General features: G+C 37.8%; 458 protein-coding genes, 2 tRNA genes, 6 pseudogenes, 3 riboswitches and 8 other annotated features (2 of these 477 running past the window's edge). Of the genes and pseudogenes, 66 read left to right on the forward strand and 400 right to left on the reverse strand.

Annotated elements, in window-relative coordinates; translation table 11 throughout:
• The 16 genes from ACM5BR_RS07980 to ACM5BR_RS08055 all read right to left on the reverse strand — a co-directional run.
• A protein-coding gene (locus tag ACM5BR_RS07980; protein WP_416827146.1) for an anti-sigma factor domain-containing protein crosses the window boundary here: on the reverse strand, window positions 1-632 show its 5' portion. It extends 370 nt beyond the left edge of the window; 632 of the gene's 1,002 nt are visible here — the first part of the coding sequence; it begins with the start codon at window positions 630-632; its stop codon lies beyond the left edge, outside the window.
• Window positions 625-1,344 carry an RNA polymerase sigma-I factor gene (gene sigI / locus ACM5BR_RS07985; RefSeq protein ID WP_416827147.1) on the reverse strand — a complete coding sequence of 240 codons (720 nt, stop codon included), beginning with the start codon at window positions 1,342-1,344 and terminating at the stop codon, window positions 625-627. The genes ACM5BR_RS07980 and sigI overlap by 8 nt, the downstream gene beginning before the upstream one ends.
• 572 nt (window positions 1,345-1,916) lie before the next feature.
• Window positions 1,917-2,351 carry a BrxA/BrxB family bacilliredoxin gene (locus tag ACM5BR_RS07990; RefSeq protein ID WP_416827148.1) on the reverse strand — a complete coding sequence of 145 codons (435 nt, stop codon included), beginning with the start codon at window positions 2,349-2,351 and terminating at the stop codon, window positions 1,917-1,919.
• Window positions 2,352-2,416: 65 nt separating this feature from the next.
• Window positions 2,417-3,523: a methylmalonyl Co-A mutase-associated GTPase MeaB gene (meaB, locus tag ACM5BR_RS07995; RefSeq protein WP_416827149.1), complete on the reverse strand. Its 1,107-nt coding sequence runs from the start codon at window positions 3,521-3,523 to the stop codon at window positions 2,417-2,419.
• Window positions 3,524-5,677 (reverse strand): methylmalonyl-CoA mutase, encoded by a 2,154-nt coding sequence (gene scpA / locus ACM5BR_RS08000; RefSeq protein ID WP_416827150.1) that lies wholly within the window; start codon window positions 5,675-5,677, stop codon window positions 3,524-3,526. It lies immediately after the preceding gene.
• A complete protein-coding gene (locus ACM5BR_RS08005) occupies window positions 5,674-7,635 on the reverse strand; it encodes a methylmalonyl-CoA mutase subunit beta (protein WP_416827151.1) in 1,962 nt (653 codons plus the stop codon). The genes scpA and ACM5BR_RS08005 overlap by 4 nt, the downstream gene beginning before the upstream one ends.
• A 244-nt stretch (window positions 7,636-7,879) precedes the next feature.
• Entirely contained in the window at window positions 7,880-8,338 is a 459-nt protein-coding gene (locus ACM5BR_RS08010) for an NUDIX hydrolase (RefSeq protein ID WP_416827152.1), read from the reverse strand.
• Window positions 8,339-8,441: 103 nt separating this feature from the next.
• Window positions 8,442-9,137: a DUF421 domain-containing protein gene (locus ACM5BR_RS08015; RefSeq protein WP_416827153.1), complete on the reverse strand. Its 696-nt coding sequence runs from the start codon at window positions 9,135-9,137 to the stop codon at window positions 8,442-8,444.
• Between the two features lie 127 nt (window positions 9,138-9,264).
• On the reverse strand, window positions 9,265-10,512 hold the full coding sequence (locus tag ACM5BR_RS08020; protein ID WP_416827154.1) for a dihydrolipoamide acetyltransferase family protein: 1,248 nt from the start codon (window positions 10,510-10,512) through the stop codon (window positions 9,265-9,267).
• A gap of 17 nt (window positions 10,513-10,529) precedes the next feature.
• The gene (locus ACM5BR_RS08025; protein WP_416827155.1) at window positions 10,530-11,513 is read right to left on the reverse strand and encodes an alpha-ketoacid dehydrogenase subunit beta; all 984 of its coding nucleotides are present in this window, start codon (window positions 11,511-11,513) and stop codon (window positions 10,530-10,532) included.
• 14 nt (window positions 11,514-11,527) lie between these two features.
• Complete coding sequence (locus ACM5BR_RS08030; RefSeq protein ID WP_416827156.1) at window positions 11,528-12,535, reverse strand: thiamine pyrophosphate-dependent dehydrogenase E1 component subunit alpha; 1,008 nt, start codon at window positions 12,533-12,535, stop codon at window positions 11,528-11,530.
• A gap of 110 nt (window positions 12,536-12,645) precedes the next feature.
• Complete coding sequence (gene lpdA, locus ACM5BR_RS08035; RefSeq protein WP_416827157.1) at window positions 12,646-14,067, reverse strand: dihydrolipoyl dehydrogenase; 1,422 nt, start codon at window positions 14,065-14,067, stop codon at window positions 12,646-12,648.
• A 15-nt stretch (window positions 14,068-14,082) separates the two neighbouring features.
• Entirely contained in the window at window positions 14,083-15,165 is a 1,083-nt protein-coding gene (gene buk / locus ACM5BR_RS08040; protein WP_416827158.1) for a butyrate kinase, read from the reverse strand.
• Between the two features lie 47 nt (window positions 15,166-15,212).
• Window positions 15,213-16,307, reverse strand: coding sequence for a branched-chain amino acid dehydrogenase (gene bcd, locus ACM5BR_RS08045; RefSeq protein WP_416827159.1), 1,095 nt, complete (start codon window positions 16,305-16,307; stop codon window positions 15,213-15,215).
• Window positions 16,308-16,334: 27 nt separating this feature from the next.
• Entirely contained in the window at window positions 16,335-17,225 is an 891-nt protein-coding gene (gene yqiS / locus ACM5BR_RS08050; RefSeq protein ID WP_416827871.1) for a phosphate butyryltransferase, read from the reverse strand.
• A gap of 144 nt (window positions 17,226-17,369) precedes the next feature.
• Window positions 17,370-19,415, reverse strand: coding sequence for a sigma 54-interacting transcriptional regulator (locus tag ACM5BR_RS08055; protein ID WP_416827160.1), 2,046 nt, complete (start codon window positions 19,413-19,415; stop codon window positions 17,370-17,372).
• Window positions 19,416-19,515: 100 nt separating this feature from the next.
• On the opposite strand from ACM5BR_RS08055, the gene ACM5BR_RS08060 reads away from it, so the two are divergent.
• Entirely contained in the window at window positions 19,516-19,755 is a 240-nt protein-coding gene (locus ACM5BR_RS08060; RefSeq protein WP_416827161.1) for a DUF2627 domain-containing protein, read from the forward strand.
• 398 nt (window positions 19,756-20,153) lie between these two features.
• Window positions 20,154-20,291 (forward strand): YycC family protein, encoded by a 138-nt coding sequence (locus tag ACM5BR_RS08065; protein WP_416827162.1) that lies wholly within the window; start codon window positions 20,154-20,156, stop codon window positions 20,289-20,291.
• A 193-nt stretch (window positions 20,292-20,484) separates the two neighbouring features.
• On the opposite strand, the gene spo0A is transcribed toward ACM5BR_RS08065, so the two are convergent.
• From spo0A to ACM5BR_RS08200, 27 genes are all read right to left on the reverse strand, one after another.
• Window positions 20,485-21,276, reverse strand: coding sequence for a sporulation transcription factor Spo0A (gene spo0A, locus ACM5BR_RS08070; protein ID WP_416827163.1), 792 nt, complete (start codon window positions 21,274-21,276; stop codon window positions 20,485-20,487).
• 279 nt (window positions 21,277-21,555) lie between these two features.
• Window positions 21,556-22,839 (reverse strand): SpoIVB peptidase, encoded by a 1,284-nt coding sequence (gene spoIVB / locus ACM5BR_RS08075; protein ID WP_416827164.1) that lies wholly within the window; start codon window positions 22,837-22,839, stop codon window positions 21,556-21,558.
• A 106-nt stretch (window positions 22,840-22,945) separates the two neighbouring features.
• A complete protein-coding gene (recN, locus tag ACM5BR_RS08080; protein WP_416827165.1) occupies window positions 22,946-24,685 on the reverse strand; it encodes a DNA repair protein RecN in 1,740 nt (579 codons plus the stop codon).
• A gap of 90 nt (window positions 24,686-24,775) precedes the next feature.
• Window positions 24,776-25,225, reverse strand: coding sequence for a transcriptional regulator AhrC/ArgR (gene ahrC / locus ACM5BR_RS08085; RefSeq protein WP_416827166.1), 450 nt, complete (start codon window positions 25,223-25,225; stop codon window positions 24,776-24,778).
• Window positions 25,226-25,452: 227 nt separating this feature from the next.
• Entirely contained in the window at window positions 25,453-26,295 is an 843-nt protein-coding gene (locus ACM5BR_RS08090; RefSeq protein ID WP_416827167.1) for a TlyA family RNA methyltransferase, read from the reverse strand.
• Window positions 26,296-26,298: 3 nt separating this feature from the next.
• A complete protein-coding gene (dxs, locus tag ACM5BR_RS08095; RefSeq protein WP_416827168.1) occupies window positions 26,299-28,191 on the reverse strand; it encodes a 1-deoxy-D-xylulose-5-phosphate synthase in 1,893 nt (630 codons plus the stop codon).
• A 291-nt stretch (window positions 28,192-28,482) separates the two neighbouring features.
• The gene (locus ACM5BR_RS08100) at window positions 28,483-29,373 is read right to left on the reverse strand and encodes a polyprenyl synthetase family protein (protein WP_416827169.1); all 891 of its coding nucleotides are present in this window, start codon (window positions 29,371-29,373) and stop codon (window positions 28,483-28,485) included.
• Entirely contained in the window at window positions 29,370-29,603 is a 234-nt protein-coding gene (locus ACM5BR_RS08105) for an exodeoxyribonuclease VII small subunit (protein ID WP_416827170.1), read from the reverse strand. Before ACM5BR_RS08105 ends, ACM5BR_RS08100 begins: the two co-directional genes overlap by 4 nt.
• Window positions 29,578-30,948 (reverse strand): exodeoxyribonuclease VII large subunit, encoded by a 1,371-nt coding sequence (gene xseA / locus ACM5BR_RS08110; protein WP_416827171.1) that lies wholly within the window; start codon window positions 30,946-30,948, stop codon window positions 29,578-29,580. Before xseA ends, ACM5BR_RS08105 begins: the two co-directional genes overlap by 26 nt.
• Before the next feature lie 12 nt (window positions 30,949-30,960).
• Window positions 30,961-31,824, reverse strand: coding sequence for a bifunctional methylenetetrahydrofolate dehydrogenase/methenyltetrahydrofolate cyclohydrolase FolD (gene folD / locus ACM5BR_RS08115; RefSeq protein ID WP_416827172.1), 864 nt, complete (start codon window positions 31,822-31,824; stop codon window positions 30,961-30,963).
• A 23-nt stretch (window positions 31,825-31,847) separates the two neighbouring features.
• Window positions 31,848-32,240, reverse strand: a complete 393-nt coding sequence (gene nusB / locus ACM5BR_RS08120) for a transcription antitermination factor NusB (RefSeq protein WP_416827173.1) — start codon at window positions 32,238-32,240, stop codon at window positions 31,848-31,850.
• 463 nt (window positions 32,241-32,703) lie between these two features.
• On the reverse strand, window positions 32,704-33,096 hold the full coding sequence (locus ACM5BR_RS08125) for an Asp23/Gls24 family envelope stress response protein (RefSeq protein WP_416827174.1): 393 nt from the start codon (window positions 33,094-33,096) through the stop codon (window positions 32,704-32,706).
• A 23-nt stretch (window positions 33,097-33,119) separates the two neighbouring features.
• Complete coding sequence (gene accC / locus ACM5BR_RS08130; protein WP_416827175.1) at window positions 33,120-34,472, reverse strand: acetyl-CoA carboxylase biotin carboxylase subunit; 1,353 nt, start codon at window positions 34,470-34,472, stop codon at window positions 33,120-33,122.
• Between the two features lie 50 nt (window positions 34,473-34,522).
• Window positions 34,523-35,023, reverse strand: coding sequence for an acetyl-CoA carboxylase biotin carboxyl carrier protein (gene accB, locus ACM5BR_RS08135; protein ID WP_416827176.1), 501 nt, complete (start codon window positions 35,021-35,023; stop codon window positions 34,523-34,525).
• 389 nt (window positions 35,024-35,412) lie between these two features.
• The gene (locus tag ACM5BR_RS08140) at window positions 35,413-35,955 is read right to left on the reverse strand and encodes a SpoIIIAH-like family protein (protein ID WP_416827177.1); all 543 of its coding nucleotides are present in this window, start codon (window positions 35,953-35,955) and stop codon (window positions 35,413-35,415) included.
• Window positions 35,956-35,968: 13 nt separating this feature from the next.
• Window positions 35,969-36,607, reverse strand: a complete 639-nt coding sequence (gene spoIIIAG / locus ACM5BR_RS08145) for a stage III sporulation protein AG (protein ID WP_416827178.1) — start codon at window positions 36,605-36,607, stop codon at window positions 35,969-35,971.
• Window positions 36,594-37,220 carry a stage III sporulation protein AF gene (spoIIIAF, locus tag ACM5BR_RS08150; protein WP_416827179.1) on the reverse strand — a complete coding sequence of 209 codons (627 nt, stop codon included), beginning with the start codon at window positions 37,218-37,220 and terminating at the stop codon, window positions 36,594-36,596. The genes spoIIIAG and spoIIIAF overlap by 14 nt, the downstream gene beginning before the upstream one ends.
• Before the next feature lie 11 nt (window positions 37,221-37,231).
• Window positions 37,232-38,407 carry a stage III sporulation protein AE gene (gene spoIIIAE / locus ACM5BR_RS08155; protein ID WP_416827180.1) on the reverse strand — a complete coding sequence of 392 codons (1,176 nt, stop codon included), beginning with the start codon at window positions 38,405-38,407 and terminating at the stop codon, window positions 37,232-37,234.
• Between the two features lie 16 nt (window positions 38,408-38,423).
• Window positions 38,424-38,819: a stage III sporulation protein AD gene (spoIIIAD, locus tag ACM5BR_RS08160; protein WP_416827872.1), complete on the reverse strand. Its 396-nt coding sequence runs from the start codon at window positions 38,817-38,819 to the stop codon at window positions 38,424-38,426.
• Window positions 38,820-38,828: 9 nt separating this feature from the next.
• Entirely contained in the window at window positions 38,829-39,032 is a 204-nt protein-coding gene (gene spoIIIAC / locus ACM5BR_RS08165; protein ID WP_416827181.1) for a stage III sporulation protein AC, read from the reverse strand.
• A 13-nt stretch (window positions 39,033-39,045) separates the two neighbouring features.
• Complete coding sequence (spoIIIAB, locus tag ACM5BR_RS08170; protein ID WP_416827182.1) at window positions 39,046-39,558, reverse strand: stage III sporulation protein SpoIIIAB; 513 nt, start codon at window positions 39,556-39,558, stop codon at window positions 39,046-39,048.
• On the reverse strand, window positions 39,555-40,466 hold the full coding sequence (gene spoIIIAA / locus ACM5BR_RS08175; RefSeq protein WP_416827183.1) for a stage III sporulation protein AA: 912 nt from the start codon (window positions 40,464-40,466) through the stop codon (window positions 39,555-39,557). Before spoIIIAA ends, spoIIIAB begins: the two co-directional genes overlap by 4 nt.
• A 13-nt stretch (window positions 40,467-40,479) precedes the next feature.
• Window positions 40,480-40,740, reverse strand: coding sequence for a YqhV family protein (locus ACM5BR_RS08180; protein WP_416827184.1), 261 nt, complete (start codon window positions 40,738-40,740; stop codon window positions 40,480-40,482).
• 259 nt (window positions 40,741-40,999) lie between these two features.
• Window positions 41,000-41,557, reverse strand: a complete 558-nt coding sequence (efp, locus tag ACM5BR_RS08185) for an elongation factor P (protein ID WP_416827185.1) — start codon at window positions 41,555-41,557, stop codon at window positions 41,000-41,002.
• A gap of 17 nt (window positions 41,558-41,574) precedes the next feature.
• Entirely contained in the window at window positions 41,575-42,636 is a 1,062-nt protein-coding gene (pepQ, locus tag ACM5BR_RS08190) for a Xaa-Pro dipeptidase (RefSeq protein WP_416827186.1), read from the reverse strand.
• A 2-nt stretch (window positions 42,637-42,638) separates the two neighbouring features.
• On the reverse strand, window positions 42,639-43,079 hold the full coding sequence (gene aroQ, locus ACM5BR_RS08195) for a type II 3-dehydroquinate dehydratase (protein ID WP_416827187.1): 441 nt from the start codon (window positions 43,077-43,079) through the stop codon (window positions 42,639-42,641).
• A 50-nt stretch (window positions 43,080-43,129) separates the two neighbouring features.
• Complete coding sequence (locus tag ACM5BR_RS08200) at window positions 43,130-43,633, reverse strand: YqhR family membrane protein (protein ID WP_416827188.1); 504 nt, start codon at window positions 43,631-43,633, stop codon at window positions 43,130-43,132.
• Window positions 43,634-43,931: 298 nt separating this feature from the next.
• Here ACM5BR_RS08200 and ACM5BR_RS08205 point away from each other — a divergent pair, with 298 nt between their 5' ends.
• Together ACM5BR_RS08205 and ACM5BR_RS08210 are read left to right on the forward strand one after the other, a co-directional pair.
• A complete protein-coding gene (locus ACM5BR_RS08205; RefSeq protein WP_416827189.1) occupies window positions 43,932-44,852 on the forward strand; it encodes a DUF1385 domain-containing protein in 921 nt (306 codons plus the stop codon).
• A 104-nt stretch (window positions 44,853-44,956) separates the two neighbouring features.
• Window positions 44,957-45,340 carry an SA1362 family protein gene (locus ACM5BR_RS08210; protein ID WP_416827190.1) on the forward strand — a complete coding sequence of 128 codons (384 nt, stop codon included), beginning with the start codon at window positions 44,957-44,959 and terminating at the stop codon, window positions 45,338-45,340.
• 48 nt (window positions 45,341-45,388) lie between these two features.
• On the opposite strand, the gene mntR is transcribed toward ACM5BR_RS08210, so the two are convergent.
• Window positions 45,389-45,814 carry a transcriptional regulator MntR gene (mntR, locus tag ACM5BR_RS08215; RefSeq protein ID WP_416827191.1) on the reverse strand — a complete coding sequence of 142 codons (426 nt, stop codon included), beginning with the start codon at window positions 45,812-45,814 and terminating at the stop codon, window positions 45,389-45,391.
• Window positions 45,815-46,186: 372 nt separating this feature from the next.
• Between mntR and ACM5BR_RS08220 the strand changes: the two genes are divergently transcribed.
• Window positions 46,187-47,017 (forward strand): hypothetical protein, encoded by an 831-nt coding sequence (locus ACM5BR_RS08220; RefSeq protein ID WP_416827192.1) that lies wholly within the window; start codon window positions 46,187-46,189, stop codon window positions 47,015-47,017.
• A gap of 77 nt (window positions 47,018-47,094) precedes the next feature.
• On the opposite strand, the gene ACM5BR_RS08225 is transcribed toward ACM5BR_RS08220, so the two are convergent.
• Window positions 47,095-47,931 carry a lipoate--protein ligase family protein gene (locus tag ACM5BR_RS08225; protein ID WP_416827193.1) on the reverse strand — a complete coding sequence of 279 codons (837 nt, stop codon included), beginning with the start codon at window positions 47,929-47,931 and terminating at the stop codon, window positions 47,095-47,097.
• 142 nt (window positions 47,932-48,073) lie between these two features.
• Between ACM5BR_RS08225 and ACM5BR_RS08230 the strand changes: the two genes are divergently transcribed.
• Entirely contained in the window at window positions 48,074-48,454 is a 381-nt protein-coding gene (locus ACM5BR_RS08230) for a rhodanese-like domain-containing protein (protein ID WP_416827194.1), read from the forward strand.
• A 99-nt stretch (window positions 48,455-48,553) separates the two neighbouring features.
• Here ACM5BR_RS08230 and ACM5BR_RS08235 read toward each other — a convergent pair whose 3' ends face one another.
• The 6 genes from ACM5BR_RS08235 to gcvT all read right to left on the reverse strand — a co-directional run bounded on the left by ACM5BR_RS08235 (window position 48,554) and on the right by gcvT (window position 54,705).
• Window positions 48,554-49,327 (reverse strand): Cof-type HAD-IIB family hydrolase, encoded by a 774-nt coding sequence (locus tag ACM5BR_RS08235; protein ID WP_416827195.1) that lies wholly within the window; start codon window positions 49,325-49,327, stop codon window positions 48,554-48,556.
• Window positions 49,328-49,476: 149 nt separating this feature from the next.
• Window positions 49,477-50,049 (reverse strand): GNAT family N-acetyltransferase, encoded by a 573-nt coding sequence (locus ACM5BR_RS08240; RefSeq protein ID WP_416827196.1) that lies wholly within the window; start codon window positions 50,047-50,049, stop codon window positions 49,477-49,479.
• A 242-nt stretch (window positions 50,050-50,291) separates the two neighbouring features.
• Window positions 50,292-50,483: a hypothetical protein gene (locus ACM5BR_RS08245; protein ID WP_416827197.1), complete on the reverse strand. Its 192-nt coding sequence runs from the start codon at window positions 50,481-50,483 to the stop codon at window positions 50,292-50,294.
• 292 nt (window positions 50,484-50,775) lie between these two features.
• Window positions 50,776-52,251: an aminomethyl-transferring glycine dehydrogenase subunit GcvPB gene (gcvPB, locus tag ACM5BR_RS08250; protein ID WP_416827198.1), complete on the reverse strand. Its 1,476-nt coding sequence runs from the start codon at window positions 52,249-52,251 to the stop codon at window positions 50,776-50,778.
• Entirely contained in the window at window positions 52,248-53,591 is a 1,344-nt protein-coding gene (gene gcvPA / locus ACM5BR_RS08255) for an aminomethyl-transferring glycine dehydrogenase subunit GcvPA (RefSeq protein ID WP_416827199.1), read from the reverse strand. The genes gcvPB and gcvPA overlap by 4 nt, the downstream gene beginning before the upstream one ends.
• A 16-nt stretch (window positions 53,592-53,607) precedes the next feature.
• On the reverse strand, window positions 53,608-54,705 hold the full coding sequence (gcvT, locus tag ACM5BR_RS08260) for a glycine cleavage system aminomethyltransferase GcvT (protein WP_416827200.1): 1,098 nt from the start codon (window positions 54,703-54,705) through the stop codon (window positions 53,608-53,610).
• A gap of 235 nt (window positions 54,706-54,940) precedes the next feature.
• Between gcvT and ACM5BR_RS08265 the strand changes: the two genes are divergently transcribed.
• Window positions 54,941-56,602: a DEAD/DEAH box helicase gene (locus tag ACM5BR_RS08265; RefSeq protein ID WP_416827201.1), complete on the forward strand. Its 1,662-nt coding sequence runs from the start codon at window positions 54,941-54,943 to the stop codon at window positions 56,600-56,602.
• Window positions 56,589-57,380, forward strand: coding sequence for a YqhG family protein (locus ACM5BR_RS08270; protein WP_416827202.1), 792 nt, complete (start codon window positions 56,589-56,591; stop codon window positions 57,378-57,380). The genes ACM5BR_RS08265 and ACM5BR_RS08270 overlap by 14 nt, the downstream gene beginning before the upstream one ends.
• A gap of 94 nt (window positions 57,381-57,474) precedes the next feature.
• On the opposite strand, the gene ACM5BR_RS08275 is transcribed toward ACM5BR_RS08270, so the two are convergent.
• From ACM5BR_RS08275 to comGA, 14 genes are all read right to left on the reverse strand, one after another.
• Entirely contained in the window at window positions 57,475-58,569 is a 1,095-nt protein-coding gene (locus ACM5BR_RS08275) for an iron-containing alcohol dehydrogenase family protein (RefSeq protein ID WP_416827203.1), read from the reverse strand.
• A gap of 79 nt (window positions 58,570-58,648) precedes the next feature.
• Window positions 58,649-59,479: a MetQ/NlpA family ABC transporter substrate-binding protein gene (locus ACM5BR_RS08280; RefSeq protein ID WP_416827204.1), complete on the reverse strand. Its 831-nt coding sequence runs from the start codon at window positions 59,477-59,479 to the stop codon at window positions 58,649-58,651.
• 34 nt (window positions 59,480-59,513) lie between these two features.
• Window positions 59,514-60,176, reverse strand: coding sequence for a methionine ABC transporter permease (locus tag ACM5BR_RS08285; RefSeq protein ID WP_416827205.1), 663 nt, complete (start codon window positions 60,174-60,176; stop codon window positions 59,514-59,516).
• Window positions 60,166-61,179 carry a methionine ABC transporter ATP-binding protein gene (locus ACM5BR_RS08290; protein ID WP_416827206.1) on the reverse strand — a complete coding sequence of 338 codons (1,014 nt, stop codon included), beginning with the start codon at window positions 61,177-61,179 and terminating at the stop codon, window positions 60,166-60,168. The genes ACM5BR_RS08285 and ACM5BR_RS08290 overlap by 11 nt, the downstream gene beginning before the upstream one ends.
• 70 nt (window positions 61,180-61,249) lie before the next feature.
• Window positions 61,250-61,355, reverse strand: a riboswitch (SAM riboswitch).
• Window positions 61,356-61,665: 310 nt separating this feature from the next.
• Window positions 61,666-61,908, reverse strand: coding sequence for a hypothetical protein (locus tag ACM5BR_RS08295; protein ID WP_416827207.1), 243 nt, complete (start codon window positions 61,906-61,908; stop codon window positions 61,666-61,668).
• A gap of 252 nt (window positions 61,909-62,160) precedes the next feature.
• On the reverse strand, window positions 62,161-62,358 hold the full coding sequence (locus ACM5BR_RS08300; protein WP_416827208.1) for a YqzE family protein: 198 nt from the start codon (window positions 62,356-62,358) through the stop codon (window positions 62,161-62,163).
• 46 nt (window positions 62,359-62,404) lie between these two features.
• Entirely contained in the window at window positions 62,405-62,896 is a 492-nt protein-coding gene (locus ACM5BR_RS08305; protein WP_416827209.1) for a shikimate kinase, read from the reverse strand.
• 3 nt (window positions 62,897-62,899) lie between these two features.
• Window positions 62,900-63,262, reverse strand: coding sequence for a competence type IV pilus minor pilin ComGG (gene comGG, locus ACM5BR_RS08310; RefSeq protein ID WP_416827210.1), 363 nt, complete (start codon window positions 63,260-63,262; stop codon window positions 62,900-62,902).
• A gap of 5 nt (window positions 63,263-63,267) precedes the next feature.
• Window positions 63,268-63,693, reverse strand: a complete 426-nt coding sequence (gene comGF / locus ACM5BR_RS08315) for a competence type IV pilus minor pilin ComGF (RefSeq protein ID WP_416827873.1) — start codon at window positions 63,691-63,693, stop codon at window positions 63,268-63,270.
• Complete coding sequence (locus tag ACM5BR_RS08320) at window positions 63,686-63,991, reverse strand: hypothetical protein (protein WP_416827211.1); 306 nt, start codon at window positions 63,989-63,991, stop codon at window positions 63,686-63,688. The genes comGF and ACM5BR_RS08320 overlap by 8 nt, the downstream gene beginning before the upstream one ends.
• Window positions 63,992-64,007: 16 nt before the next feature.
• Window positions 64,008-64,445 carry a competence type IV pilus minor pilin ComGD gene (gene comGD, locus ACM5BR_RS08325; protein WP_416827212.1) on the reverse strand — a complete coding sequence of 146 codons (438 nt, stop codon included), beginning with the start codon at window positions 64,443-64,445 and terminating at the stop codon, window positions 64,008-64,010.
• Window positions 64,432-64,734 carry a competence type IV pilus major pilin ComGC gene (gene comGC / locus ACM5BR_RS08330; protein ID WP_416827213.1) on the reverse strand — a complete coding sequence of 101 codons (303 nt, stop codon included), beginning with the start codon at window positions 64,732-64,734 and terminating at the stop codon, window positions 64,432-64,434. Before comGC ends, comGD begins: the two co-directional genes overlap by 14 nt.
• Window positions 64,735-64,747: 13 nt before the next feature.
• The gene (comGB, locus tag ACM5BR_RS08335) at window positions 64,748-65,755 is read right to left on the reverse strand and encodes a competence type IV pilus assembly protein ComGB (RefSeq protein WP_416827214.1); all 1,008 of its coding nucleotides are present in this window, start codon (window positions 65,753-65,755) and stop codon (window positions 64,748-64,750) included.
• A gap of 8 nt (window positions 65,756-65,763) precedes the next feature.
• Window positions 65,764-66,810, reverse strand: coding sequence for a competence type IV pilus ATPase ComGA (comGA, locus tag ACM5BR_RS08340; protein ID WP_416827215.1), 1,047 nt, complete (start codon window positions 66,808-66,810; stop codon window positions 65,764-65,766).
• A gap of 223 nt (window positions 66,811-67,033) precedes the next feature.
• On the opposite strand from comGA, the gene ACM5BR_RS08345 reads away from it, so the two are divergent.
• Both ACM5BR_RS08345 and ACM5BR_RS08350 read left to right on the forward strand, forming a co-directional pair.
• On the forward strand, window positions 67,034-67,735 hold the full coding sequence (locus ACM5BR_RS08345) for a helix-turn-helix transcriptional regulator (RefSeq protein WP_416827216.1): 702 nt from the start codon (window positions 67,034-67,036) through the stop codon (window positions 67,733-67,735).
• 146 nt (window positions 67,736-67,881) lie between these two features.
• The gene (locus tag ACM5BR_RS08350; RefSeq protein WP_416827217.1) at window positions 67,882-68,124 is read left to right on the forward strand and encodes a DUF2626 domain-containing protein; all 243 of its coding nucleotides are present in this window, start codon (window positions 67,882-67,884) and stop codon (window positions 68,122-68,124) included.
• Window positions 68,125-68,206: 82 nt separating this feature from the next.
• Here the strand turns inward: ACM5BR_RS08350 and ACM5BR_RS08355 are convergent, their stop codons facing one another.
• From ACM5BR_RS08355 to ACM5BR_RS08380, 6 genes are all read right to left on the reverse strand, one after another.
• A complete protein-coding gene (locus ACM5BR_RS08355) occupies window positions 68,207-68,413 on the reverse strand; it encodes a DUF3912 family protein (protein ID WP_416827218.1) in 207 nt (68 codons plus the stop codon).
• Window positions 68,414-68,577: 164 nt separating this feature from the next.
• Window positions 68,578-69,045 carry a hypothetical protein gene (locus ACM5BR_RS08360; protein WP_416827219.1) on the reverse strand — a complete coding sequence of 156 codons (468 nt, stop codon included), beginning with the start codon at window positions 69,043-69,045 and terminating at the stop codon, window positions 68,578-68,580.
• Window positions 69,046-69,191: 146 nt separating this feature from the next.
• Complete coding sequence (locus ACM5BR_RS08365; protein WP_416827220.1) at window positions 69,192-69,383, reverse strand: hypothetical protein; 192 nt, start codon at window positions 69,381-69,383, stop codon at window positions 69,192-69,194.
• Window positions 69,384-69,554: 171 nt separating this feature from the next.
• Window positions 69,555-70,619: an undecaprenyldiphospho-muramoylpentapeptide beta-N-acetylglucosaminyltransferase gene (locus ACM5BR_RS08370; protein WP_416827221.1), complete on the reverse strand. Its 1,065-nt coding sequence runs from the start codon at window positions 70,617-70,619 to the stop codon at window positions 69,555-69,557.
• A 133-nt stretch (window positions 70,620-70,752) separates the two neighbouring features.
• Window positions 70,753-74,151: a methionine synthase gene (gene metH / locus ACM5BR_RS08375; RefSeq protein ID WP_416827222.1), complete on the reverse strand. Its 3,399-nt coding sequence runs from the start codon at window positions 74,149-74,151 to the stop codon at window positions 70,753-70,755.
• A complete protein-coding gene (locus tag ACM5BR_RS08380) occupies window positions 74,127-75,977 on the reverse strand; it encodes a bifunctional homocysteine S-methyltransferase/methylenetetrahydrofolate reductase (RefSeq protein WP_416827223.1) in 1,851 nt (616 codons plus the stop codon). The genes metH and ACM5BR_RS08380 overlap by 25 nt, the downstream gene beginning before the upstream one ends.
• 128 nt (window positions 75,978-76,105) lie before the next feature.
• Window positions 76,106-76,214: riboswitch (SAM riboswitch) on the reverse strand.
• Between the two features lie 172 nt (window positions 76,215-76,386).
• A riboswitch (SAM riboswitch) is annotated at window positions 76,387-76,499 on the forward strand.
• A gap of 62 nt (window positions 76,500-76,561) precedes the next feature.
• Between ACM5BR_RS08380 and ACM5BR_RS08385 the strand changes: the two genes are divergently transcribed.
• The 3 genes from ACM5BR_RS08385 to ACM5BR_RS08395 all read left to right on the forward strand — a co-directional run bounded on the left by ACM5BR_RS08385 (window position 76,562) and on the right by ACM5BR_RS08395 (window position 79,756).
• Window positions 76,562-77,674, forward strand: a complete 1,113-nt coding sequence (locus ACM5BR_RS08385) for a methionine biosynthesis PLP-dependent protein (protein ID WP_416827224.1) — start codon at window positions 76,562-76,564, stop codon at window positions 77,672-77,674.
• Window positions 77,671-78,825 (forward strand): cystathionine beta-lyase, encoded by a 1,155-nt coding sequence (gene metC / locus ACM5BR_RS08390; RefSeq protein ID WP_416827225.1) that lies wholly within the window; start codon window positions 77,671-77,673, stop codon window positions 78,823-78,825. Before ACM5BR_RS08385 ends, metC begins: the two co-directional genes overlap by 4 nt.
• Before the next feature lie 643 nt (window positions 78,826-79,468).
• Complete coding sequence (locus ACM5BR_RS08395; RefSeq protein WP_416827226.1) at window positions 79,469-79,756, forward strand: ArsR/SmtB family transcription factor; 288 nt, start codon at window positions 79,469-79,471, stop codon at window positions 79,754-79,756.
• Window positions 79,757-80,001: 245 nt separating this feature from the next.
• Here ACM5BR_RS08395 and ACM5BR_RS08400 read toward each other — a convergent pair whose 3' ends face one another.
• Window positions 80,002-81,123 (reverse strand): class I SAM-dependent methyltransferase, encoded by a 1,122-nt coding sequence (locus tag ACM5BR_RS08400; protein WP_416827227.1) that lies wholly within the window; start codon window positions 81,121-81,123, stop codon window positions 80,002-80,004.
• 13 nt (window positions 81,124-81,136) lie between these two features.
• Window positions 81,137-81,766: an MBL fold metallo-hydrolase gene (locus ACM5BR_RS08405; protein ID WP_416827228.1), complete on the reverse strand. Its 630-nt coding sequence runs from the start codon at window positions 81,764-81,766 to the stop codon at window positions 81,137-81,139.
• A gap of 225 nt (window positions 81,767-81,991) precedes the next feature.
• Between ACM5BR_RS08405 and ACM5BR_RS08410 the strand changes: the two genes are divergently transcribed.
• Window positions 81,992-82,174: a DUF2759 domain-containing protein gene (locus ACM5BR_RS08410; RefSeq protein WP_416827229.1), complete on the forward strand. Its 183-nt coding sequence runs from the start codon at window positions 81,992-81,994 to the stop codon at window positions 82,172-82,174.
• Window positions 82,175-82,222: 48 nt separating this feature from the next.
• On the opposite strand, the gene ACM5BR_RS08415 is transcribed toward ACM5BR_RS08410, so the two are convergent.
• The 11 genes from ACM5BR_RS08415 to ACM5BR_RS08465 form a co-directional block, all read right to left on the reverse strand.
• A complete protein-coding gene (locus ACM5BR_RS08415; RefSeq protein WP_416827230.1) occupies window positions 82,223-83,194 on the reverse strand; it encodes an ROK family glucokinase in 972 nt (323 codons plus the stop codon).
• Window positions 83,195-83,208: 14 nt separating this feature from the next.
• The gene (locus ACM5BR_RS08420) at window positions 83,209-83,418 is read right to left on the reverse strand and encodes a YqgQ family protein (RefSeq protein ID WP_416827231.1); all 210 of its coding nucleotides are present in this window, start codon (window positions 83,416-83,418) and stop codon (window positions 83,209-83,211) included.
• A gap of 125 nt (window positions 83,419-83,543) precedes the next feature.
• Entirely contained in the window at window positions 83,544-84,704 is a 1,161-nt protein-coding gene (locus ACM5BR_RS08425; protein ID WP_416827232.1) for a rhomboid family intramembrane serine protease, read from the reverse strand.
• A 103-nt stretch (window positions 84,705-84,807) separates the two neighbouring features.
• On the reverse strand, window positions 84,808-85,398 hold the full coding sequence (locus ACM5BR_RS08430) for a 5-formyltetrahydrofolate cyclo-ligase (protein ID WP_416827874.1): 591 nt from the start codon (window positions 85,396-85,398) through the stop codon (window positions 84,808-84,810).
• A gap of 51 nt (window positions 85,399-85,449) precedes the next feature.
• Window positions 85,450-85,599 (reverse strand): 50S ribosomal protein L33, encoded by a 150-nt coding sequence (gene rpmG, locus ACM5BR_RS08435; protein WP_129727240.1) that lies wholly within the window; start codon window positions 85,597-85,599, stop codon window positions 85,450-85,452.
• A gap of 70 nt (window positions 85,600-85,669) precedes the next feature.
• Complete coding sequence (locus ACM5BR_RS08440; RefSeq protein ID WP_416827233.1) at window positions 85,670-88,042, reverse strand: sugar phosphate nucleotidyltransferase; 2,373 nt, start codon at window positions 88,040-88,042, stop codon at window positions 85,670-85,672.
• A complete protein-coding gene (locus ACM5BR_RS08445; protein ID WP_416827234.1) occupies window positions 88,039-89,238 on the reverse strand; it encodes a glycosyltransferase family 4 protein in 1,200 nt (399 codons plus the stop codon). Before ACM5BR_RS08445 ends, ACM5BR_RS08440 begins: the two co-directional genes overlap by 4 nt.
• Window positions 89,239-89,481: 243 nt before the next feature.
• Entirely contained in the window at window positions 89,482-90,138 is a 657-nt protein-coding gene (gene phoU, locus ACM5BR_RS08450; RefSeq protein WP_416827235.1) for a phosphate signaling complex protein PhoU, read from the reverse strand.
• Between the two features lie 20 nt (window positions 90,139-90,158).
• Window positions 90,159-90,974 carry a phosphate ABC transporter ATP-binding protein PstB gene (gene pstB / locus ACM5BR_RS08455; RefSeq protein ID WP_416827236.1) on the reverse strand — a complete coding sequence of 272 codons (816 nt, stop codon included), beginning with the start codon at window positions 90,972-90,974 and terminating at the stop codon, window positions 90,159-90,161.
• Between the two features lie 505 nt (window positions 90,975-91,479).
• Window positions 91,480-93,666 (reverse strand): peptidoglycan D,D-transpeptidase FtsI family protein, encoded by a 2,187-nt coding sequence (locus ACM5BR_RS08460; protein WP_416827237.1) that lies wholly within the window; start codon window positions 93,664-93,666, stop codon window positions 91,480-91,482.
• Between the two features lie 114 nt (window positions 93,667-93,780).
• Entirely contained in the window at window positions 93,781-95,031 is a 1,251-nt protein-coding gene (locus ACM5BR_RS08465; protein ID WP_416827238.1) for an MFS transporter, read from the reverse strand.
• 199 nt (window positions 95,032-95,230) lie between these two features.
• On the opposite strand from ACM5BR_RS08465, the gene ACM5BR_RS08470 reads away from it, so the two are divergent.
• Window positions 95,231-96,754, forward strand: coding sequence for a sensor domain-containing diguanylate cyclase (locus tag ACM5BR_RS08470; protein ID WP_416827239.1), 1,524 nt, complete (start codon window positions 95,231-95,233; stop codon window positions 96,752-96,754).
• A 51-nt stretch (window positions 96,755-96,805) separates the two neighbouring features.
• On the opposite strand, the pseudogene ACM5BR_RS08475 reads toward ACM5BR_RS08470, so the two are convergent.
• From ACM5BR_RS08475 to ACM5BR_RS08485, 3 genes and pseudogenes are all read right to left on the reverse strand, one after another.
• Window positions 96,806-97,313: pseudogene (locus ACM5BR_RS08475) on the reverse strand (IS3 family transposase); the annotation flags it as partial.
• The gene (locus ACM5BR_RS08480) at window positions 97,285-97,461 is read right to left on the reverse strand and encodes a transposase (RefSeq protein WP_416827240.1); all 177 of its coding nucleotides are present in this window, start codon (window positions 97,459-97,461) and stop codon (window positions 97,285-97,287) included. The pseudogene ACM5BR_RS08475 and the gene ACM5BR_RS08480, both read right to left, overlap by 29 nt.
• A gap of 104 nt (window positions 97,462-97,565) precedes the next feature.
• On the reverse strand, window positions 97,566-98,177 hold the full coding sequence (locus ACM5BR_RS08485) for a superoxide dismutase (RefSeq protein ID WP_416827241.1): 612 nt from the start codon (window positions 98,175-98,177) through the stop codon (window positions 97,566-97,568).
• Between the two features lie 228 nt (window positions 98,178-98,405).
• Here ACM5BR_RS08485 and ACM5BR_RS08490 point away from each other — a divergent pair, with 228 nt between their 5' ends.
• From ACM5BR_RS08490 to ispG, 3 genes are all read left to right on the forward strand, one after another.
• Window positions 98,406-99,179 carry a DUF1189 domain-containing protein gene (locus ACM5BR_RS08490; RefSeq protein WP_416827242.1) on the forward strand — a complete coding sequence of 258 codons (774 nt, stop codon included), beginning with the start codon at window positions 98,406-98,408 and terminating at the stop codon, window positions 99,177-99,179.
• A 150-nt stretch (window positions 99,180-99,329) separates the two neighbouring features.
• The gene (locus ACM5BR_RS08495) at window positions 99,330-99,665 is read left to right on the forward strand and encodes a hypothetical protein (RefSeq protein WP_416827243.1); all 336 of its coding nucleotides are present in this window, start codon (window positions 99,330-99,332) and stop codon (window positions 99,663-99,665) included.
• Window positions 99,666-99,812: 147 nt separating this feature from the next.
• Window positions 99,813-100,907 (forward strand): flavodoxin-dependent (E)-4-hydroxy-3-methylbut-2-enyl-diphosphate synthase, encoded by a 1,095-nt coding sequence (ispG, locus tag ACM5BR_RS08500; RefSeq protein WP_416827244.1) that lies wholly within the window; start codon window positions 99,813-99,815, stop codon window positions 100,905-100,907.
• Between the two features lie 123 nt (window positions 100,908-101,030).
• On the opposite strand, the gene ACM5BR_RS08505 is transcribed toward ispG, so the two are convergent.
• Window positions 101,031-101,462, reverse strand: coding sequence for a Fur family transcriptional regulator (locus ACM5BR_RS08505; RefSeq protein ID WP_416827245.1), 432 nt, complete (start codon window positions 101,460-101,462; stop codon window positions 101,031-101,033).
• Window positions 101,463-101,887: 425 nt separating this feature from the next.
• On the opposite strand from ACM5BR_RS08505, the gene ACM5BR_RS08510 reads away from it, so the two are divergent.
• Window positions 101,888-102,145, forward strand: a complete 258-nt coding sequence (locus ACM5BR_RS08510) for a DUF2624 domain-containing protein (protein WP_416827246.1) — start codon at window positions 101,888-101,890, stop codon at window positions 102,143-102,145.
• 13 nt (window positions 102,146-102,158) lie between these two features.
• Here ACM5BR_RS08510 and ACM5BR_RS08515 read toward each other — a convergent pair whose 3' ends face one another.
• Both ACM5BR_RS08515 and ACM5BR_RS08520 read right to left on the reverse strand, forming a co-directional pair.
• Window positions 102,159-103,055: a deoxyribonuclease IV gene (locus ACM5BR_RS08515; protein ID WP_416827875.1), complete on the reverse strand. Its 897-nt coding sequence runs from the start codon at window positions 103,053-103,055 to the stop codon at window positions 102,159-102,161.
• 97 nt (window positions 103,056-103,152) lie between these two features.
• On the reverse strand, window positions 103,153-104,454 hold the full coding sequence (locus ACM5BR_RS08520; protein WP_416827247.1) for a DEAD/DEAH box helicase: 1,302 nt from the start codon (window positions 104,452-104,454) through the stop codon (window positions 103,153-103,155).
• Between the two features lie 165 nt (window positions 104,455-104,619).
• On the opposite strand from ACM5BR_RS08520, the gene vrrA reads away from it, so the two are divergent.
• Window positions 104,620-105,459 carry a VrrA/YqfQ family protein gene (gene vrrA, locus ACM5BR_RS08525; protein WP_416827248.1) on the forward strand — a complete coding sequence of 280 codons (840 nt, stop codon included), beginning with the start codon at window positions 104,620-104,622 and terminating at the stop codon, window positions 105,457-105,459.
• A 170-nt stretch (window positions 105,460-105,629) separates the two neighbouring features.
• A complete protein-coding gene (locus tag ACM5BR_RS08530) occupies window positions 105,630-106,571 on the forward strand; it encodes a 4-hydroxy-3-methylbut-2-enyl diphosphate reductase (RefSeq protein ID WP_416827249.1) in 942 nt (313 codons plus the stop codon).
• A 60-nt stretch (window positions 106,572-106,631) separates the two neighbouring features.
• Here ACM5BR_RS08530 and ACM5BR_RS08535 read toward each other — a convergent pair whose 3' ends face one another.
• The 11 genes from ACM5BR_RS08535 to ACM5BR_RS08585 all read right to left on the reverse strand — a co-directional run bounded on the left by ACM5BR_RS08535 (window position 106,632) and on the right by ACM5BR_RS08585 (window position 115,720).
• On the reverse strand, window positions 106,632-107,753 hold the full coding sequence (locus ACM5BR_RS08535; RefSeq protein WP_416827250.1) for a Nif3-like dinuclear metal center hexameric protein: 1,122 nt from the start codon (window positions 107,751-107,753) through the stop codon (window positions 106,632-106,634).
• Window positions 107,750-108,457 (reverse strand): tRNA (adenine(22)-N(1))-methyltransferase, encoded by a 708-nt coding sequence (locus tag ACM5BR_RS08540; protein ID WP_416827251.1) that lies wholly within the window; start codon window positions 108,455-108,457, stop codon window positions 107,750-107,752. The genes ACM5BR_RS08535 and ACM5BR_RS08540 overlap by 4 nt, the downstream gene beginning before the upstream one ends.
• 160 nt (window positions 108,458-108,617) lie before the next feature.
• Window positions 108,618-108,968, reverse strand: coding sequence for a cytochrome c550 (gene cccA / locus ACM5BR_RS08545; RefSeq protein WP_416827252.1), 351 nt, complete (start codon window positions 108,966-108,968; stop codon window positions 108,618-108,620).
• Between the two features lie 375 nt (window positions 108,969-109,343).
• On the reverse strand, window positions 109,344-110,462 hold the full coding sequence (gene rpoD, locus ACM5BR_RS08550) for an RNA polymerase sigma factor RpoD (RefSeq protein ID WP_416827253.1): 1,119 nt from the start codon (window positions 110,460-110,462) through the stop codon (window positions 109,344-109,346).
• Window positions 110,463-110,520: 58 nt separating this feature from the next.
• Window positions 110,521-112,293, reverse strand: a complete 1,773-nt coding sequence (gene dnaG / locus ACM5BR_RS08555) for a DNA primase (protein WP_416827254.1) — start codon at window positions 112,291-112,293, stop codon at window positions 110,521-110,523.
• Between the two features lie 37 nt (window positions 112,294-112,330).
• Window positions 112,331-112,486: a hypothetical protein gene (locus ACM5BR_RS08560; RefSeq protein ID WP_416827255.1), complete on the reverse strand. Its 156-nt coding sequence runs from the start codon at window positions 112,484-112,486 to the stop codon at window positions 112,331-112,333.
• A gap of 38 nt (window positions 112,487-112,524) precedes the next feature.
• On the reverse strand, window positions 112,525-112,716 hold the full coding sequence (locus tag ACM5BR_RS08565; RefSeq protein WP_416827256.1) for a DUF188 domain-containing protein: 192 nt from the start codon (window positions 112,714-112,716) through the stop codon (window positions 112,525-112,527).
• 431 nt (window positions 112,717-113,147) lie between these two features.
• A complete protein-coding gene (locus ACM5BR_RS08570; RefSeq protein WP_416827257.1) occupies window positions 113,148-113,957 on the reverse strand; it encodes a pyruvate, water dikinase regulatory protein in 810 nt (269 codons plus the stop codon).
• A 26-nt stretch (window positions 113,958-113,983) separates the two neighbouring features.
• Window positions 113,984-114,622, reverse strand: a complete 639-nt coding sequence (locus ACM5BR_RS08575; RefSeq protein WP_416827258.1) for a helix-turn-helix transcriptional regulator — start codon at window positions 114,620-114,622, stop codon at window positions 113,984-113,986.
• A 173-nt stretch (window positions 114,623-114,795) separates the two neighbouring features.
• A complete protein-coding gene (gene recO / locus ACM5BR_RS08580; protein ID WP_416827259.1) occupies window positions 114,796-115,545 on the reverse strand; it encodes a DNA repair protein RecO in 750 nt (249 codons plus the stop codon).
• A gap of 34 nt (window positions 115,546-115,579) precedes the next feature.
• Window positions 115,580-115,720: a YqzL family protein gene (locus tag ACM5BR_RS08585; RefSeq protein WP_416827260.1), complete on the reverse strand. Its 141-nt coding sequence runs from the start codon at window positions 115,718-115,720 to the stop codon at window positions 115,580-115,582.
• 340 nt (window positions 115,721-116,060) lie between these two features.
• Here ACM5BR_RS08585 and ACM5BR_RS08590 point away from each other — a divergent pair, with 340 nt between their 5' ends.
• Both ACM5BR_RS08590 and ACM5BR_RS08595 read left to right on the forward strand, forming a co-directional pair.
• A complete protein-coding gene (locus tag ACM5BR_RS08590) occupies window positions 116,061-116,384 on the forward strand; it encodes an ArsR/SmtB family transcription factor (protein WP_416827261.1) in 324 nt (107 codons plus the stop codon).
• Between the two features lie 59 nt (window positions 116,385-116,443).
• A complete protein-coding gene (locus tag ACM5BR_RS08595) occupies window positions 116,444-118,192 on the forward strand; it encodes a SulP family inorganic anion transporter (RefSeq protein WP_416827262.1) in 1,749 nt (582 codons plus the stop codon).
• Between the two features lie 45 nt (window positions 118,193-118,237).
• On the opposite strand, the gene era is transcribed toward ACM5BR_RS08595, so the two are convergent.
• The 19 genes from era to gpr form a co-directional block, all read right to left on the reverse strand.
• A complete protein-coding gene (gene era / locus ACM5BR_RS08600; protein WP_416827263.1) occupies window positions 118,238-119,143 on the reverse strand; it encodes a GTPase Era in 906 nt (301 codons plus the stop codon).
• Between the two features lie 133 nt (window positions 119,144-119,276).
• The gene (locus ACM5BR_RS08605) at window positions 119,277-119,630 is read right to left on the reverse strand and encodes a diacylglycerol kinase family protein (protein ID WP_416827265.1); all 354 of its coding nucleotides are present in this window, start codon (window positions 119,628-119,630) and stop codon (window positions 119,277-119,279) included.
• Complete coding sequence (gene ybeY / locus ACM5BR_RS08610) at window positions 119,627-120,094, reverse strand: rRNA maturation RNase YbeY (protein WP_416827267.1); 468 nt, start codon at window positions 120,092-120,094, stop codon at window positions 119,627-119,629. The genes ACM5BR_RS08605 and ybeY overlap by 4 nt, the downstream gene beginning before the upstream one ends.
• A gap of 1 nt (window position 120,095) precedes the next feature.
• Window positions 120,096-122,243: an HD family phosphohydrolase gene (locus tag ACM5BR_RS08615; RefSeq protein ID WP_416827269.1), complete on the reverse strand. Its 2,148-nt coding sequence runs from the start codon at window positions 122,241-122,243 to the stop codon at window positions 120,096-120,098.
• A gap of 182 nt (window positions 122,244-122,425) precedes the next feature.
• The gene (locus ACM5BR_RS08620) at window positions 122,426-123,385 is read right to left on the reverse strand and encodes a PhoH family protein (protein ID WP_416827271.1); all 960 of its coding nucleotides are present in this window, start codon (window positions 123,383-123,385) and stop codon (window positions 122,426-122,428) included.
• Between the two features lie 3 nt (window positions 123,386-123,388).
• Entirely contained in the window at window positions 123,389-124,588 is a 1,200-nt protein-coding gene (yqfD, locus tag ACM5BR_RS08625) for a sporulation protein YqfD (RefSeq protein WP_416827273.1), read from the reverse strand.
• 12 nt (window positions 124,589-124,600) lie between these two features.
• Window positions 124,601-124,879 (reverse strand): sporulation protein YqfC, encoded by a 279-nt coding sequence (yqfC, locus tag ACM5BR_RS08630; RefSeq protein ID WP_416827274.1) that lies wholly within the window; start codon window positions 124,877-124,879, stop codon window positions 124,601-124,603.
• A 103-nt stretch (window positions 124,880-124,982) separates the two neighbouring features.
• Entirely contained in the window at window positions 124,983-125,429 is a 447-nt protein-coding gene (locus ACM5BR_RS08635) for a GatB/YqeY domain-containing protein (protein ID WP_416827275.1), read from the reverse strand.
• A gap of 14 nt (window positions 125,430-125,443) precedes the next feature.
• Window positions 125,444-125,617 (reverse strand): 30S ribosomal protein S21, encoded by a 174-nt coding sequence (gene rpsU / locus ACM5BR_RS08640; protein WP_379966151.1) that lies wholly within the window; start codon window positions 125,615-125,617, stop codon window positions 125,444-125,446.
• A gap of 237 nt (window positions 125,618-125,854) precedes the next feature.
• Window positions 125,855-127,204 (reverse strand): tRNA (N(6)-L-threonylcarbamoyladenosine(37)-C(2))-methylthiotransferase MtaB, encoded by a 1,350-nt coding sequence (mtaB, locus tag ACM5BR_RS08645; protein WP_416827277.1) that lies wholly within the window; start codon window positions 127,202-127,204, stop codon window positions 125,855-125,857.
• A gap of 4 nt (window positions 127,205-127,208) precedes the next feature.
• Window positions 127,209-127,952 (reverse strand): 16S rRNA (uracil(1498)-N(3))-methyltransferase, encoded by a 744-nt coding sequence (locus ACM5BR_RS08650; protein ID WP_416827279.1) that lies wholly within the window; start codon window positions 127,950-127,952, stop codon window positions 127,209-127,211.
• 172 nt (window positions 127,953-128,124) lie between these two features.
• On the reverse strand, window positions 128,125-129,066 hold the full coding sequence (gene prmA / locus ACM5BR_RS08655; RefSeq protein WP_416827281.1) for a 50S ribosomal protein L11 methyltransferase: 942 nt from the start codon (window positions 129,064-129,066) through the stop codon (window positions 128,125-128,127).
• A gap of 30 nt (window positions 129,067-129,096) precedes the next feature.
• The gene (gene dnaJ, locus ACM5BR_RS08660; protein ID WP_416827283.1) at window positions 129,097-130,215 is read right to left on the reverse strand and encodes a molecular chaperone DnaJ; all 1,119 of its coding nucleotides are present in this window, start codon (window positions 130,213-130,215) and stop codon (window positions 129,097-129,099) included.
• 158 nt (window positions 130,216-130,373) lie between these two features.
• Window positions 130,374-132,206 carry a molecular chaperone DnaK gene (gene dnaK / locus ACM5BR_RS08665; protein ID WP_416827285.1) on the reverse strand — a complete coding sequence of 611 codons (1,833 nt, stop codon included), beginning with the start codon at window positions 132,204-132,206 and terminating at the stop codon, window positions 130,374-130,376.
• A gap of 26 nt (window positions 132,207-132,232) precedes the next feature.
• Window positions 132,233-132,790, reverse strand: coding sequence for a nucleotide exchange factor GrpE (gene grpE / locus ACM5BR_RS08670; protein ID WP_416827286.1), 558 nt, complete (start codon window positions 132,788-132,790; stop codon window positions 132,233-132,235).
• A 37-nt stretch (window positions 132,791-132,827) separates the two neighbouring features.
• Window positions 132,828-133,862, reverse strand: coding sequence for a heat-inducible transcriptional repressor HrcA (gene hrcA / locus ACM5BR_RS08675; protein WP_416827288.1), 1,035 nt, complete (start codon window positions 133,860-133,862; stop codon window positions 132,828-132,830).
• 96 nt (window positions 133,863-133,958) lie between these two features.
• Window positions 133,959-135,098 carry a radical SAM family heme chaperone HemW gene (gene hemW, locus ACM5BR_RS08680; RefSeq protein WP_416827290.1) on the reverse strand — a complete coding sequence of 380 codons (1,140 nt, stop codon included), beginning with the start codon at window positions 135,096-135,098 and terminating at the stop codon, window positions 133,959-133,961.
• A gap of 123 nt (window positions 135,099-135,221) precedes the next feature.
• Entirely contained in the window at window positions 135,222-137,048 is a 1,827-nt protein-coding gene (lepA, locus tag ACM5BR_RS08685; protein WP_416827292.1) for a translation elongation factor 4, read from the reverse strand.
• Window positions 137,049-137,223: 175 nt separating this feature from the next.
• Window positions 137,224-138,321, reverse strand: a complete 1,098-nt coding sequence (gene gpr, locus ACM5BR_RS08690) for a GPR endopeptidase (protein WP_416827294.1) — start codon at window positions 138,319-138,321, stop codon at window positions 137,224-137,226.
• A 256-nt stretch (window positions 138,322-138,577) separates the two neighbouring features.
• Between gpr and rpsT the strand changes: the two genes are divergently transcribed.
• Complete coding sequence (rpsT, locus tag ACM5BR_RS08695) at window positions 138,578-138,844, forward strand: 30S ribosomal protein S20 (protein ID WP_416827296.1); 267 nt, start codon at window positions 138,578-138,580, stop codon at window positions 138,842-138,844.
• A 131-nt stretch (window positions 138,845-138,975) separates the two neighbouring features.
• Here the strand turns inward: rpsT and holA are convergent, their stop codons facing one another.
• A complete protein-coding gene (gene holA, locus ACM5BR_RS08700; protein WP_416827298.1) occupies window positions 138,976-139,986 on the reverse strand; it encodes a DNA polymerase III subunit delta in 1,011 nt (336 codons plus the stop codon).
• Between the two features lie 279 nt (window positions 139,987-140,265).
• Here holA and ACM5BR_RS08705 point away from each other — a divergent pair, with 279 nt between their 5' ends.
• Window positions 140,266-140,400: a YqzM family protein gene (locus ACM5BR_RS08705; protein WP_416827300.1), complete on the forward strand. Its 135-nt coding sequence runs from the start codon at window positions 140,266-140,268 to the stop codon at window positions 140,398-140,400.
• Between the two features lie 39 nt (window positions 140,401-140,439).
• On the opposite strand, the gene ACM5BR_RS08710 is transcribed toward ACM5BR_RS08705, so the two are convergent.
• The 3 genes from ACM5BR_RS08710 to ACM5BR_RS08720 all read right to left on the reverse strand — a co-directional run bounded on the left by ACM5BR_RS08710 (window position 140,440) and on the right by ACM5BR_RS08720 (window position 144,009).
• The gene (locus tag ACM5BR_RS08710) at window positions 140,440-142,755 is read right to left on the reverse strand and encodes a DNA internalization-related competence protein ComEC/Rec2 (RefSeq protein WP_416827302.1); all 2,316 of its coding nucleotides are present in this window, start codon (window positions 142,753-142,755) and stop codon (window positions 140,440-140,442) included.
• A 27-nt stretch (window positions 142,756-142,782) separates the two neighbouring features.
• Window positions 142,783-143,358: a ComE operon protein 2 gene (locus ACM5BR_RS08715; protein WP_416827304.1), complete on the reverse strand. Its 576-nt coding sequence runs from the start codon at window positions 143,356-143,358 to the stop codon at window positions 142,783-142,785.
• Between the two features lie 63 nt (window positions 143,359-143,421).
• Window positions 143,422-144,009: a helix-hairpin-helix domain-containing protein gene (locus ACM5BR_RS08720; protein WP_416827306.1), complete on the reverse strand. Its 588-nt coding sequence runs from the start codon at window positions 144,007-144,009 to the stop codon at window positions 143,422-143,424.
• Between the two features lie 86 nt (window positions 144,010-144,095).
• On the opposite strand from ACM5BR_RS08720, the gene comER reads away from it, so the two are divergent.
• A complete protein-coding gene (comER, locus tag ACM5BR_RS08725) occupies window positions 144,096-144,920 on the forward strand; it encodes a late competence protein ComER (RefSeq protein WP_416827308.1) in 825 nt (274 codons plus the stop codon).
• Window positions 144,921-145,133: 213 nt separating this feature from the next.
• Here the strand turns inward: comER and ACM5BR_RS08730 are convergent, their stop codons facing one another.
• From ACM5BR_RS08730 to ACM5BR_RS08765, 8 genes are read right to left on the reverse strand one after another with little or no spacing between them, the layout of a single operon-like run.
• On the reverse strand, window positions 145,134-145,868 hold the full coding sequence (locus ACM5BR_RS08730; protein ID WP_416827310.1) for a class I SAM-dependent DNA methyltransferase: 735 nt from the start codon (window positions 145,866-145,868) through the stop codon (window positions 145,134-145,136).
• The gene (gene rsfS, locus ACM5BR_RS08735; RefSeq protein WP_416827312.1) at window positions 145,865-146,221 is read right to left on the reverse strand and encodes a ribosome silencing factor; all 357 of its coding nucleotides are present in this window, start codon (window positions 146,219-146,221) and stop codon (window positions 145,865-145,867) included. Before rsfS ends, ACM5BR_RS08730 begins: the two co-directional genes overlap by 4 nt.
• Window positions 146,218-146,787, reverse strand: a complete 570-nt coding sequence (gene yqeK / locus ACM5BR_RS08740; protein ID WP_416827314.1) for a bis(5'-nucleosyl)-tetraphosphatase (symmetrical) YqeK — start codon at window positions 146,785-146,787, stop codon at window positions 146,218-146,220. Before yqeK ends, rsfS begins: the two co-directional genes overlap by 4 nt.
• On the reverse strand, window positions 146,753-147,346 hold the full coding sequence (locus tag ACM5BR_RS08745) for a nicotinate-nucleotide adenylyltransferase (protein WP_416827316.1): 594 nt from the start codon (window positions 147,344-147,346) through the stop codon (window positions 146,753-146,755). Before ACM5BR_RS08745 ends, yqeK begins: the two co-directional genes overlap by 35 nt.
• The gene (gene yhbY / locus ACM5BR_RS08750) at window positions 147,343-147,633 is read right to left on the reverse strand and encodes a ribosome assembly RNA-binding protein YhbY (protein WP_416827318.1); all 291 of its coding nucleotides are present in this window, start codon (window positions 147,631-147,633) and stop codon (window positions 147,343-147,345) included. The genes ACM5BR_RS08745 and yhbY overlap by 4 nt, the downstream gene beginning before the upstream one ends.
• 3 nt (window positions 147,634-147,636) lie before the next feature.
• Window positions 147,637-148,467 carry a shikimate dehydrogenase gene (gene aroE, locus ACM5BR_RS08755; protein ID WP_416827320.1) on the reverse strand — a complete coding sequence of 277 codons (831 nt, stop codon included), beginning with the start codon at window positions 148,465-148,467 and terminating at the stop codon, window positions 147,637-147,639.
• Window positions 148,468-148,481: 14 nt separating this feature from the next.
• Window positions 148,482-149,588: a ribosome biogenesis GTPase YqeH gene (gene yqeH / locus ACM5BR_RS08760; protein WP_416827322.1), complete on the reverse strand. Its 1,107-nt coding sequence runs from the start codon at window positions 149,586-149,588 to the stop codon at window positions 148,482-148,484.
• Window positions 149,589-150,146 carry a YqeG family HAD IIIA-type phosphatase gene (locus ACM5BR_RS08765; RefSeq protein WP_416827324.1) on the reverse strand — a complete coding sequence of 186 codons (558 nt, stop codon included), beginning with the start codon at window positions 150,144-150,146 and terminating at the stop codon, window positions 149,589-149,591.
• A 314-nt stretch (window positions 150,147-150,460) separates the two neighbouring features.
• Here ACM5BR_RS08765 and ACM5BR_RS08770 point away from each other — a divergent pair, with 314 nt between their 5' ends.
• Window positions 150,461-150,625: a sporulation histidine kinase inhibitor Sda gene (locus tag ACM5BR_RS08770; protein WP_416827326.1), complete on the forward strand. Its 165-nt coding sequence runs from the start codon at window positions 150,461-150,463 to the stop codon at window positions 150,623-150,625.
• A gap of 73 nt (window positions 150,626-150,698) precedes the next feature.
• Here the strand turns inward: ACM5BR_RS08770 and ACM5BR_RS08775 are convergent, their stop codons facing one another.
• The 4 genes from ACM5BR_RS08775 to ACM5BR_RS08790 form a co-directional block, all read right to left on the reverse strand.
• The gene (locus tag ACM5BR_RS08775; protein ID WP_416827328.1) at window positions 150,699-151,478 is read right to left on the reverse strand and encodes a phosphatidylserine decarboxylase; all 780 of its coding nucleotides are present in this window, start codon (window positions 151,476-151,478) and stop codon (window positions 150,699-150,701) included.
• Between the two features lie 151 nt (window positions 151,479-151,629).
• Entirely contained in the window at window positions 151,630-152,358 is a 729-nt protein-coding gene (gene sigK, locus ACM5BR_RS08780) for an RNA polymerase sporulation sigma factor SigK (RefSeq protein ID WP_416827330.1), read from the reverse strand.
• Between the two features lie 232 nt (window positions 152,359-152,590).
• A complete protein-coding gene (locus ACM5BR_RS08785; protein ID WP_416827331.1) occupies window positions 152,591-153,898 on the reverse strand; it encodes an acyl-CoA thioester hydrolase/BAAT C-terminal domain-containing protein in 1,308 nt (435 codons plus the stop codon).
• A 349-nt stretch (window positions 153,899-154,247) separates the two neighbouring features.
• Window positions 154,248-154,379, reverse strand: a complete 132-nt coding sequence (locus ACM5BR_RS08790) for a DUF4023 domain-containing protein (protein ID WP_416827333.1) — start codon at window positions 154,377-154,379, stop codon at window positions 154,248-154,250.
• 163 nt (window positions 154,380-154,542) lie between these two features.
• Window positions 154,543-154,774, forward strand: a binding site (T-box leader).
• Window positions 154,775-154,910: 136 nt separating this feature from the next.
• On the opposite strand from ACM5BR_RS08790, the gene ACM5BR_RS08795 reads away from it, so the two are divergent.
• The gene (locus ACM5BR_RS08795; protein ID WP_416827335.1) at window positions 154,911-156,257 is read left to right on the forward strand and encodes an amino acid permease; all 1,347 of its coding nucleotides are present in this window, start codon (window positions 154,911-154,913) and stop codon (window positions 156,255-156,257) included.
• Window positions 156,258-156,356: 99 nt separating this feature from the next.
• On the opposite strand, the gene ACM5BR_RS08800 is transcribed toward ACM5BR_RS08795, so the two are convergent.
• The 15 genes from ACM5BR_RS08800 to ACM5BR_RS08870 all read right to left on the reverse strand — a co-directional run bounded on the left by ACM5BR_RS08800 (window position 156,357) and on the right by ACM5BR_RS08870 (window position 167,699).
• Window positions 156,357-157,133, reverse strand: a complete 777-nt coding sequence (locus ACM5BR_RS08800; protein ID WP_416827337.1) for a sulfite exporter TauE/SafE family protein — start codon at window positions 157,131-157,133, stop codon at window positions 156,357-156,359.
• 92 nt (window positions 157,134-157,225) lie between these two features.
• Window positions 157,226-157,453: a sulfurtransferase TusA family protein gene (locus ACM5BR_RS08805; protein WP_416827338.1), complete on the reverse strand. Its 228-nt coding sequence runs from the start codon at window positions 157,451-157,453 to the stop codon at window positions 157,226-157,228.
• A 23-nt stretch (window positions 157,454-157,476) separates the two neighbouring features.
• Window positions 157,477-158,607, reverse strand: coding sequence for an MBL fold metallo-hydrolase (locus ACM5BR_RS08810; protein ID WP_416827339.1), 1,131 nt, complete (start codon window positions 158,605-158,607; stop codon window positions 157,477-157,479).
• Window positions 158,608-158,686: 79 nt separating this feature from the next.
• Window positions 158,687-159,247, reverse strand: coding sequence for a sulfurtransferase TusA family protein (locus ACM5BR_RS08815; protein WP_416827341.1), 561 nt, complete (start codon window positions 159,245-159,247; stop codon window positions 158,687-158,689).
• A gap of 243 nt (window positions 159,248-159,490) precedes the next feature.
• Entirely contained in the window at window positions 159,491-160,060 is a 570-nt protein-coding gene (locus ACM5BR_RS08820) for a class I SAM-dependent methyltransferase (protein ID WP_416827343.1), read from the reverse strand.
• Between the two features lie 69 nt (window positions 160,061-160,129).
• Entirely contained in the window at window positions 160,130-160,519 is a 390-nt protein-coding gene (locus tag ACM5BR_RS08825) for a DsrE/DsrF/DrsH-like family protein (RefSeq protein ID WP_416827345.1), read from the reverse strand.
• A 251-nt stretch (window positions 160,520-160,770) separates the two neighbouring features.
• Entirely contained in the window at window positions 160,771-161,508 is a 738-nt protein-coding gene (locus ACM5BR_RS08830; protein ID WP_416827346.1) for a polysaccharide deacetylase family protein, read from the reverse strand.
• Between the two features lie 83 nt (window positions 161,509-161,591).
• Complete coding sequence (locus ACM5BR_RS08835) at window positions 161,592-162,746, reverse strand: MGDG synthase family glycosyltransferase (protein ID WP_416827347.1); 1,155 nt, start codon at window positions 162,744-162,746, stop codon at window positions 161,592-161,594.
• A gap of 13 nt (window positions 162,747-162,759) precedes the next feature.
• Window positions 162,760-163,404: a TVP38/TMEM64 family protein gene (locus ACM5BR_RS08840; RefSeq protein ID WP_416827348.1), complete on the reverse strand. Its 645-nt coding sequence runs from the start codon at window positions 163,402-163,404 to the stop codon at window positions 162,760-162,762.
• Between the two features lie 35 nt (window positions 163,405-163,439).
• Window positions 163,440-164,054 (reverse strand): undecaprenyl-diphosphatase, encoded by a 615-nt coding sequence (locus tag ACM5BR_RS08845; protein ID WP_416827350.1) that lies wholly within the window; start codon window positions 164,052-164,054, stop codon window positions 163,440-163,442.
• Between the two features lie 36 nt (window positions 164,055-164,090).
• Window positions 164,091-164,699 (reverse strand): undecaprenyl phosphate transporter UptA, encoded by a 609-nt coding sequence (gene uptA / locus ACM5BR_RS08850; RefSeq protein WP_416827876.1) that lies wholly within the window; start codon window positions 164,697-164,699, stop codon window positions 164,091-164,093.
• A 164-nt stretch (window positions 164,700-164,863) separates the two neighbouring features.
• Window positions 164,864-165,682 (reverse strand): hypothetical protein, encoded by an 819-nt coding sequence (locus ACM5BR_RS08855; protein WP_416827352.1) that lies wholly within the window; start codon window positions 165,680-165,682, stop codon window positions 164,864-164,866.
• A 2-nt stretch (window positions 165,683-165,684) separates the two neighbouring features.
• Window positions 165,685-166,194 carry an anti-sigma factor family protein gene (locus ACM5BR_RS08860; RefSeq protein ID WP_416827353.1) on the reverse strand — a complete coding sequence of 170 codons (510 nt, stop codon included), beginning with the start codon at window positions 166,192-166,194 and terminating at the stop codon, window positions 165,685-165,687.
• On the reverse strand, window positions 166,187-166,723 hold the full coding sequence (locus ACM5BR_RS08865; protein ID WP_416827355.1) for an RNA polymerase sigma factor: 537 nt from the start codon (window positions 166,721-166,723) through the stop codon (window positions 166,187-166,189). Before ACM5BR_RS08865 ends, ACM5BR_RS08860 begins: the two co-directional genes overlap by 8 nt.
• 91 nt (window positions 166,724-166,814) lie before the next feature.
• Complete coding sequence (locus ACM5BR_RS08870) at window positions 166,815-167,699, reverse strand: cation diffusion facilitator family transporter (protein WP_416827357.1); 885 nt, start codon at window positions 167,697-167,699, stop codon at window positions 166,815-166,817.
• A gap of 322 nt (window positions 167,700-168,021) precedes the next feature.
• On the opposite strand from ACM5BR_RS08870, the gene ACM5BR_RS08875 reads away from it, so the two are divergent.
• Window positions 168,022-168,690, forward strand: a complete 669-nt coding sequence (locus ACM5BR_RS08875) for a polysaccharide deacetylase family protein (protein ID WP_416827877.1) — start codon at window positions 168,022-168,024, stop codon at window positions 168,688-168,690.
• A 33-nt stretch (window positions 168,691-168,723) separates the two neighbouring features.
• On the opposite strand, the pseudogene ACM5BR_RS08880 reads toward ACM5BR_RS08875, so the two are convergent.
• From ACM5BR_RS08880 to ACM5BR_RS08895, 4 genes and pseudogenes are all read right to left on the reverse strand, one after another.
• Window positions 168,724-170,324 (reverse strand): annotated as a pseudogene (locus tag ACM5BR_RS08880) (MDR family MFS transporter).
• A 179-nt stretch (window positions 170,325-170,503) separates the two neighbouring features.
• Window positions 170,504-170,920, reverse strand: coding sequence for a disulfide oxidoreductase (locus ACM5BR_RS08885; protein ID WP_416827359.1), 417 nt, complete (start codon window positions 170,918-170,920; stop codon window positions 170,504-170,506).
• Entirely contained in the window at window positions 170,920-171,618 is a 699-nt protein-coding gene (locus tag ACM5BR_RS08890) for a DsbA family protein (protein WP_416827361.1), read from the reverse strand. Before ACM5BR_RS08890 ends, ACM5BR_RS08885 begins: the two co-directional genes overlap by 1 nt.
• 198 nt (window positions 171,619-171,816) lie before the next feature.
• On the reverse strand, window positions 171,817-172,332 hold the full coding sequence (locus ACM5BR_RS08895; protein ID WP_416827363.1) for a PadR family transcriptional regulator: 516 nt from the start codon (window positions 172,330-172,332) through the stop codon (window positions 171,817-171,819).
• Between the two features lie 354 nt (window positions 172,333-172,686).
• Here ACM5BR_RS08895 and ACM5BR_RS08900 point away from each other — a divergent pair, with 354 nt between their 5' ends.
• A complete protein-coding gene (locus ACM5BR_RS08900) occupies window positions 172,687-173,136 on the forward strand; it encodes a hypothetical protein (protein WP_416827364.1) in 450 nt (149 codons plus the stop codon).
• 144 nt (window positions 173,137-173,280) lie between these two features.
• On the opposite strand, the gene ACM5BR_RS08905 is transcribed toward ACM5BR_RS08900, so the two are convergent.
• From ACM5BR_RS08905 to ACM5BR_RS08915, 3 genes and pseudogenes are all read right to left on the reverse strand, one after another.
• Window positions 173,281-174,078, reverse strand: a complete 798-nt coding sequence (locus tag ACM5BR_RS08905; RefSeq protein ID WP_416827366.1) for a CPBP family intramembrane glutamic endopeptidase — start codon at window positions 174,076-174,078, stop codon at window positions 173,281-173,283.
• 13 nt (window positions 174,079-174,091) lie between these two features.
• Window positions 174,092-174,385 (reverse strand): annotated as a pseudogene (locus ACM5BR_RS08910) (IS1595 family transposase); the annotation flags it as partial.
• Between the two features lie 36 nt (window positions 174,386-174,421).
• On the reverse strand, window positions 174,422-175,204 hold the full coding sequence (locus ACM5BR_RS08915) for a putative protein N(5)-glutamine methyltransferase (protein WP_416827368.1): 783 nt from the start codon (window positions 175,202-175,204) through the stop codon (window positions 174,422-174,424).
• 327 nt (window positions 175,205-175,531) lie between these two features.
• Between ACM5BR_RS08915 and ACM5BR_RS08920 the strand changes: the two genes are divergently transcribed.
• Entirely contained in the window at window positions 175,532-175,927 is a 396-nt protein-coding gene (locus tag ACM5BR_RS08920; RefSeq protein WP_416827370.1) for a DUF3224 domain-containing protein, read from the forward strand.
• A 203-nt stretch (window positions 175,928-176,130) separates the two neighbouring features.
• Here ACM5BR_RS08920 and alr read toward each other — a convergent pair whose 3' ends face one another.
• The 8 genes from alr to ACM5BR_RS08960 form a co-directional block, all read right to left on the reverse strand.
• Complete coding sequence (gene alr / locus ACM5BR_RS08925) at window positions 176,131-177,246, reverse strand: alanine racemase (RefSeq protein WP_416827372.1); 1,116 nt, start codon at window positions 177,244-177,246, stop codon at window positions 176,131-176,133.
• A complete protein-coding gene (locus ACM5BR_RS08930) occupies window positions 177,239-178,150 on the reverse strand; it encodes a D-alanine--D-alanine ligase (protein WP_416827374.1) in 912 nt (303 codons plus the stop codon). Before ACM5BR_RS08930 ends, alr begins: the two co-directional genes overlap by 8 nt.
• A 4-nt stretch (window positions 178,151-178,154) precedes the next feature.
• Window positions 178,155-179,603, reverse strand: a complete 1,449-nt coding sequence (gene pdxR / locus ACM5BR_RS08935) for a MocR-like pyridoxine biosynthesis transcription factor PdxR (protein ID WP_416827376.1) — start codon at window positions 179,601-179,603, stop codon at window positions 178,155-178,157.
• Between the two features lie 761 nt (window positions 179,604-180,364).
• On the reverse strand, window positions 180,365-180,595 hold the full coding sequence (locus tag ACM5BR_RS08940) for a YrhC family protein (RefSeq protein WP_416827378.1): 231 nt from the start codon (window positions 180,593-180,595) through the stop codon (window positions 180,365-180,367).
• 89 nt (window positions 180,596-180,684) lie between these two features.
• Window positions 180,685-181,821, reverse strand: coding sequence for a bifunctional cystathionine gamma-lyase/homocysteine desulfhydrase (locus ACM5BR_RS08945; protein WP_416827380.1), 1,137 nt, complete (start codon window positions 181,819-181,821; stop codon window positions 180,685-180,687).
• Between the two features lies 1 nt (window position 181,822).
• Window positions 181,823-182,746 carry a PLP-dependent cysteine synthase family protein gene (locus ACM5BR_RS08950; protein WP_416827382.1) on the reverse strand — a complete coding sequence of 308 codons (924 nt, stop codon included), beginning with the start codon at window positions 182,744-182,746 and terminating at the stop codon, window positions 181,823-181,825.
• A 116-nt stretch (window positions 182,747-182,862) separates the two neighbouring features.
• The gene (mtnN, locus tag ACM5BR_RS08955; protein ID WP_416827384.1) at window positions 182,863-183,558 is read right to left on the reverse strand and encodes a 5'-methylthioadenosine/S-adenosylhomocysteine nucleosidase; all 696 of its coding nucleotides are present in this window, start codon (window positions 183,556-183,558) and stop codon (window positions 182,863-182,865) included.
• A gap of 16 nt (window positions 183,559-183,574) precedes the next feature.
• On the reverse strand, window positions 183,575-184,213 hold the full coding sequence (locus tag ACM5BR_RS08960; protein ID WP_416827385.1) for a class I SAM-dependent methyltransferase: 639 nt from the start codon (window positions 184,211-184,213) through the stop codon (window positions 183,575-183,577).
• A gap of 144 nt (window positions 184,214-184,357) precedes the next feature.
• Between ACM5BR_RS08960 and ACM5BR_RS08965 the strand changes: the two genes are divergently transcribed.
• Window positions 184,358-184,579, forward strand: a complete 222-nt coding sequence (locus ACM5BR_RS08965) for a YrzA family protein (protein WP_416827387.1) — start codon at window positions 184,358-184,360, stop codon at window positions 184,577-184,579.
• A 26-nt stretch (window positions 184,580-184,605) separates the two neighbouring features.
• Here the strand turns inward: ACM5BR_RS08965 and ACM5BR_RS08970 are convergent, their stop codons facing one another.
• The 12 genes from ACM5BR_RS08970 to ACM5BR_RS09025 all read right to left on the reverse strand — a co-directional run bounded on the left by ACM5BR_RS08970 (window position 184,606) and on the right by ACM5BR_RS09025 (window position 196,270).
• Window positions 184,606-185,196: a YrrS family protein gene (locus ACM5BR_RS08970; RefSeq protein WP_416827389.1), complete on the reverse strand. Its 591-nt coding sequence runs from the start codon at window positions 185,194-185,196 to the stop codon at window positions 184,606-184,608.
• 302 nt (window positions 185,197-185,498) lie between these two features.
• Window positions 185,499-185,975: a transcription elongation factor GreA gene (greA, locus tag ACM5BR_RS08975; protein WP_416827391.1), complete on the reverse strand. Its 477-nt coding sequence runs from the start codon at window positions 185,973-185,975 to the stop codon at window positions 185,499-185,501.
• A gap of 146 nt (window positions 185,976-186,121) precedes the next feature.
• Complete coding sequence (gene udk, locus ACM5BR_RS08980) at window positions 186,122-186,760, reverse strand: uridine kinase (protein WP_416827393.1); 639 nt, start codon at window positions 186,758-186,760, stop codon at window positions 186,122-186,124.
• Window positions 186,761-186,861: 101 nt separating this feature from the next.
• The gene (locus ACM5BR_RS08985; protein WP_416827395.1) at window positions 186,862-188,142 is read right to left on the reverse strand and encodes a peptidase U32 family protein; all 1,281 of its coding nucleotides are present in this window, start codon (window positions 188,140-188,142) and stop codon (window positions 186,862-186,864) included.
• 17 nt (window positions 188,143-188,159) lie between these two features.
• Window positions 188,160-189,089 carry a peptidase U32 family protein gene (locus ACM5BR_RS08990; protein ID WP_416827397.1) on the reverse strand — a complete coding sequence of 310 codons (930 nt, stop codon included), beginning with the start codon at window positions 189,087-189,089 and terminating at the stop codon, window positions 188,160-188,162.
• Window positions 189,090-189,731, reverse strand: a complete 642-nt coding sequence (locus ACM5BR_RS08995; RefSeq protein ID WP_416827399.1) for an O-methyltransferase — start codon at window positions 189,729-189,731, stop codon at window positions 189,090-189,092.
• Window positions 189,732-190,012: 281 nt separating this feature from the next.
• On the reverse strand, window positions 190,013-191,086 hold the full coding sequence (mltG, locus tag ACM5BR_RS09000; RefSeq protein WP_416827401.1) for an endolytic transglycosylase MltG: 1,074 nt from the start codon (window positions 191,084-191,086) through the stop codon (window positions 190,013-190,015).
• 96 nt (window positions 191,087-191,182) lie between these two features.
• Window positions 191,183-191,512: a DUF1292 domain-containing protein gene (locus tag ACM5BR_RS09005; RefSeq protein WP_416827403.1), complete on the reverse strand. Its 330-nt coding sequence runs from the start codon at window positions 191,510-191,512 to the stop codon at window positions 191,183-191,185.
• 11 nt (window positions 191,513-191,523) lie between these two features.
• The gene (ruvX, locus tag ACM5BR_RS09010; RefSeq protein ID WP_416827405.1) at window positions 191,524-191,940 is read right to left on the reverse strand and encodes a Holliday junction resolvase RuvX; all 417 of its coding nucleotides are present in this window, start codon (window positions 191,938-191,940) and stop codon (window positions 191,524-191,526) included.
• A gap of 2 nt (window positions 191,941-191,942) precedes the next feature.
• Window positions 191,943-192,209, reverse strand: a complete 267-nt coding sequence (locus ACM5BR_RS09015; RefSeq protein ID WP_416827407.1) for an IreB family regulatory phosphoprotein — start codon at window positions 192,207-192,209, stop codon at window positions 191,943-191,945.
• 69 nt (window positions 192,210-192,278) lie between these two features.
• Complete coding sequence (gene alaS, locus ACM5BR_RS09020) at window positions 192,279-194,918, reverse strand: alanine--tRNA ligase (RefSeq protein ID WP_416827408.1); 2,640 nt, start codon at window positions 194,916-194,918, stop codon at window positions 192,279-192,281.
• Between the two features lie 48 nt (window positions 194,919-194,966).
• Window positions 194,967-195,170: a binding site (T-box leader), on the reverse strand.
• 38 nt (window positions 195,171-195,208) lie between these two features.
• Window positions 195,209-196,270, reverse strand: coding sequence for an AI-2E family transporter (locus ACM5BR_RS09025; RefSeq protein WP_416827410.1), 1,062 nt, complete (start codon window positions 196,268-196,270; stop codon window positions 195,209-195,211).
• A 219-nt stretch (window positions 196,271-196,489) separates the two neighbouring features.
• Here ACM5BR_RS09025 and ACM5BR_RS09030 point away from each other — a divergent pair, with 219 nt between their 5' ends.
• Window positions 196,490-196,651 (forward strand): peptidase, encoded by a 162-nt coding sequence (locus ACM5BR_RS09030; RefSeq protein WP_416827412.1) that lies wholly within the window; start codon window positions 196,490-196,492, stop codon window positions 196,649-196,651.
• Between the two features lie 126 nt (window positions 196,652-196,777).
• Here ACM5BR_RS09030 and ACM5BR_RS09035 read toward each other — a convergent pair whose 3' ends face one another.
• The 18 genes from ACM5BR_RS09035 to ACM5BR_RS09120 form a co-directional block, all read right to left on the reverse strand.
• Window positions 196,778-196,894, reverse strand: coding sequence for a DUF3918 family protein (locus tag ACM5BR_RS09035; protein ID WP_416827878.1), 117 nt, complete (start codon window positions 196,892-196,894; stop codon window positions 196,778-196,780).
• 19 nt (window positions 196,895-196,913) lie between these two features.
• Window positions 196,914-197,105 (reverse strand): hypothetical protein, encoded by a 192-nt coding sequence (locus ACM5BR_RS09040; RefSeq protein ID WP_416827414.1) that lies wholly within the window; start codon window positions 197,103-197,105, stop codon window positions 196,914-196,916.
• A 105-nt stretch (window positions 197,106-197,210) separates the two neighbouring features.
• Window positions 197,211-199,556, reverse strand: a complete 2,346-nt coding sequence (gene recD2 / locus ACM5BR_RS09045) for an SF1B family DNA helicase RecD2 (protein ID WP_416827879.1) — start codon at window positions 199,554-199,556, stop codon at window positions 197,211-197,213.
• A 35-nt stretch (window positions 199,557-199,591) separates the two neighbouring features.
• Window positions 199,592-200,245 (reverse strand): tetratricopeptide repeat protein, encoded by a 654-nt coding sequence (locus ACM5BR_RS09050; RefSeq protein ID WP_416827415.1) that lies wholly within the window; start codon window positions 200,243-200,245, stop codon window positions 199,592-199,594.
• 101 nt (window positions 200,246-200,346) lie between these two features.
• Window positions 200,347-201,462, reverse strand: coding sequence for a tRNA 2-thiouridine(34) synthase MnmA (gene mnmA, locus ACM5BR_RS09055; RefSeq protein WP_416827417.1), 1,116 nt, complete (start codon window positions 201,460-201,462; stop codon window positions 200,347-200,349).
• Window positions 201,463-201,495: 33 nt separating this feature from the next.
• A complete protein-coding gene (locus ACM5BR_RS09060; protein ID WP_416827419.1) occupies window positions 201,496-202,647 on the reverse strand; it encodes a cysteine desulfurase family protein in 1,152 nt (383 codons plus the stop codon).
• 38 nt (window positions 202,648-202,685) lie between these two features.
• On the reverse strand, window positions 202,686-203,102 hold the full coding sequence (gene cymR, locus ACM5BR_RS09065; protein ID WP_416827421.1) for a cysteine metabolism transcriptional regulator CymR: 417 nt from the start codon (window positions 203,100-203,102) through the stop codon (window positions 202,686-202,688).
• Between the two features lie 173 nt (window positions 203,103-203,275).
• Window positions 203,276-204,562, reverse strand: a complete 1,287-nt coding sequence (locus tag ACM5BR_RS09070; protein WP_416827423.1) for a replication-associated recombination protein A — start codon at window positions 204,560-204,562, stop codon at window positions 203,276-203,278.
• Window positions 204,563-204,815: 253 nt separating this feature from the next.
• Window positions 204,816-205,589: a tRNA threonylcarbamoyladenosine dehydratase gene (locus tag ACM5BR_RS09075; protein ID WP_416827424.1), complete on the reverse strand. Its 774-nt coding sequence runs from the start codon at window positions 205,587-205,589 to the stop codon at window positions 204,816-204,818.
• 324 nt (window positions 205,590-205,913) lie between these two features.
• Window positions 205,914-207,683, reverse strand: coding sequence for an aspartate--tRNA ligase (gene aspS, locus ACM5BR_RS09080; protein ID WP_416827426.1), 1,770 nt, complete (start codon window positions 207,681-207,683; stop codon window positions 205,914-205,916).
• Window positions 207,684-207,694: 11 nt separating this feature from the next.
• Entirely contained in the window at window positions 207,695-208,966 is a 1,272-nt protein-coding gene (gene hisS / locus ACM5BR_RS09085; RefSeq protein WP_416827428.1) for a histidine--tRNA ligase, read from the reverse strand.
• A 216-nt stretch (window positions 208,967-209,182) separates the two neighbouring features.
• Window positions 209,183-209,407: a binding site (T-box leader), on the reverse strand.
• Between the two features lie 61 nt (window positions 209,408-209,468).
• Window positions 209,469-209,645 carry a hypothetical protein gene (locus ACM5BR_RS09090; protein ID WP_416827430.1) on the reverse strand — a complete coding sequence of 59 codons (177 nt, stop codon included), beginning with the start codon at window positions 209,643-209,645 and terminating at the stop codon, window positions 209,469-209,471.
• A gap of 106 nt (window positions 209,646-209,751) precedes the next feature.
• Window positions 209,752-210,192, reverse strand: a complete 441-nt coding sequence (dtd, locus tag ACM5BR_RS09095; RefSeq protein ID WP_416827432.1) for a D-aminoacyl-tRNA deacylase — start codon at window positions 210,190-210,192, stop codon at window positions 209,752-209,754.
• Between the two features lie 25 nt (window positions 210,193-210,217).
• A complete protein-coding gene (locus tag ACM5BR_RS09100) occupies window positions 210,218-212,407 on the reverse strand; it encodes a RelA/SpoT family protein (RefSeq protein ID WP_416827433.1) in 2,190 nt (729 codons plus the stop codon).
• 356 nt (window positions 212,408-212,763) lie between these two features.
• Window positions 212,764-213,276 (reverse strand): adenine phosphoribosyltransferase, encoded by a 513-nt coding sequence (locus ACM5BR_RS09105; RefSeq protein WP_416827435.1) that lies wholly within the window; start codon window positions 213,274-213,276, stop codon window positions 212,764-212,766.
• A gap of 1 nt (window position 213,277) precedes the next feature.
• Window positions 213,278-215,611: a single-stranded-DNA-specific exonuclease RecJ gene (gene recJ, locus ACM5BR_RS09110; protein ID WP_416827437.1), complete on the reverse strand. Its 2,334-nt coding sequence runs from the start codon at window positions 215,609-215,611 to the stop codon at window positions 213,278-213,280.
• 130 nt (window positions 215,612-215,741) lie between these two features.
• Window positions 215,742-217,994: a protein translocase subunit SecDF gene (gene secDF, locus ACM5BR_RS09115; protein WP_416827439.1), complete on the reverse strand. Its 2,253-nt coding sequence runs from the start codon at window positions 217,992-217,994 to the stop codon at window positions 215,742-215,744.
• A gap of 85 nt (window positions 217,995-218,079) precedes the next feature.
• Complete coding sequence (locus ACM5BR_RS09120; protein ID WP_416827441.1) at window positions 218,080-218,364, reverse strand: post-transcriptional regulator; 285 nt, start codon at window positions 218,362-218,364, stop codon at window positions 218,080-218,082.
• Between the two features lie 159 nt (window positions 218,365-218,523).
• Here ACM5BR_RS09120 and spoVB point away from each other — a divergent pair, with 159 nt between their 5' ends.
• Entirely contained in the window at window positions 218,524-220,077 is a 1,554-nt protein-coding gene (gene spoVB, locus ACM5BR_RS09125) for a stage V sporulation protein B (protein WP_416827442.1), read from the forward strand.
• Between the two features lie 21 nt (window positions 220,078-220,098).
• Here spoVB and ACM5BR_RS09130 read toward each other — a convergent pair whose 3' ends face one another.
• Complete coding sequence (locus tag ACM5BR_RS09130; protein WP_416827444.1) at window positions 220,099-220,755, reverse strand: DUF421 domain-containing protein; 657 nt, start codon at window positions 220,753-220,755, stop codon at window positions 220,099-220,101.
• Window positions 220,756-220,888: 133 nt separating this feature from the next.
• Here ACM5BR_RS09130 and ACM5BR_RS09135 point away from each other — a divergent pair, with 133 nt between their 5' ends.
• Window positions 220,889-221,269, forward strand: coding sequence for a TIGR04086 family membrane protein (locus tag ACM5BR_RS09135; RefSeq protein ID WP_416827446.1), 381 nt, complete (start codon window positions 220,889-220,891; stop codon window positions 221,267-221,269).
• A 65-nt stretch (window positions 221,270-221,334) separates the two neighbouring features.
• Here the strand turns inward: ACM5BR_RS09135 and yajC are convergent, their stop codons facing one another.
• From yajC to nadB, 13 genes and pseudogenes are all read right to left on the reverse strand, one after another.
• On the reverse strand, window positions 221,335-221,598 hold the full coding sequence (gene yajC, locus ACM5BR_RS09140; RefSeq protein ID WP_416827448.1) for a preprotein translocase subunit YajC: 264 nt from the start codon (window positions 221,596-221,598) through the stop codon (window positions 221,335-221,337).
• A 30-nt stretch (window positions 221,599-221,628) separates the two neighbouring features.
• Window positions 221,629-222,771: a tRNA guanosine(34) transglycosylase Tgt gene (tgt, locus tag ACM5BR_RS09145; RefSeq protein WP_416827450.1), complete on the reverse strand. Its 1,143-nt coding sequence runs from the start codon at window positions 222,769-222,771 to the stop codon at window positions 221,629-221,631.
• Window positions 222,772-222,797: 26 nt separating this feature from the next.
• Entirely contained in the window at window positions 222,798-223,826 is a 1,029-nt protein-coding gene (gene queA, locus ACM5BR_RS09150) for a tRNA preQ1(34) S-adenosylmethionine ribosyltransferase-isomerase QueA (RefSeq protein WP_416827452.1), read from the reverse strand.
• Between the two features lie 142 nt (window positions 223,827-223,968).
• The gene (gene ruvB, locus ACM5BR_RS09155; protein WP_416827454.1) at window positions 223,969-224,970 is read right to left on the reverse strand and encodes a Holliday junction branch migration DNA helicase RuvB; all 1,002 of its coding nucleotides are present in this window, start codon (window positions 224,968-224,970) and stop codon (window positions 223,969-223,971) included.
• A 5-nt stretch (window positions 224,971-224,975) separates the two neighbouring features.
• Window positions 224,976-225,590, reverse strand: coding sequence for a Holliday junction branch migration protein RuvA (gene ruvA / locus ACM5BR_RS09160; protein ID WP_416827456.1), 615 nt, complete (start codon window positions 225,588-225,590; stop codon window positions 224,976-224,978).
• Window positions 225,591-225,751: 161 nt separating this feature from the next.
• Window positions 225,752-226,264 (reverse strand): BofC C-terminal domain-containing protein, encoded by a 513-nt coding sequence (locus ACM5BR_RS09165; protein WP_416827457.1) that lies wholly within the window; start codon window positions 226,262-226,264, stop codon window positions 225,752-225,754.
• A gap of 164 nt (window positions 226,265-226,428) precedes the next feature.
• A complete protein-coding gene (locus tag ACM5BR_RS09170) occupies window positions 226,429-227,283 on the reverse strand; it encodes a YhcN/YlaJ family sporulation lipoprotein (RefSeq protein WP_416827459.1) in 855 nt (284 codons plus the stop codon).
• Between the two features lie 91 nt (window positions 227,284-227,374).
• On the reverse strand, window positions 227,375-228,115 hold the full coding sequence (gene nadE, locus ACM5BR_RS09175) for an NAD(+) synthase (protein WP_416827461.1): 741 nt from the start codon (window positions 228,113-228,115) through the stop codon (window positions 227,375-227,377).
• Between the two features lie 30 nt (window positions 228,116-228,145).
• Window positions 228,146-229,114: a hypothetical protein gene (locus ACM5BR_RS09180; protein WP_416827463.1), complete on the reverse strand. Its 969-nt coding sequence runs from the start codon at window positions 229,112-229,114 to the stop codon at window positions 228,146-228,148.
• A gap of 1,695 nt (window positions 229,115-230,809) precedes the next feature.
• Window positions 230,810-230,975, reverse strand: a pseudogene (safA, locus tag ACM5BR_RS09185) (SafA/ExsA family spore coat assembly protein); the annotation flags it as partial.
• A 314-nt stretch (window positions 230,976-231,289) separates the two neighbouring features.
• Window positions 231,290-232,393: a quinolinate synthase NadA gene (nadA, locus tag ACM5BR_RS09190; RefSeq protein ID WP_416827465.1), complete on the reverse strand. Its 1,104-nt coding sequence runs from the start codon at window positions 232,391-232,393 to the stop codon at window positions 231,290-231,292.
• A complete protein-coding gene (nadC, locus tag ACM5BR_RS09195) occupies window positions 232,390-233,232 on the reverse strand; it encodes a carboxylating nicotinate-nucleotide diphosphorylase (RefSeq protein ID WP_416827466.1) in 843 nt (280 codons plus the stop codon). The genes nadA and nadC overlap by 4 nt, the downstream gene beginning before the upstream one ends.
• A 17-nt stretch (window positions 233,233-233,249) precedes the next feature.
• A complete protein-coding gene (nadB, locus tag ACM5BR_RS09200; protein ID WP_416827468.1) occupies window positions 233,250-234,776 on the reverse strand; it encodes an L-aspartate oxidase in 1,527 nt (508 codons plus the stop codon).
• Window positions 234,777-234,910: 134 nt separating this feature from the next.
• On the opposite strand from nadB, the gene ACM5BR_RS09205 reads away from it, so the two are divergent.
• On the forward strand, window positions 234,911-236,059 hold the full coding sequence (locus ACM5BR_RS09205; protein WP_416827469.1) for an IscS subfamily cysteine desulfurase: 1,149 nt from the start codon (window positions 234,911-234,913) through the stop codon (window positions 236,057-236,059).
• Complete coding sequence (locus tag ACM5BR_RS09210; protein ID WP_416827471.1) at window positions 236,056-236,601, forward strand: transcription repressor NadR; 546 nt, start codon at window positions 236,056-236,058, stop codon at window positions 236,599-236,601. The genes ACM5BR_RS09205 and ACM5BR_RS09210 overlap by 4 nt, the downstream gene beginning before the upstream one ends.
• Before the next feature lie 39 nt (window positions 236,602-236,640).
• Here the strand turns inward: ACM5BR_RS09210 and pheA are convergent, their stop codons facing one another.
• From pheA to ACM5BR_RS09325, 23 genes are all read right to left on the reverse strand, one after another.
• The gene (pheA, locus tag ACM5BR_RS09215; RefSeq protein WP_416827473.1) at window positions 236,641-237,492 is read right to left on the reverse strand and encodes a prephenate dehydratase; all 852 of its coding nucleotides are present in this window, start codon (window positions 237,490-237,492) and stop codon (window positions 236,641-236,643) included.
• Between the two features lie 205 nt (window positions 237,493-237,697).
• A complete protein-coding gene (locus ACM5BR_RS09220; protein ID WP_416827475.1) occupies window positions 237,698-239,596 on the reverse strand; it encodes an FtsX-like permease family protein in 1,899 nt (632 codons plus the stop codon).
• The gene (locus ACM5BR_RS09225; RefSeq protein ID WP_416827477.1) at window positions 239,571-240,347 is read right to left on the reverse strand and encodes an ABC transporter ATP-binding protein; all 777 of its coding nucleotides are present in this window, start codon (window positions 240,345-240,347) and stop codon (window positions 239,571-239,573) included. Before ACM5BR_RS09225 ends, ACM5BR_RS09220 begins: the two co-directional genes overlap by 26 nt.
• Before the next feature lie 107 nt (window positions 240,348-240,454).
• Window positions 240,455-241,522: a sensor histidine kinase gene (locus ACM5BR_RS09230; protein WP_416827479.1), complete on the reverse strand. Its 1,068-nt coding sequence runs from the start codon at window positions 241,520-241,522 to the stop codon at window positions 240,455-240,457.
• The gene (locus ACM5BR_RS09235) at window positions 241,512-242,216 is read right to left on the reverse strand and encodes a response regulator transcription factor (protein ID WP_416827481.1); all 705 of its coding nucleotides are present in this window, start codon (window positions 242,214-242,216) and stop codon (window positions 241,512-241,514) included. Before ACM5BR_RS09235 ends, ACM5BR_RS09230 begins: the two co-directional genes overlap by 11 nt.
• Window positions 242,217-242,321: 105 nt before the next feature.
• The gene (gene obgE, locus ACM5BR_RS09240; protein WP_416827483.1) at window positions 242,322-243,605 is read right to left on the reverse strand and encodes a GTPase ObgE; all 1,284 of its coding nucleotides are present in this window, start codon (window positions 243,603-243,605) and stop codon (window positions 242,322-242,324) included.
• A gap of 14 nt (window positions 243,606-243,619) precedes the next feature.
• Complete coding sequence (locus tag ACM5BR_RS09245; protein ID WP_416827485.1) at window positions 243,620-244,159, reverse strand: Spo0B C-terminal domain-containing protein; 540 nt, start codon at window positions 244,157-244,159, stop codon at window positions 243,620-243,622.
• A 65-nt stretch (window positions 244,160-244,224) separates the two neighbouring features.
• Window positions 244,225-244,515 (reverse strand): 50S ribosomal protein L27, encoded by a 291-nt coding sequence (gene rpmA / locus ACM5BR_RS09250; protein ID WP_416827487.1) that lies wholly within the window; start codon window positions 244,513-244,515, stop codon window positions 244,225-244,227.
• Window positions 244,516-244,532: 17 nt separating this feature from the next.
• Window positions 244,533-244,856: a ribosomal-processing cysteine protease Prp gene (locus ACM5BR_RS09255; RefSeq protein ID WP_416827488.1), complete on the reverse strand. Its 324-nt coding sequence runs from the start codon at window positions 244,854-244,856 to the stop codon at window positions 244,533-244,535.
• 7 nt (window positions 244,857-244,863) lie between these two features.
• A complete protein-coding gene (gene rplU, locus ACM5BR_RS09260) occupies window positions 244,864-245,172 on the reverse strand; it encodes a 50S ribosomal protein L21 (RefSeq protein ID WP_416827490.1) in 309 nt (102 codons plus the stop codon).
• Between the two features lie 14 nt (window positions 245,173-245,186).
• Window positions 245,187-245,260, reverse strand: a sequence feature (ribosomal protein L21 leader region).
• A 67-nt stretch (window positions 245,261-245,327) separates the two neighbouring features.
• Window positions 245,328-246,728, reverse strand: a complete 1,401-nt coding sequence (locus ACM5BR_RS09265; RefSeq protein WP_416827880.1) for an Rne/Rng family ribonuclease — start codon at window positions 246,726-246,728, stop codon at window positions 245,328-245,330.
• Window positions 246,729-246,833: 105 nt separating this feature from the next.
• Window positions 246,834-247,682 carry a M50 family metallopeptidase gene (locus tag ACM5BR_RS09270; RefSeq protein WP_416827881.1) on the reverse strand — a complete coding sequence of 283 codons (849 nt, stop codon included), beginning with the start codon at window positions 247,680-247,682 and terminating at the stop codon, window positions 246,834-246,836.
• Window positions 247,683-247,692: 10 nt separating this feature from the next.
• Complete coding sequence (locus ACM5BR_RS09275; protein WP_416827492.1) at window positions 247,693-248,433, reverse strand: peptidoglycan DD-metalloendopeptidase family protein; 741 nt, start codon at window positions 248,431-248,433, stop codon at window positions 247,693-247,695.
• 177 nt (window positions 248,434-248,610) lie between these two features.
• Complete coding sequence (minD, locus tag ACM5BR_RS09280) at window positions 248,611-249,408, reverse strand: septum site-determining protein MinD (protein WP_416827494.1); 798 nt, start codon at window positions 249,406-249,408, stop codon at window positions 248,611-248,613.
• Window positions 249,409-249,410: 2 nt separating this feature from the next.
• Window positions 249,411-250,094 carry a septum site-determining protein MinC gene (gene minC / locus ACM5BR_RS09285; protein ID WP_416827496.1) on the reverse strand — a complete coding sequence of 228 codons (684 nt, stop codon included), beginning with the start codon at window positions 250,092-250,094 and terminating at the stop codon, window positions 249,411-249,413.
• Window positions 250,095-250,144: 50 nt separating this feature from the next.
• Window positions 250,145-250,663: a rod shape-determining protein MreD gene (mreD, locus tag ACM5BR_RS09290; protein ID WP_416827498.1), complete on the reverse strand. Its 519-nt coding sequence runs from the start codon at window positions 250,661-250,663 to the stop codon at window positions 250,145-250,147.
• A 14-nt stretch (window positions 250,664-250,677) separates the two neighbouring features.
• Window positions 250,678-251,532: a rod shape-determining protein MreC gene (gene mreC / locus ACM5BR_RS09295; protein WP_416827500.1), complete on the reverse strand. Its 855-nt coding sequence runs from the start codon at window positions 251,530-251,532 to the stop codon at window positions 250,678-250,680.
• 17 nt (window positions 251,533-251,549) lie between these two features.
• Window positions 251,550-252,569 carry a rod shape-determining protein gene (locus tag ACM5BR_RS09300; protein WP_416827502.1) on the reverse strand — a complete coding sequence of 340 codons (1,020 nt, stop codon included), beginning with the start codon at window positions 252,567-252,569 and terminating at the stop codon, window positions 251,550-251,552.
• Window positions 252,570-252,716: 147 nt separating this feature from the next.
• Window positions 252,717-253,388, reverse strand: a complete 672-nt coding sequence (gene radC, locus ACM5BR_RS09305; RefSeq protein WP_416827882.1) for a RadC family protein — start codon at window positions 253,386-253,388, stop codon at window positions 252,717-252,719.
• Between the two features lie 18 nt (window positions 253,389-253,406).
• A complete protein-coding gene (locus tag ACM5BR_RS09310) occupies window positions 253,407-253,961 on the reverse strand; it encodes a Maf family protein (protein ID WP_416827504.1) in 555 nt (184 codons plus the stop codon).
• 257 nt (window positions 253,962-254,218) lie between these two features.
• Window positions 254,219-255,124, reverse strand: coding sequence for an SPOR domain-containing protein (locus tag ACM5BR_RS09315; RefSeq protein ID WP_416827506.1), 906 nt, complete (start codon window positions 255,122-255,124; stop codon window positions 254,219-254,221).
• A 179-nt stretch (window positions 255,125-255,303) separates the two neighbouring features.
• Entirely contained in the window at window positions 255,304-256,608 is a 1,305-nt protein-coding gene (locus ACM5BR_RS09320) for a bifunctional folylpolyglutamate synthase/dihydrofolate synthase (protein WP_416827508.1), read from the reverse strand.
• A 77-nt stretch (window positions 256,609-256,685) separates the two neighbouring features.
• Entirely contained in the window at window positions 256,686-259,322 is a 2,637-nt protein-coding gene (locus ACM5BR_RS09325; protein ID WP_416827510.1) for a valine--tRNA ligase, read from the reverse strand.
• A gap of 114 nt (window positions 259,323-259,436) precedes the next feature.
• Window positions 259,437-259,661, reverse strand: a binding site (T-box leader).
• A gap of 175 nt (window positions 259,662-259,836) precedes the next feature.
• Here ACM5BR_RS09325 and ACM5BR_RS09330 point away from each other — a divergent pair.
• Window positions 259,837-260,034, forward strand: a complete 198-nt coding sequence (locus tag ACM5BR_RS09330) for a hypothetical protein (RefSeq protein ID WP_416827511.1) — start codon at window positions 259,837-259,839, stop codon at window positions 260,032-260,034.
• Window positions 260,035-260,133: 99 nt separating this feature from the next.
• Here ACM5BR_RS09330 and ysxE read toward each other — a convergent pair whose 3' ends face one another.
• The 27 genes from ysxE to ACM5BR_RS09465 form a co-directional block, all read right to left on the reverse strand.
• Window positions 260,134-261,168, reverse strand: coding sequence for a spore coat protein YsxE (gene ysxE, locus ACM5BR_RS09335; RefSeq protein WP_416827513.1), 1,035 nt, complete (start codon window positions 261,166-261,168; stop codon window positions 260,134-260,136).
• A 62-nt stretch (window positions 261,169-261,230) separates the two neighbouring features.
• Window positions 261,231-262,316: a stage VI sporulation protein D gene (gene spoVID, locus ACM5BR_RS09340; RefSeq protein ID WP_416827515.1), complete on the reverse strand. Its 1,086-nt coding sequence runs from the start codon at window positions 262,314-262,316 to the stop codon at window positions 261,231-261,233.
• A gap of 159 nt (window positions 262,317-262,475) precedes the next feature.
• A complete protein-coding gene (locus tag ACM5BR_RS09345) occupies window positions 262,476-263,342 on the reverse strand; it encodes a PhnE/PtxC family ABC transporter permease (protein WP_416827517.1) in 867 nt (288 codons plus the stop codon).
• Complete coding sequence (locus ACM5BR_RS09350) at window positions 263,342-264,127, reverse strand: PhnE/PtxC family ABC transporter permease (protein ID WP_416827518.1); 786 nt, start codon at window positions 264,125-264,127, stop codon at window positions 263,342-263,344. The genes ACM5BR_RS09345 and ACM5BR_RS09350 overlap by 1 nt, the downstream gene beginning before the upstream one ends.
• Window positions 264,105-264,905, reverse strand: a complete 801-nt coding sequence (gene phnC / locus ACM5BR_RS09355; RefSeq protein ID WP_416827520.1) for a phosphonate ABC transporter ATP-binding protein — start codon at window positions 264,903-264,905, stop codon at window positions 264,105-264,107. The genes ACM5BR_RS09350 and phnC overlap by 23 nt, the downstream gene beginning before the upstream one ends.
• A gap of 31 nt (window positions 264,906-264,936) precedes the next feature.
• Entirely contained in the window at window positions 264,937-265,980 is a 1,044-nt protein-coding gene (locus tag ACM5BR_RS09360) for a PhnD/SsuA/transferrin family substrate-binding protein (RefSeq protein ID WP_416827522.1), read from the reverse strand.
• A gap of 100 nt (window positions 265,981-266,080) precedes the next feature.
• Complete coding sequence (locus ACM5BR_RS09365; protein ID WP_416827524.1) at window positions 266,081-266,788, reverse strand: phosphonate C-P lyase system protein PhnL; 708 nt, start codon at window positions 266,786-266,788, stop codon at window positions 266,081-266,083.
• Window positions 266,789-266,802: 14 nt separating this feature from the next.
• Window positions 266,803-267,981, reverse strand: coding sequence for a phosphonate metabolism protein PhnM (gene phnM, locus ACM5BR_RS09370; RefSeq protein WP_416827526.1), 1,179 nt, complete (start codon window positions 267,979-267,981; stop codon window positions 266,803-266,805).
• A 26-nt stretch (window positions 267,982-268,007) separates the two neighbouring features.
• Window positions 268,008-268,853: an ATP-binding cassette domain-containing protein gene (locus ACM5BR_RS09375; RefSeq protein ID WP_416827528.1), complete on the reverse strand. Its 846-nt coding sequence runs from the start codon at window positions 268,851-268,853 to the stop codon at window positions 268,008-268,010.
• Window positions 268,854-268,865: 12 nt separating this feature from the next.
• Window positions 268,866-269,705: an alpha-D-ribose 1-methylphosphonate 5-phosphate C-P-lyase PhnJ gene (locus ACM5BR_RS09380; RefSeq protein WP_416827529.1), complete on the reverse strand. Its 840-nt coding sequence runs from the start codon at window positions 269,703-269,705 to the stop codon at window positions 268,866-268,868.
• 5 nt (window positions 269,706-269,710) lie between these two features.
• A complete protein-coding gene (locus ACM5BR_RS09385) occupies window positions 269,711-270,829 on the reverse strand; it encodes a carbon-phosphorus lyase complex subunit PhnI (RefSeq protein WP_416827531.1) in 1,119 nt (372 codons plus the stop codon).
• Window positions 270,830-271,420, reverse strand: coding sequence for a phosphonate C-P lyase system protein PhnH (phnH, locus tag ACM5BR_RS09390; protein WP_416827532.1), 591 nt, complete (start codon window positions 271,418-271,420; stop codon window positions 270,830-270,832).
• Between the two features lie 16 nt (window positions 271,421-271,436).
• Window positions 271,437-271,862 carry a phosphonate C-P lyase system protein PhnG gene (phnG, locus tag ACM5BR_RS09395; protein ID WP_416827534.1) on the reverse strand — a complete coding sequence of 142 codons (426 nt, stop codon included), beginning with the start codon at window positions 271,860-271,862 and terminating at the stop codon, window positions 271,437-271,439.
• A gap of 78 nt (window positions 271,863-271,940) precedes the next feature.
• Entirely contained in the window at window positions 271,941-272,642 is a 702-nt protein-coding gene (locus ACM5BR_RS09400) for a GntR family transcriptional regulator (RefSeq protein ID WP_416827536.1), read from the reverse strand.
• 27 nt (window positions 272,643-272,669) lie between these two features.
• The gene (locus ACM5BR_RS09405) at window positions 272,670-273,521 is read right to left on the reverse strand and encodes a PHP domain-containing protein (RefSeq protein WP_416827538.1); all 852 of its coding nucleotides are present in this window, start codon (window positions 273,519-273,521) and stop codon (window positions 272,670-272,672) included.
• A gap of 248 nt (window positions 273,522-273,769) precedes the next feature.
• A complete protein-coding gene (gene hemL, locus ACM5BR_RS09410) occupies window positions 273,770-275,056 on the reverse strand; it encodes a glutamate-1-semialdehyde 2,1-aminomutase (RefSeq protein WP_416827540.1) in 1,287 nt (428 codons plus the stop codon).
• A complete protein-coding gene (hemB, locus tag ACM5BR_RS09415; protein ID WP_416827542.1) occupies window positions 275,056-276,045 on the reverse strand; it encodes a porphobilinogen synthase in 990 nt (329 codons plus the stop codon). Before hemB ends, hemL begins: the two co-directional genes overlap by 1 nt.
• A gap of 26 nt (window positions 276,046-276,071) precedes the next feature.
• Complete coding sequence (locus ACM5BR_RS09420; protein ID WP_416827544.1) at window positions 276,072-276,821, reverse strand: uroporphyrinogen-III synthase; 750 nt, start codon at window positions 276,819-276,821, stop codon at window positions 276,072-276,074.
• 5 nt (window positions 276,822-276,826) lie between these two features.
• Window positions 276,827-277,744 (reverse strand): hydroxymethylbilane synthase, encoded by a 918-nt coding sequence (gene hemC, locus ACM5BR_RS09425; protein WP_416827546.1) that lies wholly within the window; start codon window positions 277,742-277,744, stop codon window positions 276,827-276,829.
• Window positions 277,745-277,762: 18 nt separating this feature from the next.
• Window positions 277,763-278,596, reverse strand: coding sequence for a cytochrome C assembly family protein (locus tag ACM5BR_RS09430; RefSeq protein ID WP_416827548.1), 834 nt, complete (start codon window positions 278,594-278,596; stop codon window positions 277,763-277,765).
• 13 nt (window positions 278,597-278,609) lie between these two features.
• Window positions 278,610-279,947 (reverse strand): glutamyl-tRNA reductase, encoded by a 1,338-nt coding sequence (gene hemA, locus ACM5BR_RS09435; protein WP_416827549.1) that lies wholly within the window; start codon window positions 279,945-279,947, stop codon window positions 278,610-278,612.
• A 265-nt stretch (window positions 279,948-280,212) separates the two neighbouring features.
• The gene (yihA, locus tag ACM5BR_RS09440; protein WP_416827551.1) at window positions 280,213-280,809 is read right to left on the reverse strand and encodes a ribosome biogenesis GTP-binding protein YihA/YsxC; all 597 of its coding nucleotides are present in this window, start codon (window positions 280,807-280,809) and stop codon (window positions 280,213-280,215) included.
• Window positions 280,806-283,127 (reverse strand): endopeptidase La, encoded by a 2,322-nt coding sequence (gene lon / locus ACM5BR_RS09445; protein ID WP_416827553.1) that lies wholly within the window; start codon window positions 283,125-283,127, stop codon window positions 280,806-280,808. Before lon ends, yihA begins: the two co-directional genes overlap by 4 nt.
• Window positions 283,128-283,270: 143 nt before the next feature.
• The gene (gene lonB / locus ACM5BR_RS09450) at window positions 283,271-284,941 is read right to left on the reverse strand and encodes an ATP-dependent protease LonB (protein ID WP_416827555.1); all 1,671 of its coding nucleotides are present in this window, start codon (window positions 284,939-284,941) and stop codon (window positions 283,271-283,273) included.
• 124 nt (window positions 284,942-285,065) lie between these two features.
• Window positions 285,066-286,331 (reverse strand): ATP-dependent protease ATP-binding subunit ClpX, encoded by a 1,266-nt coding sequence (clpX, locus tag ACM5BR_RS09455; RefSeq protein WP_416827557.1) that lies wholly within the window; start codon window positions 286,329-286,331, stop codon window positions 285,066-285,068.
• Between the two features lie 304 nt (window positions 286,332-286,635).
• A complete protein-coding gene (gene tig, locus ACM5BR_RS09460) occupies window positions 286,636-287,913 on the reverse strand; it encodes a trigger factor (RefSeq protein WP_416827559.1) in 1,278 nt (425 codons plus the stop codon).
• 177 nt (window positions 287,914-288,090) lie between these two features.
• Window positions 288,091-289,080 carry a hypothetical protein gene (locus ACM5BR_RS09465; RefSeq protein ID WP_416827561.1) on the reverse strand — a complete coding sequence of 330 codons (990 nt, stop codon included), beginning with the start codon at window positions 289,078-289,080 and terminating at the stop codon, window positions 288,091-288,093.
• Between the two features lie 259 nt (window positions 289,081-289,339).
• Between ACM5BR_RS09465 and ACM5BR_RS09470 the strand changes: the two genes are divergently transcribed.
• Window positions 289,340-290,563 (forward strand): Alp7A family actin-like protein, encoded by a 1,224-nt coding sequence (locus ACM5BR_RS09470; RefSeq protein WP_416827563.1) that lies wholly within the window; start codon window positions 289,340-289,342, stop codon window positions 290,561-290,563.
• 11 nt (window positions 290,564-290,574) lie between these two features.
• Entirely contained in the window at window positions 290,575-290,889 is a 315-nt protein-coding gene (locus ACM5BR_RS09475; RefSeq protein WP_416827564.1) for a hypothetical protein, read from the forward strand.
• An 85-nt stretch (window positions 290,890-290,974) separates the two neighbouring features.
• Here ACM5BR_RS09475 and ACM5BR_RS09480 read toward each other — a convergent pair whose 3' ends face one another.
• From ACM5BR_RS09480 to ACM5BR_RS09535, 12 genes are all read right to left on the reverse strand, one after another.
• A complete protein-coding gene (locus ACM5BR_RS09480) occupies window positions 290,975-291,667 on the reverse strand; it encodes a nuclease-related domain-containing protein (protein ID WP_416827566.1) in 693 nt (230 codons plus the stop codon).
• A 100-nt stretch (window positions 291,668-291,767) separates the two neighbouring features.
• Complete coding sequence (locus ACM5BR_RS09485; protein WP_416827567.1) at window positions 291,768-292,667, reverse strand: alpha/beta fold hydrolase; 900 nt, start codon at window positions 292,665-292,667, stop codon at window positions 291,768-291,770.
• A gap of 532 nt (window positions 292,668-293,199) precedes the next feature.
• Window positions 293,200-295,809 carry a GW domain-containing glycosaminoglycan-binding protein gene (locus ACM5BR_RS09490; RefSeq protein WP_416827569.1) on the reverse strand — a complete coding sequence of 870 codons (2,610 nt, stop codon included), beginning with the start codon at window positions 295,807-295,809 and terminating at the stop codon, window positions 293,200-293,202.
• A gap of 632 nt (window positions 295,810-296,441) precedes the next feature.
• A tRNA-Arg gene (locus tag ACM5BR_RS09495) sits at window positions 296,442-296,515 on the reverse strand.
• A gap of 1 nt (window position 296,516) precedes the next feature.
• Window positions 296,517-296,590: transfer RNA gene (locus tag ACM5BR_RS09500), tRNA-Gly, on the reverse strand.
• A 114-nt stretch (window positions 296,591-296,704) separates the two neighbouring features.
• A complete protein-coding gene (locus ACM5BR_RS09505) occupies window positions 296,705-297,205 on the reverse strand; it encodes a metallophosphoesterase (protein ID WP_416827570.1) in 501 nt (166 codons plus the stop codon).
• 27 nt (window positions 297,206-297,232) lie between these two features.
• Window positions 297,233-297,829: an XTP/dITP diphosphatase gene (locus tag ACM5BR_RS09510; RefSeq protein ID WP_416827572.1), complete on the reverse strand. Its 597-nt coding sequence runs from the start codon at window positions 297,827-297,829 to the stop codon at window positions 297,233-297,235.
• A 14-nt stretch (window positions 297,830-297,843) separates the two neighbouring features.
• Window positions 297,844-298,581 (reverse strand): ribonuclease PH, encoded by a 738-nt coding sequence (rph, locus tag ACM5BR_RS09515; RefSeq protein ID WP_416827573.1) that lies wholly within the window; start codon window positions 298,579-298,581, stop codon window positions 297,844-297,846.
• A gap of 247 nt (window positions 298,582-298,828) precedes the next feature.
• Window positions 298,829-299,881, reverse strand: a complete 1,053-nt coding sequence (locus ACM5BR_RS09520) for a GerMN domain-containing protein (protein ID WP_416827575.1) — start codon at window positions 299,879-299,881, stop codon at window positions 298,829-298,831.
• 143 nt (window positions 299,882-300,024) lie between these two features.
• Window positions 300,025-300,846: a glutamate racemase gene (gene racE, locus ACM5BR_RS09525; RefSeq protein WP_416827576.1), complete on the reverse strand. Its 822-nt coding sequence runs from the start codon at window positions 300,844-300,846 to the stop codon at window positions 300,025-300,027.
• Between the two features lie 234 nt (window positions 300,847-301,080).
• The gene (gerE, locus tag ACM5BR_RS09530; protein WP_416827578.1) at window positions 301,081-301,305 is read right to left on the reverse strand and encodes a spore germination transcription factor GerE; all 225 of its coding nucleotides are present in this window, start codon (window positions 301,303-301,305) and stop codon (window positions 301,081-301,083) included.
• Between the two features lie 186 nt (window positions 301,306-301,491).
• Window positions 301,492-302,484, reverse strand: coding sequence for an alpha/beta hydrolase fold domain-containing protein (locus tag ACM5BR_RS09535; RefSeq protein ID WP_416827579.1), 993 nt, complete (start codon window positions 302,482-302,484; stop codon window positions 301,492-301,494).
• A 196-nt stretch (window positions 302,485-302,680) separates the two neighbouring features.
• Here ACM5BR_RS09535 and ACM5BR_RS09540 point away from each other — a divergent pair, with 196 nt between their 5' ends.
• On the forward strand, window positions 302,681-304,045 hold the full coding sequence (locus tag ACM5BR_RS09540) for an arsenic transporter (protein ID WP_416827883.1): 1,365 nt from the start codon (window positions 302,681-302,683) through the stop codon (window positions 304,043-304,045).
• Window positions 304,046-304,083: 38 nt separating this feature from the next.
• Here the strand turns inward: ACM5BR_RS09540 and ACM5BR_RS09545 are convergent, their stop codons facing one another.
• Window positions 304,084-304,758, reverse strand: a complete 675-nt coding sequence (locus ACM5BR_RS09545) for a DUF2642 domain-containing protein (protein WP_416827581.1) — start codon at window positions 304,756-304,758, stop codon at window positions 304,084-304,086.
• A 188-nt stretch (window positions 304,759-304,946) separates the two neighbouring features.
• Between ACM5BR_RS09545 and ACM5BR_RS09550 the strand changes: the two genes are divergently transcribed.
• Entirely contained in the window at window positions 304,947-305,372 is a 426-nt protein-coding gene (locus ACM5BR_RS09550) for an OsmC family protein (RefSeq protein ID WP_416827583.1), read from the forward strand.
• A gap of 55 nt (window positions 305,373-305,427) precedes the next feature.
• On the opposite strand, the gene ACM5BR_RS09555 is transcribed toward ACM5BR_RS09550, so the two are convergent.
• On the reverse strand, window positions 305,428-306,576 hold the full coding sequence (locus ACM5BR_RS09555) for a cation:proton antiporter (RefSeq protein ID WP_416827585.1): 1,149 nt from the start codon (window positions 306,574-306,576) through the stop codon (window positions 305,428-305,430).
• Window positions 306,577-306,864: 288 nt separating this feature from the next.
• Between ACM5BR_RS09555 and cbpA the strand changes: the two genes are divergently transcribed.
• Together cbpA and ACM5BR_RS09565 are read left to right on the forward strand one after the other, a co-directional pair.
• The gene (gene cbpA, locus ACM5BR_RS09560) at window positions 306,865-307,482 is read left to right on the forward strand and encodes a cyclic di-AMP binding protein CbpA (RefSeq protein ID WP_416827586.1); all 618 of its coding nucleotides are present in this window, start codon (window positions 306,865-306,867) and stop codon (window positions 307,480-307,482) included.
• Window positions 307,483-307,625: 143 nt separating this feature from the next.
• The gene (locus tag ACM5BR_RS09565) at window positions 307,626-308,414 is read left to right on the forward strand and encodes a M15 family metallopeptidase (RefSeq protein ID WP_416827588.1); all 789 of its coding nucleotides are present in this window, start codon (window positions 307,626-307,628) and stop codon (window positions 308,412-308,414) included.
• Window positions 308,415-308,506: 92 nt separating this feature from the next.
• On the opposite strand, the gene ACM5BR_RS09570 is transcribed toward ACM5BR_RS09565, so the two are convergent.
• From ACM5BR_RS09570 to ACM5BR_RS09585, 4 genes are all read right to left on the reverse strand, one after another.
• The gene (locus tag ACM5BR_RS09570; RefSeq protein ID WP_416827590.1) at window positions 308,507-308,968 is read right to left on the reverse strand and encodes an acyl-CoA thioesterase; all 462 of its coding nucleotides are present in this window, start codon (window positions 308,966-308,968) and stop codon (window positions 308,507-308,509) included.
• Between the two features lie 208 nt (window positions 308,969-309,176).
• A complete protein-coding gene (sdhB, locus tag ACM5BR_RS09575) occupies window positions 309,177-309,938 on the reverse strand; it encodes a succinate dehydrogenase iron-sulfur subunit (RefSeq protein WP_416827592.1) in 762 nt (253 codons plus the stop codon).
• Entirely contained in the window at window positions 309,931-311,730 is a 1,800-nt protein-coding gene (gene sdhA, locus ACM5BR_RS09580; protein WP_416827594.1) for a succinate dehydrogenase flavoprotein subunit, read from the reverse strand. The genes sdhB and sdhA overlap by 8 nt, the downstream gene beginning before the upstream one ends.
• 12 nt (window positions 311,731-311,742) lie before the next feature.
• The gene (locus ACM5BR_RS09585) at window positions 311,743-312,369 is read right to left on the reverse strand and encodes a succinate dehydrogenase cytochrome b558 subunit (protein WP_416827596.1); all 627 of its coding nucleotides are present in this window, start codon (window positions 312,367-312,369) and stop codon (window positions 311,743-311,745) included.
• A 323-nt stretch (window positions 312,370-312,692) separates the two neighbouring features.
• Here ACM5BR_RS09585 and ACM5BR_RS09590 point away from each other — a divergent pair, with 323 nt between their 5' ends.
• Window positions 312,693-313,136, forward strand: a complete 444-nt coding sequence (locus ACM5BR_RS09590) for a YslB family protein (protein WP_416827598.1) — start codon at window positions 312,693-312,695, stop codon at window positions 313,134-313,136.
• Window positions 313,137-313,198: 62 nt separating this feature from the next.
• Here ACM5BR_RS09590 and uvrC read toward each other — a convergent pair whose 3' ends face one another.
• The 7 genes from uvrC to ACM5BR_RS09625 form a co-directional block, all read right to left on the reverse strand.
• A complete protein-coding gene (uvrC, locus tag ACM5BR_RS09595; protein WP_416827600.1) occupies window positions 313,199-314,980 on the reverse strand; it encodes an excinuclease ABC subunit UvrC in 1,782 nt (593 codons plus the stop codon).
• Between the two features lie 210 nt (window positions 314,981-315,190).
• Window positions 315,191-315,505, reverse strand: a complete 315-nt coding sequence (gene trxA / locus ACM5BR_RS09600; RefSeq protein WP_416827602.1) for a thioredoxin — start codon at window positions 315,503-315,505, stop codon at window positions 315,191-315,193.
• 197 nt (window positions 315,506-315,702) lie between these two features.
• On the reverse strand, window positions 315,703-316,680 hold the full coding sequence (locus tag ACM5BR_RS09605; protein WP_416827604.1) for an electron transfer flavoprotein subunit alpha/FixB family protein: 978 nt from the start codon (window positions 316,678-316,680) through the stop codon (window positions 315,703-315,705).
• 58 nt (window positions 316,681-316,738) lie between these two features.
• Entirely contained in the window at window positions 316,739-317,512 is a 774-nt protein-coding gene (locus ACM5BR_RS09610) for an electron transfer flavoprotein subunit beta/FixA family protein (RefSeq protein ID WP_416827605.1), read from the reverse strand.
• Between the two features lie 65 nt (window positions 317,513-317,577).
• On the reverse strand, window positions 317,578-318,351 hold the full coding sequence (locus ACM5BR_RS09615) for an enoyl-CoA hydratase (RefSeq protein WP_416827607.1): 774 nt from the start codon (window positions 318,349-318,351) through the stop codon (window positions 317,578-317,580).
• A 29-nt stretch (window positions 318,352-318,380) separates the two neighbouring features.
• Window positions 318,381-318,968: a TetR/AcrR family transcriptional regulator gene (locus ACM5BR_RS09620; RefSeq protein WP_416827609.1), complete on the reverse strand. Its 588-nt coding sequence runs from the start codon at window positions 318,966-318,968 to the stop codon at window positions 318,381-318,383.
• Between the two features lie 100 nt (window positions 318,969-319,068).
• On the reverse strand, window positions 319,069-320,754 hold the full coding sequence (locus tag ACM5BR_RS09625) for an AMP-binding protein (RefSeq protein WP_416827611.1): 1,686 nt from the start codon (window positions 320,752-320,754) through the stop codon (window positions 319,069-319,071).
• A 278-nt stretch (window positions 320,755-321,032) separates the two neighbouring features.
• On the opposite strand from ACM5BR_RS09625, the gene ACM5BR_RS09630 reads away from it, so the two are divergent.
• Window positions 321,033-321,956 carry a L,D-transpeptidase family protein gene (locus tag ACM5BR_RS09630; protein WP_416827613.1) on the forward strand — a complete coding sequence of 308 codons (924 nt, stop codon included), beginning with the start codon at window positions 321,033-321,035 and terminating at the stop codon, window positions 321,954-321,956.
• Window positions 321,957-322,038: 82 nt separating this feature from the next.
• Here the strand turns inward: ACM5BR_RS09630 and ACM5BR_RS09635 are convergent, their stop codons facing one another.
• The 27 genes and pseudogenes from ACM5BR_RS09635 to ACM5BR_RS09765 form a co-directional block, all read right to left on the reverse strand.
• Complete coding sequence (locus tag ACM5BR_RS09635) at window positions 322,039-322,752, reverse strand: sigma-70 family RNA polymerase sigma factor (protein WP_416827884.1); 714 nt, start codon at window positions 322,750-322,752, stop codon at window positions 322,039-322,041.
• A gap of 77 nt (window positions 322,753-322,829) precedes the next feature.
• On the reverse strand, window positions 322,830-323,687 hold the full coding sequence (locus ACM5BR_RS09640; protein WP_416827615.1) for a MinD/ParA family protein: 858 nt from the start codon (window positions 323,685-323,687) through the stop codon (window positions 322,830-322,832).
• The gene (locus ACM5BR_RS09645; protein ID WP_416827617.1) at window positions 323,650-324,765 is read right to left on the reverse strand and encodes a flagellar biosynthesis protein FlhF; all 1,116 of its coding nucleotides are present in this window, start codon (window positions 324,763-324,765) and stop codon (window positions 323,650-323,652) included. Before ACM5BR_RS09645 ends, ACM5BR_RS09640 begins: the two co-directional genes overlap by 38 nt.
• A complete protein-coding gene (flhA, locus tag ACM5BR_RS09650) occupies window positions 324,762-326,792 on the reverse strand; it encodes a flagellar biosynthesis protein FlhA (protein WP_416827618.1) in 2,031 nt (676 codons plus the stop codon). The genes ACM5BR_RS09645 and flhA overlap by 4 nt, the downstream gene beginning before the upstream one ends.
• Window positions 326,793-326,805: 13 nt before the next feature.
• Window positions 326,806-327,885, reverse strand: coding sequence for a flagellar biosynthesis protein FlhB (gene flhB / locus ACM5BR_RS09655; protein ID WP_416827620.1), 1,080 nt, complete (start codon window positions 327,883-327,885; stop codon window positions 326,806-326,808).
• A 6-nt stretch (window positions 327,886-327,891) separates the two neighbouring features.
• Window positions 327,892-328,665 (reverse strand): flagellar biosynthetic protein FliR, encoded by a 774-nt coding sequence (gene fliR, locus ACM5BR_RS09660; RefSeq protein WP_416827621.1) that lies wholly within the window; start codon window positions 328,663-328,665, stop codon window positions 327,892-327,894.
• Between the two features lie 4 nt (window positions 328,666-328,669).
• Complete coding sequence (fliQ, locus tag ACM5BR_RS09665) at window positions 328,670-328,939, reverse strand: flagellar biosynthesis protein FliQ (RefSeq protein WP_416827623.1); 270 nt, start codon at window positions 328,937-328,939, stop codon at window positions 328,670-328,672.
• A gap of 14 nt (window positions 328,940-328,953) precedes the next feature.
• Window positions 328,954-329,706, reverse strand: a complete 753-nt coding sequence (gene fliP / locus ACM5BR_RS09670) for a flagellar type III secretion system pore protein FliP (RefSeq protein ID WP_416827625.1) — start codon at window positions 329,704-329,706, stop codon at window positions 328,954-328,956.
• On the reverse strand, window positions 329,703-330,308 hold the full coding sequence (locus ACM5BR_RS09675; protein WP_416827626.1) for a flagellar biosynthetic protein FliO: 606 nt from the start codon (window positions 330,306-330,308) through the stop codon (window positions 329,703-329,705). The genes fliP and ACM5BR_RS09675 overlap by 4 nt, the downstream gene beginning before the upstream one ends.
• A gap of 13 nt (window positions 330,309-330,321) precedes the next feature.
• The gene (gene fliN, locus ACM5BR_RS09680) at window positions 330,322-330,660 is read right to left on the reverse strand and encodes a flagellar motor switch protein FliN (protein ID WP_416827628.1); all 339 of its coding nucleotides are present in this window, start codon (window positions 330,658-330,660) and stop codon (window positions 330,322-330,324) included.
• A 28-nt stretch (window positions 330,661-330,688) separates the two neighbouring features.
• Window positions 330,689-331,204, reverse strand: a complete 516-nt coding sequence (locus ACM5BR_RS09685; protein WP_416827630.1) for a MotE family protein — start codon at window positions 331,202-331,204, stop codon at window positions 330,689-330,691.
• A gap of 113 nt (window positions 331,205-331,317) precedes the next feature.
• A complete protein-coding gene (fliJ, locus tag ACM5BR_RS09690) occupies window positions 331,318-331,782 on the reverse strand; it encodes a flagellar export protein FliJ (RefSeq protein WP_416827631.1) in 465 nt (154 codons plus the stop codon).
• On the reverse strand, window positions 331,760-333,103 hold the full coding sequence (fliI, locus tag ACM5BR_RS09695; protein ID WP_416827632.1) for a flagellar protein export ATPase FliI: 1,344 nt from the start codon (window positions 333,101-333,103) through the stop codon (window positions 331,760-331,762). The genes fliJ and fliI overlap by 23 nt, the downstream gene beginning before the upstream one ends.
• Window positions 333,096-333,848, reverse strand: coding sequence for a FliH/SctL family protein (locus tag ACM5BR_RS09700; RefSeq protein ID WP_416827633.1), 753 nt, complete (start codon window positions 333,846-333,848; stop codon window positions 333,096-333,098). The genes fliI and ACM5BR_RS09700 overlap by 8 nt, the downstream gene beginning before the upstream one ends.
• A complete protein-coding gene (gene fliG, locus ACM5BR_RS09705) occupies window positions 333,838-334,839 on the reverse strand; it encodes a flagellar motor switch protein FliG (protein ID WP_416827634.1) in 1,002 nt (333 codons plus the stop codon). Before fliG ends, ACM5BR_RS09700 begins: the two co-directional genes overlap by 11 nt.
• Before the next feature lie 18 nt (window positions 334,840-334,857).
• Window positions 334,858-336,426 carry a flagellar basal-body MS-ring/collar protein FliF gene (gene fliF, locus ACM5BR_RS09710; protein ID WP_416827635.1) on the reverse strand — a complete coding sequence of 523 codons (1,569 nt, stop codon included), beginning with the start codon at window positions 336,424-336,426 and terminating at the stop codon, window positions 334,858-334,860.
• A 29-nt stretch (window positions 336,427-336,455) separates the two neighbouring features.
• Window positions 336,456-336,746, reverse strand: coding sequence for a flagellar hook-basal body complex protein FliE (fliE, locus tag ACM5BR_RS09715; protein WP_416827636.1), 291 nt, complete (start codon window positions 336,744-336,746; stop codon window positions 336,456-336,458).
• A gap of 13 nt (window positions 336,747-336,759) precedes the next feature.
• Window positions 336,760-337,194: a flagellar basal body rod protein FlgC gene (gene flgC, locus ACM5BR_RS09720; RefSeq protein WP_416827637.1), complete on the reverse strand. Its 435-nt coding sequence runs from the start codon at window positions 337,192-337,194 to the stop codon at window positions 336,760-336,762.
• A 10-nt stretch (window positions 337,195-337,204) separates the two neighbouring features.
• Window positions 337,205-337,588 (reverse strand): flagellar basal body rod protein FlgB, encoded by a 384-nt coding sequence (gene flgB / locus ACM5BR_RS09725; RefSeq protein ID WP_416827638.1) that lies wholly within the window; start codon window positions 337,586-337,588, stop codon window positions 337,205-337,207.
• 290 nt (window positions 337,589-337,878) lie between these two features.
• Window positions 337,879-338,247: a flagellar export chaperone FliS gene (gene fliS / locus ACM5BR_RS09730; RefSeq protein ID WP_416827639.1), complete on the reverse strand. Its 369-nt coding sequence runs from the start codon at window positions 338,245-338,247 to the stop codon at window positions 337,879-337,881.
• 14 nt (window positions 338,248-338,261) lie between these two features.
• A complete protein-coding gene (gene fliT / locus ACM5BR_RS09735) occupies window positions 338,262-338,621 on the reverse strand; it encodes a flagellar protein FliT (protein WP_416827640.1) in 360 nt (119 codons plus the stop codon).
• A gap of 1 nt (window position 338,622) precedes the next feature.
• Complete coding sequence (gene fliD / locus ACM5BR_RS09740) at window positions 338,623-340,197, reverse strand: flagellar filament capping protein FliD (protein WP_416827641.1); 1,575 nt, start codon at window positions 340,195-340,197, stop codon at window positions 338,623-338,625.
• Between the two features lie 169 nt (window positions 340,198-340,366).
• Window positions 340,367-340,609 (reverse strand): annotated as a pseudogene (gene fliN, locus ACM5BR_RS09745) (flagellar motor switch protein FliN); the annotation flags it as partial.
• Window positions 340,610-340,712: 103 nt separating this feature from the next.
• Window positions 340,713-341,657 carry a flagellar motor switch protein FliM gene (gene fliM, locus ACM5BR_RS09750; protein ID WP_416827642.1) on the reverse strand — a complete coding sequence of 315 codons (945 nt, stop codon included), beginning with the start codon at window positions 341,655-341,657 and terminating at the stop codon, window positions 340,713-340,715.
• 108 nt (window positions 341,658-341,765) lie between these two features.
• Entirely contained in the window at window positions 341,766-342,539 is a 774-nt protein-coding gene (locus ACM5BR_RS09755; RefSeq protein ID WP_416827643.1) for a flagellar hook-basal body complex protein, read from the reverse strand.
• 23 nt (window positions 342,540-342,562) lie between these two features.
• Window positions 342,563-342,973, reverse strand: a complete 411-nt coding sequence (flgD, locus tag ACM5BR_RS09760) for a flagellar hook assembly protein FlgD (RefSeq protein WP_416827644.1) — start codon at window positions 342,971-342,973, stop codon at window positions 342,563-342,565.
• Between the two features lie 19 nt (window positions 342,974-342,992).
• The gene (locus ACM5BR_RS09765) at window positions 342,993-344,750 is read right to left on the reverse strand and encodes a flagellar hook-length control protein FliK (protein ID WP_416827645.1); all 1,758 of its coding nucleotides are present in this window, start codon (window positions 344,748-344,750) and stop codon (window positions 342,993-342,995) included.
• Between the two features lie 207 nt (window positions 344,751-344,957).
• Between ACM5BR_RS09765 and ACM5BR_RS09770 the strand changes: the two genes are divergently transcribed.
• Window positions 344,958-345,623 carry a glucosaminidase domain-containing protein gene (locus tag ACM5BR_RS09770; protein ID WP_416827646.1) on the forward strand — a complete coding sequence of 222 codons (666 nt, stop codon included), beginning with the start codon at window positions 344,958-344,960 and terminating at the stop codon, window positions 345,621-345,623.
• A 66-nt stretch (window positions 345,624-345,689) separates the two neighbouring features.
• On the opposite strand, the gene ACM5BR_RS09775 is transcribed toward ACM5BR_RS09770, so the two are convergent.
• The 9 genes from ACM5BR_RS09775 to ACM5BR_RS09815 form a co-directional block, all read right to left on the reverse strand.
• A complete protein-coding gene (locus tag ACM5BR_RS09775) occupies window positions 345,690-346,883 on the reverse strand; it encodes a flagellin N-terminal helical domain-containing protein (RefSeq protein WP_416827647.1) in 1,194 nt (397 codons plus the stop codon).
• A 183-nt stretch (window positions 346,884-347,066) separates the two neighbouring features.
• The gene (locus ACM5BR_RS09780) at window positions 347,067-348,251 is read right to left on the reverse strand and encodes a flagellin N-terminal helical domain-containing protein (protein WP_416827648.1); all 1,185 of its coding nucleotides are present in this window, start codon (window positions 348,249-348,251) and stop codon (window positions 347,067-347,069) included.
• A 259-nt stretch (window positions 348,252-348,510) separates the two neighbouring features.
• Entirely contained in the window at window positions 348,511-349,386 is an 876-nt protein-coding gene (gene flgL, locus ACM5BR_RS09785) for a flagellar hook-associated protein FlgL (protein WP_416827649.1), read from the reverse strand.
• A 21-nt stretch (window positions 349,387-349,407) separates the two neighbouring features.
• Window positions 349,408-350,862: a flagellar hook-associated protein FlgK gene (flgK, locus tag ACM5BR_RS09790; RefSeq protein WP_416827650.1), complete on the reverse strand. Its 1,455-nt coding sequence runs from the start codon at window positions 350,860-350,862 to the stop codon at window positions 349,408-349,410.
• 11 nt (window positions 350,863-350,873) lie between these two features.
• Complete coding sequence (locus ACM5BR_RS09795) at window positions 350,874-351,341, reverse strand: flagellar protein FlgN (protein ID WP_416827651.1); 468 nt, start codon at window positions 351,339-351,341, stop codon at window positions 350,874-350,876.
• Window positions 351,334-351,603: a flagellar biosynthesis anti-sigma factor FlgM gene (flgM, locus tag ACM5BR_RS09800; RefSeq protein ID WP_416827652.1), complete on the reverse strand. Its 270-nt coding sequence runs from the start codon at window positions 351,601-351,603 to the stop codon at window positions 351,334-351,336. Before flgM ends, ACM5BR_RS09795 begins: the two co-directional genes overlap by 8 nt.
• Before the next feature lie 201 nt (window positions 351,604-351,804).
• Window positions 351,805-352,581, reverse strand: coding sequence for a flagellar hook-basal body protein (locus ACM5BR_RS09805; RefSeq protein ID WP_416827653.1), 777 nt, complete (start codon window positions 352,579-352,581; stop codon window positions 351,805-351,807).
• Between the two features lie 2 nt (window positions 352,582-352,583).
• A complete protein-coding gene (locus ACM5BR_RS09810; RefSeq protein WP_416827654.1) occupies window positions 352,584-353,417 on the reverse strand; it encodes a flagellar hook-basal body protein in 834 nt (277 codons plus the stop codon).
• Between the two features lie 16 nt (window positions 353,418-353,433).
• Window positions 353,434-353,871, reverse strand: a complete 438-nt coding sequence (locus ACM5BR_RS09815; protein ID WP_416827655.1) for a YaaR family protein — start codon at window positions 353,869-353,871, stop codon at window positions 353,434-353,436.
• Between the two features lie 187 nt (window positions 353,872-354,058).
• Here ACM5BR_RS09815 and motA point away from each other — a divergent pair, with 187 nt between their 5' ends.
• Window positions 354,059-354,841 (forward strand): flagellar motor stator protein MotA, encoded by a 783-nt coding sequence (motA, locus tag ACM5BR_RS09820; RefSeq protein WP_416827656.1) that lies wholly within the window; start codon window positions 354,059-354,061, stop codon window positions 354,839-354,841.
• On the forward strand, window positions 354,834-355,556 hold the full coding sequence (locus tag ACM5BR_RS09825; RefSeq protein WP_416827657.1) for an OmpA family protein: 723 nt from the start codon (window positions 354,834-354,836) through the stop codon (window positions 355,554-355,556). Before motA ends, ACM5BR_RS09825 begins: the two co-directional genes overlap by 8 nt.
• An 88-nt stretch (window positions 355,557-355,644) precedes the next feature.
• Here the strand turns inward: ACM5BR_RS09825 and cas6 are convergent, their stop codons facing one another.
• The 5 genes from cas6 to zapA form a co-directional block, all read right to left on the reverse strand.
• Window positions 355,645-356,385: a CRISPR-associated endoribonuclease Cas6 gene (gene cas6, locus ACM5BR_RS09830; protein ID WP_416827658.1), complete on the reverse strand. Its 741-nt coding sequence runs from the start codon at window positions 356,383-356,385 to the stop codon at window positions 355,645-355,647.
• A 602-nt stretch (window positions 356,386-356,987) separates the two neighbouring features.
• A complete protein-coding gene (locus ACM5BR_RS09835) occupies window positions 356,988-359,345 on the reverse strand; it encodes an endonuclease MutS2 (protein WP_416827659.1) in 2,358 nt (785 codons plus the stop codon).
• Between the two features lie 11 nt (window positions 359,346-359,356).
• Window positions 359,357-361,072 (reverse strand): DNA polymerase/3'-5' exonuclease PolX, encoded by a 1,716-nt coding sequence (polX, locus tag ACM5BR_RS09840; protein WP_416827660.1) that lies wholly within the window; start codon window positions 361,070-361,072, stop codon window positions 359,357-359,359.
• 146 nt (window positions 361,073-361,218) lie between these two features.
• Entirely contained in the window at window positions 361,219-361,752 is a 534-nt protein-coding gene (locus ACM5BR_RS09845; RefSeq protein ID WP_416827661.1) for a CvpA family protein, read from the reverse strand.
• A complete protein-coding gene (gene zapA, locus ACM5BR_RS09850; protein WP_416827662.1) occupies window positions 361,749-362,018 on the reverse strand; it encodes a cell division protein ZapA in 270 nt (89 codons plus the stop codon). Before zapA ends, ACM5BR_RS09845 begins: the two co-directional genes overlap by 4 nt.
• Before the next feature lie 386 nt (window positions 362,019-362,404).
• Here zapA and rnhC point away from each other — a divergent pair, with 386 nt between their 5' ends.
• The gene (gene rnhC / locus ACM5BR_RS09855) at window positions 362,405-363,343 is read left to right on the forward strand and encodes a ribonuclease HIII (protein WP_416827663.1); all 939 of its coding nucleotides are present in this window, start codon (window positions 362,405-362,407) and stop codon (window positions 363,341-363,343) included.
• Between the two features lie 64 nt (window positions 363,344-363,407).
• On the opposite strand, the gene pheT is transcribed toward rnhC, so the two are convergent.
• From pheT to ACM5BR_RS09870, 3 genes are all read right to left on the reverse strand, one after another.
• The gene (gene pheT / locus ACM5BR_RS09860) at window positions 363,408-365,828 is read right to left on the reverse strand and encodes a phenylalanine--tRNA ligase subunit beta (protein WP_416827664.1); all 2,421 of its coding nucleotides are present in this window, start codon (window positions 365,826-365,828) and stop codon (window positions 363,408-363,410) included.
• Between the two features lie 13 nt (window positions 365,829-365,841).
• Window positions 365,842-366,876, reverse strand: coding sequence for a phenylalanine--tRNA ligase subunit alpha (gene pheS / locus ACM5BR_RS09865; RefSeq protein WP_416827885.1), 1,035 nt, complete (start codon window positions 366,874-366,876; stop codon window positions 365,842-365,844).
• A 110-nt stretch (window positions 366,877-366,986) separates the two neighbouring features.
• Window positions 366,987-367,209 (reverse strand) — a binding site (T-box leader).
• 32 nt (window positions 367,210-367,241) lie between these two features.
• Entirely contained in the window at window positions 367,242-368,009 is a 768-nt protein-coding gene (locus tag ACM5BR_RS09870; protein WP_416827665.1) for a TrmH family RNA methyltransferase, read from the reverse strand.
• A 107-nt stretch (window positions 368,010-368,116) separates the two neighbouring features.
• Here ACM5BR_RS09870 and sspI point away from each other — a divergent pair, with 107 nt between their 5' ends.
• The gene (gene sspI, locus ACM5BR_RS09875; RefSeq protein WP_416827666.1) at window positions 368,117-368,329 is read left to right on the forward strand and encodes a small acid-soluble spore protein SspI; all 213 of its coding nucleotides are present in this window, start codon (window positions 368,117-368,119) and stop codon (window positions 368,327-368,329) included.
• 49 nt (window positions 368,330-368,378) lie between these two features.
• Here the strand turns inward: sspI and ACM5BR_RS09880 are convergent, their stop codons facing one another.
• The 23 genes from ACM5BR_RS09880 to ACM5BR_RS09990 form a co-directional block, all read right to left on the reverse strand.
• On the reverse strand, window positions 368,379-369,458 hold the full coding sequence (locus ACM5BR_RS09880) for a M42 family metallopeptidase (RefSeq protein WP_416827667.1): 1,080 nt from the start codon (window positions 369,456-369,458) through the stop codon (window positions 368,379-368,381).
• 78 nt (window positions 369,459-369,536) lie between these two features.
• Window positions 369,537-370,028, reverse strand: coding sequence for a dUTP diphosphatase (locus ACM5BR_RS09885; RefSeq protein WP_416827668.1), 492 nt, complete (start codon window positions 370,026-370,028; stop codon window positions 369,537-369,539).
• 394 nt (window positions 370,029-370,422) lie between these two features.
• On the reverse strand, window positions 370,423-370,782 hold the full coding sequence (rplT, locus tag ACM5BR_RS09890) for a 50S ribosomal protein L20 (protein ID WP_416827669.1): 360 nt from the start codon (window positions 370,780-370,782) through the stop codon (window positions 370,423-370,425).
• A gap of 38 nt (window positions 370,783-370,820) precedes the next feature.
• A complete protein-coding gene (rpmI, locus tag ACM5BR_RS09895) occupies window positions 370,821-371,018 on the reverse strand; it encodes a 50S ribosomal protein L35 (RefSeq protein ID WP_416827670.1) in 198 nt (65 codons plus the stop codon).
• 21 nt (window positions 371,019-371,039) lie between these two features.
• Window positions 371,040-371,558: a translation initiation factor IF-3 gene (gene infC, locus ACM5BR_RS09900; RefSeq protein WP_416827886.1), complete on the reverse strand. Its 519-nt coding sequence runs from the start codon at window positions 371,556-371,558 to the stop codon at window positions 371,040-371,042.
• A 50-nt stretch (window positions 371,559-371,608) separates the two neighbouring features.
• Window positions 371,609-371,734, reverse strand: a sequence feature (ribosomal protein L20 leader region).
• A gap of 130 nt (window positions 371,735-371,864) precedes the next feature.
• The gene (gene manA / locus ACM5BR_RS09905) at window positions 371,865-372,815 is read right to left on the reverse strand and encodes a mannose-6-phosphate isomerase, class I (protein ID WP_416827671.1); all 951 of its coding nucleotides are present in this window, start codon (window positions 372,813-372,815) and stop codon (window positions 371,865-371,867) included.
• 287 nt (window positions 372,816-373,102) lie between these two features.
• Complete coding sequence (thrS, locus tag ACM5BR_RS09910; protein ID WP_416827672.1) at window positions 373,103-375,034, reverse strand: threonine--tRNA ligase; 1,932 nt, start codon at window positions 375,032-375,034, stop codon at window positions 373,103-373,105.
• A 44-nt stretch (window positions 375,035-375,078) separates the two neighbouring features.
• Window positions 375,079-375,300: a binding site (T-box leader), on the reverse strand.
• Window positions 375,301-375,366: 66 nt separating this feature from the next.
• On the reverse strand, window positions 375,367-376,203 hold the full coding sequence (gene ytxC, locus ACM5BR_RS09915; protein WP_416827673.1) for a putative sporulation protein YtxC: 837 nt from the start codon (window positions 376,201-376,203) through the stop codon (window positions 375,367-375,369).
• 115 nt (window positions 376,204-376,318) lie between these two features.
• Window positions 376,319-377,254 (reverse strand): primosomal protein DnaI, encoded by a 936-nt coding sequence (dnaI, locus tag ACM5BR_RS09920; protein ID WP_416827674.1) that lies wholly within the window; start codon window positions 377,252-377,254, stop codon window positions 376,319-376,321.
• A gap of 37 nt (window positions 377,255-377,291) precedes the next feature.
• Entirely contained in the window at window positions 377,292-378,710 is a 1,419-nt protein-coding gene (locus ACM5BR_RS09925; protein ID WP_416827675.1) for a replication initiation and membrane attachment family protein, read from the reverse strand.
• Window positions 378,711-378,776: 66 nt separating this feature from the next.
• Window positions 378,777-379,238, reverse strand: a complete 462-nt coding sequence (gene nrdR, locus ACM5BR_RS09930; RefSeq protein WP_416827676.1) for a transcriptional regulator NrdR — start codon at window positions 379,236-379,238, stop codon at window positions 378,777-378,779.
• Between the two features lie 57 nt (window positions 379,239-379,295).
• A complete protein-coding gene (locus ACM5BR_RS09935; RefSeq protein ID WP_416827677.1) occupies window positions 379,296-379,694 on the reverse strand; it encodes a cytosolic protein in 399 nt (132 codons plus the stop codon).
• Window positions 379,695-380,097: 403 nt separating this feature from the next.
• Window positions 380,098-381,126 (reverse strand): glyceraldehyde-3-phosphate dehydrogenase, encoded by a 1,029-nt coding sequence (locus ACM5BR_RS09940; protein ID WP_416827678.1) that lies wholly within the window; start codon window positions 381,124-381,126, stop codon window positions 380,098-380,100.
• A 109-nt stretch (window positions 381,127-381,235) separates the two neighbouring features.
• Entirely contained in the window at window positions 381,236-381,838 is a 603-nt protein-coding gene (gene coaE / locus ACM5BR_RS09945) for a dephospho-CoA kinase (protein ID WP_416827679.1), read from the reverse strand.
• A 173-nt stretch (window positions 381,839-382,011) separates the two neighbouring features.
• Complete coding sequence (ytaF, locus tag ACM5BR_RS09950) at window positions 382,012-382,647, reverse strand: sporulation membrane protein YtaF (RefSeq protein WP_416827680.1); 636 nt, start codon at window positions 382,645-382,647, stop codon at window positions 382,012-382,014.
• A gap of 60 nt (window positions 382,648-382,707) precedes the next feature.
• The gene (gene mutM, locus ACM5BR_RS09955) at window positions 382,708-383,544 is read right to left on the reverse strand and encodes a DNA-formamidopyrimidine glycosylase (protein ID WP_416827681.1); all 837 of its coding nucleotides are present in this window, start codon (window positions 383,542-383,544) and stop codon (window positions 382,708-382,710) included.
• Window positions 383,545-383,556: 12 nt separating this feature from the next.
• Window positions 383,557-386,190, reverse strand: a complete 2,634-nt coding sequence (gene polA, locus ACM5BR_RS09960; RefSeq protein ID WP_416827682.1) for a DNA polymerase I — start codon at window positions 386,188-386,190, stop codon at window positions 383,557-383,559.
• Between the two features lie 386 nt (window positions 386,191-386,576).
• Window positions 386,577-388,337: a two-component system histidine kinase PnpS gene (pnpS, locus tag ACM5BR_RS09965; protein WP_416827683.1), complete on the reverse strand. Its 1,761-nt coding sequence runs from the start codon at window positions 388,335-388,337 to the stop codon at window positions 386,577-386,579.
• Entirely contained in the window at window positions 388,330-389,046 is a 717-nt protein-coding gene (locus ACM5BR_RS09970; RefSeq protein ID WP_416827684.1) for a winged helix-turn-helix domain-containing protein, read from the reverse strand. Before ACM5BR_RS09970 ends, pnpS begins: the two co-directional genes overlap by 8 nt.
• 235 nt (window positions 389,047-389,281) lie before the next feature.
• On the reverse strand, window positions 389,282-390,220 hold the full coding sequence (mdh, locus tag ACM5BR_RS09975) for a malate dehydrogenase (protein WP_416827685.1): 939 nt from the start codon (window positions 390,218-390,220) through the stop codon (window positions 389,282-389,284).
• 38 nt (window positions 390,221-390,258) lie between these two features.
• Window positions 390,259-391,533, reverse strand: coding sequence for an NADP-dependent isocitrate dehydrogenase (gene icd, locus ACM5BR_RS09980; RefSeq protein WP_416827686.1), 1,275 nt, complete (start codon window positions 391,531-391,533; stop codon window positions 390,259-390,261).
• A gap of 118 nt (window positions 391,534-391,651) precedes the next feature.
• Window positions 391,652-392,770 carry a citrate synthase gene (gene citZ, locus ACM5BR_RS09985; protein WP_416827687.1) on the reverse strand — a complete coding sequence of 373 codons (1,119 nt, stop codon included), beginning with the start codon at window positions 392,768-392,770 and terminating at the stop codon, window positions 391,652-391,654.
• A gap of 238 nt (window positions 392,771-393,008) precedes the next feature.
• Window positions 393,009-393,473, reverse strand: coding sequence for a DUF441 domain-containing protein (locus tag ACM5BR_RS09990; RefSeq protein WP_416827688.1), 465 nt, complete (start codon window positions 393,471-393,473; stop codon window positions 393,009-393,011).
• Window positions 393,474-393,636: 163 nt separating this feature from the next.
• Here ACM5BR_RS09990 and ytvI point away from each other — a divergent pair, with 163 nt between their 5' ends.
• The gene (gene ytvI / locus ACM5BR_RS09995) at window positions 393,637-394,722 is read left to right on the forward strand and encodes a sporulation integral membrane protein YtvI (protein ID WP_416827887.1); all 1,086 of its coding nucleotides are present in this window, start codon (window positions 393,637-393,639) and stop codon (window positions 394,720-394,722) included.
• A gap of 45 nt (window positions 394,723-394,767) precedes the next feature.
• Here the strand turns inward: ytvI and ACM5BR_RS10000 are convergent, their stop codons facing one another.
• The 8 genes from ACM5BR_RS10000 to dnaE form a co-directional block, all read right to left on the reverse strand.
• Window positions 394,768-395,160, reverse strand: a complete 393-nt coding sequence (locus ACM5BR_RS10000; protein WP_416827689.1) for an FxsA family protein — start codon at window positions 395,158-395,160, stop codon at window positions 394,768-394,770.
• A gap of 163 nt (window positions 395,161-395,323) precedes the next feature.
• Window positions 395,324-397,078, reverse strand: a complete 1,755-nt coding sequence (gene pyk / locus ACM5BR_RS10005; protein WP_416827690.1) for a pyruvate kinase — start codon at window positions 397,076-397,078, stop codon at window positions 395,324-395,326.
• Window positions 397,079-397,146: 68 nt separating this feature from the next.
• Window positions 397,147-398,106, reverse strand: a complete 960-nt coding sequence (gene pfkA, locus ACM5BR_RS10010; protein WP_416827691.1) for a 6-phosphofructokinase — start codon at window positions 398,104-398,106, stop codon at window positions 397,147-397,149.
• Between the two features lie 329 nt (window positions 398,107-398,435).
• Entirely contained in the window at window positions 398,436-399,410 is a 975-nt protein-coding gene (gene accA, locus ACM5BR_RS10015; RefSeq protein WP_416827692.1) for an acetyl-CoA carboxylase carboxyl transferase subunit alpha, read from the reverse strand.
• Window positions 399,398-400,267 carry an acetyl-CoA carboxylase, carboxyltransferase subunit beta gene (gene accD / locus ACM5BR_RS10020; RefSeq protein WP_416827693.1) on the reverse strand — a complete coding sequence of 290 codons (870 nt, stop codon included), beginning with the start codon at window positions 400,265-400,267 and terminating at the stop codon, window positions 399,398-399,400. The genes accA and accD overlap by 13 nt, the downstream gene beginning before the upstream one ends.
• Window positions 400,268-400,344: 77 nt before the next feature.
• On the reverse strand, window positions 400,345-400,965 hold the full coding sequence (locus ACM5BR_RS10025; protein ID WP_416827694.1) for a FadR/GntR family transcriptional regulator: 621 nt from the start codon (window positions 400,963-400,965) through the stop codon (window positions 400,345-400,347).
• Window positions 400,966-400,968: 3 nt separating this feature from the next.
• Window positions 400,969-402,216, reverse strand: coding sequence for an NADP-dependent malic enzyme (ystJ, locus tag ACM5BR_RS10030; protein ID WP_416827695.1), 1,248 nt, complete (start codon window positions 402,214-402,216; stop codon window positions 400,969-400,971).
• A gap of 101 nt (window positions 402,217-402,317) precedes the next feature.
• On the reverse strand, window positions 402,318-405,665 hold the full coding sequence (gene dnaE, locus ACM5BR_RS10035) for a DNA polymerase III subunit alpha (protein ID WP_416827696.1): 3,348 nt from the start codon (window positions 405,663-405,665) through the stop codon (window positions 402,318-402,320).
• Window positions 405,666-405,786: 121 nt separating this feature from the next.
• Between dnaE and ytrH the strand changes: the two genes are divergently transcribed.
• Both ytrH and ytrI read left to right on the forward strand, forming a co-directional pair.
• On the forward strand, window positions 405,787-406,122 hold the full coding sequence (ytrH, locus tag ACM5BR_RS10040) for a sporulation membrane protein YtrH (protein ID WP_416827697.1): 336 nt from the start codon (window positions 405,787-405,789) through the stop codon (window positions 406,120-406,122).
• Window positions 406,123-406,172: 50 nt separating this feature from the next.
• Window positions 406,173-406,619 carry a sporulation membrane protein YtrI gene (gene ytrI, locus ACM5BR_RS10045; RefSeq protein ID WP_416827698.1) on the forward strand — a complete coding sequence of 149 codons (447 nt, stop codon included), beginning with the start codon at window positions 406,173-406,175 and terminating at the stop codon, window positions 406,617-406,619.
• Between the two features lie 39 nt (window positions 406,620-406,658).
• On the opposite strand, the gene ACM5BR_RS10050 is transcribed toward ytrI, so the two are convergent.
• Window positions 406,659-407,597: a DHH family phosphoesterase gene (locus tag ACM5BR_RS10050; protein WP_416827699.1), complete on the reverse strand. Its 939-nt coding sequence runs from the start codon at window positions 407,595-407,597 to the stop codon at window positions 406,659-406,661.
• A 161-nt stretch (window positions 407,598-407,758) separates the two neighbouring features.
• On the opposite strand from ACM5BR_RS10050, the gene ACM5BR_RS10055 reads away from it, so the two are divergent.
• Entirely contained in the window at window positions 407,759-408,070 is a 312-nt protein-coding gene (locus ACM5BR_RS10055; protein ID WP_416827700.1) for a YtpI family protein, read from the forward strand.
• On the opposite strand, the gene ACM5BR_RS10060 is transcribed toward ACM5BR_RS10055, so the two are convergent.
• The 3 genes from ACM5BR_RS10060 to ACM5BR_RS10070 form a co-directional block, all read right to left on the reverse strand.
• Window positions 408,057-409,370: a DRTGG domain-containing protein gene (locus ACM5BR_RS10060; protein WP_416827701.1), complete on the reverse strand. Its 1,314-nt coding sequence runs from the start codon at window positions 409,368-409,370 to the stop codon at window positions 408,057-408,059. The genes ACM5BR_RS10055 and ACM5BR_RS10060 overlap by 14 nt on opposite strands.
• A 485-nt stretch (window positions 409,371-409,855) precedes the next feature.
• Window positions 409,856-414,655 carry a phosphodiester glycosidase family protein gene (locus tag ACM5BR_RS10065; RefSeq protein ID WP_416827702.1) on the reverse strand — a complete coding sequence of 1,600 codons (4,800 nt, stop codon included), beginning with the start codon at window positions 414,653-414,655 and terminating at the stop codon, window positions 409,856-409,858.
• A 380-nt stretch (window positions 414,656-415,035) separates the two neighbouring features.
• Complete coding sequence (locus tag ACM5BR_RS10070) at window positions 415,036-415,719, reverse strand: metal-dependent hydrolase (RefSeq protein ID WP_416827703.1); 684 nt, start codon at window positions 415,717-415,719, stop codon at window positions 415,036-415,038.
• 128 nt (window positions 415,720-415,847) lie between these two features.
• On the opposite strand from ACM5BR_RS10070, the gene ACM5BR_RS10075 reads away from it, so the two are divergent.
• Window positions 415,848-416,945, forward strand: a complete 1,098-nt coding sequence (locus ACM5BR_RS10075) for a M24 family metallopeptidase (RefSeq protein WP_416827704.1) — start codon at window positions 415,848-415,850, stop codon at window positions 416,943-416,945.
• Between the two features lie 81 nt (window positions 416,946-417,026).
• On the opposite strand, the gene ald is transcribed toward ACM5BR_RS10075, so the two are convergent.
• Window positions 417,027-418,160 (reverse strand): alanine dehydrogenase, encoded by a 1,134-nt coding sequence (gene ald / locus ACM5BR_RS10080; protein ID WP_416827705.1) that lies wholly within the window; start codon window positions 418,158-418,160, stop codon window positions 417,027-417,029.
• A 126-nt stretch (window positions 418,161-418,286) separates the two neighbouring features.
• A complete protein-coding gene (locus tag ACM5BR_RS10085) occupies window positions 418,287-419,051 on the reverse strand; it encodes an SDR family oxidoreductase (RefSeq protein ID WP_416827706.1) in 765 nt (254 codons plus the stop codon).
• A gap of 180 nt (window positions 419,052-419,231) precedes the next feature.
• Between ACM5BR_RS10085 and ACM5BR_RS10090 the strand changes: the two genes are divergently transcribed.
• Entirely contained in the window at window positions 419,232-419,690 is a 459-nt protein-coding gene (locus ACM5BR_RS10090) for a universal stress protein (protein ID WP_416827707.1), read from the forward strand.
• A 114-nt stretch (window positions 419,691-419,804) separates the two neighbouring features.
• Here the strand turns inward: ACM5BR_RS10090 and argH are convergent, their stop codons facing one another.
• Both argH and ACM5BR_RS10100 read right to left on the reverse strand, forming a co-directional pair.
• On the reverse strand, window positions 419,805-421,178 hold the full coding sequence (gene argH, locus ACM5BR_RS10095; protein WP_416827708.1) for an argininosuccinate lyase: 1,374 nt from the start codon (window positions 421,176-421,178) through the stop codon (window positions 419,805-419,807).
• A complete protein-coding gene (locus ACM5BR_RS10100) occupies window positions 421,175-422,380 on the reverse strand; it encodes an argininosuccinate synthase (RefSeq protein ID WP_416827709.1) in 1,206 nt (401 codons plus the stop codon). The genes argH and ACM5BR_RS10100 overlap by 4 nt, the downstream gene beginning before the upstream one ends.
• A gap of 174 nt (window positions 422,381-422,554) precedes the next feature.
• Between ACM5BR_RS10100 and ACM5BR_RS10105 the strand changes: the two genes are divergently transcribed.
• Entirely contained in the window at window positions 422,555-422,872 is a 318-nt protein-coding gene (locus tag ACM5BR_RS10105) for a radical SAM protein (protein ID WP_416827710.1), read from the forward strand.
• A 128-nt stretch (window positions 422,873-423,000) separates the two neighbouring features.
• Here the strand turns inward: ACM5BR_RS10105 and ACM5BR_RS10110 are convergent, their stop codons facing one another.
• From ACM5BR_RS10110 to refZ, 11 genes are all read right to left on the reverse strand, one after another.
• Window positions 423,001-423,834 carry an EcsC family protein gene (locus tag ACM5BR_RS10110; RefSeq protein WP_416827711.1) on the reverse strand — a complete coding sequence of 278 codons (834 nt, stop codon included), beginning with the start codon at window positions 423,832-423,834 and terminating at the stop codon, window positions 423,001-423,003.
• Between the two features lie 112 nt (window positions 423,835-423,946).
• Complete coding sequence (locus ACM5BR_RS10115; protein WP_416827712.1) at window positions 423,947-425,140, reverse strand: acetate kinase; 1,194 nt, start codon at window positions 425,138-425,140, stop codon at window positions 423,947-423,949.
• 197 nt (window positions 425,141-425,337) lie between these two features.
• Window positions 425,338-426,327, reverse strand: a complete 990-nt coding sequence (locus ACM5BR_RS10120) for a class I SAM-dependent methyltransferase (RefSeq protein ID WP_416827713.1) — start codon at window positions 426,325-426,327, stop codon at window positions 425,338-425,340.
• A 152-nt stretch (window positions 426,328-426,479) separates the two neighbouring features.
• Window positions 426,480-426,980, reverse strand: coding sequence for a thiol peroxidase (tpx, locus tag ACM5BR_RS10125; RefSeq protein WP_416827714.1), 501 nt, complete (start codon window positions 426,978-426,980; stop codon window positions 426,480-426,482).
• Window positions 426,981-427,124: 144 nt separating this feature from the next.
• Window positions 427,125-427,523, reverse strand: a complete 399-nt coding sequence (gene ytfJ / locus ACM5BR_RS10130; RefSeq protein ID WP_416827715.1) for a GerW family sporulation protein — start codon at window positions 427,521-427,523, stop codon at window positions 427,125-427,127.
• Between the two features lie 4 nt (window positions 427,524-427,527).
• Window positions 427,528-428,157 (reverse strand): DUF2953 domain-containing protein, encoded by a 630-nt coding sequence (locus ACM5BR_RS10135; RefSeq protein WP_416827716.1) that lies wholly within the window; start codon window positions 428,155-428,157, stop codon window positions 427,528-427,530.
• A gap of 73 nt (window positions 428,158-428,230) precedes the next feature.
• Window positions 428,231-429,787 carry an amidohydrolase gene (locus ACM5BR_RS10140; protein WP_416827717.1) on the reverse strand — a complete coding sequence of 519 codons (1,557 nt, stop codon included), beginning with the start codon at window positions 429,785-429,787 and terminating at the stop codon, window positions 428,231-428,233.
• A gap of 136 nt (window positions 429,788-429,923) precedes the next feature.
• Complete coding sequence (gene mbcS / locus ACM5BR_RS10145) at window positions 429,924-431,507, reverse strand: acyl-CoA synthetase MbcS (protein ID WP_416827718.1); 1,584 nt, start codon at window positions 431,505-431,507, stop codon at window positions 429,924-429,926.
• 269 nt (window positions 431,508-431,776) lie between these two features.
• Window positions 431,777-431,962 (reverse strand): small, acid-soluble spore protein, alpha/beta type, encoded by a 186-nt coding sequence (locus ACM5BR_RS10150; RefSeq protein WP_416827719.1) that lies wholly within the window; start codon window positions 431,960-431,962, stop codon window positions 431,777-431,779.
• Between the two features lie 263 nt (window positions 431,963-432,225).
• A complete protein-coding gene (gene ezrA / locus ACM5BR_RS10155; protein ID WP_416827720.1) occupies window positions 432,226-433,926 on the reverse strand; it encodes a septation ring formation regulator EzrA in 1,701 nt (566 codons plus the stop codon).
• A 247-nt stretch (window positions 433,927-434,173) separates the two neighbouring features.
• The gene (gene refZ / locus ACM5BR_RS10160) at window positions 434,174-434,809 is read right to left on the reverse strand and encodes a forespore capture DNA-binding protein RefZ (RefSeq protein ID WP_416827721.1); all 636 of its coding nucleotides are present in this window, start codon (window positions 434,807-434,809) and stop codon (window positions 434,174-434,176) included.
• Window positions 434,810-434,931: 122 nt separating this feature from the next.
• Between refZ and ACM5BR_RS10165 the strand changes: the two genes are divergently transcribed.
• Window positions 434,932-435,411, forward strand: a complete 480-nt coding sequence (locus tag ACM5BR_RS10165) for a GAF domain-containing protein (protein ID WP_416827722.1) — start codon at window positions 434,932-434,934, stop codon at window positions 435,409-435,411.
• A gap of 268 nt (window positions 435,412-435,679) precedes the next feature.
• On the forward strand, window positions 435,680-436,282 hold the full coding sequence (gene rpsD / locus ACM5BR_RS10170) for a 30S ribosomal protein S4 (RefSeq protein ID WP_416827723.1): 603 nt from the start codon (window positions 435,680-435,682) through the stop codon (window positions 436,280-436,282).
• 356 nt (window positions 436,283-436,638) lie between these two features.
• Here the strand turns inward: rpsD and ACM5BR_RS10175 are convergent, their stop codons facing one another.
• Both ACM5BR_RS10175 and acsA read right to left on the reverse strand, forming a co-directional pair.
• Window positions 436,639-436,869, reverse strand: coding sequence for a hypothetical protein (locus tag ACM5BR_RS10175; RefSeq protein WP_416827724.1), 231 nt, complete (start codon window positions 436,867-436,869; stop codon window positions 436,639-436,641).
• Between the two features lie 184 nt (window positions 436,870-437,053).
• Window positions 437,054-438,772, reverse strand: a complete 1,719-nt coding sequence (gene acsA, locus ACM5BR_RS10180; RefSeq protein WP_416827725.1) for an acetate--CoA ligase — start codon at window positions 438,770-438,772, stop codon at window positions 437,054-437,056.
• A 178-nt stretch (window positions 438,773-438,950) separates the two neighbouring features.
• Between acsA and ACM5BR_RS10185 the strand changes: the two genes are divergently transcribed.
• Genes ACM5BR_RS10185 through ACM5BR_RS10195 form a run of 3 tightly spaced genes read left to right on the forward strand, consistent with a single transcriptional unit; the run spans window position 438,951 to window position 441,402 of the window.
• Window positions 438,951-439,583 carry a GNAT family N-acetyltransferase gene (locus ACM5BR_RS10185; RefSeq protein WP_416827726.1) on the forward strand — a complete coding sequence of 211 codons (633 nt, stop codon included), beginning with the start codon at window positions 438,951-438,953 and terminating at the stop codon, window positions 439,581-439,583.
• A gap of 14 nt (window positions 439,584-439,597) precedes the next feature.
• On the forward strand, window positions 439,598-440,236 hold the full coding sequence (locus ACM5BR_RS10190; RefSeq protein ID WP_416827727.1) for an acetoin utilization AcuB family protein: 639 nt from the start codon (window positions 439,598-439,600) through the stop codon (window positions 440,234-440,236).
• A complete protein-coding gene (locus ACM5BR_RS10195) occupies window positions 440,236-441,402 on the forward strand; it encodes an acetoin utilization protein AcuC (RefSeq protein ID WP_416827728.1) in 1,167 nt (388 codons plus the stop codon). The genes ACM5BR_RS10190 and ACM5BR_RS10195 overlap by 1 nt, the downstream gene beginning before the upstream one ends.
• Window positions 441,403-441,580: 178 nt before the next feature.
• On the opposite strand, the gene ACM5BR_RS10200 is transcribed toward ACM5BR_RS10195, so the two are convergent.
• The 7 genes and pseudogenes from ACM5BR_RS10200 to ACM5BR_RS10230 form a co-directional block, all read right to left on the reverse strand.
• Complete coding sequence (locus tag ACM5BR_RS10200; protein ID WP_416827729.1) at window positions 441,581-441,730, reverse strand: hypothetical protein; 150 nt, start codon at window positions 441,728-441,730, stop codon at window positions 441,581-441,583.
• Between the two features lie 100 nt (window positions 441,731-441,830).
• Window positions 441,831-442,025 carry a type II toxin-antitoxin system RelE family toxin gene (locus ACM5BR_RS10205; RefSeq protein WP_416827888.1) on the reverse strand — a complete coding sequence of 65 codons (195 nt, stop codon included), beginning with the start codon at window positions 442,023-442,025 and terminating at the stop codon, window positions 441,831-441,833.
• A 37-nt stretch (window positions 442,026-442,062) separates the two neighbouring features.
• Window positions 442,063-442,320 (reverse strand): hypothetical protein, encoded by a 258-nt coding sequence (locus tag ACM5BR_RS10210; protein WP_416827730.1) that lies wholly within the window; start codon window positions 442,318-442,320, stop codon window positions 442,063-442,065.
• A gap of 178 nt (window positions 442,321-442,498) precedes the next feature.
• A pseudogene (locus ACM5BR_RS10215) lies at window positions 442,499-442,841 on the reverse strand (hypothetical protein); the annotation flags it as partial.
• 93 nt (window positions 442,842-442,934) lie between these two features.
• On the reverse strand, window positions 442,935-443,933 hold the full coding sequence (gene ccpA, locus ACM5BR_RS10220; RefSeq protein ID WP_416827731.1) for a catabolite control protein A: 999 nt from the start codon (window positions 443,931-443,933) through the stop codon (window positions 442,935-442,937).
• Window positions 443,934-444,361: 428 nt separating this feature from the next.
• On the reverse strand, window positions 444,362-444,679 hold the full coding sequence (ytxJ, locus tag ACM5BR_RS10225; protein ID WP_416827732.1) for a bacillithiol system redox-active protein YtxJ: 318 nt from the start codon (window positions 444,677-444,679) through the stop codon (window positions 444,362-444,364).
• Between the two features lies 1 nt (window position 444,680).
• Window positions 444,681-445,166 carry a DUF948 domain-containing protein gene (locus tag ACM5BR_RS10230; protein ID WP_416827733.1) on the reverse strand — a complete coding sequence of 162 codons (486 nt, stop codon included), beginning with the start codon at window positions 445,164-445,166 and terminating at the stop codon, window positions 444,681-444,683.
• Window positions 445,167-445,343: 177 nt separating this feature from the next.
• Here ACM5BR_RS10230 and ACM5BR_RS10235 point away from each other — a divergent pair, with 177 nt between their 5' ends.
• A complete protein-coding gene (locus ACM5BR_RS10235) occupies window positions 445,344-446,459 on the forward strand; it encodes an aminopeptidase (protein ID WP_416827734.1) in 1,116 nt (371 codons plus the stop codon).
• Between the two features lie 79 nt (window positions 446,460-446,538).
• Here the strand turns inward: ACM5BR_RS10235 and murC are convergent, their stop codons facing one another.
• The 8 genes from murC to ACM5BR_RS10275 all read right to left on the reverse strand — a co-directional run bounded on the left by murC (window position 446,539) and on the right by ACM5BR_RS10275 (window position 455,788).
• Window positions 446,539-447,840 carry a UDP-N-acetylmuramate--L-alanine ligase gene (gene murC, locus ACM5BR_RS10240; protein WP_416827735.1) on the reverse strand — a complete coding sequence of 434 codons (1,302 nt, stop codon included), beginning with the start codon at window positions 447,838-447,840 and terminating at the stop codon, window positions 446,539-446,541.
• A gap of 233 nt (window positions 447,841-448,073) precedes the next feature.
• Window positions 448,074-449,183, reverse strand: a complete 1,110-nt coding sequence (locus ACM5BR_RS10245; RefSeq protein ID WP_416827736.1) for a nicotinate phosphoribosyltransferase — start codon at window positions 449,181-449,183, stop codon at window positions 448,074-448,076.
• A 27-nt stretch (window positions 449,184-449,210) separates the two neighbouring features.
• Complete coding sequence (locus tag ACM5BR_RS10250; protein WP_416827737.1) at window positions 449,211-452,060, reverse strand: DNA translocase FtsK; 2,850 nt, start codon at window positions 452,058-452,060, stop codon at window positions 449,211-449,213.
• Window positions 452,061-452,255: 195 nt separating this feature from the next.
• Complete coding sequence (gene ytpR, locus ACM5BR_RS10255; protein ID WP_416827738.1) at window positions 452,256-452,870, reverse strand: YtpR family tRNA-binding protein; 615 nt, start codon at window positions 452,868-452,870, stop codon at window positions 452,256-452,258.
• A 6-nt stretch (window positions 452,871-452,876) separates the two neighbouring features.
• Window positions 452,877-453,683 carry a DUF1444 domain-containing protein gene (locus ACM5BR_RS10260; protein ID WP_416827739.1) on the reverse strand — a complete coding sequence of 269 codons (807 nt, stop codon included), beginning with the start codon at window positions 453,681-453,683 and terminating at the stop codon, window positions 452,877-452,879.
• Between the two features lie 45 nt (window positions 453,684-453,728).
• Window positions 453,729-454,043 carry a thioredoxin family protein gene (locus tag ACM5BR_RS10265; RefSeq protein WP_416827740.1) on the reverse strand — a complete coding sequence of 105 codons (315 nt, stop codon included), beginning with the start codon at window positions 454,041-454,043 and terminating at the stop codon, window positions 453,729-453,731.
• Window positions 454,044-454,135: 92 nt separating this feature from the next.
• Entirely contained in the window at window positions 454,136-454,636 is a 501-nt protein-coding gene (locus ACM5BR_RS10270) for a DUF84 family protein (protein ID WP_416827889.1), read from the reverse strand.
• A gap of 78 nt (window positions 454,637-454,714) precedes the next feature.
• Window positions 454,715-455,788: a M42 family metallopeptidase gene (locus ACM5BR_RS10275; protein WP_416827741.1), complete on the reverse strand. Its 1,074-nt coding sequence runs from the start codon at window positions 455,786-455,788 to the stop codon at window positions 454,715-454,717.
• Between the two features lie 276 nt (window positions 455,789-456,064).
• Between ACM5BR_RS10275 and ACM5BR_RS10280 the strand changes: the two genes are divergently transcribed.
• A complete protein-coding gene (locus ACM5BR_RS10280) occupies window positions 456,065-456,376 on the forward strand; it encodes a PepSY domain-containing protein (protein ID WP_416827742.1) in 312 nt (103 codons plus the stop codon).
• 61 nt (window positions 456,377-456,437) lie between these two features.
• On the opposite strand, the gene ACM5BR_RS10285 is transcribed toward ACM5BR_RS10280, so the two are convergent.
• On the reverse strand, window positions 456,438-457,298 hold the full coding sequence (locus ACM5BR_RS10285; protein ID WP_416827743.1) for a YtnP family quorum-quenching lactonase: 861 nt from the start codon (window positions 457,296-457,298) through the stop codon (window positions 456,438-456,440).
• Window positions 457,299-457,421: 123 nt separating this feature from the next.
• Window positions 457,422-458,063 (reverse strand): tRNA (guanosine(46)-N7)-methyltransferase TrmB, encoded by a 642-nt coding sequence (trmB, locus tag ACM5BR_RS10290; protein ID WP_416827744.1) that lies wholly within the window; start codon window positions 458,061-458,063, stop codon window positions 457,422-457,424.
• Window positions 458,064-458,215: 152 nt separating this feature from the next.
• Between trmB and ACM5BR_RS10295 the strand changes: the two genes are divergently transcribed.
• Entirely contained in the window at window positions 458,216-458,494 is a 279-nt protein-coding gene (locus ACM5BR_RS10295; protein WP_416827745.1) for a YtzH-like family protein, read from the forward strand.
• 1 nt (window position 458,495) lies between these two features.
• On the opposite strand, the gene ACM5BR_RS10300 is transcribed toward ACM5BR_RS10295, so the two are convergent.
• The gene (locus ACM5BR_RS10300) at window positions 458,496-459,287 is read right to left on the reverse strand and encodes a phosphotransferase (protein ID WP_416827746.1); all 792 of its coding nucleotides are present in this window, start codon (window positions 459,285-459,287) and stop codon (window positions 458,496-458,498) included.
• 314 nt (window positions 459,288-459,601) lie between these two features.
• On the reverse strand, window positions 459,602-461,373 hold the 3' portion of the coding sequence (gene pulA, locus ACM5BR_RS10305; RefSeq protein ID WP_416827747.1) for a type I pullulanase. Its footprint extends 373 nt past the window's final position; the window shows 1,772 of its 2,145 coding nt (coding positions 374-2,145); its start codon lies beyond the right edge, outside the window; it ends in the stop codon at window positions 459,602-459,604.

Raw genomic sequence — 461,373 nt, forward strand, 5'->3', positions numbered from 1 at the left:
TCTTCTTGTTGATGTAAATAGGTACCAGTACTCATGCCTTTGTTTTTTGCTTCTTCACGGTTTTCTAGTGAACCCTTTTTTAACGTAAATGTAATATCTTCTTGTTTATATGTATCCTGAAGTGACTTGACTAGGCTTTCAAGCTTATTTTGCAAAGATGTGTCATTTTTATCTGTTAATACAGTAGTGAGAATAACGTTCTTTCCTGATGGCAACAATCCATCTTTCTCACTTTGCTTCAATATAAGTGGTAAAACTTCTTGAATCGGTTTCCCTTTCCAATCCTTTAATTCCTTTAATATTCTGTCTCCATCTGAATTATACGATTTCAAGTCTTTCACATATAAATGATCTGTTATGCTCGCTTCAATACTTGGGTTAGCATCTATAGAAACATACGCCATTACCTTGTCCTCTGGCTTGTAGAAAAGGAAGATTAGGAGTAAGCTTAGGGCGATTGTTACTATAGGCTTTAAATAAGGTCGTCTTATTGCAACATCTTGAGATGTAAAGTAAATTTCACTTCCAACTTCATACGCTATCTTTTGTTTTTTGCATGTAACAAAGCTTCCATCCTTTGTCAACAATACAACGCGGCGTGACTGTACTTCCATAACAACGCCTTTACTCATCCTTCATCCCTCCCCCTATGTAATCTTTTAAATACGTATACTCATTACTAAAAATAAGACACATTGCAATAATATATTTTCGATGACGCTCTAATGTCTTACGACTTTTAATCGTTTTTTGTTCAAGAAGTTTTAAAGGAAGCTTTTTCTTTTGAAATAATATTTCTAACAGTTCCTCATCTTTCATGAGTAGTTTTGCAACTTCTAACACATCGTTTCGAGTATCCTGATGTTTCGGTGACTCCTTCACAAGGTCAGTAAAAGAAATTTTAAAGTCTTTTAGTACGCTTTGAAAATGGAGGATTTCTTCCCTACGATTTTGACTGTCCATTTCTTGCAAATATTCAGAGAGGGATTGCTTTGAATCAATCGTTTCCTGCACTTCATCAAGTGAAACGAATGTACTTCGCAATTCTTTTCGCAGATAATCAATGACATCTCGTTTAATAAGAAGTCTTGCAAAGGAAAGAAAGGAACTTCCTTTTTTATATGTATATTGCTGCACTGCTTCATGAAATGCATACAAGCCAATACTAAATTCATCATCTTGTTCTGTTATATATCGGTGTCGAATAGACGAAATGGTACTTAGAATAAAAGGGCGATAGTCTGAGATGAAGGCTTCTTTATCTCCAATACCTGCTTGTAGTTGGATTACTTTTTCTTCAATTGAGTGCCTATGCTTTCCAACATGTAGTAATAAACTTAGCACAGTGATCTCCTCCCTCCCTTCCAAAAGCACAGCAGAACGGCCACTTCTCTTCTAGAAGTGACCATTATATCATACGAAATTATAAGATGCCGTTCTATTTTTATTTTACAGTTCTCTTTGTTTCGTTTTACGGAAGATTGCAGACCCATTGTATTTCATGCAAATGACTGTTATTTTCTATCTATTTTGTTTTATAGCAATTTATTATTTACTCTTGCTATGCTTTTCGCTTATCTTTTCTTTTATATAAATTGTCTTTCCCCTATTGCATTACATACCTCTGCAATACTTCCTGCTGCTTACCGCTACTTTTGCAATTTTTGATGAATGAATCCCTTTCGGATGGGTATCACTATATACTTTTGCCATTTTCATCACTACATATATTCGAAGAAAGAATCATTTTTATGGGGGTCAAACAAAATATTTTTTTAAAAATTTTTCTGAAGCTATATAAAAGAGGAGAAAAGACTAGAAAAAATCGCCCTGTCTTTACTTACTGAAGTAAGTGAAACAGGGCGATTTCGTTTTATTTGCTATTCATTCATAAAAAAGCTTACGTTTTACTACACTCACACTTCTTCGCAATATTGATCAAAAGACTGTTGCATTTTTTGAACAACTTCCATCGGTGAATGTCCTTCAATTTCGTGGCGCTCTATCATTGTTAAAATTTCCCCATCCTTTAATAGAGCAAAAGAAGGTGAGGAAGGCGGATAGCCTTCAAAATAATCTCTTGCACGCTGCGTAGCTTCCTTATCTTGGCCAGCAAAAACAGATACGAAATAATCAGGTCGTTTATCATAATGAACCGAATGAGCCGCTGCAGGACGAGCAATTCCCCCTGCGCATCCGCATACTGAGTTTATCATGACAAGCGTAACACCACGGCGGGCAAATGCTTCATCAACTTCCTCTGGGGTCTTTAATTCTGTATAGCCAGCAGCACCGATTTCTTCCCTAGCTTGACGTACAACATCATTCATAAAAAAATTGAAGTCAATCATTGTATTCCTCCTAACAGCCTTATAAGGATATCTTATCAATTTTGATAGGGGAATTCCAACATTAACTACTTGTTTTCGTAGTTTTCCATTAATTGCATGACGGCTTTCGTAACGGTTTGTGTTCCGTTCATAATATCATGTTCGTATCGACTTAATAATTGCTTCATTGCAGGATTTGAGAAGAAGCGTTGCTCCAATTCATCCCGAATCGATGAATAAAGCCAATGTCGTTTTTGCTTATTACGTCGATTTGTGAAGATTCCAGATTTCTTTGTTACCGTTTCAAATCGTTTTATTTCATTCCAAAAATCTTCTAATCCTTCATAATAAAGAGCAGAACAAGTACCTACATGTACCTCCCAGCCAACAGTTGCCGGTTGAAAAAGATGTGACATTTGAGAATAAAGTCCGACCGTTTGCAGAGCACGTACACGGTTGTCCCCGTCCGCTTTATTAATGAGAATTCCATCTGCAAGCTCCAGAATCCCGCGTTTAATTCCTTGTAGCTCATCCCCAGCTCCTGTCAGTGATAACAAAAGGAAAAAGTCAACCATATCACGAACCATTCCTTCGCTTTGACCGACTCCGACCGTTTCGACCAAAATTACATCATAACCGGCAGCCTCGCACAAAAGCATGGTTTCACGCGTTCTACGGCTTACACCGCCTAATGCTCCGCCAGAAGGTGATGGACGAACAAATGCATGTTCTTGCTGGACTAGTCGTTCCATTCGTGTTTTATCTCCGAGAATACTTCCTCCCGTTAACGTACTGCTCGGATCTACAGCAAGGACTGCTACCTTGTGATTGTTCTCGCAAAGCATGGTTCCGAATGCCTCAATAAATGTGCTTTTCCCTGCTCCTGGTACCCCTGTTATTCCGATGCGAATGGAATTGCCTGTATCGGGAAGGATACGTTGAATAATTTCTTGTGCCTTCTGATGATGCTTTGCTGCATTGCTTTCTACAAGAGTAATTGCCTGTGCAAGAAGAGTGCGATTATTATTTCGCACTCCCTCTACAAGTTCTTCTGTAGATACAGTACGTTTTTGAAAAGTTCTTTTTTGCCGTTTAGGCTGCAAAGTACCTTTCATTACTGTAGTTGCGAAAGCATCCTGGTTTTCTCCGTCAGTCGGTACCCATTCTGGACGTTTCATCTCTTCCTTCATCACTTATTCCTCTTCTTCGCCTATACGAAGTACAATTTCATCCATAATCTCGTCTGCTGCCTGTGGAATCACTGTTCCTGGTCCAAAAATAGCAGCTGCGCCGTTTTCATATAAAAATTCGTAATCCTGAACAGGGATAACACCGCCAACAATAACGACAATGTCTTCACGACCTAGCTTTCGTAATTCTTCCACTAGCTGAGGAAGCAGTGTTTTATGTCCGCCAGCAAGAGAACTCATACCAATACAATGTACGTCATTTTCCACAGCTTGACGTGCTGCTTCTTCAGGCGTTTGGAATAATGGTCCCATATCTACATCAAATCCAAGATCTGCATAGGCAGTTGCAACTACTTTCGCTCCTCTATCGTGACCATCTTGTCCAAGCTTAACGATTAAAATACGAGGACGACGGCCTTCTTTTTCTGCAAATGCATCAATTTTTTGACGAACTCGTTCAATCTCATCTTGTTTGTTATATTCAGAACGATACACACCGCTAACCGTTTGAATCACCGCCTTATGACGACCTGCAACTTTCTCAATAGCGCTAGAAATTTCTCCAAGTGATGCACGAGCACGGGCAGCTTCGATTGAAAGGGCTAGTAAATTCCCGTCACCCGTTTCCACTGCTTTTGTAATTGCCTCTAGCGTTGCTTGTACTTTTACTTCATCGCGGTTACGTTTTAATTCGTCTAAACGCTCTAATTGCTTCTTCAATACAGCTGTATTATCAATATCTAAAATTTCAAGAGGCTCTTGATGATCAAGACGATATTTATTTACACCAACAATTAATTCTGCGCCTGAATCAATATGCGCTTGTCTTCTTGCCGCTGCTTCTTCAATACGAAGCTTTGGTATACCTTTTTCAATAGCCTTCGTCATACCGCCTAGACTTTCAATTTCTTCAATGTGTTCCCATGCACGGTTCATCAATTCGTTCGTTAAAGATTCAACGTAATAAGAACCACCCCAAGGATCAATAACATTTGTAATTCTTGTTTCGTCTTGTAAATACAACTGCGTATTCCGAGCAATACGTGCTGAGAAATCCGTTGGCAAGGCAATCGCTTCATCTAATGCATTCGTATGAAGAGATTGGGTATGACCACTTGCCGCTGCTAGTGCTTCAAGACATGTACGTGCAACGTTATTAAATGGATCCTGCTCCGTTAAACTCCATCCTGATGTTTGTGAATGGGTACGAAGTGCTGACGATTTCGAATTTTGCGGATCAAACTGCTTCATTAGCTTAGCCCATAGAAGACGACCTGCCCGCATTTTTGCTACTTCCATAAAATAGTTCATACCGATAGCCCAGAAGAAGGAAAGACGCGGTGCAAAAGAATCCACTTCTAGTCCTGCTTTCAATCCCGTACGAACATATTCAATCCCGTTAAGAAGTGTATAAGCTAATTCTAGGTCAGCAGGAGCCCCTGCTTCCTGTAAATGATAGCCTGAAATACTAATGCTATTAAACTTCGGCATATGCTTAGAAGTATATGCAAAAATGTCAGCAATGATTTTCATCGACGTTTCTGGTGGATAAATATATGTGTTACGAACCATATACTCTTTTAAAATATCATTTTGAATGGTACCTGCTAATTGCTCTTGCTTTACGCCTTGTTCTTCGGCAGTTACGATATAAAATGCTAGAACAGGAAGAACGGCACCGTTCATTGTCATGGACACTGACATTTTATCGAGTGGAATCCCGTCAAACAATACTTTCATATCTAAAATGGAATCAATGGCTACGCCTGCTTTCCCAACATCACCTACAACACGAGGATGGTCGGAATCATAGCCGCGATGAGTAGCTAAGTCAAATGCTACAGACAATCCCTTTTGCCCAGCTGCTAAATTTCGTTTATAGAATGCATTACTCTCCTCAGCTGTTGAAAAGCCTGCATATTGTCGAATCGTCCATGGACGATTCGTGTACATTAGCGCATAAGGTCCGCGATGGTATGGAGCTACCCCTGGTTTAAAGTCCAAATAATCTAGTGATTGAACATCTTCTTCTGTATATACTGTTTTCACATCTATTTTTTCATTAGATGTATAAGCGACAGCTGCTTTTGGTTCTGTTATACCTTCATTTGTAAAAAGTGATGAATATTCTAATGTTGAAAAGTCTGGTGTCTTCATACTGTCACCTCCAACTCGTTATACAATTCATGTAATAGTGGCAGCAAGCTACCCATATCCGGCAGCAAACCATCTGCTCCGGAAGCTAACACAGTTTCTCCTTCTTCTCTTTCATACATCCCCATTACATAGAGCTTTTTCCCTACGGATGAAAGCTGTGCAATCGAGGTTAGAAGTGATTCTTTATTGTCATATAAGAAGACAGCCTCAACCTCTTCCATATCACCTGGTAATGAGTCTACAGATGCCACTTCGAATCCACATGATTTTAATGTAGACGCAATTGTTTTCATGTTTTCATCTGCAGCAAGCGCAACAACTAACGCTCTTGGACTTCTTCCCGTTTGACTTAAAAACTGTTCTGCCGTTTTCCGCAATTCTTCAAATGGTTCAGCGTCACGCATTGGAAGAAACGCCGCAATTTGCAGCCCATTTTTCACTTGATTAGCCGTAACTTCTCCAAGGGAGCTACCTTCAGAAAATGCTACAATTAATTCTTCTATTGTTACCTCTTGATAAGAAGGTGTGTTCATTCCCTTTCGCTGTTCTTTAAACGATGTTACCTCTGCAGCTCGGTTGTATACTTCCTTGCTTTCCCCTGTAAGCTTTTCTTCTGAAAGATTTACATAGCGATTTGTACCAACGATTGTTTGCTTTAAAGAACATACATTTGCACGGCGCTGTTTTGCTACTTGGGCTATTTCTTCATGTAATGAACCATCTTGAAGAACTGTGCTCATGCCACCTTGCTGCTCAATAGATCGAAATAGATCCCACGCTTGCTTTGCGATTTCATGAGTTAGTTCTTCTACATAGAATGAACCTCTAGCAGGATCTAGTACCTTCTCAAGATGAGCTTCTTCACGTAAAATATGTTGGATATTGCGAGCTAAACGCTTTCCATTCTCATTCTCAAAACCAGCCGCATCATCAAATGGACTTACATGAAGTGTATCTGCCCCTCCTACAATAGCAGAAAACGCTTCGGTTGTAGCACGAAGTAGATTGGTATATGGATCAAATACTGTCTTTGTACGTTTTGATGTCGACACATGCACAGCATTTTTTACATTTGAAACGCCAAACTGCTCAGCAATTTTACTCCAAACTACACGAAAAGCACGAAGCTTCGCGATTTCCGTAAATAAGTAAGAGCCTACTGAGAAGCTAAATGTAATCTTAGATATAACATCCTTCGCTTGAAGACCGCGTTCTATTCCTGCACGAATATATTCAACAGCCGTAGCAAATGCAATTGCCAACTCTTGTACTGCATTTGCCCCCGCATTATGATACGCATCGGTACGAACAAAAATAGTATGTAGCTGAGGTGTATGATCTTGGCTCCATCTTATTGTTTTAACCATATCGTCATAGCAAGCCGATAGAGATGTAACAAGCTCTCCTTCTTCTGCTAAATATCCAAGTGGATCAGCTCCAACCGTGCCTTTAAGAACATCAAGTGGGATTTCTTTTTTCTTTGCATATGATACAAACATCGATAATAATGGAGAAGCAATATATCCCGTATACAACAGAACTGGATATTTTCCGGTAGCTACACCATTAAAAACGCTTTCAAAATCTTTAGTAAAACTAAGCGGTATACCAGGTCTTTCAACAGATACCGAATCATTTCCTTGAAGCGTTTCTTTATCTGCAAGTAGATGCAGTACTTGTTGCCCGTTTTGTAATGCGTCTACAACGATAGCATTAGCTTGGTGCGGATTAGTAGCGAATAATTCCTGGGCAATGCCTCCGCTATTCGTTAGCAAAAGAGCGGCTACTTCCTTACATGCAGTAGCATCGTCTTTCGTGTATAAAGGCTTCAGAATTACATTATCATACGTTTGTCGAATTAAGCTGTCAAACGCTTTCCCTTTTAGCGTCTTTTCAGCGAGTTGCTTCCATTGTTCATATGATACCCCTTTGAACTCCTGAAACGTCTTTTTCTCCATCTGTAGACCCCCTTTACTATATTCAAATGATAATAAAATGAAATTTTCTAAATTATTATACATTATTTAGTTTAGTACAAAATGAATATTCTCGCAAAGACAATTTCGAAAATAATGTATCAAATTAGCAAATTTCCTCAAAATATGTCACTACAAAAAAGAAATAGTATATACAAAAAAAGCTGCTCTACAAAAATATTGTAAAACAACCTCATTTCATTGGTATAATTTATCATACTGATTGTTAGCATGACAGTTTTTGTACATAAGATTCAATAATTTTTTTATGAGATCCAACAATATATTCTGGCAATGCAGAAGGTGAAAAAAACGCTAGCGCAAGACCTTCTTCATGATTATTTGTCAGTATTCCATGAAACTCGTTCGTATAGTAAGCAACTGTAACAGTCTGAAATTCATCTCCATTTGCCAACTTTACAAAGTAATTTTTACCTGAAAACACATCAATGAGTTGAAGGTTTACAACGTGTATTCCCGCTTCTTCCATTACCTCACGCCTAGCAGTATCCTCCGGGGATTCGCCTAACTCCATCAATCCGCCAAGAAGTCCCCACTTCCCGTGAGGCTCTGTACGTTGTTGTAATAAAACATTCCCTTTTTCGTCCAATACAATCACAACTGCACCAACAAGAATAAGAGGGCGGTGACCAACAAATTTTCTTAATTCTTCTACATATCCCATTTTTCAAGCCTCTCTTTTTTCTTTATGTGTGATAATCTTCACTATACCTTGTATAACCAGTATAGCTTATGAAATGTGACAGAAAAAAGATATGTTTTTATTGTTATTTTTTGTAAATAAATCGAAGGTCCCCTTGGCTATTTGCCATCGCAAGTAAAATAATAGGAATCTTCTCCTTACCTATTTGATCTACTAGCCATTCCTCTGATTTTCCTAGCGAAAGAAGAGCATCCTTGCGAGTTTTCCCATCCTTCATCACAATTTGAAACATAGATAATGGCGTGGAAGGAATATGCCCATCTTCTTTCGTAATCGGAGTATATTCTGTCTTTAGAAAAGATGAAATTTTTCCACCCGGTTCCCAAAGAGCAATTGCTACCTTTTCAATCGCTTCAATGTTATGTAAGCGCAGCTCAGACAATAAAAAGTCAATAGAAATACGTGCTCGTTTTAAATTTTTCCATTGCACGTCTCCATTATGAACGAGTAGTAAGGGAGAAGGTTCTAAAAATTTTCGCCACCATTCCACGTGAAGACTTATAATCGAACTAGCAGTATGCAGGAGTATAAGCACAAGGGTGGTAACCATTGCTCCTGTTAAATCAACCCTTTCATCCGTTAATGGATTCGATAAGTTTCCTTCGAGAAGGAGTATTAATATTACATCCAAAAAGCGGAGCTGAGCTACACTTCTTTGCCCCATCATTTTCGCTACAAATAGCAAAAAGAGATACGCTATGATAGCTCGTGCTATCCATTCATATACATATAAATGCTCTGCTTGTGTAAATAGATGCATAGACGCCCCCTCCCTTCTCTTCTATTGTTGTTCGTTCCGCTTCTGTATATGTACCGAGATGAGAAGGTTATACAAAAAAAAGATGCAGTAAGAATACTTACTAACATCCTTATTGCATCATCATGATTTAATAAATAGAGATTGTTTCCTTCGACATTCCTTCTAATATTTCCTTCAGCCTTTGTAAAAATCGACCGCAAATGAGGCCATCTAATATACGATGATCCAATGATAAACAAATATTAACCATATCTCGGATACCAATATACCCATTATCCATAATGATTGGCCGCTTCACGATGGATTCGATTTGTACAATCGCTGCTTGCGGATAATTAATTATACCCATCGATTGAATCGATCCAAAGGTTCCCGTATTGTTCACTGTAAAGGTACCACCTTGCATATCATCGATACGTAATTTATTATTTTTTGCTTTTAACGCTAATTCGCTTATTTCTCTAGCTATTCCTTTAATTGTTTTCTCATCTGCATGCTTAATAACGGGAACGAACAACTCCGTTTCTGTAGCCACTGCAATCGAAATGTTAATGTCTTTTTTCTGGATAATTTTGTCGCCAGCCCACATAGAATTCATTTGTGGATATTCTTTTAATGCCTTCGCAACTGCTTTTACAAAAAAGGAAAAATAGGTAAGATTAAATCCTTCCTGCTTTTTAAATTCATCCTTTATCCCATTACGAAATGATACTAGATTCGTAACATCTACTTCAACCATCATCCATGCATGCGGCGCTTCATGCTTACTTCGCACCATGTTCGCAGCAATTGTTTTCCGTATACCTGACACAGGAATCTCAAGATCCCCTGTAGGTCTCTTTTCTTCCACTTGTTTCGTTTCTATTTTTTCTTTCCTTGGCTCTGCTGCGATATAATCTTGTTCCTGGTTCACCGAATGAATCGTATTAGATTCTACAATACGTAGGATATCTTTACGAGTAATACGACCTTGTAAACCCGTTCCATGAACAGTAGTTAAATCAATATCATACATCTGTGCCAGCTTTAAAACAGCAGGAGAATATCTTGCTTTCATAGGCGAATGCTCTGCATTCCCAGCCCTTGTTGGTTGTATAGAGACTTGCTCTTGTTTTAGGGGTGTTTCTACGACTTCTTCTACAGTCATCTTACAAATAACAGTACCAACAGCTACTGTGTCGCCTTCTTTCGTAAAGATCTCACTAATAATGCCCGAAAATGAAGCAGGAATTTCTGCATTTACTTTATCCGTCATCACTTCGGCGATAGGATCATATTTGTTTACATGATCTCCGTTTTTCACAAACCATTTACTAATCATACCTTCTGTTACACTTTCACCTAGCTGCGGCATCATTATATTTTCTATGCCCACCTATGTTACCTCCTTTCTTAAAATGCAGCTAATTTGCGCATTTCTTTTTCTATTTTATCTGGATTTACCATGAAAAATTTCTCCATCGTTGGCGCATATGGCATAGCTGGAGTGTCTGGTCCAGCTAAACGAGCAATAGGAGCATCTAAATCGAATAAACAGTACTCTGCGATAATGGCCGCGACCTCACTCATAACACTGCCTTCTTTTGTATCCTCTGTAATGAGTAGAACCTTACCTGTTTTTGAAGCTGCTGCGATAATTGCTTCCTTATCAAGTGGGTAAATCGTACGTAAATCAAGGATATGAACAGATATTCCATCTTGTAATACTTTTTCAGCAGCCTGTAATGCAAAATGTACGCAAAGACCATATGTGATAACTGTTATATCTTCTCCTTCTCGTTTTACGTCAGCCTTGCCGATAGGAAGAACATATTCTTCTTCAGGCACATCTTCTTTCAATAAACGATAAGCACGCTTATGCTCAAAAAATAATACAGGATCTTCATCACGAATGGCCGCTTTTAATAACCCCTTCGCATCGTAAGGAGTAGATGGAATTACAATTTTAAGTCCTGGTTGATTTGCAAAAAGCGCTTCGACCGACTGAGAATGATATAAAGCTCCATGAACGCCCCCACCGAACGGAGCGCGAATCGTAATAGGACAGTTCCAATCATTATTCGTTCGATAACGTATTTTTGCAGCTTCTGAGACGATTTGATTTACAGCAGGCATAATAAAATCTGCAAACTGAATTTCTGCAATTGGACGCATTCCGTACATGGCCGCACCAATCGCTACACCAGCAATAGCAGACTCCGCCAATGGCGTATCCATAACACGCTCTGACCCAAATGTTTCGTACAATCCTTGTGTTGCCTTAAAGACGCCTCCTTTTAGCCCAACATCTTCACCTAAAATAAAAACTCTGTGATCCCGTTCCATTTCTTCACGCATTGCTAGTGTTATAGCATCAATATACGACATAACAGCCATCAAGATCTCCTCCTTTATTCATCCTCAGCATATACATACTTTAGTGCCGATTCTGGCTCTGCATACGGAGCTTGTTCTGCATATTCGGTCGCTTCATTGACAAGCTTCATCACATCGTGTTCAATCTGTTCTTTGCCTTCTTCTGTTAAAACACCAACATTTATTAAATATTGTGCAAATGTGAAAAGCGGATCCTTACTTTTCGCTTCTTCAACTTCTTCATTTGAACGATACGTACGATCATCATCGTCACTCGAATGTGGTGTTAAACGATAGGAAATCGCTTCGATTAATGTTGGCCCCTCACCGTTTTGACCGCGTTCAGCCGCTTCTTTCACAGCTTTATAAACTGCGAGCGGGTCATTTCCATCCACCGTAACCCCCGGCATTCCGTATCCTATGGCACGATCAGACACATGTTTGCAAGCTAGTTGCTTTTCAACCGGTACCGAAATGGCATATTGATTATTTTCACACATAAAAATAACAGGAAGCTTATGAACAGCAGCAAAATTGGCGCCTTCATGAAAATCTCCTTGATTCGAAGATCCTTCGCCAAATGTTACGAAAGAAACGAACTGCTTACCATCCAATCGTCCTGCAAGTGCGATTCCAACTGCATGAGGAACCTGCGTTGTTACAGGAGAGGAACCGGTGACAATATGCTTTTTCTTATAACCGAAATGTCCTGGCATTTGACGACCACCTGAATTGGGATCCTCTGCTTTTGCAAATGCAGATAGCATAAGCTCCTTTGCCGTCATTCCGAAGCGAAGAACAACTCCCATATCACGATAGTACGGCAGTACATAATCTTGTTCAGGATCCAAAGCAAAAGCTGCTCCAACCTGGGTAGCTTCTTGTCCTTGACACGAAACAACAAATGGAATCTTCCCTGCGCGATTTAATAACCACATTCGTTCATCAATTTTACGTGTTTGTACCATCATGCGGTACATATCTAATACTAGGGAATCAGATAATCCAAGCTCATGGTGACGATTTCTTGTTTCTTCTGTCATTTCTATCTCCTCCTTTAATGAAACGAATTGCAATGAAGGAACATTAACTTCTCTTGTTTTATCCCGTTATTTAAGGAAAGTAAGACCTCCTACCTTAAGGAAGTTTCACTTTATAAGTGAAGTGCCTTGCTATCTACTGCTAAAGCTGCTTCTCCAAGCGCTTCAGATAATGATGGATGAGGATGAATGGTTTTTGCTATTTCCCATGGAGTAGCATCTAACAGCTTCGCTAATCCCGCCTCTGAAATCATATCCGTGACATGCGGTCCAATCATATGACACCCAAGTAAATCTTCCGTTTCTTCATCTACAACTAACTTTACAAAACCATCTTCTTCTCCATATACGAGTGCTTTGCCAATTGCTCGAAATGGAAATTTCCCAATTTTCACCCGATAGCCACGTTCCTTAGCAGCGCGTTCTGTTAATCCAACAGAGGCTACTTCTGGATTACTGTATATGCATTTTGAAATGAAATCATACTGAAGTGGACTTGGATCCTTACCTGCTATATGTTCAACAGCGACGATTCCTTCATGCGAGGCTACATGTGCAAGTTGCAATCCTCCGATTACATCACCAATCGCATAAATATGAGACTCTTTCGTTTGATAATATTCATTAGTTTCAATACATCCGTTTTGAATGACAATATCAGTATTCGTAAGACCAAGGTTCTCTATATTTGCCTGACGTCCGATAGATAGTAAGATTTTATCTGATTTTATTTCTTTTCTTTCTCCATTTTGCTCCACTTGAATAGATACCCCATCCCCTCGCACGATAGAATCACCTAATACTTTCGCTTTCGTAACGACAGTAACACCCTTTTTCTTTAGCAGGCGTTCTATCTCCTTCGATATCTCTTCATCCTCAAGAGGGAGCAAACGATTATCATACTCAATAATTGTTACATGTACATCAAAATCAGCTAGCATTGACGCCCACTCTACCCCAATTACACCCCCGCCAATAATAATGATAGAGGAAGGCAGCTCTTTCAATTGCAGAGCATGATCCGATGTTAAAACATACTCTCCATCAACCATAAGGCCAGGTAACAGTTTAGGACGAGAGCCCGTTGCGATGATGACATGTTTCGGAATAAGCATTTCGTTTCCTTCACCATTATTCATTTCAACAGAAACCGTTCCAGGTAACGGAGAAAAAATAGACGGACCAAGTATACAGCCATTTCCTTTATATATATCAATTTTCCCTTTTTTTATCAGCTGTGTAACACCCTGATGTAGCTGCTCGATAATGATGTTTTTACGCTCTTGTACTGCTGAAAAATCAAGTGCTATATTGCTAGCTTTCACACCAAATACTTCACTTTTCTTTACAGTAGCATATACCTCTGCACTACGAAGTAAAGCCTTGCTTGGAATACATCCTGCGTGTAGACACGTTCCACCTAGCTTATTACTTTCCACAATTGCAGTTTTTAAACCTAGTTGACTGGCACGAATAGCAGCTACGTATCCTCCTGTGCCGCCCCCGATAATGACAAGATCATATTCCGTTGCCATGTTACAGCCTCCTTGTCAAGAATGAACTATATACTCTTTTTTCTTCTCTTCACCACGTAGTACACGTAATGTGCCTTGCGATAATGCTTGTAATTCGTTTTCTCCCGGTTCCACATAAACATCTGCAATCCACTGGACTCGTTCTATAATTTCCTCAACTAGCATTTTGCTATAGGATAATCCACCCGTTAGAACAATCACGTCTACTTTTCCAAATAATACTGCGCTATCTGCTCCAATTTCTTTTGCAACTTGATAGGCCATTGCACTATATATTAAACGAGCATGCTCGTCTCCTGCTTCAATCATTTTTTCTATTTTTCCTGCATCTTTTGTGCCAAGGAGAGCTGCCAATCCTGCCTGCCCAACCATTTTTTTCATTACTTCTTCTCGAGTATATTTACCTGAGAAACAAAGATCTATTAACTGTCCAGCTGGGACACTGCCTGCTCTTTCTGGCGTAAATGGACCTTCTCCATAAAAGGCATCGTTCACATCAACTACTCTACCACCGCGGTGTACGCCTACAGTAATTCCCCCGCCTAAATGAGCGACAATCATATTTAATTCTTCATATTTTTTACCAAGCTTTTTTGCAACTAGTCTCGCAACTGCCTTTTGGTTAAGTGCATGAAATATACTTCTACGCTCTAGGCCAACTGCACCACTAATCCGAGCGATATCATCCATTTCATCCACTACAACAGGGTCTACGATGAAAGCTGGGATATTCAAGGAAGAAGCTATTTCGTGTGCAAGTACTCCTCCTAAATTAGAAGCATGAAATCCATTATACCCTTCTCGTAAATCCTTAAGCATCGCTTCATTTACTTCGTAGGTTCCTCCCTCAACAGAACGAATTAACCCACCTCGGCCGCAAACAGCACTAAGCTTTGATACATTCACACCATGGAAATCAAGCACTTCTAAAATTGTATTTTTCCGAAATTCATATTCATCGAAAATGTGGTCAAATGCAGCAATCTCTTCTTCTTTATGACGAATTGTTTCAATAAACATTTCTTGTTCATCTTCAAAAACCCCAATTTTTGTAGATGTACTCCCTGGATTAATAGCAAGTATGCGAAAACTAGACAATATTCTTCCCTCCGTAAACTGTAGCAAGATGGATCCATCCATCTTCTTTATCTTCTACTTAAAATGTGATGACCATTTTGTAAAAAGGTGCTTCTAGATTGTTTCATTCTTTGAATTCGTTCTTCTGCAAGGCGGTCCGCTGCTAGGTAAGTTGGAATGCTATCCCGTTTTGAAATCTCAATTACTTTCGCAAGTGTTTGATAGATTCCTTCTACTTTATTTAGCGCACGTTCTCGATTATAGCCGTACAATTCGTCAGCTACATTGATTACGCCACCTGCATTAATAACATAATCAGGTGCATATACAATGCCCATATTATGAATCACTTCTCCATGCCGCGCTTCTCTTAATTGGTTATTGGCAGCACCTGCAATCACCTTTGCTTTTAATTGAGGAATCGTTACATCATTAATAATGCCTCCAAGTGCACATGGAGAGAATATATCACACGGTACGCTGTATATCTCATTCGGTTCAATAGCAGTAGCTTGAAATTCCTCTACCGCAGATTGTACAGACTCCTTATGAATATCCGTTACAATAAGTTTGGCGCCTTCTGCGTACAAATGCTTACATAGATTGTAAGCAACGTTGCCTACTCCTTGCACAGCAATTACTTTGCCCGCTAAGCTATCGCTTCCGAACGCCTCTTTTGCTGCCGCTTTCATACCGCGATACACACCAAAAGCAGTAACCGGTGATGGATTTCCCGAGGAACCAAAGGACGGTGAAATGCCAGTAACAAAATCCGTTTCTTCATGAATAATATCCATGTCAGCAACAGTCGTACCAACATCCTCAGCTGTAATATAGCGGCCATTTAAGCCTTGAATAAAACGACCAAAAGCTCGGAACATAGCCTCATTTTTATCTTTACGCGGATCTCCGATAATAACCGTCTTCCCACCACCGAGATTCAATCCTGCTGCTGCATTTTTATAGGTCATACCTCTAGAAAGACGCAATGCATCCTCAATAGCAGCTTCTTCAGAATCGTACGTCCACATTCTTGTTCCTCCTAGAGCTGGACCTAACGTTGTATCATGAATCGCAACAATAGCTTTTAGTCCTGACTCTTTATCTTGGCAAAACAATAATTGTTCGTAATCATAAAATTCCATATTTTTAAATAGTTCCATACGTACTCCCCTTTCGATGTTGCTGCATTATGCAGTTGCTACAGCTAAAGCAAGAGAATATAATTTCGCCTCAGCCGTATCGGCACGTGATGTTAATACAATTGGTGCTTTCGCTCCTGCAACGATTGCACCTACTTTTGCATTAGCAAAATATACAAGCGATTTATAGAGAATGTTACCTGCTTCAATATCAGGGACGAGTAAAATATCTGCTTCGCCTGCTACCTCACTAACAATTCCTTTATGCGCAGCAGCAATACTAGAAACAGCATTATCGAAAGCAAGCGGCCCATCCACAATACAGTCTTTGATTTGACCACGACGGTTCATTTGTGTTAAAAGAGCAGCATCTACAGTTGCTTGCATAGCGGGATTCACGAGCTCTACAGCAGCAAGTGGTGCCACTTTCGGCTTTTCTATTCCAATTGCTCTCACAACGTGGACAGCATTTTTCAAAATAGCTGTTTTCCCCTCTAAATCAGGTGCAATATTCATAGCTGCATCTGTTACTGTAATTAAGCGGTTATAATTAGGAACTTCAAATACTGCTACATGAGATAACACATTGCCTGTACGTAACCCGTACTCTTTATTAAGTACAGCTTTTAAAATAATGGCCGTACTTATATTTCCTTTCATAACAATGTCCGCATTCCCACTACTGACTGCTTGCACTGCTAATCGTGCAGCATCTGCGCCCACCGCATCATAGACTTTAATTTGATCATTCGAAGTCAAATTGTATTTTTTCATCATAATAGAGATTGTTTCTGCGTTTCCATATAAATGAAAGTTTGCAAGATCAGCCTTAATTGCTTCGGCGATAGCAAGCATAACTTCTTCATCATCTGCTGCTGCAACAGCAATTGTCTTTTTTGATTGTTTAACTGCTTTCTCAATAAGCATATTTAATGTCATCTTTGAATGGTTCATTCTCTTCGTCCCTCACTTATGTATCATGCAAAACTTATGCCATATTTATCGTATCTTGTTCCCCATCTATTACACGACATGCGTAGATATCTCACTAAAAACCACGCAATAATTTTCATAGTATGAAAATTATTGCGTGAATTTTTTTGCACGTTCGTATTTTTCAAGCTTGTTGTATAAACTTCGTACTGAAATTCCTAACGCTTGCGCTGTTTTTGTTTTATTGCCATGAAACTTTTCCAAATATTGCGTAAGAACATTTCCCTCAAATCGTATAACCATTTGATCAAGGGATGCCTGGCTATCATAATCTATTGTGTTTACTTGTTTAAATTTTGACGATAGTATAGAAGGTAGATGCTGTAAATCAAGGAGTGATTCATTGTTCTTCATAAATATAACAGCACGTCCTAAAACATTTTCAAGCTCCCTGACATTTCCTGGCCAATGGTACTGCTGCAAATATGCAAGAGCTGCATCCGTAATTCCTTCTATGCTTCGTCCATAATCTATATTTATTTTTTGAAGGAGCCATGATGCAAGTAGAGGAATATCACTTTTTCGCTGCCGTAACGCCGGAATGAAAATTGGTATTTTATTCAAGCGATAGTATAAGTCTTCCCGAAATACTCCATCGGTAATAGCCTTTTCTAAATTTGTATTTGTTGCTGCAATAACGCGAACATCAATGGGAATTGGCTTTGTTCCCCCTACTCGAACAATTTCCTTTTCCTGCAGTACTCGTAATAGCTTTGCCTGTGTGCCGACTGGCATTTCTCCTATTTCATCGAGGAAAAGGCTGCCGTTATTTGCCTCCTCGAAAAAACCACGTTTTCCGCCGCGCCTTGCACCTGAAAAAGCCCCGTCTTCATACCCAAATAATTCACTTTCTAACAGTGATTCAGATAGAGCAGCACAATTCACCCGAATAAACTTATTATATTTCCGTGAACTGCTGTTATGGATTGCATGGGCGAATAGTTCCTTTCCCGTCCCAGATTCTCCGCGAAGAAGAACGGTTACTGGAGTATTTGCGGCAAGCTTAGCTTGCGTAACAGCAATTGTCATTTCTTCCGAGATGCCTACAATATCCTCAAACGAATATTTCGCTTCTAGTGTACGAATGATTTGTCGTGCTTGCTTTAATTCATTCGTTAGTTCTTGAATTTCTGAAACATCGTGAATGATACCAACGCTTCCTTTCAAGATTCCACCAACAATAACAGGAGCTACATTTACTATGACATCTCGCTTTGTTTGTCCAACTTTCATACGAACTCTTCGAAATGGGCGACGAGATTGCAATACTTTCATATGAATGCTTTCCCCTTCGGCAATATCTGCAGTTGCCGGCTTTCCAATTACATCCTCTTGCGTAAAGCCTGTTATTTTCGTATAGGCAGGATTTATTAATATTCCAATACCATTTTCATCAACAACAGAAATAGCTTCCTCAGAAGAATGAATAATTGCATGTAATAGCGTTTCAATATCTTTTAAGTTTGTTATTTCTTCGCTTAGCATGACCATTTCCGTAATATCTGAAAAAACTGAGATAGCTCCTCTTACCTTACCTTCTCTACTTAGCATCGGAATGCGAGTTGAAATGACTTTCTTCCCATTTTCTAATACTACTTCTCGATGAATCTCTGTTTGTTTTGTGCGAAGAATGTAAGGTAGCCTGCTATTTGGAATAAGGGTTTGAATCTGCTTTCCTAAAACCTCTTCATTTTTATATCCCGTAATCTCTTCTGCACTTTTATTAAAAAGCGTAACGACAGCATTCTCATCTACTACAATCATTCCCTCGTGTATGGAATGAAAAATAAATTCGTTTTGCTGTATTTGCTCATTTAAATGTAATAGGAGAGCATCCTTTTCTAGAAGAAGTGAGATGATGATCTTCGTAACTTCTGTTGGAATAACAAGCGGTTTTGTCATTCCCTTCCTGTTCAAAAGACTATAATCATTGGTTGTATAGAAGATGACATCGATTTCATCTTGCATACCGTCATAACTCGTTTTCATACCATATTGTTTTGCTAATTGAATACCAGGTGCATCATCCTTACCATCAATTATGGCTACTACTGTTATGCTTGTTAATGTATACAACAAACGCAGTAAGGTGCAGCCATCCTGATTCGCCCCTATAAGCAGCGCGTTTAGCTTCACCCATTCCAACTCCTTTCCAACATCAATCAACATCTACTTGACAAATCCTGGATAATTGTATGATGATTTTCTATATAGCAATTAGAAAGGGAGGATTCCTATGAATCGTATCATCGCTTTATTGCTAGCTCTGCTTCCCATTGTAATGGCTGTAATAGGAATTAAATTCATGAGGGATACTGTCTTTGCAATCCTTAATTCTCCCGTTCCTTCTCTTTCTATACAGTTCTTACTTGGTGCTTTTCTCTTTGGAGTTGGAATGTATCTCTTCGGCGGATTCATTTTATATCGAGATAAAAAAAGAAATAAAGTGCAATCACGCTTTCGAAAAGAGAGGTAATGTTCACTTAATTCTGTATTCGTACCTGTTAACAAGACCTTTTCATAAAACCTGATTTTAGTACTTGGTCATAATTTAATTTATACACGTATTCCTGAAAGAATACAAGTACATTTTCTAAGCAAATATGTATAATTTTATTTGTATACGTTGTTATTTTATCGGGATTTTACACTTGTTTACTTATCAAGTCCCTTATTTCAATCTCTATGTTATACTAGTCAAATACAGTGAAACTTCCCTCGGTGGGGGTTTTTTCTCATCCCCACCGAGGGTTAGTTGAACCAATCGGACTTTTACGGGCAGTTATCCCCCACTTAGCCTTTTCCGATTTCTCTAAGCCTTAAAAGTGGGGGTATTACTGCCCGTTAAAGCGGGATAAAGGGGGGAGCACACTTTTGCGTCCATTACAAATCACACCAGAAACTGCCATAAAGTTGTCTAAAGCGCTTAAGATGCCACTTGAGCAAATTATGCATATGCCGCAACATATTCTTATTCAAAAGCTTGCACAGCTTGAAAAGCAAGATAAATAAAGAAAAACAGACATATTTTATAATAAAAAAGGATTGAGGGGGAAATTATTCCTTCTAATCCTTTTTTCTTTATACTATCTTTATTTAAAAAGGATAAGAAAAAGGAGGCAATACAAAGGGGAGTCATCTCCCGTTTTGTATTCCCTCCTGTAATGAAAATATTATGTTTCGTAAACCAAGTTACTTAGTTCGTTCAAGAAGCCTTATGTTCAAGCCTTAGCTTATCAGCAACCATGGCTATAAATTCTGAGTTTGTTGGCTTTGCCTTTGACATCGATACTGTATAACCAAACAAAGAGGAAATGGATTCGATATTTCCACGACTCCACGCTACTTCAATAGCATGGCGAATGGCACGCTCAACTCGGCTTGCCGTTGTGTTATATTTTTTTGCAATATCCGGATACAAAACCTTAGTTATAGAGCCAAGAAGCTCTATATCATTATAGACCATCGAAATCGCTTCTCGTAAATACATATATCCTTTAATATGTGCTGGAACTCCAATTTCATGTATAATACTGGTTATACTTGCATCTAAATTCTTCGGCTTTCCATCAGTAGAAGAGCTAGAGCGATATGTAGGAATAGGTCGTTTTACTACAGCACTTGGTTTCCCGCTAACTTGACGAATATGACTGGTTAAGTTCTCCATATCGAAAGGTTTTAATACAAAATAGGATGCACCAAGATCTACTGCCTTTTTCGTAACATCTTCTTGCCCAAATGCTGTTAGCATAATAACATTTGGCTGCTGTTTATCCATCATACGTAACTTCTCCAATACCGCTAATCCATCTAGATGCGGCATAATAATATCTAGAACAAGAACGTCTGGACTTTTATCTTGAAGTAAATGCAAACATTCTTGCCCATTGTAAGCAACCCCAATTACCTCCATATCATCTTGTGCCGATACATAATCTTCTAGCATGGATACAAGTTCTTTATTGTCATCCGCTAGACAAACTTTAATCTTCTCCACTAATTTTTCCTCCCTTATCCCAATAAGCTTTCATCAAAGAAAAAAACCGAAAAGTATATGAATGAAGTTTTCGACAATTGCTTCTTATATCCTTTTAATATTTACTTAATTTACTAAAAAGTGGTCAAAACTTCTTCTTTTCTATCACTTTCTTGTTTTCTCCCAATTTATTCTAATTATTTCGTCACTTTTTTAGCTGTTTACAACACATCGCATGGTAATATCTATATTATACAACAATTAAAAGGAAAATTGATTACGAAAAAAAGCAAGCTAAAATCAGCTTGCTTTTTTATATTCCTCGTATATATTTATTCCTGCTTCTTGTAGCATCCATTCGATATGAACACCATATCCAGATGTTGGATCATTAACAAAAACATGTGTAACTGCCCCGATTAATTTACCATCTTGAATAATTGGACTACCACTCATTCCTTGTACAATACCACCAGTTTTTTCAAGCAATCGCTTATCGGTAATCTTTACGACGATTCCTTTTGTCGCTGGAAATTTTTGCGGAACACTGCTTACGATTTCAACATCGAAGGCCTCTACCTTATCCTTATCAATGACAGTGAAAATTTTAGCTGGTCCTTCTTTCACTTGGTTGGAAAGTGCAATAGGAAGTGCTCCATCCAAAATGTCGTTTTTCACTGGTTCACGCAGCTTTCCAAAAATCCCAAATGGGCTATTTGTCGTGATTGTCCCGATTACTTCACGATCAGGGGAAAATCTTGCTAGCTTTTCTCCCGGATCTCCGTTACTTCCTCGTTGAATCGAGGTAACGGTTGATCTAACGATTTGACCATTTTCCACTTCAATGGGTTTTTTCGTATCGTTATCTGAAATAACATGACCTAATGCACCATATTTCATGCTATCAGGATGAAAAAATGTCATCGTCCCGATACCGGCTGCAGAATCACGAATGTAAAGCCCAATGCGGTAGAAAGGATCTTGTTTGCTTTTTACTGGTAACAATTTGGTATGAAGGTATTTGCTATCTCGAAGAACTACAATATCAAGTGATTCGCCCGTTTTTCCGCTATTTTGAATAAACGGTGCAACGTCGTTCATACGTTCTATTCCTTTTCCATTAATTTCTGTAATCATATCTCCCACTTTAATGCCAGCTGTTTCACCAGGTGAAATTTTACCTGTTTCCGTTTCCACAAGGTGGTGCCCTACGACAAGTACACCTTTTGCATTCAATTTTACGCCAATGGATTGACCACCAGGGATCACTTTAAAATCCTTAAGCACTCTAACATTTACCTGTTTAACAGGTACTCCAGCCAGTTGTAAAACCATTTTTGCTTCTCCGCTTTCATGGGCAGCAACTGACTGATCCTTCTGATTTGCATTTATTGTAAAAATGGATGGATTCGTGGACATTGCTTGGAACACAGGACTAGATACTACTTGTGACTGTTGTCCTTCGAACAGAACAACTTGCTGCGGCATTGCAATAAATTCTCGAACAGGTTTGCAAAACCCAATTACGAGAAGCGAAACAAGGAGAAATGTACCTAATAGCTTACGAAAATGGTCAAACTTCATTTTTCACTCTCCTCGCTCCTTACCCACATTCAGCCATTGGCTTCATCATTTAATTTCTCCTTGTCTGCTTACGTTTATAACTGGGAGATATAAAAAAGCTATCCTTTTATTGGATAGCTTCTCCTGTCATTTTTATACACTGGGCTTGTTGCAGCAATTCTCGTGCATGCTGCTTTGTTACAACTGTTATTTCAGCACCCGAAAGCATACGAGCAATCTCTATCACCTTTTCTTCGTCTTGAAGTATGGTAACAGAAGTAATCGTACGTTCGTTTATAATTTTTTTGCTAATGAATAGGTGTTGATCAGCCATAGATGCAACTTGAGGAAGATGTGTAATGCATAGAACTTGAGAACCAACTGATACCCGTTGAATTTTCTCTGCAATGGCCTGCGCAACTCTTCCGCTAACCCCTGTATCGACTTCATCAAATATAACCGAGGTAACTCCTTGATGCTCTGTAAAAATACTTTTCAATGCTAAAATAATTCGTGATAATTCACCTCCAGAAGCAACCTTTGCTAATGGTTTTAGCGGCTCTCCTGGATTTGTAGATATATAAAATTCTGCTTGATCGTACCCGATGGAGGTCAACTTTACTGGTACACCATCTACAAGTGGATCGTCTATGGAGCCCGGAATTTTCTCCATTACAATTTTAAATTTTGTTTTTTCCATATATAGTTCCCGCAACTCTTTATGAATTGCATCTGTTAAGTGCTCTGCAAGCTTATGACGATATTCGCTTAGTAAGGTTGCTTCTTTTATACATGTGGTTTCCAGCTGCTCCAGTTGTTTTCTAGCTGTTTCAATAAGTACATCCTTATTTTCAATTGTAGATATTTCCGTTTGAATACTTTCTTCATATTCTAAAATTTCTTCTATGGTATTCCCATATTTTCGTTTTAGCATACGAATCTCATTTAATCTTGTTTCAATATAATCAAGACGATTTGGATCATATTCCATCATGTCTAATTTTTCTCGTAACTGATAGGCTACTTCTTCTAATAAATAATAGCTATTTGCCACCGTATCATACATTTCCTTTAATGATGCATCTAAATCTGATACAGTTTCCAGCCCACTCATCGTATTTCGGACATAATCTAATCCGCCATTTTCTTTAGTAAGCGATACATGCGCATCACCTATAGCCTTAAATATTTTTTCGAAATTCGCAATTTTGGTTCGCTCTTCCATAAGCTCTTGATCTTCATTCAGCTTTAAATCTGCTTTTTGAATTTCTTCATGCTGAAATTGTAATAGATCTAAACGTTGCGCCATTTTTTGTTCGCTTTCTGTTAATGACTTGAGCTGTTTTTTTGTATCCATATACTGGTTATACAATTTCTGATAGTTCGCAAGCTTGACCATCACTTCCCCATTATCATACGAGTCAAGCATAGATAAATGACGTTCCTCATTCATTAAATCTTGCGTTTCATGCTGTCCATGAATATCAATAAGCGTCTTCCCGATTTCTCTTAGGGCAGCTAGCGTTACAAGCTTACCGTTAATGCGGCACACGCTCTTGCCTGAATTCGAAATGTCACGCTTCAATATCATCATACCATCAGAAACATCTAAATCTAATTCCTGCACTTTTTCAAGACAAGGATGATTTTCTATATCAAAGTAAAACAGTCCCTCAATTTCTGCTTTTTCTGTTCCGTAGCGAACAAATTCAGAAGATCCTCTTCCACCTACCAAAAGACTGATTGCATCAATAATAATGGATTTACCAGCACCCGTTTCACCACTTAGAACGGTTAATCCCTTCTGAAACGAAATACTTAACTCCTCAATAATAGCAAAATTTTTAATTGATAATTCCGATAGCAACGCTACATTCACCTCATTCCATTATCACATGTAAAAAAAGAAAAAGCGATGATCGTTAAAATGCTATCTCCTATCTTTGAATGGGAATCCTTATAACATATTTAAAAATCGATCGGAGACAAATTGTGTATCCTCAGGCGTACGGCAAATGATGAGACAAGTATCATCTCCACAAATCGTTCCAAGAATTTCATCCCAATCTAGGTGGTCAATTAACGCTCCAATCGCATTTGCATTACCTGGTAAGGTTTTCAAGACAAGCATATGACCTGCAATATCAAGTTTAACAAATGCATCAACCATGCTTCGCTTTAATTTTTGAAGAGGATTAAAGCGTTGATCAGCTGGCAAGCTATATTTATATCTTCCATCTTGAAGAGGAACCTTTACTAAATGAAGTTCTTTAATATCACGTGATACCGTTGCTTGTGTTACATTAAAATTTTGGCTGCGCAAAATATCAACAAGCTCATCTTGCGTTTCAATTTCTTTATTAGCAATGATTTCACGTATTTTAATATGGCGCTGACCTTTATTCATTTTGTTGCACCTCGCAAACTCAAATATAATTCCATGTAAATACTCTTTCATTATGGTAACTCATAAACGATTTCTTGTACATTGCTGATTAATGACAATCGAACAAAAATTCGTTTTTTCCTAAGCAGGTAAATAGAATACGCGAAATGGACCGCACAGAAAACTCCCTATAAGTTCTGCATAACGGTCCATTTCCCATCAAAAATAAAAATATGAAAAGAATATTTTTATTCCTTTTCGTCAAGATCCCCTGCTTGTTTTAATTCTAGATGAGCTTTTCCTACTACTTCATGCGGTGAAAGGTGGAAATGATTTTCTCCGATTTCCCGTTCTCCAAGCCATTTCAAATGAATTAAAAATTCAATATTTCCATTTCCACCTTTAATAGGAGAAAACGTTATATGTTCAACGTCGTATCCTTCCTTTAATGCAAAATTCATAATCGACGTGACTACTTCTTCATGAACCTTTCGATCACGTACAATTCCTTTCTTGCCGACTTGTTCTCTTCCTGCTTCGAACTGCGGCTTTATTAAAGCAGCCACATCACTATTCGCAAGCAGAACGGTTTTTAATACGGGTAATATGAGTCTTAACGAGATAAAGGACACATCTATGCTCGCAAATTGCGGTAATCCGTGTGTAAGGTCAGCTGGAGATGTATATCGAAAATTCGTTCTCTCCATTACAATAACACGTTCATCCTGACGAAGTTTCCACGCAAGCTGATTGTATCCTACATCTAATGCATAGGAAAGCTTTGCTCCATTTTGCAACGCACAATCTGTAAATCCTCCCGTTGAAGCTCCAATATCAAGTACAATTTTATCCTGTAAATCAAGTTCAAATTCTTTTAATGCTTTTTCGAGTTTATAGCCGCCCCGACTAACATAAGGCATAACCTGCCCTTTAATAGTTAGCTGTGTGTCAACCGGAATCTTCTCACCCGGTTTATCCATACGTTCTTCATCACAGTAGACGAGGCCAGCCATCACAGCTCGTTTTGCTTTTTCTCTTGTTTCTATTAGCCCTTGTTCTACCAATAGTACATCTATTCGTTCTTTCTTCATACATTACGCCCTTTTTTGCTTAGATGGTAATAAAGCTGTTAAATGTCTAACCACTTCCGTTGCGGTTAATCCTATTTCTTCTAATAACTTCGTAACACTTCCATGTTCAATAAACTCATCCGGTATTCCCATACGATCAATCACAGCATGGGAAAATCCATTATCATGCGCAAATTCAAGCACGCTACTACCAAATCCACCTGCAAGGCAGGCTTCTTCAAGTGTAACAATTGGTATATGTTGTTCAAGTAAATGAGCAAGATAGGCTTCGTCCAGCGGTTTTATGAAACGAGCATTTACCACCTTCACTGATTTTCCGTTTTTTTCGAGTATTTTTGCAGCCTCAAGCGCCATTGAAATCGTAGTACCGAACGTTAAAATGGCTGCATCGGTTCCCTCATGCAGTGTTTCCCACGTTCCTATTGGGATTTCGTGCAATTCTTGATCCATTTGAACACCTAATCCATTTCCTCTTGGAAAACGCATTGCAATTGGACCATTATCATATTGGAATGCCGTGTAAACCATGTGCTGCCCTTCGTTTTCATCCTTCGGCATCATAATGACAATATTAGGTAAATGGCGCAAGAAAGCTATATCAAATACACCTTGATGTGTTTCACCATCTGCACCAACGAGTCCAGCTCGATCAATCCCGATAAACACATTTAAGTTTTGTCTGCAAACATCATGTACAACTTGATCATAGGCACGTTGTAAAAACGTAGAGTAGATGGCTAAGAAAGGCTTCATTCCTTGAGTTGCCAATCCAGCAGCCATTGTAACAGCATGCTGTTCAGCTATCCCTACATCATACATGCGATCTGGAAATTCTTTCGCGAAATTTTCCAGTTTTGAACCAACGGGCATTGCCGGTGTTATAGCAACAATTCGCGGATCTTTCTTTGCTAGCTGACGAGCCGTTTCACTTACAACCTTGCTCCATGCCGGTGGTGCAGACACCGGTTTTACAAAGTTTCCAGATTCAATCTTATAAGGACCAGTTCCATGCCATGTACCGATAACATCACTTTCAGCTGGCTTGTATCCCTTTCCCTTTTTCGTAATAACGTGCATAAGTACAGGGCCCTTTGTTTTCTTTGCATACTGGAGATTATCAAATAAACTGTTAAAATCATGTCCATTTACAGGTCCTAAATACGTGAAGCCTAGCTCCTCAAAAAAAATCCCTGAGACAAGCATATATTTTAAGCTATCTTTTACTCTCTCTGCTGTAGAAGCGAGCTTTCCGCCAACTGCAGGAATTTTCTTTAATAAATATTCAAGCTCATCTTTCGCACGGTTATATTTCCCGGCAGTACGCAAGCGACCGAGTACATTGTGAAGCGCTCCAACATTAGGGGCGATAGACATTTCATTATCATTTAAAATGACAATCATATCTTTTTGTTCATGACCAATATGGTTAAGAGCTTCTAACGCCATTCCACCTGTTAGAGCCCCATCCCCAATAATTGGAATTATATATTCATTTGTCTTTTTCAAATCACGAGCAATAGCCATTCCCATTGCTGCTGACAATGAGGTTGAACTATGACCGGTTTCCCATACATCGTGCTCACTTTCTCGTCGCTTCGGGAACCCACATAATCCTTTATATTGTCGTAATGTAGCAAAATCCTTTGCACGTCCTGTTAAAATTTTATGAACATAGGATTGATGTCCTACATCCCATAGAAATTTATCTTTTGGACTATTAAATACCTTGTGCAAAGCAATTGTTAATTCTACAACACCCAAGTTAGGTGCAATATGTCCACCCGTTTTTGAAAGCTCATGAATTAAAAACTGACGAATGTCAGCACTTAATTCAACCAGTTCATCAACGGACATTTGCTTTAGAAAACTAGGGTTTTGAATTTGGGTTAGATCCACAAGGATCACTCACTTTCGTTTCATAATCGAAATCATGTCACTTGAATTATTATAGATGTGATTTGGACAAGATAACAGAGTTGATTTATAAATATTGTCTAAAGCGCTATCATACAAAAAAAACTGTTTAAGAAAAAAGCGCCGCTAACACAAAGTGATAACGGCTTATTCCATCTATATATAGTTTTACCGATAAAAAATCATTTGTGTTTTTAGTTATATCATAATTTACAAAATTACTCAACAATCGTACATTTCATCGTTAAACTTCTGTACAGTAATTGTTCAATGTTAGTTTTTTCGTTTCGCAATTATTTCACATATTTGTAGCAAATACTCATCTGCTAACTGCATGGATGAAAGGGCTCGCTTTGCACTTTGAATCGTCGCGCTCAGCATTTGGTTTGCTTCTTCAATCGAGAATAAAGTCGCATAGGTACTTTTTTTATTTTCGATATCACTACCCACCGGTTTTCCAATTTCCTCTTCCGTACCTATTACATCTAAAATATCATCTTGTATTTGAAAGGCAAGTCCAATATTTCGTGCATAGTCAAGCAGCTGCCCTATTTCTTTTTCAGTAGCACCTGCTAGGATACAACCAGCCAAGACAGGAAATTCAAGAAGCCGGCCTGTTTTGTTTTTGTGAATATACTCAAGTTGACTAAGTGTAAGTGTATGCCCTTCCGCTTCTATGTCAGCAACTTGACCAGCAACCATTCCTTCTGGCCCTGCTGCCTTTGCTAATTCCCTAACAAGCCGTAAATTCATATTAGCCGTTACCATAGGATGAGAGTAGGAAGTAATCACTTCAAAAGCATACGTAAGAAGGCCATCGCCAGCCAAAATAGCAGTAGCTTCTCCAAACACTTTATGATTAGTAGGCTTTCCCCTTCTTAAATCATCGTCATCCATGCTTGGTAAATCATCATGGATAAGTGAATATGTATGAATCATCTCTAATGCACAGGCAGCCGGAATACCCATCTCTAAGTCTTTACCAAACGCATGCAGCGTTGCAAACAAAAGCAAAGGTCGAATCCGTTTCCCTCCTGCTTCTAACGAATACACCATCGCATCTTTCAAAACCGCAGGAGCCTCTAATTGTTTCGTATATATAACAACCTGCTTGTCAATAAGCGCTTTGTTTTCCTTTACAAAGTCAGAAAATGATGAACTCACTCTTCATCGCCTCCGACTGAAAATGGCTGCATATCTCCATTTTCACCTAAAATAACTGTCATTTGCTCTTGAGCCCGCTTTAATTTATCGTCACAAAGCTTAGAAAGCTCCATACCTTGTTTAAAATATAAAATCGCTTCCTCTAACGGGACATCGCCTTGCTCTAACTTCAATACAATTTGTTCTAAATCCGCAATTGCTTCTTCAAAGCTTTGTGTTTTCTTTTCCATCCCTTACTGCACGCTCCTCTTTTCCTGATACGCGACAATGCAACAGACCATCATGCAATTGTACAGAAATGTCATCGCCAGACTGCACTTGTTTTACGCTTTTTACAAGCTGTTTATCCTTATCATAGGCAATTCCATAACCTCGCATCATAATATGAAGTGGACTAAGCATTTCCAGTTTTTCAACCATTCGAGTGAAATCAAATTGTTTATGTTGGACATAAACTCTTATTTCTCGCTCTAATTGTTTTCGAAGCTGTTTCGAAATCGTGGTGGCTCGTGAAATACTATTTGCCGGATGATGCTTTTGCATTTGAAGCACAAGTTGCTGCAAACGATTTGTTTTTTTCTCTATATAGTTTACATTTGCTTGCGTAAGCGAGTCTAATAAACGATCAAGCTGTTCTTCTTTTTGCCCATACAATTGCTTAGGATAACGAAATGCATAGGATTTCTGCAATGATAGAAGCTGTTCACGTTTACTCTCAACTATTTCTTTCATCACACGTCCTAAACGAAGTGTCCGTTGCATAACCTTCTCTTCAAGCTCGAGAATATTAGGAACAGCAAGTTCAGCTGCAGCCGTTGGTGTTGGTGCTCGTAAATCTGCTACAAAATCTGCAATAGTAAAGTCTGTTTCATGTCCAACTGCCGAAATAACCGGGATATGACTAGCAAATATAGCCCTAGCAACTATTTCCTCATTAAATGCCCATAGTTCTTCAATAGATCCGCCGCCTCGTCCAACTATTAAAACATCTAATGTATTCATTTCATTAGCCTTTTGTATTGCACTAGCGATTGAAGGCGCTGCAAATTCTCCTTGTACATATACCGGAAATATAATGATTTTTGCAACCGGATATCGACGCTTAATGGTTGTAATAATATCACGAACAGCAGCACCTGTCGGAGATGTAATGACTCCAATCATTTCTGGATAGGGCGGAATGGCTTTTTTATTTGCAAGCGAAAAAAGTCCTTGCTCTTCTAACCGAGCTTTCATTTGTTCATAGGCCAAATATAAATTGCCAATTCCATCCGGCTGCATGTCGTGAACGTATAACTGATAATTACCGCCAGCTTCGTATACAGTTACCTGTCCTTTCAGAAGCACCTTCATTCCATTCTCCGGGGTAAAGGCTAAATTCCGATTGTAGCTCGAGAACATAACAGCTGAAATGCGAGCTCCTTCATCTTTTAATGTAAAATACATATGCCCACGGCTATGCAACTTAAAATTAGAAATCTCACCCTTCAGCAAAATAGATTGCAGGTGAGGATCTCGATCCAATCTTGCTTTCATATATTTGGTTAAAGCTGAAACCGTTACATATTTATCCATTCTCTTCAGTCCTTAGTTATGAACAATAGAAAGATTACGTTCTGCTACTAAAACGGTGTTATGAAGTAACATCGTAATCGTCATCGGTCCAACACCCCTTGGCACTGGCGTAATATATCCTGCTACATTTAATACATCATCAAAATCAACATCACCGCAAAGTTTACCCGTTTCCAATCGGTTTACACCAACATCAATAACAACAGCCCCCTGCTTTACATAATCAGCTGTAATCATCTTTGGTTTGCCAACAGCAACAACGAGAATGTCTGCCATCTTCGTTATTTCTTTCAAATTAACGGTTCTAGAATGGGTATAGGTAACCGTAGCGTTTTCATTTAGAAATAATTGTCCAACTGGTTTTCCAACAATATTACTGCGTCCAACTACAACAACATGTTTGCCGTTTATATCAATTTGTTTTTCTTTTACGAGCTCTATTATACCGTGCGGTGTACAAGGAAGAAGTGTATCTTGTCCTATCATCATTCGACCGATGTTGATTGGATGGAAGCCATCTACATCTTTTAATGGGGAAATGCGTTCAATAACAGCTTCCTCACGTATATGTTTAGGTAATGGCAGCTGTACGAGAAGACCGTGTATATGTACATCCTCATTCACTCGGTCAATTTCTTGCAACAATCGTTCTTCAGTAATAGTTTCCGGAAATTCGATTAGTTCAAAATGAATACCAGCTTCTTCACTTGCCTTTCCTTTTCCTCTTACATAGGAACGTGAAGCAGGATTATCCCCAACTAAAATTACGGCTAAGCCTGGAGTAATTCCATTTGCCTTCAGAGCTTCTACACGTTCTTTAATTTCCTGTCTTTTCTTCTGTGCAATTTCTAACCCCTTAATAAGTTCAGCTGTCATGATTTCTTCCTCCCCTTATTCATTTACATAGATTCTTTTACTTTTGAAAGAACGCCGTTGATAAAGCGGCGAGATTCTTCATCCCCAAAAACCTTTGCAATTTCGATAGCCTCGTTAATAGAAACATTTTCTGGAATTTCTTTCATGTAAATAAGTTCAAAAACTGCTAGGCGCAAAATATTTCGATCAACCGTACCCATCCGATCAATTGTCCAGTTTTCAAGATTTTTTTCAATTATTGAATCGATTTCCTCTTTATGTTCTAAAACACCTAGCACAAGCTGTTCTAGAAACTCATTCTTCTCTTCGCCTTCCTTTAATGTATTCAGCAAGGCTATTTTCGGATCAATTTCACCTGCAATATCTATTTGATATAATGCTTGCATCGCTTTTTCTCTTGACGTCCTACGTTTCATCGTAACTCTCCTTTTGCTTTACATCTATTCTATAGTATGTGATTTCATCCGAAATTACCCTCATTCATAAGCAGGTTACACATACACGATTTTACAAGCCAAACAACTGATAGGCTTATATGAAGCTAATATGAAGCTAGTCTGGCTAACCCCTAAGCACAAGCTGGGATCCCCCTCTTAGGGAAAAGTTTCACTTTATACAATAACATGATAATATCATATTTCACATGTTTATACACACATTCTTCAAGAAGAATAGCTGAAAAGTTAACTTATGATTATGTATTACCAAAGAATGTACGGATTTATACCATATTAACAGGTAGTAAGCTCCTTACTTATAAGCCATTAAAGAAATCAAAAAAGGCTTACTTAACCAGATATTCACTTTATTGCTATAGTTTTTACAAAAAAAGGACCGAATACAGCGTGCTGTATACCGGTCCTTCTTTAGCTTCACATGTTATAGTGATTCTACTTCTGGTTTTGGTGTATCGAATGTTACACCTACAACATGAACATTTACTTCTTTTAATTCTAAACCTGTCATTGTTAAAAGCGCTTGACGAACATTGTCTTGAATCTTTTGGGCCACCAATGGAATGCTAACACCAAAATTCATAACCACGAAAATATCTACGATAATTCCATCATCCGTAAGTTCTACCTTTACGCCTTTACCATGATTTTTTTTGCCTAGTTTTTCAACTACACCTGCAGCGAAGTTACCACGCATTGCAGCTACACCTTCTACTTCAGTAGAAGCAATACCAGCAATTACCTCAATGACTTCAGGTGCAATTTCCACCTTACCTAGGCTGGATTCTTGTCCCATATTAATCACATTTTCAGACATACGCAAAACCTCCCTTATCCTTATTATTGCGTAACTAGATCATGTGTTTCAAGGAATTTCGTATTAAATTCACCTTTTACGAAATCAGGGTTGTTTAAAAGCTGTAAATGGAAAGGAATAGTCGTATGTACTCCTTCAATTACAAATTCACTTAACGCACGCTTCATTTTTGCGATTGCTTCCTCACGTGTTTTTCCATGTACGATAAGCTTTGCAACCATTGAATCGTAGAAAGGAGGAATAGAATATCCTGGATATACTGCTGAATCAATGCGAACACCATTACCACCTGGTGCAAGGTACATAGATACTTTACCTGGAGATGGCATGAAATTTTTAGCAGGGTTTTCTGCGTTAATACGGCATTCCATTGCCCAACCATTAAATTGTACTTGGTCTTGAGTAATAGAAAGTTTTTCTCCAGATGCTACTCGGAGCATCTCTTTAATTAAGTCAACGCCCGTTACATATTCTGTAACTGGGTGTTCTACTTGAATTCTAGTGTTCATTTCCATGAAATAGAACTTCTTCTCTTTGTATTCATAAATAAATTCAATTGTACCTGCACCTGTATAGTTAACAGCTTGGGCTGCTTTTACAGCTGCAGCTCCCATTTTTTGGCGAACTTCATCATCAATAGCTGGTGATGGAGATTCTTCAAGAAGCTTTTGCAGACGTCTTTGAATAGAACAGTCACGTTCTCCAAGGTGAATTACATTTCCATGTGTATCGGCCATAACTTGTATTTCTACATGGCGGAAATCCTCAATATATTTTTCAATATATACACCTGGGTTACCAAAAGCTGTGCTTGCTTCTCGTTGCGTAATTTGAATTCCTTTCACAAGCTCTTCTTCCGTACGAGCTACACGAATTCCTTTTCCGCCTCCGCCAGCAGTTGCTTTAATAATAACTGGATATCCCATTTCATTAGCAAGTTCTACCGCTTCTTCTGTGCTGTTAATAATACCTTGTGACCCTGGAACAATTGGAACACCAGCAGCTCTCATTGTTTCACGAGCTACGTCCTTTGTTCCCATCTTATTAATTGCTTCTGGACTAGGTCCAATCCAAGAAATATTGCATTCTCCACATAGCTCTGCAAAATCAGCATTTTCAGCTAAAAATCCATATCCAGGATGGAGTGCATCACAACCTGTTAATTTTGCAACACTTACAATATTCGTCATATTTAAATAGCTATCTTTTGAAGGGGTTGGACCTACGCAATACGCTTCATCGGCAATTTGTACATGAAGGGCATCGTGGTCAGCCTCAGAGTAGATCGCAACTGTTTCAATATTTAATTCTTTACAAGCCCGAATGATTCTCACTGCAATTTCGCCACGATTAGCAATTAACACTTTTTTAATCATACGACATCCTCCTTATGCTTTATTTAGAATCCTGTAAACGAATATTCTCGTTATGGGCGCACAAGGAACAATGGTTGTCCATACTCTACAAGTTGACCATTTTTCACTAAAATTTCTACGATTTCACCACTAACTTCTGCTTCAATTTCATTGAATAATTTCATTGCTTCAACGATACAAACTACTGAATCATCACTAACACGGTCTCCAACTTTCACATATGCTGGTGTTTCAGGTGATGGAGCTGAATAGAAAGTTCCTACCATTGGTGATGTAATTTTGAGTAAAGTTTCGTCTTCTGCTACCTTAGCTGTTTCTTTAACTTCTGCTTGTACTTCTGGTGCTGCTACTGCTACTGGAGCAGGCGCTGCAACTACTTTAGGTTCTGAAACAACACGAGTTTCTACTACTGGTGCAGCTTCGTATGTAACAACATTATTATTTTGTTTTTTCAACTTAATTGTTGAACCATCTGCTTTGTACTCGAATTCATCAATATTTGAGCTATCAATTAATTTAATAAGCTCACGAACCTCTTGAATTTTGAACATAATCCCATCCACTCCCATAAACTATTGTATACCTTTTCATATTACGACAAATTTTTTATAAATTCCAACTATTTTTCAATACGCTGATATAATTTATTTTAGAATAAGAAAAGAATGAATCCTAAGTAATCATAACAATTTCATTGTAAAATTGGCAAGACCACTTTGTGAATATTTTTTTAAAAAAATAAAATAAATATTGATTAATTATCATCTTCTTGAAAAATAAAGAATTTTACAAATTTTGAAAACTAAAAAAAACAATCTTTGTATAACTAATATGAGTTCCAGTACATGCGTTTTAGTATAGCATATTCGCTAGGAAATCATTCTTATTTTTCAAAAAAATACCTATTTTTTCAAAATAAAAACTGCCTTTTCGGCAGCTTTTATTTTACAGGATCAAACTTTACGGCTACATTTTTCGGTCCTATTTCTCCCTTTACGAGCTGAATGATTTTATTTGCATCTTTCGAGGATTGCTGCGGAGCTATTACTGTAATGCGAACATCATTTCCGTCTGCCCTTACAAGCGCATCCTTGTATCCTTCTGATTTAATGAGTGTTTCAATAAGTACCTCTTTTGTTGCTACATCATTTAATTGTTGCAATTGATCCATTGCTTTGCTCTTATCATCAGCCGATGCCGAAGCGGATGTCATTACCTCTTGAAGTTGTTCCTTTGCTATGTTACGTTTGTCCTCTAATTCTAAACGGAGCTGCGCAAATTGTTCATCACCAGACAACTTTGTAGTCTGATTCATCTGATTCGTTTTGGTTCCATCTCCACCCGTCTTATCCTTTGCCTTTTGATCAACAGGACTCGTTACGACATTAGAATTGTGGCTGTCAGGAGTTGTTACATAGTAAACAGAAAGCACAATTACTAAACTCAACATCGTTAATAACCAAACTGTTTGTTTCTTTAACACTTCTATTCCTCCTTTAGCTTTTTTTGGCTAAAATAGAAACACGATGACTTGGGACACCGAGTAGCCTTGTAACTGCATCTAGTATATTTTTTTTAACCTCGATGTTATCTGCTCCTTTAGCCGTTACGATTACGCCGCGGACTTGAGGCTTATCAACTCTGGTGACAACAGGAACCTCTTTATCACCATTCCGTACAATTACAACTTTGCTATCTGTGGATTGATCATCTACAATGCGTTTACCACCATCGCGATCCGTTTCTTCTGTTTTTTGGTTGTGTGTTACATTGTCTCTTTCAAGCACATTTGTTTCAGAAGAGGCAAGATTAACTACGACTGTTACATCACTCACACCATTAATACCTTCCAATGCATTTTTAAGCTGGTCTTCAAAGTTTTTTTCCTCTTTTTCAATTTGTGGTAAACTCGAATTATTTTGTGAAAATGCCCGTACATCTCCTGGCTCATTACTACTCTGTTTTTGAGTAGGGATTGTTTGTTTGCTTTGAAACAAATTACTTGAAAACATAAGCACAATACCGAGTGCCAACAATAGTAAGATAAGCTTAGGATTTAATCTTTTTTTTGTGTTATCTCCATCATCAATACCTTGAAATAGCCTTTGAAACCAATTTGATTTATTGTCGTTCATACGTTTTTCCTGCCCTCCCTTCACCGAGTTTAATTATGCTTTCATCAATCTGCCACACTGTAGAAAGGAATTGCTGGACCTGAGATGTCATTTGTTTATCAGCTGGAGGTTCTGACGATGCAATATCCACCTTTTTCACAGCCTCAATAGTTGCAGGCTGCCTTCCATCAACCTTTGCAAGAGTCACCGTCACAGCTTCGATGTCTTTTTGTGAAGTTACCTCCTGCTTGTCTTTTGCTATAGCAATGTCCAGATGGACGATTTGCATCCCATAATCACTTTCTAGCTTTTTCGAAACTTCGTTTTTCATCTGGACAGCCATCTGTTCTAAAATATATGCACGTTGCATGGCTTGTATTTCTTTTTTCTTTGCAGCAATGTTATTTTCTACTTTCTTATCATCAATGCCCTTCTCATAGAAACTTGAAATAGCTTTCGTAACATCAGTTTGTAAAAGTGTAAAAAAAGGAGTTAAAATAAGCACAATGAGAAGTAAACTAACGACTAATTTTACATATTTTTGCATGTTTGAATTTGGAATGAGTAAATGAATCATCGTCGCAAAAAGAAGGAAGACTACAATACTTCGAACCCAATCTGTAATATATTGCATATACTTCCCTCCTATCTCATCATTAAAGTGACATTCCCAGCAGCAATTACAATCGTAATACTTAGAAAAAACATGAGCGAAACAATTGCTAAACATGCAAAAACATAAATAATGCTTTTTCCAATCGTATCTATGCATTGAATAATTGCATTGCTCCCTATCGGCTGTAAGCTAGCAGCAGCAAAGCGATAGATGAAGGCAATAGCAAAAATTTTAATAGCAGGAAAGGCGATAATGAGCGCTAGTATGATTGTTCCAGCTATTCCAACCGTATTTTTCAATAAAGCAGAGGCACTCAATACCGTATCTGTTGCTTCAGTAAAAAATCTTCCTACAACCGGAATAAAATTACCTGTTACAAATTTTGCTGTTTTGATAGCCATGCCGTCCGCAATCGCCGTTGCCGTTCCCTGAACAGATAATACCGCCAAAAAAATGGTTAAAAACACACCAATCAGCCAAACACTTACATTCTGTAGAAGTTTAGACAGCTTTGTTACTTTATATTGATCACTCAGCGTACTGACAATACTTAAAATACACGAGAGCATGAGTAGAGGTAATACAATATAGTTCATGAGCATTCCGCTCGTATTCATTAGGAAAACAAGAATGGGGTGAAAAAATGCAACAGACACAACACCGCCTCCGGCTGCAATAAGCGCAAGAAGAATAGGCAGAAAAGCTAAAATGAAGTCAATCATCATTTGAATCGTATCCTTTGCGTAGGTCGTTACTACGTAAAAACTATTAAGTGCAAAAATCATAAGCACCATGTAAATAACCGTATCTGCAACTTTATTACTCGTTTTCTTTTCAAACGAAGATTGCAAAGACTGTAAGAGAGCGCTAAATACCGTTAGCAAGATTAAAGTTCCAAGCAGTTTTCCATTTGCAATCAGCTCATGAAACAAATACTTTGTTAATCCACTAAACCACTCTTGCAGGGAAAATTTCTTTTCACCTTTAATAAATTCCTGAAAGCTTCCTTTCTGACTTTCTGGCAAATAGACTCCATACTTATTAACAAGCTCATCCCAATAGTCTTTAATATCATTTACTCCAAGTTTATCAATCTGCTCATTTACGTTATCATTCACCGTAGTCGAAGCAGCTTGTACAATAAAGGAAGATGCGAAAAAGAAAAGAAAAAATAAGAGAAAATAGGCAATTCTTTTTACTGACATTGTCTCACCACCTTCTTTATTTCGGCATGAAACCAAGCACTGTCTCTATAACAACCGTTAAAATTGGAATTGCCATTGCCAGAATAAGCACTTTTCCTGCCAACTCAATTTTAGATGCAATAGCACTTTGTCCAGCATCCTTTGTCACATGGGATGCAAATTCTGCAATATAGGCAATTCCAATGATTTTTACCAATGTTTCCACATATACGTTGTTTATTTTTGCTTCTTTGGCAATACGAGCTATCATGGCTAGAATCGTTCCGACCTGATCCAGTATAAGAAGAAAGATAACGCTCCCTACAAACACAACGAACATAGATGTAATACTAGATTTTTGCTGATTCAGTAGAGAGGCAATAAAAGTTGCAATTAAGCCCAGCCCAACAATTTGAAAAATCTCGATGGAAATCGCCTCCTTCTATTGAAAGAGAAACACACTTTTTAATTTAGAAAAGAGATCACCAATTAAAAATGCAACGTGAAATAAGATAACTACAAAACCAACAAGAATGACCCAATTCGCAATATCCTCTCGTTTTAATTCTTTTAATACTGTATGGATGAATGCTAAAATGATCCCAATTCCGGCAATTTGAAAGATAAGTCCAACATCGATGGACATGAGCCGTTCCCTCCTACAACAATAAAATGACGATGAGTAAGCCTGTCAAAACACCTAGGCTCTTCATCATTTTTTCATAACGTAGCTGTACATCTTTCGCTTCAATCTCCTCTCGTTCGAGATGTGAAATACATAGCCTAATATGCTTTTGTTGAGATTCACGATCATGTTGTCCAAGTGTTTCACCGAATTGCTGTAAAATCTCATATTCAACTTGCTTAAGGGCCATACGCGCCCACACATTTTCTAAGCTTTCATTCCAAGCAACTCGAACGGTTTTATCGGCTTGTAACCTGCTATGAAAGCTTTCAAATAACCTAGATAAAGGAGGCGGCATTTGTTTGGAAAGCCTAAGGGATGCTTCATGGAGAGGCGTATGACCATACATAATTTCCGCTTCTAACGATTGAAGGGCTGTTTTTATTAACCGGATTTGTCTCGGCCTTTCACGTACTTGCTTTGCCATTTGAAAACCAATCCACGTCGTCGCCGCAACGATTAGAATCGCACCGATTATTTTAATCATGTATTCTTCACTCTCGCTTTAATAACGGATTGACCATGTCTATCTTTAATTGCCTGAATCGTACCAGGTCCTTTTTTACGAGAAAGTTCAATAAATCGTTCAAAAACCCCAACCTCGATCAGTCCACGAAGCGAGGGACGTTTCAATATATCTTCCCAGTCATAACCGTGTGCCGTAACAACGATCGTAACACCAGCGTGAATTGCCTCCATGATTGCTTCACTATCCTCTTGTCTGCCGATTTCATCCACGATTAACACATCCGGACTCATTGATCGAATCATCATCATCATACCTTCCGCCTTTGGACAAGCATCTAGTACATCCACTCGCATGCCAAGATTATGCTGAGGTACTCCTTTCACACACCCTGCAATTTCAGATCTTTCATCTACGATTGCTACTTTACAAGATGCGACTGTATCAGAGCCCATACTCATGCTTCGTGCTACGTCACGAAGCATTGTTGTTTTACCAGTTTGCGGAGGACCAATGATCATTGTATTTAACCAATGACTCCCATACAGATAAGGGAGAAGAGGCTTTGCAACCCCAATTTTTTGCCTTGCAATTCGGATATTGAAAGATGAAACATCACGTATCATCTTGACAGTACCCTTTTCAGTAATGACCTTCCCAGCTAATCCAACCCGGTGTCCTCCTTGCAGGGTAACGTATCCTCTTTTTAACTCCTCCTCCATCGTATAAAGTGAATGTTGGCTCAATTTATTTAGTATAAATATGGCATCCTCTTGGGTAACCGTATATGAATAGAAGCGCGGTTTTCCGCGAACAATGCATTCCATAGGCTTACGTACACGTAGACGAATTTCTTCTATAAAGTTGGTTTCTTCTGTTTGTAGCAAGGACTGCACATCTTTTGGCAATAATTCCATGACTTCTCTCATTTTCTTCTCCCCATTACTTAAAAACTGCAATCAAAATACATGAGATACCCATTACTAAAAAAACAATTTTCAAAAAAGAAAGTTCATTCGCAACACTTATTACCCCTATCGACATCGAAATGATAAGTACAGTTGGGCCAATAAAAGCTAACATACCATTAATTGCAAGTGCTTTTTTCGGATCATTGAAATAAAGCATAAGAAAGGCTGCTAGAATTTCAGCACTCCCTGAAAACATCCGAAGCACTGCCATTATCAGCACCGATTCCTTCAACGTATCACCTTCCCATTTCAAAAAAAGTTACGTTTTGTACAACCTTATGCGTCGGTTGTTCATTTCAGAATAGAATGTTGCGAGGAAAGTTCTAAAATCTCGAATATAAAAAGCTGACTAAAACCTCGAAAAATGAGGCAGTCAGCTTTCTCCATCTTATTATTTATAAAATAAAAAAGACCGTTATATTCAGATTACAATCCGTAATCGAATATAACGGTCTAAACGGGCACCATTCACTCCGTTTTCTATTTAATCATTATGCACGAGATACATACTTACCTTCTGCAGTATTAATCACAAGCATTTCACCTTCATTAATGAAGATTGGTACTTGCACAACAAGTCCTGTTTCAAGTGTTGCTGGTTTCGTAACGTTAGAAGCAGTATCTCCTTTAATACCTGGTTCTGTTTCCATAACCTTTAATTCTACTGTATTCGGAAGCTGTACACCAAGAATTTCTCCTTGGAATGTCATAATGAACACTTCCATATTTTCTTTCAAATATTTTAATTCATATTCAATTTGAGTTGCTGGAAGCTCTAATTGTTCATATGTTTCATTATCCATAAATACATGAGAATCACCCATTGCATACAAATATTGCATGCGACGGTTTTCGATATGAGCCTTCGCAACTTTTTCACCAGCGCGGAACGTTTTTTCTTGAATTCCTCCCGTACGAAGATTACGAAGTTTAGAGCGAACGAATGCAGCACCTTTACCTGGCTTTACGTGTTGGAATTCAATAACTGACCAAATGCCACCATCCACTTCAATTGTTAAACCTGTACGAAAATCATTTACTGAAATCATGAAAAAATCCTCCTGTATTATAAAATAATTAGTTCTTTTGGCGAATGCGTTAAAACTTCATTTGCTTCCTTCGTTACAAGAATATCATCTTCGATACGAACGCCGCCTAAACCTGGAACATAAATACCTGGCTCGCACGTTACAACCATTCCAGGCTCTAACACTGTATCAGAACGGAAAGACAAGGCTGGACCTTCATGAATTTCTAATCCAATTCCATGCCCCGTTGAATGACCATAATTTGGGCCAAATCCTTTTTCTGTTATGTAGTCACGCGTTAATGCATCGGCTTCTTTTCCTGTTAAACCAGCTTTTATTCCGTTTACACCTCGAAGTTGTGCTTCCAAAACAATTTGATAAATATTCTTTAATTCAGGAGAAGGCTCGCCCACTGCAATGGTACGTGTCATATCCGAACAATATCCTTTATAATAAGCACCAAAATCTAATGTAACAAAATCTCCTTTTTCTATCAATTTTTCAGAAGCTACACCATGAGGCAATGCAGAACGTTCACCTGATGCTACGATGGTATGAAAAGAGGATGAAGATGCACCTTGCTTTCTCATAAAGAATTCCAATTCGTTTAATACATCTAATTCTGAAACACCCGGAGTAATAAATGATAAAATATGGGTAAAGGCCGCATCTGCAATTTGTGCTGCATCCTTTAATATCTTAATCTCAGAGTCTGTCTTAATCAAGCGTAACTTTTCTACTATACCAGAAGTTGGTACAAGCTCTGCAGCTACCGCTCCTTCATACAATTTGAATTCACCGTAAGTAAGTGCATCTTGTTCTACAGCCAGCTTTTCGATTCCTAATGCTTTTACTTGAGTTGCTACTTCCTCTGCAATAGCTCCCTTATGCTGAATAATCTCATAGCCTGCTGCTTGTTTTTTTGCTTGTTCTACATAACGAAAATCTGTTATGAAAAGAGCTCGTTCGTTAGAAATTAGTACAACTCCTGCTGTACCAGTAAAATTCGTCATATATGTACGATTAAAACTACTTGTAATAAGCATTCCATCTACATTGCTACTTGTAAATGATGCTCTTAATTTTGTAAGCTTTTCCATTATTACGCCTCCTTTACATTTTCAACAAGGGCACGGAGCGCCATTTTGTATCCATAAAATCCAAACCCTACAATTTGACCTTTGCAAGAAGGGGCTGTTACGGACACGTGACGAAAGGATTCACGTTTATGAACATTAGAAATGTGAACTTCAATAACCGGACGGGTAATACTAGCGATTGCATCGCGAATTGCATAACTATAATGGGTAAACGCACCCGGATTCAGAATAATTCCTTCATATAGTTCTTCAGCTTCATGAAGTTTGTCTATAATAGCACCCTCATGATTGGATTGAAAGCAATGTAATTCAGCACCCAAATCGTTTGCATAACGACAAAGATCTTCCTCAAGAGACTGAAGTGTGTTTGTACCATACACTCCTACTTCACGCACGCCAAGAAGGTTTAAGTTTGGTCCATTGATGAGGAGTAATTTTTTCATTTGTAAGTCCCCTTATATAAAAATGTTCAAAGAATATTTTACCATAGGTGCTACTCGTTTGAATAGTTACGCTCTCTCTTTCGTGAGACCAAATTTTGCATACTTGCTTCAAAAGATACGGAATATGCAATGAACACACCATATATAATAAAAATACAGACTGTTGTCACAATCGTTTCCTTTGGAAATTCCCATACATGTTTGATTACAGGGGAAAACATGCTTACACCAAAAAACAACATACACCACCAAACCATTCCGTACACAATTCCAGGGAGGATACCTTGAAACCGTTTAAATAGGGAACCGAACAAAGCGGCTGTTCCAATTGACAATATACTCATTATACATATTCCAATTAGCTGTCCAATCCATTCCTTCTTCCATTCTCCAAAAGCAAGCGGCAATAAAAAGTAGTTTGGACCAATATCAGTAAAAGAAAAAATATAAAAAAAATACCATACGAATCCCCAAAAAAGACCGCCAAATAATCCTATTTTTACAATTTGTCCTGCAAAAGATTGCTGTATTTCCTTACTCTTCACTTTTTTCACATTGGTTCACCTCACTCTAGTAATATGTCCCTATAGCCAAAAAATCATGATTATGTTTAAAAAAAGAAATCATTGGAAATATAAATAATGTGAAATCCCAAAAAGGAGTTTTCTCACCCTATTACAGGCTTTATCTCCTACTTACTCGTTTCTCTTTAACCTTGAAATGAGAGTCTTACAGTCCTCAAGTATCAGAATAAGCACAATAGAATCTAACATCATTCCAGTAGTTTTCCTTGTCATAATTCGAGTTTTACCTATACAATGAAGGAAAACAAAAATACAGGTTGGTGTTTACATGGCAAAGGAGAATAAACAAATATACGGGGGTCAAGCAGTAGTAGAAGGAGTTATGTTTGGTGGAAGAGAATATACAGTTACAGCTGTTCGAAGAAAAGATAAATCAATCGAATTTTACCGATTAGCACGTCCCCAAAACAAGTGGCTAAAGGTTCTGAAACGTATTCCCTTTTTACGAGGAATTGCCGCAATTATCAATGCAAGTGCAAATGGCGCAAAACACTTAAGTTTTTCGTCCGAACGATATGATGTAGATCCAGCCGAAGAAGAACAACTTGAACAAAAGAAGCAAGAACAATCGAAGCTTACGATGATTCTAGGTGTTGCAACAGTCGGAGTGCTATCATTCCTTTTTGGTAAAATTATTTTTTCGGCTGCACCAGCTATATTAGCAGAACTGACTAGACCTATCTTCACATCTGATGTATCACAAGTCATAATTGAAAGCATCATAAAGCTTATTTTGCTGCTTAGTTATATTTATTTTGTATCGCTTACCCCAATTATTAAGCGTGTATTTCAATATCATGGGGCCGAGCACAAGGTTATCAACGCATATGAAAGTAATCTTCCTCTTACCGTTGAAAATGTTCAAAAGCAATCACGTCTTCATTATCGGTGTGGAAGCAGCTTTATTCTATTCACAGTTATTATTGGAATGTTTGTTTATTTGCTCGTACCAACTGAACCACTTTGGTCACGCGTATTAAATCGGATTTTATTAATACCTGTTGTCTTAGGAATTTCATTCGAAGTGCTACAATTCACGAATTCACTCCGAAATATACCCGTTTTGAAATTTCTTGGCTATCCAGGACTTTGGCTTCAACTTATTACAACAAAGGAACCTGCTGATGATCAAGTAGAAGTTGCAATTGCTTCATTCGAGGAGCTTCTTCATCTCGAACAGAATGAATAAATGCATTTCTTTACAGATTAAATTCAGAATTTTTATATTTTCTTTTTTCATCACACACTAACATCACTTTTTTAGCAGTATAATAACAGTAGGAGGTGTATGCAATGAAAGGCCGTTCGTTTCCCAAAGTCCTGTTTTTCTGTATCGTAGGGCTTGCGGTATTTCAGCTTGTAATGACCGCAGTCCAAAATCCTGCGGATTTACTAAAGCAGCTGTTAATTATTGTAATTGTTTTAGGTGCAATATATTTGCTATACAGGCTGATTACTAGCACTGGTGGGGCGAATTCGCGTGCATCTTATAACCGTGCAGTAAAACAGTCTAAACGTAAGTACACAAAACGCAATGTAACTCCGCTTACTAAAAATAAACGAGATAGTAAAACCAACAAGACCAGTTCTTCGATGTTTAAGAAAAAAAGAAAATCCACGCATCTTACCGTTATTGAAGGTAAGAAAGGTAAAAAGAAAGACCGTGCCTCATTTTAGCATGGTCTTTCTTTTTATTCTGTGAAGAAAAAACTACTTTCGGTTTTCTTACTCATGTTCCTCATTTATCTTTCGAACCGTACGAAGTGCCTCTACCCTTGTTTCATCGTCTTCAAAAAATTGAACAAGATCGCCAATACGATCGATTGCTTCCCAACTAAGATGATGCTCAATTCCTTCAACATCATTATAAATCTTACTTTCCTCAACCCCGATAATTCTCATTAGCTGTTCAAGCAATTCATGTCTATAGACAAGACGTTTTCCTATCTTTTTTCCTTTTATTGTCAAAATGAGTCCTCGATATTTTTCATAGACGAGGTATTCATCTTTATCTAATTTTTGAACCATCTTTGTCACAGAGGAAGGATGTACATTTAATGCTTCTGCAATATCCGATACCCGAGCGTACCCTTTCTCTTCAATTAATAAATAAATTTGTTCTATATAGTCTTCCATACTAGGAGTAGGCATTGGTTTCCTCCATCCAAATAATTTCTTCTCTCTTCCCGTTCAAAAACATCTCTTAAAATCATACAACAGAAAGGGCTTAAAAACAAGAAGGGGGAAACAAGTTTACCTAAAGTAAAGGATTTCTTCATTCGAAAATTATTCATACAATTCTTGCCCGAACAGATACTTTAATCTCATAGATATTATCTGTAGAACTTGTTATCACCTACTCATACTAAAAATTCTTAATTTAAATAGTTGACGAATCCTATTTTCTATCGCTATCATATTTCTTTGTGGGCATTTTTTTTAAAGTGAAACTTTCCTTAAGCGAGGAAAGTTCTTTCATGCTCATACTTAAGGGTTAGATTTTTATTTGGGAGGAGAAATGGAATGGCTCTAAAGAAAAAAGCAGAAGTAAAAACAGGGAAAATGGTAAGAGAACTTATGTTAGCTGATAAAGATGTTTCGGCTTCAACAATTATGGTATATAGTAACAATGGATTGAATGAGGAAATTAAAATTGAAGGTCTTCATCCTAAATCTAATGATGAACTATTTCTTAGCGGCAATTTTGATTGGAATGACACGGTAATTTATAAAATTGTTGATTTTTCTGGAAAAGCAGAGGTCGGAAAAGTAACGCTGCTTGATGTAAAGAAAAATAATATTACCTTTCAGATACAGAGAATAATGTGGAGCAAGGATAAACAGACAGAGGAAACAGAGGAAACCAACATTCTCGAAGCTACCGATGAAGAAAATTCCCATGACGAACAAATGGAAGAGAAGCAAAATGTATATGTACTAGACAAGATGAAAGAACTTCAAAATTCACGTCATGTCGTTCCTAGCAAACCAAGCCAATTAAAAACAGAAGACACCATGGTAGATCACAACATAGTAGAACCCACCGTTATAAAACAGAAAGCTCCTGTTTCCAACCAAACAGAGCATCAACAATCTCATCATGTACAGACAAATCAATCGATAAATAGTAAGCTGCAAAATCAATATCAGGCACTGGTATCGCACGCTATTGCGGTATGTCAGGATTACACATTAGGTCTTGATGTTGATGATAGTATGGAAAAATTAAAAGCTGAGCTTGCATTACAAGGAGTATCATTACCGCTTGATTCTGATATTATTGGCGTTGTAAACGGTCTTCGTGAGCTAAAAGAAAAGGGAATGGATTTGCATAAGCTGTTAAGCCTCGTATAAACGAAAAGAAAGCCCAGATAATAGACGACATGAAAAGGAAATCTCTCCTTTACATGTCATTTATCGAGGTTTATTGGTTACTTTTTATAGTTCCATTCATCACTCTCGTATTTATCATGTGCTAAGTTTTCTACCTCTTGAAGCTGCTGTCTGCTTAATTCATAGGGTTCCAAGTTAATATCCAACCCTTTTTCAAATCCAACATTAAAGGCTTGAATTAACTGTTGCATCGTGAATGTAGTATTTGTAATCTCGCGAAGCGCTACTGCTTTCGAAGAAAACATTTGTTTCATTCTATTTTTAATTCGGTCATTAGGAAATATAAATAAATCATACAACGTATCCAAATCAATCTCTAATGGTATAGAGCCATGCTGTAAAATTACGCCTTTTTGACGAGTTTGGGCGCTACCCGCGATTTTTCGTCCTTCCACAACAATTTCATACCAAGAAGAAGCATCAAAGCATACAGAAGAACGAGGGTTCTTTAAATCATCAAGCTCTTTCTGGGTCTGCGGAACTGCAAAATAAGCTTGTAACCCTAATGCTTGAAATCCTTCTAATAAGCCTTGTGAAATGACGCGATACGCTTCCGTAACTGTTTTTGGCATATTCGGATGATCTTCTCGTACGATAACACTATAGGTAAGCTCGCGATCATGCAGTACACTTCTTCCGCCTGTAGGCCGGCGAACAAAACCAAAACCTTTACGGTTCACTTCTTCTATATTGATTTCTTTCTTTACATGCTGAAAATAGCCAATGGACAAAGTAGGAACGTCCCACTCGTAAAATCGTATTGTCGGAGCCATTTTTTGTTCACTTTGCCAATTGAGTAAGCATTCATCAAGTGCCATATTAAATGCTGGAGAGCATGCTCCAGAATAAATGTAATTCCACGTTTCTTTTTTCATCCCGCACCTCAATATAAAATGATTTCTATTACACTATAACAAAACAGACAATATTTGTGAAAAGATAAGCAGACTATATTGCATTACATGATGTGGTCATTATATGATGTAGTATAGAAATACAAAAAGGGGTCGATTCATCGTGTCAGCTAACTTAAGCATACTTATAGGACTTGTCGTTGCGATTATTGCATATTCAATAGGTACCTACTTCTATCAACGTAAAATTGTTAAAACTCTTAAAGAAGAAGAATTTCGTTCTACATATCGCAAAGCGCAAATCATTGACGTACGAGATGACAAGGACTTTCAAGCGGGACATATTCTTGGTGCTAGAAATATTCCGTTAACTCAACTGCAAATGAGATATAAAGAAATTCGAAATGATCAACCGGTTTATTTATATGACCAAAACGGGTATCGTTCAGGGCGTGCTGCACAGATTCTGAAAAAAAAGGGTTATAACCAATTATTTCAACTCCAAGGCGGCTTTAAAGCTTGGACAGGCAAAGTTAAATCCTAATATCATTAAACGAGTAAAAGACCTTCTCAACCAAGCCTAAGAAGGTCTTTTGTCTTGTCCAAACTATCAACAAGAAAACTACAGCAAGAACACTGTTATTTACAGTAAGCCAACTGCTTTCAAGCCATTCCAAATCCCATCATCATCACAGCTATTCGTGACTATATCCGCACATTGCTTCAATTCATCAACTGCATTTCCCATCACAATCCCCGTACCTACATAGGATATCATTTGCATATCATTTCTACCGTCACCAAATGCAAATGTATTTTCTCTTTTGAACCCTGCACGGTTTATAAATTGTTGAATTCCTTTCGCCTTAGAACTCCCTTTCGGAAGAACATCGAGTGCTAAGTTATGCCAACGAACAAATTCAAAGTTAGGAAACGATTTTTCGTAATAGCCCTCATCCGTTTCTTTACAAAATAATAAGCCTTGATAAACCGGATTTTCCTTATAAAAGTTACGATTATGTGGTGGATAGTTCATATGAAAGCTTTGAAAGCTGTCTTCAATATAAGGATGATTCTGTGCTGTCGCATATACATATTCGTGATTATAAAAAGCCATTTCATGACCACGAAGTTCTGCATCCGTTACTAGCTTATCTAACTGCATTGTTTCGATTTCATTTGTATAAATTTCTGCGCCTTCAAAAACAACGTATTGTCCATTGATTGACACATAGGATTCTATGTTAAGTTCTTCACGAATGGGCTCAAACATTGTAGGTGTACGCCCTGTAGCAATCGCAGTATACACTCCTTTCTGTTGCAATTCATGAATCGCATACTTCGTTGATTCCTGTAGCGATTTATTGGAATCTAATAGTGTTCCATCAATATCAAAAAATACAATTTTCTTTTCCATCCTAGTTTCTCCTCTCTTTTAGCCTATCACAAAAAATATGGTATATGATATGCCGCCAGGGAGTCTCTGGCAATTCTAACGCCCGGATGGTCACGCGAATCGCACACAGAGACCTTATGTAAAACATAGTATATGAAACGGGTTTCAGGTCAAGAGATTTCTTCTTTTTTTCTATTTAAGAACGTTCTTTGTAGTAAACCATACATAAGTAAATCATAATATTGTCCTAAATAATATTGATATTCCTGCAGATTCCCTTCTTCTTGAAATCCGAATTTTTCTAATATACGTCTAGATGATATATTTTCCTTTCTTACAGTAGCTCCAATTCGATTGTATCCAAGATGATGAAAGGCATAGGGAATAATTGCTTCTAAAACTTCTGTCATAAGTCCCTTATTCCATTCATTTTGATGCAATTCATAACCAATTTCAGCACGGTGATGCGATTTACTCCAATTATGAAAGCCAATCGTTCCAATTAACCTATGATTTTCTTTTTTTTCAATTCCCCACCGAAGAATAGAACCATTTTTGATGCCCATTTGAATTTGTGAGAGGAACTGCTGTGCTTGCTCTTTTCTTGTAAACGGCTCTAGCCCATAAAATTGCGTTACTTCCGGATCGGAGAAATATTCAAATATTTGTTTCTCATCGGATGGAACGAGTTCTCGTAAATAACAACGCTCTGTTTCCAAAGTAGGAAATTGTGAAAGGATCATACTAACTCCACCTTTATTGTTTTTGTATCCATTTCAACAAATTTTTATTATTTCCTTTTATTAGCTACGATTTTACGTTTTATAACAAGTAGTGGGCTATTACAGGCAGTATTTGTACAGAGGAAAGAAACAGGGAAGTTAGTATCAGCTTCTACCTTTCATATATTGGGTTAACACACCAGAAGGCTAGCATAAGGAACCATACTTATACTAGCCTTCTAGTGATTCACATGATATATGTATTACTTCTCAAAGGGCTTTAGCATTTCCTCTCTCATTCCAAAGCTTACTGCTGCAAATCCTACGTACATGCATACAAGAAGGATTGGATTCACGGTATTATACCAGCTATTATCCACAATTAAATAAACCGTTAAAATTGCAACTAATACAAACGTAAATACAAACATATAAAAACTCAATCCAGATTTCATGTTGTTCTCCTTTCTACGTTACATCTGCCATTCAAAAGTTTATTGTAACGAATGCTCTTCTATGTCTCAAGTTTTCACTACGAAATAATTTTTACAATTGATTAGGCTTTACCTTTACAATATCATCACAATATTTTCCCTCTCCTTTTTGTTCATATTACCACAAAAAATTATTTAGGAAATATTTATTGTTAGAAAGAGATTTGGCACTGCAATATGGGAAAACGAAAAAAGATGAAGATTACATAAGAATTGCTGTTTCTCTTATGCTTTCTTCATCCCTGTCAGTTATTTATTTGGTAGCAATGGTTTCCTTCATATAACGTAAAATAGGTTTACGAGCAGCGGTTGTTTCATCTAGCCGCTTCACTACAGTCGTATGCGGCGCTTCTTGAACAATTTCTGGATTTTCTTCAGCTTCCTTGGCAATTGTGATCATTGCATCGATAAATTCATCTAACGTTTCCTTTGATTCCGTTTCTGTCGGCTCAAACATCATACATTCTTCTACATTTAGCGGGAAATAGATAGTTGGTGGATGATAGCCAAAATCAAGCAACCGTTTCGCAATATCTAACGTACGAACGCCTAGCTTTTTCTGACGCCGTCCAGATATAACAAATTCATGCTTACAATGCTTATCGTATGGTAAATCATAATATGGAGCTAATCGTCTCATCATATAATTTGCATTAATTACAGCATTTTCTGTAACAAGTTTTAATCCGTCAGGACCCATAGAGCGAATGTACGTATAAGCACGTACGTTAATGCCAAAGTTTCCATAGAACGGCTTTACACGACCGAATGCCTGTGGACGATTATAATCAAATCGATAGCCAGCCTCTGTTTTCTCTAAAACCGGTTTCGGTAAATATGGTATCAGTTCTTTTTTCACGCCAACTGGACCAGACCCTGGGCCGCCGCCGCCGTGAGGACCAGTAAATGTTTTATGAAGATTTAAATGCACTACGTCAAAGCCCATATCACCAGGACGAGCTTTACCTAGTACTGCATTCAAATTAGCGCCGTCATAATACACCTTACCACCAGCTTCATGAACAATCTGCGCAATTTCTACAATATGCTCTTCGAATAAACCGAGTGTATTCGGATTTGTTAGCATTAAAGCAGCTGTATCGTCCCCTACCACACGTTTCAAATCCGCTAAATCAACAAGACCTTCTTCATTAGAGTTTACTGTAATGATTTCAAAACCTGCAACAGACGCAGATGCTGGATTTGTACCATGAGCTGAATCGGGAACAATAACCTTTGTCCGTTTATGATCCTGATTTGCCTCGTGAAAAGCACGAATCAGCATTAAACCAGTCCATTCCCCATGAGCTCCTGCTGCCGGCTGCAGTGTTACTTGGTCCATTCCTGTTATTTCTTTTAAGCTTTCTTGCAGATTATACATAAGTTCTAATGCGCCTTGAACTGTATTTTCATCTTGGTAAGGATGAATCTGCGCAAACCCTGTCATACGTGCAACATTTTCATTGATTTTAGGATTGTATTTCATTGTACATGAACCAAGAGGATAAAAACCAGAATCTACCCCGTGATTTCGTCTGGACAATGCTGTATAATGGCGCATAATATCAAGCTCAGATAATTCTGGAAGCTCTGGATCTTCCTTACGAATATACTCATTATCAAAGATAGAATCTAATGCTACTTCTTCTACATCAAGAGCCTGTAAGCTATAACCAACACGGCCATGTTTACTCATTTCAAAAATGAGAGGTTGATCTTGTTGCATCATTTTATTTCCCCCATTTCACTTACAAAAGTATCAATTTCTTCTTTCGTTCGAAGTTCTGTAACAGCGATTAACATATGGTTCGCTAATCCTGGATAGTCTTTGCCTAGGTCATAACCACCAATAATGTTCTTCTTAAGAAGCGCTTCATTGATTTCCTTTACCGGTCGTTTGCATGCAATAACAAACTCATTAAAGAACGGGCCAGCAAATGGAATAGTAAATCCTTTTTGTTCCAGCTGTTTCTTCGCATATTGTGCTTTTGAAATGTTTTGTATGCTCATTTCTCGAACACCCTTTTTCCCTAGCGCCGTCATTGCTACAGAAGCTGCCAGAGCGTTTAATGCTTGATTGCTGCATATATTCGAGGTTGCTTTATCACGGCGTATATGTTGTTCTCTTGCTTGCAAAGTTAGCACAAATCCTCGGCGCCCTTCTGAATCCTTCGTTTGCCCTACTAATCGACCTGGGAGCTTACGCATTAACGCTTTCTTTGTTGCAAAGTATCCACAATGAGGTCCACCAAATTGTGCTGGAATTCCAAATGGCTGTGCATCTCCAACTACGATATCAGCGTCAAATTTCCCCGGAGGCGTTAATGCGCCTAAAGAGAGGGGATTCGCAGAAACGATAAACAATCCTTTATAAGTATGAGCGATGCTTTCGATATCTCCTAACCGTTCAACTTGACCAAAGAAATTCGGATATTGAACGATAACACATGCAACGTCCTCATCCATTTGCATTTCTAGTTGCAAGGTGTTAGTCACACCGCCTACATGCGGAATTTCAACGACTTCCAAACGCTGCGCCTTGGCATATGTTTTTAGTACGTCTCTTGCCTCTGGATGAACGGCTTCTGAAACAAGAACTTTATTCTTTCGTGTATGCCCAGCTGCCATCATAGCTGCCTCAGCAAGCGCAGTTCCACCATCGTACATAGACGAATTTGCAACGTCCATACCCGTTAATTCACAAATCATCGTTTGGAATTCAAAGATAGCTTGTAATTCACCTTGAGATATTTCTGGTTGATAAGGCGTATATGCTGTATAAAATTCAGAACGGGAAAGAACGTGATCTACAATAACAGGAACAAAATGATCGTAGACACCTGCACCAAGAAAGGAAGCATACTCTTTCATATTGACATTCTTTGCTGCAAGATTTGTTAATTCCTTTAGTAGCTCTGGTTCTGAAGCTGCTTTCTTAAGTTTTAAATCTCCTTTAAACTGTACACTCTCCGGAATATCCTGAAATAGTTCTTCAACAGTTTGCACACCTATAGCATGTAGCATTTCCTGTCTATCTTCTTCGGTCATTGGAAGATAACGATGCATCATTGTTTTTCCCCTCCTGTTAATAAGTACGCTTATAAAATGGTGTCGATACTACGACTGCCTTTACTCGTTTCGTACGGATTGCGACTTCCACTTCAGTATGTAGTGCTGCATACTCTGATTGCAAAAGCGCTAGTCCAATATTTTTCTTTAAAGTTGGAGATTGTGTGCCGCTTGTTACCTCACCAATCTTCTCATCCCCTACAAATACTTCATAATGACTTCTTGGAATACCCCGCTCCATCATTTCAATCCCTATAAGTTTACGCGGAGCACCGTTTTCCTTTTGCTCTTTTAAAACCTGCTTGCCATAAAAATCGCTTTCTTTATTTACTTTTACTGCAAAACCCATTCCTGCTTCAATAGGTGTAATATCCTTTGAAAGTTCTTGTCCGTATAATGGTAATTTCGCTTCAAAACGTAGAGTATCACGAGCACCAAGGCCGCATAGCTTAATTCCTTCCTCTTCACCCGCTTGAAGTATCGCTTCCCATAATGCGGTTGCATCTTCACTTTTACAATAAATTTCAAAGCCATCCTCACCGGTATAACCTGTTCGAGAGACTAGTACAAATTTATTTGCTATTTCTACATGATCTAGGAACGTAAATGGCTTTATTTCACTCACATTCACTGTAGTAATTTTTTGTAATATAGGTACTGCAAGCGGCCCTTGCAAAGCAAGCTGTGCAGTAGCATCGGATCTATTTTCAATCACTACGTCACTGATTAAATGTTGATCTAACCATTCATAGTCTTTCTCAATATTTGCAGCATTGACGACGAGTAAATAATCATTCTCACTTTTCTTATAAACTAATAAATCATCCACTGTACCGCCGTCAGGATAGCACATAGGTGTATACTGAATACCGCCATCCTTCAACAATCCAATATCATTCGTCATCATTTGCTGCAAATAATCCAAACTACTAATCCCCCGTACGCTTATCTCTCCCATATGAGATACATCGAACAATCCTGCCATTGTACGAACAGCTTCATGTTCCTCTTTAATACTTGAAAATTGAACAGGCAATTCCCATCCACCAAAATCAATTGTTTTTGCTCCATACTTTGCATATTCAGCAAATAATGGTGTTCGCTTCAATGTCATCCCTCTTCCTCCCTCTTAAGCTGCCATAAACAGCTAAACATTCTTCATAAAACTTAAAAAGATATACGGAATATCGCATTATTATTTTATGAAAGCGTAAATAAAAATAACATTTTCCGGAGAAAATACGAAAGATAGCATATCTTTCACATGATTATCCTACCATTTTTCATTCTATCGTATCAATATTCTTGCAAAAAAATAATTTCTGAATTTTTAAGGAGGAGAAATTGTATTGAACGCTAACATCGTTATGGATGTTTCTTGGCAAGAGGCTTTTTTACAAAGATTAGAGCATGATGGTCCTTGGGCAAGCTGGAAGGCCTATCATCTTGCCTACGAAACGGAAAAACAGCTGTTAATTTCTTCCTTCGAAGGACTCCAAGCACCAACCTATCTGCCCCATCTTACACTTCTGCCTCATCAATTAGAGGCCGCACGAACCGTTTTAGAAGAAATGCACGGAAAAGCTATTCTAGCAGATGAAGTAGGGCTCGGTAAAACCATTGAAGCAGGCTTAATTTTAAAGGAGTATATGATTCGCGGTCTTGTGAAAAAAGTCCTCATTCTCGTCCCGGCCTCACTTGTATCACAGTGGACATTCGAGCTTACAACAAAGTTCTACATTCCGGCAACTGCCTTTCGTAAAAGCTATTCATGGGAGCAAGTTGACGTAATTGTCTCATCTATTGATACGGCAAAGCGTTCCCCGCATCGCGAAATCGTTCTGAACACAGAATATGATCTTATTATTATTGATGAGGCTCATAAATTAAAAAACAACAAAACAAAAAACTATGAATTCGTACAACAATTAAAGAAAAGATTTTGCTTGCTTTTGACCGCTACACCGATTCAAAATCGCATGGACGAAATTTTCAATCTCGTTTCCCTCTTAAAACCTGGTCATTTAGGGAACGAAGAACACTTTGAACAATACTATTCTTCCAAACGAAAAGGAGTAGAAAATGAGGAAGCTCTTCGAAAACTTATAAATATGGTTATGGTGCGAAATCGTCGTAGTGATACGAAAATCGAGTGGCCGAAACGACACGTTCATACAATATTCGTTGACTTGAATGAACAGGAGCGCTCGCTTTACAACTCTATTTTAAACAAACGTGATGCTACCTCCTTCTCTTCACTTACCTTACTTCGTGAAGCGTGCAGCAGCCGGGAAGCTGTATATTTTTCCTTGCAAAAGCTAGTAGAAAAACGAAAAAAAGAGGGTATTCCACCGGATCCTCACATTGATAACATAATAGACTGCATCAACTGCATACCATTCAATTCGAAAGCGCAAAAGGCTCTTGAAATTATAAAAGAAATAAATGATAAGGTGATTATTTTCACAGAATATCGGGCATCACAAATGTATTTACAATGGTTTTTAAAGCAGCATAACATATCATCTGTTCCTTTTCGCGGGGGGTTTAAACGAGGAAAAAAGGATTGGATGCGAGAATTATTTCAACATCATGCCCAAGTTCTCATTGCAACAGAAGCAGGCGGTGAAGGGATTAATCTACAGTTTTGCAATACGATGATTAATTATGACCTACCATGGAATCCAATGCGTCTTGAGCAACGAATCGGACGGATTCATCGACTCGGTCAGCAGCAGGATGTGCATATTTATAATATGGTTACAAAAAATACCGTTGAAGAACATATTATGAAATTACTTTATGACAAAATCCAATTATTTGAACGTGTAATAGGAGAGCTTGATGAAATACTAACAAAAATTGATCTAAAAAATATAGAAGATCACATTCAAGATATATTTACATCCTCAAAAAGCGAAGGAGAAATTCGAATAAAAATGGAGAATTTAGCTTCTATTATAGAATTTTCAAAAGGTAATGAGGGGATGAAAATACATGCTGCAACGTGATATACACAACTATTTGCACGAATTTTTCACATCTAATCATTGTGATATTTTGGAGTCATCTACCTACTGCCTAGATGTTCAGCTTACGATTGAAATGGATAAATTTTTAATGAACAGACCTTTTTATTGGCATTATTTAGAAAAAACAGGTGGAGATCCAAAACCAATGCGTCTCACATTAATCACAGATCAAAAACAAGCACCTGCAGATCATCCAGGTGAAGTTATACACTATGGATCACCTTTTCTCCATCGAGTCTTTCAAGCTGCTCGTGAACTTGGTTCTTTTATTCGTTTGTATGAGATTGTTCAGCCTAAATCAGAGCAGCATATCCCATTGCATCCGTGGCTTTGTATGAATGTAAAAGTTTCCTATCAATGTGACCGAAAAAAAGATACGCTGCACTCAATCGGTCTTCATCTCATTTCTGGAACAATAATATCTGATTTTCATAAGATATTAGAAAAAGTTTCCTTCACTCCAAAAATACCTGATTTTTGCTTTACCTTAAGTCCAATTATTAAACCAAAAAGTGGATTTACTAGGCTTGAAGACGCACTAAAAATGATTATTCAGCAAGAAGATCACACGTGGGCAGACGAAGCACGAAATCGCTGGCAGCATGATTTGCACTTACTACATGAATTTTATAAGGATAGAGACTGTGAAACATACGAAAAAGAAAAACAAGCATTACAAGACCAATACGAACCGAAAATTGTAATGAAAATCATTAATGGCGGCATTTTTTATGTAACGAAGGACAGCATATTCTAATTGAAGGGATTATATGTCCGAGAACAACCGTTATACCAACGTATAACGGTCACCTCACACATTTTTCTAGATTCCTTACTTTTTAAAGATCCATTTATTTACTATGTTTCGTTATGAATATCTCCAATGTTTCCATTGCCTTTACTACCGTTTTACTTGTTACTGAACCAATGAGATGAATGGATTCATGTGGTAATACAGCAGCCTGTGCAATTGTTTGTATCGCTTCCTTATCCCCTATCGCAATACCAAAATCCGCAAGAGAAGAAGGAAAATGAAATTTCTTATAGTAAGGTAAAAGAAATTCAATTTCATCCCACTTTTTCTCTATTGCTAGTTGTACAAATATACCGTATGCTACTTTCTCCCCATGTAAGAAGGAATGTGTTTCATTCATTTTTGTTAACCCATTATGAATAGCGTGAGCCCCAGCTACTCTTCCAAAGTGATCCCCATAACCTCCAACCATACCTCCAGCAGCAATAATTGTTTCAATGACTTTTATAAAGGCTGGAGAAATCATTTTTATATCCATACTTGCAAGTGCCTTTTCACCCAATTGTAGAGGAACATCTCGACACATTTTTGCCACATGATGAGCAATAGTTACAGAAATAGGTGTATCAAAAAGTTGTTCAATTAATACATTTGCTTCATACCATTTAGCTAGTGTATCAGCTATTCCTGCCTTTAGAAGACGAACTGGAGATGAAAGGATAATACGCGGGTCTACTAAAACCATATTCGTACTTGTAGGAAATACAGTATAATGTGTGAATATACTGGTTTTATCATAAAACACACTTAATGGAGTCCATGCTGCACAGTTAGAAGCAAGAGTGGGAATGAGAACAGTTGCCGTATGGGTTTCATTACCAATTGCTTTTACCAAATCTAATACTTTTCCTCCGCCAACTCCAATGACAGCTTGAAACGCATCTTTTCGAACTTTTCTAGAAATTCTAGCCACTTCCTCTACCGTACATTCCCCTCCATAAACTTCAAATTTACAAAGCACCTGAGAAAATGTTGGGAAATAAGGTTCTGCTGCTTTCCAAGATGCATCACCATGAATAATCAGACAGCTTATAATTCCTCTATTTAACAATCTTCCTTCGAGTGATTCCAATACACCTTCCTCACAAACATACAACTGTGGTGCTCCTCTTACTTCTAAATGTTCTTTCATGCTTTTCCCCTCCTAAGTAATAAGTAAAAAAGAAGTGACGTATTAGGGATGTGAATCCACTTTATACGTCACATTGCGTTTATTTTCGATTAAGCATCCATTCTGGTTTTCCAAACCCTTTGAAATCTTTATCAATTTCAGACTCAAATTCTTTTGACTCTACAGCTGTTTTTATATCTTTTGCAAATTGTTTATCTATATCTTTTGTATTTACAACAACACGATTACGATATTCGTCAGGCATTTTTTCGAGTTGAAGTGCATCAAGCAAATTCATTTTAGCAGCTAAAGCATAGTTTCCTGGTACCGCTGATAAATCAACACTTTCTACTGCACGAGGAAGTTGTGCTGCTTCAATTGGCTTAAATACAAGTTTTTTCTTATTCTCTTTTACATCTTTTTCAGAGACAGTTAATGGATTTACGTTAGGATCAATTTTGATAAAGCCCGCATCCTGTAAAATGACAAATGCACGTGCTGCGTTAGTTGGATCATTTGGAATTGCAATCGAGCTTCCTTCTTTTACATCAAGTAAAGATTTATATGTTTTTGAATAAATTCCCATTGGCGCTGTTGGAACAACTATAACCTCTGAAAGTTGAATGTTATTTTGTTTTGAAAAATTATCCATATAAATCTTATGCTGGAATAGGTTCGCATCAATACTTCCTTCTGCCAATGCTTTATTTGGTTGAATATAGTCACTAAATTCTATTACTGTCACCTTATAGCCCATTTTTTCTAGCTGTGGTTTAATTGCTTTTGAAACCATATCACTATACGGTCCAGTTGTTGCGCCTATTTTAAGTTCCTTTTTGTTTGCAGCAGTTTGAGATTGGGGTTGTCCTCCGCAAGCTGCTAATAGACCTATTGATATTAAAAATACAACTAGCAATACTAATCTCTTCATAAAATAAAGTCCTCCTCAGAAGTGAATTATGAATCTATTTTTTATTTAATTGGCTTGCAATGCGATCCCCTAAAAATTGAAGGATCTGTACAAGACAAATTAATACAATAACCGTTGTAAACATAACCGTATTGTCATAACGATAATATCCATAACGAATAGCTAAATCACCGACACCGCCGCCTCCAACAATTCCAGCCATTGCAGAGTATGCCACTAAACTAATTGTCGTCAATGTAATCCCTTGTACAATCCCTGATTGAGCTTCTGATAAGAGTACATCCTTAATAATCATCCATGGCGTGGCTCCAATTGCTATGCCAGCTTCAATCACTCCTTTATCAATCTCTCGAAAGGAGGTTTCCACAATTCGAGCAAAAAATGGAATAGCTGCTACTGATAAGGAAACCGATGCTGCGGTCGGACCTATCGTTGTGCCAGTAATTAGCTTTGTTAGCGGCAAAAGCGCTACAAGTAATATAATAAATGGAATGGAACGAACGACGTTTACGATGAATCCAACAATTGTTTTAATTACGGTATTTTCTAAAAATAGTCCCTTATCGGTTACAAATAATAAAATGCCAAGAGGCAATCCAATAATAATGGCAACACCAAGAGAGAGAACCACCATATACAATGTTTCAAAAATCGCTTTATTTAATTCAGGTAGAATTTGAATCAGATTAGATAGCATGATACATCACCTCGACATGTTGAGTTTTTAGCATTGTATAGTTAATAGCCTTTTGTACCTCATTCTTTTCTCCAATCAATTCCATTATAAAAATCCCTAGTGGTGTATCTTGTATGTACTCAATTTTTCCATGAAGAATATTTCCTTTGACAATAAAATGCTGAAGCATATCGGAAACAACAGCTTCTTCTGCGATCGTTCCCTTAAATTGAATTTTAATAATGGTTCCTTTTCTTTGTTCTACTAATCGTTTTGGAATTTCAAATTGTAATACACTGTCAATAAATTGCATCGTAATCGGTTGTTGTGGATTAGCAAATACATCATATACCCTGCCTTCTTCTACTATAGATCCATCCTGAATCACAACCATACGGTGACAAATTTCCTTTACAACTTCCATTTCATGCGTAATTAAAACAATTGTTAGTCCAAGCTTTTCATTGATAGACTTTAGCAGTTGCAAAATTGATTTCGTCGTCTTTGGATCTAGCGCCGAAGTTGCCTCATCACAAAGAAGAACAGATGGCTCATTTGCAAGAGCACGTGCAATGCCAACACGTTGCTTTTGACCACCGCTAAGCTGCGTAGGATACACATTACGCTTATCTAATAATCCAACCATTTCGAGCAATTCAGTAGTTCGAACTTCGATTTCCTCCCTTTTCTTACCAGAAGCCCTGAGCGCAAAAGCAATATTCTCATATACGGTTTTCGAGTTAATCAAATAGAAATGCTGAAAAATCATTCCTATCTTTAGTCTAGCTTTTCGTAATTCCTGCTCCGTTAACTTTGTCAGTTCGATACCCTCTATTTTCACACTGCCTGAAGTAGGGGTTTCAAGTAAATTCATGCATCTAAGCAAAGAACTCTTTCCGGCACCGCTATATCCTACAATTCCAAAAATTTCTCCCTTATGAATGCTCAAGGATATATCATTTACAGCTTTAACCTTTCCGTATTTTGTCTCATACTCTTTTGTCACATGCTGAAGTTCAATCATATGCACTCTCCTCTCCTTTACAACATAAATAGCCTCTTTCATTTGAAAGAGGCACCGTGAAAATCGTTACGACTTATCTTTCAGAATAAAAGTATTCTGCAGGAAGTAGCACCGTTCCTAAATTGGAGGTTGCCGGACGTCATAGGGCCTGATCCCTCGGTCACTCTTGATAAGTAAACAAATTATTTAATTTTTTGTTAATTCGAATAATAGTATAAATTGTGACAATTGTCAATTGTTTTCGCAAAATAATTATAGTCTTTACAACGCTACCTTTATTCTTTCTTTGTACTTTTCGTATAACTTGACCCTCGACGAGGGTTTTTTCTCATCTCCTACCGAGGGTTAGCCCGACCTTTGTTGTTGCGGGCAGTTATCACCCACATAGCCTTTTCTGATTTCTCTAAGCTTGAAGTGGGGGTATTACTGCCATTAAATAGCGAGATAAAAGAAAAAGGAGATGCCCCATAAGAGAATGATTATTCTCTATGAGTTTTCTCCTCTTTCATCCACATATTTGCTGAACAGTTCATACAATCCTTTATTCACAAGATAAGATATTTGCTTATCTGATTTATATGGATAACGGTCTCGAAGTCGTATGGAAGCCTTTGCCATTAAGTTCTCCAATACTGAACGCCCACCTTTTCCGTATATTACTTCAGCAAATTCAATTAACTTTGCATCCTCTAAGGAAGCAGAATTGTGATTAAAAAAGAACTTTTCCATTGTCTCACCTCTATATGATAGCGTTTTCATTTTAAATTATATAGGTATGTTAGTCATTTCACAATATTGTATGCTATTTTTTCCTTTAGTTTCATTATAAAACAATATATGTACAGTACTTATGGTTAATTAAGGCGAATTTGTGAACAAATATATATCCTGATAATGGCGTTATTTCCCAATCACAAGCCATCACGAAATAGACCGTAAGATGTTTTACGGTCTATTTCGTTTATGCTATCGAATCCAATATCAAGCGCCTTTTTTCCTGTTTGATGTTCGTTGATATAATAATGAAATGCTTAAAGGAATTACTCCAAACCATCTTTTTAAGAACGGTTCTTTTTCTGAACGGCGTTGTAATCTTTTTTGCACTCGATCCTCTTTTGGATTGTTCATGTAGGTAACAACCTGCTGCGTCACAAATTTAACGTAGTCATTTGTCGACATAGGATTCACCACCATTACAATTGTTATGGATAGTATGTCCTACTTTTCATTCCTTCAAACGCATTTCAATCTCATTTAAAATTGACTGTACGTCCTTATCCGTCGTATCAACTGTAACTGTCGCCTCTTCATACCACTTCTGCCGCATCTTATAAAGAGCAGAAAAGGCTTCGGTATTTTTAAATAAAGGACGGGATGTATCACCTTCTAGCCTTTTTACAATGTGAGAAAGATCACAGTATAAATATAATACTATGCCGTGCTCTTTCATCCATTTTCGATTTTGTTCTCTTCCTATAATTCCTCCACCTGTAGTAATAATCACATTCTCACAAGGAAGCGATTGCAACATATTCGATTCATAATCTCGAAACACTTCCTCCCCTTCATCATGAAAAATGGCTGTGATTTGTTTTCCTGTTTTTCGTTCGATTTCTTCATCTGTATCAATGACCGGCATATTCCATCTTAACCCAAGTTCTTTTCCAATTGTTGTTTTTCCAGATCCCATAAATCCTGTGATGTATAAAGCTTTCATCCCTTACCTCTCCTCAAACCATCTCGTTATTTGCTGCGTATCTTTATTATACTGAAAGCTTGCCTTATATGTTCGATTTTTCCGTGTTTTGCATATAATCGTTACATACATAACAGGGGATCCGGTAGCATCTATTCTTACTTCTCCTTGTTCATATTGATACGTAGTATGCAATGAATCACTCGTATTTCTTTTTACTTCCTGTATACCATTGTTCATTAAAATATCTAAGTGGAGAATTTCTTCTCCTTCAGCATAAAATTTTTTCTCCAATACGTACAAGTTTGCAAAATGGATGAGAAATGAAAACAGAACAAAAGAGAACACCATTGTACCCGGCATTGTAAACCCATTGCTATTTTTCATTTTTTTCACCTAATCGGAAAAAATCGTGTAATCATTCCACTGTGATCCTTCTTGTCCAAATCGATTACATGAACATTCAGGGCAAGTGTTTGTAATTCAAATGAAACGCTCGTTATTTGCTGCAACATAATCTCATGTCCTTTATTATCAACGGTTCGTATGATATCATTTCCGCTTTTTTCATATTTCACCATTTGACCGTTATTTTTCTGAAGCAGAAGCTTATTATTGATAACTGTTACAGACGTTGCTTCTCGAAATTCAATTTGTATCTGTTCTAAGCATAAGGCCCATTCAAAATCAAGAAATTTCCTATCCACTATAGAAATTTGTTTCGGTATAGTGCGCGGTACAAGTGTGATCAGAAGCAAAAGAATGGAAAGACAAAATATCACTTCTAAGAATGTAAACCCTTGTTCTCGTTTAGACATCACGCACACGTTCACACCTACTTTGCTTATGATGATTTAAATCATACCAACTGATGCAAATACGTTTATCGCTGCTTTCATAGCTGTTTTCAACGACAATGTAGTACGTAACACCTGCTTTTACGATTGATGAAGGTTTACTAGTATGATCCAACATAGCAATAATCTGCTCCCTTATCATTTCATTAGCATAGTGACGCATTCTTGTGTGCTTTTCCTCCTTCTGTAATAAAATCAATTGCGGTACTATAATAGAGCAAAGTACAAGGATTATACTTAATGATGCCAGCATTTCCACGAGAATTGCCCCTTTTTCATGCGATATAAAATCTACCTGCGCCAAGTTGAAACACGATTTTATATTTTTTTGTTTTGTACGATACATACATCGTTCCGCCTTTTCCTATGTTTCCATCTGGTCCAAAGGTTAGTGAACTTGATAAGTTGTTCAAATCAATAACAATATCATGATCATAATTACGGATAAGAATCGTCTCTATCCCGTTCGTAATCACATATTGATGAGTCATTGGGTAAAAATGTATTTTATGATTATTGCTATGACTAATTGCTGATTGTTGCATGAAAACAATATCTTGACGTAATTGCTCTAAAAATGTTTCAACTTTCTTCTCTTCGTATTTTGGAAAGAGACCAATCGCTATTAAACCAATAAGCGAAACAACAAACAGGACAAAGATTGCTTCTAAAAGTGTGAATCCAGCTTCATTATTTAGCTTAGTTCGTGCCATTTCCCACTGTAACTGCTCCATTTGAATCGATCATAAGCGGTCTTCCGTCCGGACACTTAGCTGTAGAAATATACTTTTCATCAAGCAAAGCTTGAATCGAAGGGATTGTGCCATTATTAAGCTGATATGCCTGCACTTGTGATTCTGTTGTTTTCACAAGTGCATCACAACCTTTGTTATTTACCGTTTCTCTCTGCTTAACAATATTGGGTATAATTAACAACAGGAGCACCGAAATAATAACGAGAACAAGCAGCATTTCTAACAGGGTAAATCCTTTTTCATTCATGGCTGGTTCCTCCCTATATAGAATCTAGCATCGTGAACATAGGCAAAAGCATGGCTAAGTACATCATCACAACAATGATCCCAATAACCGCAAATAAAATAGGTTGAACAATAACGAGGCACCGATTAACAAGCAATTCAACCTTTTCAATCACCATTTCACTATAATCTGCAAGCTCCTTTCCTAAATTCCCACTTGCTTGTCCATGAGCAACAACATAGGGGAGTTCTTGTTCATAATGATGTCTATTCTGAAGAACCTCATCGAGCTTTTCTCCAGTTTCAAGAAGCTGCTTTATTTCCGTTGCTTCCCAGCGAAAAAAAGAATGATGTGGTTGCATTTCAATATATTGAAATACTTCTTTTACTGATAGCCCCCCTTGCAATAAACTGCTTACTTGTTCGGAGAAATAATGAGAATTGTAAGAAAGCAATAAGGAACGAATGAGTGGAATACCCATCATTATTTTCATCTGTAAAGATGGGTGAAGTTTTTTTACAACAGTATAGTAAACAAGTATAGCTAGGAGAATACCTATCATAAGCACGGTAAAAAGGAAAGGAAGAAAACGTAAAACTGCTATCACTCCATCCGAAATAGGAGATGAAGACTGGATTGATTGATACAAGCTTGAAAACTGAGGAAGCAAAAACGAATTGAATAACAGTACCATTCCGATGAGGAGTAGAAGAAGAAATGCTGGGTAATGAAAAGCCTTCTGAAGCTTACTAGTGTGAAGAATTTTTCGTTCCATCATCGTACAGCTACGGCGAAGTGCCCTTACAATATCTCCATGTTGCTCTGCAAAAAATAGATAACCCAGTATATCAGAATGAAAGGCAAGATTCGTGAAGACAAGATGAATACTGCTTCCCTTCTTTAACTCTTCCATTGCTGCTTGTAATTGAGACTTTCTTGGCCCTTTTAGCACGAGTATCGCAAATTCAAAAGAATGCATAAGCGAATACCCTTTCTCTAACAAATTTGCGAGTTGTTTTAACAGATCAACCTGTTCCTTCATCCTCCATTTCATTTTGAAATGTATTCCTTATCAATGAACCCGAGTACATATCCTCTGTTTATCGCCTTAGCAAGCGTTTCATAATGATACTCTGCTTCCTCTCCTCGCGCCTCTTGCAGTACTTTTGTTAATTCTTGTCCATAAAGAAGCTCATATACACTTAATCTTCGTACTTTTCGCATTTTCTTACATAGTGCCGAACAATTTCCTTTACAAAATGGACACTTCAATTCCACTAATCGCTGTGCAGCCACTGCAAGTAAAGACTGTTCAATTTCTGCATGAGAAATATGAAAATCAAGTAGCCGTAAGATGGCTCCCTTTGCATGATTCGTATGGAGAGTCGTTAATACAAGATGGCCGGTTAAGCTTGCTCGAACAGCCACTTTTGCTGTTTCTTCATCTCGGATTTCACCAACTAAAATGATATCCGGATCATGTCGTAATATTGCTTTTAATCCAGTTGCATACGTAATTCCGGCTCTTTCATTTATTTGTATTTGAAGCATACCATCACTTCGCTTCTCCACTGGATCTTCAAGCGTTACAATTCTTCGTTTTAATTCACGTTGTGCTGTTTGCAGGAGAGAGTACATCGTTGTAGTCTTACCAGAGCCTGTTGGACCAGTAAATATAATTAATCCATGTGAATGCTTTAAAAATGAGACTAATGTTTTTGCCGAATTGGGGAACAAGGAAAGCTGCGATAATGGAGGAACATTAACCTGCGGATGGATCCGAATTACCAGACTCTCTTCATTTAAGGTTGGAAGCGTAGATAGACGAAGTCCTATAAAGGAATCACCCATTTCAATTTCTAATGCACCATTTTGCGGCTTCCGCTTTTCACCTATGTCCATCGATCCTAAAAACTTAAAATGAGAAACTAGCCGTTCTGAAAATGCCTTTGTAATAATATGCCTTGTCGCAAGATCTCGATCCATACGCAGTTCGATAGCTGCATCATGTTGCCTAGGTACAATATGAATGTCAGATGCCTTCAAGTCGTATGCTTCTTTTAGAATTTCATCTGCAAACCTCTTTACGCTATTCATTGGTCATCGCCTCCTCCTTTTCTATATATCATAAATCCATACAGATGAAAATTTCCTAAAATTGTTTCTTTCTTTAAGGAATTTATCACATTAATTAAGATAAAATATTAAAGTATGTTCAAATATGAACAATTAATGAATCATCTTATAAAATGCTTATTATACACATTTTCTATATTATAATATTTTTATTCTTGATAAAGTTAAAAAGGTGGAGATTATAATGGAGCAAGCATTAAAAATAACCAGTGTATTGTCTGATCCTACAAGATTTTACATTTATCAATATATTACGAAAAAGCATGACGATGTAACCGTACAAGAAATTGCCGATAATTTTAATATTCATCCTAACGTTGCCAGACTCCATTTAACAAAATTAGAGGATGTAAATATGCTTTTGTCCGATACAAAGAAAACTGGCAAAGGCGGTCGCCCAAGTCGTTTATACCGTTTGTCAAACGAAGTCATTCAACTGCAATTCCCATTCCGTGACTATCAAATGCTTTCACAGATTGCACTTGATTCATTATTACAGCTTGGTGAAGCTGGAAAATTGGCGCTTTATGAAACAGGAAAAAAATTCGGAAGAGAATTAATCGATCGTTATCTTCAACGTCTTGATATAACAGAAGATAAGCTTACCTTTACCGATAAAGTAAATATTGCAAAGGATGCGTTTACTACTGCTGGATTAACTCCTGAATTTGAAATACAAGAAAGTGCAAATAAAATATACTATCAAGTATATAACTGCCCATTTAAAGAAATTTCACCTGAACATTACAACGATGTCTGCAATATGCATGGCGAAATGATGAAAGGAATATTTGAAACGTTATTTTCAGATATAGAGCTTGACCGTAAAGACGACATCTTAGCAGGTTGCAAGGCTTGTGAATACAAACTACAAGTTAATCAATAATCCAAACCAATATTTATGTTGTGACAAAAGGGAACGTACTTCCTTTTTGTCACATTTTTTCATTAAAATATTTTAAGCGGTTACAATTATAGGAAAAATGGAATATAATACATATTGAGAGTATTCTTCTAATCTGGGGGGATGGTATGAATCGCATGTTTCGCGTTCTTGGCTTCTGGACAGGAATTTTCTCCATCATGTTCTTATTAGGCGATATGAAAACTGCGTCATTACTCTTTTTCGTTCAAACTGTTTTTTTTGTTCTTCTCAGCTTTTTAAACTTATCAGAGCGTCTATATCTTTATATTTTTGGGGCATACTTAACTATATTTTTTATAGGATTTACATACTATACGACATTTCTACTCATTCCTGGCATATCACATTAACAAAGCGGTTTTTCCTAGCCGCTTTGTTTTGCAAATAAAAAAAGGACACCCTGTCCTTTTTTTATTATGGCTATCTTATCATTTATATTCCATTTTGTTCACACCACTCATGAAATTGACGAAAATCAACATCAACAAGTACAAGATCCTTCAATTCCACATTGACAATTATATTTTCCCCGATCTCTAATGCATATCTTGACGCATTTCCTTCTTGAACAACACCCAGTTGATTCTGATAAGGTCCAAAGTTGATATATGCTTTCTTTCCAATAATATCAAAGTTCAACTGCTTCACCTCTTTATTTAGCTTCATTCCATATGTATATGCGCAAGAGAAGTAAATAATTCCATTTTTTGAAATTTTTCTGTTATTCCTGCAATCAAAAGATGTTAAGGTATATTATGCTCTGCTCTATTTGTGAGAAAAAAAGAATGCGCTTTTGCACGCATTCAACATGTAAAACCTTTACCAGTAGTTTGAATCAGCAGTTCGTTAACTTCTTTTATCGTTAAATCAAATATCGTAGTCGTTTGATTGACATAAGGAAAACGCGGAAATCGTTTCTCTATCTTTTTTAGGATTTCTGATGTAAAGAAATCAGCATGCACACCACATTCTGTTTCCAACACAATAGCCCAATCTAATAGATGAAACCCAAGCCCATCAATAAATGTAATGAATTCTTCTCTACCATCCTTTGCAACAAGCAATCGATTTTGCAATTCAAGAAACAAGGATTCTCCAAGTAATTCTTCTAGTTCTTCATCATACTCCCGTTCAATCATTGCTTCATAGCCTACCTCATCCGCCAGCTCTTCTACATCTTCTTTTAATAAACAAAGCAGCTGCTCTAATGAAGCATTCTTTTTCAACTGACTCTGCTGAACAACATTAAGAAAACTTAGATTTTCATTCATATTCTATTCTCCTTACATACTCAAGTAAAGTGGTTATACAAAAAAGGATGTTACCCATTCGAAAGGAAGATTATATATATTAGTCAGAAAGGAGGATCATTTCGAAGTAAATGAACGTAGAAAAGAAAAATAGTAGCGTGTCAAAGTTATAGTATGTTTTTCTTTTGTTCCTTCTGTTTGGATAACTTTTCTGATAAAATGTCTAATTCAGCAATAAACTCAGATTGGTGTAGCTCTCTTTCGTGTATATATTTAATAATCATATAATAAATAAATCCTGCTAGAGCTAGTAATATACAAAAAACAACAACAATCGTTTCAAAGAGACTAAGTCCCATACAAATCCTCCTCGTTTCCTCTACTCCTAGCATAGCAAATTGATTCATTCTTACTACCAAGTTATCTTACCACAATTATTTACAAGGTTCGACTATTTTTCTACATATCTGACAACAAAAAGAAAAGAAAAGATGCTACTTTCACATCTTTTCTCACATGCTATTTATACTTTACTTTCTTGCTTTCTCAATTTGTTCGATAATCGCATCGATACATCCTTGAACAGAAAAACCTTTCATTTTTTCCTTATAGCGAAGACGATAGCCGTACACTTCCTTTACCGCATGAAGTAATTCTTTTTCTGTTAACTGTTCTTCATATATAAGATGACAATATCCTTGTTTTTCAAACGATTGGGCATTCAAAATTTGATCGCCTCGACTTGCAGCTTTAGAAAGAGGGATAAGAATCATCGGCTTTTTCAAAGCTAAAAACTCAAAAATGGCATTGGAACCTGCACGAGATATAACTAAATCCGTTGCAGCCAAGACATCTGGTAATTCTTTACTTATATATTCAAATTGTTTGTAACCACTTTTATTCATTAATGAAGAATCAAGATTTCCCTTCCCACAAAGATGAACAATTTGAAAGCTTTCAAGTAATTGAGGAAGTAATTTTCGAACGGTTTCGTTTATACGCTTCGCTCCTAGACTTCCTCCCATTATCGTGATGACTGGTTTATCACTAGAAAACGAAAGATACTCTAATCCTTTGTAGCGATCTCCTTGTAAAATATCTTCACGAATTGGTGATCCTGTATACACTGCTTTTTCTTTAGGAAGATGTTGCAACGCTTCCTCAAACGTGACAAATATTTTCGAAGCAAATCGAATAGCGATTTTGTTAGCGAGTCCTGGTGTAATATCTGATTCATGTAACAAAACCGGTACTCTATTCATCCAGCCCGCAATTACAACAGGAACCGATACAAAGCCCCCTTTAGAAAAAATAACCTCTGGTTTTGTTTTTCGAATCAAAGAATATGCTTCTATAACACCTTTTAGTACACGAAAAGGATCTTTGAAATTTTTTAAGTCAAAGTAACGACGAAGCTTCCCGCTTGAAATACCCGCATAAGGGATACCAGCTCCTTCGATAATTTCCTTCTCAATCCCTTGTTTTGATCCGATATATTGTATGTTCCAACCCCGCTCTTGTAATTTTGGAATAAGCGCTAAGTTTGGGGTTACATGTCCGGCAGATCCTCCGCCTGTAAACACAATCGTTTTCACAGTTTGTAGCTCCTTTATTCTGTTCTAATAAAAAAGAACTTAAATCATTGTCTTTTCATACTACTGAAAGTATATAGTATAAAAATCCTCTCTTCCATTATAGTACATGGATGCTACAAAAATTTCACAAACTTTAGACCACACTAAAATATCTTGCCTCCGGATGAGAAAAAACGAATGCTGAAACAGAAGCTTCTGGTTCCATCATAAATCCTTCTGTTAATGTAATACCTATCTCTTCTGGGCGAAGAAGGCGGAATAATTTCTCTTGATCCGATAGCTCTGGACAAGCTGGATATCCGAATGAAACACGAATCCCGCGATAGTTCGTACGAAAGCGTTCTTCCATCGTTACACTCGGATTATCAGGAAATCCCCAACGATCGCGAATTAGCATATGTGTACGTTCAGCTAATCCTTCAGCTAACTCAAGAGCAAGTGACTGAATAGCATGGCTGCGTAGATAATCTCCTCGTTCCTTCCATTCCTCTGCAATCTCCCGTACTCCCGTTCCTACAGTTACAGTGAACATTGCAACGTAGTCCATTTCATCACCAACAGGATGTAAATAATCTGCAAGTGTTCTGCCTGGTGTTTTCTTTTGTCTAGGAAATGTGAAGGTTTCTAGAACTTTACTTTGATCTTCCGGATCATAAATATAAATAGTTTGTCCGTCACGTAAAGCAGGGAAAAATTGATAGACTGCCTTAGGACGAAGCCATGCTTCTCCTTCACGCAGTAAATCAGAGACTAGAGCATGTAATTTTAGGGTTTTTTCATCTCCTTCTTCCAGTAGTTTCTTCACATTCCCCTTTATGCCAAGATGGTGTCCAAGCAGCATTTGCCAATTTATAAAAGGTGCTACATATGAAACAGGAATATCACGCAATATCGTCCTTTTCAAAGAATCAGGTACGGGTGCTTTTACATGTTGAAGTGGAGTTATTTCAAGCGTTTGGCTTATAGCAGAATCCTTACGCTTCGTTCGTTCATTTGTTTTCTCATTCTTTTCTTCTAGTAGCAATTTGCGTTCCGTTTCATCTTGAAGACGATTTGCAAGTTCTAATCCTTTCATCGCATCGCTCGCATACAGTACAATTCCCTCATAAGACGGACCAATTCGAGTTTCTGTAAATTTTCGAGTAAGTGCTGCCCCGCCAACAAGAATAGGAGTATCAATTCTTTCCACCTTCAAATCCTCTGCTGTTAGTACCATTTGCTGTGCCGATTTTACGAGTAAGCCCGAAAGACCAATTATGGTTGGACTGTGGGTCTTAACCTGCTTCACCAATTCATCAGATCTGACATTAATACCTAAATTTATAATTTCATATCCATTATTGGATAGAATAATTTCAACAAGATTTTTTCCAATATCATGAACATCGCCCTTTACAGTTGCTAGAATTACCTTTCCTTTCTTTGAAGCTTCTGTACTTTCCATGAAAGGCTCTAAGTAGGAGACAGCCGCCTTCATACTTTCGGCACTCTGCAATACTTCTGCTACTATGAGTTCATTATTGTTAAATAATCGGCCAACTTCATCCATACCGTTCATAAGTGGACCATTAATAATAGACAAAGGATCTCTCTTTTCATCTAATGCCTGTTGTAAATCAAGTGCGAGCCCCTGCTTCGTGCCTTCAACGATATATCTGGCCAAGCGTTCATCCAAGGAAAGAGTTTCAACTTCTATTGTTTCTTTTTTCTTTGCTACGCGGTAAAAAGCAGTAAATGTATCGAGTGTTTCCTTGCTCGTATCAAATAACAGCCTGTCTGATAGTTTTTTTTCCTCTTCTGAAATCGATGCATATCTTTCTAGCTTTTCCGTATTCACAATTGCATAATCCAGACCAGCCTTCGTTGCATGATATAAAAACACAGAATTTAACACTTCACGACCTGCAGGTGGAAGACCAAAGGAAATATTACTAACACCAAGTATTGTCAAACATTCAGGAAAGGCTTCTTTAATGAGTCGTATTCCTTCAATGGTTGCAGCAGCTGCTCCAATATAGTTTTGATCGCCAGTTCCAACCGGGAATACGAGCGGATCAAAAATAATGTCTGAAGGGCGAATATCATATTTTTGCGTAAGTAATTCGTAGCTCCTTTTCGCAATTTCAAACTTTCGATCCGCCGTTACAGCCATTCCATCCTCATCAATTGTCCCAACAACAACTGCAGCCCCATATTTATGAATGAGTGGAACAACCTTTTGAAATCGATCTTCACCGTTTTCTAAATTAATTGAATTTAAAATGGCTTTCCCTTGTGAGTAGGAAAGTGCACGCTCCATTACTCGTTCATCCGTAGAATCTATCATAAGTGGTGTTTTAATCATTTTCGTTGCTATTTGTAAAAACTGTTCTATATCCTCGATTTCATTTCGATCCGGATCGGCCATACACACATCAATTACATGTGCATTTCGCTTTACTTGTGCTCTCGCTATTTCCGCTGCTTCTTCAAACTTTCCTTCTGCTATCAAACGTTTGAATGCGCGTGATCCAATGACATTCGTTCGCTCCCCGACAAATAGAGGCCGCATAGAATCTTCATATTGCAGCGGTTCTAAGCCGCTTACGGCATGACCTTTACGATGATACTTAGGACGCGGACGCAACCCTGCTACTGCTTCCTTTAAAGCCCGAATATGATCAGGAGTTGTCCCACAGCAGCCACCAATAATATTCACCCATCCTTCTTCAGCGAACGTTTTCATCTTCGTTGCAAGTGACTGAGGAGATTCATGATAGTGCCCTTCTTCATCTGGAAGACCTGCATTCGGATAGCAGGAGATATAGCTTTCTGATAGACCGTTTAAAGAACGAATTGATTCCCTCATAAACTCTGGTCCAGTCGCACAATTTAATCCGACTGATAATGGCTTTATATGCTCGATTGATAAATAAAATGCTTCAATTGACTGCCCAGCAAGTGTTGTTCCCATTGGTTCAATCGTACCAGAAATCATGACTGGTACTTTCTTATTTAACTCTTGGAAAGACCGTTCTATGCCAATACAGGCCGCTTTCACATTTCGCATATCCTGACTTGTTTCCACCAATAATACATCTACTCCACCTCTTAGAAGGCCAAGTGATTGTCTCTCATAGGATTCAACTAATTTATCAAAAGTCACACCGCCTGTAACGCTAATAGCCTTCGTCGTTGGTCCCATGGCACCCGCAATATAAACTTCCTTACCCGATTGTTCTACTGCCTTTCTTGCAATTTGTACGGCTAACTCATTCATTTCTATATCATATTGTTCAAGGTTATAATCCTTTAAAACGATCTTCGTAGCCCCAAATGTGTTCGTTTCAATAATATCTGCTCCTGCATCAATGTATGCTTGATGAATAGCTAAGATAAGATCTGGACGAGTTTTTATTAAATATTCATTGCATCCTTCAAATTCCTCTCCGCCAAAATCTACAGCAGTTAAATTTGCCTGTTGTATCATCGTTCCCATAGCTCCGTCCAGAAGTAAAATTCGTTCCTCTAATGCTTGTTCAATTCCCCGCATGTCGTTGCTCCCTTTCTTCTTACTTTTATATATCGTACGAGTTCTTCTGATATCTCAAATTTTTGAAATGGAGTGATGATATACACACCATGAAATAACTTCATTGCCTCATCAATTAGTTCTTTTGCAATCTTTAACCCTTCCTCTACCGCATTCTCAGGAGCTAGATGATTATCCATCCGTTTTCTTACTTCATCTGGTAACGTAATTCCTGGTACTTCGTAATGCAAAAAATCTGCATTTCGTTTACTAACGAGTGGCATGATTCCAATAAATATTGGCGTTTTAAAATCTTTTACTGCTTCGTAGGTTTTTCGTAACACTTCTTTATCAAAAATTGGTTGTGTTAAAAAATAGTCCGCACCGGCAGCAATTTTTTTCTCCATCCTTCGAACTGCCCCGTCAATGTATCGAACATTCGGATTAAAGGCAGCTGCAACTGAAAAAGATGTCGGAACGCCGATAGATTTACCTAATGGTGAGCGCCCATCATTTAACTCCTTTATCATCCGAATTAATTCGAATGAGGATACATCGAATACTGATGTTGCTCCTGGAAAATCTCCAACTCTTGCCGGATCTCCCGTTAGCGCTAATACTTCATGTATGCCTAAGGAAGACAAACCTAACAAGTGCGAATGTAAACCAATTAAATTATGATCACGACATGTTAAATGTGCGAGAACTGGAATATCATAACGTCTAAGGAGTGCCCCCATTGCCATATTTGAGATACGCGGGCTGGCTAGTGAATTGTCAGCAAGAGTAATTGCATCTGCTCCTGCTCGTTTTAAAGCCTTTGCTCCTTCAAAAAATCGTTGTGTTTGCAATTGTTTTGGTGGATCTAATTCAACAATAACCGTTGTTTCACGTTTCGCCTTTTCAGCCAAAGAAGATACTACTGCTGTTATAGGCTGTATTGTGACAATAGGTGAAGGACGATGCTTAATCTTCTTCTCGTTAACTGGCGCTTCACCATTCAATGCGTGTCTCATTGCTCGAATATGTTCTGGCGTCGTACCGCAGCAGCCTCCAAGCAATCGTACACCTTGCTCGATAAACCTCTTAGCCATCTGTTCAAAATAATCTGCAGTACCTTTGTACTCATAGCGTCCATTATCATATTTTGGCAATCCAGCATTTGGGTATGCGGATAAGTATCCTTTACTAGGTAAGGATACTGTTTCTAATGATTCAATCATGCGCAGCGGTCCCAAGTGGCAATTTAATCCAACAACGTCGGCTCCTTTTTGCTGTAATTCATCTAATACTTGTTCGATGAATCGTCCACTTTGTGTAAGCCCTGCTTCGTGTAAGGCTACTTGTGCTACAATCGGCAGATTCGTTGCCTTCCGTAATACGCCAAGTGCGTGATAGAGTTCAACTTCATCGTAAAACGTTTCTAGAAGAAGAGCATCGGCCCCTTCTTCCAATAGTGCGCTAGCTTGCTCCATAAGCATAAATTCCCGCTCAACTTCTGTAGTCATAACAGATCCTATATGCTTCATACCACCAATTGTTCCAAGTACAATCGTATTCGCTTTCGCAGCTTTTCTAGCATTTCGAACTGCTTCTCGATTTATTTTTTTTACTTCATTTTCTAAACCATACATACGAAGTTTCCCTTCGTTGGCTCCGTATGTATGTGTTTGAATGACATCTGCTCCTGCTTCCACGTACAGCCTATGGATTTCAGTAATTCTTTCAGGCTCTGTTACATTCAACTCTTCAAAGCAGCTTTGCAAACCGTATGAATGGAGCATTGTTCCCATCGCTCCATCTCCTATCAGGATCCCCTGCCCAAGACTATCTACTAAGTTGCCCATATGTCACACTCCCCATATTCTGCTAACCCAAAAGAGGGAGATGAAAGAAACCCCTACTTTTAGAATGTTTCATTTTATCAAACAAAGGATCCCCCACTTCAAAGAAGAGGGGGATCCTTTGTTTCCTCCTCTTATCACGCAAAACCATTGTTTTGCAGGTTGTAGCACCGTTTCAAACATTCGTTTGAAGGTTGCCGGGCTTCATAGGGCCTATCCCTCCACCACTCTCGATAAGAGTTTCAAATCTGCTAGCTTGTAAGTGAATAATTTTTCAATTAATTTATCATGTACGACAGCAAATCGTCAATTCATTTTCAGAAAAAATATTTTTTTCTGAATACACAAAAAACAATTGCATTTTCTATCTACTTTGATATACAGTATTAAAAAGCCTTAACAATTTCATATATTCTTATCAAGAGAGGCAGAGGGACTGGCCCTGCGAAGCCTCAGCAACCATTAACAACCCTGTTAATACGGTGCTAATTCCAGCAAATTCACAATGAATTTGACAGATAAGAAGGTATAATCCAAAAAGCCTTCTTCTTATGAGAAGGCTTTTTTACATTAGAGGAGGATGAAACATGAAACGGATAGAAACAAAGCTTGCACAAATTGGCAACAGAAGTGAAGAGTGTACCGGAACTGTAAACGTACCCGTATATTTCTCAACTGCTTATCGTCACGAAGGAATTGGAAAATCTAGCGGCTATGATTATATTCGAACGGGAAATCCTACTCGAAACATATTAGAAAAAACAATTGCCGATTTAGAAGAAGGTGATCAAGGCTTTGCATGTAGCTCAGGAATGGCTGCGATTACGCTCGTTCTATCCTTATTTCAAGCAGGAGATGAACTCATTGTTGCAGAGGATTTATATGGAGGCACATTTCGGCTATTGCGTGATTACGAAGAAAAATGGAATATTCGATGTAGATACGTGAACATACAAGATCTCACTGAAATTACCAAGGTACTATCTCCTCAAACAAAGGCAATCTTTCTAGAAACTCCTACAAATCCACTAATGCAAGTTGCTGATATTGAGGAAATTGCTGCCATTAGCCAGCAGCACAATCTTCTTCTCATCGTTGATAATACATTTTATACACCCATTCTGCAAAAGCCTCTTCATCTTGGTGCTAACATCGTTGTTCATAGTGCAACAAAATATTTAGGAGGACATAACGATGTATTATCCGGCCTTGTTGTGGCAAAAGGAACTGCATTGTGCGAAACACTCGGCTACTATCACAATTCCTCCGGAGCAGTACTTAGTCCATTCGATTCATGGTTGCTTATGCGCGGAATGAAAACATTAGCTCTTCGAATGAGCAAGCATGAAGAAAATGCTAAAGTAATCGTTGATTTTTTGCAAAAAGCAAATGAGGTGACTGATGTACTCTATCCTGGGCATGGAGGCATGCTATCCTTTCGGCTGCAGCGAGAAGAATGGATTAATCCATTCCTACAATCGCTAGCTCTTATTACATTTGCAGAGAGCCTTGGAGGAATTGAAAGTTTTATCACCTATCCTGCTACTCAAACACACGCCGATATTCCATTTGAAATTCGAAACGAGAGAGGTATTTGTAATCGGCTGTTACGTTTTTCAGTTGGAATTGAACATATAGCCGATTTACTTACAGATTTAAGGCAAGCGTTTGATACTCTTCATAAGGAGGTAGGAGCATGAATCCATCCTTTTCTTTACAAACAAAATTACTTCATAACAATCACAAAGTTGAAACACAGACAGGGGCAGTGAGCGTTCCCATCTACAACACAAGTACATTTCACCAGCTAAGCGTGGATAAGTTTGGAAAATACGATTACAGTCGTTCTGGAAATCCGACTCGGGAAGCATTAGAAGAAACCATCGCTGAATTAGAAGGAGGCACGAGAGGCTTTGCATTTTCATCGGGAATGGCTGCCATCTCCACATGCTTTTTACTTTTATCCCAGGGTGATCATGTCTTAATTTCAGAGGATGTATACGGCGGTACATATCGAATCATTACAAATGTTTTATCTCGATACGGGATCTCCCATACATTTGTAGATATGACAAATATGGAAGCAGTTACGAAAGCGATATTACCAAACACAAAATTATTCTATATTGAAACACCATCTAATCCTCTTTTAAAAATTACAGATATCAGGAAAATAACAAGCCTAGCAAAACGAATCGGTGCTCTTACTTTTGTTGATAATACGTTCTTAACACCTCTTCTGCAGCAACCGCTTGCGTTAGGAGCTGACATTGTGTTACATAGTGCAACGAAGTTTATTTCCGGCCATAGTGATGTTACAGCAGGATTAGCAGTCGTACAGGATGAAAAACTTGGCGAGCGCCTTGCCTTTTTACAAAATGCATTTGGTGCCATCCTAGGGCCGCATGATAGCTGGCTTGTCTTGCGAGGAATCAAAACGATGCACGTTCGATTAGAACAATCCTCACATTCTGCTGAAAGACTGGCTTTATTTTTACAAAATCACGAAAAGATACAACAGGTATACTATCCTGGACTAACAGAGCATGATGGCTATGAAGTACAACAAAAGCAAGCAAAACATGCCGGTGCAGTTCTTTCCTTTGTTTTAGAAAATGAGCAGGACCTCCATACCTTTTTAGAACATATTACATTACCTGTTTTTGCAGTCAGTCTAGGAGCTGTAGAATCAATCCTCTCTTACCCTGTCACAATGTCCCACGCAGCTATGGATGAGGAAAAACGTCAAAAGCTTGGGATTACACGTTCACTTTTACGCCTTTCCGTTGGGTTAGAAAACTACGATGATTTACAATATGACTTTACAAACGCCTTATCACAGATAAAGTGAAACTTCCCTCGGTGGGGGTTTTCTCTCATCCCCCACCGAGGGTTAGCAAAGGCCAATACGGACTTTTACGGGCAGTTGTCCCCCACTTAGCCTTCTCCGATCTCTCTAAGCCTTGAAATGGGGGTCTTACTGCCCGTTAAAGCGGGATAAAGTGAAAATCTTCAAAAACAGGTGTTATCATATTCAGATACTAAAATCTAGAAAAATTTAAAAAAGAGGTGATGAAATCCCATTCTCATCATCTCTTTTTTTAGGAAATACATCTATAGCAGCCTTATGTATGCTAGAGGAAACTATTACGTATGTACTATATATAACAGAGTAAATATGATACAATGATTGTGCTATTTATTACAATATTTTTACAAATTATATACAAATAAATCCGCAAATTTACATTCAATTAAAATTTTAACTCATAAGTAAATATACTCCATTTGTAACTGTCAATTCAGTCTGTTTTTATATCATATTTTGGTTAATTTGAATACCATTACCTAAAATATGAAGCCTAATTTACGTAGCTATCTCTTTTCTTACGTTTTCTTTACTTTTCGACTAAACATTTGCAATCGGTATACTATTTATCATAAAATTTTGTTATGTATGGTGCTATTCGTATATATGGAGGTGTAAAAAATAAATGTTTGATTCATTTCGAGACGGAGAAGAACAATTCGAAGGAAATGCAGAAATGTTAAAGGTACTCGCGCATCCTGTTCGCCTTTGTATTGTGAAAGGATTGATTGAACGTGGAGCATGCAACGTATCTACTATGTACACATGCCTTAACATGCCTCAATCAACCATTTCACAGCATCTAGCTAAGCTTAAAAGCGCAAAAATCGTAACAAGCGAACGAAAAGGGTTGGAAATATATTATAACGTAGAAAATAAAAAAGTAATCCAACTCGTAAATGTATTATTTTAATTAGGGGAAAAGGTAAGCAACATTCACTTCAATGTTGCTTTCTCACTTTCTAAATCATTATCCACTTGTCAAATTCTCCTTTAATCTCCCTGTTGTATATAAATCAATACCAGTGCACCGAACGTATCTCATTGCATCTTATGGCTACAAATAACGGATAATACGCTAATTCAATAGGAATTTCAAATACCATTTTCCGATAGCCTTCTGCTGCTTTCCAATCATCAAGAAACAAATGATCCAGATTACGCCATCAACATTGACGTATCCAGCAAATTACCTACAGAAAAAGACGAAACTCCTTTTTGCTGTATACTTACATGAAAATAGTCACTCATACTCCCTTGTAGGATAAGCGAACGAATGGCACGGTTTTGTTTATTCTTTTCAGAAAACGGATTGTTATCATTATGATTCATCAACTTTTGCATAATACCTGTTGATAATAAAAAGCGAGTTTGCTTTACACGTAATACAGTCTTTAAACCAACTTCCTCGCCCGCTTTTTCTAATTCATCCCAATGTATATGAGAAGTAATATCCATCTCACCTGGATGCAGCAAAGGATTTCGGATGAGCTGATGCTTATAATAGCCGCGTAAGCTCCCTTCTCGGTGAAGAGGATGCATCCATTCCTCATTTGTATATCCATAGTCTACAGAAATACATATCCCTTGTTCGATACGGTTTGCTAATTGATGCACAAACTCGCTCATTTGTAGTGGAATTTCAAACCGTTGTCCATCTTCCAAATGAAGATTATGACTGTGTAAATATTGCAATATAGCTTTATTTTGTAGAGGAACTTGTTTTTCAACGAGTTCATCCTGTTCATTCAATGTAACAAGTACTTCCACTAAACCATGTTCTGTATTTTCAATAACCTCTACAGGAAAGGCATCAAACAATTCATTGGAAAAAACAATACCCGAAAACGAAGAGATCTGTTCAATTGAAGTAAGCTGTTTTACATTAGAAAATGGATGTAGCTTTTGCTGCTGCAATTTACGATGATAAGGACTCGTTTCGACAATTATATATTGTAATGATGAAAACGTATTAGGAGATTCTTTCTTCCATTCTGTTAGAACATCAAATGCAAAACGTCCTGTACCGCCGCCAATTTCACAAATGATGGGTGGTACCCATCCACCTTCTACAAGCTTAATAAAAAATGAAGCAAATTGCTGTGCATATATAGAAGAAATATTACTACTAGTAAAAAAATCGCCTTGTCTGCCTATTTTTTCTTGCTCCTTCATATAATAACCATAGGTTTCATCATATAAAGCAAGTTGTATAAATGTACGATACGAAATCGCATGCTCTGGTGACGCTTGAATCGCCTTTTTTATGACAGAATGCATGATGTACTTCACCTCAGCTTAAAAAGGGATTGTTTTCTTTTTCAGTACCGATTGTCGTTATAGGTCCATGTCCGCACAATACCTTCGTTTCATCTGGAAGCGTAAATAGCTTTTCTTCAATAGATGAAAGTAATTGTATCATACTGCCCTCTGGCAAATCGGTACGACCAATGCTCATTTGAAAAAGTGCATCTCCTGAACATACAAGTCCTGCCTCGCTGAAATAGTAAGAAATGCTTCCTGGAGTATGTCCGGGCGTTTCATAAACATAACAAGAAAATGACCCTACTGTTAATGGACCTTCCTTTTCAATGATATATTCGGCTGATTTAAGAATGATATCTTCACTCATTACAAAATGCATAGACCGATTTAAAGCAGGATTAACTAACCAATTCTCTTCGTTCTTATGCACATAAACCGGAATATTATAAGCTTCGCGAACTACATCTACTGCTCCAATATGATCAAAGTGAGCATGAGTAAGTAAAATAGCCTGTGGCTTTAAATCGTTATCATGTAAATAAGTAAGTAATTTATCTCCTTCTGCTCCTGGATCAAAAATAATACATTCATTTTGATCATTAGATACAACATACGCATTTGTTTGTATCGGTCCCAATGGAACTTGTACCCATTTCATTGTATATTCTCCTCTTCCTATACTAATTCATCTCATAAATAACATGTCAAACAAGATAAATCAGCAAAAATAGTTATTTTTTTTATCATACAACATTTTATACCGTATGCAAAAGAAAAGAGTGAATTCGTTTTCAATTACTCTCGACTTTTCGCATAGGTGAATGTACAATAAAAAATATAAATAGAAAATATTGTAAATTAAATAATTTAGAGGAGGATTATAATGAAGTATAGTGTTGTTATTATCTTTTCTCTTATAGCTCTTCTGGCTTTATATGGTGTGTTTAAAACAATGAAGGAAAAGAATAAGCTTGGGGCCTTTTTTTCCTTTTTAACGCTAATCGTCTTTGGGTGGTTTGCTATCATGACCCTATGGAATAATGGCTATCCTCCAGTTGGCCATTAAAAAAGCTCTGACATGCAGAGCTTTTTTTATAATGGTTTGGTACATCTTTTAGCTATTCTCTAGTTTTTTCTTCGCTAACCATGAACTTCCAATTACACCTGCATCATTACCAAGCGTTGCAATTGCAAGCTTAGTACTTTTTGCAACTCTAGGAAATGCAAATTTCACAAAGTTCTTTTGAATTGATGATAGGAGCAGCTCACCAGCACGAGAAACACCGCCACCAATCACAACCAACTCTGGATTTAAAGTGTTTGCAATATTCGCTATCGATAATCCTAAATGAAAGGTCATCGTTTCCACAACGGAATTAGCAAGCTCATCTGTCTTTGCTGCATCAAATACATCCTTTGCAGTAATCGTCCCATTCTTCTTCCATATATCACGTAATAGACTTTGCTTCTCACTGTTTTGAAGCGCTTCTTTTGCTAAGCGAACGATACCAGTGGCAGAAGCGACCGTTTCCAAGCATCCTGTTTTTCCACAATTGCATGTGGCACCATGTTCTGCGATTACGGTAATGTGTCCAATTTCCCCTGCTGCACCACTTATTCCCTGTACAATTTGTCCATTTGCAATGACACCACCACCAACACCAGTGCCAAGTGTAATACAGACTAAATCGGTAGCCCCTGCGCCAACACCTTTCCACATTTCCCCAATAGCCGCGACGTTCGCATCGTTATCAACTGATACGGGTAATCCTGTTGCTTCTTCAAGCAATTTTTCAAGAGGATAGTCTTTCCATCCAATATTAACTGTTTCATATACAACACCTGAGCTTAAATTGACCGGACCTGGTGCTCCTATTCCAATACCGGCTAATTTTGACTTTACTTGTCCTAGTTCCGTTAGCTTCTCATCAAGAGTTCTTGCTATATCCTGCGTAATATATAATCCTTGTGCACTTGTATTCGTCTTAATTTCCCATTTATGTATTATTTCACCTTCATATGTAATAAAAGCTAATTTGATGGTTGTGCCTCCAAGATCGACCCCAACTAACCATTTATCATTCATCGTATACCATCCCTTTATTCTGATTTGGATTTTTCTTTTTCTAGCTGCATTTCATGCTTAATGATTAGACTCAACGAATTATATTGTTCGAGTTCAATAAGCGCGGATTGATATAGCTCATGTAATTCATCATGCATAAGCTCTAAATCTGCCAAGCGGTCTCCCGTATAAATAATCGTTCCAAACTTTTTTAATACTTGTTGAATGTCATAAATGGATGTCATCCTATCACCACCATATTTTACTAAGAAAACGTTCTCATACAACTATTATAAAAAGAACAAACAATAGCGTCAATTTACTATCATTTGCTCTTTTGTCAAATTATCAACATTTTAGTCGATTGTACTTACTGATATCCATACCATAGTAAACTACCGAGTAAAACAATGGAAAGTGCAAGAGCCGCTCCTCTTTTCCATATCGCAAGTTTTTGATTTGGCACATGGACGATACTAGCTGCTAAGAATCCTCCTACTAAACCTCCAATATGCCCAGCGTTATCAATACCTGGTACGATGAAACCAAATAATAAGTTTATTACGATTAATGTAATTACATTTTGCAGTACTCCCTTTGAAAAAATATGGGAATAGGTATATGTAATATATAGAAGAGCACTAAAGCAACCAAAGATTGCAGTTGAGGCCCCGGCTGAAACATTATTTGACGCAACAAAGCTAAATACACTGCCTGCGAAACCTGAGAAAAGGTAAATAAAGAGAAATCTTGTATTCCCAATCGTCCGCTCCACTTGGTTGCCTATGTAATAGAGAGCTACCGTATTCATAAGCAAATGAAGGAGACCTATATGTAAAAACATAGGAGTAAAGAAACGCCACCATTCACCTTGTAAAATGAGTGGATTATACTTTGCCCCAAAGTGAATAAGAGTAGCTGTATTCATACTCCCACCGTTCCACTCCAGTATACAAAACATTGCAATCTGGATGGTCATTAATGTTTTTGTCATGATTGGTTTAGCATGATTCACAATAGTCTCACGCTGTTTTTGGCGAGATTCTAGAAGTCTTGCTATATGCTCACGCAGTACAAGTGGATTTTCCCCATGCAATGCTTGAATACTCTGTACATCTTCTTCTTGAAGTTTCAAAGAAGTAAGCATAATTTTTCTTTGTTCGTCGCCATTATCATTCGTAAACCATACCGTTTCAATTGGTGCTGCTACTCGCATCCCTTCCATTTTCATTTTCCAGTCATCTACAGGTTCCTGTTCAGAAATATAGACATTGTAAAACGAGGGTACCTTGCGCAAGGATCGCTTCATCAATTGTTCTACTAATGGTTGTATCTGAATGATGTCATGCTCTACCTGATTAGCCCAGTCAAAATTATATCGTTTGAAACGTATAATCGTTTGATTACTTTTTTGAGTAGATTCCAGCCAAGCCTCTTGATTTTCATCTGAAAAATAAACAAGCTCGTATTTTTCTTTCGAAATGAGTATGTATAGTAAGGACCAATACAACGATTCTTGTTGATCAGACATTGCAACTCCTCCTTCTCCTTACATTATAAAAGGAGCTATAGACTAACTTCAATTCGTAGCAATAGCAAAAGGACGAAATAATATAAAATATTTCGTCCTTTTGCTAATTTAAGCTATCCTTCCTATACGAGCAACATATGGTTTCCAAATCCGTAATAAGCTTCTGAACTTGTTGATCATATGGTCCTGTCGGTACGTATGACACAATTTGCTCCGAATAAGCTAAAGAGATGGTGTTTCCTTTGTGTGTGGAAAGATAACGATCATAATATCCCCCGCCATATCCAAGTCTGTCTCCCTTTTTTGTAAAAGCTACTCCAGGAACAAATAGTAAAGGAATATCCTGTGAGTACGCGACCTCTGTAACGCTAGGATTCGGTTCTTCCAAATTCATATATACGATTTCAAGCTGCTTGAAGGAAGTAATATATCGAAATGTCAAAGTGTGCGTTTCTCTATCACATTTTGGAACTGCAACTTTTTTCCCTTGTAGCCATGCCAATTCAATAAGGGGGCGAGTATATACTTCATGATTCATAGATATGGTAATACCTATTGTATCAGCATGCTTCCATTCTTCCTGTTCTACTAAGCGTTTGGCAATAGATTGTGACTTACTCATATATTGCTGTGATGAAATGGATGCCACTCTCTCAAGTATACTACGTCTCAATTGCTGCTTTATTTCCTTCAGGAAGAATCCCTCCTCATGTAAAAAAGAAACAGTAGGAAAATTTCCTACTGTTTATTTTGTTTCACGGTGTACAGTTGCTTTTTTGTCTCTTGAGCAATATTTTTTAAGCTCAAGACGTTCTGGATTGTTACGTTTGTTTTTCTTAGAAATATAGTTACGTTCGCCGCACTCTGTGCATGCTAGGGTAATGTTTACGCGCATCTTACTTTCCCTCCAGTCGTAAATAACATAAATCAGACTTTACAATGATATCACTTTTTTATTAAAATTTCTACACCTTTTGATACTTACGGATTTTTTCTATTAAATTCATTATTTTTTTCTTTGCTAGGGAAGGATTTAACGAATGAGAGTAAACAATAATTTTAGGCTGTTCTGAGTCGGATACGATGTAAGACCATTCATTATTCTCATGATTGTATTTAATACCTTCCAACACTTCTAATTCTTGTTTTGGCACATCATCTAGGAGCTTGCGCATTACTTTTCCTTTCTCCATCCAAGGGCACACGACTTCTTCCCAAAGAAGATGAAATTGCGGATAATTGTTGAAAATATCATGAAGTGATATATGATGAGATGCCATAATCTCAAGAAGCTTTCCAACTCGATATAACGGATCCTGTTTAAAATGATTATTCTCTACCTTCGAGTTTTCTTCCTCGAGATAGCACGTAATATAGCCCGATCCACGTTTAATGGACAACGGATAATAACTTCCTTCTTTATTACGAAGCAGACCTTCTGGCACCTTTATACATTCATGCTCTATACTCGTGTACACATTGCCTACTGCATCATATAATTCAAATCCATTTCCATGTTCATGAAAAATGACTCCCATATGAGCACGGCTAGATTGAATAAGCGAAGTCATATGATCCTCATTACCAGTAGAATATATCCAAGTAATGTTACAATTTAACTCTTGAAAGAAAGTAAAAATAGCTTCATGAAAAGAACTATTTAACTTATTAACCAAAAGATGAAAGCGTTCTTTTCGAATAAGTGAAGTATTTATGATTTGTAGAATGGAACGGACATACTGTAACTCTTTCACTTCTACCTTTCTACTACTTCCGATTTGCTTTACATTTGGAAGTCTCGTTGCCTCCGTTATATAAGCTGTTTCAATCTCCTTTTCCATTCTTGTCGTAAGTAAGGCACCATGCTGATCATAAAATGAAAGGATTAAAGAAGGACCATCCGTACTTTCCTGCATGTAAATAAAAACTCCACCACTAACTTTCTCACAGGAAATTCCGTAGCGAAAACATGATTCATTCGTTTCCTGGCACATAAATGTATGAATACCATATACTTGAATGCTACTCATAAACAGTTGTTTTATTAATTGCGAGTAGGGATGTTGGTCACTTCCAATATAAATTGTAGAATGAAAGCCAAGTGTACCTCCATATGCAGCGGCAATTTTGACTATTTTTTCAGGCGTAATATCTATATTTGCCTTCCCTATAATACTTCCTCTGTTAAACAAAGTTGATATGTTTTCAGACTGATGAGATACAGTAGAAACAAGAACAGTGCTGCCATCTATCACTTTCCCAGGCCATACCTTTACCTTTGCCTTGACAATCGTTTGCTTCCCTAGCTTACAATGATCTGCCACGACACTCTTTTCCCATAAAGTTGAACCTTCTTCAATCACTACATGTGCTGCTATAGTCGATTCAGTAAGTTCACATTTATTTCCTACACATATATCATTCCACAAAATTGTTTTTTTTATATGAGAATGTTCTCCTATTACACTGTCCTTGCCAACCACAGTATAGGGCTCTATACATGCCCCGCCCTGAATCGTCACGTTATCTCCAATAAAAACAGGTCCTTGAATCATGGCTCCTTCTTGTATTTCAACCCCTTTTCCCATCCAAACAGACGGCAGTACTTCAATGGCTGAAAGTGAAACATGTACTTTTTTATTTAATATATCGGCATGCGCTTGTCGATATTGGGGAAATGTTCCGATATCAAGCCAATACCCATCACATAAATACCCATAAATACGCTCTTTCTTTTGCAGTAGTGTCGGAAATACATCGTGACTAAAATCAAGAAATGTATGTTGCTCCATGTAGGAAAAAATAGCTGGATCCATAATATAGATTCCTGTATTTACGGTATTAGACACAACCTCATGCCAGTTGGGTTTCTCGACATATTTTATGACACATCCTTCTTCATCTGTAACAACAAGGCCAAAATTCAAAGGGCTTGCTACTTCTTTTTGAAATATAGTTACAAGTCGGTCACCACTCTTGTGAAAATGTATCCCTTTTGATAAATCTATGTCTGTTAACGCATCACCGCTAATCACCACAAACGGTTCATCCAAAAATCTTTCTGCTTGTTTGATACTTCCTGCAGTACCAAGAGGAGGGGAATCAACAAAATAAGACAATTCAACTCCCCATTTACTACCATCCCCAAAATATTCTTGTATCGATGAACTTAAATATTGGACGGTTACTGCTATTTCTCGTATTCCATGCTTTTTCAAAAGCTCGATGCTGTATTCCATTACCGGTTTATCCAATATAGGTAGCAGCGGCTTCGGGAGATGACAAGTTAGTGGCCGTAAACGAGTCCCTTTTCCTCCGGCTAATATAACACCCTTCATTGCATTCCACCTCCGCTTTTCGTTATATCAACGATTTGCTCATACAATTGTAGCGTATGATCAGCGATTTTATTCCAACTGTAGTATTTCAGAACATACTGATAACCATGAAATGCGATTTGCTCTGCATGCTCTTTATCTTCAATGACGATTTGAAGTTGCTCTACTAAGCTAACTGCACTCCCCGGTATCATTTTTCTCCCGTTGTATCCATGTAAGATAATTTCTCCTAATCCACCAACATCGGAAACAATTGTCGGTTTTTCTGCAAGCATACCTTCTAACGCTACTATGCCAAAAGGTTCATACAGGCTGGGAACAAGAATGATATCACTTTCTAGCAAAAACGCTCGCTGCACTTCTTCCGTAATATGTCCGAGAAAAGCAACATTGGTTTCAAGTCCTCGTTCTGAGACGATAGATTGGTATGTTTCAAGCATTGGACCTTTGCCAGCTATAACAAACATAACAGAAGGATATTTCGCTACTAATATAGGGGCAGCCTCAATAATTGTATAAAAGCCTTTTTCACTTACAATGCGACCAATTGAAAAAATAAGCAGCCTATTCTCCAAGTAATACCTTTTTCTTATTTCATAAGATGGTTTCAATTCATCGAAAAAATGAGCATTAATCCCATTTGGGAATATGAATATTCGTTCAGGATCACCTTGTAAAGTGGTTTGTACTTCATGCTTCATAAATTTACTACACACGATGATCGCTTCAGCTGCCCGGACTAATTCTTTTTCTTTTAAATGTATTTGTCTTTGTAGAGGAGTATAAATACCATTGTTACGGCCGTGTTCCGTTGCATGAATGGTAATGATAAGGGGGATTTGTTCCATCTTTTGTATCCAAGTGGCAGCGGTGCAAACGAGCCAATCATGTGCATGAATCACATCAAATGAAATACTTTTACATAAACTATGCGCATAATGTATCATCGCTTCATTTAATCCGACAATCCAGTTGTAGAATTGCGAGTAATCCTCGAAATTTCCACGTACACGATGAACATGTACATAATGCATGCACTCATAGGGTAGAGAGCCTTCTACGAAATTCGTAATGACGTGTACGACGTGTCCCTTATGAGCTATCGCCTTTGATAACTCATATACATGTCTTCCAAGACCGCCAACAAGCGTCGGTGGATATTCCCACGCTAGTAGAAGAATCTGCTTTCTCTCCATTTTATTCCTCTTTCCTGTCTCCATTGGAAAAGAGACTATTATTCATACAGGACACCCATAGAAACAAAAATATGAAAATTTCAGAATTATAGAACAATGAGGGATTTACGAAAATAATAACATTAAAATGAACAAGGTACAACGAGGTGAATATGTCTAAAAAAGGAGAATTTTCAAGATGTTAACAAACACAAAAAGGCAAGGCAACTAAATGCCCCACCTAATATATGTTGATATTTCATACTATTCATTTAATAAATAATGCTTTCCTTTTACAAGGTAAAAGATATTCTCAGCCACATTTGTAATATGATCCGCTACACGTTCAATATAACGGGCTACAAAGGAAAGCTGTGTAATCTGATTAATATCTTTCGGTTGCTCAGGTATAGACACCATTAGTTCACGAACTGCCTTACCATATAATTCGTCAACTTCATCATCCATCTCAGCTACCTGTTTCGCAAAGACTAAATTCTCATCTTTAAATGCATCCATTGACATCGTCAACATTTTCTGTGCGATTTTGTACATTTCTTCTATTGTATCTAATGAAACGGAAAGTTCTTTCGCACCAAGTCGTATCGTAGCTTTAGCAATGTTAACAGCATGATCAGCAATTCTCTCTAAATCAGATGCTATCTTTACAGAAGAAAAAATCCTCCGCAAATCGGTTGCAACTGGCTGTTGCTTTGTAATAAGCATAATAGCAAGATCATTAATTTCCTCTTCTAGGTTATCACTTTTATAGTCATTATCGATAACTTGAAGAGCACAATCTACATCCTTACTACGTAAACCTTCCATGCTTGTTTTTAAGGCTACATCAGCCAATTTTCCTAATTCAATAATTTTGTCTTGCAATGATTGTAAATCGTAATCAAATTGTTCCCGTACCATTGTAGGCCTCCCAAATTCAATTAACCAAATCGACCTGTAATATAATCTTCTGTTCTCTTATCTGTCGGTGTCGTAAATAAACGATTCGTATCTGTATATTCTACAACTTCTCCGCTTAAGAAAAATGCAGTACGATCGGAAATACGTGCCGCTTGTTGCATATTATGAGTAACAATAATAATACTAAAGTTTTTCTTTAATTCTTGGATAAGTTCTTCTACTTTTAATGTTGAAATTGGATCCAGTGCAGATGTTGGTTCATCCATTAAAATAACATCTGGTTCAATAGCAAGGCAGCGAGCGATACATAAGCGTTGTTGTTGTCCACCAGATAACCCATATGCATTATCATGTAAACGATCTTTTAATTCGTCCCAAATTGCTGCACCTCGTAAACTCTTTTCAACTATCTCATCTAATGTCTTCTTATCGCGAATGCCATGAATTTTAGGACCATAAACTACATTTTCATATATGGATTTAGGAAATGGATTTGGTTTTTGAAACACCATTCCAACGTGTGTACGAAGCTCTTCTTCACGATAGGATTTATCTAAAATATTACTTCCACGATAGGATATCGTACCCGTTGTACGAACGATAGGTACTAGCTCAACCATACGGTTTAGTGTTTTTAAATACGTAGATTTTCCGCAACCGCTCGGACCAATAATAGCAGTAACTTCATTTTCATTAATACTTAAATTAACATCTTTTAATGCGTGATCTTCACCATACCAAAGATTCAAATTCTTCGTGTCGAACACAACATTTTTCGTAGAATCAACTACATTTTGTTGATTTTGTAGTTTTACATTTACTACAGTTGAAACCATTTTTATTTCCCCTTTCATCCACCATGAGAAGTAGCTTCTCTAAAGTTCCAGCAATCACTTAGCTTTGTGTTTACCGCCTGGCAAACAAGCCTGTAAGCCCTACTAGAATTACATTTGATTTATAAATATTATTTTAACAAAAGATTGTCCTTATATAACAAGAAAGGAAAATCATAACAGCACTTTATTAAGAACATAATTATTCATTAGTAATACTAATCCCAAAGTATTAATCGAGTTTTAATCGATTGTAAAGATTTCGTAAATACCAAAATTTATCCCGCTTTAACGGGCAGTAAAACCCCCACTTCAAGGCCGGCTTAGAGAAATCGGAAAATGCTATGGGGGATAACTGCCCGTAAAAGTCCGATTGGTTCAACTAACCCTCGGTGGGGGATAAGAAAAAACCCCCACCAAGGGAAGTTTCACTTTATTTCAACACTAGTATCTTTCCCAAAAATTATGATAAAACGCACACTATCATGTAGTGTGCGTTTATCATGTATTACTTATTATCGGGAATAGCAGTTGGATTTTGCTCAATGTTCACTTCTTGTTTCTTCAAATTAAAATAAGCATCCATTACTCTTCGACCGATATTTTTACTTATTGGATTATGCTCATCAGACACCCAAGGAACTACAACTGAAATTGCAATCTCGGGATTATCTGCCGGTGCATACGTCACTAATGTTAAATTATAAACGTCAGGGGCAGTACCACCAGGTCCGCTTGTTCTTTTTTGTAAATCTGGACCACCATACACGGATTGGGCAGTCCCCGTTTTTCCTGCTGGATTGTTTGGATTATTTGCACCAACTGCAGCACCTGTACCGCCTGGCTCCATAACCATTTTAAATCCTTTTTGAACTTGTTGAATCTCAGCATCCGTCATATCAACTCTATTTAAGACAGTAGGTTCCATCGATTCAACGACTTTTCCTAGTTCACCTGGCTTTGAAGCCGGTTCTCGAATTTCTTTCACAATTTCCGGTTTCATTCGATACCCGCCATTTGCAATCGTCGATACATATTGCGCCATTTGCAGCGGTGTATAAGTATCATACTGACCGATTGCAAAGTCCAACATAAGACCTGGTGTGGACAGAATATCGATACTTTTTGATGGGTCCTTTGGATTCGAAGGAACCGTACTAATCGTACTTTTAAATCCTGCTGATTCATTCGGTAAATCAATTCCCGTTGGTACACCTAGGCCAAATTCACTAAAATAGTAGCGCATCGTATCGAATGCTTTCGATGGAATGCTAAGAGATTGACCTGGTTGGTACGGGGAACCTCCAAATTTAGTTCCAATATCAATTGCTGTTTTAAACATATAAACATTGGAAGAACGCTGTAATGCCGTTAAGTCGGTGATATCACCCATACCAGTTGAAGTCCACGACTTTTTCACTTGTGTTCCCTTAATTTGAAGTGGTTCATCCAGTTGCGTACTTCCAGGCTGAATCGCACCTGTTTGATAACCCGTTAGCACCGTTGCCCCTTTTACAGCTGAACCCATTGGGTAGGAACTTGTCATTGCTCCAAGGGCATAGTCTTGTACTTGCAATTGCCCAGAAGCATCCGGTACAAGCATCTTCCCTCCCATAGACAATACTTCACCATTTTTTGGATTCATCATGACAACAAAAGCACGGTCTAAATACGGTGAACTTGGTTTAGCCGCCAGTAATTCTTCTGTAATGATTTGTTCTACTTGCTTTTGAAGTTCCATATCAATGGTTAAAATCAAGTCCTTACCGCGTTCTCCTTTTGAAACAAGAACTTGGTCTAGAATATTCCCTTGGCTGTCTGTATCAATTTTTGTTTCTGCCTTAGTACCATGTAGCATATCTTCATACTGCTGTTCAATATAACTTTTTCCTACTCTGTCATTACGGTTGTAATCTCGTACTAAATAATAATCAAGATTTTCTTTTGGTAATCCTTCATCCGTACTTGTTACACGACCAAGCACACTAGTAAACATGTCACCATAAGGATAATTCCGATCCCAATCGGTAGTCGTATCTACACCAGGTAGTTTATCTAAGTTTTCGCTAACCTTTGCATATTCTTGTTCTGTTACATTTTGATTTTTTATGACTTGCGGTGTCATCGGATACCCGCCATCCATTTTTTGCTTAATAGCTAATACTTTTAAATCCATTGGTGTTAGCGTAGCTACTTCTGCATCGGTTACACGATTAAGCTGACGATTATACAATTCCTTATCGGTAATCTTTTTATCTTGCACATCTTTCACTTCTTGCTTCGAAACTTTATCCTTTGCAAGATCAGGGTGTAGCTGTATCCAAAAATCCCTTTTATCCTTATCAGTAATCTTATCGGTCGGCATATCAATATACTTAGCTAATTCCTGTGCTACTTTTAAACGATCCTCAGTTTTCGAGCCTTTCATACGCGTATACGAAATCGTTTTTAAAGGAGTATTATCCACCACTGTTCGTTGGTAACGGTCATACATTTGTCCTCGTGGTACCGGAGTACTTACGACAGAATTTTCTGCTCTCGCAACTTGTTTTTTATAATCGTCTCCATACACAATTTGTACTACACCAAGACGTAAAATAAGAGCAGAAAACAAAATAAATACAAGGAAAAACAGTATATTTAAACGAATGGGTACATGACTTCTCTTTGTTTTTGTTTTCTTTTTCTTTTGCATACTTGCCCCCTTAAGCGGAAAGAGACACCCAAAGTAATAGGTGTCTTTACGTTACAATGCTATTATTTTATCATAAATTATAAGAGAAGTTAACCTTTCCATCTACAAGTTCCATTATGTCTTTCCTTCTCCAATCGCTTTCTCTTGTAAGGCTTCTGATTCATATTTGACATTTCTTACTGCAAAATAGATAAGAAAATGTCCTGCACCAACAAATGTAAGTAATAGCGGAAGACTGCTTTCCACTGGAAAGTATGCAACAGCAATTAAAAATAAGAGGATGGAACAAATACGGCCGATATTTAAATATAGCTCACGAATCACTACGTATTCAATACGAAAATCCTTTGCTCTCCACGCTTGTCCGATTACATCATACGAAATGGATCCAAACGGTACCAATAGAATTGGATAAGCAACTGAAATACAAATCGCATAAAGCAAAAGCCGTCCGTACGAGACATCATGTATAATCAAAAATACGGAAAGAAATAGTACTATTCCCCCAACTAATATTGCCTTTTTTCTATAGACCTTTTTCATAAATCTAGTAACAACATAATACATAATGAAGGAAACAGCCGAACTAACAAGACCGTATTGACCAAGTGCCAATTCACTTCCTGTCGTAATATAAACGATGACTGAGATAGCGAAAACAAATGTACCTTCACGAAAACCTTGAAAATAATGAGCCCAAGTAACGTTTCTCCAATTGTTGTTTCGCCTTCGCTCACGAAATACCTCTATAAGTTCATAATTTCCTTTACATTCTCTATGAGAAAGAAAAAAACTTAACAGAGCTGCAATTGCAAAGAGAAATAAAGATAAAAAAAAGACATATGTATATCCATTCCATTGTTCCATACGAGAAATGATGTAACCAGCAACAATTGGTCCAATCATTCCTGCAAATGATACTAATAATCCAAGGAATCCATTAAAAAAATCTCGCGTTTCGGGCTCCGTAATTTCAAATGTAAGCAAGTGAAAAGCAAGCCAATATAAGCCGTATCCCACTCCTAACAAGGAACCAATTAATAAGATATAATGAGAAGCATGGATTCCAGCAAAGAGAACCGTGATATAAAACAGGGCTAGCGTGCTTACGCCATATCGCAATAGGACAACTCGATCCAGTCTCTTGGCAAGTTTTCCTGCAAAGATAAATGCAATTGGCTGCAACACAACAATTGCTAAGTTATACAAACCAAGGTTTATAAAATTTTTGGTCTGCTTCCATAGATAAATATTCACAAATGTGTTTGATAAAGCAATGGCTAGTGTATATAATCCACCAATTGCTAGTAGTAGTACTAAATCTCGATTGACCTCAACATCACCTAAAATATGCTTCCATTTCATAAAAACTCTCCTTTTCTCTTGCAATATTGTCTCAAAAAGAAGAACAATTTATGCAAAGAAAGAAGTTATTCTTCTATACGTTATTTATTATTACATTTATTATTGCATTTATAATTATTTTCTATTTTGTTTTCTAATATCTTCTTAATTATTTAAAAATTCATGCTATACTACAAATAAAAAAAAGGTCGGATATTACTTGCGTTCATATATTATACATCTAGTAAACAATTATAAAAGCACAATAAAGATGCTGAAAACGGTAAATGATAAGGATTTTTTCATTGCTTCTAATCATATGCTATTAACTCGTATGGCAGTCGTTTCCTTAGTAAGTGTGGCTATATTTATTTATAATGTTTATGTGGATTTTATATTTTTTGGAAATTTTCCAGACTTTACATTTCGAATTAGAATGTTGTCCATTCACATCGGAAGTGTGGTTCTCGCCATTTTATTTTTACTTATATATCGGATGAATCGGAATAACGATCATTTTTATCATTCATTCTTAGCTACTTTTCTTATTAACATCGGAGTTTTTTCAACTGTTTTTTTAGGTGCTCTATCCTCCATTAATAGTCAACGATTATCAGGAAATATTGACGCCTATATTGTTTTTTTACTTAGCGTTGCTGTCATTTATCCGTTAAGACCTAAATATACTCTTTCCATTCTGTTAAGCAACCATACATTTTTCCTTATTCTTATTTGGCTAACTAGTACTAATAAATACAGTGTTATGACAAAGCAAATGAACACGACTGCTGCACTAATCATCTCATGCTTTATTTCCATTTCGTTTTATGCCTATAGAAAAAAAGATTATATAAACAAGTTAATGATTCAGGAGAAGGAAAAGAGCTTTCGAAGCTTATTTGAAATCAATACATTTCCTCAAGTACTTGTCAGAATGAAAGAAAGTACCGTTATTTTAATCAATCAAAAGGCTCTTGCTTTTTATGGTTTTACGATTCAAGATGCTCAAAACAAAGATGCAATCTTTTTATTTAAAAATGAGGATGAAAAGAAATCGATTTTACAGCAGGTAGCTGATACTGGTAGTTTATCTAACTATATTATGGAGCAGCAACTAACATCAGGTTTGACGCAATGGGTCATGGTTAATTTTGAATATATCGAATATCAGAAAGAACCATGTATGCTTTGCGGGATTATCGATATAACAGATTTAAAGAAAATGGAAGCGGAGCTTACAAGGCATGCAACAACCGATAATCATACTGGGATTCTAAACAGGCGAAGTGGGATGGAAATCATTCAAGATGCACTGTTGAAATCACAAAAACAACCCATGGATTTTACAATTTGCTTTATCGATATAAACAATTTGAAGCATGTAAATGACACATTCGGTCATGCCGAAGGAGATTATATGATTTATAATGTATGTCAAATCATTTCACAAACGATTCAAACAGAAGATATTTTTTTCCGATATGGTGGGGATGAATTTATTATAGTATTTTTCGAAACATCCATACAGGAAGCCGAAAAAATATGGGTAAAAATTAAGGAACATTTCGCTGAAATTAATGATTCACATTATCAAGACTATGAGCTTTCGGCCAGTCATGGCTTATACCACTTTCAGTCTGGTATGAAGGTTTCTCTAGAAGAAATGCTTAGACAAGCTGATCTTGAAATGTATAAAGAAAAAGCGATGATAAAGAAGAAGGAACGTACAGGAGTTTTCATTTAAAAAAACTATCCGTAAATGAAGTGACCCCAAAAAGTTAGACATTTATTTTCATTAGGCAGCTTCTAAGGTTTGAGTTCGGTATTGCACTGGACTCAAACCTTTTAGTTTTGCCTTAATTCGTTTGTTATTATAGTAATCTATATATTTTGCCAATTCTTGTTTAAAATCCTCAACACTTTCAAATTCCTGTGTATATAATAATTCTGATTTTAAGGTATCAGAAGTTTTCCATTACAGCGTTTTCATAACAGTTACCTTTACGGGACATACTCTGTGTAATATTTCGTTTTTTTAATGCATGTTGGTAATGAGGCATTCGGTAATGCCAGCCTTGATCTGAGTGGATAAGGGGTTTGTCTTCGTCCGTTAGTCGTTCAAATGCCTGTTCTAGCATTGTTTTAACAAGGGAATATTTTGGTCTTGAATCGAGTGTATAGGTGATGATTTCACTATTAAATAAATCTAATATCGGAAATAAATAGAGCTTTTCCCTAAATAAATTAAACTCTGTAATATCGGTTACCCACTTCTCATTTGGCTTTTCTGCTTGGAAGTTTCGATTCCCCATGATACTGATACTGCCTTACCCAGTTCATTATCAAAGCTTTAGATGTACCTATGGACGCCCCAATCGAAGCATAACTCTCTCTTCCACCTAAATAACGTTGAACTGCCGCTAATTTATCTTCTACTGTAAATTTAGTCATAAAAAAACTGCTCCCCCAATTATTAGACTCTGTCTAACAATTGGGGTGCAGTTCAAAAACGGATAGCTTTTTTTTACTGTCTATCAAAATAATTGCTTATTCGATTATTTTGCTTCTAAAAAGCGTTTTTCAACTGCGTTCCAATCAACTACATTCCAGAATGCAGCTATGTAGTCAGGACGACGATTTTGAAATCTTAAGTAGTATGCATGTTCCCATACATCTAATCCTAATACAGGAGTTTTTCCTTCTGAAAGAGGTGAATCTTGATTTGCAGTACTTGTAATTTCAAGTTCTCCGTTGTTAACTACAAGCCAAGCCCAGCCAGATCCAAAGCGAGATTTTGCAGCATTTGCAAATTGGTCTTTAAATGCTTCAAAGCTACCAAATTTTGCATCAATTGCTTTTGCAATTTCTCCTACTGGTGTACCGCCACCATTTGGTGAAAGAAGGTTCCAGAATAGAGAGTGGTTAGCATGTCCGCCACCATTATTACGAACTGCAGTACGAATTGCTTCTGGAACATCGTTTAAACCAGCAACTAAAGATTCTACAGTTTGTTCTGCTAGTTCAGGATAGTTTTCAAGAGCTGCATTTAAGTTAGTTACGTATGTGTTATGGTGCTTCGTATGGTGAATGTTCATTGTTTCCTTGTCAAAATGTGGTTCTAATGCGTCATAAGCGTAAGGTAATTGAGGTAATTCATATTTTGCCATTGTGTATTCCTCCCTAATTTTATATTGAATGGATGCGTCGCATCTGATTCTTATTTTACACTATTTCTAAAGTAGATAAAAACATTCTGCATTGCTTTTTCACATTTACGTAGCAAATCTACTATTCTATAACAAATGATATGCTTTTCAAATTAGGAAGTAACCTTGTTTAACAGAGCCTGCTTACGTTACAATGAAGATGCTGAATCTTAAGAAGGAAGTGAAATTATGCCTTTATTTTCCCAGCTTTTTAAGAGCCTGTACTCGCCTAAGGAAATGGCTCGCTTTCGATTTCAAAAAATCGGAAAAACGATATTATACATATTATTACTTGCAATTTTAATGACCATACCCGAAATGATCCAAGCTGACCGATTTGTTAAAGAGCAATTCATCACATTACAGGATTATTTTCAAAAAGATGTGCCAAATTTCTCAATTGAAAACGGTACATTAAAAGCAGATTCACAAAATCGAGTTAAAAAGGTTGAAAATGATTATACCTTTCTATTCGACCCAAATGGTATAGAAACATCTATCTCACCTTCTGAAACCAATGGATTATATTTGCTGAAAGATCGTTTTGTAATGATTTCAAATGGGCAAAAACAAAGCTATACCTATAGCAGCATGAGTCAATCTTCCATTACAAAAACAGAAATTCTCGACTTTTTTACCTATTTAAAATCAATTTATCCCATTGCTATTTTGATAATTGGTATCAGCTTATGTTTTATTAATTCCTTTACGTCATTCTTTGGAGTTACTTTATTAGCGTTCATTGGTACCGTTCTTTCAAAACAGATGAATCGTCGGCTTTCCTATAAACAGATATGGACTCTTACAACCTATAGCATTACCATTCCAACAATCTTTTTTATGATTATGAAATATTTGCGTATAGCTGTTCTTTCACCTTTACTCATCTTTACACTCGTTACATTGGTGCTCCTTTACATTACAGTGAGAGAAGTTCCCACAACGACCAAAAAAATAAAGTAAAGCTATCCTAAACACGAGGTAGCCCACACATCGTTTCTTTCCTATCTTGAGGTTAGATCTTTTATTACCCTTTAACAATTATAAAAATGTCACAGAGTGGCATTTTTTTTTAGGACAAGCATATATTTCTACAAAAGGAGCGTGGGATATATGAAACGACTTGTGGCTACCCTATGTATTCTATTAATGGGCTATGTAATCTTCTATGATATTAAAATTGGAACTCTTCCCTTGCTACACTCCTATAATAGTAAGCCAGCAGCAGCAAACACAAACACCCAACAACCCTATGAAGAAATCGAAATAAAAAGCGGGGATACCGTTCTTTCCATTGTTGAAGAAATCAACAATAAGCAAATCCCATCCATTGAAAAGATTGTTGATGATTTTAAAGAGCTTAACCCAAATCAATCACCTGGAAAACTAAAGGTAGGAAAATCATACAAGTTTCCTATATATAAAGCTTCGCCTCAAAAAACAAGCTAACTCCTCCTTACTTGCAAATCGATTAACGAGTAAACCTAGACCAAATGAAAAGTATCATTATTCTTGTCAATTTACTAATGGCATTGTTACAATAAACGAGGAATAAACTATTAGCACTTAACTCTTTATAAGGAGAGCGATCTATTCGTGAATGAAATTACACACCGTTCGCAAACTCGTCCTGTTAAGGTTGGCAACTTGACAATTGGCGGTAATAATGAAGTAATTATACAAAGTATGGCGACGACAAAAACACATGATGTTGAGGCAACTGTTGCTGAAATATTACGGTTAGAGGAAGCTGGTTGTCAAATCGTTCGTGTAGCTGTTCCTGATGAACGTGCTGCCAATGCGATTGCAGATATTAAAAAGCGGATTCATATTCCACTTGTAGCGGATATTCACTTTGATTATCGTTTAGCATTAAAGGCTATTGAAGGCGGCGTGGATAAAATCCGTATCAATCCTGGAAACATTGGCCGCCGCGAAAAGGTCGAAGCCGTTGTAAACGCTGCGAAGTCACGTGGCATTCCAATACGGATTGGAGTAAACGCAGGATCATTAGAACGTCGTATCCTTGACAAATATGGCTATCCAACTGCTGATGGTATGGTTGAAAGTGCGTTGCATCATATTAAAATCTTAGAAGATTTAGATTTCCATGATATTATCGTTTCAATGAAAGCATCTGATGTAAATTTAGCAATTGAAGCGTACGAAAAAGCATCTCGTGCTTTTTCATACCCACTGCATCTAGGAATTACAGAGTCAGGGACTTTATTTTCTGGTACTGTAAAAAGCGCCGCAGGTTTAGGTGCTATTCTTAGTAAAGGAATTGGAAATACGATTCGTATTTCCCTTAGTGCTGATCCAGTCGAGGAAGTAAAGGTAGCACGGGAATTACTAAAATCATTCGGTCTCGCTGCCAATGCGGCAACATTAGTTTCTTGTCCTACATGTGGTCGTATTGAAATCGATTTAATCAGTATTGCAAATGAAGTGGAAGAATACATTTCTAAGATTAAAGCTCCTATTAAAGTTTCTGTACTTGGATGCGCAGTAAATGGACCTGGAGAAGCTCGCGAAGCAGATATCGGAATTGCCGGTGCAAGAGGAGAAGGTCTTCTATTCCGTAAGGGAGAAATCATTCGTAAAGTACCAGAAAGCGAAATGGTGGCAGAATTAAAGAAAGAAATCGATAAGATTGCTGCAGAATATGCTGCCGCAAATAACAAAAAATAAAAAAGTATTTCATTCTTTTTTTCCATTTAATTAAAGATAAAAAAATTAGGCTGCCTCACTCCGAAAGAACTCGGAATATAGGCAGCCTAATTGGTGTATAAATGTCTAAAATTCACTATAAGACTATGCAAGAGACTCACTAATTTGTTTGCATTCCGGACAAATTCCGTATATTTCAAACTTATGCCCCGTCACTTGATAGCCTTGCAAATCCTTCAAATTTTCACTCAAGGGACAGACATGAATTTCCTTTGTTTTTCCGCAAACTAAACAAATAAAGTGATGATGGTGTTCATCTGTTTGACAAGTAAAGCGAAAATTCTTTTCTCCATTCAATTCTGTCTGTTCTAAAATATTTAGCATTACAAATACAGATAAGTTACGATATATTGTATCAAAGCTAAGGCCAGGATAGTCAGCTTTCATATGTTCAAGCACATCTTTAGCGGTTAAATATTTATTGTAGGATGCAAACAAACGTAGCATATCTTCCCGCTTTTTCGTATGTTTATATCCCTTCTCCTTCATTACTTGCAACGCTTCTGTAAGATTCATACTTATCCCCTACTTTATGCAGTTTTTTCTTCTTCTAAGCAATCAATAGCTCCCAATAAAATAGGGGCTACGTTAAGCTGGTATGACGTAATGAATCCCAGCACCTTGATCTTCTAAATCTATGTATGTTATTTGTACCCTGTTCATTTTTTCGAAATGATTACGATTTAATCCTCTGTGCATTATAGTATGTTTCACAGCGCTTGTAAACTATCTCCCATTTCGATTGCGAGAATACATATGATGAAAATCTCTTATCCCTACTATGGAATACTTACAAGCTTCTTTATCATATATTCCTAACAAAAGCAAAACTTACCCCCTCTATTTATTGGCCTTATCCCCACTAACGTAGCACAGGGTTACAAAGCCTTGAAGTAGAGGTCATACTCGGGATAAAGGTGTAGAAAGCGAGGGATTTCTAGTTGAACATTATTCAACAAATCGTGAATAAGAAATTAAATGGAATTACTGCTGAGGAACTAATGAAGTATGCTAAAGAATATAACATTGCAATCACTGTGAAACAATGTCAGCAAGTGGCTACTCTCATGAAGGGGCAAAACATAAATATTTATAACGATACAGAACGCTTACAACTTATTAAAAAAATTGCGAAAGTAACGTCCCCTGAAACAGCAAGACAAGTAAATGTATTGCTTCAAAATCTAGTCAAGCAATAAGGAGGTCCTCTCCTTATTGCTGCATTATCTTTTCAAGCAATTCTGGATCAAATTGATTCTTAACAAGCATTTCAATTTCAAATTTATAAGGAGGCTTTTTATTTGCTTTATCTTCACCCACATATGGAGTTTCCAAAATTTTAGGAATCAGTTCAAGCTGGGGATGATGAACGATATAGCGTAATGCCTCGAAACCAATCTTACCAAATCCAATGTTCTCGTGGCGGTCTTTATGTGAACCTAGCTCATTTTTGCTATCATTTATATGCAATACCTTCAACCGATCGATACCGATTATTTTATCAAATTGATCAAGCACATCATCAAAAGAATGGATTACATCATAGCCAGCATCATGCGTATGACACGTATCAAAGCAGACGGATAACTTTTCATTAAGAGTCACACCAGATATAATTTCGGCAAGCTCTTCAAACGTTCTACCGCATTCCGATCCTTTTCCAGCCATTGTTTCTAAGGCAATTTGTACATTTTGCTCAGGAGTTATGACTTCGTTTAGACCTTCGATAATCTTCGTAATACCTGCTTTTTCACCTGCTCCAACATGAGCTCCTGGATGAAGAACAATTTGCTTTGCGAATCCTAATGCTTCCGTACGTTCAATTTCTGAACGGAGAAAGTCTACTCCAAGCTTAAACGTTGCAGCATTTTGCGTATTGCCAATATTAATAATATAAGGAGCGTGTACGACAATTTCATCAATTCCATGCTCTCTCATATGCGCCTGTCCTGCTGCAATATTTAAATCTTCAATGGGCTTTCTTCTCGTATTTTGCGGAGCTCCTGTATATACCATAAATGTAGTAGCACCATAAGACACTGCTTCTTCACTAGCTCCGAGAAGCATTTTTTTACCACTCATCGAAACATGGGAACCAATTTTCATAATCTTCACCTCTTATTATTTGCCATAACCATCATACTACAGTGCAGAAACTTGAGACAATGAAAAAGGGACAAAGATTGCCCCTTTTTCCTAAGATACACTATTTCGTTTTTTTCTGAAATTTCTTCTTTACTTTTTCCCGATCCGCAGCAAGCTTTTTCTTATATCCTGGTTTTACCTTCGTAGGTTTTTTCACTACCTTTTTCGTCATACTATCCAGAGTTGATCCAGGCTTTTTACGTTGTTGTCGTTTGTTTCTCGCTCCTAAATCAACCCACTCACCACCTTTAAGATCTATATACTTAAAGGTAATGTTACGTTTTTCTAACTTTACAATTGAATCTTCATCAGAAGGATCATACATCGTAATCGCTACTCCTGAATGACCAGCACGTGCTGTTCTGCCAACACGGTGAATGTAAAAATCCAGATCATCGGGTAGTTCGAAATTAATGACATGACTGATTCCTTCAATATCAATACCTCGAGCTGCTAAATCGGTAGCAACAATATATTGATAATCTAAATCTTGAATTTGCTTCATCATTTTCTTTCGTTCACGCGGTGTTAAGTCCCCGTGTATTCGCCCTACTTTTAGCCCTAGCTCAGCTAATCCATTAGCAACTTCTTCTGCCCTTTTTTTCGTATTGGTGAACACAATCGCTAAATAAGGCTGATACTTTAGTAGCATATCATGAAGCAATGTAATTTTATTCCGATGGCGAACTGGAATCAGATTGTGTTCTAGATTTTCTGCTGCTACATGCTTTGGATTAATGTGAACATACTCTGGATGTTCCATATATTTTTTTATAAAATGTTTCAGCTTTTCTGGAATCGTTGCAGAAAATACAAGCATTTGTAGCTCTTTTGTCATTTTTGAGGCAATCTTATCCACATCGTGAATAAAACCCATATCCAACATAATATCTGCTTCATCTATTACAATCATAGATGCAGTGTGAATGAGCAGTGCTTGTTCATCCACTAAATCATAGATACGTCCAGGTGTACCTACAACAATATGAGGCTGCTTTTTCAATTTTTCAATCGAACGCTTTTTATCCGTTCCCCCTACGAAACAACGTGAGCGTATCTCTTCTTTCGAGAATTTTGTTAGATTCAAAACCGCATCGTAAATTTGCTTAGCAAGTTCACGTGTTGGAGCTGTAATAACGAGTTGTACTTCCTCATCATGTGGATTCACCTTGTCCAAACATGGAAGTAAATAAGCATGAGTTTTCCCAGATCCAGTTTGAGATTGTCCGATAACACTCAAACCTTTTTTTGCAATTGGAAATACCTTCTGTTGTATTTCAGTAGGCTCTGTAAAGCCCAGCTCTTCTACTGCTTGTATGAGAAATGGTTGAAAATTGAACTGCTCGAATGTTACAGTTTTCATTCGTCCACCTTCTTTCTATTCGTTCAAAAGTAAGTCAAGTCACCATTATAGCTGATTTTTCTTTATAAATCTATCCTTAGTTTACTTTTCTTATGAAATACTAACCTGATTTCTCTCTAAAGCATACAGTAGTATATACACCTAAACGAAAGAAGGTTGTTTACCATGTTTCCAAGACAAATGCCTCCCTATGGACAGCAGATGCCAGGGCAACAGATGCCTGGACAGCAGATGCCAAGGCAGCAGATGCTAGGACAGCAGATGCCAAGACAACAGATGCCTGGACAACAGATGCCTGGACCACAGATGCCTGGACCACAGATGCCTGGACCACAGATGCCTGAACAACAAATGCCTGGACCACAGATGCCTGGACAGCAACAGCCTTTTCCTTATCAAGGAATAGGAATGCCTCCGATGCAACCACCGCAGCAACAACGACAGGGATTTTTATCTAAATTATTCGGTCAAAAGAAACAAGCTCAAGCTCCGTACGGCCCTTTTGGAAATCAACCCCTCAATCAGCAGGACATGACATTGTACGCTCCGCAATTACTTAACCAAAACCAGCAACAGCAACGTGGCGCAGGGCAAGTTATGAATCCATATAACAATTCTGCTGCGAGAATGAGCAGTACGGTAACTACACCAAGTACAACAACTGCTGCACAAGGAGGAATCGGTTCATTTTTTTCTAATTTAATCGCTGACCCCTCCTCTATGATTGGAAATGTAGAAAAGGTCGTGAAAGTCGCGCAAACAGTCGGGCCAGTCGTTCAGCAATACAGTCCCATGATTAAAAATTTTCCTAATGTAACGAAGCTCCTATCATCCTTACAAAAAAAAGAGCAACCAAGCAATACTTCCCAGGCCGTAGAAGCAGTCGTTGTAAGCGAACCACAGCTAAAAACAAAGACAAAATCACTAGAAATAAAAGAAGAAAAGGACAAAGCAGCTGTTCATGAACCTCATAACCCTGAGAATAAACCCAAATTATACGTTTAAATTTCAATCTTTTTGTTTTCTCTCTTCTCCTCCATTATAATGAAGAAAGCAGACATAGCTTATATCGGTTAACTAAGTATGTCTTGATACATGACGAGTCATACTCAGGATTACCAAACTTCATAGGCATGAAACTGAAAATATATCCTTGAAAAAAGGAGAGGAAAAACTTGAAAATTATTAAAATTTCTCCTCGCGGATACTGCTATGGCGTAGTTGATGCGATGGTTATTGCACGCAATGCAGCACTAGATCCAACGTTACCGAGACCAATTTATATTTTAGGAATGATTGTACACAATAAGCACGTTACAGACGCGTTTACAGAAGATGGAATTATTACGGTAGATGGCCCAAATCGCTTAGAAATATTAGATAAAATTGATTCAGGTACGGTCATTTTTACTGCCCACGGAGTATCTCCTGAAGTAAAAAGACGTGCGATTCAGAAGGGATTAACTACCATTGACGCTACGTGTCCTGATGTAACAAAAACACATAATTTAATTCTGCAAAAAAAGGAAGAAGGCTACCACATTATTTACATTGGTAAAAAAGGGCACCCAGAACCTGAGGGAGCTGTCGGCATTGCTCCAGAAATCGTTCATTTAATTAGTAACGAGGAAGATATTGCAAAATTAGTCATACCTACAGAAAAAATTCTAGTAACCAATCAAACCACGATGAGCCAATGGGATGTGAAGCATCTCATGGAAAAAATACAAGAGAGTTATAAGACTGCTGAATTTCATAAAGAAATCTGTTTAGCTACGCAAGTTCGTCAAGAAGCTGTTGCAGAGCAAGCAGGAGAAGCAGATGTAACAATTGTTGTAGGCGACCCGAAAAGCAACAATTCTAATCGTCTCGCCCAAGTATCTGAAGAAATAGCACATACAAAGGCGTACCGCGTAGCTGACGTAAGTGAAATAAAGCTTGAATGGCTTGAAGGGGCAAATACAGTAGCTGTTACTGCAGGTGCTTCTACCCCAACTCCCATTACAAAAGAAGTCATTTCGTTTTTAGAACAATACGATCCAACGAATCCGGCTACTTGGGAACGATTACGAAAAGTACCATTAGGTAAAATACTTCCAAAGGTGAAAACAAAATAACAAAAAACAGACAATCCTGAAACGTATGGTTGGTACAGTACGTTTCAGGATTGTCTTTTCTTATAGAAATAAAAATGGATCTGTATGTATCGTAGAGCTGTGCACTGTCACTTGGAAGTTCTTTTCAAGCAATGCATGCTGGAGTCTCTTTTGAACACCTTTTTTCATTACTTTTTCTACATTATGTCCGGGATCAATCATGTTTAAGCCAAGTGCCATCGCATCATGAGCAACATGATAATACAAATCTCCTGTTATATACACATCAGCTCCGCGAAATTTTGCTTGCTTCCAATATTTATTTCCATCTCCGCCTAGCACAGCTACCTTTCGTATGGAATCTTGCAAATTCCCGATAACGCGAACAGCTGGAACATCTAGGCATTCCTTTACATATGTTGCAAATTGTTCGAGTGTCATTTCATTTACTAAATTACCTATTTTACCTAATCCAAGCGAATTTGCTTCGTTTTCTAATGGATAGATATCATAGGCCACTTCTTCATATGGGTGGGCCTTTATCATTGCTTGTATAACACTCCGCTCTATAGATGCAGGAAAGACTGTTTCGATGCGGACTTCTTCCACTTTCGTAAGCTCACCTTGTGTTCCGATAAAAGGAGTCGTACCATCCTTTGGCAAAAAGGCACCTACTCCTGAGCCTGCAAAGGTACAATGACTGTAGTTTCCAATATATCCTGCTCCGCTATTTCCTAATGCATCACGTACCGACTCTGCATGGGTAGCCGGAACAAACACGACAAGTTTTTTTAGCTTGTCTTCATATGTAGGAACAAGTACTTCTGTATGCTGTAATTGTAATGCTTCTGCAAGCAAGTCATTAACACCGCCTGGAGCGATATCCAAATTTGTATGAGCCGCATAAACAGCAATGTTATGCTGTAAACAAGCTTGAATGATTCTTCCTTGCGGTGTATCAGTCAGTATATTTTTTAAAGGATGAAAAATAAATGGATGATGTGCAATAATTAACGTACATTCCTTAGCTATTGCCTCCTTTACGACTTCCTCTGTTACATCTAGCGCGATTAAAACGTTAGAAATCTTGGAGGAAAGAGAACCAAGCTGCAGGCCAACTCTATCTCCTTCCATAGCCAGAGATTTTGGATAAAATTGTTCAAACATAGTGATAATTTCATGACCATTTGGAATTTTATTCATACCAATCCCTCTTCTATTAATTGAATTTTTCTAGTCATTTCTTCCCGTTTTTGCGTTGTTTCCTCCCCAGGGGCTGCTCCTTCAAGCTGATGATGAATACGACGCAAATTCGTTAATTCATGTAGCCATTTTTTTCGAAATACATCAGATTGTTCACGTAGTAGGTAAGGACCCATTAATAGACCTGCTTCTAATTGATTGCGGTAAGGTCGATAGACATCTCCAACTTCTGCTACGAGAATTTCATATATTTTTCCGTCTTCCTCGAGTATTTTCTCACTAATAAGCTCCCAATCGTTTTCCATAAGCCATTTTCTAACAACATACGAACCTATATTTGGTTGCAAAATTAATCTTGTAACTCCTTGTAGCTTATCTTTACCACGTTCCAAAATATCACGAATCAGGGCGCCGCCCATGCCTGCAATCGTAATGACATCTGCTTCCCCTGCTTGGAGAACGTCCAACCCATTTCCCTTTCGGACCGAAATCTTTGCTTCTAGACCGCATTGCTGTACGTTAGATTGTGCAGCATGAAATGGGCCATCTACTACCTCCCCGGCTATGGCATATGATATCATACCCTGTAACACAGCATAGCACGGTAAATACGCATGATCTGATCCAATATCGGCTAATACGGACTGAGAGGGTATTTCCATCGCTACCGCTTCTAATCGTTTTGATAACTTTCCTTCATTCATTTGTTAAACCTCAATCCTTTTTCAGTATGTCTTCATCATATGAATTTATTGCATTCGTTGCAAGATATAAAGTGAAACTTCCTTAAGTATGATGCATTACTTGCCAAAATACTTCTAAAATAAAAAAACCCTTTATGTTTATCCATAAAGGGCAGAGATATTATTTTTTTTCAGCTAAATATGCGGCTACCTTTGCTGCTCCATCACCTGATACTAAACCTGCCGGCATATTCCCTTTCCCATTCATTAGAATGCCTTTTATTTCATCTTGAGAGTATTTACTTCCAACCTTTTGTAAATTAGGTCCAACGGATCCTTCTAAGTTTGCACCATGGCAAGTTGTACATGTTTGCTTTACAATTTCTTCTGGCTTAGCTTCGGCAGTTTTTGGTTCATTTTTTGCCGTTGCCATTTCCTTTTGTTGATTTACACCTTGAAATGAAAAAACAACCATTAGAGCAATTCCTATTAGAGCGATAAGTGCAAATGGAACTAACGGATTACGTTTCATTTTCTTATCCTCACTTCCCCTAATTAGATTTTGCATTTCTATTGTACTTGAAAACACTTTACCTTAAAAGAGAAAAAATGTTAATATAAGGAAATAAAGCAAAAACGTTTTTTTACATGATTATCCTATTTTTACGCTAAATATCTAGCTGAATGTGGAAAATCCGTCATCATATGTAAATAATGCTGTAACTTCAAATAGAATCTGATCGAAAAATTTAAAAAGGAGCATTTGCAAATCAATAAACAATTCTGTAAAATAAATTACAAGAATTGTAATTGCCAAACATAATCCAATCTGTGGATAAATATAAAAAGTAATACAAAAGAAAAAAAGCTTACTTCATAATATGAGAAGTAAACTTTCAAAAAGAATCTATTCTAAAAAATCTTTAAGACGCTTACTACGACTTGGATGTCTTAGCTTACGTAAAGCTTTTGCTTCAATTTGACGAATGCGTTCTCTAGTAACACCGAATACTTTGCCAACCTCTTCTAATGTTCGAGTACGACCATCGTCTAAGCCAAAGCGCAAACGAAGAACATTTTCTTCCCGATCGGTTAATGTGTCTAGAACGTCTTCAAGCTGCTCTTTTAATAACTCATATGCTGCATGCTCAGCAGGAGATGTCGCTTCTTGGTCTTCAATAAAATCTCCAAGATGTGAATCATCTTCTTCGCCAATCGGTGTTTCTAATGAAACAGGCTCTTGCGCTATTTTTAATATTTCGCGAACTTTTTCAGGTGCAAGATCCATTTCTTCACCAATTTCTTCTGGAGAAGGCTCACGTCCTAAATCTTGAAGCAATTGTCGTTGTACACGAATCAATTTATTAATCGTCTCAACCATATGAACTGGAATACGGATTGTTCGTGCTTGGTCAGCGATGGCACGTGTAATGGCTTGACGAATCCACCAAGTAGCATACGTACTAAATTTATATCCCTTACGGTAATCGAATTTTTCCACTGCTTTAATAAGACCCATGTTACCTTCTTGGATTAAATCAAGGAATAGCATGCCACGACCTACGTAACGTTTTGCAATACTAACAACAAGTCTAAGGTTCGCTTCTGCTAATCGGCGTTTTGCTTCTTCATTTCCTTGTTCAATACGTTTTGCTAACTCAATTTCTTGTTCAGCAGAAAGTAAATCAACACGGCCGATTTCCTTTAGATACATACGTACAGGATCGTTTATTTTAACGCCAGGAGGAACACTTAAATCATTTAGGTCAAATTCCTCTTCTTTTGCAAGCTGATGGGAATTTGGATCTTCGTCAGAGTCACCAATTAATTCTATTGCTTGTTCTCCTAAAAATTCATAAAATTCGTCCATCTGTTCTGATTCCATGTCAAACCCGCTCATACGCTCAGCGATCTCTTCATAGGTAAGAACACCGCGTTTTTTACCGAGTTCTGTTAATTGTTCTTTTACTTGGTCAAGGGTGACATCATTTTCAATTTCTTTAGAACGAGCTGATTTGTCAGCCATTTGTTCCCCTCCTTACACGAGATACAAAAATTGATTATTATTGATTCTTATTCAACAGCTATTTTCTTGCTTTGCGTCTATTGATGATATTCTCTAGAGCAAATGCAGCAGCCACATTCGGATCTATCTTTTCTAACTTTCGTAATTCAAATATGTTCCGCATTTTATCTAAGTGTTCCTTATGGTTTTGTAAGGATTGAATATCTCCTTCAAATAACTCACGAGAGTATGTTGGATTTATAAAGATATCCGCCGATATATCAGCGACGATTTTCTTTAAATCATCCTGAGATAACCAATCCATAAATTTACTAATATTCGGTTCGTTTCCTTTTTCATAATATGCATACACTTCGTATAAAATCCCTTTATGCTCTTCTGAATGAAAATATTGAAGATAGCTTTGCAGATTTTCCGCAACCTCTACACTTTGCAAGGCATGATATAGTAATTCTCTTTCGGATCTTTCATAACCTGCAAGTTTTGGCTTTAAACCTACGCTTTGCTTTTGCTCCTGCACATTACGGCTTGGTTGTCGGTGATATTTACGAAGTTCACTACGTAAATCCTCCATCTCGTACGGGAATTCTTTTGTCAGCGTCTGTAAATAAGGCTGAGCCTGTACAAAGGTTGTTAGCCTTGCTAGTTCTTTCACAACCGCTTGTACATATTCCCCTTGCTCTTCAGGATCTTGTAAATTTCGTCCAGAACGAAGAGAATGCAGTTTAAAATCAATAAATGGAATGCATTGCTGGACTAACTTCTGAAAGGAATCGGTTCCTTGCTTACGAACGAATTCATCTGGATCTAATTGATCAGGAATAAGAACAACCCTTACTTGACAACCAGCATTCAATAATACATGTCCTGCTTTAATCGTGGCAGCCTGACCAGCTTTATCTCCATCGTAGCATAGTACTACAGATTCAACGTTTCTGCGTAGTATACGTGCTTGTTCTTCTGTTAAAGCTGTTCCCATCGTTGCTACAGCTTCATCTAAACCGCTGTTTACTGCTGCAATAACGTCTGCATACCCTTCCATCAAAAGAACCCTTTGTCGTTTTCGCATCATGGCACGAGCTTGATGGAAATGATATAACGTGCTACTTTTGTGAAAAATTGGTGTTTCAGGACTGTTCATATACTTTGGTGAATCATCACCTAATGTACGTCCGCTGAACGCAATCGTTTTACCTTGTAAGCTTTGGATGGGAAATATAATACGATTTCGAAAGCGATCAAAATAGCTACCATCTTTATCACTTTTCATAACCAAACCTGCTTGCACCATTTGTTCCAAGGCGAAACCTCGCTTTTGCAACACACGCGTTGCATGGTCCCAAGCTACGCTTGCATATCCAATTTCGAACTTCGAAATCATTTCTTTCGATATTCCTCTGTTAAGAAGATATTCTAATGCTGGCTTAGCATCTGGCGTATTCATAAGAAGATGGTGATAATATTTCTTTAGAAGCTCATGGGCTTTAATCATATCAGAATGATGGTCCGTTGTTTCTTCTGGCTCAGACACATATTCATTCATCGAAATACCTGCTCTATTTCCAAGCCTCATTACAGCTTCGGCAAAGGATATATTCTCTATCTTCATAATAAAAGAAAGAGCATTTCCACCTTCACCACATCCGAAGCAATGAAAGATTTGCTTATCCGATGAAACTGAAAACGACGGTGTATTTTCCCCATGGAAAGGACATAAACCGAAGTAGTTGCGTCCCTGCTTCTTCAATTGAACATAATCGCCTATTACTTCTACGATGTCCACAGATTGTCGAATACGTTCTACAACTTCTTCGGGAATTCGATTTCCCATAACAACATCCCCGTGTCGTATTTTTATTCGCTATAAGTTAAAGGATTCCTTCATGATTCGACAATATTTTTTGTAAAGTATACAAAAATTGCTTGCGATCCTCGTTTGTAAAAGGCTTTGGACCTTTTGTAAAGGTTCCTCCTTGCAGAAATTTACCGATTGTATAAAATTGTCTCCATATCCCTTTCATCAAGTTTTGTACCTCTTGGTGAAAGGACTTGCACATCTTTCTTAACAACTAGCTAACCCCATATCTTGGGTAACTACGAGATCTCCTTTTTTTGTATGTTTGTAGATATAAAAGTCTACCTCGTCTTTAAAGGAGTCTACGTAAATCCAATTTCCCTCTTTAAAATACGTCTTGTGTGGATAAGATGCGATGAAATACAGTTCGACTTCGTATTTTTTTTGCAACCCGAACAATTTCTTCTTTCACAGGGCATGCATCACTATCAATAAAAATCCTCGTGATTTTTAGCATATTTCTCTATTCTACATCCCTTCTGTGAATCCTTCCATAGCATTTGTTTAAATGGTAAGATTTTTGCACTAGTATACAAAGAAAGGCGGACACTCTCTCCCCTGCTACCAAAGAAGAACGTTCTTCACCAATCCATTATTCTTTATTTAGGAGTGTTTTCTCCAAAGAAATAACTGTAATATTCTAGACGTACTTACTCTTTTAAACAATACCAAACACAAATCCTATCCCTAGTGTATTCGTAACTAACTAAGTCTAAACGTAAAATGTGAGTTTTTATCACAATTTTTTATTATAATATAAAAGTCTATAATTCGCTACTACTACTTTTACTTTTTCACAAAAAAAGTACATTTCCAAAAGGAAATGTGCTTTAATAACTTTGTTGATTTTGTATCACATTTAAAATCACACTTGCTGATTCTTCAATAGCCCGGTTTGAAACATCAAGTACTGTACATCCAATCCTATCTATAATCTTCTCAAAATGCTTGATCTCATCATTAATTCGATCTAAATTCGCATAATTTGCTCCATCACTAAGGCCTAATGATTTCAATCGTTCCTTCCGAATATAATTCAGCTTTTCAGGATCTATTTTTAATCCAAAACATTTCTCCTTTGGAACTGAAAACAATTCTTCTGGCGGATCAATTTCAGGTACAAGCGGAACGTTTGCTACTTTTAATCGCTTATGCGCTAAATATTGAGAAAGCGGAGTTTTCGATGTGCGAGATAATCCAATTAAAACAATATCCGCTTTCAGAATCCCTCTCGGATCTCTTCCATCATCATACTTCACTGCAAACTCAATAGCTTCAATTTTTTTGAAATATTCCTCATCAAGCTTACGTGCTAATCCAGGTTCATAGCGAGGGGTACCTCCCGTGGTAGATTGTATTAGATCGATAAGCGGTCCAATAATATCATACACTTGTACCTTTTCCTTCGCTGCTTCTTTAATTAAATATTGCCTCATCTCAGGCTTTACGAGAGTGAAGCAAATAATTGCATGATTGCTCTGTGCCATTGAAATGACTTCTTTTAACGTTCCCGTATCTTCCACATATGGAACACGGCGAATGTCAGGAGTAAAAAGAAATTGCCCCATAGCAGCACGAACAACTAAGTCAGCTGTTTCTCCTACCGAATCGGACACAATATATACAATTTGATTGCTCATTCCATTCCCTCACTTTAGATAAACTGTTACACCAATTCATTGTTAACCAAATCTACAAATGCACGTGTAATATTTGTTTTCGTTATACGTCCGACTACTTCATATCCATCATCTGTGTCTTTTACAATTGGCATAGAATCAATTTGTTTTTGAATTAAACGCTGCGCGACATCATACAACGTATCTTCCTTCTTACACATTGTAATATTTGGCATTCTTGTCATGATGATATTAACAGGTAGGTCAGTTAAATCTTGCTTACCAAGACTTGCTCTAAGTAAATCCTTACGTGATACTACACCAACTAACTGTCCCTTTTGATTTACAATAAATAAAGTCCCTACATCTTCTAGGAACATCGTACATATTGCATCATAGACAGATACATTCGTATCTATCACAACGGGACTAGACATGTGTGCCCGGACTGTCAGTTTTTTCAATGCTTCTGACAACAATTGTCCACCAGTTTTTCCAGTATAAAAATATCCTACGCGTGGACGCGCCTCTAAATAACCTGCCATTGTTAAAATAGCAAGATCTGGCCGCAAGGTTGCTCTCGTCAAGTTTAGCTTTTCTGCTATTGCTTCTCCGGTTATCGGACCATTATCCTTAACAATTTGAACGATTCGTTCTTGTCTTTTATTAATTTCTATGGTAATCACCACCTTTATTGACAGCAGCGTAAATGTATATGCTAGTTCTCTACTATTATATACTAAATAGACTAAGCAAAAAAGAAAGGACGTTATTCTTACTTCATATATGTACAATTTCTGATGCAACTATCGTCTACTATATGGATTTCCATATACGCTAACTCTCTTTTCATCTTCCCTTATTCCATTTTGAATTTATCCAATTGATCAATAAATCGTCTTGATTTCAAGTATATCCCACAATACTCATCATAGTACGCCCGAATAGCGAGCCGAATTTGCCGTTTTGTTTCCTCTTTCACTGACACATTTCCTAACCTTGACAGATCAAAATGATAAAACAAGCGTATAAGCTTACTTGCTGCCTCTGATAAAGGAAAACTATGCTGATCTTGTTTTGCATGCCGTTCGCATAGAAAGCCGCCTTCTCGAACAGAGAAGGCGACAAAAGGATGACTTTCCTGACATACTGCACATGTATCAATAGATGGATATAATCCAAGAACAGGTAGCATTTTCACTTCAAATATGAGTGCTAATACCTCTGCATCCACTCCTTCATTCATATATTGTAAAGTCTGATAAAGTAATTCAAATAAAAATGGATTATGTTGTTTTTCTTCTGTTGCCTTATCCGTTAATTCCATTACAAAAGAAGCGTATGCTGTTAAAAAAATATCCTCCCGTATCTCTCGCACGGAAGACACAATCTCACCTTGCTGAAGGGTACCTAGACCTGAGCCCACTTGTATTAGAAAGTAACCATAGGTAAATGGCTGTGTAACAGAAGCTAGCCTACTTTTAGGCTTTTTCGCACCACGTGCCATTGCACTAATTTTTCCAAATTCTCGTGTTAAAAAAGTAACTATTTTATGTGTCTCGCCATAGTCATTTGTGCGAAGTACAATTCCTTCTACTTTTTGAAACATGTTCATCACCGTCCAAGGAATGAACGAACTAAGGTCAAATTAGAGAATCAAAATCAGATAGATCTTGACTCTGTTGTTCTTGATTATCTTTTTTTTCTTGTTCTAGTTCTTTTATGAGAAGATACGTTTCAATGTTGCCCGTCTTGGTAAACAAATTCCACGTAAAATTCAACATAAGACTCCCCCTAGTGAATCTAATTTCGATTGTTATTAAATTGACCTTATTCGTTCATTTTCATGTGAGAAAAATTTTTCTAATTTAAACAAAATCTTTACAAAATATAAAAATCTACATAGGTCTACTTAGGGAAAATAAAGTGTTCTTTCATTTTATCATCTTACGTTTGTTAAATTAAATATTTTTCATCATAATTTATGCCTAATTTCTAAATTTCATATTGAGTTTTTATGTAAACAAGCGTAACCTATACAAGTCAAGATATTTGAATATGTATAAATAATAAAGTGAAACTTTCCTGCCCTTACATTGCGGGATAAATGAAAGGAGAAGGAGGATGAATACAGATATACATCAATTTAAAGCTGAATTCTTTAAGGCACTTGCACATCCTTTACGCATCCGTATTTTAGAAATACTAAGTGAAGGTGAAAAAAGTGTAAATGAGATTCAAACGATTGTGAATAGTGAAGGATCCGCTGTTTCTCAACAGCTAAGTGTTCTTCGTGCAAAGAATATCGTCGTTGGCACAAAACAGGGAAAACAGGTATTATATTCCCTTCGAGACCCTATAATAACAGATCTATTGGCTGTTGCTCGTGCAATCTTTAATAATCAGCTTGGATATACGATTTCGATGTTAGAAGATCTCGAAGAATAAAGAAAAAATCTATTATCATTAGATGAAATGAAACTAAAACAAGAAAAGAAGGGTTTTATGTGAAGCTTAGATTCACAGGTAGATTTGAAGGGTATTCATGGCAAAAATTTAAAAAGGATATCGTTGCCGGCATCATTGTAGGTGTAATCGCAATTCCATTAGGTATGTCCTTTGCAATTGCCTCAGGAGTGAAGCCAGAATATGGAATCTATACAACGTGTATAGCTGGGATTATTATTTCTCTATTAGGGGGCTCTAAATATCAAATTGGCGGTCCAACGGGCGCCTTTATCCCTATCCTAATAGGAATTGTCCTTACGTATGGTTATGAAAATTTATTAATCGCCGGCATGTTAGCAGGTATTCTCTTATGCCTGATGGGATTATTTAAGTTAGGTTCACTTATTACATTTATTCCACGCCCTGTTACAATTGGATTTACATCTGGAATTGCAGTCACTATCTTTGTAGGGCAAATTGCAAATTTTTTAGGACTTATTGGTATACAAAAGCATGAATCATTTTTGGCAAATCTCAACGAAATTTTTATTCATATTTATACTACCAATTTATACAGCATTCTAACCGCAATCATATGCCTACTCCTTATTCTGCTAACACCAAAAATGCTTCCAAAGGTCCCTGGACCATTAATTGGTTTACTTGTCTCAAGTATATTTGCAAGCTTACTTTACCCTGAGCATATTCAGACAATAGGAACAGCTTATGGGGAGATATCAAATTCTCTTCCTCATTTTCATTTTCCTACTATCACATGGGATAGTATACAAAAATTAATTGGACCTGCCTTTGTTATTGCAATGCTAGGAGGAATTGAATCCCTCTTAACCGCAGTCGTTGCAGACGGCATGACAAACAGCAAACACAATAGTAATCGAGAACTAATAGGACAAGGAATTGCAAATATTATTACCCCATTATTTGGAGGGATTCCCGCTACAGGAGCTATGGCTAGAACTGCAACAAATATTAAAAGCGGCGCTGCTTCACCGATGTCGGGTATAATTCATGGAATATTTGTGCTGTTAATCTTGCTTTTATTTGCTCCTTATGCTTCTCATATCCCGCTCGCAAGTACAGCACCTATATTAATGGTTGTTGCATGGAATATGAGTGAACGACATCATTTTGCTCATATACTCAAAATGAAATCAGGCGATTCTCTTATTTTGCTTGTTACCTTCTTCCTAACCATTTTTACAAGTTTAACGACAGCTGTAGAAATTGGTCTCATTCTAGCTGCGCTCTTGTTTGCAAAACAAATGAGTGAAATCATGAATATTACGAAGGTATTGCCTGACCATAGCAGCAAACAAGAAAAAGTAATGTCTCATGTCGTGAAGGACACTCATAATTGTCCACAAATTAGTATATATACGATTGAAGGACCATTGTTTTTTGGAGCCGCTCAAACATTTGAACAATCGATAATGGAAACAATTCATTACAAGCCGCATGTTTTGATACTACGAATGAGTCAAGTACCATTTATGGACTCCACAGGGGAAGCGTATTTTAGAAATATGATTCATCATTTTCAAAGTCATGGAGGTACTATTTTCATTGCTGGAATAACACCGAAAGTAATGGAAGTTCTAAAACAAAACGGTTTATATGAAGAAATTGGAGAAACACACTTCTTCGAACATACAGGAGAAGCAATTACATCCTCTCTTAAACAGATAGACAAACATACATGTATAGGATGTAAGCATTTTGCCTTTCACGAATGTACACAGCTTTCGAATTCTAGCAAACAAGAACAGATGCCAATAGCAACCAATTAATATTGAAAAAACAAAAAACCTACACGAATGTAGGTTTTTGTTTTTTTATAAATATTCATCTTCTCGAAAGCCAAGATCACGAAGCTGAGATAGCTTATTACGCCAATCCTTTTCTACTTTTACCCAAAGCTCTAGAAAGACCTTCGAACCTAGCAGCATTTCAATATCAAGTCGTGCACGCTTTCCGATTTCCTTTAGCATGCTACCCTGTTTGCCTATTATAATTCCTTTTTGAGAAGGACGTTCTACAATGATTGTGGCATTAATATAAACTGCACCACCATCACGCTTTTCAATCGCATCAATGAAAACAGCAACGGAGTGAGGTACTTCTTCACGGGTTAGATGGAGCACTTTTTCCCGTACTAGTTCAGCCATAATAAATCGTTCTGGGTGATCTGTCACTTGATTTTCCGGATAGTACTGTGGTCCAGCTGGTAAGTACTTTTTAATCACGGCAATTAACGTTTCAATATTATTTCCTTGTAATGCTGAAATTGGGACGACTTCCGCAAAATCATATAAAGTACGATATTGATCGATTAAGAGCATAAGGTCATTTGGATGAATGGTATCGATTTTATTTACGACTAGAAATACAGGACGCTTTGTCGATTTTAGTTTTTCAATAATAAACTCGTCACCACGGCCAAGTCCCTCTTCTGCATTAATCATAAATAATACAATATCCACTTCTTTTAATGTATTCTCTGCCATCTTAATCATGAAATCGCCGAGTTTATGTTTTGGTTTATGTATACCCGGTGTATCAATAAAAATAATTTGCGCATCTTCTTGTGTAAAAACACCTTGTATTTTGTTTCGCGTTGTTTGTGGTTTATCACTCATAATCGCGATTTTTTGTCCAATGGTCCGGTTTAGAAAAGTTGATTTCCCTACATTTGGTCTACCAATAATACTAACAAAACCTGATTTATATTCTTTATTCATATAATGCCTCCGATGTAAATGTCTTCAGGTAGTAACTGCTTGACTGTTGTTTCCTGTACGTCCCCGTTCACATTTGCTAAATAGACTTTCCTATCTGGTTTACAAAATTCTGTGATTTCCACCCCCCTATATGTTAAAACATATAGGGAAGAAATATCATACATCCGATTACTGCTGCAATGCAAGAAAAAAGAAAAACGGCACCCGCAGCAATATCTTTCGCTTGTTTGGCAAGTTCTCGATACTCATTTGTTACTAAATCTACTGTTTTTTCAATGGCAGTGTTCATCATTTCCAAGGCAATGACTCCACCCATCGTAAGAAATAATATAAGCCATTCTTGCTTTTGGATATGATAGAAACATCCACATGCAATGACAACGATACTAGCAAGAACATGAATTCTCATATTTCTCTCGCTACGTATGCTGCTTAGCACGCCATGAATGGCATGCTGAAAGCTTTTCAGTAAGCTCGGATTCTTCATCGATGTAATCCAAACTCATCTAAAATTTCTTTTTGCTTGCCAAACATAATCTTCTCATCTTCTTCGGTCATATGATCATAGCCAAGTAAATGTAAAAAGCCATGGACAGATAAAAATCCGAGTTCTCGCTTAAAAGAATGCCCATATTCCTCTGCTTGTTCCTTCGTTCTTGGAATGCTAATCATAATATCTCCTAACATTCGAGGCATATCCGCACCTACTAGCTCTTCCTCTCCTTCACCCAAATCCTCGATTGCAAATGATATGACATCCGTAGGCTGATTCTTTCCTCTATACTGAGCATTCAATTCTTGAATTCTCTCATTGGTAACGAAGGTAATCGACATTTCCGCCTCTTGTACCTTCTCCTTCTTTGCAGCTAACTCCAACAATTGCTGAATCATAGTTGTATCGCTTTCAGCTACTTCATTCGTTTCATCAAAAAAATCAATATGCATACTCATTTTATTTATTCTCCTCTGTTACATCAGGATATTTAATACGGGAATGAAAGATACCGTTTAACGTTTCCTGTAATGTCTTCTCTATAATTTCTAACTCACGAAATGTTAAATCACAATCACTAAATTGGCCATCTTGTAAACGATCCTGAATGATTCCTTTAACAAACTGTTGGATTTGTTCCTTTGTAGGCGCCTGCAAGGAACGGACGGCCGCTTCTACACTGTCTGCAATTCCTACAATTGCAGATTCTTTGGATGTCGCTTTCGGGCCAGGATAGCGAAACATATTTTCATCGTATGCATCTTTATCTATTTGTACTGCTTTATAGTAGAAATATTTTAGTAATGTTGTACCGTGATGCTGTGCTGCAATATCAATAACCTCTTTTGGCATTTTATTTTCCTCTAGCAATTTAACTCCATTTGAAACATGAGCGAAAATAATATCCCGACTAAGCTCTGGCTTAAGTTTATTATGCGGATTTTCTAACCCCATTTGATTTTCAATAAAAAAATGAGGATGCATGGTTTTGCCAATGTCATGATAATAGGCACCAACGCGAGCTAATAATCCGTTTGCACCAACGGCTTCACAAGCTGCCTCTGCTAAATTCGCAACCATAATACTATGATGATAAGTTCCTGGTGTCTCAAGTAAAATTTTTCGAAGTAATGTATGATTAGGGCTGCCAAGCTCCATCAATCTTATCGTTGATACAATTCCAAGTCCGCCTTCTAAATACGGCAAAATTCCCATAGCTAAAATAGAGGAAATAATTCCTGAAGCAGCGGCAATCATAAGATGAATACTAATTTCAAACATTGAAAATTGTCCGTTTCGTAATAAATACAACGAACCTAATATAACCACATTAAACATAGAAATAAATAAACCTGCCTGCAAAATCATGCTTCTTCGATTTTTTTCATGAAGAAAAACACTCACAGAAAGAGCGCTGAGTAACATATACAGACCGATGGAATAATTAAATGTATTCGTTACGCCTTCATTAAACATAATGCTTCCACAGATAGATAGAATAACGCTCGTTAGTAAAACGAAACGATCCCCTATCATAAGCTTTACTAGCATCGTTCCCATTGCTACGGGAACAATATACCCCATTCCTGTATATTCTACCTTCTGAAACAAACTGATGGCCTTCATCAGAAGCAACGTTATCGATAAAATAATCGTATACGCTAATACATAGGGGATTTCATCTCGCTTCTTCTTTAAAAACATATCGAATTGTCGATAGACAAAATAAATAAGAATAACAATTAGAATACCCAAACCAATAAATGGCTGTAATGGATTTTTGTTATCTACTAAGCCCACGAGCTTAAGCTGATCGTAAACCTCCCGTGTAATGGTATCCCCTTCCTTTACAAGAACTTGCCCTTGTAAAATATAAACGGGTGCAACGGCGTCCATTTCCATCTGCTTTCTTTCTTTTGTTGTACCTGGATCATAAAAATAATTCGGAACAATCGCGTATTGACCGAGGGCAATAAGCGAATCTTTCAACCTATCAGGAACGTTTGCGAAACGAAGCTCATTCGTTATTTGTTCCTTTGCTTGATCTACTTCATTAATTTTGATGTTATTACTCATTAAATTATTTACAGCCGTAACGGTCGATTCCCGGCCTACTGTAAGCTGATCTTGCGATGCTTCCAATAACGGAAGCAATTTTTGATCTGTAATTTCCTTTGTTAGATCATCCGGCAACTTTTTCTTCAGCTTGTCTAATTTATCAGTAGTCGACATCGGGCTTGGAGGCTGTCCTTGCGGCATAGGTGCATTTTTCGTTTCATCTTCTATTTCTTTTACCGCATCGAAGACAGAATTTACAATGTCAATTCGATTCTGCTTATATTCACTACGATAGGTGTATTGATCTTCAACTTTCTGTGCTGCCTCATGCTTCTTTTTTTCTGTTGTCGCTTTATCCTCAATTGTAATAGGAGAATGAATCGTATTTTTAGCAATGGAAAGTAGCTTTATATCAAGTTCGTCAGGCTTTACATTACTTGCTAAGGTTGCAAATAATATAATACCTAAAAGAATGTATAGCATTGGTAACGTCATTTTCGAACAAAAAAGCTGTCTAAACCGCCGAAAGATCTTACCTGAACTAGACATGTTACAATACTGGCTCCTCTCCAACATAATATCTACTGTAACTTTAAGAGAACATTACCTTTCATTTTATCATATAAGATTTATGTTCGAAATGCTAAACCCCTCTATTTCTTCGTATATTAGGTAGAGGATCCTCAACAAAAAAAGAGATGACTCAAAGTCATCTCGCTTACGAGTCATTCTCACTCGGCATTCTCATATGCAGCAATAATCCGTTGTACAATTGGATGGCGTACTACATCTGATTGTTCAAGTTCAACGAAGGAAATGCCATCTACACCTATAAGAATACTTTTTGCAATAGTAAGCCCTGATTTCACACCGCGAGGTAAATCCACCTGAGATGGATCTCCGGTAATAACCATTTTCGAGCCAAAACCAAGGCGCGTTAGAAACATTTTCATTTGTGCGCCAGTTGTATTTTGCGCTTCATCTAAAATGACATAGGAATCATCCAGTGTACGACCGCGCATATAGGCAAGTGGTGCGATTTCAATCGTTCCTCGTTCAATCATACGCTGCGTATGATCCTGTCCGAGTACATCATGAAGAGCATCATATAGAGGTCGTAGGTATGGATCCACCTTTTCCTTTAAATCCCCTGGTAAGAAGCCGAGACTTTCTCCTGCTTCCACTGCTGGTCTAGTTAAAATAATCCGTTTCACTCGATTCGCTTTCAATGCTTGAACTGCCATTACTACAGCTAAATACGTTTTGCCTGTTCCGGCAGGCCCAATTCCGAAAACGAGATCATTTCTTTTCATTGCATGAATGTACTGCCGTTGTCCCATTGTTTTAACATGGATTGGCTTACCCTTTGCATTCTTTATAAGTTCTTCTTCATACAATTCTTCAAAATGTTCTAGCCTTCCAACATGACCGAGCCCAATTGCATATGCTATATCTCGTTCCGAAATGGAAACACCCTTTCGAATGACAGCAAGTAAGCGCTGTAAAAGTTCTTCAACTAGCTTTACAGCTGCTTCAGAACCAGACACTTGCATGGTTTCTCCGCGTGTGACAATTGATACGTGAAGCTCACGTTCAATGAGCTTTAAATTTGCATCTTGTACACCAAAGAGTGCAGCTGCTTCATTATGATTTTCCACTTGTTGCTTCATTTCAATTAGTTGTTCGGCCATTACTCAATCTCCTTGAATATTGGATTCCGTTATCGGTTCGGTTGCGACAATATTTTCAATCGCTTTAAAATATAGTGATAACTTTAATGTACCATTCTCAACTATCTTGTGCAAAACTTTTTCACTAAGAATCGAGGAATTTTCATCCAATTTTTTCTTTACATCTTCACGTGCCATAGCAATCCCAGCATCAATTGCTTGTTTCTCTGTATATTCTCTTGTTGCCGCTTCTTCCTCTCGAATCGTTACTTTTTCATAACTAACAGGCAAGGTCCAAGCAAAAAAATGAACATGGTATTTATACACTTCTTCTTTATATTGCTTGTACGTATTTTTTTCAAATCCCCACAACGGCATACGAACATTACCTAAGATAAGATAATGCTTACGAAGAAATTGTCCTGTAAATACTTGAAACGTTGTTTTTATTGGTACTTCAACCTGTGATTCATACCACGTTTCACCTAGTACAACACCTTTCGCTGGAACTTGTACAGGGCTATCCTCTTTCCCATATGTACCCGTAACAAGAAGCTGTCCTTTTTCTACGCGGTCATTCACAGCAACCAGTGGCTTTCCTTCTTCTATAAAGATTTTCGTAATGACGGCTTCTTTTTTTGCTACTAAATTTCGCGGAGCAAGCGTATCTTCCTTTTTCGGCTCATTTTTCTCTACTACTTGAAATTGATAGGAGGTTCCCTTTTGCTCTACTCCAATCCATGTAACCGAGTTTACATTATTCGTAAGGGTTCTTTGAATTGTTTCAATATCAGGTAGCTGAAATTGCAGCTTTCCCCGCTTTATACCCATTTTTTCTAATTCCTTTATCAGTAAATATTCTGTATCTGGCTTTGCACCCTTAATCTCAATTGTCCAAACCATATTTGAAAGCAGAAAGATAAGAGAGAGGCAAAGTACAAATCCTATCGCAAAACCGCTATTACGAAGCAAGCGTTTTTGCCAAAACGGTAGTCCATAACGGCCGAGAAAAAACACCTTACAAGGATGCTTACGAACAATAAATCTAAGACGTTTAACATCTACAATAGACATATATAAGGTAATATGTTCTTCCCCTAGCTTCTTCACATTCCATATCTTAATATTTTTTCGAACACAATCGTTTAATAAACGTTCTATTCCTTTCCCTCGCAGTGATACCTTCACATATCCAAAGAAAAAAACGATCCAATGGTTCTTCATATGTCTCCCCCATTATTCATCTAGAAATAAAACTTGTTCAACCATACCTTCAAGCAACATTTCTTCTGGGAGTATTGTCTTGATGACAAAGGAATTACCTTTAATTAATAATTGACCTTTTTTAAGCAATAAGCGTACCTCCTTATCCGAAAATAAAAGTAGTCCTCTATGATTTTCTATATAAATATGAATTTGTCCAATTAACGTAATACGTGGTAAATCCATCAATACATCGGCAGGTAGGTCCATCTGCTTTGTAAGCCATTCCTTTACTTGATGCAGCTTCTTCATAATAAAAGACCCCCCTTTCATCTCATATGTATGAAAAGAGAGCCCTTGCTAGCACAGAAAAAGAAAAAAGCATAAAAAAAGACGTCTACATAGACGTCCTTTTTTATGCTAAAAGCTGTGAAACAAGTTTATTAACTAATGAGCCGTCAGCTTTTCCCTTTACATTAGGAATAACTTTACCCATTACTTTTCCCATATCAGCTTTAGAAGTTGTTGCTCCTACATCAGCAATTGCTTGCTTAATAATCGCAGTTAATTCATCTTCACTTAATTGTTCTGGAAGATATACCTCTAAAACTTTTATTTCGTCTTTCACTTTATCCACAAGGTCTTCACGACCAGCTTTTTCAAATTCAAGGAGGGAGTCTTTCCGCTGCTTCAGTTCACGAGTTAAGACGGTAAGCTCTTGCTCTTCCGTTAATTCTTGTTTGAGCTTAATCTCCTCGTATTTTAAAGAAGACTTAACCATACGGATCACAGTAAGTCGATCCTTTTCTTTACTCTTCATCGCTTGCTTCATATCTTGATTTAAACGATCGAGAAGACTCATATTAACACCCTCTCTTAAAATTTACGCTTTCTAGCTGCTTCGGATTTCTTCTTGCGTCTTACGCTTGGCTTTTCGTAAAATTCGCGTTTTCTTGCATCCGCAAGTGTTCCAGATTTAGAAACTGTGCGTTTAAAACGACGAAGTGCATCCTCTAAAGACTCGTTTTTACGAACGACTGTTTTAGACATTATTATTTCCCTCCCTCCGAAACATCCACTTACAACTACTCTACGTCATGCGAAATAAACCACTTCTTCAGCATGTCTTTAACGATTATAATACATTTTTATTAACTCGGTCAACTGAAATAGAAAGAAAACTCTTCCATTGAATCAATAGGACGCAAAAAAAACATAGTTTTTCTTAATTTGACGAAATAAATCGGATATTAATACGATGATGAGGACGTCCCTTTTTTGTTTCGCTCAGGCACTTGCAGAATTTGATTCATTCTTTGATACAGGTTCATCTAATACGCGAACGAACGTTGCTTCATTATATGGATAACCAGCTTTCGTTATTTTAACTCGAACAAGCTTACCAATTAACTCATCTGGGCCTTCCATGTGTACCTTTAAGTAGTTATCCGTATAACCGACAAGCATTTTCTCTTCATTGTGTTCTTCCGGTATAATTTCAAGCACTTCATCTTCAAACTGCGAAGCATATTGCTTTGCTAATTGATCAGACAATGATATGAGTCGATGTACACGATCGTTTTTCACTTCTTCTGGAATTTGATCTTCCATTCTAGCTGCAGGTGTCCCTGTTCGCTGAGAGTACGGAAATACATGTAGCTCAGAAAATTGATTATTCTTAATAAAATTATATGTTTCCATAAATTCTTCTTCTGTTTCCCCTGGGAAACCTACAATCACATCTGATGTAATAGCAAGACCAGGAAATACTTCCTTTAAACGATCGATACGTTCTTTAAAAAACTCCATCGTATATTTACGTCTCATTCGTTTTAGAACAGTATTACTACCCGATTGAAGAGGAATGTGCAGGTGACGCACCACAACATTAGAATTGCGAAGTGCATGAATCACCTCATCAGTAATTTGACTCGCTTCAATAGATGAAATACGAAGCCGTTTTAACCCTTTTACTTCCGCTTCCATATCGCGAAGGAGCATGGCTAAATTATAATTTTTCATATCTTCGCCATATCCACCTGTGTGAATACCTGTAAGCACAATTTCTTTATAGCCAGCATCCACCAGCTGCTGTGCTTGCATAATCACTTCTTTTGGATCACGAGAACGCATAAGTCCACGTGCCCAAGGAATAATACAAAACGTACAAAAATTATTGCAGCCTTCTTGAATTTTAAGAGATGCACGCGTACGATCTGTAAAATAAGGAACGTCCATTTCTTCATAGACACGTGCTTTCATAATGTTATGAACACCATTAATAGGCTTTCGCTCTGCTTTATACTGCTCAATATACGAAAGCATCTTATGGCGATCTTGCGTACCTATAACAATATCTACTCCAGGAATAGCCATAACCTCAGCTGGAGAAGTTTGTGCATAACATCCGGTTACACAAATAACAGCATCGGGGTTTTGACGAACAGCACGCCGGATAACCTGTCTGCTTTTTTTATCTCCCGTATTTGTTACCGTACAAGTATTAATTACATACACATCTGCTTGATGATCAAAATCTGTTCGTTCATAGCCATTTTCTTTAAACAGCTGCCATATGGCTTCTGTTTCATAATGATTTACTTTACAGCCTAATGTATGAAAAGCAACTAAAGACATACTATCACCTCGTTAATTCAAAATGATACGAAACAGCAGACAAGGAATATAATGGAGCTGTTTCCGTTCGTAATATTCTTGGACCTAAGCCACATGAAATAAATCCATTTTCAATCAATTGCTGTACCTCTTCTTCCGTTAAACCACCTTCTGGACCGAAGACGATAAGCAAGCTCTGGCCCTGCTTTAAACTATCTAATGCTTTGGCAAAGTTTGATTTTTCTCCTTGCTTCGCATCTTCTTCATAAGCAACGATGCAAACATCATATTTTTTACTAAAAGAAAGGAGCTGATGAAAAGATACTGGTTCATATACTGAAGGAATTGTAGCTCGGTGGGATTGCTCAGCAGCTTCTTTTACAATTTTAACCCATCTTTCAAGTTTTTTTTCGCCTTTTTTCGTATCCCATTTCACTATCGAACGAGACGCTATAAATGGTAAAAAAGCGGATGCACCTAGCTCGGTTCCTTTTTGAAACACGAGTTCAAGTTTATCCCCCTTTGGTAGTCCACTTGCAATTGTAACTCGAATAGGAAGCTCCTTCTTTTCTTCTATCCATTGTACAACAGTTGCCTTCACGCTTGTATTGGTAATTTCAGATATGGTACAAAGAGCAGTGTTCCCACCTGTACAACAGTATAGATGATCTCCTACTCCCATACGCATAACCCGAAGAATATGGTGCGCATCATCACAGTCAATGAAGAATGTCTCATCTTCTATATGGTTTACAAAATAACGTTGCATGGTATCACCCTACTTAGTAGCTGTCTTATCAATCATATAGTATCATGCATAATTCGCTCTAGCATGCAAATTTGGAGAGGTTTGCTTGCACAGAGTCTAAATTTTTATACTCTATCTAATAAGGAAAGGGGGAAGAATCCCCCTTTACAGAAAATTTCATTTACATGTGTCATCATTTCGAATGATTTCTTGCAATAATTGCTACCCAATCTTCTTGATGAAGTACTTCTTCAATTACAAACCCAACACGTTCTAAGGCTGCTCTCACTTCATGTTCTTTTGATTGAATAATCCCAGAAGTAATAAAGATTCCGTTTGCTTTTACAACCTTTGCCGCGTCACTTACGAATAATAGAATGATTTCGGCTAATAGATTCGCAACAATTACATCTACAGGACCTTCAACACCATGTAGTAGATTGTTCTCTGCTACCGTTACAATACTTTCTGTACTGTTTCGCATTACATTTGCCTTTGCACTTTCTACTGCCACGATGTCTAAATCGTAGGCATGCACAGATGCTGCATTTAATTTAGCTGCAGCAATGCTTAGTATACCTGAACCAGTTCCAACGTCAATGACATGATCACCAGGTTGTAACGTTTTTTCAAGTGCTACTATACACATAGAGGTCGTTGGATGTGTACCTGTACCAAACGCCATGCCAGGATCCAATTCAATAATATGTTCATCTGTAGCAGGAGTGTATTCCTCCCAACTAGGAACAATAGTAAACGTGTTCGAAACCTTAACAGGATGATAATATTGTTTCCAGGAAGTAGCCCAGTCTTCTTCATTTACTTCTTTAATACATACTTCTTTGTGCCCTAAAGGAATATCAAGCAATGCCAGCTTCTCAATTTCTATGTTTACCTGTTCAAGCGTCTCTTCTAGCTGCTCACTTTCTGGAAAATAAGCCTTTAATGTAACACCTTCAGTAGGATAATCATCAGGATTCAACTCATAAATTTCACCAAATTGTTGTTCTCGTTGTTTCGTTAAATCTGCTACATCTTCAATGGATACACCGCTTGCTCCTGCTTCGTGCAGTATATTCGAAATCGGTTCAACAGCGAATTCAGTTGTATGGATGCTATATTCAAACCATCTCATATTTTCTACAACTCCTACTCGTTTCTTATGCTACCCTTTAATCGCTCTTTTCAGCTTAGCGAACAAGCTATCATCTTTTAAATGTTCATGGCTGTCATTAGCAAGGTCTGCTAACAATTCTTTTTGCTTAGCTGTTAGTTTTGTAGGAGTAATTACACGTACTATTACATATTGATCACCATGTCCATAGCCTCTTACGTTAGGAGCACCTTTCCCTTTTAGACGAAACTCTGTTCCCGTTTGTGTTCCAGCAGGTATTTTTAGTTTCACCTTTGAATTTACAGTTGGTACTTCTACTTCATCACCAAGTGCTGCTTGTGTAAAGGTAAGTGGCATTTCACAAATGATATCATCACCATTGCGTTCAAAGAATTCATGCGGACGTACGCGAATTACAACATATAAATCACCTGCTGGACCACCGTTAAACCCTGGCTCGCCTTTTCCAGAAACACGAATTTGTTGACCATCATCGATTCCAGCTGGAACTTTAACATGAATTTTTTTACGTTTATTAACTTTCCCTTTACCATGACACGTTGTACATTTTTCTTTAATCATTTGACCCGTTCCTCCGCAGTAGGAACACGCACGTCGATTTACAATACGCCCAAATGGGGTATTTTGTTCTACACTGACTTGACCGGTACCGTTACAATGTGAACATGTTTCTTTTTTCGTTCCTGGTTTTGCACCAGAACCTTTACATGTGTCACAATTTTCTTCACTAGAAATTTCAATATCCATTTCTTTCCCAAAAATTGCTTCTTCAAAATTTAGCGTCATTGAATATTGTAAATCTGCTCCTTGACGAGGGGCATTTGGATCACGTCTTCTTCCACCGCCGCCAAAAAATGTGCTAAAGATATCTTCAAAGCCGAAGCCGCCACCTTCAAAACCTTCAAAACCGCCGCCACCAAAGCCTTGGTTCGGACCTGCGTGACCAAATTGATCGTACGAAGCACGTTTTGTGTCATCACTTAGTACTTCATAGGCTTCTTGGACTTCTTTAAATTTCTCCGTTGCATCTGCCTCTGTACTAACGTCTGGATGATATTTCTTCGCTAAACGTCGATATGCTTTTTTTATCTCATCTTTAGAAGCTGTTTTGCTTACGCCTAACACTTCATAATAGTCTCTTTTACTCATAGCTCAACCTCCCGACTCCTTCCACATAGAGGTAATTGTAACATTGCAAGAAAGACCTTTGCAACTATGTTTACTACTCTCAGGTCCCACATGTTGTTAATAGAAAAAAAGTCAAAGCCAAGGCATACTTGACTTTGACTTTTTCATAGCACGATGTATTATTTATCGTCTTTTACTTCTTCGTAATCTGCATCTACAACATTGTCTTTTTTCGCTTCTGCACCTTCTGCTTGACCAGTTTGACCGGCTTGCGCAGCTTGCTGTGCTTGTTCATACAATTTAACAGTTAACTGTTGTACAAGTTCATTCAAAGCATCTTTCTTAGCACGGATGTCTTCCATCTCGTTTTTCTCAAGAGCAGCCTTTAATGCATCCTTCGCTTCATTTGCCTTTGCAAGTTCAGCTGCGTCAACTTTTCCTTCTAGGTCTTTTGCTAGCTTTTCTGTTTGGAATACTAGTTGATCTGCTTCATTACGTAGATCTACTTCTTCTTTCTTTTTCTTATCTGAATCAGCATTTGCTTCTGCTTCTTTCACCATACGATCAACTTCTTCATCAGAAAGACCTGAAGATGATTGAATCGTAATCGCTTGTTCTTTATTCGTTCCTAAATCTTTTGCACGTACATTTACGATACCATTTGCATCAATATCAAATGTAACTTCGATTTGTGGAATACCACGTGGTGCTGGTGGAATGTCAGATAATTGGAAACGTCCTAATGTTTTATTATCTGTTGCCATCGGGCGTTCACCTTGAAGTACATGAATGTCTACTGCTGTTTGATTGTCTGCAGCTGTAGAGAATACTTGTGATTTGCTCGTTGGAATTGTTGTATTGCGTTCAATTAACTTCGTGAACACACTGCCCATTGTTTCAATACCAAGTGAAAGTGGTGTTACGTCTAATAATAATACGCCCTTTACATCACCTGTTAATACACCGCCTTGAATAGCAGCACCTAGTGCAACTACTTCATCTGGGTTTACTCCCTTAAATGGTTCTTTTCCTGTTTCACGCTTAATAGCTTCTTGTACAGCAGGAATACGAGTAGATCCACCGACTAGAATAACTTTGTCAAGTTCTGCTGCAGAAAGGCCGGCATCGCGAAGAGCACGACGTGTAGGTTCTAATGTTCTTTCTACTAGCTGGGAAGTAAGCTCTTCAAATTTCGCACGTGTTAATGTTACTTCAAGGTGAAGAGGACCTGCTGCTCCAGCTGAAATAAACGGTAATGAAATTTGTGTAGATGTTACACCAGAAAGGTCTTTTTTCGCCTTTTCAGCTGCATCCTTTAATCTTTGTAATGCCATTTTATCTTTAGAAAGGTCAACGCTGTTTTCTTTCTTAAATTGTTCTACTAAATAGTCAATAACCACTTGGTCAAAGTCATCACCGCCAAGACGATTATCACCCGCTGTTGCAATTACTTCAAATGTGCCTTCAGCAAGTTCAAGAATAGATACGTCAAATGTACCGCCACCAAGGTCATATACAAGAATCTTTTGTTCTGTATCTTGTTTATCTAAACCATATGCAAGTGCTGCAGCTGTAGGTTCGTTAATAATACGTTCTACTTCTAATCCAGCAATACGTCCAGCATCTTTTGTTGCTTGGCGTTGTGCATCATTAAAGTATGCAGGAACGGTAATAACAGCCTTAGTTACTGTCTCACCTAAATATTCTTCTGCTGTAGCCTTTAGATTTTGTAGAATGATTGCTGAAATTTCTTGTGGTGTAAATTGTTTTCCTTCTACTTCTACCTTGTAATCAGTACCCATATGACGTTTGATAGAAATAATGGTATTTGGGTTTGTAATAGCTTGACGCTTTGCAACTTCCCCAACTTGACGTTCTTCATTTTTAAATGCAACTACTGAAGGAGTTGTACGATTTCCTTCTGGATTTGCTATAACTTTAGGTTCTCCGCCTTCCATTACAGCCACACAAGAGTTTGTTGTACCTAAGTCAATCCCAATAATTTTACTCACGGCGAAACCTCCTAATTTATGTAAAGCTATTGATTTACTTTTACCATTGAAGGTCGAATCACACGATCCTTCAATTTATATCCTTTTTGAAATTCTTCTACTACTATATTTGATTCTACATCTGCTTCTTCAACCTGCATAACCGCTTGATGCAAATTCGGATCAAATGGCTTTCCTACAGCATCAATTCCTTCTACTCCTTCTTTCGTTAGAGCTTCTACAAGTTGACGATATACCATTTCCATTCCTTGTATAAGTGATTTTGATTGCTCATCGTTTACTTCAAGTTTCATTGCTCGTTCGAAGTTATCAAGAGCAGGTAAAATATCGGAAACGATATTTTGTGATCGATATTTTTCTGCAGCCTGTCGATCAATCTGAACTCTACGACGATAGTTGTCAAAATCAGCCTGTAAACGTAGCATACGATTGTCTGTTTCTGATAACTTCGTTTCTAGTTCAGTAATTTTTTCTTGTAACTGCTCTTCTACTGATAATTCAGCTTCTGTTACTTGTTCTTCCTCCGCCGAAACCTCTTGCTCTGCGAAAGCTTCTTCTTTTACTTGCTCATTACGTTCTTCCAAACAATTCACCTCCCTTAAATGAAGTCTTAATTGTGCCTTAATCCTTGCTTTGATTCAACCTTACAAATACAGTTGATAATTGTGAAGAGAAAAGTTCTAAAATGCTAATAACCCTCGAATAATTCATTCGAGTTGGTCCTAGTATTGCAAAGGTACCTAGCAATTCATCATCAAATGAATACGCGGCTGTAATGAGACTGCAATCTTCTATAGCAGATGATTTATTCTCATGACCGATTTTCACTTGTATTCCCATCTTTTTATTTCGCAGCAATTGATAAAATTCTTGTTCATGCTCAATCATATTTAACAGTGACCGAACTTTATTAATGTCATTAAACTCTGGCTGCGTCAATATATTTGTTTTCCCACCGAAATATATCTTCTCTGAAATAGGAAATGTCAATGTTCCATCCAACAGCTTCATTGCTTGATCAAAATTCTGGACATGTTGACGTAAAACATATGAAATTTCTTGATGCAACTTATAATGCACATCAGAAATCAGAGTTCCCGCTAATTTTTCATTTAAAATGTTAACCATTTTTTCTAAATCATTCATATGCATAGAAGCTGGAATAGTAATTGTTCTACTTTGAACATGACCCGAATCGGTTACAATAATTGCAACAGCAGATTCATTGCCAAGTGGAATGATCTGTACACGTTTCAATTTATTTTCTGTAACCTTAGGACCGAGAACAATAGCTGTGTAATTCGTTAAATCCGAAAGAATTTGCGCTGACTGCTGGGCGATACTTTCCATTTCAAGCATCTTTTCGTCAAATAAGTTCCTAACTTGAGCAATTTCATCATATGGTAAATGCTGCGGAGCTAAAAGATGATCAACATAAAACCGATATCCTTTTTCCGAAGGAACTCTTCCTGATGAACTATGAGTTTTCTCAATATACCCAAGTTCCTCCAAGTCCGCCATATCATTTCGAATCGTCGCCGAACTAAAAGTAATCTCTTTCTTCTTCGACAATGTACGAGAGCCTACCGGCTGCGCAGAATGAATGAAATCGTCGATGATAATTTGCAACACTAAAAGCTGACGTTCTGAAAGCATCTATTATCACCTCTGTTAGCACTCTTAACCTTTGAGTGCTAAATCTATTATTAAAGTACCAAACTATGCATGTTCTTGTCAATGTAAAACCCTTGTTTATCCAAGAAGAAATGATTGAAACACTTCATTCCCTAATAGTGTGCCCAATTTTGTTAACCTGACGCTATTATCTGTTTCTTCCAAGTATCCACGAAGCTTATTCTGCTGAATTTGTTCCTTAAACTGTTCCTGCATACTAACTTGAAATTTCCGAAAAAATGTATCCTTATTTACCCCAGCGGTTTTACGAAGTCCTAAAAACATTTCTTCCTCCATTTGTTCTTGCTTCGTCACCTGATGAACTTCATGATAGGGAAATCCAGTTTTGTCAATCATCATAAAGTAGTGCTTGAGAGGTCCTGCATTCTGAATACGCTGACCAGACACATAGCTATGAGCGCCTGCACCAAATCCATAATAACTTTCATTATTCCAATACGTAGTATTATGTCTACTTTCATAGCCGGTTTTTGCAAAGTTACTTATTTCATACTGATGATAACCGCCTCGTTCCATTTCTTGCATGATATACTCATACATACTTGCTTCACTATCTTCACTTGGAAGCTGCAGCTTTCCACGTTTCATTAGATTATAAAATACAGTCTTCGGCTCCACTATTAATGAGTAGGCTGACATATGCGAAAGCCCGAGCGTTAAAGCAGTACGCATCGTTTCCTTAACATCATGCATCGATTGACCTGGCAAAGCATAAATAAAATCACCACTCACATTTTCAAATCCTATTGTTTTTGCTTCCTCAAGCGCTTGTATTGCTTCACACTTCGTATGCGTCCGGCCAATTTTTTTCAAAAGATCATCTTGAAAGCTTTGAATACCAAAGCTAAGACGGTTCACACCTCCATCTAAGAGGAGTTCCAGCTTTTCCTTTGGCAAGTCACCTGGGTTTGCTTCAAACGTGTATTCGCAATTTGAGCTGCGTGGTTTCAAATTCTGCTCAATAATAGTAAGAAGTTTTTCCGTTTGCTGCATCGAGAGCGCCGTAGGAGTTCCACCACCAACAAAAATGGTATCTAACTGTTCAATTGGCATGCGCTGCAAGGTATGCTTCATCTCTTTTTCTAGGTAGTCCAAATACTGATCAACAGGCTGCTTGTGAAGTAATACTTTATTAAAGTCACAATAGTGACAAATATGCTGACAAAATGGAATGTGAATATAAGCTGCTCGTATCAAAGCATACCCCCCTTTCTAATCCTTTATTGCAAATATGGACCGCCACACGAAATCCTGGTTCATACAAGATTTTTGCGTGGCGGTCCATGTCATAAGCATATTCCTTACCTTTTTTGCTCTCTTCTATTTCGAATCATCCATACGAAGAACTGCCATGAATGCCTCTTGTGGTACTTCAACAGAGCCTATCGTCTTCATACGCTTTTTCCCCTCTTTTTGTTTCTCAAGGAGCTTGCGCTTACGGGAAATGTCACCACCGTAGCATTTTGCTAATACATTTTTCCGCATCGCTTTAATCGTTGATCTTGCAATAATTTTCATTCCAACAGCGGCTTGTATAGGTACTTCAAACTGCTGCTTTGGAATGAGTTCCTTTAATTTTTCCACAATAATTTTTCCACGTTCATAGGCTGAATCCCTATGAACAATAATAGATAGTGCATCAACGTTTTCATTATTTAAAAGAATATCCATTTTCATAAGTTTAGAAGGTTTATAGCCAATAAGCTCATAATCGAATGAAGCATACCCTCTCGTACTAGACTTCAATTGATCAAAGAAATCATATACAATTTCGGAAAGTGGAATTTCATACGTAAGCGCAACACGAGTTTCATCTAAATATTGCATGTCAATAAAGTTTCCACGTTTTCCTTGACAAATTTCCATAACAGCACCGACGAAATCGTTTGGAACCATGATTGTCGCTTTTACATAAGGCTCTTCAATACGATCGATGCTTTGCGGATCTGGCATATTTGATGGATTATCGACAGCAATTTCTTGACCGGCTGTTGTATATACTTTATAAATTACACTTGGTGCTGTTGTAATTAAATCAATTTTAAATTCCCGTTCAATACGTTCTTGGACAATTTCCATGTGTAGTAAACCTAAAAATCCACATCGAAAACCGAATCCCAGTGCCTGTGACGTTTCCGGTTCAAATTGTAAGGAAGCATCATTTAGTTGTAATTTTTCAAGTGCTTCACGTAAATCATTATATCTGGCCGTATCAATCGGATACATACCGCAAAATACCATTGGATTCATTTTACGATAGCCTATTAACGGTTCAGCTGCAGGGCGATCACTAATCGTAATCGTATCACCAACCTGTGTATCACCAACATTTTTAATGGATGCAGTTAAAAACCCTACATCTCCTACCATGAGTTCATTACGTAATACCGGCTTTGGCGTAAACACACCAACTTCGAGTACTTCAAACTCTTTCCCAGTAGCCATCATACGAACTTTATCGCCGACTTTTACCGTTCCATTCACAACTCGAATATAGGCAATTACTCCTCGGTATGCATCGTACAAGGAATCAAAAATCAAAGCCTGAAGCGGTGCCTCTGAATCTCCTGATGGTGCAGGAACTTTTTCAACAATTTGCTCTAGAATCTCCTCGATTCCTATACCAGCCTTAGCAGAAGCTAAAACCGCTTCTGATGCATCCAGCCCAATTACATCCTCAATTTCCTGACGTACTCGTTCAGGATCTGCACTTGGCAAGTCTATTTTATTAATAACGGGCAGTATTTCTAGGTTGTTATCAATAGCAAGATAAACATTCGCTAATGTTTGAGCCTCAATTCCTTGCGCTGCATCTACGACAAGAATGGCACCTTCGCATGCTGCTAAGCTACGAGATACTTCATACGTAAAGTCAACATGTCCTGGGGTATCAATCAAATGCATAATATACGTTTCCCCATCTTTTGCTTTATACTGAATCTCAACGGCATTTAATTTTATGGTAATCCCACGCTCACGTTCTAAATCCATTGAGTCTAGTAGCTGCTCTTTCATTTCACGTTGTGACAAGGCTTCTGTCTTTTCCAATATTCGATCTGCCAATGTTGACTTCCCATGATCGATATGGGCAATAATCGAAAAGTTACGAATACGTGACTGTCGATTTTCTCTTTCTTCTTTATTCATACGTTCTCACTCCTACTAGTATCACAAGGCATACACTAGCTTTGATTATATCAATACACTACATAAGATTCAATGAAAATTGCCCTGACACACCGTTACAGCATTTCTTATCATTTTTTTAGCAATTTTTAAGGAGGCTTCAAATGATTCTAGAGCTAGAATGTATATTCTCCCGCTAATGAGTAAACATTCCCGTATTATCTTGATCAATGTTGTTATGAAGTGCAGCATTTAAACCGCTTGCCAATACGTTCGCCATATTTTCAATAAATGTATCCACTTCTTTCGGCGTGACCATTAAGTTATGCCCTAACGGAGAGAGTACCTCATAAATGAGTTTTCGTTTTTCGTCTTCGGGAAGTGTACCTACAATACCCAAAAACATATTACGTCTAATATCATCAGGCATATCCTCTTCGGTCAGCTTCTTTTTTTCTCCAAATGAAAATCCTGCAGGAAGTAAGGAACGCGATGGCTTGTCTCCTTCTTTTAACTCCCGTCCAAAATGCTTTAAAATATAATCGATAGTGTCACTTGTAATACTAACGGCATCCACAACAGTGGGTACGCCAATTGAAATAACGGGTATGCCTAGTAGTTCTTTGCTAAGTTCTTTTCGTTTATTTCCGATTCCTGCCCCAGGATGAATACCTGTATCAGACATTTGAATCGTACTATTCACTCTATCAATAGAACGCGATGCCAAAGCATCAATTGCGATAATAAAATCTGGCTTCGTTTTTTCTACCACTCCATATATGATGTCACTTGTTTCAATCCCAGTAGTACCCATAACCCCTGGACAAAGAGCACTTACTGGACGAAATCCCTTCTCAACTTGTTCAGGTTGCAATTGAAACAGATGGCGAGTTACTAAAATATTTTCAATTACAGATGGACCAAGGGCATCCGGGGTTACATTCCAATTACCTAGCCCCACAATAAGACAGCTCGCATCTTGAGAAATTCCAATACTCTTTAAAAAGCTTGAAAATTCTTGTGCAAAAATTCGTTCAACCTTTTGCTGCAAATCCGTATCCTGCTCACGAATTCCTTGTATTTCCAATGTAATATAATTTCCTGGCTTCTTTCCCATCCGCTCGGAAGCTTGCTCTTCAATTACAACGCTTGTAATCTTCACGCCATCCTCCTCACGCTCACGTACATGAACACCCGAAATAGTAGATTCATTTCTCTCCTCCTGAAGCAACTCACGCGCCTCAACAGCTAAATCCGTTCGAACAGAATAATATTGCAAATCTAATGGCTTCATCGTAACTTCCTCCTGTTCATCAAATATCCATTAGCATAACCAAAACATAAAAAATCATTCACTCAAAAAATAAACCTAGTTCAGGCTGCTGAAAGGAAAATAAACGATTTTTTGCAACTATTGTTCTAAAAATCATGCCTCTTTATCAAAATGATGCTACCTCTCTATTGCAATTAACGCTTTCGTTTGATAAAATATTTTTTGTTCTATGTAAGTATCGAGTTAACTCGAGGTTGCTTCCGGGAGGTGAAGGAATATGGCAAACATTAAATCTGCTATCAAACGCGCTAGCTTAAATGAAGAGCGTCGTGCACATAACGCTTCTATCAAATCTGAAATGCGTTCTGCAGTAAAGACTGCTGAATCTTTACTTGAAAATAAGGATGTTGAAAATGCAACATCAGCATTATTAGTTGCTGGTAAGAAGCTTGACAAAGCTGCTACAAAAGGTTTAATTCACAAAAATGCTGCTGCTCGTAAGAAATCACGTCTTGCACAACGACTTAACAGCATTAACGCGTAACAACAAAACGATCCAAATGGGTCGTTTTTTTTTGTGTTACATTTCGTTAAGCTCAGCGCATATATACGTAATTAAAAAAACGCCTAGCAGCAATTTGCTAGGGCGATCTATTTCATCCTCTGTGCTATAAATTAGACTACAATGTTCGTTAAACGCATGATAAAAAACTCCAAAATTAATCGCTTTTCCATTTTTCCTGATTTCATATCATAATCAGCGGTCGCTATATCATCAATAATTTGTTTTAGCTCTTCAAACGAAAAATAGCCTGACTGCTGCATAGCTAATTTTACCCGGTAAGGATGCACACCTAGGTGAGACGCAATTTGATTTTGTACATAGCCACGTTGCTGCAGTTCTTTTACTTGGTATAAAAGCCGAAATTGTCCCGCTAACAAAGCCAGAATCTTAATAGGTTCTTCCTGCTTGATAAGCAATTCATGTAAAATTCTCATCGCTTCTGATATATTTCTGTTTACAACTTTTTCAACGAGAGTAAATACATTTTGCTCTATCGATTTAGGAACAAGTTGATGAATATGTTCACGCATAATCGTTCCAGAGTCACCAACATATACACATAGCTTTTTCATTTCTTGTGAAAGAGCCATGACATTACTCCCAACAAGTTCAAGCAAAACATCAACCGCATCATTTTCTATCGTTGCTTCCCCGGCCTGTTCAATAATCCATTTTCGTACATCCTGTATTTGCAGAGGATTCGCTTCGATGACCTCCGCATGCTTTTTTAATTGTTTTGTAATTTTTTTTCGTTCATCTAACTTTTCAAATGGGGCAACAAATACAAGGATGGAAAAGGGAGATGGCTCCTCTATATAGGTTTGTAATACGTGAACATTTTGTTCGAGCTTTTCTTTTTGAGATGTTAAAAAATAGGGAGATTTCACTACAATGACCTTTCGTTCTCCCATAAAAGGTAATGTTCTTGCATCCTCCACAACATCCTCCAAATAAGCTTCTTCTAGATCATATGTTATAACATTCCACTCTCTGTCTTCTTCCTTAAGTGCTTCATTAATAAGTATGTGCAATGTCTCATTCATAAAATAGGCTTCTGTTCCATATAATAGATATATGGACGCAAATTGCTTTTGCTTTAATTTTTTATGTAACGTATTCATTTTGTTTCTCCTCACCAATCATATATATCCATAGTAAGGGCAGTTTCTTTCTTTTACAAGCAGAAGGGCAGGCAAGCAGCTGTCCCGCCCTTATTTTATATAAAACGTCAGCTCGCATGCCCTAGGATTCATGCAGATTGACGGGAAACCTAACCCTAGTATTTGCACAAACAACACCGTCATGAATGTAGGTTACTTACACATATAGGATTTTATATATAAAATGTATATTTTTTCTACTTTGCATTATATACTGTAGATAGTTGGGAGGGATACAGGGTGAATGAGTTTGAGGAAAATGTACAATGCAAACGAAATGATGCAGTAGATTCAGGGGTTGGTTTTATCGTGTCCTTTGGATTTTTTGCTACTCTGTTTATTATCGCAACTATAATTAAGGGAATCGGCTTCTAGACTACCAAGTATGGTAGTCTTTTTTTAGTTAGATATTCTTTATTCCTTCATTCCATCATATGGCACCATACTTCGAAATGTTCCCATGTCTCCTTTAAATGTGAAGGTAATTGCTCCTTCTTCATCAGTACGCCAAATCGTTATGTTATGCTTATTTAGTCTATCAAGCACTTCCTTATGAGGATGACCGTATCGATTTTTCTGCCCTACAGAAATAATAGCAGTAGTTGGCTGCAGCATTTGAACAAAAGCCTCTGAGGTAGATGATTTGCTACCATGATGCCCTACTTTTAATACATTCACATGTAAACCCGGATAACGATCCATTATTTGTTTTTCTCCCTCTTCTTCCAAATCACCTGTAAACAGCCATTGTAGCCCTCCAAGCTTTGTATAAAGAACGATTGATTGGTTATTGTCCTTCGTTTCATCACCAGTCGGCGATAGGATTGTAAATGTCGCGACGCCGTCATCATTCCACGTATATCCATCTTGTATTTCACGTACCCTCACATTCTTTTCTCTTGCCAAATGAATGATTTCCTCTTCTTGTATGGAAGGACTCTTTTTTTTGCCCACCATCAATTCACCAATTGCAATACCATTTAAAATTTCATTTGCAGCCCCAATGTGATCGACATCGCCATGCGTTAAAATAAGCTTGTCAATTTTTTTAATACCAAGATGATACAAATAGGGAAGAACTACGTTTTCTCCCACGGAGTATGTTCGTTTTCTCTTTTGCCATTCTTCTTTAGGAAAGGATATCATTCCACCAGTATCAATGAGATAGGTTGCTTTATTATAGGGGAGACGAATTAAAATTGACTCCCCCTGACCTACATCAATAAAGGTAACGAGTCCATTTGGATTTAAATACGGTGATATATAATGAAAGCTGGCAATTAAAACGACACACACAATACTATGCGTAAAATAAGATCTCCCTATTTTCCCTTCCCAAGCTAAAAATAAAAACAAAATACATATGCTATACAAACAGGTTAACCATACAGAAGAATGTCCGAATGTTAGCTGTAAGAAAGGCAAGCTATTACACCATTTTAGTAAATCATTGGAAATAGAAATACACCATACTAACAAAGTTGTAAAAAAAGGAACAGAAGGAATAAGAAACGATACGATAAGGACCAAAAGGGCAAGCGGCATAATAACAAATGTAAGGTACGGCACATATATCAAATTAAGTAACAGACTGTAAGGAGACAAACGGCCGAAATAATGGAGAGTAATTGGTATAGAGGAAAGCTGTGCAGCAAGGGCGAGATTCCACGCTGCTTTGATAGGGTTCCCAGTAAGAATGACCCGCGTTGATAACAACAGGATAGCAGTTGAAAGAAAAGAATACTGAAACCCAATATCAAACAATACATAAGGATTCCAAATTACCATCGTGATTGCGGTTAAACTAAGCGCATCCATTCCAGATAGACGCTTAGAAAAAAGTAAACACGTGAAGACAAAAACGGCCATAATAGAAGCCCGCACAACTGAGGCGGAAGCACCAGCCATAAACATATACAATGGGACGACGAGAAGGAGTAAAACTGTAGCCGTTTCTCTAGTAAACCCTACTCGCAGCATAACAAACAGACACATCACGGCTAGAAAGCTAATATGAGAGCCAGATATGGCAAGCAAATGAATCAGACCTAGCTGCTGATATTGATCTTCTATTTCACTAGACAACTGCTCACGGTCACCATAAAGAAGGGCATTCATAAAGCCAACTGCCTCCAGTGGAAAGGTAGCTTGTACATAGCTTATGGCAGATTGGCGAATGGTATATAACCAATGGATGAAACTTACTTGTTCCTTATGGCAGGAGTCGAGGGAAGAAGCACGAAACACGTGATGAATACGCTGATGATACAAATACTCCCGGTAGTTAAACGCACCCTCATTTCGCATGGCAGAGGGCTCTTCCAATTTACCTGAAAAGGAACAAGTTGTTCCTGGTTGCAGATGTGTCCATGTTTCCTTCTCTTCCCTTGAAGAAAATACATACGTTAATCGAAGCATCTCACCTTGCTCTGTCTTCACAAAAAGGAACATCCTATCACCGTCTATTTGCGGAGAAACTTCTACCGTGCCGATAAACTGAGAAAAAGATGGAGACAGATGGGTAATATTATTTTTTTCAACAAAACTCATGTACAAATAGGAAGAGAAAAAAACCACCAGACAGAGAATCCATATTCGTTTCGATAGCATGACAAACGCGAATATGCAATAAGTCAAATCAGCAACAATACTCAGAAATGCAAAATGAAAATGTGCTGACGTAATCGCTAACATGACAGATATTGCAACATACCCCCACTGTCCTCGCAATTATCATCCACCCTTTTGTATTAAAATTCAATTTTCAGTATTGTCTGTACCTGCTGCAAGTTTCTTCGCTTGCTGCAACAATTCGATTGCGTGCTGTTCATCTTCTACTTTGGATGATTCTAGCAATTGCTTCAGCTGATGTAACTGATCTATTTCTTGTAATGATGTGATTGTGTATTTTATTGGTACTTGACGAACCTTCACATTAGCCTGTTCATATAATTCCATTGCATAGGGATGGTTTTTATAATCTTCAGCATAGTAAACAGCAGAAATTCCACTTTGAATAATAGCCTTACAGCAAGGAAGGCAAGGAAAATGTGTTACGTAAATTTCCGCACCTTCTGTTTTTACACCAAATTTGGCACATTGTAAAAGGGCATTCATTTCAGCATGGATCGTTCGAACACAATGATTATCAATGACATAGCATCCTTCATCAATGCAGTGATCCCCTCCTGTAATGGACCCGTTATAGCCGCCTGCTATAATCCGTTTGTCACGAACAATTGTGGCCCCTACCGTTAATCTTGTACATGTACTTCTTAGCGATAAAACATAGCTTTGTGTCATAAAATATTGATCCCAAGAAATTCGCTCCATTATATTTCCCGCCTTATCTTTTTCTTTTAAGTTTACCTATATAGTTGAAATATCGTCAATCCATTATGGTACAATAATTTCTTCTTTCATTTTTTCAAGTGTTTTTTCTCCAATCCCATTAACCTTAAGAAGATCCTCTATTTTTTGAAACGGTCCATTCTGCTCTCGATATCGAATGATGCTATCGGCCTTTGTCGGTCCAATTCCAACAATGCTTTCAATGTCCTCCTTCGTAGCAATATTTATAGCAACCTTTTTCTTCCCTTGCTTCTCCATTGCTACGCCCTGTTCGCCAACGCGAGGAATATACAGAAGCATTTGGTCTTGCACAAATTGAGCTAGGTTGACCTTCGTTTTATCTGCCTCTGGTAAAAATCCACCTGCCTTTTCAATAGCTTTCTGTACACGATCCCCTTGCGACATTTCATAGACTCCTTCAAACTTTACAGCTCCTTTAATATCAATGACAATGTTTTCTTGTTTAACCGGCTCACTCTTATCTTTCGTTTTTTCTATTTTTTCTACTGTCGGCTTTGTAACGGCCTGGGGAATTTGACTCTGATTCCCTTTTGTATTCGAGTAAAACATACCGATGACGACAAGTGCGCCGACCAAAATCATTCCCCATTTTTTGATTTTTTCGATATTCATGCACTCCTTTTCCAGTAATCTTCATAAATTGGCGGCACGCTTCATATTGTTTAGGAGAAAACCGTTACGAAGGAGGGGATGCAATATTGAACATAGGAGTGATAGGAACAGGAAATATGGGTACCCTCTTAATAGATTCGTTCGTGGATGCTCATACAATCGAGCCTTCGTGTTTCAATATTATTAATCGTACTTTATCTAAAGCATATGACTTGAAAAAAAAATATCCTTCCATTCATATTGCAGCGTCTATAGAAGAACTTATTATCCAGAGTAATATCATTTTCATCTGTGTGAAGCCTCATGAAATATATCCAATTTTAAAGCAACATAGGACACTGTTTACAAAAGAGAAATGCCTAGTTTCCATTACAAGCCCTGTCGAGGTATCACAACTTGAATCTGTGGTATCATCTCATGTAGCTCGTATCATTCCAAGCATAACAAACCGAGCATTATCAGGAATTTCGCTTTTTACCTTTGGAGGTTCTTGTAGTAAAGAATGGCGAACGATCCTCTATGCTCTCTTTCAATCGATCTCAACACCAATTGAGATTGAGGAAAATGTAACGAGAGTTGCTTCTGATATTGTAAGCTGCGGACCGGCATTCTTTAGTTATTTACTGCAGCAATTTATTCACGCTGCTGTAAGCGAAACAGATATCACCCATGAGCAAGCAACCACATTAGCAAGTGGAATGCTAATCGGTATGGGTGCACTGCTTGAAAAAAAATATTTTTCTTTACCCTCCCTTCAGCAAAAAGTTTGTGTAAAAGGCGGTATAACGGGGGAAGGAATTAAAATTATGGAAAATGAGCTAGGAGACATGTTCAAACATCTTTTCAATCGTACACATGCAAAGTACGAAGAAGATAGGCAAGAAATAATAAAACAATTTAAGAGATCCTAGCATAGGTTCTCCGTATACATTTCATTTCCTCCTTGGCTAATTTTGTAAATAACGCTATATGTACGGGAAAAACCACCTTTTTCCGTACTCTAACTTTACAAGATGTAAAGATTACTTTGTAAAATTGAAAGTGAGTGTGATTTTACAATAAAACTGATTAGAAAAAAGAGGAATGAAACAAAATTAGTTTCATTCCTCTTTCACATTGAAGTTTCACTTTACTGCAGCAAAGAAAATGCGCTCTGTTTTCTCAGAAACAGGATTCATTTCAAGATCTGTTATACTAACAATAGAAAATCCAATTTCCTCTAACCATTTTTGTAAGCTTGCGATTTCGTATGCTCGTTGGACATGAAACTCTTCAAAACGAACGAACGTTTCATCATTCGGTTCTTTCACAAAAAATGATAGCTCATGCTCAATGCTATCTTTCATTTCACCAGGAAAACAGTTCCAGATAAGCGCAAGCTGCTCTTCATTAATCGTGAATGTCTCATTTTCAAAAATATGATGAATTTTATACAATGAGTGAACATCAAATAAAAACAAGCCCTTATCCTGCAAATGATGATAAATACGGGCAAATGTTTGCTTAACTCCCTCTTCATCTGTTACATAATTTAATGAATCACAAAAGATTGTAATGATATCATACTTTTCCGGTAATTCTAGTTCTCTCATATCTTGCTGATATAAAGGTATAGAAAAATCAACTAGTTTATGCTGTGCAATCGTCAACATTTCTTCCGATAAATCAACACCCGTCACATCGTATCCTTTTTCAGCAAGCGGCAATGCAATATTTCCTGTCCCACATCCAACATCTAATAACGTTTTACCAGAAACATGAACTTCTTGCTTTTTCATTTCGACAAATTGAATCCATTTTTCATAGGGAATATCATTCATCAATTCATCATACAGTAACGCAAACTGCTCGTATCTCATTGTTCAGCTTCTTTCAAAATGTCTTCGCGTGGTACATCGCCCCAAAGTCGTTCTAAATTATAATAGCTGCGTTCGTCACGATGGAAAACGTGGGCAACAACCTCCCCCATATCTACAAGTACCCAGCGTCCTTCATCAAAACCTTCTATCTGCTTGATTTCATATCCACTCTCTTGTACTTTTTCTTTCATTTCCCTGGCAATAGCTTGCACCTGCTTATCAGAATTCGCTTGACAAATTATAAAATAATCAGTGAAAGGAGATACTCCTTTCATATTTAATGCTATAATATCTTCTGCTTTTTTATCATCAGCAGCTTTCGCTACCACGGATAATAACTCGTGTTGATTCATCCAATAAATTCCTCCTTGAGTATTGCATTATATGTTTTTACTGTTAACGGGTAAATTCTTTGATTACGCTCCATTAAAAATGAAATCGTGTTCTTTAATGCTTGGAGTAAAGCTTGATTAATATCCTGCCAGGCTAGGGCTCGAACTTCATCTACCCCTGGAAACTTCCGTCCAGGTTCAATATAATCTGCTAGCCAAATAACCCTGTCAAGCATCGTCATATGTTCATGGCCGCTCGTATGATACATAATCGCCTGTAGGATGTCATGATCCTTGATTCCTACTTCCTTTGCAACAAGATAAGCTCCTACCGGGGCATGCCAAAGCTCTTTATTATGATCTAGTAAATCCAGAGACATATGTTCACGGATAATTATTTCTTCCATTTCTCGAATCGATCTGCATTTTGCATAGTCATGAAAAATGGCTGCCATTTCAGCTTTTTTTGTATCTACATCATATTTCTCAGCCAATAGAACAGCCGTCTCCATCACACCAATGGTATGAATATAGCGCTTCTCATGCATCTGCTTACGTACGATAGCTAACGCCTGTTCCCGCTCCATATAATCCATTCCTCTCAATATAAGTTTGCACCTTCTCAGGCAGCAAATATTTAGTCGTTCCACCATCCGAAAATCGGTCGCGTATAAAAGAAGAAGATACTGCAAATTCTGGAATCTCTATTTTTTTAATAGCATAAGGTGTATGAAGAGAGTATCCTGGTCTTGTTACTCCTACAAATTGAATAAGCTGAAGTAATTCATCTATTTTATGCCATTTAGGCAAATACTCTACCATATCCCCGCCGATAATAAAATAAAATTGCTTGTCAGGACAATTCTTCTTTAATTGTATCACAGTATCATACGTGTAGGATGGGCCTTGCCTTTCTAATTCAATGAGACAAATTGAAAAATGCGGTTCGTGTTCAATAGCTAGCTTTAACATCTTTACTCGATGATGGGTACTCACTACATCCTTTTCGAGTTTATGTGGTGGTATTTTGTTTGGTACGAACCAAATCTCATCAAGTTGCAACGCATGGTACACTTCATTTGCTATGAGAAGATGACCGTTATGCGGAGGATCGAATGTACCACCGATAATGCCGATTCTATTCATGGCAATGTGATTTTCTTATGCTCAGCTGATTCTTTATATAGTACAATACTGCCTCCAATCACTTGTACAAGCTCAGCTTGTGCACCAGTAGCTAATTCCTCTGAAACCTCATAGCGGTCATATTCACAATTTTGTAAAACACTCACTTTAATTAATTCCCGTACTTCTAATGCTTCACCAATTTGTTTTACCATATTTTCATTTACGCCGCCTTTACCAACCTGAAATATAGGTGATAAATGATGAGCCTGCGCCCGTAAAAATCTTTTTTGTTTTCCTGTTAACATTTTTTATCCTCCAAGTTTTGTTATTACGAGCTGTTTCATTCGTTCCACATTCGGCCATTTCCCCGTCCAAAGCTGAAAGGCTAATGCTCCTTGATAGACAAACATATCGACTCCGTTTTGCACAATGGCTCCAGCTCGTTTTGCTTCTGTTAAAAACGTAGTTTGAAATGGATTATAAATAATATCCGTTACAATTGCCCCTTGTTTGAGCTCTTGAATTGAAAAAGGTGAATCCTCAACATGTGGGTACATGCCAACCGATGTCGTATTGACAATAATATCGTATGATTGCTCATTTTGTAATGCTTCTTCTAATGAAACAGCATAAGAAGAAGTTTGATAATGACAGGAGTCTATTAAATCTTGAGCACGAGAAATCGTTCGATTTGCAATATCAATTTGTGTTATCCCCTTCGATGCAAGCGTGAAATAAATAGCACGACATGCACCGCCGGCACCGATAAGCAATACGCGTTTCTGACTTAAGGAATCTCCTGCAATGGATTCTAGGGCTCGTACATAACCAGTTCCATCTGTATTATAACCGATTAACTGTCCATCCTTGTTTACAACTGTATTCACTGCACCAATTTGCTTCGCTAAATCATCAACAGAATCAAGATATTGCATGATCGCTACTTTATGAGGAATCGTTACATTGAATCCAGCTATCTCTGTGGCCCTAAATCCTTTCACCGCATCAGCAAGCTTATCCTCCTCTATCCGAAAAGCATGATAATGAGCATCTATTTGTAAGGACGAAAATGCATCATTGTGTATAAGAGGCGATAAGGAATGACCAATAGGATTACCTATAACTCCATATAGCTTCAAACTGATCTCCACCTTTATATTAAAGATTTCCGGATAGAAGCACTAACTCCCTTCGGAACATGAATGGCAATTTTAGCACCCGGTTCATTAATTGTAATCCAACCTAACCCCGATATTACAACATCCATTTTAGGTTCATGGATGACAAATTCATGTCGCACGAGCTCTGGAAACGTTTCAACCTCTTCCGGGAACGGCGGACTAAGTAGTTCCCCAAGATGCTTTGCATACACTTCATCTGCCTTCTCTAGCTTCGTACGGTGTATATGCACTGCATTAGAAACGTAGCAGACAAACGAACGCCGTCCACCGCTTACATAATCAAAACGAGCCATTCCTCCAAAGAATAAGGTTTGTTGTTCATTTAATTGAAACACCATTGCTTTCACTTCTTTAGAAGGCGTAATGGTCTTTAAGCTCTTCTTGTTAACATAATGGGCCATTTGATGATGATTGATAATTCCAGGTGTATCATATAATGATGTCGTATGATCAAGAGGGATATCAATTATATCAAGTGTTGTCCCAGGAAAATGAGACGTCGTAATAACATTTTCATTTACATTACCAAAGTCTTTAATAATACGATTGATAAAGGTTGATTTTCCAACATTCGTACATCCTACTACGTATACATCTCTTCCTTGGCGATACGTCTCGATTGCCCCAGCAAGCTCAGCAACTCCATTTCCAGTGTGAGCACTAATGACGAATACATCTAGCGGCTTCAGACCGAGCTGCTTTGCACTATACTTCATCCAATGAATCAGTTTTTGCGGTTTTACTGCTTTCGGAAGCAGATCTACCTTATTTCCTACAAGAAGTACTGGATTTTGACCGACAAATCGGTGGAGACCAGGAAGCCAGCTTCCATTAAAATCGAAAATATCTACAAGTTTAATAACAAGCGCATCGCTTTGGCCTATGCCATTTAGAATTCGAAGAAAATCATCATCTGTAAGGGAAACATCTTGTATTTCATTGTAATGCTTTAGACGAAAGCAACGCATACACACTACATGATCTTTCTCTAAAGAAGAGGGAGGTGCGTACCCAATTTCTTTAGGATGTTCTGTTTGAATAACTGCACCGCAGCCTACACATTTTAATACTTCTTCCAATCACGATTCCTCCCACTGAATATAACCATGTCTTTTTAAACTCTTCATTATACGTCTTTCAATCATTCTATTAACCCGAGTTGTCCATCCATCTGAGCTTGCAACTGGAACCACGAGAATCGTATACAGATTCAGACGATTTCCTCCTAGAATATCTGTTAACAACTGATCGCCGATAACTACAACTTCCTCACGCTTTAATTCCATCGTGTTAAGTGCACGTTGAAATGCTGTAAGAAATGGCTTTTTAGCACGATGAATAAATGGAACTTGCAACGGATCTGAAAATAATTTCACTCGTTCTTCCTTGTTATTCGAAACAATCGTTACCTTTATGCCATTCTCACGCATACTAGTAAGCCATTCGATAAGCTTTGGTGTGGCATTCGGACGATTCCATTCGATTAACGTGTTATCTAAATCGGTAATGATTCCTTTCACGCCCCGTTGCTTTAGCTTTTCTGGTGAAATGTCGTATACATTTTTCACAAATTCGTTCGGTAAAAACAGCTTTAACAAAAATACCACCTCTTCTATAAGGAAATAGGGTATAGCCATCCCTCTCCATAACAAATTTGTCTGCCATTCCTTTTTCTTGTTCTGGCGGTTCTTAGGAAAAATAAATTCTAACGCATACATGAATAGAACTAAAAAAATAAGGAAATGTTTCGACAACATTCTTTTTAACCAACATTGTGGATAAACTTGTACACAATTTCCACACTTATTAAATCACCACATTGTGACATTACACACATTTTCTTCACAGGTTATCCACGAAGCTATGTGGATAACCGCCTAATTGTAGCAAAAGGAAATTTCTGGTACATTTAAACCACTAGAAATAATAATTTTTAGGAGGTGCCAGAAAGATGGAAAAGCTATCAGATGCATTGCTCACTGAATCTTATTATAAAGCAAAAGAACTAAATTTAAATCCTGAGTTTATTCTCCTCATTAAACAGGAAATGATTCGTCGTTCGTTAAGGGACAAGCTTCATAAGCCAACTTATGTAACCCAAAAGATAATGAATTAACAAGGCAAATCAAACTGCTTATTTTTGAACACCTTTCTTTCTATCATAATTACGCCTTCTTTACAACCTTTTCCTATACAATTTGAGCAATAACCTGTCCAACAACAATAGGTTGTCCTTTCTGCAAAGAGCTAGCAACGTTTATCATTCCAGCTTCAAAAAGAAGCACAACGGTTGATCCAAATGTGAAATAGGCTATTTCTTCACCCTTTTGAAGAGATTCTCGTTCATGCAATAGCTCGATACTATTTACAAACATTGCTCCAACCTTCACTATAGCTGATCGCTTTCCTTCACAGCTGAGTTCAGTAATCATTCGATAATTTTTACTTAACGGCTCTTTGCCATACTTTATTCCAAGTCGATTCACAGGGTACGACTTGCGTCCTAATGAATAACGTTCCAGAACACGGCCTGTCAGAGGGCTATGAATACGATGATAGTGGCTCGGACTTAAATAAAGCACAAAATAGGTTCCATTTATATACCGACTAGCCCGTTCTTCATTTCCTAGCATCTCAGCGATGGAATAATGCTTGCCTTTAATAACAAAATCTCGATCCACTGATATATAACCATAATCTTCGAGTACACCGTCAACGGGACTCACAATGGAATTTGGAGCTGTATCAATCTGCCTCATACCATCCTTTAAGCGTCTGGTAAACAGTTCATGTAATGTACGATAACTCTGCAGGTCCTTTTCCATTTCATTTTTGTTAATTTGATACGTCCGTGCATATGATGGAATCACATATGCACTTAAACGCGACTGTGCAAACTTTCGCAATACATATGAAGTAAAACGACCATTTGTCAATTCTATTAACAATCGATAAAAAACTTGTCGCAACGATCTATCCTCCTATCGGGCTTTCATAACGAGGTGACCTCACGCGTAAGTCACCTCGATCTATGAACCATTACACTGATACTTAAAATCTTACTATGTGCTATTATATTAGAAAACTTTGTCCGCTTCCATAAAGAGATGAATCTTACTACTAAAGGAAGCCTCCTTCATGTTTCCCTTTTTTGTCTTTTTCTGATCGAATAAATTCATGGAACATCTTCATTAACGCTCTCTTTTCAATTCTAGACACATAGCTGCGAGATATTCCTAACGCCTTAGCAATTTCACGCTGCGTTTTTTCTTTATCCAAGCCTAGCCCAAACCGATTTACAATCACTTCTTTTTCCCGTTCATCTAATATATCAATAAACTCACGTATTTTTTCTAGCTCCATGCTGAGCTGAATGGTATCAATTACATCATCCGACTCAGATTTCAATATGTCAATTAACGAAATTTCATTCCCTTCTTTATCCTGTCCAATGGGATCATGTAATGAAATATCCTTCTTTGTCTTTTTTAATGCTCGCAAATGCATAAGGATTTCATTCTCAATACATCGTGCTGCATACGTTGCCAGCTTTGTTCCTTTACTTTGGGAATAGCTTTCAATTCCCTTAATTAATCCAATTGTTCCAATGGAGATTAAATCTTCTGCATCTTCGCCTGTATTTTCAAATTTCTTGACGATGTGAGCTACCAATCGTAAATTATGCTCGATTAATACATTCCTAGCATGGGTATCACCATGTTCCATTAGCTCTAAATATTTCTTCTCATCATCTGGTGACAGAGGCTGTGGAAAGGCATTGTTTTTTACGTAGGAGACGAACATAAATAACTCCCGAACCATGTACCCAAGTGCGGCAAGCATACTCACTTTCTCACCCCCGCTAAATTAGTGTTCGTTATTATATGTATGAAGCGAGGAGAATGTCTTTGTTTGTACAGAAGGAAAAACTATATTTATTTAGGATTACGAATATATCATGATGCACGAAAAAAATCCGACTCAGTAGAGACGGATTTTTTAATGCCAAGAGTTGACTCACTAAATTACTTATATACCTAATAAATTAGTTTTCTGTGTTCTATTTATTAGTAGATTATTTTCAAGCTAGATTCTTCTTTAGAAAATCTAGTATTTTTGGCCAAGAGTCTAAGGATGACTTCGTATTTGCTTTGTCACTACCACCAAAAGTAATGGTCATTCCTCCCCAAGGAGACATCATAATGTTTGGAGGTATATTTGGTAAAACGTACGGAAAACATAAAAAATGCCCCGCATCTTTGTAATGTAGATGAATATTTGAGTAAGGGTGATTATAATCATCTAACCTCTCCATGACAGTTTCCGCAAAGAGAGAAGATGGCCACAATTGATCATCTCCTCCCGAAATAAGCATGACAGATCCCTTTATGTGCTCAACAGGTATACTTGCTGCATCCGTTTGTGTACGATCTTTCAATGTTTTGTAAAATCCAGCCAAATTACTAATGGGCTGTCTTGTGATTAGATTTTTATAAAATCTAAATATGCTGCCAATATCAAATTTAGATTTAAGATAATGTAATGGCTCGTTATGATACGTCCAACTTGGATAGGGCTGCGGTCGAAAATTGCTAAGACCTGCATAATGATATGCACTTGGAGAAGCAGCAATAACGGCCGAGATTTCTGGGTACTTTGTACCAAGCAATAAGGCCAGTTCTCCCCCTCGAGATAATCCGATTACGCCAATCCGATCATTGCTAATAAAAGACTGATCTTGTAGCCAATGAATTGCTCTACCGAAATATTCAAGCGGAATATTCATCAGATTCTTCGGTAAATCCTCCACGCCAAAATAAGGAAGTGCTAATGCTGCAAATCCATGTGCAGCGAGAAGAGCTGCAGCATCTTCTCGTGAACCACCGTCCGAACCTGACAATACGATTACACCAGCAATCGGTGGAGAATCTTTCGGATAATATAAAGTACCGATTAAATCACTATCTTCCACCTGCATTTTAGCAACTGTAGGAGAAACAAAAAAACGCTCTATTTCTGTTTCAGCGACCATTTTGCCATCAACTTCTGCAGTAAGTTGATAAATAAGAGGTGTTGATTTTGTTTTTATAAAAAAGGAATTTTTTCGTTTATCCTCAGGTTTCATGGACCAAAACAATCCCATAGAGTCTACTTCATCATAGGTGCCGCTTATTGGCTTTTGAATACTTGAATCGATGTTCCCATCTATATCCGCAATAAAGGTAGCATACGATTCAAATATCTTTCTTTCTCCATCTTTTGTTTTAGCTCTAATAGTAACGTGTTGTCCTTGCGAAAAACCAGACAAGCAAATAGGGAAGGATTGATTCACTAAAGTACTTTTTGGAACAGAAAAAGTCACAAAAGAGTTATCTAATATGGCTTCCATTATTTCCACTCCTTTTTATCACTATCAGATCGGATTCGTGTCTATTTATTGTTAATCTTAACTTAACATTTATATTATCATATATTTTCTTGTGTAAGGATAATTTTGTCATTTTATGATAAAATTGTTGCACAGGTTTATTTAGCTAAGATAACTTCAAGTGAATAATCGGTAAAAAAAGCATGAATTATAATAAAATAGAATTTCAAATTTATAGAGGAAAGCAATTACTATAAAAAAGGGGTACCTGCTTTGATAGGAGCAATCGTGAATTGAATCTTTTTTACGATACGACTCAAAAGAGATGTTACCCCTTTTGAGTCACTCGTTCCTATTTGTGACACAGAGTCTAACTCTGTTTATTAAGCCGCTTATTTGGTAACTTTTTCCCAGGATCTCCTTTGCCTTGTCGTTTTCTATTTTGTTCGTCCTTCTTTTGTGTTTCGTGCAATTTCTCTACAAAATCATGTGTATTCTCCATCCATTCCCCTCCTTTCTTACTAAACCTATTGTTACTTTACCCTTTAGGAATTACATGCATACAGTCTGTTAACAATCATTGCTAATACATTAACCTCTTGACAATTATATTTATATAGAATTATGATTAATTATACTTATTTGAACTTAGCGATTCTTCTATATAAAAAGCGTTGAATAGATACTAGTAATACTTATTTCCCTGTTGCAGAGAGCTGATGATTGGTGAAAATCAGCACATTATTTAAGTATGAATTGGACTCTTGGAGCTTCTTTTCATTGTAAGGCGTTACAACTTACGATGAAAAAGACGGGTAATTCCGTTATGTATATCAAGTGGTGAGTATGTTTATACTCACAAATAGGGTGGTACCACGATTATAATTCGTCCCTACTGTATTTTCAGTAGGGGCTTTTTTATACATTTTTATACTTTTTTAGGGGGATTTTATATCTAAATTAAACAGATAGTACAAGAAATGGAAGAAGCTATTTTGCATTATCATTCAACTATACGAAAGAAAAGAGAGGGTTGCAGATGGAAGAACAACAACTGAAAAGAGGTTTAATGCCTAGACACGTTCAGCTTCTTGCGTTAGCTGGAATGATTGGTACTGGTATATTTAAAGGAAGTAGTGATACATTACACATTGCTGGTCCTAGCGTAGTATTTGCCTACTTATTAGGAGGTCTTCTTTTATTCATCGTAATGACTGCATTAGCAGAATTAGCTGTTGTATACCCACATTTAAATATACAACGTCTTATGTACAAGGCTTTCGGATTTCAGTTTTCATTCGTCATTGGATGGTTGTACTGGTTCAATTGGATGATTGTCACAATAGTAGAAATCGTAGCAGCAGGTAGCTTCTTACAATACTGGTTTACATCCATGCCGCTATGGTTGTTAAGTTTAATCTGTGCTGTCTTTATCGTCTCCTTAAATTCGTTCCAAGTGAAATATTATGGAGAATTAGAATTTTGGTTTGCTGGAATAAAGATTACTGCTCTTATTGCTTTTATTATCATTGGCGGATTCATTTTATTCGGATTCTCGTCAGCTTCACCAAGTCATCCTTTTACGAACTACGTATCGAATGGCGGATTCTTCCCTCACGGCTTAAAGGGTATGTTTGCTTCCTTATTAGTTGTTATGTTTTCCTATGGTGGCTCAGAATTAATCGGTGTAGCAGCAACAGAAACAAAGTCTGTTGAAAAAGTGTTACCTAGTGTCATTAAAGGCGTTGTTTGGAGAGTTATTATTTTTTATATTCTTCCCATTCTCATTATTTGCGGCTTAATTCCATGGAATGAAGTGTCAGGAAAAGATAGCCCATTTGTACAAGTATTTTCTTCTGTCGGTTTTCGAAACGCAGCAAGCATAATGAATTTTGTTCTTTTCACTGCTGTTATGTCTGCAGCGAATTCTGGCATGTATGCAACATCACGAACATTGCACGCTATGGCACAAAATAATGAAGCGCCGAAACTTCTTTCCATCTTATCAAAGAACGGTGTTCCTATATACGGGATTTTACTTAACGGAATTTGTTTAGCGATAGGTGTCGTTATCTCGTATATAACACCGGATAAAGTAATTGGCGATCTTATGTCCATTCCAGGAACATCTGTGAATCTCCTTTGGATTAGCATTTGCCTAGCACAATTAAAATTGCGACGACAATATGATCAGCTTCCTTTCTTTCATATGCGGTGGTTTCCATACCCCACATTATTTGCAATAGCAAGTTTATCTGTCATTTTTATTTTTTTCATAACCAATACGCAAAATATTATAGGTTCCATTATTTGTATTATTTTATTAATCACATTAACTAGCATGTCTTTTGTGTATAGAAAAAAAGAAGCAAACAAATAATAAAGGCATTGTATGTAAAATCATAACAAAAGGATCATCACTCATACTGCTATATCAACAGTAAAAGTGGTGATCCTTTTCGTATTTCCTTTTGAATTTCTACAGCATACCTATCCAAATTTTTATAGAGGTTGCTAAAATTATTATTGCTAAAATGTTTTGCAGCACTTTAGGTGATATCGTTTTACTTATCTTTGCACCGAGTGGTGATGCAAGAAGACTTGCTATTACCATAATTGCTGCTGGCAGCCATACAATTTGACCAGTCATCACTTTACCTGTTGTTGCACCAATACTGGATAAAAACGTAATGATAAGCGAGGACGCTATCGTCATACGTGTTGGAACTTTTAAGATAACGAGCATAATTGGAACTAAAATAAAGGCTCCTCCTGCTCCTACAATGCCCGAAACGGAACCAACGGCAAACGCTGCTATCACGGCAATCCAACGATTGTATTTGACTTCCTGTAATGGTAAATCATCTAATCCTTTTTTCGGAATAAACATCATGATTGCTGCTATAGTTGCCAGCACGGCATACAGTACATTAATTTGCCCTTCACTAATCCATTTTGATCCAGAACTACCAAGATAGCTACCTACTAAAATACTAACTCCCATATATAAAACAAGTGATTTGTTTACATATTCGCTTTTTCGATAGTACCATGCACCACTTAGCGTTGAAAAAAATACTTGAACGGCTACAATTCCTGAAACTTCATGAGCTGAGAAGGATGAAAATCCAAGTAGTGCAGGAACATAGAGTAAAATCGGATAATTAATAATTGCTCCACCAATTCCAAGCATGCCAGACAGAAATGAGCCGATAAATCCAATAATAAAAATAAGGAGTATTAAACTAATACTCATCATGCATTCCTCCTATGATGCAAAAATTCATCAAGTAAACTACTAGCAGTGGAGTGTTTTACACCACTGCTAGTAAATAAATCATTCGACAATTATGCCTTTTGAATCCAATACTTAAACATTTCACCGTTATCTTCTTGATGAAGCAATGTATGCCCCGTTGCTTGAACCCAAGCTGGAATATCTTTCTTTGATCCTTTATCCGTTGCATGAATTTCAAGAATTTGCCCGCTTTCCATTCTATCTATCATTCTTTTCGTTTGAACAACTGGCATTGGACAAGATAGACTTGTAGCATCTAGTATTTTATCACTTTTCATTACGATCCCTCAATTCTTAATTTTTATGAATGGTGAAGAGCACAGCGGTTTGGTCCAATTTCTAGTTCTTGCTGTTTTTCTGGTGTTGCATCTACATCACCACGATTAATCGCTACAATTTCCTCAAAGTTAGGAGGAGTTTCAGAATTTGCATTCTGTACAACTTTTTCAATAAATTCTTCTTTATTTTGATTTTGCATCATTTCGTTGCGATTACGAATGCTACCTAATGTATCACCAATGTATCCTTCTCCATTTATTTCACGATCTAGATCTGCGTAATGACTTGGCAGAACAATTACATCGTCAGCTATATTTGCTACTTTTTCATAGACGGTATCATACAAATCAGCTGCCCATTCAGCTGCCTTTCCGCCTAAATCTGGACGCCCTAACCCTCCAACAAAAATAGTATCTCCCGAGAACAGTAGCTTATTGTTTACAAGGAAGGAAACACTACCTGGTGTATGACCTGGTGTTTTGACAGCTAGCACTTCCAAGCTTACATTTTCAAAACGTATCTTATTAAAATCTTCAAGAGGTAAAAATGTAAATATTGCTCCTTCACTCTTCATTAAATAGTAAGATGCACCAGTTCGTTTAGCTAATTCTCTACCGCCAGAAATATGATCCGCATGCAAATGAGAATCTACAATATGAGAAATTATTACCCCTTCTTTTTTCGCAATTTCTTCATATTGTTCTACAAAACGGGAAGCATCTATAACAAGGGATTCTTTACCTGAAATAATCATGTAAGAAAGACAACCTTTACCTACTCTTATAAATTGATATACTTTCATATCAGAGTCTTGGTATACCATTGCTTGATACAAATGTTCACTCCATGCTTTCATTCCACCCTGTAAATAAGACACATTTGGTACATTTGCTTCATCAAGAGCTTCTGCGACAAACTTGGAAGATCCCTCTTTCGCACAAACCACTAAGACATCACGACCTTTAGGCAACTTATCTAGTACAGGATCTACACTATCAATTAGATCAAAATATGGTACGTTTATTAACGTAACTTTTTCCCCTTCAATTCTCCAATCATTAAAGTCACTTTCATTGCGGACATCTAAAATGAAAAGCTCTTCCTTGTTAAGAAGCTTTGTTACGATATCTGCAGAAGTTACTTCTGTTATCATTCGTGTACCCCCTATGGTATAATATTTATAAAAATTTTCCACCAGTTGTCATGCATACAACTGATGGTTCTCCTTATTATTATGCGTTCTTCTCAATAGCACCCGTCCATTGAGACATACCAGGCACGACATTCACAACATTTGTAAAACCATTTTTTGCAAGAAGTTGTGCAGCTAAATCGCTTCGTCTTCCTGTTCGGCAAATGACATATATTTCTTTATCTTTAGGAAGCTCTGTTAGCTTCTCTTCTAACTCTCCAAATGGTATGAAATACGATCCAGGTATATGGCCAAATGCATATTCAGCATGTTCACGTACATCTAAAATAAAGCAGTCCTCAATTTTACTTACTAGTTCCTCATTCGTAATCACATTCGGATATTTTGTTTCTTCTCTTTGATCCTCGGCGCTTGCCTTTCGCAAATAATGTTTTAACACATTGCCTTCTTCAATCAATCCAATATATTGATGTCCTGTATTCTTTGCCCACGCTACAATATCTGCTTTTGATCCTTTATCTGTAGCTTGAACCTCAACTACTTGCCCTGGTTGCACGGCGTCAATTGCTTTTTTTGTTTTCACAATTGGCATTGGGCAAGATAATCCCTTCGCATCAACGGTTACATCTGTTTTAACCATGAAATACTCTCCCTTATCGTTTCTTCAACTGTTAAAATGTTTTATATTTAAATGATCCATCGTATCTATACATTTGCGAACGCTTTAAGGAAGAATCACTTATAGGAACGGTTTTTACCTACTAGGGTATATTTTTTTATAAAAAAATATACCCTACTCCTACGATATTATGGATGTCGTTTTAACGAATATAATTACGCAAAAAGGAGTATTCCTTTACGCAATCATATTTTATAGTACGGTTTACAAGAACTTTACTAACAAACCATATACAGTATTACTAATTATAAATAACTCTACTGTGTAACCATTCTTTTCAAGCTGTTTCTTTAATTGTTGTGAAGGAATGCGTTCTTGCAAAGCTGGACCAAATTCGCTGGAAACCGCTTCCCATTCAAGGATGAGTAACGCTCCTTCTTTTTTTACGATTCGCTTAACTTCTAGTAATAGAGATTCTACATCTTCAACTTCATGTGTTACAAAACCAATTAATGCCTTATCACATACCCCATTTTGGATAGGAGTTTTAGATATGTCACTTCTTACATACGAAAGATTTGTTATGTCATTCTTCTCCGCATTTTCACGTAAATAGCCTAGCATTTTCGGTTCGATATCAACTGCATAAACCGTTTCTTCTGTTATTTTTGCAATAGGTATTGTAAAATAACCATTTCCGGCACCTAAGTCAGCTACCTTATCATCTTTTTGTATGCGTAAAATTTCAATGACTTGTTCAGGAGTAACAACTTCTTTTCTTTTTGGATCGAGTAACTTTTCAGCCTTTTCAGGATTAAAGCGATGTCCAGCCATCTACTATCCATTCTCCTTTCAAAATTTTAGAAATACCCTTTTGCATAGGTATCTTCCACCGTCGAAAAATTAGAATGTTAATGAAACATCTGCATCTTTAGCAAAACTTAAAAATGTAACGGCTCCGCCTACTTCTGTACCATCTACAAACTCTTCTTGTACTAGTCCCATAACATCCATTGTCATTTGGCATGCAATAAATGTAACCCCTAATTCTTGCGCCATTTGAACAAGTTCTGCAATGGCAGGTACATTAGCCTTTTGGAATCCTTCTTGCATGTTTTCTTTTCCTGCCGGTGCTTGTAAATGGTTAAGCCCTTCTTTATGGATAAGTTGCAATCCTTCAAATGTAAAGAAGATTTTCACCTCAGCGTCTGTTGCTGCTGCAGCTGTTGCAATATTAAAAACTTTATACGCATCAAACAGTCCGCCATTCGCTGCAATAATTGCTACTTTCATCAAAATACCCCCATTTTTCATATCGTTTTTCATTTGTATAAAAGTACTTTGTAAAAAGAACATATAGGTATTATTCAATACCTGTCTGGGTATAAACAAAAGCGTTATATACCCTAGTAGGTATAATACTCTAATATTTACTATAAAGCAACACCTTATAGTGTAAATTCGCTCGTTTTTTATTCATAAAGTAAAACTTCCCTCGGTGGGAGCTTTACTGCCCTTATATAGCTGGATAAAACAAAAAACCATCACAAATGATGGCTTTTTGTTTCACTATATGAAACTGTTTTCTCAGAAAAAAGCTGGCCCATCTTTACTAATGTATGGCCATTTTTCAATACTTCCTGAAGCACTTCTTCTAACGATTGCAGCATAAATTCCGGTGCATTTGGCTCGGCACCCCACGTATCGCCGCTATCATGTAAGACAATAACATCTCCATCGTGTATAGAACGTAGCAGCTTTTGTTTAATTCTTTCACTGCCGCCTTTTGTTCGCCAATCCCCCACGATAATCGACCATATTACCATTCGAAAGTTTCTATGGATAAAGAAGTCAAGTCCATTTATTAGCCCCCAAGGTGGACGATAAAAAACGGGACGTGTTCCCGTAATCTGTTCAACATAGGATGCTGTACTCTCTAAATGTTTCTTCAACTTCCAAGGAGATAACAGTAAATTCGAGACATGAACATAGTTATGGATACCTATTTCATGACCCTCATCATGTATTTGCTTAAGTATATCTGGATACCTCTCGGCCTTCTCTCCTACAACAAAAAAAGTTGCTTTCACTCCATACTTCTTCAACAAGGCAAGAAGCTGAGGTGTATAAATAGGGTTCGGACCATCATCAAATGTAAAGGCAATTTCATTACGAACCCTGCTTTTTAAAATCACGCCAAACCCTAATCGTGCAATAATATTAGGAATAATTGCATATAAAAGGGCAAAGAGTAGTAGGAAGTAAAATAATATAATCCACATTTCATTCATCTCCGTATTAAAATACCTGTCTCTCTATCTAAAAAAAATAATATATAATAGCAAAAAAGATAGTATAAGTTCAGTTAAACAAGTGTTGGCATAAGATTTCTTACATGTTGACTTATTTGTAAGATGACAAATAGAGCGTCAAGCGAGGATTGCTTTCGCTTGCATATTTCTACATTTCTCTTCAATGACAAATAAGAGAGTGGATTACTTATAAGTTCTTCTAACATTACTTGTAAATCTTTAATTGTTTTTGCTTGTATAGCAACCCCTGCTTGTTTAAGAAAATCTGCATTATCCTGCTCCTGTCCTGGCAATGCATGATGAATAAGCATTGGTAGCCCCATTGCCATCGCCTCAGAAATAGTAACTCCGCCAGGCTTCGTCACAATAAGGTCGGAAATTGCCATAAGTTCATGAACATATTCAATATATCCTGTTACGAAAATATGATGCTGGCTGTCCTTTAATTCTTCTTCTGCAATTCCTTTTAGCTTTTCATTATGTCCACATACGATTAAAATTTGGAGCTTCTGCGGAAATGTCGCCAGCATATGAAAGAGTGACGTAGCATTCCCTATTAGACCATACCCGCCACCCATGATAAGGATAGTAGGAATGAAAGGATCTAATCCGTATTTTTCCAATAGCATAGAATGAGAATAACTGTTAGCAAATTCTGGTCTTATCGGTATGCCTGTATCTGCTATTTTATCTTTTGCTACTCCTCGCTTTTGCAGGGCTTCTCGTACCTCTTGGGATCCTACGATATACTGATCCGTGTTAGGATGTATCCAATAGCCGTGGTCCGTATAATCCGTAATAACTGTTACCGAGGGAACTTTACAAAGTCCGTGCTCCTTTAGCTTTGAAATAATATAAGCTGTATATGGAAAGGTACTAACAACAACGGTTGGCTGTATCTCTTCGAGAAGTCTTTGCATACGTTGAAGCTCTTCAGACAGAAAGTGTAATTTCAGCGTTGGAGAGTTACTTTGACGTGTTTTTCGAAACAAATATCCAAAAATACTTGGAAAGGCCTTTATTCCTTTCATATACATATAATGGCCGATCGGATATAGAAATGGATGTGCCCACGCCATAAAATCAAAGACAATAGTCTCAACACCTTGTCTATGTAGCCTGGCGACTTCAGAGATTGCACGGGCAGCTTGCTGATGTCCTTCTCCAAAGGTGCTAGAAAAAATAAGAATTTTATCTTTTCCTGCCATAGTTGTCACCTGCTCATCTTATAGTTTTGCTCTTTTTTATTTCATTTATTTCATTTTTAAAAATCAGAAAGTAGTGACTTGCTCCTATAATTATATTATAAGTAGCATAAATTATAATGGCTATCCAGCTATGTTGTGTAAAAATTGAACCTGCAAAATTAACAAGTACAATATTAGGAATTTTCCCTAAGGAAGATGCAAAGAAAAATGTAAATAACCCAACATCACTTAATGCCCAGATAATATTTACAGCTGCAGCAGGAATAAAAGTTATCATTCTACTTAAGCATACTGCAAGAAACGGCTTATTTAGCATCATCATTTCATATTTTTTTACTGTTTCATACTTCAATACGTAGGACCTAGCAATGTTGCGAAATCCATAACGTACGAGTAAGAAAAAAACGGTTGTACCTAGCATTGCCCCTGCTAAAGAAATGAGGGCTCCTTGCCAAACACCAAATACAGCCCCAATTACCCCACCAGAAATAGGAAATGGTATTATGGGGAAAAATGCCCCCATCGCAACCACTAGCATGCTAATCATAACAGAAAAAAAACCGCCTGCTTTAATCCAATCTAATAATTGGGTACGATTTATGTACCCAATTATTAGAATTGTAGCTATGAAAAGAATACTAAGTAATCTTTTTTTCATGAAATACTCCTTAGTCGTAAAGCTACGAGATCAAATTACCCATTACGACGCGTTACATGATAATACTTCGAAAGAACCGGAATGGCAATGGTAATTTTTTTGAATATACGAAAGACAAACTGTGCAAGAGGTTCTACCATTTTTTCATTTGAAACCACGATAAAGCTTGTCATGAAGGAAAGAAACGCTCCTCCAATAACATCTAACGGATAATGTACGCCTATATATATTCTTGATATTCCAACAAGAATTGCCCAAGTTAACACAAGATTCTTTAAGGAATCATTGCGAAGCAATAGTGTAAAAGCAATTGCAAACACAAGCACAGAATGATCACTTACAAATGAAGAGTCTGCACCATGTGCAACTAATTGATGAACTTGATGCGTAACAAATGGACGTGGATGGTAATATACGCTGTGAATAATCGCATTTATCGCAAGAGCAAACACAGTAGATAGAACTACGTAAATAACTGTATATTGTTTTTTTAATGCTGCATGATCTACCTTACGATTGTTAAACCAAAGAGCCAATAAAATAATTATGGCAATATATGGTGTGCTTTTTGTTGCAAATACCATTATTTTATCTAAAATAGCAGATTGCCCTGCCAAATTGTTAATTAGTTGAAATACTTCATAATTCATTTGACTATCTCCTTCTGTTCCTCCAAGATGCAAAAATTAAGCACGAGCTTTTGCTTTTCTACCTTTTTGAAATTTCACAAACAGGTAGACGATTATAGCTAAGATGGCTACAATCATGATTGACTGTTCATAAGGCTTAGCAATCTCTTTGACATGCTCCCAATTTGATGACAATACTTCTCCAAAATAAATAAACATAATAGACCATGGAATGACAGCAAGCGTAGTGTAAACCGTAAACTTCGTAAATGACATTCGTGAAATACCTGCTGGAATACTAATAGCATGGCGTACAACTGGAATAAATCTTACTGTAAATATGACCCCAACTCCATACTTGTTAAACCATCGTTCAGCCATATCGATTTGTTTTTCACGAATAAGCAAAAATTTTCCGTATTTAAGTAAAAACGGTCTACCACCATATTTACCGATCCAATATAAAAATAATTGAGCTAGTACACCGCCGAAAACCCCTGCTATAAGAGTACCGATGAAACTAACTTTACCCATAGTAATAAGGAAACCAGCATAGGCAAGTACAATCTCACTCGGGATAATTTCTATCATTAATCCAAATGCAATACCAGCATATCCAAAATTCATTAATGTAAGTAAAACACTGTGAACAAAACTACTCATAATCGTAAATTGCCTCCTTTTATTATTCATGTTAATGGACGAAGGCAATACGAAAAAAGTTCAAATGAAATAAAAAATTTTTTTGCTACTATTTATTTCGTTTATTTTATAACAATACATAGCATACAAAAGGATACTCTAGAAACATCAGAAATAAAAGATACGAATCATTTTTTTCGAACTTCTGCCATCCATTTTATTGAAATTCCAAAGGACAGCCAAAGCGTTAGCAAAGTAACGAAACCTCCAAGCAAAGGGATACTCATACAAGCTATTAGAATCATACACCCAATCATAATGATTTTCCACTGCGGGCTAGCTTCTAATCCTTTTATCTTCTGTCCAACTATACTACTAATTGTAGCCATCCCGATAAATAGGGAAAGAAACGACATAAATAGCAGAACAATAGCAATTGGAATTCCAATTATACTGATAGTAAGCAAGATACTTAGTGCTACTAAAGCAAGACTTACAAATGCTCCAGTTACAAGCAATCGTCCCCACCCATATTGAATAAGAGTACCTATACGATCAATTCGTTGTTTCATAAGAACCCCTGTTAGTATAGTAAATATCCCCATACCTATAACAATCATGATTCGAATGATCCATATTCCAAGAATCAGTCCGCCAGCAAACAAAAAGCTATTTTGCGTAGCATCATTAAATTGCAGTGCAATAAGGTGTTCGCCAATTTTTGCTCCAGGATCTTGCTCTACTTGTCCCCCAATAACGAGAATGGGTCCTGTAATGGTCGCAGTTTGTTTAATATGTAAATCTCCATTTATAACAATTACTGCTGTTTTGACCGTTCCTTCAACCGTTACATTATGACCAACAACGAGAATTCCTTCCATTTTTTGATAATCCTGAATAATGGTGTCCTTAAATTGAATTAAGTTTGTTTCTTCTGCAAATACGTGCTGTTGCATGAAAAGAAAAAAAACAAACATAATAAGTAGTGATAATGGGAATTTTTTCAAATTTATACCTCCTTAACAACAGTTTTCGTCCGTAGCAGCCGGTGAATAGACCAGCTTGAAAAAATGAGAACGAACACGGTCGACATGACGATTGTTCCAATGATAGTAGGAACAGAGGAAACAATCGTTACAAATGCCCGAATAAGACTCATGCTTACATGTAAGAAGGAAAAGAAAACTTGAAAAAATGCAAACAATGCTGAGCTAGTCTGAAGGAAAATAAATAAAATGAGTGCTACTCCAATAATCAAAACAGAAGCATGTATCCTTCTCTTTCTTCGATTCAATTGCTCCTTATAAGATGAGATATTTTCCATTACAAGTGCTTCAAAATGATCATCTGGCAGGACATCAAAATAAGCTCTTGAGATATTTTGCTTCATCTGGGTCAGCTCTTGTACCTGTTGTTGGCATGACTCACATGTTCTAAGGTGCTCTTCTACTTTCATACGTTCATCGGAACTTATTTCATCGTCTACGTAGGCAGATAATAATTCTTCTACCTCATGCATTCTCATCACCTCTAGAAAGTTCTTTCCTTACCATCATTCTGGCAGCGTTTAACCGTGACTTTACCGTTCCAACTGGAACATGTATAATAGCTGCTATTTCGTCGTAGGAATATCCTTGAACATCTTTTAAGATAAGGACCGTTCTATGTTCAAGCGATAATCTTTGCATAGCTTCCTGAATCGTTAAACGTGTTTGTGTTTGCTCCATATCATCGCTACTCGCGTTTAACATCTCTTCTTCTGATGAGACAATCTTTGATTTATTCATTTTTTTCAAGCGATCATAGCATAAATTCGTAACAATTCTCGTGAGCCAAGAAACGAATGCATATTCATTTTCTAGTCTTGGCAGAGATACATATGCTTTAAGAAACGCTTCCTGTGCAATATCTTCGGCCTCCATCCTATCATTGACCATCGCATAGGCATGACGAAACACTTCACCTTTATACATGGTAACCAGTTTTGCAAATGCATCTTCCTTCCCTTTTTTTGCGCGCTGAATTAACTCATGCAAATCCTGTTGCACATACTCCCGCCCCTCCAGTCTTCTTTTCCTTCTTAAAAAGACCAACTAATATTTAAAAATGTTCACTTTATTTTTTCATTATCACTTATTTTTATTTTTTATACCATGGATTCAAATGAATGAGAACTTCCTTTACATCTGGATATTCCTTCATAATGGATAGCTTTATTTCCCTGCCAATATCATGGCCCTGCTGAATGGTAAGCTCTGCAGGAACGCTTATTCTTGCATCAATTAATACATAGTGGCCCAATTCTCTTGCACGTAATCGATCAATCCGCATCACATGTGGATTCTGTTCAATGATTTTACGATACAATTGTACTTTTTCTAATGTCATACTTCCTTCCATTAACGTATCAATCGATTCTTTTCCCATCTGCATGGCGAGACGAAGTACAAAAATCGATACGATACTTCCTGCTATCGGATCTCCATATGCGCCATAAGGAATATGGATTATTTCATTTAGCAGTGCAATTCCGATACCGATAGAAGCAGCTAAGGAAGCATACACATCAGCAAGATGATCATAAGCTGTTGCTAACAATCCTTTGCTATTTACTCGTTTTCCAACTTGAAATGTATATATGTATAAGATTTCTTTCCAAACAAGGGAAACGACTGCTGCAACAAACGCTACGATATGAGGCTTAACAGCTGGTTCGAACAAAGATGTTATGGATTCATAGGCGATAAATATAGCTGCAAGCGCTAAAATAACGGCAACAATTGCCGATGAAATAACTTCTGCTTTCCCATGACCATAGGGATGGTCTTCGTCAGCCGGCTGCATTGCAATTTTCATGGATCCTAAGGATGCGATAGAGGCAGCAACATCCGCTGCACTGTGGATACCATCTGCAATTAATACCTGACTTTGAAATATAGTTCCTACCATTAATTTTAAAATAGTTAATAACACATTACTAAAAACACTTATCCAAGCGACAAGTAAAGGCGATGTACGCGACATACATCAAGACTCCTCTCTAATTCCTTTTGTTCAAAATGCCCTTATATATATTGTAATACTTTTATTAGCTTACCAAACCAATATCGTGTGGGTCTATGCAAACAATGTTGTTTTCCGATACATAAGTAGCGATATTATAACTTTTTTTCACCAGAGAAACTTTCAATCCTATCCTTTTTCCTAACTAATATTTACATAATATGTTATCGTTCATTCCTGTATATTTTTTGATTTTCCTCAAATATTAAGGTAAGGAAAAGAGGTGGTTGCTATTCGTGTCTATCTTCTATCAGCACTCATCATTTGTTTCGTGCTTACTCCTATGCATGTCGAGGCTAAGAAAATCAAACGATCAGAAGTAGAATCGCAAGGAGATATTGTGTGGGAAGTACCTACTTCTCATAAGGTAATTGCACTCACTTTTGACGATGGTCCGAATCCGATTTTTACTCCTCAAATATTAAATATTTTAAAACAGTATCATGTACATGCTACTTTTTTTGTTGTAGGCAATCGTATGAAAGAAAATCCAGAAATAATGGATCGAATTGTAGCAGAAGGACATGAAATCGGAAATCATACCATGACACATTGTTATTCGACCAGAAGTTCCATCGAACATATGAAACAAGAAATTTTAGAGACACAAACATATATTGAGAAATGGAAGCCTAATTCAGCTCTTCTCTTTCGACCTCCAGGTGGCTATATGAGCGAGGAATTACTAGATCTTACAAAGCAAGAAGGATACAAAACCATATTATGGTCATGGCATCAAGATACGAGGGACTGGTCTTCACCTGGTGTAAACGCGATAGCGAATCATGTTTTGAAGAATGCACGAAATGGGGATATCGTACTTATGCACGACGGGCTTTACAATAAATCACAGACCATTCGCGCGCTAAAAATTATCCTCCCTTCACTCATACAGAAGGGATACGAATTTGTGACCGTATCAGAATTACTGGAATACAAAGATAAAAAATAACGAGCGGCCCTGGAAGGCTGCTCGTTACAAAACTTATGAAGCACGTTTTTTCGCTTTTCGGTTAGAAAGTTTAATATTAGTAAGAAATAACGCAAGAACTGCTCCCACGAGAACGATAAAAACTGCACACAGAAAAACGGTATGTAAAGAATTCATTAACGAATCCTTTAAAGTTGGTACCAGCATCTCTTTCATCGAAGCAGGCATATTTGCAAGGGTCTTAGGATCAAATAAGGCAGAATACAAGGAGCTTGGATTTGTCAATATCATCGACTTAAATTGTTCTACCATTGTATTTGCTCCATGTGGGATAGCTTGTAATTTCGGTAACAGATTATCTGTAAGCAATTGACCCGAACGTTGATTCATAATAGTACCCAATATGGTCATACCGAATGTTCCACCAATTTGTCGGAAAAATTGACTCGAAGAGGTTACAACACCTAGCTCTTCTTTTGAAAAGCTTTCTTGTAAGGCAAGCGTAATCGTTGGCATAACGAAGCCTATTCCTAATCCAATTACCATCATATTAAGCATAGCACTATGCTGCGTAGTGTTTTGACTTAAAGTTAATAATAATCCAAAACCAGTTGCCATTATGATCATACCCATAATAATTTGAGGCTTTACTCCAATCTTTTGAACGAGCTGCCCGCCTATAATACTTGCTATAACAAGTGCAATCATCATCGGTGTCATAATGGTACCCGATGACGTTGCACTGACTCCAACAATCCCTTGCATAAATAACGGTACGAACGTAATCGCTCCGAACATACCTACACTCATGAAAAATCCAATTCCACTCAACGTTGTAAATGTACGATTTTTAAATAAATGAATGGGAAGAATAGGTTCCTTCGCTCTTTTCTCAATGAATCCAAATGAAATCAACGAAATAACCGCAATCACAAATAGAGAAATAATTTGCCATGATGACCACGCATAGTCTACTCCACCAAATGTTAATGCTAGTAGTAAGCTAACTACACCTACAATCATAGTGAACATTCCTGAAATGTCAAAACAATTGGTCCTTTCGTTTTATTACTTTTCAATCCCATAGCAATTAAAATTGTTGCTACAATTCCAACAGGTAAATTTATATAAAATACCCATCTCCAGCTACTTCCATCGACAATCTAACCGCCAATTTGCGGACCTATAACTGAGGATATACCATACAAAGCACCAAAGACACCTTGCCATTTTGCACGCTCTTTACCTGAGAACAGGTCCCCGATTATAATCATGGCCATCGGCATCATAATGCCTCCTCCAATCCCTTGAAGAGCACGGAACCAAATAAGCTGATTCATACTTTGTGCAGTACCGCATAACGCTGAGCCGCCAATAAATAACAATAATCCTGTTACGTATACCACACGGCGTCCAAGCATATCAGCTAATTTCCCGGCAATTGGTACAACAGTAGTTGAAGTAAGCATATATGCTGTCGTAAGCCACGTCATTAAGCTTAGACCACCAAGCTCACCTACAATTCGCGGCATTGCAGTTCCGACGATCGTTCCATCTAGTGCTGCAAACAGCATTGCGATAATAAGTCCCGTGATAAGAAGCTTTCGATTGGATGTATGTTCTATTTGATTTAGTTTTGCTTCTGTATATTCCATCGTAATCCCTCGTCTCTCGTATAAAACTAAACTGTTAAAGTGAATCTTTCCTTAATAGATGGTTTCTTTTTCTCTCACCATAAGGTAGCCACTAACCAAGCATGTACAACCAATATAAAAAAAGGACCAAGTAGGTCCTTTTTTCATATTCATATAATCTTGGCTTTCCGACATAATAATTATTCTTCACCATCTAAAGCTTGCTTTCGAATATAAAACATACATACAGTTATTATGGTAAATGCTATAAATGCTAAGAGTGGGATTGTAATAAATCCGAACCATTCTATATACTTCCCAGAGCACGGAATACCGCTTGTACATATTTTAAAATGTTGAAGTGATGGAATATGCTGCTCTGCGTAGTGAAAACCAGAGAGAAGCATACCAAGTATAGACATCGGAAGAACATATTTATAAACCGTGTAATCATTATGATACAGGGCAATACCAATTAATAAAGTGAGCGGATACATGAGAATACGTTGATACCAGCATAGTGTACACGGTATGAAATGCATGACTTCACTGAAGAATAGGCTTCCGAGCATCGCGATAATGGCGGCTAGCCACGAAAGGACAAATGATTTACTCATTATTTACTCCCCTTCGCTGCATCATCAATCATCTTTCTCAAATCATCAAACGTTTGTCCTTCAAACTTTTTACCATTAATAAAAAGTGATGGTGTACCACTTATTTGCAGTTTACTTACATAGGACATATCCTTATCCAAAGCAGCTTGTGCCTTATTCTGACTAAAGGCTTGTACAACTTTATTTACATCGTCGCTGCTTGCAACCTCTTTTAATGTATCCGTTAAAAATGCTTCAGTGAAATAATCCATTTTTTCGTATTTCGGATCTTCTGGTTGCTTCTTATATAAAAGATCATGAAAACGCCAGAATGTAGAATTTCCCAACTCTTCATAAACTGTTTCAGAAAATAGAGCTGCACGTGTAGAATCTACACTAATAAAAGCATAGTTCATAAAATAAAGCTTTGCCTTACCCGTATCTACAAATTCTTTCGTGATTTGCGGAACAATGGTTTCATTGAACGTTTTGCACACGGGACATTTATAATCTCCAAACTCAACAATTTGGACTGGTGCTGTATCTTTTCCTATGTATGGTTGTCCACTGTAATCAATTTTCGCTACTTGTTTAGAAGAAATAGAAGTATTTCCTAAAACAATTAGGCCACCTACTAGTAATACACTTATTATGCCAATGATCCAAAAAAACCACTTAGAAGAAGATGATGCCTTTCTTTTTTTCTTCGTATTTGCCATTGTATTCACCCCCTATTATTTCTACTAGATAATGGAACTGTGAAAGTTTCATCTCCTAAATACCTATGCTTACAAGTATCCTCTTCATAACTCTCAATCTATTCCTACACTAGTCATTATATTTTTAGATAAAAAGGAGTGTCAAGGTACATCCTCTTATTATGAAACTCCATCAAATATTATAATTTTTAATGATCTCTATTTTCTACGAAAGCGATGTATGATGCTAGTAAGCCAACTACATTCAGCTCGTAGCAGGACAAGATTCCGTTCAACCGCTAGATCTACACCGCTGCCACTGCCATGGCTAGGTACTTGCTCTTGATAAGATATACGTTTGTTAAGCTTACTAAGACGCGTTTCCAAGCAAGCTATTGCCTCATGTAACGGCAAATAATCTATAAACATAAGACCTATATCTGTTGGATCATTCGTTTTTCCTTCACTTTCTAAATTTTTCCGAAGAAGTTCAAGAAAATATTTCGTTCCACTTTCATTTACACTATACACTTTTCTAGGAGGCCGATTTCCTTCCTGCTCGATATGAACATCTACATGACCTAATGTACTTAATTTTTCAAGCATATTGTAAGCTGTTGCTTTCTTCATATCTGTCATATTACTTAAATTTTTCTCTATAAACTCATTTATTTGATAGCCATGCTGACTTTGTGCCATTAAAATTCCTAATAATATAAGTGCACGTTCTTCCATGTTCAAAACTCCTTTATATTCCATTCCCTTTATTTTAAAAAATAGATTAGATTGAAGTCAACCCTTCTTTATTCAATATTAGAATAGTCATTATTTGACTAATTATGATTTCTTATTGTATGGTAAAAGTATAATTATTACCACTAGATGATACTGTATTTTTACTACATAAGTAAGAGGAAGTGATACATTGGCAGTGCAAGTAGAAATACGATGAGAGTAAAAGCTCAGATGAGCATTTACAACACAGACGTGTTAGAATAGTTTGGAGTAGTCATACTAATCCTCTTATCAGGTCTTCTTTTTAAGAGGATGTAAATATTTTTAAAATCAAAAAATAGGGGGAGTATTATTTTGTTTAATTTTTTACTCTTTTTGCATCTTACTGGCTTAGCAATTTGGCTGGGCGCTATGATTGTTGTCGCTGGGATATTATTAATATTGAAAAAAGATGTTCGTACATCTGGTGTGAATGAATCCCTAAAGAAAATTCTTCGTTTCTTTAATGTAATTACACATCCAAGTGCATCAATTGTACTAATTACTGGACTCATCATGAGATTCACTTCCGAAGTAGAAGGAAAAGGAACATTTTGGTTAAGTTATATGCAAGATTTTGGTAGTTTGATTGTGTTAGGATCAATTATTGCCTTAACAATTCTAGGTAAGCGTGCTGTGAAGAACCTTGATAGCAAAGAAGTTGCTGCAACATCTTCTAACCTTTCTAAATATACAACTGGGCTATTTGTATCAGCATTACTTGTAGTTTCTGTATTATTTATTGTAACGACTAAATTAGGATAATTATGCGTAAAAAGCTGGTCCAACTAAGACCAGCTTTTTTTCATAAGGCTCTGTTAGACTAAATTGTTGATATATGCACACTAAAACAGGTAATCCAATCTCAACTTGAATTTAAACTACCTGTTAATACACTAATTTAGAAAATTACGAATTAATAATTGCTATCAGTTTTCTTTTATAATTTTTTAAAAATACTATTACTACAATTGTAAAGAACAAAATTGCCCATAAAATACCTTCTATTATCTGATTACCTCTTGATATTACATCTGTTGCCTGTGTAAAAATTAGAACATTAAATAATCCATGAGTAATTGAAGTGCAGATAAGCGATGATGATTTTTCTCTCATGTAACATAGTAGTATATTAAACGAAACCAAAATACAAGTGTGTATAATAAGGCCTTCTATTATATTACCTGGATATATTAGACCAGTAAATATTTGAGGAAAATGAAATATTGACCAACATATCCCAATAAATAAATAACTAATAAAAGTATTTTTTAATATTAATCGACTTTGCAAAAAACCACGCCAACCAATTTCTTCAAATGTCGCACTTAATCCTCCTAAAACAATACCGATTATAATTTGTTTCAAGAAAACAAATACACTTGGAATTTTAACTAAATTAAATTGTTTAAATACAAATCCATATAGTAATACTTGAAAAATACTACAGAGTATATATATCAGTATAATTATAATAATCCCAACAAAAATCCACTTATTAATTTTAAGATTATTTAGTATATAACTAAACTTTTCTTTAAATATTAATGTTGTTATTATTGCTCCAAATGTGGGTAACAACATACTATATGCTACAAAATTTCTATAATCCATACCAACAATTTTGCAAATACTAAAAACTAAATATGTTATTCCATATACAATACCTAAATATAAGAAAATTTCTTTTTTTGAATTATTAACCATAAGTCACCTTCATTTATATTAAATTCGTTACTAGAATTGTACTATGTATTAACATATTTTTAGTTCTAATTATTTCTTTATCATCATCAAAACATTGAAGCCACTTATAATTACTCAAATATTTAGTAGACACACCTTTAAATCTATTCATCCGAATTTTTAATTTGCTATGTAATGAATTTTTATGGTTGATATGATAGATACCATTATTATAATGCCCTCTCATTATTCTTTTATGGTCTAATTTAAGGTCTTTAGCAGATTGGATATAAGATTTATGGCTATCAGTACAGATGATAGAATTATCATTTCATTTATCATTAAGACTAAGTGCTTATTTACTCTAATAACCAGAATTCGATCCGATAATGACAGTAGCGTCCAGTTCCCCGTCTCTAACCACTTTCGTGGTAAGCCCAGCACTAGCAAAGATTTCAAAGGTCTGAGGTGCCTGCATTTCGCTCGTCTCTATCAAAAGATGTCCTCCCGGTGCTAGCCAGAGAAATGCTTCCTCTGCTACTCTTCGCTGAATGTCAAGTCCATCCTCTCCTCCGTCAAGCGCCAACTTCGGTTCATGTAGGCGAGCCTCCTGTGGGAGCAGCTTGATTGCCTCGGTAGGAACGTAAGGTACGTTCGCAACTAGGATGTTCACATTACCTTTAAGTGAGTGGGGCAGAGTGTTATACAAGTCACCTTCAAAAACATGGCCACCGAAATCCGTTACGTTGCGGCTAGCGCATCGTACTGCTACAGGGTCAATGTCAACAGAATACAATTTAACTCGTTCTAAAGCTGCCGCCAGTGCTACACCCACAGCACCCGACCCGCAACATAGGTCAACGATGATATCACCAGAACATGAAAGGGCTTCTGCCTGGTGAACAAGAAACTCGGTACGTGGGCGAGGTACGAAAACGCCTAGGTCCACTTCAATCCGCAAACCACAAAACTTTGCGTATCCAACAACATATTCAAGGGGTAAACCATTGGCTCGCATTTCCACCATTTTCTTGAGGTCCTCTGGAGTTCGTGCCTCTCTGATAAGTAATTGAGTCTCATCTTCTGCGAAAACACAACCCACGCTCCGAAGCCTGTTAATTATACATTTTTCCGTTTTATTGTCCAAAAAGAAATTGAATTTTTTTCCTATTTATCTCACCACCTTTGATAAGCTTATTTATTACCGTGTATTCGTTGAAAATTGGAGATATCCTTCTTCAACAAAATGGCCCTAAAATTGAAAAGCACATTCCTTATTACTGGAAAGCGCCCGATTGAGGAAGATCATTTATTTTTCTTTATTGAAGATAAGAACCCCCGTTACTTTAAGTGTAACATTTCACAAAGTTAGTAAAGAAAAATAAATAAAAATATTCCAATCCTATTATTAATGGTACTTTTTGGGTGTTATACTAGTGTTGAATTACTATCTGATAATGAAGGGAGATTACGCATGGAGGTAACATTTACAGTAAGAAAATGGGATGAAAATCCAGTAGATGATACTAGAAAAGAATTCCCTATTAATACTGCCCATGTCGAATATGATATTGAAGGTGAATTAAAAGGAAAAGCTTTTGTTGAATATTTATTATATTATATAGACTCTAATATAGATGATGGTCACTTGGCCACTTCTAAAATTTCCGGATTTCTGCATTTCGAAGGAACATATAAGGGCAAACGGGGGACATTTACAGCTATAGAGCAAGGAATATTTGATAAAGGAAATCTAGATTCTCCAGCAACAATCATCAAAGCTACAGGTGACTTAGAAAGCTTGAAAGGGTCCTATAATTATAATTTTACAGGTCAAACCAGTAAGATGATTCTAGACTTTAAATTCTAACGATATACCCTATAGTATAGTAAAAAAGGGCATCCTTGAAATACGAGGATGACCTTTTCGTCGAACGAGCTTTTTCAACTATCCTGCCATTTAACGGATTAAAGGCCAAGAAAAATGGACTGCTGAAACAGTCCATCGTTGTTCAATTCTTGCGCCCGATTGCCGAAAATTAAGATAATTATGAATGCTACCTATAGCTTATGTTATTTGTAAATTCTAGGAACTCTTTGACCCAAGTTACAAGCAACTTCAAACGATATGGTTTCTAACATATTTGCCACTTCATCTAATGATATCAAATGATTTCCTTGACCTCCATAAACTACAACCTCATCACCAATATTTACACCCTTAATATCAGTAACATCAATCATACAAAAATCCATACATATCCTACCGAAAACAGGAGATTTTTGTCCGTTTATTAGAACGTAAGCCATTCCAGATAAGCGTCTCGAATATCCATCTGCATACCCAATCGGAATAGTTGCAATAACTGCTTTATCTCTTTCAATTTTAGTTGCTCCATATGATACACCATACCCTTTCTCGAGTGTCTGAATATGGATGACTTTGGTTTTTAACTGCATTGCTTGTTTTAGATTAACTTTTGACTTATTTACCTCTTTAGATGGATAAAGACCATACATTGATATTCCGATACGAACTATATCGTAGGTCATATCTGGCATTTCTATTGTTGCAGCACTATTTGCAATATGAAATAGGGGAATAGAAACTTTTCGTTTCTCCAATTCTTCCAATAACCTTTTCCATCGGCTCTTTTGTGTTTCTGCATACCGTTTGTCGGCTTCATCTGCGGTAGCAAAATGTGAATACACTCCTTCTAGATAGAGCCCATCCATTTTTGAAACGATATCGATAAAATCACTTGCTTCTTCTGCTTGCAGTCCCAATCGTCCCATTCCTGTATCGACCTTGACGTGAACCTTTGCCTTTTTTCCTAAGACCTGCCCAGACTTTGATAAAGATTCTGCATGTTCCATATCAAAAATTGATTGTGTTAAATCCCAATGCACAACATGATTCGATGCTGAAGGAGGTGTGTATCCAAGTATAAGTATAGGTGCTTGAATATCTGATTTTCGTAGTTCAATGGCTTCTTCTAAACTAGCCACCGCTAAATAATCCACTCCACTATCAATCGCTTTTTTGGAAACCTCGACAGCACCGTGTCCATAACCATTCGCTTTTACTGTTGCCATTATTTTTGTTGAGTTAGGTATTATTCTTCGAAATTCACAAATATTATGTGAAATATTGCTAAGGCTAATTTCAGCCCATATTGGTCTATACATCATTTCCCCTCACTTTAAGTGAATTTTCAATGATCAAGTCAAGTAGCTTATTATAAGGAATACCCGCTGATTGTGCGCTTTTTGGCAGCAGGCTATTTTTCGTCATCCCAGGTAATGAATTAACTTCTAACACATAAGGGATACCGTTTTTAATCATCATGTCGATTCGGGCATAAACACTACATTTCAGTGATTTATAGCAAGTCATTGCAGCACAAGAGACGCGGTTATGTGTTTCGGAAGGAAGCTGGACCACCTCTTCAATGGTATCCGCATCATTATATTTGGAGGTATAATCAAAAAACTCTCCCTGATGACGAATGGAAACCACAGGTAAAAGCTTTCCATCCAATATAGAACAAGTGATTTCCTCGCCTTTTATATACTTTTCAATTATCACTTCGGAATCCCATTTGAATACTTCAGCAATCGAAGACTTAATCGTGTCTTGGTCATAAACAATTTTTACTCCTACACTCGAACCGCCTGAATTAGGTTTCACAACTACTGGGTAACCCACCTTATCTATTTCATCCATTTTAAGTTCTTCCATGTTATTAAGGTGAATCCAATCAGGCGTTTGCACACCTTCAAAACGGATGATTTTTTTCGAGATATTCTTATCCATGCATAAGCTGCTGGACAGTACACCACTCCCTGTATAAGGAACCCCGATGGTTTCAAGGGTACCTTGAATGGTGCCGTCCTCACCGTACTTGCCATGTAGCGCCAGTAGCGCAACGTCAAGATTTTTCGCCTTTTCAACTAAATCTTCTTTGTTATCTAGTTGGATCGGTACAATTTCATATTTATTTTTATCTAAATGCTCAATCATTTCTTCACCTGTCATGAGCGAAACTTGTTTCTCGGAAGAAACCCCTCCCATAATTACACCGACTCTCATTTTTTTATCCTCCATAATTATTTTTTAACGTGTCACCTATGATATGAATTCCCTGAATAATCTCTCTTTCTTTCAGCCTAGAAAATCCTAATCGTAAAGTATTCTTTCCACTACTGTCCGTGTAAAAAACATTGCCTGGGAAAAAAACAACTCCCTTTTGATAACATTTTTCTAAAAGCTTTCTTGAATCGATATCGTTTTCTAGTTCTATAAAAAGGTGGAGACCACCGTCACCAGTTATTCGTTTAAAAGGAATAAATTGCTTACAATAATGAATAGCTAATTCATACTTTTTCTTATAGACTGATTTAGCTTTTTTTATATACTTCTCAAAGTAGCCATCATTTAAATATTGATATAACACCGCTTGATCTAATGTAGATGTATGAATAGTTCGAGCTCTTTTCATACTTTCCAAATAATAAATCAAATCTTTGTCTGCTAAAATCCACCCTACCCGTAAGCCAGGAAAAAGAATTTTAGAGAAGCTGCTAATATAAATGACATTATTGCCGAGTCCGGCAAAGGCAGCCAACGGTGCCAGATGTGACCCTGAGTAACGTAATTCTTCATTAAACCCATCTTCAACGATCGGAAGCTGATAGGCGAAAAACAGATCCATGATTTCCTTCCTTTTTTCAGAGGATGTTACGATACCAGTTGGATTATGATAAGACGGAATGAAGTATGCAAAATCATATTCTTTTTTTGATAAGAATGTTTCTAGCTTACTAACATTGACACCGTCATCATCCATTTCAATTCCATCGATTTCAAAGCCATGTAATCGAAAGAGCTTAAGTGCAGAATGATGGGTTGGATTTTCACAAATAACACGGCCGTTCTTTTTATTTAAAGCGGATAAAAGGATATCCAGACCTTCTGTGAATCCATTGGTAATTAAAATATCTTTATTTCTAATGTCTACCCCTTTAATTTCCATGTAGTGAAGCAGGTATTCGATAAGTGGTTTATAGCCCTTTGCATATCCATAGTTAAGAACGATGTCTCCTTCAATGGACATCCGATTTAAAAAAGCCCTTTTAAAATTTTCAACATCAAAAAGCTTTTCATCGGGAGCGATACTATTAAATGAGATCATTTCATTATTCCAGCGTACTCCATGCTTCATGAGATCCAATTCATCTGCCAAAAAGGTTTGCTCATTGATTTTCTCAGTCCAATTTAACTGGATGGATGGGGATTTGAAGATCTCAACATGACTTACAAAGCTTCCTTTTCCTTTTACCGCATAGATAAAGCCTTCTTGTTCCAAATCCACATAGGTCGTTAGAACGGTGTTGCGGCTGATTGATAATAAAGAGCTGAGTTCACGAGTGGATGGAAGCTTTTGGTGCTCAAGCAAATGCCCGTTGGTTATCATTCTTTTTAAATATTCCTTAAGTTGAATATATACAGGACGGCCTTCCGTAAGCTTAAAATCGTTAAACACTACATTCATCCCCTTGTTGACATTTTTACATATCTACACCTATTCCAAAAGGTCCACACAATATGTATTTTTACTGTCTTGTGGTAGGGTGTGGAACTATAAAAATAGTCTAATGAAAAATCCAGAAAAATTATAGTTTCGAAAGAGACAACTACTATTTATCACTTATGTAAAATGTTAACAACTTAATGAGTTGTTAACTGAACTTTAATCTGAAGATAAATAAATTACTCCTATTGACAATTAAAGGATTAATTAGAAATTTAAAGAAAGGACCTCAAACGGGTCCTTATTTTTTCTGATTAACAATTTTTATCAATTAACAGAGCCTTTTTAAAAGATTTCTTCTATAATCAATTTCCTGATGCTTTGTTAATTCCTTCTTCCACTCCCTCAGTTTAAGTCATTTCTTCACAACCTCCAAACTATTATTAACATAAATATCCAGTGTTTGTTTGAAAGTCTTATTCCGTTAAATGGCCCTTTTGTGGAGTAACATACTGGAGTTTTATAACATAGACAAAAATAAAAAAAAAAAAAAAAAATCCTGTTTAATTTAATACAGGATTTTTATCAAACTTTATTTTAAAGCTACAATAACAAAAAGGACCATACATAATATACATATCAAATATGTACGGTCCTTTTATTTTCATATACTAAAACGTTGTGACCCTAAGATAAAGAAGAGACCAACTTTTTTTCATAAAAAAAAAGCAAGGTGCATACCCTTGCTTTTGCTATCAATAAAAGAATGATCATCATTCATTTTCCTCTAGTTCATCTATCCTTTCACGTACTTGTTTCGCACGAAAAAAGAAGAAAAAAGAAAGACCTAAAAAACCACCAACAGCTGTAATCATAGCAATAAACTGTGACCACACCTTTTCTCCATTAGGAACGAGTAATCCAAGCATCAAAATCGTACTTAGTGCTAATAAAACTTGACCAAACCGATTATAATCTGCTATTTTAGTTTGCAAATCCTTCATAACTATCACTCTCCATAATACATAGAGTAACACATTCTAGTAGTCTAGAAGCCAAGGAATTGCAACCAAATACGATATATTCTTCCAAATTATGATTCTAACCCTTGCATTAGGTCTTCGATTAAATCTTCGACATCCTCGATCCCAACCGAAATACGAATAAGCGTATCTGTAATACCAAGCTCTTGACGTCGATCCGCTGGAATAGATGCGTGCGTCATTTTTGCAGGGACAGAAATTAAGCTTTCTACCGCTCCTAAGCTTTCTGCAAGTGTAAAATATTTCGTATTACGAATCAAACGATTTAAGGTCTCGAGGCTATCGACATCAAACGAAATGATAGCACCAAATCCACGAGCCTGCTTACTTGCTAATTCATGCTGTGGATGTTCAGCAAGACCAGGATAATGTACTTTTTTCACTTTCGGATGGTCTGCTAGAAAGCTTGCAATGTTTCGAGCATTTCTCTCATGCTCTTCCATTCTTACCCCTAGTGTTTTTAAGCCGCGAAGGAGAAGAAAGCTATCTTGTGGGCCAAGTATCCCGCCCGTAGAATTCTGGATAAAATGAAGACCATTGGCTATTTGCTCATTATTTACGACAACTGCACCTGCTACAACATCACTATGACCTCCTAAATACTTCGTTGCACTATGCAATACGATGTCCGCACCAAGTGTTATTGGATTCTGCCAATAAGAAGTCATAAATGTATTATCGACAATTGTTAACAGGCCGTGTTTTTTCGCGAGCTCCGATACTTCAGCAATATCTGTAATTTTTAGAAGCGGGTTCGTTGGTGTTTCTAGATAAATTGCCTTCGTATTTGGCTTTATCGAAGCTTGAATTGCACTCTGGTTTGTTGTATCCACAAAGGTGTATTCTAAACCGAAACGCTCTAAAACTTTAGTTATAACACGAAATGTACCGCCGTATACATCATCTGTTAGAATAACATGATCACCGCTTGAAAATAACATCATAACTGCAGTAATGGCTGCCATCCCTGAGCCAAATGCAAAGCCTGCATGACCATTTTCAAGAACTGCAATCATTTCTTCGAGCGCACTGCGTGTTGGATTACCTGTGCGGGAATATTCGTAGCCTTTATGCTTACCTACCGCATCTTGCTTATACGTACTCGTTTGATAAATAGGAACCGTTACCGCACCAGTTTGCGGATCTCCGATCGAAATACCATGAATTAACTTTGTTTTTTCCCTCATTTTAGTCCCATCCTTTATATATGTCTTTACTTAAATATCGTTCACTACTATCTGGAAAAATCGTAACGATGTTTGTTCCTGGCTTCGCGCTCTCTGCTTCTCGTAAGCTAGCATGGAAGGCTGCACCTGAAGAACTACCAACGAGCAATCCCTCAAGTTTTGCAAGTTCCTTCACGCGATGGAAGGCATCGTGATCTGAAACTGTATGAATGCTATGGAAGTAATTCGTATTCATGAAAGGAGGGAGAAACTCCATTCCAATTCCTTCTGTCTCGTGTGATCCCGATTCTCCGCCGTTTAAGATTGAACCAACTGGTTCTACGATTGCACATTTTAAATTAGGATTTTGTTTCTGAAGGTAGGTGGCTGTTCCCATAAATGTCCCGCCAGTACCAGCACCTGCAACAAATATATCAACCCTCCCGTCAAGCTCAGTCCAAATTTCAGGTCCTATTGTTTTAAAATAGGTTTCAGGGTTTGCACTGTTTGCAAATTGCTGCGGACAATACGAATTTGGGAGTTCTTGCAGCAGTCCTTTGGCTTTTGCAATAGCACCTGTCATCCCTTCCTCGGTCGGTGTATTGATAACAGTAGCACCAAGTGCCCGCATAAGCTCTTGTTTTTCTATACTAAACTTTTCTGGTACACATACGATTACATGTATATCATATTGAATCGCCGCCAATGCTAGTCCGATTCCAGTATTCCCTGCAGTTGGTTCTATAATTGTGCCACCATGCTTGACAAGCCCTTTCTCTAGTGCCACCTCTATCATATGCTTCCCTAGACGGTCTTTAATGCTTCCGCCTGGATTAAAATACTCTAACTTAGCAAATATTCGTACATCTTTTGGTAACGAAAACCGCGTAATTTCCACGAGCGGTGTATTCCCAATCAACTCATGTACCCCGCGAAACGTGTTCATATGAGTAATTCCTCCTCATTAAAACATAACTCTCCAAAGTAAGAGGTTCAATCCTTACTTTGGAGCTGCTCCGAAAAATAACTTAATCGAAGATCGTACAAGTTTCGAATTGATTATTATTTTAATTCTTTCAACATATTTTCAATAAAGGTAGTCGAATGTAGCGCTGCCTGATCTAAAAATTGATCAAATGAAACATTAGATTCCTTTCCTGCGATATCAGACAGGGCACGAATAATTACAAACGGTACATTATATTGATAACATACTTGTGCAACAGCAGCCGCTTCCATTTCCACTGCGTATAAATCCTTAAATTTACTACGAATAAACGCAACGCGTTCACTATCATTCATAAAGGAATCTCCAGTTGCAATAGTACCTTTTGCAACCTGTACTCCTTCTACATTTTTCATACAAGTTTCTGCTAATGCCACAAGCTCTGCATCTGCTTCAAATGCTGCAGGCATGCCAGGCACTTGGCCGTATTCATAATTAAATATGGTAACATCCACATCGTGATGACGTACATCTGTTGATATCACAACATCACCTACATTTAAAGATTGATGAAATCCACCTGCTGAACCTGTATTAATGACTTTATCAGGTTGATAACGTTCAAGCAAAATGGTAGTAGCCATAGCAGCATTTACTTTTCCAATGCCTGACTTTAACAAAATGACTTCGTGACCAGCATAGTCTCCTTTCGTAAATTCAGAACCAGCTACAATTTCCATTGTCTTATTCTCAAGCTTATCACGTAAAATGCGTACTTCTTCTTCCATTGCACCAATAACTGCGATTTTCAAATGGTATCCCTCTTCCTTAATTCTTTATCGCCTCCACAATCCATACAAAATGATTTTGCCTAGAAAACGATACACGAAAGCCGTTATCTTCAAGGATCGACTGTATGATTGGGATTAGCGTATAATATTCAGTCTGTAAATCGTTTGCTAATTGATGAAAGTTACGATTGACTGCTTCTTGAATTGTTTGATCAAAAGCTTCCTGATTCGTAAACATCGTATCAGCAAACACTATTTTACCATTTGGTTTAAGGATCTGACTATATTTCTTAATAGCAATACGCTTTTCTTCGTCAGTTAAATGGTGAAATGCATACGTACTAACGATTGTATCGATAGAATGTACAGTTTCAAATTGTAAAAAGTCTCCTTCTATAACAACCGCTTGCTTAGGCAGTTTCTGCTTTGCAAGTAGCCGCATTTCCCGAGAAGGTTCTATTCCTAGCACTTTAAATCCAGCATCGAGAAATTTCTTTGTTAGATTCCCTGTACCAACTCCAAACTCTAAAATGGATCCGAATGATTTTTCTACTACACATTGCAATATATGATCATAGTTTAGAAATACATCTCTATACTCATCGTTTTCCCCAGCAATAAAGGTATCATACGATTGTGCCCATTCATCAAAAAGATGATTAAATTCCGTCCCCATACAATTCACCTTTTTCTTATCGGATTTATCAGTATAATATGCCTGATTTCCAATAAAGTCAACAAAAATCATTGTAAAGATAGAATTTGCAAACGTTATTTGATACACTAATAAGCAAAGATTGGAAGAGGAAGAAGGATAATAATGGGATTTTCTTTTGAAATGATTGAAGATAAAATTGAATGCTTTGAGGCAACTGATTTAACTACTTTAGAAAAGAAAATAAACGAACAAATTGAAAACAATCGTGCGCTACTATTAGAAGTTCATCATGTATCTCATCAAATGTGCATAGAAGCTGAGAGTAAGCGACTCTATTACAGTGCTATTGTGCATTTTAAATTAAGAAAGAAGAGTGTTCTGTAAAGAACACTCTTCTTTCTTAATTAAGCCTATTTAAGTTGTTGCACTAATGTTGGCTTCCAGCCTTGTTTTTCAACCCATTCAATGGACACTTTATATTGTTGTTTTGTATCCTTTGTTTTAACGGTTCCAATTGCTTTATTCTCTCCATTATTACCGATAAATATGATTGTTAAATTATCGCTTGGAATTTTCAATGCATAGGAAATTGTTTGAACCATTTCCTTCCAATCATCAGAAGAAGTATCGAACTTTGTCGTGTGCGGTTCAGTTTGTGAAGTTCCTATCGGCTTCCATGAAGGATTCGTATAAGCTTCAGCTACCTTCGAATCATTTTCCTGAACAACTACTTTTTTATCTTCAACAGGCGGCGGTGCACTATCTGTTTTGTTCCCATTATTTTCCGCGTTAGAATTAGAAGAGCTGCCTGTATTCTTAGCTGCGTCTCCTTTATTTTGATTAACAACTGTGCTCTGTACCGTTTTTTTAGGAGCTGTAAACAGCTGATATGCAACTGTAACAGCAGCAAGAAAGACGATTCCGATGAGTATATTCATAAATAATCTTCGGCGTTTATGCTTTCTTTTTTGCAGTCTTGAATCGTCTAGAGCTTGAGTCATACTCTTACCCTCCATCCGTGTTATATTCGCATATTTCCTATTGTAGCACCAAATAGATATCACTTGAAGAAAATCATCGCTTTTAACAATAAAAGAGAGAGGGACAATGTCAACTTTTGAGTTAAACCTCCGTATTTTGCTTAAAATGATACGAGAGGAAATGTACCCATACATAAGAAAAGGGACTGATTTTATAAAAAATCAGTCCCTTTTCAGTGCTGTCTCATTTTTCTCTGTTTTTATTAAAAAAAACCTTTGAAACAGCTCAAATTCAATCGTATTCGGGTCTTAGCCACTTTTCTTTATTTCACAGACAAGATTTTTACTTTCATATCTCCGCCTGGTGTCGGTACAATTACTTCGTCTCCTATTTGCTTTCCTAATAAGTTTTTAGCAATTGGAGAGTCGTTAGAAATTTTTCCTTCGAAAGGATCTGCCTCTGCGCTACCAACAATTGTATATGTCTCTTCTTCTCCATCTGGTAATTCCATGAATGTAACAGATTTACCAAGGGAAACAATGTCGGAACTTTCAGAGTTTTCTGTAATAATAACCGCATTGCGGATCATATTTTCAATTTGTGTTACACGTCCTTCTACGAAAGCTTGTTCGTCTTTCGCTGCATCATACTCAGAGTTTTCAGAAAGGTCTCCGAAGCTACGTGCAATTTTAATACGCTCTACTACTTCTTTACGTCTTTCTGTTTTTAAGTATTCTAATTCTTGTTCAAGCTTTTCTTTCCCAGCTTGTGTCATTGGATATGTCTTTTCAGTTGCCATAATGTCCACTCCTTTTTCTATCTACTACCTATTGGTACCGTCTATACAAATATGGCCCCACCCATCACTGGGTGAGGTTATATGTTCCAATGTATTCGGTATAAACAGGAAAAAAACCTCCTGTAAAGGCATCTTTTTCTATGCTATTACAAAATTGTTTTTTCTTCAAGAATAGTTCCAACTTTTGTTACCATTAAATCGATTGCTACGTGATTTTGTCCACCTTCAGGAATAATAATATCAGCATAACGCTTAGAAGGTTCAATAAATTGATTATGCATAGGTCGAACGACCGATACATACTGCTCTATCACAGAGTCAAGTGTTCGACCGCGTTCATTGATATCACGCTGCATTCTACGCAAAATTCGCAAATCCGCATCCGTATCAACAAATATCTTAATATCCATCAAATCGCGAAGACGTTCATCTTCGAAAATCAAAATGCCTTCTAATATGATAACATCCTTTGGTTCTAAATGGATGGTATCTTTAGAACGTGTATGCATTTTATAATTATACAACGGTTTCTCAATCGGTTCGTAGTTGAGTAATTGATTTATTTGTTGAATTAATAGATCATTATCAAAGGCAAGAGGATGATCATAATTCGTTTGCAATCGTTCTTCAAATGGAATATCATCTTGATTTTTATAATAATAATCTTGTTCTAGTACTAAAATAGAATGACCATGGAAATGATCAAAAATTGCTTTCGTTACACTCGTTTTTCCTGAACCGGAACCTCCTGCAATTCCAATCACAACGGGCTTTTGCTTCCCCATCTATACTACCACTCTTTCTTAAAAGATACGAACATTCATGTAGAAGAGCATATCGGCTAGCTCCAGTCAATCTGACTAAGCAAGTCGATAAAAACTATTCTTTATTGAAACATGTTTTTTCTCATCATGTCATATGGGTAAACTGGTTTGTTTACTTTTATTTTTACGATTTCCAAAGGGTGTCTTGCTGCATCTAGTTCGTTACCCTCTTCGTCCCAGATCGTCTCAATTTTTTGTGTAAAGTTTTCTATTTCCGGTCCAAAAAATTCTACTTCTTGGTTCGGCTTAAAGTGATTGCGTTGTTGAATCGTTGCGATATTTGTTTCTGGATCATACGCTAATACAAGCCCGACAAAATCATAGGTTGTTTTTTTGCTATGTTCCCCAAACATTTGCTCTTGATAGCCAGGTACTCCTTCAAAAAACGCAGATGCTGTATCACGATTTGCACATTTGTCTAGCTCATCAATCCATTCTTGTTTAAAAACAAAATGATCTGGATCCTCGCAATACGTATCAATTACGTTGCGATATACGCTTACAACTGTAGCAATATAGTGAATAGACTTCATCCGTCCTTCGATCTTTAAGCTATCAATACCTGCTTCAATAATAGCAGGAATCGATTGCACAAGCGTTAAATCTTTAGGACTCATTGCAAAAGGCTCATCACCTTCCTCAAACAATTCCACTTCAGCTGCTTGTTTATCTTGAGACGTAGTTTGTATTAAATCGTAGTTCCAACGACAGGACTGACAGCATCCCCCACGGTTTGAATCACGTGCTGTCATATGATTACTTAGTGTGCATCTTCCTGAATAAGCTATGCACATTGCCCCGTGAATAAACGTTTCTATTTCGATATCCACTTTTTCTTTTATTTCTTTAATTTCTTCATAGCCCGTTTCCCGTGCAAGAACGAGACGATCCAATCCTTCTTCTTTCCAATATTGTGCAGCCTTCCAATTTGTAAGTGATTGCTGTGTACTTAAATGAATTTCAAGTGAAGGAGCTACTCGTTTACATGTCTCAATAATAAACGGATCCGCTACAATAATTCCTGCTACTCCAGCATTCTCAATGGCTTGTAAGTATTCTTCTAGACCGTCCATATTTTCATTGTGAGCAAATATGTTGGTTGTTACATAAATTCTAGCACCATATTGTTTTGCAAATGCTACGCCTTCTGCCATTTCTTCAATTGTAAAATTGTCAGCATTGGAACGTAGACCAAACTCTTGTCCACCGATAAACACGGCGTCCGCGCCGTAGCGAACAGCAATCTTTAGTTTCTCTAAATTGCCTGCAGGTGCCAACAGTTCAGGTTTTTTCACTATAGTACGTTTTCCATCAACAATTTGTGAAATTTCCTTAACAGTCATCCTAGTACCTCCTTTTTTTAGTATACAGTTTCTTTATAGAAAAACCCGGTATCTAACGGCCGATTAACCGGCTGCATCATTTCTATTTCTTTGTAAAGCTTATCTTTCACTTGATCGTACCCTTCACGATCGTCTACACAAAGATCGATGGCTTTCCGGTATTTTTTCGTTACCTCAATTAGGTACGCAGAATCTTTTAGCACTCCATCAATCTTAAAAGAGTCGATTTGTGCATCAATCAATGTCTCTAATTCATCTATAATGCAAATATCCTTTGGGCTCATGATATGTGTACCGTTTCGGTCTTCAAAAACAGGATATTTATTATTACGCTCTTTATCATATAAAAACATATGTTTTTCATATTTTTTCTTTTCAATTTCCAAATTTCTACCTTGATATTCAAAATAATTTCCTATCAATGAGCGCTTAGATTGAAACATACAAGTCATTCCGTGTACCTGTACTTCAATTTCTACTTCTGCATGTTCTTTTATTTCTTCAATGGCTTCAAAGCTTAATTCTCTTGCAAGAACAGATCGTTTAGCACCTTTACGTCCCCAATAATTACATGTGAACCAGTTCGTTGCCGTCGTTTCGGTATTCCAATGAAGCTTCATATCCGGTGCGATTTCCTTCGCTGTCATCAAAACAGCTGCATCACCAAAAACGATTGCATCTACATGGACATCTTTCAAAAACGTTATATAGTCTGCCAATGATTCTACACTTTCATTATGAAAGATAGCATTCATTGCTACATATATTTTTTTGTTATATTGATGTGCGATCTCAGTAGATTTCTTCACATCCTCACGTGAAAATTCACCTGCTAGCCGAAGACCATACTTTTGTTCACCAATAATCATGGCATCCGCCCCTGCCTTAGCAAGCGGTTCAATATCACTAACGCTTGTTGGCGTAACGAGTAATTCTGGTTTCTTCATTTATGCGTCACCTCTTTTTTTACTTACTGCTACTCCATCACCAATCGGAAAAATAGTAGTATCATATCCAATATGTGCCATTAACCATTCATTATAGTTCTTTATCTTCTTAACTAAACTACGTAATCGTTTCTTTTCAATATTTTCTTCTACGACTAGACCATGAAACAGAACATTATCTGTAATAATGACACCCCCTTCATTTAAAAGAGGCTCATATAATTCAAAAAAGCGTTGATATTGTCCTTTCGCTGCATCGATAAAAATAACATCAAAGGTGCCGTGTTCTTTAACTTGTGGAAACTGTTCAAGAGCATCTCCAAAAATAAGAGAGATACGATCTTCCATGCCAGTACGTTTTATATTGCATACAGCTTCCTTGTATCGTTCCTCATCCCGTTCGATTGTTACTACGTTCGCATGACTACTTTTTGCCATTCGAATCGCAGAATACCCTATAGCCGCCCCAATTTCAAGAATCGACGTAGGTTCAATTAAGCGAAGTAGCTGCAGCATAAATTCCATTCCGAGCTTATCCATTATTGGAATATGATGTTCCAAAGCATATTGTTCCATTTCTAAAGTAACCGGATCTTTATCTACGAAAGAAAGTAAGTATTCGTTCGTTGCATTCTGCTCCATCTTGTAGCCTCCTTCCCTAAAAACCTGCAGGTGCCAATAAAATAAAACGAGCTATCGTTTTCAATCTATCAACATAAAGTGAATTTTTATCTAAGATGAGGTTTAGGATAAAAGAAGAGCGCCTCTAAGTGATTCTTGAAACTTCTCTCCCACTAGAGCGCCTGTTCTGCACAAGCCATACTATAACTTGCACATTACGTATTTAGTAATCCTTAGCCTTTTTAACCCGATATATTCTACCATAAAAAAGAAAGAGATGCGACAATTTTCATAGGCATCTCTTATTGATTTGTCGTGATATACTTTGCCTTTAGTGCATTATGTTCCTCTAGTGTTTTTGCAAAAAATACTTCACCGCTAGGCGCAGCTAGAAAATAGTAATAATCTGTTTGCGCTGGTTCAAGTGCTGCTTGAAGCGAAAGTTCGCTCGCGTTAGAAATAGGTCCTACTGGCAATCCCTTGACAACGTATGTGTTGTACGGAGAATTTACCTTTAAATCCTGTAATGATACTCTTTCCTTATGTTTACCAAGCGCGTATAAAACAGTCGGATCTGTTTGCAATGGCATATTTACTTTTAACCGATTGTAAAATACACTGGCAATTTTTTGACGATCAGTTGACGCTGTAGCCTCTTCTTCAATTAAAGAAGCCATTGTCAAAAATTGATGAACATCTAATTGTTTTTGTTTTATAGCGTCCTCATGTTTAACGATATAGGTATTCGTTTTTTCTATCATAGGTGCAATAATTTCATCAATGGAACTTGGTTTCTTATCATACGAATACGTAGCTGGATACAAATATCCTTCTAGTTTATACTTAATAGCTGGATCCTTAAGCTTGTCCGTAATAAGAGCTGGATATTTACTTTTTAACCGATCAAGTAGTGCGGGATCATTGAGCTGATTGATCACATCATCTTTGTTCATTTGAAATTCGTTAGCAATACTATCCGCTATATCGACAAGCTGTTCGCCCTCTTTAATTACAATTTTATTATTAGGAACTTGATAGATACTTCCGCCGGTAATATGATCTGCTACATCCTTTACACTCATAGATGGGCTCAGTAAATAAGTACCGGATTTTAGTCCTTGTTTATAATTTAGTTTTACATAATATTCAAATACGGTTCCATTTTTCACAATTCCACTTTTCTTTAATAACTCTCCGATACCTGCAGTTGATGTTCCAGACTCAATGGTAATTTTCTGTTTTTCAGTACTGCTTGCATTTACGGGTTGTAAAGCTGATAGTACATACAAATATAATGCCACTACTACAAAGACGATTCCAAAACATACAAAAACCCAGCGCTTTAGCTTTATCTTAGGTTTAGTAGTTTTCATCATAAAATCGTCTACCCCCCTTCATAGCTGAATAAAAGTTCATTCTTATCTACATAGAAAAGCGGACTGTTTACACAGTCCGCCTCAAGCGAATCATGCTTACTCTTCTTCATCATCTAGAAAAGCAGCAAACACTTCTTGCACCATGTCCCACTCTTCTTCTGATTCAAGCTCCGCCAATGTGCCGCCTTCATCTGATTCGTCAGGTTGCACGATTGCTGCATCATAAATGCGGTCGCCGTCTTCATCTAGCTCGCCAACAGGTGAGAATACTATATATGTTTTCTTTCCAAATTGATCGTGTTCAAAAGTAAAAACAATATCACATAAATGTTCATTGCCGTCTTGATCAACGATAGTAATTTGATTTTCTTCTACTAATTCTGAATGGTCATGATCGTGGTTATGGTCATGATTATGTTCTGTCATTTCATTCACTCCTATTGTTTACTATCTAAATACCCTTGCAATATGACAACAGCTGCAACTTTATCAATTACTTTTTTACGCTTTTTACGGCTGACATCAGCAGAGATAAGCATTTTTTCTGCTGCCATGGTAGAAAGACGCTCGTCCCATAATGTACATGGGATAGATAAAAATATATGCAATTTGTCAGCAAATTCCTGACAAGCTTTACCGCGTTCACCGATTGTGCCATTCATATTCTTCGGCAAGCCAATCACGATTTGTTCAACATTATACGCATGAACGAGTTCCTTAATACGCGAAAAACCAAATTCATTGCGTTCTTCGTTTATTTTAATCGTTTCAATTCCTTGGGCTGTCCAGCCCATTTCATCGCTTACTGCGACACCAACTGTTTTTGTACCTACATCTAAGCCTAAAACGCGCATAATTACTCCTCACGATGATTCTTTAAATAGGACTTCACTAATTCTTCAATTAGTTCATCCCTTTCGAGCTTACGGATAATGCTTCGTGCATCCTTATGGCGAGGTATGTATGCGGGATCGCCACTTAACAAGTAACCCACGATTTGATTGATAGGATTATACCCTTTTTCTTGAAGTGCATCATATACAGTAAATAAAACTTCATTCACTTGAACGCTTTGTTTGTCGTCTTGAAACGTAAATTTCATTGTTTTATCGAATGGGTCCACAGTAAGCACCTCACTTTGCTTGTAATAAGGAGAAGCAATGCTTTCTCCTTATTATTGTACACTAATCCCTCAAGAATTTAAAACAGATTTAACATACTCTTCCGTGTATGCAAGGGCTTCTGCTACTTTACTTGCGTCTTTGCCTCCCGCTTGAGCCATATCTGGTCGACCTCCGCCGCCTCCGCCGCAAATCGTTGCTGCACCTTTTACTAGCTTACCTGCATGGAACTGATTTACGAGATTCTTTGTAACACCTGCTAGCAAGTTTACCTTTCCGTCATTCACTGCAGCTAATAAAATAACTCCAGATTCAAGCTTCGTTTTTAAATCGTCTAACATCGTACGCATATGATTGATGTCAGTTGCTTGCACTTGACTAGCTAATACCTTTACACCTTCAATTTGCTGTACGCGGTCTAGTAGACTTCCTGCTTCAATATTACCTAATTTAGCTGCAAGAGATTCATTTTCCTTATGAAGCTGTTTCAACTCTGCATACAATCCATCCACTCTTGTTAAGATGTCCTTTGTATTTGTCTTAAGCTTACCAGCCGTTTCTTTTAGAAGCACCACTTGGCTATTCATCAATTCATATGCAAACTTACCTGTTACTGCTTCGATACGTCGTGTACCTGCACCGATACCTGACTCAGATACGATTTTGAAAATTCCAATGGAAGAAGTATTATCAACATGGCAACCACCGCAAAGCTCTAAGCTGAAGTCTCCAACTTGAACGACGCGAACAATATTACCATATTTTTCACCAAATAGAGCCATAGCTCCCATTGCCTTTGCTTCTTCTATTGGTTTTTCGGAAGTATTAACAGCTATACTTTCCCAAATCTTTTCATTTACAATATGTTCAACTTTTTCTAACTCTTCAGGAGTTACTTGTCCAAAATGAGAGAAGTCAAAACGAAGACGTTCTGCTGTTACCAACGAACCAGCTTGATTTACATGGGCACCGAGTACATCCTTTAGCGCTTGGTGAAGCAAGTGAGTCGCAGTATGATTTTTAATAATATTTGCACGGTTCGCCTTGTCAATGATTGCTGTTACAGACAAGCTATTTGTAAAGGTTCCCTCTTCCACAACAATTTTATGCAAATGCTGCCCGTTAGGAGCCTTTTGAACATCTGTAACCTTTGCTTTGCATCCTTCACCAACTATTAGCCCATAATCTGCAATTTGTCCACCCATTTCTGCGTAGAAAGGTGTCACGTCTAACATAATATGCGCTTCTTCTCCTGCTTTTACAACATCTGCATATTCTCCATTTTGCAGAAGAGCTACAATCTTACTCTTTGTTTCTAACTGAGTGAACCCAACAAAGCTGCTTTCTACTTTAATATCTCCAAGAACGCCGCCTTGAACCTGCATACTGTCTTGATCTTGACGTGCTGCTCTTGCACGCTCACGTTGTTTTTCCATCTCAGCTTCAAAGCCTGCATGATCGACAATTAGATTTTCTTCTTCAGCATATTCTTCAGTTAATTCGATTGGAAAACCGTATGTGTCGTATAAACGGAACGCATCTTCTCCGGATATCGTCCCCGTTCCTTCTTTCTTTGCTTTTTCAATGATTTCAGAGAGAATCGCTTCCCCTTCGTGTAAGGTTTCATGGAATCGTTCTTCTTCGTTTTTAATTACTCGTTGGATGAACGCAGCTTTTTCTAACACTTCAGGGTAGAAGTCTTTCATAATTTCCCCTACTACAGGAACAAGCTCATCCATAAACGGACGATTGATGTTCAGCTTCTTCGCATAGCGTACTGCACGGCGAAGCAAGCGACGTAATACATAGCCGCGACCCTCATTTGATGGAAGTGCGCCATCTCCAACTGCAAATGTTACCGTTCGTATATGGTCCGCAATGACTTTAAATGCAGTATCCTTCTCATTATCTGTGTGATAGGTTTCACCAGAAATTACTTCTGTTGCTTCAATAATCGGGATAAACAAATCCGTATCAAAATTCGTTGGAACGTTTTGGACAACAGAAGCCATACGTTCTAGTCCCATACCGGTATCTATGTTTTTCTTAGGTAGTGGTGTATATGTACCGTCTGGATTATGATTAAACTGAGAAAATACAAGATTCCAAATTTCTAAATAGCGTTCATTTTCTCCGCCTGGAAACAATTCTGGGTCACTCGGATCATTTCCATATGCTTCCCCACGGTCATAGAAAATTTCCGTATTTGGTCCGCTTGGTCCTTCACCAATATCCCAAAAATTATGTTCTAATCGAATGATACGTTCTTCAGGAATACCAATTTTTTCATGCCAAAAATGAAATGCCTCTTCATCTTCTGGATGGATCGTAACAGAAAGCTTTTCTTTTTCAAAGCCAATCCACTTATCACTTGTTAGAAATTCCCAAGCCCATGTAATGGCTTCTTCCTTAAAATAGTCACCTACTGAAAAATTCCCTAGCATTTCAAAAAATGTATGGTGACGTGCTGTTTTCCCTACGTTTTCAATATCGTTTGTACGAATTGACTTTTGGGCATTCGTAATTCTAGGATTTTGTGGAATAACCCGACCGTCAAAGTATTTCTTTAGCGTTGCAACACCACTATTTATCCATAATAGTGTTGGATCCTCATGGGGAACGAGCGAAGCGCTCGGTTCAATGGAATGACCTTTTTCTTTGAAAAAGTCTAAAAACATTTGGCGAATTTGTGCTGCCTTTAGTGTCTTCATCAAGAACTCCTCCTTTATTTTGACAAACAAAAAACTCCCGCCCCCTATAGCAGGGACGAGAGTATACTCGCGTTACCACCCTGATTATGAACCGTAGTTCATCACCTCAAGTTGCCGTAACGTGGCAGGACGGCAGTGATTAGCTGCTTCTCAGGATTAGCCTTCTGTCACCCTGTATTTAGAGTCCTTTCAGCCGCGGGACATCCTCTCTGAAAAATAGTAGTGACGTACTCAATCCATCATCAAGTTTACATATGTAAATGTATTATACCGTTCGATTAAAAATTTTGTCAACGTCTTACCAAAAACGTTTTAGAGTGAACAAGGATCGTCCGTGCAATCGCAAGAATCGGTACAGCAAGAAGCAATCCAACTAGTCCCCCCACTTCTCCTCCGACAAGAAGAGAGAACATAATAATAACTGGATGCATCCGCAGCGATTTGCCTACAATGTAAGGTGATAAAATATTACTTTCAACAAACTGTAAAATAGCAAGCGCAACACTTGCTTTTATTATCATGGATGTTGAAATAGTAGAAGCAATTGCAATGGTTGGAATAGCACCAAGAATAGGGCCAAAATATGGAATTATATCCGTTACGCCAATAATGATTCCAAGCAAAAGCGGGTATTGCATGCCAATAATCCAAAAAGCAATGGCTGAAACGCCTGCTAATACAGCACAAACAAACAGTTGGCCTCGAATATAATTTCCAAGTGATTGATCAACTTCCTTCGCTAGCTTTTTTCCATCTTCGCGCCATTTATCGGGAACTAACCGCCAAAAAATATGGTACATTTCTCCATAGTCCTTTAATAAATAAAAAACGATAAATGGTACAAGAACAATAATAAGCAAGGAATCTAGAATCGTTCTCGCTGTACTAATTAAACTATTTAATGCTGATTGCACCCTTTCCTCAATAGTGACGATTACTTGCTTTAGCTTATCATGAACAAATGTCGGGAAGTTCTCTGTTTTTTCCTCCACATGATCACTAAAGTTCTCATACATCGTAATAAACTGTGGAAAATTCCGATTCATATCTTGCAGCTGAGCAATAGCAATCGGTGTCCCTTTGTAAACTCCATAGCCAATCCCTCCAAAAAACAACAAATAAATGAGTAAGATGGCTAACGTTCTAGGAACGCCGTTTTTATGTAATTTCTCTATAAGAGGATGTAACAAATAAGCAATAAAGAAGGCTACCAAAAAGGGTATAAGTACGAGCTTCACTATAGATAAAATAGGCTGCCACATCGGTCTTAGCTTCCAGAAAACGAATAAACAAAGAAAAAGGAGCAGTATAAATGCTAATCGATAAATCCAAATCATTTTTATATCTTTCACTATGTATCCCTCCTTTATATCGTAGTGTGAGGAGAGATTCGTTTGTTTATTCATTAAGACAAGGGATAAAGTTAAAACGACGACCCCTGAATATTTAGGACGTGTTTTTGGATTAATTGAAACCATATAATAAAATATGACAAAAAAATGAATTTCCTGTATTTTCCTAAAACAAGTATTATAATAGTATCATAACCACATTTTTAAGGAAGTGTAAATATGAGTACTATTGGTGTTGTATATGCAGTAATTATTTCTTCTATTTTTGTTTCTTTTATTGTTGGTGTAACGCGTTACATTCACAAGCGGAAAGAAGGGGTTGCAAAACTAAACCAGATTGAAGAAGAATGCCGTGATTTAATGGTGCAACACGCAAAATAGGTTTCTATATTCAAAAAATAATGCGAAAGATATCACAAAACATGCTTAAATAGTAGGACAAATTCCATGCTATATACAAAAAGGAGGTGACCATAAAGGGAATATCCTTTATGCCACCTCCTTTTATTAGAAAAATGTTTTACGTCTTGCTCTCTTCCAATTTTTTGAAGAAAACATATTATTTCTCCGGGCAAGATGATAGGCTGCAGCACCAAGTCCAAACGCTACCATTGATTTTCTCATATTCAAAATATTTCACTCCTTACATGCTGATTTTCCGATCGTCATCATCAAACAGATCATCAAGCGAGCTAAGTGATCCATCCTCCTCAACTTGATGGGTATAAATCATTCCCTTTGTAATGGAAAGTTCGATGAAACAGTTCCAGCAGTAGTACTGATTTACACCTATTTTTCCAATATCTTTTCCTTTGCAGTTTGGACATACTAACAAGGCAGCCCACTCCTTCGCCTTTTTTCTATTACCAAGTATGTCCAAACCACTCCCATTTAAACGTGGATAGAAAGATGTTTTCTATCTACTCCTATTGTTTCTTCGTTACATAAAATCATAAGGTGAAAGATTTTCCACATCATCTATGTCCTTCACATCAAAAGATTCCTCATCAAATGGGGTAATTGTTTTTTCCTCTATATCACCAAAGCGATTCTGAAGCTTATCACAAAGCGATGTTTGACGAACCGAATCATCAATGCGACGGATACCAGAATGAAAGGCATCCTCTTCTCCGCATAAAATAAGGAACTTCTTACTCCGCGTGATAGCTGTATAAAGTAGGTTTCTGCGTAACATCCGATAATAGCTTTTTACAACTGGCAAAATCACAATTGGGAATTCGCTTCCTTGTGATTTATGAATGGAACAACAATACGCATGAGTAATTTGGTTAAAATCTCCTTTTGTATAGGTTACTTCTATCCCATCAAATGAAATGACCATCATATCCTGTTGCTCCACATTTTCTTTCGCATAAAAGATCGATACGATTTCCCCAATATCGCCATTAAATACTTGGCTTTCCGGTTGATTAACAAGTTGGAGCACTTTATCTCCAGCGCGATACGTAACATCACCATATTGCATCTCTCTTTGCTTTTCACGCGGAGGATTAAACACTTCCTGCAAAGCAGTATTCAGAGCATTAATGCCTGCCGGGCCGCGATACATCGGAGCAAGTACTTGTACATCACGCGCTGTAAAACCTTTGGTCTTTGCATTTTCACATACTTTTTTGACAACATCTACAACTTGAGCTCCTGTACACGTTATAAAGGATCGATCAACCTTTTGCATCTTTATATCATTTGGTACTTTATTATTCTTAATAGCATGGGCAAGCTGAATAACAGAAGAGCCTTCTGCCTGACGATAAATTTCGGTTAGCCGAACAGTAGGGATCTGCTCACTTTGTAAGATATCCTTTAATACTTGTCCAGGACCTACGGAAGGAAGCTGATCTTCATCTCCTACGATAATAACTTGAATGGTAGAAGGGAGAGATTTGAACAGTTGATTTGCAAGCCAAATGTCCACCATGGAAAATTCATCGATTATGAGAAGTTTTCCTTGGATAGGGTCATTTTCATCCCGTGAAAAGGAGCCTTCTGGTGTCCATCCAAGAAGACGATGTATCGTACCAGCTGGTAATCCCGTCGATTCACTCATTCGTTTTGAAGCACGGCCTGTTGGAGCAGTTAATAAAATGGGGAATGGATGCTCATCATTATAATCTTTTGGATTAAGGGAAATGCCATTTAATGTCGCATACATTTCAACAATCCCACGGATGACCGTCGTTTTTCCAGTACCAGGTCCGCCAGTTAAAATCATAATAGGCTTTGATAGGGCAGTTTGTATCGCTTCCTTTTGTTTTGATGCATACTGCACACCTAATTTATCTTCTATCGTTCCGAGTGAAAGCAAAAACTCTGATTCTGGAAATTCTTCTTGATCCTCTTGTTTAAGAAGGCGGTATAAGGAGGATACTAAGCCTTTTTCCGCATAATATAAGGATGCAAGATATACGCGTTCTTCTTCTATTACAACTTTTTCTTCTTTTTGAAGCAGTTCAAAACATGTATGAATTTGATCCACTTGCACCGTATTTTCACGATGATTGAGCAATTGAAGCGACTGCTGCGCTACCTGCTCATTTGTCATAAATACATGTCCATCTTGCAGGGACACGTTCTCTAATGTAAATAAACAGCCTGCTCGTATACGATCTGGGTGATCCCCAGAAATCCCGAACACCTTACCTATTTCATCAGCACGAGCAAATCCAATTCCCTCGACGTCTTCGATAAGCTGGTATGGATTGTTGCGAATGATTTCAAGCGTCTGTTCTTTATAGGTTTGATAGATTTTTATACTAAGCTTTGTTCCAAAACCGTATCCGCTAAGAAAGCTCATCACTTTTTCAAGCCCTTGATGTTCGGTAACAGTTTTGTATATTTCTTGTGCTTTATCCTTACCTACAATCCCCTCAAGAGCATCGGGATCATCCATTATTTTTGAGATTGTATGCTCTCCTAGTTTTTGAACGATACGTTCTGCTGTTCGCTTTCCTATACCCTTAAATAAATCGCTAGATAAATATTGAACAATGCCGCTCTTCGTTTGCGGTAATTCTTTTTTAAATGTATTGGTATGATATTGCATACCGTACCGTGGATGTTCTTTAAACGTTCCGTTAAGCGTGAAAACTTCTTCTTCATGCATACGTGGAAAGTGACCCGTTACAATGACTTCTTTTTCATCATAAGCTTCATTTGTTTCCATCACACGCATCCGTACGACAGAATACAAATTCTCCTCATTATGAAATATCGTTACAAGCACTTGAGCTTTTATATATTTTTGCTCTTCTTCAAATAAATCCATAGCATTTTGCACGAAATGTCACCTCCATTTCCACATTACTTGTTTTGCTCTAGCATTCGAATACCATTTCCTGCCAGAAAATGATCAGGCTGAATGGCTACCGCTCTTTTGAAATGTTCCATCGCCTTGTCAATTTCATCGAAAAAGGCATAGATAACCCCTAAATTATAGTAAGCGTCAGCGTGCTCTGGATTTAGCTGCAACACCTTTTCAAATATTGGCTTCGCTTCTTTAATATGATCGAGCCGTGCTAAACACAAACCGTATTGAAATGTCGCTTCCTCATCCTTCTCATTCAGTTCCATAGCACGTTGCAAGAAAGGCAACGCTAACGTATCATTTCCTAATTGAAGATATGTAAATCCGAGCATACTATACACATCATTGTTTTGCATATCACACGATAATGCTTTTTCAAACATAAGCTTCGCTACTTCATATTCTTCGAACTCGTAATAAATTGTTCCCAGACCATAATAGGCAGTTCCTAATGTATCGTCTAACTCTAATGCCTTTTTATAAAATGCGATTGCACGCTCTTGTTCTCCAATTACATCTAATAAATTGCCAAAATTAACGTACCCAATAGGATTAGTGGGTTCCTCATCAATAGCTTCATTTAACAATCTTGCAGCCTCTTCCCATTTTCCTTCCTTCATGTACATAATTCCTTCGTTCAGCTTAGCCATACATACACCTCAACTCGATAGTTTCGTATCGTTCCTTCTTTTTTTCTAATTCTATCATAAAAGAAACCTCGGTCTCATGAAAGCCCGAGGTTTCTTACATCTTAAGATAAGTAGGACAACTTTTCACCATTACGGAATACTTCATCAATCGTTCCTCCACCGAGGCATATATCACCATCATAGAAAACAACTGCTTGCCCTGGCGTAATCGCACGTACTTTCTCATCATTTGCAATATGCACCGTGCCATTTTCAAGAACTGTAACCGTTACGGGATTATCAGGTTGACGGTAACGGAATTTCGCTGTGCATTTGAATTGCTTAGCCTTCGGTTTTCCGCTTGTCCAACTAATATCAGTTGCTAACACTTCATCCCCATACAATAGTTCATTATGGAATCCTTGTTCTACATATAATACGTTTTCCTTTAGGTTCTTTCCTACTACAAACCACGGATCACCATCACCACCAATGCCGAGACCGTGACGTTGTCCTATCGTATAATACATTAAACCATCATGTTTTCCTTTTACTTCACCGGACAAAGTAACCATGTTACCAGGCTGCGCAGGTAGGTAGTTACCTAAGAATTCTTTGAAATTCCGCTCGCCAATAAAACAAATGCCTGTGCTATCTTTTTTCGTAGCTGTAGCAAGGCCAGCATTTTTTGCCATCTCACGTATTTGCGGTTTCATTAAATTTCCAAGGGGAAACATCGTCCGAGAAAGCTGCTCTTGTCCAAGCTGATTTAAAAAATATGTTTGATCTTTATTTGTATCTACGCCGCGAAGCATTTGATATACACCGTCTTGATATAGGGCACGAGCATAATGTCCGGTAGCAACATAATCTGCCCCAAGTGACATAGCGTGATCCAAAAACGCTTTAAATTTAATTTCCTTATTACACATTACATCTGGATTAGGTGTACGTCCTGCACGATACTCATCAAGAAAATACGTGAATACACGATCCCAATATTGCTTTTCAAAATTAACTGCATAATAGGGAATTCCAATTTGATTGCAAACTGCAATGACATCATTGTAATCTTCGGTTGCAGTACATACACCATTTTCATCAGTATCATCCCAGTTTTTCATGAAAATACCGATTACATCATAGCCTTGTTCCTTCAATAAGAGTGCTGCAACAGAAGAATCGACGCCTCCTGACATCCCGATTACGACTCTCGTTTCATGAGGGGGCTTATTCAACGAGTTCACCTCCAACTTCCATTTCTCTATCATTTAACTACGTACATCATTTGATAGTCGTTTTACTATTTTAACTACTTCATATGCTGCTTTTTCAACATCTTCCTTAGAATTACCATAACCAAAGCTAAACCGAACGCTAGAGCGTATTTTGTCTGATTCTTTTCCAAACATAGCTACTAGAACATGGGAAGGATCAACCGAACCAGCTGTGCAGGCTGAACCGCTTGAAACAGCAATGCCTGCCAGATCCAAATTAACGAGAAACGATTCAATATCCATGCCGTGGAAGCTTACATTAAAGACATGAGCTAAATGGTATTCTTGATTTCCATTAACTTCGTATGAAATGCCTTCCTCATTAAAGACAGAAATCATTATATCTTTAAAAGAGAGATATCGCTGCCTTTTTTGCTCACGCTCTTTCTGAGATAGTAGAATAGCACGTTGCAATCCTACTACACCAGGGACATTTTCTGTACCTGCTCGTCTCTTTCTCTCTTGTTCCCCGCCGGTAATGATGGGAAAGAGCTTTACTTGTTGATTACTATATAAAAATCCGACACCCTTTGGTCCATTAATTTTGTGCGATGAAATAGAAAGTAAATCGATACCAAACTGTTTTACATCAATATTCACAAGTCCATAGGCTTGTACAGCATCTGTATGAAAATAGGCATGATGCTCCTTTAGTAGCTCACCGATTTCCTGAATAGGTTGTATCGTTCCTACTTCGTTGTTACCGAACATGATGGAAACTAAAATGGTATCATCCGTTAATGCACGCTTTATATCTTCAGCGCGTACACGTCCTGTTTCATCGACAGGTATATACGTAATCGTAAATCCTTCTCGCTCTAATATTTTACATGTATTTAAAATAGCACTATGCTCAATTTCCGTTGTAATGATGTGATTGCCACGATCTCGATTTGCCCGTGCCACACCTAGTAAAGCTAAATTGTCTGCTTCCGATCCACCGCTTGTAAAAATAATTTCGTTTGGATGCGCTCCAATGCTCGCTGCACAAACGCGTCTTGCTTCATCAACAGCATGACGGGCTTGGCGACCAAAGTAATGTATACTTGAAGGATTTCCAAACATTTCGGTCATATATGGAATCATGCTTTGCACCACTTCTGGATGAACGGGTGAAGTTGCGGCATGATCTAAATAAATATGCATTTAAATCACCCTTTTATTTAAAATTTTCAAAAGACACGTTAAATATAAAACATATATCCTTGGTTATTTTCCTCGTCGTAACGAACCAGATCTTCAAGTGTCGTATTATCTAGTACTTCTTGAACTGCATCTCGTATACGTAACCATAGCTGACGCTGAGCTGGCTTTTCTTCTTCTATTCCTTCTACGACAGTGATGGGACCTTCTAGACACCGAATGACGTTACCTGCCGTAATCACACTTGGATGATCAGCAAGTACATACCCGCCGTAAGCCCCTCGTGTACTTTTTACTAGACGTGCATTACGAAGCGGAGAGATAAGCTGTTCCAAATAATGCTCAGATAAATCATGAGCCTGCGCAATCGATTTTAAAGAAATCGGACCTGAGCCGTATTTTTTCGCTAAATCAATCATAATGGTTAGACCATAGCGGCCTTTTGTTGAAATCTTCATCGTAACACCTCTTTCCTAAACTTGTTTCATCACGAAAATAAGCCTTTACGATTATAACATATCTTGTATAGAATCTGTTCTTCATCGTTATATGTTCATAAATCTACTTGCTCCTCATCATTCTTATCGTAGACAAATTATACGGATATCATAAGGTACCAAGAAAACTGTTCTCATTTTTCGTCTTTCATTTGTCGTAATTTCAAATAAATAGCGCCTAATGTTTTTTCTTTACCAGCCTCTTTCGGCTTATAATACTGCCGATCTTTCAGTTCGTTCGGTAAATATTGCTGTTTTACCCATCCTCCAAAGCTTCCTAATGGAAAATCATGAGGATATATGTACCCAATCCCATGTCCCAATTTCTTTGCACCACTATAATGGCTGTCTTTTAAATGATCAGGTATATCGTAATAAGCCCCATTTCTTACGTCGGCAAGCGCCTGATCAATGGCGATATATCCTGAATTGGATTTCGCAGATAAACACATTTCAATTACAATGGTTCCAAGTATAATACGAGCTTCTGGAAATCCTACAGCTTTACTTGCTTCACACGCGATATAGGTTTTATATCCCATATCGGATGCAAGTCCGCAATCCTCATAAGCAATAACAATCAGTCTGCGACAAATACTTGTTAAATCCCCAGCCTCAATAAGCCGTGCTAAGTAGTGTAATGCGCCGTCTACATCACTGCCGCGAATGGATTTTTGCAAACCTGATAATACATTATAATGGGCAGAACCCGCTTTATCATGAGAAAATCCTTTGTTTGTTAAAAATTCTCGAATTGTTTCATCTTTAACTACATACGTTCCATTCATTTGATTAGAAGCATGTACGATATCCTCTAACACATTGAGAGAAGAGCGAACATCGCCATTCGTACCACCCGCGATTTGTTCCAGTTGCTGCTCTGTTATTTCTATCGAAAGCTTTCCCAGTCCGCGTTCTGTATCCTCTATAGCTCGTCTTAATACTATCATTATATCGGGCGGAGTAATCGGCTTTAATTGCTTAAGTTGATTACAGCGACTCCGAATGGCAGGATTTACGTCATGAAAGGGATTTTCTGTTGTCGCTCCAATCAATGTTACAAGCCCGCTTTCAACATGGGGTAGTAAATAATCTTGTTGTGATTTCGTAAAACGATGAATTTCATCTAAAAATAGAATTACGCCATTATACATTCTAGCTTCGTCAACAACCTGTTCAATATCCTTTTTCCCTGCAGTTGTTGCATTTAATGCTATAAAGTGCTTATTTGTAGAACCTGCTATCGCATAAGCTAATGAAGTTTTTCCAATTCCTGGCTCACCATATAAAATCATTGAAGGAATGTGTCCATCTTGAATCATACGATAAAAGGACGTTCCGGGTAATGTAAGATGTTCTTGACCCACAACCTCATCTAAAGATTTCGGCCGCATACGATAAGCAAGAGGTGCCTGTTCCAACTAATCTTCCTCCCTGCAATTCATTTCTTTTATTGTACTATATCTTGCAAGAGGTAGAAAAAAAATCACACCCGGGAGAAAATGATAGGAGGATAAAGCTAACTATAGAAACACCATTACTAGGGAAGGGACGATTAGAAAAAGAAACATGTTACATTGAATAGGTGATACTACATTCGACGTCGATATTTCAAGGAATACAGCAAAAATAGGCCATCATACAATTGTATAACGGTCTATTCTACCTTTCTCCTTACTCCTTTACTTGCCCAACTCGATTAATTTGGATATCCTTCATAAGCGTGCGAACTACATAGCTTGCTGCGATTAAACCCGCAACGGAAGGTGTAAAAGCATTTGAGGATGGCGGAATTTTCGCCTTTCGAATGTTAGCATTTTCATCTGGAATAATTTCTTTGCGGATATCCTCCCGAATAACGATAGGACTTTCGTCAGAAAATACTACCTTTATACCCTTTGTAATTCCTTCTTTACGAAGTCGGGTACGAACTACTTTTGCAATTGGATCTGTATGGGTTTTCGAAATATCTGCAATACGAAAACGTGTTGGATCCATTTTATTTGCAGCGCCCATACTTGAAATAATAGGTATTTTTCGTTTCAAGCATTCCTTCATAATATGAATTTTATATGAAATCGTATCAGCAGCATCGATGACAAAATCGAGACCATAGGAGAAAAATTGCTCATATGTATCTTCTGTATAAAACATTTGCAAAGCAATTACTTCGCAGTCCGGATTAATATCTGCAATCCGTTCTTTCATAAGCTCTACCTTTTGACGTCCAATGGTAGATAGAAGAGCATGCACTTGTCGATTCACATTTGTAATATCTACAACATCTTTATCTACAAGGACAAGTCGTCCTACACCAGACCGAGCCAATGCTTCGGCTGCAAAGGAACCGACTCCTCCAATACCTAGTATCCCTACTGTACTATTTTTCAATATTTCAAGTCCCTCTTTGCCAAGAGCTAATTCATTTCGTGAAAATTGATGTAGCATATCTAGTATCACTCCTATTGCAAACTCACTCAATTTGTATTCTACCTTCTTTTCCTACTATTTGTATAGAAAAAGTTATTATAAGATCGATCAGAGCTATAAAGTGAAACTTCCCTCGGTGGGGGTTTTCTCTCATCCCCCACCGAGGGTTAGCCCGCCGAATCGGATTTTTACGGGCAGTTGTCCCCCTCCACCTATCTTCCTTGATTCACTCCGAATCTTGAGGTGGGGTCTTACTGCCCGTTAAAGCGGGATAAAAAATCCTATGGGTATGCCCCCATAGGATTAGTAAAATTCAAATTTCTATCCAGAATTGTGTAGCCCTTATTTACGACCCTTATTCTGTAGGTGAAGTTCATTCAATTGTGCAATAGAAACTTCACTTGGTGCATCTGTTAATAGACAGCTAGCGCTTGCCGTTTTTGGAAAGGCGATTGTATCACGTAAATTTGTACGACCAGCTAAAAGCATAACAAAACGGTCTAGTCCGAGTGCAATTCCACCGTGTGGCGGAGTACCATATTCGAACGCTTCTAGTAAGAATCCGAACTGTTCTTTCGCTTCCTCTTCCGTAAAGCCTAATGCTTTAAACATCTTTTCTTGCACATCACGTTCATAGATACGTAGAGATCCTCCGCCTAGCTCATAACCATTTAACACGATATCGTAAGCCTGTGCACGTACATGTTCTGGTTCCGTTTCAAGAAGCGGAACATCTTCACGGAACGGCATTGTAAATGGATGGTGAGCTGCAGAGAAACGATTTTGTTCTTCGTCATATTCAAGCAATGGCCAATCGGTTACCCATAAGAAATTATAGGCATTTTCATCGATAAGCTCTAGGTCTTTTCCAAGTTTTAATCGAAGTGCACCAAGGCTATCGGCTACAATACTCTTACGGTCGGCAACAAACACCATAAGGTCCCCTACTTCACCTTCTAAGACCTGAACTAAAGCGGCACTTTCTTCTTCACTAAAGAATTTCGAAATTGGCCCTTTTATTCCATCTTCTTCGACTTTGAACCATGCTAAGCCTTTTGCACCGTATATTTTCACAAAATCCGTTAGTGCATCCATATCTTTACGAGAATATTTGCTTGCTGCGCCTTTTACATTGATGGCTTTTACCTGTCCACCGCTTGCTACCGTATCAGCGAATACCTTAAAGCCGCTCTTTAAAACGACTTCGGAAACATCGACAAGCTCTAAACCAAAACGAGTATCTGGTTTATCAGATCCAAAGCGTGACATTGCTTCGTTATACGTTAAACGCGGAAATGGTGTAACGATATCTAATTGCTTTGCTTTTTTCATAACTCGTTTCATCAAGTTTTCCATCATAGCGATAATATCATCCTGCGTCAAGAAGGATGTTTCGATATCGACTTGTGTAAATTCCGGCTGACGATCTGCACGTAAATCTTCATCACGGAAGCAGCGAGCAATTTGATAATACTTTTCGAAGCCACCTACCATAAGAAGCTGTTTAAAGAGCTGCGGTGATTGTGGCAAGGCATAGAATTCACCAGGATGAACACGGCTTGGCACTAAATAATCACGTGCTCCTTCCGGTGTACTTTTCGTTAAGATAGGTGTTTCCACTTCAAGAAAGCTTTCTTCATCAAGGAAATTACGGATGGTTTTTGTAATTAAGTGACGAAGCTTAAGTGTTTCTAGCATTTCAGGGCGACGCAAATCTAAGTAACGATATTTTAAACGAACGTCTTCCGAAACATCTGCATCATCTGCAATTTGAAAAGGCGGTGTCTTTGCTTTATTTAAAATCGTTACTTCTGTAGCCTGTATTTCGATATATCCAGTCGGAATTTTCGGATTCACTTGTCCTTCTTCACGTTTTATTACAGTACCGACTACGTGCAGTACATACTCACTTCGCAAACTTTCCGCTACTTCTAACGCTTCTTTTGATATTTCAGGATTAAATACAACTTGTACGATTCCTGACCGATCACGTACATCAACGAAAATTAATCCCCCTAAATCTCTTCGTTTTTGTACCCAGCCATTTAATTGAACTGTAATTCCTACGTTTTCTAATGAAATTTCTCCACAATGATGTGTTCTCACAGCCATTTTTTCTCCTCCTATAAAACTTTTTCTGCTATATAAGAAACGAGTGTATCAATAGAAACTTCCTTCTGCTCGCCACTTTCCATTTCTTTAATCGTTATGACGTTTCGTTCTAACTCGTTATCTCCTAAAACAGCAACATATTTAGCATGTAATCGATCAGCAGCCTTAAATTGAGCTTTTACTTTTCGATCTAAATAATCCTTTTCCGTTGCTATTCCTGCTTTTCTAAGCTCAAATACTAGCTTCGCTGCTACATCCTTCGCTTTTTCTCCAAGAGCAACAACGTAGCAATCAAGATCGAAAGAAATAGGAAGCTGAGCTTGTTCTGCTTGCAGAGCAAGTAGCAATCTCTCAATACTTAATGCAAAGCCAATTCCTGCTGTTTCAGGTCCCCCAATTTCCTGTACTAAGCCGTTATAGCGACCTCCACCACAAAGAGTCGTAATCGAGCCAAATCCATCGGAAACACTCATGATTTCAAATACAGTATGTTGATAATAATCTAAGCCGCGTACTAAATTAGCGTCTATTTCAAACGGTATTCCCATTACGGTTAAGGCTTTTTGAACATGATCAAAATACTCGCGTGAAGCCTCATTTAAATATTCTGTTATAGAGGGCGCAGATTTCATAAGTTCATGGTCATGATCCTTTTTGCAATCAAGGATTCGAAGCGGATTTTTTTGCAATCGCGCTTGGCAATCACTGCAAAACTCACCAATTCGAGGCTCAAAGTGATTAACTAATGCTTCGCGATGTGCCAAACGGCTTTCAGGATCTCCTAGACTATTTAGGACTAGCTTGATACTTTTTAATCCCAAACTTCTATAGAACTCCATCGCAAGGGAAATAACTTCAGCATCTACTGCAGGATCGCTACTACCAAGCACCTCTGTTCCAAACTGAACGAATTGACGATAGCGTCCAGATTGTGGTCTTTCATAGCGGAACATTGGACCCATGTAAAAAAGCTTAGTAGGTTGTATGCTATCTCCATACATTTTGTTTTCCACATACGAACGTACAACAGAAGCAGTCCCTTCAGGACGAAGTGTTAAACTTCTCTCTCCGCGATCTTCAAATGTATACATTTCCTTTTGTACAATATCTGTTGTATCTCCTACCCCGCGCATAAATAACTCTGTATTTTCAAAAATAGGCGTACGAATTTCTTTATAATTATAACGTCTGCAAATGTCTCGCGCTTGCGCTTCGATATACTGCCATAATTCTACCGTTCCTGGTAGAATATCTTGTGTTCCTCTTGGGATTTGAATAGACATATTGCGTTCCTCCTTCTTCTAAAATTAAAATTGTGCAAAAACGGGCACGTGTCCGCTTTTTCCTTTCATGTCCAGCTCCCACATGCCTGCTCCTATGGTCTGCATATAAAGGCAAAGAACACCTTTTTGTGCGGGTGCCGGCAGCCCTACGGAGCAAGAACGGGCACGTGTCCGCTTTTCTTTTACAAAACAAAAAAACCCCCATTCCTACTAAATTGTAGGGACGAGAGTTTTATACCCGTGGTACCACCCTAATTGAAGCATTTGCTTCCACTCTTCCATAACGCCTGAACGCGTTTATCTCCTACTAAGTTTCCTTTTCAGAGTAAAACCTACGGAGTGTTCATTCAATATGTCATCATGTGAAAATGCTCTCAGCCCTAGGCATTTTCTCTCTTTTCATGTGTCATCATATTTACTGTTCTCCATCATCGGTCTTTTCGATATGTACGTATAAAAAACATTATTTTGTTTATTAATATACGTTTGTTATGGTTTATTGTCAAGAGCGACTCAAGTGTTTCTTGACGTTTTTCACATCCTGAATGGACACCCCATACTCCGAAGCTAGTTCCATAGCAGGAAAGCTGCGTTCCTTCAAATCATTCTCTTGAATCTGAAAAGGAAGCAGCCCATTCGCACTATTTGTTATTCTGTTAGCCCGATCACTATTTCTCATATTGTATCCCTCGCACCTTTGTATTTTTTCATAGTGTTCCACTATTTTTGAGAACCTATTCTACAATGCATACAAGGAGTACGAAGAAAAAGTAGGCAAAGGAATCTTATTTGCTTTCTATTAGAAGCGTAACAGGACCATCATTCACTAATTCCACTTCCATCATCGCACCAAAAATTCCTGTTTCAACATGAAGGCCCTTTTTCTCTAGTTCTTTATTAAATAACTCATACATTTGCTGGGCATATTCAGGTCTTGCAGCATCCATAAAGTTTGGACGTCGTCCTTTTCGGCAATCTCCGTACAACGTAAATTGTGACACAGACAAAATGTGGCCACCTTTATCCAAAACGGAATCGTTCATTTTCTCATTTTCATCCTCGAAAATACGAAGGTTTGCAATTTTTTCGGCCACATACGCAGCATCACTCTCCGTATCATCGTGCGTGACGCCAACAAGTAACATTAACCCAAATGGAATGCTGCCGACTATTTCCCCGTCAACTGTAACGGATGCTTTCTTTGTTCGTTGCACTACTACTCTCATCACTATTCCCCTTTGCTATTCCCCATTAATGCATCAATCGACGGACTGAATAAATATCTCGTACTTGTTTAATGCGTTCTACTACTTTGTGAAGGTGATGGATATTCTGAATGCTCATAGAAATATGAATGGTTGCCACTTTATTTCGATCGCTTCGACCTGAAACGGCTGAAATATAAGTTTTCGTCTCATTTACAGCCTGCAATACCTCATTTAATAGACCTCTACGATCAAATCCAGAAATTTCAATATCCACATTGTATTCAAGATCTTTATCAGGATCATTTTCCCATTCTACATGTAGGAGGCGCTCCTTTGCTTCCTCCGTTAACACATTTACACAGTCTGCCCTATGAATAGATACCCCTCTACCTTTTGTGATGTAGCCGATTATTTCATCACCTGGTACAGGATTGCAACATTTAGACAAACGAATTAACAGATTATCAGCACCGCATACTTTAATACCTGAGTCGCGTTTTCGAATTCTCACAACATTTCGTGTATCGGATACTTTTTCTTGTAGCATTTGCTCTTCTTCACGTTGTTTACGAAACTTGTCCGTTAATCGTGTAACAATTTGTGCCGATGAAATCCCATTGTACCCAACCGCAGCATACATTTCTTCTTCATTTGGAAAATTAAATTTTTCAGCAACACGTTTTACATTTTCGGTGTTAAGAACTTCCTTTACATCATACTCTAAGTTTCGTAAGTCCCGTTCAATCAGTTCTTTTCCCTTTTCAATATTTTCTTCACGTCGTTGCTTTTTAAAGAACTGGCGTATTTTATTTTTTGCATGTGAGGTTTGCGCCAGCTTTACCCAATCTTGACTTGGTCCATAGGAATGCTTAGATGTTAGAATTTCAACAATATCACCGGTCTTAAGTTTATAATCTAGCGGCACCATCTTACCATTTACTTTTGCACCTATGGTCTTGCTTCCAATTTCTGAGTGAATGCGATAAGCAAAGTCAATGGGAACCGAACCAAGCGGCAGCTCTACCACATCGCCTTTAGGTGTAAATACAAATACCATATCTGAAAACAAGTCAATTTTAAGTGATTCCATGAACTCTTCTGCATTGGATGCATCATTTTGCCATTCCAATATTTGCCGAAACCAAGTTAGCTTATTTTCAAGTGTTTCACTTTCCGCTATTTCTTTTCCTTCTTTATATGCCCAGTGAGCAGCAATCCCGTACTCTGCAATGCGATGCATTTCTTTCGTTCGTATTTGTACTTCTAACGGGTCTCCCTTAGGCCCTATAACCGTGGTATGAAGGGATTGATATAAATTGGCCTTTGGCATGGCGATATAGTCTTTAAATCTTCCAGGCATTGGCTTCCAACATGTATGAATAATTCCTAATACGGCATAGCAATCCTTAATACTATTAACAATGACTCTTACAGCTAACAAATCGTATATTTCATTGAATTGCTTATTTTGTATGACCATTTTACGATAAATGCTATATATGTGTTTAGGTCGTCCCGAAATATCGCATTGAATCGTAACCTCAGACAGTTTTTCGCGAATTTCACTCATTACCTCTTTCAAATAGTCTTCACGTTCTGCTCGTTTTCGTTTCATTAAATTTACAATTCGATAATATTGTTGTGGATTTAAGTAGCGTAATGCGGTATCCTCAAGCTCCCATTTAATCGTATTAATTCCCAGACGATGCGCCAATGGAGCAAAAATTTCTAATGTTTCATTTGCAATACGGCGCTGTTTTTCTTGCGGCAAATGACGTAGAGTTCTCATATTGTGTAAACGGTCCGAAAGCTTAATCAAAATCACGCGAATATCTTGTGCCATAGCGACAAACATTTTGCGATGATTTTCTGCTTGTTGTTGCTCGTGTGATTTATACTTAATCTTTCCTAGCTTTGTAACACCATCCACAAGCATTGCTACTTCTTTCGAAAATTCTCGCTCTAAATCTTGTAACGTTACTTCTGTATCTTCAACTACATCATGTAAAAAACCAGCCGAAATCGTAGCCGGGTCCATTTTCAAACCTACTAATATTCCTGCTACTTGAATAGGATGGATAATATACGGTTCGCCAGATTTACGATATTGTTCACGATGGGCGTTGCGAGAAAATTCATACGCATGCTTAACCATCATTACATCTTCTTCTGTTAAATATTTACTCGCGTTCTCCAATACCTGTTCGGCCGTTAACACTTGTTCGTTCGCCATGGAATCACCTTTTATATGATTAATTAATTCTTTATAATAAACAAGAAGTATGATTTATTACATCATTATAACGCATATAACTAAATTTGTGAAAAGGAAAGCGAGTACTTTAAGACTAGAAAGTCTAGTCATTTGTATGAGTTCGTTTCTCCCTTTTAAAGTACCTTTTTTTTGAGGTATCTTCCTTACCTGAAATGGATGGATAATGGTTGCATACATTGGTTATTATTTTCCCATCATGAACGGGTTTCATAATAAAAGTATAGAAAATGGACCGTTACAGATATTCTCCATGTTACTTCTGGGGTTCTGTATTACGGTCCATGTACACATTAGCATTAACAATCACTAATTGATTAATATTTCATAAGGGTCAAAACATCGTAGTCTTTTAATTTTTCACTTCCACCAAGGTAAGCAAGTTCAATTAAGAAGGCAATTCCTACAACAATTCCACCTAATTCTTCTACAAGAGCAATGGTTGCCTCAATTGTTCCTCCTGTCGCAAGAAGGTCATCTGTAATAAGAACACGTTGTCCAGGACGAATTGCATCCTTATGAATCGTTAATACGTCCTTACCATATTCCTTACCATAGTTGTATTTAATGACTTCACGAGGAAGTTTTCCTTCTTTACGAACCGGTGCAAAGCCAACTCTCAATGCATAAGAAACGGGACATCCAATAATGAAACCACGTGCTTCTGGTCCAACCACAAGCTCAGCATTCTTTTCCTTTGCAAATTCTACAATTGCATCTGTTGCAGCTTTGTATGCTTCACCATCATTCATCAATGGTGTAATATCCTTAAAGATGATTCCTTCTTTTGGATAGTCTGGAACAATAGCAATATATGGTTTTAAATCCATGTTAATAAACCTCCTGATATGTTAAACAGCTCTTTTGCATATTACTGAACCACGTATATAACTGCTGATACGTGGAATATATCAATTCTTTTTCTACTTGCAATCCATTCATTTTTTCACGAAATGTATCGGATTCAGATAGATCACGCTTTGATACAATATCTTTCATAAAAATTACACCATTTTTTATTGTAACAAATTCTAGCTCAAAAAACACCTGTGTCATAAATTTTACTGTATCTTTAGACCATCCTTTGTGCTGGCAAAGCTTTTCACCATACTCACGAAGTGAAAAAGAAGCATTTTGACGTAAAAATGAAAAATACCATTTGAAATGATCACGAGTCGGTATCGTATTAAATGTATGCTCATATTCATGCCAAAAGACAGTATAAATGCGAGACGGAAAGCCCTTTGTAAAAAGTTGCTTAACATCATCTATACTTTCAGGCAAATCATAAAGGACTACGTAACGCCCTTTAAGCGAGTGTTCTGTCGCTTCACTTGCCCTTTGAACCATTCCCCTAATTGAAGAAGAGAATGTTGGCGGTTCTCGAAAATATAGGACAGTCAGCATATTCTCAGGTAAAGACGTAATGCATTTTTCTGTATTTCTCATCCCGCGTAAATCAAATAATTGCCAATGTTCTACAGAAATATCAGAAATCATAATTTGCGGCTTTCGAAAATGATTCCACTCATTAATAGTTGCTTCTCCTACAATAGAGACACGTGACAATGGTGAAATTTGCTCTACCACAAAGCCAAATCCGAAGCCAACGCAATCCAATTTACTTTCACCGTCTTGCAGTAATAGCTTTAGATGGGAACCGTCTGAACCGATTTGACGAATACTTTCAATTGCTACATCTTCAATTCGAATACAAGGTTTGGGATTATGAACACCAAACGGAGCTAACAATTGCATTTCTTCGATAGAGGATAAGGTCACATCCGACAATGAGCAGGTTGTATCTATTTCAGTAATCGGCAAGAGAAGCTCCGCAGTAAGCACTTCGTCTGCTAACCCATTTAATCGATTTCGTAATTCATCCACATCGGAAATGGCTAGACTCATCCCAGCCGCCATCGTATGTCCCCCGAAATGAGGTAATAAATCACGACACTTCGATAAATTGTCAAATAAATCGAATCCTTCTATACTACGTGCAGATCCTTTCGCAATTCCCTTTTGATGGTCTATGCTAAGAATAATGGTTGGACGATAATATCGCTCTACCAATTTTGAAGCTACAATACCAATAACTCCGGCATTCCATCCTTCCTTCGCAATTACTAAAACTTTATTACGGTCAGGAGGAAATCTTTCTTCTACTTCCAGCATAGCCTCTTCTGTGATTTGCTTTACAATATCTTGACGCAGCTGATTGGTTGTATTTATTTCTTCTGCAAGAAATTCCGCTTCTTCCTGATCCTTTGTAGTAAGTAATTGAACTGCAGGATCAGCATCACCTAATCTTCCAACGGCATTAATGCGTGGACCAACTGAAAAGCCAATGACCACTTCATTTATTTCACTTGCATTTATATTAGCCACACGAAAAAGAGCCAAGTATCCCGGACGAGTTGTTTGTCTAAGCTTCTCTATTCCTTTTTTTGCGATTAATCGATTTTCACCAATAAGTGGAACTAAATCAGCAATTGTTCCAATTACCGCGATATCTAAAAGATGCTCGGGTACTCGTCCTAATAAGGCGTGTGAAAGCTTAAAGGCAACTCCGACTCCTGCAAGATATCCAAACGGATAGGTTTCCCCTAACCGTGGATGGACAATTGCATAGGCATCCGGAAGACTTGGAGAAGGCTCATGATGGTCCGTAATAATTAGATCTATTCCAAGTTCCTTTGCAACATCGGCCTCCTTGATTGCTGAAATACCCGTATCTACCGTAATGATTAAGGAATATCCCTCACTCTTCGCCCAGCGAAAAGCTGCTTCATTCGGCCCATACCCTTCTGTAAAACGATTCGGAATATAGAATGATACATTTGCATTTAATTCCTGAAGCGTTAGTAGTAGTAGAGTTGTACTGCTTACGCCATCAGCATCATAATCACCAAAGATAAGAATATGCTCTCCATCCTCAATTGCATGATGGATGCGTTCCACAGATTGTTTCATGTCGTGTAAAAGAAATGGATCATGAAAATGCTGCTCTGTATAGAGAAAATTAACAATTTCCTGTTCCGTTCCTAGTCCTCTATTTAACAACAAAGAGACGACAAAAGGTGTAAGCTGTAGCGACTGTGAAAGTCGCATTACCTCTTCACTATCTTGCCTCTTTTGTTTCCAACGCGTTTTCGCTCGTAACAACGAGATCACCCCTTAACCTATTTATTATACTAAACAGGGTAAGGGGTGACAATGAACTGTTTTTGAAAACAGATAAGCACCTGCCTATAAAAAAAAGACGATACCACTATTACGGTATCGTCTTTCATCTTTATACAAGAATATCTGATTTTGGTTTTGGTTCTATTTGTTTTTTCTGCTTTCCTTTTCCCTTTTTCAATTTGCGTATCTCCATATATAGCCATATCTGAGAAGCAACGAAAACAGAGGAATACGTACCAACAATTAACCCGATAAGCAAAGCAAAAGAGAAACTGCGCAAAGAAGGACTACCAAAAATAAACAATGCAATAACCGGTAGTAACACGGTCAATACTGTATTGACAGAACGGGTAAGCGTTTGTCTGATACTTAGATTCACAACATCCTCTAAATCCTTGACTGTACGAACTTTTCTTTCTTTGTACAACTCACGGTTACGGTCAAATGTAACGATACTATCATTTATAGAGTAGCCGACGATCGTTAACACAGCTGCGATGAATGGAATATCCACTTCTAACCGCAAAATACTAAACATAGTGATGATAAAGAATGCATCGTGCAATAATGCAATAACCGCTGAAACGGCATAAGTAAATCGGAAGCGAATGCTTATATACAAGATAATTCCTATAGAAGCAATCAAAACAGCATAAAATGCATTACGCGCCAATTCCTTACCGATGGTAGGTGATACGGTGCTTACGTTTGGTTCCGCACCATATTTATCTTTAATTGTACTTTTTACTTTTGCAATCTCATCTTTATTAAGTACACCTTTTGAACGAACGGCAGCACCTTGATTATTCGCGCCTGTTAAAACAATATCCTCGGTTTTTATACCTAGATTCGTCAAATCTGTTTTTAACTCACTTACCACAATTGGCTTTGTACTCGTTATGTCTATTCGAGAACCACTTGAAAAATCAATGCCTGTATTTAAGTGAAATACAGATACAACGATAGCACCTACAATCATAAAGATTGTAGAAAATACGAGAAAACCATGTCCAACCTTTACAAAGTTAATCGAATCAAAAGGAGTTGGTGCATGCATTACACCTTTTGATAAAGGAATAATCTTACTTTTCTTCACACCAAACCATTGAATTTTATTATCAAATAAACGGCTCTTAACAAGAAGTCCAAGCAATAAACGAGTAACCCCTACATTTGTTGCAAAGCCGACAACAAGACTGATCATTAAACTTGTTGCAAAACCTTTCACAGAACTATTACCAAAAACAAATAATACAAGGGCTGCAATCATTGTAGTAATATGTGCATCCAAAATAGTTAGGAAGGAATGACGATTGCCTGCACGATAGGCAGCCATAACGCTTTTTCCAATTTTCAATTCTTCTTTAAACCTCTCATCGGTAATGATATTGGCATCTACCGCAATTCCGACCCCTAGCACGAGAGCCGCAATCCCCTGCAACGTCAGGACAGCATGTATACCATTAAAGACAAGAAGGGTTATGTAAATATACAAGCTAAGAGAGATAATTGCTATCATACCTGGCAAACGATAGTAAAATAGCATGAACAAGAAAATAAGGGCGACGCCAATTATTCCAGCTAAAATCGTTTGTTGCAAGGCTGTTTCCCCGAATTGCGCTCCTACCGAAGTAGAGTATATTTCTTTTAAATTCACAGGAAGAGAACCTGCATTTAACAAACTAGCAAGTTGCTTTGCTTCATCTGGAGTAAAGGACCCTACGATCGATACATCTGTTTGATTAAACACTTGATCTACTCTAGCCGCTGATAGATACTTAGGCTTTGCCTTTTGGCTTTCTGCCTTATATGAATCACCGTCTTGGTAATCTAACCAGATAACCATTATATTATTTGGCTTCATACCTAGCACATTTTCTGTAACTTGTTTGAACTTTTCAGCACTGTTAAGGGTTAAAGCAACACTTGGTCGACCTTGTTGATCAAACGTTTGCTTTGCTCCGCCTTGTTTTAAGTCTGCTCCATCCATCAACACATTATCATTTACATCACGAAATGTAAGCTTTGCTTGCGTTGATAATATTTCCCTGGCCTTCGTTTGATCTTGTACACCAGCAAGTTGAACACGAATACGATCATTGCCTTCAATCTGAATATTCGGCTCGCTGACACCGAGAACGTTAACACGATTTTCCAATGCCTTGACTGTACTTAGAAGAACGTCACGATTTATGGGTTCCCCTGGTTTGGCTGGCTCTACTTGATATAGAATTTCAAAGCCGCCACGCAAATCTAGCCCAAGATTAATACCTTGTGTTACATTTTTTGTCGTTGTTCCAATAATTCCTCCAACAAGTAGAACAATTAAAAAGAAAACAACGAGTTTGCTTCGTTTTGCCATTTGTTTAGTGTTCCTCCTTATACTTGAGAAAAAAAGCAATGCTGCTACTATTATAGAAAGCCTTAAAAAGGAATGTCAAATGAAGTCATAGTGTTTCATACTCATGTACAGAAGCAAGCGGAGTTTTGTATGCTTCCATTGTTAAGTATGTCATATAATCACCTGTTGAAAGCGTAAGAACATCATTTACTAGCTGAAATAATTTCATTTCTCCATCGATTTTTTTCCATTTTTTCACTTTCAAACAATCCCATATCTCTTGCGTTGTTACTCGATCGTATCCTAGAACTTTAAATTCTTCCACTTTGCTGGCAATTACAACCTTCAATTGCTCACGATAAGCATCTGCTGGATGTTCTTTCACAACCATCGTGGTCTCCTCCATTTCACTTTAGGCGTTTGTATCTAGAAACAAGGGACTTCCCCCAATCTCAAAACTTGTAAACATACAACTTGTCATGCTTGTCATATATATAAGCATATAAATTATTGTAAATCATTCTGGAGCTTTTGAGAAGGTGGGAACGAAATGACGAAGCAAAGCTTTTTACGCGGAACGTTTATTTTAATTCTCGCAGGACTAGCCACGAAGGTACTTGGCTTCCTAAATAGAATTGTTATGGCAAGAATTCTAGGTGAAGAAGGCGTCGGACTGTACATGATGGCAGTACCAACATTCATATTAGCTATTACAGTAACACAGCTTGGGCTTCCTGTGGCAATTGCAAAACTTGTAGCAGAAGCAGAAGCAAAGTCTCAACCTCATAAAGTGAAGCAAATCCTATCAGTATCTCTAGCTGTCACATTGTTACTTAGCATTGTATTTACTGTTGGAATCTTCCTTGCGGCACCCATTATTTCGAAAATGCTATTAACAGATTCACGAACATATTATCCACTTATTGCAATCCTGCCGGTCGTTCCCATTATCGCTATTTCTTCTGTATTACGAGGTTATTTCCAGGGAAAACAAAATATGAAGCCTGGGGCACTATCTCAAGTTCTTGAACAAGTTGTCCGCATTATTCTGATTGCCGTTTGCATTCGTGCATTTCTTCCATTCGGTATTGAATTTGCTGCCGCTGGTGCTATGATTTCAGCAGCAGCAGGGGAACTAGCCTCCCTCGCTTACATGCTGTATATATTTAAAAGAGAAAAACCTATTTCTATCACTTCTCATTTTTTACAAACTGTACAAAACAGCAAGCATACATTTCAATCATTAATGTCTATTGCCTTGCCAACTACAGGAAGTCGGTTGATTGGATCTATTTCATACTTTATTGAACCTATCGTGATTGTACAAAGTCTAGCCATTGCAGGAGTATCAACAAGCATTGCGACGAGGCAATACGGGGAATTAAATGGATATGCCCTGCCTTTACTCTTATTGCCTTCTTTTATTACGTATGCACTCTCTACATCTCTTGTTCCTTCTGTAAGTGAAGCAATGGCAAAAAAGCAGCATAGACTTGTTGAATACCGATTGCAGCAGGCACTGCGATTATCCTTTCTTTCAGGAGGATGGTCTGTCGTAATTTTGTATGTATTTGCAAATCCAATCATGTCGCTCATGTATGGTACCGATCATGCTGCTATCTATGTAAAGGTCCTTGCTCCTTGTTTTCTATTTTATTATTTTCAAGGTCCGCTTGCATCGGTACTTCAAGCGCTCGATTTAGCAAAGGCAGCGATGTTTAACAGTTTCATTGGCACGATTGTAAAAATAATTGTTATTTTTGCACTTGCTTCTCGTCCAGAATTTCAAATCATGGGTGTTGCACTTGCCATTGCAACTGGTTTACTCGTGGTTACATTTCTGCATTATGCGACACTTCTAAAGAGAATTACCTTTACGATTTATGCAAGAGACTATTTGTATGGTTTGCTCGCTATTTTTCTTGCAGGAGTAGTAGGGTATTCCTGTAATCTTTATACATTTTCTTCATCATCAGGGATTCAAACACTAATTTCCATCCTTATCACTAGCTTCGTATATGCAATTTTAATTATTGTATTTCGTCTCATTCGTAAAGAAGAATTACAACGATTTCCATTACTACGGATTGGATTCTTAAAGTAATAAAGTGAAACTTTCCTACTATCATTCATCCGTCATATCAATAAAAAATTGTCCGTTTTGATAGGTGCAATAGGAGATATTCTTTATATCCTTATAGCCGAGCTCTCGCAGCTTCTGTCTCAGCCATAAATTGGTCTTATTTATCATTTGCAGATGCTGATCTTGAATGACTCCATCCATAATAAGAGGAAGAGTAAACACATGCGTAGACTCTTTGTTTTTATCACTCCTTTCCTTTGGAAAAACCGATAGTTTCCCTGAAGGTTCTAAGATTGCATATTCGACATCACGAACATCGCCAATATCTTTCTCACGAAGCTGTAAGAGCAGATCATCCAAATTATAGCGTTGCTTACGCATTTGCTTTTCATCTATTTTGCCTTCTCGTATCAAAATAACTGCTTCACCCTCTAATAACCTTCGTGCCCGCTGACTCTTTATAGAAATATAGGCTACGCAAAGCTGCAAAGCTGCAAGTACCGTCATGGGAACAATTTGATGTGAAACATGCTTGTCCAGATTTTCAATGGCGATTACAGCTAATTCACTCAGCATAAGAAATACAACTAAATCGAGTACATTTAATTCACCGAGTTCTCTCTTTCCCATCAATCGAAAAAGGATAATGATAATTGCGTACAACAATATCGTTCGACCAGCTATTGCTAGAAGATCCATCCTTATCACACCTATCATCTTGTTTTTTTCTATGTTTCCCTTCATGATTAAAACTATAACCTACCTTTTTCCAGAAAAAAGTAGTCTATCTCCTTGCTTGTCAAAATAAGCTTGTAAGAGAGGAGGGATTACCATGACAGAAACAAAAAAAATAACAACGGCTATCATGTTTGGTCTCGGAATGATTCTACTTCTAGCTGCTATTACAAGCTTTTTTGTTGCATTACTTGCTAAGCTAACTACTATAAGTGATTCTACACTCTCTATCATTATTTTTGTGTGTGCCATCATATCTATGGCTATAGCAGGAATTATCGCTGGAATAAAGGCGAAAGGAAAAGGATGGATCGTTGGCAGTTTGACAGGCGTCTCCTTTACCATTCTTGTATTTCTTATCAATTACTTAGGCTTTAGTAAGGGAATCTCTAGCGGGGGTCTTCTTTATCATATTGGATGCATAGGTGCTAGTACAATGGGAGGCATCATTGGAGTAAATACCGTAAAAAAAGGGTAAAAAAAAACCTTGGCAAACGCCAAGGTTTTTTGAATTACGAAATATAAGCCTTTTTACTTTTCTAATTACGCTTTAACTGTTTCACGAATTGCATTACGCTCAAATGTAAGATGTGATCCATCTCCAGTTTTGATGATTACAGTTGTATCATTAATAGAATCAACAACACCGTGCAACCCGCCAATTGTTATGACGCGATCTCCTTTAGCTAAGCTGCTTTGCATTTCATTTACTGCCTTTTGTTTTTTTTGTTGCGGACGGATTAATAAGAAATAAAATACGACCAACATTAAAATAAGTGGTAATACTTGTACGAGAAACGTATTCATGCGTTTCGTCCTCCTTCGCTTATGTACATATTAAAAGTTTTTTGCATTTGGTTTGTTAAAGCCATATTGTTCAAAAAATTCTTCTCGAAAATCACCAAGGCGATCCTCACGTATGGCTTGCCGCACCTGCTCCATCAATTTTAGCAGAAAATAAAGATTATGGTAAGATGTTAAACGAATTCCGAATGTTTCTTCTGATTTAATTAAATGACGAATATACGCACGAGAATAATTTTTACACGTATAGCAATCACAGTTCGGATCCAGAGGTCCAAAATCTCTTGCATACTGTGCATTTTTTATTACAACACGGCCTTGACTCGTCATACACGTACCATTTCTTGCAATTCGAGTAGGTAATACACAATCAAACATATCAATACCCCGAATCGCTCCATCAATTAAAGAATCTGGTGAACCAACTCCCATCAAATAACGAGGTTTATTCGCTGGCAATAATGGTGTTGTAAAATCTAGGACGCGATTCATGACTTCCTTCGACTCCCCAACAGAGAGCCCTCCTACTGCATAGCCAGGAAAATCGAGAGCAACTAAATCACGTGCGCTCTGACGACGAAGATCCTCATATTCTCCTCCTTGCACGATTCCAAATAATCCTTGATCGTTAGGACGTTTATGTGCTTGCAGACAACGCTCTGCCCAGCGACTCGTCCGTTCAACCGATTTTTTCATATAGTCATATTCTGCAGGGTATGGAGGACATTCATCAAAAGCCATCATAATATCTGATCCGAGAGCATTTTGGATTTCCATCGCCTTCTCCGGAGATAAAAAGAGCTTATCACCATTTAAATGGTTACGAAAATGAACGCCTTCTTCTTCAATCTTGCGAAAATCACTTAAGCTAAACACTTGAAAGCCGCCTGAATCCGTTAAGATAGCCCGGTCCCAATTCATAAAGGAATGCAAGCCACCTGCTTCCTTCACAATTTCATGCCCAGGGCGAAGCCATAGATGATACGTATTGCTTAATATAATCCCAGCATTCATTTCTTTTAACTCTTCTGGTGACATTGTTTTTACAGTGGCAAGCGTTCCAACTGGCATGAAAATTGGGGTTTCAAATGAACCGTGCGGCGTATGAACTCTGCCAAGACGTGCACCTGTTTGTTTGCAAGTTTTAATTAATTCATAGGTTACTGCTGCTACCATAGGTAACTCCTTTCCTATCTGACCCACTATATAATTAACATAGCATCTCCAAAGCTGAAGAACCGATATTTTTCTGCTACAGCTTCGTTATATGCATGTAGGACATGATCTCTTCCGGCTAAAGCACTAACAAGCATAATAAGGGTAGATTTAGGCAAATGAAAGTTCGTTATCAGCCCATCAATTGCTTTGTACTCATAGCCAGGGTAAATAAAAATATTAGTCCAGCCAGAGCATGCACGGAACGGTCCTTCGGTAATTGTTGCAATTGTTTCTAATGTTCTCGTTGAAGTGGTTCCAACAGAAATAATACGTCCTCCGGCTTGTTTCGTTTTATTTAGAAGCTCGGCAGTTTCCTCTGACATAGAGTAGTATTCGGAGTGCATCGTATGATCCTCAATATTTTCAGCGGAAACAGGACGAAATGTTCCAAGACCAACATGTAAAGTAATAAATGCCAACTGAACTCCCATATCCTTTAGAGATTGCAACAGTTCTGTCGTAAAATGCAGGCCTGCCGTTGGAGCAGCCGCTGATCCTACTTCCTTCGCATAGACTGTTTGGTAACGGTCTTGATCTTCCAGCTTCTCTTTTATATAAGGAGGAAGAGGCATTTCACCAAGCTCATCTAAGATTTCATAGAAAATTCCTTCATACGAAAATTTAAGCTTACGTCCTCCTTGTTCCTCGGTACCAATACAAACTGCCTGTAGCTTTCCATCACCAAAGGAAAGTACCGTTCCTTCCTTTACGCGCTTTGCAGGCTTCACGAGCGTTTGCCAACAATCGTTTTCCTCTTGTTTTAGGAGAAGAACTTCAATGTGTGCACCGGTATCTTCTTTTATTCCATACAAACGAGCTGGCATTACCTTTGTTTCATTTAGAACGAGGCAATCTCCAGGTTGTAAGTACGAAACAATATCATAAAAATGCTTATGCTGAATGTCTCCTGTTTTTCGATTCAACACCATTAAACGAGAGGTTGCTCGCTTCTCTAAAGGCGTTTGTGCAATTAATTCTTCCGGTAAATCAAAATCAAATTCATTAATATCCATTATTCCACCTTGTTTCTATTTCAATCTTTGAATAAAGAGAACCCTCACAAAAGTTAGGAGTTTTCCTTTGAAATTTCTCCTGATAGTTTATCTAATTACAATGAGATACTCCCTACAACTAAGAATAGCTTTGACATATCTATCATTCTTTAGGCATTCTCTTGTGAAAATGCTCATAGGCGAGTGATGTAACAATCCGACCACGGGGTGTCCGCTGCAAAAAGCCAATTTGCAGTAAATATGGCTCATACACATCTTCAATTGTATGCGATTCTTCTCCAATAGTCGCTGCTATTGTTTCTAAGCCAACCGGTCCTCCTTGGAACTTTTCCATTATAGTAAGAAGGAATTTGTGGTCAATATGATCCAATCCTAATGCATCTACTTGAAGAAGAGATAGCGATAGCTCTGTAATCTCAAGAGTAATCGTTCCATTACCTCGTACTTGTGCAAAGTCTCTAACACGCCGTAATATACGATTTGCGATACGGGGAGTTCCACGTGAACGTCTTGCTATTTCTGCAGCTGCAACCTTGTCTATTTTAACAGAAAAAACCTCAGCCGTACGTTTAACAATGGAAGTCAATTGATCCTCAGTATAATACTCTAAGCGTGATAATACACCAAAGCGATCTCGCAATGGCGCAGATAAGGAACCAGCTCGTGTCGTGGCCCCAACAAGTGTAAAGGGCGGTAAATCAAGTCGTACTGATTTAGCAGTAGGACCTTTCCCAATGACGATATCTAAACAAAAATCCTCCATAGCTGGGTACAGCACTTCTTCAACAGAACGATGTAAACGATGTATTTCATCAATAAACAGCACATCACCAGGTTCTAAAGCTGTAACGACAGCAGCTAAATCTCCAGGACGTTCTATGGCTGGCCCTGAAGTGGTTCGCAAATTTACTCCCATTTCATGGGCGATAATGGTGGCTAGTGTCGTTTTTCCAAGTCCAGGAGGACCGTACAAAAGCACATGATCAAGTGTTTCTTCTCGCATCTTTGCTGCTTCAATAAAAATTTCAAGATTTTGTTTTACTTTCTCTTGACCTATATATTGCTGTAAATGCAGCGGACGTAAAGAATATTCAAGCTCTTTGTCATCCAATACCGATTCACCTGTAACAAGACGTTCATCCATGCTTCTCACCTCTTACCATGTAATAGAAGCTGTAGCGCCTTTTTCATGTATTGCTCGGTTGATAATGATTCCTGCTTTAAATCAGGCACAATACGGGAAATCTCCCTTTCCGAATATCCAAGAACTTGAAGCGCCTCCATGGCTTCCTCTAACTCAGTATTTGAATGCCTTGTTTCCAATTCAACAGGATCAGAAAACAAATTAGGAAATGCGTCAGGAACAACATCTGCTAGCTTTCCTTTTAAATCAAGTATCATTTGACGTGCTGTTTTCTTACCAACTCCAGGAAATTTCACAAGAAAATTCTCATCTTCCTGTTCAATTGCTTGAACAAGCTGCGTTGTCTCTCCTGAAGCTAAAATAGCCAATGCCCCTTTAGGTCCAATACCAGACACGCCAATTAGCTTCATAAACAATGAACGTTCCTCACGCTGCCCAAATCCATATAAGGCGATAACATCTTCTCGAACGTACTGATATGTAAAAATTCGAATCGCTTTGTCACTTCTTTGAAATACGTATGGATTTGGTGTAAATAATTGAAACCCGATCCCATTATAATCGAGAACAATGTATTCAGGCCCTACAAATTCTACACAACCTGTTATATATTCAAACAACGTTTGTCCTCTCCCTATCAAGTCATGTATTCCATTTTAACATAAGTTTCGATCGTTCGCATAACGAGAAAAACATGGGGAAAAACTGTACATTGAAAAGGGTAACACAAGCGGAAAGTTATCTCTCCTTTTTGTGTTACCCATACCTAACTTATTCTCTGCTACTTTACAGAATACTGCTGAAGTGTTTCTAATACTTGCTCATATTTTTTTTTGGATTTCACACGAATACCGCGTTCTAGCTGTTCTTTGCGATAGCTTTCCAGCTTCTTCATGTCTAACTGAAAAAAAGAATGAATCGCATTATTAGAATGTGGTACTCCTCGGTACAGCTGAAGCATCCCCTGTTTAGAAACACCAAAATAACCGCTCGTCTTTAATAATGGTGAAATATCATCGATACGCTTTTGCATCACCAACTGCGAATCATCACGTTCTACAAGCTGCCAATCTTGATACAATTTCAACATTGCCTCTATATTCGTTACTTTTTCTGTAATGATTTCTTCACTCACTTCGCCATCTACATAGTAACGCTGTAAAATAACCGTAATGGACGGTTCTTTCTCCAATAATATGCGTTCCGGCTCTTTTGCAAAGCTAGAAAGAGGAGCTTCGAAAAGGAAAGCACTTCCGCATGCGAGTATCAATGTTAACTTCACTAGGAAGTTCATCAATCTTCACCTCTTTCAAACTAAATAGTATTGGAATAAGCACTTACATGTTCCACTATTAGTTTGACCATATGAAGAAGTTTTATCCAACTTTAATAATAGATCGGATGCACAAAAAAAACAGGAGAAACACATGCTCTGCGTTCTCCTGTTTACCTATTATTTTACATCACATTTCGAAACATACTGTCCATATCCGTTCGCATGCTAGGCGTCATCGTTCCCCTTAGTAAGTTAGTACTCATGGTCTGAACTTTATTATACGATGCTTCATCGGATAATATCTTTACATTTCGTCCTTGAGTAATTGGTGCAATCTCTTTCGAAACTGCATCTACCGCTTTTTTCTCTTCACCTTTTACGCGCGGTAGTATCGCTACAAGAACATCGTTTCCTTTCACAATCGTTGCACCTTTCCCTACTTCATTCAGGCGCGTAATCCGATTTGTAATATCCTCTGCCAATGTACGGTCTCTTTGAGAATCGTATCCATTCATAGTAACATTACGTGTTGGGTTCGCATTATAGAAATTTGCATTACGTGTCGGGTTTGCGTTATAGAAATTTGCCTGAGGAGTTGGGTTCGTATAATAATTATACGCAACGTTACCCTGTTTCCGATGAATGTCTTGATTAATTTTTGAGTATCTAACATCCCCATAATTAGGTGCTGTAACCACATTCGTAGGATAGGTTACATTTGTAGAATAGGTAGACGGTGCATATGAATTTGGATAATTGGTAACGTTAGTACGATAAATATCCCGATTAATTTTTGAATATCTAATTTCTCCATAATTAGGTGTTGTATCCGCATTTGTAGGATAGGTTACATTTGTATATGGAGGATATCCACCAGGGTAATTGGTAACTCCTTGATAAGATGTACGTGTATATCCCGTATCTTGAGCAGTTTGTCTTCCCTGATCCATTGCGGTATTTTTTGGTGCAGTCGTACAAGCTGTTAATGTGCCAGCAAGAACAGCTGCAATCGTAAGCAGTTTCGTTTTTTTATGCAATGTAAAACACCCCCATTACTAAGAGTAAGCCTTTATTAGGCTCACTTTTATATTGACTCATGAGGGTGTTTTTTAAACTAACAGATATTGTTTAGAATTTTGGCGGTGCTGCTGCTAAATGACGTTTATGTTCAGAACGAGCATGCATTTTTTCAATGATAACACGATCTTTTTCTGGAATTTCTTCCCCTTTTAAATATTTGTCAATCATATTGTATGTCGTTCCCATTTCATTTTCATCAGTCTGACCTTCCCAAAGACCAGCGGTAGGTGCTTTATGTATAATATCATTAGGAACACCCAATGCTTCTGCGAGTTCTCTTACTTCACCTTTTGTAAAGTTTACAAGAGGTACAAGGTCAACTCCACCATCTCCATATTTAGTAAAATAGCCTGTATGCCATTCAGCAGCATTATCTGTACCTACAACTAAATAGTTAAAGTTATTTGCTACTGCATACAACGTAGACATACGTAGACGTGCTCTCGTATTTGCATCACCTAACTTGGCTCTTTCTTCATTCCAAGTTCCTGCGTCCTTTAATTGCTTTTCAATTTCACTAAATAATGTTTTATGAGTGTCTGTTAAAGAAATCACATAGTGATCAATACCACTGCTTTCCACTACTTTTAAAGCATCTTCTGCATCCTTGGAATTACTTTTACAAGGCATGATGAGACCTACTGAGTTATCTGGAAATGCCCGTTTAATAAGATTTGTTACAACTGCAGAGTCAATTCCACCACTAATACCTACAATCGCACCATTTGCGTGAGCTTCTTTTGCCTTTAATTGCAGCCATTCCACAAGCTTTTGTATTTTATCTTCCATGTTTCTATACTTCCCTTCGTAAGTTTGTGATTATGTTATCATATTATATATTCGTTCGACAAATTGTAAACGATACAGAAATTGTTTTTTTGTGAAATCGATGAATCTCTCCTCGTAATATGGTTTTTGACAAGCAGGAAGTTTTAGAAAATAATACCACTCTCGTAAAAGATCTTCTGGAAATACTAATAAACGAAGGAAAACAGAATCGTGAAGTAGCCATTTTAATTCGTCATATTCAAATAATGACTCGAAAGACCAATCCTCGAAGGGTAGTACACAGTGACACCATTTCATATAATCATAATAAACAGGACCAAAGCTCATGCAGTCAAAATCAATAAGATACACATCTGTACTCTTAAGAAAATTATGATGAATCACATCACCATGAAGGAAGGAATGAAGTACACTTTTTAAAGATAAACCACTAGATAGTGTAAAGTAGGACCAATCTAATACTTGCTTCTGTACAGACTCTCCAACATAGAAAGAAATTGTTGATCTATGTACGTACAATGTATGCAAACGTGCCCACATTTTTCTTTGCAAAGATAAATTTGGTACAACGCCGTAAAGTTTTTTAGGTAGTTTTCGTGCATACAAATGATAAAGATGTAGTGTCTTTAGGGCAAGTTTTCGATTTTCTTTCCTTTCAAATGTAAAGGGTACTGTTTCTTCCAAGGCATCATATAGTAACCAATACTTAGAAAGGAATTGCTCATATATGTTCCCATTTGGAAACAAACGGACGTAAGAGGTTAATGTAAAACCTGTTTGTTGTAATTCTTCAGAAATTAGGACTTGCTTCCACATTTTATCGAATGTTGCATATCCTTTTAATATAAATCGTTTATCCCTTGTTTCGATTAAAAATACATGGTCTTTTAATGAAGTAAGATACGTGACAATCATACCTACATGAGTTAAAAAGGAGAAAAGGCGATTTGTTATCCCATCGCCTTTTTTTAATTCTTTATGATTCATCTTCATCATCAATCGTTGGTTCTCCAAATAATTGCTGGTCCTGACGATAGTATGGCATTTGTGGATATGGAGCATACGGCGAAGAAGGTAAGAATCCTGTTTGTTGATAGGATGGATAATAGGGCCCAGGCTGAGGTGCAAAAGGATATTGTGGCTCTTCACAACCGCAATCTTCCTCTACAGGAGCTGCTTGATTACTTAAAGCAGGAGCAACATTACTGCTTGGTGTTGGCATAAATAGAGATGATGATTCATAAGGAATCTGTTGGTATTCCATAGGCATTGTTGGATCATACGGAATTTGCATTTGATCCATTCCCAGTGGGCTTCCATATGGTAATTGATATGGTGCTGACATATATGACGGAGCATATGGTTGTGCGTATGGTTGCACATATGGCTGTCCGTATGGCGGTGCATATGGCTGTCCGTATGGCGGCGTATATGGCTGTCCGTATGGCGGTGCATATGGCTGTCCGTATGGCGGCGTATATGGCTGTCCGTATGGCGGTGCATATGGCTGTCCGTATGGCGGTGCATATGGCGGTGCATATGGCGGTGCATATGGCGGTGCACATGGCTGTTCGTATGGCTGTTCGTATGGCTGTTCGTATGGCTGTTCGTATGGCGATACAAATGACGGTGCATATGGCGGTGTGTAACCTCCATATACTGGTGAATCAGCTTGCATACCAGCATCGAATGTAGGTACAACTGGCTGAATAGCATCAAAAGGTACAACTGGCTGCTGCGTGGCTGGTTGAGAGTATATCGGCTCAATAGGTTGTACTTGCACTTGTTGAGGAGGTAGCTGAGCTGTAGGATTCATGATGTCCCCTATTGGTGAAACGAGAGGACCTGCAGCTAAATCTTGTGGAACTCCTTTTCCTACTTCCGGAGGTAAATAAGGATGAGTGACATCGATAATAGGTAAGACTCCTTCTTTTGGGCTTTCTTGCATACTTACATTTGGGACTTCATTCGATTTACTTACAGGGGCTTTCATAACATTTGGATGATCAGAAGCTGAAGCTACTATATTTACATGATCAGTAATATGTTCTATGGAAGGCAATGCTTGCTCTTGTTTTTTTGCCACCTCAGGCACTTTTAATTCCTTTGCGATATTTATATCCTTCATTGGTGACTGCGGAGGTTGCGGTAAAATATTTACAGAAAACTCTTTTCCTTCTGTTTTCATAGAAGGTTCGCTTTTTGCAATTGGCTTTACAACTGGCGCTTTTTCCGCCTTTTCTGCAGCTTTTACGGCCGCCTTCACCGCTTTTACAACTGCAGGGGCAACTTCCTTTCCCTTCTTCACAATAGGGGCAATTCCCTTTTCCTTTTTCACTGCAGGAGCAACTTCCTTTTCCTTCTTCACGACGGGAGCAACTTCTTTTTCCTTCTTCACTGCAGGGGCAACTGGTACTTCTTTTTTCACTGCTGGAGCAACTGGTACTTCTTTTTGGACTGGCTTGACTTGTATTTCCTTTTGAACGGGTTTTACTTGTGTTTCCTTTTGAACTTGCTTAACTTGCACCTCTTTTTGCTTGACACCTTGCTCTGCAGGCTTTTTAGATACAGCTTCTGTTTTCATTTTCGGCTCTTCTTCTTCTTGTATGGAAAGAAGTTTCGGTTCCGCAGGAAATTCCTTCTGCTGTACTTCCTTCACATATTCCTTTGGCTGTGCAGATCCTGCTCCTGCATACTTAACAGGAACACCTCCTGATGGAACTTTAATTTTCATTCCCGGCATAATTAAATCTGGATTGCTAAGCTGAGCATTGACACTCTTTAGCTCCTCAAAATCTACGCCATACTTTTTGGAAATTTTCCAAAGAGTTTCACCTTTTTGTACGATATGAATTTTCAAATTTTCCCCCTCCTGTGCGACTTCTCTATGATAGAAACTGCACAATTCCAAGCGCGGTGTCACTTCACAACAATGTATGCATAGAACAATTTTTTTATGAACAGGGGGTAAAAAGAAAAAAGAGACGGCTATTAGGTAAAAATACGTCTCCATATAAAGTGAAACTTCCCTCGGTGGGGTTTTTTTCCACCGAGGGTTAGCCCGCCCAATCGGACTTTTACGGACAGTTGTCCCCCACTTAGCCTTCTCCGTTTTCTCTAAGCCTTGAAGTGGGGGTCTTACTGCCCGTTAAAGCGGGATATAATATTTTCTTATCATGCAAGCATTCGATGAAGAGCAAGCTTTGCCTCCATTGCAACTTTCTGCTCTACTTGAATAACATTTACTACTTCATTTCTTTCTAAGGCTTCCAATGTCCATAACAGATGTGGCAAGTCAATACGATTCATTGTTAAGCAAGGACACATAAATGGGTTTAAGGAAATAATCTGCTGTTCGGGATGCTGATGGATTAAACGCTGAACTAAATTCATTTCTGTTCCAATCGCCCATTTACTTCCTGGTGGTGCATGCCGAATGGTATCAATAATATATTTAGTGGAACCAGCAGCATCTGAAGCAGCCACCACTTCATGGCAACATTCCGGATGCACAATCACCTTCATGTCAGGATATTGGCTCCGTACATAATCAATATTTTTAACGGTGAAATTTTGATGGACGGAGCAATGCCCTTTCCAAAGAATAACCTGAATATCTTCTGTTTTCCCTTCAAACTCTAACGTATCTGTATGAGGATCCCATATGGCCATATGGGTAAGCGGTACACCTAATTCATATGCTGTATTTCGTCCTAAATGCTGATCTGGTAAAAATAGAATACGCTCCTTTTGTGTAAATGCCCAAGACACCATTTCTTTTGCATTCGAAGATGTAACGGTCGCTCCGCCATTTCTACCGCAAAACGCCTTAATAGCGGCAGTTGAATTAACATAGGTCAATGGCAAAATAGTATCTCCAAACAAGTTTTGTAGCAATTGCCAAGCTCTTTCCGTTTGAAAGATGTCAGCCATATCGGCCATCGAACAGCCAGCCCGCATATCAGGTAACACGACAATTTGTTCATTCGTCGTTAGTATATCAGCGGTTTCCGCCATAAAATGTACCCCGCAAAAGACTATATATTCCGCCTTTGTGTTCTTTGCTGCAATCTGTGCAAGTTGAAGGGAATCGCCTGCTGCATCTGCAAATTGCATCACTTCATCTTTTTGATAATGATGTCCTAGAATAAATAGCTTCTCCCCAAGCTTCTGTTTAATCTCCCAGACACGTCTTTCCATTTGTTCCTGAGACATAAGATGATACCGTTCGGGCAGTGTGAGTTGTCCCATTTGGTTCGCTAGATCTAAAATACTCATGATTTCACTCCTTTAATATTGAAACTTATATCAAGTGCTTGAACGGAATGAGTAAGCATACCTAGTGAAATATAATCCACACCTGTTCGTCTATACTCTCTTAAATTGGATAAAGTAATGCCGCCCGATGCTTCTGTTATCACTTCCTTAGGTACCAGACGATGAAATTCTTCTATTTCCCTCGGTGAGCGATTATCAAACATAATAATATCTGCTCCTGCCTTAACTGCTTCTAGTACTTGTTCCCTTGTTTCCGTTTCTACCTCGATTTTCACCATATGCCCAAGTTGCTTCTTCAACGTTTCCACTGCTTTCGTAATGGAACCAGCAAACGCAATATGATTGTCTTTAATCATTACCCCATCATACAAGCCAAACCGATGATTATAGCCGCCCCCGCATGTTACTGCATATTTGTCAAACATACGAAGACCAGGCATTGTTTTTCTTGTATCACAAATACGGGTATGATCATCGTCTAACAGCTTTACTGCCTGATTTGTGACAGTCGCAATTCCACTCATTCGCTGAATCAGATTCAAAATGACTCGTTCTCCTGTTAGCAGCGCTACAATCTTCCCCTTAACAGTAGCAAGTATTTCCCCCTTGTGTACCTCTTCCCCATCGTGTTTATAAATCTCTACTTTGGTCGAAGGATCGAGGAGCCGAAACCCCATTTTAATAATATCTGTTCCTGCAATAATCCCATCCTCTTTAATAAGAAATGTTCCTGTTGCCTCGGAATGCTCAGGAAAAATAAGCTGTGTGGTAATATCACGGTCGCCTAAGTCTTCTAGAAAGAACGATTCTAATACTTGTTTCAATTTAAGTAGATTCATCGTTTCACCCTCCTTTTTTACGCCAATTGATGAGCCTCTGTTTTTTTTGCTAATACGATGGGTTCATGTGTTTGACCCAGTATTGGAAAATCACTTCGATAATGTCCCCCGATACTTTCTTTTCGCTGCAAGGCGGCTGATGTAATTAAATTTGCAGCGGTCAACATGTTAATAAGGGTAATCTCGTCATTTGAATACGATTCATCTATAGAAATATCTTTATACGGTGTAAGCCACTGTTTCATATGGACCAAGCCCTTTTCTGTTCTTACAATCCCTACATATTTCATCATCTTCTCTTGAATTTCTTGTTTAGAAGGGAGAGTCATTCTCTTCTTTCCTTCACTTATGCGTATATTTTCTTTCTTTGGCATTTCATTACCCTGTCTTCGTAAATATTCTCCCAGTCGATGACCAAATACAATTCCTTCTAAAAGCGAATTACTAGCAAGCCGATTTGCTCCATGAACCCCATTGCATGCTACTTCCCCTACGGCATATAATCTTGGAATCGATGTTTCTCCATCAAGATTTGTCTGAACTCCCCCCATATGAAAATGCGCGCCTGGTACTACAGGAATCCGCTGCTGCTTAGCTAGCAATAGTCCATGTTCTTCACACAATGCAGTAATCATAGGAAACCGAGATGTAAATGAATCAATCATCGAAATATCCAAATAGACTTTTTCTCCATTCATCATTTGCTTATGAATGGCACGAGCTACAACATCTCTTGGAGCTAGATCTGCTAGTGGATGCAGAGATTGCATAAATCGCTCTCCCTTAGCATTCACTAAAATAGCTCCTTCCCCGCGAACCGCCTCTGACACCAATCCACAGGACCGATTGTTCATATAGAGCATTGTCGGATGAAATTGTACAAATTCTAAATCAACAACATTTGCTCCCGCCCGATACGCCATAGCTAGTCCGTCTCCTGTTATCGTTCCATCATTCGAGCTAAAAGAGTAAAGAGAGCCAACTCCACCCGTTGCTAATATGGTATGACTCGCATAATACGTTTTGATCACATTCTGCTCATCTCGCGTCATTACGCCGATACATACTCCGTCTTGTATTAATAGTTCAAGAACCATTTCATTCTCTACAATCGTTACATGCTCTGTAACCTGTTCGCGAATATGCGAAAGGACATGCATACCTGTAGCATCCCCGCCTGCATGTAATATACGGTTTGTACTGTGGGCTCCTTCCTTACCAAGACTTAATCCCTTCTTACTTCTATCAAACTTCATACCATTTTTGATTAATCGATTCATTTCAATAGGAGCTTGCATAGTAAGATACGAAACGGCCTCCTGATTGTTGTAATGACACCCTGCATGCAAGGTATCATCATAATGATTTATCCAATGATCTGAGGAAGCGACAGCTGCAGCAATTCCCCCCTGTGCCTTCCAAGAATTATTATCATTTTTCATTTTCTTTGTGATTATAATCACATTCTTTTCCTCACAAATTTGCTGTGCTACACATAGAGCAGCAATACCGCTGCCTATAATAAGAACATCTGTAGCCTGCATAGGTTCGCCTCCTAAAGTATATATACAAGTGTCTTGACACCTATCTTTACATATTATTAAAATAATGACAAGAACTTTTTTGGATACGATGGAAACTTACAAATAGAAGTTATGAACGAAAGGAGGCTGACGATATGATTTATCTAGATTACGCTGCTACAACACCTATGAGTGATGAAGCTTTACAAACATATCAACAAGCAGCTGTCCAGTATTTCGGAAATGAGCAAAGTTTACATGACGTAGGTACACGTGCAAGTTCTTTGTTACAGGCTTGTAGAAAAAAACTTGCAACCTTTATAAACGGCAGGAAAGAGGGCATTTTCTTTACTAGCGGTGGCTCTGAATCAAATATGCTCGCTCTTCATTCCTTGCTTTTGGCACAGAAACGAAAAGGGAAACATATTATTTCTACTCCAATCGAACATGCATCAATACGTAACTATTTCCATGAATTAGAGAAAGATGGATTTTCCATTACGTATATACCTGTCGACAAATACGGTTTAATTGACATGAAAGCACTTGAGAATGCGATTCAACATAATACAGTTCTTGCAAGCATTCAGCATGCAAATTCTGAAATTGGAACCATTCAAAGACTTACAGAAATCGGTTCATTGTTAAAAAAGCATGATATACTATTTCATACAGATTGTGTACAAACATTTGGAAAAATACCGATTGATGTAGAGGCAATGAATATAGATTGTTTGTCTATTTCTGCCCATAAAATATATGGGCCAAAGGGTGTCGGCGCTTGCTACATGAATCCAAGGGTACAGTGGAAGTCCGTATGGGAAGGTACTTCCCATGAAAATGGATTTCGTCCTGGCACAGTTAATGTTCCAGGTATCGCTTCATTTTTGACTGCTGCTGAGATCATGATCAATAAACAAAATGAGGAAGCAAACCGTTTAGAAACATTACGACAACTATTTTGTGATGGGCTTCGCAACATTTCTCATCCTATTTCGATAGAGGGGCACAATACGTTACGAATGCCGAATATTGTTGGCGTTACAATTGAAGGAATAGAAGGACAATACACGATGTTAGAATGTAATCGAAATGGGATTGCCATATCTGTAGGAAGCGCTTGTCATAGTCATAAGCAAAATCCATCCCAAACGATGCTTGCTATAGGGAAAAGTCCAGAAACAGCTAAACAATATGTTCGTTTTTCATTCGGGGCTCATACAACGAAAGACCATATACACATTACACTTGAAGTAATTAAAAAAATGATTCATCAATTCTCTGGAGGCGCTTTTGTACTATGAACGAATCAAATAAAAAGAAAATTTTAGGAGAAGAGCGGAGAACCTATATCCTAGAGTGCTTACGTACGGCAAACCAGCCTTTATCTGGTAGTGAACTATCGAAAAAAACCCATGTAAGCAGGCAAGTAATTGTACAAGATATATCCTTACTAAAGGCAAGAAATGAACCAATTATTGCTACTTCTCAAGGGTATTTGTATTTAAAGCCTCAATCCATGCAATCTAGCTTTGAAAGAGTCATCGCCTGCATCCATAAACCGGAACGTGTTCGAGAAGAATTAACGATTTTAGTCGATCATGGTGTAACGGTTGAGGATGTAAAAGTTGAACATCCTATTTACGGAGATTTAACTGCCCCTATCATGGTAAGTACACGCCATGAAGTTGAGCAATATATGAATAAAGTATTGGATACAAAGGCTGCTTATTTGTCTCAGTTGACCGGAGGTATTCATCTTCATACGATTCGAGCAGATTCTGTTGAAAAGCTAAATGCCGTTTGTCTAGACTTAGAAAAGGCTGGCATTCTCTTAGAAGATTAATTTTCACCAAAGAGTGACATGACAAGTCACTCTTTTTCTTTATTCATAACAAGGATAATGACCGAGAGTCGATACCTGGCATCCAAGAGCTTCTAGCTCCATTTTTGCACCGGGTAATAAGATTGAATCAAATGGTCCTTCTACATCAATTATGAAAAAGTAGTTTCCTAGTCCTGTTTTCATCGGGCGTGATTCAATTTTACTTAGATTAAGCTTTCTCCACGCAAATGCTGCAAGCACCTGATACAAGGCTCCTGCATAGTCCGAAGGCAGCGTAATCATAAGCGTCGTCTTCTCTCCTTGCTTGTTACCGTTAAAGATAAGCTCCTCATTTTTTTGTTTATGCAAGACAACAAACTTCGTACGATTATTTTGATAAGTATGTATATCCTTCTTTACTGCAACAAGTCCATATTTTTCAGCTGCCAATTCATTTGCAATCGCACCAATTTGATATTCCGGATGCTCTTTCACATATAGTGCTGCAGCGCTCGTACTGTTCATTTCCTCCATGCGAACACCTTTTAAATGTGTATTCATATATTTATGACATTGTGCAAGCGCATGAGGATGAGAATATACAATTTTTGTACTTTCCCATGTTGCTTCGTGATCAGGATGTACAAGCAAATGCTGACGAACTGGAAGCGTAATCTCTCCAACAATGGAAAGGGGCTGTTCGTGAATTAAATAATCAATTGTAATATTTACTGATCCTTCAATCGCATTCTCCAATGGTACGACCGCAAAATCAATCGAACCGTCTGCTACTGCATCCATACAATCTGGAATCGTTGCATACGGAATGCGATTTGCCTCAGGAAAATGACGATTCACCGCCATATGCGTAAATGTTGCCTCTGGGCCTAAATATCCTACACGATAAGACATAATTTCCTCTCCTCTTTTTTGTTATGTTTCTAGTTATAACACGAAGTGGCTATTACTTCTATATATAATTCGAATATTCTTACAAAAAAGACTAGCATATAACAATATATCCCTTTAATTTACATGTTTTTGAATAACCTTTCTCAATTCTCTAGAAACAACAAAACATACTACAGGGCCTGTAGTATGTTTTAATGAAAGACTACTAAATATGTTTCATATATTCACGCTGTGCGACCCAAAAATAGATACCAGATGCGATCCAATATAAGCTAATTACGATAAGACTCGTTTGCAATAGGTTTATACGCAACATGCTACTTAACGCATACATAGCAACAGCGCTATGGATACTGCCTACAAGGATTGGGATGAAAAAGATGGTTCCCATTTGACGACTAGCAATCGCTTTAATTTCTTTACGCGTCATGCCAATTCGCAGTAAGGATTTATACTGAATCCGATCTCTATCAATATCATGAAACCACTTAAAATAGGTCATGCTGCAAGCAGCAAAGAAAAAGAGAATACTAATAAATGCTCCGATGAATAAAGTGAGTGCTCCGCTTTGCTTGATTTCGTTGTAGGAGAGCACAATCTCGGTAACACTATATTTCTTATCCTTGGGAACAGTATTGCGAACATCATTGACAAGAGGTGCTGTTTTTTCCCAATTTGAAATTTCATAGCCGTGGTAAATATTTTTAGCCTGATCTGGAACAGTAGTTGCTAGTTTTTGATAATCTTCCGGATTCACAACAAATAAAAGATTGACTTGCTCATTATCATTATTGATAACAGATGCCGTATACTGCTCATTCAATTTCATATTGTTCGTTTTTCCTTGCATCGTAAACTGAAAGATGTCACCAGTATAAAACCGAAAATCTCCATATGATTCCGGATAAACAAGTGTCCCACTGCCTGCTCTATTTGAAAGTATTCGTTTTCCATGCTGCGTCGCTAATCGGTTATATGCTTCTTCCGATACAATAGAAACAGAAAGCTCATCTCCTTGATTGGATGGAAACTTTGCAGGAAGTGTTTCTAGAGTCACTTTCTTCGCATCCTGAAAACCATGTTTTTGTAGCTGCTGATTCATTTCATTCTCCGATAGCCATTCATCGTTTCCGTTTGATGTATATGCTATTGCATGCGGTCTTGATTTTAGTACAATATTCTTCAATTCCCCAGCATACGTAGCCATTGTTCCTGTTGCAGAAACAACAATAGTCATAAGAATAGTAATGGTAAATAAAAATCTTGCATTATCCTTCATTTTATAAACGAGATTGCTAATGACAAATAGATTCGGATTTTTATAATACGTTCCTTTCTTTTTCTTCATCATTTGTAAAATAGATATGCTGCCTTGTGTAAAGAAGAAATACGTTCCCACAATAACAAGTCCGACTACAGGTAAGAAATAGACAGCGAAATTTGTTAAATTCACTTTCATAGCTAATCCATAAGCAGTAAGGATAGCAATAACACCTACAAGCAATAGCCATTTTGAAGCAAACGGTTCAATCCGTTGTTTTCGAGCATCTTTCAGTAACTCAATAATCTCTAGTTTACGGATATTCCAAAGCCCAAGAATGGCTAGGATGAAGAATACGAAGAAATACGTGAGTGCTGTTATATAAATCGGTTTCATGTTCCAAACAAAAGGAATAGGATTGTCCACTCCTAGTAAGTTGCTCATCATCATAAAAAACAATTTTGAAAATAGCGCTCCAATTCCAATACCTATTACGATAGAAAGGGTACCTATCAACAGCTGCTCCCAAATGAGCATACGTGAAATCTGGGATTTTGTTGCTCCTAGTAACGTAAGTAATCCAAGCTCCTTCTTACGTGACCGTATAAAAGTAGAATTCGAGTAGAGGATGAACAAAGCAGAAAACCCGATAATTAAATAATTACATCCTGCTAATGCATCTCTCACTTGTACACGCATTTGGCCATTCACGACATCAGGATGATAGATAAACGATGCATACATGAAAAAAATGATAATGGAAAAAATACTGCTATATAAAAACGCTTTGTAGCTTCGCCAATTTCCTTTTACATTTTTAAGAGCGAGATGGCGAAAATTCATGCTGATCTCCCCCTAACATCGCTTGTACCCCTAATATTTCTTGAAAGAAAGCCTCCTGTTTTTCCCCTTTGCGGATTTCTGTAAACAACTTTCCATCGCGAATGAATATAATTCTCTCACAATAACTTGCGGCAAACGGATCGTGTGTGACCATCGTAATGGTAACACGTTTTTTATGATGCATATCTTTCAGGGCTGTCATTAAAGCTTTCGCAGACTTCGAATCCAAATTTCCTGTCGGTTCATCTGCCAAAATCAGACTAGGTTCATGGATAATAGCGCGTGCAGCAGCAGCGCGTTGTTGCTGTCCTCCGGATGTCTCATACACTTTCTTATCAAGAATTTCAGTGATGTGTAGAAAACTCGCAATTTCTTTCACGCGTTTTTCGATTTCTTGTATCGAATAATTTCCTAATACAAGCGGTAACATAATATTCTCTTTTATCGTAAGAGTATCAAGGAGATTAAAATCTTGAAAAATAAAGCCTAAATGCTCTCGGCGAAACCTCGCTAATCCAGCACCTTTTTCTTTAGTAATTTCTTTCGCATTAATATAAACATGACCAGAGGTCGGTTTATCAATGGTTGCAAGAATATTGAGCAGCGTCGTTTTCCCGCTACCTGATGGCCCCATAATCCCAACAAATTCCCCTTCTTCGATGATTAAATCAATATCCTGCAGTGCTGTAGTAGCAACAGAACCTTTCGATTGATACACCTTCGATAATCCTCTAACTTCTAATACGCTCATCACTCGTTCCTCTCCTCTTTTCGTTTTTCTATCTTTACTATAAAAAAAATGGAAAAGAAAAACGTGTGATTTTCCTTACATTGTAAAGAATGCAGCTTACATTTTTGTCACTTTTGCATCATTTTGAAATATGCTTCTTCCTTTACAAAGTGAAAGGTGATCGTTGTTCCTTCCCCTTCGATAGATTGTATTGTTAATGTATGATGAAGCTTGTCACATATATTCTTTGTAATATATAACCCCATCCCCGTCGCTTCATTTGTTTTTCTTCCATTACTCCCCGTAAAAAATGGTTCCCAAACTCGATTCACATCTTGTTTGGGAATACCGATTCCATTATCTTGCACCTGAAGCTCTACCGATGAATCTGTCTCTATAAATCGAAATGTAACCATTTTATTCTCGCAGCTTGACAGTTTTGTATATTTCAAAGCATTGCCAATTACCTGCTTTAATGCAATTGCGAGCCACTTAGAATCTGTATGTATAATATGTGAAGTCGATCCTTCTACTTTTGGAAACACACCATAATGAATAAATCTTTTCTTATTTTCATTAATTAACTTCCGTACGAATGGTAGAAGATCAACTTTATCTATCTTATAGTCCTTCTCAAATTGATCGAGCCGTGCCATATGTAGTGCTAAATCTAACCCATCCAAAATCCGTATATTTTCTTCTTGAATACTCGGTAAAACATCATCATTTGTCCATTTATTTTGTTTGGCCTTTTGTATCAATAGCTCAATCACAGCAACGGGTGTTTTCATTTGATGAATCCATTGATTTAAGAAAATACTTTCCTGTCTGCGTTTTCGATGCAATTCATCAATCTCATTTGCATATTGTTGTTGAAGAGTTGTGATTGCTTCTAGTACAAGCTTTTGCTCATAGGTTGTTCGACCTAGTGCTCCTATGTTTACATTCCATATTCGCTTGGATTGATTATATGCTTCTACTTTTTTTATAAATGCATGCCATTTTGTATAATCAATGGCTAAAAATACGAGGAAAAAAAAGAAGGAAAGCGTTAAACCGTAGAAAAGACTTGTCCATTCAAGTTTTTTGCCATTCATAGAGAGATCTAGCTCTACCACAAGAAGTAATACTCCTATCCCTACTAGATAGATTGTAAAAAAAACTGCTCTATCATAGATATACTTTCTAAGATTCACCTGGATCACTCCAACTCGTTGTAAATGAATATCCGTATCCTCTCTTCGTTACAATTGCCTGCTTAATATCTAGTTCCTCTAATTTTTTACGAACACGCTTCACATTCACGGTTAAAGTATTATCATCAACAAATGCGATTTCATCCCATAATGCTTCAAGAAGTTCTTCCCGAGATACATATTGATTTGTTTTTTTTACAAGGCACTCTAACAAACTATATTCATTCTTTGTCAGTTCCACTTTCTTCTCTTTCCATTGCATAATATGCTGTGTGGGAAATAACAGAAGTCCATGTACCGAAACATATTCCTGTTCTTGCACAGCATACTCACCATATGTCCGGCGAAGTACGCTTTTAATTTTTGCCATCGCTACATCCATATGGAACGGCTTTGTTATATAATCATCCCCGCCATTTTCGATAGCAAATACTTGATCCATGTCTCCTGTACGGGCAGAAATAAAAATAATGGGTACATTTGATTTTGCTCGAATTTGTCTACACCAATAAAAACCATCAAAATATGGTAGATTAATATCGAGTAAAATAAGATGCGGATGAATACTCTCCACTTCATTATTTATATTTCGAAAATCCTGCAAACGATGTGGTACATAGCCATATCGTTTTAAATAATCATCTAATAGTTCAGAAATTTTATTATCATCTTCAATTAACAGAATCTTATACATACTTGTCCCTCCTTATCCATTATATAAAAAATAATGAGGTAGATAGAAGGATGTCTACATAATTTTAAACGCCCTTAAAAAAAAGCCACTTGTAAACAAGTAGCTTTAGTCGATAAATTCAAATTCATATTCTAAGATTCGAACGGTAACACCATTTTTGGCGCCACGCTCACGTAATGCTTCATCAATCCCCATTCCTCGCAGCTGACGAGCAAATCTTCGTACAGACTCATCACGAGTGAAGTCCGTCATTTTAAATAATTTCTCCAGTTCTTTTCCACTTACGTCGAATGATCCATCACTTTGCTTCGTAATAGTGAAATCTTGCTGTTTCTGTTCAAACTTGTACATTACCGTTGACGGCGCTTCTTCCACAGCTTCAAGTGGAAATTCTGGAGTTGTCTCTAACAGATTCGCTATTGCAAACAGTAAATCCCGCACTCCATGTCTCGATATAGCGGAGATTGGAAAAATTTGAACCTCTTCTTTGACTTTTTCTTTAAACCTTTGCAAGTGTTCTTCGGCATCAGGCATATCCATTTTATTCGCAACAACAATTTGTGGACGCTCTGTTAAACGGAGGTTGTATGCCGACAACTCTTTGTTTATAGTAAGGTAATCTTCATATGGGTCCCGGCCCTCCATTGCAGACATATCAATAACATGAACAATAACACGCGTACGCTCAATATGCCGTAAGAATTGATGTCCAAGGCCTACACCTTCATGAGCACCTTCAATAAGACCTGGAAGATCCGCCATAACGAAGCTTCGACCATCTTCTGTTTCTACTACTCCTAGATTCGGTACAATCGTAGTAAAATGATACTCAGCAATTTTCGGACGTGCTGCAGATACTACAGAAAGAAGAGTAGATTTCCCTACACTTGGAAAGCCTACTAACCCTACATCGGCGAGTACTTTTAATTCAAGCATGATGTTGCGTTCTTGACCAGGTTCGCCATTTTCTGCGATTTCCGGTGCAGGGTTTGCAGGGGAAGCAAAACGAATATTACCACGGCCGCCACGGCCACCTTTTGCAATAATAGCTTTCTGTCCGTGTGTTACTAAATCAGCAATTACTTGTCCTGTATCTACATCAGAAACAACTGTACCTGGCGGAACTTTCACAATCATATCCTCTGCATTTCTACCATGTTGGCTTTTGCTCATGCCGTGTTCGCCGCGCGTAGCCTTAAAATGACGCTGATAGCGGAAATCCATTAACGTACGTAAGCCTTCTTCAACAACGAATACGACATTGCCGCCTTTCCCGCCATCACCACCAGCCGGACCGCCCATAGGAACGTACTTTTCACGACGAAACGCTACCATACCGTTACCGCCATCGCCGCCTTTTACATATACTTTTACTTGATCTACAAACATAACTTCACCACTCTTTACAATTCTATTGGTTGTAACTCTATGCTAAATTCTTCAATCTGGATGGAATACGTAAGATGAAATGACTGGTCTTTACAATGGGCAAGCCAATTTGTAATCGCCTTTGTATCTGTTAGTTTTCCACGAAAATCGTAAAAAAAATGCGTTTTCTTCTCTTCTTGTTCAATGGTTACACAAACATGATTTTCAACATGTGGATCAACTGATTGATGTAACAATCCTAACAATTCTTTTGTCCACTTATTTATTGTTTGATCGAAATAGGTAAGTGGAAGCTGTTCTTCTCCTAATACCTCAAATTCTAATTGACATGGAGGAGAATTCCAACTATAGGTGAGCAATAATTCTGTAAAAAGAGGCATTTTCAAACTTATGAGACGTGCTTCCTGTTGCGCTTCTCCTACAAATTCTTCGATTAGCTCCTGTACTCGATCTACTCCTCCAAGAGAAAGATGAGATTTCACTAATTGTAGGCGATTTAGCCAATCATGACGTGAATGTCTGAGAGCATCCACAACCGTCCATTTTTTGTCCATGTTATAACCCCTTTAATATAGAAAAACTCTAACCTGCACCCAGGTTAGAGCTTTCCGTGAGTTTCTTATGCTTCTTGAGCAACAGGATATATGCTCACTTGTTTGCGGTCACGACCAAGACGCTCGAAGCGTACTACGCCGTCAACTTTTGCATATAATGTGTCATCTCCACCACGACCAACGTTAACACCCGGATAAATTTTTGTACCGCGTTGACGGTAAAGAATTGATCCACCTGAAACGAATTGACCGTCTGCACGTTTAGCACCAAGACGTTTTGACTGAGAGTCACGACCGTTCTTTGAACTACCTACCCCTTTTTTAGAGGAGAAAAATTGAAGATCCAATCTTAACATCTAATTCACCTCCTATATCAATCATATATGCGAATATACTTACCGTAATCTAATTCAATGGTTTTCAGCGAAACAAGCATTGCCTCTAAAAGCAGCTGTGCTTTCTGATAGGTAACGCTATCTAGCTCAGGTAACGTATATTGTAAATAACCGCCATCTTTGCCAAGATTTATGTCCGCCTTCACATTACAAAGTGCTTCAATCGCATTGATGGAACCAAATACAACAGCAGATGCACCAGCGCACACGATATCTTGACCATGCTTGGCAAACTCTGCATGTCCAGTCATCTCAAACGATTGAATACCACGATTACTTCGATTGAATGTAACCTTAATCATAGCAAACTTACGCGTTAATTGCTTCGATTACAAGCTTCGTGTAAGGTTGACGATGACCTTGTTTTTTACGGTTGTTCTTTTTCGCTTTGTATTTGAAAACGATAATTTTCTTAGCGCGACCTTGTTTTTCAACTTTCGCTGTAACTGTTGCACCTTCCACAACAGGGCTACCTACTTTAACAGTTTCGCCACCAACGAAAAGAACCTTGTCGAACGTAACAGTTTCACCAGCTTCTACGTCGATCTTTTCAACATAGATTGCTTGACCTGCTTCTACTTTAAGTTGTTTACCACCAGTTTCAATAATTGCGTACATATTTGCACCTCCTCATAATTACTCAGACTCGCCAAAAAAAGGTAGACGAAATGTCATTTAAACCTAATTTGTGCGGTTGTAGTATATAGCGAAATGGGTGCTATAAACTATAACATGAAAATACTATCATGAAAGCATAGTGATGTCAACAAACACTATATGTTTTTCCGGCCTACTACTTCATCTTTCGTGCCAAAGAATAGAATCGTATAATCATGTACTTCTTTCGTTTGAAATACGATGTCTAAAGGTAAGCCTTGATCCAAATGAAGTTCCTGAAAGATCGCCTGTACACTAGGCGAAGCTGCTACCAATACTGCCTCATAATCCGTTCCTTTGTATTGTAATAACTCTCTTTGTAACTGATAAGCAATAGTATCCGGAGCCAATTCAAATCCGTTTTTACAAAAGCGGCAAGGAGCAAATAAATAATCGTGTAAGGACTTTTTCTTCCGTTTTCGTGTCATTTCTAAAATTCCTAGTGCGGTAAAGGAAAAGACACGTGTTGTCGTTCCGTCTTTTTTTAGTTCATGCAACAATTCTTGCTTCACACGCTCTTTACTCATTTCATCCTTCATATTAATAAAATCTATGGCAATCATTCCGCCAATATCACGTAACCGCAGCTGCCTTGCTATTTCCTTAGCCGCATATAAATTTGTGTGCAGAACCGTATCGGCTTGCTCGCTTTTACCTGTATATTTTCCTGTATTTACATCAATCACTGTCATGGTTTCTGTTTGCTCAATTAGAAGATACGCCCCATTATCAAGCCAAACGACCTTTTTCATTGCTTGTTCTATTTGCTGCTCAATATGAAAAAAATCAAATATAGATTCCTTTTCCTTATACAAAATAACCTTCTGTTCCCCTACTTCTTTTACTACTTCTTTATAAGCCAATGAATTATCAACGTAAACGGTGGCAATCGTATGAGAAGGAATTTCCTGCAGAACATGTTCTAGAAAAGACCTAGATGTATGAACGAGAGCAGGGACAGTTGTTTTGTCACGCTTCAGCTTCTCATACATTCCTTTTAACTTCTCAGCTTCCAAATCTACATTAGAAAGACTGGCATCTTTACATGCTGTTCGAAAGATGAATCCCCCACCAAGATGCGTGCCAAGATGATGTAGTTCCTCTCGTTTCGAACGTTCATCAATGCTTTTAGAAATAGCCACAATGGGCTCAGTAGGTAAGTACACGACATACTTACCTGTCAATTCAATTTTTGTGGTAAGCTTCGGCCCCTTCTGATCAATAGCATCCTTTACAACCTGCACGAGCAGCGCTTGACCTTGATGAATGAGCTGAGAAATGTGCTGTCCATTTTCTTTCGCAATATCATCACGATGTAAATAGGCTTGCTTTTCAGTTCCGATATCCACAAATGCCGCCTGCATACCAGGTAATACTCGTGTTACTCTTCCCCAGTATACATTTCCAGCTATACCACCATCATTTGGTCGTTGAAAAAAAAGCTCTACAAGCTGCCCTTCTTCCTCTAGAGCAATTCGTTTCTCTGCGCCTACGGCATTCATATATAATGTTCTCATCATAAAATCCTCTTTCTATCTTCACTATTTAACTATGTATTCGAAGTGAATCTTTGTATGTATTTACTCGCAAGAAGGTAACGTACATGTAAAGATATGATTCCTTTACCTTCCTATATGAAGTATTTCTCCAATGGAAGAACGAATTCGTTTCTCTGAAAAATAGGCGTATAATAATTCGTTCTCGTCTAATATATACTGTTTATTCTTTTCCTTAATAATAACAGAATGCTTACAGCCACGTCGAAATTTCATAAATACTTCGTATAGCGGATCACTTTTATGTGCGGTAATAGATGTTATACTTTTAAGTACTGTTGACTTATTCGAATACCGCTCAAGCAAAAAACGTAAAAATGCATATGGCTGCTGTCTCCATTCCATATATAAGGATATAAGTAAAAAGATAAGCATCGTCCACATTGTAATATTTGTTTTATTCCATAGCAAGCCTGCTACAATCGCAAGAATGCTACAGATGAAGGATGTAAACAGCATCATTTGGTGGGCACGTAGATAGGAAGTAGCCATCGAATATAAACAAAATAACAGTTTTCCCCCGTCAAGCGGCCAAATCGGAAGCAAGTTTATGAGAAGGATGGATAGGTTATTCCATATAAAGAAAGTGTATAGACTTTCACTCATCAGCCCATTCTTATGCAATAGATATGCGAACAAAAACATCCAAAAATGCTGTGCCGGTCCTGCTATCAGTACGATGCATTCCTCTTTTAATGGCTTATTTCCATGCTCTTCTAATTCAGCAACTCCACCGAAAGGCAGCAATTGTATTTTTCGGATACGCCAATTATAATGCGTAGCAGCTATCGCATGGCCTAATTCATGAAAAAAAACAATTGTAAACAAGACAAGCAATTCTTTAAAATGGGCTGTCCATACACCGATAAAAATGACTCCCCAAAATAAAGGATGAATCGAAAGCTTGTAGAGCATACCGACATACTTATTCAAAGGATATCACCTGAATCGGATCGATAAACATCTCGTTTTTCTTTAATGCAAAATAGAAGTTTCCTGTTTTACCGTTCCCATTATTTTGCACCACACCAATTTTTTGTTGTTTTTTCACAGAATCATATACAGAAACGGAAACCTGAGATAAATTTCCATACCATGATTGTGTTCCGTCACCATGCTGAATAATGATCGTATTTCCTAGATCGGCCTTTTTTCCTACAAAAATAGCTACTCCTCCATCAACTGCATCGACAACAGCATTACTGCTCGTTTCTACAATTACTCCCTGGCCATTTGATTTAAAGGTTTGAAGAACCTTTCCTGTAGCGGGAACAGCATATGTCCCGCTCTCCTTTTTTTCAGATGAAGGAAGAAAGGTAAGTGGCTTTCCAAATTGTTGTTCATACCATTGTGATACATAGGCAAATTGAAACTCCTCATGCATCGTCGTTTCAATCGTTTTTCGTATATCTTGAAGAGAAGATGATGGATTTTTCATAATAATTGCAGTTCCTAGTACGAGAATAGAGGAAAAAAGAATTTTCATTAAAAAGATTTCTTTTTTAAATAGGGGATGTTCTTGAGAAACTTCTTCTATAATAGCTGGCGATTGTTCCTCTACAGGCAAAGCAGGTTCATCTATTTCTTTCCAAGCAGTCATCTGCAGTTGTTTCGCCTTACGTTTTTCAATTCGCTTTCGAATTTGATTAATCCGCTTTTTATTCATATGATTCCCATCCTCTACTCATACTTTGTACATATGTATGAGTTGTCCGAATGAGATATGACAAAGCTCCACGGCAGGGCCTCCTAAATCCGAATAAATTTGCACATATCTAGAGTTAAAATGTTCCTTACAAAATATGTATCTATCAAAAAAGCCCTTCGCGATAACACGAAGAGCCTACTTAAATCCTAAAAATCTTCTAACTTTCATTAGGACATTCTCTTTATCTGAATCAAACGATTGCAAAGGTACCGATTCTCCCAATAAGCGTCTTGCGATGTTCCGATAAGCAAGTGAAGCCTTTCCGCTTGGATTTAAAGCTACCGGCTGACCCGAGTTTGTTGCTTTTATCACTAAATCGTCATCTTCCACAACACCGATAAGTTCAATAGAAAGAGTTCTTACAATTTCATCTACATCAAGCATTTCATGATTCTTTAACAAATGGCTACGAACTCGGTTAATAATCAGCTTAGGTGGTTCTATATCTTCCGTCTCTAAGAGACCAATAATTCGGTCAGCATCCCTCATAGAAGATACTTCTGGAGTGGTGACAACAATAGCTTTGTCTGCTCCCGCAATCGCATTTTTAAATCCTTGTTCGATTCCAGCTGGACAATCAATAAGTATGTAATCAAAGTCTTGACGCAATTCGTTAATAATCTCTTTTAGTTGTTCAGGATTTACAGCCGTTTTATCGCTTGTTTGAGCTGCAGGCAATAAATATAGATCATCAAATCTTTTATCTTTGATTAAGGCCTGTGGTAAACGACAAGTGCCCTCAACTACATTTACGAGATCGAATACAATTCGATTTTCCAGTCCCATTACTACGTCTAAGTTTCTAAGCCCAATATCAGTGTCAACCAAGCACACTTTTTTACCAGATAGAGCTAGAGCTGTCCCAAGATTTGCAGATGTCGTTGTTTTACCGACTCCGCCTTTTCCAGATGTAATTACAATTGCCTCTCCCACAGCTAACTAATTCCCCTTTCTAGCCTAGTTAAATTCGGTCTGAGATGAGTAAGAAGTTGAACGCGTCCAACAACTAGTTCATTGTTTTGATTTAGATAAGCGCATTCCATTTCATGATTGCTTTCCTTAGCTTCTATTGTATGGCTCAAAACATCGCTAATTCTGACTTGTAGAGGATTCATTAGCGACGCAGCTATAATTGCTTTTTTATTACCGTAATAGCCTGCATGTGCAATTCCACGTAATGCTCCGATGATGAATATATTTCCTCCCGCGAGTACCTTACCTCCAGGATTTACATCACCAATCAAGAGAAGATCGCCTTTCACTTCTAATGTCTGACCAGAACGAACCGTTCTCGTTACGGATATAATTTCCGTCTCCCTCTTCCATTCTAGTGCTTCCTCTTTCGTCACAACTTTACTTTCAATTGTTCCTACTACGAGACTTTTTTTATTACGGATAAGGGTTCTAAGTTCTTCTTCTTGGTATGGTGTTACATATCGATTTCCTACTTTCACCTGTACTTCAATGAGCGGACACTCTCCACTGGCATAGTTACTATTTGAAAGTTTTTCATCAATTTCTTGCAACAGATCCTGAAAGGAGCAGGAATCATCAAGATGCAATGTAAGTCCATCTTTTGTTCCCTTTATCGTTACGTATTGTTGCTTTCGTTCCATCACCAACACTCACCCCAACGATTTAATTCGACATAAAATAAGATAATCCTTCTTTACATTTCCTCAACTGCAGCAAAAATGCGCAATATATATTTTCTCAATGGAAAACAGAAAATCACCAAGAAAATACCATTTAATAGTAGCGTAGGAAGAAATCGATCCGTAAAAAAGGCACTTGCTGAAAGATTTGTGCGCCCTAATAACAACAAAAGTCCGTATGTATAATACTCAAGTATACCCACACTTATAAGAACAAGCGAAGATACAATAAATAGGTTTACTTGAAGGATTTTCATTGCATTGGAAACGAGATAAGCTAAGATGGGAAAAGCAAATAAATACATTCCTAATAGTTCAGAATATACAATATCAACAATAAATCCGAATAGCATTCCATATAAGATACCATTCGTAGCATTATAGTATACTACAATAAATAATAGTACAATAAAAAGAAAATGAGGTGCAGCTATGCTTTTATCTCCAAAAAGATTGGTAGGAACAAAAGTTGCAAATACATTTTCAAATCCAAAGGCAATAAGAAGCAGGAGAGGAAGAAGAAATTTTTTCATCTTTATCTTCCCCCTTATTTCAATTGATCAGATGATGGCATTGTTCTCTTCGCAACAATGACATTATCGATATTATTAATATCAGCTTCTGGTTTTACGTATGCTGTTTGCGTTAATCCATAATCATCCGGTGTAACATCAACTATTTTTCCAATAACTAACCCTTTCGGAAATACACCGCCATAGCCAGATGTCACAACATATTGATCCTTTTTCACATTGGCACTTGAAGGGATTTTGGTAAAGAGAAGTGCTTGCTTATCCTTATCATATCCTTCAATTAATCCAAATACCGTGGCATCATCTTGTACCACTGCTGAAATACGATTTGTACGAGTGACGGAACTAAGCAATTCTACCGTAGAAGTAAATTGTGAAACATCTTTTACTTTACCAATTAGACCTTTATCGGTAATCACAGCCATGTCTTTTTGAACACCCTGCTGTGACCCTTTATCGATTGCTACTAGATCATACCATTTATCTGGGTTACGACCGATAACGGTAGCCTGCAAAGGATCATAATCACGTAGAGAATCTTTCTTTCCAAGTATAGAACGTAACTCCTCATTTTCCTTCGTTAGCTCTCCTACTTTAGAAGAAAGCTCTGCATATTTGTCTAGATTAGCCTTAAGTGTTTTATTTTCTTCATATGTAGCCTTTATATCTTCTACATTCTGAAAGAAGCCTGCAACATAATGTGCAGGTTTCTCAAATACACTTTGCACGACTCCAACCGTATCTTTAACAAATTGCTCAGGCCAACTCAATTTTTGACGATCTTTAATCGAAAACCCAATCAATGCCACGAGAAGAATGATACTTACCAATAGCACAATTAATCGTTTGTTTAAGAAAAACTGTGGCACATCTACACCCTCTTAAATCAACTTAATTTTGTTTTGAAGAGACCAATATTATCAAGAGCCTTTCCTGTTCCGATTGCTACGCAGTCAAGTGGATTTTCTGCAACAATGACAGGCATATTCGTTTCTTTGCTAATTACCTTATCTAAATTACGAAGTAGCGCGCCGCCACCAGTTAGAACAATTCCTCTATCCATAATATCTGCTGATAGTTCAGGAGGTGTTTTTTCTAACGTATTTTTAACGGACTCCACAATAGCATCTACTGTATCTTTTAAAGCTTCTTCGATTTCTTCTGGACGAATTAAAACGGTTTTTGGCAATCCTGTAATTAAGTCTCGTCCGCGTATTTCCATTGGTTCGATTCCTTCAGGATTTCCAGCAGAACCAACTTCCAGCTTTAACGTTTCGGCAGTACGTTCACCAATCATTAAATTATAGTTCTTCTTAATGTATTGCATAATGGATTCATCCATTTCATCGCCTGCAACGCGGATAGATTGACTTGTAACAATACCACCTAAAGAAATAATTGCAACCTCAGTCGTACCACCACCGATATCAACAACCATACTACCTGTAGGTTCCCAAACTGGTAAATTTGCCCCAATAGCTGCTGCAAACGGCTCTTCGATAGAGTACGCATCACGTGCTCCTGCTTGACGAGTAGCATCAATTACAGCACGTTTTTCAACCGCAGTAATTCCTGATGGTACACATACCATTACATAAGGCTTGCGAGAGAAAAGACCATTTGATTTTTGCGCTAGTTGAATATAATGCTTCATCATCGCAGCTGTTGTTTCATAGTCAGCAATAACGCCATCTCTCATCGGACGTAGAGCCACTACGTTACCAGGAGTACGACCAATCATTTTCTTTGCTTCATTTCCAACTGCAACAATTTGTTTTGTATCAGTATGCATCGCCACTACGGACGGTTCACGAACGACAATTCCTCTTCCCTTAACATACACAAGAGTATTTGCAGTACCTAAGTCTATACCTAGGTCACGGGTAAATCCACCAAATCCAAACATTAATGTATCTTCCTTTCTAAAACTAAAATACTTTGCTTTTTATGAAAAAAAACAAAACGTTTCTATTTTACTTTGATTATTGTTAGCAAAATGATAGAAAAAACTCATAAAACACATTATAAAACAAAACAGAAAAATTGAATAGTATTAAATATACCCTTTTTCCTTCAAGCTTACGAAACGATGCTCACCTATTATAATATGGTCTAGTAATTCTACCCCCATTATTTTACCACATTCAGCTAATCTTTTGGTAACTTCTATATCTTCCCTGCTAGGGGATGGATCACCTGATGGATGGTTATGAAGACAAATAATGGAAGCTGCTGAACGCCTAAATGCTTCGCGGAAGACTTCACGTGGGTGCACTATAGAAGCATTCAAACTACCAATAAATACGGTTTGGCGATGAAGAACTTGATTTTTTGTATTTAAATATAAGCACACAAAATGTTCTTGCTGCAGAAAGCGCATTTCTTCCATCATATATTTCGCACAATCCTCAGGACTTCGAATACTATACCTTTGTTTATACTCTAGCCTGACCATTCTTCGTCCTAACTCAAATGCTGCTAACAGCTGAGCTGCCTTCGCCATACCTATCCCGTTAATATTCGTAATTTCTTCTACTGTTGCTTCTTTTAACAATCGTAATCCATCAAATTGCTGCAAAATTCGCCCTGCTAATGTAAGAACAGATTCATCTTTCGTTCCCGTGCGAAGAAGAATAGCTAATAGCTCTGTGTTTGATAAACTATCTGCACCTTCCATGAGTAATCTTTCTCGTGGCTGATCCTCTTTGGCAACTCCCTGAATCATGCTCAATCTCATTCCTCCTTAGGCAAATGATTTGAGTTCTCTAGCAATCCTAGCAATTGGCAGACCAACAACAGAATAATAATCTCCTTTTATTTCTTTGACAAAAAGTGCACCTGCTCCTTGGATTCCGTAGCTGCCAGCTTTATCAAAAGGTTCCTTTGTAGCGATATAAGCTTCTATTTCTTCATCCGTGATCTCATAAAACGTAACTTCCGTTTTTTCGTAAAATGTAATCGTTTTTTTATGAGAAACCATCGCTACTCCTGTAACTACCTCATGCGTTTGTCCAGATAATAGCCGTAGCATACTTGCTGCTTCTTGTTTACTCCTTGGTTTACCTAGCATTCTTGAATCGTATGTAACAATTGTATCCGCACCGATAATGACTGCATCTTTAAAACGGTTATGCACATCCATTGCTTTTTGTAAGGCTAACATAGTGGCAGCCTGGTAAGGATTTTCCCAATTATCAAGTGTTTCTTGGACTTCACTTACCTGTATCGTAAACGGAATTGCCAGCATACGAAGCAATTCCTTTCGTCTCGGGGATCCAGATGCTAAAATCATTTCCATGTTCGCACCACCTACTTATTTTTGTATATAAAGTAAACTTTCCTAAACCACGGGGAGTCCCCTCACTTTAGGATGAACCCCGAAATATCAGGACTACTGCCCATTAATTGCTGGACAAAAAGCTACAGTATCATCGTATCAAAGTACACCATGCTTCACAATGTATAAAAAATACTGTTTTTAACAGTTTATTACACAAAAAAAGCGAAAGAAAATTAAGATCTTTCGCTTTCTATTTTATATTTTTGAAACGAGACTTATTTTGCTGTTACTATTTTTTCATATGCAGTGAGTCCATCAACTAATGTTTGTTGAAGTTGCGTAAATGCTTCGTCATTTTTTTTGACTTTGTATTCATTCCATGCATCACGGGACTTAGCTATGGACATCATAAATGTTTTTACGTCGTCCTGCTCTAGATTATTTGCTTCTTTTGAAAGAGTATCCCATTCTTTATTCATACGATTCCATTCTTCATCATCAATGCTTTTTCCCATGTATAACTGCGTACTTTGTGAGACGTTATAAAGCAGCATAGATTCTCCTTTTGCAATAAGGGTTCGCTTAGCTTCAAGAGCATTTGGAACAGTTGTTTGTTGAATGGACCATTGCTTCACATAAAAACTTATATTCTTTTTTGTAAGTAAGTCCCCCATTTTCTTTATACTTGCCTCATCATTACTAATATATGAAACAATGTAAAACTTTCCGTTTTCTTCTCTCATCGCTGCCGGAGTACCCTTTTTTTTCAATTCATCTAAAACAGCCTGTCCCTTTTCCTTAGAAGAAAATGCACCCGTTTGGAGAATTGATAGTTGAACTGGTTGAAAAACAGCACTTATTTCCTTTGGCTGCTCTGTCTGCTGATTCGGCATGATAGCAGTAGATTGCTTTCCGGACGGCTGGCTTCCTCCTAACATTTCCAAGACGGAAACTCCTAGTCCTGTTCCAATTATTACAGCGGAACTAACCGTTAGTACAATTCGCTTTGTTGTAGTTCGTGATGAAGATGGGGACTTAGCAGCCTGATGATGCTGTTCTGTTGGTGCTAATCGCACAGCTGCTTCTTCTCTCCTGCCTGTAACAACAGCTTTTCGCTTTTCTTTATAGGCTATATCCGTACCGTTAAGCTTAATGGATATTTTGGGAGAATGCTTGTCCATATTTTCATCTCCTTTCCAGACTAAAATCATAGCACCCCATTCATGAAAATGTAGAGGAGTTTTGTCGCAGCACGTACGTCATTATTTCTTATATTTCAAAGATATTCGTCATAGATGGAGAATAGAACTTCAAATAAGTTTAGGTATTTGTGAAAAAAAACAGATAGCCCAAGTGGGGACTATCTGTTTTCTTCTATCACATATTTTCGTACCTCTGCTATAAAGTAAAGAGAGCCTGTAATAAGTAATACATCATTTTCATTAAGCTGCTTGGCGGTATGTTCGTATGCGTCTCGCCAATTATCATATACTTCTTTTTCTGCGCTTTGACAGTGCGAAGCAAGAAGATCTGCAGATACAGCACGATGAAAAGAAAACGTCGTAAAGATCATCTTACTAGCAATTGTCTCTAGTGATGCTACCATTTCACTTAGTTTTTTATCACCGAGTGCACTGAACATAATTACAATTCGGCGGTTGCTATAATGAGCTTTCACCGTCTTAACTAAGCTTTCTACGCCCTCAGGATTATGTGCCCCATCAATAATAATAGTAGGAGAATCTGAGATTTGTTCAAATCTTCCGATCCAATAAGCCGCTTGAAGACCTTCTCGAATATGTGCTTCATCTATTAAAAAGGATTGAAACATTTTCAAATGATAAATACCCATAAGAGCTAAGGAGGCATTTTGAACTTGATGTTCACCCTTCATCGAAATCGAAACATTCTCTAGCTCTTGAAATGCACACGAAAACGAAAATGTTTCCCCTTTCGGTTCGGAATGAATGTCTTTTATGGCAAAATCACTGCCAAGGACATACTTTTTTGCTCGCTTCTCTTGTGCAACCGATGTAATGACGTCAAGGGCCTCTTGTTGCGATACACCTGTTACAACCGGGATACCTGCTTTCACTATTCCAGCTTTCTCAAAGGCAATTTTCTCTAACGTATCTCCCAAGATATGCATATGATCATGGCCTATGGTCGTAATGATAGACAACAATGGATACACAACATTTGTTGAATCATATCTACCGCCAAGTCCCGTTTCAAGCAAAACGATATCACAAATGTTTTCTACAGCAAAATAATACAATGCTATTACGGTTATTATTTCGAACTCTGTTGCTTCCCCAAGATCTGTCTTATCACATTCTTCAACAATAGGCTTTACAGTGTTAACTAACTTTAAAATGTCCTCGTCTAAGATAGGAGCTCCATTGATACTAATACGTTCATTAAAATGTTCGATATAAGGAGATGTAAAAGTCCCTACCTTATACTCAGCTTTTTGTAAAATCATACGCATATAAGTAACGGTAGAGCCTTTCCCGTTTGTACCTGCAATATGAACAAACTTCACACGTCGCTCAGGATGATTTAATTTCTCTAACATCCAGTTCATCCGAGCTAATCCTGGTTTTATCCCAAACTTTAATCGACCGTGAATCCAGTTTATTGCTTCTTCGTAAGACTGTATCATGCTACCCCTCCTAAAACAACAAGCCTAGTAAGGCTAAAACTTAGCACTTACTAGACTCATTCTTATCGATGAAGATTCTACTGATGTAATTCAGCTAGGCGAGTACGAACAATTTCACGTTTTTCAACATAATCTTGTTCTTTCTTACGCTCTTCCTCAATTACGTGAGCAGGCGCTTTTTTCACGAATCCTTCATTGCCTAGTTTTTTCTGAACTCGCTCTACCTCTGCATCTAGTTTCTTCAATTCTTTTTCCAGACGAGCTATTTCTTCTTCAATATTAATTAAGCCTTCAAGTGGGAGGAATAGTTCTACCCCAGTTACAACAGCTGTCATCGCCTTTTCCGGTGCTTGTATATCAGTTGCAATGATTAGATCACTCGGATTACAGAAACGTTCAATGTACGAGCTGTTTTCCTTTAAGCTTGCTAATACCGCTTCATCCTTTACCTTGAGAAGAAGTTGAATTTTTTTGCTAAGCGGTGTATTTACTTCTGCACGAATGTTACGAACAGAACGAATAATTTCCGTAAGAACCTGCATATCCTCTGCAGCTTGATGATCGTTTAAATCGTCCCGTACTTCAGGCCATTTCGAAACGGTGATGGAATCCCCTTCATGAGGGAGAGCTTGCCAAATTTCTTCAGTCACAAATGGCATGAATGGATGAAGCAATTTCATAATAGAATCTAATACGTAAGCTAATACCGAGCGAGTTGTTTTCTTCGCTGCTTCATCCTCACCATATAAAGGAAGCTTCGCCATTTCAATATACCAATCACAGAAGTCATCCCAAATAAAGTTATAAAGGGAGCGGCCTACTTCACCTAGTTCATATTTATCAATATTTTTCGTTACACTTTCAATGGTTTCATTTAAACGCGTTAAAATCCATTTATCGGCAACATTCATAGTTGTCGTAAGATCAATATCCTCATATTTCATTTCGTCTAGATTCATTAATACGAAGCGAGATGCATTCCATATCTTATTAATGAAATTCCATGTCGATTCTACTTTTTCCACACTATAGCGAACATCTTGACCAGGTGATCCAGCTGTTGCTAAGAAATAACGTAAAGAATCCGCGCCATACTTTTCAATAACTTCCATAGGGTCTACGCCATTACCAAGTGATTTACTCATCTTACGTCCCTCAGCATCACGAACAAGCCCGTGGATATATACATCTTTAAATGGACGTTTTCCTGTAAATTCTAAGCCTTGGAAAATCATACGAGAAACCCAGAAGAAGATAATATCATAGCCTGTAACGAGTACGTCTGTTGAGTAATAGCGTTTGAAATCTTCAGCATCACGATTCGGCCAGCCTAATGTTGAAAATGGCCATAAAGCTGAGCTAAACCATGTATCCAAAACATCTTCATCTTGTTCCCAATTTTCGATATCTGCTGGAGGGTTTACTCCTACGTATACTTCGCCTGTTTTTTTATGATACCAAGCTGGGATACGGTGTCCCCACCAAAGCTGACGTGAAATACACCAATCGCGGATGTTTTCCATCCAACGCAAGTATGTCTTTTCAAAACGGTCTGGTACGAATGTAACCTTTTCTTCTTGTTCTTGCAATTGGATTGCCTTTTCAGCTAATGGCTTCATTTTTACAAACCATTGTGTAGAAAGATATGGCTCAACAACTGCCCCGCTTCGTTCACTATGACCGACAGAGTGCGTCATTTCTTCAATTTTCGTTAGAACACCTTGCTCTTTCAAATCGTTTACAATTTGCTTTCGGCATTCGAAACGATCCATTCCTTGATATTTTCCTGCATTTTCATTCATTGTGCCGTCCTCGTTCATAACGAGAATACGTGCTAAGTTGTGACGGTTTCCAACTTCAAAATCGTTAGGATCGTGAGCTGGTGTAATTTTTACAGCCCCTGAGCCAAATTCCATATCAACATATTCATCACCAACAATCGGAATTTCCCTTCCTACAATTGGAAGGATAAGAGTCTTACCAATTAAATGATTGTAACGTTCGTCTTTCGGATGTACAGCAACGGCTGTATCACCAAGCATTGTTTCTGGACGAGTCGTCGCAATTTCTAAATAGCCGGAACCATCAGAAAGTGGATAACGCATATGATAAAAAGCGCCTTGTATATCTTTATAAATAACTTCGATATCAGAAAGTGCTGTTCTCGTTTGCGGATCCCAGTTGATAATATATTCTCCGCGATAGATTAACCCTTTTTTGTAAAGAGTTACGAATACTTCACGAACAGCAGCAGATAATCCTTCATCAAGGGTAAAGCGTTCTCTTGAATAATCAAGTCCAAGTCCTAGCTTTTCCCACTGTGCACGAATATGTGATGCATATTCTTCTTTCCATTCCCATGCTTTTGCTAAAAACTTCTCACGACCTAAATCGTAACGAGATACTCCTTCTTCACGAAGCTTTGCTTCTACCTTTGCTTGCGTTGCAATCCCCGCATGGTCCATACCAGGGAGCCATAATACATCATAACCTTGCATACGCTTTGCACGTGTTAAAATATCTTGTAAGGCTGTGTCCCATGCATGACCTAGGTGAAGCTTTCCTGTTACGTTAGGGGGCGGAATTACAATCGTATACGGTTCCTTTTCCGAATCTCCGGTTGCTTCAAAATATTTTCCTTCCACCCACCATTTATAACGACCCGCTTCAACGGATGCATGATCGTATTTTGTCGATAACGTCTTCTGTTCCATTTATATCCCTCCTATTTTAGAAAAGCGTAGCGAGACACGCACAGCATAGCCGGATCACTTTTCGTGGATCTAGCTTGCTGTATCTCTCGCAAATAAAAAAACTCCTTCATCCTAGAAAAGGACGAATGGAGTTAGATTCGCGGTACCACCTTTTTTTGCAGACGACTGCCTGCACACTTCATTATGTAACGGGGTTACATCCCGGCCTCTTCTACTATTATTTCAAAGAAGCTGCTCTAGGGCTACCTTCTATCGCCTGTATCTAAGAAATCTCCCAGCAATTGATTTCTCTCTCTGTAAGATGCTGTACGATGTACTCTTCCCTGTCTTCGCATATTTCTATATTACATCTATCCTACATTATAGTCTAAAAAAGAATAGCGTAATCGTCAATAACGTTTCAATAATTTTTACCTCTGAAGTTTCAGCTACATCGAATACAAACTATAATCATAGGCACATTTCTTACTTTATTTCATATTCTAGAAGTATAAGAATGAACGGAGGAATCATGATGAAACGCTTAAAGAGAACGTATAATTTCTCTACCCCCTCCTGGTTGCGGTCTGTTCAATCCATTTTATATGATTTTATAATCCCATTAACGATTTTCCAAACGATACGTACCCTATTACTTCCGACGTTTATAGACATTATTTTGCTCGTCATCTTTATTACGTTAACGATTCGAACACATTGGCAACAGCCCTAACTAACCAAATCAATGAGAAAAGGACCGTTACAAAAACTCTAAAACATGTAGAGTTATTCGTAACGGTCCTTTTCATAACATATACGCTATGGCACTTTTCTACGTTTGCTGATTTTGTTCCTTTTGCTGAGCCTCCGCTGCTTGAATTTGAGAGATAAAAAATTCGGTATTACTAATAAGCCAATAGCCGCGTTGTAAGCTGTTAACGGAGTGAATCTCTTGTACATCTTCCCTTGGCGCTGCCTCCATGTACTCTGATACTCGTTTAGTAAAACGTTGTGGATACGAAAGATAGGCAAGCATCAGTTTATTTTCTTCTTGGGTGAAGGGAAATGTCTTTTGGTATTCGTGAAACCATTCATACCGATCATTTCGAGCTATCGGATACGTATATAACGAGCGCAAGTAAAATTGTACCAAATCTTGTATAGGCGTAGAATATTGTAATTGTTCTAGACTTATAAAGTATCCATTTCGTTGATGATCAAATAAGAAATGATTGCTTGCTACATTTCCATGAATGAGAGATATGCGTGTTGATTCCTTCTCTTTCATGGCCTCGTGCCACTCATCCAGTTTTTTTGTTGCAAATTGGTGTGAACGCATGACATGGTGATAATAGGTGCAGTATTGCAGCTCAAATGGCGACATGTACCATTTATTTTCACAAGATACGATGAATTGATCAAGCATATTCTTCTCTTGTTCCCAGCGTCTAGAGATGGAGTCATAATGATTCCTAACTTTTTCTTCTGATATTTTTTCTTCTCTGGCAGTTTTTTGATGCATGAGTGCCAGCGTCTGAAACATTCTATGATAATGATCGTTCTCTTCTCCCCCATCAGATTCTAACCAAGGCATTAAGTAATAGCGATTCTCCCCGTCGGATAACACATAGTTACCGTCCATAGAATGATAAACAGGAGCATAGTTCGTAAATCCTTTTTCAGCCAAAAGCCGAATGTTCTGTATGAAATCGCTGCGCTCAATATGGGATGAGCGCAGCTTTTTCAACGCATATGGACCTTGATTCGTATAAACCTTCACAACATTTCCATACTCTTCTAGATGCTCTACGTGAAGCCGATACATCTTTAAAATAGGAATATACCGATCTCTCACTTCACGATCCATATAGGCGACGATCCTTTCTGTACAAAAAAATAAGAAAAAGCAAAACTTCTTAGGACTAGGAATTATACCCTTCTTTTTGCAACAGGAATGTAGAGTATTTCTCCCTCTTGAACATATAAATCATCTAAATCATTTAAGCGGGTTAATTGCTGCATCGTAATATCGTATCGTTCAAGTATCGATTCAATCGTATCTCCCTGTTGCACAAAATACATACGCAGCTTTGTAAACTCATCTTCCCGTTCCTTCGTAAATAGCTTCGTTAAATAGAGTGCATTCTCATCACGGTTTGAATACTCGAATACTTCCTCTTCTTTCTTATAATCTAGTTCTACTTTTGGATGTTCTGGCTCTGCTTTCTTATGCTTTAGTTCTTCTTCCCTATGTGCTAGCTCTACTTTCTTATTTTCTAGTTCTTCTTCCCTATGTTCTAACTCTGCTTTCTTATATTCTAGTTCTTCTTCCTTATGCTCTAATTCTGTTTTCTTATATTCTAATTCTTCCTCCTTATGTTCTAGCTCTAGTTCTTCATTCTTATTTATCCAATCTACTTGAGGAAGGCGTGTTTCAAAATTTACTTTTTCTGGCTCTTTTCTTTCTATTAATTCAAATGGTTCAAAAATATCCTCGTCTTCCTCATTGTATTCTTGAATAGACAGTGAATCGTCATCTATATCAGGTTCTACAAAAAGCTCAGTTTCCTCTTGACGCTGCGTTTCCTCCCGCAAACCATGTATGGACAGATCCGCAATCAATTGTAAGCATCCTGATTCGGGAAGCTCATAGTCAAATGATTCAATCGTTACATATAGATCTTCTACTGCATAAACCCGTCCACGCGGGATTGATATTTCAAGCGGAAAGGCATGAGAAAGCTCATTGATTCCATCTTCTCTTATATAGATGGAGTCAATCGTACGAACGGGTGATAACTCACGTAATGAAAATGTTTGTTCCTGCTGTTCCTCTGCTATATATTCTCCCGTTAAAAGTAATGATCCCATCACAACAACTTCAAAATCACGTTCCTGTATTTCAATGTCAGGATATAACGAAATAGATAGTAATTCGGCGACTTCCTGTCCTTTTTGAAACCAAACAGATTCCTTCAAAGAAAAGCCTAAAGACGTTGGTTTATCTGCAGTCACTTCTTTTCCTCCTCACCATCATGTATGTCATTACAAATGTATGTCAGCAGGGAAGTCCATATGATTAAATGTTAGGGAAGAAGGAGGGCTCTCTAAATAAAATAAGCCACAATGCATAGCACTGTGGCAGGATAAACCAACGAACAATAATTGGAATCTTTACGCATTCACTTTTAGTTTTCCTTTTAACCTGGTCGCAAATATTTCTAATGCAATAGCGAAGGCTAGAATGAAGTACGTAATCACTCCAATTTCTCGAATGTCATAGTAGAATCCGCTTGCCATAAACATCTGATAGCCAATTCCTCCTGCACCTGCAGCAGCACCCATGGCAATCGCAACGGAGAAATTGATTTCAAATCTGAGAAAAGTCCAAGAAATGAGATACGTAATCGAGGAAGGAATGACAGATTGAAACACAATCTGCCACCAATTCGCCCCACTCGCCTTCAGCGCTTCTATCGTACCTTCATCTACCTCTTCAAACGCTTCCGAATAGGCCTTGATTAAATAGCCGATGGAATGGAATGTCATACCGATAACTGCAGCTACACTTCCTAAACCGGCAGCTACAGCGAAAATTAACACCCACAATACCGTCGGAACCGCTCGTATAAAGGCAACTACTCCCTTGATAAGAACAGAGACTGTATTCGATGTTAAATTTTTGGCAGCTAATAGACCGAGCAGTAAAGCAATAACTGCTCCAAACAAGGTAGTTAAAAAGGCAAGTCCAAGTGTAACAAGTACCTCTTGCAGTGCTTCAACAAACGAAAAATGTTTAAAGTGCGGCTCAAAAAACATCGTCTTCAGAGTTTGTCCTACCGAGATAACGCCTTGAAAGAAATCAATGTTCTTATAGTCAAAGGTACAAAAACCATAAATCGTAAGTGCCACTAATGTAAGCAAAGTGATTTGTATAATGAAAGATGCTTTGTTGAAGGGTTTTACCTTAATTGGTATATGCAGGGTCTTTATTTCTTTCGTTTCTTCGTTTACAGTTGTACCCGATCCATCAAATACCATTATAAAATCACCTTTCTTACGTAATTTGATATATTATCAATTATTAATATAGATACAACCAGTACAATAACAACTAAACTTGCTGCATGATAATTTAAACTTTTGTAATATAATTCGAAGCTAAATCCTATTCCTGTGCCTGTTAAAATACCAATAATCGTTGCTTGGCGTATATTCGTTTCAATCTGAAATAAAATCCAGCTAACAAGCTGAGGACTACTAGAAGGAATGACAGATTGGAAAATGATAGGAAAATACCCGGATCCCGTGGCTTGCAGTGCTTCTACTGAACTTGAACTCACTTCATCGATTGTCTCGATAAATGCTCGCGTCATAAATCCAAATGAACCGAAGAAAAGGGCGAAATAGCCAGTTAATATACTTTGCCCAAAAGAAAAAAGTAAAATCATTGACCATGCGGAAACATCGATATTCCGAAAAATGGTTGCAATCGCTCTGCTACTAAAACCAAAGATACCGTTTACACGTGTCGTGTTTGATCCAGCGATTGCAAAAACTAAAGCAAATACGGCAGCTACCGTCGTTGCTGCAATCGACATAAGAAGCGTTTCAATAAGTTTTGAAAGAATATCCGGTAGTCTCTTCATGGCAGCATCATTCGGATAAAAATTGGAAATGGCCCATTCGATAGCTTTTGGAATAGAGGTAAACCCTTTTTCTACATCATATTTTGTAATAACCATAGCAACAAAGGTTAATAGGATGATGAATACACATAACAAGAGAGAGTTTCTTCTTTTTTTAGCAAAGTAATTCTCCTGCATAGTAGCCCTCCTGATTCATGACAACTTCTCCAATTTCAGAACCGTAAATAGATGTAAGAATATCATTCGTGAGTTCGGCAGGAAGACCATTAAAGACAACTTCCCCTTGATTCACACCAATAATTCGATCAGCATATTTCATAGCTACATCGACTTGATGCAAATTCACCAAAACGGTAATTCCAAGTGAGGTGGAAATCTTCTTTAAATGCTCCATAATAATCTTTGACGCATTTGGATCTAAAGAAGCGATTGGTTCATCGCATAGTAGCATCTTTGGATTTTGAACTAAAGCCCGAGCAATTCCTACACGTTGCTTTTGTCCTCCGCTTAGCTGATCACATCTTTTGTAAATCTGCTCTTCTAAACCAAGCATTTGCAAAATTTGATACGCTTGTGTTTTTTCTTCCTGCGAATAGATCCCTAGTGCCCCTGTAAACGTAGATTTATAGCCAAGTCGACCATGTAATACATTCTCAATAACACTTAATCGATTTACGAGATTGTAATGTTGAAAGATCATTCCAATTCTCGTACGTAATTGTTTTAATTCCCTCTTACGAATGGATAATATATTAACTCCATCGAATATTATTTCTCCACTGGTTGCATCAATCATTCGATTAATACATCGGAGCAGGGTAGATTTCCCTGCTCCTGATGGACCTATGATTGATACGAACTCTCCTTCTTTTACAGTGAAGTTAATATCCGATAACGCCTTTGTACCTTGACCATATTGCTTTGATACATGTTTACATTCAAGTAAAGTTGTCATCGCAAACTCCTTAAAAGAAGAAATTTAATTTTTATTTTGATAATTCTCTAATTGGATTAAACCAAGCATCATCTACTGTTAAAAACTGTTCCTTACCAGATTTCAGTTTATATAAGCCTGATTCTTTAGAATCTTTCGGTAAGAAAATCTTTTGATTATTTGTTACTTCAGATGATGTGAAAACATCCTTTAATTTCTTAATATCATCAGCGCTGATTGTACCTGTATTAACAGCAAATGGAGCATTTAAAACTGGAGTTACGGAAATAATCGTGAATTCTTTTCCTGGTACTGTATTAAACGGTTCTGCAGCATCTTGTTTAACTTTGTAAACAGCACCTGGCTTGTTTGCAGTACCAGAAGATAATTCTACATAGTTTGCTACACACGTATCACAGAATGCTGCCACATCAGCTTTACCAGATAGAAGGTTAACTGCTGAGCCTTGGTGAGATCCGCCATAAAGTACTTCACTAAAGAACTTGTCCTTTCCGCCTTGTATTAAATCCTCTGCTTTTAAATTTTTATACTTATCTTGTTTACTAAAGTACGTTACAATACTATTCGTTGGAACTTTAAAACCAGATGTAGAGCTGTTAGACACGAAAGACATCTTTTTCCCAGCAATGTTATCAAGTGAGTATCCATTGCCGCTCTTATATTGGTCAGCATCTTCTTTTTTTACGTTAATCCAGCTATTGTATAGAGCATCAGATAATGTACCTGACTCTCCGCTTTCTACAACTAACGGTTGAACCTTCTTGTTTTTCGTATTTGCTTCTATGTAGCCTTGTGCACCCATAAACGCAAGATCAGCATTTCCACTTGCAATTGCTTCAATAGCAATTGTATAATCCGTTGTTGTTTTATGTTCAACCTTTTTACCTGTTGCCTTTTCAACAACTTTTCCAATTTCTTCGCGTGCTGCTTTTAAATCCTCCCCTGATTCATTCGGATACCATGCGATTGTAATCGTATCTTTCGTCTTGACAGGAGCTGAACTGTTTTGAGTACCACAAGCTGCCGAAATAGTTGCAATGACTAAAAACAAAATTAACGCAATAGCTTTTTTCATCTGTAAATTAATCCCCTCTCGAATTGTATGGTTTTACCCAAATTAACTATAAGTTTTTATTTTAAATAAAATATATAATTAATTTTAATTTTTTGTAATTTTAGGATAAATCAGGTAACAAATTTCCGTTATTCATAACATACTCACGACTGCAAATATTTTTCATAAACGCAAGATCATGAAAGATTCCTAGCATTGTTGTACCATCTTTCATAAGCTGTTCAATTAAAATTTTCACCTTGATTTTAGAAGCATCATCTAAACTTGCGGTTGGCTCATCCAAAAGCAGGAGTCTCGGTCTTTTGACCATTGCTCTCGCTATATTCAATCGAAGCTTCTCTCCACCTGAGAAGGTGGAAGGATAACTATCCCACAAGTCAGGGTCCAGCTCAAAATGCGCTAGTATGTCTTCTGTTTGCTTGGCAGCAGTCTCTGTATCCTCTCCCATTTCCACAATTGCATGCTGTACAAGCTCTCTGGCAGTCGTCCTAGGCATTACATTTAAAAACTGAGAGACATAGCCAATTTCAAACTTACGAAGCTCAATGATCGTACGCTCAGATACATCAGCTAAATCAATTTCTCCAAATCGCTTGGAGTTATACCATATATGACCGGATCCAGGTAAATACGTGCGATAAATACATTTTAAAATCGTAGATTTGCCGCTTCCGCTCTTTCCTGTTATCCCCACAAATTCTCCTTCATTCACAACAAAATGAATTCCGTCTATAGCTTGAATTTGCTTGTTTAGGTTATGAAGGGTAAATGACTTAGACAAGTTTTCTATCGTTAAAATCGGCTCCAATGATTCATCCCCCATCAAATTCTATAATTGGTTTTCTGGATTAGTTTCCCGTCAACAAGTACTGCCGTAATGACAGGAAAATCAGCTTCAATTTTCGCAATGATTAGAAGATCGGCTTTCTTGCCTTCGCGAATCGAGCCAATTTCACTGTCCATATTGACGGCTTTCGCAGGATGTAATGTAACCATCTTAAACATTTCTACTAGATTCAAATGATGATGATTGGTAAGGTAGAATACCGCATGAAGCAGTGCTGCCGGATAATAATCGCTGCATAAAATATCGACACTATTATGCATGATTGCCTCCGTTGCCGATAAATTGCCGCTATGAGATCCACCTAGAATGACGTTAGGTGCACCTGCTACTGTAAGCATCCCTTTTTCCTTTGCTTTCTTTGCAATTTCAAGCGTAATTGGAAACTCACTAATAACAGCACCAATGCTTTTTACAAGATCCAATTTTTCGATAGAATCATCATCATGAGAAGCAATCGGAATTCCATTTTTCATAGCTAACTGCGCAATTTCTTGGATACCCTGTAATGTTAGTTTTTCCTTTGTTTGGTGATTCGAAATAATGGTAGCAATCTCGTCGTCGGTATATGTGTTGTACCCTTGTATTGTTTTCTTATAAACCTCTAAATCTCTATATTGTCCTTGACCTGGGGTATGATCCATAAACGAAACAAGATGGACCTTCTTTTCTCCAATGTAACGTTTTACGTTTTCGATTTCTTCGACATTATCAATCTCAAACCGTGCATGAAAACGGTGACGTACTAAATGTTGTTTTGAATGGGTGTCATTAATTAGATCAATCAACTTTCTTACATTTTCCGGCTCACGAATAGGCCGATATTTATAATCAACAGATTTAAAGATTGACAAAGAATGAAACATCGTTGTGATGCCGTGACTAATCAGCTCCTTCTCCGTTTCTCTTAGTCCTAAATTAAAATCGAAAAGAGAAGTTGGTCTTGGTCCCGTCATATGCTCGATGTAGTCCGAGTGGATATCAATAAATCCAGGTGTAACATAGCCACCATTGGCATCGATGACTTCTATCGATTCACGAGGAATAATGTCTCCCTTTGGAGCTATGTGTGAAATTCGGTCATTTTCCACAAGGAGATCAAATCCATCTAGAATAGTTTCTTCTGTTACAATCAATCCGTTTGTTACGAGATACATAGTACTCCCTCCAGTAATTAGAATGCTTAGAGCAACGAATGAACAAGTTTCTGTGTATAAGCGTGCTGCGGGTCTTCTAAAATTTGATCCGTTAGCCCTTGCTCGACTACTTGTCCGTCAAGCATGACCATTGTTCTGTCAGCGAGCATACGAATCACACCCAAATCGTGCGAAACGAGAATAATACTAATATGAAGCTCACGTTGTAAATGTTTGATTAGATCGAGCACGTTCGCTTGTACAGATAAATCAAGTCCTGTCGTTACCTCATCAAGAAGCAATATGGGCGGATTATTTGAAAGTGCCTTCGCAATTTGAACACGTTGCTGCATACCGCCTGAGAAATGCTTAGGTGCTTCCTGCATTCGGTAAAGTGGAATGTGAACTTTTTCTAGCAACTCACTCGCTCTCATTTCCATTTCATGTACATTGCGATTTCCTGCAGCAATCATTTTTTCTGCTATATTTCCTACAGAAGAAAAATCCATTCGTAGACCCAAAATTGGATTTTGATATACCTTTCCCATCAAGTGATTTCGAATAAATCTCTTTTGCTGAGACGATTCTTGAAATAAATTTACCTTTCCCTCTTTATAAGAGCTCAAATAGGCTGCTCCACTTGTCGCTTCTTGATCAAAATACATGCATCGCATCATTGTTGATTTGCCACTTCCACTTTCGCCAACAATCCCAATAATTTCACCAGGATACAAATCAAAACTAATCGATTGGCAAGAGTACACAGTACCGCAAGTGGGACAATAGTTTTTCAAAACATGCTCTCTGTTCCAGCTCTTACACTGGTCGCATCCTTCTCCGTATTGCTTACTTAAGTTTTGTACGGACAGAATGGGAATAGAACGTCTCGTCATTTCTCTATCACCTCATGAATTTGACTTCTGGTTTAATCGACTTAAGCAATAGCTTGTATCATTGCACTGGTAATACGTTTCTCCAGAGTCAAAGAGCTCGTCCAAATATACATGAGTTGCCCCGCAGAGCTTACACGATTTATCTGCAAAGGACTCCGCCTGAAACGGAAAATCTTCAAACGAAAGCGAGACAACCTTTGTGAATGGAGGAACTGCATAAATCTTCTTTTCTCTGCCCGCTCCAAGCAAAATAAGAGCCTCTGTGTAATTCATTTTTTCATTATCAAATTTTGGAATCGGGCTTGGTGCCATCACATATCGATCATGGACAAGGACTGGATGATCAGAACCGGTCGTTATATTTCGGTATTTCATTATTTGCTCGAACAGCATAAGCCATGCCCCGCTGTATTCCTTTTCCCCGTGAAGCTTCTTCGTTTCGAGCTCACTAGGCTCATACATACGCAGTGGCTCAGGGATTGGAACCTGCAAGATAAGAATTTGATCTTTCGTAAGTGGAATTTCCGGAATACGATGGCGCGACTGAATAAGGGTTGCCTCTTTCGTATCATCCGTAGTCTTAACACCAGTTGTTCTATGAATTAATTTTTTTATATTAACTGCATTCACCGACTCATCCGATCCTTGATCAATTACTTTTAGTACATCATCTCGGCCAATGAGGGAAAGAGTAACCTGAAGACCACCTGTACCCCAGCCTCTTGCAATCGGCATTTCTCTTGAGGCAAACGGAACTTGATAACCTGGAATCGCAATCGCTTTCAATGTCGCTCTTCGTATTTCTCGTTTGGATCCTTCGTCAAAGAAGGCAAAATTGTAGTTCATTTCCATACGCGTTACACCTCTTTGTTATCATTCATTTGTTTCGTCTTCCGAACATCATTTAGGCTAGATTGGAACGTAACATAGTGAGGTAATTTCAAATGTGATATAAATCCGGTTGACTCTACTGAATCAATATGATAAAGAACAAATTCCTCATTTTCGCTAGGGATAGCTGGATTGTCTCCCTCTAAACTCTTATCTAAGATGCTCATCGCAATCGCCTTCGTCTCATTCTGTCCAAAGCATAGGCCATAGCCAAAATCAAACGCTAGCTCCTTCTTCTTTCCTTGCTCTTTTTCGGTCATGACAGGCATGAGCATTTCCACTTCCGTTACTTTAATCTCACCAATATAGTACGCATCCTCTTCCTCCTCCGAAGATACGAGTGGAGAATCGATGTAAATTGGAAGATATCCTACCCGAAGCTCACCAACTGTCGGATGGAGCATGCCATACCCGCGAATGACCGCATAGGCGAAGGAAGTAACCGCTCCTGTCTGCCCTCTCGTTAAAATTTGCAGCTTTTGACTGCGACTAGAGGGAAAGGTAATACTCTTTCTTGTGACATCATCTGGTTTGTTGTCATCAACAGGACACTCTTCCATAAGCCCTTTCCTTCGTAAATAATCTAATACTTTAGGTAAATGAGACAAATCGGTTTCATCCGATGTTTCGCCTTCTTCCTTTATAAAAGCGTCTAACCACCGCTTCACTGTTTCATTTGTTTCCTGCGTCATTTCAAAATCAAGTAAGCGATGCGCATAATCACGTGAAGCGCCCAATATTTGTCCACCCGGTACATCCTTAAAGCTTGCGGAAATCCGTCTTTCCACTCGCATTTGCTCGGAGAGAGACGTACGCGAATAGTGCTTTCTAGGCAAAGTGGAACGATATGCACGAAGCAAAAACACTGCTTCCTCAGGATTTCCCTCGGCCTGCTTGATAGCGATAGCCGCTAATGTTTCACTGTAAAGGCTGCTTTCCGACATGATTTGGTCAATAAGGCCTTTCATGCCTCCTTCAATGTCTGCAAGATCCAAAACTCGTCCCTGGTTCACCCGCTCGTACTGTACTCGTTTTAGCGATTCCTCGATGGCTTTTGTACCACCCTTTACAGCCACATATCCCATCTATCTCCCCTCCTTGATAACCTGCGTTGTTCGAGGCAAACAAAGTAGTTGATGCTCTCTATCAACAAAAATAAGGTCAATTCCAAGTGGATATTCTTTGTTTTTATCAGTGCGAATCGCAATCCATTCCTCGCTTACATCTACCTTAACAAAGCTGACCTCTTGAATACCGGGTCCTCTAAGGCTTAGCACTGCTTCATTTGAAAGGGCATTTGTTTCTACAATAATTGTCGCCGATGTATGAGGATTCATTAGTTCTCCTATCTTTGCCTCCTGCACGGCAAGCTGCAAGGAACCAGATGGAGCATCATCTAGAAGAAAGATAAAATCAGCATGCTTTGTATCTACTGCTTTTGCATAGGTCAACTGATGAAGGAAACGTGTAATTGGTCTCTCCTGATTCGAAAACACCTTAAAACTTACTTCTGTATCAAGCAGCATTCTTGCAAGTAATAGAGTAGAAGGAAAGCATGGAGAAACTCCTTCCCATTTCTTCACCTCGTCTACTAAATTAGAAATGGATCCTGGTCTTGCCATTGAATCTATTACTTTTCGATAGGAAGTTTGTATATCATGAACTGCATCTAGCATTCTCAAAATCCCCCTGTCAATCAATATCCATCGTTTCAAAGTTAACTTTTGTTTTTAATACCTTCTCTTCCCATTTCCTTATAGAGAGCTGAATTCGCTCCTCTTCAGACGCTAAGATTTCGGTCCATGTCAATGTTTCTGGTAGATTTGCTGCATATGCTGCATCAATGACTGCTAAATGGTAAGCAAGCTCTGGTTCATCCCCCTTCACAACCCCTAGACCAAAGTGATTCTGAATGGATACCTTGCATTCTGTTATGAACAATTCTCCAAGATAAAATAGACTTTTCTTAGCGGTTTCTCTCGATTTAATCATGACGAGACCATGATTCGGCTCCTCGATTGTGATAACAGAATATTGGTCGATAATCTGTTGTGCAAGCTTTTCGGAAACGGATTTTGAACCATCAATTAATATTTCAGTCCTCTGTTTTCGTTTCATGTCTAACGCTCCCTACTCCATAATTCCTTCCCAGACATACTGTATCTTGTTGCCAAGCAAGCGAATGTAAAGATTTTATTAAAACACATACGTAAAATAATCACTGCGATATAAAATTTTGCTATAATCTATTTTTTTTTGCGTCGTTTGATCCTTACATGCTGCTTCCATTACAAGTAGGGGAATAAAGCCCGAGCATGCAAGGATTTCTCGTTCGAATTTAGAAGGAAAGGTAACGCTTAATAACATTTGTGATTCGCTAACTGGGTCATATCCTTTGCTTATATAAAATTCATACATAGACGTAATGTCTTTTCCTATCCGTTCAATCTCAGGAAACATCGATTCCGCCACATAGGAAATATGCATGGCAATGGGTACATGGTCAATGATTCGTAGCCGTACGATTTTAAACACACGTTCCTGTTCATGGGCTCCCAATGCTTGATAAATTTTGTGGTTATATTCAATAGCCTTACAGAGAATGTTTTTCGACTGATAGTTATAGCCGAGCTCTATCATTTTATTACTAAAGCTTTTATTTCCAGACATCATAAGAGGAATTCGTTGATGTCGATCTTTCACAAATCTTCCCTTGCCTTGCTTTGAATAGATGTAGCCTAATTCCTGAAGTCTCTCAAACGCTTTACGCACCGTCATACGGGGTACCCGAAACAAATCAGCAAGCTCATTCTCTGACGGTAATTTATCGCCGGGATCATAAATACCTGATTGTATGTCCGCTAGCAAATGATCCATAATCTCCATTTCTTCTGGCATATCTATTCATCCCCTTAGAAAAAGGCTTTAGATCTTTAATTTTCTTTCAAGTAATACTTGCAAATTCTCAGTTCCTGGATGATTACATCCTAGCGTAACGTCTCGTTCTCCATAAAAACCGTGAAAGTCAGAACCGCCGGTTTGGATTAATCCATACTTAGCTGCATACCTTTTTGCCATCTCGCAATCAGCTGTACTATGTAAGGGATGCCAAACTTCAATCCCTTGTAATCCACTCTCTACTAATTCAGGTACGGCATCGAAATTTTTGTATTGTCCTGGATGGGCGAGAACGGGAACGCCCCCGGCCTCTAATATGACTTGAATAGCCAAACTTGGCTTTACGTATTCAACGGGTATGTACGCGATGCCTACAGCTGCTTTGTTTTGCCCACGAGAAAACAAGGTTTTGTATAACTCACCGTATATTGATTCGGTGTAGCCTTTTTCAATTAAAGCATGCATAATATGCTGCTTATAAACGCCCGTTCCTCCACTCGCAAACTTCTGTACCTGCTCCCAGCTTATGTCGTAGCCAGCCTCAATAACCCTTTGTACCATTTGATAACAAGCTTCATGCCGTGCTGCTAATAATGGATCGCATAGCTGTTGAATAGCAGGGTGGCCAGGCTTAATAAAGTAGCCAAGTATATGTACTTTTCTCTCTCTTTCAACGTCATAGGAAGATATTTCAATGCCCGGAATAATTTCAATATCGTTTTGTTTTCCTTTCTCTATCATGTCTGAAAGACCTATAGTCGTGTCGTGATTTGTAATCGCTAAATGGCTTACTTGCTCGCCCATCGCTAATAGAAGTAAATCATCAAATGAAAACGATCCATCGGATATCGTAGTATGACAATGTAATTCCGCTTTCATGTAGCATCCCCCTTGATTACCTGAAATGAATAAACCGTTACACAAGTCTATGGAACTAGTCTAACTTGATGCCAAGTTGGCCGGATTAACGAACTGTAAATAGATTGTTAAAATCTTGTAATCTTGAGAGTTTTCTTCCTTCCCCTTTGAGAAGCGTCTACAAAATAAAAAAACCCGAGATAGAAGAAGATTGCCACGAAAGCAATTTTCTTCTATCTCGGGTTTTATAACCGTATTTATTACTATATTTACTTTAATTTTGAAAATGCAATTGTTGCAGCTTCGATTGTTTTTTCAATATCCTCATCGCTGTGCATGGTGGATAGGAATAATCCTTCAAATTGAGATGGCGGCAAAAAGATGCCTTGTTCTGCCATTTCACGATAATAGTTTGCAAAATAGTCTAGATTTGAAGTTTTTGCCGTTTCGAAATTGATTACTTTTTCATTCGTAAAGAAGAATCCGATCATCGATCCAGCACGATTTACACATGCAGGAATATCATAAGCTTTCGCTGCAGCAGTTATACCTTCTTGCAAGCGATCTGCCTTTCGCTCGAATTCCTTATACGAATCTGGTGTAAGTTGTACAAGTGTTTCGTATCCTGCTGTCATGGCAAGCGGATTTCCAGACAGAGTACCTGCTTGATAAATTGGACCACTTGGCGCGATTTGTTCCATAATTTCTGCCTTGCCACCAAATGCTCCAACTGGAAGACCGCCGCCTATTACCTTACCAAGACAAGTTAAGTCCGGTGTAATGCCAAAATACCCTTGTCCACAGTTGTAGCCTACGCGAAAGCCAGTCATCACTTCATCAAAAATAAGAAGCGTTCCATACTCTTTCGTGATATCTCGTAATCCTTCCAAAAATCCAGGAAGAGGCGGAACAACGCCCATGTTTCCAGCAACTGGCTCCACAATAACAGCTGCAAGGTCATCACCATGTAGCCTAAATGCAGTTTTTACCCCTTCTAAATCATTGTATGGAACAGTAATCGTATTACGAGCTATTCCCTCAGGTACACCAGGGCTATCAGGTAATCCTAAAGTCGCTACACCTGATCCCGCTTTAATTAGAAGAGAATCACCGTGACCGTGATAGCATCCTTCAAATTTTAAAATTTTATTTCTACCTGTATATCCGCGCGCTAAACGCAGTGCACTCATCGTTGCTTCGGTTCCAGAGTTCACCATTCTCACAATTTCTACGGATGGTACACGGCTAATAACAAGCTTAGCAAGCTCATTTTCAATCTCGGTTGGAGTACCAAAACTTGTTCCCTTTTCCGCTACTTTCTTTAAGGCTTCTACAACTCGTTCATTCGTATGACCGAGGATTAGCGGGCCCCATGATAAAACATAATCGATATATTCATTGCCATCGATATCATATACCTTTGAACCCTTTCCGTGATCCATAAAGATTGGATTCATTCCTACCGCCCGGAATGCACGAACCGGACTATTTACACCGCCAGGCATAAGCTTTTTTGCTTCTTCAAAGGCTTGAATGCTCTTTGTAAATTGTTTCATTAACGCTTACTCCCTTCTTGCAACCATTTTGCTGCATCTTTTGCAAAGTAAGTGATAATTAAATCTGCTCCTGCACGTTTCATACTGATTAATTGTTCTAACACAATTTGTTTTTCATTGATCCATCCATTCAAAGCCGCAGCCTTAACCATGGAGTATTCACCGCTCACGTTGTATGTAACAACTGGAAGATTCACGTGATTTCGTACATCACGAATAATATCGAGATAAGAAAGTGCAGGCTTTACAATTAAGAAATCTGCGCCTTCTTCAACATCCGACTCTGCCTCACGAAGCGCTTCTAGACGATTGGCTGGATCCATTTGGTATGTTTTGCGATCACCAAACTGCGGTGCACTGTTAGCCGCATCACGAAATGGACCATAATGCGCAGACGAATATTTCACTGCATAGGACATAATCGGAACATTGGTAAATCCATTTTCATCTAATGAACGGCGGATTGCAGTTACAAATCCATCCATCATATTCGATGGGGCAATAATATCTGCCCCTGCTTTCGCTTGACTTACTGCAGTTTTTGCAAGTAATTCTAACGATTCATCATTAAGAATAACGCCATCTTCAATAACACCGCAATGACCATGGTCTGTATATTCACAAAGGCAAGTATCAGCAATTACAATTAACTCTGGAAAGTGCGCTTTAATTTCTGAAATAGCTTTTTGCACAACACCATGATTACAATATGCGGAAGATCCCACTTCATCTTTATCATCCGGAATACCGAAAACAATAACGGATTTGATTCCTAAATCAACCACTTCTTGTATTTCTTCATGAAGTAAGTCGATAGAAAATTGATAGATTCCTGGCATAGACTGAATCGGATTTTTCTTATTTTCTCCTTCTACTACGAAAACAGGATAAATGAAATCTTCTGTATGTAAGTATGTTTCTCGTACAAGTGCTCGCATATTCGCTGATTGACGTAAGCGACGATGACGTTGAAATTGTAAATGACTCATAGTCTTTCATCTCCAGTTGTTTATTTTTACCGCAACGTATGTTTTGCAGCACAATCTAATAGTGCATCAATTGTATATTCATTCGGTACTACTAACGTTGCAAAATAAGGTTTTGCTTCACGTTCTGTAGTTGGTCCTATACAACCAATTGTACACCTTTTTACCCATTGTCTCCAATCCGTTCCCTCTAGTAAAGCGACAAAGCTTTTGACTGTTGAAGGACTTGTAAACGTTATAATATCTATGATTCCACTCTCTAACGCTTGGATAAGAGAAAGTTTCGCCTCATCGTTTTTCTTCGTTTCGTAAACAACGATTTCACGAATCGAAATGCCAGCATCCTGCATAGCAAGTGGGATGACATCACGTGCCAAGTTTCCTTTTGGAAACAGGATTCGCACCCTATTAGAAATGAGTGGGAGAAATTCTTCTATGAATACTTCAGCCTCAAATTTACTTGGAACAAAGGAAACCTTACATCCCAAACGTTCTAGCTCCTGCTTTGTCTTTTTCCCGATAGCCGCAACTTGCAAAGAGGAAGGAATTTCTACCTTACCAATCAATTGAAAAAAATAAGTCACGCTATTCTTGCTCGTAAACAAAATCCAATCATATTCAGACAATGTTTCCGAGGGAAAATCGCAAGATACTGGAGCAATTGTTAGCAAAGGAAGGACAAAGGGAATGCCGCCTCTCATACGAACTGCATCAGCCATTTCCTTTGCTTGTGCTTTTGCTCGTGGAATAAGAACCATTCGGTTAGCTAAAGACTCCATATGCATCACTGCTCCATAGCTTCCTCGATAAGACGCTTCGCCCCACGAGCAAGAAGAAGATCTGCAGCCTTATTTCCTACTTCTTCTGGATCCTGACCTGTTACAATTTCCTTTAACAATTTCGTTCCTGTTTTCGATCCAACTAAAGCGGTTAGCTCCACTTCGCCAGTTTCCTTTAGAATAGCGTGACCAGCAATAGGAACTTGACATCCGCCTTCTAGCTTGTTTAGAAATACCCGTTCTGCCGTTACGGTTTGTTCCGTTACAGTATCATTCATCAGACGAAGCGCTTGTAGTAGTTCCTCATCATCTGCTCGGCATTCAATGGAAAGTGCGCCTTGTCCTACAGCTGGAACACAAACATCTAAATATTCTGTAATGACATCTTCACTCCACCCCATACGATGCATGCCAGCGGCTGCTAACACAATCGCATCATACTCCTCTTCATGAAGCTTCTTAATGCGGGTATCAATGTTACCGCGAATCCATTTCATTTGCAAATCAGGACGCACCGCTAGAAGCTGGGCACTCCGGCGAAGGCTGCTCGTTCCCACAATCGCTCCGCTAGGGAGATTTTCAAACGTTGCACCTGTTTTTGAAATCAATACATCACGCGGATCCACGCGTTTTGGAATACATCCAATCGTTAATCCTTCCGGAAGAACAGCCGGCATATCCTTCATACTATGAACTGCTATATCAATTTCCTTTGAAAGCATAGCTTGTTCAATTTCTTTTACAAATAAGCCTTTTCCGCCAACCTTTGACAAAGTCACATCAAGAATTACATCGCCCTTTGTGACGATTTCCTTTACTTCAAACTCGAAGGGCACATTTCGTTTTTTTAGTTGAGCAATTACCCAATTGGTTTGTGTTAAAGCAAGTTTACTTCTTCTTGAACCAACAATTATTTTACGCATGTCATGTCTCTCCTATGTTTAGATATGCCAAAAATGAAAGGAAGATAAACTAGTAAATAAAAAAAGATTGATAAGTAAAACAAGAAACGCCCCTATATTCCAATTGGCAACATTTCTCCCTTGAAGCTTCTCAGATCCTTGTAAATATAGCCCTACACTATAAACGAGCAAAACGATAAACGACCCTGATACCTTCGGATCATACCAATGAAATTGATCCACTTTCGCATACGCCCAGATGCAGCCAAGCAGTAGTGCGAATAGGAAAAAAGGGACAGAAAATAAATTTAAACCAAAGGAAAGCGAATTCAGATTTTGTAAATTTCCTAGTCTACGCAATCGATTGTTCCACTTTTTTTGCTTTAATAACGTATATTGTAGCACGTACATACAAGAAAATATGAACGAAACCGTGAACGTTGCATAAGTGATAAATACCATTCCCACATGAACATATACGAGATCTGAGATTAATCGATTTGCAAGCATAGGGGGAGTTTTCCCAATCGGAGTAAAAACAGAAAACACATCTACTCCAAAAGCGATGACGTTAGTAAAAAACACGAGAAAATCCACACGAAAAACACGATTCATCACGAGAGAAAGAGTAAGAAGCAGCCATACATAAAAGTAAACACCAGACAAGAGCGTTAGAATGAAATTTTCTGTCGTTCCTACTGCACGCATAATCATAAAAATCGTATGCAGTACCCATACAATGGAAAGTAACCAAAAAGCAATCCGATTTGCCCTTTGGTTACTCTGAAAATAGTCTATACAATATAAGCTAACACTGCACGCATACAATAGGATTTCAACGTGGTACACGATGCTATAGTTTAAAAGTTCCACCTTTTGTTCCTACCTACAAAGAATGGAAAGAAGACAGTACGTTCTGTTCTTTCTCCCTCTTCGCAACTCGTGATTCCATTTCCTTCGCTAAGTCAAGGCCAAAAATCTTAGCAAAAAGCTCTAATTTTTCTCCTGCATCTGGCTCTCCCGCCAATTCCTTAGCGATTAATATTGGATTTTTCAACAGCTGATTAATAATACTCTTCGTGTGCTTACTTATCACTTTCTTCTCACGTTCTGAAAGCGTAGGAATTTTCCGCTCAATGCTTTCCATCGTATCACTTTGAATTTGTGATGCTTTTTCACGTAAAGAAGAAATGAGAGGAACTACACCTAGCGTATCCATCCAAGCTTTAAATACAACGATTTCTTCTTCAATCATAAGTCCGATTTTTTCTGCTTCTTTGCTTCGTTCTTCTTTATTTGCTTCAACAATTCCCTCTAAATCATCTATATCATATAAAAATACACTTTCTAATTTTCCAATTTCAGGATCCAAATCTCGCGGCACTGCAATATCGACCATAAATAGTGGACGACCACGACGTGCCTTTTCTACCTTTTCCATCAAGCTTTTAGTGATAACGAAGTTTGAAGAACCTGTGGAACTAATTAAAATATCTGCTTGTACAAGGGCAGATTCTAATTCTTCCAACGGTTGGGCTTGTCCCATATACTTTTCGGCCATCGCTTCAGCCTTTTCAAATGTACGATTAATGACCGTAACCATTTTCACACCGCTGCCGTATAAATTCTGCAAAGCGAGTTCTCCCATTTTTCCTGCACCTAGAATAAGAACATGACAATTTGAAAGATTATTAAAAATCTTCTTCGCTAGCTCAACAGCAGCATAGCTGACGGATACTGCATTTGTATCAATGGATGTCTCCGTATGAGCGCGCTTTGCAAGAGTAACAACTTGCTTGAACAACTCATTAAAAATCGTACCAGTCGTTTTCTTCTCTTGTGCTTCTAAAAAGCTAGAGCGAATTTGACCTAAAATTTGTGTTTCTCCTATAACCATGGAATCAAGTCCGCTTGTTACGCGAAACAAATGATCGACAGCTCCATCATTTTCCCAAATAGAAAGATAAGGAGATATCTCCTCTATAGAAAGCTGAAACCAATCAGCTAAAAACTGCTTAATATAATATCTTCCTGTGTGGAGCTGATCCACAACTGTATACACTTCCGTACGATTACACGTTGAAACGATTACATTTTCCAATATACTCTTTTGCTTCTGTAGCTGAGTCATCGCCCTTTCTAGTTCATCACCTTGAAAGGATAATTGTTCACGAATTTCTACAGGGGCAGTTCTATAGTTAACACCGACAATTAAAATATGCACGTAGTGTATCCCCCTTCAAATAATCAATTACAATATAATCATAATACAAATGTTACTGACTAAATCCAACAAATATGTGAATACATATGTTTTCATTTCAGTAGGTTTACTAAAAAAAATATAGCATATAAACTCTACTTGCTACGTTATCAAAAAATGAAAGAGGAATCAAGTAACGGAATCCAAATAAGATTCCCATTTTCACCTAGAAAAGAAGGGATTTGATAACGCTTACTTTTTTTCTGCAAAAAACGTGCGACTGTTGTCACACGTTTTCCGAACGAATATATCGTAAAATTTTTCCCCATGCTTCGTCTCTACCCATTCCTTTTTCAGAGGAAAATAAGATAATTTCATCACCTTTTTTAACATTTAATGTGTCATGTACAACTTTTAAATGAGCCTGATATTTTCCTTTATTTATTTTATCAGCCTTCGTTGCCACTATTATAGTGGGAATGTTGTAAAACTTTAAAAACTCGTACATCGCCACATCATCTTTTGTAGGAGCATGTCGTACATCTACGATGAGGACCGTTGCCTTAAGTTGCTCTCTCGACTTAAAGTACGTTTCAATCATTTTCCCCCATGCTTCTCGTTCTACTTTCGATACTTGGGCATATCCATATCCCGGAACATCAACAAAATGTAATTGATCATTCACAATATAAAAATTTAGCGTTTGTGTTTTTCCTGGCTTAGAGGAAATACGAGCTAAGCTTTTTCGATTTAATAAGGTGTTAATGAATGAAGACTTTCCTACATTCGATCTTCCTGCTAACGCAATTTCAGGTAAATTCCCTGGTGGATACTGAGCTGGTTTGACTGCACTAATGACTATTTCAGATTTTGTTATTTTCATTTTTTCACTCCTACCAACGCATGCTCCAGTACTTCATCAAGATGAGATACGAGTACAAACGTTAGCTCTTCTTTCACACTTTCTGGAATATCGTCTAAATCTCTTTCATTGTCTGCAGGAATAATAATTTTCTTCAATCCTGCACGGTGTGCACTCAACGTTTTTTCCTTTAATCCGCCAATTGGCAAGACGCGACCTCGCAGTGTAATTTCTCCAGTCATTCCGACTTCTTTACTAACAGGCCGTCCGGTTAATGCAGAGATGAGTGCCGTTGCCATTGTAATACCTGCAGATGGACCATCCTTTGGGACTGCTCCTTCTGGCACATGAATATGAATATCATTTTTTTCATAAAAATCCTTATCAATGTGGAGTTCCTCAGCACGAGAGCGAATATAACTAAATGCTGCTTGGGCAGATTCTTTCATCACATCTCCGAGCTTACCTGTCAGTATTAATTTACCTTTACCCGGATAAAGGGATACTTCTATTGCTAGTGTATCGCCGCCTGCAGTTGTATAGGCAAGACCTGTAGCAACACCTACTTGATCTTGCAATTCTGCCTCGCCAAAACGAAATATTTTCTTTCCTAAAAACTCAGGAAGAGATTTTTCTGTAATAATTACTCTTTTTCTTTCTTCCGTTACAAGGATGCGTGCAACCTTTCGGCAAATAGCTGCAAGCTGTCTTTCTAATGAACGAACGCCCGCTTCTCTCGTATAATAACGAATGATCGCAAGGAGTGCATCATCACGAATTTGCAACTTTCCTTTGCTAAGTCCATGCTCCTTCAGCTGCTTTATTAACAAATGATCGCGTGCAATATTTACTTTTTCAATCTCGGTATAACCTGCAATCGAAATAATTTCCATACGATCTAACAGCGGTCCTGGGATAGTCGAAAGCGTATTGGCAGTAGCAATAAACATTACATTCGATAAATTGTAAGGCTCTTCAATGTAGTGATCACTAAAGTTACTGTTTTGTTCAGGATCGAGAACCTCAAGGAGAGCCGCCGAAGGGTCCCCACGGAAATCACTTGACATTTTATCTATTTCATCTAATAAAAAAACTGGATTTATCGTTTTTGCTTTTTTCATTCCTTGAACGATACGACCTGGCATTGCACCTACATATGTTCGTCTATGACCACGAATTTCAGATTCATCACGAACACCGCCAAGTGATACACGTACAAAATTACGATTTAACGATCTTGAAATAGAACGTGCAAGTGATGTTTTTCCGACACCAGGAGGTCCTACTAAGCAAAGAATAGGTCCTTTTAGCGAACGAGTTAGCTTTTGAACTGCTAAATACTCAAGAACACGTTCTTTTACCTTCTCTAAGCCAAAATGATCTTCGTTTAATATTTTTTCAGCTCGATGAATATCGAGTATATCTTCTGTTGCTTCTTTCCATGGGAGCGATAGCATCCAATCTATGTAATTTCGTATTACACCACTTTCAGCAGAGCTTGCAGGTAATTTCTCGTAGCGATCTAATTCTCGAATGACTGCTTCTTTCGTTTCATCCGGCATACCTGAATTATCAATTTTCTCATGTAAATCCTCAACTTCGCTACTTTTTCCTTCTTTCTCACCAAGCTCTTTCTGAATTGCTTTCAGTTGTTCCCGAAGAAAATATTCCTTCTGCGTACGTTCCATCGAGTGCTTTACACGTTGTCCAATTTTCTTCTCAAGGTTAAGCAATTCCTTCTCATCTTGAATGATGGAAATAAGGCGATTCAATCTGTCTTTTACATTAATAATTTCTAATACTTCTTGTTTTTCATTTACCTTTAAAGGAAGATGAGAAGCGACTAGATCGGCAAGGCGTCCAGGTTCGTTTACATCCACAATCGTTGCAAACGTTTCGTTAGAAACCTTTTTCGAAAGCTTGATGTACTGATCGAAATGTTCCACTAACGTACGCATCAATGCCTTTTCTTCTAGATCTCCTTCCTCTTTATCTTCAAGAATGGCAATCGTAGCATTTACAACACTTTCTTCCTCTTGTAATGCTACCATTTCTGCTCTATGTAATCCTTCTACTAACACACGAACTGTTCCATTTGGTAATTTTAGCATTTGCTTTACCTTTGCTAGCGTACCAATCGTATATAAGTCTTCCTTAGCTGGTTGATCTACATTTACATCTCTTTGTGTCATCAAAAAGATAAGATCTTCATTTAAAGCAGCATTTTCCAAAGCTTGTATAGATTTTTCACGTCCTACATCAAGATGTAAAACAACTGTTGGATACACAAGAATGCCTCGTAATGGAAGGAGGGGTACGATTCTTTCGTTCGTATTCATTCTAATTTTGCACCTCCATTTTTATATAGTCTGTTCACCTATTGTATATTACAACAGAACATTTATGCAATTATGGAGATAGATCAAGGGCTTAAAAAGAAAATGGACTTCGCTTTGCCGCCCGGCAAAACGAAGTCAGCCCTTTACATAGAGTGCATTTCACCCTCATCATGCAAGAAAGTGGAACGTCTTGTATCAGAATAGTCAGGATCAACGAATGTGCGTGCAAACACATCATGTAGATGACGTACTGGAACAATTTCTATTCCTTTAATACTATAAAGCATCGGCTGGACATTATCTGCAGGGATTAATACTGTTTTCACTCCTGCTTTCTTTGCGGCCTTTACTTTCGCAAATACACCGCCAACAGGCTTTACCTCACCGTGAATACTGATTTCTCCCGTTAATGCGATGTCATTTCTTACAAATACACCTTGAACAGCAGAATAAACACCGGTAGCGATAGCAATTCCCGCTGATGGTCCATCAACAGGTACACCACCTGGAAAATTAATATGCAAATCATGGCCAGACGGTAATAAATCGAGCGATCGAAGTACTGTTATTACATTATCCACTGAGCCCTTAACCATACTTTTCCGACGTATCGATTTTGTTTGATTGCCAAGACTTTCTTCCTCTACAATTCCTGTAATGACAACTTCGCCTTTTCCTTCTACTGAAATCGCAGTTACCTCTACTTCTAGGAGTGCTCCCATATTCGGGCCATATACCGCTAACCCATTGACAATACCTATTTTCGGAATCGGATAGATTCTCTTTTCTAGCTTTGGTGTTAATTGATTAGAATGAATTACCCATTCAATATCTTCATCACGAATGCTACTTCGTTCCTCATTAATAGCCATGCCGGCTGCCAACTGAACGAGATTAATGGCTTCTCGACCATTCCTTGCATATAGTCCAATTCTTTCAAGTCCTTGCTGTGATATTTGCAAACCAATTCTGCCAGCAGCATTATTCGCAACCTTTTCTATCTCTTCATTTTCAAGCTCACGGAAGAATACCTCCAAACAGCGTGAACGAATGGCTGGAGAAATTTCTTCTGGAGAACGAGTTGTTGCACCAACTAGTCGAAAATCTGCTGGAAATCCATTTTGAAATATATCATGTATATATGAAGGAATAAGAGCATTTTCCTCACTATAATAAGCACTGTCGAGAAATACCTTTCGATCTTCTAGTACTTTTAACATTTTGTTCATTTGAATAGGATGTAATTCACCTATTTCATCAATAAACAAAATCCCTCCATGTGCATCCGTAACTGCACCTTTTTTAGGTTGTGGAATGCCTGCCTGTCCCATAGCACCAGCCCCTTGATAGATTGGATCATGAACAGAACCAATGAGCGGATCTGCAATGCCGCGTTCATCAAAGCGAGCCGTTGTTGCATCAAGCTCTACAAACACGCTATTAGGACGAAATGGAGATTTTGAATTTTTTTTTGCCTCCTCTAGTACAAGTCGTGCTGCTGCTGTTTTTCCGACACCTGGAGGTCCATAAATAATAACATGCTGTGGATTTGGTCCACAAAGCGCTGCCTGCAGTGCTTTAATTCCATCTTCTTGACCAATTATTTCTTGAAACGAGACCGGGCGTACCCGCTGTGCAAGAGGCTCTGTTAAGGAAATAAGGCGCATTTTGCGTAGCTGCTCCATCTCTTTCTTAGATTCTTTATCAATTGATATTTTTTGTGTACGTTGGTTTTTGAGTAAATACCAAAAATACATTCCGACAATTACGCCGAAAAATAATTGAACGAGCAAAATCACATTCGTCCAGCTCATGAAGATCCCTCCAAACCAGTAATACTTGTAGTATCTCCTGGTAGTAAGAGGACTAAACATAAGAAGAGACAGCAATTTTAGAAATTGCTGTCTCTTCTCTAAATAATATATAGCTATTCATTACTTAAGCAGATGTTTTTGTATCATGATCGATTACTGTACCATCATGTAGAATTAGCTTAGGTGTTGCTTTTTCTGTAACAGTCTCCTTCGAGATAACACATTTTTCAATATCATTTCGAGAAGGAAGTTCAAACATAACATCTAGCATGATAGATTCAATAATGGAACGTAAACCGCGCGCGCCTGTTTTACGTTCAATTGCTTTTTGTGCAATTTCAATCAATGCTTCTTTATCAAATTCAAGTTCCACATCATCTAATTCTAGAAGCTTTTGATATTGCTTAACAAGTGCATTTTTCGGTTTTGTTAAAATTTCTACGAGCGTAGCTTCATCAAGTTCTTCAAGGTTAGCAATAACCGGAAGACGTCCGATAAACTCTGGAATTAATCCGAATTTCAGTAAATCCTCTGGTAATACATGTGATAGAACTTTTTCTTCATTTACAATATCTTTCTTGGCATCTGTACCAAATCCGATTACCTTTTTACCAAGACGTCGTTTTATAATTTGATCAATTCCATCAAATGCCCCGCCGCAAATGAATAGAATATTCGTTGTATCAATTTGAATAAATTCTTGATGAGGATGCTTGCGACCGCCTTGTGGTGGAACGCTCGCAACTGTACCTTCTAAAATTTTCAAAAGAGCCTGCTGTACCCCTTCTCCAGATACATCACGTGTAATGGAAGGATTTTCAGACTTACGTGCTACTTTATCGATTTCATCGATATAAATGATTCCTTTTTCTGCTTTTTCTACGTCATAATCAGCAGCTTGGATAAGTTTCAATAAAATGTTCTCTACATCTTCTCCTACATATCCAGCTTCCGTTAAAGAAGTAGCATCTGCAATTGCAAACGGAACATTTAAAATACGAGCTAATGTTTGAGCAAGTAATGTTTTTCCGCTACCTGTTGGACCAATTAATACAATATTACTCTTGGACAATTCTACATCATCAATTTTGCTATTCGAATTAATACGTTTATAGTGGTTGTATACTGCAACTGCTAAAGCTTTCTTTGCTTGATTTTGCCCAATTACATATTCATCTAAAATGTCGAGGATTTCAGCAGGCTTTGGTACATCTTTGAATTCTACTTCATCGTCTTTTGCAAGCTCCTCTTGCACAATCTCTGTGCAAAGCTCAATGCATTCATCACAAATGTATACACCAGGACCAGCTACGAGCTTACGAACTTGCGTTTGCGTTTTGCCACAGAAGGAACATTTTAATTGTCCTTTTTCATCGTTAAATTTAAACATGTCATCACACCCCTTAAAGTGCTAGAAACAGTACTACCCACTATATGTAACCTAATTTTTCTACCCTATGTAAATACATATTATGTCACTACACTTGAATAAATACAAATGATATGGTCGCATTTTTAAAAGAAAAAATGCGTATAATTATTAAAATACATATATTCTACACACAATCATGTGTTTCCTTCTAAGCTAGACAAAATACTGCGCAGAAAAGAAAAATTTTTTATAAAACAAGGCACGATCAGATCGTGCCTTGTTTTATATTTAAATCATTTACATGTACATAAATATAGGAAGATTATTTACTGCTAGCAACTAACAAATCGATTGCTTTACGTACGTTTAAATCTTCTTTTACAGAAGAAAGATTACCTAGTGCTTGCTTTACAGCATCTACAGGCATTTTGTACATTTCAGCCATTTTAGCAATTTCTGCTTCTACGTCTTCATCTGATACTTCAACGTTTTCAGCTTTGATGACTGCTTCTAGTACAAGATTTGTTTTTACTCTTGCTAACGCATCATCTTTCATTTGTTCTTTTAATTTTGCTTCATCTGTTCCTGTGAATTGATAGTAAAGGTCCAAGTTCATTCCTTGTGATTCAATACGATGTTCGAATTCGTGAATCATGTTGTGTAATTCTGTTTCAAGCATTGCTTCAGGAATGTCAACTTCTGCATGCTCAACAGCTTTTTCAATTGCATCGTTGCGAAGCTTGTTTTCTGATTCTACTTTTTTCTTTTCTTCTAAGTCACTACGAAGCTTTGCTTTTAGCTCATCAAGAGTTTCTACTTCTTCATTCACATCTTTTGCAAATTCATCATCTAAAGCAGGAAGTTCTTTCGTTTTAATTTCATGAACTTTCACTTTAAATACAACTGGTTTACCAGCAAGATCAGCAGCATGGTATTCTTCAGGGAATGTAACGTTAATTTCCTTTTCTTCCCCAGTTTGCATTCCTACTACTTGATCTTCAAAACCAGGAATGAATGAACCAGAACCGATTTCTAGAGAATAATTTTCTCCTTTTCCGCCTTCAAATGGTACTTCGTTAAGAAAACCTTCAAAATCGATAACAGCTGTATCGCCTTTTTCAACTGTACCTTCTTCTTTTAATACAAGTTCAGCTTGTTTTTCTTGCAATCCTTTTAATTCATTAGCTACATCTTCATCTGTTACAGTTGCATCTAGTTTCTCTAATTCAAAGCCTTTATATTCTCCAAGCTTCACTTCAGGTTTTACAGTAACCTTCGCAGTAAAGATTAAAGCTTTACCTTTTTCGATTTGTTCAACGTCGATTTCCGGTTGAGCAACTGGGAAAATACCCGTTTCATCAATAGCCTTTGAATACGCTTCAGGCACTAAAATATCTAATGCATCTTGATACAAAGATTCTACACCAAAACGTTGTTCAAACATAACACGAGGTACTTTTCCTTTACGGAATCCAGGTACATTTACCTTTGTTACAACTTTTTTAAATGCAGCGTCTAGCCCTTTTTTTACTTCTTCGGCTTCTACCTCTATTGTTAGAACGCCAACATTATTTTCTAATTTTTCCCATTTTGCAGTCATTTATTCGTTCCCTCCAACTATAAAAATAAACTATTAACACTCGGTATGTAGTCCGAGAATCATACGGAATTTGCTAGGAAATAGTATATATAACCCGCAAAAAAAGCATATTTGTGCATTATGCAACCATTACATTATATCATACAAATCTGCTCTTTCAATAATAGGAAGATTTTTTTATACATCCAAATACCCGTCTTTTTCCATGCTTATGAGCATTTCATATGCTCTTAAACATGCATCTAGCGTTACACCATATTCCTGTGCAATTTTGTCATCATCACAGTGCATGAAAAAACGTTCTTCTCCTATTTTTTGCAGTGCTGCAGCCCAAAGACATTCATCCTCGGGTGTAGGAATAAGAGGAAATAGAATTGCTAACATTTGATGCCAATACTCTTCCACAGCCTGAAGCATCGTAGGATTGTCTTGTCCCATTCTATTTTCGACCTGTCGTAATACTTCTATAGAAAAGGGGGACTCCCGTTCCGAAAGAAGCTCCTTAGGTTTAACCGTAACAGAACGTCCATATTTAACAACTACTACTTCCTCATCTACTTCGAATTCCATCATCATATGTATAATCATTGACTTTATGTAAGGATGCTGATCCTCCTGCTGTAAAAACGAGCGTAGAAAGGAGAAAGCCTGTATCGTTCCTCGTTCTCGTAACTGCTCTAATGCTCGTATCTGTTTTACAACATCCTTCCCTTCAAACACCTTTTTATATTCAGGCTCATCAGGTAATTGTGTTTCTTCTTGTAACATTTTTTGCGCGAATGCATATAGAGCAGAAAGTTTTTTCTGTCTTTCTTCAGAAATCGTATCCTCTTCTAACAATCGCTCTACTTCTTTCACAACGGCGTTAAAATCGTGCAGCTGAACAAGAATTGTAATAAATAAATCTTCTACATCTGTTTTTAATTCGTCGCTAGCATCTAACAAATCTTTGCATCTTACTTTTGCTTCTTTCCATTCATGAAGCTCAATGAGGCAAACCACTGCCGCAAATTCTGAATGCTCGTCGTGCAAATCATACATGAGAAGCTGATTAAGAAATGGCAGTGCTTCTTCGAATTGTTTGGCATGTAATGCATCAAATCCCTTATCACGCAAACGGTCAGCAAGGTTTGGAAACAGCACCAGTTTCTTTTCGTTTTCGTTCATGCCTTCGCCTCTTTTATCTTTTATACACTTAAAAGTAAATATAGCAAAAGAACCGCACAAAAACAACAATTGCTATCCTTACAAATTGCCGATTCCATATTTAACAGCTATCCGACTTTTCATAAGTTGTACTTGAGTATGATTTGTCGAACATTATTTTCCTGAATATTCCTTTTTTGTATTGTAACCACCTGTTTTTTTGATAAAATTATGGTTAAGTAGGACTAGAATCGAAATTTAGGAAAGAAGGTGAAAGAGAGTGAAGATTATAAGATTCAATGCTGATTTTGGAAATAGTACAAGTAATTTTCTAGTAGATGGATATTATATAGAGTGTCCTACAAATGTAGTAGAATTGAGTAAACAAGAAGCAGAAAGGCATTTTACAGATGTACTTACCGATCCAAAAGATTTACTAGGAAGTATGCTGCTCTCAACAACAATCGGGAGCGAAACAAAGTACTTTCTCGTTGGAGAGGCTGCTGAGTATTCTATGCAGGCAAACTCACATGTAGGTCGCATGCATGATAAGATGAAGAGTCATATCCCATACATCATTTTCTTAAGCACAATCGCCTATTATCACGCACTGCACAATCAAAGTGAAGCAGATACCAGTATTGAGATTGAATCGATGCACATGATGCTGCCTATTTGGCTACTTAAGCGAGAAGAAAAATTCAGTACCGCTCAAAACATGATGGAACAACGATTTCTTACAGACCATGGCGTCACCATCTGGACTCCTGGTATGAGTAAAGAGCTACATATTACGGTACATCATGCAAAATGTAAGATTGAATCCGAAGTAGCTCGCCATGCGATCAAATACAAAATGATGAAACAAGATGAAGAAGGAAAAATGATTAATATTGTGAAACGACGCGAGGCCGAACAATTCCAAAACTATAAAGTTGTTTTAGTTGATATTGGCGGAGGATCTACCGATGCGGTTAAGCTGAGTAAGGGATTAACCTCACCAAAGGATAGAGACTCATTTCAAGTAATTGACATTGTACCTTTTTTAGGATATTTAGAGGATTTCAGAAAAGAAAAGCTACTTGAAAAATTTAAAGAATTACGAGCTCTCGAAACATTTATTGTGAGTCATTATAAGTCTCAAACATACAAATTAAATAATGAAAATACTGGTCAAAGCTATGATCTAACGAATATGTTTCAAGAAACGCTTAGTAAATATGCTGCATCCCTCGAGGCTGCTGTACTGAACGCCTTTATATCTACCAATAAGGAACCGCTGAAATTTATCTATATCGGCGGTGAATCTCCAATCCTAGAACCTTATATAAGAAATAGTCTACTACATCATATGACTCTCCATGCTGCAGAGCAAAATCACTTTTTTCTACACGAAATTATCGAATACGATGAATATGAAGTATTCGCTCCTACACCTCGAACCATCAATTTATGCGCCTTAGAAATATTAAGTTTAAATGAAATGACAAAAATCACAATATAAGGTGTGTTTTCATGAAAAAAAGAACAAAGATGACTTTCTCTACAAAGGACATACCGGATCAGATATATAAAATACTAGATGAAAAAGCTAGAAGCCGGTCATTAGCTCCGTTTATCATTGAGCTGATTACCAATAAAGAGAAACACGAAAAGGTAATAAGCAAGCTTACTACGATTGAAGAAATGTTAAAAAGCGTATCGATTCCTTCAACAAGAAAAGTCCAAGAAGCTTTGGCGGAACCAGAATGGTCTACAGGTAGAATTATTTTTGCTAAGGAAGTCTCAGGTGGAATTGAAGAAGAAGACGAGAAAGAAGTTGATTTTTGACATAAAAAAGTGGATCCATCTTTAGTATAGATGGATCCACTTTTGATTATAAACATACATTTCGCACTTAAATGCATTTTCTCCATTATTTAAAAGATTTAATCTTCTGAATATGACGTTTCTTCACTTCAGTTGTTACATTTGTAAAAGGCTTGAGTATTTGATATATATGGTCAATTTCTTCTATTGTAAATACTGGTTTTAAATTTTTAATTTCATTATTTATCGTTTTGGATAGTTGATTTCGTTTTAATACGACAACATCTTGAGAATCAACAGTTATCTTTTTCAATTCGCACCGATTACTAAATACAATTACGGATTTGAAAAATTGGGCTGGAACAAAGTCTAGATTTCTTTGCAACATTTGAATATGGGTCTTGTTTTGCTTAATTGGATTATAGAAAAACTCTTTATGCTTATTTGGAAATACCTGACACCATTTTTTATCTTTTTCCTGACCAAATATCCAGCCACTATAATTTTTAGATTCTAAGACATATATCCCTGTCTCATGAAGAAAAATGATATCTGTTTCCGATGTTCCTTCCCTACCGTTTGGTAGATAACAATTTAGAAGCAATTTATGATATCCCTTCACTTTGACCAATACTTCAACCGAATAATATTCCCCTATCAATCCTGTATCCTTTAGGACTTTCAAAAAGGAATTATTCGTTTCTTTCTTGTACGCACTTTTGCTATAACGATTATATTTGTAAAGCAAAGTAAGCCAAATCGGTGATGTAAACAATAAAAATAAAACAATTATGTCCATAAATATTCTGTCCTCCCCTTTTGGTCCGTTAATCTTTTAGCAGAAATTACAATTAACTTTTTGACCTCAATAAAATGTACTACCCTATATATTTCTGCTGTTAATCGTGTTTTTGACTGTAATGATAATAATCTTTTAGAAACTCTTTAATATCATTATTTATTTTTATTAAATATTCTTCTGAAGGGAAATGTCCTATATTATAAGTTTTGAATGCTGTTAAATTTGTAATAATTTCGTTCGCAACTCTATTTAATCTACTTTCAGGAAAAAAAACATCTTTTGTTCCTGCTATGATTAAAGTTGGTGAATTGAAATTCATTAATTCATTCTTCTTAATTAATTTAGGCATTTCTCGTTCAAGTTTTATGTATTTAAATAAATCACCGATAATATTTTTGTCAATTTCTTTCATACTATTATCCGACATAATCCCAGTAACTTTATTAAGATGTTTTTCCGATGAAGTCACTTTAAACAAAACTAAAGGCAGTAAAATATCCTTAATCATTTTAATTTTAGAACCTAATCTTATTCCTGCTGGTGATACTAATATGGAACAATCAATTTTATTTGGCATACATGATGCTAATCTCAATATGATACCAGCACCGTACGATGGACCAATAAATGCACAACTATCAATATTAAAATGATTCATTAGTTCTGATATCCATTGAGCAAAACTATTATCCTTCGCTGAAATCCTATTTTCATCACTGTACCCAGGATGACCAATAGTATCTGGTGCATAAATTCTATACTCGTCTATCAATGGTATAAACCAAGATAATGTCATTGGATTTATACAATTACCACCTTGGAATATAAATACAGGTTTTCCTTCCGGTGGACCTGCTACAAGGACATGAGTTTTACCATAACTTGTGTCTACATAAATTCGTTCGACATCAAACTTAAATGAATTCAAATAATTTTCATAGTGTTTTACAATATATCTTTTTCCTTCTTCACTTTTATAAATTGTTCGGTTCCTCATAATATCACCTCCATCTTCATTCAATCATTTCACTATGTATAGATTACATCTAAACCCCTTTAGTTTAAGGCAAAAGTTTTCTCATTCTTCACACGTATTTTAACATAAAATTACAATTAACCTATAAATTTCAAATGGAATTAGATAGTAATAACATTCGAATCCGACCGACTGCTTAGAAGGCCGTTGCTCAATCCAACTAAGCTACTGGGACATACCGATATATTAACGCTTTTTGAATCGGGCACTGATATGATGGTTTTCCGAACTTTCGACCGTTTTCATGATATCCTGATATATAGGAGGAAAACGTTGGAAACCATACAATTTCATTCAATAAAAAAAGAGCGAGCACTAAACTCACTCCACGAAACAAGGAAGACGTAATTTGCCTGTCTTCGTTTCATTACGATATATCACACGACACTTTATTGGTTCAATAAACACAAAATCCTTCTCTTCACAATTACCCGGCTTACCGTAAATCTGATTTGACCCACTTAAAGATGCATTAGGATAGTAACCCAGCTGGCTACTTACCCGAAATAGCACGTGAATCAATCCAGCCTTCAACATGGTTATCGACTTTGAATTGATACCAATGTACCCCACCAATATCCAGGCTGCGAATAAGTTGTAGTGGCTTGTTTATGTAATTACTTGCGGGACCTACATAACTTGCGCCATGTTCCCCATATGGAGCTGTCCAAACTGCATTGCCCTCTGCAGCTACAACAAACGCAGTTCTATTTTCAGATTGTACGTTGGTAACATTTGTATAGATGTTATTGGCATCTACCCATCCTATTACATTGCCTCCTATGGAAATTTCATTCCACACTATTTGACCTTTTTTGGCACTTTTCACTACTTGGACCGTTTGATAGCTATACTGATCGACAAGGTTAACAAATTTTGCACCATACTCTCCGTACGGGATGTTCCAAATTGCGTCCCCCTTACCAGAATAGCCCATCAGTGCTGTTTGGTTCTCATCTTGTATGTCAGTCAAATCAATCAATACTTTTCCTGCATCGATCCAGCCTAAAAATTTTCCGCCTTTTTGAATCTGGTACCACAATGTATTTCCCTTTTGAACACTCATTACTACATGAACCGTTTGATACATATAGTCATTCGTACTTCCAAGATACTGAGCACCAAGGGTTCCATAAGGGGTTGACCAGACTCCATTGTTATAAGTACTGCCAATCGTCACATCAAAATTTTCAGCTTTCGCTACACCTAATGTATCCAAAGCATTATCATCAATCCAGCCCATTACTTTTCCATCCATACTGATCCTGTCCCAAAGGGTGTTATGATACGTTGTAGTATTCAGGATTGTAATATTACGATAGGCATACAAGTCTGTTGAACCCAGATACTCCGCCCCAGGAACACCGTATGGCATGGACCAGATGCTATTTATGCTTGTTGCTCCCATTACGGCATCTCGGTTGCTGTCACTTATACCGTTTACATCACTTAAAACTCGCCCATCTACCCAGCCAATTACCTGATTATCTACACTGAATTGATACCATACAACATTGTTAAGACTTATCTTTTGAACTAGCTTAATCACTTTTCCTACATAATTGTTTGTTGATCCAACATAGCTAGAACCTTGTACACCATAAGGAACGGACCATACTCCATTACCGGTGGTACTTTTCACCAACTGATTTACATCTTGATCATTAACAGTAGAAACGTTTTCCAACACCCGACTGTCTACCCAGCCAATTGGCTGGCCATTTACATTTACAAAACACCAAAGTACGTCTCCTCGCCTTGTTTCAGAAGAAATATGGACAACTTTGCCGGCATACCTAGTAGTATCTCCCACATAATTGGCCCCCTGATCACCATACGGGCTGGTCCAAATTCCATTCCCCGCTGTGTGGACAAACATCGAATCAAAGCTGACTGTTTGATTACCTGGTTGTGGAGCTGGCTGAACTGTTACTTGCGCAGGGTATTCTGCCAATCCATATCCGAATTGTGTATCCTTTCCGACAATTCCAAGATCTTTTGCATCCTTATCCAACTCTTGACGAAGCTGAATATTCGTCATGGACGGATATTTTTGTTTTAATAAAGCGAGCACTCCTGCAACGTGCGGTGCTGCCATTGATGTACCACTGCCGATTGCATATCCATTATTTAAATAGGTAGATAGAATATCGGAACCAGGGGCACTTACTTCTAACTCTTGACCTGTCGCAGAAAAAGAAGAGCGATTTAAATCCTGATCAATGGAACCTACCGAAATGGCACTGCTATATTTAGCAGGATACATAATAGTATCTCCTGTACCTGTCGCATTTCCATTATTTCCTGCTGAAGCAACTAGTAAAATACCTCTATTAAAAGCTTCGTCTATCATATTGTGTAATAAAGGACTATCTGTATCCGTTCCAAGAGATAAATTCACGATATCCATATTATTTTGAATTGCCCAATCCAACCCTGCAATAATATCCTGCAACGTTCCTGTGCCAGTGCTGTCCATTACCTTGATGGCATAAAGCTGCACATCAGGTGCAACCCCTTGTACCATTCCATTTCCTGTTGCTCCAATCGTACCAGCTACGTGTGTGCCATGCCCATTATCATCAGCATACGATGTTGTGTAGCTGACTTCAGATACGCCACCAGCAACATTCAAATCACTATGAGGAGCAATCCCTGAATCAATAACTCCAACCTTTATACCTTTTCCTGTCAATCCTGCTTGCCATGCTTGGGGGGCTTGTACATCTTGTATGTCCCATTGTGAATCTTGTCCGTTTGTCACCGTAGTCGTTTGGACTTTGACGACTTTAGAGGGAAAATCTTGCAATTTAATGGTTACATTCGGTTCGACATCAGCAATATTCGGATTGTTTTTTAAATTTGCAATATCAGTTTGGTCAACCTTTGCGGATACAGCAGGTACACTTTCAAATTGGCGCTCAATATTCTTGCTATTTTTTAAAACCGTATTTTTCCCTTCTTGATTTTTATAGACAACCAATACTGTTTGTTCCTTATTTTGCTGCATTTCTTGTGCACTAGTATGAATCAAAGGCACACTTACTTGCACAAGCACAGTAGCAACAGTTATTTGTGCTAATATTCTAATTTTTCTGTTCATGCCTTGTTTTCTCCTCTGGAATTGCGGTCAAAATATTTAAAATATTAATCTTTTGTTTTAATTATAGTAGAATATTGAAATAAATAAAGAAATAATAGAATTAAAATTCAATCCAGTCAAAGAGTATTACTTATTTTATCGGGCAAAAGGTAAGAAATGTAGTTAAAGAGAAGAATCCAAATAAGCTATTCACTTTTTTCAGATTATGTACGACAATGATTTTGTTATCATTCACCGAAAAATGGATGCCACTTAAAATTATTTGTGTGAGAAAAATAAAAGTTCAAACGAGGTAAATTATGAGGTGAAAATGAAGCTCTTATAGGTTCGTCTTTTGATTCACTTGCGCCATTCCATGATACTGTAACACCAGGAACAGTCCCTAAATGTGAACGGTCTCCCACATGTCAAGGTCACTGAAAATTCCCATTCGTATTAGCCTCGACCTTTGCCTTTTAACAAGTACTTAGAAATAGGTAGTATTCCCTTATTACTCGTCAAAACAAAAAACCTCCTATACCATTTAGCATTAAGTCAATAACATGTGTAATTTCTTACACGACCGTTATACTGACCGTTTCGCTAAACGATATAAGAGGTTGATGTGATGCGACGTACACGCACCTTATGAGCGTCCCAGGAGAGATTCGAACTCCCGACCGACGGCTTAGAAGGCCGTTGCTCTATCCAGCTGAGCTACTGGGACATGGAGCGGGTGATGGGAATCGAACCCACGCTATCAGCTTGGAAGGCTGAAGTTCTACCATTAAACTACACCCGCATATATTATTTTATTTAAGTCGTTGTGTCGACGTTTTTTATTATATTCTTATGAGTCATATAAGTCAATACTTTTTTAGTAGGATAGAAAAATATTTCTATCCTACTACCGTAGTTATTCAGGTAAGGAAAAGTTCCGTTTTTCTACTTCATTTCCTTCTAGGTCTATGAACGTAACGGTTGCTTCATTCCTTTCAATTTCAAGCAAAACGAATGTTTTTTCTTTGCGCATACGAGGTAACAAGATACTACCAGGGTTAATGAGGAGCGTTCCGTCAACTAATTCTGCTCCCATAATATGACTATGTCCAAAGCAAGCAACTTGTGCCTGACTTTCCTTTGCTTTATATAGCACATTTTGCAATGTCATCTTTACATTATAACGATGTCCATGTGTGATGAAGAATCGAATTCCTTCTACTTCTGTAACGATGTCATTCGGATAGGATGTTTCATAATCACAATTACCTCTTACAATCTCATAACCCTCGGTATCTTGTGCGGATAGCTCTGAATCACCGCAATGAATCATGACATCTACATAATCATATTGTTGTTTTAATTGTATCAATTCATTGGTTAGACCATGACTATCGCTCACAATTAGCGCTTTCATATATGTTCCCCCAGTTGATCTATCTTTTTAAAACCATTCCGGAATTTTTTTCTCTAGTTTATATAGTGCTCGTGCCCGGTGGCTACATGTATTTTTTTCATCACGGGATAATTCAGCCATAGAACGTTTCATTTCTTCGACATAGAAGATAGGATCATATCCGAAACCGTTATCACCACGTGGTTGTTCTAAAATAATCCCATCGATTGTTCCATTCACGATAACTGGTTCTTTCTGATCAGGAAACACAACAGCTAATGCACAATAAAAACGTGCTGTTCGTTTTTCCATTCCAACCCCTTTTAAATCTTCTAATACTTTTTGGAGGTTTGCTTCATCATTTTTTTCTTCACCCGCATAACGAGCAGACCGCACACCTGGGTTCCCGTTCAGTGCATCCACCATAAGACCGGAATCATCTGCAATGACAACTTGTCCAAGCTGCTTGGATAAACTATTTGCCTTAATAATGGCATTTGCTTCAAATGTTTCTCCCGTCTCTTCAGGCTCTTCGATAAGAGGAAAATCATGAAGGGATTTAACCTCTAGACCATACGGAGCAAAGAGCTGCTCAAAATCTTTCACCTTGCCCATATTCTTCGTTGCAATTACTACTTGTTTCATATCGCTCCTACCCTTCATGGAATGTTGATATGTTCTTGTTCTAACGCTTGTTTTTGGAGAGCGATAAGAGATTGAATGCCTTTTTCCGCTAATGCTAACAATTGTGATAATTCTTCCTTACTAAACGTTGATTCTTCGCCAGTACCTTGCACTTCTACAAATTTCCCTTGCCCTGTCATAATCACATTCATATCGACATTTGCATTCGAATCTTCTTGATAATTTAAATCTAACACTTCTCCTAGCTCGTCCAAAATCCCAACAGAAGTAGCCGCTAAATAATCGTTAACCGGAACTTTAGACAGCTTTCCATCGTCGACTAATTTTTGAAATGCAAGCACCATAGCAACAAATGCACCTGTAATAGAGGCTGTTCTCGTCCCTCCATCTGCTTGAATAACATCACAGTCAATCCAAATGGTTTTCTCTCCAAGAGCGTCTAAATCTACAACTGCCCGTAATGCTCTTCCGATTAAACGCTGAATTTCCATCGTCCGGCCTGTTACCTTTCCTTTACTGGACTCACGAATCGTACGCTGCTGGGTAGCACGTGGAATCATCGAATATTCTGCCGTAATCCAGCCCTTTCCTTCTCCCCTCATAAATGGGGGTACTCGATCTTCCACGCTGGCATTACAAATAACTTTCGTATCTCCTGTTTCAATAAGTACAGATCCTTCTGGATGTTTTAAATAGTTTGTATGAATATGTATACGCCGTAGTTCATCTTTCTGACGTCCATCTTCTCTCATTTTTTCATTCCTCCTTGCAATTTCTAGTATAGCCTAAAATAACAGTATGTATGGGAAATAAGCGAGGAGATTAAAATATTGTCTTGTTGCAAAATAGACCCATTTGCAAAAAACTGTTGCCTAGGTATACAAGTAACAATTTTTTGCAAATGTATGGAATTGATTTCTAGCATCTTCCTCTAAGACATAAAACTGATTTTAAACTGTAGCTAAAAGACCTTTCCTTTAGTATAACAAACCCGATATGCTAAAAACTACCTGTATTCACATTTTGCGGCCGGGACACTGCTTTTGTTAGCTTTTCACCATTTTCTTTAACTAAATCTGATTTTCCATTTACTTCAATCGAAATGCTCTGCACTCCTTTTTGCTCAGTTAAAGATAAAACAAGTGATCCAAGAACATAATTAGAAATTACATTTTTCCCTACGTTCGCATAGATGTTTTCATTAAAGTCAAGGTTGACTTGACCATTTTCATATTTAGGCGCGCTAACAAGCCTAACATCCGGGTTAAAATCACTTACTAGTTGGGACTTAGGCGAAGGTCCTTTAATAAGCTCATTCACAACGGAAATGACTTCATCCTTCTCATTATTGGAAATACGTCGTGTTACAGGAACATAGTATGTTTGCTTATTGCTTTGTGCAACGAAATATAAGGTTACTGGCTTTGTATTCATTACATCCACCAATTGCTCATCATCAAAATTGATTCCGTCTGCTCGGCTTACTCCGTCACCGATTGGCGTATTATTCACTGGCATCTTCGCTATATCTTGACCCTCAATTTGAATCTTCACACGCTTCACGTCTTTAAATTGTGTTAGCGTCCATGTAATGGATTCTACGATTTGTCTTTCTTCTTCCTTTTTGTATTTTTTAATATCTGCAGAGAAATCTGCAACGGCAGTACCATCATTTCGAACGTCTACTCCTTTCACTTGCGTATTAGCTGGAAGTACCGCTTGAAATCCATTTGGAAGTAAGCTTGTTACAGGCCCATCCTTTACTAAATACTCAAGTGCCTGCTTCATTACAGCATTGTCCTTTGCATTCGGCAATGCAATAGGCTGTGGAACCACATATCCATTTTTATCCACAAGAAATAGTTCATGCTTAGCAGCCTCGCTCTTTTTATCATCTTGTGATTTCGTTTTATTCTGATCCTTCTCTGTATTTGTTACATTAGCCGGCGGATCAATCTGCGATGCTTTTTCCTTGCTAACCGTTCCACAGCCTACTAAGAGCACAGCACTTGCAAAAATCATCCCAATCCATGACCATGCGGTTTTGCGCATAGATTTCCCCTCCTAAGATGGTTTGTACTAATATATATACAAGCTACGATCACATTAGAACTAATCGTCCATAAAACCATCCTAGGAATAAAAAACGAGTATCAGAGAAATATCTGATACTCGTTTTTCATGTATTTATTCCCTTACTCAGCTTTTGAATAGGCTTCTTGCTGCAGAGTAATATGTTTTACATTTTCAATCGGCTTTCCAAACCAGCTTGAGGCAATCTTTTTAAATGTTTCTACCTTTCCAGTCGTTAAGAACAGATGATCATTTTGTTCTTCCACTGTATTTCGTAAATTGCTATGATATAAGATTGTACTGACTTCCCGTGCCGTTTCGTCACCTGAATGAATAAGTTGTACATCTTTTCCCATCACATCTTGTATAATAGATCCTAATATAGGATAGTGCGTGCAACCTAAAATTAACGTATCAATCCCCATATGTTTTAGCGGTTGAAGAGTAGCCTCAACAATTTTATGTGCATATTCTCCTCTATACTCGCCGCTTTCTACTAGTGGAGTAAACGGAGGACATGCTAAGCTTTCCACTTCAACGCGATTTGTAATAGATTTTAAGGCAAATTCATAGGCTCCGCTTTGAATCGTACCAATCGTTCCAATTACACCAACATGATAATTATTAGTTACCTTCAATGCTGTACGTGCGCCTGGATGAATAACACCAACGACTGGAATTGGCAATTCTGCCTGCATCTCCTCAAGCACAACAGAGGTCGCGGTATTACATGCGATAACAAGCATTTTTATATTCTTTGCTAACAAATAGTTGGTCATTTCCCAAGTAAATTGTCTAACTTCCTCGCGTGTTCGTGGTCCATATGGACAGCGTGCCGTATCTCCCAAATAAATAATTCTTTCCTTTGGTAGTTGTCTTATAAGTTCTTTTACTACAGTCAGTCCGCCAACACCGGAATCCAAAACACCAATTGCTCCGTTCAAAAGATCGCCCCATTTTCTGTCTACTGTATGTAGGCACCCTATTTTTCTATTCGCAAACGATATGTCTGTACGAATGGATTTTTTTCATCTAATTGGTTTCACCATACATGAGGGAAACAATCCCACGGAAGTATTTTGCTCCTTTTCATCCTAATTTGCAAGAGATTTTTCAGAAATACGGACAGAGCTTTCCAATGAAAAAACCAGCTCCTTTCAAAAGCCGGTTTCTTCTTTCTATAATTCCAGTTCTCCCATACGAAGAAGCTCTACAACCGCTTGTGAGCGCCCCTTTACTCCAAGCTTTTGCATGGCATTACTAATGTGGTTGCGCACCGTTTTCTCACTAATGAACAACTCACTGGCGATTTCCTTCGTTGTCTTGTCTTGCACGAGCAATTCAAACACTTCACGCTCTCGTTTTGTAAGTAGCGGCTTTGTTCCAAAGTCTTTATCCTTCAATTGGTGTAACCCTCCTTGCCTACGCCAGAGCCAAATTGGGAATTGGTATCCATTTTGTCATTTGTATAGTATGAGAACACATGACTTATGGTGCATAAATGCTAGTTTTTTTTACATAATTGTTAACCTATACTTTGGTTACCCATATCTATACTAGGCAAGTGGTAGTTACACCTATACAGTCTGTTATTTTAACGTTTTATCAAGAAAATCGAGTACCTTATTTATGTTAGCTGGTGTTCGAAATGCTGGATCCATATGCTTCTTACCTTTAAGTACCTCCAATGTCACTTTTCCATTTCCCATTGCCTTTTCCAACTGGGCTGCAAACTCAGTAGACTGCTGCACAGGGACGATATTATCCGCGGTACCATGTTGAATAAAGAAAGGTGGATCATCTTGTGTAATATATGTTTCCGGATTTGCTTCTTTTACTTGATCCGGAATTTTCGTAATGGTCTCACCAAACAATTGTGATTCTGGTGAATTTGCTTTATTATGAGCAAGTCCTTTTATCCCGCTTTGTTTAAACTGATCGTCCATCGTTAAAAAATTAATAGGGCCAAACCAATCTACTACTGCCTGTACGTTACTGGGTTGGTTCTCATTACCGAGGTCAGCACCTTCAAATTCTTTATTACCGCTAGACGTTCCTGCTAATGCTGCCAAGTAGCCACCCGCTGAAGATCCCCATGCTGCAATTTTAGTAGGATCTAATTGATAGGTGCTCGCATTCGCTCTAAGAAAACGAATAGCTGCCTTTACATCATTGATTTGGGCAGGAAAATGAGCTTCCTCACTTAATCTGTAATTCATGGTAACAACTGCATAGCCTCTATTTAAAGCTTCATACAGATTGCTTAATTCTTCCTCTTTTTTCCCTGCTCGGAAGGCGCCTCCATGAATATTAAGAATAACTGGATATGGTCCATCCCCTTTATTAGGCAAGTAAATATCTAACTTCTCTGAAGGAGAGGCATTTGCATAGGAAACATTCAGCCACTTCTGCTTAATTTGATTTGAGGTTACTTCCATTATCTTTACGTTACTCTCTTGCGGTGACTTCTGATTGGTGTATTCGTTGTTTTGATTTACTTTTTGATTTACTGTTCCACACCCTGTAACTAAACTTCCTGTAATAAATATAGTAAGTAAGAGGCCTATCCTTTTGACATTCATCACAAATCTCCCTAATTAAGAAGTGTTTACCCTTTCACAACTAGTATTCTTATACTTCATAATAATGCCTTCGTTACGTTATTTCTACCTTGAAATAAGTATTTCGTTTAGTACAAGCTATCGCATGATGCATATACTTATTAATATAGATAAGTCTCTATAAAGAGTTCTGAAATAGGAAGGAGGAGCTACATTTATTACAATACAAATTGTTTGTACTATTTCTGCGTTTTTATTATCCATGCTCGTCATTTTTTGGCGTCCTAAAGGAATAAACGAAGCCGTGCCAGCAACAATCGGAGCTATTATTGTATTAGCCTGCGGAAGTGTTACCTTTCTAGATTTACATGATATAAGCGCTAAAGTCGTAGGTGCAGCCATAACAATTATCGCTACTATTGTAATGGCAAATGTGCTAGAAAGCTTCGGGTTCTTTCATTGGGCCGCTGCACAATTGGTCATTCGTGCCAAGGATTCTGGCATTCGTTTGTTTTGGTATACAAATTTACTTTGCTTTTTCATGACTCTTTTCTTTAATAATGATGGAAGTATTCTTATCACAACCCCTATTCTTTTACTCTTATTGAATAGACTCCAATTAAAGCCGCATCAAAAAATCCCTTATTTACTCAGTGGCGCATTAATTGCTACTGCATCAAGCGCTCCAATCGGCGTTAGTAATATTGTCAATCTGATTGCATTAAAAATTGTCCATATGGATCTTTATATGCACACTGCTATGATGTTTGTCCCCGGTACACTAGGATTACTCTTCATGTCATGTATGTTATTCCTCGTGTTGCAAAAGGATATTCCTCGAAAACTGCCTGCTATTTCTCTCGAATTAGATGAAAATTTTGCTACGCAAACCTTTCATCCTTTGCAGCCAAAACTAGCTGCTGAACAAGCAAAATCACGTTCAAGATTTATGCGTAATATATTACTGTTCGTTTTAGGAGTCAGAATTAGTTTATTTCTTGCTTCCTACATCGGTATCCCAATCGAAATAGTAGCTATTATTGGCTCACTATTATTACTAGGATGGAGATGGTATACATTACGTATCGCTCCCTTTGAGATTTTAATCAAAACACCATGGCATATTCTAATCTTTGCCTATTCTATGTATATACTTGTATACGGGCTTCATAACATTGGCTTAACCAACTATCTCATTCACTATCTTCAGCCTTATGTTGCAATGAATCTATGGAATGCAAGTCTCCTTATGGGAATCGTGCTTTCCGTTCTCTCTAACTTATTTAATAACCATCCTGCATTAATGATTGGGACAATGGCATTAACAGAAATGGGGCTAGACCCTATTACAGTGAAAACCGTATATTTAGCAACCATTATTGGCAGTGATATCGGTTCTCTCCTTCTTCCAATAGGAACCCTTGCAAGTTTAATTTGGATGAATATTTTACGGAAGGCACATGTGAAGATTAGTTGGAAAAAATATATAAAGGTCACTTGTATCGTAATCCCACCAACTGTATTTTTTACACTTATCATTCTTTATTATTGGATATCATGGATATTCACTGGTCATATATAACGATAAATCTGAACGGGGAATAACCCCCCCATTCAGATTTAATGTAAACCTCCCGGAATGTGAACAGATTGAATGTGGGATAACGTTACATATACGATATCACCATTTGCAACAACTAATTCAGCCATTCCTTCGCTCATGTTATTCAATTTTCCTATTTTCGTTGATCTTCCTTCCATTTCAAAGACAACCAATTCATCCTTATATTTCTTTAGTTGCTCCTCTAAACATGGATGTAGCAATGCCTCGGAAGGGAAAGTTGGTATTTTCTCATCACTTAGTGTATAAGGGGTTGTTTTTAAATGATAGGGAACGAGCCATTTAATATGGTGGGTAGAAAGTAACATCAAGTTAAATAGGGGTGAGTAGAACGAAATATAATCCGTTTGTACACTTACGATATAGCCATGAAGAGATATGTCACCCGTTACATAGATCACCGTAAACCTTCCCTTTGCATTTTCTAAAATCGTGCGAAATGAAATAGATTGCTCCTTTTTAACTAATGACCCTATAGTGGGATATGAAATTTCCTCATTGATGATTTCGCTCTTATTGAGACGATAAATATGCCAAAGCGGAAGATAAATAAAATCTTTCCCATTAAACAAAATAATCATTTCTTTACTTATGTCAATCAGTATCCCTTGAAACACAATTTTCCCTAAGATTTCAACATCTATCTGTTTGCCACGCAACGATGAAATACTCAATATGAAATCTCCCTTCTATAAGGATAAGTAATCCGTACATTATATACATAGAAGACTTGGTTTAGAATGGTACTGGGGATAGAGCCTATCATTTCCCTCCCTGTCGTTCACACTAGTATAATAAGTGCATGTCGTAATCAATAATTGAGTTGCTATCTTATTTAAAGCGCAAAAGAAGGAGAATATATATGAAAACAAAGGTAACTTGGACTGGTGAAATGGGATTTTCAAGCATCAATCCTTCAGGACACGAAATAAAAATGGATGCATCTGAAGAATTCGGCGGACAAAATAGCGGTGCTCGTCCTACAGAGCTGTTGTTGAATGCCATAGCTGGTTGTACAGGTATTGACATTATCAATATTCTACATAAAATGCGTTTGAATCCAACCGCCTTTCATATGGAGGTAGAAGGAACACGTGCAGAGGAGCATCCGAAGAGATTTACTGCCATTCATGTTTTATACGCATTAGAAGGAGATCTTCCAGAGGAGAAAGTCATTCGTGCCATTCAGCTTTCGAAGGATACTTATTGCTCTGTTGCTCATTCCCTAAATGCTGATATTACAGCAAGCTATACAATTAATGGAGTAAAAGGATTGAAAAGCTTATAACAAACAAATGTCCTGACCATTATAGGGGTTAGGACATTTGTTTAAACCATCATATTCAATTCAATGAAATGGCTGATTTTCGTTCTTTAAAAAATACCTTCATTAGCGGAGGTGTTACGATAGTAGTGATGAGGACAACGAGAATAATAATAGAAAACATACTCTGTGATACAAGTCCATTCTCCCTTCCAATCGTCGCGATAATAAGAGCCACTTCTCCCCTTGAAACCATTGCTGCACCGATGCCAAAAGACTCTCTCCACGTAAAGTGTTTGAGCTTGGCCCCTAGTGCACAGCCTATTAACTTTGATGCAATAGCTAACAAGCTAATCACTAGAATAAGAACCCAGTTTTCTAACACACCTGAAAACTCAGCAGATAATCCGATGCTTGTGAAAAATACAGGAACGAATAGGGAATAAGAAATTGCTTCTGTTTTTTCAAAAATCACTTTCTTAGCATTCGTCACACTAATAGCTATACCAGCGAAATATGATCCTATAATGGCTGCAATTCCCATATAATCTGCAAAATAAGCAAACGAGAAACATATAATTAATCCAGCCGTCAGCTTTGTTTCTGAAACCTTTAAAATTGAAAATAGCTTTATAAAAATTGGAACAAGCTTCCATGACGCTACAAAAATAGCGATGAAAAATAGCGCCTTTTTCAAAAGAATCGTTCCAATGTGTACGTCTCCTCCGACCATACTCATTACAAAGGCTAGAGCTACAATTACAAGTATATCATCGATGACAGCCGCTCCTAAAATCGTGTTTCCGGCTCTCGTTTGAAGCTGTCCAAGCTCCTTAAGTGATTGAACGGAAATACTTACACTTGTAGCTGAAAGTAATAGTCCTAAAAATAAGGATTCAAATATCGTCATGCCAAATGCAATTCCAGCGCCATAGCCCAAGATCATGGGAACAATCACACCAAGTACGCCAACAACACTTGACGAAGCTGCCGTTTTTTTAAATTCGTCTAAATCAGTCTCGAGTCCCGCAAGAAACATAAGAAGAATCACACCAACTTGAGAAAGTTGTTGTAAAAAATCACTGTTTGGAATAATCCCTAACATAGATGGACCTAATACGACCCCTACTAATAGTTTTCCAAGTACAGATGGCTGTCCAAGCCTCACACTCAGATGACCTGCGAATTTTGAAAAAAATAAAATAAGAGCTAGTTGTATGAAAATCATTTGCAATCCCTTCTTTCTCTTACAATTTAGTAATTCCCTAATTGACCTTTTCTAAAAAAACACAAAAAAGGAGCCTATGTGGCAGGCTCCTCCGTGATTTTTCCTATTTATTTTCCTTAATTATACATTCATTTTGATAAAAAGTATACATATTTCAATTTCCATTTTCATCCAAAACAGTTCGTGATTTTCTTACATAATAATTTCATGAATTATTATAAAAATCGTTAACAATATTTTATTAATATTGTATATTGTCAATAATACTACTATACAGGGGGCATGAAAATGAGGGTAAAAGGAAATTATGTTCCAAAGCGAGATGTGCTTTATGTAAAAGAAGATATCACAGTAAAAGAAGCGCTTGATCATTTGAATGAAACCGGGTATCGCTGCGTTCCTGTTCTTGATAAGACGGAAACAAAGTTTATAGGAAACCTGTATAAAGTAGATATTCTAGAGCATGCACATTTACTTGATACTTCCGTAACAGAGCTGTTAGATGATAAAGATTCATTTGTATATGAAACTTCGTCCTTTTTTCAAGTGTTTTTTACAATAAAACGCTTGCCATACATTGCCGTTCTTGATGAGAATCAAAACTTTTTAGGTATTTTAACGCATTCGAAGATATTTGAGCTTCTAGAAGATGCATGGGGAATTCATTCTGGTTCTTACACTATTACAGTTGGAACACAGGACTATAATGGGGCTATTGGTAAGTTAGCTAAACTGCTTAAAAAGTATTCTGGTATTCAAAGCCTTTTAACCTTAGATAACAACGCATTGTATGTCCGTCGTCTTATTTTTACATTAGGAAAGGATTTCCCATCATCACATCTCTCTGATTTACGTGAAGATTTAGAGGAAAATGGCTTTCGTATCATTGATGTGCAAAAGCTGTAATTAAAAAAATCTTATATACAAACATGATTTTTTACTCCTAATTCTTCTTTTTCGGGATTTTCCTTCTCATTTCATGTTATAACCGATATAATTTAAACGAGCATAAAACTCTTTTACTGCAGAAAGGAATAGTTCGAAACGAAATGAAGAAATTTTTGTTACGTATACTCATTATCTTCACCATTGTGCTTGTGTCTGTTGTAATATTTCGCAATTTTGTCCAAGCTGACAAAGCAAAAGAAAATAGTTCATCTGAGCAGAATACACAAGGAAGTAATAAAACTTCTACGAATAGTAGACCAGATTTCCCTGGCTATGAAGAAACGATGCAAAAGCAAGGAGATTCATACGTTGTGACGAATCCCTCTTCTTTATTAGTACTTGTCGATAAAACACGTAAACTACCCGATAATTATGTACCTGAAGGTCTTGTGAAACCAAATGTTCCTATGAATGCTGGTGACAAAACTGCTCATCCTATGTTACGTAAAGAAGCCGCTACTGCTATGGAACAATTATTCAAGGAAGCTAAAAACGATGGGATTAACTTGTATCTAGTTTCTGGCTATCGATCTTACCAATCACAAGAGCAACTGTTTAATTCTTATGTGAAAAAACAAGGAAGATCAAGTGCTGAACAATATAGTGCACTGCCAGGAACAAGTGAACATCAGACTGGACTTGCTGCTGATGTGACTTCAAAATCCTTATTAATGGATTTAAATGCAACATTCGGGGATACTCCAGAAGGCCAGTGGCTAAAGGATCATGCACATGATAGCGGATTTATCATTAGCTATCCTAAGGATAAAACGGACATTACGGGTTATGCATACGAACCATGGCATATTCGATACGTTGGAATTCCACAAGCAACATATATGTATAATCATCACCTTACATTAGAAGAAGTTGAAAAGGAAAACAAATAAATGTAGTATGATGAAATGAAAAAGATCGTCTTTTTATAGATGATCTTTTTTCTATATAAAAAAGGAACAATCATAAACGATTTGTTCCTCATTTAACCAACATATTCTTTTTGAAGAAGCTTCGCTTTCTGATCTTCTGTCCAAGGAAAACCTTTTCCAGTTGTTTTATTTATTTGAACCATCGTACTTCTTCCAACCGACGTAATCTCATCAGATCTATTCTTAACCATAAAATGAAGATCTACGGAGGATGTACCTATTCTCTTCACCTTTATATACACCTTTAAGTCTTCATCATAAAAAACTTGATGGATGTAGTCACACTGCATACTGGCTACAACAACCATGTTTTCCCCATCCTTATTCATCCATTCTTGAGTAAAGCCGAATGTCTTGAATAGTTCGAGACATGCATCTTCAAAATACATGAATGTTTTTTTATTGTTTAGATGTCCAAACATATCCGTATCAGAAAACCGTACTTTTCTCGGGATAAAAAACGAAAATTCTTTTTCCCATGCTGTTATATCATCAATGTAGGAAATATGTTTCACCGTGTTGACACTCCTTATAAAATGGAACTTCCCTAAAGCAGGAGATAGTTTGTTCCGTGCTTTAGGGATAGCCCGACCAATAAAGCATTCACAGGCAAGTATCCCCCACAATCTTGTCTTTCATTCAGCTCTAGAGTGGAGGATTATTTTACCTATGAATGCAGGATAAAAATCGCCCCTTTCCGTAAAGAAAGAGGCGACATAGCTATTAATAGTTATTATCGCTACCAAAGAAGTCTTTAAATGATTGAATAGATGTGTCGCGATTTAGTGCTGCAATCGATGTCGTAAGAGGAATACCCTTTGGACAAGATTGAACACAGTTTTGAGAATTACCGCAGTTTGCAAGTCCACCATCACCCATAATTGCATGCAAGCGATCTGCCTTATGCATTGCACCAGTTGGATGTGAATTAAATAGACGAGCTTGTGAAAGCGGAGCTGGTCCAATAAAGCTAGAATGACTGTTTACATTTGGACACGCTTCTAAACAAACACCACAAGTCATACATTTAGAAAGTTCATATGCCCATTGACGTTTTTTCTCAGGCATTCTTGGTCCTGGTCCTAAGTCATATGTTCCATCGATAGGAATCCAAGCTTTAACTCGTTTAAGTGCGTTAAACATTCTGCTACGATCAATTTGTAAGTCACGAATAACAGGGAATGTTGTCATTGGTGCTAAACGAATAGGTTGTTCTAGTTTATCAACTAATGCCGTACAAGATTGACGAGGCTTTCCATTAATAACCATTGAACAAGCACCACATACTTCTTCTAAGCAGTTCATATCCCATGCAACTGGAACTACTTTATTTCCTTTTGCATCTACTGGGTTACGACGAATTTCCATAAGTGCTGAAATAACGTTCATATTTGGACGATATGGAATATCAAATTCTTGTTCATATGGTCTGGAGTCAGGCGAATCTTGTCTAGTAATGATGAAACGTACTGTTTTATTAGACATTTTGCTTTTCTCCCTTCGCTACTTCATCAGGCTTCTTAGCCTTTTCATGAACCGTTGTGTAATCACGTTTACGAGGTTTAATTAGAGATGTATCTACATCTTTATAGCTAAACTTAGGCGCACGATTTTCAGCGTCAAAAGAAGCCATTGTATGTTTTAAGAAGTTTTCATCGTCACGTTCAGGAAATTCTGGTTTGTAATGCGCACCGCGGCTTTCATTACGGTTATAAGCACCAAGAGTAATAACACGCGCTAAATCAAGCATATTTTCTAGCTGGCGAGTAAAGGATGCACCTTGGTTACTCCATTTTGTCGTATCCGTAATGTTAATTTTCTTATAACGTTCCATAATCTCTTGAATTTTGTTGTCTGTTTCAAGCAAATTCTTGTTGTAACGAACAACTGTAACGTAATTTGTCATCCATTCGCCAAGCTCTTTGTGAAGAACATATGCATTTTCATCACCATCAAGAGATAGAATATTGTTATAGCGTTCCGTTTCTGCTTGAACATGTTGTTCAAATACACGAGAAGATACGGAGTCAGCTGATTTATTAAGGCCTTTAATATATGCTACTGCATTTGGACCTGCTACAGAACCACCAAAGATGGCAGATAATAATGAGTTTGCACCTAGACGGTTTCCGCCATGCATAGAGAAGTCACATTCACCAGCTGCAAACACACCTGGAATCGTTGTATGTTGTTCATAGTCAACATATAGTCCGCCCATTGAATAGTGAACAGCAGGGAAAATCTTCATCGGTACTTTACGAGGATTATCACCTGTGAATTTTTCATAAATTTCGATGATACCACCAAGTTTAATGTCAAGTTCTTTCGGATCTTTATGAGAAAGATCTAGATATACCATGTTTTCCCCATTTAGACCTAATTTCAAGTCAACGCAAGCATGGAAAATTTCACGTGTTGCGATATCACGAGGTACAAGGTTACCGTAAGCTGGATATTTTTCTTCTAAGAAATACCAAGGCTTACCATCTTTATATGTCCAAATACGTCCGCCTTCACCACGTGCTGATTCACTCATTAAGCGAAGTTTGTCATCGCCAGGAATAGCAGTAGGGTGAATTTGAATGAATTCGCCGTTCGCATAAGCTGCACCTTGCTTGTACACTGCCGCTGCAGCAGTACCAGTATTAATCATAGAGTTTGTTGATTTTCCGAAGATAATTCCAGGTCCGCCACTTGCCATAATGACTGCATCACCAGGAAAACTCTTAATTTCCATAGAAGTTAAGTTTTGCGCTACGATACCATGGCATACTCCTTCATCATCAAGAACAAGACGAAGGAATTCCCAACCTTCATATTTTGTAACAAGTCCAGCCACTTCATGGCGACGCACCTGTTCATCAAGAGCATATAATAATTGTTGTCCAGTCGTTGCACCGGCAAACGCTGTTCTGTGGAACTGTGTGCCTCCGAAACGACGGAAATCAAGTAAACCTTCTGGAGTACGGTTAAACATAACACCTAAACGGTCCATTAAGTGAATAATTCCAGGAGCAGCATCAGCCATAGCCTTTACAGGAGGTTGGTCTGCTAGGAAATCTCCACCATATACTGTATCATCAAAGTGATCCCATGGTGAATCTCCTTCACCTTTTGTGTTAACGGCACCATTAATACCACCTTGTGCACACACTGAATGTGAACGCTTAACAGGAACTAATGAAATTAAGTCAACCTTCATTCCTGCTTCAGCAGCCTTCATTGTTGCCATAAGGCCAGCTAGGCCACCGCCAACTACTATAAGTTTTCCTTCCATTTTTTCCACTCCTTACATATTTGCTAGCTGTGGATCTACAAATGCAAACAATGAGCTTACTCCAACATATGCTAGAGCAATAAAGATAGCCATTGTTACATATGTATTAATACGTTGTGAGCGTGGTGTAACTGTAATACCCCAACTTACACAGAAAGACCATAGTCCATTTGCAAAGTGGAACATTGCAGAAACTACACCTACTACATAGAACGCAAACATAGCTGGGTTTTCTAAAATGTTTTTCATCATATCATAGTTAACTGTTTGACCTAATGCAGCTTGAATTCTTGTTTCCCAAATGTGCCAAGAAAGGAAAATTAATACAATTACTCCCGTAATACGTTGAAGTAAAAACATCCAGTTACGGAAATATCCGAACCGATTGACATTACTCGTCGCAGTAAAGGCAATGTATAACCCATATACTGCATGGTATAACATTGGTAAAAAGATAATAAAGATTTCTAGGAAGATTCGGAATGGCAAGTTTTCCAAAAATAATGCAGCTTGGTTAAATGCTGATGCTCCTTCTGTTGCAAAGTGGTTTGTTACCATATGTTCTGTCAAGAAGAGCCCTACTGGAATTACTCCAAGTAAAGAATGCCATTTACGATATCCATATTCGCGGCCTTTCATTTCCCCATTACCCCCTCGAAGTTAGCTAAGATCATAAATTAAGACATACTAATAGTAAGATTTCTCCTACTATTATATAAAAATTGATAAAATCATTCAAAATATTTAAGCATAATTTATGACAAGTTCATTTTACTCCTAATCTCTTAAAAGCGTCAAGAAAACGGATTCATAAATTTCACAAAAAGTTTAAAAAACATACTTATTTTACAAAATTCCCGCATAAAAATTGGCAAATTTTTTATGGTTGTGTGAATAAATAGAAGTGTCTCTTCTAAGGAAATGTTATATAATATCCTCAGAAAAGAAAGAGGGGAATTACTTTGGCTAATCAAATACTTGAAGATGAATTAGAAAATATATCTATACAACCCATTGCACTTGAATTACTTCGTGACGACTTACTTCCCGATTTGCTTGGTAAAGAAGCTGGCCAGATTTTGTACTGGGCAGGAAAAAGCTTAGCACGTCGTTATCCATTAGATTCAATAGAGGCAGTTTTCGATTTTTTTGAAAAGGCATGTTGGGGTACTCTAAAGGTAACCGAACAAAAGAAAAGGGAAATGCATTTTGAATTAACGAGTCCTTTTATTTCAAAACGTTTCCAGAATAAACAGAGCACTACCTATCAGTTAGAAGCTGGGTTTCTTGCAGAGCAAATTCAACAACAACGACAAGTAATTGCTGAAACCTATGAGGATCAAAAGAAACGTACTGAAATCGTTCACTTTATTGTTCAATGGGATCCAAGTGACATATTGGAATAGTTGGTATTTTCATGCGAAAGGGATCACCTATTGATCCTTTTCGCATTTTTTTCTTAACGTAATTATTCTTTTTTAGAAGCAAAATGCTTCTCAATTACTTCTGCTATATTTTTAGGCATACCTGCAGCAATCATTTCTTCCTTTGATGCTTCTGTTAACTTTTTCAGAGATCCAAAATGTTTCAGCAATGCTTTTTTTCGCTTTTCTCCAATACCAGGGATTCGGTCCAATTCTGATACCAAAGCTGATTTGCCATGAAGCTGACGATGGAATGTGATAGCGAATCGATGAACTTCATCTTGTATACGCTGCAGCAAATAGAATTCCTGACTGCTTCGTTCTAGATCAACGGGCTTAGGTGGATTTCCTATGATAAGCTGGGCCGTTCGATGCTTATCATCCTTTAATAAGCCCGCGATGGGAATGTGTAAATCAAATTCATTGACTAGCACATCCTCCGTTGCTGCTAGATGACCTTTTCCTCCATCAATAATGATTAAATCAGGCAATGGCAAGTGTTCCTTTAAAGCACGAGAATATCTACGACGTACCACCTCTCGCATCGATTCATAATCATCAGGTCCCTGCACCGTTTTAATTTTATATTTTCGATATTCTTTTTTCTCAGGTTTTCCATCTATAAACACGACCATAGCAGATACTGGGTTGCTTCCTTGAATATTAGAATTATCAAAGGCTTCAATACGATAAGGTGTCGGTATATTCGCTTGTATTCCTAAATTTTCAATTGCTTTTATCGTTCGTTCTTCATCACGTTCGATTAACTTGAATTTTTCTTCTAATGCGATACAGGCATTTTTGGATGCTAAATCCACTAGCTCCTTCTTTTTCCCTTTCTTTGGCTGATTTACTTCAACCTTTAGAAATTCCGTTACAATTTCGTGGTCAATACTACTTGGTAACACAATTTCCTTAGGTTTAATATGATGTTCCTTTGCATAAAATTGGCCAATAAATGTTAAAAATTCCTCCTCGGGTTCATCATAAATGGGAAACATAGAAACATCCCGTTCAATAAGCTTACCACGGCGTACAAAAAATACTTGTACACACATCCATCCCTTATCAACCGCGTAGCCAAAAACATCACGATCTACCAAATCTGCCATCAGCATTTTTTGTTTTTCCATTAATGCGTCAATATACGCAATTTGATCGCGCAGCTCTTTTGCACGTTCAAATTCCAGCTTTTCAGATGCTTGAAACATTTTGTTTTCTAAATCTTGTCGAATTTCATTTTGACCACCGCTTAGAAAACGAATGATTTGATCCACAATTTCTTTATTTTGATCCTCTGAAATCTCCTTCACGCAAGGAGCTAAGCATTGACCCATATGATAATACAAACACACCTTATCGGGAATATGAGCGCATTTACGAAGGGGATACATCCGATCAAGCAACTTTTTCGTTTCATGTGCTGCTTGTGAATTCGGATACGGTCCGAAATATTTTCCTTTATCCTTTTTTACATTTCGAGTAATAAGCAGACGAGGATGAGGTTCGTTTGTAATTTTGATAAATGGATAGCTCTTATCATCCTTTAGCATGATATTATACTTCGGATCATATTTCTTAATTAAATTCATTTCGAGTATAAGCGCCTCTAGGTTGGAGGACGTTACAATATATTCAAAATCGACTATTTCATTTACAAGTCGATATGTTTTTCCATCATGGGTACCTGTAAAATACGACCGTACTCGGTTTTTCAATACTTTTGCCTTACCAACATAGATAATCGTCCCTTGCTTATCCTTCATTAAGTAACAGCCAGGCTGATCAGGTAAAATAGCAAGCTTTTCACGTAAGTGATCATACATCCGCAGCAACCCCCTCTTACATAACGATCTATCGATTTAACTTCAGAAAACGTATGTTCTTCTATTTTATAGCAAACTAGAAAAAAATGAAATGAAAACGAGTACGATTGCATTGTAGGGGAGAACAGATTGTGAAATGAGTAGATAACTGTCTATTACAGTAAGGGGGATATATAATGAAAAATCCGGCGTATAAACGCCGGATTTTTCTTACAAATGTTTAGAAACAAGTGCTTGTAAAGATTCTTTAGGTTGGAAACCTAATGTTGTTTCAACAACTTCTCCATTCTTTATAACAAATAAAGACGGAATGCTCATAACTTGAAACTTCACAGCTGTTTCTTGGTTTTCATCTACATCTACTTTTACGATTTTTACTTTATCGCCAAGCTCTTCAGCAAGTTCTTCAAGAACAGGCGCAATCATCTTACAAGGTCCGCACCAAGGAGCCCAAAAGTCTACTAGTACAAGACCTTCAGCAGTTTCAGTTGAGAAAGTTTGATCAGTTGCATGAACGATCGCCATGTTTTAAGTCCCCCTAATCTAATGATAAGTGTTCTGAAAAAGTATACCATTTACCTTTCAGCGTTGCTAATAATATGTATCATGGAATAGTATATCCCAGTAGGTGCTTTCAAAATCGTTGTTTTCATACGTACATAAGAAAAAAAGCGAGAAAAAGCAATTCTCGCTTTTCTATCATTGTGGTATCTATGCAACGTTTAGGAATGTATCTTTAGCTTTTTAAACTCTTCCGTTAAAAGTGGAACAACTTCAAATAAATCTCCAACTATACCGTAGTCCGCTACTTTGAAAATATTTGCTTCTGGATCTTTATTAATAGCTACGATTACCTTACTGTTCGACATACCTGCTAAATGCTGAATAGCTCCAGAAATACCGCATGCAATATACAAATCCGGTGTAACAATTTTTCCAGTTTGTCCGATTTGTAGTGCATAATCACAGTACTCGGCATCACAAGCACCGCGAGACGCTCCTACAGCGGCACCAAGCACATCTGCAAGTTCTTGCAATGGCTGAAAGCCTTCTGCACTTTTAACACCGCGTCCTCCTGAAACGATGATTTTAGCTTCGGATAGATCAACACCTTCCGTTGCCTTGCGAACTACATCTTTAATAATGGTACGTATATCTTGAATAGCAACTTCTAAAGATTTCACTTCTCCAGTCCGCGCAGCATCCTTATCAAGAGGCGTTATATTATTCGGACGAATCGTTGCTAGTAACAGTCCATCCGTAATAATTTTCTTCTCAAATGCTTTTCCTGAATAAATAGGACGGGTAAATACTACATTTCCCCCTGCTATTTCTACATCCGTCACATCAGACACAAGACCAGCTGATAATCTACCAGCTACTTTCGGAGATAAATCTTTTCCTAGCGCCGTATGTCCAAATATAATTCCGTCAGGATTTTCTTCTTGAATAACGGCTAGCACTGCTTGCGCATATCCATCAGAAGAATACGCTTTCAACTTACTATCTTCTATTGTTATAACACGAGCCGCACCATATGCAATAAGTTCATTAGCAAAGGAAGAAATGCCTTCACCAATTAACAAACCAATTACTTCTCCACCTTCTGCAATTGTGCTTGCTGCTGCAATTGCTTCAAATGAAACATTACGTAACGAACCTTCACGAACTTCTGCCATTGCTATTATTTTACGAGCCATTCCTTACTCCTCCCATTTCTAAGGTCTATTCATTCTTATATGCTTTCACGTAATAAAACTAAACGATCTTTGCTTCTGTATGAAGTAAGGATACGAGCTCCTTCACTTGATCAGCTAGATCTCCTTGCAATACCTTTCCTGCATCCTTTGCTGGAGGTAAATAGATTTCAATGGTTTTCGTCTTTGCTTCTACATCATCTTCTTCTAAATCTAAATCATCTAACTCGACTTCAGCTAAAGGCTTTTTCTTTGCCTTCATAATGCCTGGCAATGAAGGATAGCGGGGCTCATTTAATCCTTGCTGCGCGGATACGAGTACCGGTAATGATACTTCCAATATTTCCGTATCTCCTTCTACATCGCGCTCAATTGTTGCAGTTTGTCCGTTAATTGTTAACTTCGTTATAGTTGTTACATAAGGAATAGCAAGCGCTTCGGCAACACGAGGTCCAACCTGCCCATTTCCTCCATCAATGGCAACATTACCGCTAAGAATCAAATCCGGAGATTTATCACGTAAATATTGCGCAAGCACTTTAGCAGTTGTAAAAGCATCAATCTCTTCGATATCATCTACAATATTTAATAAAACGGCTTTGTCACATCCCATAGCTAATGCTGTTCGAAGTTCCTTTTCAGCATCCTCGCCATCTACAGTAATAACTGTTACCTCGCCGCCATGCTCGTCACGTACTCGAATCCCTTCTTCAATTGCATATTCATCATAGGGATTGATGATAAAGGAAGCTTCTTCTTCATAGATCTTTCCATTTTTAACCACAACTTTTTCCTCTGTATCAAATGTACGTTTCATAAGTACATAAATATTCATTCTCTTCCCCCTCAATCTCTGATTCTTATTTTTTCATTTATTTTATTTGGAATTTTTTCCTATAGTTATTTGTTAGTAAATGCGGGCTTACGCTTCTCTAGAAAAGCAGAGACGCCTTCTCTTCCATTTTCTGATGTAAACACTTCACCAAATAACTGTGCTTCCCGAATCACGCCGTCGTAATAAGCGGACGATTTGGTAGTTTGTACAAGCTCGATAACTGCCTTTACTGATTCCGGACTTTTCGCAGCTGCTTTCTTTGCTAACACGAGAGCTTCTTCTAGCACTCGGTCCTCTGGATAGCTTTGATTTGCAAGTCCTACTTGCACAGCTTGTACACCTGTAATTGGTTCTCCAGATACCATTATTTCAAGTGCCTTTGCCTTGCCAACATACCGTGAAAGTCTTTGTGTACCAGCAAATCCTGGAATAATCCCTAGATTTAACTCAGGCAATCCGAGCTTTGCATTTTCGCTAACGATACGTATATGGCATGACATAGCAAACTCTAGACCGCCGCCAAGAGCAGCTCCATGAACGGCAGCAATAATAAGCTTAGGAAATGTTTCCACTCTTTCAAATACATGTTGACCGTTTCGCGCAAACTGTGTTGCTTGCTCTTTCTCTTCTATTTTTGTAAACTCCCGAATATCAGCTCCTGCTGAGAAGAATTTACCTTCCCCGTGAAAAACGAGTACATGTACGTTTTCATTGTTTTCAAGCTCATTTAGAACCTCGGCAAGTTCTGCGACAAGCTGAGATGACATAGCATTCACAGGCGGATGGTTAATTGTTACGACTGCTACCTTTTCTTGAATCGTTACAGATAAGAATTGCACCTATACTCCTCCCTTTTCCCCTTAAAGTTTTAACCTCTGTTACTGCATGCTCCTACTAGTAGTTGATGGACTGTGTTAGACAGTGCAATGAGATCATATTTATGATCTTTCATTACCCAATTCGTAGCTACTTCATCGATTGTTCCAAAAATCATTTGGCGAGTTACTCGAATGTCTAAATCACTTCGAAATTCTTGTCGGCTAATTCCTAGCTGTAAAATGTCATCGATGGATTGAAAATACCCCTTAAGAACATCGTTAATTTTTGCACGTAACGCTTTATTTGTTTGCCGAAGCTCAAGCTGGGTAACAATCGCCAAATGATGATTTTCAGAAAGGAGCGTGAAATGGGTTTCTATCAACATTAATAACTTCTCTTTCGCGCTTCCAATTCCTTCCGTTCTTTCAAAAATTTTTTCTATAAAATTCCCCATTTTTTCTTGGAATAGAGAAATCAGTATATCTTCCTTATTTTTGAAGTATAAATAAATCGTACCATCTGCTACTCCTGCTTGCTTTGCAATCTTCGAAACCTGCGATTGATGATATCCATTCTCTGCAATTACAATTACTGCTGCGTCTATAATTTGATTATATTTAGGCTTATGATTATTCATTACTATATCCCTCCAAATATGAATGACTATTCATTCATATTTTTATATTACTTAACTATTTATATCCATGTCAATATGGGTCCCACAAAAAAAGGGCTTCTTAGGAGCCCGTAAGATCATCATCTATTTTTTTTATTTCTTCGTCAACAAGTACCCTTCGTAATATCTTTCCAATTAATGTTTTTGGTAATTCATTACGGAATTCATACAACTTTGGTACTTTATAGGCAGCTAAGTAACTACGGGCAAACTTATCGATTTCTTCTGCCGTACAGGAAACCCCTTCCTTCAAAACGATAAATGCTTTTACTGTTTCTCCTCGATAAGAATCTGGCACTCCAATAACCGCCACTTCTCTTATTTTATCATATTCATATAATACTTCTTCCACTTCACGAGGATACACGTTAAAACCACTTGCTACAATCATATCCTTCTTACGATCCAATACGTAAAAGAATCCATCCCTATCCATGTAGCCAACATCACCCGTATATAGCCAACCATCTTGAAGAACAGCTGCTGTTTCTTCGGGCTTATTCCAATATCCTTTCATTATCTGAGGACCCTTGACAACAATTTCACCTACTTCCATAGGAGGAAGCGGATCTCCTGTTTCAAGAGAGAGAATCATCGCATCTGTATCTGGCCATGGCACCCCAATACTTCCTGGTACTCGCGTGGCCCATAAAAAATTGCTGTGTGTCACTGGAGATGATTCTGTTAAACCATATCCTTCTACTAGTTTTCCGCCTGTAATGCTTTCAAACTGTTCTTGTACTTCAATTGGAAGAGGTGCTGATCCACTTAGACATGCTTTGATTGATGAAAGATCATATTTTTGTAAATTAGGATGATTCAAAAGAGCAATATACATCGTCGGAGCTCCTGGAAATAACGTAACGCGGTGTTTTGTTATCATTTTTAGTATCGTTTCCACATCAAATTTAGGTACGAGAATCATCTTATACGCCTGCATAACAGAAAGGTTCATTACAGCTGTCATGCCATACACATGAAAGAATGGAATGGCTCCAAGCAGGACTTCCTCACCAGCTTTACTATTATAGAGCCAATGTATAGCCATAATCGTATTGCTTACTAGATTTTGGTGCGTGAGCATGACCCCTTTCGGAAAGCCAGTTGTACCTCCCGTGTATTGTAGTATAGCGATATCTTCTACAGGATCACATGACACCTCTTGTAATGGAAGAGAATGATTGATTATCTCGTTCCATATCATTACTTTGTTTTCTTGTCGTTTATCTCTGCTAAGATGCTGTTTGCGTGCCTTAAATGAATATAGGATTTGTTTTGGGAAGGAGAGAAAATCTGCGATGCTTGTAATCATACAATACCGCACAGAGGTAGAAGACTGAACAGATTCGACCTTTTCATATAGTAGGTCCATGCACAGGATAGCGATTGCACCACTATCATTTAGTTGATATTGCAGCTCTCTTGCTGTATAAAGCGGATTGGTTTGAACAACAATTCCGCCAGCAAGTAACGTACCATAGTAACCGATTACCGCTTGTGGACAATTTGGAAGCATAATAGCTACCCGATCTCCCTTTTTTATACCGATACTTTGCAAATAAGCCGCAAATTTTTGCACTTGTTCATGCAACTGTCGAAAAGTTAACTCCTTACCCAAAAAATAAAGCGCTTTCTTTTCAGGGTATTGAAGAGCTGTTCGTTTCAAATACTCGTATAAAGAAGCTTTTTCATACGAGATAGAGTGAGGAATCTCCTGCGGATAACTTGTAAGCCATCGTTTTTCCAAGCGGTTCCCTCCTTATTTTCAAACTATTCTATTATTACAAGTATACCTTAAGGACAGAGCAGGGGACAAAGATGTTTCTTCGACATTACGCAACAAGTTTCTTCTATAGGTTTATCCCGCTATTTAAGGGCAGAAGGCCCTACTTAGACATATTTCACATTATCAAAATATGATGTTAACTAACCTTATGCCTAGGATGAAAAAACATTCCCACCAAGATACATTTCATTTTATACTATTCTTATATAGCTTGCATTTCCATTAGGAGGGACATAGCAATGAAAAAAATCCTAACGTACTTATTTATATCGAAAAAGTGGCTTACCCTTAGTGTGATTGCGATTATTCTGTTTGGAGGAGCATCCATATTTGTCTATAACGCAAAAATGAATGAAGCAGCTCTTCAAGCGGCCAAATTAAAGCAGGATCAAGCTGCAAAACAGAAGCTATTAGATGAGCAAAAAGCAGAAGAGAAACAAAAGAAGGAGGAACAACAAAAACTAGAGGAGCAAAAGAAGGCGGAAGAACAGAAAGCGGCGGATCTTTCAACAAGCAACCCCTCTTCTAAGGATCGAAATGCATATACGACAACTACACCTGGGGCAACAGTTGCTGATTCTTTCAAAACAGTGGATACAAATAGTCAACTTATTTTGGTTACAACAAAAGGTTATGGCACAAATGAAGCATACATACGCACCTTTGAACGGGATGCAAACGGACATTGGAAAACGTTACTTGGAATGGATGGGTTTATTGGGAAAACAGGGTTTGCCAATGAGATGAGTGAAGGAGGGGCCGCTTCACCACGCGGGAAATACACCATTGGAACGGCCTTCGGAATTCCAGAAAATCCAGGAACGAAACTCTCATATAAACAAATAACAGACGATGATGTTTGGGTAGATGATGCAAATTCTTCTTTATATAATACATGGCAAAAGAAATCACAAAATAACGGGCGATGGACCAGTGCTAAAAATATGAATATTCCACAATGCAAATACGGCTTTGTCATTAACTACAATACAGACCGTATACCAGGCAAGGGAAGTGCGATCTTTTTCCATATTAGCGATAACTATACATTAGGAAGTACAGCTGCTTCTGAAAATAATGTACTTCGTATTTTACGCTGGCTCGACCCAAGTAAAAATCCTGTCATTATTCAATCACCAGAGTCTGAATTATCGAATTACTAACACAAAAACAATCCTACCGAAATCCAAAAAACCGTCAATACTATTTTTGGCGGTTTTTTAGTAGTTTACTTGAGTTCAAAAGCTATAATTCAATGCCTTCTTTTTCAATAGTAATTCGTAATCGTTTCATAGCTTGTGAATGAAGCTGAGAAATACGAGATTTATGCAGCCCCATAACATGCCCTGTTTCCGTAACATTTAAGTTTTCGTAATAGATGAGTGAAAGAACGAGCTTTTCTTTGTACGGTAAGGTATCAATTAGCTTTGCTAGCCTTTGCTTCCTCTCCTGCTCTTCCATCCATTCCTCTTGCTTCGGATAATACACATCGGCTACGGTTTGAAGCTTTGATTTTGATTCATCCTCTTCATTCCATGGTTCATCCAATGATTCTTGTTTCATAAAGGATAACTGTATTCTCATTTTTTCATATTCTGCTAATGTGATTCCGAGATATTTACTCATTTCATTAGAGGTTGGTTGTCGCATATATGTTTGTTCTAGCGTTTCATATGCTTCCCGATATTGCTTTTCTTTTTGACGCATAGAACGAGAAGCCGTATCTGTTTTTCGTAATCCATCTAAGATTTCGCCGCGAATTCGATGAGCTGCGTAGCTTTCAAATGTATTGTCATGTGTTGCATCAAATTTATGAATGGCATCCCATAGCCCGATCATTCCAAGTGAGTGGAGTTCATTTTCATCTGCCTGCGTTGATAATCGCTTTTTCATTTGGGAAACAATCATTCGAACTAACGGAATATATCGAGTAATGATTTCTTCCTCAGTTTCTTGCATCAAATTTCTCACTCCCTACCTTCGAATAACTCTTGGCTGCATACAGCTAATCATCCATGTTCATCTATTCTTTCAATCTACTTAAACAGCTTGGAAAACTTTTTTAGGAATCCTTTTACCCCATGATTTTCCTCTTCTGTCGTTGTATTTGCTACATAACGTTTAACGAGTCGCTGCAAGTCCGATGCCGCATGACAATGTGGATATGCAATAGAAAAAGGAATTTGTTTTTGGACTGCTTTTCTTACTGCTGCATCATCCGTAATTGCTCCGAAAATTTTTATATCACGGTTTAAAAATTGTCCAAATACCAATTTAAATTTACTAGCCACTTCAATTCCCTCTGCACGATTTGCAATTCGATTAATAATCAGCTGAAAGGATAAATCACGATTGTTTGCGTGTAATATTTTCGCGACAGAATAGGCATCTGCAATGGACGTTGGTTCTGGCGTAGTTAGAAGGAAGATTTCATCAGCAGCAAGATGACATTGCAGAGATTCTTCTGTTAAACCAGCTCCCGTATCGATAATAATATAATCCGCATAGCCATGTAATTTTTCTAATTCTTGCAAGAAATATGTTCGTTCCTCTTCTGTGAATGACGTAAGCGATTCTAATCCAGTTCCTCCCGCTACGTATTCAACACCCTTCATACCTGTCTCTAACGTATCCCATATCGTTCTATGCTGCTTTACCATGTCAATTAAATTGTACTTTGGTACGATTCCCATTAAAATATGTAAGTTTGCCATGCCGATATCAAAATCAATAACAACAACCTTCTTACCAACCTCTTTTAAACCTAACGCAAAGTTTAAAGCAAAATTAGATTTACCGACTCCTCCCTTGCCACTAGCTACTGTGATCACGTGCGAAGAAAGGGTCGACCTTGTTTCATATAATTCTCTCAAACGTTGAGCTTGATCTTTCATCCTCATCTACTCCTAATATCTTTTTCGCTATAAATGTAGGATCAGGGGTGATTATATCTTGTGGTACTCCTTGGCCAATTCCGATATAGGACAATGGGTATGGATAATGATAGACCATATTTAAAACAGCACCAAAGCAGTTCGTTTCATCCCATTTCGTTACTATCAGCTTATCAATTCGCACTGATTTCATTTTTTCAACAATGGTTTTCATATCTTTCCATCTTGTCGTCATACTTAGAACTAAATAGTTTTCTTGTGGAAAGTCCTGATCTAGGTAATGATTAATATCGTCTATATTTGCAGGATCCAAATAATTACGACCTGCACTATCCAAAAATACGATTTGACAATTTTCCAAGCTTTCAAGCGATGACTTTAATTCGTTTGGTTCTGAAACGACTCGTATCGGCACATTTAAAATATTCGCGTAAGTACGCAGCTGTTCAACGGCAGCAATTCGGTACGTATCCGTTGTAAGGAGACCTACCCGTTGCCTTTGATTCAGCATATGAATTGCTGATAGTTTGGCAATTGTAGTTGTTTTCCCAACACCTGTTGGTCCTAGAAGCATGATTACACAGGAGTCAGTTCGCGTTTCATGTGTAATTCCTTCTGCTAATAGCTGCATTAGAATAGCAAGTAAGGTTTTTGTCATTTCTGCATCCTGAATATCATCTTTATTCTTATGAATCAGTGTTACTTTTTTCATAATGTAATCAATTACTTCTTGGTCCACTTCTTGGTCCTGTAATCTCTGAACCCATTTGTTCATTTTTGGATGTGGATTTTCTACTGTCATCGATTGGATAAGTTGCTTCATTTCTGCAAGCTCTTTCATCACTGAATCACTGGATGTGGGAGCAGGCGCATTCGTCACACTTTCAGACGTCTTCTCCACACTTTTTCCGAGCCCTGATGCAGCTATTACTTCAATCTGTTTTTTTCCAAATAAACCAAGGAACCCTCTCGATCTAATAGGTGTCGTTTTTAAAATAATAGCCTCATTTCCTAATTCCCTTAAAATCATCGGATAAGCTTGTTCCATGTGATTTACATAGTACGTTTTCATTTTCATAGGTTCACCACTCCAACACTACGAACTTCTACATCAGGCTCTAACTCGTTATAGGATAAAATTGGAATGTTTGCTAGCGCTTGTTCAGTAATTTGACGAATGTACATACGAATGCCTGATGAGGAAACAAGGATTGGCTGTATGCCCATCTGAATCGTCTGCTGAACAGTTTCTCCAATCGATTGTACAATTCGGTTCGTTGTTTCTGGATCAAGTGAAAGCATATCTCCTTGCTCTGTATGTACAATCGCCTCGGCCATTTTCTTTTCTACTTCTGCACCTACTCGAACAGCATGTATGACACCTTCTTGTGCGTATTGATGCGTCAATTGCCGAGATAAAGCTTGTCTTGCATACTCTGCGAGAATGCTATGGTTTTTCGTATAGACAGCATAATCTGCAATGGACTCAAAAATAACAGAAAGACTTCGAATCGAAACACGTTCTTTTAATAGCTTTTGCAACACCTTCTGGATGTCACCTACTGAAAGCAATTGTGGTATGATTTCCTCTACAAGAGATGGATTACTTTCACGCAGATGGTCTATTAACTGCTTCGTTTCTTCTCTTCCTAAAATTTCATGCGCATATTTTTTAATTGTCTCAGAAAGATGTGTACTTATGACAGAAGAAGCATCTACGACCGTATATCCATAGAGCTCTGCTTGTTCCTTCATGTCTTCACGAATCCACAATGCAGGAAGTCCAAAGGTCGGCTCGACCGTTTCAATTCCATGGATGCCGTAGTCTTCTCCATTTGGATTTAGCATTAAAAAATGATCAAGTAGAATTTCACCGCCGGCTACTTTGTTTCCCTTTAACTTAATAACATATTCATTTGGACGTAGTTGAATATTGTCTCGAATCCGAATAACAGGGACAACTAAACCAAGCTCAAGAGCAAATTGTCTACGAATTGAGACAATACGATCCAATAAATCGCCTCCCTGATTCGTATCAGCTAACGGAATAAGTCCAATCCCAAACTCAAACTCGATTGGATCCTCCTGCAAGAGGGAAAATACGCTCTCAGGCTTTCTAACATTTTCGAGTTCTTTCTCTGATTGTATATCCTCTTCTTTCTCTACAAGCTTCGATGCATTTCTTTGCATCGTATAACCTGCATAAGCAAGTAAAGCTGCTACGCCCCATGTTACAACAATTCCAATTGGAGTGAGTAGTCCAAGAAGGGCAATGATTCCTGCTACGATATACAGTAAATTCGGATAAGAGAAAAGCTGCTTTCCTACATCCTCACCTAGATTTCCATCCGATGAAGCTCTTGTTACTACAATACCCGTTGCTGTCGATATTAACAGCGCCGGAATTTGACTGACTAAACCATCACCAACAGAAAGAAGCGTATACGTAGTTAGCGATGAATTAAAGTCCATGCCATGCATGGTCATCCCAATAATAAAACCGCCGATTACATTAATAACCAATATGACAATACCAGCAATTGCATCCCCTTTTACGAATTTACTTGCTCCGTCCATTGCTCCGTAAAAATCCGCTTCTTGCATGACTTTTTTCCGTTTCATACGTGCCTCTTGTTCACTAATCATTCCTGCATTCAAATCGGCATCAATACTCATTTGCTTACCTGGCATCGCATCTAATGTAAAGCGAGCTGCTACCTCAGCTACCCGTTCTGATCCTTTTGTAATAACGAGAAATTGAATGATGACTAAGATTAAAAACACGACAAATCCTACAACTGCGTTTCCGCCGATGACAAATTGACCAAACGTTTCAATAACATGACCCGCTTTGGCATTTGCTAGAATGGATCTCGTACTCGAAACATTCAATGACAGACGAAAAAGTGTCGTTAATAATAATAAAGAGGGAAAAACAGAAAAATCGAGCGGCTCTCTTGTATTCATTCCAACTAGTAAAATCATAATACTTATCGAAATATTGATAATGAGCAAAATATCTAAAATAAATGTAGGTAATGGAATGACCATCATGATAATAATCATCATAACAGCTACTAATACGGCAACTTCTTTTAGTTTCATAGTTTCAACTCCACTACTTAGTTAATGTCCCTTTCATTCGATACACATAAGCAAGTACTTCGGCAACTGCTTTAAAGAGTTCCTCCGGTATTTCTTGCCCAATTTCTACATTGGCATACAATGCTCTTGCCAAAGGCCTATTTTCCATCATGATAATATGATGTTCTTTCGCAACCTCTTTAATCTTTAAAGCGATATAGTCAGCCCCTTTTGCTACTACAATTGGAGCAGCCATTTCACCGGCTTCGTACATGATGGCTACAGCAAAGTGAGTTGGGTTTGTAATCACAACGCTAGCCTTTTTGATATCATTCATCATACGAGACATCGCGATTTGACGCTGCTTTTCCTTCACCTTTTGTTTAATTAGGGGATCGCCTTCCATTTGTTTATATTCTTCCTTCACTTCTTGCTTCGTCATGCGTAGCTGCTTGTCATGATCAAATCGTTGATACAGAAAATCAACGATTGCAATGACAATATAGATAATAGAAAGAATAAGAGTTATTTTCACAAGTAACGAAAACATATACGATACGATATTCTGCGGAGTCATTGTCGCTGTATGAAGAATCGATTGTTTTTCCTGCCACAGAATAAGACCCGCTACTGTAGCGAGCACACTAAATTTCAAAAGCGATTTCAATAGTTCGAAAGCAGATTTTATGGAAAACATACGTTTTATGCCGGAAATGGGATTGATTTTATTCCATCCACCTTTAAGGGACGCAAACGATAAAACAAAGCCCACTTGTATAACATTTCCGACGATAGCAGCAATCCATGCTACTATAAGAACGGGAGCAACAATCGGTATACTCTCCTTTAGCAGGCCAATAAACAATGCTGGTACAGAATCTTGCGTAACATCCCATTGCATCATCGAAGAAAAACCTTGTTGAAACAAGGTATACAGCTGTGCTGCCATACTCTTTCCAAAAACAGCAAGTGCTACAAATGAAAAGGTAACGACCATTGCACCCGATAAATCTGTGCTTTTTGCAAATTGCCCTTTCTTTTTCGCTTCTTGCTTTTTATGGGGAGTAGCTTTTTCCGTTTTTTCAGCAAAAAACTGTAAATCTAAGGATATCATCCTAAGTTATCCCCCTAATATTCGTAGCATCTGTTCAATCGATGAGATCATCGTCTGAACGAGCTGAGAAAGAATATACAAAAAAACGGGAATAGACGCATACAACATTACATAATATACGAACAATTTAATCGGAACCCCTACGACAAATAAATTCATTTGCGGAACAGTCCTTGCAATGATCCCCAATACTACATCCACGATAAATAATGTCCCTACAAGCGGAGCAGCGATAAGTAAAGATATCCAAAACATATGGTCCACGATACCAAGTAAAACCTGTACTACATTCGAAGAATAGGAATCTGGCAGCCAGGCATCTACTGCAATCCACTGATAGCTTTGAATAATTCCTTTAATAAGAATATGATGGCCATCTGAAAGCAGGAAAAATATCATGGTTATGATGTAATAGAATTTTCCCGTTAACGGTTCTTGAATTCCTCTTTTTTGATCAAATAAGGAAGACATGGTAAATCCACTTTGTAAATCTATGAAGCTACCAGCTAGCTCGACCGCATAAAGAAGAAGCGAAGAAGCAAACCCAAGCGATAATCCAACAGCTAATTCTTTAAATACGAGTAAAAAATAGGTGCTATTCCATGCAAGTGGCTGCGTTGGCTGAATAACGCCTACTGTAATAAAAGCAATACAAAAGGAAAATCCCCACTTAACTTGACTCGGAATTTGTTGACTGTTCCAAATAGGTGCAGCAACAAAAAATGCTGAAATTCTAACGAATACTAATAAAAACAGAGGTATATACGATATAAGATCCATCGTGTTATCCTATAAATTTCGTTAGATTTGTAAAGATATTTCGTGTAAAATCAATTAAATTCGTAAGCATCCAAGGTCCAAACACTAGTAATCCAATTAATACAGCAATAATTTTCGGAACAAACGCTAACGTCTGCTCTTGAATTTGTGTTGCTGCCTGCAAAATACTAACGAGAACCCCTACTACTAAAGCTAGAATTAATATGGGTGCTAGCACGAGCATCGTAATATAAATTGTACTTTGTGCAAGAGCGTTCATACTTTCCGGTGTCATATGGCATTCTCTCCTTATGTAAAACTCACGAACAAAGATTGCACGACAAGATGCCATCCGTCCACTAAAATAAAAAGTAATATTTTAAATGGTAATGAAATGAGAGAGGGAGGCACCATCATCATACCCATTGCCATTAGAATACTTGCAACTATCATGTCAATAACAAGAAACGGAATAAATAATAGAAATCCCATTTGAAACGCAGTCGTTAATTCACTCATTACAAACGATGGAACGAGTGCTCGCAATGGTATATCTTGAACCGTTTTATATGTCCCAGCATGGCTATATTCTAAAAATAAATTCAAATCCTTTTGGCGAGTTTGCTTAGCCATAAATTCCTTAATAGGTGCGGTTGTTTTCGAATACGCCTCTTGCTGAGATATCGATCCCTTTAAATATGGCTGAAGTGCTTGATCGTTAATTTGCTGAAATGTTGGTCCCATAATGAAAAACGTTAAAAATAAGCTAAGCCCTATAATCACTTGGTTTGGCGGCATTTGCTGTGTACCTAGCGACGTACGTACAAACGAAAGAACAATTGCAACTCTTGTGAAAGAGGTCATCAATAAAATAATGCTAGGTGCAACAGACAGTACCGTAAGTAACAAAAGAAGCGTAAGTGATAATGACTGATTATTCAAATCACCTAGTGCGCCCGTATTAAACGGAATACCTGGTATGGAAGGAGCATCCGTTGCAGCGAAAGTAATATTTTGATTTATAAAAAAGAGGAAAAAAGCAAATATGCTAACTTTTTTCATTTATCTTTTCCCCCTTCAATCTTTTCACTTTCTTTATTACGAGAAGGAGCATTGCGGTCTAACTTTCTCATTTGTTCCTTCAAGATAGAATTCCACTTCTCAGCAGATGCAAAAGACTGTAACGTCCATTTTGCTTGCCCTTCATCTGCAGCAGAAGCAATTGCTTCCAACAGCTCTTTCTGTTCTTCACCAGGTGACAGGGTACGAATAAGTCCAATGTTTTCACCAACGCCTACTATATATAACGTATTGCCGATCATAAGAAGCTGGATTGAACGATTATTTCCCAGTGAATAGTTGCCAATCGCATGAAATGGCCCGTTATCTCGTAGCTTTTTCGCTTTTTTTGATAGTACTTTTGATAACACATATATAAGTGCAACAATGAGTAGAAAAGACCCGATAAATTGAATCGCATACGGAACAACAGAAGGAGCTGGAGCAGTTTTTACTGGCGTTTTGTCTGAAGTTCCACCTTGCTGCGGGTTCGTATTGTTATACTGCTGATATACTGTTCCTTCTTTCGCTTCTGCCCCTAACGGCATATTACATAGTATAGAAACAAGAAGAAAGCTTAGCAGCAGTTTGTTCCATCTAAGCATAGTGCTGCTCCCTTCACTTCATTTTTCGTTCTCTTTCTTGTATCGTAACGATATCTGTTATTCGAATTGCAAACCGATCGTCCATTACTACAACTTCACCTTCTGCTATTTTCGCTTTATTAACAAGCATGGCAACATGCTCCCCTGCTAGTTTATCTAAGCGAATGATGTTTCCTTTTTTTAATTGGAGAATATCTTGAACTGTTTTCTTTGCCCTCCCAAGCTCAAATGAAACATGAAGAGAAACATCTGTGAGAAGTTGCAATTGTTTTTTATCCGAGTCAACCATTTCCTCGATAATTGGAGAAAATGTTACAGGCTGTATGGTACTCTCTTTTTTTGGCTCGTTCACTTTTTCCCCTCTTTTCACAAATAAATTACTATCCTTTATTCATAAGTCCTTTTAAGAAATTCGAAATGGACGCAGCTTTTTTAGGATCCATTCGCGAGAGAATATCTGCCTGCTGCGATACATTCATGTATTTCAAAATGGATGCAGCGTCCTGTACAGATAGATTTGCTAGAATCTCAGCAGCATTGCTAGGAGACATATTTCCATAGGTAGCAGCTGATTTTTTATAATAGGCTTCAGAATTCATCGTTTGCTTTGCAGCTTCATTTTCCTTTTCATCCAATTGTGATTGTTTCTCTTGTAAACTTGTCTGTAAATCTTGAATTGTTTGCTGTTGCTCCTGAACTTGCTTTTGCATACTATTATATTTCTTTAAAAGTGACGCATAGGAATCGTCATACTGCACATTACTAGGGACTGTTTGCAAGAATGATTTTTTAAAATCATCACCCATAAATAAAAATAAAATAAAGAATACAAGAATAATAAAAATAAGTAGTTCTCCTAGAATATAAAACGTTCCTTGCCATCTTTCTTTTTGCATCCTTACACCTACTTATACAGTGAAACTTTCCAAAAATAGCCAACCTACTTTTACGGGCAGCCCGCCCCCAATTTAAACTTCTCCAATTTCTCTTAAGCCTTGAAGTGTGGGGTTTACTGCCCGTTAATGTGGGAGAGAGAGGAGCGCTTCTGATAATATTGAATGGTTGCCATTTCATCTAGCATATTTTGCTCCACTCTTTTCTGACTTTCTTCATAGGACTGCCTAGATTGTTCACGCAAGTGATTCCACATTTTTTCATCTTTTTGTTTCTCTAGCAATTCATGTTGTTTCATCCGAAGCTCGTTTTCCAGTACTTGTAATTCCCTTATGACTTGATTCATTTTCAAGTCTAGAAAGGTAAGATATTCTTTCTGCTGATGAATGGCTGCTGCAGTACATGCTGTATTCGTCTTTTCCCACTTCACAATCCATTCATTTCGTTTTTCTTGTAAGGTATGTAATTCATTTCGTATGTTGTCTCGTTTTAAGACGGAAGCTGTAAACTCAGTAAGTACTTGCTCTTTTTCCTTCTCCTTCATTGTGACAATCTGTTCATACTGGTACCGAAACATCATGCTTCATCGCTCCAAATCGATTCGTTAATGTAGTAAGAGTGGACGAAAATGAGGAATCTTCTAATGTACCTTGTTTCAGAAATTGATCAATCCATTCCTTATTCGAAATGGCTTCATCAATTTCTCTGTCCGTTCCCCTTTTGTACGCTCCAATTTGAATTAAATCTTCTGCCTTTCGGTAGGCGCTTATTAACGCTTTCACTTTTTCTGAAGCCGTTATATGTTCGGGGGATGCAATATCCTTCATAACCCTACTTACACTTGCTGTCACTTCAATAGCAGGATACATTCCCTTCTGAGCAAGCTTTCGACTAAGTACAATATGACCATCCAAAATTCCCCTCACCGAATCTGCAATTGGCTCATTCATATCGTCTCCATCTACTAAAACGGTGTAAAAAGCAGTGATTGTTCCAAATTCATTCGTTCCAGCCCGTTCTAGTAATCGTGGCAGCATAGCAAAAACAGATGGAGTATATCCTTTCGTTGTAGGAGGTTCACCAATTGCTAGTCCTATTTCTCGCTGCGCCATCGCAAATCGGGTTACTGAATCTAACATGAGATTCACATTCATGCCTTGATCACGGAAAAATTCAGCGATTGCGGTTGCAATCATGGCTCCCTTAATGCGAATAAGTGCCGGCTGATCAGAAGTCGCAACTACCACAACGGATTTTTCTAATCCTTCTTTTCCTAAATCACGTTCAATAAAATCGAGAACCTCTCTACCACGTTCCCCAATTAAACCGATTACATTAATATCAGCTTCCGTATTTCGTGCCATCATTCCAAGTAGTGTACTTTTTCCTACTCCGCTTCCAGCAAATATCCCAACCCGTTGTCCCTTACCAACAGTTAAAAGGCCGTCGATCGTACGAACCCCAACACTTAGGGGTGCGCTAATTCGTGGCCTCTTAAGTGGATTGGGGGGCAGACGATTCGCATTTACTTCGACTAATCCAACAGGAAGATTACTATCATCCATTGGCTGACCTAGACCGTTTAACACTTTACCAAGTAATCCAGTCCCTACCTTCACCATTAATGGTTTACCTGTTGAAACAACCTCACAGCCTGGTCCAATGCTATGAATTTCACCTAAAGGCATGAGAAGAACTTTATTATTTCGAAACCCCACAACCTCCGCCTGAATCGGCTTACTTTGTACTTTCGGATAAATATGACAAATATCACCGATGTTTACATCTGGCCCTTGCGATTCAATCGTTAATCCTATAACTTGTGTTACCTTTCCGTTCATTTTAATCGCGTTCATACCGTGAAGCGCCTCTACATACGGCTGGATATCCCAACTACTCATCTTCTTCCACCTGCTTACATGAGAGAAGAACCTTTTTAATTTCATTTAACTGAACGTCAATTCTGGCATCGATACTTCCATATGGAGTGAGTATGCGACATCCTTCTTCTGAAATACTATAATCTGGAAACACCTTCACTTCCACCTGTCCGTCCATTACAGCTAATAGCTGCTGGCGTTGCTTTTGTACAAAGTCGAAATCGTTTGGCGCAACCCCAATTGAAATGGTGGAAGCATCGTTTATCGTAAGCAAAGCTTGACGAATCATTTGAATCAGTGTATCTTCATTTTGCTGCAGCTCTTGCTGTACGATTTTTTTCGCTATTTCAATCGAAAGATGAATTACAAATGGCTCTGCTTCCTTTATAAGCTTGGCTTTCTCTTCATAAGCCTGCTGCAATATATCGGTTGCTTGCTGAATCTTTTCGGTATACTGCGCCTTACCATTTTCAAATCCAGCTGTATAGCCAGTTGTGTAAGCTTCCTGCTCCTTTTCCTTCATGGAAACACGAAAGTGCTCTTCCTCATTCTCACGCCATGTTTGAAGCTCTTTTTCTGCCTGGCTTCTTCGTTCATCTAGCTCTGCCATCATATTTGCCATCATCATTTCTTTCTCTTGATGGAAATGATCATCGTCCTTTGGTTGTTCGATTGCTTCAACTGGTTGAAGCGGATTTACGATGGTTAGAAGCTTTCGTTCCGGCGTTTCTACCACTTTAGAGGCTTTTACGAGTCTAGATGACAAGATCGTCTCCCCCATTTCGAGAGATAATAATAATGCCATCTTCTTCTAATTTCCGTACCATAGATACAATGCGTTTCTGCGCATCCTCAACATCCTTCATAAGAACAGAATCATTTGCAGCAATTTCTTCTTCAAGCAGATCTTGTCTGCGTTTTGATATATTCCGATAGATTGCATTTTTCATCGTTTGCGTAGTAGAACGTAAGGCAAGCTGTAAATCTTCGTTGCTAACATCAACCAATATCCGCTGAATAGAGCGATTATCTAAATAAGCAATATCATCAAATACAAACATTCTTTGTTTAATTTCATCCGCCAATTGTGGATCAGTAGTTTGAAGCGTTTCCAGTATATTTTTTTCCGTTGAGCGATCCACTCCATTTAGGATGTTTACGATGGATTGAATACCATTTTTTGAAACTTGTTTACGGGTACTCGTTGTGGATAGCCGTTCTTTTAATACTTGCTCTACTTGTTGGATCATTTCTGGTGAAGCTGTATCCATAATCGCAATCCGTTTTGCAATATCAATTTGTTTCTCAGGTGAAAAGGCCGACAAGATAGTGGAAGACTTATCTGCATCCAAATACGACAAAACAAGAGCAATCGTCTGGGCACTCTCATGCTGGAGCAAATTTAAAATTTGCACTGAATCAGCGCGATCAACAAATTGAAAAGGTTTATCAACCCCTTGATTCTTTAAACGATGCAAAAAAGTGGAGGCTTTTTCCGAGCCAAGGGATTGTTGCAGTAACTCTTTAGCTGCCTCCATTCCCCCAAAGGATGCTAAATTATTGGCAATTGCCAATTCATGAAATTCCCGTAATACTTGCTTTTTTACTTCCGAAGATACCATACGTAAATTCGTAATTTCCTTCGTTATACTTTCAATTTCATCCTCATGTAAATGCTTCATAATTTCAGCAGAAGCGGTCGGACTTACTGAGAGAAATAAGATAGCTATTTTTTGTAAATTTGTATATTTCACCATCTTAACGCCCCCTTCCTACTAATCTTTAATAAGCCAAGTACGAAGTAATCCAGCAATTTCCTTCGGCTGCTGCTTTACAATCTCTTCAACCTGTTGTTTGATAAGAGCATTCTCATCATATTCCGGTTCCTCCTTAATCGGCATCTCCGGAACCACCATGTTGATTGCTTCTCTTCTTTCTTTTCTAGACCGTAGTATGAAGTAGATGACAGCTAGAAGTAAGACTATTGCTAGACCAGATACCGCATACACCCACCATGGTAACGATTGACTTGTAGCTGTGGTAGTTTTTGGTTTACCGGCAAAATCTTTCGGAACAACAACTATACGCGAAGCAATATCCTGATTAGAAAGATTCTTATCCGATAGTGCTGATTTCACGACATTCGAAAGAACGTTTTGAATATCCGTTTTCGTTTGGTCGGTAAGGGATGTTGGATCTTTCGGATCAGGTGGTTCAACGGCTATATTTATCGTTAAATCTTCTATTTTGTAAGGACTTTGCACGATATCCTTTGAAATACGATTCACTTCATAATTAAAGCGATTTTCAACATCTTCTGATTTGCTATTTTGAGCACTTCCGTTTGCTGGGTACGTATTTACGTCATTCTGACCATTCGTACCATTTGGCTGCGGCGTATTTCCTGTATATGTTTTCGAGATTTTCTCAGCGCTAATCGCAATCCCTTCATTTGTATCCTTATTCACAGGCTCTACTAGATTTTGTTTTTCCTTCACCTGATCAAAATTCAATTTCACAAAGGGCTGGATAATGACTTTATCTTGACCCATCAGCATGCCAAGCATTTGCTGCAGACGTTGCTGCAAATCCTTTTCAATGGTTTGCTGGATATTGCGCTGCTGTTGAAATTGATCCATATTCATGGTTCCATTTCCACTTGCTGTATTATTAAACCCTTGTCCATATTGGTCTGTCATGACAATATTTTCTTCCGGAAGATTCGGAATACTTTTCGAAACTAAATGGTACATGGCCTGAATTTGATTTTGGTCTAAATTAACGCCAGGTGCCACTTGAATAACAACTGAGGCAGATGCTTGTTCTTTTTGATCTGGATGAACGAACATACTCTGCTCTGGTAAAGTAAGGACAACTTGCGCATCCTTTACCCCATTTACATGCTTTAATAAATCAGCAATTTGTCCTTGCAACGCTTCACGTTCCATCGCATTTAGCTGGCGATCTGTCGCACCAAAGTTTAACCCTTTCGCCATTTCTGAAAAACTAATGGACCCTGTTTTCGGCAGGCCTTTAGATGCTAATGATACTAGCAAGTTCGGTGCATCCTGTTGCGGAACTAATAGTACCGTTCCTTGATTATCTAGTTTATATTTTGAATATCCTTCTTTGTCTAGCTCTGCTTTAATATCTCCCACTTCTTTTTGACTAAGTTCGTTCGTATAAAGTGGCACATATTTCGGAGTAGAAACAAAGTATATGAATAAAGATAATCCGATAACTAGAATGAAAAATAAACTAGTAAACAAAATTTTATTTCGTTTGCTAACCGAATTCCAAGATTGTCTCATGTTCTTGCCTAATTCGATTAATCGTTCTTTCATTTTTATCCCACCGTTTTTCTAAATTACCGTTATATTTGCAATCTCATCATTTCTTGATATGCTTCAAGCATCTTATCACGAACTTGGACAGTTAACCCTAGCGCAATATTAGCCTGCTGCGATGCAATCGTCATATCATGTAAATTGACTGCTTGCCCCTTTGCAACAAGAACTGCTTGATTTTCAGCATTTTTGATTGAGCTATCGGCTTTTTGTATGTATTGATTCAACGTATCCCCAAAAGACGAAGTACCATTTGACTGTTGTGTACTCGGGATGTTCGTAAACGCTGTATTCGGTTGAATTCCCATTACATTCATCTTCTATTACTCCTTATTTACCGATTTCAAGAGCTTTCATAAGCATCGTTTTACCTGCATTAAACGCTGTAATATTTGCTTCATACTCACGAGATGTGGAAGCTAAATCTGCCATTTCCTTTGTTACATCTACATTTGGCATTAGCACATATCCTTGTGCATTTGCATCTGGATTCGTTGGATCATAAACAGGACGAAACGGACTTTGATCATTTACAATTCCATTTACTTGCACACCTGTTAATTCCTGATCTAAATATTGTGAAAAGGAAGGGGGCTGCTTCGTTCCGATTTCTACCATTTTTCTTTGATAGGGTTGCCACTGGCCGTTTACAAATTGAGATCGCGTCGTATTTGCATTGGCAATATTTGATGAAATCGTATCTAACTTAAGTCGCTGTGCAGTTAGCGCAGAGCCACTAATAGATAAAGGTTGAAAAATTGACATAACTATTCACCTACTTTTTCAGTACCATATTTAATAAATTAAACTGTTCACTCATTCCATAGGCCAATGACTGATACCATAGTGAATCTTCAGCAAGGTTAGACATTTCAGCATCAAGATCGACACCATTCCCGTTGTTCTTCATAACCCCTGGCTCTTTCACTAATGTTGGTGTAGCCGTATCTCCTTGCCCTCCAATGGGAATATGCCTTGGATCAGTAGTTGTACCTGAAAAGGAAAAATTACTCAGCTGTTGCTGTAAGATATCTTCAAATACAACTTTATCCGGCTGAAAATTCGGTGTATTCACATTGGCAATATTGTTTGAGATTGCCTGTTGTCTCATCGAGGCAGCATCTAAAGCATTTGATAAAATATTCATCACTTGAACCATACTTTTTACTCGCCCCCTTTTTTTACCATTCGTACAAATATAGACTGTTAAGATAATATATTTCGATAATATATTACGACAAGTTAAGGAAAATAGAAATGAAAATCTTGCTAAATATCAAAAATAAAGTAAAAAAATTCAAAAATATAGGTAAAATTAATGGTTTTTACATTAATTTTATATTTAAAATAAGATGCATTTTTTTATACCATATCAAACCAATAAAAAAAAAAGAAGAATTATTTTAAAAATAATTCTTCTTGTATAAAAAAATATGTATATTTTGTGAACTATATTTGTTTCATTGCTTGTGACCATGTATCTCTTAATTCTGCGAGCATTTTTTCCACTTCTTCGACGTATGTTACATCCTTTTTTAAATTTGCCGTTACTAATCTAGATTTCATATACTCATAAAGGGGAGCTAATTGATTCGCAATTTCATAGTCATGGTTTAATGTAATAAGCAGTTCATTAAGAATATCCTGTGTACGTATGAGTAGCGTATTTGCTTTCACGATATCGTTTTGCTTCATCGCCATCTTCGCTTGCTGCAAAAATTTAATTCCTCCGTTATACAGCATTAACGTTAATTCTTCTGGTCTAGCAGTGACAACCTGATTTCGTTTATATACTTCATACGGGTTTGGATTTATCATCATCTATTCCTCCTTCAATTCTTTTTATCGTAAAATGCTCCATAAGGAAGAATAACCGCGTGTTCGTAATGCTTCGAGAGAAATGTTTCATTTCGTGCACTCACCATTTCTCGCTTATATTTCTTCATGGCATTCAGTAGCAAATTTTGAATTTGTTGTTCTAATGGAAGGATCTTTGTTAATGTATCGCGAATACGAGCGTTCATGACAATATGTTTTGCTTGATTGTCAATCTCATTCATGTTCTTAATCGCATTCTCTCTCTTTTCCAGCAACAGAGGGACCTCATCTTCTCTTCCATTTTTTAATGCGTCAAGAATGGTAACAGTTAGCTGATGATACATTTCAATTCGTTTTTCTTTTTCTTCTATCATTTTAATGACCACTGTTATTTTGCGATGTTCCGAGTTGTTGGGAAATCCATCCGCTTTGACTATTCATTTTTTGAATCGCTTGCTCCATTGCATTAAACTGTGACCAATATTGATTTTCCTTCTGTTGTAACTTATCTTGCCATGATGTAATTTGTTTATTTATATCTTGTAAGCTTTTATCTAACAAGCTTCCCCCAATTGGTAAGTTTGGGTCCCCCGCCTTTGCTACAAGCTGCTGAAGCGTACTATTTACTTGGTCATAAATCCGCCAAGCCACTCCGCCATTTTGATACTTACTGCTGTTATTTAAAGTCGTATCGAGTGCATTTCCGGTATCAAACGTTTTTGTAAACAATTTTTGTACATCCGTTGCATTTGTCTGTAATAAACCCTTTAGCTTTGCTTCATCAATCACAAGCTTGCCATTATCACGATAGTCTTTGCTTGGCGTAATCCCAATTTGAGCAAGGGAACTAAAATTAGGATTCACATTACCTGCGACTGGATCTGAAACTGGAGTATAAACGGCCTTTCGTAATGATGTTAATAAATTTGATAGAATCGAATCATTTTGCAGTACACCTTGTTTTGCTTGGTTTTCCCAAAGTGTAATTTGCGTATCTGTCATACTTTTTTTCTGATCATCGAGTAAAGGTGGATAATCTTTATTCTTTGTTTCATTTATTTTTCCATTAAATGTTGCAATCATGTCATTATATTTATCTACAAATGTCTTAATATTATTAAAAAGAGTATCACTATCAGGAGTTTTTGTAATATTTACCGCTCCGCTAGTAATGTCACTGTTTAATGTGAACTGGACTCCGTCAAAGGTGAAGGTGTTGCTTGTAAGTGTAAGATCCACTCCATTAATTGTTACGCTTCCAGTTGAACTTGCTACACCTTGCTTTACTGCAGGGCCTACTGGAAAACTATTAGTACCCAAATCTACCGTTCCACCTGCAATATTTAATACATTTGGAGATTTGCTAATTGCATCTATCTTAATTTGTGAATAACCTGCATCTGAAGTAAAAATGATAGACTGATCACTCGATGAGTAATTTGCAGTTACGTGCGTTGTTTTGGATTGATTATTGATTGTCGATAAAGCGGTTTGGATGTTATCTGTATCAAAAAGGGTAATTTGTGTATCATTTATATTAAAACTAAATCCATTCCCTGCTCCTAACGCCGTTGTTGTATCCGTGAATGAAGTTTTTGTAAATTTAACAGATGATGGCGTTGCTGATTGAAACATTTTAGCTGCTGAAATGTTATAAGTCGATTGACTAGGGTTTCCGCTTTGTACAGCCGTTATCTTTGTCGTATCAGATGATTGAATCTTAAAAGATTGAAACGTTGATTGTAATCGTAAATTTTGAAATGAGTTTCGAAAATCTAATAGCTTCGTATTCATATCACGATAAGCAGCTTGTTGCCACTGTGTCCACTGCTTATTCTGCATAATTTTATTTAACGGGGCTTGTTCGACAGCCATTAGCTTTTGAACAATACTTTGTGTATCTAAACCAGACGCCATACCGGAAATACGTAAATCACTAGGAAGTACCATATATAACATCTCCTCACTGTTTACTTAAACGGTCTTGTACTCTATTTACTTGTATCGGCATTTTGTTTCAAACGTTTAATATTTTTTTTACACGGGCTGATTCTTGATAAAGAACATTCTTGCATAATATGCAAAGGGTGAAGAAGCATTTCTTCTTCACCCTTTTCCCTTATACTACAGGCTGACAAATCTCTGTAATGCGTACCCCAAAATGCTCATCAATTACAACGACTTCGCCCTTTGCAATTAATTTATTATTAATGATGACATCCAATGGCTCTCCTGCAATCTTATCAAGCTCTACAATGGAGCCATTTGTTAATTCTAATATTTCATTAATTTTCTTTTTCGTTCTGCCTAATTCAACGACCACTTCAAGAGGAATCGTTTTTAACAGCTGTAAATTTAATTCATTCATCTCATTCTCGTTGTTATTTGATAAAGGTGAGGATTCTGTACTCTGCACAGCTTCCTTTTCACCTAACAATGCCTGCAGTTCTTCTGGCGTTAGCTTCTCATCCATTGTCTCCATCTCCTTCTAACACGCGTTCAATTCGAACAGCCATCCGTGTTTTTTTCGTACCTGGCAAAGCAAGAAATTTCGTTTGTTCTCCCACTCTAACATTCAAAGGAGCATCCGTTACTTGATTAAGCTGAATCACGTCATTAACAGCTAATCCAAGAAGCTCTTCTATGGTTATACTTCCGCGTCCTAGTTCCACCGTTACCGGAACAACTAAATGCTCTACTTTTTCTTGTAAATGCTCATTCTCTTCAACATTTTTTCCCTTTTGTCGATTCACGTACCACTGATAGGAGGATAATTTAGATATAAATGGCTCAATCAACATATACGGAATACATAAATGCATCCGCTCCTTCATATCTCCGATCAAAACATCAAAGGCAATAACAATTACGGTTTCTGTTGGAATTGCAATTTGTACAAATTGTGGATTCGTTTCAATGTCTAACATTTTAAATTCAACAGGAATAATACTATTCCAAGCCTTTTCAATGTTTTGGATGAATCCTTCAAATAATCGCCGCAATACATTCTTTTCAATTGGAGTGATATTCATATGCTCCATTTCCGTTATTGTTCCCGGACCGCCTAATAAACGATCTATTGCCGCATATGCCATAAGTGGACTTACTTCCATTACAACACGTACTTCTTGTTTCACTGCTTCAAAGATCGTCATAACCGTTGCTAGAGGCAATTGATTAATAAATTCCTCATATAGTGTTTGTTCTACCGAAACAACTTCAATTTGTACGATGGTACGAAGCAATGCTGAGATAGAGGATGAGAGCTGATAGGCGAAATTCTCATGAATTCTCGTTAACACACGCACCTGCTCAATGGATAAGCGCAATGCTTTTTTAAAATCATATACTTTCACATTTTGCTCTTCATCAGATAATGAATGACCATTATTGAATATGTAATCTTCCATGAACGTACTCCTTCCTTTTTACATAGGAGTGTAAAAAACATAGAAAAAGAGGAATAGCAATATCCCCCTTTTTCGTTATCCACAATCACTATTTTAAAGAGACTCTTATTATCGTTTTAAATTAATAAGCTCGTCAAGTATTGTATCAGAAGTAGTGATAATCTTCCCGTTCGCTTGGAATCCACGCTGAGCCGTAATCATATCCGTCATTTCTTCTGTTAAATCGACATTTGACATTTCAAGTGCACCGGAAATGATTGGACCCACACCAGTTGTTGATGGATTACCTGAGTTTAAACTTATTTGATAAAGCGATCCTCCTATTTTATTAAGACCACTTGGATTTGGTACAGTGACTGTATGTACCGTGCCAAGGGGATCGGTACTACCATCAGCCTTAATCCCCTTCATCTGTCCATCAGCAGCAACTGCATAAGATAAATACTGTCCAGGATTAGCTATTGGATTAATACCATCAACTATCATTCCATCAGGATTCACCAAGTTTCCTGCTCCATCGATAGAAAAATTTCCTGCTCTTGTTAAAAATTGATTTCCACTTGCATCTTTTACAACGAAATATCCGTTCCCATTTATGTATAAATCTGTAGATAAACCAGTTGTTGTAGGGGCTCCTGCAGTTTGTATCGTATCGGTAGAAGCAACTTTTGTTCCTAAACCCACTTGCAAAGGATTCGTTCCGCCAGTTGTAGCTGTAGGTGCCATTGTTACCTTCATATTCTGACTAAGTAAATCTTCAAACATCGTGCGGCTCTTTTTAAAGCCAATCGTATTGACATTCGCAATATTATTCCCAATAACATCTAGCTTTGTTTGAAAGGCTTTTAACCCAGAGACTCCTGAATTTAATGAACGTAACATTAGATATTCCTCCTATTTTACTATTACATTTGAATTGTTGTAATTGAGCTTTCAGGAAATTCATCATTTCCTGCCTGCAAGTAAATGCTGCCTGCTTTTTGCGTGATCCCTGTTACATTGCTAGTTTTTTGTTCATTTGTAACAGGGTCGGTCCATGTTACTTTTTTTCCAAGAAGGTTGGCACTATTGCCCATGTTATTATAGATAGTTGTCATAAACTCAGTCATCGTTTGATTTAAATTTGTAATTTGTTCAAGGGCACTAAATTGTGCCATTTGTGCAATATACGCAGTATCATCCATTGGCTTCGTTGGATCTTGGTTTTTCAGCTGCGTGACGAGTAATTTTAAAAAATCATCTTTGCCTAAGTCTTTTTTTGGTGGTGTCGCTGCTTGCGGAGAATATGTATTTGTTATGTTTGTAATAGCTGCCATTCCTTGGTTCCTCCAATTATTAAGCTATTGTATTAATTTGAGACACCCATTCTGATTCATAAAGCGCTGCATCTGAATAGTCCTCTTTATCATTGTAGCTGTCGCCGCGTCGTTTCGGTTGCTGCTGTCCTTGCTTTGGAGCAGAATCTCCCCCTTGTGAAAATGCTGATGAAAAGGAAGATTGATGTTGGCTAATATGAATTGTATCTACTTGAAGCCCTTGCTGCTGCAGGGCAGCATAGAGAGAATCTACATGCTGCTCAAGTGTAGCTCTTCCTAAAGAAGAATCTGCAATAAGCCTTGCACTCACCTGTCCATCTTGAATAACGACTTTAACATCTACTGTACCCAAATGCTCTGGTGTTAAGGATAATGTAGCTTCCATTTTTTCTGGCGTACCGGTTACTTGAATGCGCGGTAAAAAGGTTGATGTTATATCTTGTGCCAGCTTATCTACTGTAGCTTGAGTAGAGAAAGCTGTATGTACTTCAACGCTCTTCGTCGCTTGTAAGTTAACTGTGGGTATACTACCAAGTACACTATTATTACTCGGTCCATTCTTGTCTTGTATAGGATTAGAATCGTTTGTCATACTCTTATTTTCCGTACGTTTGGATTCATTCTTTGCGCTTTGCTGTAGCTCCTTCAACAAATTTGCAGTATCGGTCTTTGTAGCAGGAGATTTCATAAGGTTTTCTATTGGATTGTTACTATTATGTAGACTTTCCGTATTCCCTATGTTTAGTTCACTTTCAACCTTGTCCATCATACCTTGGTTGTTTATAACCCTATTCATCATTCCGCTCTCTTGTATGTTCATACCCGTTGCCTGAGAAAGCTTCTGATTTGTAGTAACCGCCTGACTTACATTTCCTGCTTGCTGCACCATTTGATTATTTAGGAGGGTTTCTATTTTCCCTGTGGTTGGTTCATTTTGAACCTTTTCCGTCAAACTTTGGTTGTTCAAAGTCATGTTCATCGTTCCGCTCACTTGTACGTTCATACCCATTGAATGAGAAAACTTCTGATTTGTAGCAACCGCCTGACTTACATTTCCTGCTTGCTGCAACAATAGATTGTTTAGATGCGATTCCGTTTTCCCTGTGTTTGATTCACTTTCAACCTTGCTCAAGATACCTTGGTTGTCCATAACCATATTGATTATTCCGCTCTTTTGCACGTTTATGCCCATTACCTGAAGAAGCTTCTGATTTATAGCAACTGCCTGATTTACCTGCTGCATACCCATATTTTCTGTTTGCTGCAGATTTTTTAGCAGGGTTTCTATTTTCCCATTGTCTGGTTCACTTTCAACCTTACTTATGATACCTTGGTTGTTCATAACCCTATTCATCGTTCCGCTCTTTTGCACGTTTATACCCATTGACTGGGAGAACATCTGATTTGTATCAACCGCCTGACTTACCTGCTGCATACCCATACTTCCTGTTTGCTGTGCCATTTCAGCTACATCTGTGCGTGGCTTCAAAGCTTGACCTTGCAAAAGTAAATCAGAAGATTCCTTCACTGGTGAAAGCAAGTCAGACTCATATTCACTCCCATTCATGATTGCATCCGTTGAAGGCTGTTCCATGTTCATAGGCATAGCAGTAGGATAAGCCGCTAGAAATGTTACGTTTGTGGAGGCATCATCCTTCTTCTCGCTATCTGCTTGGTTTTTTTGTAAATAATCCAAAAATGATGAGGAGGATGCTTCTTTCTCTTTTGCATCATTTGATACGTTATATTCCTTAACAGGTAAAATAGAAAGCTGCATCACATAGAATCACCTACTATCTTTTCATACTATACTCTAAGAATAATCATTTTTTTTAAAACAAACAATCTTTTTCCATATATTTTTTAAATTATTATTTTTGGTTTTCTATTTATTAAAATAATTGTAAACTATTATAGTGGATATTTTATTATAAATAAGATTATATCTTACCGAATATGTGACGGAATTTGAAAGGAGAACAGGATGGATATTCGAACGTCAAATTATATGTTATTATCACAAGCCTTACAATCTATGGCTATGTCAAATCAAGATACACAGGCTTCTTCGCTTTCCAATCAAACCTTTCTCATGCTTATAGAAAGTATGTTAGAGCAAGCGAGTATAACAGATACAACTGCATTACCAGCCACCTCTTTCCAGCCTGCCAATCTAAATCTGACAAATGCTACATATACACCTTCTAATCTGAATTCACCACTATCTTTGTCATACGGGAATTCTAATACAAGTGGAATAAATGGCCAGTTAAAAGGTGCTCTTACAAACAGCGGTCCATTATTTGAAGAAGCAGGAAAAACATACGGAATCGACCCTACCCTTCTCGCTGCTATTTCCATGCATGAAACAGGAAACGGGAATTCTAGAGCTGTCCAAGTGAGACATAATCCAGCTGGAATCATGGGAAAGGACGGGCTAAAAACATACCCATCCTTAAAGGATGGGATTTTTGATATGGCGCGAAATTTACGTAAAAACTATATAGATGAAGGCATTACATCGATTGCAGATATTGGAGCAAAGTACGCTCCTATCGGTGCGGATAACGATCCTGGAAATTTAAATTCGTATTGGGTTAAAGGGGTTCAATCCTATTACAATCAGCTCACAAACCAGGGAACAGTTTAGTAGGTAAAAAAAATTCATAAACAAAAAAAGAGCCGCAGCATTTTTGCTGCGACTCTTTTTTGTAAATTAACGAAGTAATTGAAGTACACCTTGTGGTTGTTGGTTAGCTTGTGCAAGCATAGCTTGTGCAGCTTGAGCAAGGATACCGCTCTTACTACTGTTCATTACTTCTTTCGCCATATCTACGTCACGAATGCGAGATTCAGCTGTTGATGTATTTTGAGAAACTGTATCTAAACTATTAATTGTATGTTCAAGTCTGTTTTGAACCGCACCGATTGCACTACGTTGTGCAGATACAGCAGCGATTGCGTTATCTACATATCCAGTATATTGTTGTGCAGTTTTTACATCACTTAATGTATTTGCATCTAGTTTAGTTGAATCTAAATTTGAATCTAATGCTTTTGCACTCATATCTCCAAATGCTACTTTAATTGTTTCTTGTGCTGTTCCGTCAGAACCCACTGATAACTGTGCTGGAGCATTTGTAGCAAGTGTCTTTAATGTGTTACTACCGGCTTTTGTTAAGTCTGTTGCAACGTTAGCGGCAGTGTCAACAGCACCTCCACCGCCATTTAATGTTACTTTTACACCTAGTTGATCAAAATTTAAAACATTTGACGCATTACCTGCTGCAAACATTGTATCAGAAAGTTGAATTTTTTGAGTAGCACCAGTAAGAGTGCTTGTTAGTGTAATGTCCGTACCAGATGTAGAGAATGTAAATGTATCTCCACCCTTAGCTGCAGATACGTCAATACTAGTTACATTAACATCAGTTGCTGTCGCTAAAGCACCAGTCTTTAGTGTAGAAGTGGCACCGTCTTCTTTAGTAGCTAAAGTACCATCCAATAAATTTTTACCATTAAAGCTCGTTGTCTTTGCAATTGTATCCACTTGATCACGTAGTGCTACCATTTCATTTCCGATTGCTTGTCTATCTGGTGCTGCAAGTGTATCACTAGAAGATTGAACAGTAAGCTCACGCATACGTTGTAAAATGCTTGTTGTTTCATTTAATGCACCGTCAGCTGTTTGAATCATAGATACACCATCTTGAGCATTACGAGAAGCTTGGTCTAATCCTTTAATTTGTGCCCGCATTTTTTCAGAGATGGAAAGTCCAGCTGCATCGTCTGCACCACGGTTAATACGAAGACCGGAAGAAAGACGTTCCATGCTCTTTGCTTGTGCTTCAGAGTTACCATTCAAATAACGTAACGTGTTCATAGCCGCAATATTGTGATTAATAATCATAATGAATTACCTCCTCTGTATATAAGGGATATCTCCCCTTCTATTTTTATATATCGGCACTATTTTTTAATTTGTTGATTGTTTCATGAGATTTTTTTCATTTGTTTTCATATCTTATATTTAACCGAGAATGTCCAACAATAAAAAAAGGACCACAGAAAACTGTGCTCCTTTTCCTTATCATTAACGAAGCAATTGAAGTACACCTTGTGGTTGTTGGTTAGCTTGTGCAAGCATAGCTTGTGCAGCTTGAGCAAGGATACCGCTCTTACTACTGTTCATTACTTCTTTCGCCATATCTACGTCACGAATGCGAGATTCAGCTGTTGATGTATTTTGAGAAACTGTATCTAAACTATTAATTGTATGTTCAAGTCTGTTTTGAACCGCACCGATTGCACTACGTTGTGCAGATACAGCAGCGATTGCGTTATCTACATATCCAGTATATTGTTGTGCAGTTTTTACATCACTTAATGTATTTGCATCTAGTTTAGTTGAATCTAAATTTGAATCTAATGCTTTTGCACTCATATCTCCAAACGCTACGTGAATTGTTTCCTGTGCTGTTCCGTCAGAACCCACTGATAACTGTGCTGGAGCATTGGTGTTAAGCGTAGCAACTGCTTTACCACCTAAACCTGTTGCTACTAAAGCAGCTGTATCATTAGCACCACTACCACCATTTAGTGTTACTTTTACACCTAGTTGATCAAAATTTAAAACATTTGACGCATTACCTGCTGCAAACATTGTATCCGTAAGTTGGATTGATTGTTTATTAGTACCATCACTTAGTTCTATTAATCCTGCACCTTTATCTGTAAAGGAGAATGTAGCACCACCCTTAGCTGCAGATACATCAAAGCTAGTCACCTTAACATTACTTGTACCAGTTACACCACCAGTAGCTAACGTAGTACTAGCACCAGTATCTAATTTAGTAGCTAAAGTACCATCCAATAAATTTTTACCATTAAAGCTCGTTGTCTTTGCAATTGTATCCACTTGATCACGTAGTGCTACCATTTCATTTCCGATTGCTTGTCTATCTGGTGCTGCAAGTGTATCACTAGAAGATTGAACAGTAAGCTCACGCATACGTTGTAAAATGCTTGTTGTTTCATTTAATGCACCGTCAGCTGTTTGAATCATAGATACACCATCTTGAGCATTACGAGAAGCTTGGTCTAATCCTTTAATTTGTGCCCGCATTTTTTCAGAGATGGAAAGTCCAGCTGCATCGTCTGCACCACGGTTAATACGAAGACCGGAAGAAAGACGTTCCATGCTCTTTGCTTGCGCTTCAGAGTTACCATTCAAATAACGTAATGTGTTCATAGCCGCAATATTGTGATTAATAATCATAATGAATTACCTCCTCTGTATATAAGGGATATCTCCCCTTTTGATTTATGTATCGACACTATTTTTCTAATTGTTGATAGGAAAATCATTTTTTTATAATATTTTCTTATTTTGTTCACATTTAAGGATTATTTTACCATCTCCTTTTCTGGTTCAATTCAATAAAAAGATCACCATATTGGTGATCTTTTTATAAAGCTGATTATGTTTTTATCCTGCAATAACGGGCAGTAAAACGCCCACCGAAGGAAGTTTCATTTTATCGCAAAAAATCCACTAAAGATGGCGGAATAATTTTCGCTCCCACGGATAATGATGCTTTCATAACTACTTCTTGGGTGGAAAGATCTGTGTAAGCTTTGGCTATATCTGTATCTGATGTGTCAGACAACATTTTGACAGTTAGTGTACTTGTCTGGTCCAATTGGTTAGAAGCCGATTCCAATAAATTTTGTTTGGTTCCAATAATGGCACGTTGTGCGGATACATTATCAAGTTGATGGTCTACTGTACTAGTAAGTGAGCCTGTATTTCCACCATTTTCTAACGTTTGCGCAATGGATCCCAGAGTATCAAATAGATTTTTCCCATCAGGAGAAAATCCAAACAAGGCTGATGCATTTATATTTGCCGATACATTAATTCCCTTACCGATATTCCATTGTACACCTTCTTGACTCGTTGGTTGCAGTACTCCATTTTGATACGGAGGCGTATTGTCCGTTCCCGCGAATAAATAACGATCTCCTAATGTAGTGTTCGCGATATTCCCAAGTTCCTCCTGTAAGCCTTTTATTTCTGTCGCCATACTTTTTCGGTCCGCATCACTATATGTATCCGTACTTCCTTGCACGGTTAGTTCACGTACGCGTTGCAAAATACTCGTTACCTGTCCAATGGCAGAATCCGTTGCCTGGGCCCAGCTAATTCCGTCCTTCGCATTGTTTTGAAATTGGGATAGATCAGATAAAGTAGATTGATAACTTAAGCTGTGTACGGTTCCAATAGGATCATCAGATGGTTTTCCAATTCGTGTCCCACTTGCAATTTGCTGCTGCAGTTTACTTGTTGTCTCTGTGCTTTTCTGCAAATTTTGAATAAATTGACTACTCATCATTTGTTGTGTAATTCGCATGTTTCCACTCTCCTAGCTGAATTAGCTAATTCCATTTATAAGCTTATCGAGCATATCATTTACCGCCGTTACATATTTTGCTGCTGCCCCGTATGCTTGCTGATAGCGAATCATATTCGTCATCTCTTCATCTATGCTTACTCCTGAAATAGATTGTCTTGCATTATCGACCTGTTGCACGATCGTAGTCGCATTATTTGCTTGATTTGTTGCCTCCTGCGAAATCGTACCCATTTGCCCAACAATACTTCGATAATAATCGCCAATCGTTGTTGTTTGTCCGTCGATATTAATCGGTGTATGCTGTAAATTATACATTGCATTGATATTATCACTGTTATCGATAGAATCGCTCTGGCCTGCTGCAACTTTGTTTGCATTTGCAACTATTTTCGGATTTACAATCATATTTTCGGCACTGGTAGGCGGACCATCTGGATTGTTTTTATCAACGAAAAAGAGCAATTTGTCCAATGGAGCATTCGGGTCCTTTGATCTCGCAGCTATGTCATCTAAATTTCTTGCATTATCTCCTGTATGAATGGCATTGATTTGTGTTGCAATCGATTGGGCGAGCGTATCGATTTTATGCTTTATATCCACAAGCGCTCCAGTAGAACTTCCATTTTGCGTATAGCCCCGTGTATCAAGAATCCCTTGAATTTCCCCACTATCAAGCTTGACATTCGCATTTCCAATTGTAACTTCACCGGTATCTGCATTTACTGCAAATGTCGCTGCATTCGTCTTATTAACAAGATCAACACCGCCTACACTTACACGAGTCATCCCTTGTTCATCTGTTGTTACACCAATCGGAACAAGCGATGATAACTTATCTAACAGCATATCTCTCTGATCATATAAAGTGTTCGGCGCTACTCCTTGTGCTACACTTACCGCAATTTGTCCATTTAACGTACTAAGCTGTTTTGCAAGATCATTGACACTCGTTTGCTTTTCTGTAAGCTTCGTTGCCAATTGATCAGATGTCGTGTTCAAGTTTGAGGATAGTTCTGACAGTTTTGCTGCTAACTCCTGTCCACGTTCGGTAAAAACAGTACGTGCTGCTATGCTGGAAGGCTGTTTTGCTAAATCTTGCATACTTTGAAAAAAATTATCTAGCTTTGATTGAAGACCACTATCTGATGGTTCGTTAAACATCACTTCTACATTTGACAGAGCCGATTGTTTCTCTTGCCAGTAGCCTAACGATTGCTGCTGTGTGTAATATTGGGAATCCAAATAACTTTCACGCATCCGTCGAAACTGCGTCACTTCCACGCCTGTTCCTAGTGCAATACCTGTATTACCATTAAAATATGGTATCGAAAGACTAGGTTGAAAAATGGATTCTTGTCTTGTATAGCCTTGCGTATTGGCATTTGAAATATTATTTCCGGTCATGCTAAGTGCTGCTTGCTGAGCAGTAAGCGCACGCTTTGCAATTTCTAATCCGCTAAATGTTGAAACCATTTTGTTTCCCCCTATGCTTTGGCATCAAAAAAACGGTTGGGTTCACTTGCTTCGAGTACAGTGTCATTTTGTTTATAATATCCGGACGAATGCGTTGACGGTAGTAACTGATCCATCATGTACTGGGTAAATGCAAGAGATTGCTGCAATAACAACTCATTCGTACGATTAATCGTACGAATGTCAGATAATAAGGTAAGCAATTGTTCCTGCATTTGTTTCCATTCTTGCTGTTGGCTGGTATCACCATGCAGATTGATGTACTGTGATAAAGTGACAGACGATTTATTCTCCACAAGCTTCGTACGCTGCACTTCTGCCTCTCCTATTTGCTTCACAATTTTCGATTCCTCAGACAAAATGGAAAGCAGTTCTTGTACCTCACCTTTTACTAACACTTGCTGTTTCTTCTTCATCATATCAAGCAAGCTTTCATGTAGCTTCGTTAACGATTGAAGAATCAATGTTAGTTCATTCAACGACTTTTCCCCCATTTTCAAATGAAGATAACAGCTTATCTGCTATTTTCTCGCTATCTATTTGATACGTTCCGTTTGCTACTTTATTTTTTAACATTTCAATCTTTGCTTCTCGATCTTGTCTTAGCTGCTGCTTTGCTTCATTCGACAATTCCAGATGATCATATTCATTCTTCTTCGTATCATCCGATTTTTTTTGCCCGTTCACTTTAGAAATAGGCTGATAAGCAGCAACAATCCGTGAATAATTATTTATTTTCATTGTCTTTCCCTCCTTCAAACCGCTCCTATTCTTACTTCTTTATATCGGCAGCTTTCCGGTATTTGTTTAGTAAAAAGTAAAAAATAATATATGCAAAAGTAGAGGATTTTTCCCTTACTTTTGGGTTAGCTAAGGCAGATGCACTATGAAAGCAGCGCTTATCCTACTTCGGATAAGCGCTGCTAATGGGAATACAAATACTTACCCACGGAAAATCGAATTCGAGATACCCATCATTTGATCAGCGTAGCTTAAAGCACGAGCATTTGCTTGGTAGCCGCGCTGGATTTTAACTAAATCTGTCATTTCCTGATTTATGTCTACATTTGACCCTTCTAAATATCCTTGCTTGACCTGCGTATTCGGATCCAAAGTAACCGTACCGTTCCCATTTAGCGAAAAAACGCCGCCTTCTCCCGTTAGAAGTTGCGGGTTTGAGATTTGAACAATTCCAATTTGCTGCCCAGACCCCGAAATCGTTCCATTAGGTAAAACTTTAAAATCAGTCGTATTATTCAATCGAATCGGATTTCCATTGCGATCTAGTAATACATCTCCATTTCCATTGACAAGCTGAAAGGTATTTCCTCCTACTGAGGAAAGCTGAAAGGCACCATCTCGCGTATACATAATTTGTCTCGAATTACCGGTTCCCCTTTGTACTTGAAAAAATCCATTCCCCTCAAGCATGAAATCATAGGCATTACCGGTTTCCTTCGGCTGTCCCTGCGATAGATCTACATTCGTTAGTCCGATACGTGTGCCATATGCCGTCCGAATACCAAATGGTGTGAATCTCCCAACTTCCCTTTGCGGATTTGGTTGATTCATAATGGAAGTAGCTAAATTTTCAGAAAAGGAAGCGTCTCGACTTTTGTACCCAGTTGTATCAACATTTGCAATATTGTTCGAAATACTATCTAGTTTTTGTTGATAAGCTCGAAGTCCTACTGCAGCAATATTCATTGAAGTATTCACGCTTACACCCTTCCAATCGTATTCAGTTGCTCTAATGTTTTGTCGTATGCTTGCAGTACCTTTTGGTTTGCTTCAAACATACGTATATTCGTCATCATATCGGACATCGTTTGAGACAAATCAACATTTGATTGTTCCAGCATTTTTTGATGAAGGACAACATTATTTGTATTTTTCCCTATCATTCCAGCAGTAGCTCCATCCAATCGGTATAAATCGTTGCCCTCTTTTATTAAATTATTAGGATTATTAATAACAGCAATCCCAATCGTGCCAATGGTACGCATCCGCGCTGGATCATTCGGATGAACGATAATTTCACCATTATCACGCACTAAGAAATCTCCTGAACCAAGCTCTGGATCCGATACAGGCGTTCCATTTTCTTGTAAGACGACACTTCCATTAGCAGTGATAAGCTGATTGTTACTATTTACAGAAAAGTGACCATTTCGTGTGAAACGTAAACCATCAGGAGTCTGAACGGCAAAGAACGCAGAAGGCTTAATCATTCGTCCGCCAATTAATGTCGGTGCAAGATTTTTATCTTCAATTGCAACGTCATAGGGAGAATCTGTACTTGTTAAGTCTCCTTGGTTAAAAAGAGGAAGCGTTTCTTGCTCATATACACCGGTTTGCAAGGTTCCAATCTTTGGTACAATTTGATTTGGTCCATCATGTAGTCGCTCTATCAGCATGTCTGGAAAGGCACGCAACAAGCTAATATCTTGCTTATATCCCGGTGTATTACTGTTGGCTACATTATTCGTTAATAGATCTTGTCTACGCTGCGTAGCGATCATACCCGAAGTAGCAATGTCCATCCCGCGAAGCATACAAACATCCCTTTCTTTACAAATATAAGTTTACTAGTAATCCTTTAATCTCGCCCATTTTTGCTAACATGGAAACCGAAGGAAGTGATTGATCCAATACTTGCTGAGACAATTCAAGCAGCTTTTGATCTACTTGTTTAATTAGTTTTAACTTTTTTTCTCGACCATTTGGAAGTTGCCCCCGCTTTTCTTCTAACGATAAACCATTTTGAATCACTTCTTGTAAAAAAGAATGAATCGATTTCTTATAGCTTATCAAATCTTGAAGAGTTTGAGAATCCTGCAAACGATCTCCTTGCTTTTCAATCTCGCTCATTAGGGTATGTAATCTCTCATTCGTAAGAACTGATTGTTTTTCTTCCATAATTTTACCAAAAGAGGTAGATTGATTTGTTTTTTCACGTATAGGGAGAAAGCGTTCTGAACTAATCGGAAATCCTTGTTCAATTTTCAAATTGATACTCCTTTCTCGAAAAACTAAGCTAAAATTACTAACTTTAAAGCTTTTTTACTACTATACAAACTATTGCTAAAACAACAGTGTTTGATTCTTGCAACACAAATTGGGATTGTCGAAAAACATACATTAACTTACAATACTATTATAAGATTATATTATATCGTTTTAGAAGGAGAAAGTGATGACAAGTTTTTTTGGAATTCTACTTGCAGTAGTTGTTATTGGTCTCGGTATGGTTCTAAAGGGGGCTTCGTTAAATGCGTTAAATAATCCAGCTGCCTTTTTAATTATCATAGGTGGAACCGCGGCAGCTATTATTATTGCCTTTCCGTTTAAAGAAATTAAAAAATTCCCCTTGCTAATTCGAGTCGCACTATTTACACCAAAACAACCTACCATAATGGAACAAATTGAGGAGCTTGTTCATTGTGCAGAAGTAGCTAAGAAAGAAGGCTTTTTAGCACTAGAAGGGGAAATTGAATCCATTAAAGATCCGTTTGTTCAAGGTGGTTTAGAATTAATCGTGGACGGTTATAATGCTGAATTTATTGAGGAAGTGTTGACTGAAGAATTAGATGCCATGGAAAGTCGTCATAAAGTTGGCGCTCTTATTTTCACGCAAGCAGGGACATACGCACCTACATTAGGGGTACTTGGAGCAGTAGTAGGACTTATTGCAGCACTCGGTAATCTAACTGACATTAATAAAATCGGTCACTCCATTTCTGCAGCCTTCGTTGCAACATTACTCGGAATTTTCACAGGATATGTCTGTTGGCACCCGTTAGCAAACAAATTAAAGCGCATTTCCAAGCTGGAAATTGATCGTAAGTTGATGATTATCGAAGGGGTTGTAGAAATACAGGGCGGTATTTCCGCAAAAGCTCTTGAGAAAAAACTACTTGCTAACGTACCACGGAAAGAACGAGAACGTAAGAAGGCGCAGGCGATCAATAATGAGTAAGGTAAGCCGTAAACGCAGAAACAAAGAAGAAGAAGAATCCATCGATGAATCTTGGCTTATTCCATATGCAGATGTTTTAACATTGTTATTAGCGCTCTTTATTGTGTTATACGCTGCCAGTTCCGTAAATATTTCTAAATTTAATGCGATCATGGGTTCTTTTAAATCCGAGTTTACAGGGCAAAAAGAGGGAAAGCAATCACCTAATCCAGCTCCGCAGCCGAGTCCTCAGCCGCAAGCGTCCCAAACGCAAGACATTACGGATCCTAAGCTTGAAGACTTAAAGAAAAAGCTTGATGCTTATATTCAAGATAATCATCTCCAAGACGTGATGTCATTGGAAGACACAGAAAAGGCAGTAGGGATTACTTTGAAAGATATGATTCTCTTTGACTCAGGTAAAGCTGTTATAAAACCTGATGCAAATAATACTTTAAATGACTTAATTGGCTTAATAAATACTGTGGAGAATCCAGTTAGTATTGAAGGACATACGGATAATGTGCCGATACATAACTCATCGTATCAATCCAACTGGGAATTATCAGCAGCTAGAGCAACTAGCGTTGTTCATTACTTTGAAGCACATCAAGTAAAGCCAGAACGATTACAATTTACAGCTTATGGCGAATACAAACCGTTATATCCAAATGATACGGAAGAACATCGCCAAGCAAACCGAAGAGTAACCATCAATGTGTTACGCCAAAAGTAACCAATTATTAATCTTATACATAGCACGATGAAAGAAGGGGGGATGATACACTTGTATGATCACCCTTCTTTCGTTTATTTTTGATCTATTATTCCACCAGAGAAAACATTCCAAATCCTTGCGAGTTTCGTCCCCCTAGTCCCGTATCGTAAGCAAATGATAGCTGCTCCGGCGAAGATTCAATCTCAAATTTTCCAAGCCAGCCTGTAATGATATGGCCTTTAAATGTCGTCACCACTTTATAATTGTCTAATACTTGAATGGGTCGAATAGCAAATGGCTTATCCGGTTTTTTTCCGTGATACGCTTCGTATTTATTTTCAAAGTTAGACTCAATTAAAATAGGGAAGACTGGATCATACGGTTGAAAATAGTGCGTCCGTTTCCGTTCATCCTTCTCATATGTACTATAAACAGTAACAGGTGATAGCATTTCAATTTTATATTTACTTTTTGGTAATTGTGTTTTGTGTATCTCAATTTTTTCAACCGTAAGCAATTGACCATGAAGCTGTACTGTATCTGAAAAAAGAAGAAATTCTCCAAGTTGCCGAATTAATGTATCCAATACACTGCTTACATGCCACGTAATGGTCTCGTGAAATTCTATTCTCTTCTGTTTTACTAATATGCGATGCGGTCCAGACAATCGGCTAAATGTAAACAATTTAAAGGTGCGGTTTCCTTTCTGAAACCCAATTTCGTGTAAAAAATTCGCAAAGCGCGCTTCCGTTAAAGAGCGATATAAAAATCCTTGCAATACATATTGATAGTTTAATGGAAGCTGAAGTGAACTGTGAACTGGTTTAAATGTTACAGTGAGTTTCATTGTAATAATCCCCTTCATTTCTATCTCATTTGATCCTAAGTATTTCCTCTACTCTCCTACTTTTCATATATATCTCCCATTAGAGAAACCGTTCAACATAGAGAGACATTTCATTCCTATCCAGTTAATATAATTTTGCTTTAAGCTGTTCTGTTCTTTACAGAGAACGTAAATTTATAATAATGCAAAATTTCGCATAAATAAAAGATATGACTCTTCTCTAAAAAAAACATCATCGTACAAAAACGTCTATTATAACGAACAAATTTCTATAAAGAAAATATTGAAAATCCTTAACGAAGTTCCAGCATTCACCTCCAATAATTCTCAATTTTTTAAATATACTATTATAATAATTTATGGTAACAAATATATTTGATTTTGTAAATATATAAAAGAATAAATTTTATCATTATATTCTCATTCATCGACAAATGGTCAAAAAAAAGACAAGTACTGATTCTTCCCTATTTCTGAAGAAATCAGTACCCGTCTTATTTCGCAAACAGAAAGACATACACCATACCGAGTATGAAAAAAATACCACAAACAACAAGTAGAACTTTTGCTAGTTTCTCCATAAACATGAAACCACTCCTTTTCTACTTAAGCTCTACTACCGTTACGCCGAGACCTCCTTCGCCCATTTCACCGAATCGGTACGTTTTGACACCTCGATGCTTCTTTAGCTTTTCTTGTACGCCTTGACGAAGTGCGCCCGTACCTTTCCCATGAATGATAGACACACGAGGATATCCTGCTAACATTGCATCATCTAAATATTTTTCAACACGTTCCATTGCATCTTCATAGCGTTCTCCGCGTAAATCAAGTTCGAGTTTAACGTGATAATCTTTTCCCTTAACGGTTGCAAGCGGACGTTTTTCTACTTGCTTTGGAGTGCTCAAATATTCTATATCCGCTTCTTTTACTTTCATTTTTAAGATTCCAATTTGCACATGCCATTCGTGATCACTTATCTTTTCTAAAAGCTGCCCCTTTTGTCCAAAGGTTAACACCTTTACCTCATCACCAGCTCTGAGAGATCGTTTGTTTTCCTTTTTTTTCTCTATTTTCTTCTTCGTTATGAGGGAAGGCGTGGCATGTTCTAAGCGGCTCTTTGCTTCAATCAGCTCATGCTCCTTAATATTTGCAAGCTGCTGCTTTTGAAGAAGGCGAAGCTCCCGGATGATCGTATCTGCTTCTTTCTTTGCAGCTTCTACTTTTTCTTCCGCCTCAATCTGCGCTTTCAAAAGCGCTTCATCACGTTGCTGATTAAATTCAACTATTTGTCGTTGTAATTCTTTATGAAGTTTTTCCGATTCCTTGCGAAGCTCTTCCGCCTCTTTCCATTCTCTTTCTGCATTTTTCTTACTTTCTTCTAGCTTTACAATCATGTTTTCTACTTTATTTGATTCTGTGCTCATAAGCTCACGTGCATGATCAATCACCCTGTCAACTAAGCCAAGTCGCTTCGAAATTTCAAATGCGTTACTTCGGCCAGGCACACCTAGCAATAGCTTATAGGTCGGACTGAGCGTATTAACATCAAACTCCACGCTGGCATTGACTACGCCTTCCCGATTATATCCGTAAGCTTTTAGCTCTGGATAGTGAGTAGTCGCAATCACTCTTGTACCACGTTTATAAACTTCATCTAAGATAGAGATAGCTAATGCTGCCCCTTCTTGCGGGTCCGTTCCTGCACCTAATTCATCAAAAAGAACGAGACTATCATAATCTGCCTGCCCTAAAATCGAAACGATATTTACCATATGGGAGGAAAACGTACTTAAGCTTTGCTCGATCGATTGCTCATCCCCAATATCTGCAAATATATCTTGAAAGATACAAATTTCAGACTCATCTAACGCAGGAATGTGCAAGCCAGATTGGGCCATAAGCACACATAATCCAACTGTTTTTAATGTGACCGTCTTTCCTCCCGTGTTTGGACCAGTTATTACGATCGTTGTAAAATCTGTCCCAAGTTCGATATCGTTTGCAACGACAACATCCTGTGGAATAAGTGGATGACGTGCTTTAAACAATTTTAAATAGCGCTGATTATTTAGTTTTGGCTTAATAGCCTTCAATCGTTTTGCATAAGCTGCCTTGGCAAAAATAAAATCCAGCTCCGCTAACACTTCTACGTTTTCCAAGATCATATCAGCAACCTCAGCGACCTTACTCGTTAGCATAAGCAAAATACGTTCGATTTCTTGCTTTTCCTTTACCCTTGCCTCCTGAAGGGAGTTATTCAAATCCACTACTACTTGCGGCTCAATAAATAATGTCTGGCCTGATGCAGATTGATCATGGACGATTCCTCCGTACACCCCGCGGTATTCTTGTTTTACCGGAATCACATACCGATCATTTCGTATCGTAACAATGGTGTCAGACAATTGCTTAGATGCGTTAGAAGAGCGTATCATTCCCTCGAGCTTCTCGCGAATACGAGATTCAGCAGACCGCATTTGCTGACGGATAGAACGTAGTTTGTCACTGGCACTATCTACTACTTCTCCTCCATCTCCAATACAAGCATTAATTTCTTTTTCTAAATCTAAAAGAGACGTTAGCCGTAAAGTAAGAGAAAGAAGGATGGGAACCTCTCCATGATTTTCTACAACCTCTTCAATAAAACCTTTCATTTGCCGGCTTCCATACATTGTCATCGATATAGCAAGAAGCTCAGTTGGATGAAGCATGCTGCCAATCTTCGCTCTTTTTACATGAGGACGTATATCTGATACTCCTCCAAGTGGTGCATGACCCTTTAAGCGGAGTACAAATGCTCCTTCTTCCGTTGCATCTTGCAGATAAATCACTTCTTCAAAATCTTTGCTTGGCAGTAATTGTATAACTTTCTCTCTTCCTAGAGAAGAAGATACATGTTCAAGTAATTGTTCTTTTACTTTATCATATTCCAAAATACGTAGTGTCCGTTCTAGCATGCCAAAACCTCCTATTGCTTCTTCCTACGAATAAAGTCTAACAGCTGATCAATGTTCCATGTATTAATAATGGAATCCGGCTGAATCCAGCCCTTTTTCGCAACGCTAACCCCTATCTTCATATGTTCTAACATTTCAATGGAGTGCGCATCTGTATTAATAACTAGTTTAACCCCTTCATCTTGTGCTTTTTTTATGTAGATTGCATTTAAATCAAGGCGGTTCGGATTTGCATTTAATTCAAGTACTGTTCCCGTTTCCTTGGCAAGGCGAATCAGCATATCCACATCTACATCATATCCGTCTCTCTTACCAAGAACACGACCAGTCGGATGAGCAATCATCGTTACATACTTATTTTCAAGAGCATGTCGAAGTCGCTCCATAATCTTCTCACGGCTTTGGGTAAAACCGGAATGAATAGAGGCAATGACGAAATCTAGCTGTTTTAGCACATCATCATCATAATCAAGTCTTCCATCAGGTAAAATGTCCATTTCAATTCCGCGCAAAATGGTTATATTCGGATATTTTTCATTCAGCCGGCGAATCTCTTCCCCTTGCGCCAATAAGCGCTCTGCTGACAAGCCATTCGCTACTTTTAAAAATTGAGAATGATCTGTAATAGCTATATATTCATATCCTTTTTTTATACATGCAACAATCATTTCTTCCAGTGAATTTGCACCATCACTCCAAGATGTGTGCATATGTAAATCACCTTTTATTTGTTTGGCTTCAATCAAATGTGAAATAGACGCAATATGTTCGATTTCATCGCCGCTCTCTCTTACTTCCGGCGGAATAAAAGGAAGCTGAAAATGGTTATAAAATTCTTCCTCTGTTTGGAATGTTTTGAGCATACCGGTTTTAAGATCTTCCACGCCATATTCACTAATTTTCTCATGGCGTGCTTTGGCAATTTGACGCATTTTCACATTGTGCTCTTTTGAGCCTGTAAAGTGATGCAGCGTCGTTATGTACTCTTCTTCCTTCACCAAACGAAAATCTACTGAAATATCAAAATCATACTGTAGTCTTACTGATACTTTCGTATCACCGCTAGCAATCACCTCTACTATATGAGGAAGCTTTAGTAATCTATCTCGAACCTCTGCCGGTTGTGGGGTAGCGATGATAAAATCAAGATCTTTAACAGTTTCTTGTACTCGTCTTAAACTACCAGCCCTGGAATAGCGACGAATTTGTGGAATTGTCGACAATATCGATTCTATTTCCTCGGCAATAGGCAGAACATATGCAATCGGCAACCGATCTGGCCGTTTGCCTACTTGAAGAATGGCTTCTAGTATTTTCTCTTCTGTTTTTTTAGCAAACCCCGTAAGCTCCTGTACTTTATGTTCCTCACATGCCTGCTTTAAAGAGGCTAAATCGGTAACATTTAGTTCCTTGTATAGCTTAGCAACCTTTTTTCCACCAAGACCAGGCAGCTTTAATAGTGGAATAAGCGAACTCGGTACCTCTTTCTCCAACTGCAAAAGCAAAGAAGATTCTCCCGTATCTATGCACTCTTGTATCACGTCCCTAGTTCCTTTACCGATCCCACTTAGCTGTGTAAAATCCTCAATTTCACTAATGCTTCGATCATCTGAATCTAGCGCTGTGGCTGCCTTACGAAATGCTGATATTTTAAACGAATTTTCTCCCTTTAGTTCCATGTATAGAGCAATTGTTTCCAGTACCATGATAATTTGTTTTTTATTCATGCAGACGCTCCTATCTGAAAATAAAATAACGATTACTCATTAGGAGTAGAACAAGTGAAATGGACCGATACAGAAACTCTCAGTGTAACAGAATTCCACATAACGGTCCATTGAACAAGGCGCTTACACGATTTTATATCCCCAATCTATGCTTTTGTACTCCATACCTCTTTCACCTTATCTGAAAGAACAGGCGTATCATCAGCAATAACTTTGCAAAGGGCAGATTGATGAATCGTTGATTGCACCTGCTGAATCGGTAATATTGTTCCAACTATGATAATCACGAAAACCAACATATACACTTCCACAAAACCAAGTATACCTCCACCTAGTGCATTCGCTTGCTTTATTACAGGAATTTGTGCAAGTATATTCAACACATGTCCAACTAATGACAGTGCTAAAATAGTCAAGAAAAATAAAATAATAAACGCTATTGCCTTGTAAAACCCTTCTTCGACATTACCAGAACTTAACCAAACTGATAAAGACTGCGTTGCCCCAGCAGGATAAGGTATTAGACTCTTTAACGAAGGTGCAAACGAAGCAGAATATGTATAGGCGACAAAAAAAGCAGCAAAATAGCTAATAATCCGTACTATTTGAAGAATGAGCCCCCGTTTCAAACCAATAAAAAATCCACCAAGGAGTACTACAATGATGATTAAATCAATCATAACTCACCCATTCCTTTTAATCGTTCTTTTAAACGTTCTGTTTCTTCTTTTAATTTAATATAATCATGCACAACATTGACTGCAGTTAGCACTGCTAATCGATTTATGTCAAGAGAAGGATTCTTGGCGTTTATTTCCCGCATTTTATCATCAACAATGGCCGCGACCATGCGAATATGACTTGTGCTCTCATCTCCAACAACGGAATATTGCTGGCCATAGATTTCCAGAGTAATTTTCGTTTTTTTCTCGTTTTGCTGTGACAACTCACTGTCCTCCAATCAACATAAAGAATCCTAAACTATATCATACCATGAACAAACAACATATGGAATTAAAAAACAGAATTCGGTATTATTATATAGAAAAGCGGAGCCGGCTCGTTCAGCTCCGCAGGGCGGTGGTTCTTTCCCCATAAAGGCGCTTTTTGCCTTTATTGGGGGAAGGTTCTCAGGGCCGGATGGAGCTTGCCGGCGGAGCTAGACACCACTGAAAAGCAGAGCCGGCTCGTTTAGCTCCGCAGGGCGGAGGTTCTTTCCCTATAAAGGCGCTTTTTTAACTTTATTAGGGGAAGATTCTCCGACCGGATAGAGCTTGTCGCTTTCTGCTCAATGATGACATTCCCAATTTTTTTTGAAAAGGAGTATGTAATTTGACAAATCATGTAGTCATTCAAGCGTCTCATTCTGTTATAGAACAAATGCGTTTGCATTATGAAAATAACATAATTACGAAGGTTCCTCAAGGTGGAATATTTGTCGCAAAGCTGCCTTCCTGTACGATCACTGCTTATAAATCTGGGAAAGTACTCTTTCAAGGCATAGATGGAAATAAAGAAGCTGCGAGATGGGGACAAAGCACCCCGCCTTCCCAAAAAAGTACGAAACCAAAAGCAAATGCAACGAAATTCTCACCGCCAGCGAATATTAGTACGATGTCTATCATTGGCTCCGATGAAGTAGGGACCGGTGATTATTTTGGCCCTATCACCGTAGTTGCAGCATACGTAGAGAAAACTCAGATTCCCCTATTAAAGGAGCTCGGTGTTCGAGACAGCAAAGATTTAAACGATACTCAAATTACTGCAATCGCCAAGCAGCTTATTCCGTTTCTTCCTTACAGTCTGCTAGTCTTACCGAATGAAAAATATAACGACCTACAAGCAAGTGGAATGAATCAAGGTGAATTAAAGGCAAAGCTGCATAACCAAGCTATTACTAACGTACGGAAAAAAATTGCACCAGCACAGCCAGAAGCTACTTTAATTGATCAATTTGTAAAACCTGAAATCTACTATACCTATCTTCGGAAACAAAAGACGGTTCAGCGTGAACAAGTGTATTTTGCTACAAAGGGAGAACAGATTCATCTGGCCGTTGCCGCTGCTTCTATTATCGCCAGATATGCATTTGTTAAACATATGAACGATCTTGGAAAGAAGGCTGGCTTCGTAATACCAAAGGGAGCGGGAGGAAACGTAGATAAAGCTGCTGCCAGACTCATTACAGAACGCGGGAAAGACAGCTTAAACCAATTTGTTAAGCTCCACTTTGCTAATACAGAAAAAGCTATGCGGATTGCCGGTAAATAACTTCATAAAAAAAGACTGTTCCCACAAAAATTCTTGTGAGAACAGTCTTTTTTGTCTTTCCCTATTATTTACGCAATTGTGCGTGGAACGTTTCTTCTACTGCTTGCAAGACAAGCTCGTGTGCTTCTGTTACTTCTTCGTCTGTTAACGTACGTTCTGGGTCGTAGTAACAAAGAGAGAACGCAAGTGATTTTTTGCCTTCCTCCATTTTTTCTCCATCATAAAGATCAAAGAGAAGGGCTTCCTTTAAAAGCTTTCCGCCAGCTTTTATGATGACTGCTTGAACATCTGCTGCAAGTGTACTCTTATCTACAACGAGTGCAATATCACGAGTAATAGATGGAAAACGCGGAATCATGTCATAGCCAACTTCCTCGGCATTTGCTTCAAGTAACGGTGTAAGAGCTAATTCAAATCCAAATGTATCTTTCATGTCAAGCTGCTTTTGGGTATCCGGATGAAGCTGGCCGATAAAACCAATTTCAGTACCATCTAGCAGTACGCTCGCTGTTCGACCAGGATGCATTCCGTCACGTTCAGTTGCTTTATACGAAATAGATGCAGATACCCCTAATGTTTCAAGTAGCCCCTCTAGAATTCCTTTCAATACATAAAAATCTACAGCTTTCTTTTCTCCTTGCCAAGCATGTTCATAATAGATTCCTGTTATAACAGCAGCAACATGCTGTTCTTCTTTCGGTTGTTCCTCTAATCCAGCAGGAAGGAATACTGATCCGACTTCATACAATGCTACATTTTCAATTTTACGAGCATTGTTGTAGGAAGCAGCCTCTAATAAATGCGGAAGAAGGCTTAACCGTAGCTGACTGCGTTCTTCGCTCATCGGTAAAGATAAACGAACGGCGGATGCATCCGTTTCCTTTAAGGCGAACTGTTTCGCTCTTGCTTCATTTGTTAAGGAGTACGTAATTGCTTCATATAAACCTGCACTTTCTAAGAAGCGACGTACTTTGCGGCGTTTTGCTTGTTTTTCACTTAATTTACCGAGTGTTGTTTCCGCAACAGGAAGAGTGGATGGAATATGGTCATAGCCATATAGACGACCTACTTCTTCGATTAAGTCTTCTTGAATCGTAATGTCAGGTCTTCTCGTAGGAACTGTTACATGGAAGGTTTCACCCTCTTGTGTAAACACAAACTGTAAATTTGTGAATATAGTTGCTACTTCATTAGCAGAGATGCTTGTTCCAAGCACACTATTAATTTTTTCAACTGTTACTGAAACGATCGTTTCTTTCTGCTCTAAATGATTTGCACAGGCAACACCTGTTAATACAGTACCGCCTGCATATTTCTCCATAAGTGCTGCTGCCATTTGAGCAGCTTCTCTTGTACGCAATGGATCGATTCCTTTTTCAAAGCGTGCACTTGCTTCACTACGAAGTCCTAAATCCTTGGATGCTTTTCGTACGCTTATTCCAGAAAAATAAGCAGATTCGATTAACACATTAACAGTGTTTGTATCTACTTCACTATTTGCCCCGCCCATTACACCAGCAACAGCTACTGCTTTTTCTCCGTTTGTAATGAGAAGATGATCACTGTGCAGTGTACGTTCTACATCATCTAATGTCGTCATCTTTTCCCCTTCATGGGCAAGACGAACAACGATTTCTTTTGAATCTAACTTATCATAGTCGAATGCATGAAGAGGCTGACCATATTCCATTAAAATATAGTTCGTGATATCTACTACATTATTAATAGGACGAATACCTGCCGCCATTAGACGCACTTGCATCCAGATTGGTGAAGGTCCTATTTTCACATTTTTAACCATTTTTGCAATGTATAATGGATTTTGCTCCTTCGCTTCTACAGAGATAGAAATATAGTCAGCTGTGTTTTCATTCTCTTCTTGTAATTGAACACTAGGTAGTTTCACGTCTCTCCCTAGAATAGCAGCCACTTCATATGCTACACCGATCATATTCAGGCAGTCAGCACGATTTGGTGTTAAACCAAGCTCAAGAATTTCATCGTTTAAGCCAAGAAGCTCAGCTGCATCTGAACCTACTTCTACGTCATTTGGAAAAACAAAAATACCTTCGCTGTATTCTTTCGGCACAAGCTTGGAATCTACGCCAAGCTCTTGCAGTGAGCAAATCATCCCTTGTGATAGCTCGCCACGAAGCTTTGCTTTTTTAATTTTTACGCCGCCTGGAAGCCGTGCTCCAACCTTTGCGACTACAACCTTTTGTCCTTCTGCAACATTTGGTGCGCCGCAAATAATTTGAACTGGCTCTTCTTCACCGATATCAACGAGACATTTGTTTAACTTATCTGCTTCTGGATGTTTTTCACGCTTTAGCACATAGCCTACTACTACGTTTTGTACTCCTTTGTTTCGTACTTCTACACCTTCTACTTCGATGCCGCTTTTCGTAATTTTATCAGCTAACTCGTTTGCCGTTATGCCTTCTAAATTCACATATTCTTGTAACCATCGGTATGATACGAACATGCTTCATCCCTCCTTAAGCTCGTTTAAATTGTTGCAAGAAACGCATATCATTTGTATAGAAATGTCTTATATCATCAATACCGTATTTCAACATCGCAATCCGTTCTGGTCCCATACCAAATGCAAAGCCCTGATATTCGGCTGGATCGTATCCACCCATGCGAAGTACGTTCGGATGAACCATACCTGCTCCTAGAATTTCAATCCATCCAGTTCCTTTACAAGTACCACAGCCATGTCCTCCGCACATCATGCAGGAAATATCCATTTCTACAGAAGGTTCCGTGAATGGGAAGAAGCTTGGGCGTAATCGAATTTCTCGATCTTCTCCAAACATTTTTTTCGCAAACACTTCTAACGTTCCTTTTAGATCACTCATACGGATGTTTTTATCGATAACAAGACCTTCAATTTGCATAAATTGATGAGAATGGGTAGCATCGTCATCATCACGTCGATATACCTTACCTGGACAAATAATTTTGATTGGTCCATTGCCATTGTGCTTTACCATCGTTCTCGCTTGTACCGGAGACGTGTGCGTACGCAACAATATTTCATCTGTAATATAGAAAGAATCCTGCATATCACGGGCTGGATGGCTTTTTGGCAGATTTAATGCTTCAAAGTTATAATAATCTTGTTCAACTTCCGGACCTTCTGCGATTTCATAGCCCATTCCGATAAATAGATCTTCAATTTCTTCAATAACAGCCGTTAACGGATGATGCGATCCGATTGCAACCTTACGCCCTGGCAATGTCACATCGATTGTTTCTAGAGCTAAACGTTGTTTCGTAGCTGCTTTTTCTAATTCCTCTAATTTCGCATCTAAGTGCTGTTGAATGGTTTCACGTACTTCGTTAACAAGTGCTCCCATGCGTGGTCTTTCTTCTTTTGAAAGCTTTCCCATACCGCGAAGTACTTCTGTAATCGGGCCTTTTTTCCCTAGGAACGCAACACGTACTTCATTTAACTCTTTCAATATAGTAGAAGATGAAATTCTCGTAAGTGCTTCCTGTTTGAGTTCCTTCAAACGATCCTCCATACCATAAACCTCCTTCATTGTTTTCCCACCTAAAATGGAGTCAGGTGCTGTTTGTATCACTATTTCCAACCTGACGAAAAAAATTGCATATAAAAAAGCCTCGTCCTTAGAAAAGGGACGAGGCTTAATCGCGGTACCACCCAATTTAGCAGCCAATATGCTGCTCACTTCATTTTCATAACGGTCTCACCGGTACGCCTTTACACTTTCGTGGTCCTAGCGCCTACTCCAGAGGTGAATTCACTTGCTTCTTCCATAAAAATGCTTACAGTCACCGGCATTTTCTCCCTGTATGGTGATGAACAAGCTACTACTCTCTTTCATCATATTTTATTGATTCAGTTTGTTCTATTATAGAAAGTTTTTCACGAATTCGCAACCTGGCTTTGTAAATAATACGTCAATATTCCAGCGGCAACCGCCACATTTAAAGATTCTGCCTGTCCAATAATGGGAATGTATAAATTATTATCACAGCGATCCAATAGCTCTTGTCTTACGCCATTTCCTTCATTCCCTAGAAGAAGGGCAAAGTTTATGGACTGACTTACTTGTGTATAGGGTACAGCATTATGAAGTGCTGTGCCATACACAGGTATGTGATTTTTCTGCATATCTAGGATGATTTCTTCAAGCTGCCCCTTTATAATGGGAAGATGAAATATCGACCCTTGTGTTGAACGTAACACCTTACTATTATACACATCAACAGTTCCTTCTCCGAGGATAATAGCATCTAATCCAGCGGCATCGGCAGTTCGAATAATCGTTCCAAGATTACCTGGATCTTGAATACCATCTAACAACAAATATTTTCCCTTTTCAAAGCGAATGGCAGCTTCCGCTTTTTCGCAAATTGCAACAATCCCTTGGGGGGTTTCTGTTTCTGATATGGTTTGAATAACAGAATCGGAGACAATATACACTTCCATATCACTTATATCCCAATGCGAGGGTACATCGACTTGTTCATGAATAATGAGCTCTCGAACCGTCCCCTTTGACTTGAGTGCCTCTTCTACAAGATGAAAGCCTTCTACAATAAATAATCCTGTCTTATCTCGTTCTTTTTTCGTATGTAGCTTTTTCCATTGCTTAACCCGTGCATTTTGCTGTGAATCGATTTTCTTCATTTAGACGTCCCTCTCTTCTCGATTCATTATTATATCCGATTTTTATACATAATTACACGAAAACATCAAAAACTAACGATATCTTATCCTTAAAGAGGTGATAGAGCTTGAATTTTAATTTACGCGGTGCAGTAATAGCAAATATTACTAATAACTCACAGTCAGAACTAGAGGCTACGATTGTAGATGCTATTCAAAGCGGAGAAGAAAAGATGCTGCCTGGGCTTGGAGTATTGTTTGAAATTATTTGGCAGCATGCAGATGAACAAGAAAAAACAGAAATGCTTACTATGTTACAGGATGGTCTGCAAAAACAATAACTATTTATATGAAAAAAGAGCGAAGCAACCTTCGCTCTTTTTTCATCCATTAATCAAATGTAAGATCATTTACTTTTTTACGATCTAGTCGTTTAATAACTTCTACAAGTAATTTCACTGTATTTTCAAAATCATCACGATGGAGCATAGCCGCATGAGAATGAATATAACGAGTTGCAATCGTGATGGCTAGAGCAGGAACTCCTTGTAATGATACGTGTATAGATCCTGCGTCTGTTCCACCGCCTGGTACGTAATCATATTGATAAGGGATACCCTGAGCTTCGGCAACATCTACTACAAAATCGCGTAATCCTTTATGAGCTACAATGGATGCATCATATAAAATAATTTGCGGTCCGTTCCCCATTTTGCTTAATGCCTCTTTATCCGTGATTCCTGGCGTATCTCCTGCAATCCCAACATCAACTGCAAATCCGATATCAGGCTGGACGAAATGAGTCGCTGTTTTTGCGCCGCGAAGACCTACTTCCTCTTGAACCGTTCCAACACCGTATAAAACGTTAGGATGCTCCTGTTTATGTAGTCTCTTCAATACTTCAATAGCAATAGCGCAGCCAATGCGATTATCCCATGCTTTTGCCAGCAGCATTTTTTCATTTTTCATCACTTGAAATTCAAAGTAAGGAACCACTTGATCACCAGGACAAACGCCCCATTCTAGTGCCTCTTCTTTGCTTGTTGCACCAATATCAATAAACATGTCCTTGATTTCTACAGGTTTTTTCCGAGCTTCCGGTGATAATATATGAGGTGGCTTCGAACCGATAATCCCTGTAATATCGCCCTTGTTCGTAACGATCGTAACACGTTGGGCTAACATAACCTGGGACCACCAGCCACCAACTGGTTGAAAGCGAAGAAAGCCTTTATCATCTATTTTTGTAATCATAAAGCCTACTTCGTCTAAATGCCCTGCAACCATAATGCTCGGTCCGTTTGCATCGCCAACCTGTTTTGCCACTATGCTTCCTAAATTATCATACGAAATTTCATCGGCGTAAGGGGCGATATATCTTTGCATTACTTCGCGAGGCTCACGCTCATTCCCAGCGATTCCCTTCGCATCTGTTAAATCCTTCAGCATCTTTAACATTTCATCCTGCATGCCTTATCCCTCCTATTATCTTATTTATTATACATTTAGGAGAAGGAATATTCAAAAAACGGCAGGTGACAATTTAGATTAATAGCCGTTCTCTTGACGTTTGTGATTTTTCTCGTTTTTAGCTAAATAGGCTGTTTCCATGTCTTCTTGTGAAAAATCTAACGCTTCGCCTAATAAAATAAAGCTTGTAAACAATTCGATATAGTTTGTAATAGACGGTTGTTCGTGGAAGGTAATAACCTTCGTATATACGTCTAAAAATAATTCCACAGCTGATTGATTGGATTGCGTACATTTATAAAATAGAAAGTTTTTATCTACACCTAAATCAATTCCAATTGACAAAATAAAGTGTAGTCCATCCACATATTCTTCTAGTACAATACTTCTTTCAGAAGCAGGTTTGTTGCTCCAGTATTTAAAGCAGCGAGTTTCATTGGCAAGCTCACCAACTTCAACGAGAAGTGCTAATGTTTTTTCCTCTAGTAAGTGTTTTCCCTCTAATTTATGCTCAGAAACAATTCGATCATCTAATTCCTTTTGTAGCTTAAACAGTTGCAATAAGTCCACGATTGTATTCCTCCTCAAGTATTCATGTATATTATAACAGCGTCCCATCTTCTGTGACGATATTTTTTCCGTTACATTTTTTACAAAAAATCAATGTTTAGGTTGCTGCAAGTATAGATATTACAAATGTAAGTATACCCACACACGGTTCGATACACTAATAAAAAGTATTTATATTTACATATTTAGTCAAGAAATAAATGCGAATAAAATGGTAGGGAATAGGCAATTCGTTTGATGAAGAAAAAATAATATCTCTTGGTAGTCCCACATAAGTGCAATAAAAAGATATTTTTAGTATGAGGAGATAATTGAATGAAAGGTCTAAGTGATAGGGTTCTTTTCATCCTTTCTTATTAAAAAAAGCCTCAGGTCCATGCCTGAGGCTTTCTACTTATTTTGCTAAGTTATTTTTTGCAACAGTTGCTAATTCAGCAAATGCATTTGCATCAGCAATAGCAAGATCAGCAAGCATTTTACGGTTTACTTCGATACCAGCAACCTTAAGTCCGTGCATTAAACGGCTGTAAGAAAGACCGTTGATACGAGCTGCTGCATTAATACGAGTAATCCAAAGCTTACGGAAGTCACGTTTCTTTTGACGACGGTCACGGAATGCATACATTAAAGATTTCATAACCTGTTGGTTAGCAACTTTGTATAATGTATGTTTAGATCCGTAGAAACCTTTCGCTAATTTTAATACTCTTTTACGACGTTTACGAGTAACTGTACCGCCTTTAACTCTTGGCATATTGTTTCCCTCCTAGATATCTTGTCCGTTCTTAAATATTACAAAGTGTCAAGCATTTGGTGGATACGTTTAAAGTCCCCAGCACTTACTAAAGATGATTTACGAAGATGACGTTTTGCTTTTGTTACTTTGTTAGCAAATAAATGGCTTCTATATGCATGAGAACGTTTAAGTTTACCAGTTGCAGTTTTTTTGAAACGCTTCGCTGAACCGCGATGAGTTTTTTGTTTCGGCATGAAGATTTCCTCCTCTAATCATTACTTTTCAATTTTAGATGCTAAAATTAAGAACATGCTTCGGCCATCCATTTTCGGTGCAGATTCAACTGTACCTACTTCTTTGCAAAGCTCTGAGAAACGATCTAGTACACGCTGTCCAATTTCTTTATGCGTAATCGCACGACCTTTGAAACGGATAGACGCTTTTACTTTATCGCCATTTTCAAGAAACTTAATGGCATTACGAAGCTTTGTATTAAAATCATGTTCGTCAATGGTTGGGCTCAAACGAACTTCTTTGATGCTAATGATTTTTTGATTCTTTCGCATTTCTTTCTCTTTCTTTTGTTGCTCAAAGCGATACTTACCAAAATCCATAATGCGGCATACCGGTGGTTTCGCAGTTGGTGCAACCATGACAAGATCCAGATTTACGTTCGCAGCCAATTCTAATGCCTCTTGACGAGATTTAATTCCGAGTTGATCTCCATTTGCTCCGATGAGACGCACCTCACGAGCTCGAATAAGCTCGTTAACCATAATGTCCTTGCTAATAATAAGCCACCTCCAAAGTGTTATAAAAATACTTCCTGCGGCAAGACCCGATCACAATAAAAAAAGTGTGGGTACGTACACCCACACTGTAACTATTTCAAATCGTCACATTTTATCGTCAACCTGTTAACTGCAAATAGCGTCATACAGGTGAGAAGCGGGCGCTCCTACTTTCCACAAGTTCGTATTCAATTTTCCTTCGAAATTGTACCATAGTAAATGACATTTTGTCAACAAACAATACGATCAATTGACACAAAAACTATTGTAACAGACAACTATAAAGTACGCAACTATTTCCTAAATATTTTATACATGAGCAACGATTAGATCCATGTTGCCCTCTACTATAAATTCTCCAAATTGATTAGGCAATATAAAATGATCTCCTTTTCGAAGTGGATACTGTTTATCATCTTTACCTAACATCCCATCCCCTGTAAGTACACTGACAAGAAGAAATGGCTCGTCCTGATAACAATCCGTTTTTCCCCTTACTTCCCACTTAGAAACGGTAAAAAATGCACTTTTAACAAATGTAGTTTTTGTGATACCTTCTTTTCTTTCCGTTTGATAAGTAGTCTGTCTACAATCTTCAAATGGGACTGTTATTACATCCATAGCTTTTTGTAAATGAAGCTCTCGTTTTTTTCCATTTTCCATTCGGTCATAATCATAAACGCGATAAGTAGTATCGGAGTTTTGCTGTGTTTCTAAAATCAATGTACCTTTTCCTAGCGCATGTACCGTTCCACTTGGAACATAAAAGAAATCTCCTGGCTTAATGGGAACCTTACGTAAAAAAGCATCCCACTGACCTGTTGTAATCATATTCTGCAATTCTTCCTTTGACTTCGCATTGTGCCCATAGATCAGTTCAGCACCTTCTTCGCAATCAATAACATACCAGCATTCTTCTTTTCCAAATTCTCCATTTTCATTCGTTTTTGCATATTCATCATTAGGATGTACTTGTATGGAAAGATTCTGATTTGCATCCAAGATTTTAGTTAAAAGCGGAAATTTTTCACCTTGTATATTTCCGAATAATGAACGATCTTCTTCCCACAATTGCTGTAAGGACATTCCTTTATACTTCCCGTTTGCAATTCTACTCAATCCATTTGGATGAGCAGAAATAGCCCAGCATTCACCTGTTTTAGAAGAAGGAATATCATAATGGAATACATCATGTAAGGCAGTTCCTCCCCAAATTCTTTCTTGAAAACATGGAATTAAAAATAATGGTTCATTACTCATATTTGCTCACTCTTTCATAAAATATTCTTGGTGTACATTTGCTCATGTATTCACATGTGCTTAATTATAACACATACCTTTAAATAAAAATAAGCGGAGGTTCACACTCCGCTTATGTACTTATATCTCACTTAGTAATTCATATACCGCTTCTTCATTTTCGGCTTTCTCAAGGGCAATACGAAACTCATCATCAACAAGCTTGCGAGAAAGAAGTTGTAAAATTGATTGTATAAATAAAACAAGCTCTTCTCCTTAGAAAGGAAAAGAGCCTGTTTTTCTACTTCTTATCTTTTTACTTCTTTCGCTATTTTCTCTACAAAAGAAGAGAATGGCATTGTTTCAGAGTTTTGTTCCCCGTATTTACGGACATTTACAGCATTTTCTCCTACTTCATTATCCCCAACTACAAGCATGTACGGAATTTTTTGCATTTGCGCTTCGCGAATTTTGTAGCCAATTTTTTCATCACGAGTGTCTACTTCAACGCGGACACCAGCACGCTGCAATTCATCCTGTACCTTTTTCGCATATTCTAAATGCACATTTGGCGAAACAGGAATCACTTGTACTTGTACAGGGGCAAGCCATGTTGGGAATGCTCCTTTGTATTCTTCGATTAGGAAGGCAACAAAGCGTTCCATTGTAGAAACGACACCGCGGTGAATAACGACTGGTCGATGCTGCTTGCCATCTTCGCCTACGTATGTTAAATCAAAACGTTCAGGCAATAAGAAGTCTAGTTGAACAGTCGATAACGTTTCATCCTTACCTAATGCCGTACGTACCTGAACATCAAGCTTTGGACCATAGAAGGCTGCTTCTCCTTCTGCTTCATAATAGTCAAGACCCATTTCATCCATAGCTTCCTTCAGCATACTTTGGGCTTTGTTCCACATTTCATCATCATCAAAATACTTTTCTTTATCCGCTGGGTCACGGTAAGAAAGACGGAACGAATATTCATTTAAATCAAAATCCTTATACACATCAAGAATTAAACGAATAACACGTAAAAATTCATCTTTAATTTGATCTGGACGAACGAAAATATGCGCATCATTTAAAGTCATACCGCGAACACGCTGAAGTCCAGACAAGGCTCCTGACATTTCATAACGATGCATCGTACCTAGTTCAGCAATGCGGATTGGCAATTCACGATAGCTGTGCATATCATTTTTATACACCATCATATGATGCGGACAGTTCATTGGACGGAGCACCAATTGTTCATTGTCCATATCCATTGGAGGGAACATATCATCCCGGTAGTGATCCCAGTGACCAGATGTTTTATACAAATCTACACTACCCATAATTGGCGTATAAACATGATCGTATCCAAGACTAACTTCCTTATCAACAATGTAACGTTCTACAATACGACGGATTGTTGCACCCTTTGGAAGCCAAAGCGGTAAACCTTGTCCAACCTGCTGTGAATTTGTAAATAGCTTTAATTCTTTTCCAAGCTTGCGATGGTCACGTTCTTTCGCTTCTTCTAAGAAGTGTAAATGCTGTTCAAGCTCTTCTTTTTTTGCAAAGGCAGTTCCATAGATACGTTGAAGCATTTTGTTATTGCTATCTCCGCGCCAATATGCACCTGCAACACTTAATAATTTAAAGGATTTAATTTTTCCTGTTGATGGAAGATGGATACCACGGCATAAGTCAAAGAACTCGCCTTGCTCATAAATCGAAATAGTTTCACCAACAGGCAAGTCGCGAATGAGCTCAAGCTTTAATTCATCGCCAATTTCTTCATAACGAGCAAGAGCTTCCTCTCTGCTAACTTCCTTTCGAACGATTTCTATATTTTCTTTCACGATACGTTCCATTTCTTTCTCAATTTTCGGTAAGTCCTCAACTGAGATTGCTTCCGGAATATCAATATCATAGTAAAAACCATTTTCAATTACTGGTCCAATGCCTAATTTTACATCTGGATACAAACGTTTTAGCGCTTGCGCTAATAAATGGGCAGTGGAGTGACGAAGTATTTCTACACCCTCCGCTGAATCAAGCGTAATGATGGAAATCGATCCATCCTCTTTAATCGGCGTACGTAAATCCAATAATTTTTCATTCAATTTACCGGCAACAGCCTTCTTCTTCAATCCTGGACTAATAGAAAAAGCAATATCTTCAGTAGTTATTCCTTGTGGGAACTCCTTTACAGCTCCATCTGGAAACGTAATATGTAGTACTTCAGACACTTTGATTCACTCCTTTTGTAATAAATAAAAAACACCCATCCCTAAAAAGGGACGAGTGTTGAATTCGTGGTTCCACCCTTGTTTCAAAGGAAATGCCTTCCTTTTCTCAAGAAACGATAACGGATCGCGCCGTCAGCAACTACTAAGATTCACTGCTGAGGTTCAGAGGTGGTAAGTCGCTTTTTCGTATTAGGAAGCTTACAGCCAAAAGGGCTTCCCTCTCTGGTAATCGTAAAAAGAACTCATATCCTCATCATAACCTATATAAGAAATATTATATGGTTGTTATTATAGACGTATTCTAACATAAAATCAATATGGCCATCTTCAATTTACAAATTCTCTCTTCGTTTTTCAAATTCACATAGGGAGTATAGTTTAACACGTTCTTGAAATACATTCCGAATCGTAACAATCATCGTATCATCTTCATGTGCAGTATAGATGTGAATATCCCTCGGAGCTATGGACAAAAGCGGTGCAATAACATGACGATCTACATACTCATCTTGCTGTAATCCTCTTTCATCCATATAGTTATACAATGTTTCTTGTGAAATGCGGGATCCTGTTTCATCGTAGAAGTAGACATGATCACGAAAAACAATATGTAAAGACGATAGAAGTGCCTCTCTTGCACTGACTTGCTGACGCAACATTTCAATGAATGCTTGATAGTCCTGTTCTAGCTTGTATTCGTCAATAGCAAGCTCAATCAATTGATTAATATACATCATATAAGGTCGTAATCGAAATCGGACGTAGGCTTCAAAGGAAAAAGAAAGATTATGCTGAATTGTACTTCGTAATGACGCGACAATAAACTGCTTCCTTGAAAAATCTAATCTAGAACGTGGAATATCCGTTCGTTCCCCGCAAAGAATAGAATAAGCAATATGTATGATTTCACGATGCTCCTGTGAGTCGTGATAAAAAAACGAATTCATCAAGATGGATCTCATCCATTTTACTTCCTTAACTTTCAAAATAAATTGCGTAATTTCCGGAATGAGAACTTCTCTTATGTATGTATGCCCCGCTATCTTAATGATTAGTTTACTGTGCTCTAGCAGGACGGTTGACTCTTCTTCTTTCCTTCCGCTAGCCTTTTTCAGACGCTCGTACAAATAATAAGCGTCTTGCTCATCTTCAAAACTAATTTCAATCACAATCGTCCCCTCCTTAACACTCCTATCTGTTCTTATATATATTAGATAGCGGTGCAAAACATGTTCATTAAGAAGGGGACTAGATAAAAAAAGAGAATAAGGATTCCCCTTATTCTCATGCTTGACGTCTATTCGTTCCTTTGACTTCAATTGGTTTTGCCAAATAGCGAATCCGTTCCATAATACGTGCTGCCTTCATTTCTTCTTCTTCGCCGCGCTGGGTAAACGTGAGATGATGCTCAAGCAATTTAAAATCAAAGTTTGAAGTAAAAAAAGTAGGTAGGTTTTCCATCATTCGAAATTGTAAAATGGTTCCTAGTACTTCATCTCGTGCCCAGCTTGATATTGCCTCTGCTCCTATATCATCCATCATTAACACAGATGCATGCTTCACAGCTTCAATCTTTTGATTAAGCGTATTGTCGCCAATAGATCCTTTCATTTCTCGTAGAAATTCAGGGACATGAACGAGCATAGTGGAAATATTTCGCTGTGCAAGTTCATTCGCTATCACGCCTAATATATATGATTTTCCAACACCAAATCGACCGTATAAGTACAAGCCTTTCATCTTTTTTCCTGGCTCATACTGTTCAACGAAATCTTCAGCCTCATTTACGGCTTCCATTCTTCCCTCATCGTTATAGTCTAAGGATTCTTGCTTCGCTTCAAAAATATCCCGTGGCATATATAAGCTCTGAATGAGAGATTGTTGTTTTTTTCGTTCATCATACTGTATTTTTCGGGAACATCGCTCGTATTGTAAATCAATGGACTTTCCCGTAATAATAAGCTTGGGATGATAGCCTTTTAAAATATTTTTACATTCTTCAAGGCTTGGACATTCCTTACATTGCTTGCTTTGCTGTGTAAATTCATAGAGCTTAACTAAACTTCGCTCTACTGCATGTTCAGATAGCTCTTGTTCATACGCTGCTAGAAAGGTTTGTACCTCCCTATCTGCAAGAATCTCTTTTTTCATATTATCATAGCGATTTTTAAACGATTCTGTTTGTATCGTGTTTGAGAGATTGTTCTTTATATTTTGCAAATGGTTCCCTCCAAGATATTATTCCGTTCTCGTTTTCCTACCCATTTAAACGCTTTTGCATACGTTTTCGTCTCTCTTCAATTTTCTTTCGAAGAGCTTCTGTATCAATTTCCTTTTGTTCTTCGGAATCCTGTTTTTCTATATTTTGTTTTTCTTCGGCAAGCCAATCAGGAACAAGCTCTTTTCGGACTACTTTTTGCGCGGAACGTGTTTTCTTTTTTTGTTCTTTTGCCCCTTGTGCCCATTCACGATATTGACGTTGCTCTTGTATCGCAAGCGACATAGCGTCTCGTACCGTAGATATATGTTTTCTAGCCCAATGTGCAGCGATTTTTTCCACATAGCTTTTTTGTATTTTCATATCCATACGAAGCATGACGTAGTAGATCAGAACATTAATAACTCCAGGCGATAAGTTTTGATTGATCATAATATCTTCAATGATGCGCAAATCTGAGGCTGCTGGTAAAGCCCCGCCGGATAGCTCGGTAAGCAATTCCTTCGGAGATACTTCCTCTAGTACCTTTATTAACTGATCTTGCTTCGTTTGCGGAACTTTATCCCGCATCTCCTGTAAGGCAACCGGCTGTACTCTATCGCTGAGAACAGGCAGCTCATTACTGTGCTCATATTGATACCAATCACGTGCACACTTTCGCAGTAATTCGATGTCTATTTTGTCTTGTCCAATTATTAGGGCATCCATCACAACTTTCTTCATCGTTACATGATCAAGCTGATATACGTATGCCAATTTTAAAATCGTTTCCTGTACTTCCTCCGTAATAGCACGCCTTGGAATCATCGTATTACTAATCCCCTCTAAAAAGAGCGGAAAATCAAAAAAATCATTGAAAACCTGTGGTGAACCACTTGAAGCTCTGCCGATTGCCGGTTCCATATCGATTTGTTCTATCTCAGATTTATATTGCGTAAGTTGAGTTGGGGTAAACGATTGAAATATATCGTTGAAAGACTTGGTAATATCACTGTACTCGTGCTGATCCATTTCAGATTGAAAAAAATACTTTTTTGCCCAATTGTACTTTGTAATACCGAGACGATTATATAAAAAAATGTTCAGTACAATATCATCAAAAAATTGCTTAGGGGTAAGTGGAGCCTGCAATTCATATAAAAATGTACGCTCGTCACTCGTTTTTTTCATCAATACCTTCAAAAGCCCGATACCTTCTAATTTCATTCGTTCCTTGTGAATATCAGGTAAACTCATATGCATATTTAACATAAGCGAATGATGGGTTTGTTCCTGTAAAGGATCGAAATCTTGTTCAAGCTCTCCCCATAGTGTCATATACAGGCTAAACGCTTTGCTACCTATTAGAGGCTGATATAGCATGGTTAGAATCTTCCGATCATAGCTATGCAGCAGCCCTGATGTGTAGACTCGATATCGGTCAACTGGGAGCAAATCCATCCATGATTGTCTTTCCATGCCTGCAATTCCTTTCTACATGTATAATCCATCTGTTCCTGCCTTAAGCGGACATGATTGTTCCTATTATTTTCGTTCTTTGTGTAAAATATCTTTTAATTCGTCAATAAACACATTTAAGTCTTTAAACTGTCGGTACACAGATGCAAAACGGACGTATGAAACTTCATCAATATCTCGTAGTGCTTCCATAACCATTTCTCCAATTATTTCACTTTTCACTTCTGCTGAGCCTGCATTGCGGAGTTCACGTTCTACGGATTGCGTCACTTCTTCTAATTGCTTTAAAGAAACAGGACGCTTTTCACAGGCTTTAATTAATCCGCGTAAAATCTTTTCTTTGCTAAATTCTTCACGTGTACCTTCTTTTTTCACTACAATTAATGGAGTTTCCTCCACCTTTTCAAATGTAGTAAATCGATACAGACATTTCTCACACTCACGTCGTCTTCGAATCGAACGCCCCTCGTCAACAGGACGAGAATCCAATACTCTCGTGCCATTGTGAAAACAAGCTGGACAACGCATCCTCACCACTCCTATTATCATATATTCGCAAATATAATAGAAAAACAAAAACAAGTACTACAGTTGTGAAGCTAATCCCGTACCGATACAAGTAAGCTGCTTATCCAAACGTTCATACAATTCAATAATGTAACGTTGACTTTGGCCGAACAAGGAGAATGATGATTCCATTGAGACCATAAAATCAATTGCAGTTACATATGGCTGAACTGTTACAATGGTTGCTACAAGACTTGCCTTTTTCGGAGAAAGGATTGTCGCACTAATTTCCCCATGCTCACTTGAGATGAACGTAACCTCACATCCATCTGTATGACGTAACAGCTCCTCTACTACCTTCATAGCTTGCTGTTTATTCGTTTTATAATAACGACTGCGTAATTGTTCATTACTATGCATTTCTGTTGTTTCTGCAATTGTGCTTAGCATTGGTTTTACTTTACTAATAAAGCTCATGTAAAACTCCCCCTGTAGTACAATCCTAAACCATAAATGGAATTAGTTCGTATACATTTATATCGTTACCTGGCATAATCATAGCGAATACAGTGCTGCTTTTGCTCAGTGAAAGTATAATCGTAACCTGTTTCATGCTTTCTTATCGTAAAAAAATAAAAAGAGGTGTATAATACACCTCTTTTTATTTTAAAGCAATACTCTTATTTTTTAAAGAGCTTTTACTTCACGTTGTTTTATTTCAAAGTTTCCAGTTCAATCATTTTTTTCTATAGATCATACGATTTTCATTCTAAATACACCAAAATAGACCGCTGCAAAAATGACGGATATCCCAACATTTTTGTAGCGGTCTACTTATTTGAAAAGACATGTAACAAGAGTCTTTATCATTCTATATGTTTCAAATATGTTGAACGTTTTGCATTACTTCAAGTTTACCTGCAACAATTCCTACTAAGTCTACAACGCGGCGTGAGTAGCCCCATTCATTATCGTACCAAGCTAAAACCTTTACTTTACGGTCACCCATTACAATTGTAGATAAACCATCAATGATGGATGAATGTGTATTTGTATTAAAATCTACAGATACAAGTGGTTCATCACAATAAGAAACAATCCCCTTTAAAGAGCCTTGTGACGCTTTAATAAATGCTTGATTCACTTGTTCTACTGTTACATCTTGATTCAAATCAACAACAAGATCTATTAGCGATACGTTTGGAGTCGGTACTCGAAGTGCCATTCCGTGTAATCTTCCTTTTAAATGCGGCAGAACCTTAGCCAATGCTTTTGCAGCACCTGTTGTTGTTGGAATAATAGACTGTGCACAAGCACGAGCTCTTCGCAAATCTTTGTGTGGATTGTCGATATTTTTTTGGTCATTTGTATATGAATGAATCGTTGTCATTAAGCCATTATCAATACCAAATTCTTTGTCAAGTACCTTAACAACCGGTGCTAGGCAATTTGTCGTACATGAGGCATTGGAAATGACATCATGTTTTGATAGATCAAGAGTATCTTCATTAACCCCTACAACGATTGTTACGTCTTCTTCTTTACCTGGTGCTGTTAAAACTACTTTTTTCGCTCCTGCTTCTAAATGAAGGGCTGCTTTTTCCCTAGCATTGAATTTACCGGTAGCTTCGATTACGATATCAACGCCTAGATCCTTCCATGGAAGTTCTTGTGGATTACGGTTGTTTAGAAGTTGAATGATTTTCCCGTCTACTACTAAGTGATCAGCAAGCGCTTCCACGGAACCGTCGAATCGACCATGAATCGTATCATATTTAATTAGATGTGCTAATGTTTCTGATGGATAGCTCGCATTGATCGCTACGATTTCGAATGCGCTTTCTTTAATGGCTTGACGAAATACCATTCTCCCAATTCGACCAAAACCGTTAATTGCCACACGAATCATTTATGTTATCCCCCTTGATTGAGTTATACTATTTACCCTTATTATCACTAATAGTATAGCACAAAATAGAGATAAAGCACTAAACATTTTCATTAAAAATAAAAAAATATCATTTTATAATACTCCATTGCTTTAATACTCGTAATAATTGTAACGTAGTCTCTTCTAATGTGCCATTATTATTAAGCATTGCGTCTGCAAGCTTTATTTTATCAACAAGAGGCATTTGAGATGCAATTCGCGCATCTGCTTCATCTTTCGTAAAACCATTTCGCTCCATGAGACGCTTTATTTGTGTCTTTTGATCCACATAGACAAGAAGTGTCTTTTGAACGATATAGGTAAGCTTACTTTCAAATAATAGCGGGATATCTAACACAACTGCAGCTTCGCCATTTCGAATATATTCCTCTTTCCTAGCATTCATTTCTGCACGTACTGCAGGATGCACAATTCCATTTAGAATAGCTCTTTTTTGTTCATCCTGAAAAATAATATCTCCTAATTTCTTTCGATTAATGGAACCATCCTCATACAATATGGCCTGTCCAAACGTTTTAACAATTTGATCATATGCGGGCTTTCCTTGTTCAACAACCTCTCTTGCAATAGCATCCGCATCAATTACCGGTATGTTCAGCTTGCGAAACATACTTGATACGGTACTCTTCCCACTTGCTATTCCTCCTGTCAATCCAATAATGATCGTCATAATCCTGCTCTCCTTCTATGTAAAAAGATTCTTCATTTCTATTTTCAAAACATGTTCCCTCAAGAAAACTTTTCCAATTTATATGTTACCTTACAGAGAAAATCGTGTAAACGCAAAAAAAGAGACCATTCCTTTAGAGAAATGATCCATTCCATCTATGAAACTTATTGTACTTACATTTTCCATATACCAATCATAATTAACAATACTCCTGGTAAAAACGTAAGCTGTTGTATCCACGTTGATTTTTGAAAACATTCCCCTAATTTCATACCAAAAAATAAAAAACTTCCGCTCATACATGCAACAAGTAAAGCCATCATCCAGGATGAATATCCTAACAGTGAGGCACCTATCCCTGCTCCAAACGAATCAATCGAAAGGGCAAGACCAAGTAATAGTGCCTCAATTGCAGAAATGGCACCTGACCGATCAAAATCTGCAACTGTCGGTTTTCTCAATATTTGTATGACGATACCAAGCAAAAGGATTTCAATATTCCATAGTGTTTTCTCATTCGGCTCCTGTTCTTCCTTGTGATCAGGACTGAAAAATTGATATAGCACCCATGAACCAATTCCAACAAGCACTAAACCTCCTATTTGCCGAGCAAGGATCGGGGAAAACATATGGATTAAAAAATCTCCAACCGCCATGCTTACAAACATAATAATGGCTGAACATAATGAAATAACAATAATGGATTTGAAAGGAATCATAACCTTTCTAAGCCCGTATGTTAATCCAACACTACAACTATCTAAGCTAAGCGTGAATGCTAAAAGAAATAGGGAGAAATAGCTCTGCATCGTTAGGCTCCTTTCCATATACATCATTTGTGTATGTATATGAAGAATACCTATCCGATGTTATTCTTTTTCCTTCTGCTGACAAACTGGGCAATAATGGGTGCCTCGTCCACTTACAACAGTTTTCATAATAGTTGCGTTGCAAGCACTACATGCTTCTCCTGCACGACCGTACACAAGTAAATGTTGTTGAAAGGTTCCCCTTTTCCCTTGTGAGTTTACATAGGTACGAATCGTACTGCCACCCTTTTCGACTGCTTCTGTAAGTGTGTTTACAATTTCATGGTGCAAAGTATTAATTTCTTCTATTAAAAGCGATGCTGCCGTACGTTCAGGATGAATCCGAGAGCGAAAAAGCACCTCATCAACATAAATATTCCCTAATCCTACTAAAACATGTTGATCAAGCAAAACAGATTTTATGTTACGATTCGATTTTTGTACCATTTCTCGCAAGTATGGAACCGTTAATTGTTCTGATAATGGCTCTGGACCTAATTGTACAAGAGGAAGATTATTTTCTTCTTCCCCCTTCTGAAAGAGATGCATCGTTCCAAATTTACGAACATCCTGATAGCGTAATTCTGTACCGTCAGTAAAACAAAACCTCACATGAGTATGTTTATCTGGAGCTTCAGTAGCTGCTTTTAATCTATATTTTCCTTCCATGCGAAGGTGCGACACAAGCGTATAATGAGTTGTATAGAGAAGAAGAAATTTACCTCTTCTCCCAATCCGTTCAATTATTTCCTCCCGTAGCATGTCGCAAAATATCTCTACATCATCCGGTTTTTTTATTAATTTTGGGTAGGTCACAATTACATTCTCTATCTTTTTTCCAATAACAAGCTGCTGCAATGTATTTTTAACTGATTCAACCTCTGGTAATTCTGGCATCGTTACACTTCCTTATTTTGCATCGTACCACGTAGAGCCGTAAGCATAGTCTACCTTTAATGGGACTTGTAATTCAACTGCATGCTCCATTACTTCCGGTACTATTGTTTTCAAAATCTCAATCTCCTCTTTAGGAGCTTCAAATATTAGTTCATCGTGTACTTGAAGAAGCAATCTAGCACGAATCTGTTCCTTCTGTAGACGTTCATACATTTCAATCATTGCCTTTTTAATAATATCAGCGGCACTTCCTTGGATTGGTGTATTCATTGCAGTACGTTCAGCAAAGCTTCGCAAGTTAAAATTCCGGCTTGTAATTTCTGGAATATATCGACGGCGCTGTAAGAGCGTTGTGACATACCCTTGTTGCTTCGCCTCCTGAACAATTCGATCCATATATTCTTTCACGCCTGGAAAGCTGTCAAAATACTTTTGTATAAAGGCCGCCGCATCTTTACGGGTTATATTTAAATTTTGTGAAAGCCCATAATCGCTAATACCATATACGATACCGAAGTTAACGGCTTTCGCTTGTCGTCTCATATTAGAAGTGACTTGGTCTTCAGGTACACCAAATACATCCATTGCTGTTTTCGTATGAATATCCATATTATGATGAAATGCTTCAATAAGACCTTTGTCACCCGCAATATGTGCAAGTACACGTAATTCGATTTGTGAGTAATCCGCCGAAAACATCATCCATCCTTCTTCAGAAGGTACGAATGCTTGACGAATTTTGCGTCCTTCTTCTAAGCGAATTGGTATATTTTGCAGGTTAGGATCAGTGGAGCTTAACCGTCCTGTTTGTGTAAGCACTTGGTTAAAACGAGTATGAATTTTTGACGTATCTTTATATACTACCTTTAACAAACCTTCAATATACGTGCTATATAACTTTCCAATTTGGCGATATTGTAATATTTTCTCGATAATTTCATGATGGTGCTTAAGCTTTTCTAATACATCAGCGGATGTAGAATAGCCTGTTTTTGTCTTCTTCATTACAGGGAGATTGAGTTTGTCAAAGAGAATCACCCCAAGCTGTTTAGGAGAATTGATATTAAACTCTCCCCCGGCTAGGCTATGAATATCCAGTTCCATTTGCTTAAGCTGCTTAGACAACTCTTCTCCCATATTTTGCAAACGACTACTATCAACCTTTACACCCGTGTATTCCATATCAGCAAGTACATAAGTAAGTGGAAGCTCTAGACTTGTCAATAAATCATATTGATTGTTTTTTTGAAGTTCATCTACAAATAATTGTTTCACTTCATGCAGTACGTGAGCTTTTCGTGCTACATGATCGGCGACAATACTACTATCTGGAACACTTCGTTTTGCTCCTTTTCCATATACTTCTTCATCAGAATATACAGCATGCGATCCTTTCATTTTCGCTACCGTGCGAAAGTCTTTATCTGTCTCTGCTGGGTCTAGTAAATATGCTGCGATAAGTAAATCAAAGTCTATACCTTTTAGCTCTACTCCCATCCACTTTAACGCTACAATGGCACGCTTCGCATCGAATGTGAATTTTGTCATGCTTTCATCAGCTAACCATTCACAAAATTCATTTGACTGTAAAGCAATCTCGGTAGGAATAAAATAGCATCCTGCCATATTTTGAATACCAAATCCTTGAATAGCAGCACGATGATAGTTATCTTCCTGTACTTCCACAAGCAATGCACTATCATTTTTCAATATGTCACCATTGATTTCTTCTACCATTTTAAATGTAATGCTATCAAGCTGCTCTGCTTCGCCCTGTTCGACCTTAACATCTAATTTATCAAGTAAAGAATTAAAACCTAGATTTTTAAACACAGGAACTACATCTTCTCCTTGAAATCCCTCATAGTCAAGATCTTCTATAGTAATAGCAATAGGTGACTCCTGATTAATTGTAGCTAGTTGCTTACTCATAATCGCTTGGTCCTTATGAAGCTCTAGCTTTTCCTTTAATTTCTTTCCACTAACTTGATCTAATTTATCGTATACATTCTCAACCGTTTCAAACTCTTTAAGAAGCTTAATTGCCGTTTTTTCACCAACACCCGGTACACCAGGAATATTATCCGATGTATCCCCCATTAATCCCTTCATATCAATAATTTGCTTTGGTGTTAAACTATATTTATCAAATAAAGCATCTGGTGTAAATTCATCTACTTCAGTAATCCCTTTTCGGGTAATGGCTACCGTTGTTTGCGGTGAAACCAATTGCAATAAATCGCGATCCCCTGTAATGATTTTTACTTCTGCCCCTTGCTGACTTGCTTCTCGTGCAACCGTTCCAATAATATCATCTGCTTCATAATTTTCGAGCTCGTAACGTTTTACATGAAATGAATCTAGTACCTCGCGTATAAAGGGAAACTGTTCAGATAGCTCCGGCGGTGTCTTTTGGCGCCCACCTTTATATTCACGAAACGTTTGATGACGAAATGTTGTTTTTCCAGCATCAAAAGCAACGAGCATATGTGTTGGTTTTTCTTCCTGTATGATCTTCATTAACATCATGGTAAATCCGTATATGGCATTCGTATGTATTCCATTATCATTATTTAACAGCGGAAGCGCAAAAAACGCACGATAAGCTAAGCTGTTACCATCCAGTAAGACAACCTTTTTATTCACTTGGTTGTACCTCCTTATTTATTCTATAAAAAGGCTCTGTTACATTCGCTTGTTTGATTTCCGCTCCAATCAACATCGTGGCAAAATCAACAACAAGCTCTAACATAGCCTATAAAAAAAAACCGTTATGTTCACTCTCTATAATAGCATGACCTTAGTAGAGAGTGAACATAACGGTTTTCGCGGAAATCTATAGTAATTATGCATGTACGTTCAAAAAAAGGGAAGGGACGAGAATACCTACGTATATTCTCGTCCGAAACTACTCCTTGGATGAAGGGGTTTTCAATTAATACATTAACAGTTCATTATTAAAATATAGTGAATCCATTGTTAATATAATGTAAAAAAACAAGAGATCTTATTACTCATAAATAACAACAATATCACTTTGCATGTTTACGAAGTCTAACTGTGAAAGTAGTACCTATTCCAAGTTCACTTTGAACTGTAATGTAACCATGATGAGCCTCAACTAAATGTTTTACAATAGATAAACCGAGCCCAGTCCCGCCCGTATTTCTGCTTCTAGCCTTATCTACACGATAGAAGCGTTCGAAAATACGAGGTATTTCATCTTTATTAATACCGACTCCTGTATCAGAAACCATAACAGAAATCCATTTACTTTCATTAACAACGGATACTCCTACCTTTCCACCAGATGGTGTATAGGAGATTGCATTGTTTATTAAATTAATAAAAATCTGTTTTAATCGATGTGGATCACCTGGAACAATAATATGCTCGTCTGCTTGTATATGTAGAGAAATAGATTTCCCTTCTGCCTTCGCCTGCAAAATAACACCAATCTCTTCCAATAGCTGTTTAATATCCACTGTAGCCATATTCAGCTTAAAACCTTGTTGCTCGATCTTAGATAGATCTAGCAAATCTTCGATTAAGCTTTGCATTCGATCGCTTTCCTTCAAAATAATAGAAAGGAAATACTCTCGTAGTTTTTCGTCCTCCATTGCCCCATCAAGTAACGTTTCTGAAAATCCTTTAATAGAGGTAATAGGAGTTTTTAACTCATGAGATACATTTGCTAAGAAATCCTTTCGCATCTGCTCTAATTTTTTTAGCTCAGTAATATCATGAAATACAAGAACGATTCCTTTCCATTCATGATTCGTGCTAATAATAGGAGCACCATACACTTCAAAATGCTTTCTCTCTATTTGAAGCGGCAGTTGTATTTGCTTTCTTACCTTTACCTCAGTCATAAATATTTCTTCGACTAAAGCAATGATCTCCTTATGCTCAAACGCTTCATAGTAAAGACGATTTAAAAATTGTTCATTTGTAACGTGAAAAATTTCTTTATAAGATCGGTTAACTAAGCTGATATAGCCATGACTATCGATTAATATCATGCCGCTGCCCATATTTTCAATGAGCGTATGTAGTCTGTCCTGCTGCATTTCTTGTGCTGATGTCATTTCCTGAAGGTTACGGGCAAGAATATTAATTGCTTGACTTAGCATACCTGTTTCATCGGCTTGATTGCCATAGGCTCTTGCTTTATAGTTTCCCTTCGCTAGCTCAATTGCCACCTTTGTTACCGTTTCAATTGGCTTTGTATATTGAGCCGTAATTTTAATACCTAAAAATACGATCACACCAAATGCAATGATAAAATTAGAAATTAATAGTCCCCATATTTTTTTATGAATATCTGCTAATGCACTAAAGGAGAAATCCACAATCAAGTAAGCATGATCATCGTGCTTATCTGATAATAATAATCCGTAATAATACAGTTGTGAATCTCCGCTCTTTCCTTCCACAACATCAGTACGTTTATCCAGTTTTGTGATGATGTCTGTTATAGCAGCATTCGATTCAATTTCACTCGTTCGCCCCTTTGTGTCATACATCACCTTTCCTTGCTCATCCAATAAGCTGATACTTACCTGTAAATTCGTTTCGATTCGCTTAAATGTTTCTGGATATGTCAGTGAATACCGAATTCCTTCCCATTCCACAACAGAAGCTACATACCTCAGCTCATTTTCCATTCGTTTATTAAAATTATCCATATAGAACCCTTTAAATAGCTGTCCCAGTAATAGTCCTAATCCAACTAGTACAGTAACAATTAAAGAGATTAAGGCAAAAAGCAGCCTCGATCGAAACTTATTCATCCGTTTTAGGCTCCTCTAGCTTGTAACCTAATCCTCGAATTGTTTTAATGTAAACGGGTTTTTTTGTATTTTTTTCGATTTTATCCCTAAGATGACTTATGTGTACATCTACGATACGTGTATCGCCTGCAAAGTCATAATTCCATACTGCACTGAGCAATTGATCTCTTGTCAAAACACGTCCCTTGTGCTTCGCTAAGTACACAAGAAGCTCAAATTCTTTCGGAGTTAACTCAAGTTTCTCATCTAGAAAAAATGCCTCATAATATTCCGGTAATATTTTCAAGTCTGCAATAATGATATGTCCTGTTTCTTTCTCTTCTTGTACAGGCTCTTCCTGTATTTTTGTACGACGTAAAATAGCTTTTACTCTAGCCACAACTTCTCTCGGACTAAATGGCTTCGTCATATAGTCATCAGCACCAAGCTCAAGTCCAAGAACTTTATCGAATTCATCATCTTTAGCAGTAAGCATTAAGATGGGAGTCATAACTCGCTGTAGACGTAATTCCTTACATACCTCCATGCCATCCATCTTCGGCAGCATTAAATCTAGTATAATTAAATCTGGACGTTCCTCTGTCGCCTTTAGCAATCCAGTTTCTCCGTCCATGGCGGTTATGACCTCAAAACCTGCCTGTTGCAGATTAAATTCAATTAAAGTTAAAATAAATTCTTCGTCATCCACCACTAATATTCGGTTACTCATTCTATTCCTCCATACGATAAAGTAAAACCGAGCTTCATCCATATCATATTTTATTATATTATCATTTTCATCATACTAAATAATACTATCTTGCTCAAGTCAACTCGCCTGATGAAACGGCATTTCTCTTGAGAATTCGACATCTAAAAGCCAAAAAAAAAGATTCGGGAAAAATCCCGAATCTTTTCAAATAGAGAAAGTTAAAAAATAATCTGCAGCTTTTTCATTTCTAACCTTATGAAAGAACTTTCATTACGTTGCGAACAGATTCAACAGATTTATTTAAAGCAGCTTTTTCTTCATCAAGAAGTTCAAGTTCAACTACTTTTTCAATTCCGTTTCCACCAAGGACAACAGGAACACCTAAGTATAGATCACTGTATCCATATTCGCCTTCTAAGTATGCAATAGCTGGAAGCACACGACGTTGATCCTTAAGAACTGCTTCAGCCATTTCAACTAAAGCTGCTGCTGGTGCATAATAAGCTGAACCGTTACCTAGAAGATTAACGATTTCGCCGCCACCCTTACGAGTACGTTCTACGATAGCATCTAGACGTTCTTTAGCAATAAGGTTTTCCAAAGGAATTCCGCCAGCATATGAATAACGTACTAGAGGTACCATATCATCTCCGTGTCCGCCTAATACGAACCCTGTAACATCTTTCACTGAAAGATTAAGTTCTTGTGCTACGAATGTACGGAAACGAGCAGTATCAAGAACACCAGATTGACCAATTACGCGCTCTTTTGGAAATCCTGATTCTTTAAATACAGTGTAAGTCATTGCATCAACTGGATTTGTTAATACGATGATTACAGTATTTGGGGAATTTTTCACAATTTCCTTCGTTACTGATTTCATAATTTTAGAGTTTGTAGCAACAAGATCGTCACGGCTCATACCTGGTTTACGGGCGATACCTGCAGTAATAATAACTACATCAGAATCAGCAGTGTCTGCATAATCAGATGTACCGATAATGTTTGCATCAAATCCTTGTACAGGACTTGCTTCTAACATATCTAGTGCTTTACCCTTTGTAGGGTTTTCCATTTGTGGAATATCAACTAGCACTACGTCACCGAGTTCTTTTTGAGCTGCTAAAAATGCTGCTGTCGCTCCAGTAAATCCTGCACCGACTACAGAAATTTTCTTACGTTTGATTGTCATGATCATTCCCCCTGATTTTACAATGCATTCGCAAAAAATTATTTACCTAAATTCTTAATTAGTTCATCTGCAAATTCAGAACATTTAACTTCCGTTGCACCGTCCATTAAACGAGCAAAGTCATATGTTACAACTTTAGAAGCAATTGTGTTTTCTACAGATGTAGTAATAAGATTAGCTGCTTCATTCCATCCTAAATGTTCAAGCAAAAGAACGCCAGAAAGAAGAACAGATGAAGGGTTTACTTTATCCATTCCAGCATATTTTGGAGCAGTACCATGAGTTGCTTCGAAAATAGCATGTCCTGTTACATAGTTAATATTAGCTCCAGGAGCGATACCAATACCGCCTACTTGTGCAGCCAATGCATCAGAAATATAGTCACCATTTAAGTTCATTGTAGCAACTACATCAAACTCACGTGGACGAGTTAAAATTTGTTGTAAAAAGATATCTGCAATAGAATCTTTCACGATGATTTTGCCAGCAGCTTCTGCTTGTGCCATCGCTTTGTTTGCAGCTTCTTTTCCTTCTTTTTCTACGATGCGGTCATATTCAGCCCATGTGAATACTTTGTCGCCGAATTCTTGTTCTGCAACTTCATATCCCCATTTCTTGAAAGCACCTTCTGTAAACTTCATGATATTACCTTTATGAACCAAAGTTACTGATTTACGGTTTTCTTTGATTGCATAATTGATTGCAGAACGAACAAGACGTTTTGTTCCTTCTTCAGAAACTGGTTTGATACCGATACCAGATGTTTCTGGGAAGCGAATCTTTTTAACGCCCATTTCGTTTTGTAAGAAGTTTAGAACTTTTTGTACTTCTGCACTACCTTGTTCCCATTCAATTCCGGCATAAATATCTTCTGTATTTTCACGGAAAATAACCATGTCAACATCTTCTGGACGCTTTACTGGAGAAGGAACTCCGTCAAAGTAACGAACAGGGCGTAAACAAACATATAAATCAAGTTGTTGACGCAATGCCACATTTAGAGAACGAATACCTCCGCCAATTGGTGTTGTAAGCGGTCCTTTGATGGCAATTAAGTATTCATTAATAGCATCTAGTGTTTCTTGTGGAAGCCATTCACCTGTTTTGTTAAATGCCTTCTCACCAGCATATACTTCTTTCCATTCAATTTTCTTTTCGCCGTTGTATGCCTTTTCTACAGCTGCATCTAAAACACGAGATGCTGCAGCCCAAATATCAGGACCAATTCCGTCGCCTTCAATAAAAGGAATAACTGGGTTATTTGGTACATTCAAGGTGCCGTTAGTAACTGTAATTTTTTCTCCAGTAGTCAATTCCATTACCCCCATTTAAAATATGTATGAAACAAAAGAAAGCCCCTAAGTCTCCTTAGAGACTTTCTTTTGATCAACTGCAATTCATGATGTTTTTTGTAAATTTACTGTGCAAATATTAGATTCTATCTTCAACAGGAACATACTTTTGGTTTGTTGGACCCGTGTATTCTGCACGTGGACGGATCAAACGGTTGTTTGCATATTGTTCTAAAATATGAGCTAACCAACCAGAAGTACGGCTTACTGCGAAAATTGGTGTAAATAAATCATGTTCGATTCCTAAACAATGATACACGGATGCAGAATAAAAATCTACATTTGGTGGTAAACCTTTTGAAGATGTAACGATGTCTTGGATCTTCACACTCATGTCATACCACTTTGTATCTCCAGTCAATTGACCTAATTGCTTGGACATTTCTTTTAAATGCTTAGCACGAGGATCACCTTTGCGATATACGCGGTGACCGAATCCCATGATTTTCACTTTGTTATTTAATTTATTTGTAATATATGGTTCTACATTTTCTACGCTTCCGATTTCAGCTAACATCTTCATAACTTGTTCGTTAGCCCCACCGTGAAGTGGTCCTTTTAATGCTCCAATTGCTGCTGTAATACCTGAATACACATCAGAAAGAGTAGCAACACATACACGAGCAGTAAATGTAGATGCATTTAATTCATGGTCAGCATGAAGTACAAGCGCTTTATTGAAAGCTTCGATTTCAATATCTTTTGGAAGTCTGTCATTCAGCATGTATAAGAAATTTGCTGCAAAGCTAAGATCAGCATTTGGTGCTACTGGTTCTAATCCTTTGCGAATTCTTGCATATGCTGCAACTAGAGTAGCGATTTTAGCCTGCAATTTAACCGCTTTCAAATAATTTGATTTTTCATCCATAGCTTCTGCATTCTCATCATACAATGCGAGCATAGAAACAGCTGTACGTAGAACAGTCATTGGATGAGCATGATCTAAATTAGTAGATTTTAAATATGCTAATATTTCTGCTGGCACTTCTGCAAATTCTCTAAGTTGTGCTGTTAATTCTTCTAACTCTGCTCTGTTTGGAAGTTTACGATGCCATAATAAATAAACAACTTCTTCAAATGAAGCGTTTTCAGCTAAATCGTCAATTCCATAACCAACGTATGTTAATGTATCATCAATAATTGAACTAATTGATGATGTTGTTGCAACTACCCCTTCAAGGCCTTTCGTACTTGTCATAACTATCTCTCCTTTTTCTCATAATTCTCCCAGCCGTCAGGAAGTGCCTCGAGAAAAACAACAAAACATAAAACAAAGGTCGAAAAAGGTATTATTTTATGTGGCTGTTACTTTTCTACCAACAATATGCATTCCTAGTTAATGGCAGTTGAGCACCTCTCTGATTTCTATTATAAACAATTATCTGATATTTGGAAACGAAAAGAATTCGTTTCCAATATAAAATGTCAAAAAACGTCTATTTTATCATCTCAACTAGCTGCATAACTGCATAAGCAATACCTGCTCCAATAAGCGGCCCAACCGCAACTCCATTGAATAAAGCCACTGACAAAATAGTACCGAATACGAGAGCCGTCGTAATTTGAGGATCCTGTGCAAGAAGATGTACGCCGCCCTTTGCTAATAGTGCCACTAAAATCCCTGAAGCAAGAGCAATCCAAGCATAATACGATTTCACTGCATCCATAAGCTGCTTAAATCCAATTTCACCCGTTGCAATTGGGACGAGCACTGCAATTGTTATAATCGTAACCCCTAAATTAATTCCTTTTTGCTGTAAATAAGGAAATATTTTTTCTCCAAGAAACGTCCATTTTAAAATAAATAATATAATAACAGCAAATGTTAGCGATTGATTTTTTGCAATTAATCCTATAGCTAATAAAATTAGTAGAAATAAACTAGATTGACTTATATTCATATTATCACCCTTTTTTATAGTCCTATTTTACGTGTACCTTTCATTCCCTTTCCTTGCCATGGTAAAATGTATGAGTAGTTCTTTTGGGCTACATACATATAAAAGTACATAACAATCGTATTGTTTTGAAAGGAGAATTTTTTTGAACAAAACATACATTTACATGGGGTTACGCGCCTTATTAGTGCTTGCTATAGCTTACGTAGGAATTTATCTTTTTCTATACGTTTCGGGACTCGTATATCCATTTATCATAGCGCTTATCATAGCCTATATGATAAATCCAATTGTAAATTTCCTAGACAGGAAGATGCGATTTCCTAGATCACTTGCAGTATTTGTAACCCTCATTCTTGTATTCGGTGCCATCATCGGATTAGTGTTTCTTCTCGTAACGGAAGGAATTGCTGCAGCGAATTATTTGCTTGTTATATTACCTGAGAAGTTCCCGCAATTTCTATCGTATTTGCAAGATATACTCGTACACAATATCATGCCTCTCTACAATGATCTATCAATGAAATTTAGTCGGCTTGGAGCATCACAGCAGCAAACGATTACAACAAATATCCAAACCCTGAGCACTTCGCTATCGCAAAATGTGAAAGATATTTTGACTGCCATTTTAGCAGGGCTGACAAACTTTTTAAGCGCACTTCCATCAATAGCTACCGTACTTATATTTAGCCTTTTGGCAACGTTTTTTATTTCTAATGATTGGCACCGAATTGGAAATGTATGTAAAAAAATAATTCCTCAAAAGGTACACGGATATGGAATTACGATTTTTAAAGATCTTCAAAAAGCTTTATTTGGTTATTTGAAAGCGCAGTTTACCCTTATCTCTATGACGACTCTTATTGTTTTAATCGGATATTTAATCTTACGTGTTCCGTACGCAATCACGGTTGCTTTAGTTACTGGTATTGTCGATTTACTTCCCTATCTTGGAACAGGTACGATATTTGTTCCTTGGATTTTGTATTCATGGTTTACAGGTGACACATCCTTTGCGCTAGGGCTTCTCGTATTATTTATCGTTGTTATCGTACAACGACAACTAATTGAACCGAAGATCCTTTCTTCTAATATAGGAATGGATCCACTCGCTACACTAGTTGCTCTATTTGTTGGATTTAAATTATTTGGTTTTCTCGGTTTAATTATCGGTCCTGTAACGCTTGTATTGATAACAACACTTTATAAAGCGAACGTCTTTCATGATATTTGGACTTTTATAAAAGGATAAAAATCCTCAATAATAAACACCGTCTTTTTCAATATAAGACGGTGTTTATTGTTTCCAAATAATCGTTGTATTTCCTCTTATTTTTCTTTGTATCCACTTCATAATTGCAAATTTGATTCGTTTTCTTGTTATAGGCCATAACAAGAGAAATCCTAGCACATCTGTAATATAACCAGGCGTCATGAGAAAAATTCCTCCGAAAAAGATACAAATTCCATCCATAATGGAATCTGCTGGAGCTATACCCTGACGTATTTGCTCATTCGCTTTACGTACAACAGCTATACCTTGTTTCTTCGCTAAATACGCGCCAATTACCCCTGTTGCAATCATTATTAAAAAGGTAGGCAGGACACCAATCCACTTACTAGAAGCTACAAGTAACGTTACTTCAAGAGCAGGAATCACAATAAATAGAAATACGAGAATTTTTATCATCCGTCTCCTCCATACACCATAATTCGAATTAAGCGAAACCTTCCCTCTCATAAATAGCTAAAAAAGAGAATTTGAACTACTATAACACAAATACATAAGCAATGCGATTATTATAGTAAAAAAAAAGAAGAAGGAGTTAATCTCCTTCTCCTAATTTTTTATCTTACAATACTGCATGACCGTTGTAAATAATTCCGCGTGCTGCGTCTACTGTTACTTCTTGTCCATCTTGTAGAAGAGATGTAGCATTTTGAACACCTACAACAACTGGAATTCCGATGGATACGCCCACGACTGCTGCATGGCTCGTTAATCCGCCTTCTTCAATTACTAATGCAGAAGCTAATTGAATTGCTTCCATCATATCTTTGTCTGTTGCAACGGTAACAAGCACATCGCCTTCGGACATTTTTGCTAAAGCTTCAGCAGCATTTTTTGCTGTTACCACTTTACCTGTTGCAGATTTACGACCGATTCCTTGACCATTTGCTACTTGTTCACCAACTACATGGATTTTCATTAAGTTTGTCGTACCTGTTTCCGCAACTGGTACACCTGCTGTAATGACAACTGTATCTCCAAAATTAATGATACCTGCATCCATTCCTGTATCAATAGCTGTTTCTAACAATTCATCTGTTGAATGTACAGCACCTTTTGCTAAATATGCTTGTACACCCCATACAAGTGCCAAACGGCGGCAAATCATTTCGTTAAATGTTACAGCTATAATTGGAGATTTTGGACGATACTTCGAAATCATTTTTGCTGTATAACCACTTTCTGTAGGTGTTACAATCGCTGCTACATCTAAAGCAACTGCTGTATGAGCCACAGATTGGCTAATTGCATCTGTAATTGTAGGTTGTGCTTCTCTAATACGTTTGCGGAACAAATCTTCATATTGTAGAGATTGTTCTACACGAGTTGCAATAGAAGCCATCATCTTTACAGCTTCAACTGGGTATGATCCAGCAGCAGTTTCTCCAGAAAGCATGATTGCATCTGTTCCGTCAAAAATAGCATTCGCAACATCACTAGCTTCTGCACGTGTTGGACGTGGGTTACGTTGCATAGAATCTAACATTTGTGTTGCAGTGATAACTGGTTTTCCAAGCATGTTACATTTTTTGATTAAACGTTTTTGTACAAGAGGTACTTCTTCAGGTGGAATTTCAACACCCATATCACCGCGAGCTACCATTAAACCATCAGAAACTTCTAAAATCGAATCAATATTATCGATACCCTCTTGGTTTTCAATCTTCGGTATAACTTGGATATATTGTGCATTATGTTTTTCAAGTAATTCACGAATTTCTAGGATATCAGAAGCCTTACGTACGAACGAAGCCGCAATAAAATCAATACCTTGTCCAATACCGAAAGTAATATCATTAACGTCTTTTTCGGTAATACCAGGAAGCTTAATGCTAACATTTGGTACGTTAACACCCTTTTTATTTTTAACAATACCGCTATTTAATACTTTTGTACGAATATCGCCATTTGCTTTTTCTAAAACCTCTAATTCAATCAGACCATCATCGATTAATATACGTGAACCAGTGTCTACATCATCATAAAGACCTGCATATGTTACTGAAAATTTTTCTGCAGTGCCTAATACTTGTTGGGTAGAGATAATAACTTCTGCACCCGTTTTAAGCTCAGCCATTCCATTTTCGAAGTCATGTGTACGGATTTCTGGTCCTTTCGTATCTAACAAAATAGCAACCGTTTTTCCTGTACGCTTTGCAGCTTCACGAATACTTACGATACGTGCAGCATGCTCTTCGTGACTTCCGTGAGAAAAGTTTAGGCGTGCTACGTTCATACCAGACTGTATTAAATCTACTAATTTTTCAATACTTTCACTTGCTGGGCCTATTGTACAAACTATTTTTGTTTTACGCATAAAATACCTCCGGTTTTATTTTGGAAACGTTCCCAGTGTTTAGACAACCTTATTGTAAAAGCTTGCAATTAGATCGATAATTCTGTAGACAATTGATACACATTTAAATCTAATTGGTGCTTATGAGATAATGCTTCAATAATATCTTCGTCAACGATCTGGTTGTTATGAATACCAACGCATCGTCCGCCTTTTCCTTCGAGAAGAAGTTCGACAGCTCTAGCCCCAAGACGGCTAGCTAAAACACGGTCAAACGCACTAGGAGAACCTCCACGTTGAACGTGACCTAATACCGTTACACGTGTATCAAATTGAGTTGCCTCTTCAATCTTTTTACCGATATCAATGGCACTTCCTGCACCCTCTGCAACTACAATAATACTGTGCTTCTTACCACGTTCTGTTCCTCGTTTCAGACGCGCAATGACTTCATCCATATCATAATCTGCCTCAGGAATAAGAATGGTTTCTGCACCATCTGCAAGGCCTGCCCATAGCGCAATATCTCCTGCATGGCGCCCCATTACTTCAACCACATATGTACGTTCATGAGAAGTAGCTGTATCACGAATTTTATCAATAGCGTCAATAACTGTATTTAATGCTGTATCAAAACCAATTGTAAAGTCTGTTCCTGGTATATCATTATCAATCGTTCCTGGAACACCTATACATGGAAAACCATGCTCGGTTAATTTCTTTGCACCTTGATAAGAGCCATCTCCACCAATAACAACAAGTGCTTCAATACCAAATTTTTTCAATTGTTCAATTCCTTGCAATTGTCCTTCCAACGTTTTAAATTCAGGACATCTTGCTGTATATAACTTCGTTCCACCACGATGAATAATATCGCCGACAGATCCTAATTCTAGCTTTTCAATATGACCAGAAATTAAACCCGCATAACCGTGATAAATACCGTACACTTCCAAATCATGGTATATGCCTTTTCGAACAACCGCACGAATTGCAGCATTCATACCAGGTGAATCTCCACCACTTGTTAAAACTCCTATTCGTTTCATCTGTACTCACCTCTAAAGAATATTCATCTTCTCGTGAACTGCAGTTTCTTTTTCTACGCTATTATCTGCAGTAGCGTTCATGATAAAGACGTTTGTCCTGTATCATTTTACATTACAGTTGACCGTTGTGCAATCGATGTCGCATTCGTTTTCGAAACCGATCAGACACCCTGTCACACAGATACATTACATGAAAAATTGAAAAAAAACAATGTAGATAATGTGTCATTTCACAAAGACAAAATTGACTTGTACAACTACAATTTGCACACATGCATTAAAAATTATGTCCATTATCCTACTAAAAAAACGTGCAAAAAATGCACGTTTTAGCCGTTTACTGTAGTATTTTCTAAAAATGAAATTTTACCCATTTTCATAAATTTATTATAACGTTGTTCTATGATTTGTTCTTTTGTCATTCCTTTAAGGCTGTCTAAGGATGCTGCAATCACTTGATCTACATATTGTGCCTGCTGCTTTGCATCACGGTGAGCACCGCCAGGCACTTCCGTAATGATTTCATCAATTATATCGAGCTGTTTCAATTGCGGAGCAGTAATGCCCATAGCTTCTGCCGCTTCTTTCGCTTTTCCTGCATCCTTCCAAAGGATAGCTGCTGCCCCTTCAGGAGAGATCACCGAGTAGGTTGCGTTTTCAAGCATGTGAACATAATTTCCAACGCCTAAGCCTAGCGCACCACCACTACCTCCTTCTCCGATTACGATACAGATGATTGGCACGGACAATCCTGCCATTTCAAATAAATTACGTGCAATGGCTTCACTCTGTCCCCGTTCTTCGGCAGCTTTCCCAGGATATGCCCCTTTTGTATCAATAAAACAAATAATCGGACGACGGAATTTCTCAGCTTGCTTCATAAGCCTCAATGCTTTTCGATAACCTTCAGGATGAGGCATTCCAAAATTACGACGAATATTTTCTTTCGTATCTTTCCCGCGTTGGTGACCTATCACCGTAACAGGAATTCCTTGATATTTTGCAATTCCACCGACAATTGCCTCATCATCTCCGTATAGACGATCCCCATGACATTCAATAAAATCGGTGAAAATTGTTGTTATATAATCTAATGTTGTTGGACGTTGTGGATGACGTGCAATTTGTACACGATCCCACACCTTTAGATTGCTATAAATTTCTTTTTCTAAGTTTTCTAGTTTTTCTTCTAAAATGTGAATCTCATCCGTGAAGTCTATACTGCTATTCTTGGTATATTCCTTTAATTCGGTGATTTTACCTCGCAGCTCTACAATCGGTTTTTCAAATTCTAGTTCTGCCATAGCGCTGTCTCCTCCCGTTGATGAAGCTCTATAATTACTTGTAAAGTTTCCTTTAGCTTCGAACGATCAATAACAGCATCCAATTGGCCGTGTTCCAGTAGAAATTCTGCGGTTTGGAAATTATCCGGCAATTCCTCGCGGACGGTTTGTTCAATAACTCTTCTGCCAGCAAATCCAATGAGTGCGCCTGGTTCAGCAAAATTATAGTCACCAAGTGAAGCAAAGCTTGCAGAAACTCCTCCAGTTGTTGGATGTGTCATAATAGAAATAAAAAGTCCGCCTTCTTCACTAAATCGCTTTAATGCAACGCTCGTTTTTGCCATTTGCATAAGGCTAAGCACACCTTCTTGCATACGCGCACCACCAGATGCTGTAAAAATGAGAAATGGTACTTTTAATTCCCTTGCTTTCTCAACAGCTCTAGCAATTTTTTCTCCTACTACAGAGCCCATGCTCCCCATACGGAAACGTGAATCCATAACAGCTATGACTACAAGCATATTATCGATCGTGCCCTCTCCCGTTACAATTGCTTCATTCAAATCTGTTTTCTGACGATCCGCTTCAAGTTTTTTCTCATAGCCTGGAAAGTGAAGAGGATTTACTGATATCATTTCTTCATCATAAGGGAGAAATGTATGTTCATCTAGTAAGCTTTCAATTCGTTCGTAAGCAGTCATTGGATGATGATAGCCACAATTTACGCAAACCTTCAAATTTTTGCGAAGTTCCTTCGAATACATAATTTTTTTACAGCTTGGACATTTTATCATCACGCCATTAGGTACATCTTTTCGAAGTTGTTCTGAAGGAATTGCAGCATATTTCTTTTTCTTTGAGAATAAATCTCTTAGCATGTAGACCCTCCTTTGTGCTTAGCAAAGAACACAGAGATAACTATGTAAACGAAAAAGTTTAGCATAAAACTAGAACTTCATGAATACATAATATGTGAAATCAATTGATTGTAAAATTGTAACGCCTTTACCTCGTTCTTTTCTTCAATTGCCTGACCAATACTATGATACAACTCCAGATTTTCAAGCTTCAGCTCATATGGAAAGGTTGAATCATAAGCATTTACAATCAGCCAAATTCGATATAACAAGTAATTATTCGTTTTTTCTACCATTCGTTTCCAAAAAACGACATGGAATGCTTGAATGGAAAGATCCTTTTGTTGCCAGAGATCACGAAATTCTAATTTAGAATCAGAAGAGCAAAGAAGACGGAGAACATCCTGTTCAATAAGATGCTTAACCTGATGTAAATCATTCTTCGTTTTCTCGTCCTGCAGTAGAAATGTAGCTAGTACATTTATAAGACTATGCTCATAAATATTTTTAATGAACGTTCCCTCTCCGCGCCGCGTTTCGATTAGTCCAACGAGTTCCAGTGAGCGGAGCGCTTCTCGAACAGAGGAACGTCCCACACTTAAACGTGTACTAAGCTCCCTTTCTGACGGCAATCGATCTCCTGCTTTCAATTGATCTTCGTTAATAATGGAACGAATTTTTTGGACAATTTCTAGATACACCTTCGTTTGAACGGTCACACTTTATTCCTCACTCATTTTTCCTATAGTCGCTAACCTTCTTGTCTTTTCTGCTACTTCATATGGATCTACTTTACGTCTTGCAACCCCTGTTTCCATCGCAGCCTTTGCAACGAATTCAGCTACCCTTGGGGCAACACGTGAATCGAATGGCGTAGGAATAATATATGTAGCATTCAATTCTTCGTCTGATACAAGCGACGAAATAGCTTCCACAGCAGCTAGTTTCATTTCCTCGTTAATTTGTGTTGCATAAACATCTAACGCCCCGCGAAAGATCCCTGGAAAAGCAAGGACATTGTTTACTTGATTCGGAAAATCTGAGCGTCCCGTACCAACTACCGCAGCTCCAGCCTCTAATGCATCGCTTGGCATAATTTCAGGAGTTGGATTCGCCATAGCAAAAATGATAGCATCCTTATTCATAGAATGAATCATTTCCTTTGTAAGGGCTCCTTCTGCAGAAACACCTATAAATACATCTGCACCTTTTATGGCATCTTGCAATGAGCCGGCCACCATGTCACGATTCGTATATTTAGCAACTTCATCCTTTAATGCATTCATTCCATTCGGGCGGCCCTCATAAATAGGCCCCTTCGTATCGCACATAATAATGTCTCGAACGCCGTAGCGATATAATAATTTTATAATAGCAATTCCAGCTGCTCCTGCTCCATTCGCAACCACTTTTATTTGCGACATCTTTTTGTTTACTAACTTTAATGCATTGACTAATGCAGCTACCGTTACAATTGCCGTTCCGTGCTGATCGTCATGAAACACAGGAATATTACATTCCTTTTTCAATCTTTCTTCAATAATAAAACAATTCGGTGATGCAATATCCTCTAGATTAATACCACCAAATGTAGGCTCTAGTAGCTTAACTGTTTCTACAATCTTGTCTACATCATTTGTTTGTAAAGCTAATGGAAATGCATCTACTCCTGCAAAGCATTTAAATAGAACAGCTTTTCCTTCCATTACTGGCAATGATGCCTCTGGACCGATATTCCCTAGCCCTAGTACCGCGGTACCATCCGTAACAACTGCTACCATATTGCCCTTTAATGTATATTCGTATACTTTACTTTTGTCGTCATAGATGATTTTACAAGGTTCTGCTACCCCTGGTGAATAAGCAAGACTTAAGTCCTTGGCATTCTCGACTTTAACTTTTGAAACTGTTTCTAACTTTCCTTGATTTACACGATGCATGTGAAGTGCTTCTTCACGAAGTGTCGACATAATATCCTCTCTCCTTGCAGACCCTCCTGCTACCGATTCCGGTAGTGGTCAGACCACAGTGTCTCACTACTACTATAATAGATAAAGCAGGGAAAAGTCTATTAAATTTTACACACAACATTTTCTTGACCGACAATATTACGAAGTTCTTGCAAGCACCCCTCATCTGGATGAACGGAATATATGTAAGATAATTGTACCATTTTATGCTCTTTTTCATAGTATATGAACACATTTGAATAACCAGGATGTCTATAAATTATCTTCCTTACATGTTTTGCAATAGCAGTCTCCTGCTTCGATGGCAGCTTTATATATACAGAGGTATGTTCATATCTTTTATATTCCTCGGCATTTGCAAGGGGATATATTCCTTCCATAATCCATTGTTTCCTATTATTTCGAAATGAGATATTACCTACAATTAACATGATACTTTCCTCTTTCAAAAGAGAAGCAAACTGTAAATACGTATCAGGAAACATAACAGCCTCTAATTCCTCTCCTTCGTCACAAATCGTTAGAAAGGCCATCTTTTGCAATTTTTTCGTACGAATGACCCTTACATTTGAAAGGAAAACAATCGAACGTACATATTTTTGATTTTTCGTAAGCACATCCTTTAACGTCGGAATACGTAACCTTTGTATGAGCTCTTCATACACAAATGTAGGATAACTTGATACATATAATCCAATGATTTCTTTTTCCAGTTTTAATTTTTCCATAAAAGGGATTGGTTCAACTTGGACATATTGTGGTTTCGGAACAAGATCTTCATCTAATAGCATATCCATTTGGCTGCCATCATTCGGCTTGACAAGCTCCACATAGTCAAGAGCCGTTTCAATGCTCGCTAAAAGAGAGGCACGATCCACCTGAAAATCATCAAAGCACCCCGAACAAATAAGAGTTTCTACTATTTTTCTTGTTACTACACGGTTCGGTAGTCGGATACAGAAATCAAACAAATCCGTAAATGGTCGTTTTTGACGTTCATCTAGAATTTCTTTTACCGTTGCAACCCCAATATTTCGAAGCGCTACTAGACTGTAGCGAATGGCTTCCCCCTCGACTTGAAACGAAAAGCTACTATTCAGAATAGATGGAGGTAATATCCTAATGCCTTTTCGCTTTGTTTCCTGAACATATTGCACAATCTTATCTTCACTTCCGATTACGCTGGACAATAAGGCTGTCATAAATTCAAGTGGATAATTCGCCTTTATATACGCAAGCTGATAAGCAATCATACTATAAGCGACCGCATGGCTCCGATTAAACCCATAGTTTGCAAATCGAACAATATAATCATAAACAGCATGCGCAACTTTTTCTTCATAGCCATTTTGGATGCAGCCTGTTACAAAGTGATCTCTTTCCTTGTCTAAAATATCGTGATTTTTTTTACTTACAGCTCTTCTCAATAAATCTGCTTCTCCTAAAGAAAAGCCTGCCATTACCGAAGCGATTTGCATAATTTGTTCTTGATATACAATTACGCCATATGTCCGAGAAAGAATGGGCTCTAAGTCCTTATGTAAGTACTGAATAGGATGCCTGCCATACTTCGAATCAATGAACAATGGAATTTGTTCCATAGGACCTGGACGATATAGAGCATTTACTGCAACGATGTCTTCAAATTCTGTTGGCTTTAGTGAGCGTAATACATTTCTCATTCCAGCAGATTCCAATTGAAATACCCCTGTCGTATCTCCTTTACTTAGAAGAGCGAAGGTTCGCCTGTCATGAAGAGGAATTTGACGATAATCAATCTCCACGCCCTTTGATTCTTGAATAAGCTTTTGTATTTGATCTAAAATAGTTAAATTACGCAAACCTAGAAAGTCCATTTTTAACAGTCCCAATTCTTCTAGTACTTCTGCAGGGTACTGTGTAATATATACAATATGCCCCTCTTGAATAGCAACATGATCTGTTAAAGGCATATCACTCATAATAATACCTGCTGCATGGACGGAAGTATGCCTTGGTAATCCTTCGACCTTTATCGCAATTGTATAAATTTGTTCAAAAAGAGGTGAACTTTGAATGTGCTTTCGCAGCGGCTCTGATTCATTATAAGCTTCTTCCAATGTAATTCCTGATCGTGATGGAATAAGCTTAGCAAGATAGTCAACCTCTTTGGGAGGCAAACCGTATGTACGAGCTACATCACGAATTGCTGCTTTTGCTGCTAATGTTCCAAATGTAACAATTTGTGCCACATGATGATCTCCATATTTCTCTGAAACATAGCGGATCATTTCATCACGACGAACATCAGGAAAATCAATATCTATATCAGGTAAAGTAACGCGCTGCGGATTTAAAAATCTTTCAAATAATAAATCATAGGCAATTGGATCAATATCTGTAATTTCTAGTATATAGGCTACAAGCGATCCCGCAGCCGAACCACGACCAGGCCCTGTTATAATGCCATGGCTATGCGCATACTTCATAAAATCCCATACAATCAAAAAATAATCACTGAAACCCATATTTGAAATAATATGTAACTCATGTTCAAGTCGCTTACGATGTATATTTGTTACAACTTGATATCGTTTGTGAAGTCCTTCTTCACAAATTCGATGTAGAAACGTATCCGACGTTTCATCAGTAGAGATTGGAAATGTAGGTAATCGATTTTGGTGAAATGGAATATTTACTTTACACATGCTTGCTATTTCAATACTATTCGAAATGGCTTCTGGTACTGAGGAAAATCGGTCTATCATTTCCTCCGCTGATGCTAACTCGTATTCATTGCTATCATATCGCGGACGGCTTGGATCGGTTATCTTCGTGCCATTTTCTATGGAAAGAAGACATTCATGAACGATACTATCTTCTTTATCAAGATACCGTACATCATTCGTTGCTACGACTGGTACGTCCTCCTCCTTGCTTAAAACTAACAATCTCGCAAGAAGCAATTCTTCCTCTGGACTATGATGATTTTGCAAGCTTACATAAAACTTTGGAAATATCGATTTAAAACTTCGAATTGCTTCACGTGCTTTATTTTCATTCTGTTGCAATACGTACTGCTCGATCTCCCCCTTGCGTCCTGGAGAGATAGCAATGAGTCCATCGGCATAATGAGAAATCCATTTTTTAGGGATTCCTGTTTTCGACTTCGTCATAATCGTACTCGAGATTTTTAACAGATTATGATAGCCGGTTTCATTTTCTGCTAATAAGATGAGTGGATACGAACTCTCTTCTTCAAGTACAAAAGCGGTTAAGCCAATGATTGGCTGAATTTCTTCTCGTATACAAGCCTTATAAAACGGAATCACTCCGTACATCACATTCTCATCTGTTATCGCTAACGCTTTCATGCCGAGACATTTCGCTCGCTGTACGAGCTTATTAATGGTACATGTGCTTTTTAATAAACTATATACGGTTTGACATTGCAAATGTACAAACTCCACGGGTATACCATCACCTTTTTCAGTCGTGTTTTTTTTATTATATGAGAAGGTACGCTTATAAAGCAAAACATACTATTTATACGTTGTCCATATATATAAGGATATGAAGGAGGCTGATGGTATGGAAGTAAAGCAAACTTTTTTTTCACTCCTCATTACAAGCTATTTCATTGCATTCGGTGTCATGCTGGGGGGATCATTGATTGGAGGCATTGGTTCATTTCTAGTCGGTCAGCCCCCAATGACGATGATTAGACGATTTGCAGAAAGCCTGCGCATTTGGGCTCTCGTTGCAGCCATCGGTGGAACATTTGATACATTTTATAGCTTAGAACGAGGAATCTTTCAGGGGGAAACGAAAGATATTGTAAAGCAAGCACTCCTAATTGTCTTTGCAACCGGGGGCATGCAAACAGGACTTATTATCATAAAATGGTTAACCGAGGATCATCCATGAGAATTCCTCCCCTCTATAAATCAAGGATTTGGCAAGCAATTTTTGGGGGAATGGCAGTAGGAGGTGTGATAGGCTGGGTGATATTTTTATACATCTATGGTACCTTTCATGAAGAACAACGAGCCCTTATCTGGCAGCAACAAAATGAAATTACAGATTTAAAACGAAAAAACAAAATTTTACAAGAGGACCAACAGAATGAAAATGAAAAAACCAAAAAAACACTCACGATTCAAGATGTAAAAATTGACATTGTGAATCATGAGCAATATGACTTGGATTTATTAGCTGTTCATAGTCTCTCTAGTGATGTAAAAAAAGACTTGCAAAACTTACTAACAAAAAGTGTACAGAGTGTCGCAGATAATAAGGAGTTGTTACTAAAAGCAATTGAAAATAAAAAATATACACGCGACAATGTTACCTACCACTTCATCGTTCGTACCATTTATTTTGATACCACTTTAGAAATCTCCTTGCAAATCAAAAGAGAATAACAAGATGACTGAAAAGTAGTGCCCTTATGAGTTATCTTGTTACCCTTTTTTACAAATTTCTCTTAAGTCTATGATAACTTGCTCTGCCTCTTCCCATGAGTACACAGTAGCGCCGGAAGCGAGTGGATGTCCCCCACCGTTATATCTCATAGCAAGTGTATTAATGATTGGACCTTTTGAACGTAACCGTACGCGGATGGAATCCTCTTCTTCTAAAAACAATACCCAAGCTTTCAATCCTTCTATATTACCTAGCACACCAACAATACCAGAAGCTTCAGAAGCCTTCACATGAAATTGCTGTAAGATTTCCGGTGTAATCTTTATGTAAGCTGCACCTTCTTCTGTTAATTCAAAATTCTGCAAAATATAACCGTTCAATCTTGCTAAACGAGGATTTGTTTTATACATTTGATCATAGAGAGCCGGAAAGTCAATTCCAGTTTCGATTAACTTTCCTCCATACTGAAATGTTTTAGGTGTTGTACTAGGAAATAAAAATCGGCCTGTATCTGCGACAATGCCAGCATATAATAATCGTGCCGCTTCTTGAGATAAGATAAGTCCTTTATCTTTGCCGTATTCATACAATTCATAAATCATTTCACTACATGAGCTCGCAGTTGTGTCAACCCAAAGAAGATCGCCGTATGGATCTTCATTTGGATGATGATCGATTTTAATAATTTTTTCTCCTTGCTTATAGCGTTGATCACAAACTCGTGCTTCATTTGCTGTATCGCAAACGATAACAAGCGCATGCTTATATAAATCATCATCAATTTCATCCATTACTCGTAAAAACGAAAGTGATTCTTCGTTTGCTCCTACCATATAAATTCTTTTGTCAGGAAAGGAATCTTGTAGAATGGTACCTAATCCGCATTGAGACCCAATTGCATCTGGATCTGGACGAACATGGCGATGGATGATAATGGTATCATATTGCTTAATCGTTTCTATTATTTGCTCTTTCATATTTGTATCACTCCCCGTTTTATAACCACTTTTAACCTTATCATATAAGCTGAAAAAATTTTGATTTAAAATAAAGTAAGTCTTACTCAAAAGTGGTAAAATTTGAATAATAAGAACATTCTTTACTTCTTCTATACAAAATAGAAATGGAGGAGACGTTCATGCCAATCCTGGCTTTTCTCATTATCACTGCACTCCTATTTTATATATTTTTTAAAATCATGTATGTACGCAGCAAACTTCCAATGGAAAAAATATGGCTTACAGGAAAATCATCCATTTCCCTCGGCCTTTTTGTTAGTCTGTTTGGGCTTAATCAATTTTTTATTCACGATTCGGCAATAAGTCGTATCATTGCTAGTGTTTTTCTTATATACGGCCTCTTCGTTACTTATAACGGCATACAAACATGTCAGCGGTATCATTCATTCGTTATAGAAGAAGAACAAAAAAATAATATTATCGATCAATAAATTGCACCATTAGAAGTGCTTTTCCAACGACATTCCCCGCTTGTTGCACTTCTACATCTACCTTACCAAATTTCCGACCTATCTCCATTACGTTTGGATGTACTTCAACGAATGAATCAATTTGGACGGGCTTTACAAAATAGATTGTTAAACTCTCAACAACTAAATCACCCTTTTTCTGAGCACGCAGGGCACGACTTGCTGCTTCTGTCAATATAGTCGTGAAAACTCCATAGGATAAAGTTCCAATGCTATTTGTCATCTGCGGCGTGATAGAAAAACGGTATACATTATCGAATTTCGCTTCTTTTTGGGAAAGGAATTGACTTGTTACAATATCTTCTATCGTTTCTCCTACTTGCGGTTGTCTTTGAATCATTTGCAGCGCTTGCAATACATCTCGTCGACTAATAATCCCTTGTAATCTGCCGCTGGCATCAACAACAGGCAAAAGCTCAATTCCTTCCCACACCATCATTCTTGCGGCTGATGCAACCGAAATTTTACCACTTACCGTTATAGGATTTTTCGTCATGACTTTATCAAGGGTAACATCCTTTGAAACATCAATAATATCTTTTGGTGTAACCATTCCTATTACTTTCATCGTATCATCAACAATTGGATATCGCCCATGTAACGACTCTTCATTATGCGTGTGCCATTGCTCTACTTTATCGTTAGGCTTAAGGTAAATTGTTTTATTTAACGGTGTTAAAATATCTTCTACGAGAACAATTTCTTTTTTTATTAGCTGGTCATAGATAGCACGGTTAATTAAAGTGGCTACCGTAAATGTATCATAGCTACTCGAAATCACCGGTAATTTCAGTTCATCTGCTAAATGCTTCACATAATCTTCCGTATCGAAGCCACCCGTAATTAATACGGCTGCACCTGCCTCAAGAGCGAGTTGATGTGCTTGTGTTCGATTTCCGACAATAAGTAAATTACCTGCCTCTGTATAGCGCATCATTGCCTCTAGTTTCATCGCACCAATGACAAATTTATTTAAAGTTTTGTGTAAGCCTTCACGACCACCTAGCACTTGTCCATCTACAATATTTACAACTTCAGCATATGTAAGTCTTTCTATATTTTCTTTTTTCTTTTTTTCAATTCGAATCGTTCCGACACGTTCAATGGTACTTACATATCCTTTATTTTCTGCATCCTTAATAGCACGGTATGCCGTTCCTTCACTTACAGTCAAATCCTTAGCAATCTGGCGGACGGAAATTTTATTCCCTACCGGTAAACTGTTGATATATTCTAAAATTTGATCATGCTTTGTCGCCAAATAATCTCACCATTCTTTCCTTACCCCTATATTTACCTATCTACTTAATTTACAGTATACTATATTTTTTAAACTGTTACACTACTATATCATACAACTGTATTACTTTTTTTATAACAATTTTCAGTAGTTTTCTCGCTAATAAGGAGTATAAAAGTAAGAAGGTGTGACAAAACACCTGGGTAAAACGTGGTACGAGTGACTCCCTTCTGCCGACCTGACATTGGACCGAATCGATTCATAAAATAGCCCGTCCCAAAAATATTGATTCTCATGTAATGTACGCCTATGTATTACCCCAATACATCTGACAGACATGACCATGGTTAATTGTCCTTAATGGCGATCCAACCAATAGCTGGATATCAGACAGGATCTAAAAAAACCCCCTCAAAACAACAAATGATGTTATTTCATCTGTTTGTTTTGAGGGGGTTAGATTAATTAAAGTTTTCCAATTGCGCTTTCCCTGAACGGGAAGTTGATCAGTTTTCTTTTCTCTTCATCATAATGCCTGCGGCGATAAGGATCAGTACAACTCCGATTGTTGATAAGGTCCAGGCATTGAACACATTACCGGTATTAGGCAGCTGTTTCTGACCCTTCGCATTGCTTTGATCTTGCGTTATGGGGTTAGTTGATGCATTCGAATTACCTTCATTGCCATGGTTACCTTGGCCTTCGTTCGAGCCTGAGTTATTCGAATTACCTTCATTTCCCTGGTTACCCTGGCCTTCGTTCGAGCCATTGCCGGAACCATTAATTGGTTGCAGACTGGAGATGGCCTGGTTCAATTCATCGGTCATCGTGTCAACCTGTTTCTGGTCGTCAACACTCAATGCTTTATTGTCATATATTGCCGTAGCATCTTGTAACTTCGTCTTGAAAGCAGCCTGACCTGCTTCTTTGTATTTTGTCAGGTCAAGTTTGTTTGCTTTTGCAATCGCATCTTCCAGAGCTGTTTTATCAGCTGACTTCTTCAAAGCAGCTTGAGCTTTTGTTAAGTCATTCAGAGCTGAAGAGACATCCTGAGGAATAGCATTCTCATCATCGAGAACCTTTTGTGCGTTGCTCAGTGCGGATACGAAGTCATTCTGACCTATGATTGAATAATCATTGAGGTTCAGTGCTTTAGCTGATTTTACCGTTTCTTCAAGCGCCGTCTTATCCGCCGGATGAGCTGTCAGTGTTACATCATCCACAACACTGCCGTCCGGATGTTCAGCGATCAGTTCCATCTTATTGCCATTCACATGGGCAGTAGTATAGACGACCTCATTCTTATCCTTCTGGATGACTTCGAACACGGACGGATCATTCGGCTGGATTTCATACGTTTTGTCACCTGTATGTCCGGTAGCAATATAGGTCGTACCTACGCTCGCTTTTTGGTGTCCCACGAGTGGGTAAGTACGTCCATAAGAGTGGTCATGGCCATTGAAGACAAGGTCAATGCCTAGTTCGTCACATACCGGTGCGAGCATATCATGGAACATCATCGACTGTGCATCGTCAGGGTTTTTGTTATAGGTTGGCTGATGCGTTGCAATGATCTTCCAGGTCTGGTGCGTTGCCTTCATGTCATTGCGCAGCCAGTCCATTTCCTTCTTCATCGTATCGGCATTATCCGTCCAGCCAATTACGGCAATGTGCATGTTTCCATAATCCACCGAATAGGTACCCGTTTTATTGGCATCGGGTCCATTCGTGTTCGGTATTGCCAGCATGGCGGCGGATTTTGTCCCGTCATCACCCTGGTATTCATGATTACCCAGTACATGGATCATATCCAGTGAATCAAATGCCGGATGCTTGTTGAAGAACTGTGCTGTAATATCTGCTTCATTGAAGATTGTCTGGTCATCCGTGAAATCACCAATATGAATGGCGAAGTCCGATTTAATGGGATCATTCTCGATGCGCGTAAGAATCTTGTCAAAATTATCTAATCCGCTTGGATTGGTTACCTGAGTATCACCGAATACGTTAAATGTCATATGGTCACTGTCCGTCAGTGTGGTGAAGTTCCTAACATCTGACCAGTTCTTCCCATCGCCAACGCGGAAAACATAAGCCGTACCCGGCTTCAGCCCCGTTGCCTTTGCGCTGTTCAGATCGATTGCACTGCTGTCATTGGAGTACGTGATCAGTTCTTTGGTTCCATTAAAGTTCTGGAAAGCCTGAACGCCCTGAGTTGCATAAGCCTCATTCGTTGCAACTTGCAAGACAGCCTTATCTTCATCTTGAAGCGGGTTGGTCATCCAGGTCACCGACTTTTCCGTCTTAGAATCCTGAGTGGCTCCGACTAAAATATTTGATGGTGCAGCCGTTTTCTGTGCATTGTACGACTGAGCAGATACCGGAAAACTATAGCCACTGTCTTTATGTGCGGTTAACGTAAACTTCTGCAGGCTGCTCGTTGGCAGAGCGCTGGAAAGCATCCCTTTCGCATCGGTCGTCCCAAGTGACTGAGTCTTACCGTCTGCTGAAGTCATGCTGACCTCTGCTCCGGAAACAGGCTGGCCATCCTGGGTAAGTACCTGCAAGGTGCCATCAGAACCGACAATCATGCGCTGCACCTGGATCTGGTAGGCAGCCACAACAGGTACTTCGCCTGGTTTGGTCGAGAATGATGCGTTAAATACATCTTCCTGTGTATTGGCGAGAGTCATATTGCCACTCGTTATGCTGTAAGGAATCTTCGTACCCGCCACAGTGGTGGACGGAACGGATACCGTGATCAGTGCGAGTTCACCCGCTTGTTTCGAGGCTCCCTCATTTTTGATCGTCAGTTTCAGATCTCCGGTATTCGGATCATACGTATAGGTACTGCCGGACGCACTCTGGGCAAAAGTAACATCTTTAACTGGGAATCCCTTGCCAAGATTAATTGTAGCCGTTGCTCCCTTTATATTGGAAAGGTCGTCCGCCGACAGTGCGAACTGATAGGTACCGCCAAGTGATGCTTCTGTTCCCTTCGGCTCGAGGCTCAGTTTCGTCCCGTTCTTGGTATCCACCGTGAAGTACGCATCCTTAACGGTTTCATTACCAAAGTTGTCCTGAATGGAGACATGAACGTGGTGCACGCCATCAGCCCACTTATAACCTGACAGGGAAAAGGTGCCATCCTTATCATAGGAATAGTGACCATTGGCTCCGGTATATTCCGTCCCATCGACCCAGATTCGGTTACGGTCCCAGTTGATGCCGGTTGCATGAGGATCACTGGTATCGTCATGGATGGCTGTTGAAATGTTTACCTGAGAATTCTTATACGTCTTGCCATCCACGCTGATCGAATCGATGCTCGGTGCCTTGAGGTCGTCGACATTTGCGCCGTATACGGTCCGGACGTTATCAACATAGATACTACCCTTGGTCATTGGGCCTCCGCCAGGCTGACCCGATTTCAAAGACAACATTCGGATCATCTGCTTAGGGAACGTTTTGAATGGGCCTTGATATGAACTTGGAATGGGTGCCTCGACATATTTCCAGCCTGTCCAGTTGATACCATCAGCCTGAGTTGTCAGGTCAATTGGTTTAGGCGTACCTGTTTTGTCATAGATATACATTCTAAGCCAGTAACCCTGCGCTTCAGGAGTCGCATAGACCCACATGCCGATTGCTGTCGGCATACCCGGTATATCTTTACTTACTGCAGGTCCGGCGTAAGCACCCAGTGTTGCATTCTTCGTTCCGTTGGTGAAGTCATAATCCATTTTAAGAGATTGATTGCCGAAACGAACAATCCCATCCGGATAACTCGAAATGGAAAGCTTAGAAACTTCACCACGACCTGCCGTCGAAGGTGCCCAGTCACCCAGTCCGTCTTCAAAATCATATAAAATGGTTGGCAACTGGCCTACGGTTACACTGATCGAAGCTGAGAGGTTTGTCCCCGCAAGCGTCGCCGTTACATCTCCTGAAGCACTCTCACTTCCTGTATGGAACATATTCTTGCTGTCGAAGGTGCCCATTTTGGAATCAAAATTCCATTTAATGTCACCATCATGCAGGATGACATTACGTCCCTGATACCTGGCGACCAATCCTAAATCATTTGTTGTGTTAAGTTTCAGACTTAATGCCTTTTGGGAAAATTGAAGTTCATCGGGTACCGCAATTTCTACATTGGTACTGCCTACAACCTTCTCGTTGTACGAAAGGTTAACGGTCACATTACCTGTTTTTCCATTCGACTGAAACAAACCAGTGGTTGCGTCAATCTTACCGAAAGATGAATCAGAAAGACTCCAACTGAGACCACTGGTTGGCAAGGAGGCTGAATATCCAGCTGAATCTACTCCCTTTGCCGAGAAAGGAATCGTGGAATTGGGTGTATACGTTTTATCAGCTGGCGAAACGGTTGCGGATGCAAACGTGTGATCGGCAGAAGAATTAGAAACGACTAGCAAAGAGTTCGCAACCACTCGCTCATTCCCATCAGAGGGACTGTTCTTCAAACTCAGGTTATCCTCTCCAGGAGTTCTGGAAATGTAAGTAGTAGAACCGCCTCCATCAAGGTTTACCGCCTGCACTGCACCCATATCAAGCATCAATTGTGCCAGGTCGGGAATCGAAATACCATTCGAGTACGGAGATTGCCGCCCGTCAATGGCCACAATAAATACTGTGTTGTCACTCTTGATTCCTACAGCAGTTCTTGGTTCATTATTTGCCCCAACCCCTGATACGTCGTTAACTTTACCATCTTTAACTAAGAGGTTTCCCGCGCCTAAAGCCTGTTTCAGATTGCCTTTGACTTGATTGTATTTTGTTTGATCACCAATAATCGGCGTTCCATCTTTTAAAACACCGAAGAATGTCTGATCATTTCCGTTCGCTTGATGAATTTCTATGCCATTTTTCACAACATTGCCTAGAGGTTCACCTGTAGCCATGTTGAAAAAATCAGCATTAACGCCTGCAACAACATGTTTCCCATTCTGAATTGCAGCATTCGCCTGATCACGAACTGTCTGCAGGCCATATGCATTACCATCGTTCGGCGTCCCTGCATACAGTTCGGTGTTTTTGTTACTCAGGTCAACATCTACAGCGTAAAGTTGTGTTCTTTCTCCTGTGGCATTTTTATAAGTAATTTGTTTTTCCTGAATACCGGACGCTAACTGGGTATTCGTTTCGTCGATGATTTGTTTCATTACCGAAGACGAAACATCAGGCTGCCCCAAGGCATACGATGGAACCGCAATGATGGTCTGTCCAAACAATAGGCAAGCTACTAACAACAGAGAAATAATCGATTTTATTTTACTTTTCACGTGCTTCTCTTCCACCCCGTATCATAAATTTACCCCTAAAGGAAAAGTCATATATTTATATCCTACATATTCCAATAAGAGCTTTAAAAATTTTATCAGTATGAGATTAATCACATACTAGGAATTAGTAATGATTATGTAAAAAATTATTGTCATCATTCGGGGATGATAGGCCGGACGGTCTCCACCTTTGTACGCTTCGAGGAAAACCTCACGATCCAATCCGTTGACAAAAGTATTTCCTACCCGTGCCAAGTAGACCAGTTTTTTTATTACGAACTCAAGGTTCCGGGGCTGGCACGATCTATTCTTCACTTCTACTATAAAAAAATAGTAGCACAGACCATGGCCATGGTCTGTGCTACTAATCTTAGTATGTTTTATAATTGCATGATTTCACCCGGCTTCAATACTTTTCCATTGTTATTCTTTAGCTTAGAAACAAAGTCGTAACCATCTTGTTTAATAAGAGCAAACGTATTGTAATGAATCGGAACAACCATTTTTGCTCTTACCCATTCAGCAGCTAATAAGGCATCCTCTGGCCCCATGGTAAAGTTATCTCCGATTGGTAAAAATGCAATATCAATCGAATGGCGAGTGCCAATCAGCTTCATATCAGAAAATAATGCTGTATCACCCGCATGATAAACTGTTTTACCTTCCGCCGTAAACATAACGCCTGCTGGCATCCCTGTATACACAATCGTTTTTGTTTCCTCATCAATATAACTTGAACCATGGAAAGCTTGTGTAAATCTAACGGTACCAAATTCAAATTCGTGAGAGCCGCCAATGTGCATGGCATGGGTGCGAATACCTTGCCACTTTAAAAATGTCGCTAGCTCAAAAGGTGCTACTACTAGTGCATTATTCTTTTTTGCGAGGTCCACCGTATCACCCACATGATCATCATGCCCATGAGTTAATAAAATAACATCTACCTTTACCTCACTAGCTTTCAAATCCGTATTCGGGTTTCCTGTAAGAAACGGATCAATAAAAACAGTAGTTGTTTTCGTTTGTATCTTTACTACAGAATGACCATGATAGGAAATAAACATTTCATCCCTCCTCTTGTACAGTTTGTCTTACTTGCATACATCTTATCTCTTTTTTTGAAGTAGGAACCTTGTCATTTATATCAAAAACGATGTACAGTTATACAGTATACTGATTGGAGGGACCACATATGCAACAACGTTTAAACAACCTAATGAACTGGCTTCAAACAAACGATGTAGAAGCTGCCTTTATTTCGTCTACATCTAATGTATTTTATTTAAGCGGTTTTTATTGTGAACCGAATGAGAGATTGCTCGGTTTATTCGTATTCCAAGAAAAAGAACCGATTCTTATCTGTCCAAAAATGGAAGAAGATAAAGCAAGAGCTGCTGGATGGAAGGATGAAATTGTTAGCTTTAGCGATACAGACAATCCTTGGGAAAAAGTATCACATTCCATACAAGCTCGGGGAATTCATGTTCATACATTAGCAATTGAGAAAGAACATGTAAATGTTACTCGATATGAAAGCTTACGTTCCCTATTTCCAGACGCTTCCTTTACGGCTGCCGAGGAAAAGATGCAAGAGTTACGCTTAGTAAAAGATGACAAGGAACTTGCTATTCTTAGACAAGCTGCCCAAATGGCCGACTATGCTGTAGAACTTGGTGTTAGTCAAATTGCTGAAGGTAAATCAGAAATGGAAATCTTAAGCGTAATTGAATACGAAGTAAAGAAGCGTGGGATTTCAAAAATGTCCTTTAGTACCATGGTACTAACTGGTGCTAATACCGCACTACCGCACGGTGAACCTGGGGACAATCGCATCAAGCGCGGAGATTTTGTTTTATTCGATCTTGGCGTTGTGATTGATGGCTATTGCTCCGATATTACACGGACCGTTGCATTTGGAGATATATCCGAGCAGCAACAAAAAATCTATGACACCGTGCTTTCAGCGAACAAACAAGCTATCAATATTTGTAAACCAGGGACAATGATTGCAGATGTCGATAAAACGGCACGCTCCTTCATCGAAAAGGCTGGCTATGGAGACTATTTCCCTCATCGTCTTGGTCACGGATTAGGAATTAGCATTCACGAGTATCCATCTTTAACAGATGTAAATAGAAATGCACTACGTAAAGGCATGGTCTTTACAATTGAGCCAGGTATTTACGTACCAAACGTTGCCGGTGTTCGTATTGAAGATGATGTATATATTACAGATTCTGGTGTAGAAGTACTAACCCACTATCCAAAAGAACTACAAATTATCAAATAACATAAGCTTTGTACCACAGGCGAGAGGGTGTCTTACATAAGGCACCCTCTTGTTTTTATGTAACCTCTATCTTCTTACCCTTTAAGACAAAGACGGCATTTTTTCTAATACTTGTGCTGCAGGGAAATAGGGGATTCCATGTGCATCCGCTACAGCCTGAAACGTTACATATCCATTCAAGGTATTCAGCCCTTTCAAGAGAGCATTATTTTCTAAAATGGCCTTTTTAAATCCTTTATTTGCAATTTCTAGTGCATAAGGTACCGTAACATTCGTTAATGCAATTGTAGATGTACGAGGAACTGCACCCGGCATATTAGCAACTGCATAATGCACAACCCCATGCTTCACATAGGTTGGCTCATTATGCGTTGTAATACGATCTGTCGTTTCAAAAATGCCTCCTTGATCAATTGCAATGTCAATCACTACCGAGCCTTCCTCCATCGACTTAATCATTTCTTCCGTTACAAGCTTCGGCGCCTTTGCACCTGGAATAAGAACAGCACCAATGACAAGATCGGATTCCTTTACAGCATGTGCAATGTTATAAGGATTTGACATCAACGTTTTAATCTGATGACCAAATAGATCATCTAACTGACGTAAACGATTAGGATTCACGTCGATCATCGTTACATCTGCTCCTAATCCTACTGCAATCTTTGCTGCATTCGTTCCAGCAACGCCGCCTCCAACGATTGTAACCTTCCCACGTCTAACGCCTGGTACCCCTCCTAATAAAATTCCTTTTCCACCTTCTTGCTTTTCAAGGAATCTGGCTCCTATTTGTGCTGACATGCGTCCCGCTACTTCGCTCATTGGTGTTAGAAGAGGAAGCGTTCTGTTTTCGATCTGTACAGTTTCATAGGCAATACTAATTACTTTTTTTGTAAGAAGTGCTTTTGTAAGCTCAGGTTCTGGTGCTAAATGAAGATACGTAAATAAAATTAAGTCTTTTTTAAAATACTTATATTCACTTGGAACAGGTTCTTTAACTTTCATAACCATTTCCATATTCCAAGCTTTTGCAGCTGAATCTACAATGGTCGCCCCTGCTTTCATGTATTCATCATCTATAAAACCTGACCCAATTCCTGCATTCGTTTCTATATATACTTCATGCCCGCTGTGAACAATATGTAGTACTCCACCTGGTGTTACCGCAACACGATTTTCATTATTTTTAACTTCCTTCGGAACGCCGATACGCATCATTGTCCTCCTCCAAGTAGTTCATACTTTTCTACCACTCGTAGTATTACCAAACAATATTGCATCCGATTAGTATTGTTAGAAATTGTAACACTTAGATTCTTTGGACATCTGTTTCTCACACACTTATTTTTGTCTATGGCGATGAATGACATCAATTCCGCCTGTAACCTCCATACAAGTTCCTGTTATCATATCCGAATGATCATCACATAAAAACAGAATGGCGCGTGCAATATCCTCTCCCGTTCCAGAGCGACCAACAGGCGTCCTACCATCCTTTTGTTTTCTTGACTCCTCAATCGTGGCTTCTTTCATTTCCCCAATGATATCTCCCGGACACACCATGTTAGAAGTAATTCCGTATTCAGCTTCTTCATAGGCAATGGTTTTTGTTAATGAGACGATTCCAACCTTAGCTGCTGCAAAGGCTGAACGATAAACCCATCCAGGGGCACTCTCAGCACCTTGAAACCCATAGTTGATAATGCGTCCAAATCGTTGCTTACGCATAATGGGAATTATTTGCTTCAATAAGTAAAAAACGGAGTGTAAATTTCCATCAATCATCGAATGCCATTCATCGTCGCTATAATCAACAAGTCGCTTTCTTTCAAAAATATAAGGACCCGCATTATTAATTAAGCAGTCAATTCTGCCAAAACGCTGCATGGTTACGTTAACCACATGATATAAATCTTCTTTATTCAGAACGTTAGCTCGTATAATAAGCATTCGGTCTTGTATATCTGCAAATTCTTCTCGCAATGAAGCTACTGCCACTTCATCACTTCGATATGTAACGGTGACAGAATATCCCTGTTTTAAAAACTCTTCTGTAACCTTTCTACCCAATCCCTTTGAACCGGCTGTAATGAGCGCATGTCTCAACTAAAGCCCCTCCTTGTATTCATATACATCATATGTAACAATTTGTAATGAAAATTACAAATTAGATGCCTAAAAAATTTTTTTGAATTCTGTAACATTTCTGTTAATACATTAAACCAGTTTAGTTGTATAATAATGGTATGGAAAGTTATTTCTTTGTCAATTAAGGGGGACTCCTTCATGTCAACACAATACAAAAATATTTTAGTTGCAGTTGATGGTTCAAAAGAAGCAGAAAAAGCATTCAAAAAGGCAATTCAAGTTACAAAGCGCAATAACGCTAAATTGATTATAACTCATGTCGTTGATGTTAAAGCATATTCTGCAGTTGAAGCTTATAGTCGCGCTATCGCAGAACGAGCAAATGTATTTGCTGAAGATTTGCTCGAAGAATACGAAAAAATCGCGGTTGAAGCAGGAGTTCAAACAGTAGAAACCGTTCTTGAATTCGGAAATCCAAAATCAAAAATTTCTAAAGAAATTGCACCAAACACGCAAGCAGACCTAATCATTTGTGGTGCAACAGGATTAAACGCAGTAGAACGCTTCTTAATCGGTAGTGTATCTGAACATATTATTCGTTACGCAGCGTGTGATGTCCTTGTCGTACGAGCAGAAGACGAAGTAGGCGAAATCTAACTGTAAGCAGTGAATCTAGAGCACGACAAAAAGCGGGACCGCCCTAGCCGTTCCGCTTTTTATATCAGAATATAAAGCAAAAAGACCTGACATATTGTCAGGTCTTTTTGTATTTTACTTTAAGATTATCTTCGCTTTTTGCAAGGCTGCTTCTACTTGTGCAAACCCTGTTCCCCCTTCGCTATTCCGGCGCTTCACGGCCGCAAATGGAGAAAGCACTTCATATAAATCAGCTTCAAACAATGGACTAATCGTTTGATACGTTTCAAGTGGTAGATCAGCTAAATAAACACCTTGCTTTATACATAGTAAGACAAGACGACCGACAATTTCATGAGCTTGTCGAAATGGCAATCCTTTTGCTGCTAAATAATCAGCAATTTCAGTAGCATTCGAAAAGTCCTTTTGAACCGCTTGTTTCATATGGTCTTCTTTTACCTGCATCGTTTCAATCATACCTGCCATAACATGAAGACTTGTTTGAATCGTTTTTATCGTATCAAACATACCTTCTTTATCCTCTTGTAAGTCTTTATTATAAGCAAGAGGAAGACCTTTCATGATTGTAAGTAAGCCAAAAAGATTTCCATATACACGGCCTGATTTTCCGCGAATCAATTCCGCCATATCTGGATTTTTCTTTTGCGGCATAATACTGCTGCCTGTTGAGTACTTATCACTCATTTCAATGAATTGAAATTCTTGGCTGCTCCATAATATTAATTCTTCACAAAAACGAGATAAATGCATCATTAGAATAGAGGAGTGACTTAAAAACTCTAAAATAAAATCACGATCACTTACCGCATCCATACTATTTTCATAAATGCCATCAAACTCAAGCAGTGAAGCACTATAGGAACGATCAATTGGGAAGGTAGTTCCAGCAAGTGCACCTGCACCAAGAGGTGATAAATTAATCCGTTTTAGCGAATCCTTAAATCGCTCCTTATCCCGTTCTAGCATCCAAAAGTATGCTAGTAAATGATGGGCAAAAGAAACTGGTTGCGCACGTTGCAGATGCGTGTAACCTGGCATAATGGTTTCTACATGCTTTTCAGCTTTATCTACGAGTACTTGCTGAAACATTGCAATTTGATTTATTGTTTGTTTCACTTCTTTACGTAAATACAAATGCATATCCGTAGCAACTTGATCATTCCGGCTTCGAGCTGTGTGCAGCTTTCCACCAACTTCGCCTACTTTTTCAATGAGCATTTTTTCTAAGTTTAAATGAATATCCTCATTTTCAACCGTAAACGTGAGCTTATTCTGCTTTGCTTCTTCAAGAAGCTCCTGCAGACCTTCTTTAATTTTTGCAACGTCCTCATGAGGAAGAATGCCGCATTTTCCAAGCATAGTCACATGAGCGATACTTCCTTCGAGATCCTCTAGCACAAGCGCTTTGTCGAAGGAAATGGATGCACCGAACTCATCGACCCATGCTTCTGCAGCCTCGGTGAAGCGTCCGCCCCAAAGCTTTTTCACGCTTCCACCTTCTTTTGGTTCACTTGGCTGTATAATTTCGTAGGTAAGCCATATAGTGTAATAAATCCAAGTGCTGCATTATGATCAAATTGATCTTCCTTCGTATAAGTTGCTAATTTTTTATCGTAAAGAGAATATTCGGATTTACGTCCTTCTACAATAGCATGGCCTTTAAAGAGTTTCACGCGAACCGTACCCGTTACATTCTTTTGCGTTTCCTTTAAGAATGCTTCAAGAGCTGTACGTAGCGGAGAGAACCATAATCCATTGTAAATAAGTTCTGTCATCTGTTTTTCAATAACTGGTTTGAAATGAGCCACTTCTTTCACAAGTGTTAAATCTTCAAGTTCCTTATGTGCTGTTATAAGAGTCATTGCCCCAGGACATTCGTAAACTTCACGTGATTTAATACCTACGAGACGATTTTCTACATGATCAATACGTCCTACACCATGTTTTCCAGCAATGGTATTTAACTCTTTAATCATTTCTGCTACCGTGTATGAAGTACCATTTAAGGATACTGGTATACCCGCTTCAAACCCAATTTCTATAATTTCTGGTTTATTTGGAGTATCCTCCAATGCCAATGTCATTTCATATGCATCTTCAGGTGGAGCTGCCCACGGATCTTCTAGAATTCCACATTCATTTGCTCGTCCCCATAAATTTTGGTCGATAGAGAATGGGCTGTCTAAATTAATTGGAATAGGCACATTGTTTTGTTTTGCATATTCGATTTCTTCTTCACGAGACCATTTCCATTCACGTACTGGAGCGATAACTTCTAAATTAGGATTTAATGCTGTAATAGAAACTTCAAAACGTACTTGGTCGTTTCCTTTTCCTGTACAACCGTGTGCTACTGCATCTGCTCCTTCTTGTTCAGCGATTTCAACTAATTTTTTTGAAATTAACGGACGGGATAGGGCAGAAACTAGCGGGTATGTTCCTTCATACAATGTGTGAGCTTGCAAGGAGATAAGTGCATAATCATTTGCAAATTCCTCTTGTACATCTAAAACAAAAGATTTAATTGCTCCGACAGAAAGAGCTTTCTCCTGTACAAAGGCTAAATCTTTTCCTTCACCTAAATCAAGACAACATGCAATTACATCATAATTTTTTTCTTGTAACCATTTAATTGCAACAGAGGTATCCAAACCCCCAGAGTATGCTAACACGACTTTCTTATTTCCCATTAAAAATCCCCCTCTATATAAAGAATAAATATTCATTAAATGTAATTTTAATTCATAATCATACTTTAACAACTTTCTACTTAAGATGCAACAATTATTTTTGAGAAATTTAAACAATTCCTTCGAAGTTTTCCCTAACATCGTATAGAATAAAAGAAGCAAGGGGGAGAAATCATGGAACATTATTTCATATTTAATGAAAGGCTAGGAATCGAAACACCTTACATCGATGAAGATTGGGACGAGATTTCTGTGTATACACAGCAAAGCATATTGCTGAAATGGGAAATGATTAGGGGAAGAATACCTGATCAAATCGCAACTTTAGAAAATACCATTCGTAAAAAGCAAAATCAGCTTGATAACGAAGAAGACTTCAAGATATCTTGCCTATTAAACAGCGATATCGCAGAACTTGCTTCTATGATTAATGACCTGTGGCTATGGTATCGAGTTAACCAAAATATTTCTTCTAGTAAAGCACATGTATAATGTGAAACATACTTAAAGATCGTTTATTTGTACATGAATGTCACAAGTTAAAAAAGCTACCAAGTAGATTACAGCTTTGTAATCTTACTTGGTAGCTTTTTTAATCGTTGTAAGAAGTATTTGTATACTTATACCTGTTTTTCTAACAAGTAGCGCATCTGATAAAAACGATGCGTAAATTCCGTTACATTTCTAGTTAATCGATAATTCACCACTGAGCCGACCGCTATTCCAATCATCGGAATTCCTTGTATAAGTTTACGACGTACAGAATGGATAATAAACATTTTCACACTTTGCTTTAGCAAGACTAATAAAGAACCACTATCAATAACTTCATCAGCACCATCATAGAAAAAGGGATCATCGGAACGTTTCGCTTCCTGTAGAAGATCATGCAGTGCAGAATGCTGCATACGTATTGGCAAGATAGATGCATGAAATACTTTCAGTGCCAACATCATTTCATAAGGTCTATTCACATTGTATCCATACGTAGTCGCGATAACTTGTACAGCTTTCAAATTAATTGCAATCATTAACGGAAAATCAGCCGCTAAAAATAAGAATCCTCCTACTCCAGTTGCACTGCCCTGCACAAAGGAATACAAGCGATGCCGTGCGATTTGATGTTCTGCAATATATATAAGCTGGTCAATGGAGAGTTTCCGTAAATCCTCTATTTGTTCTACCGTTTCATCAAAGAGGCGAGCGCTTGAAAGAATTCGATTTCGCGCATCTAGCTGTGATTGCGAGCTTTGAATAAATGCATGCAAATGGAAAAGCCATCCATCTATCTTAGCGAAATATTCATTTTGTTGTTTATTAGAAAGCTGAGAGAAGGAACGATCTAGCCATTTATCAAATGCAAATTGAAAGTCTGTTACTTCCTGTTCAGCTAGCTGGTTCTCCCAATGCCTAATTTCATTCCAAATTTTCTGTTCACGCGACGAAAGCTCCACAAAACCCCACCCCTTATTATGAAGACTTTTTTCTATATTATACCATAGGAAAAGAGCACAAAAAAAGAAGAGGGTGATCTCTTCTTTTTTTCGTCTATGCCTATTTCACGGCTTATACGTTCGTTAAACGCATCACATCACGTGCAATCATCACTTCTTCATTTGTAGGAATTACAAGTACTTTTACAGGAGAATGCAGGAATGAAATATAAGCTTCCTCCCCCTCTACATGTTGATTTCGTTTTGGATCGCAGTAAACCCCCATAAATTCAAGCCCTTCAAGAATTCGCTCCCGAACCATGGAACTGTTTTCGCCAATTCCCGCGGTAAAAATAATAGCATCCATACCTTTCATCCGTGCTGCATAAGAACCTATATATTGATGTATTCGATTCACAAAAATATCAATTGCATATTTTGCACGAAGGTTGCCCGCTTTTTCAGCCTCAATAATATCACGTAAATCACTTGAAATACCGGATATTCCAAGAAGACCGCTTTTCTTATTTAAAACCTCTACCACTTCTTCAACGGATTGATGCGTTTTCTTCATTATATAAGGTATTAAGGCAGGATCAATATTGCCAGAACGAGTTCCCATAGGGACTCCTGCAAGTGGTGTAAAGCCCATAGATGTATTAATAGACTTACCTTCCTCTACCGCTGCAATACTTACCCCACTTCCTACGTGACAGGAGATAAGTCGTAAGCTTTTAAGTGGCTTATGTAAAAACGCAGCAGCCTGTTGCGTGACATATTTATGTGAAATACCATGAAAACCGTATTTACGAACATGATATTTTTCATAATACTCATAAGGTAAGCTATATAAATACGCTTCCTTCTTCATCGTTTGATGAAAGGCTGTATCAAAAACAGCAACAGCAGGAACATTCGGTAATACTTGTTGAAATTCAATGATACCTGTCAAATTAGCATAATTGTGTAAAGGTGCCAATTCAGCCAGTTCTTCAATATTATGTAGTACTTCATCATTTACGACAGCCGAATCATGAAATATTTCACCACCATGCACGACACGATGACCTATTCCACTAATTTCATCTAATGACTGAATAATGCCAGAGCTTTTTAACGCATCCACTAGTACTTGTACTGCCTCACCGTGATTCGCTATATCAATAACCTTTGTCGTTTCATTTCCATTTATGGTTATTTTAAAGATGCCATCATTCATGCCAATTCGTTCGATGATTCCTTTTGTGATTACATTCTCACTTGGCATATCAAATAGCTGAAACTTTAAGGAAGAACTTCCTGAATTAATTGCAATAATTTTTGCCATGCACGTTTCATCCCTTCTCTTCAATGCCTACAAGTTAATACAAAAAAAAAGAAACTATACTAAAATTTAACCATTGGAGTAGCTGTATTTCAATCAAAAAGCGAAAATAAAAACAAAATGTACACATGTGTTAAACTTGTGAAACTATAAAAAAAAGGTGAAACTTCATAAATTTTCAGTTTCACCTTTTATGTAGATTATTTTGCTTGTTTATTATCTTGAAACCACCGGGTAATTTGCGCCATAATATTTTCCATTGCATGTCGGTTTGTAAACTTAGGAAGTTCCACTAGCATTGCTTGCTTTGGCGGCTGTATACTAGCACCCTTCTTTTGAAGTATAAATATGCTTTTGGCATGCTTTTCATTCGCAAACATCGATACAGGCAATTGCAATACACCTTGGACATAACAGGTTTCCTGTAAAAATGTGTGTAATTTCTTTGCTTGCTCACTTTCAAATAAAGCATTAGGTATAAGGAAGAACAAGTATCCTCCTTCTTTTGCATACTTCATGCCCTGCTCTATAAATAAATGGTGAGAAAACGACATACCGCTTTCTGCCCGTAATGAAAATTTCTTTGCGCTTTCTTCATTTGGATAATATCCAACAGGCATGTCACATACAACCGCATCAACAGGATCAATATAAAGCGGAGCTAATCCATCCTGATGAAAAAACTCCATATGGTGTCTTTGTAGATTTGCGTTAACATAGGCAAGACGGACTAATATATCATCAATTTCTACGGCATATCCGTTTACCGTTGTTTCCTTTTCCATTGTATTAAAAATCGTTGTAAGCAGATTAGCAGTTCCTGCAGCTGGATCTAAAATCGAGATTTGCTTCTTGCCCTCCAAAAACTTTGAAAACAAATAACTTAAGAAAATACCTACCGCATCAGGTGTCATCTCATGATTAGCTTGAATTCCTTCTTTCATTCCTTTTAACAAGCAAAGCTGGAATGCCTTACGAATATCTTCACTCTTATAGTTTTGAAATGTATCATATACTTTTTGTAAACGTTCACTTGTAGAAGTGTGTAGTCCATTCTGTAGAATGGCACCTTCAAATAGATTATCTCCTGTTTCGATTAACGCTTCCAAATACGTAACATCTAATTCCTTCCGTAACAGAATGGATGATGTATCAAAGATGGAAAAAAGTTCTTCTACAGCTGTACTCATTTCGTAAACCTCCCTGTACTTCGTACACATAAGTTCTATTATACTACATGGAAACCTACAACAGAATAGCTACAGATGGGGCCTTATCGTTTATATCTACAAAAAAAAGAACGTCCCCTAGTAGAAGAGGACGTTCTTTTTTTACGATACGATTATTTTGCAGCTTTTGCTGCTGCAATCGCAGCTTCGTAATTAGGATGAGAAGTACCTTCACTTACATATTCTACGTAAGTTACTTTATCTTCGCTATCTACAACAAATACAGCACGAGCTAATAAGCGAAGTTCTTTCATTACAACTCCGTATGCTTCGCCAAATGATAGATCGCGATGATCTGAAAGTGTTACAACATTTTCTAAGCCACTAGCTGCACACCAACGTTTTTGTGCAAATGGAAGGTCATTGCTAATAGTTAATACTTTAACATTGCCAAGCTTAGAAGCTTCTTCATTGAAACGACGTGTTTGTGCATCGCATACACCTGTATCAACAGAAGGAACAACACTAATTAATTTTACTGCACCCTTATAAGAATCTAATGTAACAGGAGACAAATCATTTGCTAAAACTGTAAAGTTAGGTGCTTTCTCACCAACCTTTACTTCAGTACCAAGCATTGTCATTGGATTCCCCTTGAATGTAACTGCTGCCATCTCAACATCCTCCTTATAACTAAATATGTACACTATAAATGATAGAGATAATAAAAAAAGAATGCAAATAAAACAGCTTTCATTTTTAAAAATTATAAAAGGACGAAGGTTGCCCTTCATCCTCATTAACGAAAAATTCTATTCTTAGACGATTTCTTCGCTATCAGTTGGCTGCTCTTCATTCTTCTGAAATAGCTGTTTTATTTTTTCAACAGCCTGCGGCGTAGCATCTATTACTTTGTCAAGTAAATGAGTCTGTTCATCAAGATGCAACAGCTTTATTCCTGTTTTTGTTATAATTAGGAATGCGATTGGGGATAGCGAAACACCACCGCCACTCCCCCCGCCAAAAGGATAATCGCTGCCTTCTTCTACGTTGCCAAACTCACTTCCACCAGCTGCAAAACCATAACTTACCTTTGAAACCGTTAAAATTATATTTCCATCAGGTGAGTGGATTGGATCACTAATCATTGTATTCACGTTAACCATTTGCTTTATATTTTCCATTGCAGTTGTCATGATTCCTTGAATCGGATGCACTACATTACCCCCTTACCTCAGTCTGATAAAAAATGGAGCGATGTTTGTGGATATGCCGAAATAGGCTGAAAGCGAAAAAGAGCATTTGTCCTATACGAAAAGAAACCATACATTCTAACTCTGAAGTAGTTACAATTCCATCATATACCGGAATTACTTCTAATTTAGGCAACGTTATTACATTCGTATAGTTGCTAAGAATCCCTAGTATCAGTCCCTTGACCTGCCAAACAAAGCCCGTAATTATTCCTGTATTCGCTGCATCTCCAGTACCAATATGTGAACGCCATAGAAATTGCTTCACTTTGACTTTACGTAAAAAGCCTTTGCTTATAGTATGGATATCAGTCATGCTTTTTATCAGCTGTGAGATTTTCTCAATAAGGGAAAAATACTTCTCTTTTGTTTCTTCATCCTTGGTCACCGATTCAGGTTCTTTATTTTCTTTTGTCTGGTGTTTTTCTACGAATGCTAATACATCAAATGTATAACGAATAAACAAAATTCGAACTTGAATGAAACAGTGTTGCCCTTCTTCTGTGTAACATGCCATTAGTTTTATGGTAACAGTCGTAATGAAAAGAACGAATAAAAGTGCAACTATAATAACAGGAACGATTATAAACCAATTCATCTTTCGCTCATCCTTTCACTCCGTCCCCATTATTGACTGATACCGCAAGAAATAAACGTTACAAGCCTATCCTCTAATTCCTAAATACAATCCTACCGTCAATAACGGTCATCATAACCTTTGTATTTTCAATTTCATGCAAAGAAATGCGCATCATGTCACGATCAACGATTGTAAAATCAGCTTCATAACCTACTCCTATCATTCCTCTTTTGTGTTCTTTATGTATCGCCTTTGCACTTCCTGTTGTGTATAAGGAGATTGCCTCAAATGGAGATAACCTTTCTTGTGGTTGATGACATATTCCGCAAGAATCCGCATGGGATATTGCTGCATACATACCAGCGATAGGACTTATATCTGAAATCGGCGCATCCGATCCTCCTGCACAAGCAAGTCCTTCCTTCAACAAGGTTTTCCAAGCATACGAATAGCGTAATCGACGGAGACCAAGCTTTTTCTTCACAGATGGAAAATCAGAACGTACGAAAATCGGCTGAATGTCTAATACAACTGATAAGTATTTAGCACGCTTTATGAGGTCATTACGTAATACCTGACAATGAATGATTCGATCGCGTTGACCAGGCTGCGGTGGATACGCTTCTATCACATCCAACACGTTTTCAAAAGCTAAATCGCCAATTGCATGAACAGCTACTGGTCGACGCATTTGCCGTGCCTTTTGCACAAGGTTTGCTAACTCAGCTCTTTCGACTACTGCTATTCCTTGTGTAGTTAGCATATCAGAATAAGGCTCACTTAACAGCGCTGTTCGTCCTCCTAAAGAACCATCTGCAAATATTTTAATAGCTCCAAATTCAATGTAGTGATCATCATGGTACAGTGGCAAATGTTCCATTTCTGCATAATGGACAAGTAAGTTTACCTTAAATGGTGTTTGCCGAATGCAGTGCTGATATGCTTCATATGTATTTGCAAATCCATCATAATAATGCAGGTCTTCTGTATGACAACCTACAAGTCCTTTTTCATAGCAATCCTTAATCGCTAAGCCAAGTACTTTCCTTACATATTGCTTACTAGGTTTAGGAAGAATGTCATATACATATTGCTGTGCATGATCGTGCAAGACTCCTGTTAATCCATGCACATCCTTGACAATTCGTCCTCCCTTTGGGTCTTTTGTCTCTCTTGTAATTCCTGCTTTTTTCAATACGACAGAATTAACAAGCATTGCATGCCGGCATACTCGTTTTAATAGGATCGGGTGCTTACCTGATATAGCGTCTAAATCATGTACATGGACTGTTTTCGTATCGTAAAATTCATTTTCATTCCACCCCTCTCCAATAATCCAATCGCCGTCCGGAGTTTCATTTACTCGCTTTTGTACGAGAGATAACATCTCACCATAGGATGTACATTCCGTTAAATCAAGTCGTAATATACGTTCTCCATGCCCAATGAGATGGATATGACTGTCAACAAAACCAGGAAACATCGTATTTCCTCTAATATGATAAAACGTATCAACGTTATTGACTGCACACAATCTTTCTTTTGTTCCTACATCAACAATTATGCCTTTTTCAACGTAAATGGCTTCTACTGTTTCATGCTCTGCCCGCATTGTGTAAATTGTTCCCCCATACCACAATTCTCCCACCATTCATCCTCCTCTTTTTTTCAATTATAAAAAAGAAAAGGAGCTGGTGCAAAAGGAAGAAAACCATTCCCTTTTGCACCAGCTCTGCCTGTATTAACAATATAAGGTTTAGCTTGTGTATTTGTTGATTTTTGAATCAGTCTGCTGCTAATTCTACTTCACGCTTACGAAGCTCAACTCGGCGAATTTTTCCCGATGTTGTTTTCGGAAGCTCATCAACGAATTCAATTTTTCTTGGATATTTATAAGGAGCCGTCAGTTCTTTCACATGATTTTGTAGCAAAAGAATTAAATCTTCGTTTACTGAAACATTTTCTTGCAAGACAACGAAGGCTTTAACGACATGACCTCTTACTTCATCGGGACTCGCTACAACTGCGCACTCTCTTACATACGGATGTTTTACAAGAGCATCTTCCACTTCAAACGGACCGATTGTATAGCCAGAGGAAATAATAATATCGTCGCCACGTCCTTCAAACCAAAAGTAGCCATCTTCATCTCTTTTTGCCTTATCCCCAGTAATATAGTAATCGCCTCGGAATTGCATAGCTGTGCGCTCTGCATCCTTATAATATTGTTTGAAAAGAGCTGGAGTGCTCACGTGAACTGCGATATCACCTACTTCATCAACGCCTACCGGTATGCCATCTTCATCTACAATCGTTACATTATTGCCCGGTGTCGGCTTGCCCATAGATCCAGGTCTAATTTCCATTCCCTTCAAAACACCTACGAGTAATGTATTTTCGGTTTGACCGTACCCATCGCGAACAGTAATCCCAAAATAATGCTGAAATGTATCAATTACTTTTCGATTTAACGGTTCACCTGCTGAAACAGCACTATGGAGAGCTGAAAGCTGATACGATTCTAAATTTTCTACTTTCGCCATTATTCGATATTCAGTAGGTGTACAGCATAGTACATTAATCTTGTAATCGCTTAACATCTGCAAATAGGTTTTCGGCTCAAATCTGCCATGATAAACAAATCCAGTTGCACCTGATCCGAGGGTTGCCAAGAATGGACTCCAAATCCACTTCTGCCATCCCGGGCTTGCAGTCGCCCATACGATATCATTTTCTTCAATTGCCAGCCAATGCGGTGCACCCGTTCTTAAATGCGCATAGGCCCAACCATGTGTATGCACAACACCTTTCGGATTTCCTGATGTTCCGGATGTATACGATAAAAATGCCATATCATCACGCTTCGTTGGTGCCATTTGTAATTGGTCATTTTGGGTTTGTAATTTTTCATTAATATTAATCCAACCCTCAACCGGCGTATCACTGACAACGAAGGTATGTATCGTTTTCATCGCTTCGATTCCATCAAACTGATTAACATAAGGAGCATAGCTGACAATAGCTTTTACCTCACCATGAGAAATGCGATATTCAATATCCTTTTTTCGTAGCATTTCAGAGCTTGGAATAACAACAAGTCCAACTTTAAGGGCCCCAATATAAACCATATACGCTTCAATAAGACGCGGTACCATAATTAAAATAGTATCACCTTTCTTTAGGCCCTCATCTAATAAAGCGTTTCCAATTTTGTTTGCACCACGAATAAGCTCATCGTATGTAACCTGTTTCGTTTCCCCTGCTTCATTTCTCCAAATTAAAGCAAGCTTATCCTTATTTTCGGCATGCTTCTCAAATTCCTCAACAAGATTGTACTCCATAGGCGCTATTAATTGTTCACGGTTCATTTCTCTTCCCCCTTTTTATTGTTTTCGACTGTCAGATTTGTCTTTCATAATTTAATTATTTCTTCTCATGAAGAACGAGAATATAATTTGTCTTCTCTCCTTATAATAAGGGATATTCTGTATTTTTTGGTAATAATTCTTCTGACAAATTACTATCATTTATGACGATTTACACATACATTTCGACATTTTTTTCCATATACGACAAAAAATATATTTTCCAACTAAAAGAGGACGGGGAGAAGTCCCGTCCTCATATCCATATATATTTATTTTGTAAATCCACTAAGCGCCATTGAAACAAGACGCTTTGTAATTTCTCCACCTACAGAACCGTTTGCACGAGATGTTGCGTCAGGTCCAAGGGTAACACCAAATTCAGAAGCAATTTCGTACTTCATTTGATCTAAAGCTGGTTCAGATCCTGGTACTACTAGGTTATTAGTATTTGCCATGTGTTATCACCTCCTTGTGACTATAGAATGTGAAGAAACACATACCTTCATACTTCAACTTTCATGGTAATTTATACCGATTTTATACCTTTCTTTAAAGCATTATCATACATTTATTTAAAGACCATGCTATAAGTGAATCTCTGTACGTTTGAAATTATTTCCTAAATAAACGATTATATGTAAAAATCCAAAAAAAAGAATGATCCAACAGAAGCTACGCTTCCATTACGATCATTCTTTTGCATAGTTAAATATTTCACTTATTCTTCAGTCATAAATTCTTCAATTTTTTGTACTACGCCCGGTTCTACTTTTTCTAAGATAGCTGCTGCCTGTTCAAGGGAGGCTTTATACTTATACTGACGAAATAGCTTTTCTGCCTCATAAAGACTAGAGGAAACTACATCATTTTGACTTCTATATCGGTTTCCATATTGTATTAATTTCTCCACTAAATTAGCTTGATGTACCATTTCGTTTGTAAATTCATATGTATTTGTTACGAGCGTCTCTGCCTCTTCTAACGTACCATTCACTGCTCCCATATTTAATGGTTTTTGTTCCAACTGCTCATATACACGTTGAACAGCAACCTGAGCTCGTTTTAAGCCTTCTAACGTTTCTTCTGGGAGCCCTGGTAAATTTGACTTTTGAATTACTCGTTTTGTTTCAATCAACGTTTTACGCATTTGCTGCAGACTCTCACGTGCTTCAAATTCGTCTTTTCGCAGCGACTGAATCATATCTTTGTATTGACTATGAAGTTCCTTCAGCTCGTCCATTTGTCTGCGAATATCTTGGAGTTCTTCACGAATAACAGAAAATGCAATGTCTTGATCTGCAATTTTAAGCTGTAGTGTATCGAAGCGTTTTGTTAATACATTCACTTGTTTTTCCACATATTTTTGTACTTCTACATCTTCATCACTTAATTGATAGCTTTGTTTTACAAACTGTGTTTCTTCCTTCGTCTCAAGTGACTGTATCTTAATATTGTTTAACGTTTCATTCATGGAGTCAACATCTTTTTCAACATAATATTTTGCCGTTACTTCATTTTCCAGTTGATCATACAGTGTATCTATTTTACTTTTAATTAGTTCAATATGCTGCTTTGCATCTTCAATGTTCACATCTTTAATATCATCAAGGCAATGCTGCAGTTGAATTCGTAATTCCCGTACTTCTTTTGGAATTTCTAGATGATTGAGAACATATCCTTGTTTTTTCATTTGTTCATAACCCTGAAGCAAATCCTCTAACTGCGTCGGCATATTCGTCTGACACTCCGTTTGCAAAGTTGGGATTTGTTGCAGCAAATCTTGCATGAAGGAAATTCCTTGTTCTATTGTCTTTACAATATCCCTTGCCTCCAAATAATTTCCCTTATCTGTTGCCTCTTGGAACAATTGAAACTTCTTTTGTTCTTCATCTAGTAGTTCTTCTAATTTCCGTTCTGCCAATGTAAATGTATGTCGATAGGCAAGCACATTCTTCTTCAATTCTCTATATGTATTACGATGCTGTTCAATTTCTGTGTTATTTTTTTCATAGCTTTCCATTAATTCTTGCAGTTCAGTAAGTACGTCTTCAATCCTTTTTTCAGCCTCTGCTAGAAAAACACCCGCTTGATGGATGGAATACCTTACTTTTCGGAATGAAAACTGGGATGTACCGGCCTCAGCATCTTGCAACTCTTTTTCAGCCTGTGGAATGATATTTGTAATCATCTCATCCCATTCATTTCGCCACTTTTCGAATAGCTCCTCAGTTTGACCTGTAAGGTTTAAATCCTTTACTCGTTTCAACTCATCAGCTACCGGTTTATTCTTAATTTCGTTCTTCCATAACTGCAATTGATCAATTTCCTTATATAAACGATTCTTTATCAAAAGCTGTATCATGAGTAATGCAATCACAATACTCACTACGATGATGATAATCGTCAAAAATGACATCATTCCGTACCCTCCTCATTCCCGTTTATTATTCGCTCCGCTTGTGGAAGGCGTAATCTATACAAATATGTTGATTAATTAATTGTCAATGTATTTATGATACCATGTAATCTACTATTTTTAACCTAATTTTTTAGAAATTTTTACAGTCTTTCTCTTCTACTTCCCCATACCCAAAAAAAGAGTTGCCCAGGCAACTCCATAAGGTCATGAGCCACTCTATATTACTATAGATATTCCATGTACATTTTTAAAATGGCGGCACTGCCTGCAATCGAATACCTTCACAAACCTGAACAGCTTGATTTAGCCATTCCCTTACTTCTTTCCTATAGCTTTGAACAAAATAGTTTTCCGACGGAAAGGTATGCAGGACTTCTGAAACATATTGAGAATATAAATAAGGCACACTTAACATTCCTTTAAGCTGTGACATAAAAATAGGAAAAGGAAGCTTTCGAAATTGTCCATTCTCTATTCCACTTTGGATAATCGTATAAAAGTAATACTTTTCTCTAATAAAATACGTTGTCATAATTTCACGGATTAGTATGCTATCAAGAGATATTTCTCTGTAGAAGAAACGCGAAAGATGGCGATGCTCAGATTGATACTGTAAGATATGATCTACAATCGTAAATAACGTTTCCTTCGGTGACAGCGTAGACAAGCAATCAAATCCCTCTTCTAACACGCGAGTATAATTCTCCAGAAAATCAGTAACTAAAAACTCACGTAATCCTTGCTTTCCTGAGAAATAATATGAAATATTAGCTGCATTCACATCGGCTTTTTTTGCTATATCTCGAACGGACGTTCCGTCAAATCCTTGTGTATTGAACAAAAACACCGCAGCATCAATAATTTTCTGTTTGGTGGATGTCACGTCTCTTCACCCTTTCGCAAAAGCCGGCTCTTAATTTCTAATTTCTTGACAATTTACTAAATTCCCTTTAATTTTCTATCGACAAAGATATATTACATTCTACAATTCAAGGAGGCCATTTCATGTTTTCAGTACAAAAATACAGCGGGAATCGTAGACAAAATTATGAACTGGTGATTAATCAATTAAAAGCTCTCGTTCAAGATGAAAAAAATGCCATCGCTAATATGGCAAATGCCTCAGCTTTATTACATCAATTTCTCGAACATATTAATTGGGTTGGGTTTTATATAAAGGAAGAACAGGAACTTGTTCTTGGACCCTTTCAAGGATTACCTGCCTGTATTCGAATTCCCCTAGGCCGTGGTGTATGCGGCACAGCTGCGAAAACAAAGAAAACAGTCGTTGTTAGTGATGTTCATCAATTTCCAGGTCATATAGCCTGCGACAGCGCATCAAATTCTGAAATTGTTGTACCGATGATCAAAGCTGGAGAAGTGATTGGTGTACTTGATATTGATAGCCCTAATCTAAATCGATTTAATGAAGTTGATAGGCACTATTTAGAATTATTTGTAGAAGCTCTCGTTACTACGATGTAACAACTATGCACTTTATCTACGTCTTGCTGTTTTTTTTATTTTTATTCTCCCTTCTTGACTGGATGATCATAAAAAGATATAATATCCTTTGTGTAAAATATGCAGCCTTTGAGAATGAGTTTATGTTTGCATTTTGTTCCTCCGATATGAGGTGTATCGAGTAACTCCTTGCTGCTGGAGCGAGGATACATGAAAACAAAATACACATAAAAAAACAGCTCACGTCTGTTTTTATTTTACAAAAATAAAAACACAAGGAGGAGTCATCATGGCTCGTTATACTGGTCCATCTTGGAAACTTTCTCGCCGTCTTGGAATTTCCCTTAACGGAACGGGAAAAGAATTAGAAAAACGCCCTTACGCACCTGGACAACACGGTCCTAACCAACGTAAAAAATTATCTGAATATGGTCTTCAACTTCAAGAAAAACAAAAGCTTCGCCACATGTACGGAGTAAATGAACGTCAATTCCGTAATACATTTGATACAGCTGGTAAATTAGGCGGTAAACACGGCGAAAACTTCATGGTTCTTCTTGAAACTCGTTTAGATAACTTGGTTTATCGTTTAGGTCTTGCTCGCACTCGTCGTGCAGCTCGTCAATTAGTAAACCACGGTCACATTCTTGTTGATGGCAGCCGCTTAGATATTCCATCTTATCGCGTAAAGACTGGTCAAACAATTAGTGTTCGTGAAAAATCTCTAAACCTTGCAGTTATTAAAGAATCTCTTGAAGTGAACAACTTCGTACCTGAATACTTAGACTTTAATGCTGATGCATTAACTGGTACATTCACTCGTCTTCCTGAACGTTCTGAATTACCTGCAGAAATTAACGAATCTCTAATCGTAGAATACTATTCTCGTTAGTTCTAAACAAAATAATATTTATTTTGTTTTATCAAAAAAACATCACTTGTTTCAAGTGATGTTTTTTTTGTCTTTTTAGATAGCAGATACTAAAATCACCCACAAAAATTATGTACTGATTCTCACCAACTATAATTCTAAAGTCTTTCCACGCACTTCGTATCAATAATCTCACTACCAATATCTATGAAATCTAGGATTTGGAACTGAATCAAGTATAGGAAGACTATGGGGCTTGTAAGGAAGAACAAAATCAGGAGTACAAGCGATAGAAGCTTAAGACGAAAAGCTGTACTGTCTAACAAGAATAACTATTTATTACAAAAGACCCCTTCAGGAAGCGGAAATCTTTTCATTTATTCTTTTTCACGAATTTCCCCAATAAAGCGAGAACTTTGTTGTTCCTTCTCAAGCCACTCAGAAAATACTTGTAAAAATTCTTCCGGTGTTAAATGCGTATAAATCGTTCCCTCAATTTTTATTTCCGTACGCTTTGCTGGAGCAGAACGATTGATAGCCATTTTTTTCATAATTTTTTCATACTTTTCCATGATTTCAACTAATGATTCTTTGTCATCACTTCTCATAGCAATCTTCCTCCTTTCTCTCATTCTATCAAATATAAGAGAAAAAATTACGAAAAATGCATAACAATCCCGATTCTTTTTAAAGTAAAGAAAAAAAAGCTTGAAATATTCAAGCTTTTTTCCCTGCTATTATGAACTAAGCGGATGCCTCAACGTAAGAAAAGTTCACTATAACGTTTATAGTTTAGTCTTCTAACGTTGATAAATCTCCAGTTGGAAGATTTAATTCCCAAGCTTTTAATACACGGCGCATAATCTTACCGCTTCGGGTTTTCGGAAGTTTATCCCGAAACTCAATTTGGCGAGGAGCAGCATGAGCAGCTAATCCTTTCTTCACAAACTGACGAATCTCTTCTTTTAATTCATCTGAAGGTGTATATCCGTCACGAAGAGCAATATATGCTTTAATAATCTCACCTCGAACAGGATCTGGAATACCAATTACTCCAGCTTCAGCAACTGCAGGATGCTCAACGATTTTACTTTCTACTTCAAATGGACCGACACGTTCACCAGCAGTCATAATTACATCATCAATACGCCCTTGGAACCAAAAATAGCCATCTTCATCCATATAGGCAGAATCTCCCGACACGTACCAGCCCTTCGGCATAAAATAAGATTCGTATTTTGCAGGATTATTCCAGATGGTCTTCATCATTGCTGGCCACCCTTTTAGAATAGCAAGATTCCCCATCGTATTCGGAGGAACTTCATTCCCCTCATGATCTACAATTGCTGCTTTAACACCTGGAATTGGTTTTCCCATTGAACCAGGACGAATGTCCATACATGGATAGTTACAAATCAATTGTGCACCTGTTTCTGTCATCCACCATGTATCATGAATTCGTTTCTGAAATACTTTCATACCCCAACGAACAACTTCTGGGTTTAAAGGTTCTCCTACACTTAAAACATGACGAAGCGATGAAAGATCAAATTTTTTAATAACCTCTTCCCCTGCACCCATTAGCATACGAAAAGCCGTTGGTGCACTGTACCAGACCGTAACGCCGTACTCTTGTATCGTTTGATACCATCCCTCAGGGCTAAAGCGTCCTCCCACAATTACATTGGACGTGCCTGTTAACCAAGGTGCAAATACACCGTATGATGTACCTGTAACCCAGCCCGGATCAGCGGTACACCAATATACATCGTCTTCTTTTAAATCTAGCACCCATTTTGCTGTTTGATAATGTTGCAGCATTGCATTTTGAACGTGAAGCACACCTTTTGGCTTTCCAGTTGATCCTGAAGTATAGTGTAGAATTAAACCATCTTCGCGATTTAGCCATTCTATTTCAAGTTTTGATGACGCATCTTGAAGTAACGGGAGAAATGCTACAGCTTTTTCACTTTCCTCGACTGTTTCACCGACTAGAAAAATGGTTTTAAGAGAAGGTAATTCTTGAACAGGGATGCGTGAAAGAAGATCTGGCGTGGTTATAAGAACTTTTGCTTCACTATCTAGTAATCGGTCACGTACTGCACCCTCCATAAATGCTTCGAACAAAGGACCTACAATGGCTCCAAGCTTCAATGTACCTAAAAGGGTGAAATATAGTTCTGGAGTACGAGGCATAAAAATAAAGACGCGGTCACCCTTTTGTACATCACCGTATTCCTTCAGTACGTTTCCGGCTTTATTCGATAAATCCATCATTTCTTTAAACGTGTATTTTTCTTTTCTGAACTCATCTTGATAATACAGGGCAATTTTATTTTTTAGATGTGTGCCTGCATGTTTATCAATTGCTTCATATGCCATGTTAACCTTTCCAGTTTCATGCCATGAGAACTGACTCTCCACTTCTTTCCAATCAAACGTATGATACGTCTCTTCGTAGTTTTTTAAGTTATGATCCGTACCAACAACAGGAAGCGCTTCCATTTTCATTGTAATCTTCTCCCTCCTTATATGACTCTATTACCTATTATACTTCACTATTTAAAATTTTCAGTAACTTTTCTTGGGTTTATGCAAATTTTTAGAAACGTTTTCATTCACAGTACGCCTATTATACGCTACTATGAAGGTAAGATTAAGAAAATTCAGATTGAGGTGGTGAAACAAATTGATTCATAATAAAGTTTATCATGCCAGGACAATCCATACTCCGGAAGGACCTCTCATCATAGAAGGACCTGTACCCACACAACATCTAGAAACCTACAAGTTTCATAAAAATTTGGTAGCATTTCGACCTCCTGACCAACAATATGAAGCCATTCTTGAAATATCAAAACTGCCAGAAGCACGACTTATTATTGCTCGTCTTGAGCAAACAATTGTTGGATATACGACATATTTATACCCAGACCCATTAGAACGATGGTCTGAAGGACATTTAGAAAATCTAATCGAACTTGGGGCCATTGAAGTAATACCAGAATTCCGAGGATATTCAGTAGGCACAACAATGCTTCAAATTGCCATGCTTGATGATAATATGGAAGACTATATTATTATTACAACAGAATATTATTGGCATTGGGATTTACAAGGAACCGGACTAAATGTATGGGAATACCGAAAAATAATGGAAAAAATGATGAGTGCAGGTGAACTCGTTTGGATGGCAACGGATGATCCAGAAATTTGCTCCCATCCAGCGAATTGTCTTATGGTTCGTATTGGCAAACGTGTAGATCAGGACTCTATTGCCGCGTTTGATCGAATTCGGTTTCAAAATCGCTTTATGTATTAAAAGGAGGCAAACAAATGATTGTTGAAGAGGTTATGAATCGTAACACTACTACACTGTTTCCTGAAGACACGATTGAAAAAGCACTAAGAACACTGACAGAAAAGGGTATTCGCCATATTCCTATCGTAAATAATGAGCACGAATTAGTGGGGCTTATTTCAGATCGAGACGTTCGCGACGCATGTCCTTCCATACTTGATAATCCTGTTTCCATGGATTCGCTTCAACAACCCATTGAGCGCATCATGACAAAACATGTCATCACATGCCACCCTCTTGATTTTGTTGAAGAAATTGCAACGATATTTTATGATAATAAAATTGGCTGTCTTCCTGTAACAAAAGAGGGAAAGCTCGTTGGAATCATAACCGAAACCAACGTACTGCATACACTCGTCGAATTAACAGGTGCTTATCAACCCGGTTCACAAATTGAAGTACGGGTATCTAATGAACCCGGCGTTTTAAGTAAAGTCGTTTCCATCTTTGCAAAAGAAGGAATTAACATTATTACCATCCTTGTCTATCCCGATAAAGATGAGCATAAAGTGTTAGTATTTCGTATTCAAACGATGAATCCCCTTAGAATTATTGAAGTTATTCGAGAAGAAGGCTATGAAGTACTATGGCCTAGTATTGCAGGTATTTCCTAATGGATTCTGTATTCATATACACAGAAAAGTTTCAAGGCTACCGTTTTAATCGAGAACATCCTTTCAACCAGCTGCGAGTGAAGCTTGTGTTTGATTTATTAAGCAAAGGGGGATTCATTCGTGAATCACAAATCCGTCCGCCTCGTATGGCTACGGATGAAGAAATTGCGCTCATTCACGATGAAAAATATATCAACGCAGTGAAACAAGCAGGGGAAGGAAAACTAAGTGAGCAAGAAGCATTGCAATACAATATCGGCACAGAAGATACACCGATATTTCAGGGCATGCATGAGGCAAGTGCCTTACTTGTTGGAGGAACATTAACAGCAGTTGATTATGTTATGGAAGGAAAAGCAGAGCATGCCCTCAATTTAGGCGGAGGATTGCATCACGGTTTTAAAGGTAAGGCTTCCGGCTTTTGCATATATAATGATAGTGCCATTGCTATTAAATACATGCAGGAAAAATATGGTCTTCGCGTTTTGTATGTGGACACAGATGCACACCATGGGGATGGGGTACAATGGTCCTTCTACGATGATCCTACCGTATGCACACTTTCGCTTCACGAAACAGGCCGCTACCTATTTCCAGGTACAGGTGCTGTGAACGAACGAGGGCAAGGTACAGGCTATGGCTATTCCTTTAACATTCCATTGGATGCATTTACAGAGGATGAATCCTTCCTATATGCATATCGCACCATGCTCCGAGAGGTTGCGGCATACTTTAAACCAGACGTCATCTTAACACAAAATGGCGCAGACGCACATTACTATGATCCGCTCACTCATCTTTGCTCAACGATTGAAATTTATAAAGAAATACCGAAAATTGCACACGAAGTTGCCCATGAATTTTGCGATGGACGGTGGATAGCCGTAGGTGGTGGAGGCTATGACATTTGGCGCGTCGTACCAAGAGCATGGTCCCTTGTCTGGCTTGAAATGAACAACATCCAAAGACTAACAGGAACATTACCACCTGAATGGATTAAAGAATGGAATGATAAAGCTGGTCTCCCACTTGTAACCGAATGGGAAGACCAAGCAGATATGTACAAGCCCATACCACGTAAAAAAGAAATCGAAGAAAAAAATTACCTAACCGTAGCAAAAGCACTATCCATCATACGAAACAACATGAAAACCTCGGTGTATTAAAGAAAAGCTTTTTCGGCTTGGTCAGCTCCGGAAGTCAGAGGTTCTCCGACCTTGAAGGCGCTTTTTGCCTTCTGGGGAGGAGGTTCTCTGGCTGGAAGGAGCTAGCCGAAAAAGCTGGATCTCTCGAAAAGTGGAATCGGCTTGCTTACAGCTTCTGTTTCTAACTTGTATGTACCAATTAATCCCGTCTTACCGCGAGCAACTCGTCAATCGCTTCCATAAATTCACCTGCTTTATCATGCCAAAAGGCGATATGACACTGTTTTCCTTCGATTATCTCTTTATTATATGTCTCTTGTAAGACACGCTTGATTTCTTTTACATTCATATATACCACCTCTAAAAAAATGGTTTAGCCCATGAGACTAAACCATTTTCAACCTTATTCATTCTTTGAAGCACCATAGCAAGTATTTTTTTCAAGAATATCATTTATAGATATCGCCACGATTTCCAATCGCTTGTATATAAATTACTTTCTCATCATGATTGATTTCAAATAAAATACGAAAAGTTCCAACTCTCAATCGATATAAATCAGTGTATCCTTTTATACTTTTTATATCTCCTTCAGGAGGAATTTCGAGGAGTCCTTTCAGTCCATCAGCAATTCGCTCTTGAATCGCTTTCTCTTATTTGGCAATAAATTTCACGGCGGACTTATGGTAAATCAACTTGTAGTCCGAACTCACGCTTTGCATCCTCCCCTGATACATATCCTTCTTTACTATTTAGCTGTTCTAATTCTTGTTTAGATAATGGTTCGTGATCCGGATGCGACATATCAATCTTTTCCCAATCTTTCATTTTCTTTTTCGAACGTTGAACAAGAAATTCCAAAAAGTCAAATGCAGCTTTTTCATCTTGCTGGTCAAGACAGTCAATCAACTGATATAATTCTTCTTTACGTATGGCCATGTATTACACCTACTTTCGGTATGATTTTTCATGTCCGTTAGTATAACTGATAAAATTAAGTTATCATGTCCTGCTAATATTAGTCAATAAAAGGAGGGACGCCTAGAAGTATCTGTGCATTCTACTAACATCTTAGATACGTTTCTATAGAGAATAATTTTATTTGATAACATTATTCTCATATTTTAGCTAATAAATTAGCTTTGTGCGGTTTCTTCCCTTCACCTTGAGGTAACTCAACATTTTGGAATTTTGCATAGTTCACTTTCACTCCATCATTCTTCTCACTATCAAACAACCCATAAACTGGACGCTTTTGATAAGTCTTCACATGATTATCTTTAAAGAAATCTTTTAAGAAATAACGATGAATACATCACATTATCGAAACCAGTTTTAAAAGTTTTAAATTTACTTTCATCAAACTCCCCACCTGCGAAGACTAGGCCTTCTTGGTCTAATGAATAACATCCGAGCATACAGCCTACTGCGTAAGAGATGAAAGATTTGATATCACTTTGTAGGATCTACACAATTTATCCCAAACGAAAAAAGGGTACCCCATTTTCTATTAGGGATACCCTTTTACTTGCCTATGCTATTATCAATAACGATTATTTTGTTGTATTACGGAATTGAATCCGGTGTGGAAGGATGACCGTAGTATCCTCTACATTCTCTTTATTCATAAACTTCGTTAAAAGTCGCATTGAAACAGCACCGATATCATACATAGGTTGTACAACTGTCGTTAATTGCGGGCGTACCATCATAGCTAAACGAGTGTTATCGAATCCGATCACTTCAACATCATCTGGAATATGAATACCGTTGTCCTGTGCACCGTGAATAACCCCTAATGCCATTTCATCAGAAGATACAAAAATGGCAGTTGGTTTCGTATCACTTTCCCATAGCTTTTCAAATGCTTCAATTCCAGAATCATAAGTGAAATCGCCTTCCAAAACTAAATCAGGATTGTACGTTATTCCAGCCTCTTGAAGAGCACGTTTATAGCCATCTAATTTTTTATTTTCAGCCTTTGCATGATCAACAGATCCCGAAATAAAAGCTACATTTGTATGCTGTTTTCCTAGCAAATAGGACACTGCATCATAAGCAGCTTGTTCATAATTGATATTAACTGACGGTATCAGACCTTGCTCATCAAATGAAGATGCAAGTACAATCGGAACAGGTGACTTTTCAAACTCTTTTACATGCTCATCTGTAATATTTTCACTCATAAATACAATCCCATCAACTTGCTTTCCTAGCATTGTATTCAATAAATGCATTTCTTTATCTTTATTTTGATCGGAGTTACTTAAAATAATATTGTACTTGTACATCGTGGCAATATCTTCAATCCCACGAGCAAGCTCCGCATAAAAAATACTTGAAATATCGGGAATAATAACACCGACAGTTGTTGTTTTTTTACTTGCAAGTCCTCTTGCAACCGCATTCGGACGATAGCCTAATCGTTCAATCGCTTCCAACACTTTTTTTCTAGTTGTCGGCTTTACATTGGGATTTCCATTCACCACACGTGAAACGGTCGCCATGGAAACATTTGCTTCGCGCGCTACATCATATATAGTTACGTTCATAGATTCTCGCTCCTTTTCCTTACTGAATTGATAAGTATGTATAAAATATAGATATATAAAAAAACATCAATAGGATGGAATGTTATTAATTCTTACACGTCTTTATTATCATACGATACATGTACATATTCAGACAATATCTTCCCTCAATTGTATGAAAAAATTCTATAATTTCATTATAAAAAACAAAATTGCCACACTTTCGTATCTATTTCCCCGTCTACATTCGTTTAACGCTAGATTACAAATTCTTAGCAGTGGAAATCTTATCTTTATATAGAGGATTTTTCACATAAAACTACTTTGGATTCCATCATTATATCCGATAAACATATAGATGTCACTCTCTTTACCTATTCTTTAAAAATAATATGATATCGTTTTCATAATTTGGAAGGATCAGACACTTATCGGCCCAATCCTATCCATTAACTAATATGCTCTTGCAAGGATTTCTTAGTAATATTCCAGTGAGATTCACTCCATATTACATTCCCATTACGAATATATAGCACCTGTGGAGACTCATGACGTATTTCGAAACGCTGTGCTATTAGATCTGATAATGGTCTTGATTCTTGTATATACAAATAGTAAGCTGGAATACTTTGTTGTTCTTCCATATAAGCTTTAAATTGTTCAAATGCACCTTTACTAATTGGACATGTTAAACTATGCTTAAAAACAAGGCAAGATTGCATTCCTGCAAGTTCATCTAATTGATCTTCCGTTTGTAATTGAATCATATTATTCACCCTTAGCTCGGACTCGAAGTCTTCCATGCTTTTTTTCTTGCTTTGTTTCCTGCTTTGTTTCCTCTTCCCGTTTTTTACTACGAAGACGATCATATACTTCCAAAACCGCACTGCCCCATTGCATGACTTGCACAACCTTACCCGTATTACGTTCTGCTTGACTTGTAACCGAAGTTGTAATACTACGTACTTTTTCATTTATAGTAGATATGGTCGTACCAACCTCTTCAACTGACTCTACAACTTTTTGTATAGATTGTGATTTTTTTCCGATATCCTCTGCAAGTTCATTTGTTTTATGTAATAATTGCTCCGTTTCATTTGTTATACCTTGCAGCTGTTTTTCTAAAGAAGCTGTCGTGCTTGCAAGATTTTCAAGTGTCTTTTTGAGTGATACGAGGGTGTTACTTATATATACAACTAAAACAGCAAATGCAACTGCAATGATAGCAACACTTATGTATAACAGGATTTGCATATGATTCACTCCTTTAACCCATTTTTATATTATTATACAACGTAACAAGTTGGTATACTAATACTACCTTATTTTCACCCTAAAATCGTAAAGGCTAAGGCTTACCTATCCTCAGAGTAAACAAATAGTCAGAATTGGGTTACAATAGTTACGTAAAGAAAAAGGAGGGTACGTGCTATGAAAGATCCGCGTATAGAAAAATTAGCTTACAATTTAATTAACTATTCTGTAAAGCTTGAAAAAGGGGAAAAAGTACTAATTGAAAATTTTGGCCTGCAACGAGAATTGGTAACAGCCCTTGTGAAAGAAGCCTATAAAGCAGGCGGCTTTCCATTTGTATCTTTAAAAGACCAGCAAGTAGACCGTGCTTTGCTGTTAGGTGCTACAGAAGAGCATTATGAACAAATTGCTGCCTTTGAAGCAAATGTCATGAAAGAAATGGACGCATACATTGGTCTTCGCTCTGGCGACAATATTAATGAACAAGCAGACGTACCAAGTGAAAAAATGAAAATTCAAGGAAAAACAGTTGGTAAAAAGGTTCACGGTGAAATACGTGTTCCAAAAACAAAATGGGTCGTGCTTCGCTATCCAACTTCCTCAATGGCACAGCTTGCAAAAATGAGCACAGAAGCATTTGAAGATTTCTACTTTAATGTGTGCAATCTAGACTATAGCAAGATGAACGATGCAATGGACAGTCTGCAAACTCTTATGAACAAAACAGACAAAGTCCACATCACAGGACCAGGAACTGACTTAACATTCTCAATTAAAGATATTCCAGCTATTAAATGTGCCGGAGAGGCAAATATTCCTGATGGAGAAGTTTATACAGCGCCTGTTAAAAACTCTGTAAATGGCACAATTTCCTATAATACACCTTCTCCATACAATGGATTTTTATTTGAAAATGTAAAGCTTACATTTAAAGATGGAAAAATTATAGAAGCGACAGCAAACAATACAGAACGCATTAACCAAATTTTTGACACAGATGAAGGAGCTCGCTACATAGGTGAATTTGCAATCGGTGTGAACCCATACATTTTACATCCAATGGGCGATATTTTATTTGACGAAAAAATTCAAGGAAGCTTCCACTTTACCCCAGGACAAGCCTACGATGAAGCATACAATGGCAATAAATCCAATATTCACTGGGATTTAGTATGCATCCAGCGTCCTGATTATAACGGCGGAGAAATCTATTTCGATGATGTTCTCATTCGTAAAAACGGTCTATTTGTATTATCAGAACTGGAAGCATTAAATCCTGAAAATTTGAAATAAAAATATTACGTTTCACTAAAAAAGGATGCGATTCTCGCATCCTTTTTTGTATTTCTTATTTTCTTAGGAAAGTTTCCCTTTATTTCACCTTAGCCTCTTGATAGGCCTTTTCAAACTTTTGTATATCTCCAGCACCCATAAAAATTAAAACAGCATTCTCATGTTGCTTTAGAATTTCAGTATTCGCAAGAGGCAACATTTTCGCTCCAGCAATACGCTTCTGTAAATCTTGGATTGATAATTCTCCTTGATTTTCCCTTGCTGAACCGAAAATATCACATAGATATACTTGATCTGCCTTTTGGAGGCTTTCCGCAAATTCTGATAAAAATTTCTTTGTTCTTGAAAACGTATGCGGCTGGAATATAGCTACAATCTCGCGATCAGGAAATTTTTGCCGTGCAGCATCAATAGTTGCCGTAATTTCCGTTGGATGATGTGCATAGTCATCAATAACGATTTGATTTCCCATTACCTTCTGACTAAAGCGACGTTTCACTCCTGCAAATGTTTCAAGACGCTCTTTAACAATATTTACATCAATGTCTTCATAATGACAAAGTGCGATAACAGCGAGTGCATTTAATACACTATGTTTACCATAGCCATTTATACGGAATGTTCCATAAAATGTATTACGTACAAATACATCAAACGTACATCCATCTGTCAATCGTTTTACATTACGAGCTTGGAAGTCATTATCATCACCAAAACCATAAAAAATAACTGGTACTTTAGCTTGTATTTTTTGTAATTGTTCATCATCACCACAAGCAATAATACCTTTCTTCACTTGTAATGCCATCGTTTGAAATGCGCTAAAAACATCATGAATATCTTTGAAATAGTCAGGATGATCAAAATCAATATTTGTCATAATTGCATAGTCAGGATGATAAGATAAAAAGTGTCTGCGATATTCACATGCTTCAAACACAAAGTATTTACTATCTTGCACGCCAGATCCTGTTCCGTCCCCAATTAAAAAAGAGGTTGGGTATGCTCCGCGCATAACATGAGACAATAGACCAGTTGTTGATGTTTTTCCATGCGCGCCGGAAACAGCAACACTAATATAGTTATTCATTAGGTCACCTAAAAAATGGTGATATCGGTGTATAGGCAAGTTTAACCTTATCGCTTCTTCGATTTCTTCATGTGTATCAGGAAATGCATTTCCAGCAATAACCACTTGTCCCTCTTGAATATTCGTTTTGTTAAAAGGAAGAATTGAAATCCCACGCTTTTCCAATTCTGCTTGCGTAAAAAATGTTTTTTCTACATCCGAGCCTTGCACGGTATGCTTCATATCATGCAGGATTTGAGCAAGAGCACTCATTCCAGTGCCTTTAATCCCTACAAAATGGTAAACTGTCATTTTAAAGAACCTCCAACATCTGTAACTAATCCAATGACCTACCTAAAGACAGTATATGATGACTTTGTTGATTTGGTAATATTTTGATTTCTGCCAATTAAAAAAGGTACATCTATTACATAAACACAACATACCTATTATATCAAAAAACAGTGTATTGTACGAGATAAGAAAACATGACAGAGATTATTCTCTATCATGCTCCTAAGTAAGTGTACCGTTATATGTGTAAATTATCTCTTATGCAAACTTACTTGCTCTAGGCGTGGATTCGGACGATATTTACGTCCCGCCTTCGCAGCTGGCTTACCATCCAATTCTACATTATCTCCAGTAAATCCAATGTTAATTTTTAATAGACTATTCCCTACCCCATACATATCAACAGGAGCACCTTGCTTTTCAAATTCTTTAATTCGTTTTTGATCAAAGCCGCCGCTCACAACAATTTTCACATGATGATATCCTTCATCATCTAGCGCTTTACGAAGAGCGAATATGAGAGGAGGATTTACCCCTCGTGGATCAAATGTTCCAAGAAGTTCTGGATGACGAATAAAGTGCTGATCAATCATCGTACGTGAAGTATCGACACGAACACCTTTTAATTCTTTTCCAAATTCTCTTGCTACCTTTAATGCATCAGTAATTACATCATTATTGTAATCAATTAACACAACTAATTCATCTTCTGGATACTTTTTATGATAAGCCACAGCTGCTCCTACGACGTCACCTTGAAACATTTGGATAAGCGCATGCGGCATCGTTCCCATTCCTTGCTTTCCCCACCATTCATTCATGGCGTGTGTAGCTTGCGCTGTTGTACCTCCGATAAATGCAGCATATCCGTCACCAGCCTGTTGGGTAAAGTGATCATCACGATCCCCCATAAAGATGACAGGCTTTTCTACTCCGCCTCTTCTTGCAGCTTGCACAACATTATACACATTCGTTGCTACTGAAGTTCTTCTGGCAAGAATACCGTCAATAAGCCCTTCTAAAAATCCGAAATATTCATAGGGACCTTTAATTGTCAGCACCGTCTCAAACGGAGCTATTTTGTCTCCATCCTTTAACGATTTCACCTCAAGCTCCTCAGGGTGATCCGCAAACGTTTGAATCAAAGCAATAACTTCGTCTGTTCCGCATAAAACAGCATGTTCTTTTTGAAAAAATTGCATCGTCACAACTGAGCCAGGTCGAAATTCTTTAATTATTTCACGTGTTTTTAAAAAATAAACTGCTGAAAACCATCCTTCCCCTACACGTTCATCGAACTTAAATGTATGGTTGGTCAGGCGTGGGATTTTCCCTTGTAGCTTCCATTCTATTTCTTTCATACGCTAAACTCCCTATTCCTTAGGTAACTAATTATAGTCTTGCATAGCCTCTAGTTCTTCTTCAGAAATAAGAACATCTCGCGGCTTCGTTCCACGATTTTCCGAAACAATCCCTTGCAATTCCATCTCTTCTATAAGACGTGCGGCTCTATTGTAACCGATTCGAAATCGCCTTTGCAATGAAGATGTCGATGCCCCGCCCTGATCAAGAACAAATTTACAAGCATCTATAAAGAGCTCATCTCCGCTCTCATTCTGCTCTACTTTTGCTAATAAGTCATCTTGTTTAAATAAAAATTGCGGCTTCAATTCTTTCCTTACGTGACCTACAGTACGCTCTATTTCATCATCAGAAACATATACACCTTGCAAACGGATAGGCTTCGAAGTACCATTTTCAAGAAACAGCATATCTCCTCTTCCAAGAAGTTTTTCTGCACCACTAATATCTATAATTGTGCGAGAATCTACTTGAGATGATACCGTAAAAGCCAAACGAGTTGGAATATTTGCTTTGATTAATCCTGTAATAACATCAACAGATGGACGTTGGGTTGCAACGAGTAAATGAATACCGCACGCTCTCGCCTTTTGGGCAATTCTACAAATTGCTTCTTCCACATCTGCTGGCGACACCATCATTAAATCAGCAAGCTCATCAATGACAATGACAATGTACGGAAGAGGTTGCCCAGCAGATGAGCTGTTCACTAGGTCATTATAACGTGTTAGATCCCGTGCTCCAGCATGAGCAAATAATTCATAGCGATGCTCCATTTCATCCACTGCCCATTTTAAAGCAGCGGTTGCCGCTTTAACATCGGTAATAACTGGAGATACAAGATGAGGTACGTCATTATATGGAGCTAATTCTACCATCTTTGGATCAATAAGCAAAAGCTTCACTTCATCTGGCAATGCCTTGTACAAAATACTAGTTAAAATAGCATTAATACACACACTTTTTCCAGAACCTGTAGCCCCAGCAATTAAACCGTGCGGCATTTTTCGTAAATCCGTTACGATAGGCATGCCAGAAATATCAAGACCTAGTGCTACCGTCATAGGAGATTCACTTTTTGTAAATACTGAACTTCTTAATATTTCTCGCAAAAATACCGGTTTACTATGTCTATTTGGAACTTCAATTCCCACTGTGTTCTTACCAGGTATGGGTGCTTCAATTCGAATATCTCTTGCTGCCAAGTTTAGCTTTATATCATCTGATAAATTTGTAATTTTATTAACCTTTACTCCTGGGTCAGGTTGTACTTCAAATCGTGTAACCGCCGGACCTTGCGTAACATTAACAACCTTAGCACCAATATGAAAGTTATCAAATGTAGTATTTAGAAGTTGTTCCTGATCACTAAGCCATTCTTCATCCTTTTCCATATCTACATTTGGTGCCTCTAACAAACCAAGAGACGGAAATGTATAGGAAGGAGATTTTACATTAGGAGCAGAATCCGAAGGAACAGAATCCGAAAGCTTCCTCTTATCTTGATGAAGCATAACAACATTGAACGGAACATACCGCTTTTTTTCACGTTTCGTTTCTTTTACTTCTTCGTAGTTTCTCACTGCTTCACTCTCTACCGCGTGATCTTCTGCAGCTTCCATCACTTCTTGCTCTTCTGTAGCTTCGCTCTCTATTACCGGTTGCTCTGCTTCCTGCTCTTCTATAGCTTCGCTCTCCATTACCGGTTGCTCTGCTTCTGGCTCTTCTGTAGCTTCGCTCTCCATTACCGGCGGCTCTGCTTCTTGTTCTTCTGTAGCTTCGCTCTCTATCACCGGCGGCTCTGCTTCCTGCTCTTCTGTAGCTTCGCTCTCCATGATTGGCTGCTCTGCTTCCTGCTCTTCTATAGCTTCGCTCTCCATGATTGGCTGCTCTGCTTCCTGCTCTTCTATAGCTTCGCTCTCCATTACCGGTTGCTCTGCTTCTGGCTCTTCTGTAGCTTCGCTCTCCATTACTGGTTGCTCTGCTTCTTGTTCTTCTGTAGCTTCGCTCTCTATCACCGGCGGCTCTGCTTCTGGCTCTTCTGTAGCTTCGCTCTCCATGATTGACTGCTCTGCTTCTGGCTCTTCTATAGCTTCGCTCTCCATTACCGGTTGCTCTGCTTCTGGCTCTTCTGTAGCTTCGCTCTCCATGATTGACTGCTCTGCTTCTGGCTCTTCTGTAGCTTCGCTTCTTATCATATCAGCTTCTAATTGTTCTCGTTCTTCCACAATCTTCTGAGTTTCTATTCTCTCTACTATTTCATCAGTATCATTATGTAATTCACTAGTAAGATCATTGCCTTGGTTCATCTCATCAGTTTTTTCTAAAGTAAGATATCCATTTTTATAAAGCCAAGCATCTACAACTGACATTTGTTCAGTTGATAAAACGAGATCCACACTCGGTTGTTTTTCCAATAAATTTTTGTTTGGTCGTTTATATCCAAAAATAGGCGAAACAGTTTCCGTAGGCTGAAAGGATTTTCGAGTTCGCCCTACCTTATGAATCGTATGGTTTGATTTTGTTTCATCGTTTGATCTTGTTTCATCGTTCGATTTGATCTGCTTGGCAGAAGCTCTCTCCTGTTTATGCGATGCATGTAACGGAGGAACGTCCGGTTTAATGTTAGAAATTGGCTTTTCTACTTGTGATTTTTGCTCTCTTTTTTGCTCTACCTTCCTAGTTTCCGCCCTACTTTCAGCATTAGGATGCAAGACTTTATCATCATGTATCAGTGGAAATCGAAACTTGCCGTTCGGATAGGAGGATGACTCTCTGCTTGTTTCCATTTGAACCACTTGCTCAGTTTCAAACATACTTGAATTCTCAGAAATAGGATCCTCTTTATTTATTAGCTTTTTCATCCAATCTAGCATGAACTACCACTCTTTCCCCAAATAGTAACATCCTTTATTGTAACAGTATTCATCAAAAAGTATAGAAAAAAATAACACACAATCAGCTTACAGGATAGTCAAGGAAACAGACTATATGAAATGGACCGCCACAGAAACTCCACCAATTGCAGAATCCTGTAAAACGGTCCATTTTCCCGACTTGACTAGCTTGATTTAGAATTTGAAAGGTTTACCTACTTCGTAGCTATCTTCCAAGACGAGTATTCCTTTTTTCTCTGGTGCATTCGGCAGGGCTAGCTCTCTGGCGGAACAAATCATTCCTGATGATGCAACACCGCGAAGCTCAGCATCCTTAATAACAAGTCCGCTTGGCATAACTGCTCCTATTTTTGCCACAACAACCTTTTGCCCTGCTTCTACATTTGGTGCACCGCATACGATTTGCAGCATTTCATTGCCGACATCAACTTTACAAATGTTTAGCTTGTCCGCATTTGGATGATGTTCTTTTTCCTGTACATACCCTACAACAAACTTCGGTGAAAAATCAGCTTCTATTTTTTCAGTACATCCATTTTTCTCAAAGATAGCATTAATATGGTTCACTAATTCTTCTGTTAATGTAATAGATCCCGTTTCTGAAATAGATATGTAAGAAGATGCATGAAATATATTATATCCTAAGGTTTCCTTACTTTCGCTATCATAGATACGAACAACATCACCTTTTCGTTCAAAAGTTCGAGAATCTATGTTACCATCTTGTAAAAAGATTAATAATGTATCTCCAATGCCTTCTTTGTTATAAAAAATATTCACTTGTTTCATCCTTTCTTAATGATTATCATCTTTTTTGACTCGATTCTTTGCCAAAATAAAAATCGGTTCTAGCTCCTTATTTTCATACATAAAGGAAAGAGATGTAATGGGTATATGACCTTCGGCAAAAAATTGCATTGTCATTTGCGCAATAATATCATAACCGATTTCATTTCGAATATCAGCAACTATTAGAACATCTTGGTGAGGAACTGCTACCACCATATCTCCTGTAATCTTCTTTCGCATATCCTCTAACAAGGAAATGTCTACGATACGGCTTGCATCATATCCGTCATTGGCATGAAAAAAATAAAACACATTTCCCGCTACTTCGTCTTGTTTCATTTTTCTTGGAAGTGAACGAACATGAAAGAAAGCTAGTTCCTTCACTTGCTGGTCATTTAATTGTAGTTTTGTAGCAAGTTTTTTATCGATAAGTCGGTAGGTTTTCTCCGAATCTAGCGCATAGTAAATACGTGTTTCAGCTGTATGCTCAGATGTTAGAAACGGATTGCCTTCCTCCTGTTCTAACGGAAAGGAGGTTGAACGAATAACCGGAAGAATACGGGCGTTCTCAGTTGCTTCTGAATGAATAGCAAGCAGTGCTTCCTTTACATAATAAACAGCTTCATCAATGGCACTCTCTCCATGATCTTCATACTTTGCAATAATACCAGGTAATGAAATAGTAATACCCTTCTTTGTTTCACTATGTTCCACACGAAGCGTATCTTTTTTGCTATCATATTGAAATTCCCATTCCGGTCGTTCCAATCGTTTCATTAATTCTTGCTTTAACTGTTTACTGTTCATTTTCATCTTTAATCCCCCCTTTTTAAAACAAGTTACGAAGACGATGTTGTTTTACAGTAACGTTTTCAAAAATGCTTCAATTTCCTCCTGTGTCTTACGATCCTTACTTACAAACCGACCTATTTCTTCGCCTTTGTCATAAGCAACAAAGCTCGGAATACCATATACATCCAGATCAACACATAAGTCAATAAACTTATCACGATCTATATAATAAAATGTTAACTCGTTAAATTTTTCTTCTACTTCTGGCATAAATGGTTCAATAAAACGGCAGTCTCTGCACCATTCTGCTGAAAATAAGAACACAACTTTTTCTTGCGCTTTCAATTCTTGAAATTGTTCAACACTTTCTAATGTTTTCATTTTACTTTCTCCCTCTTTTTTATTTCTTACCAAGGAACGTTACTTTCATGTCTTGCCATCATTAAAACTCAGAAACAACCTAGTTGCAACCATTATGACTTATAGAAATATTGTCCTGCAAGGAGTTTTACAACATGAACAAACATTTCCTCACGCTTTACATATCCATTTGTAAATATACCAATTGCTCCTTCTTTCGAGCGAATATCATGTTGTAAGGTATAAGCATCCATTACTTCACTTAATTCTTTTCCTTCTCGTAGAAGTTTTTCAAACTCAGCTGGAAGTTGTACCCTTGCTCCTCCTGCCAAAAAAATTTCGCCAGATGTAGTTGCTAGTGCACCCCAATTACAAAGAAAAAGCCCTTGCTCAGATACATATACGCCTCCCTCAAGTCCAATCGCAAGGTCAGCATCACTCGCTGCTAACGCATGCTTAGCACGGTTCATCGCACCTCTTATCGTCTCCTCATCAGAAAAAGGCTGGTTAGATACGTCTGAAGGCACAGATATAGAGAGGATATTCTCACCTTGAAAAACTTGCTTTACAGCACCTACCTTGGTAGGATTTAACGATCCAATCGCTACTTTCATAATCAAAATCAATCTCCTTTCAAAACGAAAAGGCCCTTAAGGCCTTCTCATCACAAAGTACGTCTATCCTATTTCCTATTATGCATTGTTTTTAATCGTATCAAGTGTCGTACGATCAGTTGCCTTCACAAGTTTAATAAGTAATTCCTTTGCTGCAGCATAATCATCAACATGCATAATTGCAGCATGCGTATGAATATAACGTGCACAAATACCAATAACAGCAGAAGGTACACCATTATTACTAAGATGAACACGTCCCGCATCTGTTCCGCCTTGAGAAACAAAATATTGATAAGGAATGTGATTGCTTTCAGCAGTATCTAGAATAAATTCCCGCAGTCCTCTATGGGTAACCATCGTTCGATCAAAAATACGAAGCAGCGTCCCTTTCCCTAATTGCCCAAATTCTGTAGTGTCGCCACCTGCATCATTAGCTGGACTCGCATCTAAACCATAGAAAATATCTGGTGCAATCATATTTGCTGCTGTTTGTGCTCCGCGCAGCCCTACTTCTTCCTGCACAGTCGCACCGGAAAATAGCATATTTGGAAGGGATTCATGCTGAACTTCTTTCAATAATTCAATGGCAAGCCCGCAGCCATAACGGTTGTCCCATGCTTTTGCCATAATTTTTTTAGGATTAGCCATTGGAGTGAATGGACAAATTGGAACCACTTGCTGGCCTGGCTTTATTCCTAATTCCCTTGCATGATCAGCGCTATCCGCACCAATATCAATTAACATATTTTTTATTTCCATCGGCTTTGCACGCTGCTCATCCGTAAGAATATGTGGCGGGATCGAGCCAATTACACCAATTACAGGACCATGATCCGTTATAATTTGCACGCGCTGTGCAAGTAATACTTGGTTCCACCAACCACCTAATGGCTGAAAGCGTAGCATTCCGTTTTTCGTTATTTGCGTCACCATGAATCCAACTTCATCCATATGACCTGCAACCATAACACGAGGACCTTTTTCATCGCCCTTTTTCATACCAAATATACTGCCAAGACCATCTTGGATTAATTCATCAGCATATTTAGAAATTTCCTGTTTCATAAATCGACGCACTTCATGTTCAAATCCAGACGTACCAGGAAGCTCTGTTAAAGTTCGAAATAACTCTAATGTTTCCTTATTCATGAAAAACACTCCTCTTGTAAAAACTAAGTTGAATAAAAATTGTATGATAAAACCTTATATATTGACCGTACGTCTAACCATTCTACCACCATTGCATATGTATACAAACTATCTTTTGAAATGAAAGAAACCTATTATATAGTTATTTATTCTACACATAGGATTTTTATTTTATTGTAACGAATATTCTCAAATTTCGCTAGTTTCTTCTTTTTTCACACAGATTCGATTATACTTGTACTGTTAGCGAAATTTGCACAGGTTGAGGTGAAACTTATGAATTGGAAAAGCATACTCCTCGGTGTAGGTTTAGGCTTTACTGCAGGATATTTAGTGGCAAATCAGCTTCAGCAGGATGGGCATATTTCTGCTGATAAAGCTTTGAAAATGGCAAAAAAAGTGTTTGAAGAAAAAGGGGAAATTACAGGTTCTTGGATCCACATGGTTCCTGAAGTGTGGGAAAATCAGGATATAACATATGATGTATACCGCGGCGGCGTAACGACTATGATCGGAGACGAGCAAAGTCGCTATGAATTTCTACTTGACGCTAAAACAGGATCAGTATTAAACGTCATTAAAGGATAAAGTAACTTCAGTATGTTTTCTGTTCGTTTGCTGGATTCCTCATTATACAAACAAACCCCTCTTACGTTAAGAGGGGTTTGTTTGTAGTTACAGGAATGTTTTCTATCATGTTTCCTTGCTCATCCCATTTCACTGCACGATAATAAGCATCATGATAAAACGTAAACCATGCTTTCTCTTTTAATCCAAAGCCAATCCAATCTTGCTTCTGATAAATACTTGTCATTGGGTAATCATCATAAGCCATAACCCAAAGAGGATTTTGATGCGCATGTGTTGGCATAATGTCAGCCATATGAAGGAGCGTATCTTCTCGATCTTTCACAAGGATAATAGCATGTCCATCACTATGTCCTCCAGTATGAACCATTGTAACGCCTTCGGTAACTGTTATTTTTTCTTTAAAAGGAACAACTTGATCCTGGATACTTTCCCAGTTTTCTTTCCAATATGTATTACCTGAGCGAACGTTAGGATTCTTCATCTCCTCCCATTCCGTTAGGGAAACAAATATCTTAGCTTTCGAGAAAGTAGGTACAAATTTCGTTCCATCCCATTTCGTAAGCCCGCAAGCATGGTCAAAATGAAGATGAGTCATTAATACATAATGAATATCCTCTGCCTTAAGTCCTAGCTCATGCAAACATAATTCAACATTCGATTCCTCTGTTACACCTTGATTACGCTTCATCTTATCATTTAATTTTTCATTACCAATTCCTGAATCAATTAACATATTTCCGTTCTTAGTTTGAAGAAGAATCGGATCTGTACGCAAAAGAATTCTATTGTCTTCATTCGATTCATATTTTCGTGACCAAAGTGCTTTCGGAACTACACCAAACATTGCACCACCATCTAGATGCGTATTCCCCCCTTGTAGCCATGTAACTCGTATATCCCCAATTTGTAACGTATCCATACTTCCCACTCCCCTATTTTTGTGTCTTTCTCTATCTTCCCCCAAAATAGATTACCAAAAATGGAAAAATAAAGGTATAATGTATTTTACCATAAAAAAAAGTCTGTGCGTGTATGGCACAGACTAATTGTTAAATTTTGCTTCCACCCTGTAAATTCGATTTCCTTTTTGTGAAAATTTTTCTTCATATTCCGTCATAATATTTCCTTCAAAATCACTATGATGAAGATCAAGACTCACATATTGTAGAATCATACCATATTGTGAAATGCTGCATAGTGAATATTCAAATAAACCTTGGTTATCTGTTTTAAAATGAATTTCTCCACCTTGTACAAGCACCTGTTCGTAATTGTGCAAAAATTGTTTATAAGTTAATCGCCGCTTCTCATGGCGAGTCTTCGGCCAAGGATCAGAGAAATTTAAATATACACGTTGTATTTCTCCATCTGCAAAAAATTCCGTTATATCTTTTGCATCTTTATAAATAAGTTTTAAATTCGGCAATTCCTCTTGAATCAGTTTATCAAGTGCATCGACAATAACACTTGAATATTTCTCTATTCCAATATAATTTACCGTGGGATTTGCCTTAGCCATTCCATAAATAAAACGGCCTCTTCCCGTACCTACTTCAATATGAATGGGATTATGATTTGAAAACACATCAGCCCATTTTCCCTTGTGCTCCTCAGGATTTGATATAACGAATTGTGGATGATTTTGTATCATCTCATTAGCATAGGGTTTAAATCTTAGACGCATTTGAAAACCTCTTCCTCTCTATCGGATCAAAGCAAAGCAGATTTGCGAATAAAAGTAGTAAAACTCACAGAAACTAAATAAAGTGAAAGCTCCTATTAGGGGTTTTCCCTTTAATAGGGGATAAATAGGATTACAAAGGATGTGTATTGTACATGACAATCAGTCACGAGCATCAGTTAATGATTTTGAAAGATATTTTGCAAAACCAACAACTCGATTGTAATGGTACTGTCTCAGAATGTGAACAGCTGGAACGTCTCATTAAATCATTACTAACCAATGATAATATAACTGACGAAACGAAGCTTATGCTATCTGACATATACCATTATAGTCAATCCGGAAAAAATTCCTCTGATTTACAAGAGCATATTTCGAATCATCAAAATCAAATTTCACAATGGGTTTCAGGAATGGATAGCTTTTCCTAAGCTATGACAATTGCTGAGTGATATAAGAAAGCCAATAATCCATCTCGTACTGTTTCTTCTTTTTTGTATACCATTGAAGAGATAGAATGGATTGTGCAATAACATACCATTTCATACGACGGAGTAAGGAATCATTTAGCTCCGTCCCATAATTTTTTAACCACTCCGCCCATTCCTCCCTCGGAATGTAGAAATGGAGAAGCATACCAATATCAAGAGCAGGATCTGCAATAACTGCTCCATCCCAATCAATTAAATACAATTGATCATTATCTGATAGTAGCCAATTATTATGATTTACATCACAATGGCATACCGTTACATGATCACACTTTATTTCAGCAAGCGATTCTTGTAAATAGTGCAATGCCTGCCTAACAGGCTCCTTTTGTTTCACTTCTTCATCAAGGGAATCATGTATTTGTTCTAAGAGTTGGCTCGCTTCTAGCGGTGTTTTCCCAAGCTTTTCAATCATATGCAATAATGCCTCAGACATATGAATTTTCTTAAGCAGCAGCGCAACTCGTTCTTCTTTCATATCTTCAGGCTCTAGCTTATGCCCTTTTAAACATACTTGAGCTGAAATAACATCTCCACTCGTAATACGCTTTGTCCATAGCAGCTTGGGAACAATGCCTTCTGCCGATAAAACCGCTAGAAAGGGGGATGAATTTCGTTTTAAAAACAACTTACGCTCCCCTTGTTCAGCAAAATAAGCCTCACCAGTAGCACCGCCAGCAGGAATTATGTCCCAATCTTCTCCTAGTATATGTTCTAACCATTCCATTTCCATTATCCATCAACAATTCCTTTTGGTGATTTTTATTCATAGCTCTTGGCACATTTCCTTCTCTAATATAAGCAAGTTTTTTACATCTTTTGAAAACTGCATTAGAAGGCTTTGCGTAAGGAACTACACTTTTTCCTATTGTATCCGAAACGATATACATACTATCCTACCATTATTTATAAAAGGATCATGCCTTATAAAAACTTTTTTATACTCATCTGTCTCACAAAAAAGAGAGCTATTTTGGCTTTCATACCAGAATAGCTACCTTTGACAATTCTACCTTTATTCGATTCTTATCGTCAAGTAGGGAATCGTCATGATTTTGCCAATATATATGAACTAATTGGAAATACTAATAATACCGGCTCTTGAATACGATACATCGGGCTAGTCGAAGCAGCAACATTATCCGCTAGCACCTGCCATTCTCCAAAATCAGGAAGTATAATTTGTTTTGTATAATCCGTATTATTTAACACGACAAGAATGTTTTTCCATGGTCCGTATTCTTGTACATCACATAACTCATACATAATAACAGAATCGGGAGCCTGGAGAAAGCGTAAGTGCCTCCGAACAAGATCCGTTGAAGGTAAGCGAAAGGCGCCATGTTTTTTACGAATTGCTATCATTCCTTTAATATACTCTACATGATGTAGATTTGCTTCCTTACGTTCCCAATCAATTTGATTAATATAGTCAGGGGAGTTGTAGCTATTTTCTATTCCTTTCTTTGTTCGGAAAAATTCCTGACCTGCATGTAAAAATGGAATTCCTTGCGATAACAGAGTAATCGTAGTTGCTAAACGATGCCGTCTCTTTCGTATATCCTCGCTATCATCTTTATTGCTCACCTTTAATTTATCCCACATAGTAGCATTATCATGTGATTCCACATAATTTATCGTTTGATAAGGTTCAAGAAATGGACTAAGTTTATCTATTTCAATAGGAATACTACCTGCAATAAACGTTTTCATATATTCTACATTGGCACTACTTCCAAATGCATATCCTCGATCATAAAGATTAAATGTACTGCCCTTCACTGTATCTCGAAATGCATCATTAAATTGTGCGATATTCGGCATTTGAGCAGCATTACGAAGGGTTGCTTTTTGATCCTGTGCAAGAGGAGTATCCATATCCCATCCTTCTCCAAGCAGCATAACATCTTTCTTAATTCGATTGATTTCATTACGTATTTCATTCATTGTCTCAATATCTAAAATTCCCATTAAATCAAATCTAAATCCGTCTACTTCATATTCCTCTAGCCAATATAATACGGAGTCTTTAATAAATTTGCGTACCATTTTTCTTTCAGAGGCTATATCATTTCCAACCCCTGTCCCATTAGACGGCATTCCATCCTTATCGTGACGAAAATAATAGCCTGGTACAAGCAATTCAAATGAAGAAGTCTCTCGTATATAAACATGATTATACACAACATCCATAATCACACGAATTCCATGCTTATGAAGGGTTTGAATCATCCGTTTTACTTCTAGTATTCGTGCATATGGGTTATCTGCATCACTTGCATAACTCCCTTCTGGCACGTTGTAATGAAGTGGATTATAGCCCCAATTGTAACTTGTTTGCGGTAGAAGCTCATCTACACCCGCAAAATCATTAAACGGTAACAACTCAAGATGTGTAATACCAAGCTCCTTTAAATAAGCTAATCCTGTACTTGAACCATCAAGGCCTTTTGTTCTTTCTTCCGTAAGTCCTTTATACTTTCCTTTGCAAACAACCCCGCTCTCAGGATGGTTCGTAAAATCACGAATATGTGCTTCGTAAATAATGGCGTCGCTTAAAGGGCAGGGAGGAAGAGCTAGTTCCTCTTTCTTTACTCTTGTTTTCTCTAAGTCAATGATAATACCATAAACTCCATTGCTAGATACCGCCTTTGCGTACGGATCAATTGCTTCACGCCACTGATGATTGATATACACACAAATCGTATAGTAAGCTCCCTCACAATTTCCTACTATCTCGGCTCGCCATACTCCATTTTGCTCCCGAATCATTTCATTTTCTTTATATCCACTTAGATCATAGAATCGTACCTTTGCTT

Origin of the sequence: Ectobacillus polymachus, from assembly GCF_048159605.1 — a bacterium.
Classification (GTDB): Bacteria; Bacillota; Bacilli; order Bacillales; family Bacillaceae_G; genus Ectobacillus; species Ectobacillus polymachus.

Excerpts from the sequence above, each read along its gene's own strand:
- ACM5BR_RS07990 (WP_416827148.1), bottom strand. The coding sequence starts at position 2,351 with ATGATTGACTTCAATTTTTTTATGAATGATGTTGTACGTCAAGCTAGG.
- scpA (WP_416827150.1), bottom strand. The coding sequence starts at position 5,677 with ATGAAGACACCAGACTTTTCAACATTAGAATATTCATCACTTTTTACA.
- ACM5BR_RS08005 (WP_416827151.1), bottom strand. The coding sequence starts at position 7,635 with ATGGAGAAAAAGACGTTTCAGGAGTTCAAAGGGGTATCATATGAACAA.
- ACM5BR_RS08010 (WP_416827152.1), bottom strand. The coding sequence starts at position 8,338 with ATGGGATATGTAGAAGAATTAAGAAAATTTGTTGGTCACCGCCCTCTT.
- ACM5BR_RS08015 (WP_416827153.1), bottom strand. The coding sequence starts at position 9,137 with ATGCATCTATTTACACAAGCAGAGCATTTATATGTATATGAATGGATA.
- ACM5BR_RS08025 (WP_416827155.1), bottom strand. The coding sequence starts at position 11,513 with ATGGCTGTTATGTCGTATATTGATGCTATAACACTAGCAATGCGTGAA.
- ACM5BR_RS08030 (WP_416827156.1), bottom strand. The coding sequence starts at position 12,535 with ATGACAGAAGAAACAAGAAATCGTCACCATGAGCTTGGATTATCTGAT.
- lpdA (WP_416827157.1), bottom strand. The coding sequence starts at position 14,067 with ATGGCAACGGAATATGATCTTGTCATTATCGGGGGCGGCACAGGAGGA.
- bcd (WP_416827159.1), bottom strand. The coding sequence starts at position 16,307 with ATGGAACTATTTAAAAATATGGAATTTTATGATTACGAACAATTATTG.
- yqiS (WP_416827871.1), bottom strand. The coding sequence starts at position 17,225 with ATGACATTAAATATGCTTATTGAGAAAGCAGTTAAACAATCAAAAAAG.
- ACM5BR_RS08060 (WP_416827161.1), top strand. The coding sequence starts at position 19,516 with ATGAATCGTATCATCGCTTTATTGCTAGCTCTGCTTCCCATTGTAATG.
- spoIVB (WP_416827164.1), bottom strand. The coding sequence starts at position 22,839 with ATGAAGTTTGACCATTTTCGTAAGCTATTAGGTACATTTCTCCTTGTT.
- ahrC (WP_416827166.1), bottom strand. The coding sequence starts at position 25,225 with ATGAATAAAGGTCAGCGCCATATTAAAATACGTGAAATCATTGCTAAT.
- ACM5BR_RS08090 (WP_416827167.1), bottom strand. The coding sequence starts at position 26,295 with ATGAAGAAAGAACGAATAGATGTACTATTGGTAGAACAAGGGCTAATA.
- ACM5BR_RS08105 (WP_416827170.1), bottom strand. The coding sequence starts at position 29,603 with ATGGAAAAGAAAACACAAAGCTTTGAAGAAGCAATTGCGGATTTAGAA.
- xseA (WP_416827171.1), bottom strand. The coding sequence starts at position 30,948 with ATGGATAAATATGTAACGGTTTCAGCTTTAACCAAATATATGAAAGCA.
- folD (WP_416827172.1), bottom strand. The coding sequence starts at position 31,824 with ATGACAGCTGAACTTATTAAGGGGTTAGAAATTGCACAGAAGAAAAGA.
- nusB (WP_416827173.1), bottom strand. The coding sequence starts at position 32,240 with ATGAAACGTAGGACGTCAAGAGAAAAAGCGATGCAAGCATTATATCAA.
- ACM5BR_RS08125 (WP_416827174.1), bottom strand. The coding sequence starts at position 33,096 with ATGTCTGAAAATGTGATTAATATGGGACAAGAATCCAGCCTAGGTAAG.
- accC (WP_416827175.1), bottom strand. The coding sequence starts at position 34,472 with ATGATTAAAAAAGTGTTAATTGCTAATCGTGGCGAAATTGCAGTGAGA.
- accB (WP_416827176.1), bottom strand. The coding sequence starts at position 35,023 with ATGTTCAAAATTCAAGAGGTTCGTGAGCTTATTAAATTAATTGATAGC.
- spoIIIAG (WP_416827178.1), bottom strand. The coding sequence starts at position 36,607 with ATGAACGACAATAAATCAAATTGGTTTCAAAGGCTATTTCAAGGTATT.
- spoIIIAF (WP_416827179.1), bottom strand. The coding sequence starts at position 37,220 with ATGCAATATATTACAGATTGGGTTCGAAGTATTGTAGTCTTCCTTCTT.
- spoIIIAE (WP_416827180.1), bottom strand. The coding sequence starts at position 38,407 with ATGTCAGTAAAAAGAATTGCCTATTTTCTCTTATTTTTTCTTTTCTTT.
- spoIIIAC (WP_416827181.1), bottom strand. The coding sequence starts at position 39,032 with ATGTCCATCGATGTTGGACTTATCTTTCAAATTGCCGGAATTGGGATC.
- spoIIIAB (WP_416827182.1), bottom strand. The coding sequence starts at position 39,558 with ATGATTAAAATAATCGGTGCGATTCTAATCGTTGCGGCGACGACGTGG.
- spoIIIAA (WP_416827183.1), bottom strand. The coding sequence starts at position 40,466 with ATGAGAGAAGTCATGGAATTATTGCCAAAAGATGTGCAGTCCTTGCTA.
- efp (WP_416827185.1), bottom strand. The coding sequence starts at position 41,557 with ATGATTTCAGTAAATGATTTTCGTACAGGTTTAACAATTGAAGTGGAT.
- pepQ (WP_416827186.1), bottom strand. The coding sequence starts at position 42,636 with ATGGAAAAGCTTACAAAATTAAGAGCATCATTTACAAGTAGCAATGTA.
- aroQ (WP_416827187.1), bottom strand. The coding sequence starts at position 43,079 with ATGAAAAAATTACTCCTCATCAATGGACCAAACTTAAACCTTCTTGGC.
- ACM5BR_RS08205 (WP_416827189.1), top strand. The coding sequence starts at position 43,932 with ATGGCAAAGGAGAATAAACAAATATACGGGGGTCAAGCAGTAGTAGAA.
- ACM5BR_RS08210 (WP_416827190.1), top strand. The coding sequence starts at position 44,957 with ATGAAAGGCCGTTCGTTTCCCAAAGTCCTGTTTTTCTGTATCGTAGGG.
- mntR (WP_416827191.1), bottom strand. The coding sequence starts at position 45,814 with ATGCCTACTCCTAGTATGGAAGACTATATAGAACAAATTTATTTATTA.
- ACM5BR_RS08220 (WP_416827192.1), top strand. The coding sequence starts at position 46,187 with ATGGCTCTAAAGAAAAAAGCAGAAGTAAAAACAGGGAAAATGGTAAGA.
- ACM5BR_RS08225 (WP_416827193.1), bottom strand. The coding sequence starts at position 47,931 with ATGAAAAAAGAAACGTGGAATTACATTTATTCTGGAGCATGCTCTCCA.
- ACM5BR_RS08235 (WP_416827195.1), bottom strand. The coding sequence starts at position 49,327 with ATGGAAAAGAAAATTGTATTTTTTGATATTGATGGAACACTATTAGAT.
- ACM5BR_RS08240 (WP_416827196.1), bottom strand. The coding sequence starts at position 50,049 with ATGATCCTTTCACAATTTCCTACTTTGGAAACAGAGCGTTGTTATTTA.
- ACM5BR_RS08245 (WP_416827197.1), bottom strand. The coding sequence starts at position 50,483 with ATGAAATCTGGATTGAGTTTTTATATGTTTGTATTTACGTTTGTATTA.
- gcvPB (WP_416827198.1), bottom strand. The coding sequence starts at position 52,251 with ATGATGCAACAAGATCAACCTCTCATTTTTGAAATGAGTAAACATGGC.
- gcvPA (WP_416827199.1), bottom strand. The coding sequence starts at position 53,591 with ATGATGCATCGTTATCTTCCAATGACCGAAGAAGATAGACAGGAAATG.
- gcvT (WP_416827200.1), bottom strand. The coding sequence starts at position 54,705 with ATGACATTGAAGCGAACACCATTATTTGCTGAATATGCAAAGTATGGA.
- ACM5BR_RS08270 (WP_416827202.1), top strand. The coding sequence starts at position 56,589 with ATGCTGCAACGTGATATACACAACTATTTGCACGAATTTTTCACATCT.
- ACM5BR_RS08275 (WP_416827203.1), bottom strand. The coding sequence starts at position 58,569 with ATGAAAGAACATTTAGAAGTAAGAGGAGCACCACAGTTGTATGTTTGT.
- ACM5BR_RS08280 (WP_416827204.1), bottom strand. The coding sequence starts at position 59,479 with ATGAAGAGATTAGTATTGCTAGTTGTATTTTTAATATCAATAGGTCTA.
- ACM5BR_RS08285 (WP_416827205.1), bottom strand. The coding sequence starts at position 60,176 with ATGCTATCTAATCTGATTCAAATTCTACCTGAATTAAATAAAGCGATT.
- ACM5BR_RS08290 (WP_416827206.1), bottom strand. The coding sequence starts at position 61,179 with ATGATTGAACTTCAGCATGTGACAAAAGAGTATGAGACAAAATACGGA.
- ACM5BR_RS08295 (WP_416827207.1), bottom strand. The coding sequence starts at position 61,908 with ATGGAAAAGTTCTTTTTTAATCACAATTCTGCTTCCTTAGAGGATGCA.
- ACM5BR_RS08300 (WP_416827208.1), bottom strand. The coding sequence starts at position 62,358 with ATGTCGACAAATGACTACGTTAAATTTGTGACGCAGCAGGTTGTTACC.
- ACM5BR_RS08305 (WP_416827209.1), bottom strand. The coding sequence starts at position 62,896 with ATGAAAGCTTTATACATCACAGGATTTATGGGATCTGGAAAAACAACA.
- comGG (WP_416827210.1), bottom strand. The coding sequence starts at position 63,262 with ATGAAAAATAGCAATGGGTTTACAATGCCGGGTACAATGGTGTTCTCT.
- comGF (WP_416827873.1), bottom strand. The coding sequence starts at position 63,693 with ATGTCTAAACGAGAACAAGGGTTTACATTCTTAGAAGTGATATTTTGT.
- comGD (WP_416827212.1), bottom strand. The coding sequence starts at position 64,445 with ATGGCACGAACTAAGCTAAATAATGAAGCTGGATTCACACTTTTAGAA.
- comGC (WP_416827213.1), bottom strand. The coding sequence starts at position 64,734 with ATGAATGAAAAAGGATTTACCCTGTTAGAAATGCTGCTTGTTCTCGTT.
- comGB (WP_416827214.1), bottom strand. The coding sequence starts at position 65,755 with ATGAAGGAACAGGTTGATCTGTTAAAACAACTCGCAAATTTGTTAGAG.
- comGA (WP_416827215.1), bottom strand. The coding sequence starts at position 66,810 with ATGAATAGCGTAAAGAGGTTTGCAGATGAAATTCTAAAAGAAGCATAC.
- ACM5BR_RS08345 (WP_416827216.1), top strand. The coding sequence starts at position 67,034 with ATGGAGCAAGCATTAAAAATAACCAGTGTATTGTCTGATCCTACAAGA.
- ACM5BR_RS08350 (WP_416827217.1), top strand. The coding sequence starts at position 67,882 with ATGAATCGCATGTTTCGCGTTCTTGGCTTCTGGACAGGAATTTTCTCC.
- ACM5BR_RS08360 (WP_416827219.1), bottom strand. The coding sequence starts at position 69,045 with ATGAATGAAAATCTAAGTTTTCTTAATGTTGTTCAGCAGAGTCAGTTG.
- ACM5BR_RS08365 (WP_416827220.1), bottom strand. The coding sequence starts at position 69,383 with ATGGGACTTAGTCTCTTTGAAACGATTGTTGTTGTTTTTTGTATATTA.
- metH (WP_416827222.1), bottom strand. The coding sequence starts at position 74,151 with ATGCGGGGAATTGAACAAGCATTAGAGGAACGAATTTTACTTCTGGAC.
- ACM5BR_RS08380 (WP_416827223.1), bottom strand. The coding sequence starts at position 75,977 with ATGGGCAACTTAGTAGATAGTCTTGGGCAGGGGATCCTGATAGGAGAT.
- ACM5BR_RS08385 (WP_416827224.1), top strand. The coding sequence starts at position 76,562 with ATGAAACGGATAGAAACAAAGCTTGCACAAATTGGCAACAGAAGTGAA.
- metC (WP_416827225.1), top strand. The coding sequence starts at position 77,671 with ATGAATCCATCCTTTTCTTTACAAACAAAATTACTTCATAACAATCAC.
- ACM5BR_RS08395 (WP_416827226.1), top strand. The coding sequence starts at position 79,469 with ATGTTTGATTCATTTCGAGACGGAGAAGAACAATTCGAAGGAAATGCA.
- ACM5BR_RS08400 (WP_416827227.1), bottom strand. The coding sequence starts at position 81,123 with ATGCATTCTGTCATAAAAAAGGCGATTCAAGCGTCACCAGAGCATGCG.
- ACM5BR_RS08405 (WP_416827228.1), bottom strand. The coding sequence starts at position 81,766 with ATGAAATGGGTACAAGTTCCATTGGGACCGATACAAACAAATGCGTAT.
- ACM5BR_RS08410 (WP_416827229.1), top strand. The coding sequence starts at position 81,992 with ATGAAGTATAGTGTTGTTATTATCTTTTCTCTTATAGCTCTTCTGGCT.
- ACM5BR_RS08415 (WP_416827230.1), bottom strand. The coding sequence starts at position 83,194 with ATGAATGATAAATGGTTAGTTGGGGTCGATCTTGGAGGCACAACCATC.
- ACM5BR_RS08420 (WP_416827231.1), bottom strand. The coding sequence starts at position 83,418 with ATGACATCCATTTATGACATTCAACAAGTATTAAAAAAGTTTGGAACG.
- ACM5BR_RS08425 (WP_416827232.1), bottom strand. The coding sequence starts at position 84,704 with ATGTCTGATCAACAAGAATCGTTGTATTGGTCCTTACTATACATACTC.
- rpmG (WP_129727240.1), bottom strand. The coding sequence starts at position 85,599 with ATGCGCGTAAACATTACCCTAGCATGCACAGAGTGCGGCGAACGTAAC.
- ACM5BR_RS08440 (WP_416827233.1), bottom strand. The coding sequence starts at position 88,042 with ATGAAGGGTGTTATATTAGCCGGAGGAAAAGGGACTCGTTTACGGCCA.
- ACM5BR_RS08445 (WP_416827234.1), bottom strand. The coding sequence starts at position 89,238 with ATGGAGAGAAAGCAGATTCTTCTACTAGCGTGGGAATATCCACCGACG.
- phoU (WP_416827235.1), bottom strand. The coding sequence starts at position 90,138 with ATGGTACGGGAACAATTTGATTACGATTTACAATCATTGCAAGACAAA.
- pstB (WP_416827236.1), bottom strand. The coding sequence starts at position 90,974 with ATGGTTTCAACTGTAGTAAATGTAAAACTACAAAATCAACAAAATGTA.
- ACM5BR_RS08460 (WP_416827237.1), bottom strand. The coding sequence starts at position 93,666 with ATGCAAAAGAAAAAGAAAACAAAAACAAAGAGAAGTCATGTACCCATT.
- ACM5BR_RS08465 (WP_416827238.1), bottom strand. The coding sequence starts at position 95,031 with ATGAAATGGAAGCATATTTTAGGTGATGTTGAGGTCAATCGAGATTTA.
- ACM5BR_RS08480 (WP_416827240.1), bottom strand. The coding sequence starts at position 97,461 with ATGACTAAATTTACAGTAGAAGATAAATTAGCGGCAGTTCAACGTTAT.
- ACM5BR_RS08485 (WP_416827241.1), bottom strand. The coding sequence starts at position 98,177 with ATGGCAAAATATGAATTACCTCAATTACCTTACGCTTATGACGCATTA.
- ACM5BR_RS08490 (WP_416827242.1), top strand. The coding sequence starts at position 98,406 with ATGCCTTTATTTTCCCAGCTTTTTAAGAGCCTGTACTCGCCTAAGGAA.
- ACM5BR_RS08495 (WP_416827243.1), top strand. The coding sequence starts at position 99,330 with ATGAAACGACTTGTGGCTACCCTATGTATTCTATTAATGGGCTATGTA.
- ACM5BR_RS08505 (WP_416827245.1), bottom strand. The coding sequence starts at position 101,462 with ATGAATCTTACAGAAGCGTTGCAAGTAATGAAGGAGAAGGGATATAAA.
- ACM5BR_RS08520 (WP_416827247.1), bottom strand. The coding sequence starts at position 104,454 with ATGAAAACTGTAACATTCGAGCAGTTCAATTTTCAACCATTTCTCATA.
- vrrA (WP_416827248.1), top strand. The coding sequence starts at position 104,620 with ATGTTTCCAAGACAAATGCCTCCCTATGGACAGCAGATGCCAGGGCAA.
- ACM5BR_RS08535 (WP_416827250.1), bottom strand. The coding sequence starts at position 107,753 with ATGAATAAAATTCCAAATGGTCATGAAATTATCACTATGTTTGAACAA.
- ACM5BR_RS08540 (WP_416827251.1), bottom strand. The coding sequence starts at position 108,457 with ATGAATGAAGGAAAGTTATCAAAACGATTAGAAGCGGTAGCGATGGAA.
- cccA (WP_416827252.1), bottom strand. The coding sequence starts at position 108,968 with ATGAAACGTAATCCGTTAGTTCCATTTGCACTTATCGCTCTAATAGGA.
- rpoD (WP_416827253.1), bottom strand. The coding sequence starts at position 110,462 with ATGGCTGACAAATCAGCTCGTTCTAAAGAAATTGAAAATGATGTCACC.
- dnaG (WP_416827254.1), bottom strand. The coding sequence starts at position 112,293 with ATGGGAAATCGAATTCCCGAAGAAGTTGTAGAACGTATTCGACAATCT.
- ACM5BR_RS08570 (WP_416827257.1), bottom strand. The coding sequence starts at position 113,957 with ATGAGCAATCAAATTGTATATATTGTGTCCGATTCGGTAGGAGAAACA.
- recO (WP_416827259.1), bottom strand. The coding sequence starts at position 115,545 with ATGTTTCAAAAAGTAGAAGGAATTGTACTTCGCACAAATGACTATGGC.
- ACM5BR_RS08585 (WP_416827260.1), bottom strand. The coding sequence starts at position 115,720 with ATGTTGAATTTTACGTGGAATTTGTTTACCAAGACGGGCAACATTGAA.
- ACM5BR_RS08590 (WP_416827261.1), top strand. The coding sequence starts at position 116,061 with ATGAATACAGATATACATCAATTTAAAGCTGAATTCTTTAAGGCACTT.
- era (WP_416827263.1), bottom strand. The coding sequence starts at position 119,143 with ATGAATAAAGAATATAAATCAGGTTTTGTTAGTATTATTGGTAGACCA.
- ACM5BR_RS08605 (WP_416827265.1), bottom strand. The coding sequence starts at position 119,630 with ATGAAGAATCCGAGCTTACTGAAAAGCTTTCAGCATGCCATTCATGGC.
- ybeY (WP_416827267.1), bottom strand. The coding sequence starts at position 120,094 with ATGAGTATGCATATTGATTTTTTTGATGAAACGAATGAAGTAGCTGAA.
- ACM5BR_RS08615 (WP_416827269.1), bottom strand. The coding sequence starts at position 122,243 with ATGTCTAGTTCAGGTAAGATCTTTCGGCGGTTTAGACAGCTTTTTTGT.
- ACM5BR_RS08620 (WP_416827271.1), bottom strand. The coding sequence starts at position 123,385 with ATGGCCGAACAACTAATTGAAATGAAGCAACAAGTGGAAAATCATAAT.
- yqfD (WP_416827273.1), bottom strand. The coding sequence starts at position 124,588 with ATGAAGAACCATTGGATCGTTTTTTTCTTTGGATATGTGAAGGTATCA.
- yqfC (WP_416827274.1), bottom strand. The coding sequence starts at position 124,879 with ATGAAGAAGCTGCATCAAGTAAAGGAATGGCTTACAAAGCAGATGGAC.
- ACM5BR_RS08635 (WP_416827275.1), bottom strand. The coding sequence starts at position 125,429 with ATGAGTCTTCTCGATCGTTTAAATCAAGATATGAAGCAAGCGATGAAG.
- rpsU (WP_379966151.1), bottom strand. The coding sequence starts at position 125,617 with ATGTCTAAAACAGTCGTTCGTAAAAACGAGTCTTTAGAGGATGCACTT.
- mtaB (WP_416827277.1), bottom strand. The coding sequence starts at position 127,204 with ATGTCTTTAGTTGCTTTTCATACATTAGGCTGTAAAGTAAATCATTAT.
- ACM5BR_RS08650 (WP_416827279.1), bottom strand. The coding sequence starts at position 127,952 with ATGCAACGTTATTTTGTAAACCATATAGAAGATGAGACATTCTTCATT.
- prmA (WP_416827281.1), bottom strand. The coding sequence starts at position 129,066 with ATGAGATGGTTTGAATATAGCATCCATACAACTGAATTCGCTGTTGAA.
- dnaJ (WP_416827283.1), bottom strand. The coding sequence starts at position 130,215 with ATGAGTAAAAGAGACTATTATGAAGTGTTAGGCGTAAGCAAAACAGCT.
- hrcA (WP_416827288.1), bottom strand. The coding sequence starts at position 133,862 with ATGCTTTCAGAACGTCAGCTTTTAGTGTTGCAAATTATCATCGACGAT.
- lepA (WP_416827292.1), bottom strand. The coding sequence starts at position 137,048 with ATGAATAAAGAAGAAAGAGAAAATCGACAGTCACGTATTCGTAACTTT.
- gpr (WP_416827294.1), bottom strand. The coding sequence starts at position 138,321 with ATGAAGCCATTAGATTTGCAATATTATTCTGTTCGAACGGATTTAGCT.
- rpsT (WP_416827296.1), top strand. The coding sequence starts at position 138,578 with ATGGCAAACATTAAATCTGCTATCAAACGCGCTAGCTTAAATGAAGAG.
- holA (WP_416827298.1), bottom strand. The coding sequence starts at position 139,986 with ATGAATACGTTACATAAAAAATTAAAGCAAAAGCAATTTGCGTCCATA.
- ACM5BR_RS08715 (WP_416827304.1), bottom strand. The coding sequence starts at position 143,358 with ATGGAGCGAATTTCTTGGGATCAATATTTTATGACACAAAGCTATGTT.
- ACM5BR_RS08720 (WP_416827306.1), bottom strand. The coding sequence starts at position 144,009 with ATGAATATCGAAAAAATCAAAAAATGGGGAATGATTTTGGTCGGCGCA.
- ACM5BR_RS08730 (WP_416827310.1), bottom strand. The coding sequence starts at position 145,868 with ATGAGATACGAGCAGTTTGCGTTACTGTATGATGAATTGATGAATGAT.
- rsfS (WP_416827312.1), bottom strand. The coding sequence starts at position 146,221 with ATGAATCAACACGAGTTATTATCCGTGGTAGCGAAAGCTGCTGATGAT.
- yqeK (WP_416827314.1), bottom strand. The coding sequence starts at position 146,787 with ATGGAGCGGGAACAGGCGTTAGCTATCGTACGTAAGCAGATGCATGAG.
- ACM5BR_RS08745 (WP_416827316.1), bottom strand. The coding sequence starts at position 147,346 with ATGAATAGAATCGGCATTATCGGTGGTACATTCGATCCTCCGCATAAC.
- yhbY (WP_416827318.1), bottom strand. The coding sequence starts at position 147,633 with ATGTTAACAGGAAAACAAAAAAGATTTTTACGGGCGCAGGCTCATCAT.
- ACM5BR_RS08765 (WP_416827324.1), bottom strand. The coding sequence starts at position 150,146 with ATGGCTATACCCTATTTCCTTATAGAAGAGGTGGTATTTTTGTTAAAG.
- ACM5BR_RS08770 (WP_416827326.1), top strand. The coding sequence starts at position 150,461 with ATGGAAAAGCTATCAGATGCATTGCTCACTGAATCTTATTATAAAGCA.
- ACM5BR_RS08785 (WP_416827331.1), bottom strand. The coding sequence starts at position 153,898 with ATGGAAGCCATATTAGATAACTCTTTTGTGACTTTTTCTGTTCCAAAA.
- ACM5BR_RS08790 (WP_416827333.1), bottom strand. The coding sequence starts at position 154,379 with ATGGAGAATACACATGATTTTGTAGAGAAATTGCACGAAACACAAAAG.
- ACM5BR_RS08800 (WP_416827337.1), bottom strand. The coding sequence starts at position 157,133 with ATGAGTATTAGTTTAATACTCCTTATTTTTATTATTGGATTTATCGGC.
- ACM5BR_RS08805 (WP_416827338.1), bottom strand. The coding sequence starts at position 157,453 with ATGAAAAGTGATAAAATACTAGATGCTACAAGTCTATCTTGTCCAATG.
- ACM5BR_RS08810 (WP_416827339.1), bottom strand. The coding sequence starts at position 158,607 with ATGATAACAGAAGTAACTTCTGCAGATATCGTAACAAAGCTTCTTAAC.
- ACM5BR_RS08815 (WP_416827341.1), bottom strand. The coding sequence starts at position 159,247 with ATGGTTAAAACAGATGTAACCGTTGATGCGAAGGGATTATCTTGCCCA.
- ACM5BR_RS08820 (WP_416827343.1), bottom strand. The coding sequence starts at position 160,060 with ATGGCTGGACATCGCTTTAATCCTGAAAAGGCTGAAAAGTTACTCGAT.
- ACM5BR_RS08825 (WP_416827345.1), bottom strand. The coding sequence starts at position 160,519 with ATGAAAGTAGCAATTATTGCAGCGAATGGCGGACTGTTTGATGCGTAT.
- ACM5BR_RS08830 (WP_416827346.1), bottom strand. The coding sequence starts at position 161,508 with ATGTGGATTATATTATTTTACTTCCTACTACTCTTTGCCCTTTTATAT.
- ACM5BR_RS08835 (WP_416827347.1), bottom strand. The coding sequence starts at position 162,746 with ATGGCAGGAAAAGATAAAATTCTTATTTTTTCTAGCACCTTTGGAGAA.
- ACM5BR_RS08840 (WP_416827348.1), bottom strand. The coding sequence starts at position 163,404 with ATGAAAAAAAGATTACTTAGTATTCTTTTCATAGCTACAATTCTAATA.
- ACM5BR_RS08845 (WP_416827350.1), bottom strand. The coding sequence starts at position 164,054 with ATGAATTATGAAGTATTTCAACTAATTAACAATTTGGCAGGGCAATCT.
- ACM5BR_RS08860 (WP_416827353.1), bottom strand. The coding sequence starts at position 166,194 with ATGCATGAGGTAGAAGAATTATTATCTGCCTACGTAGACGATGAAATA.
- ACM5BR_RS08870 (WP_416827357.1), bottom strand. The coding sequence starts at position 167,699 with ATGTCGCGTACATCGCCTTTACTTGTCGCTTGGATAAGTGTTTTTAGT.
- ACM5BR_RS08875 (WP_416827877.1), top strand. The coding sequence starts at position 168,022 with ATGCATGTCGAGGCTAAGAAAATCAAACGATCAGAAGTAGAATCGCAA.
- ACM5BR_RS08885 (WP_416827359.1), bottom strand. The coding sequence starts at position 170,920 with ATGAGTAAATCATTTGTCCTTTCGTGGCTAGCCGCCATTATCGCGATG.
- ACM5BR_RS08890 (WP_416827361.1), bottom strand. The coding sequence starts at position 171,618 with ATGGCAAATACGAAGAAAAAAAGAAAGGCATCATCTTCTTCTAAGTGG.
- ACM5BR_RS08895 (WP_416827363.1), bottom strand. The coding sequence starts at position 172,332 with ATGGAAGAACGTGCACTTATATTATTAGGAATTTTAATGGCACAAAGT.
- ACM5BR_RS08905 (WP_416827366.1), bottom strand. The coding sequence starts at position 174,078 with ATGGTTAATAATTCAAAAAAAGAAATTTTCTTATATTTAGGTATTGTA.
- ACM5BR_RS08920 (WP_416827370.1), top strand. The coding sequence starts at position 175,532 with ATGGAGGTAACATTTACAGTAAGAAAATGGGATGAAAATCCAGTAGAT.
- alr (WP_416827372.1), bottom strand. The coding sequence starts at position 177,246 with ATGTATAGACCAATATGGGCTGAAATTAGCCTTAGCAATATTTCACAT.
- ACM5BR_RS08930 (WP_416827374.1), bottom strand. The coding sequence starts at position 178,150 with ATGAGAGTCGGTGTAATTATGGGAGGGGTTTCTTCCGAGAAACAAGTT.
- ACM5BR_RS08940 (WP_416827378.1), bottom strand. The coding sequence starts at position 180,595 with ATGAAGGATTTGCAAACTAAAATAGCAGATTATAATCGGTTTGGTCAA.
- ACM5BR_RS08945 (WP_416827380.1), bottom strand. The coding sequence starts at position 181,821 with ATGAGGGAAAAAACAAAGTTAATTCATGGTATTTCGATCGGAGATCCG.
- ACM5BR_RS08950 (WP_416827382.1), bottom strand. The coding sequence starts at position 182,746 with ATGAACACGTTTCGCGGGGTACATGAGTTGATTGGGAATACACCGCTC.
- ACM5BR_RS08960 (WP_416827385.1), bottom strand. The coding sequence starts at position 184,213 with ATGGGGACGGAATTTAATCATCTTTTTGATGAATGGGCACAATCGTAT.
- ACM5BR_RS08965 (WP_416827387.1), top strand. The coding sequence starts at position 184,358 with ATGGGATTTTCTTTTGAAATGATTGAAGATAAAATTGAATGCTTTGAG.
- ACM5BR_RS08970 (WP_416827389.1), bottom strand. The coding sequence starts at position 185,196 with ATGACTCAAGCTCTAGACGATTCAAGACTGCAAAAAAGAAAGCATAAA.
- greA (WP_416827391.1), bottom strand. The coding sequence starts at position 185,975 with ATGGCAACTGAAAAGACATATCCAATGACACAAGCTGGGAAAGAAAAG.
- udk (WP_416827393.1), bottom strand. The coding sequence starts at position 186,760 with ATGGGGAAGCAAAAGCCCGTTGTGATTGGAATTGCAGGAGGTTCCGGT.
- ACM5BR_RS08985 (WP_416827395.1), bottom strand. The coding sequence starts at position 188,142 with ATGACTGTTAAGGAAATTTCACAAATTGTTGATGGAAAACGTACTATA.
- ACM5BR_RS08990 (WP_416827397.1), bottom strand. The coding sequence starts at position 189,089 with ATGAAGAAACCAGAATTACTCGTTACGCCAACAAGCGTTAGTGATATT.
- ACM5BR_RS08995 (WP_416827399.1), bottom strand. The coding sequence starts at position 189,731 with ATGGAGCAGAATGCAACGAACGAATACTTACTTTCTTTCGTAGATAAA.
- mltG (WP_416827401.1), bottom strand. The coding sequence starts at position 191,086 with ATGATGAAAACTACTAAACCTAAGATAAAGCTAAAGCGCTGGGTTTTT.
- ACM5BR_RS09005 (WP_416827403.1), bottom strand. The coding sequence starts at position 191,512 with ATGACAGAACATAATCATGACCATAACCACGATCATGACCATTCAGAA.
- ruvX (WP_416827405.1), bottom strand. The coding sequence starts at position 191,940 with ATGCGCGTTTTAGGCTTAGATGTAGGTACAAAAACAGTTGGTGTCGCA.
- alaS (WP_416827408.1), bottom strand. The coding sequence starts at position 194,918 with ATGAAGACACTAAAGGCAGCACAAATTCGCCAAATGTTTTTAGACTTT.
- ACM5BR_RS09030 (WP_416827412.1), top strand. The coding sequence starts at position 196,490 with ATGAGTACTATTGGTGTTGTATATGCAGTAATTATTTCTTCTATTTTT.
- ACM5BR_RS09035 (WP_416827878.1), bottom strand. The coding sequence starts at position 196,894 with ATGAGAAAATCAATGGTAGCGTTTGGACTTGGTGCTGCAGCCTATCAT.
- recD2 (WP_416827879.1), bottom strand. The coding sequence starts at position 199,556 with ATGGATTTATTTGAAGAAGAGCAAAAATATATAAAAGCTCAAGTGCTT.
- ACM5BR_RS09050 (WP_416827415.1), bottom strand. The coding sequence starts at position 200,245 with ATGGCTAAGCTGAACGAAGGAATTATGTACATGAAGGAAGGAAAATGG.
- ACM5BR_RS09060 (WP_416827419.1), bottom strand. The coding sequence starts at position 202,647 with ATGCATATTTATTTAGATCATGCCGCAACTTCACCCGTTCATCCAGAA.
- cymR (WP_416827421.1), bottom strand. The coding sequence starts at position 203,102 with ATGAAGATTTCAACAAAAGGCCGCTATGGTCTAACCATTATGATTGAT.
- ACM5BR_RS09075 (WP_416827424.1), bottom strand. The coding sequence starts at position 205,589 with ATGCTACATCAATTTTCACGAAATGAATTAGCTCTTGGCAAAGAGGGA.
- aspS (WP_416827426.1), bottom strand. The coding sequence starts at position 207,683 with ATGGCTGTGAGAACACATCATTGTGGAGAAATTTCATTAGAAAACGTA.
- hisS (WP_416827428.1), bottom strand. The coding sequence starts at position 208,966 with ATGTCTATTCAAATCCCAAGAGGAACACAAGATATTCTACCAGGAACG.
- ACM5BR_RS09090 (WP_416827430.1), bottom strand. The coding sequence starts at position 209,645 with ATGAGAAATAGTGATCGGGCTAACAGAATAACAAATAGTGCGAATGGG.
- dtd (WP_416827432.1), bottom strand. The coding sequence starts at position 210,192 with ATGAGAGTAGTAGTGCAACGAACAAAGAAAGCATCCGTTACAGTTGAC.
- ACM5BR_RS09100 (WP_416827433.1), bottom strand. The coding sequence starts at position 212,407 with ATGGCGAACGAACAAGTGTTAACGGCCGAACAGGTATTGGAGAACGCG.
- ACM5BR_RS09105 (WP_416827435.1), bottom strand. The coding sequence starts at position 213,276 with ATGGATTTAAAACCATATATTGCTATTGTTCCAGACTATCCAAAAGAA.
- secDF (WP_416827439.1), bottom strand. The coding sequence starts at position 217,994 with ATGGCAAAACGAAGCAAACTCGTTGTTTTCTTTTTAATTGTTCTACTT.
- ACM5BR_RS09120 (WP_416827441.1), bottom strand. The coding sequence starts at position 218,364 with ATGGTTGTGAAAGAACATCCAGCAGATGCTTATCGTGAGCAATTGAAG.
- spoVB (WP_416827442.1), top strand. The coding sequence starts at position 218,524 with ATGACGAAGCAAAGCTTTTTACGCGGAACGTTTATTTTAATTCTCGCA.
- ACM5BR_RS09130 (WP_416827444.1), bottom strand. The coding sequence starts at position 220,755 with ATGGATCTTCTAGCAATAGCTGGTCGAACGATATTGTTGTACGCAATT.
- ACM5BR_RS09135 (WP_416827446.1), top strand. The coding sequence starts at position 220,889 with ATGACAGAAACAAAAAAAATAACAACGGCTATCATGTTTGGTCTCGGA.
- yajC (WP_416827448.1), bottom strand. The coding sequence starts at position 221,598 with ATGAATACGTTTCTCGTACAAGTATTACCACTTATTTTAATGTTGGTC.
- tgt (WP_416827450.1), bottom strand. The coding sequence starts at position 222,771 with ATGGTAGCAGCAGTAACCTATGAATTAATTAAAACTTGCAAACAAACA.
- queA (WP_416827452.1), bottom strand. The coding sequence starts at position 223,826 with ATGGATATTAATGAATTTGATTTTGATTTACCGGAAGAATTAATTGCA.
- ruvB (WP_416827454.1), bottom strand. The coding sequence starts at position 224,970 with ATGGATGAACGTCTTGTTACAGGTGAATCGGTATTGGATGACAAAGAG.
- ACM5BR_RS09165 (WP_416827457.1), bottom strand. The coding sequence starts at position 226,264 with ATGAACTTCCTAGTGAAGTTAACATTGATACTCGCATGCGGAAGTGCT.
- nadE (WP_416827461.1), bottom strand. The coding sequence starts at position 228,115 with ATGGAAGATAAAATACAAAAGCTTGTGGAATGGCTGCAATTAAAGGCA.
- nadA (WP_416827465.1), bottom strand. The coding sequence starts at position 232,393 with ATGAGTATTTTAGATCTAGCGAACCAAATGGGACAACTCACACTGCCC.
- nadC (WP_416827466.1), bottom strand. The coding sequence starts at position 233,232 with ATGAATCTACTTAAATTGAAACAAGTATTAGAATCGTTCTTTCTAGAA.
- nadB (WP_416827468.1), bottom strand. The coding sequence starts at position 234,776 with ATGCAGGCTACAGATGTTCTTATTATAGGCAGCGGTATTGCTGCTCTA.
- ACM5BR_RS09205 (WP_416827469.1), top strand. The coding sequence starts at position 234,911 with ATGATTTATCTAGATTACGCTGCTACAACACCTATGAGTGATGAAGCT.
- ACM5BR_RS09210 (WP_416827471.1), top strand. The coding sequence starts at position 236,056 with ATGAACGAATCAAATAAAAAGAAAATTTTAGGAGAAGAGCGGAGAACC.
- pheA (WP_416827473.1), bottom strand. The coding sequence starts at position 237,492 with ATGTCTTATCGTGTAGGATATTTAGGCCCAGAGGCAACATTTACGCAT.
- ACM5BR_RS09220 (WP_416827475.1), bottom strand. The coding sequence starts at position 239,596 with ATGAATTTTCGCCATCTCGCTCTTAAAAATGTAAAAGGAAATTGGCGA.
- ACM5BR_RS09225 (WP_416827477.1), bottom strand. The coding sequence starts at position 240,347 with ATGAGCGTATTAGAAGTTAGAGGATTATCGAAGGTGTATCAATCGAAA.
- ACM5BR_RS09235 (WP_416827481.1), bottom strand. The coding sequence starts at position 242,216 with ATGTATAAGATTCTGTTAATTGAAGATGATAATAAAATTTCTGAACTA.
- obgE (WP_416827483.1), bottom strand. The coding sequence starts at position 243,605 with ATGTTTGTAGATCAAGTAAAAGTATATGTAAAAGGCGGCGATGGCGGT.
- ACM5BR_RS09245 (WP_416827485.1), bottom strand. The coding sequence starts at position 244,159 with ATGGACAAAAAATGGACGGTTGTGGATGCTCTCAGACATTCACGTCAT.
- rpmA (WP_416827487.1), bottom strand. The coding sequence starts at position 244,515 with ATGTTAAGATTGGATCTTCAATTTTTCTCCTCTAAAAAAGGGGTAGGT.
- ACM5BR_RS09255 (WP_416827488.1), bottom strand. The coding sequence starts at position 244,856 with ATGATTAAGGTTACATTCAATCGAAGTAATCGTGGTATTCAATCGTTT.
- rplU (WP_416827490.1), bottom strand. The coding sequence starts at position 245,172 with ATGTACGCAATTATTGAAACTGGTGGTAAACAACTTAAAGTAGAAGCA.
- ACM5BR_RS09265 (WP_416827880.1), bottom strand. The coding sequence starts at position 246,728 with ATGAGAACATTATATATGAATGCCGTAGGCGCAGAGAAACGAATTGCT.
- ACM5BR_RS09270 (WP_416827881.1), bottom strand. The coding sequence starts at position 247,682 with ATGCTCTACAAGCTTTCGATTCATCCTTTATTTTGGGGAGTCATTTTT.
- ACM5BR_RS09275 (WP_416827492.1), bottom strand. The coding sequence starts at position 248,433 with ATGAATAAAAAGCGGATTAATCAAATTCGAAAGCGAATTGAAAAACGT.
- mreD (WP_416827498.1), bottom strand. The coding sequence starts at position 250,663 with ATGAAAAAATTTCTTCTTCCTCTCCTGCTTCTTATTGCCTTTGGATTT.
- ACM5BR_RS09300 (WP_416827502.1), bottom strand. The coding sequence starts at position 252,569 with ATGTTTGGATTTGGTGGATTTACCCGTGACCTAGGTATAGACTTAGGT.
- radC (WP_416827882.1), bottom strand. The coding sequence starts at position 253,388 with ATGATTCAGGGAGTTGCCAAAGAGGATCAGCCACGAGAAAGATTACTC.
- ACM5BR_RS09310 (WP_416827504.1), bottom strand. The coding sequence starts at position 253,961 with ATGGAAATGATTTTAGCATCTGGATCCCCGAGACGAAAGGAATTGCTT.
- ACM5BR_RS09315 (WP_416827506.1), bottom strand. The coding sequence starts at position 255,124 with ATGGACAAGCATTCTCCCAAAATATCCATTAAGCTTAACGGTACGGAT.
- ACM5BR_RS09320 (WP_416827508.1), bottom strand. The coding sequence starts at position 256,608 with ATGATACAGTCTTACGAAGAAGCAATAAACTGGATTCACGGTCGATTA.
- ACM5BR_RS09325 (WP_416827510.1), bottom strand. The coding sequence starts at position 259,322 with ATGGAACAGAAGACGTTATCGACAAAATACGATCATGCATCCGTTGAA.
- ACM5BR_RS09330 (WP_416827511.1), top strand. The coding sequence starts at position 259,837 with ATGAAACGCTTAAAGAGAACGTATAATTTCTCTACCCCCTCCTGGTTG.
- ysxE (WP_416827513.1), bottom strand. The coding sequence starts at position 261,168 with ATGGATCGTGAAGTGAGAGATCGGTATATTCCTATTTTAAAGATGTAT.
- ACM5BR_RS09345 (WP_416827517.1), bottom strand. The coding sequence starts at position 263,342 with ATGGTATTTGATGGATCGGGTACAACTGTAAACGAAGAAACGAAAGAA.
- ACM5BR_RS09350 (WP_416827518.1), bottom strand. The coding sequence starts at position 264,127 with ATGCAGGAGAATTACTTTGCTAAAAAAAGAAGAAACTCTCTCTTGTTA.
- phnC (WP_416827520.1), bottom strand. The coding sequence starts at position 264,905 with ATGACAACTTTACTTGAATGTAAACATGTATCAAAGCAATATGGTCAA.
- ACM5BR_RS09360 (WP_416827522.1), bottom strand. The coding sequence starts at position 265,980 with ATGAAAAAAGCTATTGCGTTAATTTTGTTTTTAGTCATTGCAACTATT.
- phnM (WP_416827526.1), bottom strand. The coding sequence starts at position 267,981 with ATGTATCTCGTAACAAACGGATTGATTGTAACAGAAGAAACTATTCTA.
- ACM5BR_RS09375 (WP_416827528.1), bottom strand. The coding sequence starts at position 268,853 with ATGACGAGACGTTCTATTCCCATTCTGTCCGTACAAAACTTAAGTAAG.
- ACM5BR_RS09380 (WP_416827529.1), bottom strand. The coding sequence starts at position 269,705 with ATGGAAATGAACTACAATTTTGCCTTCTTTGACGAAGGATCCAAACGA.
- ACM5BR_RS09385 (WP_416827531.1), bottom strand. The coding sequence starts at position 270,829 with ATGGGATATGTGGCTGTAAAGGGTGGTACAAAAGCCATCGAGGAATCG.
- phnH (WP_416827532.1), bottom strand. The coding sequence starts at position 271,420 with ATGCTAGATGCAGTTCATGATATACAAACTTCCTATCGAAAAGTAATA.
- phnG (WP_416827534.1), bottom strand. The coding sequence starts at position 271,862 with ATGAAACGAAAACAGAGGACTGAAATATTAATTGATGGTTCAAAATCC.
- ACM5BR_RS09400 (WP_416827536.1), bottom strand. The coding sequence starts at position 272,642 with ATGCCAGAAGAAATGGAGATTATGGATCATTTGCTAGCGGACATACAA.
- ACM5BR_RS09405 (WP_416827538.1), bottom strand. The coding sequence starts at position 273,521 with ATGAAAGCGGAATTACATTGTCATACTACGATATCCGATGGATCGTTT.
- hemL (WP_416827540.1), bottom strand. The coding sequence starts at position 275,056 with ATGAAACAATTTACAAAGAGCATTCAAGCCTTTGAAGAAGCAAAAAAG.
- hemB (WP_416827542.1), bottom strand. The coding sequence starts at position 276,045 with ATGAGTCATTTACAATTTCAACGTCATCGTCGCTTACGTCAATCAGCG.
- ACM5BR_RS09420 (WP_416827544.1), bottom strand. The coding sequence starts at position 276,821 with ATGGAGTCTTTAGCTAACCGAATGGTTCTTATTCCACGAGCAAAAGCA.
- hemC (WP_416827546.1), bottom strand. The coding sequence starts at position 277,744 with ATGCGTAAAATAATTGTTGGTTCAAGAAGAAGTAAACTTGCTTTAACA.
- yihA (WP_416827551.1), bottom strand. The coding sequence starts at position 280,809 with ATGAAAATAACAAAATCTGAAATAGTCATTAGTGCAGTCAAACCAGCT.
- lon (WP_416827553.1), bottom strand. The coding sequence starts at position 283,127 with ATGAATACGAACGAAAGAATCGTACCCCTCCTTCCATTACGAGGCATT.
- lonB (WP_416827555.1), bottom strand. The coding sequence starts at position 284,941 with ATGAGCTGGACGAATGTGATTTTGCTCGTTCAATTATTTTTCGGCGTA.
- clpX (WP_416827557.1), bottom strand. The coding sequence starts at position 286,331 with ATGTTTAAATTTAACGATGAAAAAGGACAATTAAAATGTTCCTTCTGT.
- tig (WP_416827559.1), bottom strand. The coding sequence starts at position 287,913 with ATGACTGCAAAATGGGAAAAATTAGAAAATAATGTTGGCGTTCTAACA.
- ACM5BR_RS09465 (WP_416827561.1), bottom strand. The coding sequence starts at position 289,080 with ATGAACGAAAACGAAAAGAAACTGGTGCTGTTTCCAAACCTTGCTGAC.
- ACM5BR_RS09475 (WP_416827564.1), top strand. The coding sequence starts at position 290,575 with ATGAAAAAAAGAACAAAGATGACTTTCTCTACAAAGGACATACCGGAT.
- ACM5BR_RS09480 (WP_416827566.1), bottom strand. The coding sequence starts at position 291,667 with ATGGACATAATTGTTTTATTTTTATTGTTTACATCACCGATTTGGCTT.
- ACM5BR_RS09485 (WP_416827567.1), bottom strand. The coding sequence starts at position 292,667 with ATGAGGAACCGAACAATTTATAAAAGTGAAGAAGGAAAAAGATATATT.
- ACM5BR_RS09490 (WP_416827569.1), bottom strand. The coding sequence starts at position 295,809 with ATGAACAGAAAAATTAGAATATTAGCACAAATAACTGTTGCTACTGTG.
- ACM5BR_RS09505 (WP_416827570.1), bottom strand. The coding sequence starts at position 297,205 with ATGAAAGCGCTAATTGTGAGCGATAGTCATGGTCTAACCAATGAATTG.
- ACM5BR_RS09510 (WP_416827572.1), bottom strand. The coding sequence starts at position 297,829 with ATGAAACAAGTAGTAATTGCAACGAAGAATATGGGCAAGGTGAAAGAT.
- rph (WP_416827573.1), bottom strand. The coding sequence starts at position 298,581 with ATGAGAGAAGATGGACGTCAGAAAGATGAACTACGGCGTATACATATT.
- ACM5BR_RS09520 (WP_416827575.1), bottom strand. The coding sequence starts at position 299,881 with ATGCGCAAAACCGCATGGTCATGGATTGGGATGATTTTTGCAAGTGCT.
- ACM5BR_RS09535 (WP_416827579.1), bottom strand. The coding sequence starts at position 302,484 with ATGAATGTCAAAAGGATAGGCCTCTTACTTACTATATTTATTACAGGA.
- ACM5BR_RS09550 (WP_416827583.1), top strand. The coding sequence starts at position 304,947 with ATGAAAACAAAGGTAACTTGGACTGGTGAAATGGGATTTTCAAGCATC.
- ACM5BR_RS09555 (WP_416827585.1), bottom strand. The coding sequence starts at position 306,576 with ATGATTTTCATACAACTAGCTCTTATTTTATTTTTTTCAAAATTCGCA.
- cbpA (WP_416827586.1), top strand. The coding sequence starts at position 306,865 with ATGAGGGTAAAAGGAAATTATGTTCCAAAGCGAGATGTGCTTTATGTA.
- ACM5BR_RS09565 (WP_416827588.1), top strand. The coding sequence starts at position 307,626 with ATGAAGAAATTTTTGTTACGTATACTCATTATCTTCACCATTGTGCTT.
- sdhB (WP_416827592.1), bottom strand. The coding sequence starts at position 309,938 with ATGTCTAATAAAACAGTACGTTTCATCATTACTAGACAAGATTCGCCT.
- sdhA (WP_416827594.1), bottom strand. The coding sequence starts at position 311,730 with ATGGAAGGAAAACTTATAGTAGTTGGCGGTGGCCTAGCTGGCCTTATG.
- ACM5BR_RS09585 (WP_416827596.1), bottom strand. The coding sequence starts at position 312,369 with ATGAAAGGCCGCGAATATGGATATCGTAAATGGCATTCTTTACTTGGA.
- uvrC (WP_416827600.1), bottom strand. The coding sequence starts at position 314,980 with ATGTATGATCACTTACGTGAAAAGCTTGCTATTTTACCTGATCAGCCT.
- trxA (WP_416827602.1), bottom strand. The coding sequence starts at position 315,505 with ATGGCGATCGTTCATGCAACTGATCAAACTTTCTCAACTGAAACTGCT.
- ACM5BR_RS09605 (WP_416827604.1), bottom strand. The coding sequence starts at position 316,680 with ATGGCTCGTAAAATAATAGCAATGGCAGAAGTTCGTGAAGGTTCGTTA.
- ACM5BR_RS09610 (WP_416827605.1), bottom strand. The coding sequence starts at position 317,512 with ATGAATATTTATGTACTTATGAAACGTACATTTGATACAGAGGAAAAA.
- ACM5BR_RS09620 (WP_416827609.1), bottom strand. The coding sequence starts at position 318,968 with ATGAATAATCATAAGCCTAAATATAATCAAATTATAGACGCAGCAGTA.
- ACM5BR_RS09630 (WP_416827613.1), top strand. The coding sequence starts at position 321,033 with ATGAAAAAAATCCTAACGTACTTATTTATATCGAAAAAGTGGCTTACC.
- ACM5BR_RS09635 (WP_416827884.1), bottom strand. The coding sequence starts at position 322,752 with ATGCAAGAAACTGAGGAAGAAATCATTACTCGATATATTCCGTTAGTT.
- ACM5BR_RS09640 (WP_416827615.1), bottom strand. The coding sequence starts at position 323,687 with ATGAAAGATCAAGCTCAACGTTTGAGAGAATTATATGAAACAAGGTCG.
- ACM5BR_RS09645 (WP_416827617.1), bottom strand. The coding sequence starts at position 324,765 with ATGAAAATGAAAACGTACTATGTAAATCACATGGAACAAGCTTATCCG.
- flhA (WP_416827618.1), bottom strand. The coding sequence starts at position 326,792 with ATGAAACTAAAAGAAGTTGCCGTATTAGTAGCTGTTATGATGATTATT.
- flhB (WP_416827620.1), bottom strand. The coding sequence starts at position 327,885 with ATGATATCCTTAGATTTACAGTTTTTTGCTGAAAAAACGGAAAAAGCT.
- fliR (WP_416827621.1), bottom strand. The coding sequence starts at position 328,665 with ATGGATCTTATATCGTATATACCTCTGTTTTTATTAGTATTCGTTAGA.
- fliQ (WP_416827623.1), bottom strand. The coding sequence starts at position 328,939 with ATGACACCGGAAAGTATGAACGCTCTTGCACAAAGTACAATTTATATT.
- fliP (WP_416827625.1), bottom strand. The coding sequence starts at position 329,706 with ATGAAAAAAGTTAGCATATTTGCTTTTTTCCTCTTTTTTATAAATCAA.
- ACM5BR_RS09675 (WP_416827626.1), bottom strand. The coding sequence starts at position 330,308 with ATGCTTAGATGGAACAAACTGCTGCTAAGCTTTCTTCTTGTTTCTATA.
- ACM5BR_RS09685 (WP_416827630.1), bottom strand. The coding sequence starts at position 331,204 with ATGCAAAAAGAAAGATGGCAAGGAACGTTTTATATTCTAGGAGAACTA.
- fliJ (WP_416827631.1), bottom strand. The coding sequence starts at position 331,782 with ATGATGTTTCGGTACCAGTATGAACAGATTGTCACAATGAAGGAGAAG.
- fliI (WP_416827632.1), bottom strand. The coding sequence starts at position 333,103 with ATGAGTAGTTGGGATATCCAGCCGTATGTAGAGGCGCTTCACGGTATG.
- fliG (WP_416827634.1), bottom strand. The coding sequence starts at position 334,839 with ATGGTGAAATATACAAATTTACAAAAAATAGCTATCTTATTTCTCTCA.
- fliF (WP_416827635.1), bottom strand. The coding sequence starts at position 336,426 with ATGAAAGAACGATTAATCGAATTAGGCAAGAACATGAGACAATCTTGG.
- fliE (WP_416827636.1), bottom strand. The coding sequence starts at position 336,746 with ATGAATGTAATGGGAATTCAACCGAATACAGCGTTTACGAACATCCCG.
- flgC (WP_416827637.1), bottom strand. The coding sequence starts at position 337,194 with ATGTCAATTTTTCAACCTTTATCTATTAGTGGCTCTGCGCTAACTGCA.
- flgB (WP_416827638.1), bottom strand. The coding sequence starts at position 337,588 with ATGGTTCAAGTGATGAATATTTTATCAAATGCTTTAGATGCTGCCTCG.
- fliS (WP_416827639.1), bottom strand. The coding sequence starts at position 338,247 with ATGATAAATCCAAACCCGTATGAAGTATATAAACGAAATCAGGTTGTC.
- fliT (WP_416827640.1), bottom strand. The coding sequence starts at position 338,621 with ATGATAGAAGAAAAAGAAAAACGAATTGAAATGTATCATCAGCTAACT.
- fliD (WP_416827641.1), bottom strand. The coding sequence starts at position 340,197 with ATGGTACTTCCTAGTGATTTACGTATTTCCGGTATGGCGTCTGGTTTA.
- fliM (WP_416827642.1), bottom strand. The coding sequence starts at position 341,657 with ATGGAAGATTACATATTCAATAATGGTCATTCATTATCTGATGAAGAG.
- ACM5BR_RS09755 (WP_416827643.1), bottom strand. The coding sequence starts at position 342,539 with ATGTTACGTTCATTAAATTCAGGAGTCTCTGGGTTAAAAGCCTTTCAA.
- flgD (WP_416827644.1), bottom strand. The coding sequence starts at position 342,973 with ATGGCAGCTATTACAAACATAACAAATACATATTCTCCGCAAGCAGCG.
- ACM5BR_RS09765 (WP_416827645.1), bottom strand. The coding sequence starts at position 344,750 with ATGCAGCTTTCTATTTTACCTGTTAAGGAATATAACGTATCAAATGAT.
- ACM5BR_RS09770 (WP_416827646.1), top strand. The coding sequence starts at position 344,958 with ATGGATATTCGAACGTCAAATTATATGTTATTATCACAAGCCTTACAA.
- ACM5BR_RS09775 (WP_416827647.1), bottom strand. The coding sequence starts at position 346,883 with ATGATTATTAATCACAATATTGCGGCTATGAACACGTTACGTTATTTG.
- ACM5BR_RS09780 (WP_416827648.1), bottom strand. The coding sequence starts at position 348,251 with ATGATTATTAATCACAATATTGCGGCTATGAACACATTACGTTATTTG.
- flgL (WP_416827649.1), bottom strand. The coding sequence starts at position 349,386 with ATGCGAATTACACAACAAATGATGAGTAGTCAATTTATTCAAAATTTG.
- flgK (WP_416827650.1), bottom strand. The coding sequence starts at position 350,862 with ATGGTTTCAACATTTAGCGGATTAGAAATTGCAAAGCGTGCGCTTACT.
- flgM (WP_416827652.1), bottom strand. The coding sequence starts at position 351,603 with ATGAAAATAAATAATTATTCACGGATTGTTGCTGCTTATCAGCCTATT.
- ACM5BR_RS09810 (WP_416827654.1), bottom strand. The coding sequence starts at position 353,417 with ATGCTTCGCGGGATGGACATTGCTACTTCGGGTATGATCGCTACGCAG.
- motA (WP_416827656.1), top strand. The coding sequence starts at position 354,059 with ATGACAAGTTTTTTTGGAATTCTACTTGCAGTAGTTGTTATTGGTCTC.
- ACM5BR_RS09825 (WP_416827657.1), top strand. The coding sequence starts at position 354,834 with ATGAGTAAGGTAAGCCGTAAACGCAGAAACAAAGAAGAAGAAGAATCC.
- cas6 (WP_416827658.1), bottom strand. The coding sequence starts at position 356,385 with ATGAAACTCACTGTAACATTTAAACCAGTTCACAGTTCACTTCAGCTT.
- ACM5BR_RS09835 (WP_416827659.1), bottom strand. The coding sequence starts at position 359,345 with ATGCTAGAACGGACACTACGTATTTTGGAATATGATAAAGTAAAAGAA.
- polX (WP_416827660.1), bottom strand. The coding sequence starts at position 361,072 with ATGAATAAAAAACAAATTATCATGGTACTGGAAACAATTGCTCTATAC.
- ACM5BR_RS09845 (WP_416827661.1), bottom strand. The coding sequence starts at position 361,752 with ATGATTGATTTAATCATCATTGTAGTACTCCTTGGTGGATTTTTTATT.
- pheT (WP_416827664.1), bottom strand. The coding sequence starts at position 365,828 with ATGTTCGTATCATACCGATGGTTACAAGAATATGTGAATTTAGAAGGC.
- pheS (WP_416827885.1), bottom strand. The coding sequence starts at position 366,876 with ATGGAGGATCGTTTGAAGGAACTCAAACAGGAAGCACTTACGAGAATT.
- ACM5BR_RS09870 (WP_416827665.1), bottom strand. The coding sequence starts at position 368,009 with ATGAAGAAAATCGATTCACAGCAAAATGCACGGGTTAAGCAATGGAAA.
- ACM5BR_RS09880 (WP_416827667.1), bottom strand. The coding sequence starts at position 369,458 with ATGCAGGATGAAATGTTAAAGATGCTGAAGGATTTAACAGATGCGAAG.
- rplT (WP_416827669.1), bottom strand. The coding sequence starts at position 370,782 with ATGCCAAGAGTTAAAGGCGGTACAGTTACTCGTAAACGTCGTAAAAGA.
- rpmI (WP_416827670.1), bottom strand. The coding sequence starts at position 371,018 with ATGCCGAAACAAAAAACTCATCGCGGTTCAGCGAAGCGTTTCAAAAAA.
- manA (WP_416827671.1), bottom strand. The coding sequence starts at position 372,815 with ATGAGTAATGAACCATTATTTTTAATTCCATGTTTTCAAGAAAGAATT.
- ACM5BR_RS09925 (WP_416827675.1), bottom strand. The coding sequence starts at position 378,710 with ATGGAAAGACAATCATGGATGGATTTGCTCCCAGTTGACCGATATCGA.
- nrdR (WP_416827676.1), bottom strand. The coding sequence starts at position 379,238 with ATGCGTTGTCCAGCTTGTTTTCACAATGGCACGAGAGTATTGGATTCT.
- ACM5BR_RS09935 (WP_416827677.1), bottom strand. The coding sequence starts at position 379,694 with ATGAGCTTTATTAGTAAAGTAAAACCAATGCTAAGCACAATTGCAGAA.
- ACM5BR_RS09940 (WP_416827678.1), bottom strand. The coding sequence starts at position 381,126 with ATGATTCGTGTGGCAATTAACGGTTTTGGTCGAATTGGGAGAATGGTA.
- coaE (WP_416827679.1), bottom strand. The coding sequence starts at position 381,838 with ATGACGATCATTATTGGATTGACAGGAGGAATAGCAAGTGGGAAGAGT.
- ytaF (WP_416827680.1), bottom strand. The coding sequence starts at position 382,647 with ATGCAGAGCTATTTCTCCCTATTTCTTTTAGCATTCACGCTTAGCTTA.
- mutM (WP_416827681.1), bottom strand. The coding sequence starts at position 383,544 with ATGCCAGAATTACCAGAGGTTGAATCAGTTAAAAATACATTGCAGCAG.
- pnpS (WP_416827683.1), bottom strand. The coding sequence starts at position 388,337 with ATGAATAAGTTTCGATCGAGGCTGCTTTTTGCCTTAATCTCTTTAATT.
- ACM5BR_RS09970 (WP_416827684.1), bottom strand. The coding sequence starts at position 389,046 with ATGAGTAACCGAATATTAGTGGTGGATGACGAAGAATTTATTTTAACT.
- mdh (WP_416827685.1), bottom strand. The coding sequence starts at position 390,220 with ATGACAATCAAACGTAAGAAAATTTCTGTAGTCGGTGCAGGATTTACT.
- citZ (WP_416827687.1), bottom strand. The coding sequence starts at position 392,770 with ATGACAAGTACGAAAGGCCTTGAAGGGGTAGTTGCAACAACATCATCA.
- ACM5BR_RS09990 (WP_416827688.1), bottom strand. The coding sequence starts at position 393,473 with ATGAATATAAGTCAATCTAGTTTATTTCTACTAATTTTATTAGCTATA.
- ytvI (WP_416827887.1), top strand. The coding sequence starts at position 393,637 with ATGGGGTTACGCGCCTTATTAGTGCTTGCTATAGCTTACGTAGGAATT.
- ACM5BR_RS10000 (WP_416827689.1), bottom strand. The coding sequence starts at position 395,160 with ATGATAAAAATTCTCGTATTTCTATTTATTGTGATTCCTGCTCTTGAA.
- pyk (WP_416827690.1), bottom strand. The coding sequence starts at position 397,078 with ATGCGTAAAACAAAAATAGTTTGTACAATAGGCCCAGCAAGTGAAAGT.
- pfkA (WP_416827691.1), bottom strand. The coding sequence starts at position 398,106 with ATGAAACGAATAGGAGTTTTAACAAGTGGTGGAGATTCACCTGGTATG.
- accA (WP_416827692.1), bottom strand. The coding sequence starts at position 399,410 with ATGGCAGAACTAGAATTTGAAAAACCGATTGTAGAGCTGCGAGGTAAA.
- accD (WP_416827693.1), bottom strand. The coding sequence starts at position 400,267 with ATGCTAAGAGATTTATTCTCAAAGAAAAAGAAATATGCTGCAATTCCT.
- ystJ (WP_416827695.1), bottom strand. The coding sequence starts at position 402,216 with ATGTCGACACTTCGTGAAGAAGCACTTCACATGCATCGTGTAAATCAA.
- ytrH (WP_416827697.1), top strand. The coding sequence starts at position 405,787 with ATGGAAGTAAAGCAAACTTTTTTTTCACTCCTCATTACAAGCTATTTC.
- ytrI (WP_416827698.1), top strand. The coding sequence starts at position 406,173 with ATGGCAGTAGGAGGTGTGATAGGCTGGGTGATATTTTTATACATCTAT.
- ACM5BR_RS10050 (WP_416827699.1), bottom strand. The coding sequence starts at position 407,597 with ATGAAAGAGCAAATAATAGAAACGATTAAGCAATATGATACCATTATC.
- ACM5BR_RS10055 (WP_416827700.1), top strand. The coding sequence starts at position 407,759 with ATGCCAATCCTGGCTTTTCTCATTATCACTGCACTCCTATTTTATATA.
- ACM5BR_RS10070 (WP_416827703.1), bottom strand. The coding sequence starts at position 415,719 with ATGTTTATTTCCTATCATGGTCATTCTGTAGTAAAGATACAAACGAAA.
- ACM5BR_RS10075 (WP_416827704.1), top strand. The coding sequence starts at position 415,848 with ATGCAACAACGTTTAAACAACCTAATGAACTGGCTTCAAACAAACGAT.
- ald (WP_416827705.1), bottom strand. The coding sequence starts at position 418,160 with ATGCGTATCGGCGTTCCGAAGGAAGTTAAAAATAATGAAAATCGTGTT.
- ACM5BR_RS10090 (WP_416827707.1), top strand. The coding sequence starts at position 419,232 with ATGTCAACACAATACAAAAATATTTTAGTTGCAGTTGATGGTTCAAAA.
- ACM5BR_RS10100 (WP_416827709.1), bottom strand. The coding sequence starts at position 422,380 with ATGGGAAATAAGAAAGTCGTGTTAGCATACTCTGGGGGTTTGGATACC.
- ACM5BR_RS10105 (WP_416827710.1), top strand. The coding sequence starts at position 422,555 with ATGGAACATTATTTCATATTTAATGAAAGGCTAGGAATCGAAACACCT.
- ACM5BR_RS10115 (WP_416827712.1), bottom strand. The coding sequence starts at position 425,140 with ATGGCAAAAATTATTGCAATTAATTCAGGAAGTTCTTCCTTAAAGTTT.
- ACM5BR_RS10120 (WP_416827713.1), bottom strand. The coding sequence starts at position 426,327 with ATGAGTACAGCTGTAGAAGAACTTTTTTCCATCTTTGATACATCATCC.
- tpx (WP_416827714.1), bottom strand. The coding sequence starts at position 426,980 with ATGGCAGCAGTTACATTCAAGGGGAATCCAATGACAATGCTTGGTACT.
- ACM5BR_RS10135 (WP_416827716.1), bottom strand. The coding sequence starts at position 428,157 with ATGAATTGGTTTATAATCGTTCCTGTTATTATAGTTGCACTTTTATTC.
- mbcS (WP_416827718.1), bottom strand. The coding sequence starts at position 431,507 with ATGAACCGTGAACAATTAATAGCGCCTATGGAGTACAATCTTGTTGAG.
- ACM5BR_RS10150 (WP_416827719.1), bottom strand. The coding sequence starts at position 431,962 with ATGGCAAATACTAATAACCTAGTAGTACCAGGATCTGAACCAGCTTTA.
- ezrA (WP_416827720.1), bottom strand. The coding sequence starts at position 433,926 with ATGATGTCATTTTTGACGATTATCATCATCGTAGTGAGTATTGTGATT.
- ACM5BR_RS10165 (WP_416827722.1), top strand. The coding sequence starts at position 434,932 with ATGTTTTCAGTACAAAAATACAGCGGGAATCGTAGACAAAATTATGAA.
- rpsD (WP_416827723.1), top strand. The coding sequence starts at position 435,680 with ATGGCTCGTTATACTGGTCCATCTTGGAAACTTTCTCGCCGTCTTGGA.
- ACM5BR_RS10175 (WP_416827724.1), bottom strand. The coding sequence starts at position 436,869 with ATGAGAAGTGATGACAAAGAATCATTAGTTGAAATCATGGAAAAGTAT.
- acsA (WP_416827725.1), bottom strand. The coding sequence starts at position 438,772 with ATGAAAATGGAAGCGCTTCCTGTTGTTGGTACGGATCATAACTTAAAA.
- ACM5BR_RS10190 (WP_416827727.1), top strand. The coding sequence starts at position 439,598 with ATGATTGTTGAAGAGGTTATGAATCGTAACACTACTACACTGTTTCCT.
- ACM5BR_RS10195 (WP_416827728.1), top strand. The coding sequence starts at position 440,236 with ATGGATTCTGTATTCATATACACAGAAAAGTTTCAAGGCTACCGTTTT.
- ACM5BR_RS10200 (WP_416827729.1), bottom strand. The coding sequence starts at position 441,730 with ATGAATGTAAAAGAAATCAAGCGTGTCTTACAAGAGACATATAATAAA.
- ACM5BR_RS10210 (WP_416827730.1), bottom strand. The coding sequence starts at position 442,320 with ATGGCCATACGTAAAGAAGAATTATATCAGTTGATTGACTGTCTTGAC.
- ccpA (WP_416827731.1), bottom strand. The coding sequence starts at position 443,933 with ATGAACGTAACTATATATGATGTAGCGCGCGAAGCAAATGTTTCCATG.
- ytxJ (WP_416827732.1), bottom strand. The coding sequence starts at position 444,679 with ATGATTCAATTACAAACGGAAGATCAATTAGATGAACTTGCAGGAATG.
- ACM5BR_RS10230 (WP_416827733.1), bottom strand. The coding sequence starts at position 445,166 with ATGCAAATCCTGTTATACATAAGTGTTGCTATCATTGCAGTTGCATTT.
- ACM5BR_RS10235 (WP_416827734.1), top strand. The coding sequence starts at position 445,344 with ATGAAAGATCCGCGTATAGAAAAATTAGCTTACAATTTAATTAACTAT.
- murC (WP_416827735.1), bottom strand. The coding sequence starts at position 447,840 with ATGACAGTTTACCATTTTGTAGGGATTAAAGGCACTGGAATGAGTGCT.
- ACM5BR_RS10245 (WP_416827736.1), bottom strand. The coding sequence starts at position 449,183 with ATGAAAGAAATAGAATGGAAGCTACAAGGGAAAATCCCACGCCTGACC.
- ACM5BR_RS10250 (WP_416827737.1), bottom strand. The coding sequence starts at position 452,060 with ATGCTAGATTGGATGAAAAAGCTAATAAATAAAGAGGATCCTATTTCT.
- ytpR (WP_416827738.1), bottom strand. The coding sequence starts at position 452,870 with ATGAAACAAGTGAATATTTTTTATAACAAAGAAGGCATTGGAGATACA.
- ACM5BR_RS10260 (WP_416827739.1), bottom strand. The coding sequence starts at position 453,683 with ATGAAAATGAACAGTAAACAGTTAAAGCAAGAATTAATGAAACGATTG.
- ACM5BR_RS10265 (WP_416827740.1), bottom strand. The coding sequence starts at position 454,043 with ATGAAAACATTAGAAAGTGTTGAACAATTTCAAGAATTGAAAGCGCAA.
- ACM5BR_RS10270 (WP_416827889.1), bottom strand. The coding sequence starts at position 454,636 with ATGAAAGTAGCGATTGGATCGTTAAATCCTACCAAGGTAGGTGCTGTA.
- ACM5BR_RS10275 (WP_416827741.1), bottom strand. The coding sequence starts at position 455,788 with ATGAATAAGGAAACATTAGAGTTATTTCGAACTTTAACAGAGCTTCCT.
- ACM5BR_RS10280 (WP_416827742.1), top strand. The coding sequence starts at position 456,065 with ATGAATTGGAAAAGCATACTCCTCGGTGTAGGTTTAGGCTTTACTGCA.
- ACM5BR_RS10285 (WP_416827743.1), bottom strand. The coding sequence starts at position 457,298 with ATGGATACGTTACAAATTGGGGATATACGAGTTACATGGCTACAAGGG.
- trmB (WP_416827744.1), bottom strand. The coding sequence starts at position 458,063 with ATGCGTCTAAGATTTAAACCCTATGCTAATGAGATGATACAAAATCAT.
- ACM5BR_RS10295 (WP_416827745.1), top strand. The coding sequence starts at position 458,216 with ATGACAATCAGTCACGAGCATCAGTTAATGATTTTGAAAGATATTTTG.
- ACM5BR_RS10300 (WP_416827746.1), bottom strand. The coding sequence starts at position 459,287 with ATGGAAATGGAATGGTTAGAACATATACTAGGAGAAGATTGGGACATA.